At 61.6% G+C, this 460054-nt stretch carries 403 protein-coding genes and 8 pseudogenes (1 of these 411 only partly in view); 186 read left to right on the top strand and 225 right to left on the bottom strand.

What is annotated here, in order from left to right:
* From LHFGNBLO_RS19235 to LHFGNBLO_RS19225, 3 genes are all read left to right on the top strand, one after another.
* On the top strand, window positions 1–711 hold the final stretch of the coding sequence (locus LHFGNBLO_RS19235; RefSeq protein ID WP_258600799.1) for a hydantoinase B/oxoprolinase family protein. Its footprint begins 3165 nt before the window's first position; the window shows 711 of its 3876 coding nt (coding positions 3166–3876); the start codon falls outside the window, past its left edge; the stop codon is at window positions 709–711.
* An 82-nt stretch (window positions 712–793) separates the two neighbouring features.
* Window positions 794–2038 carry a DUF3419 family protein gene (locus LHFGNBLO_RS19230; RefSeq protein ID WP_258600798.1) on the top strand — a complete coding sequence of 415 codons (1245 nt, stop codon included), beginning with the start codon at window positions 794–796 and terminating at the stop codon, window positions 2036–2038.
* Window positions 2035–2700, top strand: a complete 666-nt coding sequence (locus LHFGNBLO_RS19225) for a class I SAM-dependent methyltransferase (RefSeq protein WP_258600797.1) — start codon at window positions 2035–2037, stop codon at window positions 2698–2700. The genes LHFGNBLO_RS19230 and LHFGNBLO_RS19225 overlap by 4 nt, the downstream gene beginning before the upstream one ends.
* A gap of 3 nt (window positions 2701–2703) precedes the next feature.
* Here LHFGNBLO_RS19225 and LHFGNBLO_RS19220 read toward each other — a convergent pair whose 3' ends face one another.
* A complete protein-coding gene (locus tag LHFGNBLO_RS19220) occupies window positions 2704–4083 on the bottom strand; it encodes a serine hydrolase domain-containing protein (RefSeq protein WP_258600795.1) in 1380 nt (459 codons plus the stop codon).
* 227 nt (window positions 4084–4310) lie between these two features.
* On the opposite strand from LHFGNBLO_RS19220, the gene LHFGNBLO_RS19215 reads away from it, so the two are divergent.
* Both LHFGNBLO_RS19215 and LHFGNBLO_RS19210 read left to right on the top strand, forming a co-directional pair.
* Window positions 4311–5108, top strand: a complete 798-nt coding sequence (locus LHFGNBLO_RS19215) for a glycoside hydrolase family 25 protein (protein WP_258600793.1) — start codon at window positions 4311–4313, stop codon at window positions 5106–5108.
* 181 nt (window positions 5109–5289) lie between these two features.
* Window positions 5290–6468: a lytic murein transglycosylase gene (locus LHFGNBLO_RS19210; RefSeq protein WP_258600792.1), complete on the top strand. Its 1179-nt coding sequence runs from the start codon at window positions 5290–5292 to the stop codon at window positions 6466–6468.
* A 112-nt stretch (window positions 6469–6580) separates the two neighbouring features.
* Here LHFGNBLO_RS19210 and LHFGNBLO_RS19205 read toward each other — a convergent pair whose 3' ends face one another.
* Window positions 6581–7801 (bottom strand): alanine racemase, encoded by a 1221-nt coding sequence (locus tag LHFGNBLO_RS19205; RefSeq protein ID WP_258600790.1) that lies wholly within the window; start codon window positions 7799–7801, stop codon window positions 6581–6583.
* 250 nt (window positions 7802–8051) lie between these two features.
* Here LHFGNBLO_RS19205 and LHFGNBLO_RS19200 point away from each other — a divergent pair, with 250 nt between their 5' ends.
* Window positions 8052–8972 carry a DMT family transporter gene (locus LHFGNBLO_RS19200; protein ID WP_258600788.1) on the top strand — a complete coding sequence of 307 codons (921 nt, stop codon included), beginning with the start codon at window positions 8052–8054 and terminating at the stop codon, window positions 8970–8972.
* Window positions 8973–9468: 496 nt separating this feature from the next.
* Here the strand turns inward: LHFGNBLO_RS19200 and metF are convergent, their stop codons facing one another.
* Both metF and LHFGNBLO_RS19190 read right to left on the bottom strand, forming a co-directional pair.
* Window positions 9469–10386 (bottom strand): methylenetetrahydrofolate reductase [NAD(P)H], encoded by a 918-nt coding sequence (gene metF / locus LHFGNBLO_RS19195; protein ID WP_258600787.1) that lies wholly within the window; start codon window positions 10384–10386, stop codon window positions 9469–9471.
* Window positions 10386–11408, bottom strand: coding sequence for an ArsR/SmtB family transcription factor (locus LHFGNBLO_RS19190; RefSeq protein ID WP_258609820.1), 1023 nt, complete (start codon window positions 11406–11408; stop codon window positions 10386–10388). The genes metF and LHFGNBLO_RS19190 overlap by 1 nt, the downstream gene beginning before the upstream one ends.
* Before the next feature lie 164 nt (window positions 11409–11572).
* Here LHFGNBLO_RS19190 and tsaA point away from each other — a divergent pair, with 164 nt between their 5' ends.
* From tsaA to LHFGNBLO_RS19170, 4 genes are all read left to right on the top strand, one after another.
* On the top strand, window positions 11573–12094 hold the full coding sequence (gene tsaA, locus LHFGNBLO_RS19185; protein ID WP_258600782.1) for a tRNA (N6-threonylcarbamoyladenosine(37)-N6)-methyltransferase TrmO: 522 nt from the start codon (window positions 11573–11575) through the stop codon (window positions 12092–12094).
* Window positions 12091–12405, top strand: a complete 315-nt coding sequence (locus tag LHFGNBLO_RS19180) for a DUF2293 domain-containing protein (protein WP_258600781.1) — start codon at window positions 12091–12093, stop codon at window positions 12403–12405. The genes tsaA and LHFGNBLO_RS19180 overlap by 4 nt, the downstream gene beginning before the upstream one ends.
* A 113-nt stretch (window positions 12406–12518) precedes the next feature.
* On the top strand, window positions 12519–13475 hold the full coding sequence (locus tag LHFGNBLO_RS19175) for an aminotransferase class IV (protein WP_258609818.1): 957 nt from the start codon (window positions 12519–12521) through the stop codon (window positions 13473–13475).
* Window positions 13476–13610: 135 nt separating this feature from the next.
* Entirely contained in the window at window positions 13611–14453 is an 843-nt protein-coding gene (locus LHFGNBLO_RS19170) for an SDR family oxidoreductase (protein ID WP_258600779.1), read from the top strand.
* 49 nt (window positions 14454–14502) lie between these two features.
* Here LHFGNBLO_RS19170 and LHFGNBLO_RS19165 read toward each other — a convergent pair whose 3' ends face one another.
* Window positions 14503–15117: an MOSC domain-containing protein gene (locus tag LHFGNBLO_RS19165; protein ID WP_258600778.1), complete on the bottom strand. Its 615-nt coding sequence runs from the start codon at window positions 15115–15117 to the stop codon at window positions 14503–14505.
* Window positions 15118–15323: 206 nt separating this feature from the next.
* Here LHFGNBLO_RS19165 and LHFGNBLO_RS19160 point away from each other — a divergent pair, with 206 nt between their 5' ends.
* Entirely contained in the window at window positions 15324–15890 is a 567-nt protein-coding gene (locus LHFGNBLO_RS19160; protein ID WP_258600776.1) for a methyltransferase family protein, read from the top strand.
* A gap of 3 nt (window positions 15891–15893) precedes the next feature.
* On the opposite strand, the gene LHFGNBLO_RS19155 is transcribed toward LHFGNBLO_RS19160, so the two are convergent.
* The 3 genes from LHFGNBLO_RS19155 to ettA all read right to left on the bottom strand — a co-directional run bounded on the left by LHFGNBLO_RS19155 (window position 15894) and on the right by ettA (window position 19607).
* Complete coding sequence (locus LHFGNBLO_RS19155; protein WP_258600775.1) at window positions 15894–17015, bottom strand: beta-ketoacyl-ACP synthase III; 1122 nt, start codon at window positions 17013–17015, stop codon at window positions 15894–15896.
* A 129-nt stretch (window positions 17016–17144) separates the two neighbouring features.
* Window positions 17145–17915 (bottom strand): trans-aconitate 2-methyltransferase, encoded by a 771-nt coding sequence (gene tam, locus LHFGNBLO_RS19150; RefSeq protein ID WP_258600773.1) that lies wholly within the window; start codon window positions 17913–17915, stop codon window positions 17145–17147.
* Window positions 17916–17957: 42 nt separating this feature from the next.
* Window positions 17958–19607, bottom strand: a complete 1650-nt coding sequence (ettA, locus tag LHFGNBLO_RS19145; protein WP_258600771.1) for an energy-dependent translational throttle protein EttA — start codon at window positions 19605–19607, stop codon at window positions 17958–17960.
* 244 nt (window positions 19608–19851) lie between these two features.
* Between ettA and LHFGNBLO_RS19140 the strand changes: the two genes are divergently transcribed.
* Window positions 19852–21147 carry a sensor domain-containing diguanylate cyclase gene (locus tag LHFGNBLO_RS19140; RefSeq protein ID WP_258600770.1) on the top strand — a complete coding sequence of 432 codons (1296 nt, stop codon included), beginning with the start codon at window positions 19852–19854 and terminating at the stop codon, window positions 21145–21147.
* A 41-nt stretch (window positions 21148–21188) separates the two neighbouring features.
* Here the strand turns inward: LHFGNBLO_RS19140 and LHFGNBLO_RS19135 are convergent, their stop codons facing one another.
* Entirely contained in the window at window positions 21189–21803 is a 615-nt protein-coding gene (locus LHFGNBLO_RS19135) for a hypothetical protein (protein WP_258600769.1), read from the bottom strand.
* Between the two features lie 71 nt (window positions 21804–21874).
* Entirely contained in the window at window positions 21875–22879 is a 1005-nt protein-coding gene (locus tag LHFGNBLO_RS19130) for a ribonuclease T2 family protein (RefSeq protein ID WP_258600768.1), read from the bottom strand.
* 224 nt (window positions 22880–23103) lie between these two features.
* On the opposite strand from LHFGNBLO_RS19130, the gene LHFGNBLO_RS19125 reads away from it, so the two are divergent.
* The 3 genes from LHFGNBLO_RS19125 to LHFGNBLO_RS19115 all read left to right on the top strand — a co-directional run bounded on the left by LHFGNBLO_RS19125 (window position 23104) and on the right by LHFGNBLO_RS19115 (window position 26938).
* Window positions 23104–24036 (top strand): alpha/beta fold hydrolase, encoded by a 933-nt coding sequence (locus LHFGNBLO_RS19125; protein WP_258600767.1) that lies wholly within the window; start codon window positions 23104–23106, stop codon window positions 24034–24036.
* Between the two features lie 80 nt (window positions 24037–24116).
* Window positions 24117–25292: a CaiB/BaiF CoA transferase family protein gene (locus tag LHFGNBLO_RS19120; protein ID WP_258600765.1), complete on the top strand. Its 1176-nt coding sequence runs from the start codon at window positions 24117–24119 to the stop codon at window positions 25290–25292.
* Window positions 25289–26938, top strand: a complete 1650-nt coding sequence (locus LHFGNBLO_RS19115) for a thiamine pyrophosphate-binding protein (protein ID WP_258600763.1) — start codon at window positions 25289–25291, stop codon at window positions 26936–26938. Before LHFGNBLO_RS19120 ends, LHFGNBLO_RS19115 begins: the two co-directional genes overlap by 4 nt.
* Before the next feature lie 49 nt (window positions 26939–26987).
* Here LHFGNBLO_RS19115 and LHFGNBLO_RS19110 read toward each other — a convergent pair whose 3' ends face one another.
* The gene (locus LHFGNBLO_RS19110; protein ID WP_258600762.1) at window positions 26988–27431 is read right to left on the bottom strand and encodes a CHRD domain-containing protein; all 444 of its coding nucleotides are present in this window, start codon (window positions 27429–27431) and stop codon (window positions 26988–26990) included.
* Window positions 27432–27582: 151 nt separating this feature from the next.
* Window positions 27583–28866, bottom strand: coding sequence for a cystathionine gamma-synthase family protein (locus tag LHFGNBLO_RS19105; RefSeq protein ID WP_258600761.1), 1284 nt, complete (start codon window positions 28864–28866; stop codon window positions 27583–27585).
* Between the two features lie 122 nt (window positions 28867–28988).
* Here LHFGNBLO_RS19105 and LHFGNBLO_RS19100 point away from each other — a divergent pair, with 122 nt between their 5' ends.
* Window positions 28989–29447, top strand: a complete 459-nt coding sequence (locus tag LHFGNBLO_RS19100; protein ID WP_258600760.1) for an Lrp/AsnC family transcriptional regulator — start codon at window positions 28989–28991, stop codon at window positions 29445–29447.
* 46 nt (window positions 29448–29493) lie between these two features.
* On the opposite strand, the gene LHFGNBLO_RS19095 is transcribed toward LHFGNBLO_RS19100, so the two are convergent.
* From LHFGNBLO_RS19095 to LHFGNBLO_RS19075, 5 genes are all read right to left on the bottom strand, one after another.
* Window positions 29494–30465: an ABC transporter substrate-binding protein gene (locus tag LHFGNBLO_RS19095; RefSeq protein ID WP_258600759.1), complete on the bottom strand. Its 972-nt coding sequence runs from the start codon at window positions 30463–30465 to the stop codon at window positions 29494–29496.
* 39 nt (window positions 30466–30504) lie between these two features.
* Window positions 30505–31659 (bottom strand): ABC transporter permease, encoded by a 1155-nt coding sequence (locus LHFGNBLO_RS19090; RefSeq protein ID WP_258600758.1) that lies wholly within the window; start codon window positions 31657–31659, stop codon window positions 30505–30507.
* Window positions 31656–32534 carry an ABC transporter permease gene (locus LHFGNBLO_RS19085; protein ID WP_258600757.1) on the bottom strand — a complete coding sequence of 293 codons (879 nt, stop codon included), beginning with the start codon at window positions 32532–32534 and terminating at the stop codon, window positions 31656–31658. Before LHFGNBLO_RS19085 ends, LHFGNBLO_RS19090 begins: the two co-directional genes overlap by 4 nt.
* Entirely contained in the window at window positions 32535–32900 is a 366-nt protein-coding gene (locus tag LHFGNBLO_RS19080; RefSeq protein WP_258600756.1) for an endonuclease domain-containing protein, read from the bottom strand. It abuts the gene before it with no gap.
* Window positions 32901–33039: 139 nt separating this feature from the next.
* Window positions 33040–33831, bottom strand: coding sequence for an ABC transporter ATP-binding protein (locus LHFGNBLO_RS19075; protein ID WP_258600755.1), 792 nt, complete (start codon window positions 33829–33831; stop codon window positions 33040–33042).
* Window positions 33832–33941: 110 nt separating this feature from the next.
* Here LHFGNBLO_RS19075 and LHFGNBLO_RS19070 point away from each other — a divergent pair, with 110 nt between their 5' ends.
* Window positions 33942–34346, top strand: a complete 405-nt coding sequence (locus tag LHFGNBLO_RS19070) for a cupin domain-containing protein (protein ID WP_258600754.1) — start codon at window positions 33942–33944, stop codon at window positions 34344–34346.
* A gap of 23 nt (window positions 34347–34369) precedes the next feature.
* On the opposite strand, the gene LHFGNBLO_RS19065 is transcribed toward LHFGNBLO_RS19070, so the two are convergent.
* The 6 genes from LHFGNBLO_RS19065 to LHFGNBLO_RS19040 all read right to left on the bottom strand — a co-directional run bounded on the left by LHFGNBLO_RS19065 (window position 34370) and on the right by LHFGNBLO_RS19040 (window position 39808).
* Window positions 34370–34762 carry a hypothetical protein gene (locus LHFGNBLO_RS19065; protein WP_258600752.1) on the bottom strand — a complete coding sequence of 131 codons (393 nt, stop codon included), beginning with the start codon at window positions 34760–34762 and terminating at the stop codon, window positions 34370–34372.
* Between the two features lie 16 nt (window positions 34763–34778).
* On the bottom strand, window positions 34779–35147 hold the full coding sequence (locus LHFGNBLO_RS19060) for a hypothetical protein (protein ID WP_258600751.1): 369 nt from the start codon (window positions 35145–35147) through the stop codon (window positions 34779–34781).
* 2 nt (window positions 35148–35149) lie between these two features.
* Window positions 35150–36601 carry a dihydropyrimidinase gene (gene hydA, locus LHFGNBLO_RS19055; protein WP_258600750.1) on the bottom strand — a complete coding sequence of 484 codons (1452 nt, stop codon included), beginning with the start codon at window positions 36599–36601 and terminating at the stop codon, window positions 35150–35152.
* A 65-nt stretch (window positions 36602–36666) separates the two neighbouring features.
* Window positions 36667–37917, bottom strand: coding sequence for a Zn-dependent hydrolase (locus LHFGNBLO_RS19050; protein WP_258600748.1), 1251 nt, complete (start codon window positions 37915–37917; stop codon window positions 36667–36669).
* A gap of 3 nt (window positions 37918–37920) precedes the next feature.
* On the bottom strand, window positions 37921–38367 hold the full coding sequence (locus LHFGNBLO_RS19045; protein ID WP_258600747.1) for an endonuclease domain-containing protein: 447 nt from the start codon (window positions 38365–38367) through the stop codon (window positions 37921–37923).
* A 112-nt stretch (window positions 38368–38479) separates the two neighbouring features.
* Complete coding sequence (locus tag LHFGNBLO_RS19040; protein WP_258600746.1) at window positions 38480–39808, bottom strand: aspartate aminotransferase family protein; 1329 nt, start codon at window positions 39806–39808, stop codon at window positions 38480–38482.
* 255 nt (window positions 39809–40063) lie between these two features.
* On the opposite strand from LHFGNBLO_RS19040, the gene LHFGNBLO_RS19035 reads away from it, so the two are divergent.
* The gene (locus LHFGNBLO_RS19035) at window positions 40064–40693 is read left to right on the top strand and encodes a TetR family transcriptional regulator C-terminal domain-containing protein (RefSeq protein WP_258600744.1); all 630 of its coding nucleotides are present in this window, start codon (window positions 40064–40066) and stop codon (window positions 40691–40693) included.
* Here the strand turns inward: LHFGNBLO_RS19035 and LHFGNBLO_RS19030 are convergent.
* Window positions 40665–41575, bottom strand: a pseudogene (locus tag LHFGNBLO_RS19030) (helix-turn-helix transcriptional regulator). The gene LHFGNBLO_RS19035 and the pseudogene LHFGNBLO_RS19030 sit on opposite strands and share 29 nt — an antisense overlap.
* 103 nt (window positions 41576–41678) lie before the next feature.
* Between LHFGNBLO_RS19030 and LHFGNBLO_RS19025 the strand changes: the two are divergent.
* Together LHFGNBLO_RS19025 and LHFGNBLO_RS19020 are read left to right on the top strand one after the other, a co-directional pair.
* Window positions 41679–42524 (top strand): SDR family oxidoreductase, encoded by an 846-nt coding sequence (locus tag LHFGNBLO_RS19025; protein WP_258600742.1) that lies wholly within the window; start codon window positions 41679–41681, stop codon window positions 42522–42524.
* Window positions 42521–43243 (top strand): SDR family oxidoreductase, encoded by a 723-nt coding sequence (locus LHFGNBLO_RS19020; RefSeq protein WP_258600740.1) that lies wholly within the window; start codon window positions 42521–42523, stop codon window positions 43241–43243. The genes LHFGNBLO_RS19025 and LHFGNBLO_RS19020 overlap by 4 nt, the downstream gene beginning before the upstream one ends.
* Before the next feature lie 24 nt (window positions 43244–43267).
* On the opposite strand, the gene LHFGNBLO_RS19015 is transcribed toward LHFGNBLO_RS19020, so the two are convergent.
* The 6 genes from LHFGNBLO_RS19015 to LHFGNBLO_RS18990 form a co-directional block, all read right to left on the bottom strand.
* Window positions 43268–43645, bottom strand: coding sequence for a DoxX family protein (locus tag LHFGNBLO_RS19015; RefSeq protein WP_258600739.1), 378 nt, complete (start codon window positions 43643–43645; stop codon window positions 43268–43270).
* 62 nt (window positions 43646–43707) lie between these two features.
* Complete coding sequence (locus LHFGNBLO_RS19010) at window positions 43708–44166, bottom strand: carboxymuconolactone decarboxylase family protein (protein WP_258600737.1); 459 nt, start codon at window positions 44164–44166, stop codon at window positions 43708–43710.
* A 12-nt stretch (window positions 44167–44178) separates the two neighbouring features.
* Window positions 44179–44697, bottom strand: a complete 519-nt coding sequence (locus LHFGNBLO_RS19005) for an RrF2 family transcriptional regulator (protein WP_258609816.1) — start codon at window positions 44695–44697, stop codon at window positions 44179–44181.
* 110 nt (window positions 44698–44807) lie between these two features.
* Window positions 44808–46121, bottom strand: coding sequence for an NAD-dependent dihydropyrimidine dehydrogenase subunit PreA (gene preA / locus LHFGNBLO_RS19000; protein WP_258600734.1), 1314 nt, complete (start codon window positions 46119–46121; stop codon window positions 44808–44810).
* Between the two features lie 2 nt (window positions 46122–46123).
* A complete protein-coding gene (locus tag LHFGNBLO_RS18995) occupies window positions 46124–47488 on the bottom strand; it encodes an NAD(P)-dependent oxidoreductase (protein WP_258600733.1) in 1365 nt (454 codons plus the stop codon).
* 116 nt (window positions 47489–47604) lie between these two features.
* Window positions 47605–48312 carry a gamma-glutamylcyclotransferase gene (locus LHFGNBLO_RS18990; RefSeq protein ID WP_258600732.1) on the bottom strand — a complete coding sequence of 236 codons (708 nt, stop codon included), beginning with the start codon at window positions 48310–48312 and terminating at the stop codon, window positions 47605–47607.
* A 178-nt stretch (window positions 48313–48490) separates the two neighbouring features.
* On the opposite strand from LHFGNBLO_RS18990, the gene LHFGNBLO_RS18985 reads away from it, so the two are divergent.
* Window positions 48491–49267, top strand: a complete 777-nt coding sequence (locus LHFGNBLO_RS18985) for a VOC family protein (RefSeq protein ID WP_258600731.1) — start codon at window positions 48491–48493, stop codon at window positions 49265–49267.
* A 77-nt stretch (window positions 49268–49344) separates the two neighbouring features.
* On the opposite strand, the gene LHFGNBLO_RS18980 is transcribed toward LHFGNBLO_RS18985, so the two are convergent.
* Window positions 49345–49833, bottom strand: a complete 489-nt coding sequence (locus tag LHFGNBLO_RS18980; RefSeq protein WP_258600730.1) for a hypothetical protein — start codon at window positions 49831–49833, stop codon at window positions 49345–49347.
* A gap of 208 nt (window positions 49834–50041) precedes the next feature.
* Between LHFGNBLO_RS18980 and LHFGNBLO_RS18975 the strand changes: the two genes are divergently transcribed.
* A complete protein-coding gene (locus LHFGNBLO_RS18975) occupies window positions 50042–50434 on the top strand; it encodes a DoxX family protein (protein ID WP_258600729.1) in 393 nt (130 codons plus the stop codon).
* 108 nt (window positions 50435–50542) lie between these two features.
* Here LHFGNBLO_RS18975 and LHFGNBLO_RS18970 read toward each other — a convergent pair whose 3' ends face one another.
* Together LHFGNBLO_RS18970 and LHFGNBLO_RS18965 are read right to left on the bottom strand one after the other, a co-directional pair.
* Window positions 50543–52969 carry a GcvT family protein gene (locus LHFGNBLO_RS18970; protein WP_258600728.1) on the bottom strand — a complete coding sequence of 809 codons (2427 nt, stop codon included), beginning with the start codon at window positions 52967–52969 and terminating at the stop codon, window positions 50543–50545.
* Window positions 52970–53047: 78 nt separating this feature from the next.
* Entirely contained in the window at window positions 53048–54586 is a 1539-nt protein-coding gene (locus tag LHFGNBLO_RS18965) for a trimethylamine methyltransferase family protein (protein ID WP_258600726.1), read from the bottom strand.
* 217 nt (window positions 54587–54803) lie between these two features.
* Between LHFGNBLO_RS18965 and LHFGNBLO_RS18960 the strand changes: the two genes are divergently transcribed.
* Window positions 54804–55394 (top strand): transglycosylase SLT domain-containing protein, encoded by a 591-nt coding sequence (locus tag LHFGNBLO_RS18960; protein ID WP_258609815.1) that lies wholly within the window; start codon window positions 54804–54806, stop codon window positions 55392–55394.
* Window positions 55395–55429: 35 nt separating this feature from the next.
* Here the strand turns inward: LHFGNBLO_RS18960 and LHFGNBLO_RS18955 are convergent, their stop codons facing one another.
* From LHFGNBLO_RS18955 to LHFGNBLO_RS18930, 6 genes are all read right to left on the bottom strand, one after another.
* Window positions 55430–57634 (bottom strand): ABC transporter ATP-binding protein, encoded by a 2205-nt coding sequence (locus LHFGNBLO_RS18955; RefSeq protein WP_258600725.1) that lies wholly within the window; start codon window positions 57632–57634, stop codon window positions 55430–55432.
* Window positions 57635–57691: 57 nt separating this feature from the next.
* Window positions 57692–58849: an ABC transporter permease gene (locus LHFGNBLO_RS18950; protein WP_258600724.1), complete on the bottom strand. Its 1158-nt coding sequence runs from the start codon at window positions 58847–58849 to the stop codon at window positions 57692–57694.
* A gap of 12 nt (window positions 58850–58861) precedes the next feature.
* Window positions 58862–59896: an ABC transporter permease gene (locus tag LHFGNBLO_RS18945; RefSeq protein WP_258600723.1), complete on the bottom strand. Its 1035-nt coding sequence runs from the start codon at window positions 59894–59896 to the stop codon at window positions 58862–58864.
* 231 nt (window positions 59897–60127) lie between these two features.
* Window positions 60128–61780, bottom strand: a complete 1653-nt coding sequence (locus LHFGNBLO_RS18940) for an ABC transporter substrate-binding protein (protein WP_258600722.1) — start codon at window positions 61778–61780, stop codon at window positions 60128–60130.
* A gap of 306 nt (window positions 61781–62086) precedes the next feature.
* Window positions 62087–68137, bottom strand: coding sequence for a translocation/assembly module TamB domain-containing protein (locus LHFGNBLO_RS18935; RefSeq protein ID WP_258600721.1), 6051 nt, complete (start codon window positions 68135–68137; stop codon window positions 62087–62089).
* A gap of 4 nt (window positions 68138–68141) precedes the next feature.
* Window positions 68142–70070, bottom strand: a complete 1929-nt coding sequence (locus tag LHFGNBLO_RS18930) for an autotransporter assembly complex protein TamA (protein ID WP_258600720.1) — start codon at window positions 70068–70070, stop codon at window positions 68142–68144.
* 272 nt (window positions 70071–70342) lie between these two features.
* On the opposite strand from LHFGNBLO_RS18930, the gene LHFGNBLO_RS18925 reads away from it, so the two are divergent.
* The 8 genes from LHFGNBLO_RS18925 (at window position 70343) to LHFGNBLO_RS18890 (ending at window position 84159) form a co-directional block, all read left to right on the top strand.
* The gene (locus LHFGNBLO_RS18925) at window positions 70343–75823 is read left to right on the top strand and encodes an alpha-2-macroglobulin family protein (RefSeq protein ID WP_258600719.1); all 5481 of its coding nucleotides are present in this window, start codon (window positions 70343–70345) and stop codon (window positions 75821–75823) included.
* Window positions 75824–76039: 216 nt separating this feature from the next.
* Complete coding sequence (gene pbpC, locus LHFGNBLO_RS18920) at window positions 76040–78130, top strand: penicillin-binding protein 1C (RefSeq protein WP_258600718.1); 2091 nt, start codon at window positions 76040–76042, stop codon at window positions 78128–78130.
* 1 nt (window position 78131) lies between these two features.
* A complete protein-coding gene (locus tag LHFGNBLO_RS18915; protein ID WP_258609813.1) occupies window positions 78132–78854 on the top strand; it encodes a M15 family metallopeptidase in 723 nt (240 codons plus the stop codon).
* Between the two features lie 244 nt (window positions 78855–79098).
* Complete coding sequence (locus LHFGNBLO_RS18910; protein WP_258600717.1) at window positions 79099–80127, top strand: sulfate ABC transporter substrate-binding protein; 1029 nt, start codon at window positions 79099–79101, stop codon at window positions 80125–80127.
* Window positions 80128–80151: 24 nt separating this feature from the next.
* The gene (gene cysT, locus LHFGNBLO_RS18905) at window positions 80152–81003 is read left to right on the top strand and encodes a sulfate ABC transporter permease subunit CysT (RefSeq protein ID WP_258600715.1); all 852 of its coding nucleotides are present in this window, start codon (window positions 80152–80154) and stop codon (window positions 81001–81003) included.
* On the top strand, window positions 80996–81880 hold the full coding sequence (gene cysW, locus LHFGNBLO_RS18900) for a sulfate ABC transporter permease subunit CysW (protein WP_258600713.1): 885 nt from the start codon (window positions 80996–80998) through the stop codon (window positions 81878–81880). Before cysT ends, cysW begins: the two co-directional genes overlap by 8 nt.
* Window positions 81881–81952: 72 nt before the next feature.
* Window positions 81953–82993 carry a sulfate/molybdate ABC transporter ATP-binding protein gene (locus tag LHFGNBLO_RS18895; protein WP_258600711.1) on the top strand — a complete coding sequence of 347 codons (1041 nt, stop codon included), beginning with the start codon at window positions 81953–81955 and terminating at the stop codon, window positions 82991–82993.
* 179 nt (window positions 82994–83172) lie between these two features.
* A complete protein-coding gene (locus LHFGNBLO_RS18890) occupies window positions 83173–84159 on the top strand; it encodes a sulfate ABC transporter substrate-binding protein (protein ID WP_258600705.1) in 987 nt (328 codons plus the stop codon).
* Window positions 84160–84186: 27 nt separating this feature from the next.
* Here the strand turns inward: LHFGNBLO_RS18890 and LHFGNBLO_RS18885 are convergent, their stop codons facing one another.
* Window positions 84187–84441, bottom strand: coding sequence for a hypothetical protein (locus LHFGNBLO_RS18885; RefSeq protein WP_258600702.1), 255 nt, complete (start codon window positions 84439–84441; stop codon window positions 84187–84189).
* On the opposite strand from LHFGNBLO_RS18885, the gene LHFGNBLO_RS18880 reads away from it, so the two are divergent.
* Together LHFGNBLO_RS18880 and LHFGNBLO_RS18875 are read left to right on the top strand one after the other, a co-directional pair.
* Window positions 84440–84889 (top strand): RrF2 family transcriptional regulator, encoded by a 450-nt coding sequence (locus tag LHFGNBLO_RS18880; RefSeq protein WP_006202816.1) that lies wholly within the window; start codon window positions 84440–84442, stop codon window positions 84887–84889. The two genes, LHFGNBLO_RS18885 and LHFGNBLO_RS18880, sit on opposite strands and share 2 nt — an antisense overlap.
* 205 nt (window positions 84890–85094) lie before the next feature.
* Entirely contained in the window at window positions 85095–86252 is a 1158-nt protein-coding gene (locus tag LHFGNBLO_RS18875; protein WP_258600701.1) for a hypothetical protein, read from the top strand.
* Here the strand turns inward: LHFGNBLO_RS18875 and LHFGNBLO_RS18870 are convergent.
* From LHFGNBLO_RS18870 to LHFGNBLO_RS18830, 9 genes are all read right to left on the bottom strand, one after another.
* On the bottom strand, window positions 86247–86795 hold the full coding sequence (locus LHFGNBLO_RS18870) for a gluconokinase (RefSeq protein ID WP_413774635.1): 549 nt from the start codon (window positions 86793–86795) through the stop codon (window positions 86247–86249). The genes LHFGNBLO_RS18875 and LHFGNBLO_RS18870 overlap by 6 nt on opposite strands.
* A 3-nt stretch (window positions 86796–86798) precedes the next feature.
* Window positions 86799–87785, bottom strand: coding sequence for an ABC transporter permease (locus tag LHFGNBLO_RS18865; protein WP_258600700.1), 987 nt, complete (start codon window positions 87783–87785; stop codon window positions 86799–86801).
* On the bottom strand, window positions 87782–88762 hold the full coding sequence (locus LHFGNBLO_RS18860; protein WP_258600699.1) for an ABC transporter permease: 981 nt from the start codon (window positions 88760–88762) through the stop codon (window positions 87782–87784). Before LHFGNBLO_RS18860 ends, LHFGNBLO_RS18865 begins: the two co-directional genes overlap by 4 nt.
* Window positions 88763–88775: 13 nt before the next feature.
* Window positions 88776–90323 carry a sugar ABC transporter ATP-binding protein gene (locus LHFGNBLO_RS18855; RefSeq protein ID WP_258600698.1) on the bottom strand — a complete coding sequence of 516 codons (1548 nt, stop codon included), beginning with the start codon at window positions 90321–90323 and terminating at the stop codon, window positions 88776–88778.
* A gap of 77 nt (window positions 90324–90400) precedes the next feature.
* Window positions 90401–91525, bottom strand: coding sequence for a sugar ABC transporter substrate-binding protein (locus LHFGNBLO_RS18850; RefSeq protein WP_258600697.1), 1125 nt, complete (start codon window positions 91523–91525; stop codon window positions 90401–90403).
* Window positions 91526–91826: 301 nt separating this feature from the next.
* Complete coding sequence (locus tag LHFGNBLO_RS18845) at window positions 91827–92855, bottom strand: LacI family DNA-binding transcriptional regulator (RefSeq protein WP_258600693.1); 1029 nt, start codon at window positions 92853–92855, stop codon at window positions 91827–91829.
* A gap of 179 nt (window positions 92856–93034) precedes the next feature.
* On the bottom strand, window positions 93035–94207 hold the full coding sequence (locus LHFGNBLO_RS18840) for an MFS transporter (RefSeq protein WP_258609809.1): 1173 nt from the start codon (window positions 94205–94207) through the stop codon (window positions 93035–93037).
* Between the two features lie 283 nt (window positions 94208–94490).
* The gene (locus LHFGNBLO_RS18835) at window positions 94491–95267 is read right to left on the bottom strand and encodes a FadR/GntR family transcriptional regulator (protein WP_258600692.1); all 777 of its coding nucleotides are present in this window, start codon (window positions 95265–95267) and stop codon (window positions 94491–94493) included.
* 110 nt (window positions 95268–95377) lie between these two features.
* Window positions 95378–96274: an NAD-dependent epimerase/dehydratase family protein gene (locus tag LHFGNBLO_RS18830; RefSeq protein ID WP_258600690.1), complete on the bottom strand. Its 897-nt coding sequence runs from the start codon at window positions 96272–96274 to the stop codon at window positions 95378–95380.
* A 150-nt stretch (window positions 96275–96424) separates the two neighbouring features.
* Between LHFGNBLO_RS18830 and LHFGNBLO_RS18825 the strand changes: the two genes are divergently transcribed.
* Window positions 96425–97363, top strand: a complete 939-nt coding sequence (locus LHFGNBLO_RS18825; RefSeq protein ID WP_258600688.1) for an NAD(P)-dependent oxidoreductase — start codon at window positions 96425–96427, stop codon at window positions 97361–97363.
* A gap of 42 nt (window positions 97364–97405) precedes the next feature.
* Here the strand turns inward: LHFGNBLO_RS18825 and LHFGNBLO_RS18820 are convergent, their stop codons facing one another.
* On the bottom strand, window positions 97406–98185 hold the full coding sequence (locus LHFGNBLO_RS18820) for a FadR/GntR family transcriptional regulator (protein WP_258600686.1): 780 nt from the start codon (window positions 98183–98185) through the stop codon (window positions 97406–97408).
* A gap of 184 nt (window positions 98186–98369) precedes the next feature.
* Complete coding sequence (locus LHFGNBLO_RS18815; protein WP_258600684.1) at window positions 98370–99359, bottom strand: sugar-binding protein; 990 nt, start codon at window positions 99357–99359, stop codon at window positions 98370–98372.
* Window positions 99360–99851: 492 nt separating this feature from the next.
* Here LHFGNBLO_RS18815 and LHFGNBLO_RS18810 point away from each other — a divergent pair, with 492 nt between their 5' ends.
* From LHFGNBLO_RS18810 to LHFGNBLO_RS18760, 11 genes and pseudogenes are all read left to right on the top strand, one after another.
* Window positions 99852–100595, top strand: coding sequence for an ATP-binding cassette domain-containing protein (locus LHFGNBLO_RS18810; protein ID WP_258600683.1), 744 nt, complete (start codon window positions 99852–99854; stop codon window positions 100593–100595).
* 47 nt (window positions 100596–100642) lie between these two features.
* Window positions 100643–101641: an ABC transporter permease gene (locus tag LHFGNBLO_RS18805; protein ID WP_258600681.1), complete on the top strand. Its 999-nt coding sequence runs from the start codon at window positions 100643–100645 to the stop codon at window positions 101639–101641.
* A 167-nt stretch (window positions 101642–101808) separates the two neighbouring features.
* Complete coding sequence (locus tag LHFGNBLO_RS18800) at window positions 101809–102636, top strand: AraC family transcriptional regulator (protein WP_258600679.1); 828 nt, start codon at window positions 101809–101811, stop codon at window positions 102634–102636.
* A gap of 131 nt (window positions 102637–102767) precedes the next feature.
* Window positions 102768–103211: an SRPBCC family protein gene (locus tag LHFGNBLO_RS18795; RefSeq protein ID WP_258600677.1), complete on the top strand. Its 444-nt coding sequence runs from the start codon at window positions 102768–102770 to the stop codon at window positions 103209–103211.
* 16 nt (window positions 103212–103227) lie between these two features.
* Complete coding sequence (locus tag LHFGNBLO_RS18790) at window positions 103228–104037, top strand: FAD binding domain-containing protein (RefSeq protein ID WP_258600675.1); 810 nt, start codon at window positions 103228–103230, stop codon at window positions 104035–104037.
* A gap of 57 nt (window positions 104038–104094) precedes the next feature.
* Entirely contained in the window at window positions 104095–104577 is a 483-nt protein-coding gene (locus LHFGNBLO_RS18785; RefSeq protein ID WP_258600674.1) for a (2Fe-2S)-binding protein, read from the top strand.
* 10 nt (window positions 104578–104587) lie between these two features.
* The gene (locus tag LHFGNBLO_RS18780; protein WP_258600672.1) at window positions 104588–105955 is read left to right on the top strand and encodes a xanthine dehydrogenase family protein molybdopterin-binding subunit; all 1368 of its coding nucleotides are present in this window, start codon (window positions 104588–104590) and stop codon (window positions 105953–105955) included.
* Between the two features lies 1 nt (window position 105956).
* Window positions 105957–106962 (top strand): annotated as a pseudogene (locus tag LHFGNBLO_RS18775) (xanthine dehydrogenase family protein molybdopterin-binding subunit).
* Between the two features lie 8 nt (window positions 106963–106970).
* The gene (locus LHFGNBLO_RS18770) at window positions 106971–107852 is read left to right on the top strand and encodes an AAA family ATPase (protein ID WP_258600670.1); all 882 of its coding nucleotides are present in this window, start codon (window positions 106971–106973) and stop codon (window positions 107850–107852) included.
* 56 nt (window positions 107853–107908) lie between these two features.
* A complete protein-coding gene (locus tag LHFGNBLO_RS18765; protein ID WP_413774722.1) occupies window positions 107909–108985 on the top strand; it encodes a vWA domain-containing protein in 1077 nt (358 codons plus the stop codon).
* The gene (locus LHFGNBLO_RS18760) at window positions 108985–109872 is read left to right on the top strand and encodes an amidohydrolase family protein (protein WP_258609807.1); all 888 of its coding nucleotides are present in this window, start codon (window positions 108985–108987) and stop codon (window positions 109870–109872) included. The genes LHFGNBLO_RS18765 and LHFGNBLO_RS18760 overlap by 1 nt, the downstream gene beginning before the upstream one ends.
* A 31-nt stretch (window positions 109873–109903) precedes the next feature.
* Here LHFGNBLO_RS18760 and LHFGNBLO_RS18755 read toward each other — a convergent pair whose 3' ends face one another.
* The 3 genes from LHFGNBLO_RS18755 to LHFGNBLO_RS18745 form a co-directional block, all read right to left on the bottom strand.
* Window positions 109904–110161 carry a hypothetical protein gene (locus LHFGNBLO_RS18755; RefSeq protein ID WP_258600668.1) on the bottom strand — a complete coding sequence of 86 codons (258 nt, stop codon included), beginning with the start codon at window positions 110159–110161 and terminating at the stop codon, window positions 109904–109906.
* 125 nt (window positions 110162–110286) lie between these two features.
* Window positions 110287–110694 carry a carboxymuconolactone decarboxylase family protein gene (locus LHFGNBLO_RS18750; protein ID WP_258600667.1) on the bottom strand — a complete coding sequence of 136 codons (408 nt, stop codon included), beginning with the start codon at window positions 110692–110694 and terminating at the stop codon, window positions 110287–110289.
* 106 nt (window positions 110695–110800) lie between these two features.
* Window positions 110801–112246: a DHA2 family efflux MFS transporter permease subunit gene (locus LHFGNBLO_RS18745; RefSeq protein WP_258600666.1), complete on the bottom strand. Its 1446-nt coding sequence runs from the start codon at window positions 112244–112246 to the stop codon at window positions 110801–110803.
* Between the two features lie 180 nt (window positions 112247–112426).
* Between LHFGNBLO_RS18745 and LHFGNBLO_RS18740 the strand changes: the two genes are divergently transcribed.
* Both LHFGNBLO_RS18740 and LHFGNBLO_RS18735 read left to right on the top strand, forming a co-directional pair.
* The gene (locus tag LHFGNBLO_RS18740) at window positions 112427–113428 is read left to right on the top strand and encodes an ornithine cyclodeaminase family protein (RefSeq protein ID WP_258600665.1); all 1002 of its coding nucleotides are present in this window, start codon (window positions 112427–112429) and stop codon (window positions 113426–113428) included.
* The gene (locus LHFGNBLO_RS18735; RefSeq protein ID WP_258600664.1) at window positions 113425–114906 is read left to right on the top strand and encodes an HAL/PAL/TAL family ammonia-lyase; all 1482 of its coding nucleotides are present in this window, start codon (window positions 113425–113427) and stop codon (window positions 114904–114906) included. Before LHFGNBLO_RS18740 ends, LHFGNBLO_RS18735 begins: the two co-directional genes overlap by 4 nt.
* A 21-nt stretch (window positions 114907–114927) precedes the next feature.
* On the opposite strand, the gene LHFGNBLO_RS18730 is transcribed toward LHFGNBLO_RS18735, so the two are convergent.
* From LHFGNBLO_RS18730 to LHFGNBLO_RS18680, 11 genes are all read right to left on the bottom strand, one after another.
* On the bottom strand, window positions 114928–115731 hold the full coding sequence (locus LHFGNBLO_RS18730) for a 3-methyl-2-oxobutanoate hydroxymethyltransferase (protein ID WP_258600663.1): 804 nt from the start codon (window positions 115729–115731) through the stop codon (window positions 114928–114930).
* 91 nt (window positions 115732–115822) lie between these two features.
* Window positions 115823–116935, bottom strand: coding sequence for a fatty acid desaturase family protein (locus tag LHFGNBLO_RS18725; RefSeq protein WP_258600662.1), 1113 nt, complete (start codon window positions 116933–116935; stop codon window positions 115823–115825).
* 15 nt (window positions 116936–116950) lie between these two features.
* The gene (locus tag LHFGNBLO_RS18720; protein ID WP_258600660.1) at window positions 116951–117865 is read right to left on the bottom strand and encodes a sugar phosphate isomerase/epimerase family protein; all 915 of its coding nucleotides are present in this window, start codon (window positions 117863–117865) and stop codon (window positions 116951–116953) included.
* A gap of 59 nt (window positions 117866–117924) precedes the next feature.
* A complete protein-coding gene (locus LHFGNBLO_RS18715; protein ID WP_258600658.1) occupies window positions 117925–119013 on the bottom strand; it encodes a Gfo/Idh/MocA family protein in 1089 nt (362 codons plus the stop codon).
* 197 nt (window positions 119014–119210) lie between these two features.
* Window positions 119211–120275 carry an ABC transporter ATP-binding protein gene (locus tag LHFGNBLO_RS18710; RefSeq protein WP_258600657.1) on the bottom strand — a complete coding sequence of 355 codons (1065 nt, stop codon included), beginning with the start codon at window positions 120273–120275 and terminating at the stop codon, window positions 119211–119213.
* On the bottom strand, window positions 120275–121063 hold the full coding sequence (locus tag LHFGNBLO_RS18705) for an ABC transporter permease (protein ID WP_258600655.1): 789 nt from the start codon (window positions 121061–121063) through the stop codon (window positions 120275–120277). The genes LHFGNBLO_RS18710 and LHFGNBLO_RS18705 overlap by 1 nt, the downstream gene beginning before the upstream one ends.
* Window positions 121063–121932 carry an ABC transporter permease gene (locus LHFGNBLO_RS18700; protein ID WP_258600654.1) on the bottom strand — a complete coding sequence of 290 codons (870 nt, stop codon included), beginning with the start codon at window positions 121930–121932 and terminating at the stop codon, window positions 121063–121065. The genes LHFGNBLO_RS18705 and LHFGNBLO_RS18700 overlap by 1 nt, the downstream gene beginning before the upstream one ends.
* Before the next feature lie 143 nt (window positions 121933–122075).
* A complete protein-coding gene (locus LHFGNBLO_RS18695; protein WP_258600653.1) occupies window positions 122076–123137 on the bottom strand; it encodes an ABC transporter substrate-binding protein in 1062 nt (353 codons plus the stop codon).
* 48 nt (window positions 123138–123185) lie between these two features.
* Window positions 123186–124151, bottom strand: a complete 966-nt coding sequence (locus LHFGNBLO_RS18690; protein WP_258600652.1) for a PfkB family carbohydrate kinase — start codon at window positions 124149–124151, stop codon at window positions 123186–123188.
* Window positions 124148–125185 (bottom strand): ADP-ribosylglycohydrolase family protein, encoded by a 1038-nt coding sequence (locus tag LHFGNBLO_RS18685; RefSeq protein WP_258600651.1) that lies wholly within the window; start codon window positions 125183–125185, stop codon window positions 124148–124150. Before LHFGNBLO_RS18685 ends, LHFGNBLO_RS18690 begins: the two co-directional genes overlap by 4 nt.
* Before the next feature lie 2 nt (window positions 125186–125187).
* Window positions 125188–125913, bottom strand: coding sequence for a GntR family transcriptional regulator (locus LHFGNBLO_RS18680; protein ID WP_258600647.1), 726 nt, complete (start codon window positions 125911–125913; stop codon window positions 125188–125190).
* Between the two features lie 261 nt (window positions 125914–126174).
* On the opposite strand from LHFGNBLO_RS18680, the gene LHFGNBLO_RS18675 reads away from it, so the two are divergent.
* Entirely contained in the window at window positions 126175–127245 is a 1071-nt protein-coding gene (locus LHFGNBLO_RS18675) for a siderophore-interacting protein (RefSeq protein ID WP_258600645.1), read from the top strand.
* Between the two features lie 19 nt (window positions 127246–127264).
* On the opposite strand, the gene LHFGNBLO_RS18670 is transcribed toward LHFGNBLO_RS18675, so the two are convergent.
* Window positions 127265–128035 carry an IclR family transcriptional regulator C-terminal domain-containing protein gene (locus LHFGNBLO_RS18670; RefSeq protein WP_258600643.1) on the bottom strand — a complete coding sequence of 257 codons (771 nt, stop codon included), beginning with the start codon at window positions 128033–128035 and terminating at the stop codon, window positions 127265–127267.
* Window positions 128036–128153: 118 nt separating this feature from the next.
* Between LHFGNBLO_RS18670 and LHFGNBLO_RS18665 the strand changes: the two genes are divergently transcribed.
* From LHFGNBLO_RS18665 to pcaF, 3 genes are read left to right on the top strand one after another with little or no spacing between them, the layout of a single operon-like run.
* Entirely contained in the window at window positions 128154–129011 is an 858-nt protein-coding gene (locus LHFGNBLO_RS18665) for a CoA transferase subunit A (protein WP_258600641.1), read from the top strand.
* A complete protein-coding gene (locus tag LHFGNBLO_RS18660; protein WP_258600640.1) occupies window positions 129008–129811 on the top strand; it encodes a CoA-transferase subunit beta in 804 nt (267 codons plus the stop codon). Before LHFGNBLO_RS18665 ends, LHFGNBLO_RS18660 begins: the two co-directional genes overlap by 4 nt.
* On the top strand, window positions 129812–131017 hold the full coding sequence (gene pcaF, locus LHFGNBLO_RS18655; protein ID WP_258600639.1) for a 3-oxoadipyl-CoA thiolase: 1206 nt from the start codon (window positions 129812–129814) through the stop codon (window positions 131015–131017). It abuts the gene before it with no gap.
* Window positions 131018–131107: 90 nt separating this feature from the next.
* On the opposite strand, the gene LHFGNBLO_RS18650 is transcribed toward pcaF, so the two are convergent.
* The 11 genes from LHFGNBLO_RS18650 to pcaD form a co-directional block, all read right to left on the bottom strand.
* A complete protein-coding gene (locus LHFGNBLO_RS18650; protein WP_258600638.1) occupies window positions 131108–131824 on the bottom strand; it encodes an ABC transporter ATP-binding protein in 717 nt (238 codons plus the stop codon).
* Window positions 131805–132569 (bottom strand): ABC transporter ATP-binding protein, encoded by a 765-nt coding sequence (locus LHFGNBLO_RS18645; RefSeq protein WP_258600636.1) that lies wholly within the window; start codon window positions 132567–132569, stop codon window positions 131805–131807. Before LHFGNBLO_RS18645 ends, LHFGNBLO_RS18650 begins: the two co-directional genes overlap by 20 nt.
* The gene (locus tag LHFGNBLO_RS18640; protein ID WP_258609805.1) at window positions 132566–133570 is read right to left on the bottom strand and encodes a branched-chain amino acid ABC transporter permease; all 1005 of its coding nucleotides are present in this window, start codon (window positions 133568–133570) and stop codon (window positions 132566–132568) included. The genes LHFGNBLO_RS18645 and LHFGNBLO_RS18640 overlap by 4 nt, the downstream gene beginning before the upstream one ends.
* A complete protein-coding gene (locus LHFGNBLO_RS18635; RefSeq protein WP_258600635.1) occupies window positions 133570–134433 on the bottom strand; it encodes a branched-chain amino acid ABC transporter permease in 864 nt (287 codons plus the stop codon). The genes LHFGNBLO_RS18640 and LHFGNBLO_RS18635 overlap by 1 nt, the downstream gene beginning before the upstream one ends.
* A gap of 55 nt (window positions 134434–134488) precedes the next feature.
* Complete coding sequence (locus LHFGNBLO_RS18630) at window positions 134489–135661, bottom strand: ABC transporter substrate-binding protein (RefSeq protein ID WP_258600633.1); 1173 nt, start codon at window positions 135659–135661, stop codon at window positions 134489–134491.
* Window positions 135662–135818: 157 nt separating this feature from the next.
* Complete coding sequence (gene pobA, locus LHFGNBLO_RS18625) at window positions 135819–136991, bottom strand: 4-hydroxybenzoate 3-monooxygenase (protein WP_258600632.1); 1173 nt, start codon at window positions 136989–136991, stop codon at window positions 135819–135821.
* Window positions 136992–138044 (bottom strand): 3-carboxy-cis,cis-muconate cycloisomerase, encoded by a 1053-nt coding sequence (locus LHFGNBLO_RS18620; RefSeq protein WP_258600630.1) that lies wholly within the window; start codon window positions 138042–138044, stop codon window positions 136992–136994.
* An 11-nt stretch (window positions 138045–138055) separates the two neighbouring features.
* Window positions 138056–138670, bottom strand: a complete 615-nt coding sequence (pcaG, locus tag LHFGNBLO_RS18615; RefSeq protein WP_258600629.1) for a protocatechuate 3,4-dioxygenase subunit alpha — start codon at window positions 138668–138670, stop codon at window positions 138056–138058.
* The gene (gene pcaH / locus LHFGNBLO_RS18610; protein ID WP_258600628.1) at window positions 138670–139431 is read right to left on the bottom strand and encodes a protocatechuate 3,4-dioxygenase subunit beta; all 762 of its coding nucleotides are present in this window, start codon (window positions 139429–139431) and stop codon (window positions 138670–138672) included. The genes pcaG and pcaH overlap by 1 nt, the downstream gene beginning before the upstream one ends.
* Window positions 139415–139828, bottom strand: a complete 414-nt coding sequence (pcaC, locus tag LHFGNBLO_RS18605; protein WP_258600626.1) for a 4-carboxymuconolactone decarboxylase — start codon at window positions 139826–139828, stop codon at window positions 139415–139417. Before pcaC ends, pcaH begins: the two co-directional genes overlap by 17 nt.
* Window positions 139821–140633 carry a 3-oxoadipate enol-lactonase gene (gene pcaD / locus LHFGNBLO_RS18600; protein WP_258600625.1) on the bottom strand — a complete coding sequence of 271 codons (813 nt, stop codon included), beginning with the start codon at window positions 140631–140633 and terminating at the stop codon, window positions 139821–139823. The genes pcaC and pcaD overlap by 8 nt, the downstream gene beginning before the upstream one ends.
* A gap of 93 nt (window positions 140634–140726) precedes the next feature.
* Between pcaD and pcaQ the strand changes: the two genes are divergently transcribed.
* The gene (pcaQ, locus tag LHFGNBLO_RS18595) at window positions 140727–141644 is read left to right on the top strand and encodes a pca operon transcription factor PcaQ (RefSeq protein WP_258600624.1); all 918 of its coding nucleotides are present in this window, start codon (window positions 140727–140729) and stop codon (window positions 141642–141644) included.
* 61 nt (window positions 141645–141705) lie between these two features.
* Here pcaQ and LHFGNBLO_RS18590 read toward each other — a convergent pair whose 3' ends face one another.
* The 5 genes from LHFGNBLO_RS18590 to LHFGNBLO_RS18570 all read right to left on the bottom strand — a co-directional run bounded on the left by LHFGNBLO_RS18590 (window position 141706) and on the right by LHFGNBLO_RS18570 (window position 146536).
* Window positions 141706–142560 carry a sugar phosphate isomerase/epimerase family protein gene (locus LHFGNBLO_RS18590; protein WP_258600623.1) on the bottom strand — a complete coding sequence of 285 codons (855 nt, stop codon included), beginning with the start codon at window positions 142558–142560 and terminating at the stop codon, window positions 141706–141708.
* A gap of 3 nt (window positions 142561–142563) precedes the next feature.
* On the bottom strand, window positions 142564–143340 hold the full coding sequence (locus tag LHFGNBLO_RS18585; RefSeq protein WP_258600622.1) for an ATP-binding cassette domain-containing protein: 777 nt from the start codon (window positions 143338–143340) through the stop codon (window positions 142564–142566).
* Entirely contained in the window at window positions 143337–144329 is a 993-nt protein-coding gene (locus tag LHFGNBLO_RS18580) for an ABC transporter permease (RefSeq protein WP_258600621.1), read from the bottom strand. The genes LHFGNBLO_RS18585 and LHFGNBLO_RS18580 overlap by 4 nt, the downstream gene beginning before the upstream one ends.
* Before the next feature lie 66 nt (window positions 144330–144395).
* On the bottom strand, window positions 144396–145385 hold the full coding sequence (locus LHFGNBLO_RS18575; RefSeq protein ID WP_258600619.1) for a substrate-binding domain-containing protein: 990 nt from the start codon (window positions 145383–145385) through the stop codon (window positions 144396–144398).
* Window positions 145386–145462: 77 nt separating this feature from the next.
* Entirely contained in the window at window positions 145463–146536 is a 1074-nt protein-coding gene (locus LHFGNBLO_RS18570; RefSeq protein WP_258600617.1) for a LacI family DNA-binding transcriptional regulator, read from the bottom strand.
* A gap of 145 nt (window positions 146537–146681) precedes the next feature.
* Here LHFGNBLO_RS18570 and LHFGNBLO_RS18565 point away from each other — a divergent pair, with 145 nt between their 5' ends.
* Window positions 146682–147713 carry a hydroxyacid dehydrogenase gene (locus LHFGNBLO_RS18565; RefSeq protein ID WP_258600616.1) on the top strand — a complete coding sequence of 344 codons (1032 nt, stop codon included), beginning with the start codon at window positions 146682–146684 and terminating at the stop codon, window positions 147711–147713.
* Between the two features lie 30 nt (window positions 147714–147743).
* On the opposite strand, the gene msuE (LHFGNBLO_RS18560) is transcribed toward LHFGNBLO_RS18565, so the two are convergent.
* The 7 genes from msuE (LHFGNBLO_RS18560) to LHFGNBLO_RS18530 all read right to left on the bottom strand — a co-directional run bounded on the left by msuE (LHFGNBLO_RS18560) (window position 147744) and on the right by LHFGNBLO_RS18530 (window position 154769).
* Complete coding sequence (msuE, locus tag LHFGNBLO_RS18560; RefSeq protein ID WP_258600615.1) at window positions 147744–148307, bottom strand: FMN reductase; 564 nt, start codon at window positions 148305–148307, stop codon at window positions 147744–147746.
* Window positions 148308–148503: 196 nt separating this feature from the next.
* Window positions 148504–149571 (bottom strand): ABC transporter ATP-binding protein, encoded by a 1068-nt coding sequence (locus LHFGNBLO_RS18555; RefSeq protein ID WP_258600613.1) that lies wholly within the window; start codon window positions 149569–149571, stop codon window positions 148504–148506.
* A 3-nt stretch (window positions 149572–149574) separates the two neighbouring features.
* Window positions 149575–150423, bottom strand: coding sequence for a carbohydrate ABC transporter permease (locus LHFGNBLO_RS18550; RefSeq protein ID WP_258600611.1), 849 nt, complete (start codon window positions 150421–150423; stop codon window positions 149575–149577).
* Window positions 150423–151346 (bottom strand): carbohydrate ABC transporter permease, encoded by a 924-nt coding sequence (locus LHFGNBLO_RS18545; RefSeq protein WP_258600609.1) that lies wholly within the window; start codon window positions 151344–151346, stop codon window positions 150423–150425. Before LHFGNBLO_RS18545 ends, LHFGNBLO_RS18550 begins: the two co-directional genes overlap by 1 nt.
* A 199-nt stretch (window positions 151347–151545) precedes the next feature.
* Complete coding sequence (locus LHFGNBLO_RS18540) at window positions 151546–152820, bottom strand: ABC transporter substrate-binding protein (RefSeq protein WP_258600608.1); 1275 nt, start codon at window positions 152818–152820, stop codon at window positions 151546–151548.
* Between the two features lie 30 nt (window positions 152821–152850).
* Window positions 152851–154038, bottom strand: a complete 1188-nt coding sequence (locus LHFGNBLO_RS18535) for a PLP-dependent transferase (protein WP_258600606.1) — start codon at window positions 154036–154038, stop codon at window positions 152851–152853.
* Entirely contained in the window at window positions 154035–154769 is a 735-nt protein-coding gene (locus LHFGNBLO_RS18530) for a FadR/GntR family transcriptional regulator (RefSeq protein ID WP_258600605.1), read from the bottom strand. The genes LHFGNBLO_RS18535 and LHFGNBLO_RS18530 overlap by 4 nt, the downstream gene beginning before the upstream one ends.
* Window positions 154770–154975: 206 nt before the next feature.
* Between LHFGNBLO_RS18530 and LHFGNBLO_RS18525 the strand changes: the two genes are divergently transcribed.
* Complete coding sequence (locus LHFGNBLO_RS18525) at window positions 154976–155983, top strand: dihydroxyacetone kinase subunit DhaK (protein ID WP_319944169.1); 1008 nt, start codon at window positions 154976–154978, stop codon at window positions 155981–155983.
* Between the two features lie 26 nt (window positions 155984–156009).
* Window positions 156010–156651, top strand: a complete 642-nt coding sequence (gene dhaL, locus LHFGNBLO_RS18520; RefSeq protein ID WP_258600602.1) for a dihydroxyacetone kinase subunit DhaL — start codon at window positions 156010–156012, stop codon at window positions 156649–156651.
* 95 nt (window positions 156652–156746) lie between these two features.
* On the opposite strand, the gene LHFGNBLO_RS18515 is transcribed toward dhaL, so the two are convergent.
* The 13 genes from LHFGNBLO_RS18515 to LHFGNBLO_RS18455 form a co-directional block, all read right to left on the bottom strand.
* A complete protein-coding gene (locus tag LHFGNBLO_RS18515) occupies window positions 156747–157184 on the bottom strand; it encodes an RpiB/LacA/LacB family sugar-phosphate isomerase (RefSeq protein ID WP_258600601.1) in 438 nt (145 codons plus the stop codon).
* Between the two features lie 25 nt (window positions 157185–157209).
* On the bottom strand, window positions 157210–157977 hold the full coding sequence (locus tag LHFGNBLO_RS18510; RefSeq protein ID WP_258600599.1) for a triose-phosphate isomerase: 768 nt from the start codon (window positions 157975–157977) through the stop codon (window positions 157210–157212).
* A 67-nt stretch (window positions 157978–158044) separates the two neighbouring features.
* Window positions 158045–158983 (bottom strand): sugar phosphate isomerase/epimerase family protein, encoded by a 939-nt coding sequence (locus LHFGNBLO_RS18505; protein ID WP_258600597.1) that lies wholly within the window; start codon window positions 158981–158983, stop codon window positions 158045–158047.
* A complete protein-coding gene (locus tag LHFGNBLO_RS18500; protein ID WP_258600596.1) occupies window positions 158983–160536 on the bottom strand; it encodes a glycerol-3-phosphate dehydrogenase in 1554 nt (517 codons plus the stop codon). The genes LHFGNBLO_RS18505 and LHFGNBLO_RS18500 overlap by 1 nt, the downstream gene beginning before the upstream one ends.
* Window positions 160497–162056: an FGGY-family carbohydrate kinase gene (locus LHFGNBLO_RS18495; RefSeq protein WP_258600595.1), complete on the bottom strand. Its 1560-nt coding sequence runs from the start codon at window positions 162054–162056 to the stop codon at window positions 160497–160499. Before LHFGNBLO_RS18495 ends, LHFGNBLO_RS18500 begins: the two co-directional genes overlap by 40 nt.
* Window positions 162057–162164: 108 nt before the next feature.
* Window positions 162165–163106 (bottom strand): D-ribose ABC transporter substrate-binding protein, encoded by a 942-nt coding sequence (locus LHFGNBLO_RS18490; protein ID WP_413774634.1) that lies wholly within the window; start codon window positions 163104–163106, stop codon window positions 162165–162167.
* 38 nt (window positions 163107–163144) lie between these two features.
* Window positions 163145–164278 carry an ABC transporter permease gene (locus LHFGNBLO_RS18485; RefSeq protein WP_258600591.1) on the bottom strand — a complete coding sequence of 378 codons (1134 nt, stop codon included), beginning with the start codon at window positions 164276–164278 and terminating at the stop codon, window positions 163145–163147.
* Between the two features lie 25 nt (window positions 164279–164303).
* Window positions 164304–165845 (bottom strand): sugar ABC transporter ATP-binding protein, encoded by a 1542-nt coding sequence (locus LHFGNBLO_RS18480; RefSeq protein ID WP_258600590.1) that lies wholly within the window; start codon window positions 165843–165845, stop codon window positions 164304–164306.
* The gene (locus LHFGNBLO_RS18475) at window positions 165842–166498 is read right to left on the bottom strand and encodes a DUF2291 family protein (RefSeq protein WP_258600589.1); all 657 of its coding nucleotides are present in this window, start codon (window positions 166496–166498) and stop codon (window positions 165842–165844) included. Before LHFGNBLO_RS18475 ends, LHFGNBLO_RS18480 begins: the two co-directional genes overlap by 4 nt.
* 33 nt (window positions 166499–166531) lie before the next feature.
* Complete coding sequence (locus LHFGNBLO_RS18470; protein WP_258600587.1) at window positions 166532–167554, bottom strand: sugar-binding transcriptional regulator; 1023 nt, start codon at window positions 167552–167554, stop codon at window positions 166532–166534.
* A 382-nt stretch (window positions 167555–167936) separates the two neighbouring features.
* A complete protein-coding gene (locus LHFGNBLO_RS18465) occupies window positions 167937–169661 on the bottom strand; it encodes a glycerol-3-phosphate dehydrogenase/oxidase (RefSeq protein WP_413774633.1) in 1725 nt (574 codons plus the stop codon).
* Window positions 169658–170434 (bottom strand): DeoR/GlpR family DNA-binding transcription regulator, encoded by a 777-nt coding sequence (locus LHFGNBLO_RS18460; protein ID WP_258600586.1) that lies wholly within the window; start codon window positions 170432–170434, stop codon window positions 169658–169660. Before LHFGNBLO_RS18460 ends, LHFGNBLO_RS18465 begins: the two co-directional genes overlap by 4 nt.
* Complete coding sequence (locus LHFGNBLO_RS18455) at window positions 170431–171966, bottom strand: FGGY-family carbohydrate kinase (RefSeq protein ID WP_258600585.1); 1536 nt, start codon at window positions 171964–171966, stop codon at window positions 170431–170433. The genes LHFGNBLO_RS18460 and LHFGNBLO_RS18455 overlap by 4 nt, the downstream gene beginning before the upstream one ends.
* A 496-nt stretch (window positions 171967–172462) precedes the next feature.
* Between LHFGNBLO_RS18455 and LHFGNBLO_RS18450 the strand changes: the two genes are divergently transcribed.
* Both LHFGNBLO_RS18450 and ftsZ read left to right on the top strand, forming a co-directional pair.
* Entirely contained in the window at window positions 172463–174109 is a 1647-nt protein-coding gene (locus LHFGNBLO_RS18450; RefSeq protein ID WP_258600584.1) for an acetolactate synthase large subunit, read from the top strand.
* A gap of 312 nt (window positions 174110–174421) precedes the next feature.
* Complete coding sequence (gene ftsZ / locus LHFGNBLO_RS18445; RefSeq protein WP_258600583.1) at window positions 174422–175429, top strand: cell division protein FtsZ; 1008 nt, start codon at window positions 174422–174424, stop codon at window positions 175427–175429.
* A gap of 69 nt (window positions 175430–175498) precedes the next feature.
* On the opposite strand, the gene LHFGNBLO_RS18440 is transcribed toward ftsZ, so the two are convergent.
* Entirely contained in the window at window positions 175499–176374 is an 876-nt protein-coding gene (locus LHFGNBLO_RS18440) for an AraC family transcriptional regulator (RefSeq protein WP_258600582.1), read from the bottom strand.
* Window positions 176375–176580: 206 nt separating this feature from the next.
* Between LHFGNBLO_RS18440 and LHFGNBLO_RS18435 the strand changes: the two genes are divergently transcribed.
* The 11 genes from LHFGNBLO_RS18435 to LHFGNBLO_RS18385 all read left to right on the top strand — a co-directional run bounded on the left by LHFGNBLO_RS18435 (window position 176581) and on the right by LHFGNBLO_RS18385 (window position 190620).
* Complete coding sequence (locus tag LHFGNBLO_RS18435) at window positions 176581–178047, top strand: alpha-glucosidase/alpha-galactosidase (RefSeq protein ID WP_258600581.1); 1467 nt, start codon at window positions 176581–176583, stop codon at window positions 178045–178047.
* A gap of 119 nt (window positions 178048–178166) precedes the next feature.
* On the top strand, window positions 178167–180251 hold the full coding sequence (locus tag LHFGNBLO_RS18430; RefSeq protein ID WP_258600580.1) for an ABC transporter substrate-binding protein: 2085 nt from the start codon (window positions 178167–178169) through the stop codon (window positions 180249–180251).
* Between the two features lie 114 nt (window positions 180252–180365).
* Window positions 180366–181373 carry an ABC transporter permease gene (locus tag LHFGNBLO_RS18425; RefSeq protein ID WP_258600576.1) on the top strand — a complete coding sequence of 336 codons (1008 nt, stop codon included), beginning with the start codon at window positions 180366–180368 and terminating at the stop codon, window positions 181371–181373.
* 2 nt (window positions 181374–181375) lie between these two features.
* A complete protein-coding gene (locus LHFGNBLO_RS18420) occupies window positions 181376–182512 on the top strand; it encodes an ABC transporter permease (RefSeq protein WP_258600575.1) in 1137 nt (378 codons plus the stop codon).
* 9 nt (window positions 182513–182521) lie between these two features.
* Window positions 182522–184189, top strand: a complete 1668-nt coding sequence (locus tag LHFGNBLO_RS18415; RefSeq protein ID WP_258600573.1) for an ABC transporter ATP-binding protein — start codon at window positions 182522–182524, stop codon at window positions 184187–184189.
* Between the two features lie 21 nt (window positions 184190–184210).
* Window positions 184211–185581: an alpha-glucosidase/alpha-galactosidase gene (locus tag LHFGNBLO_RS18410; RefSeq protein WP_258600572.1), complete on the top strand. Its 1371-nt coding sequence runs from the start codon at window positions 184211–184213 to the stop codon at window positions 185579–185581.
* 324 nt (window positions 185582–185905) lie between these two features.
* A complete protein-coding gene (gene msuE, locus LHFGNBLO_RS18405; protein ID WP_258600570.1) occupies window positions 185906–186463 on the top strand; it encodes an FMN reductase in 558 nt (185 codons plus the stop codon).
* Between the two features lie 60 nt (window positions 186464–186523).
* The gene (locus LHFGNBLO_RS18400; RefSeq protein ID WP_258600569.1) at window positions 186524–187888 is read left to right on the top strand and encodes an LLM class flavin-dependent oxidoreductase; all 1365 of its coding nucleotides are present in this window, start codon (window positions 186524–186526) and stop codon (window positions 187886–187888) included.
* Between the two features lie 43 nt (window positions 187889–187931).
* Window positions 187932–188780: an ABC transporter permease gene (locus LHFGNBLO_RS18395; protein ID WP_258600567.1), complete on the top strand. Its 849-nt coding sequence runs from the start codon at window positions 187932–187934 to the stop codon at window positions 188778–188780.
* A 51-nt stretch (window positions 188781–188831) separates the two neighbouring features.
* Window positions 188832–189830, top strand: a complete 999-nt coding sequence (locus LHFGNBLO_RS18390; RefSeq protein WP_258600565.1) for an ABC transporter substrate-binding protein — start codon at window positions 188832–188834, stop codon at window positions 189828–189830.
* A gap of 25 nt (window positions 189831–189855) precedes the next feature.
* Entirely contained in the window at window positions 189856–190620 is a 765-nt protein-coding gene (locus LHFGNBLO_RS18385; RefSeq protein WP_258600564.1) for an ABC transporter ATP-binding protein, read from the top strand.
* Between the two features lie 22 nt (window positions 190621–190642).
* Here LHFGNBLO_RS18385 and LHFGNBLO_RS18380 read toward each other — a convergent pair whose 3' ends face one another.
* From LHFGNBLO_RS18380 to LHFGNBLO_RS18340, 9 genes and pseudogenes are all read right to left on the bottom strand, one after another.
* Window positions 190643–190873 carry a BrnA antitoxin family protein gene (locus LHFGNBLO_RS18380; RefSeq protein ID WP_258600561.1) on the bottom strand — a complete coding sequence of 77 codons (231 nt, stop codon included), beginning with the start codon at window positions 190871–190873 and terminating at the stop codon, window positions 190643–190645.
* Window positions 190874–191161: 288 nt separating this feature from the next.
* Window positions 191162–191494, bottom strand: a complete 333-nt coding sequence (locus LHFGNBLO_RS18375) for a hypothetical protein (RefSeq protein WP_258600560.1) — start codon at window positions 191492–191494, stop codon at window positions 191162–191164.
* A 142-nt stretch (window positions 191495–191636) separates the two neighbouring features.
* Window positions 191637–192752, bottom strand: a complete 1116-nt coding sequence (locus LHFGNBLO_RS18370) for a substrate-binding domain-containing protein (RefSeq protein WP_258600559.1) — start codon at window positions 192750–192752, stop codon at window positions 191637–191639.
* Between the two features lie 71 nt (window positions 192753–192823).
* Window positions 192824–193759 carry an SMP-30/gluconolactonase/LRE family protein gene (locus LHFGNBLO_RS18365; protein WP_258600557.1) on the bottom strand — a complete coding sequence of 312 codons (936 nt, stop codon included), beginning with the start codon at window positions 193757–193759 and terminating at the stop codon, window positions 192824–192826.
* 27 nt (window positions 193760–193786) lie between these two features.
* Entirely contained in the window at window positions 193787–194842 is a 1056-nt protein-coding gene (locus LHFGNBLO_RS18360; protein WP_258600555.1) for an ABC transporter permease, read from the bottom strand.
* Window positions 194843–194861: 19 nt separating this feature from the next.
* Window positions 194862–196354, bottom strand: a pseudogene (locus LHFGNBLO_RS18355) (sugar ABC transporter ATP-binding protein).
* A 77-nt stretch (window positions 196355–196431) separates the two neighbouring features.
* Window positions 196432–197316 carry an NAD(P)-dependent oxidoreductase gene (locus tag LHFGNBLO_RS18350; protein ID WP_258609594.1) on the bottom strand — a complete coding sequence of 295 codons (885 nt, stop codon included), beginning with the start codon at window positions 197314–197316 and terminating at the stop codon, window positions 196432–196434.
* Between the two features lies 1 nt (window position 197317).
* On the bottom strand, window positions 197318–197890 hold the full coding sequence (locus LHFGNBLO_RS18345; protein ID WP_258609592.1) for a gluconokinase: 573 nt from the start codon (window positions 197888–197890) through the stop codon (window positions 197318–197320).
* Window positions 197859–198626: an SDR family oxidoreductase gene (locus LHFGNBLO_RS18340; protein WP_258609590.1), complete on the bottom strand. Its 768-nt coding sequence runs from the start codon at window positions 198624–198626 to the stop codon at window positions 197859–197861. The genes LHFGNBLO_RS18345 and LHFGNBLO_RS18340 overlap by 32 nt, the downstream gene beginning before the upstream one ends.
* Before the next feature lie 94 nt (window positions 198627–198720).
* Between LHFGNBLO_RS18340 and LHFGNBLO_RS18335 the strand changes: the two genes are divergently transcribed.
* Together LHFGNBLO_RS18335 and LHFGNBLO_RS18330 are read left to right on the top strand one after the other, a co-directional pair.
* Window positions 198721–199689, top strand: a complete 969-nt coding sequence (locus LHFGNBLO_RS18335) for a 2-hydroxyacid dehydrogenase (RefSeq protein WP_413774703.1) — start codon at window positions 198721–198723, stop codon at window positions 199687–199689.
* A 15-nt stretch (window positions 199690–199704) separates the two neighbouring features.
* Window positions 199705–200739, top strand: a complete 1035-nt coding sequence (locus LHFGNBLO_RS18330) for an L-idonate 5-dehydrogenase (RefSeq protein ID WP_258609588.1) — start codon at window positions 199705–199707, stop codon at window positions 200737–200739.
* A gap of 3 nt (window positions 200740–200742) precedes the next feature.
* Here the strand turns inward: LHFGNBLO_RS18330 and LHFGNBLO_RS18325 are convergent, their stop codons facing one another.
* The 12 genes from LHFGNBLO_RS18325 to LHFGNBLO_RS18270 all read right to left on the bottom strand — a co-directional run bounded on the left by LHFGNBLO_RS18325 (window position 200743) and on the right by LHFGNBLO_RS18270 (window position 212403).
* Window positions 200743–201786 (bottom strand): LacI family DNA-binding transcriptional regulator, encoded by a 1044-nt coding sequence (locus LHFGNBLO_RS18325; RefSeq protein ID WP_258609586.1) that lies wholly within the window; start codon window positions 201784–201786, stop codon window positions 200743–200745.
* 264 nt (window positions 201787–202050) lie between these two features.
* Window positions 202051–202539, bottom strand: coding sequence for a hypothetical protein (locus LHFGNBLO_RS18320; RefSeq protein ID WP_258609584.1), 489 nt, complete (start codon window positions 202537–202539; stop codon window positions 202051–202053).
* 128 nt (window positions 202540–202667) lie between these two features.
* Window positions 202668–203669 (bottom strand): N(2)-acetyl-L-2,4-diaminobutanoate deacetylase DoeB, encoded by a 1002-nt coding sequence (gene doeB / locus LHFGNBLO_RS18315; RefSeq protein WP_258609582.1) that lies wholly within the window; start codon window positions 203667–203669, stop codon window positions 202668–202670.
* 5 nt (window positions 203670–203674) lie between these two features.
* Window positions 203675–204853: an ectoine hydrolase DoeA gene (doeA, locus tag LHFGNBLO_RS18310; protein WP_258609580.1), complete on the bottom strand. Its 1179-nt coding sequence runs from the start codon at window positions 204851–204853 to the stop codon at window positions 203675–203677.
* A 39-nt stretch (window positions 204854–204892) separates the two neighbouring features.
* Entirely contained in the window at window positions 204893–205885 is a 993-nt protein-coding gene (eutC, locus tag LHFGNBLO_RS18305; RefSeq protein WP_258609578.1) for an ectoine utilization protein EutC, read from the bottom strand.
* Window positions 205882–206874 (bottom strand): hydroxyectoine utilization dehydratase EutB, encoded by a 993-nt coding sequence (eutB, locus tag LHFGNBLO_RS18300; protein ID WP_258609577.1) that lies wholly within the window; start codon window positions 206872–206874, stop codon window positions 205882–205884. Before eutB ends, eutC begins: the two co-directional genes overlap by 4 nt.
* A gap of 5 nt (window positions 206875–206879) precedes the next feature.
* Window positions 206880–207659 carry an ectoine utilization protein EutA gene (gene eutA, locus LHFGNBLO_RS18295; protein ID WP_258609575.1) on the bottom strand — a complete coding sequence of 260 codons (780 nt, stop codon included), beginning with the start codon at window positions 207657–207659 and terminating at the stop codon, window positions 206880–206882.
* Between the two features lie 5 nt (window positions 207660–207664).
* Window positions 207665–208324, bottom strand: a complete 660-nt coding sequence (gene ehuD / locus LHFGNBLO_RS18290) for an ectoine/hydroxyectoine ABC transporter permease subunit EhuD (protein ID WP_258609574.1) — start codon at window positions 208322–208324, stop codon at window positions 207665–207667.
* Window positions 208324–208983 carry an ectoine/hydroxyectoine ABC transporter permease subunit EhuC gene (ehuC, locus tag LHFGNBLO_RS18285; protein WP_258609573.1) on the bottom strand — a complete coding sequence of 220 codons (660 nt, stop codon included), beginning with the start codon at window positions 208981–208983 and terminating at the stop codon, window positions 208324–208326. The genes ehuD and ehuC overlap by 1 nt, the downstream gene beginning before the upstream one ends.
* Before the next feature lie 185 nt (window positions 208984–209168).
* Entirely contained in the window at window positions 209169–210020 is an 852-nt protein-coding gene (gene ehuB, locus LHFGNBLO_RS18280) for an ectoine/hydroxyectoine ABC transporter substrate-binding protein EhuB (RefSeq protein WP_258609572.1), read from the bottom strand.
* An 87-nt stretch (window positions 210021–210107) separates the two neighbouring features.
* Window positions 210108–210893: an ectoine/hydroxyectoine ABC transporter ATP-binding protein EhuA gene (gene ehuA, locus LHFGNBLO_RS18275; protein ID WP_319944231.1), complete on the bottom strand. Its 786-nt coding sequence runs from the start codon at window positions 210891–210893 to the stop codon at window positions 210108–210110.
* A 124-nt stretch (window positions 210894–211017) separates the two neighbouring features.
* Window positions 211018–212403: a PLP-dependent aminotransferase family protein gene (locus LHFGNBLO_RS18270; RefSeq protein ID WP_258609571.1), complete on the bottom strand. Its 1386-nt coding sequence runs from the start codon at window positions 212401–212403 to the stop codon at window positions 211018–211020.
* An 82-nt stretch (window positions 212404–212485) separates the two neighbouring features.
* On the opposite strand from LHFGNBLO_RS18270, the gene LHFGNBLO_RS18265 reads away from it, so the two are divergent.
* The 3 genes from LHFGNBLO_RS18265 to LHFGNBLO_RS18255 all read left to right on the top strand — a co-directional run bounded on the left by LHFGNBLO_RS18265 (window position 212486) and on the right by LHFGNBLO_RS18255 (window position 216023).
* Window positions 212486–212977, top strand: a complete 492-nt coding sequence (locus LHFGNBLO_RS18265) for an Lrp/AsnC family transcriptional regulator (RefSeq protein ID WP_258609570.1) — start codon at window positions 212486–212488, stop codon at window positions 212975–212977.
* 134 nt (window positions 212978–213111) lie between these two features.
* Window positions 213112–214605, top strand: coding sequence for an NAD-dependent succinate-semialdehyde dehydrogenase (locus LHFGNBLO_RS18260; RefSeq protein ID WP_258609569.1), 1494 nt, complete (start codon window positions 213112–213114; stop codon window positions 214603–214605).
* 38 nt (window positions 214606–214643) lie between these two features.
* On the top strand, window positions 214644–216023 hold the full coding sequence (locus tag LHFGNBLO_RS18255; RefSeq protein WP_258609568.1) for an aspartate aminotransferase family protein: 1380 nt from the start codon (window positions 214644–214646) through the stop codon (window positions 216021–216023).
* 7 nt (window positions 216024–216030) lie between these two features.
* Here LHFGNBLO_RS18255 and LHFGNBLO_RS18250 read toward each other — a convergent pair whose 3' ends face one another.
* On the bottom strand, window positions 216031–216498 hold the full coding sequence (locus tag LHFGNBLO_RS18250) for a hypothetical protein (RefSeq protein WP_258609566.1): 468 nt from the start codon (window positions 216496–216498) through the stop codon (window positions 216031–216033).
* Between LHFGNBLO_RS18250 and LHFGNBLO_RS18245 the strand changes: the two genes are divergently transcribed.
* Entirely contained in the window at window positions 216498–217598 is a 1101-nt protein-coding gene (locus LHFGNBLO_RS18245) for an alcohol dehydrogenase family protein (protein WP_258609564.1), read from the top strand. The genes LHFGNBLO_RS18250 and LHFGNBLO_RS18245 overlap by 1 nt on opposite strands.
* Window positions 217599–217664: 66 nt before the next feature.
* Here the strand turns inward: LHFGNBLO_RS18245 and LHFGNBLO_RS18240 are convergent, their stop codons facing one another.
* From LHFGNBLO_RS18240 to LHFGNBLO_RS18210, 7 genes are read right to left on the bottom strand one after another with little or no spacing between them, the layout of a single operon-like run.
* Complete coding sequence (locus tag LHFGNBLO_RS18240) at window positions 217665–218648, bottom strand: 2-dehydropantoate 2-reductase (protein WP_258609562.1); 984 nt, start codon at window positions 218646–218648, stop codon at window positions 217665–217667.
* A gap of 2 nt (window positions 218649–218650) precedes the next feature.
* Window positions 218651–220171 carry an acyl--CoA ligase gene (locus LHFGNBLO_RS18235; RefSeq protein WP_258609561.1) on the bottom strand — a complete coding sequence of 507 codons (1521 nt, stop codon included), beginning with the start codon at window positions 220169–220171 and terminating at the stop codon, window positions 218651–218653.
* On the bottom strand, window positions 220164–220868 hold the full coding sequence (locus LHFGNBLO_RS18230) for a fumarylacetoacetate hydrolase family protein (protein ID WP_258609559.1): 705 nt from the start codon (window positions 220866–220868) through the stop codon (window positions 220164–220166). Before LHFGNBLO_RS18230 ends, LHFGNBLO_RS18235 begins: the two co-directional genes overlap by 8 nt.
* Window positions 220865–221620: an ABC transporter permease gene (locus LHFGNBLO_RS18225; RefSeq protein ID WP_258609558.1), complete on the bottom strand. Its 756-nt coding sequence runs from the start codon at window positions 221618–221620 to the stop codon at window positions 220865–220867. Before LHFGNBLO_RS18225 ends, LHFGNBLO_RS18230 begins: the two co-directional genes overlap by 4 nt.
* A 9-nt stretch (window positions 221621–221629) precedes the next feature.
* Window positions 221630–222433 carry an ABC transporter ATP-binding protein gene (locus LHFGNBLO_RS18220; protein ID WP_413774701.1) on the bottom strand — a complete coding sequence of 268 codons (804 nt, stop codon included), beginning with the start codon at window positions 222431–222433 and terminating at the stop codon, window positions 221630–221632.
* Between the two features lies 1 nt (window position 222434).
* Window positions 222435–223262, bottom strand: coding sequence for an ABC transporter permease (locus tag LHFGNBLO_RS18215; RefSeq protein ID WP_258609554.1), 828 nt, complete (start codon window positions 223260–223262; stop codon window positions 222435–222437).
* Between the two features lie 9 nt (window positions 223263–223271).
* Window positions 223272–224267: an ABC transporter substrate-binding protein gene (locus LHFGNBLO_RS18210; RefSeq protein WP_258609552.1), complete on the bottom strand. Its 996-nt coding sequence runs from the start codon at window positions 224265–224267 to the stop codon at window positions 223272–223274.
* A gap of 189 nt (window positions 224268–224456) precedes the next feature.
* Between LHFGNBLO_RS18210 and LHFGNBLO_RS18205 the strand changes: the two genes are divergently transcribed.
* Window positions 224457–225149 carry a FadR/GntR family transcriptional regulator gene (locus LHFGNBLO_RS18205; RefSeq protein WP_258609551.1) on the top strand — a complete coding sequence of 231 codons (693 nt, stop codon included), beginning with the start codon at window positions 224457–224459 and terminating at the stop codon, window positions 225147–225149.
* A 96-nt stretch (window positions 225150–225245) separates the two neighbouring features.
* On the opposite strand, the gene LHFGNBLO_RS18200 is transcribed toward LHFGNBLO_RS18205, so the two are convergent.
* The 8 genes from LHFGNBLO_RS18200 to LHFGNBLO_RS18165 all read right to left on the bottom strand — a co-directional run bounded on the left by LHFGNBLO_RS18200 (window position 225246) and on the right by LHFGNBLO_RS18165 (window position 233196).
* Entirely contained in the window at window positions 225246–225980 is a 735-nt protein-coding gene (locus LHFGNBLO_RS18200) for an SDR family oxidoreductase (RefSeq protein ID WP_258609549.1), read from the bottom strand.
* 71 nt (window positions 225981–226051) lie between these two features.
* The gene (locus LHFGNBLO_RS18195) at window positions 226052–227113 is read right to left on the bottom strand and encodes an ABC transporter ATP-binding protein (protein WP_258609547.1); all 1062 of its coding nucleotides are present in this window, start codon (window positions 227111–227113) and stop codon (window positions 226052–226054) included.
* A 12-nt stretch (window positions 227114–227125) separates the two neighbouring features.
* On the bottom strand, window positions 227126–228169 hold the full coding sequence (locus LHFGNBLO_RS18190; RefSeq protein ID WP_258609546.1) for an NAD(P)-dependent alcohol dehydrogenase: 1044 nt from the start codon (window positions 228167–228169) through the stop codon (window positions 227126–227128).
* 34 nt (window positions 228170–228203) lie between these two features.
* Window positions 228204–228440 (bottom strand): DUF2160 family membrane protein, encoded by a 237-nt coding sequence (locus tag LHFGNBLO_RS18185; RefSeq protein ID WP_258609545.1) that lies wholly within the window; start codon window positions 228438–228440, stop codon window positions 228204–228206.
* Between the two features lie 4 nt (window positions 228441–228444).
* A complete protein-coding gene (locus LHFGNBLO_RS18180) occupies window positions 228445–229281 on the bottom strand; it encodes a carbohydrate ABC transporter permease (RefSeq protein WP_258609544.1) in 837 nt (278 codons plus the stop codon).
* Window positions 229281–230162 carry a carbohydrate ABC transporter permease gene (locus tag LHFGNBLO_RS18175; protein WP_258609543.1) on the bottom strand — a complete coding sequence of 294 codons (882 nt, stop codon included), beginning with the start codon at window positions 230160–230162 and terminating at the stop codon, window positions 229281–229283. The genes LHFGNBLO_RS18180 and LHFGNBLO_RS18175 overlap by 1 nt, the downstream gene beginning before the upstream one ends.
* A gap of 110 nt (window positions 230163–230272) precedes the next feature.
* The gene (locus LHFGNBLO_RS18170; protein WP_258609797.1) at window positions 230273–231688 is read right to left on the bottom strand and encodes an extracellular solute-binding protein; all 1416 of its coding nucleotides are present in this window, start codon (window positions 231686–231688) and stop codon (window positions 230273–230275) included.
* Between the two features lie 551 nt (window positions 231689–232239).
* On the bottom strand, window positions 232240–233196 hold the full coding sequence (locus tag LHFGNBLO_RS18165; RefSeq protein WP_258609542.1) for an AraC family transcriptional regulator: 957 nt from the start codon (window positions 233194–233196) through the stop codon (window positions 232240–232242).
* A gap of 495 nt (window positions 233197–233691) precedes the next feature.
* On the opposite strand from LHFGNBLO_RS18165, the gene LHFGNBLO_RS18160 reads away from it, so the two are divergent.
* The 6 genes from LHFGNBLO_RS18160 (at window position 233692) to LHFGNBLO_RS18135 (ending at window position 240041) form a co-directional block, all read left to right on the top strand.
* Window positions 233692–234576 carry a sugar phosphate isomerase/epimerase family protein gene (locus LHFGNBLO_RS18160; RefSeq protein WP_258609541.1) on the top strand — a complete coding sequence of 295 codons (885 nt, stop codon included), beginning with the start codon at window positions 233692–233694 and terminating at the stop codon, window positions 234574–234576.
* A 141-nt stretch (window positions 234577–234717) separates the two neighbouring features.
* Window positions 234718–235950, top strand: a complete 1233-nt coding sequence (locus LHFGNBLO_RS18155; RefSeq protein WP_258609539.1) for an ROK family transcriptional regulator — start codon at window positions 234718–234720, stop codon at window positions 235948–235950.
* 249 nt (window positions 235951–236199) lie between these two features.
* Window positions 236200–237201: a sugar kinase gene (locus LHFGNBLO_RS18150; RefSeq protein ID WP_258609537.1), complete on the top strand. Its 1002-nt coding sequence runs from the start codon at window positions 236200–236202 to the stop codon at window positions 237199–237201.
* Window positions 237198–238511, top strand: a complete 1314-nt coding sequence (locus tag LHFGNBLO_RS18145) for a D-tagatose-bisphosphate aldolase, class II, non-catalytic subunit (RefSeq protein WP_258609535.1) — start codon at window positions 237198–237200, stop codon at window positions 238509–238511. The genes LHFGNBLO_RS18150 and LHFGNBLO_RS18145 overlap by 4 nt, the downstream gene beginning before the upstream one ends.
* A complete protein-coding gene (locus tag LHFGNBLO_RS18140) occupies window positions 238508–239236 on the top strand; it encodes an SDR family oxidoreductase (protein ID WP_258609533.1) in 729 nt (242 codons plus the stop codon). Before LHFGNBLO_RS18145 ends, LHFGNBLO_RS18140 begins: the two co-directional genes overlap by 4 nt.
* 31 nt (window positions 239237–239267) lie before the next feature.
* On the top strand, window positions 239268–240041 hold the full coding sequence (locus tag LHFGNBLO_RS18135; RefSeq protein ID WP_258609531.1) for an SDR family NAD(P)-dependent oxidoreductase: 774 nt from the start codon (window positions 239268–239270) through the stop codon (window positions 240039–240041).
* Window positions 240042–240064: 23 nt separating this feature from the next.
* Here the strand turns inward: LHFGNBLO_RS18135 and LHFGNBLO_RS18130 are convergent, their stop codons facing one another.
* The 3 genes from LHFGNBLO_RS18130 to LHFGNBLO_RS18120 form a co-directional block, all read right to left on the bottom strand.
* Window positions 240065–240889 carry an IS5 family transposase gene (locus LHFGNBLO_RS18130; RefSeq protein WP_258599892.1) on the bottom strand — a complete coding sequence of 275 codons (825 nt, stop codon included), beginning with the start codon at window positions 240887–240889 and terminating at the stop codon, window positions 240065–240067.
* A gap of 420 nt (window positions 240890–241309) precedes the next feature.
* Window positions 241310–242344: an aldo/keto reductase gene (locus LHFGNBLO_RS18125; protein ID WP_258609529.1), complete on the bottom strand. Its 1035-nt coding sequence runs from the start codon at window positions 242342–242344 to the stop codon at window positions 241310–241312.
* A gap of 97 nt (window positions 242345–242441) precedes the next feature.
* Window positions 242442–244034, bottom strand: coding sequence for a GMC family oxidoreductase (locus LHFGNBLO_RS18120; protein ID WP_258609527.1), 1593 nt, complete (start codon window positions 244032–244034; stop codon window positions 242442–242444).
* A gap of 215 nt (window positions 244035–244249) precedes the next feature.
* On the opposite strand from LHFGNBLO_RS18120, the gene LHFGNBLO_RS18115 reads away from it, so the two are divergent.
* The 4 genes from LHFGNBLO_RS18115 (at window position 244250) to LHFGNBLO_RS18100 (ending at window position 248960) form a co-directional block, all read left to right on the top strand.
* The gene (locus LHFGNBLO_RS18115) at window positions 244250–245332 is read left to right on the top strand and encodes a sugar ABC transporter substrate-binding protein (RefSeq protein ID WP_258609525.1); all 1083 of its coding nucleotides are present in this window, start codon (window positions 244250–244252) and stop codon (window positions 245330–245332) included.
* A 101-nt stretch (window positions 245333–245433) separates the two neighbouring features.
* Window positions 245434–246474 (top strand): ABC transporter permease, encoded by a 1041-nt coding sequence (locus tag LHFGNBLO_RS18110; protein WP_258609523.1) that lies wholly within the window; start codon window positions 245434–245436, stop codon window positions 246472–246474.
* Window positions 246475–246479: 5 nt separating this feature from the next.
* Window positions 246480–247982 (top strand): sugar ABC transporter ATP-binding protein, encoded by a 1503-nt coding sequence (locus LHFGNBLO_RS18105; RefSeq protein WP_258609520.1) that lies wholly within the window; start codon window positions 246480–246482, stop codon window positions 247980–247982.
* A gap of 9 nt (window positions 247983–247991) precedes the next feature.
* A complete protein-coding gene (locus LHFGNBLO_RS18100) occupies window positions 247992–248960 on the top strand; it encodes an ABC transporter permease (protein ID WP_258609518.1) in 969 nt (322 codons plus the stop codon).
* 87 nt (window positions 248961–249047) lie between these two features.
* On the opposite strand, the gene gloA is transcribed toward LHFGNBLO_RS18100, so the two are convergent.
* Window positions 249048–249458: a lactoylglutathione lyase gene (gene gloA / locus LHFGNBLO_RS18095; protein WP_258609516.1), complete on the bottom strand. Its 411-nt coding sequence runs from the start codon at window positions 249456–249458 to the stop codon at window positions 249048–249050.
* Window positions 249459–249619: 161 nt separating this feature from the next.
* Between gloA and LHFGNBLO_RS18090 the strand changes: the two genes are divergently transcribed.
* Window positions 249620–251062 carry an FAD-binding oxidoreductase gene (locus LHFGNBLO_RS18090; protein ID WP_258609514.1) on the top strand — a complete coding sequence of 481 codons (1443 nt, stop codon included), beginning with the start codon at window positions 249620–249622 and terminating at the stop codon, window positions 251060–251062.
* Window positions 251063–251065: 3 nt separating this feature from the next.
* The gene (locus LHFGNBLO_RS18085; protein WP_258609512.1) at window positions 251066–251872 is read left to right on the top strand and encodes a FadR/GntR family transcriptional regulator; all 807 of its coding nucleotides are present in this window, start codon (window positions 251066–251068) and stop codon (window positions 251870–251872) included.
* A 47-nt stretch (window positions 251873–251919) separates the two neighbouring features.
* Here LHFGNBLO_RS18085 and LHFGNBLO_RS18080 read toward each other — a convergent pair whose 3' ends face one another.
* The gene (locus tag LHFGNBLO_RS18080) at window positions 251920–252804 is read right to left on the bottom strand and encodes an AraC family transcriptional regulator (protein WP_258609511.1); all 885 of its coding nucleotides are present in this window, start codon (window positions 252802–252804) and stop codon (window positions 251920–251922) included.
* 265 nt (window positions 252805–253069) lie between these two features.
* Entirely contained in the window at window positions 253070–254065 is a 996-nt protein-coding gene (locus tag LHFGNBLO_RS18075; protein WP_258609510.1) for a zinc-dependent alcohol dehydrogenase family protein, read from the bottom strand.
* A gap of 117 nt (window positions 254066–254182) precedes the next feature.
* Between LHFGNBLO_RS18075 and LHFGNBLO_RS18070 the strand changes: the two genes are divergently transcribed.
* Window positions 254183–255103, top strand: a complete 921-nt coding sequence (locus tag LHFGNBLO_RS18070; protein WP_258609509.1) for a LysR family transcriptional regulator — start codon at window positions 254183–254185, stop codon at window positions 255101–255103.
* Window positions 255104–255202: 99 nt separating this feature from the next.
* Here LHFGNBLO_RS18070 and LHFGNBLO_RS18065 read toward each other — a convergent pair whose 3' ends face one another.
* The 3 genes from LHFGNBLO_RS18065 to LHFGNBLO_RS18055 form a co-directional block, all read right to left on the bottom strand.
* The gene (locus tag LHFGNBLO_RS18065; protein WP_258609508.1) at window positions 255203–256171 is read right to left on the bottom strand and encodes a quinone oxidoreductase family protein; all 969 of its coding nucleotides are present in this window, start codon (window positions 256169–256171) and stop codon (window positions 255203–255205) included.
* Window positions 256172–256225: 54 nt separating this feature from the next.
* A complete protein-coding gene (locus LHFGNBLO_RS18060) occupies window positions 256226–256792 on the bottom strand; it encodes a TetR/AcrR family transcriptional regulator (RefSeq protein WP_258609507.1) in 567 nt (188 codons plus the stop codon).
* A gap of 146 nt (window positions 256793–256938) precedes the next feature.
* Entirely contained in the window at window positions 256939–257844 is a 906-nt protein-coding gene (locus tag LHFGNBLO_RS18055; RefSeq protein ID WP_258609506.1) for an NAD(P)-dependent oxidoreductase, read from the bottom strand.
* 107 nt (window positions 257845–257951) lie between these two features.
* Here LHFGNBLO_RS18055 and LHFGNBLO_RS18050 point away from each other — a divergent pair, with 107 nt between their 5' ends.
* A complete protein-coding gene (locus LHFGNBLO_RS18050; protein ID WP_258609505.1) occupies window positions 257952–258695 on the top strand; it encodes a FadR/GntR family transcriptional regulator in 744 nt (247 codons plus the stop codon).
* Window positions 258696–258703: 8 nt separating this feature from the next.
* Here LHFGNBLO_RS18050 and LHFGNBLO_RS18045 read toward each other — a convergent pair whose 3' ends face one another.
* The 5 genes from LHFGNBLO_RS18045 to LHFGNBLO_RS18025 form a co-directional block, all read right to left on the bottom strand.
* Window positions 258704–259435 (bottom strand): ABC transporter ATP-binding protein, encoded by a 732-nt coding sequence (locus LHFGNBLO_RS18045; RefSeq protein WP_258609504.1) that lies wholly within the window; start codon window positions 259433–259435, stop codon window positions 258704–258706.
* The gene (locus LHFGNBLO_RS18040; RefSeq protein WP_258609502.1) at window positions 259432–260157 is read right to left on the bottom strand and encodes an ABC transporter ATP-binding protein; all 726 of its coding nucleotides are present in this window, start codon (window positions 260155–260157) and stop codon (window positions 259432–259434) included. The genes LHFGNBLO_RS18045 and LHFGNBLO_RS18040 overlap by 4 nt, the downstream gene beginning before the upstream one ends.
* Window positions 260154–261191 carry a branched-chain amino acid ABC transporter permease gene (locus tag LHFGNBLO_RS18035; protein WP_258609501.1) on the bottom strand — a complete coding sequence of 346 codons (1038 nt, stop codon included), beginning with the start codon at window positions 261189–261191 and terminating at the stop codon, window positions 260154–260156. The genes LHFGNBLO_RS18040 and LHFGNBLO_RS18035 overlap by 4 nt, the downstream gene beginning before the upstream one ends.
* Window positions 261188–262069: a branched-chain amino acid ABC transporter permease gene (locus LHFGNBLO_RS18030; protein WP_258609498.1), complete on the bottom strand. Its 882-nt coding sequence runs from the start codon at window positions 262067–262069 to the stop codon at window positions 261188–261190. The genes LHFGNBLO_RS18035 and LHFGNBLO_RS18030 overlap by 4 nt, the downstream gene beginning before the upstream one ends.
* Before the next feature lie 112 nt (window positions 262070–262181).
* The gene (locus LHFGNBLO_RS18025) at window positions 262182–263402 is read right to left on the bottom strand and encodes an ABC transporter substrate-binding protein (RefSeq protein WP_258609497.1); all 1221 of its coding nucleotides are present in this window, start codon (window positions 263400–263402) and stop codon (window positions 262182–262184) included.
* Window positions 263403–263565: 163 nt separating this feature from the next.
* Between LHFGNBLO_RS18025 and LHFGNBLO_RS18020 the strand changes: the two genes are divergently transcribed.
* The gene (locus LHFGNBLO_RS18020; protein WP_258609496.1) at window positions 263566–264552 is read left to right on the top strand and encodes an aldo/keto reductase; all 987 of its coding nucleotides are present in this window, start codon (window positions 263566–263568) and stop codon (window positions 264550–264552) included.
* A gap of 151 nt (window positions 264553–264703) precedes the next feature.
* Here the strand turns inward: LHFGNBLO_RS18020 and LHFGNBLO_RS18015 are convergent, their stop codons facing one another.
* Window positions 264704–265852 (bottom strand): porin, encoded by a 1149-nt coding sequence (locus tag LHFGNBLO_RS18015; protein WP_258609495.1) that lies wholly within the window; start codon window positions 265850–265852, stop codon window positions 264704–264706.
* 425 nt (window positions 265853–266277) lie between these two features.
* Entirely contained in the window at window positions 266278–266745 is a 468-nt protein-coding gene (locus tag LHFGNBLO_RS18010; RefSeq protein ID WP_258609494.1) for a MarR family winged helix-turn-helix transcriptional regulator, read from the bottom strand.
* A gap of 259 nt (window positions 266746–267004) precedes the next feature.
* Between LHFGNBLO_RS18010 and LHFGNBLO_RS18005 the strand changes: the two genes are divergently transcribed.
* Both LHFGNBLO_RS18005 and LHFGNBLO_RS18000 read left to right on the top strand, forming a co-directional pair.
* Window positions 267005–267436, top strand: coding sequence for a MarR family winged helix-turn-helix transcriptional regulator (locus LHFGNBLO_RS18005; protein ID WP_258609493.1), 432 nt, complete (start codon window positions 267005–267007; stop codon window positions 267434–267436).
* A 184-nt stretch (window positions 267437–267620) separates the two neighbouring features.
* On the top strand, window positions 267621–268400 hold the full coding sequence (locus tag LHFGNBLO_RS18000; protein WP_258609796.1) for an alpha/beta fold hydrolase: 780 nt from the start codon (window positions 267621–267623) through the stop codon (window positions 268398–268400).
* Window positions 268401–268616: 216 nt separating this feature from the next.
* On the opposite strand, the gene LHFGNBLO_RS17995 is transcribed toward LHFGNBLO_RS18000, so the two are convergent.
* Window positions 268617–269216 carry an NADPH-dependent F420 reductase gene (locus tag LHFGNBLO_RS17995; protein ID WP_258609492.1) on the bottom strand — a complete coding sequence of 200 codons (600 nt, stop codon included), beginning with the start codon at window positions 269214–269216 and terminating at the stop codon, window positions 268617–268619.
* 228 nt (window positions 269217–269444) lie between these two features.
* Window positions 269445–270110 (bottom strand): hydrolase, encoded by a 666-nt coding sequence (locus LHFGNBLO_RS17990; protein ID WP_258609491.1) that lies wholly within the window; start codon window positions 270108–270110, stop codon window positions 269445–269447.
* Window positions 270111–270227: 117 nt separating this feature from the next.
* Between LHFGNBLO_RS17990 and LHFGNBLO_RS17985 the strand changes: the two genes are divergently transcribed.
* From LHFGNBLO_RS17985 to LHFGNBLO_RS17965, 5 genes are all read left to right on the top strand, one after another.
* On the top strand, window positions 270228–271157 hold the full coding sequence (locus tag LHFGNBLO_RS17985) for a LysR family transcriptional regulator (RefSeq protein ID WP_258609490.1): 930 nt from the start codon (window positions 270228–270230) through the stop codon (window positions 271155–271157).
* A 396-nt stretch (window positions 271158–271553) separates the two neighbouring features.
* The gene (locus tag LHFGNBLO_RS17980) at window positions 271554–272636 is read left to right on the top strand and encodes a transporter substrate-binding domain-containing protein (RefSeq protein WP_258609489.1); all 1083 of its coding nucleotides are present in this window, start codon (window positions 271554–271556) and stop codon (window positions 272634–272636) included.
* A 512-nt stretch (window positions 272637–273148) separates the two neighbouring features.
* Window positions 273149–274354 (top strand): succinylglutamate desuccinylase/aspartoacylase family protein, encoded by a 1206-nt coding sequence (locus LHFGNBLO_RS17975; RefSeq protein ID WP_258609487.1) that lies wholly within the window; start codon window positions 273149–273151, stop codon window positions 274352–274354.
* Between the two features lie 67 nt (window positions 274355–274421).
* On the top strand, window positions 274422–274733 hold the full coding sequence (locus tag LHFGNBLO_RS17970; protein ID WP_319944230.1) for a hypothetical protein: 312 nt from the start codon (window positions 274422–274424) through the stop codon (window positions 274731–274733).
* A gap of 105 nt (window positions 274734–274838) precedes the next feature.
* Complete coding sequence (locus tag LHFGNBLO_RS17965; protein ID WP_258609485.1) at window positions 274839–276509, top strand: alpha/beta hydrolase; 1671 nt, start codon at window positions 274839–274841, stop codon at window positions 276507–276509.
* 108 nt (window positions 276510–276617) lie between these two features.
* Here LHFGNBLO_RS17965 and LHFGNBLO_RS17960 read toward each other — a convergent pair whose 3' ends face one another.
* The 7 genes from LHFGNBLO_RS17960 to LHFGNBLO_RS17930 form a co-directional block, all read right to left on the bottom strand.
* Window positions 276618–277709 (bottom strand): helix-turn-helix domain-containing protein, encoded by a 1092-nt coding sequence (locus LHFGNBLO_RS17960; RefSeq protein WP_258609483.1) that lies wholly within the window; start codon window positions 277707–277709, stop codon window positions 276618–276620.
* A gap of 203 nt (window positions 277710–277912) precedes the next feature.
* Window positions 277913–278968: an AI-2E family transporter gene (locus tag LHFGNBLO_RS17955; protein WP_258609481.1), complete on the bottom strand. Its 1056-nt coding sequence runs from the start codon at window positions 278966–278968 to the stop codon at window positions 277913–277915.
* 7 nt (window positions 278969–278975) lie between these two features.
* Window positions 278976–280811: an SLC13 family permease gene (locus LHFGNBLO_RS17950; RefSeq protein WP_258609479.1), complete on the bottom strand. Its 1836-nt coding sequence runs from the start codon at window positions 280809–280811 to the stop codon at window positions 278976–278978.
* Window positions 280812–280857: 46 nt separating this feature from the next.
* Entirely contained in the window at window positions 280858–282057 is a 1200-nt protein-coding gene (locus LHFGNBLO_RS17945; RefSeq protein WP_413774700.1) for a M20/M25/M40 family metallo-hydrolase, read from the bottom strand.
* Window positions 282058–282111: 54 nt separating this feature from the next.
* Entirely contained in the window at window positions 282112–283662 is a 1551-nt protein-coding gene (locus LHFGNBLO_RS17940; protein WP_258609476.1) for an AbgT family transporter, read from the bottom strand.
* A gap of 1346 nt (window positions 283663–285008) precedes the next feature.
* Window positions 285009–285353: a hypothetical protein gene (locus LHFGNBLO_RS17935; RefSeq protein ID WP_258609474.1), complete on the bottom strand. Its 345-nt coding sequence runs from the start codon at window positions 285351–285353 to the stop codon at window positions 285009–285011.
* Between the two features lie 80 nt (window positions 285354–285433).
* Window positions 285434–288670, bottom strand: a complete 3237-nt coding sequence (locus tag LHFGNBLO_RS17930) for an ATP-binding protein (protein ID WP_258609473.1) — start codon at window positions 288668–288670, stop codon at window positions 285434–285436.
* A gap of 164 nt (window positions 288671–288834) precedes the next feature.
* On the opposite strand from LHFGNBLO_RS17930, the gene LHFGNBLO_RS17925 reads away from it, so the two are divergent.
* Window positions 288835–290442 (top strand): Dyp-type peroxidase, encoded by a 1608-nt coding sequence (locus LHFGNBLO_RS17925; protein WP_258609472.1) that lies wholly within the window; start codon window positions 288835–288837, stop codon window positions 290440–290442.
* Between the two features lie 114 nt (window positions 290443–290556).
* Here LHFGNBLO_RS17925 and LHFGNBLO_RS17920 read toward each other — a convergent pair whose 3' ends face one another.
* The 6 genes from LHFGNBLO_RS17920 to LHFGNBLO_RS17895 form a co-directional block, all read right to left on the bottom strand.
* On the bottom strand, window positions 290557–292404 hold the full coding sequence (locus tag LHFGNBLO_RS17920; protein ID WP_258609471.1) for an ABC transporter ATP-binding protein: 1848 nt from the start codon (window positions 292402–292404) through the stop codon (window positions 290557–290559).
* Window positions 292401–293243: an ABC transporter permease gene (locus LHFGNBLO_RS17915; protein WP_258609470.1), complete on the bottom strand. Its 843-nt coding sequence runs from the start codon at window positions 293241–293243 to the stop codon at window positions 292401–292403. Before LHFGNBLO_RS17915 ends, LHFGNBLO_RS17920 begins: the two co-directional genes overlap by 4 nt.
* Complete coding sequence (locus LHFGNBLO_RS17910; RefSeq protein WP_258609469.1) at window positions 293240–294205, bottom strand: ABC transporter permease; 966 nt, start codon at window positions 294203–294205, stop codon at window positions 293240–293242. The genes LHFGNBLO_RS17915 and LHFGNBLO_RS17910 overlap by 4 nt, the downstream gene beginning before the upstream one ends.
* Entirely contained in the window at window positions 294202–296133 is a 1932-nt protein-coding gene (locus LHFGNBLO_RS17905; RefSeq protein WP_258609468.1) for a S9 family peptidase, read from the bottom strand. The genes LHFGNBLO_RS17910 and LHFGNBLO_RS17905 overlap by 4 nt, the downstream gene beginning before the upstream one ends.
* 97 nt (window positions 296134–296230) lie before the next feature.
* Complete coding sequence (locus LHFGNBLO_RS17900; protein ID WP_258609466.1) at window positions 296231–297997, bottom strand: ABC transporter substrate-binding protein; 1767 nt, start codon at window positions 297995–297997, stop codon at window positions 296231–296233.
* Between the two features lie 139 nt (window positions 297998–298136).
* The gene (locus LHFGNBLO_RS17895; RefSeq protein WP_258609464.1) at window positions 298137–298526 is read right to left on the bottom strand and encodes a VOC family protein; all 390 of its coding nucleotides are present in this window, start codon (window positions 298524–298526) and stop codon (window positions 298137–298139) included.
* Between the two features lie 83 nt (window positions 298527–298609).
* On the opposite strand from LHFGNBLO_RS17895, the gene LHFGNBLO_RS17890 reads away from it, so the two are divergent.
* The gene (locus LHFGNBLO_RS17890) at window positions 298610–298756 is read left to right on the top strand and encodes a hypothetical protein (RefSeq protein ID WP_258609462.1); all 147 of its coding nucleotides are present in this window, start codon (window positions 298610–298612) and stop codon (window positions 298754–298756) included.
* A 103-nt stretch (window positions 298757–298859) separates the two neighbouring features.
* On the opposite strand, the gene LHFGNBLO_RS17885 is transcribed toward LHFGNBLO_RS17890, so the two are convergent.
* The 3 genes from LHFGNBLO_RS17885 to LHFGNBLO_RS17875 form a co-directional block, all read right to left on the bottom strand.
* Complete coding sequence (locus LHFGNBLO_RS17885) at window positions 298860–300209, bottom strand: SLC13 family permease (protein ID WP_258609461.1); 1350 nt, start codon at window positions 300207–300209, stop codon at window positions 298860–298862.
* A gap of 107 nt (window positions 300210–300316) precedes the next feature.
* Entirely contained in the window at window positions 300317–301837 is a 1521-nt protein-coding gene (locus LHFGNBLO_RS17880; RefSeq protein ID WP_258609459.1) for a malonate--CoA ligase, read from the bottom strand.
* A gap of 21 nt (window positions 301838–301858) precedes the next feature.
* The gene (locus tag LHFGNBLO_RS17875) at window positions 301859–303247 is read right to left on the bottom strand and encodes a malonyl-CoA decarboxylase (protein WP_258609457.1); all 1389 of its coding nucleotides are present in this window, start codon (window positions 303245–303247) and stop codon (window positions 301859–301861) included.
* Window positions 303248–303439: 192 nt separating this feature from the next.
* On the opposite strand from LHFGNBLO_RS17875, the gene LHFGNBLO_RS17870 reads away from it, so the two are divergent.
* On the top strand, window positions 303440–304090 hold the full coding sequence (locus LHFGNBLO_RS17870) for a GntR family transcriptional regulator (RefSeq protein ID WP_258609455.1): 651 nt from the start codon (window positions 303440–303442) through the stop codon (window positions 304088–304090).
* A gap of 968 nt (window positions 304091–305058) precedes the next feature.
* Here LHFGNBLO_RS17870 and LHFGNBLO_RS17865 read toward each other — a convergent pair.
* Both LHFGNBLO_RS17865 and LHFGNBLO_RS17860 read right to left on the bottom strand, forming a co-directional pair.
* Window positions 305059–305940 (bottom strand): NmrA family NAD(P)-binding protein, encoded by an 882-nt coding sequence (locus LHFGNBLO_RS17865; RefSeq protein ID WP_258609453.1) that lies wholly within the window; start codon window positions 305938–305940, stop codon window positions 305059–305061.
* Between the two features lie 36 nt (window positions 305941–305976).
* On the bottom strand, window positions 305977–307257 hold the full coding sequence (locus tag LHFGNBLO_RS17860; protein ID WP_258609451.1) for a serine hydrolase domain-containing protein: 1281 nt from the start codon (window positions 307255–307257) through the stop codon (window positions 305977–305979).
* Window positions 307258–307441: 184 nt separating this feature from the next.
* On the opposite strand from LHFGNBLO_RS17860, the gene LHFGNBLO_RS17855 reads away from it, so the two are divergent.
* The 10 genes and pseudogenes from LHFGNBLO_RS17855 to LHFGNBLO_RS17810 form a co-directional block, all read left to right on the top strand.
* Window positions 307442–308362, top strand: coding sequence for a LysR family transcriptional regulator (locus LHFGNBLO_RS17855; protein ID WP_258609449.1), 921 nt, complete (start codon window positions 307442–307444; stop codon window positions 308360–308362).
* A gap of 366 nt (window positions 308363–308728) precedes the next feature.
* Window positions 308729–309508 carry an alpha/beta fold hydrolase gene (locus tag LHFGNBLO_RS17850; RefSeq protein WP_258609792.1) on the top strand — a complete coding sequence of 260 codons (780 nt, stop codon included), beginning with the start codon at window positions 308729–308731 and terminating at the stop codon, window positions 309506–309508.
* Window positions 309509–309725: 217 nt separating this feature from the next.
* Window positions 309726–310673, top strand: coding sequence for a helix-turn-helix domain-containing protein (locus tag LHFGNBLO_RS17845; RefSeq protein WP_258609447.1), 948 nt, complete (start codon window positions 309726–309728; stop codon window positions 310671–310673).
* 175 nt (window positions 310674–310848) lie between these two features.
* Window positions 310849–311901, top strand: coding sequence for a type III polyketide synthase (locus LHFGNBLO_RS17840; RefSeq protein WP_258609445.1), 1053 nt, complete (start codon window positions 310849–310851; stop codon window positions 311899–311901).
* Window positions 311898–312401, top strand: a complete 504-nt coding sequence (locus LHFGNBLO_RS17835; protein WP_258609790.1) for an isoprenylcysteine carboxyl methyltransferase family protein — start codon at window positions 311898–311900, stop codon at window positions 312399–312401. The genes LHFGNBLO_RS17840 and LHFGNBLO_RS17835 overlap by 4 nt, the downstream gene beginning before the upstream one ends.
* 96 nt (window positions 312402–312497) lie before the next feature.
* Window positions 312498–312668, top strand: a complete 171-nt coding sequence (locus LHFGNBLO_RS17830) for a GMC oxidoreductase (protein WP_258609444.1) — start codon at window positions 312498–312500, stop codon at window positions 312666–312668.
* Window positions 312669–312858: 190 nt separating this feature from the next.
* Window positions 312859–313230: a hypothetical protein gene (locus tag LHFGNBLO_RS17825; RefSeq protein ID WP_258609443.1), complete on the top strand. Its 372-nt coding sequence runs from the start codon at window positions 312859–312861 to the stop codon at window positions 313228–313230.
* A gap of 5 nt (window positions 313231–313235) precedes the next feature.
* Entirely contained in the window at window positions 313236–313817 is a 582-nt protein-coding gene (locus LHFGNBLO_RS17820; protein ID WP_258609442.1) for a DUF3455 domain-containing protein, read from the top strand.
* Between the two features lie 240 nt (window positions 313818–314057).
* Complete coding sequence (locus LHFGNBLO_RS17815; RefSeq protein ID WP_258609441.1) at window positions 314058–315158, top strand: 2-dehydropantoate 2-reductase; 1101 nt, start codon at window positions 314058–314060, stop codon at window positions 315156–315158.
* Window positions 315155–315319 (top strand): annotated as a pseudogene (locus LHFGNBLO_RS17810) (chorismate mutase); the annotation flags it as partial. The gene LHFGNBLO_RS17815 and the pseudogene LHFGNBLO_RS17810, both read left to right, overlap by 4 nt.
* A gap of 102 nt (window positions 315320–315421) precedes the next feature.
* Here the strand turns inward: LHFGNBLO_RS17810 and LHFGNBLO_RS17805 are convergent.
* A complete protein-coding gene (locus LHFGNBLO_RS17805) occupies window positions 315422–316357 on the bottom strand; it encodes a LysR family transcriptional regulator (RefSeq protein WP_258609440.1) in 936 nt (311 codons plus the stop codon).
* 566 nt (window positions 316358–316923) lie between these two features.
* Between LHFGNBLO_RS17805 and LHFGNBLO_RS17800 the strand changes: the two genes are divergently transcribed.
* From LHFGNBLO_RS17800 to LHFGNBLO_RS17770, 8 genes and pseudogenes are all read left to right on the top strand, one after another.
* On the top strand, window positions 316924–317406 hold the full coding sequence (locus tag LHFGNBLO_RS17800) for a hypothetical protein (protein ID WP_258609439.1): 483 nt from the start codon (window positions 316924–316926) through the stop codon (window positions 317404–317406).
* A 482-nt stretch (window positions 317407–317888) separates the two neighbouring features.
* Window positions 317889–318371, top strand: a complete 483-nt coding sequence (locus LHFGNBLO_RS17795; RefSeq protein ID WP_258609437.1) for a BA14K family protein — start codon at window positions 317889–317891, stop codon at window positions 318369–318371.
* 260 nt (window positions 318372–318631) lie between these two features.
* Window positions 318632–318952: a hypothetical protein gene (locus LHFGNBLO_RS17790; RefSeq protein ID WP_258609435.1), complete on the top strand. Its 321-nt coding sequence runs from the start codon at window positions 318632–318634 to the stop codon at window positions 318950–318952.
* A 327-nt stretch (window positions 318953–319279) separates the two neighbouring features.
* Window positions 319280–319744, top strand: coding sequence for a MarR family winged helix-turn-helix transcriptional regulator (locus LHFGNBLO_RS17785; RefSeq protein ID WP_258609788.1), 465 nt, complete (start codon window positions 319280–319282; stop codon window positions 319742–319744).
* Window positions 319737–321023 carry an HlyD family secretion protein gene (locus LHFGNBLO_RS17780; protein WP_258609434.1) on the top strand — a complete coding sequence of 429 codons (1287 nt, stop codon included), beginning with the start codon at window positions 319737–319739 and terminating at the stop codon, window positions 321021–321023. Before LHFGNBLO_RS17785 ends, LHFGNBLO_RS17780 begins: the two co-directional genes overlap by 8 nt.
* Window positions 321020–322567, top strand: a complete 1548-nt coding sequence (locus LHFGNBLO_RS17775; protein ID WP_258609432.1) for a DHA2 family efflux MFS transporter permease subunit — start codon at window positions 321020–321022, stop codon at window positions 322565–322567. The genes LHFGNBLO_RS17780 and LHFGNBLO_RS17775 overlap by 4 nt, the downstream gene beginning before the upstream one ends.
* A gap of 253 nt (window positions 322568–322820) precedes the next feature.
* Window positions 322821–323195, top strand: a pseudogene (locus LHFGNBLO_RS33680) (ABC transporter permease); the annotation flags it as partial.
* Window positions 323196–323246: 51 nt separating this feature from the next.
* Window positions 323247–324508 (top strand): annotated as a pseudogene (locus LHFGNBLO_RS17770) (mechanosensitive ion channel family protein); the annotation flags it as partial.
* 317 nt (window positions 324509–324825) lie between these two features.
* On the opposite strand, the gene LHFGNBLO_RS17765 reads toward LHFGNBLO_RS17770, so the two are convergent.
* Window positions 324826–325602 carry a Crp/Fnr family transcriptional regulator gene (locus LHFGNBLO_RS17765; RefSeq protein WP_258609430.1) on the bottom strand — a complete coding sequence of 259 codons (777 nt, stop codon included), beginning with the start codon at window positions 325600–325602 and terminating at the stop codon, window positions 324826–324828.
* Between the two features lie 387 nt (window positions 325603–325989).
* On the opposite strand from LHFGNBLO_RS17765, the gene LHFGNBLO_RS17760 reads away from it, so the two are divergent.
* Window positions 325990–327357: an exopolysaccharide biosynthesis polyprenyl glycosylphosphotransferase gene (locus tag LHFGNBLO_RS17760; RefSeq protein ID WP_258609428.1), complete on the top strand. Its 1368-nt coding sequence runs from the start codon at window positions 325990–325992 to the stop codon at window positions 327355–327357.
* 217 nt (window positions 327358–327574) lie between these two features.
* On the opposite strand, the gene LHFGNBLO_RS17755 is transcribed toward LHFGNBLO_RS17760, so the two are convergent.
* Window positions 327575–328726 carry a glycosyltransferase gene (locus tag LHFGNBLO_RS17755; protein ID WP_258609426.1) on the bottom strand — a complete coding sequence of 384 codons (1152 nt, stop codon included), beginning with the start codon at window positions 328724–328726 and terminating at the stop codon, window positions 327575–327577.
* Between the two features lie 545 nt (window positions 328727–329271).
* Here LHFGNBLO_RS17755 and LHFGNBLO_RS17750 point away from each other — a divergent pair.
* The 14 genes and pseudogenes from LHFGNBLO_RS17750 (at window position 329272) to LHFGNBLO_RS17685 (ending at window position 345888) form a co-directional block, all read left to right on the top strand.
* A complete protein-coding gene (locus LHFGNBLO_RS17750; protein WP_258609424.1) occupies window positions 329272–330519 on the top strand; it encodes a glycosyltransferase family 4 protein in 1248 nt (415 codons plus the stop codon).
* A gap of 162 nt (window positions 330520–330681) precedes the next feature.
* Complete coding sequence (locus tag LHFGNBLO_RS17745; protein ID WP_258609422.1) at window positions 330682–331848, top strand: polysaccharide pyruvyl transferase family protein; 1167 nt, start codon at window positions 330682–330684, stop codon at window positions 331846–331848.
* A 17-nt stretch (window positions 331849–331865) separates the two neighbouring features.
* Window positions 331866–332849, top strand: a complete 984-nt coding sequence (locus LHFGNBLO_RS17740) for a nitroreductase family protein (protein WP_258609420.1) — start codon at window positions 331866–331868, stop codon at window positions 332847–332849.
* A gap of 218 nt (window positions 332850–333067) precedes the next feature.
* Entirely contained in the window at window positions 333068–334315 is a 1248-nt protein-coding gene (locus tag LHFGNBLO_RS17735; protein ID WP_258609418.1) for a glycosyltransferase, read from the top strand.
* A complete protein-coding gene (locus tag LHFGNBLO_RS17730) occupies window positions 334312–335451 on the top strand; it encodes a hypothetical protein (RefSeq protein ID WP_258609416.1) in 1140 nt (379 codons plus the stop codon). Before LHFGNBLO_RS17735 ends, LHFGNBLO_RS17730 begins: the two co-directional genes overlap by 4 nt.
* Before the next feature lie 138 nt (window positions 335452–335589).
* The gene (locus LHFGNBLO_RS17725; RefSeq protein WP_258609414.1) at window positions 335590–337077 is read left to right on the top strand and encodes a lipopolysaccharide biosynthesis protein; all 1488 of its coding nucleotides are present in this window, start codon (window positions 335590–335592) and stop codon (window positions 337075–337077) included.
* Between the two features lie 132 nt (window positions 337078–337209).
* Window positions 337210–339261, top strand: coding sequence for a hypothetical protein (locus LHFGNBLO_RS17720; RefSeq protein ID WP_258609412.1), 2052 nt, complete (start codon window positions 337210–337212; stop codon window positions 339259–339261).
* 78 nt (window positions 339262–339339) lie between these two features.
* Window positions 339340–339435, top strand: a pseudogene (locus LHFGNBLO_RS17715) (IS630 family transposase); the annotation flags it as partial.
* A gap of 201 nt (window positions 339436–339636) precedes the next feature.
* Complete coding sequence (locus tag LHFGNBLO_RS17710) at window positions 339637–340917, top strand: O-antigen ligase family protein (RefSeq protein ID WP_258609411.1); 1281 nt, start codon at window positions 339637–339639, stop codon at window positions 340915–340917.
* Window positions 340914–341870 (top strand): glycosyltransferase family 2 protein, encoded by a 957-nt coding sequence (locus tag LHFGNBLO_RS17705; protein WP_258609409.1) that lies wholly within the window; start codon window positions 340914–340916, stop codon window positions 341868–341870. The genes LHFGNBLO_RS17710 and LHFGNBLO_RS17705 overlap by 4 nt, the downstream gene beginning before the upstream one ends.
* Window positions 341871–341935: 65 nt before the next feature.
* Entirely contained in the window at window positions 341936–342838 is a 903-nt protein-coding gene (locus LHFGNBLO_RS17700; RefSeq protein WP_258609407.1) for a class I SAM-dependent methyltransferase, read from the top strand.
* Window positions 342839–342954: 116 nt separating this feature from the next.
* Window positions 342955–343143, top strand: coding sequence for a hypothetical protein (locus LHFGNBLO_RS17695; RefSeq protein ID WP_258609405.1), 189 nt, complete (start codon window positions 342955–342957; stop codon window positions 343141–343143).
* A gap of 93 nt (window positions 343144–343236) precedes the next feature.
* Window positions 343237–343536, top strand: coding sequence for an exopolysaccharide production repressor protein (locus LHFGNBLO_RS17690; protein ID WP_258609403.1), 300 nt, complete (start codon window positions 343237–343239; stop codon window positions 343534–343536).
* 468 nt (window positions 343537–344004) lie between these two features.
* Entirely contained in the window at window positions 344005–345888 is a 1884-nt protein-coding gene (locus tag LHFGNBLO_RS17685) for a Wzz/FepE/Etk N-terminal domain-containing protein (RefSeq protein ID WP_258609401.1), read from the top strand.
* A 153-nt stretch (window positions 345889–346041) separates the two neighbouring features.
* Here the strand turns inward: LHFGNBLO_RS17685 and LHFGNBLO_RS17680 are convergent, their stop codons facing one another.
* Window positions 346042–347154 carry a glycosyltransferase gene (locus LHFGNBLO_RS17680; protein WP_258609399.1) on the bottom strand — a complete coding sequence of 371 codons (1113 nt, stop codon included), beginning with the start codon at window positions 347152–347154 and terminating at the stop codon, window positions 346042–346044.
* Between the two features lie 580 nt (window positions 347155–347734).
* Between LHFGNBLO_RS17680 and LHFGNBLO_RS17675 the strand changes: the two genes are divergently transcribed.
* The 11 genes from LHFGNBLO_RS17675 (at window position 347735) to LHFGNBLO_RS17625 (ending at window position 360099) form a co-directional block, all read left to right on the top strand.
* A complete protein-coding gene (locus tag LHFGNBLO_RS17675) occupies window positions 347735–348979 on the top strand; it encodes a polysaccharide biosynthesis/export family protein (protein WP_258609397.1) in 1245 nt (414 codons plus the stop codon).
* 411 nt (window positions 348980–349390) lie between these two features.
* Entirely contained in the window at window positions 349391–350581 is a 1191-nt protein-coding gene (locus LHFGNBLO_RS17670; RefSeq protein ID WP_258609395.1) for a glycosyltransferase family 2 protein, read from the top strand.
* A 1-nt stretch (window position 350582) separates the two neighbouring features.
* The gene (locus LHFGNBLO_RS17665; RefSeq protein WP_258609393.1) at window positions 350583–351554 is read left to right on the top strand and encodes an NAD-dependent epimerase/dehydratase family protein; all 972 of its coding nucleotides are present in this window, start codon (window positions 350583–350585) and stop codon (window positions 351552–351554) included.
* Window positions 351555–351612: 58 nt separating this feature from the next.
* Window positions 351613–352545 (top strand): glycosyltransferase, encoded by a 933-nt coding sequence (locus LHFGNBLO_RS17660; RefSeq protein WP_258609392.1) that lies wholly within the window; start codon window positions 351613–351615, stop codon window positions 352543–352545.
* Complete coding sequence (locus tag LHFGNBLO_RS17655; RefSeq protein ID WP_258609391.1) at window positions 352542–353534, top strand: glycosyltransferase family 2 protein; 993 nt, start codon at window positions 352542–352544, stop codon at window positions 353532–353534. Before LHFGNBLO_RS17660 ends, LHFGNBLO_RS17655 begins: the two co-directional genes overlap by 4 nt.
* The gene (locus LHFGNBLO_RS17650) at window positions 353518–354618 is read left to right on the top strand and encodes a Gfo/Idh/MocA family protein (protein WP_258609390.1); all 1101 of its coding nucleotides are present in this window, start codon (window positions 353518–353520) and stop codon (window positions 354616–354618) included. The genes LHFGNBLO_RS17655 and LHFGNBLO_RS17650 overlap by 17 nt, the downstream gene beginning before the upstream one ends.
* The gene (locus LHFGNBLO_RS17645; protein ID WP_258609389.1) at window positions 354615–355712 is read left to right on the top strand and encodes an NAD-dependent epimerase/dehydratase family protein; all 1098 of its coding nucleotides are present in this window, start codon (window positions 354615–354617) and stop codon (window positions 355710–355712) included. Before LHFGNBLO_RS17650 ends, LHFGNBLO_RS17645 begins: the two co-directional genes overlap by 4 nt.
* A complete protein-coding gene (locus tag LHFGNBLO_RS17640) occupies window positions 355709–357268 on the top strand; it encodes a bifunctional glycosyltransferase/class I SAM-dependent methyltransferase (RefSeq protein ID WP_258609388.1) in 1560 nt (519 codons plus the stop codon). The genes LHFGNBLO_RS17645 and LHFGNBLO_RS17640 overlap by 4 nt, the downstream gene beginning before the upstream one ends.
* Window positions 357265–358266: a polysaccharide deacetylase family protein gene (locus LHFGNBLO_RS17635; protein WP_258609387.1), complete on the top strand. Its 1002-nt coding sequence runs from the start codon at window positions 357265–357267 to the stop codon at window positions 358264–358266. The genes LHFGNBLO_RS17640 and LHFGNBLO_RS17635 overlap by 4 nt, the downstream gene beginning before the upstream one ends.
* On the top strand, window positions 358259–359137 hold the full coding sequence (locus tag LHFGNBLO_RS17630) for a glycosyltransferase family 2 protein (RefSeq protein ID WP_258609386.1): 879 nt from the start codon (window positions 358259–358261) through the stop codon (window positions 359135–359137). The genes LHFGNBLO_RS17635 and LHFGNBLO_RS17630 overlap by 8 nt, the downstream gene beginning before the upstream one ends.
* Window positions 359134–360099: a glycosyltransferase gene (locus LHFGNBLO_RS17625; protein WP_258609384.1), complete on the top strand. Its 966-nt coding sequence runs from the start codon at window positions 359134–359136 to the stop codon at window positions 360097–360099. Before LHFGNBLO_RS17630 ends, LHFGNBLO_RS17625 begins: the two co-directional genes overlap by 4 nt.
* Before the next feature lie 42 nt (window positions 360100–360141).
* Here the strand turns inward: LHFGNBLO_RS17625 and LHFGNBLO_RS17620 are convergent, their stop codons facing one another.
* The 3 genes from LHFGNBLO_RS17620 to LHFGNBLO_RS17610 are packed head-to-tail and all read right to left on the bottom strand — an operon-like array spanning window position 360142 to window position 363312.
* Window positions 360142–361185: a polysaccharide pyruvyl transferase family protein gene (locus LHFGNBLO_RS17620; protein WP_258609382.1), complete on the bottom strand. Its 1044-nt coding sequence runs from the start codon at window positions 361183–361185 to the stop codon at window positions 360142–360144.
* 12 nt (window positions 361186–361197) lie between these two features.
* Window positions 361198–362430 (bottom strand): ABC transporter ATP-binding protein, encoded by a 1233-nt coding sequence (locus LHFGNBLO_RS17615; protein WP_258609380.1) that lies wholly within the window; start codon window positions 362428–362430, stop codon window positions 361198–361200.
* A gap of 3 nt (window positions 362431–362433) precedes the next feature.
* Window positions 362434–363312 carry an ABC transporter permease gene (locus LHFGNBLO_RS17610; RefSeq protein ID WP_258609378.1) on the bottom strand — a complete coding sequence of 293 codons (879 nt, stop codon included), beginning with the start codon at window positions 363310–363312 and terminating at the stop codon, window positions 362434–362436.
* A gap of 94 nt (window positions 363313–363406) precedes the next feature.
* On the opposite strand from LHFGNBLO_RS17610, the pseudogene LHFGNBLO_RS17605 reads away from it, so the two are divergent.
* Window positions 363407–363945, top strand: a pseudogene (locus LHFGNBLO_RS17605) (ATP-dependent DNA ligase); the annotation flags it as partial.
* A gap of 961 nt (window positions 363946–364906) precedes the next feature.
* Here LHFGNBLO_RS17605 and LHFGNBLO_RS17600 read toward each other — a convergent pair.
* From LHFGNBLO_RS17600 to LHFGNBLO_RS17550, 11 genes are all read right to left on the bottom strand, one after another.
* Complete coding sequence (locus LHFGNBLO_RS17600; RefSeq protein ID WP_258609376.1) at window positions 364907–366040, bottom strand: DUF4268 domain-containing protein; 1134 nt, start codon at window positions 366038–366040, stop codon at window positions 364907–364909.
* A gap of 310 nt (window positions 366041–366350) precedes the next feature.
* Window positions 366351–367076, bottom strand: coding sequence for a phage terminase large subunit (gene terL / locus LHFGNBLO_RS17595; RefSeq protein WP_258609374.1), 726 nt, complete (start codon window positions 367074–367076; stop codon window positions 366351–366353).
* On the bottom strand, window positions 367051–367767 hold the full coding sequence (locus tag LHFGNBLO_RS17590) for a hypothetical protein (RefSeq protein WP_258609373.1): 717 nt from the start codon (window positions 367765–367767) through the stop codon (window positions 367051–367053). The genes terL and LHFGNBLO_RS17590 overlap by 26 nt, the downstream gene beginning before the upstream one ends.
* Before the next feature lies 1 nt (window position 367768).
* On the bottom strand, window positions 367769–368305 hold the full coding sequence (locus tag LHFGNBLO_RS17585; protein WP_258609372.1) for a DUF5681 domain-containing protein: 537 nt from the start codon (window positions 368303–368305) through the stop codon (window positions 367769–367771).
* Window positions 368306–368550: 245 nt separating this feature from the next.
* Window positions 368551–369300, bottom strand: a complete 750-nt coding sequence (locus LHFGNBLO_RS17580; RefSeq protein WP_258609371.1) for a DNA-methyltransferase — start codon at window positions 369298–369300, stop codon at window positions 368551–368553.
* Window positions 369291–369803 carry a ParB/Srx family N-terminal domain-containing protein gene (locus tag LHFGNBLO_RS17575; protein WP_258609787.1) on the bottom strand — a complete coding sequence of 171 codons (513 nt, stop codon included), beginning with the start codon at window positions 369801–369803 and terminating at the stop codon, window positions 369291–369293. Before LHFGNBLO_RS17575 ends, LHFGNBLO_RS17580 begins: the two co-directional genes overlap by 10 nt.
* A gap of 955 nt (window positions 369804–370758) precedes the next feature.
* Window positions 370759–372276, bottom strand: a complete 1518-nt coding sequence (locus LHFGNBLO_RS17570) for an ABC transporter substrate-binding protein (RefSeq protein ID WP_413774698.1) — start codon at window positions 372274–372276, stop codon at window positions 370759–370761.
* Between the two features lie 31 nt (window positions 372277–372307).
* The gene (locus LHFGNBLO_RS17565; protein ID WP_258609370.1) at window positions 372308–373984 is read right to left on the bottom strand and encodes a dipeptide ABC transporter ATP-binding protein; all 1677 of its coding nucleotides are present in this window, start codon (window positions 373982–373984) and stop codon (window positions 372308–372310) included.
* Window positions 373981–374829: an ABC transporter permease gene (locus tag LHFGNBLO_RS17560; protein WP_413774697.1), complete on the bottom strand. Its 849-nt coding sequence runs from the start codon at window positions 374827–374829 to the stop codon at window positions 373981–373983. Before LHFGNBLO_RS17560 ends, LHFGNBLO_RS17565 begins: the two co-directional genes overlap by 4 nt.
* A complete protein-coding gene (locus LHFGNBLO_RS17555) occupies window positions 374826–375764 on the bottom strand; it encodes an ABC transporter permease (protein ID WP_258609369.1) in 939 nt (312 codons plus the stop codon). Before LHFGNBLO_RS17555 ends, LHFGNBLO_RS17560 begins: the two co-directional genes overlap by 4 nt.
* Before the next feature lie 51 nt (window positions 375765–375815).
* Window positions 375816–376706 carry a proline iminopeptidase-family hydrolase gene (locus LHFGNBLO_RS17550; RefSeq protein ID WP_258609368.1) on the bottom strand — a complete coding sequence of 297 codons (891 nt, stop codon included), beginning with the start codon at window positions 376704–376706 and terminating at the stop codon, window positions 375816–375818.
* A gap of 116 nt (window positions 376707–376822) precedes the next feature.
* Here LHFGNBLO_RS17550 and LHFGNBLO_RS17545 point away from each other — a divergent pair, with 116 nt between their 5' ends.
* Window positions 376823–377584, top strand: coding sequence for a LuxR family transcriptional regulator (locus LHFGNBLO_RS17545; protein WP_258609366.1), 762 nt, complete (start codon window positions 376823–376825; stop codon window positions 377582–377584).
* A gap of 53 nt (window positions 377585–377637) precedes the next feature.
* The gene (locus LHFGNBLO_RS17540) at window positions 377638–378561 is read left to right on the top strand and encodes a proline iminopeptidase-family hydrolase (protein ID WP_413774721.1); all 924 of its coding nucleotides are present in this window, start codon (window positions 377638–377640) and stop codon (window positions 378559–378561) included.
* 383 nt (window positions 378562–378944) lie between these two features.
* Here LHFGNBLO_RS17540 and LHFGNBLO_RS17535 read toward each other — a convergent pair whose 3' ends face one another.
* Window positions 378945–380114 carry an NAD(P)/FAD-dependent oxidoreductase gene (locus tag LHFGNBLO_RS17535; protein ID WP_258609363.1) on the bottom strand — a complete coding sequence of 390 codons (1170 nt, stop codon included), beginning with the start codon at window positions 380112–380114 and terminating at the stop codon, window positions 378945–378947.
* Window positions 380114–380818 carry a class I SAM-dependent methyltransferase gene (locus tag LHFGNBLO_RS17530; RefSeq protein WP_258609362.1) on the bottom strand — a complete coding sequence of 235 codons (705 nt, stop codon included), beginning with the start codon at window positions 380816–380818 and terminating at the stop codon, window positions 380114–380116. Before LHFGNBLO_RS17530 ends, LHFGNBLO_RS17535 begins: the two co-directional genes overlap by 1 nt.
* A gap of 345 nt (window positions 380819–381163) precedes the next feature.
* On the opposite strand from LHFGNBLO_RS17530, the gene LHFGNBLO_RS17525 reads away from it, so the two are divergent.
* The 7 genes from LHFGNBLO_RS17525 to LHFGNBLO_RS17495 all read left to right on the top strand — a co-directional run bounded on the left by LHFGNBLO_RS17525 (window position 381164) and on the right by LHFGNBLO_RS17495 (window position 388237).
* The gene (locus LHFGNBLO_RS17525) at window positions 381164–382180 is read left to right on the top strand and encodes a type III polyketide synthase (RefSeq protein ID WP_258609360.1); all 1017 of its coding nucleotides are present in this window, start codon (window positions 381164–381166) and stop codon (window positions 382178–382180) included.
* Window positions 382180–383397 carry a sulfotransferase family protein gene (locus tag LHFGNBLO_RS17520; protein ID WP_258609358.1) on the top strand — a complete coding sequence of 406 codons (1218 nt, stop codon included), beginning with the start codon at window positions 382180–382182 and terminating at the stop codon, window positions 383395–383397. The genes LHFGNBLO_RS17525 and LHFGNBLO_RS17520 overlap by 1 nt, the downstream gene beginning before the upstream one ends.
* A 9-nt stretch (window positions 383398–383406) precedes the next feature.
* Complete coding sequence (locus tag LHFGNBLO_RS17515; protein ID WP_258609356.1) at window positions 383407–384024, top strand: ABC transporter substrate-binding protein; 618 nt, start codon at window positions 383407–383409, stop codon at window positions 384022–384024.
* Window positions 383993–384754, top strand: coding sequence for an ABC transporter ATP-binding protein (locus LHFGNBLO_RS17510; RefSeq protein ID WP_258609355.1), 762 nt, complete (start codon window positions 383993–383995; stop codon window positions 384752–384754). Before LHFGNBLO_RS17515 ends, LHFGNBLO_RS17510 begins: the two co-directional genes overlap by 32 nt.
* Complete coding sequence (locus tag LHFGNBLO_RS17505) at window positions 384751–385872, top strand: ABC transporter permease (RefSeq protein WP_258609353.1); 1122 nt, start codon at window positions 384751–384753, stop codon at window positions 385870–385872. The genes LHFGNBLO_RS17510 and LHFGNBLO_RS17505 overlap by 4 nt, the downstream gene beginning before the upstream one ends.
* Before the next feature lie 385 nt (window positions 385873–386257).
* Window positions 386258–386656: a DUF1761 family protein gene (locus LHFGNBLO_RS17500; RefSeq protein WP_258609351.1), complete on the top strand. Its 399-nt coding sequence runs from the start codon at window positions 386258–386260 to the stop codon at window positions 386654–386656.
* A 549-nt stretch (window positions 386657–387205) separates the two neighbouring features.
* Window positions 387206–388237: an alpha/beta fold hydrolase gene (locus LHFGNBLO_RS17495; RefSeq protein ID WP_258609349.1), complete on the top strand. Its 1032-nt coding sequence runs from the start codon at window positions 387206–387208 to the stop codon at window positions 388235–388237.
* A 73-nt stretch (window positions 388238–388310) separates the two neighbouring features.
* Here LHFGNBLO_RS17495 and LHFGNBLO_RS17490 read toward each other — a convergent pair whose 3' ends face one another.
* The 3 genes from LHFGNBLO_RS17490 to LHFGNBLO_RS33675 all read right to left on the bottom strand — a co-directional run bounded on the left by LHFGNBLO_RS17490 (window position 388311) and on the right by LHFGNBLO_RS33675 (window position 389467).
* On the bottom strand, window positions 388311–388628 hold the full coding sequence (locus LHFGNBLO_RS17490) for a hypothetical protein (protein WP_258609347.1): 318 nt from the start codon (window positions 388626–388628) through the stop codon (window positions 388311–388313).
* 336 nt (window positions 388629–388964) lie between these two features.
* Entirely contained in the window at window positions 388965–389120 is a 156-nt protein-coding gene (locus LHFGNBLO_RS17485) for a hypothetical protein (RefSeq protein ID WP_258610058.1), read from the bottom strand.
* Between the two features lie 134 nt (window positions 389121–389254).
* Window positions 389255–389467, bottom strand: coding sequence for an aspartate dehydrogenase domain-containing protein (locus LHFGNBLO_RS33675; protein ID WP_413774696.1), 213 nt, complete (start codon window positions 389465–389467; stop codon window positions 389255–389257).
* Between the two features lie 173 nt (window positions 389468–389640).
* Here LHFGNBLO_RS33675 and LHFGNBLO_RS17480 point away from each other — a divergent pair, with 173 nt between their 5' ends.
* The 4 genes from LHFGNBLO_RS17480 (at window position 389641) to LHFGNBLO_RS17465 (ending at window position 394197) form a co-directional block, all read left to right on the top strand.
* Window positions 389641–390945, top strand: coding sequence for an ABC transporter substrate-binding protein (locus LHFGNBLO_RS17480; RefSeq protein WP_258609345.1), 1305 nt, complete (start codon window positions 389641–389643; stop codon window positions 390943–390945).
* An 88-nt stretch (window positions 390946–391033) separates the two neighbouring features.
* Window positions 391034–392014 carry a carbohydrate ABC transporter permease gene (locus LHFGNBLO_RS17475; RefSeq protein ID WP_258609343.1) on the top strand — a complete coding sequence of 327 codons (981 nt, stop codon included), beginning with the start codon at window positions 391034–391036 and terminating at the stop codon, window positions 392012–392014.
* Window positions 392011–392898: a carbohydrate ABC transporter permease gene (locus LHFGNBLO_RS17470; protein WP_258609341.1), complete on the top strand. Its 888-nt coding sequence runs from the start codon at window positions 392011–392013 to the stop codon at window positions 392896–392898. The genes LHFGNBLO_RS17475 and LHFGNBLO_RS17470 overlap by 4 nt, the downstream gene beginning before the upstream one ends.
* A gap of 51 nt (window positions 392899–392949) precedes the next feature.
* Window positions 392950–394197: an ABC transporter ATP-binding protein gene (locus tag LHFGNBLO_RS17465; protein ID WP_258609340.1), complete on the top strand. Its 1248-nt coding sequence runs from the start codon at window positions 392950–392952 to the stop codon at window positions 394195–394197.
* Window positions 394198–394694: 497 nt separating this feature from the next.
* On the opposite strand, the gene LHFGNBLO_RS17460 is transcribed toward LHFGNBLO_RS17465, so the two are convergent.
* From LHFGNBLO_RS17460 to LHFGNBLO_RS17435, 6 genes are all read right to left on the bottom strand, one after another.
* On the bottom strand, window positions 394695–395486 hold the full coding sequence (locus LHFGNBLO_RS17460) for a DeoR/GlpR family DNA-binding transcription regulator (RefSeq protein WP_258609784.1): 792 nt from the start codon (window positions 395484–395486) through the stop codon (window positions 394695–394697).
* A gap of 180 nt (window positions 395487–395666) precedes the next feature.
* Window positions 395667–396302 carry a 3-oxo-tetronate 4-phosphate decarboxylase gene (gene otnC, locus LHFGNBLO_RS17455; protein WP_258609338.1) on the bottom strand — a complete coding sequence of 212 codons (636 nt, stop codon included), beginning with the start codon at window positions 396300–396302 and terminating at the stop codon, window positions 395667–395669.
* Window positions 396303–397574 (bottom strand): 3-oxo-tetronate kinase, encoded by a 1272-nt coding sequence (gene otnK, locus LHFGNBLO_RS17450; protein WP_258609783.1) that lies wholly within the window; start codon window positions 397572–397574, stop codon window positions 396303–396305.
* A gap of 133 nt (window positions 397575–397707) precedes the next feature.
* Complete coding sequence (locus tag LHFGNBLO_RS17445; protein WP_258609336.1) at window positions 397708–398814, bottom strand: threonine aldolase family protein; 1107 nt, start codon at window positions 398812–398814, stop codon at window positions 397708–397710.
* Window positions 398815–398860: 46 nt separating this feature from the next.
* Window positions 398861–399535 carry an aspartate/glutamate racemase family protein gene (locus tag LHFGNBLO_RS17440; protein WP_258609334.1) on the bottom strand — a complete coding sequence of 225 codons (675 nt, stop codon included), beginning with the start codon at window positions 399533–399535 and terminating at the stop codon, window positions 398861–398863.
* Between the two features lie 127 nt (window positions 399536–399662).
* Entirely contained in the window at window positions 399663–399869 is a 207-nt protein-coding gene (locus tag LHFGNBLO_RS17435; RefSeq protein WP_258609332.1) for a hypothetical protein, read from the bottom strand.
* Window positions 399870–400067: 198 nt separating this feature from the next.
* On the opposite strand from LHFGNBLO_RS17435, the gene LHFGNBLO_RS17430 reads away from it, so the two are divergent.
* The 5 genes from LHFGNBLO_RS17430 to LHFGNBLO_RS17410 all read left to right on the top strand — a co-directional run bounded on the left by LHFGNBLO_RS17430 (window position 400068) and on the right by LHFGNBLO_RS17410 (window position 407286).
* Window positions 400068–401234 carry a gluconeogenesis factor YvcK family protein gene (locus LHFGNBLO_RS17430; protein WP_258609330.1) on the top strand — a complete coding sequence of 389 codons (1167 nt, stop codon included), beginning with the start codon at window positions 400068–400070 and terminating at the stop codon, window positions 401232–401234.
* A 72-nt stretch (window positions 401235–401306) separates the two neighbouring features.
* Window positions 401307–404708 (top strand): molybdopterin-dependent oxidoreductase, encoded by a 3402-nt coding sequence (locus LHFGNBLO_RS17425; protein WP_258609328.1) that lies wholly within the window; start codon window positions 401307–401309, stop codon window positions 404706–404708.
* Window positions 404709–404755: 47 nt separating this feature from the next.
* Window positions 404756–405757 (top strand): glycoside hydrolase family 3 N-terminal domain-containing protein, encoded by a 1002-nt coding sequence (locus LHFGNBLO_RS17420; RefSeq protein WP_258609326.1) that lies wholly within the window; start codon window positions 404756–404758, stop codon window positions 405755–405757.
* Window positions 405758–405821: 64 nt separating this feature from the next.
* Window positions 405822–406409: a DUF1349 domain-containing protein gene (locus LHFGNBLO_RS17415; RefSeq protein ID WP_258609324.1), complete on the top strand. Its 588-nt coding sequence runs from the start codon at window positions 405822–405824 to the stop codon at window positions 406407–406409.
* An 82-nt stretch (window positions 406410–406491) separates the two neighbouring features.
* Window positions 406492–407286: a glucose 1-dehydrogenase gene (locus LHFGNBLO_RS17410; protein WP_258609323.1), complete on the top strand. Its 795-nt coding sequence runs from the start codon at window positions 406492–406494 to the stop codon at window positions 407284–407286.
* A gap of 34 nt (window positions 407287–407320) precedes the next feature.
* Here LHFGNBLO_RS17410 and LHFGNBLO_RS17405 read toward each other — a convergent pair whose 3' ends face one another.
* A complete protein-coding gene (locus LHFGNBLO_RS17405) occupies window positions 407321–408376 on the bottom strand; it encodes a LacI family DNA-binding transcriptional regulator (RefSeq protein WP_258609321.1) in 1056 nt (351 codons plus the stop codon).
* Between the two features lie 199 nt (window positions 408377–408575).
* Here LHFGNBLO_RS17405 and LHFGNBLO_RS17400 point away from each other — a divergent pair, with 199 nt between their 5' ends.
* The 3 genes from LHFGNBLO_RS17400 (at window position 408576) to LHFGNBLO_RS33670 (ending at window position 413575) form a co-directional block, all read left to right on the top strand.
* Window positions 408576–410666, top strand: coding sequence for a hydantoinase/oxoprolinase family protein (locus tag LHFGNBLO_RS17400; RefSeq protein WP_258609319.1), 2091 nt, complete (start codon window positions 408576–408578; stop codon window positions 410664–410666).
* An 11-nt stretch (window positions 410667–410677) separates the two neighbouring features.
* Window positions 410678–412345: a hydantoinase B/oxoprolinase family protein gene (locus LHFGNBLO_RS17395; protein WP_413774695.1), complete on the top strand. Its 1668-nt coding sequence runs from the start codon at window positions 410678–410680 to the stop codon at window positions 412343–412345.
* A gap of 63 nt (window positions 412346–412408) precedes the next feature.
* Entirely contained in the window at window positions 412409–413575 is a 1167-nt protein-coding gene (locus LHFGNBLO_RS33670; protein ID WP_413774694.1) for an MFS transporter, read from the top strand.
* Between the two features lie 102 nt (window positions 413576–413677).
* Here LHFGNBLO_RS33670 and LHFGNBLO_RS17385 read toward each other — a convergent pair whose 3' ends face one another.
* Window positions 413678–414685, bottom strand: a complete 1008-nt coding sequence (locus LHFGNBLO_RS17385; RefSeq protein ID WP_258609315.1) for a Gfo/Idh/MocA family protein — start codon at window positions 414683–414685, stop codon at window positions 413678–413680.
* 402 nt (window positions 414686–415087) lie between these two features.
* Here LHFGNBLO_RS17385 and LHFGNBLO_RS17380 point away from each other — a divergent pair, with 402 nt between their 5' ends.
* Window positions 415088–416683: a GMC family oxidoreductase gene (locus LHFGNBLO_RS17380; RefSeq protein ID WP_258609313.1), complete on the top strand. Its 1596-nt coding sequence runs from the start codon at window positions 415088–415090 to the stop codon at window positions 416681–416683.
* A gap of 48 nt (window positions 416684–416731) precedes the next feature.
* Here LHFGNBLO_RS17380 and LHFGNBLO_RS17375 read toward each other — a convergent pair whose 3' ends face one another.
* The gene (locus LHFGNBLO_RS17375) at window positions 416732–417427 is read right to left on the bottom strand and encodes a hypothetical protein (RefSeq protein ID WP_258609312.1); all 696 of its coding nucleotides are present in this window, start codon (window positions 417425–417427) and stop codon (window positions 416732–416734) included.
* Window positions 417428–417582: 155 nt separating this feature from the next.
* Here LHFGNBLO_RS17375 and LHFGNBLO_RS17370 point away from each other — a divergent pair, with 155 nt between their 5' ends.
* Together LHFGNBLO_RS17370 and LHFGNBLO_RS17365 are read left to right on the top strand one after the other, a co-directional pair.
* Window positions 417583–418749, top strand: a complete 1167-nt coding sequence (locus LHFGNBLO_RS17370) for a Gfo/Idh/MocA family protein (RefSeq protein WP_258609779.1) — start codon at window positions 417583–417585, stop codon at window positions 418747–418749.
* Between the two features lie 39 nt (window positions 418750–418788).
* On the top strand, window positions 418789–419286 hold the full coding sequence (locus LHFGNBLO_RS17365; RefSeq protein WP_258609310.1) for a VOC family protein: 498 nt from the start codon (window positions 418789–418791) through the stop codon (window positions 419284–419286).
* Between the two features lie 25 nt (window positions 419287–419311).
* Here LHFGNBLO_RS17365 and LHFGNBLO_RS17360 read toward each other — a convergent pair whose 3' ends face one another.
* From LHFGNBLO_RS17360 to LHFGNBLO_RS17315, 10 genes are all read right to left on the bottom strand, one after another.
* Window positions 419312–420775 carry an aldehyde dehydrogenase family protein gene (locus LHFGNBLO_RS17360; RefSeq protein ID WP_258609308.1) on the bottom strand — a complete coding sequence of 488 codons (1464 nt, stop codon included), beginning with the start codon at window positions 420773–420775 and terminating at the stop codon, window positions 419312–419314.
* A 160-nt stretch (window positions 420776–420935) separates the two neighbouring features.
* A complete protein-coding gene (locus LHFGNBLO_RS17355; protein ID WP_258609307.1) occupies window positions 420936–422204 on the bottom strand; it encodes an ABC transporter substrate-binding protein in 1269 nt (422 codons plus the stop codon).
* Window positions 422205–422436: 232 nt separating this feature from the next.
* On the bottom strand, window positions 422437–423222 hold the full coding sequence (locus LHFGNBLO_RS17350) for a sugar phosphate isomerase/epimerase family protein (RefSeq protein WP_258609306.1): 786 nt from the start codon (window positions 423220–423222) through the stop codon (window positions 422437–422439).
* The gene (locus tag LHFGNBLO_RS17345; protein ID WP_258609305.1) at window positions 423219–424787 is read right to left on the bottom strand and encodes a GMC oxidoreductase; all 1569 of its coding nucleotides are present in this window, start codon (window positions 424785–424787) and stop codon (window positions 423219–423221) included. Before LHFGNBLO_RS17345 ends, LHFGNBLO_RS17350 begins: the two co-directional genes overlap by 4 nt.
* 7 nt (window positions 424788–424794) lie before the next feature.
* The gene (locus tag LHFGNBLO_RS17340) at window positions 424795–425904 is read right to left on the bottom strand and encodes an ABC transporter ATP-binding protein (RefSeq protein WP_258609304.1); all 1110 of its coding nucleotides are present in this window, start codon (window positions 425902–425904) and stop codon (window positions 424795–424797) included.
* 4 nt (window positions 425905–425908) lie between these two features.
* Window positions 425909–426811, bottom strand: coding sequence for a carbohydrate ABC transporter permease (locus tag LHFGNBLO_RS17335; RefSeq protein WP_258609303.1), 903 nt, complete (start codon window positions 426809–426811; stop codon window positions 425909–425911).
* A complete protein-coding gene (locus LHFGNBLO_RS17330; protein ID WP_319944229.1) occupies window positions 426801–427751 on the bottom strand; it encodes a sugar ABC transporter permease in 951 nt (316 codons plus the stop codon). Before LHFGNBLO_RS17330 ends, LHFGNBLO_RS17335 begins: the two co-directional genes overlap by 11 nt.
* A 229-nt stretch (window positions 427752–427980) precedes the next feature.
* Complete coding sequence (locus LHFGNBLO_RS17325) at window positions 427981–429783, bottom strand: thiamine pyrophosphate-binding protein (protein ID WP_258609302.1); 1803 nt, start codon at window positions 429781–429783, stop codon at window positions 427981–427983.
* A gap of 655 nt (window positions 429784–430438) precedes the next feature.
* On the bottom strand, window positions 430439–431587 hold the full coding sequence (locus tag LHFGNBLO_RS17320; RefSeq protein ID WP_258609300.1) for an NAD(P)-dependent oxidoreductase: 1149 nt from the start codon (window positions 431585–431587) through the stop codon (window positions 430439–430441).
* A 32-nt stretch (window positions 431588–431619) separates the two neighbouring features.
* Complete coding sequence (locus LHFGNBLO_RS17315) at window positions 431620–432507, bottom strand: sugar phosphate isomerase/epimerase family protein (protein ID WP_258609299.1); 888 nt, start codon at window positions 432505–432507, stop codon at window positions 431620–431622.
* Window positions 432508–433004: 497 nt separating this feature from the next.
* Here LHFGNBLO_RS17315 and LHFGNBLO_RS17310 point away from each other — a divergent pair, with 497 nt between their 5' ends.
* The 7 genes from LHFGNBLO_RS17310 (at window position 433005) to LHFGNBLO_RS17280 (ending at window position 442859) form a co-directional block, all read left to right on the top strand.
* The gene (locus LHFGNBLO_RS17310) at window positions 433005–433706 is read left to right on the top strand and encodes a hypothetical protein (protein WP_258609298.1); all 702 of its coding nucleotides are present in this window, start codon (window positions 433005–433007) and stop codon (window positions 433704–433706) included.
* 68 nt (window positions 433707–433774) lie between these two features.
* Window positions 433775–435394 (top strand): GMC family oxidoreductase, encoded by a 1620-nt coding sequence (locus tag LHFGNBLO_RS17305; protein ID WP_258609297.1) that lies wholly within the window; start codon window positions 433775–433777, stop codon window positions 435392–435394.
* Window positions 435395–435667: 273 nt separating this feature from the next.
* Window positions 435668–436837, top strand: a complete 1170-nt coding sequence (locus tag LHFGNBLO_RS17300; RefSeq protein WP_258609296.1) for a Gfo/Idh/MocA family protein — start codon at window positions 435668–435670, stop codon at window positions 436835–436837.
* Between the two features lie 88 nt (window positions 436838–436925).
* A complete protein-coding gene (locus LHFGNBLO_RS17295; protein ID WP_258609295.1) occupies window positions 436926–438578 on the top strand; it encodes a GMC family oxidoreductase in 1653 nt (550 codons plus the stop codon).
* A 12-nt stretch (window positions 438579–438590) separates the two neighbouring features.
* Entirely contained in the window at window positions 438591–439604 is a 1014-nt protein-coding gene (locus LHFGNBLO_RS17290; protein WP_258609294.1) for a glycoside hydrolase family 3 N-terminal domain-containing protein, read from the top strand.
* Between the two features lie 28 nt (window positions 439605–439632).
* A complete protein-coding gene (locus LHFGNBLO_RS17285) occupies window positions 439633–441192 on the top strand; it encodes a GMC family oxidoreductase (protein ID WP_258609293.1) in 1560 nt (519 codons plus the stop codon).
* A 59-nt stretch (window positions 441193–441251) separates the two neighbouring features.
* A complete protein-coding gene (locus tag LHFGNBLO_RS17280; RefSeq protein WP_258609291.1) occupies window positions 441252–442859 on the top strand; it encodes a GMC family oxidoreductase in 1608 nt (535 codons plus the stop codon).
* A 113-nt stretch (window positions 442860–442972) separates the two neighbouring features.
* Here the strand turns inward: LHFGNBLO_RS17280 and LHFGNBLO_RS17275 are convergent, their stop codons facing one another.
* The 4 genes from LHFGNBLO_RS17275 to LHFGNBLO_RS17260 all read right to left on the bottom strand — a co-directional run bounded on the left by LHFGNBLO_RS17275 (window position 442973) and on the right by LHFGNBLO_RS17260 (window position 446427).
* On the bottom strand, window positions 442973–443113 hold the full coding sequence (locus LHFGNBLO_RS17275) for a hypothetical protein (protein ID WP_258609289.1): 141 nt from the start codon (window positions 443111–443113) through the stop codon (window positions 442973–442975).
* Window positions 443114–443384: 271 nt separating this feature from the next.
* Window positions 443385–444182 carry an ATP-binding cassette domain-containing protein gene (locus LHFGNBLO_RS17270; RefSeq protein WP_258609287.1) on the bottom strand — a complete coding sequence of 266 codons (798 nt, stop codon included), beginning with the start codon at window positions 444180–444182 and terminating at the stop codon, window positions 443385–443387.
* A gap of 71 nt (window positions 444183–444253) precedes the next feature.
* Window positions 444254–445222, bottom strand: coding sequence for a sugar ABC transporter substrate-binding protein (locus tag LHFGNBLO_RS17265; RefSeq protein ID WP_258609285.1), 969 nt, complete (start codon window positions 445220–445222; stop codon window positions 444254–444256).
* A gap of 20 nt (window positions 445223–445242) precedes the next feature.
* Window positions 445243–446427 carry an ABC transporter permease gene (locus LHFGNBLO_RS17260; protein ID WP_258609283.1) on the bottom strand — a complete coding sequence of 395 codons (1185 nt, stop codon included), beginning with the start codon at window positions 446425–446427 and terminating at the stop codon, window positions 445243–445245.
* A 74-nt stretch (window positions 446428–446501) separates the two neighbouring features.
* Between LHFGNBLO_RS17260 and LHFGNBLO_RS17255 the strand changes: the two genes are divergently transcribed.
* Window positions 446502–448004, top strand: coding sequence for an FAD-dependent oxidoreductase (locus LHFGNBLO_RS17255; protein WP_258609281.1), 1503 nt, complete (start codon window positions 446502–446504; stop codon window positions 448002–448004).
* A gap of 32 nt (window positions 448005–448036) precedes the next feature.
* Here LHFGNBLO_RS17255 and LHFGNBLO_RS17250 read toward each other — a convergent pair whose 3' ends face one another.
* Window positions 448037–448867, bottom strand: coding sequence for a helix-turn-helix domain-containing protein (locus LHFGNBLO_RS17250; RefSeq protein ID WP_258609280.1), 831 nt, complete (start codon window positions 448865–448867; stop codon window positions 448037–448039).
* Between the two features lie 171 nt (window positions 448868–449038).
* On the opposite strand from LHFGNBLO_RS17250, the gene hisD reads away from it, so the two are divergent.
* From hisD to LHFGNBLO_RS17225, 5 genes are all read left to right on the top strand, one after another.
* Window positions 449039–450388: a histidinol dehydrogenase gene (gene hisD, locus LHFGNBLO_RS17245; protein WP_258609775.1), complete on the top strand. Its 1350-nt coding sequence runs from the start codon at window positions 449039–449041 to the stop codon at window positions 450386–450388.
* A complete protein-coding gene (locus LHFGNBLO_RS17240; RefSeq protein ID WP_258609279.1) occupies window positions 450375–452207 on the top strand; it encodes a thiamine pyrophosphate-binding protein in 1833 nt (610 codons plus the stop codon). Before hisD ends, LHFGNBLO_RS17240 begins: the two co-directional genes overlap by 14 nt.
* A gap of 59 nt (window positions 452208–452266) precedes the next feature.
* Entirely contained in the window at window positions 452267–452458 is a 192-nt protein-coding gene (locus tag LHFGNBLO_RS17235; RefSeq protein WP_258609278.1) for a hypothetical protein, read from the top strand.
* Window positions 452459–452798: 340 nt separating this feature from the next.
* The gene (gene hisN / locus LHFGNBLO_RS17230) at window positions 452799–453593 is read left to right on the top strand and encodes a histidinol-phosphatase (RefSeq protein WP_258609277.1); all 795 of its coding nucleotides are present in this window, start codon (window positions 452799–452801) and stop codon (window positions 453591–453593) included.
* An 82-nt stretch (window positions 453594–453675) separates the two neighbouring features.
* Window positions 453676–454440: a TIM barrel protein gene (locus LHFGNBLO_RS17225; RefSeq protein WP_258609276.1), complete on the top strand. Its 765-nt coding sequence runs from the start codon at window positions 453676–453678 to the stop codon at window positions 454438–454440.
* A 136-nt stretch (window positions 454441–454576) separates the two neighbouring features.
* On the opposite strand, the gene LHFGNBLO_RS17220 is transcribed toward LHFGNBLO_RS17225, so the two are convergent.
* Window positions 454577–455641 carry a LacI family DNA-binding transcriptional regulator gene (locus tag LHFGNBLO_RS17220; protein ID WP_258609275.1) on the bottom strand — a complete coding sequence of 355 codons (1065 nt, stop codon included), beginning with the start codon at window positions 455639–455641 and terminating at the stop codon, window positions 454577–454579.
* Window positions 455642–455762: 121 nt separating this feature from the next.
* Here LHFGNBLO_RS17220 and LHFGNBLO_RS17215 point away from each other — a divergent pair, with 121 nt between their 5' ends.
* The gene (locus LHFGNBLO_RS17215) at window positions 455763–456989 is read left to right on the top strand and encodes an MFS transporter (protein ID WP_258609273.1); all 1227 of its coding nucleotides are present in this window, start codon (window positions 455763–455765) and stop codon (window positions 456987–456989) included.
* Between the two features lie 206 nt (window positions 456990–457195).
* Here the strand turns inward: LHFGNBLO_RS17215 and LHFGNBLO_RS17210 are convergent, their stop codons facing one another.
* Window positions 457196–457327, bottom strand: a complete 132-nt coding sequence (locus tag LHFGNBLO_RS17210) for a hypothetical protein (RefSeq protein WP_258609271.1) — start codon at window positions 457325–457327, stop codon at window positions 457196–457198.
* 907 nt (window positions 457328–458234) lie between these two features.
* Between LHFGNBLO_RS17210 and LHFGNBLO_RS17205 the strand changes: the two genes are divergently transcribed.
* From LHFGNBLO_RS17205 to LHFGNBLO_RS17200, 3 genes are all read left to right on the top strand, one after another.
* A complete protein-coding gene (locus LHFGNBLO_RS17205; RefSeq protein WP_258609773.1) occupies window positions 458235–458486 on the top strand; it encodes a hypothetical protein in 252 nt (83 codons plus the stop codon).
* Window positions 458487–458551: 65 nt separating this feature from the next.
* A complete protein-coding gene (locus LHFGNBLO_RS33665) occupies window positions 458552–458803 on the top strand; it encodes a helix-turn-helix domain-containing protein (protein WP_413774693.1) in 252 nt (83 codons plus the stop codon).
* 89 nt (window positions 458804–458892) lie between these two features.
* Window positions 458893–459993 (top strand): tyrosine-type recombinase/integrase, encoded by a 1101-nt coding sequence (locus tag LHFGNBLO_RS17200; RefSeq protein WP_258609269.1) that lies wholly within the window; start codon window positions 458893–458895, stop codon window positions 459991–459993.
* Window positions 459994–460054: the final 61 nt, after the last annotated feature.

Raw genomic sequence — 460054 nt, 5'->3', positions numbered from 1 at the left:
GCGCCCGAGCCGGTCGCCCGCGCAGCCGTGCTCTATGTCTTCCGCGTCATGGTCGAGGACATGATCCCGATGAATGCCGGGTGTCTGCGGCCCATCAACATCATTATCCCCGATGGCTGCATGCTGAAGCCGGCCTATCCGGCGGCAGTGGTCGCCGGCAATGTCGAGACCTCGCAGCATGTCACCAACGCGCTGTTCGGCGCCATGGGCGCGATGGCCAACGCGCAAGGCACGATGAACAACCTCACCTTCGGCAACAAGCAGTACCAGTATTACGAGACGATCTGCTCCGGCTCACCGGCTGGACAAATGAATTCGGGCCGCGGCTTTGCCGGCACCTCCGGCGTCCATACGCACATGACCAATTCGCGTCTCACCGATCCGGAAGTGCTGGAACTGCGCTTTCCCGTCCTGCTCGAGGATTTCCACATCCGCGAAGGCTCCGGCGGCAAGGGCCGATGGAGTGCCGGCGACGGCACCAAACGCACCATCCGCTTCCTCGAAAAGATGGAATGCGCAATCCTGTCCTCGCATCGCAACCGCCCGCCGCAAGGCCTGGACGGCGGTGGTGACGGCGAAGTCGGTTCGACCAAGGTCCGTCGCAAGAACGGTGCGATCGACGTGCTGAAGGCCTGCGACCAGACGGTGCTCGACGCCGGTGAGGCCGTCATCCTGACGACGCCGACGCCGGGAGGATTCGGCAGGGCCTGAACTCACGTCAACAGGCTGTCACCGGCCTGTCATACCGCTGCGTTACCCGCTTGCGCCAAAGCAAACGGGGAATCAGCTTGCCATGACGGACGTTTCCGCAGATCTGGTTTTTCGCCGCGGCAAGGAAGTTGGAAAAGCCGTCTACCAGAACCGCCCGCTGTCGAAGGCTGGCCTCTCCGAGCGGCTCTTCGCCTTCCTGTTTTCCGGCCTCGTCTATCCGCAGATCTGGGAAGATCCTGACGTCGACATGGAGGCCATGCAGCTTGGCCAGGGCCACCGCGTCGTCACCATCGCCTCCGGCGGCTGCAACATCCTCGCCTATCTCACCCGGTCGCCGGAAAGCATCGATGCCGTCGATCTCAACGCCGCCCACATCGCGCTGAACCGCATGAAGCTCGAGGCGGTGCGCCATTTGCCGTCGCAGGGCGACCTGTTCCGCTTCTTCGGCACTGCCGAGACCCGTCACAATTCGCAAGCCTACGACCGCTTCATCGCGCCGCATCTCGACCCGGTCAGCCGTCACTACTGGGAGCGTCGCAGCTGGCGCGGCCGTCGCCGCATCGCCGTATTCGACCGCAATTTCTACCAGACTGGCCTGCTCGGCCTGTTCATCGCCATGGGCCACCGCACGGCCAAGTTCTTCGGCGTCGATCCCGCAGGGATCATGGGAGCCAAAAATCTGGCCGACCAGCGCCGCTTCTTCAACGAGGAGCTGGCGCCGGTCTTCGAAAAACCGCTGCTGAAATGGGCGACCTCGCGCAAGGCCTCGCTGTTTGGCCTCGGCATTCCGCCGGCGCAGTACGATTCGCTGATCACCTCGGGTGACGGCACCATGGCCAGCGTGCTGAAAGCCCGCCTCGAAAAGCTCGCCTGCGACTTTCCCTTGAAGGCCAACTATTTCGCCTGGCAGGCATTTGCCCGCCGCTATCCCAATCCCGGCGAGGCTGCCCTGCCCGCCTATCTGGAGAAGCGCAACTACGAGACGATCCGCAACAATGTCGATCGTGTCGCCATCCACCACGCCAATCTGATCGAATTCCTCGCCGGCAAGGATGCCGGTTCCGTCGATCGCTTCATCCTGCTCGACGCACAGGACTGGATGACCGACGACCAGCTCAATGCACTGTGGTCCGAGATCACCCGCACAGCATCCACCGGCGCCCGCGTCATCTTCCGCACCGCTGCCGAGCCCAGCCTGCTGCCCGGTCGCGTCTCCCATTCGCTGCTCGACCAGTGGAGCTACGAGGACGAGGCATCGCGCGAGTATTCGGCCCGCGATCGCTCGGCCATCTATGGCGGCTTCCACCTCTATGTGAAGCGCGCATGAGCACGACGGAAATGCCGTCCAACCATGCCGAACTGATGGACGGCGTCTACCGCTGGCAGCGCCATTTCTACGACCTGACCCGCAAATACTACCTGCTCGGCCGTGACCGGCTGATATCAGGGCTGGTTGTGCCGGCCGGCGGCACGGTGCTGGAACTCGGCTGCGGCACCGGCCGCAACATCGTCCTTGCCGCCCGCCGCTATCCCGACGCCCACTTCTTCGGCCTCGACATTTCGGCCGAGATGCTGGAGACGGCCACAGCCGCCATCGCCCGCGACGGCCTGTCCGGCCGCGTCACGTTGGCGCGCGGCGACGCCACCGATTTCGATGCCAAGGCGCTGTTTGGCATGGAAAGTTTCGACCGCATTTTCGTCTCGTATTCGCTGTCGATGATCCCCAACTGGGAGAAGACGGTTGCGGCGGCACTCGCCGCGCTTGCACCCGGCGGCTCCCTGCATGTCGTCGATTTCGGCCAGCAGGAAGGCCTGCCGCGCTGGTTCCGGGCTCTGCTTCGTGGCTGGCTCAGGAAATTCCATGTCGCGCCGCGTGAATCTCTGCGCGAAGTTCTGGAATCGGATTCTCGGCGAATCGGCGCAACCTTCCGTTTCCGCACACTTTATCGCGGCTATGCGTGGCTCGCTGTGGTCGAGCCCCGCAAATAGCAGCTAATGCAGCGCCTTCACCAACGCAGCCGCCATCGTCTGCGGCCGATATCCAAGCTTGGCAGGCGTCAGCCCGAGCCGCACCACCACCAACTGCTCGGACGGGATAATGGCGACCGTCTGCCCGTCATGCCCTTCCATCCAGTAGGTATCCTTGGGCAAGCCCGAGGCAACGCCGGCACCGGGGCTTTCCTCGTCGCCCGGCCCCTCGATCCACAACTGACCCTTGCCGTAGGCTTTTGAAGCGGACGCCGGCTCCCGCATCCATTCGACGAAACCGGCCGGCAGTATTTCCCTGCCGTTCCAAACTCCATCCTGCAGCAGGAACTGGCCGAAGCGCGCCCAGTCGCGCGCCGTGGCGTAGAGATAGGAGGAACCGACAAAGGTCCCGGCTTCATCGGTTTCGAGCACGGCGCTATGCATGCCGAGCGGCTCGAACAGCATCGTCCTCGGCCAAGCCAGCGCTTTGCCCTTGTCGCCGACTGCGTCCTGCCAGAGGCGCGACAGCATCACCGTCGTGCCGCTCGAATAGGAAAACACCTTGCCGACATCCCCGGTCAGCGGCTTGGATTCGGCAAAGCCTGCCATATCGGGTTCGAGATAAAGCATTCGCGTCACATCGGCGACGTCGCCATAATCCTCGTTGAACTCCAGCCCGCTCGACATCGCCATCAGGTCGGCGAGGCTGATGGCCGAGCGGCCGTCGGCTTTCCAGAGGCCGAACAGGCCCTGGTTCGCCATCGCCATCTTGCCGTCCTTCACCAATGTGCCGATGATCGCGGCGTTCACCGTCTTGGTCATGGACCAGCCAAGCAGCGGCGTCTTTTCCGAAAAACCGTCGCCATAGCGCTCGGCAACGACGTGGCCGTTTTTCACCACCACCACCGCCCGCATCCCGGTGCCGGTCAAAGCCGGATCGTCGAGAATTTTCGCCAGCTCGGGGCTCTGCGAGCCGTCGACCCGCTCGCCCTCTGGCCACAATGCGTCCTGCCTGGAGGCGGCCGGCTCGACATAGACTGCCGTCTGCCGCGCCTTGTCGATGTCGCCGTCGGGAACCGAAGCACAGCCAAGCCCGTCGCGCGCGATCGCGACGCTCTTGCCCAGCACCCCGAACAGACCTGCCCAAACCGTCCCCTTCTCCTTGTCCACCGACACTCTCATCAGCTTCAGCAGCGGATGGCCCGGCGCCTGCACATCGACGGCGAGCACCTCGTTGGCGTCGCGTCCGGCGATAAAGACGTTGGAGCAGACGATCTTGGCCGAATAGCCCGAGCCGACACGGATGAGTTCCGGCGGCGCGAGATAGAGCCAGGCAAACAGTGCGGCGATCGCCAGCACGACCAGCCCCAGCAGCCATTTGACGATCTTCACAACGATCCGCATTCTTTGCGCCTCCCAAGGGCCCGCTTGACTTATGTCATCGATTTGCCGCCATTGGTTCGGCAAATCGCTGAACTTGTCGAGCGCCGTCAACCTGTTATCAACCATGATCGGCGATCACTAGTAATACCGGGCGATCCTGTGGGGTGACCGTCCGGTGGGGCAATATCCAGGGGCCACCCGCAGCATTAACCCATCAGCGACCGGCTGAAACCGGTTCAGGAGTAGCGATGCGCCGTTTCGCGGCCCTCATCACGCTGACGCTGCTGGGCGCTTGCTCGACTGTCGGCGATCTTGTGCCCGTCATGTCGCCGTCCAGCACGCCGACGGTTGCCGTGCGCGCTCCGCGTTTCGCCGACTCCAAGCCGCACGAATGGGACAGCGGCGCGCCATGGAACTATGCCGTTCACGGCACCGACGTCTCCAAATACCAGACCTCGGTCGACTGGCCGGCGGCCAAGGCCGGCGGCATCTCCTTCGCCTTCATCAAGGCGACCGAAGGCGGCGACCGCTTCGACGAGTATTTCAACGAGCATTGGAGCCGCACGAAATCCGCCGGAATTCCGCGCGCGGCCTATCATTTCTACTATTTTTGCACACCCGCCGCCACGCAGGCCCGCTGGTTCATCCGAAACGTGCCCAACGACCGCTCGGCGATGCCGCCGGTCCTCGACATGGAATGGAACCCGCAATCGCCGACCTGCAAGTTGCGCCCGGACTCTGCGACGGTGCGCAGCGAGATGAGCATTTTCCTCCAAATCGTCGAAAGGCATTATGGCAAGAAGCCGATCATCTACACCTCGATCGACTTCTTCGACGACAACAATCTCTCGGCCTTCCGTGGCTATCCCTATTGGCTGCGCTCCGTCGCCGGCCATCCACGCCAGAAATACGGCAGCCATCCCTTCACTTTCTGGCAGTACACCGGAACCGGCATTATTCCCGGCATGACCGGCAAGGCCGACATCAACGTTTTCAACGGCACGGAAGCTGCCTGGAACAAGTGGCTGCGGCAGAACACCCGTTGACACCAGCGCTTGCGCCTGCTTTTCGAAGCTGCCGGCGGCGAAAGTTTGCAACCGCTGGTGATCCGGAGCGCCGCGCGTGGGAATGGACGCGCAAAGGACGCTCTGGCACTTTGAATCTGCGCATGACCGCGGAAACCGATCTCGGTTTTCCGCGGTCATGCGTTAGCTCGAAAGGATGGCGATGCGACTGCGCTTTGAAATTCTCGCGGCGCTGTTCCTGACGGCCACGGCCCTGCCGGCTGCGGCGCAGGAATGCGGCGGCGACTTCGAGGCGTGGAAGCAGGGCGTGGCGGCGGAAGCCAAGGCAGCCGGCGTCGGGCCCGCCGGCCTCGAAGCTCTTGAAGAAGCGACCATCGACGACAAGGTTCTTGCGCGAGACCGCACCCAGGGAGTCTTTTCGCAGACCTTCATCCAATTCTCGAACCGCATGATCTCGGACTACCGCCTGAAGCAAGGTGCCGCCAATCTGAAGAAGTACGCCGATGTCTTTAGCCGCGCCGACCAGGAATTCGGAGTCCAGGCGCCGATCATCGCCGCCTTCTGGGCACTGGAGACCGATTTCGGCGCTGTGCAGGGCGATTTCCATACGCTGAATGCGCTGGTCACGCTCTCCCATGACTGCCGCCGTCCGCAGCTCTTTCGGCCGCAGATCGTGCCGTTGCTGACGCTGATCGATCGCGGCGTCGTGCCGGCCGATGTCGAGGGCGCCTGGGCCGGCGAGATCGGCCAGACGCAGATGCTGCCCTCCGACTATCTCGCCCGCGGCGTCGACGGCGATGGCGACGGGATCGTCGACCTGCGCGGCAGCGCGCCTGATGTCATCATGACCACCGCCAGCAAGATCATGTCGCGCGGCTGGAAACGCGACCAGCCCTGGATCGAGGAAGTGCGCGTGCCCGAAGACCTGCCGTGGGACCAGACGGGGCGCACCAACAAGCTGCCGCTGACGCAATGGGCGCAGTGGGGCGTCACCAATCCCAACGGCACGCCCCTCGTCGACAACGGCCTCAAGGCCGGTCTGGCGCTGCCAATGGGCCGCAAGGGGCCAGCCTTCCTCGTCTATGACAATTTCGACGTCTATCTCGAATGGAACCAGTCCTTCACCTACGCGCTGACTGCGGCAACCCTTGCCGCCCGATTGGCGGGAGCAAAGCAGTTCGACCCGCGCAATCCGGAGACCGGCCTCAATGGCGACCAGATGAGGGAACTGCAGACCAAGCTCGAGGCCAAAGGCTATGACGTGGGCACGGTCGACGGCATCCTGGGCACCAACACCCGCGACGCGATCCGCAAGGAGCAGATGCGCCTTGGCTTGCCCGTAGACGGCTGGCCGACGCCGGATCTTCTGGCGAGGCTGTGAGAAAAGCGAGTAGTGAGTAGTAAGTAGTGAATAGCGAGTAGCGAGTAGCTATCCTCACATGCGCTTTGGTGATTCTCGCCCGCTACTTACTATTCTCACTACTCACTACTCACTAATCCGCCATCGTCTCCAAACTCGCAAACCCCTGCGGCGCGTCGCCTTCATCGAAGGGCGTCGTCACCTCGACGAAGGTGTCCGGATAGAAGCCGTTGAAGCGGGTCCGGAGCGACAGCGAATAGGCGCCGATATGGCCGATCTCGATCCAGTCGCCGGTATCGACGGTTTCAGGCAACCAGAAGGGCCGCGACAAGATATCGACGGAATCGCAGGTCGCACCGCAGACCTTGAACGGCACGATGTTCTTCTCCTCGCCATTGCGCGAGCGGATCGCCGGATCGGGAATGAAGCGCGCCGGCAGGGTGATCTTGCCGGTCCATGAGTCCGACAGCGACGCCCAGATGCCGTCGTTGATGTAGAGCCTTTTGCCCTTGCGCAACAACACGCGCACGATCAGCGACAGGCAGCGCGCCACGATCACCCTGCCCGGCTCCGCCACCAGCGGCATCTGGTCAAACTGGTATTCCCTGAGATCGCCCGACAGCCGCGACATGATCTGGCCGAGCGACGGCATCTCGACCTGCTTGCGGTTGGGATCATGGCCGTACTCGGCCGGAAAACCGCCGCCGACATCGAGCCCCGCCACATCGAAGGTCAACCGGTTGCGCACCCAGTCGGCTGAGGCCAGCGCCCGCTCATAGGTGTCGGGATCCTCGATCTGGCTGCCGACATGGAAGCAAAGGCCGACCTTATAGCCCGTCCGGTTGAGACGCTCGGCGAGTTCGACCGCATAGGCCGGCCCGGCGCCGAACTTCTTCGACAATTCGTAGGCGGCCGATCCCTTCGTCTGGATGCGCACGAACACGGTGATCGCGCCCGGGTCGATGTCGAGCGCCCGCACCACGCGGGTCAGCTTGGTGATCTCGTCCTCATGGTCGAGCGAGATGACGCGGATGGCGTATTTCTCCAACGCCAGCTTGATGTCCGACTGCGCCTTGACCGGATGCATGTAGAGCATTTCGGCGTCGGGCGAGACCGCACGCACGGCGGCGAACTCGCCGGGCGAGGCCACGTCGAAGGCGTCGACGCCAGCCTCGACCAGCGCCTTCAGCACGATCTGCTCGCCATTGGTCTTGACCGCATAGGCAGTCTTGCCGGGAAACATGCCCATGAATTGTCGGGCATCCGCCTTCAGCACCTGCGGCCGAAAGCAATAGATCGGATCGTCCGGACGAAGCGCGAGCGCCGCCTCGCGGGCATTTTCGAATCGCTGCATGGACGAATCCCCTAAGTCAGGCTGCGCACAATTAATCCAAGCTAGCGGCTAATGAAAACAATTCTGTGTCTCGCGACCCTGAGGAAGCCACGCTAAGGCCATTGGCGGGAATGCTACGCCATCAATCAGGTTTCGGGTGGCCCTTGTCACCGGACCGGGTATGGCTTGAACAGACGCCTGACGGACTTGGCCCTGACAGACATGGCCCCTGACAGACATCGCATCGAGACCCGTCTGGGAGGACGATCGCATGGCAATCACAGCCGCCACCGCGAAGCCACGCGGGCCGATGGCTCTCAAGGACTGGGGACAGCTTCTGCTACTCGGTGCCATCTGGGGCGGCTCGTTCTTCTTTGCCCGTATTGCGGTATCGGAGTTGCCTCCGCTGGTGCTGGTGCTGTTTCGCGTTGCCATCGCCGCTATCGCCCTGCATCTCTATCTCGGCTTGCGCGGCCCATCCTTCCGTCTCGCCTTGCCGCATGCCGGGCTGTTCTTCCTGCTGGCGCTGACCAACAACGTCGTCCCCTTCTCGCTGATCTTCGCCGGTCAGACCGAGCTTGGCGCCGGCGTCGCCTCGGTGCTCAATTCGACGACGCCGTTCTGGACGCTGATCCTCGCCAATGCGCTGACATCAGACGAGAAACTGTCCTGGAACAAGCTTGCAGGCATCGCGCTAGGCATCGCGGGCACGGCGGTGATGATCGGTCCCGGCCTGCTTGCCGGGCTCGGCGGCCCGGTCTGGGCGAAATTCGCGCTGATCGGCGCCTCGCTGTCCTATGCGGTGGCGCTTATGATAGCCCGCCGCTTCAAGGGCGTGCCCTCGCCGGTCATCGCCACCGGGCAATTGACCGTCTCGACCATCATCATGATCCCCGTCGTGCTCTTTGCCTACGGTCCGGCCGGTCTCTTCTCCGCCTCGCCGCCGGTCTGGGCGGCGGTGCTGGCGCTGGCGCTGCTGTCCACGGCCTTCGCCTATATCCTCTACTTCAACCTTGTCGCCTCGGCCGGCGCCACCAACGCCTCGCTGGTCACGCTCATCGTGCCGGTCAGCGCCATCCTGCTCGGCTTACTGTTCCTTGGCGAACGGCTCGAGCTTTTCGAACTTGGCGGCATGGCGCTGATCGCATTTGGTCTGGTCACCATTGACGGGCGCCTGTTTGGCAGACGTTAGAGCGCCGCGCGTCCAATTGGACGCGCAAAGGACGCCCTAACACATTGATTTGAATCCGCATCGGGCTTTCCGAAAGTAAAATTCGACATTCGGGCCGATGCGGTAGCGCTGCCATGCCTTGGTGGTGCCGCGGCTATGCCACAATTTATTCACAGGTGTGAAGCCGGCTTTTGCCGAAGAGTTTCAATGCCTAACGGCAAAAAGCAGGTCGCAAATTCCACAATCTCGTCGCATTGCAGCATATTTTCTGCTTGCCTGTGGCACAAATGACCCTAGACTCTGGGCATAGCTCTTTAAGAGGAGGCTATGACATGGGACTTACGAGGCCAATCAACGCATTGATGATTTGTGCTGCGTTCGCATTTATCGGAGCCCTCATTATGGGCTTTCTTCCCTGACCCGCCAAAATGGGGAAGACCAGCACCAAATAGTCTAAATCATTGAAAAGGCCGGGGTTTTCCCGGCCTTTTTGCATTTTCAACGAACCTCGCACGGCTTAGGCGGCGGCTGATCCTGCCGCCTCGGTCTCATGCGAACGGATGCCGATCATGTGGCAGACGGCAACCACCAGATCGGCCCGGTTCATGGTGTAGAAGTGAAAATCGCCAACGCCGCGCTCGACCAGGTCGAGCACCTGCTCGGCCGCTACCGCCGATGCCACCAGCGCATGCGTCTGCGGGTCCTTCTGCAAGCCGTCGAAGCGCTCGGCCAGCCATGCCGGCACCAGCGCGCCGCAGCGCGCCGAGAAGTTGGCGACCTGGGTGAAATTGTGCACCGGCAATATGCCCGGCACGATCGGTATGTAGATGCCGGCCCGCCGTGCCCGCTCGACATAGCGCTCGTAGAGATCGTTGTCGAAGAAGAACTGGGTGATCGCCCGCGTCGCGCCATTGTCGACCTTGCGCTTGAGCATGTCGATGTCGGTCGCGAAATCCGGGCTTTCCGGATGCTTTTCCGGATAGGCCGAGACCGAGATGTCGAAATCGCCGGCGCCCTTCAGCGCCCCGACCAGCTCGGCGCCATTGGCATAGCCGTCCGGATGCGGCTTGTAGGCGGCGCCGACGCCTTCTGCCGGATCGCCTCGCAAGGCGACGAAGCGTTTCACGCCCATGTCGGCGAATTCCTGGATCACCGCGTCGACCTCGTGACGCGCGGCGTCGACGCAGGTCATGTGCGCCGCCGGTGTCAGCGTCGTTTCGTTGAGGATGCGCTTGACCGTGCGGGCGGTGCGCTCGCGGGTCGAGCCGCCGGCACCATAGGTGACCGAGACGAATTTCGGCTGGAGCGGCTCCAGCCGGGTGACCGTGTCCCACAGCCTGGCTTCCATTTCGTCGTTCTTCGGCGGGAAGAACTCGAACGAAACCCTGACCTTGTCGCCAATGTCGGGGCGGCGGGAAAAGCGGAACTGGTTCATCAGGCGACTTCCCCCATCGATTGTACATTGGCCGGTTGACGATCAGAGGCAGGATCGGCGATCAGCATGCGGCGGTCGCGGCCAAGCCACAGTTTTACGGTCAGCCGCGCCTCGTTGCCGCCGCGCGGTTCGAATTCCTGGCTGTCCTCGAGGTCGAGACCGGCCTCGGAAAACCACTCGGTGATCTGCCGGTCCGAAAAGCCGAGCCGCATATGCGCATGCTGGTCGCGCAGGAATTCCAGCGCATGCGGCGCGAAATCGACGATCACCAGCCGGCCGGCCGGCCGCAGCAGGCGCGCCGCCTCGCGGATGGCGCGGGCGGGATCGTCGAGATAGTGCAGCACCTGGTGGATGGTGACGAGATCGAAGGCGTCGCGCTCGACCGGCGGCGCAAAAATATCGCCCTGCCGCACCTGCGCATTCGAAACGCCCGCCTTGTCGAGATTGGCGCGCGCCACCGTCAGCATCTCACGCGACATGTCGATGCCGACGCCGCGCCGGTACAGCGGCGAAAAGATTTCGAGCAAACGCCCGGTGCCGGTGCCGAGATCAAGCATCGACTGGAACGGCCGCTTGCCGACGAGCTTGATGAGGGCAGCCTCGACGGCGCGGTCTGGCACATGCAACGAACGGATATGATCCCAACTCGCGGCGTTTTCAGAAAAATACTCGGCAGCGCGATCCTGCCGCTTGCGCTTGACGGAAGCCAACCGTTCGAGATCGCGCTCGACCTGCGGGTCGGCGCCGCGGATGCTGGAGACCAGCCTGATCACGAAATCCCGCGCCGCATCGGAATCTGAAAGCCGGAAGAAGGCCCACGACCCCTCCTGGTAGCGGCCGATCAGCCCGGCTTCGAGCAGCAGCTTGAGGTGACGCGACACGCGCGGCTGCGACTGGCCGAGAATTTCGGTGAGATCGGAAACGGTAAGGTCGCCCCGCGACAGCAACGCCAATATGCGTAGGCGGCTGGATTCGGCCGCCGCCTTCAACGTATCCACCATCGTATCGAGCGCGACATGCATGAGCGTATTCTCTTTGAAAAGATATAAACATATGTTTATGTCGATTTTCACCACCTTGCAAGGCTTATGTCGCTGTTGGACAAGAAAATGCCGCTTGCGTGATCCTCATAGGCGGCAATCGCTTTTCGGTCACGGTCGGCCGGAAACATGATAGAGGCGAAGGCATGTTCGAGACGCGCGACGGCGAAAGGCTTCTGGAAACCGATCCGGCCGATATGCCGCCGGACGGCCATGTCACCTTCATCGGCCGCATCGCCTCGCCGTGGACCTCGCGTGAGACCTGCCCTAAAAATATGAACGCCGCGCGGGAGACAGGCCAACCGGCGGTGCTCATGATCGACCTGCTTTATCGGGATGGACTGCTTGGCCTAGAACGCGCCAGCCACATCATTGTCCTCTCCTGGCTGCACCACGCGCCGAGGACTCTGATTGTCCAGAAACCCCGCCATGCGGCTGACCCGAAAGGGGTTTTCTCGCTGCGCTCCCCTGCCCGGCCGAATCCGATCGGCCTGCACATCGCCAGGCTCGTCGCCGTCGACATCGAGACAGGTCGCATCGACCTCGACGCCATCGATGTTCTCGATGGCACGCCAGTGATCGACATCAAGCCCTACTTCGCCTCGACCGACGCCTTTGCTGAGGCAACCATTGCCGGACGCGACGAGCTCAATCGGATTCGGCAATGAGCGCGCCGACCGGCCGCCGCCGCGCAATCGCCAAGGCGCTGACAGCACTTTTGCCGCTGGCGCCCTATGCCGACATGGAAAAGATCCGTACCGAAGCCGGCGCGGTGCATATGAAGACCTTGCCGCCGACCATCGCCGTTTGGCTGGCAACCATCGCGCATATCCGTCATGCCCACACCGACTACGAAAGGCTGCTGACCGAAGGCTATGACCGCGACTCGGCGCGCTTCTTCGTCATCGAACAGACCAACGTCGTGCTGACCCGCTGGCGCGCCACGCGCCTCCTCGACGCCGACGACGCGGAGGAATAGCGCCTGCCCTTCGATGGCTCATGCGGAAAGCCGGCCTGTTCCTTGTCCCACACGCCATGCCGCTCTATCCCATCACCTCAGTCGACAAGAGAAACGGCCTGACGGAGGAATTGATGAGCATCGATGCACAAACCAAACCGCTACTGCCTTCGGTCTCTGCCCTCCACATCGACCCGCATGGCTATCCCCAGGGCGTCGCCTTCCTGGATGGCCAGTATCTGCCGATGTCGCAAGCCAAGGTCTCGGTGTTGGATTGGGGGTTCCTGCATTCCGACGCCACCTACGACACGGTGCATGTCTGGAACGGCCGCTTCTTTCGTCTCGACCTGCATCTCGAGCGCTTCTTCGGCGGCTTGGAAAAGCTGCGCATGGCGATCCCGTTCGACCGCGACGGCGTGGCCGAAATCCTGCACAATTGCGTCGCGCTATCGGGCCATCGCGCCGCCTATGTCGAGATGCTGTGCACGCGCGGCGCCTCGCCGACCTTCAGCCGCGACCCGCGCGAGGCGGTCAACCGCTTCATGGCTTTCGCCGTTCCGTTCGGCTCGGTCGCCAATGCCGAGCAATTGCAGCGCGGCTTGCATGTTGCGATCAGCGACAAGGTGCGCATTCCACCGGCCTCGATCGACCCGGCGATCAAGAACTATCACTGGCTCGATCTGGTGCGTGGCCTCTACGACGCCTATGACCGCGGCGCCGAGACCGCGCTGATCCTCGATTTCAACGGCAATGTGGCAGAAGGCCCGGGCTTCAACGTCTTTTGCGTGAAGGACCAAAAACTGTCGACGCCAGCCATAGGCGTGCTGCCCGGCATCACAAGGCGCACCGTCTTCGATCTCTGCGCCGAGGCCGGACTTGCCGCCACCGCGGCAGACGTCAGCGTCGCTGCGCTGCGTGCCGCCGACGAGGTCTTCATCACCTCGACCGCCGGCGGCATCATGCCGGTCACGCTGATCGACGGCACCGCGGTCGCTGACGGCAAGGTCGGCGCCATCACCCAGCGCCTCATGGCGCTCTATTGGCAAAAACACGATGATCCGGCCTGGTCGAGCGTGGTGCGATACGGCTAGCTGCCAACACCTTGCTGTTGCGTCGCCCACATCAACAAAATGTGCTTCGGCCTTGGATGATCTGAGACCGCTTTCTATATGACCGAAACGGAGAAGCCTCCGTTTCGATCAAAAATCATTGAGAACTGGTGGATCATGACACACAAGGTTTGGTTTATTACCGGATCGTCAAAAGGTTTTGGCCGCGTCTGGGCCGAGGCCGCACTTGCTCGCGGCGACCGCGTTGCGGCGACGGCTCGCGATGCCAGCACACTTTCCGATCTCGTCGAAAAATATGGCGACAACATCGCCGCGATAAAGCTCGATGTCACCGACAAGTCGGCCGTCGAGGCCGCGATTGCCGAGGCGCACAAGCGTTTCGGCCGCCTCGACGTCGTCATCAACAATGCCGGTTATGGCCATTTCGGCGCCATCGAGGAAGTCAGTGAGCAGGAAGCCCGCGACCAGATCGAGACCAATGTGTTCGGCGCCCTCTGGGTCACCCAGGCCGTGCTACCGATCATGCGGGCGCAGCGTTCCGGCCATATCATCCAGATCTCGTCGATCGGCGGCGTCAAGGCCTTCGCCTCGCTCGGCCTCTACCACGCCTCGAAATGGGCACTGGAAGCCTTCAGCCAGTCGCTCAGCATCGAGGTTGCTCCATTCGGTATCCACGTCACGCTTGTCGAGCCGGGCGGCTTCTCCACCGACTGGGCGGGCCCGTCGGCCAAGGTCTCAAAAGCGATCGAAGCCTACGCGCCCGCCCGCGCTGCAATGGTCGAGCGCCGCAGCCGCGCCGTGGCCGGCGATCCTGAGGCGACCGGACCGGCAATGCTGGCAATCGTCGATGCCGCCGAGCCGCCGCTCAGGGTGTTCTTCGGCGATGGCGGCCTGCCGATGATCAAACAGGAATACGCCAACCGAATCGCCACCTGGGAAAAATGGGATCACGTGTCCGACCTGGCGCAAGGCGTGAAGAAGAATCGCAAAGCAGCCTGAGGTCAAAATCTCGCTACGCCGCCCAGGCGGCGTAGTCCTACCCCCGCCCCTAAGCGCGATAAATCCACTGCTCGGGCACGCGCGCCGAAATCTCCTCGCCGGCAACGATCGTGCCTGGTTTCTCGACCCAGGCGACAAGACCGCGCAGCCGCTTCGCCGCCTTTGGAAAGGCCAGCGCGCCGGCCTCGCGGTCGGCCATCCCGGCATTCTCGGCGATCGAGCGCCCGGCGACGCGGCACGGTCCGTTCTGCGCGTCGACCTTGATTGTGACGCCGCCCTTGAAAAACAACAGCGTGCCGGACGGCAGCATCGTGAGATGCGGTATTCCTTCGATCAAGAGATTGGCGCCGATCCACTCCGGTCTGATCTCCGCCAGCCCCATCCGTTCGGCAACGATCGCCAGTTCGTCCGCTGCCACGATCGACAGCTGCCGCTCGTTGCGCATTTCGGTGCCACGCGGATACCAGGGCTCACGGCCGCCGGACCGCCGCGTTGCGCCAGCGTGGAAATCGCCTGATATGCCGTCGAAGCCAAGCCGCAATTCTTCTACCGGCCGCGTCTCGAAATGATCTGATGGCGCGACGTAGAGCGCAGCCACTTTTGCGACGAGTTTGCGCGCCGGGATGATTTCGACCGGGTTCTCGGCCTCGGGGAAGAGATCCATCGGTTTTGTTCCTTGCATGATCTTGCTCTAACCGATGTCAAATCACGCGGTCCAGTCGAAAGCGCTGATGGTCCGATCTACGTGATGAATTCCTGATATCGGGCGATCACGATCTTCTTACTCCGAATTGGGATCTGTCTCGATGCCGCGCCGCATTGTTGCCGCGCTGCGTCGACTTGATGCTGGCACTTGGAGGAGCGGTCATCATGCATCCCGCGAACGCAATCGCTGCACTTTGGCTGATCTGGATTGTCTCATGGGCGGCAGCTGCCTACTGGGCTGACCCGGCGCAAAAGCGCGCCGGCTTCCAGGCGGAGTTTCGCTATCGCGCCCTGTGGATGATCGGCACGATCCTGCTGTTCGTTCCAGCGCATGGCTATGTCGGCCGCCTCAGACTCTGGTTCCCGACCCTTGCCGTGGCCTGGAGTTGCGTGGCGCTGATCGCCGTCGGCCTGGCCTTCTCCTGGTGGGCCCGCCTGCATCTCGGCCGGCTGTGGTCGGGCACGGTCACTGCCAAGGCCGGTCACCGTGTCGTCGACACCGGGCCCTATGGGCTGGTTCGGCATCCGATCTATACCGGCCTGTTGCTGGCGATCCTCGCCACCATGGCCGCGAAAGGCACGGTCTGGGGCGTTGCCGGTGCCGCCCTGCTTACTGTCGGCATCATCGTGAAGGCAAGGCTTGAGGAGAAGTTCCTGCGCGGCGAGCTCGGCAGCGCCTATGACGACTATGCCTTGCGCGTTCCGATGCTGGTGCCGTTCGCGCCCAAATAGGCTTCACAACATCCTGAGCAGCGCACCACCAATCGAGTATCCCGCGCCGAAGGCACAGAGCAGGCCGTAGTCGCCGGGTTTCATGTCGGCGTGGTTCTCCGACAGCGCGATGATGGCGCCGGCGCCGGCGGTGTTGCCGAGCCGCTCGAGCACCATCGGCGCGCGGTCGTGGTCGACCTCGTGGCCGAAGGCCAGTTTCAGGATCATGGCGTTCATCCGCGCATTGGCCTGGTGCAGCCAGAAGCGCCGGATTGTTTGCGGCGTCAGCCCGTGTTCGCCCAGGAATTCGACGATGAATTTGTGCCCGGCAACGGTGACTTCCTTGAACACCTTGTTGCCGACCTGCTTGATCAGATTGCCTTCCAGATTGATCATGTAGGGATCATCCTGGGCTGTGCGGGTGTGGTAGCCAAGATTGGTGCGGATGTTGTTGGACATCTGCGTCCAGGTGCGCGTGTCGAGCACCTCGAAGCGCCCGGGCCGTCTGTCGCCCTTGCCGAGTCCCTCGACGATCATCGACACCGAGGCGTCGCCGAAGATGAAATGCGTCTGCCGGTCGCGGAAATTGAGATGACCGGTGATGATTTCCGGCGTCGTCACCAGCACGCGCTTGTGCGCACCCGCCCGCACCAGATTGACCGCGATGTGCAGGGCGGCCGCGGCCGACGAGCAGCCGAGCCCCATGTCGAAGCCGGCGCCCTTGGTGCCCAACGCCTCCTGCATTTCGATGGCAATCGCCGGATAGGGCCGCTGGTGATGCGAGGCCGAGCAGATCACCAGATCGATGTCAGATGGCTGCAGGCCGGCATGGTCGATGGCTTTCCTGGCCGATGCGATGCCGAACTCGGCCTGCAGTGACAGCGCGTCGTCCGGCCGGGCCGGAATGCGCGGCGCCATGCGGGTCGGGTCGAGAATGCCTTCCCGCTCGATCACATGGCGGGTCTGGACGCCCGACGCGTGGACGATGAAGGCGCTGTCCGACTTCTGCAGCAGTGTCTCGCCCGAGGCCGAACGGCGCACATTCTCCATGTCGACCCAGGCATTGAAGCTGGCGACCAGTTCTTCATTGGTGATCGAAGGTTCAGGGATTTCGACGCCGATGCCGCTGATGATGACGCGATGCATTTCCATTCCGTCCATAGGCAGGCGTTGCGGCTCTCATGTGGGCGCCGAAGAGACTCGACGCAACACTTTTCTCATCCAGGCGGTTTATGCCGCCTTAAACCAGGAACATTGCCAGAGTTCACCGGAGTGCTAGGCGCCTCGCTTGGCAACAATGAAGATGCGCGGAAAACGCAGCAGCACCTTGCCGCTTGCCGTCTTCGGATAGGCCCCGGCGATCTTCGCCGTGTAGTGCTCCAGGAACATTTTCCGCTCGTCGGCGTCCAGCGGATCGAGGAAGGGTTTCAGCCCCGTCGCCTTCACCCATTCGACGATCGCCTCGGCATCGGCGAGCGGATGATTGTAGGCGGTGTGCCAGATGTCGAGCCGGTCGGAGAATGGCGACAACAGATCGTAGTAGAACGACACTGGCGGCAGTGGTCCACGCGCCGCCCCCTGGAGCTTTGCGGCAAACGGCATTTCCGCCGCCGTCTCCCGCATGTGCTGGTGCGAAGGCTCACCGAGATTGTCGGGCATCTGAATGGCAAGCGCGCCACCCGGCGCCAGGAAAGCCATCAGCCGCTGGAACACCGCTGGGTGCTCCGGCAGCCACTGGAACACCGCATTGGCGAAGATCACGTCGACAGATTGCGCCGGCTGCCAAGCCGCGGCATCGCCCAGCTCGAAGCTGACGTCGGGCAGCCTCGCCCTCGCCTTTTCGATCATGTCAGGTGAGGTATCGAAGCCGCTGACTTGCGCCGCCGGCCAGCGCTCGACCAGCAATTCGGTCGAGTTGCCCGGCCCGCAGCCGATATCGACGACCCGTCGCGGGAAGTCCACCGGCACCTGGGCGACGAGATCGCGCGCCGGCCGCGTGCGCTCGTCCTCGAATTTCAGATATTGGGCGGCGGACCAATCAGCCATTTCAGCTCCTCGATTTGAGAATTTCGCCCCCAAATCAGCGCCTTACCGCGTCAGCCTCTTATACGTCATGCGGTGCGGATTGACCGCATCCGGACCGAGGCGGCGGATCTTGTCCTGCTCGTAGTCCTCGAAGTTACCCTCGAACCATTCGACATGGCTGTCGCCCTCGAAAGCGAGGATGTGCGTCGCCAGGCGGTCGAGGAACATGCGATCGTGCGAGATGATGACGGCGCAGCCGGCGAAGTTTTCCAGCGCGTCTTCGAGTGCCGCCAGCGTTTCCGTATCGAGATCGTTGGTCGGTTCGTCGAGCAGCAGGACATTGCCGCCGGTCTTCAGCATTTTTGCCAGATGTACGCGGTTGCGCTGGCCGCCGGACAGGTTGCCGACCTTCTGCTGCTGGTCGCCGCCTCGGAAGTTGAACGACGCGCAATAGGCGCGGGTGTTGGCCTCGAACTTGCCGAGCTTGACCACTTCGGCGCCGCCTGAAATCTCTTCCCACACGGTCTTGGCCGGATCGAGCGTATCGCGGCTCTGGTCGACATAGCCGAGCTTGACGGTTTCGCCGACGCGGACCGTGCCGGCGTCCGGCTTTTCCTGGCCGGTGATCATGCGAAACAGCGTCGTCTTGCCGGCGCCGTTCGGGCCGATGACGCCGACGATGCCGCCGGGCGGCAGCTTGAATTCCAGACCCTCGATCAACAGCGTGTCGCCAAAGCCCTTCGACAGGCCGTCGACCTCGATCACCACATTGCCCAGGCGCTCGCCATGCGGAATGACGATCTGGGTGTCGGTCGGCCGCCGCTTGTCGGCTGCGTCCAGCAAATCCTGGAATGCCTGGATACGCGCTTTCGACTTGGTCTGTCGTGCCTTCGGGCTGGACTGAATCCACTCGCGCTCGCGGCCGATGGCACGCTGGCGGGCATCGTCCTCGCGGCCTTCCTGCTTGAGCCGCTTGGCCTTGGCTTCGAGATATTTGGTGTAGTTGCCCTCATAAGGAATGCCGCGGCCACGGTCGAGCTCGAGGATCCAGCCGGTGACATTGTCGAGGAAGTAGCGATCGTGGGTGATGATCATCACCGCGCCCGGATAGGCGCGCAGATGCTTTTCAAGCCACGCCGTCGTTTCGGCGTCGAGATGGTTGGTCGGCTCGTCGAGCAGCAGAAGGTCGGGCTGGCGCAGCAGGAGCTGGCAGAGCGCGACGCGGCGGCGCTCGCCACCTGACAGCTTGGTGACTTCCGATTCCTTGGGCGGGCAGCCCAGTGCCTCCATCGCCATTTCGACTTGTTGTTCCAGATCCCACAGGTTCAGCCGGTCCATCTCGTCCTGGAGCTTGGCCGACTCGTCGGCCGTCTCGTCGGAATAGTTCATCATCAATTCGTTGTAGCGCTCGATGATGGCGGTCTTGGCGGCGACGCCTTCCATGATGTTTTCGAACACGGTCTTCTTCGGGTCGAGCGCCGGCTCCTGCGCCAGGTAACCGACGGTGGCACCCTCGGCCAGCCACGCCTCGCCGTTCCACTCCTTGTCGATGCCGGCCATGATCTTGAGGATCGTCGACTTGCCGGCGCCGTTGGGGCCGAGGATGCCGATCTTGGCGTCGGGGTAGAAGGAGAGATGGATATTCTCGAGCACCTTCTTGGTGCCATAGGCCTTGTTGAGGCCGGCCATGTGATAGATGAACTGGCGTGCCACGCGCGCTTTTCCTTGATCAGAATGAATGGAAGTTGCGCGCTATGTAGGCGATGCCGTGCCGAACGGCAATCGCTTTTGGCGCTTTGGAGCTTTCCCCAGGCTGGGAGCGCCCATCCTGTCATCAACTTTTCGGATCGCAGCAGGGCCCCGCGAAAGCAGCGGTTAACCCTTGCGCGTCAAAACGGTGTTGGATGGGGAATCGACGGCACGCCGCGATTTCCAGAGAAGGATTGGATCGACGGCATTGCTGAACAGTTTCCTGCTCCTTGCCGAAGCGGTCCTCTACTTCGGCGTCATGGTCTCGCTCTTCCGCTTGAGGAGCCGCATCGGCCTCGGCGTGTTTGTCTGCGCGCTCGGCGTCATGCATTTCCTGGAAACCTACCTCGCCAGCGTCTTCTACGTCGCCTTGCCCTTCGGCATGGTTTCGCCAGGCTCCGCCGTGCTGTTTTCCGGCAAGCTGGTGATGCTGCTGCTGCTTTACATCAAGGAGGACGCGGCAACCGTCCGGCAACCCATCTACGGCCTCTTGCTCGGCAATGCGCTGATGATCGGGCTTGTGCTGATCCTGCGCCTGCATGAGATCGCGCCGCTCCCCAGCGGCAAGGCTCCCGACATCGGTTTCATCGACCAAATGGGCTGGCTGATGGTGTGGGGCACGACGCTGCTGTTCATCGACGCCATCCTCATCATCCTGCTCTATGAAAAGCTTGGGCGTTATCTGCGCAAGGCGCTTTTCGCCCGCGTCCTGATCTCCGTCGCTTGTGTGCTGACCTTCGACCAGGCGGGATTTTTCACCGCGCTGCATTTTGTCGCCGGCGCGCCGATCGCGGTTTTCTTCGGCGGCTGGTTCGCCAAGATGGGCGCCGCCCTGACCTACAGCCTGATGCTTGTCGCCTATCTCCGGTGGTTCGAAGCGCGGCAAGTCGCAGTGCCGCGCGGACTTTCCGACATCTTCGACACGCTGACCTATCGCGAACGCTATGAGGCTTTGATCGAACAGGTCGGCCGCGACGGCCTCACCGGCCTCTTGCATCGCGGCAGCTTCGAAACCGACGGCGAAACCGCCGTCGCAGTCAGTTTGCGCATGGCCAAGCCGCTCAGCCTGCTGATTATCGATGTCGACCACTTCAAGTCGATCAACGATCGCTTCGGCCATGCCGAGGGCGACAAGGTCCTGAAAACCATCGCCGCTGTGCTGACCGAGGTTGTGGGCGTCGAGGGTCAGGTGTTCCGGATCGGCGGCGAGGAATTCGCTATTCTCTGCGCCCGGTCGCATCCGGTCGCCAGATTGCTGGGCGAAAGCGTCAGGCACGCGGTCAAGGCGTCCGCACACACCAGAAAGTTCGACCTTACCGTCAGCGCCGGCGTCTCCACCGTCAGTGACAGCACACAGCGTCTTGCCGATCTTTTTGCCCTCGCCGACCAGCGACTCTACAAGGCCAAGCTGACCGGACGCGACCGTGTCATCGGCGAACCTGCTGCCAGCAACGCCGACAGGCTCGACGCATGGAGCCGCTCAGAACAGGGTGCCGGCGGATAATGTCTCCGCCGAACCGTTCGCCCTCAGGCGGCTGACCCGGATCAGCCCCGCTTTTTTCGCTGCAAGGCCCCGACCGCGACCGAGACACCCATCAGTGCGATCGCCAGCCATTTCAGCGCGCTGATGATCGGGCCGGCATTGATGTCATAGGCGATGAACAGAAGAATCCCCGGCACCAGCAGGCCACACAGCACGAGCGTGATGCGGTTGATCTGCCAGGACACTTTTGCGGCAAGGGCCTCGTCGCCAGGTGCTGCGACGAGCGCTGCGCGTATAGCTTTCGAGGCGAGCAGCGCACTTGAAAGGCGCATGGAAATGGGCAGGCCGAGCCCGATGATCAGAAAGGCGCAGGCCGCGAGCAGCAGCGAAAACTTGAGCGCGCTGGTTTCCGCCGGGACTGGGAACAAGAGTGTCGCCAGCGGCAGGAAGAGGCAAAAGATGCCGAGCGCGGCAAGGGCGATGAAGATCGCGGCATTGACCAGCGTGAACAGCTGGTAGGTACCGGCACCGATCGGCGCGGCGAGTGTTCGCATCCGCGCCCACTCCGCCTCGGTACAGGAAAAGCCCGGCCATTCCATGCGGCCGTCCCGGATTGCGACCATACCCCTGGCCCAGAAGGCCAGCCGCGCCAGCGCGCCGCCCGTCATGCCATTCATCGCCACCCCCGCCGAATGATGTGCACGATGCACACTAGATCGGGCAAGGACGAACCGACAGTCCCCGCCGCCTATTGGAACCCAACAGGGTCGACGGCACCCTTGGGGCAACCGGCCTTGGTCGTGGGCGCAGAGGCCTGCAACAGGTCGCCCAATGAGCTGTTGGGGCCGATCGGACCGGTCAGGCCAAGCGTCAACTCACCGATCAGCCGTCTGCCGCCCGAAGGATCGACCAGGCAGGACACACGGACCCGCTCGCCCGCCCCGGCGCCATAGGCGCTGTCAAAGGCGCGGCGAATCTGGTCCGAGGTCAGCTGCTTGCCGATGCTTTTCGTAAACAGGTCGCGCACCGGCGAAGCATTCACCGCGCGCATCAGGTTCAACGCATCGGCGAAATACTCCTGCTGGCTTTTGCCGTAACAGGTGCCGTGCTTGATCCACTCATGCCGGTCGAGCTTGGAAGCGGTGCCCGGCATCACCTGATCGAGCTCCGACCGCGTGCTCGCATCGAGATTGACCGGCGGCAAATCCTTCCAGTGCGCCGGGTTGTCGTTGGCTTTGTCGCTTGCCGCCACCTGGCAATAGAAATTCCCATTCGGCTGCGGCCACAGGCCATGCAAGGTGAAATGCGTCGCATCGAAACCGGCTGCGGTCTGCGCCTGGCATTCGGTCTTGCTGGCCTTGGTTTCACAAAAAGCCGGCTGCCAGCTCAGCGCGAAGACATATTCCGGTTTTCCCGAGGCCGGTGAGGCCGACTGGTTCTGATCGGCAGGCGCCGTCGACGCACTGCTGCCGGTGACATGGCCGCAACTGATTTTCACCCAACGGCGCTCCGGATCGGCGCCAGGCACGCGGATGAGATAATGCGTCGGCCCATCCTTGTTGCCCGCCAGAAGATCGTAGCTCTGCCCGGTCGCGGTCGAAACGCTACCGGGGTTCTTGCCGCTCTTGATCGCCTGCGTTGCCGGACAGGCGGCGTCGGCCACGAAGGAGCCGCTCATCTTCACATCGGCTCGCGCCACGCCGGCGCCGGCCAGTGCAAGAAACACCGAACTCCATATCGCCCAAATCCGCATTTCAGCACTCCTGACGGTTCATTCGGGCAAGCTAGAAACGTGCGACATGTCAGAATTACGATTTCTTTCGCCCGCCGCAAAAACAATCGCCACTGCGCGCGTCAGGTAACGAGTGGTTGATCAAAATCCGCCCTACCCTTTGTCAGCCTACGCAGCAGAAGCGCACCGCGACGTCCTTGACGTTGCCCGCGTCGTCACCCAACAGTCGCCGACGGGAGCGAAACATGCCATTTGACAAGCAGACGACGCTGGCCTCACCGACCGGGGCCACGCTCAACCTCTATGTGAAGCACGCCGGCGACCGGCCGCGCGCTGTCGTCCAGATCAATCACGGGCTGGCCGAGCATGCGGCGCGCTATGCCCGCTTCGCCGATTTCCTTGGCGAGCGCGGCTACCACGTCTACGTCCATGACCATCGCGGCCATGGCGCCACTGTAGCGCCCGACGCGCCGCTCGGAAGGTTCGCCGACACGAATGGCGGCGCCAAGGTCATCGCCGATGTCGTGGCTGTCCACGACCTCATCGCCAGCGAACAGCCCGGCCTGCCGGTCATTCTGTTCGGCCATTCGATGGGGGCATCCGTCGCTCTGAACTTCCTGTTGCGCCACTCGCCACGTGTTCATGCCGCCGCCATCTGGAACGGCAATTTCTCCGCCGGCCTGCTCGGCCAGGCCGCTCGGGGCATCCTTGCTTGGGAAAAATTCAGGCTGGGTTCCGACGTGCCGTCGCGCGTGCTGCCGAGGCTCACCTTTCAGGCCTGGGGCAAAGCGGTGCCCAACCACCGCACGCCGTTCGACTGGCTGTCCCGCGACGAGGCCGAAGTGGCGAAATACATCGCCGATCCGCTGTGCGGCTGGGATGCCTCAGTGTCGATGTGGCAGGACGTCGTCCAAATGGCGCTCAATGGCGGCAGCAACCGCAATTTTGCAACCGTGCGGCGCGAGCTGTTCGTCAATTTGGTCGGTGGCGAGAAGGATCCGGCCTCGGATGGCGGCAAGGCGGTCAGCCATCTCGCTGGCCGCATGCGCATGATGGGCTTTTCGAATCTGGTTTCAAAGGTTTACGCCGAAACCCGCCACGAAAGCCTGAACGAGGTGAATCGAAACATGATCATGGATGAGTTCGCGGCCTGGGCCGACGGCGTGCTGAAGCCCTGACCGGTTGGCCCATTGCAAGGGCCGTGACAGCAGCACGCGAGATTGATAGAGGCTGCGGTTCCGACCAATTCTGGTGATCCATGGCCCAACCTCCCCTGAAAGGCATCCGCGTAATCGAACTCGCCCGCATCCTTGCCGGGCCATGGGCCGGGCAGTTGCTTGGTGATCTGGGCGCCGACGTCATCAAGGTCGAGAGCCCGGATGGCGGCGACGACACCCGCAAATGGGGCCCGCCCTTCGTCACAAGCCATGACGGCGAGAACCTTTCGGCCGCCTACTATCATTCCTGCAATCGCGGCAAGCGCTCCATATCAGTCGACTTTTCGACGCCCGAAGGCGCAAACACTGTGCGCCGGCTGGCCGCGACAGCAGACGTGATGATCGAAAACTTCAAGCTCGGCGGCCTGAAGAAATATGGGCTCGATTATGACAGCCTGCGCAAGATCAACCCACGGCTGATCTATTGCTCGATCACCGGTTTTGGCCAAGACGGGCCTTACGCCCCACGCGCCGGCTATGACTTCATCATCCAGGCCATGGCCGGCATGATGTCGATCACCGGCGAGGCCGGCCGTGAGCCACAAAAGGCCGGCGTTGCCATTTCGGACATCTTCACCGGTCTTTATTCGGTCATAGCGATCCAGGCGGCACTTCGCCATGCCGAGAAGACCGGCGAAGGCCAACACATCGACATGGCGCTTTTCGACACCCAGATCTCGGCGCTCGGCAACCAGAGCCTCAACTATCTCGTCTCCGGCAAGTCGCCGGTGCAGATGGGCAATGCGCATATGAACATCGCCCCCTATGAGGTGGTGCCCGTCAGGGACGGCCACATCATCCTGGCGGTCGGCAATGACGGCCAGTTCGCCAAATTCTGTGCCGCCGTCGGTCTCGACGATTTGCCAGCGAATCCCGATTTCGCCACCAATCCCGCCCGCGTTGCCAACCGGGCAAAGCTGCGCGAGCGCATGATAGACGCGCTGAAGACCTGGGATCGTGATCCGCTGCTGACAAAGCTTGAGGCTGCAAGCGTGCCGGCCAGTCCGATCAACACCATCGGTCAGATGTTTGCCGATCCGCAGACCATCGCGCGCGGCATCCGGCTCGACCTCGACGACGGTCGCGGCAACCTTTTGCCCTCGGTGCGCGCGCCGATGGTGATGTCCGGCACGCCGCTGGTCTATGAGCGCCCCTCGCCGCGCCTTGGCGAACATACCGAAGAAATTCTTGCCGAACTGGAGAAGTCGGGACAATGAAGACAGGCGGACAACTGATCGTCGACGCGCTGGAAGCCAACGGCACCGACCGCATCTATTGCGTGCCCGGCGAATCCTATCTCGCGGTGCTCGACGCTCTGCACGATTCGGCGATCCGCACCATCGTCTGCCGACAGGAGGGTGGCGCCGCGATGATGGCCGACTGCCATGGCCGCCTGACCGGCAAGCCCGGCATCTGCTTCGTCACCCGCGGCCCTGGCGCCACCAACGCCTCGGCCGGCATCCACATCGCCATGCAGGATTCAGTTCCAGTGATCCTGTTCATCGGCCAGGTCGCCAGCCACGCCAAGGAGCGTGAGGCCTTCCAGGAGGTCGACTACAAGCGCTTCTTCGGCGACATCGCCAAATGGGTGGTCGAGATCGACGATGCTTCGCGCATCCCCGAATTCGTGACGCGCGCCTTCGCCGTGGCAACGTCCGGCCGTCCCGGCCCGGTGGTCATCTCGCTGCCGGAAGACATGCTGACCAGCCTGGTCGAGGCGCCGGCCGCCTTGCCGCATACGCCGGTTGAAACGCGTCCCGGCGAAGCCGAACTCGACACGCTGGAAAAGTTGCTCGGCAAGGCCAGGCGCCCCTTTGTCATCCTCGGTGGCACGCGCTGGGATGCGGAGGCCGTCCAGAAAATGCGAACCATCGCCGAGGCCTGGTGGCTGCCGGTCGGTTGCTCCTTCCGCCGCCAGATGCTGTTCGATCATCTCCACCCGAACTATGCCGGCGACGTCGGCATCGGCATCAACCCCAAGCTGGCAAACGCGATCAAGCAAGCCGACCTCGTGCTGCTCATCGGCGGCCGAATGGGCGAAATGCCGTCCTCCGACTACACTCTGCTGAAGAGCCCCTACCCCGACCAGACGCTTGTTCACGTCCATGCCGACGCTGGCGAACTCGGCCGCGTCTACCGGCCGACGCTGGCGATCAACGCCTCGCCTGCCGCCTTCGTCGACGCCTTTGCAAAGCGCAAGCCGTCCGGCACGGCGGCTTGGGCGGATGAAACACCGAAGCTGCACGCCGCCTATCTCGACTGGTCGACGCCGCCGGAAGGCGGTCCCGGTTCCGTCCAGATGGGGCCGATCATGAACTATCTGGAAAAGATGCTGCCCGACGACGCTATCCTCACCAATGGCGCCGGCAACTACGCCACCTGGGTGCATCGCTTCCACCGCTTCCGCCGCTTTGCCACGCAGGGTGCACCGACATCAGGCTCGATGGGTTACGGCACGCCGGCCGCGGTCGCCGCCAAGGAATTGTTTCCGGATCGCGACGTCATCGCCTTTGCCGGTGACGGCTGCTTCCTGATGAACGGCCAGGAATTCGCCACTGCCGTACAGTACGATCTGCCGATCATCGTTATCGTCGTCAACAACGGCATTTATGGCACCATCCGCATGCACCAGGAGCGCGAATATCCCGGCCGTGTCGTGGCGACCGACCTGAAGAATCCCGACTTCGCGGCGCTTGCCCGCGCCTATGGCGGCCATGGCGAGACGGTCGACAAGACCGCCGACTTCGCCCCGGCCTTCGAGCGCGCGCGCGCCAGCGGCAAGCCGTCGATCGTCGAGATCAGGCTCGACCCCGAGGCGATCACTCCGACCCGGACGATGACCCAAATCCGCGACAAGGTCTGAGGCAAGAAAAAGGGGCGGTCGCCCGCCCCTTTGCCGGCGCGACTCGACGCTACTTCGCCGTCTCGATCTGGCCGCGGATCTCGCCGTCCTTGTTGGCCGCGGTATGGACGTTGACGTAGTATTTGCCTGCCTCCAGGTCAGCCGCCTGAGCGTCGGTCAGCGTCGCCGATCCCTTGATCGGGCTCTTCAGCTTGCCTTTGAACGGGATCACGACGCCAGCGTTGGCACCCGTCGCAGCCGGGCCGTGAATGTGCGCCGCCGTCGCCGGTCCGCTGAGGCCGGAATACTTCACCGTCCAGCTGAGCTTCTTGGTGGTCGTGTCGAAGCCAAGAGTTGCCGTGCCCTTGCCTTTGGTGGTGACGGGCGGGTTCTGTTGGCCGCCATCGAGCGTCGCCTTCATCTTCACCGTATCGGCCAAGGCCGGTGAAACAACCAGAATAGAAGCCGAAATGGCCAGCGCCGAAAGCATCGGCGTGAAGGTTCGCATACGCATGGAAATCTCCGTTGGGTGGGTGACATCCGGTGAGGACGCCATTCCCACAACGGTTTGGCCAGCCGATGTTTCCCGGGGTAACGGCGATTTGACGTCGCAGCAAAAAGGGACGATCGCCCGCCCCTTTTCTGGATTTCGGTGAGGGCAACAGTCAGACGGCCGCCAGCGCCTGCGTCAGGTCGGCGATCAAATCGTCCGGGTGCTCGACGCCAATTGACAGCCTGACCGTGGTCTCAAGCACGCCGATGCGTTGGCGCACGTCGAAGGGAATACCCGAATGGGTCATGGCCGCAGGGTGACTGGCCAGCGATTCCGTTCCGCCAAGGCTTACCGCCAGCTTGAAGATCTGCAGCCCGTTGAGAAAAGCGAAAGCCGCTTTCTGCCCGCCGCGAATGTCGAACGAGAACGTCGAGCCGGCGCCGGTGCACTGTGCCCGATAGGCGCGGCCAGCGGCCGTGTCCTCGCCCAGGAACGGCAGGTAGTGCACTTTTTCAACCTTGGCATGATCGCGCAGGAATTCGGCGACCATGCGCGCATTGTCATTCGCCCGCTCCATGCGGATCGACAGCGTCTCCAGCGAACGGCCGAGCATCCAGCAGGAATGCGGATCGAGCTGCGTGCCGATCGCGCCGCGCAGCGCCTTGATCGGCTTGGTCACCGCCTTGCTGCCCATGGCCGCACCCGCGATCAGGTCGGAATGGCCGCCGACATATTTGGTCAGCGAATAGACGGAAACATCGGCCCCGTGTTCGATGGGCCGCTGGAACACCGGGCCGAGCAGCGTGTTGTCGCAGACGATGATCGGCGCCGCACCTTGGCCCGCGCCGATCTCGTCGGCGATCTTCCGCATCAGCGCGATATCAACCAGGCTGTTGGTCGGATTTGACGGCGTCTCGATCAGGATGACCGAGATACGGCCCTTCGCGGCTGCGGCGTCGGCAGCCGCGCGCACGGCCGTCTCGTCGACGCCATCAGCGAAGCCGACAGCACCGATGCCGAAGCTGGCAAGCGTGCGCGTCAAAAGCGTCTCGGTGCCGCCGTAAAGCGGTTGCGAATGCAGGATGACGTCGCCCGGGCGGGCATAGGCCAGCAGCGTCGTCGCGATCGCCGACATGCCGGACGAGAACAGGATGCAGGCATCCGTCCCCTCATAGATCGCCAGCCGGTCCTCGACGATCTCGCTGTTGGGATGGTTGAAGCGCGAATAGACCAGACCGGAAGCCGTGCCGCTCGGAGGTTCCTTGCGGCCGGAGGTGTAGTCGAAGAAGTCACGCCCCTCTTCCGCCGACTTGAACACGAAGGTCGAGGTGAGGAACACCGGTGGCTTGACGGCGCCCTCCGAAAGCTGCGGATCGAAGCCGTAGCTCAGCATCAGCGTCTCCGGGTGTAGCTTGTGGTTGCCGATATGGGTTTTCGAAGGGCGCGGCGCGGTCATGGTTTTTCCTGCTTTTTGAGGAGTGTCGCGCGGCAATTTATGCGATCCCCATCGCGCAGTCCTTGCTATTTTTGGCCCCACATGGCTGCATTCTCGCAACGAATTGCCTCAGGGGACGCAAAGTGCAGCAGAAGATAGCCGACGATTTCGACCGCAAGATCCTGCGTGAACTGCAGGCCGACGCTCGCATTACCAACAACGAGCTTGCCGAGCGCATCGGCCTGTCGCCGTCGCCCTGCCTGAGGCGCGTGCGGCGGCTGGAGGAGACCGGTGTCATCAGAGGCTACACTACACTGGTCGATCCAGCTGCTTTCGGCTGGAGCATGGTCGCCATCGCCACCGTCCGGCTAAGCCGTCAGAACGAGGACGAGATCGTCATGTTCGAGGAAGCGATCCGCGGCTGGGAAGAGGTGCTGGAATGCCACCTCGTTACTGGTTCGCGTGACTATGTTCTGAAGGTGGTGACAGGCAGCCTCGACCAGTACGAGCGCTTCATCAAGGAAAAGATCGCGCGGCTGAAATGCGTCGCCTCGATCGAGACCAGCTTCGTTATGAACACCATAAAAGAACGGCGCCTCTGACACTTGGCCGAAGGCGCCGCTCTCTAGATCAGGATACTGGCTAGGCTTACTTGATCGCCTTGTCGGTGATGGCGGTCGTGTAGGCGCCGGTCGGCTCCTTGGTGATGATCTTCTGGTCGAGCAGCGCCTTGGCGGTGCGCTCGTAGGTGGCCGGATCGAGCTTGCCGTCGGCATTGTCGATCAGCTTGGCGACTTCACCCATCATGCGCTTCTGGTGGTTCTCATCCTGGCCGCCATTGTCCATGACGATGCCGGCCGCCTCGTCGGAATTGTCGACGGCGTATTTCCAGCCCTTCATCGAGGCGCGTACGAAACGCACCATCTTGTCTTCGAAGGCCGGATCCTTGAGCTTGTCCTCAGAGGCATAGAGCCCGTCCTCAAGCAGGTCGTTGCCCATGGCCGAGTAGTTGAACACGGTCAGCTCTTCCGGCTTGTAACCAGCGTCGATGAGCTGCCAGTACTCGTTGTAGGTCATGACCGAGATGCAGTCCGCCTGCTTCTGGATCAGCGGCTGCACATCGAAGCTTTGCTTGAGAACGGTAACGCCGTCCGGGCCGCCTTCGGTCTTCAGGCCGAGCTTGTTCATCCACGCATAGAACGGATACTCGTTGCCGAAGAACCAGACGCCGAGCGTATGGCCCTTGAAGTCGGCTTCGGTCTTGATCGGGCCGTCCTTCGGGCAGACCAGCTCCATGCCGGCCTTCTTGAACGGCTGGGCGATGTTGACCAGCGGCACGCCCTTTTCGCGCGCAGCCAGCGCGCCGCCCATCCAGTCGACGATGACATCGGCGCCGCCGCCGGCGATCACCTGCTCCGGCGCAATATCGGGACCGCCGGGCTTGATGTCGACGTCGAGGCCCTCGGCTTCATAAAAGCCCTTGGCCTTGGCGACATAGTAGCCGGCAAATTGGGCCTGCGTGACCCATTTCAGCTGCAGCGTCACCTTGTCTGCGGCCATGGCCTGGAACGCGGCAAGCGACATCGCGCCGGCCAGAACAGGAACAATCAGTTTTTTCATGTTTTTACCCTCTGAAGTTAACACCCTAAACCCACCGCCCTATCCACCACGGACAGAGGGATGCCAAAACGTGACGGCTCTCTCGAAAAGAGCGACCACGCCATAAAAGACCGAACCCGCAAGTGCTGCAACAGCGATTTCGGCCCAGACCATGTCGATGTTCATCCGCCCGACCTCCGTCGAAATGCGGAATCCCATGCCGACGACGGGCGTGCCGAAGAACTCGGCGACGATGGCGCCGATCAACGCCAGCGTCGAATTGATCTTCAGCGCGTTGAAGATGAAAGGCGCGGCGGCCGGCAGCCGCAACTTGAACAGTGTCTGCCAGTAGCCGGACGCATAGGTGCGCATCAGGTCGCGCTCCATATGGCCGGAGGCGGTGAGACCGGCGACCGTATTCACCAGCATCGGGAAGAAGGTCATGATGATGACCACCGCCGCCTTGGACTGCCAGTCGAAGCCGAACCACATGACCATGATCGGCGCGACGCCGATGATCGGCAGCGCCGAGACCATGTTGCCGATCGGCAGCAGGCCGCGGCGCAGGAACGGTACGCGGTCGGCCAGGATGGCAGCGATGAAGCCTGCGCCGCTGCCCACGACATAGCCGAATATCACCGCCTTGAAGATGGTCTGCCGCACGTCGGCGGCCAGCACCGGCAGCGAACTGGCAATGCGCACGCCGATGGCGCTTGGCGGCGGCAACAGAATGAAGGGAATGCCGGCGCCGCGCGTCACCGCTTCCCAGATGATCAGGATCCAGGCGCCGAAGATCGCAGGAATAATCAGGCGAAGAGCCAAGGTGGCGTTGCGGGAGCGTGGACGAAGCGACGAGAGCACCGCAACGCAACGCCAGGCGAGAAGCCATGCTGCAGCAAGCACCAGAAAGAATGGCGACCGCGCCAGACCTTCGAAGCCCGCGATGCCACCAACCAGCAGCCAGGCGACCAGATGCGCACCGATGAAGAGCACGATAGCTTCGACGATGGGCGGTATCCTGGTCATCGAGATCAAAGCGGCGAGAAGCAGCGCGCCGAAGATCAGCCAAACGGTCCCCACATAGGGATAGACCAAGGTCCCGGCAGGCTGCGCGAGTGGATCGACCTTTGCCGAGGCGATGGCCCCAAGCGCGACAGCGATCAGGCCCAGCACGAGCGCCAGAACCGCTTGCCAGGACGGCTTCAGCCAGTTCATGCCGGCCTCCCGCCCATGGCGCGGTCAACGACGCGCCCGGCGATGCCGACGATCATTACCAGAAGTGCAGCCACGATCGAGCCGGCGACCAGCGCCGACCAGATGTCGATGGACTGGCTGTAATAGGCGCCGGCGAGCAGCTTGGCGCCGATGCCGGCGACCGCGCCGGTCGGCAATTCGCCGACAATGGCGCCGACCAGGCTTGCCGCCACCGCCACCTTCATCGAGGTGAACAGGAACGGCACCGAGGCCGGTACGCGCAATTTCCAGAAGGTCTGCGCGCCGCTGGCATTGTAGGTGTGCATCAGGTCGAGATGCATGATCTCGGGCGAGCGCAACCCCTTCACCATGCCCACGGTCACCGGGAAGAACGACAGATAGGTCGAAATCAGCGCCTTCGGGATCAGCCCGGTGATGCCGATCGCCGCCAGCACGACGATGATCATCGGCGCTACCGCCAGGATCGGAATGGTCTGCGAGGCAATGATCCATGGCATCAGGCTGCGGTCGAGCGTCGCCACATGCACGATGCCGACGGCAATGACGATGCCGAGCGTGGTGCCGAAGGCGAAGCCGAGCAGTGTCGAGGACAGCGTCACCCAGGCATTGTAGACAAGGCTGCGGTTCGAGGTGACGCTGCGCAGGAAAGTGCTCTCGAAGAAGTTCACCGCCACCTGGTGCGGCGCCGGCAATGTCGGCTTCGGCTGCGCCAGCGTCTTGCCGATGAATTCCACGACACCCGGCGCCTCATTGGCGCGGCGATCGAGATCGCGCTGGAACGGCGCGTTGAGGATGACGGCCATGACATACCAGACGACGACCACACCCAAAAGGATTGAGGTCACCGGGACGAGCTTGTCGCGAAAGCTATCCATCTAGCTGGCTCCCTCCTCTCCCCAACGGGGAGAGGGTGGCCGGAGCGAAGCGGAGGTCGGGTGAGGGGGTAGAAATCTTTCCATCGAGGCAAGCCAAGATCGTGTCAAGGACCGCTCGGCCAAAACTTCGTGGTTCCAGAAGCGCAGAACCGCATAGCCACGGCCATTCAGCCAAGCTGTTCGGGCGGGATCGGTTGGTGAATCCGCGTGTTGGCTGCCATCGAGTTCGACAATCAGCCCCTTCTCGCGACAAACGAAATCGGCGATGAAAGGTCCAAGCGGCACTTGCCTCACAAACTTGTAGCCGTTGAGATGGCGGCCTCTCAGTTCCCCCCAAAGGCGGTATTCAGCCTCGGTTTCGTCCATCCGCAGCTTTCGAGCGCGAGCGGTTGCCCCGACCTTTCTTTTGGTCGGATCTCTCAGCGCCGCCCCCTCACCCGACCTCCGCTTCGCTCCGGCCACCCTCTCCCCGTCGGGGAGAGGAGGGAGCTCGTCCTGCGCCCGCTCAATCATCATAGCTGTGCCCTGCCCTGAGGCCGTCGCGCACGCGCGCCGCGATCGCCAGGAACTCCGGCGTCTCTCGGATGTCCAGCGGCCGCTTTTTCGGCAGCGTCGATTCGATGATATCGCTGACCCGGCCCGGACGCGGCGACATGACGACGATCCGCGTCGAGAGATAGACCGCCTCGGGAATGGAGTGGGTGACGAAGCAGATGGTCTTGTTCGTCCGCTCCCACAGTTCCAGCAGCTGTTCGTTGAGATGGTCGCGCACGATCTCGTCCAGCGCGCCGAACGGTTCGTCCATCAACAGAAGGTCGGCGTCGAAGGCCAGCGCCCGCGCGATCGAGGCGCGCTGCTGCATGCCGCCGGAAAGCTGCCAGGGATATTTCTTCTCGAAGCCGCTGAGGTTGACGAGGTCGAGCGTGCGCTTGATCCGCGCCGCCTGCTCCGCGCTGGACAGACCGATGATCTCCAGCGGCAGCCCCACATTGCGCTCGATCGTGCGCCATGGAAACAGCGCTGCGGCCTGGAAGACATAGCCATAGGCGCGTTTCTCGCGTGCCTGCTCGGGCGTCATGCCGTTGACCGAAATGGTCCCCGATGTCGGCTTCTCCAGATCGGCGATGACGCGCAGCAGAGTGGTTTTGCCGCAGCCGGATGGGCCGATGAAGGACACGAATTCGCCCTTGCCGATGGTCAGATCGACATTGGACAGCGCCTGCACCGGACCGTCATTGGTCTGAAAGGTGAGGCCGAGATTGCTTGCCGAAACGACGGCTGGCGAAATCCCCGTCATCGGCCGCAGCCTGCCTGTTCGTGCCGCTGCGGCGCCGGCTGGAATCCCATTGCTTTTGCCCTGGTGTTGTTTTTCACTCGTCCTGTCCCACTCGATCGAGAGTTTGCCCGATGTCGCCTAAACCCACTTGTCATCTTATCCGCCCCGAAAGCTCTTATGAAGGCAAGCAGGGATTGACCTATTTCGCCGGCATCGCCGCTGAAACGGTCGGCTCCTCCGGCATCTGCATGCATTTGCTGACCATGCCGCCCGGCGCCCGCGCCAAGGCGCATCTGCATGAAAACCATGAGACGGCGATCTACGTGCTCTCTGGCGAGGTGCACACCTGGTACGGCGAACGGCTCGAACAGCATATCGTCGTCAAGGCCGGCGACCTCTTCTACATCCCGGCCGGCGTCCCACATCTGCCCGCCAACCTCAGCAAAACCCCCTCTTCGGCGGTCATCGCCCGCACCGACCCCAACGAACAGGAAAGCGTCGTCCTGTTGCCGGAGTTGGATGGACTGGTCGCCTGACATCGGCACCAATGCAAAGACCGTCATCGGCACCGGGCCACTTCCCCCATGACCTTGCCGTCCTCATCGGCAATCACCAGCTTCTTGGCATTCTTGGGGCTGCGCTTCACCGTGAACTGTATTGGCGATTGGCCGTCTTCGCCTTCCGCCGCGCATAGCGTTTTGAGTACCAGTGAGCCGTCAGGTTTCGTCTGGGTTTCGGTGACGGTGCAAGCACTGGCCGCGGTGATAAATTCCTTGTCGGTCAAAAGCAGCATGTCCTCGGCATAGACTTCTTGGCCGTTCTTGTTGATGCAGCCAGACTTGTTGCCATAGGGCTTGGACAGGTCAATGGTCGCCGCCAAAGCCTGGCCGGCCGCCATCGCGACAAACGCGGCAACAAGCAGACGAAAACCGCACACGCTGGCTTGCGTCACATCCCCCTCCGAAACGTCATGAACATGATTTCAGCGGCCCGACTTCCTCAAGGTCGGGAATGGTCACGAAGAAACCGTCGGCTCCCCTGTTGGTAACCTTCACGGTCTCGGGCGTCTCCCCTTCCTCGCCCTCCGCGAAACAGGTCGAGCTCAAGGACTGCGTACCTGGCTTCGTCACCAGTTGCTGAGCGAAGCGGCAACCGCTGCCATAGGTTTCGACGCCGTCGGCGGTGAGCACGACATATTCATCGCTATCCTGACAACCGGCGAGAACGCCTGCGCAGCCGACATCGTTGCCATAGGAGCCGGCCAGAACGTCCGCAGCCGTCGAACCGGCGGCAATGATCGCTACGACCAATGAGAGCAGCGCTGCCGGACTGGCCAAGCTCAAACCCCGGTCGCCGGAATGCCGCTGCGTTCGACCTTGCGCGGCGCCGAGATTTCCTTCCAGGTCGACAGCGCCCGGTTGACCGCTGCATTCGGCTCGCGGGCGACGAATTCGCCATGGCCGGGCTTTGCCTTGACCTCGGCCTCCTCGATCGACAGTTCGCCGCGCGAGAACACGAAGCGCGGCAGGCCGGTCACCTCAAAACCTTCGAAGACGTTGTAGTCGATCACCGACTGCTGCTTCTTGGCCGAGATCTTCTTCTTGCGCTTCGGGTCCCAGACAAGGATGTCGGCATCGGCGCCTTCGACGATGGCGCCCTTCTTCGGATACATGTTGAGGATCTTGGCGATGTTGGTCGAGGTCACCGCGACGAACTCGTTCATCGTCAACCTCCCGGTGTTGACGCCCGTGGTCCACAGCACCGGCAAGCGGTCCTCGAGCCCGCCTGTGCCGTTCGGGATCTTGGTGAAATCACCGACGCCGTTGCGCTTCTGCTTGGTGGTGAAGGCACAGTGGTCGGTCGCCACCACTTGCAGAGATCCAGCCTGCAGGCCGGCCCACAGCGAATCCTGATGCAACTTGTTGCGGAAGGGCGGGCTCATCACGCGACGCGCCGCATGGTCCCAGTCCTTGTTGAAATACTCGCTCTCGTCGAGTGTCAGATGCTGGACCAGCGGCTCGCCGAACACCCGCATGCCCTTCTGACGGGCGCGGCGTATGGCTTCATGGCTCTGCTCGCACGAGACGTGCACGACATAGAGCGGCACGCCAGCCATGTCGGCGATCATGATGGCGCGGTTGGTCGCCTCGCCTTCCACTTCCGGCGGGCGCGAATAGGCATGGCCCTCCGGCCCGTTGTTGCCGGCGGCCAGAAGCTTCTGCGAAAGCGCCGCGACCACGTCGCCATTCTCGGCATGCACCAGCGGCAGCGCGCCGAGATCGGCGCAGCGCTGGAACGACGCATACATCTCGTCGTCGTCGACCATCAGCGCGCCCTTGTAGGCCATGAAATGCTTGAACGAGGTGATGCCCTTGTCGACCACGGTTGCCATCTCGTCGAACACCTGCTTGCCCCACCAGGTGATCGCCATGTGGAAGGAGTAGTCGCAGGCAGCCTTCGAGGTCTTGTTGTCCCACATCTGCAAGGCTTCCAGCAGCGACTGCTGCGGTGACGGCAGGCAGAAATCGACGACCATCGTCGTGCCGCCGGCAAGCGCGGCGCGCGTGCCGGACTCGAAATCGTCGGCCGAGTAAGTACCCATGAACGGCATTTCGAGATGCGTATGCGGGTCGATGCCGCCCGGCATCACATAGCAGCCGGTGGCGTCGAACTCGTGGTCGCCATGCAGGTTCGAGCCGATGGCGACGATCTTGCCGTGCTGCATCAGCAAATCGGCCTTCCACGTGCGGTCGGCAGTGACGATGGTGCCGTTTCGGATGACTTTGGTCATTTTCTTGTTCCCTTGTTCTCTTCGCGCTTCTTTGCGAGCGGCGTTTGGAATTCAGATTTCTAGGCTCACTCCACGATGACAGCCGTCTCCACCACCGCGTGGAACAGCACGTCGGCGCCGGCCGCCGCCCATTCCTTGGAGATGTCCTCGGCCTCATTGTGCGACAGCCCGTCGACGCAGGGGCACATCACCATCGCGGTAGGCGCGACGCGGTTGATCCAGCAGGCGTCGTGGCCGGCGCCGGAGACGATGTTGCGATGCGAGTAGCCAAGCCGGTCGGCGGCGTCGCGGATCGCCTTGACGCAGCCCGCGTCGAATGTGACCGGATCGAAATGGCCGACCTGCTCGATCGCATATTTGATGTCGAGTGCATCGCAGATCGTGTCGATGCCTTCACGGACACGGCCATCCATGGCGTCCAGAACTTCCTTTTCCGGCGAGCGGATGTCAATGGTGAACACTGTGCGCCCGGCAATGATGTTGCGCGAGTTCGGATAGACCTCCATGTGGCCGACAGCACCCACGGCGTCGGGCTGGTAGTCCATGGCGATCTCGTGCACCAGTTCGATCACCCGCGCCATGCCGAGCCCGGCATTGCGTCGCTTGGGCATCGGCGTCGAGCCGGTGTGCGCCTCCTTGCCGGCCAGGGTCACCTGCAGCCATTTCAGCCCCTGGCCATGGGTGACGACGCCGATGTCGATGCCCTCGTCCTCGAGGATCGGCCCCTGCTCGATATGCAGTTCGAAGAAGGCGTGGATTTTGCGATCGCCGACTTTCTCGGTGCCCTTCCAGCCGATGCGTTGGAGTTCCTCGCCGAATTTCTTGCCCTGCTTGTCGACATGCTCATAGACGTCGGCCTGATCGAGGACGCCGGCGAAAACACCGGACGCCATCATTGCCGGTGCAAAGCGCGCGCCTTCCTCGTTGGTCCAGTTGGTGACGACGATCGGGTGCTTGGTCTTGATCCCGAGATCGTTGAGCGAGCGCACGACTTCGAGCCCACCGAGTACGCCGAGCACGCCGTCATATTTGCCGCCGGTCGGCTGGGTGTCGAGATGACTGCCGACGTAGACCGGCGGCAAGCTGGGATCGGTGCCTTCGCGGCGGGCAAACATGGTGCCCATCTCGTCGAGGCCCATTTCGAGCCCTGCCGCTTCGCACCAGCGCTTGAACAGATGCCGCCCTTCGCCGTCCTCGTCGGTCACGGTCTGGCGATTGTTGCCGCCGGCAACGCCGGGGCCAATCTTCGCCATCTCCATTATCGAATCCCACAAACGGTCTGAATTGATTCGCAGATTCTCGCCGGGTGCGGCCATGCTCTAAAACCTTCTCGAATGTGGATCGCCGGCGTCCCCCTCCCCCTCGAGGGGAGGGTGGCCGCGAAGCGGTCGGGTGGGGTCGTCGAACATGCGCTCGACCTTCCCCTTGACCACCTCCGCGACATGCCACGCGCTGTTTATGACATCGGGCTCGTCAACACGGAAGACATCAAACCCGAGCGAGCGCAGATAGGCATCACGAACGGCATCGTGTCGTTTGCCCTTCTCGTCTTCGTGCAGATCACCATCGACCTCCACTACCAGCTTCACAGAGAGGCAAGCGAAGTCGACGATATAAGGCCCTATCGGACACTGGCGGCGGAACTTGATGCCGACTGATTTCAGCTCGCGCAGTTCATACCACAACAGCGATTCACCTTTGGTCGCGTGAACTCGAAGCGCGCGCGCCTTTTGGCGCATTTCGAAGCTCACGCGGGTACGGGGCATCAGGAACGACCCCGCAGCAAAGGATCAGGTCGGCGCACTTCGCCACCGACCCCACCCGGCCGCTTTGCGGCCACCCTCCCCTCGAGGGGGAGGGAAAGCTGCGCCCGGTTTGTCAATCTATCGACCTCAACACTTCACGCACATGGTCGATCAATTCGTTGATCTGGCCCTTGGTGATGATCAGCGGCGGCGACAGCGCGATGATGTCGCCGGTGGTGCGGATCAGCGCCCCGTGCTCGAACGCCTTGACGAAGGCCGAGAAGGCGCGCTTTGTCGGGCTGCCCGGAATGGGGGCCAGTTCGATCGCGCCGATCAGGCCGATGTTTCTGATATCGATGACGTTCGGCTCGCCCTTCAGCGAGTGCAACGCGTCTTCCCAATAGGGCGCCAGTTCCTCACCGCGGGTCAGCAGACCCTCTTCCTTGTAGGTGTCGAGCGTGCCGAGGGCCGCTGCGCAGGCGATCGGATTGCCCGAATAGGTATAGCCGTGGAAAAATTCGATCATGTGCTCGGGGCCGGTCATGAAGGCGTCGTGGATTTCCTTCTTCACGAATACCGCGCCCATCGGAATGACGCCGTTGGAGACGCCCTTGGCGGTGGTCATGATGTCTGGTGTGACGCCGAAATAATCGGCGGCGAACGGCGTGCCGAGGCGGCCGAAACCGGTGATGACCTCGTCGAAGATCAACAGGATGCCGTGCTTGGTGCAGATCTCGCGCAGCTTCTGCAGGTAACCTTTCGGCGGCAGGATCACGCCGGTGGAACCGGCAACCGGCTCGACAATGACGGCGGCAATGGTCGAGGCGTCATGCAGCGCAACGATGCGCTCCAGTTCGTTCGCCAGCTCAGCGCCATGCTCGGGCACGCCCTTGGTGAAGGCGTTCTTTTCCGGCAGATGCGTATGCGGCATGTGGTCGACGCCTCCGAGTAGCGTGCCGAACATCTTGCGGTTGGTGACGATGCCGCCGACCGAGATGCCGCCGAAATTGACGCCGTGATAACCGCGCTCGCGGCCGATCAGGCGGGTGCGTGAGCCCTCCCCCTTGGCGCGGTGATAGGCGATCGCCATCTTCAGCGCGGTATCGACCGATTCCGATCCGGAATTGGTGAAGAACACATGGTCCATGCCCTTCGGCGCGAGGTCGACCAGCCGGTTGGCCAGTTCGAACACGATCGGATGACCCATCTGGAAGGCCGGCGCATAGTCGAGCTCGGCCGCCTGGTGCTGGATCGCCTCGGTGATCTTCGGCCGGCAATGGCCGGCATTGACGCACCACAGGCCGGCGGTGCCGTCCAGCACCTTGCGCCCATCGCTCGTCGTGTAATGCATGTCCTTGGCGGACACCATCATGCGCGGCGCCTGCTTGAACTGCCGGTTTGCCGTGAATGGCATCCAGAATGCGCTGAGATCGTTCGGCGTGACTTTCAGCCGGTTGGACATGACCAAGACTTCCCCTTGTAACCTGTTTCGGTGCGGCTAACGCTTGGTCTTCCCAACACTTGGTCTTCGCGACGTTTTCGTGCTACGCAAATTTTTGACCGATTGGACAAACGTTAGCACCGCCCTGTCGGCGGTCAAGGGATTACTAGCGGAAATGCGGCATCGGAAGTGCGCTCCACAGGTCAGGGAAAAACTGGTCCAGAGAATTGGTCCAGATTGCCCGGCAACCCAAGGTCTGCCGGGGTGACCGCCGATATGGAAGTCCCCGCCCCTCGCCGCACCCGCATCCAGCAGGAAAAGCGCGAACTCATCCTGGAGGCGGCGCTCGAGGTCTTCTCCACCAACGGTTTTCGCGGCTCGACCATCGACCAGATCGCCGAAGCCGCCGGCATGTCGAAGCCGAACCTGCTCTACTATTTCCGCCGCAAGGAAGACATCCACGAGACACTGATGGAGCGGCTGCTCGCAACCTGGCTGGCGCCGCTGCGCGAACTCGACGACATCGGCGATCCCCTGACCGAGTTGCGCAGCTACATCAGGCGCAAGCTGGAAATGGCACGCGATTTCCCCAGGGAAAGCCGGCTGTTCGCCAACGAGATTCTGCAGGGCGCGCCGCGCATCATGCCGCTGCTGGAAGGCGAGTTGAAGACGCTTGTCGACGAGAAGGCCAATATCATCAAGGGCTGGATGCGCGCCGGCAAGATCGCCCGCACCGACCCCTGGCATCTGATCTTCTCGATCTGGGCGACGACGCAACATTATGCCGATTTCGATGTCCAGGTCCGCGCCGTGCTCGGCGCCGACCGCGGCGGCGACGGCCGCTTCGAGGATGCCGCAAGGTTCCTGGAACAGTTGTTCATCGACGGGCTGAAGCCGAAAAACTAACGCGGCAAGAAATCAGGCTGCGCCGCTCGGCCGGCGGCGCCTCCAGCAGTTTTTCGAGCTTGGCGATCGAATTCTCTTCGGCAAGCGGCGTGTAGACGATCAGCTTCATATCCGAGCCGTCATCGATCGAAAGGCTCATATGCTCGAACGCCATGGCGCCTGCGATCGCATGCCGGACATGCTTCACCCCCGACAGTTTGCGAGCCACGTCGCGTTGCGGCCACCAGGCGCGAAATTCCGGGCTCGAGCGCGTCATCAACGTGATCAGCCGCTCGAAATCCGGATCGCCGACATAGCGGGCGCTTTCGGCCCGGAACGAGGCGAGCACGGCGCGCGCCAACTGCTCCCAGTCGACAAGCAGGCGGCGATGGTGCGGGTTGGTGAAAACCATATGCACGATGTTGCGGGCATCACCCTCCAGCAAGCCATAGTCGCCGAACACAGCTGCCGCCGCCGGGTTCCAGGCCAGCACGTCCCAGCGCCGCCCGACCACATAGGCGGGCTGCAGGACCAGGCTTTGCAGCATATGCAATAAGGGGCCGTCGACCTTTTCCGACGCCACAGCGCGACTGTCCGGCAGCTGCCGGCCGGCAAGAATGAACAGATGCCGCTTCTCTGCCGGATCGAGGCGCAAAGCCTCGCTGAGCGCCGTCAGCACTTCCACTGATGGCTTGACGTCACGTCCCTGCTCCAGCCATGTGTACCAGGTGGTGCCGACGCCGGCGATATCGCCACCTCCTCGCGGCGCAGTCCTGGGGTGCGCCGCCGCATGCCGGTGGCGATGCCGGTGGCCGACGGCGTCAGCCTTTCGCGGCGCGAGCGCAGGAACGCGCCAAGTTCGCGCCGGCGGCTGTCTTCGGCAGCATGTGTGGGAGTATCCATGATCAGCCTATTATAGCAGTATTGATACCAGGATAAAGTTTGAACTGTTTGGGATGCGCCAGCCACTCCATCTTCCATGCAGAGCAATATGGAGGCTCTGAACATGGAACTGAAAGACAAGACCATCCTCATCACAGGATCGACCGACGGCGTCGGCCACATGGTTGCGCGAAGGCTCGGCGCCAGCGGCGCCCGTGTCCTGGTGCATGGCCGCGATGCGACGCGCGGCAAGGCCGCTGTCGCCGAGATCGAAGCCATCGGCGGCAAAGCCGAGCTTCTCATTGCCGACCTTTCCTCGCTGGCCGAAGTCCGCCGCCTCGCCGAGGCTGTTCGGGCCAGAACAGACCGGCTCGACATCCTCATCAACAATGCCGGCATCGGCACGGCTGGCGCCAAACGACAGGTCAGCGCCGACGGCTACGAACTGCGCTTTGCCGTCAACTATCTCGCTGGCTTCCTGCTCACATCAAAGCTTCTGCCGTTGCTCAGGGCAAGCGCCCCGGCGCGCATAGTCAATGTCGCGTCAGCGGGCCAGCAAGCGATCGATTTCGGCGACGTCATGCTGACCCGTTCCTATGACGGCGTTCGTGCCTACTGCCAGAGCAAGCTGGCGCAGATCCTGTTCACCATCGACCTGGCGCAGGAGCTGAAGGGCACCAATGTGACCGTCAACAGCCTGCATCCGGCAAGCTATATGGACACCACCATGGTGCGGCAGGCCGGCGTCACGCCGTGGAGTTCGGTCGAGCAAGGTGCCGACGCTATCCTCAACCTGGCGACGTCGCCCGCACTCGAAGGACGAAGTGGCCTCTATTTTGATGGACAGAGGGAATCCCGCGCCGATGCGCAAGCCTATGATGAAAAGGCCCGGCGGCAACTGCGCGCCCTGAGCCTCGACCTCGTCGGGCAATCCCCGGCTTCCGTCACATCGAAGGAACTGCATTCATGACCGAGAAAACCCAACATGCCGTGATCGTCGGCGGCTCATCCGGTATCGGCCTTGCCACGGCGAAGCGACTGCTTGGCCTGGGCATGAAAGTGACCATCACCGGCCGCAACCAGGAGAGGCTCAAAGGCGCATGGCATAGCCTTGGCGGCGCTGTCGAAACCGCTGCCTTCGACGCAACGGAGCCGGAAGAGGTTCGCCAATTCTTCGCCCGCCTGGGAACCTTCGACCATCTTGTGCTGGCCGTCAGCGGCGGCAAGGGACTGGGCCCGTTCGAAACGCTTGATCTCACCGACATGAGCAGCGGCCTCGACGAGAAGGTCAGGCCGCAACTGTCTTGCCTGCAGGCGGCCTTGCCCACCCTGAACAAGGGCGGGTCGGTCACCTTCATTTCGGCGGTATCGGCGCAGCTGTCGGCCCCCGGCGTTGCCGGCATCGCCGCCATCAACGGCATGCTGCTGACAGTGGTGCCGATCCTGGCGGTGGAGTTAAAACCCCTGCGCGTCAACGCCGTGGCGCCAGGCGTCATCGACACGCCGTGGTGGGATTTCCTGCACGACGAACAGCGTCGGGCAGTCTTTGCCGAGTATGCTGGCAAGACGCCGGTCGGCCGCATCGGCCGCGCCGAAGATGTTGCCGATGCCATCGCCTTCCTCACTTCCGCCAGCTTTGTCACCGGCCAGGTGCTGACTTGCGATGGCGGCCTGCGATTTGCCGCGTGACCGGCATGGAGGCAGCCGCAATTGTCAAAGCGGCTGCACCATCAGCGCCAGAAATCCACCCGTCAGCGCGACATTGCCGACGAACCCGTTGATGCGAGCAGCGCGTTCGGGTCCCTGATGGTCCCAGAAATTGTGGAACATCGGCGTGGCGACGATGAGGAACAGCACCAGGCATGCCGCCGCCAGGGTGGTCCAGACGCCTGCGATCACCAGCGCTCCGGCGACGACCTGAAGCACGATGCCGAGCCACAGCATCAACCGCGCCTGCGGCACGCCACGCGCCGCCATCAACTGGGTCAGGAAGGCCGCGTTCTGGATGTTGCGCAGGCCGGCAAAGACAAAGGCGCCGCCAACCAGCAGGCGGGCGGCAAACTGAATCTCATTCTGAAAACTCGAAAACATGTCCTTGATCTCCAAATCAAAAAAACGACGCGCGGATATGCCCCGCGCGCCGCTTCGACCACTCAGGCAGCCTTGGCCGCCGGCATCGGGTGCATGGCATGGAACGGGATGCAAAGCCGGTTCCAGGTGTTGATCATGCCGAGTGCGACAGACAGCTTGACCAGTTCCTCTTCCGAGAAATGCTCGAGCGTCCTTGCATAGAGTTCGTCTGAAACACCGTTGTCGGCGATCTTTGTCACGGCTTCGGTCCAGGCGAAGGCGGCGCGCTCGCGTTCGGAAAACAGCGGCGATTCCTTCCACGCTGATACGAGGTAGAGCCGCTGCTCGGTTTCACCGTCACGCCGCGCCTCGCGGCTGTGCATCTCGACGCAATACGAGCAGCCATTGATCTGCGACGCCCTGAGCTTGATCAGGTGCAGCAAACTCTGCTCGAGCCCGCATTGGTCGACCGCCTTGTTGAGCGCCGACACCGCCTTCATGATTTCCGGCGCCGCGGCGAAGAATTGCAGCCTCTGTTTCATCGTCTTTACCTTTCACGCTTGCTTGGTTGAACTCGATTTCTGCGGCCGCTGATAGCGCGCCACGAAGGCGCAGCCCGCGGCGACCGAACGCGGATCGGCGTCGCTCATATAGTCCGCAACGATGTCCGACAGCTTGGCCTCGGCGAGTGCTGCACGATAAGCGCGCTCCGCCTTCAGCATCGCGACATTGATGCCGCAAGGTTTGACATAGGCCGAGGCATCGAGCCTCGCGGGGCCGCGCTGGCGGATCTCGCCGCAGCGGAAGGCCGGCTCGCGCCCTTCGACGGCAAGCACGATGTCAAGCAGCGTAATACGCTTAGCTGACCGGGCCAGCCGGAAACCGCCGGATGGCCCGGACACAGATTCCAGAATGCCCGCCGCCGTCAACATGTTGAGATGCTTCAACAGATAGCTCGGCGACAGGCCGAAGGCTTCCGCCAGGGCAGCGCCCGGCATGGTGCCTTGGCCATCCACGCCGGCCAGCATCGCGGCGCAGTGGATGGCCGCTTCGACGCCCTCGCCCAGCTTCATCTGGTTGATCTCCAATTCATGGATATTTTTTATCATGGATATTTTTTATCTGCAATAGGAAATTGAAAAAAGCGGCGCCCGCATGCGCCGCTTTCTGGCTGGATGTGCCCTTATTCCGCCGCCACCTTGGCCATCGGGTTGTTGGGATGCGTCGTCCAGTTGGCATAGATCGGCGACACCGGCTTGCCGGTACGCTCATCCATCGCGCCGACTGCCAGCGGTTCCATGGTGATGCAGTTCTCGACCGGACAGACATTGACGCAGAGATTGCAGCCGACGCACTCGGCCTCGATCACCTCGAAATGCCTGACGCCGTCGACCATATTGGTGATCGCCTGGTGCGAGGTGTCCTCGCAGGCGATGTGGCAGCGCCCGCATTTGATGCAGGCCTCCTGGTCGATATGCGCCTTGGCGATATAGTTGAGGTTGAGATACTGCCAGTCGGTGACGTTGGGCGTCGCGCGGCCGATGATGTCGTCGAGCGAAGCATGGCCCTTCTCGTCCATCCAGTTCTCCAGCCCTGCGATCATCTCCTGCACGATCTTGAAACCGTAGGTCATCGCTGCCGTGCACACCTGCACATTGCCGGCGCCAAGCGCCATGAATTCAGCGGCGTCGCGCCATGTAGTGATGCCGCCGATGCCGGAGATCGGCAGGCCATGCGTTTCCGGATCACGCGCGATCTCGGCCACCATGTTCATGGCGATCGGCTTCACCGCCGGGCCGCAATAGCCGCCATGCGAACCCTTGCCGTCGATGGTCGGCTGCGGCGCGAACGAGTCGAGGTCGACACCGGTGATCGAGTTGATGGTGTTGATCAGCGACACCGCATCGGTGCCGCCGGAGAACGCTGCCCTTGCCGGCTTGCGCACGTCGGTGATGTTGGGCGTCAGCTTGGTGATGACCGGCATGCGGGTGTTGGCCTTGCACCAGCGCACCACCATTTCGATGTATTCCGGCACCTGGCCGACGGCCGCACCCATGCCGCGTTCCGACATGCCGTGCGGACAGCCGAAATTGAGCTCGATGCCGTCGGCCTCCGTTTCTTCGACCACCGGCAGGATCGCCTTCCAGCTTTCCTCGACGCACGGCACCATCAGCGAGACGACGATGGCGCGATCGGGCCAATCCTTCTTGACCTGCTTGATCTCGCGCAGATTGACCTGCAGGTCACGGTCAGTGATCAGCTCGATGTTGTTGAGGCCGAGAAGGCGGCGGTCGGCGCCCCAGATGGCGCCGTAGCGCGGGCCGTTGACGTTGACCACCGGCGGGCCTTCTTCGCCCAGCGTCTTCCACACAACGCCACCCCATCCCGCCCTGAAGGCGCGGATGACGTTGTAGGCCTTGTCGGTCGGTGGCGCCGAGGCCAGCCAGAATGGATTGGGCGATTTGATGCCGACGAAATTGTTGCGGATGTCTGCCATGCTCATGCCCTCCCGTTCGAGGTCAGTGCCCGGTTGATCGATTCAGCCGCGTCGCGGCCTTGCGCCACGGCCGAGACTGTAAGGTCGTCGCCGCCGAAGATGCAATCGCCGCCGGCCCAGACATTGGCGAGCGACGTGCGGCCCTCGGCATCGACCTTGATGCGGCCGGCTTCCAGCGCGATCTCAGCACCGCTGCCATTGAGTGCTGAGGGAACAAAACTCTGGCCGATCGCCTTGAACACCTGGTCGGCAACCAGCGTCAGCCGCTCGCCGGTGCCGGCAAGCGTATCGCCCTTCATCGCGGTATATTCGAGTTCGATGCCCGACACCTTGCCGCCCTCGGCAATGACCCGCTTCGGCTGCAGCCAGTGACGGATGGTGACGCCATTGGCGGCGGCCAGATCCTGTTCGAACTCGGAGGCGTTCATATGCTCCTGGCCGCGCCGGTAGCAGATCGTCACCTCCTCGGCGCCGAGCAGCTTCGACTGCACCGCCGCATCGATTGCCGTCATGCCGCCGCCGATCACGACGACGCGCCGGCCGACAGGCAGGCCCGAAAGATCGCTGGCCTGGCGAAGCTCGGCAATGAACTCCACCGCATTGGTCACACCCTGCGTTTCCTCGCCATCGGCGCGCAGCGCGTTGACGCCGCCCAGCCCCATGCCGAGAAACACCGCATCGTAGTTCCTGATCAGGTCCGACAGCTGGTAGTCGCGGCCGAGCGCCTTGCCGTTCTGGATGTCGATGCCACCGACTGATGTGACATAGTCGACCTCGGCCTGGGCGAAATTGTCGATGCTCTTGTAGGCGGCGATGCCGTACTCATTGAGGCCGCCGGCCTTCGGGCGAGCCTCCAGAATGGTGACGTCGTGGCCATGGCGGGCGAGCCGATGGGCTGCGGCAAGGCCGGCCGGCCCGGCGCCGACGACGGCGACCGTCTTGCCTGTCGAAGCGGCGCGCGGATAGAACTGCTTGTTCTCGGCCATGGCGACATCGGTGGCGTAGCGCTGCAGGCGGCCGATCTGCACCGGCTTGCCTTCCGCCACTTCGCGCACGCAGACCTCCTCGCATAGCGTCTCGGTCGGGCAAACGCGGGCACACATGCCGCCCAGGATGTTCTGGTCGAAAATCGTCTTGGCCGAGCCGATCGGATTGCCGGTCGAAATCTGGCGGATGAACAGCGGAATATCGATCGAGGTCGGGCATGCATTCATGCACGGCGCATCGTAGCAGAAATAGCACCGGTCGGATTCGACCAGCGCCTCGTGATGATCGAGCGGTGGATGCAGGTCGGAGAAATTGTCCGCATATTGATCGGGCGAAAGCCGGCCGCCGGCAATGCCTTCTTTGAACTGGCCCTCTGGCATCGTCAGTTCCCCTTGTTTTCGTTTTGGGGAAGGCTAGCACGTTTTATTTTTTTATCAATTGGTCAATTTTCTGCACAAGCTACTGAAAAACCTCGATAAAAACATGACAATTACGCTCAGGTTTTTGAACGTTCCACACCTGTCGGAGGGAGCGACCTGATCTCGTCGGCAACCAGTTCCTGCAGCCGCCACAGATTGCGGTCATGGATGCCGAAATCTTCGAGGTGACTGACGGTGTTGTAGAGATATTCCGCACCCGATCCGACATGACCGCACGCTCTGGCCAGCACTTTCGCCACCTTCTCCAGCGGCTGGTTGAGCGACGTACCCCTGCCCGTCACGCCGACCCAGAAGCCCAATGCCCGCAGAGACCCTTGGGCTGTGCGCACCGGGACCCATCTGACCGAGGTGATACTCTCATGGTCATCGATCTCGCGCCGCAACAGCCTTTCGATCTGGGCCGGCTTCTCGCCTTCCGGCAGACGGTAGATCACGCCGTCGCATCGCCCGCCGCGTTCGAGCGCCATCATCAGCCCAGGCTGCTCGGTGCTGCCGCGCCAGCGTTTGATGTCGAGACAGAAGGACCGATGCCAGCCGAAGGCGGTGGCGCGCTGCCGTTCGACAGATTCGAAGGCTGGCTTCCAGATCAGCGAGCCATAGGCGAACACCCACAACGGGCCTTCGTCTGCTTCATTCGACAGACGCAAGGCAAGAGTCCGGAAATCCTCGTCGTTCAACTGCGTCCAGCTGCCATCGGGACCGGGATCGGCCTCTTCTCGATGGCACAGCGCGACAAGCTCGGGACTGAGCGACATTTGGCGCATGGATCAACAAACCCCTCGTTGACCCCAGAAAAGTCGAAAACCGCAAACCGCGCAAGCCGTGGAACGCTTGCGGCTGCATGATCATTGTTGTCCGGCCGATTGTCGGATTTCTGTTGCGAAGATCGTCCTAAGGACAGTCCCGCACGATCGACAACTGGAAACCGCAAGGAGCCCGACAATGCCAAAGTCCCCGATGCCCTTCTTCTGGTACGAGTTGATGACCACCGATCTCGATGCCGCCGAGGCGTTCTATGCCGCCGTCGTCGGTTGGACCGCGCAGCCTTTCGACATGGCGCCCGGCATGCCGCGCTATATCGTCATGAATGTCGGCGAACGTGGCGTCGGCGGGCTGATGACGCTGCCCGAGGATGCCGCCAAGATGGGCATGCCGCCGGCCTGGCTCGGCTACATCCACACCGGGGATGTCGATGCCTCGACGGCAGCGCTCGAGAAAGCCGGCGGTGCGGTTCATCGCCAAGCCGACGACATTCCCGGCGTCGGCCGCTTTGCCGTCGTCGCCGATCCGCAAGGCGCTACGTTCATGTTGCTGCAGCCGAATGGCCCTGACCAGCCCATTGTACCGGCCAGCACATCGGGCCATATTGGCTGGCATGAACTCTATACATCGGACTGGAAGGCGGCGTTCGATTTCTACTCCAACCAGTTCGGCTGGGAGAAGGGTGAGGCCATGGACATGGGTCCGATGGGTATCTACCAGACCTTTTCGGCCGGCCCCGAATCCGGTGGCGGCATGATGAACAAGCCCGAGCAAATTCCGGTACCGGTCTGGCAGTTCTATTTCAATGTTCCGGCCATCGATGCGGCGGCCAAACGCGTCACCGACAATGGCGGCAAGATCCTGATGGGCCCGATGGAAGTCCCCGGCGGCAGCTGGATCGTGCAGGGCACAGACCCTCAAGGCGCGCACTTCGCGTTGATGGCGCCGGGACGCTGATCAGGTCCGATACCTTTCAACCCCGAACAGTTCTCATCGCGCCGCCGGCGCGATGAGAAGGGCGTCAGGGCGCAATGTCATTCCGGCGCCAGCACCGCGACCTTGATGGTCTCATTCTTCGCGCCGCTGAGCTGGACCGTAGCCTCACCGGCCGCCAGCTTGAAGCGCACACTCTTGCGGATGCCGGGACAGGTCTTCACGCCGCTAAAACCTGACGACTTCATGGCACGGCCGTCCTGAACGACGTCGATCCAGGCCTCGCCGGACAGGGTGATCTGGAGCTCGCCTTCCGGCGGCACAGTCACGCTTGCCGTCGCACCGAATGTGCCGGCTGCAGGCGCACGTTCCGGCGATACGTCAAAGCTGATCGTGGCGACCGGCACGAGCGCCAGATCCGCAGCCTCGCCAGCCGCAAGGGACGCGCCGGACTGCGCGGCGGGCGCTGCCGGGAACAGTGACTGCTCGCGTGTCACCGGCCATTTGAAGGCAGCACAGCCGGCGTCGTCGGCCATGGCGACGCTGGTGCCTGCAAGGATGGCGAATAGGCTGATGGCGACTTTTTTCATGGCAGAGGGAACCCACATGGTTTGGAGTGTCTGCACATTGATACAACCATAGAGATACGAATGCAACCATAGCGAGAACAAATATGGAAGGTTCAGACTGAGGACAATTTCCAATCACCGACAATTTACGGCACGCCAGGCGTTGGGACTGGTCCGACAGTTGCAGATGATCTATGGCCGCAGGGGTGGATTGAAAATGGAGATTTAGATGAAGCTTTTTGACGGTCTCGCCAGATTTCAGCCGCAGGCTTTGGCTGCGTTGCGCATCATGACGGCGCTGCAGTTCCTCGAGCACGGCACCCAGAAGCTGTTCAATTTTCCGGTCAGCGATCATGCCGGCGCCCTGACCGCGCTGTCGCTTACCGCGGGTATCCTCGAATTCGTCGGCGGCATCCTGCTGGCCCTGGGGCTGTTCACCAGGCCGGTAGCCTTCCTTCTCGCCGGCGAGATGGCGATCGCCTATTTCATGGCGCACGCGCCGCAGAACTTCTTCCCGGTCAACAACGGCGGCGATTCGGCAATCTCCTTCTGCTTCATCTTCCTCTATCTGGCCTTTGCCGGCGCCGGCGCCTTTGCGCTGGACAACCGCCGCAGTGCCTGACGCGAAGTATGAGTGCCTAGTGCATGTCGCCCAAAAGTGCCCGGCGGTTTTGGGATAACGACATGCACAAAACAAGAATCTGAAGCGCATCGGCGAAGCCGAAGCGCTTCAGGCGCGCATCCGTTCGAAATTCGCATCGAACAGCGGCGTCGCCTGCATGCGTGCGGCATGGCGCTTGCCGAGGAGCTCGATCTCGAAACCGTCGGTCTCGTCGGCGATATCCTTCGGTACATAGCCCAGGGCGACGGACTTTTTCGAATGATGCGCATAGCCGCCTGAGGTGACCCAGCCGCGCACGGTGCCGTCGAACCAGATCGGCTCGTCGCCAATGACGTCGGCGTCGGCAGCATCGACGACAAAGGCGCGCAGCCGCAGCTTGCCGCCTTGCTTGCGCTCGGCGATCGCTGCCTGTTTGCCGATGAAATCGGCCTCCTTGCCATAGGCGACGAAGCGGTCGAGCCCGGCTTCCAGCGGCCCGTAGATCGGCCGATATTCGCGCGCCCACGAGCCGTAGTTCTTCTCCAAACGAAGCGCATTGAGCGCGCGAGAGCCAAACAGGCCAATACCAAATTCCTCGCCGGCCACCATCAGCGCCTGGTACGCGGCACGTTGGTATTCCGGCTTCACCCAGATTTCGTAGCCGAGATCGCCGGTGTAGCTGACGCGGCCGACCAGGCACGGCGCCATGCCGATGTCCATGTTGCCGATGGCCATGAACGGAACCGCCGCATTCGAGACATCCGCCCGCGTCACCTTTGCCAGCACGTCCCGGGCCTTCGGCCCGGCGATCGACAGGCCGGTCAGCTTCGCCCCCAGCGCTTCGATGCGGACCGAGCCATCCTCAGGCAGATGAGCCTCAAACCAGCGCATATGATACTGTTCGGCGACGCCGGAGCCGGCCAGGAACCAGCCTTCGCCATCGAGATTGGCCAGCGTGAAATCACCGATCAGCCTGCCGTCATCCTTCAGCATCGGCGCCAGCGTCATCCGCCCAGGCTTCGGCAGCTTGCAAGCGAGCAACCGGTCGAGCCATGCCGCCGCCCCCTCGCCAGTGATCTTGTATTTGGCGAAGCTCGAAATCTCCGCCAGGCCGACGCCTTCACGAACCGTCCTGACCTCGCTTGCGACATGCGTGAAATCGCTCGAGCGCCGCCACGAGAACTCGTCCCTGACGCCTTCGGGCGCGTACCACAGCGGCACTTCCAGCCCATAGGCCACGCCCCATTGCGCGCCTTTGGCCGACAGCAGGTCGTAGACCGGCGTGGTCTTCAGCGGCCGCCCTGCAGGCAGCTCCTCATTGGGGAAACGGATCGAAAACCGCCGCGAATAATTCTCGCGCACCTTGGCGTTGGTATAGGCCATTGTCGCCCAGTCGCCGTAGCGCGAAACATCCATCGCCCAGATGTCGGCGCCAGGATCGCCCTCGATCATCCAGTTCGACAAAGCGAGGCCAACGCCACCGCCTTGCGAAAAGCCTGCCATGACACCACAGGCGACCCAAAAGCCCGGCAGGCCGCGCACCGGCCCGACCAGCGGGTTGCCGTCCGGCGCGAAGGTGAAAGGGCCGTTGATGATCTGCTTGATGCCAGTGTTCTGGAACGCCGGGAAATGCCTGAAGCCGACTTCCAGCGATGGCGCGATACGGTCGATGTCAGGCTCCAGCAACTCATGGCCGAAATTCCACGGCGTCTGGAATTCGGACCATGGCTTGTTGGCCTTTTCATAGGTGCCCATCAGCATGCCGCCGCGTTCCTGGCGCAGGTAGAGCTCGCCGTCGAAATCAACCGCGTGGATGATCTCGGTGCCGGTGCTGGCGTTCCAGGCGGCGACTTCCGGCATGTCTTCGGTGATCAGATACATGTGCTCCATGGCCAGCACCGGCAGTTCCAGCCCGACCATGCGGCCGACCTCGCGCGCCCACAGGCCGCCGGCATTGACGACATGCTCGGCCACGACCTCGCCCCTGTTGGTGATCACCCGCCACATCCCGTCGGCGCGCCGAACGATGTCTTCGACCTTGGTGAAGCGTTCGACCTCCGCCCCAAGCTTTCGCGCGGCCTTGGCATACGCATGGGTGACGCCCGACGGGTCGAGATGGCCGTCTTCCTTGTTGCGCACCGCGCCGACGAATTGCTTGGGATCGAGCAGCGGCATCCGTTCGGCCGCCTCGCTCGGCGAGATCTCTTCGAGGTCGATGCCGAGATAACGGCCCTTGGCGACGACGCCGCGCAACCAGTCGAGCCGCGCCTCGGTCGCCGCCAGCAGGACGCCGCCGGTCAGGTGCACGCCGGTCGCCTGTCCCGACAGTTCCTCGATCTCCTTGTAGAGCGAGATCGTGTATTTCTGCAGCTTGGCGACGTTGGGATCGCCATTGATCGTGTGCATGCCGCCGGCCGCGTGCCAGGTCGAACCGGAAGTCAGTTCATCGCGCTCCAAGAGCACGACATCGGTCCAGCCGTGGCGGGCGAGATGGAACAGCACGGAGCATCCGACGACACCACCGCCAATGACTACGACCTTTGCATGCGACTTCATGAGTTTTCTCGTTATTTCAGTGCGTTGGATGGATGAAGTGAATCGGAATGGGAGGAGTTGAAACGGAACGCGACATATTCACGGCTCGCCCTGCCCGATCGCTGCCTTGCGCTTGGCCACATAGGCTTCCAGCGCTTCGCGCACGGCGACATCCATCACCGGCTCGACATAGTCTTCCAGTGCCTTCTTCCACAACCGCGTGGCGCGTGCCGTGGCGTCGAGGCCGCCGGCCTCCTGCCAGGCTTCGTAGTTCTGCCAATTGGACAGTATCGGCTGGTAGAAGGCGGTGGCGTAGCGCTCCAGCGTGTGCGGCTCGCCGAAGAAATGACCGCCGGTCGGCACCGCGCCCAAGGCTTCGACGGCAAGCTCCGCCTCGTTGACTTCGATCGGGCGCAAAAACTCCATCATGTGCTGAATCATCTCGACGTCGATGATGAACTTTTCAAACGATGCCGTCAGCCCACCTTCCTGCCAGCCGGCGGCGTGATAGACGAGATTGCCGTGGCCGAGCACTGCGCCCCACAGCGCCATCAGCGTCTCGTAGGCGCCTTGGGCGTCGGCGGCGTTGGAGGCCGAGCCAGGCGTCGTGCGGTAGGGCAGATTGTAGCGCCGCGCCAGTTGTCCGGATGCAATGTTGGCTTTGGTGTTCTCCGGCGTACCAAAAGCCGGCGCGCCCGACTTCATGTCGACATTGGAGGTGAAGGCGCCATACATGACCGGCGCGCCCGGCCGCACGAGTTGCGTCAGCACCACGCCGAACAGCGCCTCGGCATTCTGCTGCGCCAGCGCGCCGGCCAGCGTCACCGGGCTCATCGCTCCCATCAGCGTGAACGGCGTCACCGCCACCGACTGGCCGAACTCGGCCATGGTCATCAGCCCTTCGGCCATCATCTCGTCGAAGCGGCGCGGCGAGTTGACCGAGATGATGGTGGTGATGCCGGGATCGTCGCGCATCTGGTCGAGGCTCATGCCGCGGGCGATCGCCATCATCTCGATGCCGTCCAGCGCCCTGCCCCGACCGATGGCCGAGACATGGAAGCTCTTGTCGCTCAGCGTCAAATTGGTGAAATAGGTGTCGAGGTGGCGGGCATTGGCGGGCAGTTCGACGGGCGCGCAAACCTGGTTGCCGAGCATGTGGATGCAGTTGAAATGCTGCGCCAGCCGGGTGAGATCCCCATAGTCGCGCAGATTGCCGGCGCGGCGGCCGCGTTCCATGTCATGCACATTGGGCGGCCCAGCAACGAGTGTGAAGTTGATCGTGTTGCCGCCGAGATGGACGGCATGGGCCGGATTGCGCGGCGTAAGCCGATAGCTGGACCGCGTCGTCTTCAGCACCTCTTCGATCATGCCGCGATCGATGCGGACATTCATCGACGCATGATCGACCGCAGCACCCGCTTTCTCGAACAGTGATAGCGCGCGCGGGCTCATAACCTCGATGCCGAAATTCTCCAGAATGTACATCGACGCCTGGTGGATCGCCTCGATCTGGTCGACCGAGAGCATCGCCATCGGCGGATAGGGATTGGTCACGCGCCTGAGCGGCAGCTGCGGAATGGCGGCCGGCCCCCTGTTGCTGGTTCGCTCGGCACCGCGCTTGCGTCTTGGTTCGTTCATGCGCCGCATCAAAGCCTCGGCACGCAGGCTGGGCTGTCAGGAATACGCCATATGCGGGCGTGATTTTAGCCAAGGCGGCATTTTGCGAATATCCTTCCGACAAAAGCGACAACAAGGGTCGGAATATTGCTATCTAACCCGCTTGGCGCAGGTGCCCGGCGACCCGTTAACGAACGCTGCAAGATTCCTTTTATGTTTTCGGCCTATTCGTCTTCCAATGCGTAGGTCGAGTTTTAGTAAAATTGTAGCCGTCACCGTGCTGCTGGCCCTTTCCGCCTGCGCGACGCCGCCCAGCCATATCAACGATGTCTGCGCCGTCTTCGACCAGAATGATGGCTGGTTCGACAATTGGCAGGCGGCGGCCGAGCGCGCTGAACAGAAATACGGCGTGCCGGTTCCGGTGCTGATGGCCACGGTGCGCAAGGAATCCGGTTTCAAGAGCAATGCCAGGCCGCCGCGCACCAAGCTGCTCGGCTTCATTCCGTGGAAACGTGTTTCCAGCGCCACCGGCTTTTCGCAGGCGCTAGACGGAACATGGTCGCAATATCAGAGCGAGACCGGCAGCTGGGCGGCGCGACGGACAAAATTTGCCGACGCCGTCGATTTCGTCGGCTGGTATCATTCCAAGACCGCCGATACGCTCGGCGTCGCCCGCAACGACACCTACAATCTGTACCTGGCCTATTACCTCGGCTGGACCGCCTATGGCCGCGGCAACCGCGGCGATGCCGGCGTGCAGGGATATGCACGGGCCACTGAGAAAATGGCGCAGGACTATGCCGTGCAGCTACGCCAATGCGCCAATTGACCGCGCTGCGGGGCTAATTTCCATCCCTCCGTCCGTCAGCTCGGCTTCTTGCCGCGCGGACGCTTGGGCGGAACGCCGGCGAAGCCCGGACCGGTGCCGTGCGGTGCATCCTCCGGCACGCCCTCATGCGCCGCATGCTCCTTGTCGAAACTGATCACCGGCTCCATTTTCGCCAGCACGTCGTCGGCCAACCAGCACAGGCTCATATGGCCGTCGCCGAGATGTTTGACCGGCGGCACCTTCGTCTCGCACAGATTGTCCGGCACCAGTTTCTTGTAGCCGCAGCGCGTCTGGAACGGACAGCCCGATGGCGGGTTCATCGCCGACGGGATGTCGCCCTCCAGCACGATGTGCCGCTTCACCACGCTGGTGTCGGCGATCGGGATCGCCGACAACAGCGCCTCGGTATAGGGATGATAGGGCGGCGAGAAGATCTGGTCGGTCGTGCCTTGCTCGACGATATAGCCGAGATACATGACGACGACGCGGTCGGCGATGTAGCGCACCACCGACAGATCGTGGCTGATGAACAGCATCGTCGTCTTGTTCTTGCGTTGGATGTCCATCAGCAGTTCGGTCACCGCCGCCTGAACCGACACGTCGAGCGCCGAGACCGGCTCGTCGGCCACCACCACCTTGGCATCGCCGGCAAAGGCCCGCGCCACGCCGATGCGCTGTTTCTGGCCGCCTGACAGCTGGCGTGGCTTGCGGGTCTCGAACGCCCTCGGCAGCTTCACCAGGTCGAGAAGTTCAAGCATGCGCTTGCGGCGATCGGCCACCGTGTTGCCGACATTGAACTTCTCCAGCGTGCGGATGATCTGCGAGCCGACCGAATGGCTGGGATTGAGGGTGTCGAACGGATTCTGGAACACCATCTGGATCGATGACACCGTTTCCACGCTGCGCTTTTCGATGCCGGTCGACTGGATCTCCTTGTTACCGAGCGTCACGCTGCCGGAGCTTGCCGTCTCCAGCCCGAGCAGCACCTTGGCCAGCGTCGACTTCCCGCAACCGGATTCGCCGACGATGGCGACGGTCTCGGATTCGCGCGCCATGAACGAGATCGTCTCGTTGGCCTTGACGACGCGGCCTTCGCTCGAACCGAACACTTCGTTGCCACCGACCTTGTAGTACTTCCTCAAATCCTCGATCTTGAGCACCGGCGCGCCGGGCACGACGCGCTCGTTGACCTTCTTGGCGCCGGGGGGCAGCGCTTCCCAGTCGATCTCGTTGAAGCGCACGCAGCGCGAAAAATGGCCGTCATGGCCCTCGACCGCGATCATCGGGATTTCGGCGGCGTTGCAGACGCCCTCGACGAAATGGTGGCAGCGCGGGCCGAAATTACAGCCCTTCGGCCGCTCGTGCGGCAGCGGCAATTGCCCCGGGATCGAGACAAGCGGCCGCGTGTTCTTGTCGGCGCCGGGCAGCGGGATCGAGCGGAACAGGCCTTGCGTATAGGGATGGCGCATCCGGTCGAACACGTCCTTGATCTTGCCGGTCTCCACCGCTTCGCCCGAATACATCACCGTGATGCGGTCGCAGGTCTCCAGGATCAGGCCGAGATTGTGCGACACGAAGATCATCGAGGTGCCGAACTTCTCGCCGAGGCCCTTGACCAGGTCGACGATGCCGGCCTCCACCGTCACGTCGAGCGCCGTCGTCGGCTCGTCGAGCAGCAGCAGCGCCGGCTTCGACAACAGTGCCATGGCAATGACGATGCGCTGCTGCTGGCCGCCGGAAAGCTGGTGCGGGTAGGAGCGCATCATGCGCTCGGGATCGGGCAGCCTGACCGAGCGCACCATTTCCAGCGCGCGTTTGTAAGCCTCTTCCTTCGACACCTTGTCGTGGATCAGCGGCACTTCCATCAATTGTTGGCCGACCTTCATCGCCGGGTTCAGGCTCGCCATCGGCTCCTGGTAGATCATCGCGATCTTGTTGCCGCGGATGGCGCGCAGTTCCTCGTCGGACAGCTCGCCCATGTCCTTGCCCTGGAACTTTATCTTGCCGCCGACGATCTTTCCGATGTTGGAGAGGTCGCGCATGATGCCGAGCGACACGGTAGACTTGCCGCAACCGGATTCGCCGACGATGCCCATCGCCTCGCCAGGCATGACCGTGCAGGAAAAATCCATGACGGCCGGTATCTCGCCCTTGCGGGTGAAGAAGGAGATCGAAAGGTTCTCGATCTCGATGATCGGCCCATCGGTCGGCTTGCCGGGATTTCGAACTGCCTCATTCATGGGTCGCTCCAATCCTTGTTTTTCAGGCACGTCTGGGTTCAGAAAACCCGTCCTCGATCAGTCTTTCATCGATTGTTCGCGCAGCGAGTCGGCGAGAAGGTTGAGGCCGAGCACAAACGACATTAGCGCGATTGTCGGCGGCAGCGCCGGATGGATGAAGGAGCGCAGCAGGCGGCTGGCATCCTTGATCGCGGTGCCCCAGTCCGGGCTCTCCGGCGCCAGCCCCAGGCCGAAATAGCCGAGCGTGCCGAGCAGGATCGTGGTGTAGCCGATGCGCAGGCAGGCATCGACGATCAGCGGTCCGCGCGCATTGGGCAGGATTTCCCACAGCATGATGTACCAGGGCGATTCACCGCGCGTCTGCGCCGCCGCCACATAGTCCCGCGTCTTGATGTCCATGACCAGGCCGCGCACGATGCGGAACACGCCGGGGCTGGAGGCGAACACCACCGCCACGAAGATGTTGAGCTGGTTGGGATCGATGTGGATGATCTTAAGCGGATCGGCGTCGAAGACGAGACCGGCATAGACCCAGCCGCCAAGGATCAGCGTCAGTCCGAGGAGAATGTAGAGACGATCGGGCCGGTTCTTGTAACGAGTCCAGAACAGCACGCTGAAGAAGATGATCGGGAACATGAAGAACAGCCCGGCCATTGCGTAGGGGATCGGCGTGTCCATGATGCCCGGCGTCACCAGAAGGTAGAACAGCAGGATCACCGGGAAAGCCAGCACGAGATTGGCGAGGAACGACAGCACCGTATCGATCTTGCCGCCATAATAGCCGGCCGGCAGGCCGAGCGTGATGCCGACCATCAGCGCGAAGCCGGTCGCCGCCGGCGCGATGATCAACACGATCTGGCTGCCATACACCATGCGGCTGAACACGTCGCGGGCGAGCTTGTCGCCGCCGAACAGGTAGACAAGTCCCGATTTCGGTTCGATCGCGCCCGGCAACGCGTCCTTCATGATCGGGACCTGGGCGAGCGGATCGAAGGGCGCGATGGTGGCCGCGAAGATCGCCGTGAACAGCCAGAACAGGCAGATGCCGACACCGACGATGCCGACGCCGCTGTCGAAGAGCTGGCCGTAGAGGCCGAGCCTCTTCTTGTAGGTAAAGCTCGCTCCCATCACCAGGGCGAGAGCGATCCAGACCGGCCAGAAACGTGCAAGCACGCCAAGGACGATATTGAAGGCACTAAGATATTCGACCTGCATCCGCCCGATCTCCTACTGGACTCTGATACGCGGATTGAGAAACGCGTAGCCGACATCGGAAATGAGCTGGGTGATCAGGACGATAAACACCGAGACCAGCGAACAGCCGAGCAAAAGGTCGATGTCGTTGTTGCCGGCGGCCTCGACCAGCGTGTAGCCAAAGCCTTGGTAGCGGAACATCACCTCGACGATGACGACGCCGGTGAGCAGCCAGGGAAACTGCAGCATGATGACCGTGAAGGGCGCGATCAGCGCGTTGCGCAAAGCGTGCTTCACCACGACGCTGCCGAAGCCGAGGCCTTTCAGGCGGGCAGTGCGGATATATTGCTGCGTCATCACCTCGACCATTGAGGCGCGTGTCATGCGGGCGATGTAGCCGATGCCGTAGATCGCCAGCGTCATCACCGGCAAGGTGAAATTGTAGAAGGTGATGCCCTGGCTGGCCGAGGCCGCAGAACCGTTCAGCCAACCGAGCCACGAGGCGAAGACGATGGTGAAAATGACGCCCGACACATATTCGGGCGTCGCCGTCGAGGCGATCGACGCCACCGACAGCACGCGGTCGGTCCGCGAGCCCTCGCGCATGCCGGCAAGGATGCCGATCAAGAGCGAGACCGGCACCATCACCAAAAGCACGCAGAGCATCAGGATGCCGGTGGCGCCAAGTGCTGGAAACAGCTTCGACGCGACCGTCGTCTTGAACTTGGTCGAGCAACCGAAATCGCCCTGCAGGATGCCTGAAAATGTCGGCTCGAGCGGATCGTTGCAGAAGGAGAAACGCTGCGCCGGCTTGCCCGTCTCCGGATCAGTCACCGGCTGCTTGGGCATGATGCCCAACCATTGGCCATAGCGGGCGAAGAAGTTCTGCCGGTAGCCATGTTCCACCAGCCAGCTTTCCAGCTGCTCGGCCGAGGTATGCATCTCCGTCTGGCTGATCGCCAGCTTCTTCAGATTCGGGTCGAGATTGATCAGGAAGAAGACGACCATCGTCAAGCACAGCATCGTCAATGCCATGGTACCGAGACGCCTGATAACGAAAGAAAGCATGGCGGCCCCCTGCCGGTCTGGTTGGGGTTGGAGCCAATCTTGAAAGCGAGCCCTGCCGTCAGGCGACAGAGCAAGCCGTCAAAACAGGCCCTCGGATGCGATCAGCCTTGTTTTATTGCACGCCCCCGACCGAAGAGTCCGCAACTTTCTTGCTGCGCGGACTTGTCGGTTCGGGGTTGATGCAAAGAGCGAGAAAAGGGGCGAACTGCCCCTTTTCCGGTATCGGCCCGATCAGGCCTCGTCGAGCCATACCTTGCCGTAGTCGCGCTCGAAGGTCGGATGCATCTTGTAGTTCTGCACCGCCTTGACCGAATGGCTGTAGAGCTTGCGCCAGTACGGCTGAATGATGATGCCGGAATCCTGCAGGATCTGCTCGATGTCCTTCATCATTTCCTTGCGCTTGGCGGCGTCGGCGACGGCGAGCGCGGCATTGAGCTTGGCGTCCCATTCAGGATTCGAATAGGCTGTCTCGTTCCAGGCTTCGCCGGTGCGGTAACCGATCGCCAGAACCTGGACGCCGAGCGGGCGCATGTTCCAGTTGGTCATCGACAGCGGATACTTCGTCCAGTCGTTCCAGAACGTCGAACCCGGCAGCACCGTGCGCTTCACCTTGATACCGGCATCGCGCATCTGGGCGGCGATGGCATCGCCGGTGTTCTTGTGCCAATCCTCGTCAACCGTGATCAGATCGTGCTCGAAGTCGGCCTGGCCGGCTTCCGCCATCAGTGCTTTCGCCTTGGCCGGATCGCGCGCAACCTTCGCAAGCTCAAAATACTCCGGATGGATCTGGCAGACATGGTGGTTTTCGGCGACCGTGCCAGCATTGCCGTAACCGAGCTGGAGGACAACACTGTTGTCGACCGCGAGCTGCAGCGCATTACGGACCTTCTGGTCGTCGTAGGGCTTGTTGGCGATATTGGCGCGGCAGACGATGGTCGAGGCGGTGACGATTTCGGACTTCACCAGGTCCAGGCCGTCGAGGATCGACACATAGTCGGCCGAGGTCTCGAAATTGGTATGCACTTCGCCGGCCTCGAAAGCGCTGACCGTGGCAGCCGGATCGGTGCCGTAGTCGATGAACTCGACGCCATCGAGGAAGACCTCGCCGTCCCACCACTTGTTGTCTTCGCGGCGCTTGTAGACCACTTTCTGGCCGACGTCGTAGGAGACGAGCTCGAACGGGCCGGTGCCGATCGGGCAGGCTTTGAAGTCGCCGCCCTTCTCGTCGAAGGTCTTGTGGACGATGAGGCCGGGATAGTCGCACATGTTCGGGATCAGCGCGATGTCCGGCGTGCCGAGCTTCAGCTTGATCGTCAGGTCGTCGACCTTGGTTACCGCGCTCTCGTCCAGCTTGTCGTCCTTGACCAGCGTGCCGAGACGGCCGGGCATCGAATTGCCCTCGGCCTTCTTGTCGGCCCAACGCTTCAGGTTGAAGATGACGTCATCGGCGGTGAAGGCATCGCCATTCGACCAGGTCACGCCCTTGCGCACGTGCAGCGTGTATTCGGTAGCGTCGTCATTCACATCCCAACTCTCCAGAAGATAGGGACGGAACGTATATTCGGTTGTGTACTTGACCAGCGGTTCGAGCGCCTGGCGCGAGGCATTGGCCATTTCCGACCAGTCGGCCTTGCGCGGATCCTTGGGATCCTTGACCCACTGCGCGACCTTCAGGATGCCGCCTTTCTTGCCCTGTACCTCTTCCGCCTTGGCGGCAGTCGGCGCAGCAAGGCCAAGCATTCCGTAGGCCATCGCCGTCGACGCACCAAAGACGCTGGCCAGCGCGAGGAATTCGCGGCGATCCACGTTGCCTGCCCTGGCTTCTTCAGCCAGCGCCAGGATGTGATCCGGAACGCGATCCCCATTACTCTTGTAGATTCTCATGACAAACTCCCATTGTTGGCTTTCTGCCTTTTAACATTCCGCATCCGGGCCGTGATGTCAAAGACGGCGCGGGTTGGGAACATGTTGGGGAATGTGCAACTTTGAAAGGAGAGCGGTTCGCGCGATAACGACAGTCTTGGCGCAAAATTGCTACTGCCCGGCGGATTTCGCTAGAATCTCCGCAGTCGATTAAAATGAGACATTAGAAGGATTAGAGTAGCGCCAGCTCCGGATCGATAGCAGGCCAAACGCACTGACGCTCCTGTCGCCCCTCGATGCGCCAAGCATCAGGACTAGCCGAATGCCTCAATATTCTTTTTCGTAGAAAATGCCGCCCTTGGCTTCGCCGGCATCATTGGCCTCGCCGCGCAATTTGACCCCGCGCCCGACATTGAGATCGATCGTCGCCTTGCCCGAACCCGGCTTGTCGCCTTTCTGGATCGTCACATAGGTACGGTCGTTCAGATACTTTCCTGCCGAGACGGCGGTGCCGCCCTCGTCGTCCGTCGTCACGTCCAGATCGTCGACGCCGATCGCGCTGCGCAGGTTTTCGAGCAGTGAGGTCGAACCGCCGACGCCGGCCAGTTGTCCGGCAGCCTCGGCAAGCTGGGCGATCTGCAGCGGCGACAGGTTCGACATCGAGCGGCCGAAGATCAGCTGCGCCAGCACCTCGTCCTCGGGCAGCGCCGGCACGGACGAGAAGGTGAATTTCGGATTGGTCGCCTCGCCCGACACCACGATGGTGACGGTGGCGCTGGTCGTCGTTGTTTCAGCCGTGAGGTTGAGGTACGGCACCAGCGAACCCGAGAAGCCGACCGTGCCTTCGGTGAAGGTCAGCCGCTTGCCGAGGATCGACAGCCGCCCGCGCTGCAAGGTGAAGGTACCGACCGCCTGCGGCGACGATGCCGGGCCGGTCAGCTTGAGCGAGCCGCCAAGCTCGGCATCGACGCCCCTGCCCTGGATGAAGATCTGGTTTGGCGCATGGATGGTGACATCGAGGTTGAGGCCACTGCCACCGCCACCGCTCGCGGTCGCCGGCCGCAGCGCCTTGTCCTGCGCCCGCACGGCGCCCGGCGCGTTCTTGTGCTTGACGTCGAGCGCCGCCAGCGAGCCGGGCAGCTTTTCGGGTACGGTGATGACGGTCTTGGCCAGATTGACGGTGCCCGAAATCACCGGCGCCGAGGTGAGCGGTCCCTTGATGGTCAGGTCGCCGCCGAGATTGGCGGTGACCACCCGGCCATCGGTGTAGCGGCCGTCGACCAGTTTGATCGACAGGTCGGCCGGGAAACCTTGCCCCGGATTGATGCCGACCGTGCCGCTGGCCGAAAGGCTGCCGCGCGTCGACAGCGTACCGGTCAACCGGTTGATCCTGGCTACGCCGCTGCCGATCGAAACATCGGCGGTGATGTCGTTGACGGCGAGGCCCGAGCGCGCATCGACCAGACGGGCGCCGGACGTGCTGACGGTGCCGCCGATCACCGGCGACGTTGCCGGTCCGCGCACCTGCACATTGACATCGGCCGTGCCGGTTAGCGACAGGCCTTGCGCGGCGAGATTCCGGGTCAGGAAGCCGAACGGCACCTTGCCTGAGAAATCGAGCACAAGGGCGGGCGTGCCCGATGTCGTCACCGTGCCGCCGCCCTTGAGACCGAGACCGGCTCCGTCGCCAATATTGGCCTGGAAGGCCAGTTTGTTGCCGGCGAAGGTGCCCGACGACGACACGCTCATCCCACCGAAGCCGGCGCCGCGGGTCTGCGACGTCTGCACCCCGGTGGCATCGATGTTGAAGGCAACAGCCGGATTGGCCGGCGCGCCCGTCACCTTCACCGTACCGGAGATCGAACCAGCGGCATCGAGGCCCGGCGAGAAGCTGTTGGCTAGCGAGGCCGGAACCCGCGCCAGCGTCGCGCTGAGGTCGAGCGCCTGCCCGACCTTGCCCGTCACCGTCGCCGTGCCGCCGCCAAGGTTGAGCACGAGCTTGTCCAAAGCCGTCGCGCCGTTGGCGATGGTGATGGTCGAGGCCTGGGCGATGGCCGCCTTGATGCCGCGGATGGTCGCCTGGCCAGTGGTGAGTTCGATGGTGGTCGTGCCGTTGGCCACCTTCACCCGGCCGGCGGCCTTCGCCGGAATATCCCCAACGGTGGCGCCACCGGAAAAGCCGGTCCAGTCGCCATCACGGGTGAGGTCGACATCGATGCCACGGATGACGGTGGTGCCGGAGGTGACGCTGTCGGCACGGATCTTGCCGGAGATTACCGGTGCGGCGAGATAGTCGGCGATCAGCGCATCGATCGATACGGTCTTCGCCGAAAGGTCGCCACGGGAGATGGAAGCCGTGGCCGCCTTGATGGCGACTTGCGGCGCGGTGCCGGTCTTCGAGAAGACGATCGTGCCGCGCACATCGCCTTCCGCCTTTTCCAGCGCAAGGGCTGCAAGCGGGCCAATGTCAGGCAGGTCGAGCGAAACAGTGCCGACCGGCACGAAAGCCTCGTCGAGCGCCAGGTCGCCGGAAATCCGGTTCTTGCCCAGCGACAGCAACAGCCCGTTGATGGCGCTCTTGCCATCCGAAGTCGCCAGCACCGCGCTGCCTTGCAGGGCCTGACCGGCGACATTTCCCGTCAGTTGCACGTTGGCCGCCGGATTGGCGGCATCGGCCTTGCCGGTGGCCGTGAGCTTCAGCCCGGTGATCTCGCGCGCCGCGACCGAAAGCCGGTCGCCGGTAACCGTCAGCGACAGGTCCGGCGCAGTGCTGGGCCCTTGCGCATTCAACGCAAAAGCGATGGCGCCTTTGGCATCTTTCGACAGCAGCGAAATGTCGGTCAGAGCGCCCTTGATGTCGGCGACGACCTTGCCGTCGGCAAGGCTGGCCTGCCCGTCAGCGGTCAGCGCGCCGGAGGCAAGCTTGACCGGGTTGGCTGTGACGTTGCCATTGGCATCTCGCTTCAGCACGGCGCTGATTTCGGTACGTTCGGCAAGCATGCCGCGCACCGCCGCCGGCAGTGCCGCCGAGGCGGCATCCGCCTTGAGGTTGAGGTCTATGGCGCCGTCAGCCAGCGAAACCCGGCCGTTGAAGCCACTATTCAGCGCATCGCTCGTCACCGAGCCGGTGTCGATGACAATGGCATCGGTGGCGAGGCTGCCGGCAACCTTTGCCGTGATCTTTCCGGCAATCAGCGGCGCGATCGCCGGATTGTCGAGACCGATCTTTTCCGCCGAGACCGTGCCGGAAATTGGCCCCGTGCGGCTCTTCACATCGAAAGCGTCTGAGTGGAGGGCCAGGGTGATCCCCTCGACCTTGGTGAAATTCGTCGCGACCGAGGGAAGCGTCGCGGAAATATCGAGCTTCGGCTGCGTGCCTTGCCCGGCGGCTTTCACCGACAGCGCCTGCAGCTCGAGCTTGATCGGGCTCTCAGTGCTGCCGAACGCCAGCGGCAGGCTCGGACCGGCCGAGGCAAGGTCGAGCGAGAAATCGCTGGCGCCGTTGGGATTGATGGTGCCGGCCGCCTTGCCAGAAATCTTTTCGCCGGAAAGTGTCGCGTGGTCGATGGCGATACCGCCGGCGGTCGTGAAGCTGCCTGCCGCATCGACCGCGAGCGGCCCGAGTCCGGCCTGGCGGGTCTGGCTGGTTTCCGCGCCGCTGAGCTGCGCATTGAAACGAATGTCCGGGGCAGCAGCCGATCCCGTCACTTCAGCCGTTCCGCCGAGCGTGCCAGTGGCGTCGAGGCCGGGCGAAAAATCATTGGCAAGGGCTGCCGGCAATGCCGAGAAGGTAGCCGCGAGATCGAGCGTCTGGCCAGCGGTGCCGGATACGCTCACCGAGCCGCCGCCGACATCGAGTGCCAGCTTCTCGATACTGGCTGCTCCATTGGCGATGCTCAATGTCGATGGCTGCGCGATCGCCGCCTTGATGCCGCGAATGGTCGCCTCGCCCGAAGCGATCTCGACGCTTATCGTGCCATCCGCGATCTTCACCCGGCCGGCAGCTGTGGCTGGAATGCCTGCAATGGTGGCACCGCCGGTAAAGCCGGTCCAGTCGCCATCGCGCTTCAGGTCGACGCCGATGCCACTGATCTCAGTGGTTCCGGAGGTCACCGTATCGGCCTTGATCGTGCCGGAGATCGCCGGAGCCTTGAGATAGTTGGCGACCAGCGCGTTGACGGCGATGGTCTTGGCCGCCAGCTCGCCGCGCGAAATCGTGGCGCTCGTTGCGTCGATGGCGACGGTCGGCGCGCCACCGTCGTTCGAAAAGCGGATGGTGCCACGCACGTCGCCGGCGGCCGTCTGCCCGGCAAGTGCTGCCAGCGGGCCAATGTCGGGTGCATCGAGCGTCAGCGTGCCGAGCGGCAGCAAACTGTCGTCGAGCGCGAGGTCGCCCGAAACCTTGTTGTCGCCCAGCGACACGCTGAGCCCGTTGACGGACCGCTTGCCATCTGACGTGACCAGCGCCGCCTTGATGTCGAGCAACTGGTCGTTGGCGGAGCCAGTCAACGAGACATCCGCCGCGGGATTGGCGATATCGGCCTTCCCTGTCGCTGTCAGCTTGATGTCCTTCACCGTGCGGCCCGACGCCGTCAGGCTTTCGCTGTTGGCGGAGACCGAGAAATCCGGCGCGGAGCGCGCACCGCTTGCCGTCAGCGCGAAATCGATGCCGCCGGCGACCGGCACGCCAACCATGGGCGACAGCACCGAAACATCACCCAGAGTGCCCTTGATGTCGGCCTGGATGTCGGTGCCTTGCGCGCTGGCAGTACCGCTGGCGCTGAGCGAGCCGGAGGTGAATTCCAGCGAATTGGCGGCGAAAGACCCTTGCGGGTCACGGGTCGCGGTCGCCGAGAATTTCACCCGCGCGCCAAGAACCGCGCTGATCTGCGGCGGCAGTGCCGTCGAGACGGCATCAGCGTTCATCTTGAGCTGCATCGACAGGTCGGCCAGCGCCACATTGGCGGTCAGCGAGGCATTGAGCGCGTCGCTGCGCAGCGTGCCCTCGTCGATCGCGACGGCATCCTTGCTGACCGATCCGGCAAGATCGACCGTGACCTTGCCTGTGATCAGCGGCGCCAGCGTCGCCAGATCGGTGTTCAGGCCGCCGGCCTCCAGCTTGACAGTGACCGGCCCGCTGCGGTTCTGGACGTCGAAGCCGTCGGAATGGATTTGCGCCGCCAGATTGTCGAGCCGCGTGCCGCCCGCCACGATCGAGACAAAGGAGGCGCCGATGTCGACCATCGGCGCCTTGCCGTCGCCGAAGGCGCGCGCCGTGGCGCCCTTGATCGCCACCGTCACTGGCTGCGCCTTGCTGCCAAGGCTGAGCACGATCGGCGGGCCCTTGGCCGCGAGTTCGACCGAGAGATCGCTGGCGCCGTTCGGGTCAACGATACCGGCGGCAGTGCCGTGCACGGCGTCGCTGTCGATATTGGCGCGCTCGACATCGACGCCGCCGGCCGCGGTCGCGGTCCCGGCGAGGTCGAAGCTGGTCCTGCCCGCAAACACCGACTTCAGGTTTTCGGGCAGGAAGCGCGCGAAGTCGCCATCGCCTTTGGCTTCGACATGGTTGCCTTTGTCGGTGAGTTGGTGGCGGCCGGTCAGCTGGGTGACGATCTGGCCGCCGACGATGAAGGTACCGACGCCGCTCCAGTTGGCGACCGGGCCCGTGCCCGAGACAACGATGTCGACCGGAGGCGCATCTGGCAGTTTGAGCAGATTGGCAATGATGCCACCGGCCGGCTCCGACGCCTTCAGATCGAGGTCGAGCTTGTTGTCGGCGGGCGCGAAATGGACCTTGGCGTCGACCGTGCCTTGCTTGCCGTCGCGGCGTGTGATGTTGAGGTTCGTCTCGACTGCCAGCGGCGCAGCGTCGGCCTTGAGCGAGCCCTTTGCCACAAGTTCGGCAATGCCGGTTCCTGCCAGGGCCGGCCCAAGCGCGATTTCGGGAAGATCGATCTGCTTGACGTCGATCGATACCGGCAGCGTGGTCGTGCCGCTTTGATCGGGCTGCTGAGCGCCGGCCACCGGCAGCCGCGCCAGTTCGATGCGCTCGGCAGCGATGCGGTCGGCGTTGAAGGTTTTCGACAGCAGCGCCAATGGCGACCAGTCGACCGCCACTTTGCGCGCCACCAGCCAGGCACCCTGGCGGTCTTCCAGCACGACATGGTCGACGCTCAGCGCGCCGGACCAGATGCCGTCGATGCCGCTGACCGTGACCTTGCGGTCGTCCGTCGAAGCCATGGTCGAGATGATGCCGGCGAGGTTGTCGCGGCCACGCTCGGTCTTGGTCAATACGATGAGCGCACCGACTGCCCCCGCCACAACGATGAGCAGCGTGTAAAGGAAGATGCGAAGGATGCGTTTGAACGTTTTCATCGCATCAGAAAGCCTGGCCGATACCGGCATAGATACCGAACCGCGGGTCGCCGGGGTCACGATTGAGCGGCACTGCGGCGTCGATGCGCAGCGGCCCGAACGGCGTTATGTAGCGCAAGCCGACACCGGCGCCGACCTTCATGTCGGAAAAATTCGGAAATTGCGTGGTCGAGACAGTACCGGCATCGACGAACGGCACGATGCCGATCGTGTCGGTGACGGCGATGCGCATCTCCACCGATGTCTCGAAGAAGGAAAGCCCGCCGATGGGCTGGCCGTCAATGTCCTTCGGACCGATGCCCTGATAGGCGTAACCGCGCACGGATCCGCCGCCACCGGAGTAGAAGCGACGGTCGGCCGGGACGTCCTGAAGACCGGCGCCGACAATCGAGCCGATGGCGACGCGTTCGGCGAAGACGAACTTGCCGCCGCTGTCCAGCGACTGATAGGCCGATCCCTCGCCCTTCAGCTTGACGAACGCCGCCCCGCTCAAGATGTCGTAGCTCGGCTCGGCATAGGCCAGCACCCTGAAGCCTTTGGTTGGATTGAGCCGATTGTCGCGGTTGTCAAAGACATATTGCAGCGGAATGCTGGCGATCAGATATTTGTGCTTGCCGAAAGCGTCGGTGATCTTCGAATAGTCGAGCGCGACCTCCGCCGAAACAGTCTGCCTCTTGTCGAGTTCGTAGGACAGACCGGCGCTGCCCTTGACCGAGAAATGGTCATAGGCATCGGGATGTTCGAGCACGGTCTTGACGCCGGTGAAGAACTTCGATGCCGGCCCGACCACGCCAGGCTTTTCGAACATGATGCCGGCATTGTAGTTGAGCTCGCCCAGATCGTTGCTGCCGATGCCGCTGATCTTGCCGTCGATGCGCAGCTTCTCGGCCCGGCCGAACAGATTGCGGTGGCCCCAATAGCCTTCCAGGCCCAACCCTTCGGTGTTGGAGACGGTGCCGCCGATGCCGAAATAGCGCGGCTTGCGCTCGCTCACCTGAACACCGATCGGGATGTTGCCGTCGGCGTCGAGGCTGTCGGCTTCCTTCAGCGTCACGCTATTGAACACTTCCAGCGCCAGCAGCCGGTCGCGGGCGTCGTCGATCTCCTCGGGCGAATATTGGCGGCCGCGCTTCAAGCCTGTCATGTATTCGGTGAAATCGCGGTCGACCTTCTCGGTCCCCTCGACCGTCGTGTCGCCATAGCCGGCGACCGGCCCGGCGGCAACGGACAGCGTCACATCGAGCGTAGAGGTGGCATGGTCGGCGACGATCTGCCGGTCCGTGATCCTCGCCAGCGGCCTGCCTTCCTGCTTCAGCGCCCGCACGATCAGCGCCTCGGCCTTGAGCACCGCGCCCGAGCTCGCGTCGCCGCCGGCAATCAGGCCGAAATCGGCGCTCATCAGCCCGGCCGCATCGCCTTCCAGCCTGATGTTGCCAAGCGTGAATTTCGGTCCGGCTGCAATGCCGATCACCACCGGGATCGGCTGTGGTCCCGAAAATTCGGCATCAGGCGGCAAATCGTCGAGCAGCTTGCCTTGAATGGTGATGGTGACGACACCCTCGTAGCGGGCGTCCGCGTAGAGTGCGGCGACCAGCTGCTCGCGGTCGCTGCGCGCCTTGGCCATGAGACCGAGCGAGCCGGAGACCGGACGTTCCTCGTCGGCTTTCAGCGTCGAGGCGTTTTCGATCTTCTTGACCAGATCCTTGTCGGCGTCGGGCGCCTCGATGGTCACCGCATAGCGCAGCGGGTCGACGATGTCGGCGTCTTCGTCGTTGGACGAGCCCCATAATTTGATGCCGAAAATCTCGAAAGCGGCCGCATTTCTGGTGTCACCGGCAAATGCAGCCGAGCACGCCAACGCCAGAATCAGGGCGCGCGAAAGCGCGCGCCGTCGCGCGGTTCCTCCCGACATCTGCGTTTCATACGCCCGCATTATTATTCTAACCTAGTCTCCAAAGCTAAAATTGGAATGAAGTTCTGAAGCGCTCGTAAAGGGGCCACAATCCAATTGTCTGAAATAGGCAGGGCTTGGAATTCACACCTTCTGCGTTTTCGGAAGAAAGCGTGATCCCTGTCCTATGGAGGTACTACCGGTCATTGGCCGGAAAGGAAACCGTTGGCAGGCGGTACCTGCCGCGTCCTCGTGTTGACAAGCTTGACTGAAGCTTGAACATGCCGGGACGTAAGCAGTGTCTGGAGGGTGTTATGGCAATGCGCGCGGCTCGTGGTCTGTCGATCCTGATTCTTCTGTTTTTCGCCTGGGGGACTGTCGCGCAAGCGGCCGAAGCACGGCGCATCGTAACAACAAACAATTCCGACTATTTCGGTTTCGATCTCCGGTCCGACCAGAATGTCAGCCTCGACCAGTGCAAGACCACATGCCTTGGCGACCCCACCTGCCGCGCCTTCACCTACAACAACAAGGCCAAATGGTGCTTCCTCAAATCCGACTATAATTCGCTCAAACCATTCAGCGGCGCTACCGCCGGCAAGGTCGTCAATGTCGATGGCGACCCCGATATCGGCGCACCGCCGGAACTCGCCTTCTTCCCGAGCTGGATGGCCGACCAGGCCCAGCAATACCGCAACAAGCTCACCGACCCGGCCTACACCAAGCCGACCGAAGGGCTGACGGCGCTGCGGGCAGCGGCCGAACAGGCGACACTGACCGGCGACCACCGCTCAGCGATGCAGAAATACGAAGCCGCGGTTTCGGTGTTGCCCGACGACGGCCAGCTCTGGCTCGGGCTGGCGCGCGAAACGCTTGCCGTACAGCCGGCCGCAAACAGCCCCGAGGCTTACAATCTGCCGGTAAAAGCCACCTCCGCCGGCCTCAACGCCTACAAATTGCTGCGCACAACCAAGACACGCGCCGAAGTGCTGGCGCTTATCGGTGCCGGGCTCGATCGCCGCGACCTCTACCGGCCGGCTCTGCAGGCCTATGAAGCAAGCCTCGCCCTTGTCAATTCGCCTGCAGTCCAGGCCGACTATGCGGATCTCAAGGCGCGCAAAGGCTTCCGCGTCATCGACCATACGGTCGACGCCGACACCAGCGCGCCGCGCATCTGCGCGCAGTTTTCCGAAGATCTGGTCAAGACCGGCGTCGACTATGCCCAGTTCGTCACCGTCGACAACACCCCTCCCAAGGGCGTCGAGGCCAAGGATAAGCAGATCTGCGTCGAAGGGCTCCAACACGGCCAGCATTATGAAGTGACCTTCCGCGCCGGCCTGCCGGCCGCCATCGGCGAGGTGACCGCGGCACCGGTGGTGCTGTCGATCTACGTGCAGGACCGCGCGCCTTCGGCCCGCTTCACCGGCGACAGCTTCGTGCTGCCCGCCGGCGCGCGCCGCGGCATCCCGGTCGTCACCGTCAACATGAACGCCGCCGAAATGAAGCTTTACCGCATCGGCGATCGCTCGCTGGCCCAGCTTCTGTCTGGCTATCAGTTCCTGAAGCAGCTCGACGGCTACGACATCTCCAACATTTCCGATCAGATGGGCGCACCGGTCTGGCAAGGCCAGCTCGACATCGCCAACGACCTCAACAAGGACGTCACCACCTCCTTCCCGGTCGACGAAGCCCTGCCGCAGCGCAAGCCCGGCGTCTATGTGCTGACCGCGCAAGCCGTCAACGACAACAGCGACGATTACAATTCGATCGCCACGCAATGGTTCGTCGTCTCCGACATCGGCCTGTCGACCTATACCGGCCAGGACGGCCTGAACGTCTTTGCCCGGTCGCTCGCAACCGCCAAGCCGATCGCTGGCGCGGAACTGACGCTGCTGGCCAGGAACAACGAAATCCTTGGCACCGCGATCTCAGACGCGGAAGGCCGCGCCGTGTTCAATCCCGGCCTGACGCGCGGCAGCGACGGCATGGTGCCGGCCGTGCTGATGGCCAAGCAGGGCGACAACGACTTCGTCTTTCTCGACATGGGCCGAGCCGGCTTCGATCTGTCCGACCGCGGCGTCACCGGGCGCCCGGCGCCTGGCGCGCTCGACATCTATGCCTGGACCGAGCGCGGCATCTACCGCGCCGGCGAGGATGTGCATGTCGCCGCCCTCGCCCGTGACGGTGCTGCCAAGGCGGTCGAGAACCTGCCGCTGACCTTCATCTTCACGCGCCCCGACGGCGTCGAGAACCGCCGCATCGTCAGCGATGGCGCATCGGCCGGCGGTCACGCCGTCGACCTGCCGCTCGAACCGAACGCCATGCGCGGCACCTGGACGGTTTCGATCTACACCGATCCCAAACAGGCGGCGGTCGCCAGCCAGATGTTCCTGGTCGAGGATTTCGTGCCGGATCGCATCGAGTTCGACCTCACTTCCGACAAGCAGGAGATTGCCCAGGCCGAAACCGCCAACATCACCGTCGACGGCCGCTTCCTCTATGGCGCGCCGGCCGCCGGCCTTGCCCTGGAAGGCGAGCTGACACTGTCGACCGCCCGCGACTGGGACCGCTTCAAGGGTTATTCCTTCGGCCTCGCCGACGAGCAGTCGGCGGAACCGTCAGTGACGCCATTCACCGATCTGCCGGTGGTTGGCGACGACGGCAAGGCGACCTTCCCGGTCACTGTCGACCAGTTACCTTCGACGACCAAGCTGGTCGATGCCAAGGTCACGGTTCGCATGCGCGAAACCGGTGGCCGCGCCATCGAGCGCTCGCTCAACATCGGCATCCGTCCGACAGGTCACATGATCGGCATCCGTCCGGATTTTGACGACAACGAGGTGCCGCAAGGCGGCACGGCGAAGTTCAGCCTGATCGCCGTCGATCCCGACGGCAAGCGAGAGGCACTGAAAGGCGCACAATGGTCGCTAGTCAAGGTCGAGCGCAATTACCAGTGGTACCGCTCAAACAACTCCTGGAACTATGAGCCGGTCACCTTCACCAAGTCGATCGCCAATGGCCAGATCGACCTGGCTGCCGATGCCGAAGCCACGGTCTCGGTGCCGGTCGACTGGGGCCAGTACCGGCTCGAGATCGAAACATCCGATCCTGAGGGACCAGCGACCAGCTATGAATTCGACGCGGGCTGGTATGTCAGCTCCACCACCACCGAAACGCCTGACGGGCTCGAGATCGCCCTCGACAAGGACACTTATGCTACCGGCGAAGTGGCCAAGCTCAAGGTATCGCCGCATTTTGCCGGCGAGCTGCTCGTCACCATCGGTGCTGACAAGCTCTTGAAGACCGTCACCGCCAGCGTGCCAGCCGGCGGCAGCACCGTCGATATCCCGGTCGGCGACGACTGGGGCGCCGGCGGCTATATCACGGCAACGCTGTTCAGGCCCGGTGACGCGCAAGAGACGCGCATGCCGGCACGCGCCATCGGCGTGAAATGGCTGAAGGTCGATCCGGGCTCGAAGAAGCTCGCCGTCACCTTGACGCCGCCGGACAAGACCATGCCGCGCCAGCAGCTGTCGATCCCGGTCTCGGTAGCCGGAGTGCAGCCGGGCAGCAACGCCTATGTCATGGTCGCGGCTGTCGATGTCGGCATCCTGAACCTGACCAACTACAAGGCGCCGGATCCGGAGAACTGGTTCTTCGGCCAGCGCATGATGGGACTTGAAGTACGCGACATTTACGGCCGCCTCATCGATGGCTCGCTGGGCGCCACCGGCAAACTGCGCACGGGTGGTGACGGGTCCAGCATGCAGACGCAAGGCAGCCCGCCGACCGAAAAGCTGGTCGCCTTCTTCTCCGGCACGGTCCAACTCGACGCCGACGGCAAGGCGAGGATCGACTTCGACATTCCGCAGTTCAACGGCACCGTGCGCGTCATGGCCGTCGCCTGGACCAGGGATGCGGTCGGCCATGCCCAGTCAGACGTCATCGTGCGCGATCCGGTGGTGATCACCGCCGGCCTGCCGCGCTTCCTGGCGCCCGGCGATGCCGCCGTCATGCGCCTCGATGTCGCCGACACAGATGGTCCGGACGGAGACTATGCGCTATCCATAGACACCACCGGCGACCTTTCGACCGGCGACAAGCCCCTCCCCGCAAAGCTGACGCTCGCCAAGGGCAAGCGTCAGACGCTGACCGTGCCGCTGATGGCCCAGACGGCGGGCAATGCCTCGATCACCATCAAGCTCGCCCATGCCGACGGCACCGCCGTCGAGCAGACGCTGTACGTGCCGGTGCGCCCGTCGCAACTGCCGGTGACCACCCGCATGGTGGTCGATCTCAAGGGCAATGGCGGCGCGCTGCATGTCGACAAGGAACTTCTTGCGGCAAGCCTGCTCGACGGCGCTTCGGTCAGCGTCGGCGTTTCGCAGGCTGCGGCCTTCGACGTGCCGTCGCTGCTGATGACGCTCGACCGCTACCCCTATGGTTGCGCCGAGCAGACCACCAGCCGCGCCATGCCGCTTCTCTACGTCAACGAGATGGCCTCAGGCGTCGGCATGGCCAGCGACCCCGACCTGCACGACCGCATCCAGCAAGCCATCTACAAGGTGCTGAGCTACCAGGCCTCGGCGGGCAGCTTCGGCCTGTGGGGTCCGGGCTCCGGCGATTTGTGGCTCGACGCCTATGTCACCGACTTCCTGACCCGGGCGCGCGAGCAGAAATACGACGTGCCGACCCTGGCGATGAACCAGGCGCTGAGCAATCTGCAGAACTCGCTCGGCTACGATCAGGACGTCCAGGACCGTGGCAGCGAGATCGCCTATTCGCTCTATGTGCTGGCCCGCAACAAGAAGGCTTCGGTCGGCGATCTGCGCTACTACGCCGACACCAAGCTTGAAGCCTTCACCAGCCCGATGGCCGTCGCCCAGCTGGCGGCGAGCCTGGCACTCTACGGCGACACGCAACGCTCGGAAGCAACGTTCCAGGCCGCGCTGCAACTGGCCAAGTCGACCACCGAATACGATTATTACCGGTCGGACTATGGCTCGCAGCTGCGTGATGGCGCGGCGATGCTGGCGCTTGCCGCCGAATCGAAGCCGGTGCCGACCATCGTGCCGGAACTGATCAAGCTGGTGGCAAGAGAACGCGCCGAAGCGCGCTGGACCAGCACGCAGGACGAGTCCTGGATGCTGCTGGCGGCCCGCGCACTGAAGTCCGGCAACGATTCGATCACGTTGACCGTCAACGGCGCACCGCATGCCGGCGGCTATTCGAACCAGATCGCCGGTAGCGACCTTGTCGACAGCCCGCTGACCGTTGCCAACACCGGCACGACCCCTCTGCAAGCGGTCGTCACCACGGTGGCTTCGCCGATACAGCCCTTGCCGGCCGGCGGCGACGGCTTCACCATCAGCCGCACCTACTACAAACTCGACGGCACCGAGGCCAACGTGACGGAGGCGACCCAGAACGAACGCTATGTCGTTGTGCTCAAGATCTACGAGCAGAACACCTGGCCGTCGCGGCTTTTGATCACCGACCTGTTGCCGGCCGGCTTCGAGATCGACAATCCGGGCCTGGTTTCCAGTGCCCAGCTGTCGAATTTCTCCTGGCTGGCGCAGACCGATGCCGCCCATCTCGAATTCCGCGACGACCGTTTCGTCGCGGCGTTCAATCCGAACGACGGCGATGGCGACCGCAACATCACGCTGGCCTATGTCGTGCGCGCGGTGACGCCGGGCACCTATGCCCATCCGGCGGCAACGATCGAGGACATGTACCGGCCGCAATATTCGGCCCGCACCGCCACCGGCATGATGGAGGTCAAGGCGCCGTAAGGCGCCATTGGTAGCGATCATGAACAGTACGATTGCGCTGCCCCTCATTGCCCTGCCGGGCATTTCTCCCCGTATAGTGACGGGGAGAAAGAAGCCTGCACCGAAGCTTTCGCCAATCTCGAACGTCGCAGAAAAGGCGCCGAGGGTCGCAACAGCCCTCTTCTCCCCGTCACTATACGGGGAGAAGGTGCCGGCAGGCGGATGAGGGGCGGCGCCATGCTCTCCAGAAAATTCTTGCGCCGCGCAGCCATCACTGGCGTCTCCTTAGCCGCCCTCGCGGCAATCGCCATAGGCGCCCTTTGGCAGCTCGACCGCGCCTTTCCGCCGCCGCTGCCTGAAAAGCTGACGGTGTCGACCGAAGTGCAGGACCGCGACGGCCAGCTGTTGCGGGCCTTCGCTACGCCGGACGGCTACTGGCGGCTCGAAACCCGCCTCGATCAGGTCGACAAGCAGTTCGTCGACATGCTGGTCACCTATGAGGACAAGCGCTTCTGGGACCATGAAGGCGTCGACGTGCTGGCGCTGGCCCGCGCTGCCGGCCAGTTCGTCAGCAATGGCCATATCGTTTCCGGCGGCTCGACGCTGTCGATGCAGCTCGCCCGGCTGATCGAGCCGCGCGACAGCCGCAGCCTCGGCTCCAAGATCAAGCAGATGCTGCGCGCCATCCAGATCGAACGGCGGCTCTCGAAGCGCGAGATCCTGGAACGCTACCTGACGCTGGCGCCCTATGGCGGCAATCTCGAAGGCGTGCGCGCCGCCTCATTGGCCTATTTCGGCAAGGAGCCGAAACGGCTGACCGTCTCAGAAGCCGCCCTGCTCGTCGCCCTGCCGCAATTACCGGAGAAGCGCCGGCCCGACCGCAATCTGGAGATCGCCCACGCCGCCCGTGATCGGGTGCTGACCCGCATGGTTTCATCAGGCCTGCTCGGCGAACGCGAGGCCGCACGTGCCGCGCTCGATGACGTATCGGGCTTGCGCCGCAAATTGCCGGCGCTGGCCGCCCACGCCGCCTATGCGATGCTGCCCAAGGCCGTTGCCGGCCAGAAGCTGCAATTGACGATCCGCAAAAGCGTCCAGGAAGGGCTGGAACAGGTGGCAAAGGATGCCGCCGCCAAGCTGGGTCCCCGCCTGTCGGTGGCCATGGTGCTGGCCGACGCCCGCACCGGCGACATACTGGGCGAAGTCGGCTCGGCCGATTTCTTCGATGCCAGCCGCTCCGGTTGGATCGACATGACCAGGATCATCCGCTCGCCGGGCTCGACGCTGAAGCCGTTCATCTATGGCCTGGCCTTCGAGCAGGGGCTGGTGGCGCAGGAAACCTTGATCGAGGACAGCCCCGCCGATTTTTCCGGCTACCGGCCGAAGAATTTCGACATGGGCTATCAGGGCGACGTCAGCATCAGGCAGGCCCTGCAACTGTCGCTCAACGTGCCAGCGATCCGGGTGCTCGACGCGGTCGGGCCGGCGCGGCTGACGGCGCGTTTCCGCCAGGCCGGGGTGACGCCGGTGCTGCCGGTCAACGAGGCGCCAGGCCTGGCGATCGGCCTTGGCGGCGTCGGGGTGACGCTGCGCGATCTCGTCCAGCTCTATACCGGGCTTGCCAATGGCGGCAAGGCGCACACTCTGCATGACGGCACCGAGCCGGCGAATGCCGAACGCACCACTGCCACCATCCTCGATGACCAGGCCAACTGGCAGATCACCGACATATTGTCGGGGGTCAAGCCACCCGAAGGTGCCGCCCAGCGCGGCATCGCCTACAAGACCGGCACCTCCTATGGCTACCGCGACGCATGGTCGGTCGGCTTCGACGGACGCTACGTCTTGGGCGTCTGGGTCGGCCGCTCCGATGCCGGCGCCGTGCCCGGACTGTCTGGTTACGTCTCGGCCGCCCCCATCCTGTTCGAAGGTTTTGTCCGCTCCGGCCTCGCCGCCGTGCCGCTGCCCAGCCAGCCGGCCGGCGTCATCAGATCCAAACGCGAGGACCTGCCGGTGACGTTGGCGCGCTTCGGCGCCGGCGACGACGGGCTGGTGCAGGCGACCCCGACCGAGCCGGCGCCGACGATCATCTTTCCGCCGGACGGCGCCCGCGTCGATCTCGACACCGATTCGGCCGATGCCTCGCCGCTGGTGCTCAAGCTGCAAGGCGGCCGAGCGCCGTTCCGCTGGCTGGCCAACGGCAAGCCGCTGGTTGGCATCGACCGGCGACGCACCGCAACCTGGCTGCCGGACGGCGCCGGCTACTCGACGCTGACCGTGATCGACGCCGCAGGGCGCGCCGCCAGCGTGAAGGTGTTCGTTGAATAGAATGCTTCAGGCGATTCAAGGCATTGCGTTTTTCGCTTTGCTGTCGCTGGTTTTCGCTCTGCCCGCAAGCGCCGATACCTTGCCCGCCGGCTTTGTCCGCCTCGCCGATGTCGATCCCTCGATCCGCCAGGACATCCGCTATGCCCGCACAGAAAATTTCCTGCGCCGCAAGGCCAATGGCTACGACGCACCGGTGTGCATCCTCACCTGGCAAGCGGCAGAAGCGCTTTCCGGCGTACAGAAAGCGATTGCCGCCGAGGGGCTGACGCTGGTCGTATTCGACTGCTACCGCCCGGCGCGCGCCGTCTCCGACATGGGCGAGTGGACGAAGGCCGGCGGACCGCCCGACCCGCAATGGTATCCGCTGGTCAAGCGCCAGGACCTCATCGCCAAGGGCTATATCGGCGAACTGTCCACCCATTCGCGCGGCTCGACCGTCGATCTGGCCATCGCGCGATCCGGCGCCAAGAGCGCACCAAGACCGGCCTGCGGTGTATCAGATGCCGGCACGCTCGATTTCGGCACCGGCTTCGACTGTTTCGATCCGACGAGTGAAACAGCGCATCGCCCGCTCGACAAGGAAGCGGCGGCAAACCGCAAGCGGCTTGTCGAGGCGATGCGCGCCGGCGGCTTCCGGAATTATGCGCGCGAATGGTGGCATTTCACGCTGGCAAACGAGCCGTTCCCAAAGCAACGCTTCGATTTTCCCGTCACTGCCGATTGAGGCGCCTGCCGCAGCGGGAGCAAAGTTCGACCCAACTCATCACAGCCATTGCTTTAGAGCAGCCTGTTTCTAGATAGACCGCTGGATGGGCACGGATTCCCGGCGATGGCGTCGCGAGGAAAAAATTTCCCCACGGCGCCAAAGAACGGCGAAAAATTGCTTCAAGAGGGCAAAAAAGGCAACATTGAATGCATCTAATTTCTATCAATTCGGTAGATTTGACGCGAGTTCAACGGAGGCGGAAATGACCAACCCTCATTTCAAGAAACTACTCGGCGCACTGGTCGCCACATCTGTCCAGTTCGGCACGCTCGGTTTCGCGTTTGCCGATACCACCATTCTCAACGTGTCCTATGATCCGACGCGTGAGCTGTACAAGCAGTTCGATGAAGCCTTCGTCGCCAAGTGGAAAGCCGATACCGGCGAGACGGTGACCATCCAGCAGTCGCATGGCGGATCAGGCGCCCAGGCCCGCGCCGTGATCGACGGCCTCGATGCCGACGTGGTGACGCTGGCGCTCGAAGGCGACATCAACGCCATCGTCTCGAAATCGAAGAAGATCAATCCAGACTGGCGGACCAAGTTCGAGAACAACTCGGCCCCCTACACCTCGACCATCATCTTCCTCGTCCGCAAGGGCAACCCGAAGGGCATTCATGACTGGGGCGATCTGGTCAAGGACGGCGTCCAGGTGATCACACCGAACCCGAAAACATCCGGCGGCGCGCGCTGGAACTATCTCGCCGCCTGGGCCTATGCCAACGCCAACGATGGCGGTGACGAGGCCAAGACCAAGGAATTCGTCGCCAATCTCTTCGCCCATGTCCCGGTGCTCGACACCGGCGCGCGCGGCTCGACCGTGACCTTCGCGCAAAAGGGTCTGGGCGACGTGCTGCTGGCTTGGGAAAACGAAGCCTATCTGGCGCTCGACGAGTTCGGTGCCGACAATTTCGACATCGTCTACCCGCCAACCTCGATCCTGGCCGAGCCGCCGGTGGCGGTGGTCGACGCCAATGTCGACGCCAAGGGCACGCGAAAAGTCGCAGAGGCCTATCTGGCCTATCTCTACTCCAAGGAAGGCCAGACACTCATCGCCAAGAACCATTATCGTCCGTCGAAGCCCGATCTGGTGCCGGCGGAGGATCTCGCCAAACTGCCGGAAATCAAGCTGATCACCATCGACGATCCACTTTTTGGCGGCTGGAAGAAGGCACAGCCTTACCATTTCGGCGACGGTGGTATATTCGACCAGATCTACAAGCCAGCGCAGTAAGCCAAAGCTCTAGATCAGGACGACATGACCACAGCACCCGCCAAGGCGGGGTGGCGGTTCAGACAGCCGAGCGTCATTCCGGGTTTCGGATTGACGCTCGGCTTCTCGCTTGCCTACCTCACGCTCATCATCCTCATCCCCTTGTCGGGGCTGATCTGGCGCTCGGCCGCACTCGGCTGGGCCGATTTCTGGGCGATCGCTATCGACCGCCGGACCATCAACGCACTCGAAATCAGCTTCGGCACCGCCTTCATCGCCGCCGCCGTCAACGTCGTGTTTGGCACGCTGGTCGCGTGGGTGCTGGTGCGCTACCGCTTTCCCGGCCGCCGCATCGTCGACGCCATGGTCGACTTGCCCTTCGCGCTGCCGACCGCGGTTGCCGGCATTGCACTGACCACGCTCTACGCGCCAAACGGCTGGATCGGCAAATTGCTGACGCCGCTCGGCATCAAGGTCGCCTATACGCCACTCGGCATCGTCATCGCGCTGGTTTTCATCGGCCTGCCCTTCGTTGTGCGCACCGTCCAGCCGATCATGGAAGAGATCGACAGGGAGGTGGAGGAAGCAGCCGCCACGCTTGGCGCCAATCGCTTCCAGATCATAACCCGCATCCTGTTTCCGGGTCTGGCGCCGGCGATCGTCACGGGCTTCGCACTGGCCTTCGCGCGCGGCGTCGGCGAGTACGGCTCGGTCATCTTCATCGCCGGCAACCTGCCTTACAAATCGGAGATCGCGCCGCTGCTGATCGTCATCCGGCTGGAGGAATACAATTACGCAGCCGCGACCGCGATCGCGGCGATCATGCTCGGCCTGTCGTTCGTCATGCTGCTGATCGTTAACCTGGCGCAGTCGTGGAGCCGCAAACGCTATGGCTGACCCGGAGATCAAATCCTACGAACCGCACCATGAAAGCCAGTCGGCCGCGGTCACCGAAAGCCGCCCGGTGAAAGCCGTGTTGATGATCGTGGCTTTTGCCTTCCTCGGCATTTTCCTGCTTTTGCCGCTGATCGTCGTCTTCAGTGAAGCCCTGTCGAAAGGCGTCGGAGCCTATACGGAGGCGCTGGGCGACACCGACACGCGCTCGGCGATCCGGCTGACGTTGCTGGTAGCGGCGATCTCGGTGCCGCTCAACATCGTCTTCGGCATCTCCGCCGCCTGGGCCATCGCCAAGTTCGAATTCAAGGGAAAGGCCTTCCTGACCACGCTCATCGACCTGCCCTTCTCGGTTTCACCGGTCATATCAGGCCTGGTGTATGTGCTTTTGTTCGGCGCTCAAGGGTTGCTCGGCAGCTGGCTGAAGGCGCATGGTATCGTCATCCTGTTTGCCGTGCCGGGCATTGTGCTCGCTACCATCTTCGTCACCTTCCCCTTCGTCGCGCGCGAACTGATCCCGCTGATGCAGGAACAGGGCAATGGCGACGAGGAGGCAGCCCTTTCGCTCGGCGCCAATGGCTGGCAGACCTTCTGGTATGTAACCTTGCCCAACGTCAAATGGGGATTGCTCTACGGCGTGCTGTTATGCAATGCCCGCGCCATGGGCGAGTTCGGCGCGGTGTCGGTCGTGTCCGGACACATACGCGGGCTGACCAACACCATGCCGTTGCATGTCGAAATCCTCTATAACGAGTACAACGCCGTTGGCGCCTTCGCCGTCGCCTCGCTGCTCGCTGGCCTCGCGCTCGTCACGCTGGTCTTGAAAACACTGCTCGAGATGCGCTACGGCGCCGAGATCGCCGCGACGCGCGGACACTGACTAAATGCATGTCGCCCAAAAGTGGGAACCGGTTTTGGGACAACGACATGCATCTACAAAAAAGGGATTTGCATGGAAGTTCGCGTTGCCAACGTGCGCAAGGAGTTTGACCGGTTCCCGGCCCTCCATGACGTGTCGCTTGACATCAAGTCCGGTGAGTTGATTGCGCTGCTCGGGCCGTCCGGTTCCGGCAAGACGACACTGCTCAGGCTGATTGCCGGGCTGGAGCGGCCGACGAGGGGAAAAATCTTCTTCGGCGAGGAGGATGCCTCGCACAAGTCGATCCAGGAGCGCAACGTCGGCTTCGTCTTCCAGCACTACGCGCTGTTTCGCCATATGACGGTCGCCGACAATATCGGCTTCGGTCTCAAGGTACGGCACGGGCCGACGCGGCCGCCGGCGCAGGAAATCCGCCGCCGGGCCTCCGAGCTTCTCGACCTGGTCCAGCTTTCCGGCCTCGAAAAGCGCTATCCGGCGCAGCTTTCAGGCGGCCAGCGCCAGCGCGTGGCACTGGCGCGCGCCATGGCGATCGAGCCCAAGGTGCTGTTGCTCGACGAGCCGTTCGGCGCGCTCGATGCCCAGGTGCGCCGCGAACTGCGCCGCTGGCTGCGTGACATCCATGACGCCACCGGCCACACCACGGTTTTCGTCACCCACGACCAGGAAGAAGCGCTGGAGCTTGCCGACCGCGTCGTGGTGATGAGCCAGGGCCGCATCGAGCAGGTCGGCTCAGCAGACGAGATCTACGACACGCCGAACTCGCCCTTCGTCTACGGCTTCATCGGTGAATCGAGTTCGGTGCCGGTCAAGATCGAGAATGGCGAGGTCTGGATCGCTGACCGGTCGATCGGGCTGTCCGCGCCGCACGCACCGGAAGGCGAAGCATTGCTGTTCTTCCGCCCGCACGACGTTGAATTGGTGGACGGCTGCAGCGGCTGCATCGCCGGTACGGTTGCCGCCAGCCGCCGCGTCGCCGGCACCAGACGGGTGGAGCTCGAAATCGGCGGCGAGCGTCAGCGGGTCGAAATCGAACTGCCCGTCGACCATCCTGCAGCACAGAAGAGCCGGGTGGCGTTTCGGCCGCGTCGTTGGAAGCTTTTTCCGACCGCGTAGTGCAATAACCCCAGAGCAGGCTCCCAAGAGACTCTGGTTGGAAGGAAATCCTACCAGACGACTGTTTAGGCAATGCTTTTTCCCGTAGCGTTACCATAGACCCGCCGTGCATGCCTCGTCGCCGACGACATGGCACGGCTATGTTCAGGCAAACGCATTTGCATCAGGAGCCCGTTTTCATGAAGCGATTTGTTTTCGGCCTCGCCACGCTGGCCGGCCTGTTCCTCGCATCCTCCCAGGCCTGGTCGGCCGACAAATTGCTGAACGCCTCCTATGATGTCGGTCGCGAACTGTTTGCCCAGGTGAACAAGGCCTTCATCGCCGGGCACCCCGGCGTCGCCATCGATCAATCGCATGCCGGAACGTCGGCGCAGGCGCGCGCCATCGCCGAGGGACTCGGCGCCGACGTCGTCACCTTCAACCAGGTCACCGACATCGATTTCCTGGTCAAGAAGGGCCTCGTCTCGGCCGACTGGCAGAAAGATTTCCCCGACAACGCTTCGCCATTCTACTCGCTGCCGTCCTTCCTGGTGCGCGCCGGCAATCCCAAGCACATCAAGGACTGGAACGACCTCGTGCGCGACGACGTGCAGGTGATCTTTCCCAACCCGAAAACATCCGGCAATGCGCGCTACACCTATCTGGCGGCCACCGCCTACGCCAAGGAAGCCTTCAAGGGCGACGACGCCACGGTGAAGGAATTCGTCACCAAGCTGTTCAACAACGTGCCGATCTTCGACACCGGCGGCCGCGCCGCCACCACCACCTTCGTGCAGCGTGAGATCGGCGACGTGCTGATCACTTTCGAGTCCGAAACACGCGGCATCCGCAAGGAGTATGGCGACGACAAGTTCGAGCAGGTCACGCCTTCGGTCAGCCTGCTGGCGGAGTTCCCCGTTGCGATCGTCGATACGGTCGCCGATGAGCATGGCACGCGCGATCTCGCCAAGACCTATCTCGACTTCCTCTACACACCGGAGGGCCAGACTATCATCGCCCAGAACGGCAACCGCGTTCGCGACGCGACTGTCGCCGCCAAATACAAAGCCGACTTTCCCGAGGTCCGCCTGCTGACGGTAGAGGATGTCTTTGGCGGCTGGGACAAGGTCCAGAAGGAGCACTTCGCCGCCGGTGGCCTGCTCGACCAGACCTATGGCAGTCGCTGACGTCGGGCAACGTCTTCAGCCAAGCATTCAGTCTCCTCGACCAAGCAAAATGAGAGCCGGCTTTGTGCCGGCTTTCTTCATTTTTGCGATCCGGAAAGGTAATTTTCCGGTGAATGCTCGGTGCTGGCTGTCCAAAACGTTACGAAGAATCAACGTCTTGTGTTTATCGTGCGATCGGGCGGCTTGCTTCGCGAAACTGCATTGCGGACGAAACGTCATGATTTGCACACAAACAACCGCCAGATGCGGGCGGTTGGGGTTTTCATGAACTGAATCGGGCATGCTTACCAAAAAAGGCAAATACGGCCTCAAGGCCCTCGTGCACCTGTCCGGCCTTCCGGTCGGTCAGCTGGCATTCGTCAACGACATTGCGGTCGCCAACAACATCCCGAAGAAATTCCTCGATGCCATTCTGGGCGAGTTGCGCAATGCCGGCTTCGTCCAGAGCCGCAAGGGCAAGGAAGGCGGCTACCGCCTCGCCCGGCCGGCCTCCGAAATCAAGATCGGCCATGTCGTGCGCGTGCTCGACGGGCCGCTGGCCCCGATTCCCTGCGCCAGCCGCACGCAGTATCAGCGCTGCGAGGACTGCGACGAGGCGACCTGCCAGGTCCGGCACATGATGCTGGAGGTGCGCCAGGCGATCGCCGAGGTGCTGGACAACCGCAGCCTCGCCGCCATGCGCGACGCCGACAATGACGACTTTCCAGTCGAACTGACGTCGCAGATCTAAGACCTAGCCCCCTCAGACCAAGCCAAGCTTGCCGGCAAGCCCGACACCTAGAAACAGGATGTGCGCGGTAGCTTGAACTCGACGATGCGGTTGCGCGCGAAATAGCCGAACCTAGATCACCCCATCGGCGCCCGATTGCGCCCTTGGAGCAGACGCAGTAAAGCGATTTTCGGACGCGTACAAGAACAGGCTGGAAACCGAACGGATGAGGCTGCCATGGTTCGGACAATCCAGGAGAGCCAACCGGAAGGGGTCGTCCGCCGCCAGCTTTCACACTGAAATCATCGCTGATGTGCTGGTGCCGGAAAGCGCCGAGTCTGTCCGGTTCTTCAGCCGAAAGCTCGTCAAACCCGGAAAACTGCGTCGCTTCTCCAACAAGGACTTCCGCGAAAGCCTGTTGTTCTGCTTCTATCTCGGTGTTGCGGCGACGCTGCCGGTCAGATGGTGGGCGCCGATCTGTGGCTGGGTCTCCGGGCTTCGGCTGAAACGCCACATCCGCAAGGGATTTTCGCGCTACGCCCTGGCAACGCGCGCAGTGCTTGGCAACGGCGTCGATGCGCAAAGACTGTTCAGGGCCATGCTTGCCGGCCTCCACCGCCGACGCCTGCAGCTTGCCGCGCATCTGGTCGGCAAGCGCTGGTCGCCGGCCATCCGTCTGGAGGGCCTGGACGGTCTTCAGGAGGCACTAAAGCGCGGTCGCGGCGCCATCATCTGGTGCGACCAGTTCGCCAGCCAGACGATCATCGGCAAGCGCGCGCTGCATGAGGCCGGCGTCGAAGCCCATCAGGTGAGCGTCCGCTTCCACGGCATTTCCGACTCGATGTTCGGCTTGCGTTTCCTCAATCCGCCGATGGTTGCGGTCGAAAACCGTTTCCTGAAAAGCCGGGTCGTGTTTGACCGCAGCGACGCCTATCAGGTGACCCTACGCATGCAGAAGATCCTGAAGGGCAACGGCGTTGTCCTGATGACCAACAACATCCATGCCGGCTCGACATTTGCGGAAGCAAGTCTTGGGGAAAGCGGCTGGACGCACCTCGCCTCGGCGCCGGCAAATTTTGCCGCGCGAGGCGGTACGGCGCTGTTTGCCATGTCGACCTTCGAGACGATCCCGTTCGGCGAATACCGGGCCGTCATAAGCCCCGAACTGGTGCCGGCGGCAGCGAAGTCCGGCCGCCCCAAGCCCGGGGGTATGGAGGCAAAGAACATGGCGGTGCAGGCGCACTACATCCTGCTCAAGCGCGACCGGTTCCTGGAAGCCGTGAGGCTGCATCCTGATCAGATGATGTCGTGGTCCGGTCACGAACGGCTCACCGATCGGCCGGACGACACCGCGCTAGACAACGATCCCGGCACAATTTCATAAGATCGCACTGAGCTGAACCACGACATCTCCGACAAGGTCGGAGACCGGGCGTGTCGCGTCGAGCGTCAGTGCCCGCTCGTCTGCATCAGGCGCTTCGAGGATAGCGAACTGGCTGTCGACCAGGCTTGCCGGCATGAAATGACCCTTGCGGTTGCCGACACGTCGCTTTGCCGTCGCCGGGTCGATCATCAGATAGATGAAAACGATGTCCTGGCAAAAACCGCGCAGGCTCTCGCGATAGCTGCGTTTCAGCGCCGAGCAGGCGGCGACCACGCCCTGCCCGCTGCCGACCGACGCCGCGATCTGTCGGCCGATGGCGTCGAGCCAGCCTTCGCGCAACGCATCGGTGAGCGGCTGGCCGCTCGCCATGCGCGCGACGTTTTCGGGCGGATGCAGCTGGTCGCCTTCGACAAAGCTGGCACCGAGCGCCGCAGCCAGCGCCTTGCCGACGACCGATTTGCCACAGCCGGCGACGCCCATGACCACGACGGCCGGCAGCGCTCGAACAATGCTCGTCTGGGGTTGCGGCGCCTTTTCGTCCACGGGTCAGCGGCTTGCCGGCGCGCGGCCATAGAGAAGCAGCATGGCGACGATGACGACGCCATAGGTGATCTGCCGTCCCGCCTCCGGCATCTGCATGACGGAGAGAATGGATTGCAGCAGCGTGATCAGGATGACGCCGGCCACGGTGCCGAGATAGGAGCCGCGCCCACCAAGGATGGAGGTGCCGCCAAGCACCACCGCGGCGATCGACGGCAAGAGATAGGCATCGCCCATCGACTGTGCCGCCTTGGAAGCATAGCCGGCCAGCAGCACACCACCAAAGGCGGAGAGCCCGCCCGAAACCGCGAAGGCGATCATCACCACGCGGCGCGTGTCGATGCCGGAGAGGTAGGCGGCGCGCTCGCGATTGCCGATGCCATAGACGCTGCGGCCAAAGCTGGTGCGGGTCAGCACGAAGACCATCGCAGCCCCGATCAGTGCCCAGATGACGACGGCATTGGGCACGCCCGGAATGGCAAAGCCGGTCGCCAGATAGCGCATCGCCCCAGTTGCCGAATCCTGCGGCGAGAACCCGCCGGTATAGACCACCATCAGCCCTTGCGCGACGGCGTTGGTGGCCAGCGTGATGATCATCGAGGGAATGCGCAGATAGGCGACCCCGATGCCGTTGACGATGCCGATCAACATGCCGCAGAAAATGCCGAACGGGATTGCCAACGCAACACCAACCGGCCCGAAGGCCGCCAACGCACTGGCCATCATGGCGCCCACTGCCACCGACCATGGCACCGACAGGTCGATCTGCCCGAGCAGGATGACCAGCATCATACCGGTGGCGATGACGCCGAGAAACGAGGCCACCTTGAGCTGCTGCAACAGATATTCCGGCGACAGGAAGCTGCGTGAATAGAGACTGCCCAGAAACAGCAGCAGCACGATGCAGGCAAACGCCGTCAACACCGCCGGGTCGGAGCGGCGGATGAATTTCGGCATCCGGTTGGCAATGCCGGCAATGGTCGTTTCGCTCACAGGAACCACTCCAGCCGGTTGCGGACCCTGAACAATGCGAACGCGCCGAGGCTGACCGCGATCAAAAGGACAATACCTTGGAACAGCGGCTGCCAGAGCGGATCGAAATCGAAGACGAAGAGCAGGTCGCCGATGGTGCGGAAAGCCAGCGCTCCGAAGATCGCGCCGATGGCGCTGCCCTTGCCGCCAAACAGCGAAACACCGCCGAGCACGACGGCAGCGATCGAGAACAAGGTGTAGGCATTGCCGCTGGCATAGGCCGCATCGCCGGTATAGGTGAAGAAGGTCAGGAACAGCCCGCCGATCGCGGCCAGCAGCCCGGCAAGCGCGTAAGCGGCGAACTTGCCGCGCCGGATTGGCACGCCCGACATGTAGGCCGCTGTCTCCGATGACCCGGCCGCGTAGGCGGCGCGGCCGAGCACCGAGCGGCTGAACGGCACCCAGACGACAAGCACCACCGCCAGCAGCACGACCAGGCTCGCCGGTACCACGCCAAACAGGCGCCCGGTCAGCGCGTCGGCGAGATCCTCGTTGACCGAACCGCCTGGGAACGGCCGCAGCAGCAGCGCGATGCCGAAATAGACCGCGCCGGTGGCGATGGTGGCGACAATCGGCTGCAGGCGCCCATAGATGACGATGGCGCCGTTGACCGCCCCACAGAACAGCCCGGTGCCAAGCACCGCGAAGACACCGAACGCCGTTTCGATGCCGGTGCCGATGACCAGCCACGAGGCCAGGCAATTGGTCAGCGTGAAGATCATGCCGATGGAAAGGTCGATGCCGGCAGTGATCACCACCAGCGTCTGCGCCATCGCCACGAAAGCGAGCAGCACGCCCTTGTTCGAGGCCGTCTGCACGACATTGGCGGTGAAGCCGGCCGGATGGTTCGAGGTGTAGATCACGAACATGGCGATGAAAATGCCGAACGCCAGCAGCGTTCCGCGCTGTTCGGCAAGCCAGTAGCGCCAATCTTTCACTCCATGATCCCCTTCACGTGTTAGCTCCTTGCCTGGGCTCAGCGTTCTCGCCGTGGATGTTGAGCGCGCTGGCGATCAGCGCCCGCTCGGTGAGCTCGGCGCCGGCCAGTTCGCGTTTGACCGCACCGTCATAGAGCACCAGCACCCGGTCGCAGCAGCCGATCAACTCGTCATAGTCGGTCGAATAGAACAGGATCGCCGCACCCGCGTCGGCGAGCTTGCGCATCAGCTGATACAATTCCTGCTTGGTGCCGACATCGATGCCGCGCGTCGGATCGTTGAGCAGGATGATGCGCGGCTGGCGCATCAGCCATTTGGCGATGACCACCTTCTGCTGATTGCCGCCGGACAATGCACCAACCGGAATGTCGAGGCCGGCCGTCTTGATCGCCAGCAGCCCCACCATGTCGTCGATCAGCCGCTGCTCGGCGGCACGGTCGATGATGCCGGCCCTGGACAGCCGGTCGAGTGCGGCGAAGGAGAGGTTTTCGCGCACCGTCATCGGCAGCATCAGCCCTTCCGTCTTGCGGTCCTCCGGTATCAGCGCCATGCCGATCCGGTCATCGCGCGCGGCGGACGGACTGGTGATCGCCACCGGCTTGCCGTCGATCAATATCTGGCCGGACAGGCCGCGCAGCACACCGAAGAAGGCAAGCAGCAATTCGCGCTGGCCCTGGCCGTCGAGACCGCCGAGGCCGACGACCTCGCCCGCCGCGACCGTGAGCGATACATTGTCCAGCCGGTCGGTCCAGGAAAGCTTGCGTGCTTCCAGCACGGGAACGGCGGCAGCCGCGGCACGCACGGGCTTCGGCGGAAAGATGTGGCTGTATTCACGTCCGATCATCAGCTCGACGACTTCGTTGTCGCTCTTGGTGCCTGCCGCATAGCTGGCGACGTTGCGGCCGTTGCGGAACACCGTGCACTGGTCGGCGAGTTCGGCAATCTCGTTCATCCGGTGCGAGATGTAGAGCAGAGCCAGCCCCTCCTTCCGCAGCCGCTTCAACACGCCGAAGATCTTGGCAACGTCAGCCCCCGTGAGCGCCGAAGTCGCCTCGTCGAGGATCAGGATGCGCGGCTTCCTGGCCAGAGCCTTGGCGATCTCGACCATCTGCCTTCTTGAAAGCGGCAGATCCTTGACCAGCGCAAGTGGATGGATGTCGGCAGCGCCCGCGCGTGCAAGCGCCTCTTCCGCGATGCGCCGCTGCGCCTTGCGGTCGATCATGCCGAAACGCTTCGGCGGATCGGAAATGACGATGTTGTCGGCAACACTGAGCTCAGGGACCAGCGACAGTTCCTGGAAGATGCAGACGATGCCGGCCTGGTTCGCGGCAGCCGGCGAAGCGAAAGTGACCTTGCGGCCGTCCAGCGTCATGTGGCCTTCGTCGGGCGCGACGACGCCCGCCATGACCTTGATCAGCGTCGATTTGCCGGCGCCGTTCTCGCCGAGGATGGCGTGGATGCTGCCTGGCTGAACCGAAAGCTCGGCCTTCTCAAGCGCACGCACGCCGCCATAGCGCTTGGATATGCCTTCCATACGGAAGAGCGGAACCGCACCGTCCATCGGCCCCTCCCAAGGCGCTTGTTGTTGGGAACCGGCGCCGCGGGCTGACCGCGGCGCTGGGTGATTGGCAGGTAAGCTTACTGGTTCTCTTTGGTCTGGCCCATGATTTCCTGCGCGGTGAAATTGATGCCGCAGGTCGGGAAGGCATTGCCGACGAAGAAATTGTCGGACTGGTCGGGGAAGTAGTCCTGGCCTTCCTTGAAGTTCGGATCCTCGACGATGGCCAGCGGCAGCTTGACCGATTGCGGCACGACCTGACCCTCGAGCGCGGCGATCGCCGTCTTGATTGCAACCGCCACCTGGGCCGGACCGGTGCCCGCGGACGAGCATTTCAGCCCGTCGGCGGCATGCTTCGCGCAGAATTTGCGGAAGCCATTCTCGGTTTCGCCGCCGAACGGCACGAACGGATGCTTGGCGTCGATCATCGCCTGCACGATGCCGGTGTCGCCGCCCTGGCCGGTGATGCCGACGAACGGACCGTTGGTGGCGATGGCGTCAGCCGTGACCTTCTGTGCTGTCGGATCATCCCACTTGCCGGCAACTTCGGTGACTTCCCATTTCTTGCCCGAAGCGGCGAAGACCTCATGGATGCCATTGTGGCGGTCGGTATCGACCGACGTGCCTGCAACGCCGCGCACTTCAAGTATCTTTCCGCCATCGGGTATATGGCTGATCAGCCAGTTGCCCCAAAGTTCGCCAAGACCCTTCTGGTCGACATTGACGTTGATGGCATCCTTGGTATCGAGGATGTTGTCGAAGGCAACCAGCACGACGCCGGCTTCCTTGGCACGCTTGATGACCGGCCCGAAGGCTGTCGGGTTCTGGGCGTTGACGACGATGGCGTCATAGCCGGAATCGATGAAGTTGTTGATCGCCGAAATCTGTGCCGGCACGTCCTCACCGGTCGACACCACCTTGAATTCCTTCAGCTTGGCGGCGACGTCTTTTTGCGCTGCGTAGGCCTTGGCGGTCTGGATCATCTGAATGCGCCAGGTGTTGGCAATATAGCCATTGGCGAGCGCAATGCGGTACGGACCGTCTTTCTTGGGGAATTTGAAGAATTGCGTGTCGGCGGCCCACGGCGCGAAGCAATCCGGCTCGGCGGCCGGTCCCTTGACGATTTCAGGATCGGCGATTGCCGACGAGCTCAACATGACGAATGCAGTGGCGGCAACGATGCCACCAACGAGTGACTTGATCATCGATATTCCTCCCAGTTGCAGTTCTGATTGTTTTTACGCGTCGTCAAATCGCGCGTCTGGCCCGGCACCTCCCGCCTTGCCCGTCACGCTCTTCAGGTGGCCGAATGCCGACCCGATCCCCTCCTTGTCGCCTTCGTAAGCCGGAACAAAAACTATCATATTATACATAATAAACAAGCATGAGCTGTCGCTTATATATAATAAACAGGCTCCGGCTGCTGTCGCGAACTTCTGTGCAAAGCATATGGTAGCGCTACCATGACGTTGTGTAAAGTGCCATTTGAAGGACGCAGAAACGCCTTCAGCGGGCGGTGCTCTCGCGGCGCTGGAGTTCGAAACCGAGGTCGACGACCCGATTTTCGGGCCTGTTGCCGGCGATCGCGGCCAAAGCCATGGCGACGGCTCGCCTGCCGATTTCATAGCGGTGGGTGCGGACGCTGGTGATCGACGGAAACGCCGACTGCATCATGTCGAGATCGTTGAAGCCGACGATGCCGATCGTCTTCGGCACGGCGATCGAGGCGCGGTGGCATTCGAACAGCACGCCGAGCGCGATATCGTCATTGTTGCAGAAGACCCCGTCGAGCGTCGGCATCTTGGCCAGTGCGTCGCGCAACAACTCGCGCCCGAGCGTCACGCTGGACGGCAGGAGCGTAGTGGTGACCAGCCGCGCATCGAACAAGCCGGCAGCTTCCATCGCCGCGCGGTAGCCGGCCAGGCGCCGCTGCGAACGCGGATCCATCCGCGCGCCGATGAAGCCGATCCGCCGGTAACCGGCCTCGATCAGGTGCTGCGTCGCCACCCGGCCGCCGTCGAGATGCGAGAAGCCGACCAGCATATCGACTGGATCGGGGCCGGTCTCCATGACCTGCACCACCGGGCAGCCGGCCGTCTCCAGCAGTTTCCGCGACGTCGGTGTCTGGTCGATGCCGGCAACGATCAGTGCCGCCGGGCGCTGGGGCCCGAACACTTGCAGCAGCCGTTCTTCCTCGAGGCCTGAATAATGGGTGTTGCCGAGCTGAACGCGGAACGGGCCGTCCGACAGACTGTCGTAGATGCCGCGCACCACCTCGGCAAAGACATTGTTGGTGAGCGAGGGCACCAGCACGCCAAAGACCTCGGCGCGTGCCGAGGCCAGCGCCCGCGCATTCGGGTCCGGCACATAGCCGAGTTCGTCGACGGCGGCCTGGATTTGTTTGCGCAAATCCTCCGAAACGCGCGCCGGCTCGCGCAAGGCACGCGACACGGTGATGGCGCCGACGCCGGCCTTGCGCGCGACATCGGCAATGGTTGGGCGGCCGCCGCCGCGCCGTGAGCGCGGCTTGATCAAGGCCTTGCTCCCCGCGCCGTGCCTTCGCCGAAGCGCGGCCGCGAAACGATATTCAGCGTCATTGCCACTGTCGCCATGCCGAACCGGCCTGTTGCCGCACCCACTCGCCGTCTGGCGTCGCGCAGCCTTCCGCCATTGTCAAGCGAACTGGCGGGAAGTCGTGTGCCCGCTGGAGCGTCTTAAGCCATCGCCATAGCGCTGCGCCGGGCTTTCCACAGCAACAGCGTCATTGCCAGTATGTTTAGAAGGTTCCAGGCAATGCCATTGAGGAATGCCGCGGCATAGGAGCCGGTCAGATCGTAAATCCACCCAGACATCCAGCCGCCGATCGCCATGCCGAAGATGGTCGCCATCATGACGATGCCGACGCGCTGGCCGGCTTCTTTTGCCGGCATGTATTCGCGTACGATGATGGCATAGCAAGGCACGATGCCGCCTTGCGACAGGCCAAAGACCAGCGAGACGACATAAAGCGAGGCAAGCCCGTCGAAGGGAATATAGAACAGCAGCGACAGGCATTGCAGCACCGTGCCGATCAGCACGGTTTTGACACCGCCGATGCGGTCGGCAAGAAAGCCGGACGCAAGCCGGCTGACGACGCCCGCCGCCAGCATGATCGACAGCATGTCGGCGCCGTGCGCGACGCCGTAGCCGAGATCCATGCAATAGGCGACGATATGGACCTGCGGCATCGACATAGCCACACAGCAGCCAAGGCCGGCGATGACGAGCAGCACCTGCAAGGCCGCCGGCGACAACGAGATCGGCTGGACCGGCCGGCTTCCGGGCGCACCAGCCGCGGCTTCGCGGGGCGGGCCGCGCCTGAGCATCAGGATCAGCGGCACCATGGTCGCGAGGCAGACGACGCCGATCGCGGCATAGGTGAAACGCCAGCCTTCGCTTTGCATGACATAGGGCATGACAGCCGGCCAGATCGCGCCGGCGAGGTAGTTGCCGGAGGCGGCAGCCGCCACCGCGACGCCGCGGCGGCGGTTGAACCAATGCGATATGTCGGCGATCAGCGGACCGAAGATCGCCGACGTGCCGACACCGATCAGAAGCCCCTGGACAAGCGTGAACTGCAGGATCGATGTGGTTAGCGACGCCAGCAGGAAACCGGATCCGAGCGCTGCCGAGGCTATCAAGGCGGGGATCCAGTAGCCTATGCGGTCGATGGCGCGGCCGACCAGCACATTGCCGGCGGCGAAACCAACCATGGTCGCGGTATAGGGTATCGACGCCGCCGCGCGATCGACGCCGAATTCAGCCTGCACGGCGGGCAGCACCACGACCACAGCCCACATGCCGACGCCGCCGATCGTCGACAGCAGCATCGAAATGCCGAGCCGCATCCATGCATAGCTGCTGTCGATGCCGGGACTGCTCGCCTGGCTGGAGACGTTTGTGGTCAAGGCGTTTCCTGTCCGCGGTTCTGCAAATCGACCGTTCGGCCGCCACTATCGGCGCATTCGCGGCGCCGAGCAGCGCCACGACAGGCAAATCCGTGACACCAGGGATTTCACGTCAGGTGGAACAGTGGCTGGCTCGCACCGATCGTCATCGATTGGTTTTGGCAGATTTGCCTGAACTGGATCTGGTGACAGATCCTCTTTATCGCCGCTGTGAAGAAAATACCTACCGAGACCGGATAACGATATCGGTGTTGGCCAGCAGCTTGCGCACCGCGTTGCGGGCAGCATCCGGCCGCTGCAAGCGGATGCACTTCTCGATCGCCTCATGCAGCTTCTGCGCGTGCTGCAGATCGTCGAGTTCCCGCGTTGTGTAGGTAAACAGATGGTCGAACGCCGATTCGATCAGCACGCCGAGCGGCACCAGAAGGTCGTTGCCCGACGCCCGCAGGATGGCGAGGTGGAAGCGCGTATCGGCGCGGGTGCGTTCCTGCAACGACGCTGCCTCGCCCATCTCACGGCAGGCCTGGCTGATCTCGGCCATCTGCTCGTCGCTGCGCCGCATCGCCGCAAAGGCGGTCGCTTCCGGCTCGATGATGTGACGGAATTCCTGCACGGTTTTCAGGAAGACCTCGCGGTCCGGCGAGGTCGCATACCAGGCGAGCACGTCACGATCGAGCAGGTTCCAACGCTCCTTCGGCTCGACCCAGCTGCCGATCTTGGGGCGCGACGCCAAAAGGCTCTTCGCCATCAGCATCTTGATCGCCTCGCGCACCGCCGAGCGGCTGACGTCGAAGGTCTCGGACCATTTGGCTTCGTTGGGCAGGATGGTTCCTGGCGGATAGTCGCCGCGTACGATCCTGAGCCCAATCTCGTTGGCCAGCGACCCATGCACGCTCGACCCCGGCATACGGGCCGCATCGGCTCGACGAACGCCCGTCGGGCGCTCGGACGACGCCGCCTTGGCCGACGCTTTTCCCTTATTCGGCTTCTCGTCCCGCATAAGTCCACAAAGTCTGGATTTCGAAAGCTGTCAAGCACGGGAGATCGGCTGGGCCGCAAAGCCGGCTTCTATGCACAGATCAGCCTGGATTGCGGGGCATGCGACCCTTGTCAGGCTTTCTTGACATATTTGCGCCAGCTGTGTTCAGGCCGGAAGCCAAGCACATCCCGCGCCTTGCGGTTGGAAAGCAGCGTCTCATATTCGCCGAGTTCGGCCTTGACCGGCACGCCGGGGTAGAACCGCTTCAGCAACTCGGCTGTCGGCAGGTCGGACGAGGTGTCGTCATTGGCGGCGTTGAACACCTGATAGCCGAGCCCGTCCTTCTCGATGGCCCGCAGCGTGATTTGGCCGAGGTCGCGCGCATCGACATAGCTCCAGGCGATGCGCTTGCGGAAACCCGGATCGGCGAACCATTTCGGGAACAGCGAATATTCATGCGGCTCGATGACGTTGCCGATGCGAAGCGCATAGATGTCGGTACCGTTGCGCTGTGCAAAGGCGCGCGCCGTCTGCTCGTTGACGACCTTGGACAGCGCGTAGCTGTCCATCGGATCGACATCGTATTCTTCGTCGAGCGGGAAATATTTCGGGTCGCGCGGCTCGTTGGCGAACACCACACCATAGGTCGTCTCGCTGGAAGCGATCACGACCTTGCGGATGCCGAGCTTCACCGCCGCCTCGATGACATTGTAGGTGCCGAGCGCGTTGATGCGGAACACCTCGTTGTCGGTCGTGATCATGATGCGCGGGATGGCTGCGAAATGCACCACCGCATCGACCGGCTGCGAGCGCAACGACGGGTCGAATTCATGCAGGCCCATATAGGAGGACAGTGCGTTGAACACCTGCCCGCTGTCGGTGATGTCGGTGATCAGCGTGCGCACCTTGGGATTGTCGAGCGGCTTGGTGTCGATGTTGAGCACCTGGCAGCCTTGCTCGACCAGATACTGCACGACATGACGCCCAGCCTTGCCGCTGCCGCCGGTGAACATGATCCGCTTCGTCATTTTGCTCTCCACATCGTCTAGGATTTATGTGTATTGTCAGACAATATGGCATTCCGCAATGCCACCGCCTGCGGCAAAAACCCTCTCCAACAATGCGCCTGCAAGCCGGCAGCGCTGCCATCGATCACCACAAGACAGGGACGAAACGACATGACCACGACTGCTGCGAGCGAAAAGATCGGCTTCATCGGCCTTGGCCTGATGGGGCATGGCATAGCCAAGAACATCGTCGACAAGGGCTACGCGCTGACGTTCCTCGGCCGCAAGAACCGCAAGCCGGCCGAAGACCTGCTTGGCCGCGGCGCCAAGGAAGCAGCGACCTCGCGCGATGTGGCCGCGGCATCCGATATCGTCTTCATCTGCGTCACCGGTTCGCGTGAGGTGGAAGCCATCATCCGCGGCCCCGGCGGCCTCAGGGAAGGGCTGAAGAAGGGTTCGGTCGTCGTCGATTGCTCGACCTCCGATCCGGTCTCGACCGTGGCACTGGCCGCCGAACTGAAGGGTCTCGGCGTCGACTATGTCGATGCCCCTCTCAGCCGCACGCCGAAGGAAGCCTGGGAAGGCACACTCGACGCCATGGTCGGCGCTCCCGATGCGCTCTTTGCCCGTCTCAAGCCGGTGCTCGAGACATGGGCCGGACGCATCGTCCACATCGGTGACACCGGCGACGGCCATCGCATGAAGCTGCTCAACAATTTCATTTCGCTCGGCTATGCCGCGATTTACTCCGAGGCGCTGGCGCTGGCCGAAAAGGTCGGTATTTCGCCGGCGCGTTTCGACAGCGTCATCCGCAACGGCCGCATGGATTGCGGATTTTACCAAACCTTCATGCGCTGGACGCTGGAAGGTGACCGCGATGCGCACAAATTCTCCATCGCCAACGCCTTCAAGGACCTCACCTATCTCGAGTCGATGGCAGGTGCGGCAAGCATCGCCAACCCTTTGGGCAATGCCACCAAGAACTCCTTCGCCGGCGCCTTCGCCACCGGACCGGCTGAGCAATATGTGCCGATGCTGGCGACGCATATCGGCAAGGTCAACGGCGTCGACCTGATGCCAACGAAAGACGGCAAGCGGCAGAAAATCTGAGGGCAAAGCCCGCCGCAGAGCGCCCTTGGGGTCGCAAGCCCGTCAGCGGCGGGAGCGACCGATAACGTCGTCGGTGTTGGCGAGAAGTCTGCGTACCGCACTGCGGGCCGCATCCGGCCGTTGGAGACGGATGTTCTTCTCGATGGCCTCATGCAGCGCCTGTGCCCGCCGCTGATCGCTGGTTTCGCGCGTAACGAAAACGAAGAGGTGGTCGAGTGCCGATTCGATCAGCACGCCGAGCGGCACCAGCAAATCGTTGCCGGATGCCCGCAGGATGGCAAGGTGGAAGCGCGTGTCGGCGCGCGTGCGGTCCTGCAAGCGCGTGGCCTCACCCATCTCCCGGCAGGCCTGGCTGATCTCCACCATCTGCTCGTCGCTGCGCCGCATGGCGGCGAAGGCGGACGCTTCCGGCTCGATGATGTGACGGAATTCCTGCACGGTGCGCAGGAACATTTCGCGGTCGGGAGCGGTCGCATACCAGGCGAGCACATCGCGGTCGAGCAGGTTCCAGCGCTCCTTCGGTTCGACCCAACTGCCGATCTTCGGGCGTGACGCCAAAAGGCTTTTCGCCATCAGCATCTTGATCGCCTCGCGCACCGCAGAGCGGCTGACGTTGAAGGTTTCGGACCACTTGGCTTCGTTAGGAAGGATGGTTCCCGGCGGATAATCGCCGCGCACGATCCTCAGGCCAATCTCGTTGGCCAGCGACGCATGCACGCTCGAACCCGGAATCCTCGTGGCATCGGCCCGGCGCACGGCAGCCGGAGCACTGGCCTGTGCATTGACCTTGGAGCGTCGTTTGATTGATTTTTCGTCTGCCATGCACGTTCCAATGCGTTGGCCGTTCATTGCGTGGAAACCGCCCGGAATTGCCCGTGCACCGCGGGTCTCGTCGCCGAAAATTGGGCGCGTCAAAGCAGGGGCTTATCGCCCCAACATGCCGCCTCTAGGTTTCATGAACCGGTGGAACGGGGCGCCCGTCAAACGGACGCCCCGAAATTGCGGCCTACTTCTGGATGCAGGTGTCGACCGTATCCTTGGTGCATTCGTCGAGACCGGTGAACACCGGGTCTGCCACGGCCTTGCCTTCGATCAGGTCGATCATCACCGAAGGTGCCTTGTAGCCCATCTCGAACGGCCGCTGGCCGACCAGCGCAGTCACCAGCCCCTCCTTCGCAATCGCCACTTCGTCGCCGATCGTGTCGGCGGCGCCGATGACGAAGGCGTTGCTGGCGATCTTGTCAGCCATCGGCTTGAACAGGTCGCGGTAGGGCTGCGGCGCACCGAACAGCGGCCAGCCGCCCATGATGCCGAAAGCGTCGAGATCGGGGTTGGCGGCGAGGATATCGGTCATCGCCTGCACGCCCTTGGCGCCATCGTCATTGGTGAACACCGGGCAACCGGCGACTTCGGTCCAGCCACCTTCACCGGCGAGCGCCGCAAGGCCCTCCTTGCCCGAAAGCGCGTCACGCATGCCTTGCGCACGGCGCAGGATGTTGTCGGCTGCCGGATTGCCCTCGATGGTGCAGATCTTGCCGCCATTCGGCTTGCCCTTCTTGATGTACTCACCGATCTTGAAGCCCATTAGGTAGTTATCGGTGCCGAGATAGGTCTTGCGCAGCGCCGCATCTTCCTTGGAGAGGTCGGCGTCGATGGTCATGATCGGGATCGTCGGATTGGCGCTCTTGATCGTCTGCGCGATCAGCGGCGCGTTGGACGGCGAAATGGCCATCGCCACCGTGTCGGCCTTGCTCAGCATATCGCCGACGATCTGGGCCTCCCCGGCCTCATCGGAAGTCGAAGCCGGGCCGGTGTAGAAGCACTCATACTCCGAGCTGGCGTTTTCCTTGTTCCATTTCTGGCAACCCTGGTTGATGGCCTCGAAGAACGGATTGTCGAGACCCTTCACGACGATGACGAGCTGTTTCTTGGCCAAAGCCGGCCCGGCGCCCAGCGCCATGACGGCGGCGGCGGCGAGCAATAGTGATTTCTTCATGTTAGTCCTCCCTTGAAACAGACGGACACGGCGTGCCCGCCACACAGATCGACCCGGATGCGAGATGACAGCGGAACGTTCCGCGAGCGCCCGTGTGACCAAGCCAGATCGATAAGTATTTCCAGATGCGGTCTCGAACCGGTGCAACCAACAAGGCGTTGCCGAATCCTTGACCCATAAACCTCCGACGGTCCCCCAGCCAACCGGCATCAGGGATCGGCTTATTCTCCTCCGAGGCTTAGCTAATATCGGCTCGCCGCCAACGTCAATGCTATTTGTCCTACAAAACTGATTTTTAAAGAAAGCTCCAGCTTCAATTCGTCCGACAATTGCCAGAATCTTATTCGTCCGACAATTGACGCGCGCAGGCTTTTGCGTAAAACAACGCTAACGCTGTTTCCGGGAGGAGCTGGGGAGAGCGAGGCCAAAGCAGCGTCGGTGTCGCACCGGAAACAGCAAGCAGGTCGCAAGGCAGGGGAGGCAAGAAGGCTGGTGGCGGTTCTCGAACTCACCAATATCTCGAAACACTTCGGCGCCATCCACGCGGTCAACGACGTGTCGCTGTCGATCGAGGCCGGACAGGTGGTCGGCCTGATGGGTGACAACGGCGCCGGCAAGTCGACGCTGGTCAAGATGATCGCCGGCAATTTCCACCCGAGCCATGGCACGATGCAGATGGACGGCAAGGACCTGATCCTGCACAAGCCGGTGGAAGCCCGCCAGCACGGCATCGAGATCGTCCACCAGGATCTGGCGCTGTGCAACAATCTGACGGCCGCCGCAAACGTCTATCTCGGCCGTGAACTGCGTCGCGGCGTCGGGCCGTTTCGCATTCTCGACTACGCCGCGATGTACAAGCGCGCCGGCCAGATCTTTGCCGAATTGAAATCCGAGACCCGGCCGCGCGACCTCGTCAAGCAGATGTCGGGCGGTCAGCGGCAAGCCGTAGCCATCGCCCGCACCATGCTTTCGCAAGCCAAGATCGTGCTGATGGACGAGCCAACGGCGGCGATCTCGGTACGGCAGGTCGCCGAGGTGCTCAACCTGATCCGCAATCTGCGCGATCAGGGTATAGCGGTCGTGCTGATCAGCCACCGCATGCCTGACGTGTTTGACGTCGCCGACCGCGTCATCGTCATGCGTCGCGGTCGCAAGGTCGCCGACAAGACGATCGCGTCGAGTTCGCCCGAAGAAGTCACCGGGCTCATCACCGGCGCCATAGAACAGGTTTTATAGGTGCTGATTTCACTACAGGCTGCAGATGCAGCAGATAAAGGTCGACGATGGCAGTAACTCTTGACCAGACGATCGCGCAGAAACAGCACACCTTGTTGTCCAGGGTGTTTGCCAGCCAGACATTCTGGGTGGTGATCGCGGTCATCCTCGCCTGCCTGTTCCTCTCCGTCGCCACCGATTCCTTCGCCACGTCGAAGAACCTCTACAACATCACCCGCAACATCACCTTCGTCGCCATCATCGCGCTCGGCATGACCTTCGTCATCATCACCGGCGGCATTGATCTGTCGGTCGGCTCGGTGCTTTGCCTGTCGTCGATGATTCTGGCGGTGACGATGCATGCCGGCTACAGCATCGAGGTCGGCATCCTTGCCTCGATCGCCACGGCGCTCGCCATCGGCGCCTTCAACGGCATACTGATCGCCTATCTCGGGTTTCCGCCCTTCGTGGTGACGCTCGGCATGCTGTCGATCGCGCGCAGCCTGGCCATGGTAGCCTCCAACAACACCGTCGTCTTCCAGTTCGGACCTGACCACGACAAGCTTCTGGCGCTGGGCGGCGGCGCCTGGGTGTTCGGCATCGCCAATCCGGTGCTCTACATGATCCTGCTGGCGCTGATCACCGGCTTCATCCTGCGCTGGACGAAATTCGGCCGGCATATTTTCGCCATCGGCGGCAATGAGCACGCAGCGACGCTGACCGGCGTTCCGGTGCGCCAGATCAAGGTCGCGGTCTACATGATCTCGGCACTGGCGGCGGGCATTGCCGGCATCATTCAGACCGGCTGGCTGGGCGCCGTCACCACCAATCTCGGCACCGGCATGGAGCTTCAGGTGATCGCCGCCACCGTCATCGGCGGCGCCAACCTGGCTGGCGGCGTCGGCACCGCCTTCGGCGCCATCGTCGGCGCCGCGCTGATCGAGGTGATCCGTAACAGCCTTGGCCTGCTCGGCATCAATGCCTTCTGGCAAGGCGTGTTCATCGGCGGCGCCATCCTGATGGCGGTCCTGTTCGACCGGATCCGCAACTTCAGGCGCAACGACTAAGCTTCAACGCCGGCGCGCGCGGGCTCCTATCGCTCAGTCTGAAAATCCACCGCCATGCCTCATCGCGAGTGCCGGTCGTGCGCATGTGCCTTGACGCGGGCACGAACGGGGCCGCAGTATCCCCCCGCAGGCGAAGGGAGGCCAGTCGCCTGCGGGAGGATATACCCATGACGGAAGCGATCAGGCTCTACTGGGGCCGGTTCGGACATGTTTCTGTCCTGAATGTCGCCAGCGACTTCGTCACCCATGCCCATGTCGAGGCGCATATCATCATCTGGCTGGAAGGCACAGCCGGCGAAATGACCATCGGCCGCCAGACGGTGCGGCTCGGGCCCGGCACCGCTGCCGGCATCAATTCCTTCGAACCGCACAGCCACGCTCTGTACCACGACGGCACGCCGGGCCTGTTCCTTGCCTTCTACATCGATCCCGACTGGGCGCGCCGGCGCCGCGACCTGCCCTCCGCCGCGCCGCTGTTTTCCACACCGGCGATCACGCTGGAGCCCTGGTTGCACCAGGCGGCAGCCAACCTGCTCGATCGTCTCAGCGACAATGAGAGCATCGACGATATCGCCAATTACGAGATCGAGCGGTTCATCGACAGTGTGCTCGATGCCGCCGACGCCTCGGCGCCGCAGACCGTGCGCGCCCGTGTCCACACAATGCAGGACTTCCGTGTCCGCAAGGCGATCCAGCTGATGAAAGCCAATGTCTGCGAGCGCATCTGCTTCGACGATGTGGCGCGTAGTGTCGGCCTGTCGCGGCCGCACTTCTTCGCTTTGTTCAAGGAACAGACCAATCTGACGCCCAACGTCTACTGGAACACGCTGCGCATGGAGGAAGCGGTACGACAACTGCAGTGGTCGCAGGAGCCGCTGATCTCGGTCGCCTGCAATCTCGGCTTCACCACGCAGGGCAATTTCTCGCGCTTCTTCCGCGATCATGTCGGTGTCCCGCCGACGCTCTACCGCGAGGCGGCGCGGGCGATAGCCTGAGCCGCCTGCCGCCCGTTTTTCAGACTGCCCGATTTTTCAGACTGATTGATAGGCGTTCAAGACGCATTGATAAGTGTCTCCATGCCCGCCGCCCTACCCTGCCGAGTAGCGAACTCGAAGGGAAACGATCTATGGCGAAAGTCACCATCTCCAGCGTCATCGACGCGCCGGTCGAAAAGGTCTGGTCGCGCATACGCGACTTCAACGGACTGCCGAGTTGGCACCCGCGCATGGTCGAAAGCCATATCGAGGACGGCAAGGACGCCGGCACCATTGGCTGCGTGCGCAATTTCGAGCTCGCCAGCGGAGCCCGCATCCGTGAAAAGCTGCTCGATTTCTCCGATGACAACTTCCTTGTCAGCTACTCCATCCTGGAGACGCCGCAGCCACTCACCAACCACAAGGCAACGCTGCAGCTGCGGCGGGTGACCGACGGTGACCGCACCTATGCCGAATGGACCGCAAGCTTCGACGCCGCACCGGAGGACGCCGACAAATTGGTCGAAGGCATGGGCGCCAATGTGTTTCAGGGCGGCTTCAATGCCCTGAAGAGCCATTTTGCCGGTCAGAGTTGAAATAAGGGAGCCTGCCATGGCGCTTGCACTCCAGACTTTCTCGACGGTGAAGGACGCCAATGCCGCGCTGACATCCGCTGGCACCCGCTATCTCGGTGGCGGCACACTGGTCGTACGCGCCGCCAATGAGGGCGACGTCTCGGTCTCGGGCTTCATCAGGTCGACCGAGCCGTCGCTGTCGACCATCACCGTTTCCGGCGGCAAGGCCCGCATTGGCGCCTCGGTGACCATGGCGGCGATCGCCCGCCATCCGGATCTCGCCGCCCTCGCCCGAGCCGCGCGCGCCGTTGGCGGCCCGGCCATTCGCAACATGGCGACCGTCGGCGGCAATCTGTTTGCGCCGACGCCCTATGGCGATTTTGCTGTTGCGCTACTGGCACTCGACGCGACAGTCAGCACCGACGATGGCGACCTGCCGATCCAAACCTTTCTGGCAAAGCGTGAGAACAGCCGGGCTATCGTCACCTCGGTCGGTTTCGCAATTCCGGCGGAAGGCCGATTTCGCTTCCTGAAAGTCTCGAGGGTCAAACCGAAAGGCGTCTCGGTGCTGAGCATCGCCGCTGTGCTGGAACAGGCGCCGGACGGCACCGTGTCCTCGGCGCGGATCGCACTCGGCTGCATGGCCGACCGGCCGATGCGCGCCATGGCAGCGGAAAAGACACTGGTCGGCAAGAGGCTCACCAGGGACGGCATCGCGCCGGCCTTGGCCGTCGCTCGCGACGGCACATCACCCATCACCGATCCGATCGCCAGCGCCTGGTATCGCAACGAAGTCCTGCCGGTCCATCTCGGCCGGCTGCTGCTTGGCATGGAAACAAAGGCTTAAGCCCGTTGGGGGCGCGCGTCTGTCCGATGGTTCGGGCAGGCGCGCAAGGAGGGAAACATGGCAAAGGTCCCGGTTCAGTTCACGCTCAACGGCGCGGATACGGCCGAATTCGTCGACAGCGGCACGACACTGCTGAATGCGCTTCGCGACAAGATCGGCGATACCTCGCCGAAGGGCGGCTGCCATCAAGGCACCTGCGGCGCCTGCTCCGTCATCATCGACGGCGAACTCAGGCTCTCTTGCCTGACGCTGGCCGAGACCTGCAACGGCGGCACCATCACCACGACTTCGGGGCTGTCGCAAGGTGGCGTGCTGCATCCGCTGCAGCGCGCCTTCCTCGACGCCTTCGCCACGCAATGCGGCTTCTGCACGCCTGGCATGATCATGGCGGCCAAGGTGCTGCTCGACCATACGCCGAACCCCAGCCGCGAAGAGGTGGTCGAGGCGCTGTCTGGCAACATCTGCCGCTGCACCGGCTACGAGCCGATCATCCAGGCGGTGCTCATCGCCGCTCGCTCCAATTCGCAGAACGCGGCCTGAGGGAAGCAAAATGGAACTGCGCAAGAACTACTTCGCCGATCAGCGCAAGGACGATCTGCACGAGATCGGCCAGCCGCGGCCGCGCTCGGATTCTCCCGGCCATGTCACCGGCAAGACCGCCTATTTCGCCGACCGCAATTTTCCCGGCATGCTGCATCTGAAGATGGTGCGAAGCCCGCATCACCATGCCAGCATCCGGAGCATCGACACCTCAGAGGCGGAAAAACATCCGGGCGTGGTGAAGATCCTGACCGCCAAGGATGTGCCGCACAATGTCTACACCATCCTGATCCTGATCCAGATCGGGCCGGAGGACGAGACGGTGCTGGCCGACGGCAAGGTGCGCTGGAAGGGCGAGGCCGTGGTGGCGGTGCTGGCCGAGACCGAACGCGCCGCACAAGAAGCCGCCGCCAAGGTCAAGGTCGACTACGAGGTGCTGCCGGCCGTGTTCGACATGGAGGAAGCGCTGAAGCCCGGCGCGCCTGTCGTCAACGAGTATCACGGCCAGAATTACTATCTCTACGACAGCGGCGAATGCCGCAAGGTGCGCTTCGGCGATGTCGAGGCCGGCTTTGCTGGCGCAGATCACATCCTGGAACAGAGCTACCAATCCTCGCCGATCGAACATGCACCGACCGAGACCACCGGCTGCGTCGTGGTGCCCGAGGCCAATGACCGCTTCACCTGCTACACCAACACGCAGGCAATGTTCTTCACCCTCGACAACGCCTCGATCATCCTGCAGATGCCCGGCAGCAAGCTGCATTTCGTCGGCGGCACCGTCGGCGGCGGTTTTGGCGGCAAGGTCGACGTCATTGTCGAGCCGATCGCCATCCTCGGCGCCAAACTAACCGGGCGGCCGGTCTGTTTCATCTACAGCCGCGAGGAGGAGATGCAGATCTCCTCGCCCCGCGCGGCCGAAAAGGTGGTCATCAAGGACGGCGTGATGAAAGACGGCCGCATCGTCGCGCGAAAAGTCACCGGCTACACCGATGCAGGCGCCTATTCGCGCCATTCGCCCTATGGCGCGCAGAAGGGCGCCGGCCACTATCCCGGCCCCTATACGATCCCGAATGTCTGGATCGACACTTACTGCGTCTACACCAACCGCACGCCCTCCTCGGCCATGCGCGGTTTCGGCGTCACCATCGGCGATTTCGCCCTGGAGGTGCAGATAGACAAGCTGGCCCGGCTGATCGGCATGGATCCGCTCGAATTCCGCTTCATCAACGCCTATCGCGACGGCGACATGAAGGCGCATCGCCAGCCGACCGAGGGCGCGGCGCTGATCGAATGCATGCAGGAAGCCTCGCGCGCCGCCAACTGGCCGGTGGCAGACAAGTTCATGGCCATGTCCTCCTATACGAAGGGAGCTTGAGATGGCGATCAGGCGCGGGCGCGGCGTCGCCGCAATCAACTATACCGACCGGCATGAACCTCGGTGGCGACCCGACCCAGGCGCTGGTCCATTCGACCCCAACCGGCAATTTCATGGTCACGCTGTCCAGTGTCGATCTGGGCCAGGGCATGAAACAGATCATGGCGCAGATCTGCGCCGAGACGATTGGCGTGCCGACCGACCGCGTCGTCGTCGACACCGCCGACACCGACACCGGTCCGCACTGCATGGGCACATTTGCCTCGCGCGGCACGCATCGCGCCGGCAACGCCGTCATCCAGGCGGCCAGGGAAGCCCGCCAGGTGATGCTGGAAGTGGCTGCCGAGGAACTGGAGGTCAACGCATCCGACCTTGAGACAGACGGCCAGGGCAACATCCTGGTCAAGGGCGCGCCGCAAAAGTCGATCTCGATCTTCGATGTCGCGCTGTCGGCGCATTTCAAGCGTGGCCGCTCGATCTCCGGCCGTGGTATGTTCTTGATCCCGCGCTCCTATCCCGAGAAAGAAACCGGCGCGATGAAGCCGTCGACCTGCTACGCCCACGCCTGCACCGTGGCGGAGGTCGAGGTCGATGACGAGACCGGCGAGGTCACCGTGCTGACGGTCAAGAACATCTTCGAGATCGGCCGCGCTCTGAACCCGAAAATGGTCGAACAGCAGTTGGTCGGCGGCTCGTGGATGGGCATCAGCCATGCGCTCTACGAAACCACAGAACCCTACTATCCCAACCGCGACCATGGCGGCACCGACTTCAACCAGTATCTGATGCCGGGGCCGGGCGATCTCGCGCAAACCGAGATCATCGTGCTGGAGCGGCCATCAGCAGACGGCCCCTTTGGCGCCAAGGGGCCAGGCGAAATGTGCGCCAACCCGCAAATCCCTGCCCTGGCCAATGCAGTGTTCGACGCCGTCGGTGTGCGCATCGACACGCTGCCGATCACGCCGGAGCGCATTTTGCGCGCGCTGAAGGCGCAAGCGGCGAACTGAGGACTGAAATGCCCGAAACAAGCGCCGAGGCTGTCGCAACATCGCCGGAGGCGGTGGCGTCGCGCCTCGCTGCCTCGCGCTATCTGGCCGATGAGAGCCTGGCGACAGCCATCTTCCTGGCGATCCGGCTGGGCAAGCCGCTGCTGCTGGAAGGCGCGCCGGGCGTCGGCAAGACCGAAGCCGCGAAGGCGATCGCAGAGGTGCTCGGCCGCGAGCTGGTGCGGCTGCAGTGCTACGAGGGCATCGATGCCGCGCATGCGCTCTACGAGTGGAACTACCAGCGCCAGTTGCTCGCCATCCGTCATGCCGGCGAACACGAGGTAGACATCTATGACGACCGTTTTTTGATCGCACGGCCGCTGCTGCAGGTGCTCAACGCTCCGGAGGAGCGCGTGCTGCTGGTCGACGAGATCGACCGTTCGGACCATGAGTTCGAGGCGCTGCTACTGGAGTTCCTCTCCGATTTTCAGATCAGCATTCCCGAACGCGGCACCATCCGCGCCAAGGCGCAGCCAATCGTCATCCTGACCTCGAACCGCACCCGCGAACTGGCGGAAGCCCTGCGCCGCCGCTGCGTCTACCATTGGATCGGCTATCCCGACGCCAAGCGCGAGGCCGAGATCATCATGCTGCGTGCCGGCGACGTGGCGCAAGCCACCGCGCGCGCCGTGGCGGCTGCCGTGCGCAACATCCGCGCCCGTCCGCTGGCCAAGCCGCCCGGCATTGCCGAAGCCGTCGAATGGGCCAATGCCGCCACCATCCTCGAAAAAGGCGGCAGCCCGTGGCCGGAAGCATTTCGCCGCGCCATCGGCGTGCTGATCAAGGACGAGGAGGACCTGTCCTATATCGCGCCCGAGCTCGGCCGGATCGTCGAGGAGGCGCTGGCGTGAGCGCCGCCTCGGCACTACCTCGGGCCGCTGCACCATTGCTGGGCTTCGGTCGGCTGCTGCGCCGCTATGGCTTTCCGGTTGCGCCGGAGCAGGTGTCCGGCTTCATGCAAGCGGTGACACTGCTCGGCCCCCGCTCGATGGCCGACATTCGCGAGGCCGCCCTTGCCACGCTGGCGCCGCCGCCCGACCGGCGCGACGAATTCGAAGCGCATTTCCAGAGCCACTTCTATGGCAACACCGCAGCCGTGGTCGAAGGCGATAGCGACGAGGAAACCCGCATCAAGGATGACGGCGGCACCAGCGAAGAAGAAATCGAGGCGGTGCGCCAGGAGGAGGGCGGCGAGCTCTCTTCAGGCGCCGAACAACTGGGTACGCGCGATTTCCAGCGCGACGGCGACGGGTTGGCCGCCTTCCGCCGCAAGCTTAATTCCGCCCTGCCCGCCCGCCGCTCCTTCCGCACCGTGCGCACGCACTCGCGCGGCAAGCTCGATCTGCGCCGTTCGCTCAGGGAAATCGTCAGCGCCGACGGCGACGTGCCGTCGCCACTGATCCGCCGCCGGCAGACCGTGCCGCGCAAGCTGCTTATCTTGATCGACGTGTCCGGCTCGATGAAGCTGCACACATCGGACTATCTCAGGCTGGCGCATGCGGCCGTGCAAGGCGCGGACCGGGCAGAGATTTTCACCTTCGGCACGCGGCTGACCCGCATCACATCGGCGTTGCGCATTCGCGACCGCGACCAGGCGCTGGCCCGCGCCGCAGCGCAGGTCGATGATTGGGACGGCGGCACACGCATGGGGCCGACCCTGCTCGCCTTTCTGTCGGTGCCACGCTTTTCCGCTTTCGCGCGCGGGGCCGCGGTCGTCATTCTGTCGGATGCGCTGGAGCGCGGCGACCATGCCGAACTGGAAATGGCGATGCGCCGGCTGAGCGCCCGCGCCTTCCGGCTTTCGCTGGCCACGCCGCTGGCCGGCGACCCGCGCTTTCGGCCGGCGACAGCTGCGTTGCGCGCCATCCTGCCGGTGCTCGACGATCTCGTCGATGGCTCATCCATTGCGAGCCTCACCGATTTCATCCTGTCGCTCGCCCGCCCTGCCCCGGCGGCCGCGGCAATCTGGAAGAGGGTTTCATGATGCAGAAAGCGATCGACGCGCATTTCCACATCTGGCGCCAAAAAGATCAGCCATGGCTGGTCGGACCGATGGTGCCGCGCATCTTCGGGCCCTATGAGCCGATCCGCCGCGACTATCCGATCGAGGAATTCCTCGCCGACCAGAAAGGCTCGGGCGTCGAGAAAGCGGTCTATGTCCAGACCAACTGGGCGAAGGAAGATTTCGAAAACGAGGTCGCCTTCCTGCAGAAGACGGCGGACGAGACCGGCTGGCCGCATGCCATCGTCGGCTATGCCGACATGACGGTGGACGACGTGCGCCACCAGATCGACCGGCTGAAGAAATATCCATTGCTCCGCGGCGTGCGCATGCAACTGCACTGGCACGAAACCCCGGCCTTCCGCTTCGCCACCGCGGCCGATCAGGTCATCGATCCAAAGGTGCGGGCCAATGTGGCGCGACTCAGTGATTATGGCCTGTCCTTCGACCTGCAGCTTTTCCCTGCTCAGATGAAGGACGGGCTAACGTTGGTCGGCGAGAATCCCGACACCAATTTCATCCTCACCCATGCCGGCATGCTGACCGGCATGGAGCCGGAAACCACCGAGGCCTGGAAGGCAGGGCTGCGCACGCTATCCGCCGCGCCCAATTTCTACGCCAAGCTGTCCGGCCTCGGCACCTTTGTCCACCGCAACGACCCCGCGCTGATCGCCTACATCATCGACAACGCGATCGATATCCTCGGCTCGGACCACCTGATGTTCGGCTCGAACTTCCCGATCGAGAAGCTGTGGGCGAGCCACGCCGAGCTCATCAAGACGCACCGCGCGGCGGTGGCCAAGCATGGCGCGGCTGCAGAGGCGGATATCTTCTGGAATACGGCGGAAAAGGTGTATCGGCCGGTGTGAAGCTTTGCCGAACATCCCAATCACGCAGCCTCTATTGCGGCGTGCCGGGCGCTTTAGGTCCGTTCTTTTGAAAGTTTGCCAGAGCGTCACGAAACTCCTGTTCGTTCTTTTTGCGAAAGCCCTCGACACCGTAGCGTGCGATCCCTTCGTCAAGCGATTTCGCGACACTGCGGCTAAAGGTCGGGAGTTGTGCTGGCTGCTTGGGGTCGGTCCACAGCCAGAAGCCCACTACAGTCAGCACCGCGAGTGCCATCGCCAGAAGAACGTTTCTATTGAATATCGCTGACATTATGGACTCCTAGCATCTCCTCCGTAGCAGCCTAGGGTCAATTTCCTAAGACTCGGCGATGACCGCGCTTACAATTTTAGCCAGAATAAGTGGTTCTTAAACCGCACATGCCGCCAAGCCGCCCCTCATTTCACTTCAAACTGCGGGTCGATCGGGATCTGCAGCGCCGTCACCATATGGTTGGTTTGCCCGGCCAGGCCGATGATCGAGACCAGCTCGCCATGCTGGGCGTCCGTCATGCCTTTGGAGCGGGCGGCGGCCGTATGCGAATGGACGCAATAGGAGCAGCCATTGGCCGTCGAGACGGCGATGTAGATCATCTCCTTGGTCAGCGGATCGATGGCGCTCTCAGTGACCATCACGACCTTCAGCTGCTCCCAGATCCGCTTCAGCGATGCCGGATCATTGGCCAGTCCACGCCAGAAATTGTTTACGAAGTCGGATTTGCGCGTCGCGCGGATGTCGTCGAACACGGCTTTCACGGCGGGGATTTTTTCCACCTCGGCATCGCTGAGAAGTCTTGTGGTGGCCATGCCCGGTCCTCTCGTTTGAATCTGTCTGTGAGAAAATCACGCTAAAGCATTTTCGATGCAGACAGAATCGGCGTCTTCCGCCTGCTGCATTCAGCGAAATACGCCGTCAATTCTTCGGAGTGTGCCCCGAAACCTCGGCGCCCGCAGCCGGCGGCAATACCAGGAAGCGGAACGAAGCGACGAGCCCGATGACACCGATCACCAGGAAGGCGATGCGAAAGTCGACGATGTCGAGCACGGGGCGGTCCCGGGCGATCTGCGACAGGTTGAGGATCGCCGCCGCCACCGCGACGCCGAACAGCATCGCCACCTGCTGCAGCATGCTGGACAGCGTCGCCGCCGAGCTGCGCTGCACAGCTGCGATGTCAGCGAAAGCCAGCGTGTTGAGCGCGGTGAACTGCATCGAGCGCGACAGACCGGCGACCAGCATCAGCGCCACCACCAGCGCTTGCGGGGTCTGCGGCGAGATCGCAGCGCAGGCCATGATCGATAGCGAGGCGATCACCCCGTTGACGACCATCACCGAGCGAAATCCGAAACGCCTGAGCGTCGGCGTCGTCACCGCCTTCATGCCGAGATTGCCAAGGAAATAGGCAAAGATCAGCATGCCGGCATCGACGGGCCGGAGCCCAAAACCGACCTGGAAAAGCAGCGGCAGCAGGAACGGCGTGGTGTTGATCGCCACCCTGAAGATCGTGCCGGCCGCCAGCGTCGAGATGGCGAAGGTCAACACCCTGAACGCTGAAAGGTCGAGCAGCGGATATTTCGTGTACGCCAGATGCCGCACCGCCAGCCAGCCGACCAGGATGCCGGCGGCAAGCAGCACCACGGTTGGCAAGACACCATCTTCGGGGTGCGCAATGCGTTCGAGGCCGTAGAGCAGTGAGGCGAGCCCGATCGACGTCAGGAAGAAACCTGGCCAGTCAAGCGGCATGGTCTCGGCCTCACGGTCGCCGGGAATGAAGCGGGCGACCAGCGCCAGGCCGACCACGCCGAGGGGGATGTTGATGAAGAAATTCCAGTGCCATGAGAGATAGGTGGTGATGAAGCCGCCAAGCACGGGCCCAACCACCGGCGCGAACAGCGCCGGCCAGGTGATCAGCGCGGTGGCGTTGAGAAGCTCGGATTTCGACGCATTGCGCAGGACGAGAATGCGGCCGACCGGCGTCATCAGTGCACTGCCCAAGCCCTGCACGGCACGCGCTGCGACGAACTGGGTCAGATTCTGCGAGAAGCCGCAGACAATCGAGGCCAGCGTGAACAGGGCGATCGCTATCAGGAAGATGTTGCGCGCACCGAACCGGTCGGCAAGCCAGCCGGACAGCGGCACGAACACCGCCATGGTCAGCATGTAGACGGTGATGCCGATGCTCATCGACACCGCCGGCACGCCGAAGGATTCTCCCATCTGCGGCAGCGAGGTCGAGATGATCGTCGAATCCAGAAGCTGCATGAAGAAGGCAACGGCGACGATCAACGCCACGCGCCGCGCTTGCCGCGCCGGCATCGTCGACGGCTGGGGCAAGCTTTCATTTTCGGGAATGGCGGTCATGCGAAGAACTGTCCGAAGGGGATTTTTCCCATTCCATCGGCACTGCGCGAAACCGTCCGGCCGATGACGAACCGGTTTGAACAGCATTTGGGTGGCCCCGTCCAGAGATGGATCAACAAACTTTCGTGTCGCGTCGCGTCCTGTTATGGGATGAACGGGTTGCCTTGGAACCGCGCACGCATGAAGCCGATCTATATCGACTATCTCAACGCCCTGGACATTGACGCCCTTGATATGACCGATGCCGAGATCATCGATGCGGTCGAAGCCGGGCTGGTGGCGCAAGGCAACGGCCAGACGGTCATCGAGCCACGCGTCCATTTGGAGCCGGACCCGTCCTTCCACGGCCATTTCAATGTCCTGCGCGGCTACGTCGCGCCACTCGACACGGCCGGCGTCAAGATCGTCGGCGACTATGTCGACAACTATCTGCAGGGTCTGCCTTCGGAATTCGGCATTCTCAACCTGTTCGATCCGCGCACCGGCACGCCCCGCGCCATTCTCGACGCCACCGTCATCACCGACATGCGCACCGGCGCCGTCACCGCCATCGGCGCAAAACATCTCGCGAAAAAGACATCGAAGGTCCTCGCCCACATCGGTGCGCGCGGCACCGCCTACTGGAACGTACGCCTGCTCGACCATCTCTTCGACTTCGACGAGATCCGCGTACATTCGCGCCGGCCGGAAAGCCGCGACGGCTTTGCCGCAAAACTGTCCGCCGATCTCGGCAAGCCGGTGACTGCGGTTGCCGACTGGCGTTCATGCGTGGCAGGCGCCGACATCGTCGTCGAGGCCTCGCGGCTGCCCGAGCCGGCACCGCTGCTGAAGACCGAATGGATCAAACCCGGTGCGCTTGTGGTGCCTTATGGTACGATGAGCGCGGTGGAGCTTTCCTTGACCGACATCATGCAAAAAATCGTCGTCGACGACTGGGGCCAGTGCAAGGGCGGCAAGTTCGGTTCGTTGCGCGCCCATGTCGAGACCGGGCGCCTGAGCGAACGGACGCTGCACGCCGAACTCGGACAGATCGCCGCCGGCCGCAAGGCGGGGCGTGAGAACGACGACGAAACGATCCTGTTCTGGCATCGCGGCCTGTCGCTCTCCGACATCGCGCTGGGCAAGGCGATGCTGGCCAAGGCGCAGGCGCAAGGCATCGGCCAGCGGTTGCGCTTCGCATGAACGCGCTCGTCCTCACCGGGGCCAGCATCAGCGTCGAGGATGTCGCGGCGGTTGCCCGCGACGGCCGCAAGGTGGAGATAGCGCCCACCGTCATGGAGAGGCTGGGCAAGGCACGCAAGGTCCTCGACCAGGCTGCCGCTTCCGGCCAGCCGATCTATGGCCTCAACACCGGGCTCGGCGCCAATCTCGGCACCTCCGTCAACGGCGATGCCAGTGCATTCCAGCGCCAGCTGCTGGAAGGGCGCAGCGGCGCAGTTGGCGACTCGCTGCCACAAGAAATCGTGCGAGCGACGATGCTTGCCCGCGCTGCGATGCTTTCGACCGGTGGTTCGGGGATTTCATCGGAAGTTTTCGTCGCACTCATCGAGGTGCTCAATGCCGGCGTCCATCCGGTGATGCCGTCGCTGGGTTCGATCGGCGCCGGCGATCTGGTGCTGATGGCAGCGCTCGGCCGCATGCTGACCGGCGACGGTGATGCCGACTATCAGGGCCGGCGCATGCCGGCTGCCAAGGCGCTGATGATGGCGCGCCTGGCGCCGGTCAGCCTCGCGCCCAAGGACGGGTTGTCACTGATCAACACCTCGGCAGCCTCTGTCGGCAGTGCCGCGCTGGCGGTTGTCGATGCACTCTCCGCTTTCGCACAGCAGCAGCAGGCAGGCGCGCTGACCATGGAAGGCGTCGGTGCCAACCAGACGATTCTCGATCCGCGCCTGCAGGCAGCACGGCCGGCGGCCTGCCAGCAGGTCGCGGCGAAGGAGTTGCGCGAATTGCTGGCGCGAAACGAGGCCCCGGCCCCGACAACCCTGCAGGATCCGCTGTCGATCCGCTGCATGCCGTCGATCCATGGCGCGCTGATTCAGGCAATCGATCACGCTCGGCTGGCGGTCGAGATCGAAATCAACGCCGGCGCCGACAACCCGCTGGTGCTGGGCGAGGACGAGTTGGTGCTGTCGACCGGCAATTTCCACACTGCGTCACTGGCATTGGCCTTCGAGACGCTCGGCCTTGCCATCGCCCAGACGGCGGCTGCTAGCGCTGCCCGCTTCATCCAGCTCACCGGTTCGGGTCGCAACGGCCTGCCGAAATATCTGTCGCCGGTCGGCGGTGCTTCGGCCGGCTTCGTGCCGCTGCAAAAAACGGTGACGGCAATCCTGGCCGCCATCCGTCACAAGGCCAATCCGGTGATGCTTGATTTCCTGGCCGTCTCGGAGGGCGTCGAGGACCATGCGACCCAGACGCCACTGGCCGTTTCGAAATGCGCCGAGATGATCGCGCTGTGGCGGCGGCTGATCGCCCTGGAGCTGATGGCCGCCGCCCAGGCGATAGACCTGCGCGAGGGTCTGGCGCTGGCGCCAGCCACCGGGGTGATTCATGCGGCAGTGCGCACGCACGTGCCGACGCTTGGGGAAGACAGGCCACTGGGCGTCGACGCCGAAGCGCTCTACGCCTCACTCACCAACGGCACCTGGCAGGCGTAACGGCAAAGCGCACGGTGGCCCTCAAGCCACGCCATCGATCTTTTTCATGAACGAGCTGAGCTGGTCAGGATCCATATGCACCACATGCCTGTCTTCGGGATAAGCCATGCTGTTCACGTCGGCGACATACTCGGAAAACGCGGCGATGCGTTCCGCCTGCAAGCGGTCATATTCGGCGGCGAAGTTGCGATAGACCTTGGAATGGCGGGGCATGTGGCCACGGTTCTGGCCAAGGATGTCGTCGGCGAACAGATATTGCGCGTCGCAACCGGTACCCGCCCCCATCGACAGCATGATCAGCGAGGTGCGTTCCGAGATCGCCTTGGCCACCTCGACCGGCACCACCTCGATTTCGGCGCCAACCGCGCCGGCGGCCTCATACTGCTTCACCGCCTCGAAAATCTGCATGGCGGTATCGGCGGTCTTGCCAACCGCCTTGAAGCCGCCGGTCCAGGTCGCGCGGGAAGGAATGAGGCCGACATGGCCAATCACCGGAATGGCGTCGTCCGCCAGGCGCTTGACGGTGGCAAAGCCGGCGCTGCAATAGACTGCATCGGCGCCCGCCTTGTAGAGCCTGAACGCCCAGCGCAGAAAATCATCGGCGGTGCCGATCTCGAAGAAATTCTCGCCCGGCATCGTGAATAGGCTCGGCGCCGCATCGCGGTACTGCGGATTGAGCACCAGCTCCGGTGGCACCGAGACGATGTCGACCCCTGCCCGCTCGGCAGCCTCGGCCTCGTCCATGGTCAAAACGCGCAGCATGGTCAGCTGGCGCTTGCCCTTCATGGCGCGCAGGTCTGCGATCGTGGGTCTTTTGCGGCTCATCGGATGTCCTGTTTGTTGGAATTGATCTTCCCGATCACCTTATCGGCCACGAGGCAGACCGGATAGCTCGCGGGTGGTTCATGGGGAGCGCCTACTCGGCCGCCGCTGACATATCGACCTCGTGGAACTCGCTGCGATAGGGCCGCGCTGTCGCCGGCAATTCGCGCTTGAGGAAATAGTCCTCGTATCCGAGCTGCTTGAGCAGCACCGGCCAGACCTCGCGATAGGCATGCCACATCGAGGGGTTCGGCTCCGGCAAATCGTGCTTGATGAGCTCATGCAGCTTCGGCAGCGCGTGGTAGGGCACCATCGGGAACATGTGGTGCTCCACATGATAGTTCATGTTCCAGTAGATGAAGCGGCTGATCGGGTTCATATAGACGGTGCGGGTGTTGAGCCGATGGTCGACGACGTTGTCGGCGAGACCGATATGCTGCAGCAGGCCGGTCAGCACCATGTGCCAGCTGCCGTAGAGGCGCGGCAGGCCGATGATCATCAGCGGCAGAAACGACCACATGGTGAGCGCCAGCGCGATCGTCGCGATATAGATGGCGACATGCCAGCGCGCGGCGGCGACGGCCTTCGGCTGCTCCATCTCGGGAACATAGCTCTTCTCGTCGTCAGACAGTTTGCCGAACGCCTGGCGCACCAGCGCCGGCAGCGCCGGCAGCGCCGGCAGCGAATAGCGAAAATCGAGGATGCCGGTGAAGGCAAGTGCGGCGCGCAGCAGGTCCGGCGGCCGCATCACCGCGATCTCGGCGTCGCGGCCGACGATGATGGTGTCGGTGTGGTGGCGCGCATGGCTCCAGCGCCAGGTTACCGGGTTGCGCATCACCATGAAGCTGGCGATCTGATAGATCACATCGTTCATCCAGCGCGTCCGGAAAGCAGTGCCATGGCCACATTCATGCCAGCGCGAGTCGCTGGAGGAGCCGTAGAGCAAGCCATAGACGAAGAAGAACGGCACGCACCACCAACTACCCCAGAACCAGATGCCGCCGGCGGCGGAACCCAGGATGGCGGCGATCCAGATGATCGTGTCGCGGATCGCCGGCCCATCCGAGCGCTGCATCAATTCCTTCATCGCCTTGCGCGAGACATCGGTATGATACCATTCGGCCGAGGCCAGTCCGGTTTCGATCGCCCGGCGCGTGCTCTCGCCGACCAAGCTGTAATCGCGCTTTGTCTTGGCCGCTGTCGCCATCGTCACCTCCTGCCCTCAAAGGCCGTTGGCGCGGAATTTCCCGTCGAGGAATGTTTTCGCGCGCGGCACGTCGTCCTCGGTCAGATGCTCGATGATGACAGGAATGTTCGGGTGCTTTTCGCTGAGCCGCTTCAGATAGAGGTCGTAGTTCAGTGAACCGAGACCGGGCGCTGGCAATTCGATCTCGCCAACGCCGCGGAACGTCAGCCCCTCATGCGCGTCCGCATCACCGATATCGGCATGCTTCTCCGTCTTGTCGCTGCCCGAGCGCTTGACGTCCTTGGCATGCGCGATCCTGATCTTGTCGGTCAGCGTGTCGAACACCTGGTTCAGCACCTGATCCATGCGGTCGATGTTGTGCGCCTCGAAATAATTGGTCGGGTCCATCAGCAGGCCGAGGCCGGGATGATCGACCTGCGCGAACATCTTCACCGTCTCCTCGACCGAGCCGACGACATTGTTGACATAGGTCTCAAGCAGGAAGACCGCGCCGTGATCATAGGCGGTCTGGGCAAGGTCCGAGATCACCTTGCGGCATTCCTCGAACCCTTCCTCGGTCTTGTTTTTGGGATGATGCACCCAGTCGGACTCGGTGTTGTAGGTGCCGGTTTCCGAGATCACGTAAGGCGAGCCGAAGTCACGCGCATTGCGGATAATCTCCTTGAGGTAGCCGACGCGCTTCTCGCGCTCGGCTTTGTCGGGATGGATGATGTTGGTGTAGCCCGATATGCAGCAGACCGGCAGATTGTGGTCGCGAAACGTGTCGCGCACTTTCCTGGCCTTGTCCCCTGTGATCTGCCCGGCCGACAGGTCGATATCCCTGAAATGCAGGTCGAGTTGCACCGTGTTGAAGCCGAGCCCACGGATGCGCCGGGCGGCCTCCTCGAGTTCGTAGGGGAAATAGCCAGTGAAGATACCTGCCTGCATCATGAAGTGAACTCCTCCCGGTAAGCGATTCAGCCGCCACGTTTATTTGGCGGCAAATATGTTCAGTCGGTCGAAATCTCGGACAGCTTGACAGTGCGGCCTTCCGCCATCGAGCGGTAACCTGCTTCGACCAGCGCCATCGTCTTGACGTTGTCGGCTACGGAAAGTGCGGGCGGCTCACCCGTCCTCACCGCGTGCTGCAACTGCTCCATCACGCCGATGAAGGCATGCGGGAACCACATCGTCTCCCAGCTCGGCGTGACCCATTCGCCGCCGGTGGTCTCGGTCGAAGCATAGGCCAGCGTCGAGGCAATGCCTGTCGGCCAGCCGATTGTGCCCTTGGCGACACCCTTGGTGCCGTCGACGCGCCAGTTGATGTGCTGGTCATCCTTGTAGCCATCCTGGCGCGGGCCGGACCAGACATCCTCCAGCGACACGGCGAGCACGCCGGAGGGAAAGCGAAGTGTCGAGACGGTGATCCCGTCGGTATGGTCGAAGCGCGTGCGCGGGTCCGTGCGGGTCAGTGTCGTGATCTCCTGGGGATCGCCGAACAGGAAGCGCAGCACGTCGAGATGGTGCACGCTCATATTGGCGAGCGTCAGCCGGTCGTAGTCTTCGAGGAAGGTCTGCCAGTGCGGGATCGCGTGCATATCGATCTGCGCGAACACGATGTCGCCGAGCGCGCCGCTGTCCATGATCTGCTTCAGCACGCGCATCGACTGGTCGTAGCGCATGTTCTGGTTGACCGATAGAATCTTGCCGGACTTGGCCGCCGCGTCGCGCAACCCGATCGCATCCTTGAGCGACAGCGCCAGCGGCTTCTGCGCCAGGATCGCCTTGATGTGCTTCTGCTTCAGCGCATGGCGGACCAGCGCCGGCTGCTGGTCCGGCGGAAAGGCAAGGTCGATGATCTCGACGTTTTTGTCCTCGATCAGCTGTTCCGGCGTGTCATGGACGGTTGGGATGCTCCAGCGCCTGGCGACCTTCTCGGCGCTGGCCTTTGTGCGCGACGCGATCCCCACCACAGGAAAGCCGGCTTCGTGATAGGCAGCCAGATGGCATTCGGCCATGATCATGCCGGCGCCGACACAGCCGATCCTGTATTCCCGGGTGCGAACCTTCACGTCCGGCTCGAAGCCATTGCTTGCCATTGGTTCCTCCCGAAGCTCGTTCTTTAGCGCACAGGCTTGCGCATCGGCCAAGGCCAGCACCATCATTTCCCATCAGTATCAGGGATGGCGACAGGCTTCGTTGGAAATCCGCCCCAACGTCGGCGCGATTCCGCTCGCGGAGCCCTGTTATTTCCGGCTTCCAGGATTTGTTGATCGTTTCCGGCAGGCTGAGCCTGTTACCCCGCGATCAGCACCGTGCTCTCCGGCGACCAGCGCAGCACCACCTCCTGGCCCTCGGCCAGCCGCTCGATGCCGGTGTTCTGGACGATGACCTTCAGCGTCTGGCCGGCGCGCTCGACGAAATAGGTGCTGTTGTTGCCGGCGAAGATGCGCTTTGAGACCTGTCCCCTAAGCATGTTGGCATTGGCCGCATCCGTTGTGCCGGCGTCGGTGGCGATGTGGATGCGTTCGGGCCGCACGGCGCAGCTGGCCCTGGCGCCGGCAGCGAGCCTTGCGCCCGCACCGGCAGCGATCGCCGTGCCGTCAGGCAAGCGAATGCCGATGCCGGTGGTATCGCCACGAAAGATGTTGGCGTCGCCGAGGAAGGTGGCGGCGAACTCGCTCTTCGGGCTGTCGTAGATCTCCTCGGGCGGACCTTCCTGCACCAGCCTGCCGTCGCGCAATATGCCGATGCGGTCGCTCATCGTCAGCGCCTCTTCCTGGTCGTGGGTGACGAAGATGGTGGTGATGCCGATCTCGCGCTGGATGCGCTTGAGCTCGATCTGCATGTCGACACGCAGCGCCTTGTCGAGCGCGCCCAGCGGCTCGTCGAGCAAAAGCACACGCGGTTTCGTGACGATAGCGCGCGCCAGTGCAACACGCTGGCGCTGGCCACCGGACAATTGGTGCGGCCGGCGGCCGCCGAGCTTGCCGAGCTGCACGAGATCGAGCGCGCGCTGCACTTCGCTGGCAATCACCGTCTTGGCCTCGCCGCGCACCGACAGGCCGAAGGCGACATTGTCGGCGACACTCATATTGGGAAACAGCGCATAGTTCTGGAACACCATGCCGATGCGCCGCTTTTCGACCGGAACCCGCTCGACGCCTTCGCCGCCGATGAAGATGCGGCCTGAATCGGGAAAGTCGAAGCCGGCGATCTGGCGCAGTAGCGTGGTCTTGCCGCTGCCCGATGGCCCGAGCAGCGCATAGAAGCCACCATCGGCGAAATCGATGGAGACATCGTCCAATGCTTTGTGCGCCCCGAAACTGCGCGACACGTTCGACACCTGAACGCCGGCCATTATTTCTCTCCGCCGAATTTGAAGAACCGCGCCGTAAGCAGCATCAGCGCCATCGACACGACGATGATGATGGTCGAGACCGCGTTGATCTCGGGCGTGAAACCCTTGCGGATCGCGGCGTAGATCTCGACCGGCAGCGTCGTCTGTCCCGGCGTCGACAGGAAGTACGACACCACGAACTGGTCGAACGAGACGGCGAAGGCGAACAGTCCGCCGGCGATGACGCCGGGCATGATCCACGGCAGCGTCACGCGCCGCGTCACTTGCCACTGGTTGGCGCCGAGCGAGCGCGCCGCCTCCTCCAGTTCCGGCGCAAAAGTCTGCAACCGGGCCGACACCACGACGATGACATAGGGCAGCGCCAAGGCGACATGGCCGAGCAGAATCGCATGCAGCCCGCGACCGATGCCGACGCCGAAGAAGAAGATCAGCATCGCCGTGCCGGTGATCAGCCACGGAATGGCGATCGGCGGAAACAGCAGCGCCTGCAGGAATTTCTTGCCGCGAAACTCATATCGATAAAGCGCCAGCGACGCAGCCGAGCCGAGCACGGTGCAGATGATAGTGGTGATGACGGCGATCTCGACGCTGTTCCAGGTGGCTGCGATCAGCTGGTCGTTCTGCCACAGCGACGTGTACCACTCCGTCGTCCACTCGAACGGCAATTGGTAGAAGGGCGAGACGTTGAACGACATCAGCGCCATGATGATGATGGGCAGATAGAGGAAAGCGAGCAGCAGCCAGATGTAGATGCGGCCGAGCCATTCCAGGATACGCGTCGTCGCCATCACGCAGCCCTCCTGAGCACCGGCGAGGCCACCGCCAGGATGACCAGAACCACGGCCAGCAGGATAAAGGACAAGGCCGCACCCAATGGCCAGTTGAACACGGCGACGAACTGGTCCTCAATGACCGTGCCGTAGAACGTGCCGGTGCGACCGCCAAGGATGCGTGGCTCCATGAACGAACCGACGACAGGCACGAAGATCAGTGCCGCGCCCGCCACCAGCCCCGGCATGGACAGCGGAATGATGATGCGTTTCAGCACCTGCAGCCGCGAAGCCCCGAGTGAGCGCCCGGCCTCGATCAGTGAGTCGTCGATCGCCTGCAGCGTGAGATAACAAGTCAACACCATGTAGGGCACATAGGAATGCACCAGCCCGATGATCACAGCTGGGTAGGAATACATCAGGTCGATGTTGATCTTGAACGGCAGCACGGCGTTGAGCGCCGTATCGAGGATGCCACCCTCGCGCAGCACCATGGCCCAGGAGAAGATGCGCACCAGTCCGTTCGACCAGAACGGCAGGATAACCAGCAGGAAGATCGCCTCGCGGCTGCGCCCCTTGAGCACCTTGGCCAGCACATAGGCCGCGGGGTAGCCGATGACCACGCACCACAGCGTCACCTCGAGGCCGAGCCTGAGCGAGGCCAGCAGCAGCGTGAGATAGAGGTCTTGCGAGAAGAAGGCGGCATAGTTGTCGAGCGTGAATGCCCACGCCTTCCCCGACAGCGGCAGCTCGGTCATGAAGGAGAAGAAGACCATGGCCGACAGCGGCAGGAAGATCGCCACCGTCAGCCACAGATAGGCTGGGAGGAGCAGAGGCAGAGCCGATCTCAGTCCACTGCGCGAACCGATCGCAACCTGTTCAGCCATGATGTCCCTCCTCCCAGAAAGACGTTTGCTAGAGCCGATTTCATCCCGATGGTATCGGGATGGGGCTCTGTCTCAGTGTTTGAGCATGATCTTTTCCGAAAACCGGATTCCACTTTTCGGGATCATGCTTTAGTCGCGTCGAGTTATTTCACGTCGACCTTGAGTTGCTGCCACAGCGCCAGATAGGCCTCGCGCTGTTTGTCGGTAACCGGCGCCTGGAACTGGATGCGCTTGGCAACTTCCGGGTCGCCCATCACCTTGCGGTTGAAAGCGTCTTCCGGAAGAGCTGCGACCGCCTTGGTGTTGGCCGAGACCGGGGCGCCGACCTTGGTGACCCATTCGACGTAGAAGGTCGGGTCGATCATGTAGTTGATGAAGGCTTCGGCGCCGGCGACATTCTTGGAACCGGCCGGAATGGAAAAGGCATCGAGCCAGCCGACGGCGCCTTCCTGCGGAATGACCAGCGAGACCGGCAGCTTGAATTGCGTCTTGGCGCGGTCGGCCGAACCACTCCAATAGGTGCCGATGTCGATCTGGTTGGAGGCCACCATCTGGTTCCAGTCGTTCTCCGAGCTCCAGAACGTCTTGATTTGCGGCATTAGCGAGGTCAGCTTCGTCTTGACCGCATCCATATCCTTGATGTCGTTGATGTTCTGGCCGGTGGCGATAGCGCCGAACTGCACCGCTTCGACGGCGTCGTCGCGAATGACCACGCGGCCCTTGTGCGCCTCGTTCCACATTTCGGTGATGCTGGTCGGCGGCGTCTCGAAGGATTTCTCGTTGATGGCAAGCGCCGTCAGACCCCACACCCACGGCACGCCATAGACCTTGCCGTCATGGTCGAGCATTGGCGAGCCTGACTTGTCCGGGCTGATGTCGGCGTAGTTCGGCAGCTTCGACACGTCGATCGGCTGGATCAGCTTTTCCGCCATCGCCTGGTCGTTGAAGGCGGCGTTGATCATGACGACGTCGTAGAGACCGGGATTGGTCCTCAGCTTGGTCAGCATCTCCTGTTCGGAATTGAAGAAGTCGTTGACGACCTTGTTGCCGGTCGCCTTCTCGAAGGCTGCGATGGCCCACGGCTCGTCGGCGCCATAGCCCTTCCAGTTGAGCACATGCACCTCGTCGGCCCTGGCGGCAAACGCAAGTGCGGAAGTGAAGACGGCTGTCGCCGTCAAGAGAGCAGTCAGTTCAGGCATGCGCATGGTTTTGTTCCTCTCTTTGTTTGCCCGGTTTCCGGGCTTGTCAGGCAGTTAGACTGTGGCCTTCTGGTTCCAGCCCTGCGCGCTCTGCGCATGGCTCAGGAATGTCTGGATCTCTTGGCCGGTCGGTGCCGACGAGCCGCCATGGCGTGTCACCGATAGTGCGGCCGCCGCATTGGCGTATCGCGCCGCCTCGAATGTCGGCACGCCGCGCGACAGCGCGCTGACGAAAGCGCCGATATGGGTGTCGCCGGCGCCGTTGGTGTCGATGGCGGTGACCTCGAAACCGGGAATGGTTTGAGCGGTGCCGTCGGCCAGCCGCACGAAGCAGCCCTTTGCCCCCGCGCGGATGACCACGCCCGCAGCATCAGGGCAATGGTCGGCCAACAACCGCGCCGCGACGGTCTCGACATTGCCCGGACCGGCGATCTCGGCCGCTTCGCTCGTGTTGCAGCTCAGCCATGTCGTGCGGGCCAGCACCCGCGAAAGGATGGGGCGCTGAATGTCCGAAATGACCGGCGTCGGGTCGAAGACGAAGGGAATGTTTGCCGGCAGCGCCTCGATCCAGTCGGTGAGCGCGTCGCGGCTGCCGGGATAGCTGAGCGTGTAGCCGGAGGTGAAAACGAGGTCGTCAGTCGTGACCGACACCGGTTCCATCATATCAAGGCTGAGGATGCTCTCGGCGCCGGGCCATGAGACGAAGGTGCGTTCGGCATCGCTGCTGATCATGGCGACGCAATTGCCACTGTCCATCAACGGCGATGGCGGCGTCAGCGTCTCGATTCCTTCCGCAGCGAAGGCGGCGCGCAAAAAGTCGCCATTCGGTCCGCTACCCAGCTGGCCGCCGAACACGACCTGCATGCCGGTGCGGCTGGCCGCCACCATCATGTTGAAGCCGCCACCGGCGACCTGGGCAAAACTCGACGCGGTCTTCTCAGTGCCGGGCGACGGCAAGGCGTCGATACGGTAGACGTAGTCGACCACGGCGCTGCCGATATGGACGAGGCGCCCGCTCATGCCGCCGCGTCCTTGCCGGTCTTCGCCAGCCGCGGCGCGATGAGATCGCTGGCCAGCGCACGAACCTCCGATATGTCGATGCCCTTGAGCCTTGCGATATGCTGTTGCGGCAGGCGTGAGAAGCCAATGCAGGCGCCGGCCATGCCGGCAGCGATGGCACCGATCGTGTCGGTGTCGCCGCCGAGATTGGTGCTGATGACGGCCGCTTGCCACGGGTCGCCACTGGCGATTTCCAATACTGCGAAGGCCGCCGGAACCGATTCCTGGCTGGCGACGCCGGTGCCGACGAGATCGACGATCAGCCTGACACCGTCGGTGACGGACTTGCCGCGGACGAGGCCTCTCGCCCACTCGATGCGCGCAGCAATATCGCCGCCAGTGGTCCAGTGACCGAGGGCCCCGCCGCGCTTCGCCGCCAGGACGGCTTGGTCCGAAGCAGCCCGCCAGTCGCCGCCGGCAACGCCGCAACTGACGGCAGCGGCAACAGCGGCCGCCGAAGCGATGGCGATCGAGGTGTTGTGCGTGGCACGGCAGGTTTCCGCCACCTTGGCGATCAGCACATCGAGCGGCTCCAGCGGCATCATGATGCCGACCGGCGCGATGCGCATGGCCGCGCCATTGGTGTCGCCGCCGCTTCCCGCCTCCTCGGCCGGCACGCCGTCATTGATGGCGTCGATGGCGCGCTTGGTCGATGGTCCCAGGAGATCGTAGCTGCCACGCGCCTTGACGTCGCGCTCCCAGTCGAGCAGCGCGTTGACCCAGCGCCTATGGTCGAAGCGGTCACCAGACTCGACGAGAATGCGGCCGAGCAGCAGCGCCTGTTCTGTGTCGTCGGTGATAGTGCCGGCAGCCATGCCTTTCGACACCGGATGGTCGGCGACCGGGGCGACGAAATCCTCGACACGACCGTAGAGTTCGGCGATGCGCGCCGGCGACAAAAGCTGCGTCGGCATGCCTAGGGCGTCGCCGATCGCCCCGCCGATGAGTGCGCCCATCGCCCGGTCGATCATCGCGGCGGAAGCGGTGTCCGACATCCCTAGAATTCCATATGCAGCGCGAAATGCGCCGGGTTGAGCAGGCTGGTGACATACTCGATCGGCCGTCCGTCGGCGGCGCGCGTCAGCCTGCGGCCGCGCAGGAAAGGCGTGCCCAGCGGACAGGACAAGATCTCGGCGTCCTCGGCATTCAGCATCTCGATTTCGACCCACTCCTCGCCGTGGTCCGGCACGAGCCCGGCGTCGCGCAGCGTCTGGTGCAAGGACCCTTCGCGCAGGCCGCGCAGCGGCACATCTTCCAATTCCGGTGACAGCGGTAGACGGCTGCGCTCGATGGAGATGGCATGGCCGTCATCGGCGTTGGTTCGCACCCGGTCGACGGCGATGAAAAACGGGCTTTCGATGCCTAGCCGCGCGGCGAGATCGGCATCCTCTATGACCTCGAGCCGCAGGGTGCGCGTCTGGGCGTTGGCGCCGGCATTGGCCAGTGCGCGCGACCAGCCGATGCTGTCGTCGACCGGCATGCCGTCGAAGGTGACGAAGGAACCGATGCCGACCTTGGTGGTGATCAGCCCGCGGCTGGACAGTTCTTCAAGGCCCTTACGGACTGTGTTGCGGCTGACGGAAAAGCGCTGGACGAGTTCGTTCTCGCTCTGCAGGCGGTCGCCGAAGCCGAGCACGCCGGAACGGATTTCCTGCTCGAGAACGGTCGCGATCTGTTCGGGCTTACCCGTTCCGGGAGACAACAGAGCCGCACGACGCTTCATATTGATACCTGTTCAATATACCTGTTCAGTCCTGTTCAATAGCTGAGATCCGCAGTGACGTCAATTGCGAGCTGCTTCGCCCCTCCCCGGAGCCTTCGGTCACGGTCGTCGCCTACAAGTTTAAAGTTGACTGATGTAATCATGTTTTAATATGTAGCTTGACCCCGGTGCATCAACAGCGGCGACGGAACAAGGCAAGGGCCGGACCTTCAAGGCGGCCCTGATCGGCAGGATCGGAGGCTGAGAGTGGGAGAGGCATTGGTGAGCGAACTGGCCTGCGAGGCGCGCCTGAATCTGCGGCATCTGCCCGACTACATGGACCGTATCAGCGACAGGCTGCAAAGCTTCGAGGCCGATGCCGAGCAAGACGGGCAGCGGCTCGACTTCCGCTTCGCCTTCGGCCGCGCCTCCTTCGACATGGACCGGCTGGTGATGCGGGCCAATGCCGCCGACCGCGACGGCCTCGCCCGCATCAAGGACCTGCTCGCCACCGCCGTCGAGGTCTATGCCAGGGACGAAAACCCCGAGATCGTCTGGACCGGCGATCTTGCCGACGAGACCCGCCTCGCCCAGTTTCGCGAGATGGTGGTGACCCATGTCACAGACCTGACCCGGCATATGCGCCGCATCCGCCTCGCCGGCGAAGATCTCACGCGCTTCGCGAAATTCGGCGGCATGCACATCCGCATGCTGTTCCCGACCAAGCAGGTGCCCGATCCGCTCTGGCCGGTGCTCGGCAGCAACGGCTTGCCGGTCTGGCCGTCGGATGACAGGCGCCCGGTGGCGCGCGTCTACACCATCCGCAAGCTGGACGTGGACAAGGGCTTTGTCGACGTCGATTTCCTCATCCATCCCGGCGACAGCGTCGGTTCCGCCTGGGCCATGCAGGCTGCGTCAGGTATGAAAATCGGCATCATGGGCCCGGTCGGCCGCCCGGTGCGGCAGGCATCATGGTATCTGATGGGCGCCGACGAAACCGGCCTGCCGGCACTGGCGCGGCTGCTCGAAACATTACCCGCCGAGACCAAAGGCGTTGCGTTCGTCGAGATCGCCGACGATGCCGAACGGCAGCCCATCGACAACGCCACCGGCATCGAGCTGCACTGGCTGGTGAGAGACGGCGTGCCGGCAGGCGAAGACGGCCGGCTGGCCGATGCCGTGCGCTCTGTGGCATGGCCGCAGACTGGTTCTGCCTTCGGCTGGTTCGCCGCGGAAGCAGCCGCCGCCAAGATCGTTCGCGAACACTGGCGTGGTAGTTTGGCGCTCGGCCGCGACGAGACGCTGGCAGCAGCCTATTGGCGACGCGGCGCGGCGGGACTGATGGCCGGTTGATCTGTTCTGGCAGAGCCCGTCAAACGAAGAAGAAATCCTCGATGCGCCGTTTCGCGCCGAGCAGAGCAGGCAATATTTCCCTCTCCATTTCTGCTATCGAAAAGCGCGCCGACTGGGTCGAAACATTGATCGCCGCCACGGTTCCTCCGGTACGGTCGGTGATCGGCACGGCGATCGAGCGCAGGCCGAGTTCCAGTTCTTCGTCGACGATGGCGAAGCCATCCGCCCTTGCCTTGGCGATGGCTGCGGCAAGCGATCGCCTGTCGGTGATCGTCTTCGGCGTTCGTCTCTCGATCTTGGCCTGGCCGAGAAATGCTTCCAACTCGTCGGGCGCGAGACCTGAAAGCAGAATGCGTCCCATCGAAGTGCAATGCGCCGGCAGCCTTGTTCCGACATCGAGTGACACGCTGAGGATGCGCCGACCCGGAACACGCGCGACATAGACGACGTCTTCACCGGACAGCACTGCAGCCGAACAGGCTTCGTTCAGAAGTGCTGCAACCTCGCGCATGACGGGTGCTGCGAACGTCCACAGCGAGGCGCCGCCGAGCCAGGTACGGGCGACAGTCAGCAAACGTGGCGACAGCGAAAACAGCCGTCCGGATTGCGTCGCATAGCCGGTGGCCGCCAGCGTCAGCAGGAACCGGCGGGCGCCGGCGCGGGTCAGCCCCGCCTCTTCCGCCATTTCGGTCAGCGTCATGCCAGCGGGATGCCTGGCCAGTATTTCCATGACCGCAAGCCCGCGTTCGAGCGAGCCGACATGGTCACGCGAAGTGCCCTCTTCGTCCATTTAGCCTCCGGAAAATCATGGTCTCAGCATTGACTCGACGTCAAAGCTCGGCATAGAAGTATCTCATACAAAACATATGTTCGCAATACGAACTTTTTTGGACGCTGGAGTTCCTGCGATGGTCAAATTCCTGCCGCTCAGCCAGGCCGTGGCCGAGAATTTGCATGATGGCGATACGGTTGCCTTCGAGGGCTTCACCCATCTCATCCCGACGGCGGCGGTGCATGAAGCGATCCGGCAGGGGTTTCGCGACCTGACGCTGATCCGCATGACCCCCGACCTGATCTACGACCAGATGATCGGCATGGGCATGGCCAGGAAAATGATCTTCTCCTATGTCGGCAATCCCGGTGTCGGACTGTTGCGGCGCGCCCGCGACGCCATCGAGAACAGCTTTCCGCGCAAGATCGAGATCGAGGAACATAGCCATGCCGGCATGGCCAATGCCTATGAGGCGGGTGCTGCCGGCCTGCCTTGCGCCGTGTTCCGCGGCTATCGCGGCGCCGGCCTGGCGGCGGTCAACCCGAACATCAAATCGATCACCTGTCCGTTCACCGGCGAGGTGCTCGCCGCCATTCCTGCCATCCGTCCCGACGTCACCTTCATCCATGCCCAGAAGGCCGACAGGAAAGGCAACGTGCTGGTCGAAGGCATCATCGGCATCCAGAAGGAAGCTGTTCTTGCCGCCAGGCGTGCCGTGGTGACGGTCGAGGAAGTGGTCGACAGTTTCGAAGACCTGCATCCCAATTTGACCGTGCTGCCGAGCTGGACAGTCACCGCCATATCGGTCGTGCCGGGCGGCTCGCATCCATCCTATGCGCATGGCTACTATATCAGGGACAATGCCGCCTATCTCGAATGGGACGAAATCGCCGCCGACCGCGACAGGTTTCAAGAGTGGATCCAGAAGAACGTCTTCGACAAGACGGCGGAAGATTTCGCCGCCCGCGTCGAGCATCTGAGGACAGCGGCATGAGCGACGGTCAAACCCTGGGTTTCACCCCCAACGAGATGATGACGATCGCAGCCAGCCGGGCGCTGAAGAACGACGATGTCTGCTTCGTCGGCATCGGTGCGCCGTCTGCCGCCTGCAATGTCGCGCGGCTGACACACGCGCCCGACATCACGCTGATCTATGAAAGCGGGACCATCGGCACCGCGCCCGATGTGCTGCCGCTGTCGATCGGCGACGGCGATCTCTGCGACACTGCCGTCACCACCGTCTCGGTGCCGGAAATGTTCCGCTACTGGCTGCAAGGCGGCCGCATCTCGATCGGCTTCCTCGGCGCTGCCCAGCTCGACAAGTTCGGCAACATCAACACCACGGTCATCGGCGACTATTTTGCGCCCAAGACCCGGCTGCCGGGTGGCGGCGGTGCTCCGGAGATCGCCACCTCGTCGAAGGAAATCTACATCACCATGGCGCAGACGAAGCGCGGCATGGTCGAAAAGATCGACTTCTTCACCTCGTTCGGCCATGGCGAAGGCGGCGATCATCGAAAACGCCTCGGCATCGACACGGCAGGCCCGACGCTGCTGATCACCGACCTCGCCATCTGGAAGCCTGATCCGGCGACCAAGGAATTCACCGTGGTGTCGCTGCATCCCGGCGTGTCCCGCGAGCAGGTGCAGGCGACCTGCGGTTGGACGGTGAAATTCGCCGGCACGCTTGACGAAACACCAGTGCCGAGCGAACTCGAGTTGAAGACGCTGCGCGACCTGCAGGCTCGCACCAAGGCGGCGCATGAGGGAACCCGAAAAGAGAAAGCTGCATAGATGGCCGAGGCCTATATCTGCGACTACATCCGCACGCCGATCGGCCGCTTCGGCGGTTCGTTGTCCTCGGTGCGGGCCGACGACCTCGGTGCCGTACCGCTGAGGGCGCTGGTCGAGCGCAATCCCGGCATCGACTGGGCGGCGATCGACGACGTCGTCTATGGCTGCGCCAACCAGGCCGGCGAGGACAACCGCAATGTGGCGCGCATGTCCCTGCTGCTGGCCGGCCTGCCCAAGGATGTCTCCGGCTCGACCGTCAATCGCCTGTGCGGCTCCGGCATGGATGCCATTATCATCGCCGCACGCGCCATCAAATCCGGCGAAGCGGAGCTGATGATTGCCGGCGGCGTCGAATCGATGAGCCGCGCGCCTTTCGTCATGCCGAAAGCCGACACCGCCTTCTCGCGCAACGCCGAAATCTATGACACCACCATCGGCTGGCGTTTCGTCAACCCGCTGATGAAGAAGCAGTATGGCGTCGATTCGATGCCGGAAACCGGCGAGAACGTCGCCGAGGATTTTTCCGTCTCGCGCGCCGACCAGGATGCCTTTGCCGTGCGCAGCCAGGACAAGGCTGTCGCCGCCCAAGCCAATGGCCGGCTGGCGAAGGAGATCACCCCGGTGACGATCCCGCAACGCAAGGGCGATCCCGTTGTCGTCTCCAAAGATGAGCATCCGCGCGCCGGCACCACGGTCGAGTCCCTGGCGAAATTGCCGACGCCCTTCCGGCAGGGCGGCACCGTCACCGCCGGCAATGCCTCAGGCGTCAATGACGGTGCGGCGGCCCTCATCGTCGCCTCGGAGGCTGCCGTGAAGAAATACGGCCTGACGCCGATCGCCCGCATCCTCGGTGGTGCGGCGGCCGGCGTGGCGCCACGCATCATGGGCATCGGCCCGGCGCCGGCGACGAAAAAACTGTGCGCGCGGCTCGGCCTGACACCGCAACAGTTCGATGTCATCGAGCTCAACGAAGCCTTTGCCTCCCAGGGCATCGCCGTGCTTCGCCAACTCGGCATTGCCGAGGACGCGGAGCACGTCAACCCGAATGGCGGCGCCATCGCGCTCGGCCATCCACTCGGCATGTCGGGCGCGCGCATCACCGGCACGGCAGCACTGGAGCTTCGCGAACGCAGCGCCAGATACGCACTCGCCACCATGTGCATCGGCGTCGGCCAGGGCATCGCGGTGGCGCTCGAGCGCGTCTAGTGCATGTCGCCCAAAAGTGTGCAGCGGTTTTTGGACAACGACATGCACAAAAACAAAGACTGAAAGTTTTCGCGGTAAAACGCCGTCGTTTCAGTGAAGTCCGCCCACGCCGAGCAGGCGCTCGACCACCTCCGGCTGGCCGGCAAGCTCTGCCGGCGTGCCGGACCAGGCAATCCGGCCACGCTCGAGAATGATCGCATGATCAGCGAAGTCGAGCGCGCTCTGGATGCGCTGCTCCACCAGGATCACCGTCATCTCACCACCAGACGCCAGTTTCGAAAAGACCGCCATCAATTCCTCGCAGATAACCGGCGCCAGCCCCTCCAGTGGTTCGTCGAGCAGAAGCACGCTCGGTCGGCCCAAAATGGTTCGTGCCGTGGACAGCATCTGCTGCTCGCCGCCCGAAAGCTGTGAGCCGAGATTCCTGCGCCGCTCCTTGAGGCGTGGAAACATCTGATAGGCCTCGTCTATTGCCGACCGTTCCCTGTCCTTCAACCCGACGAACAGGTTTTCCTCGACCGTCAGCGACGCAAAGATGCAGCGCGCCTGGGGCACGTATCCGAGCCCGCTTCTTGCGCGAGACGAGCTTTCCAGATGGGTGATCTCCGTACCGCCTAGCTTGATCGCGCCGCCATAGCGCCTGGTCTGTCCGGCGATGGTGGCAAGCAGGGTCGTCTTGCCCATGCCATTGCGTCCAAGCACGGCAAGCCGCGAACCGGCCGGCACGGAGAAGCTGACGTTCTCCAGGATCCGAGTCGGGCCATAGCCAGCGCAGAGGCCGGCGACGTCAAGCAGCGCTGCGGTCATTGGCATAATTTCCCAGATAGACCTCGCGAACACGGGCGTCTTTCGTCACATCCTGCGGCGAACCGTCGAAGATGACGGCGCCGGCGGCAAGGACGATGACGCGTTTGGCGAAGCGGAAGACGAGGTCCATGTCGTGCTCGATCATCAATACGGCGAGATCGGACGGCAGGCCGGCAAGTGCCGCTTCTATGCGCGGCGTGTCGCTTTGCGGAACCCCAGCCGCCGGCTCGTCAAGCAACAGCACTTTCGGCTTGAGGGCCAATGCCAACGCGATCTCCAGAAGGCGCTGCTGGCCATAGGCGATCTCGCTGACCTTGCGGGTCTCGACTGGAATGAGGCCGAGCGTATCGAAAAGCGCGCGGATCTCCTCCATCACTTCGGGCATGGCCTGGAAATGGCCAAAAACGCGGCCCGACCGTCCGGTTCGCTGCAGGATCGCCAGCGCGACATGCTCTTGCGGCGTCATGTCGGAAAACAGCCGCGTGACCTGGAAGGACCGCACCAAACCCTGACGGACGCGGCGGATCGGGTCGAGCGCGGTCACGTCCGATCCGGCGAGCATGACCTTGCCTGAATCGGGGGCAAGATGTCCGACCACGAGATTGACGAAAGTGGTCTTGCCCGCGCCGTTGGGTCCGATCAGCGCGACGCGATCGCCGGGCTCCATCGCGATCGAGACGTCCTGCGTGACGGCCAGCCCGCCAAAAGATTTTCGCAGGCGCTCGACTTGAAAGACCGGGCTCATCGACGCCGCTCCCGCATGCGATCAAAGACGAAAGCGGCGGTGCCAAACAGGCCACGCGGCGCAAACAGCACCACCGCGATCAGCAACGTGCCGACCATCGTCAGCCAGTGGAATGGATTGGCGGCCGAAACGACATCCTCGAACCACATGAAGGCGGCGGTTCCGAGCAAGGCGCCGTAAAGCGAACCCGTGCCGCCGAGCACGAGCATGACCAGCGCCTCGGCGGAGGTTGTGAAGCTCAAACTGTCGAGCCCGACCACTTGCGTGGAGATGGCGTTGAGTGCACCGCCGACGCCGGCCACCGCGCCGGAGATGACATACATCTTGACCAGAGTGCCGCGCACCGAGGCGCCCATCGCGCGTACCCGCACCGGATCTTCCCTGATGCCGCGGCAGAGCATGCCGAAGGGCGAACGGACCAGAATGCGCAGCAGGATGAAGACGATGACGAGCAGCACCACGCCGAAACCGTAGGCAGTGCGCCCCCAGAGGTCGAAAGCGAACAGGCCAAACAGCGGATCGGGCGAAATGCCGGCCAGGCCGTCGCTGCCCCCGGTATAGGTCGAGGCCTTGTTGGCCGCCTCGTGGAAGAGATGGATGACGGCGATCGAGAGCACGAGCTGCGACAGGCCGTGTCCGCGCAGGATGACAGCGCCTGAGAGCAAACCTGCCGCCGCGCCGCCGATGGCGCCGACAACGACCATCGCCATCGGATCGCTGATGTCCCAGTGGGCGGCGGCCATGCCGGCCGCATAGGCGCCGGCGCCGAAGAGTGCAGCATGCCCGAGCGTGGCAACGCCGCAAAAACCAGTCACCAGATCGAGCGAAAGCACCAGCAGCGCGACTGCCAGAATGCGCGTCAGCAGCGCCAGATTGTTCGGGAACAGCAAATAGCCGATGGCGGCGATGCCCAGGATGACTGCGATGCCGGTCAAATCCCGCAACCAGTTCGAGCTCCGGGCAGCAGGCCGCACAGCGGATTGCGTGTCGACCACCGCCATCATTTCGCCCTTCCAAGCAAGCCGCGCGGGAATATCCAGACGATCGCGATCACCGCCAGATAGAAGAAGAATTCGCCGTATTCGGGAACGAGATAGCGGCCGGTCGTATCGATGCCGCCAAGCACGAGGCATGCCAGCAGCGCACCGGGAATCGAGCCGGCACCGCCGATCGACACCACGACCAGAAACGTCACCATGTAGCGCAGCGCGTAGTAAGGTTCTATGGGCAGCAGTTCCGCCCCGACAATGCCGCCGAACGCCGCCAGCCCGACCGCAATCGCAAAGCTGACCGCATAGATGATCCTGGTTCTAACGCCGAGGGCGGCGGCCATGGCCGCATTGTCGACGGAGGCTCTGACCTTGACGCCGAAGGGCGTCTTTTCGATCAGGAACCACAAGGCAGCGGCAACGACGCCGCCGCAGGCGATGGCAAACAGCCTGTGCGCGGCGATGGAACGGAAGCCGAGGTCGATCGGGCCGCGCAGCGTCTCGGGCAGCGGTATCGTCTTTAGCGTGGGCCCGAAAACGTAGTTCGCAATGCCGATCACGCAGAAAGTAATGCCGATCGTCATCAGCACCTGCGTCAGTTCCGGCGCGCCGTAGATGCGGCGATAGAGAAGCCGTTCTATGGGGATCGCGATGACGATCGTGCCAACAACGGCGATCAGGATCGCGACGCCATAGCCGACGCCGAGATCGCTTGCCGCATAGGAGGCAATGTAGCCGCCGATCATGGCGAAAGCGCCATGCGCGAGATTGACGACGCGCATCAACCCCATGGTCACGGAGAGGCCGATCGAGATGACGAACAGCACCATGCCATAGGCAAGCGCGTCGACTGCAACGCTGAAAATGGTCTGCATGGTCCTGCCCGGTAATCGCGCGAAAACCGTCTTTCGGACGATGGTGGCGGAAAGCCTACTTCAGAGCCGCCAGACCCGGATCGGTCTGCTTCTCGAAAGTCGCGATTTCCTTGTTGTAGTAGGTCCCGTCCTCGGCTTTGACGACTTCGCGCAGATAGATGTTCTGCGTGATGTGGCGGCTCTCCGCATCGATCGACACTGGACCGCGTGGGCTTTCCCAGGCCAGACCCTTGACCGCGTCGACGGCTTTCTGGGCGTCCTGCTTGCCGCCTGTGGCCTCGATCATCTTGTAGATGACATGCATGCCGTCATAGGCGCCGACCGCGGGGAAGGACAGTTCAGCGGGATTGCCGATGGCTTTGCGTGCGGCCTCCACGAATGTCTTGTTTTCGGGCGAGTCGTGCGAAACCGCATAATGGAAGGTGGTGGTGAGGCCGATCGCTGCATCGCCGAGCGCCGGCAGGTCGGATTCCTGGGTCAGATCGCCCGGCGCCAGAAACTGGATCCCGGCCTCCTTCAACCCGTTCTCGTTGTAGGCTTTGACGAAGCCAAGCGTCGTTGGACCCGAGGGCAGGAAGGCGAATACGGCCTCCGCGCCGGAATCCTTTACGCGCTGCATGATTGGGCTGAAATCATTGGTCGACAGCGGCATGCGGATCGAATCGACGACCGCGCCACCCGCTGCTTCGAACGTCTTCTTGAAGGCGGTCTCGGAATCGACGCCCGGACCATAGTCGCTGACCACGGTGATGACCTTCTTGACGCCGCGTTCGGAGGCGACTTTCGCCATCGGCGCCGAAGTCTGCCACAGCGTGAACGAGGTGCGCACGACGAGCGGGCTTTTCGTGACGATCGCCGAGGTGGCGGCGTTCATGATGACCAGCGGTACATTGGCCTGTTCGAGCAGTGGCGTGACCGCCATCGCGTCAGGCGTGAAGTAGAAGCCGGTGAGATATTGAACGCCTTCCCTGACGACGAGTTCCTGCGCCAGGGCCTTCGCCTGCGCCGGGTCAGGCGTCGGCACGTCGCGATAGATGATCTCGATGTCGTCGTCGCCGACCTTGCTGCCGTTGAGCGCCATATAGGCGTCGATCCCGGCCTTGAAATTCTTGCCCTGGATGGCGAATGGACCGGAAAATGGCCCGACGACGCCGACCTTGATCGTGTCGGCATAGGCTGAGCCGCAAAGCGCGAGGGCCGCCGTCGCGGCCAAGAGAAGCGTTTTCATGTTTCCTCCACCAGAAGCGGCCGGCTCAACCTCCCGGGCCGCGCCATACCAAGCCGCATTGCTTTTAGTCTCATCTGCAAACGGTTATGTAAAATGAAAAGAAACGCGGGATTGCTAACCAATAGGCTACGTACCAGAGGTCGATAGCGAAACCAGTTCAGTAGGGCAGGCCGACATAGTTCTCGGCGAGTGCGGTCGACGCGGCCTGCGAATGCACGAGATAGTCGAGTTCTGCTTCCTGGATCCGTTGGCCGAATTCGCCGGTGTCGGGAAAGCGGTGCAGCATCGTCGTCATCCACCAGGAAAAACGCACGGCCTTCCAGACCCGCGCCAGCGCCTTGGCTGAATAGGCATCGAGCCCTGCCTGTGACCTCTCCAGATAGAATTCGCGAAGCCCGGCAAAGAGATAGCGCACGTCACTGGCAGCGAGGTTGAGACCCTTGGCCCCGGTCGGCGGTACGATGTGGGCGGCATCCCCCACAAGAAACAACCTGCCGAAACGCAGCGGCTCGGCAACGAAAGACCGCAGCGGCGCGATCGATTTTTCGAAGGATGGCCCGGAGACCACCGAGGCGGCCGTCTGCGGCGGCAAGCGGCGGCGCAGTTCGTCCCAGAAGCGGTCGTCCGACCACGCCTCGACATGATCGTCGAGCGTACATTGCACATAGTAGCGGCTGCGGTGCGTCGATCGCATCGAGCAAAGGGCGAAGCCCCTATTGTGATTGGCGTAGACCAGTTCGTGATCGGCCGGCGGCACTTCGGCAAGTACGCCGAGCCAGCCGAACGGGTACTGGCGCTCGAATGTCTTGATCGCGCCCTCGGGCACCGATTTGCGGCTGACGCCATGATAGCCGTCGCAGCCGGCAATAAAGTCGCAATCGATGCGATGGGTGGCGCCGTCCTTCTCATAGGTGACGAAGGGAGATGCGCCGTCGAAGCCGTGCAGCGCGACATCAGACGCCTCGTAGACGGTGACGAGCCCCGCCGCTTCGCGCTTGTCCATCAGATCATGCGTCACTTCGGTCTGGCCATAGACGGTGACGTGCCTGCCGCCGGTCAATGCCGTCAGGTCGATGCGATGCAGGCGGCCGTCGAAGGCGAGCGAGATGCCGGCATGCGGCAGCCCCTCTGCGTGAAGCCTTGCTGCCGCACCCGCCTGCTCAAGCAATTCGACAGTGCCTTGCTCAAGCACGCCAGCGCGCACGCGGCCAAGCACATGCTCGCGGCTCGACCGCTCGAGGATGACCGTCTCGACGCCGATGCCGGCCAGTAGCTGCCCGAGCAGCAGGCCGGACGGTCCCGAACCAATGATAACAACCTGCGTGCGCATTCAGTGTCCCAGATTTTCGATCTGCGCGGCCAGTTCGGCGGCGAGCCGTAGCGAGGCGGCCGTCGCCACGACCATCTGCGGCAGCAGCAGCCATTCGAGCGTCCAGGCCGCGCCCGAGCGCTCCTGCTCATGCAGCACGGCCTGATGCATGCCGGAGAGCTGCGTGGCATTGAAGCGGGCAAGCGCCACCAGCGCCTCGGCCTTTACCGGATTGCGCTTGTGCGGCATGGCCGACGAGCCGCCGCTGCCGGAAAGTTCGATCTCCGTGCCGCCTTGCGCCATCAGCGCGATGTCTTGCCCGAACTTGCCGAGACTGCCGGTCACCAATGACAGCCAACCGGCGAAGTCTGCCAGCGTATCGCGCTGGCTATGCCATTGCGGTGCATCGCCAAGGCCAAGCCTGGTGGCGAGCGTCGCGCGGACGACGTCCCCTTTCTTGCCAAGCTTCTCCAGTGTGCCGGCGGCACCACCGAACTGCACGACGAGCAGACGCGGGGATTGTTCCGACAGTCTTTGCTGGTGCCGTTGCAGCGGCACACGCCACGCCTTGACGCGATCCGACACCTTGATCGGGATCGCCGGCTGCATGCGTGTCATTCCGGTCAGCGCCCTGCCCCCGAAGCGCTCGTCGAGCGCTGCAAACCGCACGATGTTTTCAGTCAAAAGCAGATCGAGATGTTCGATGACCCGTTTCAGCCGAAGCACCAGTGCGGTGTCGATCACATCCTGGCTGGTAGCGCCGAAATGAATGTTCTGGCTATGCGGCTCGCCGACCGCAGCCCGGATCTGGCGCACCAGCTCAGGAACCATGACTCCGTCCTTCGCTACGGCGGCCCGAAGCCTGGCCGTATCCGGCCTGAACGAGGAAAGGGTCGATAGGATCGCCGCCGCCGCGTCCTTGGCGATCAGCCCGTTTTCGGCCTCCGCTTCCGCCAACGCGCGTTCAAAGGCCAGCATCGCGGCAATCTCCGCATCGACGGAAAAATGTCGTGCGGCTTCCTCGTCGCCGAGAAGGCTGGAAAGCAGCGGATGGTCGAAGGGCGATACGGTCATGTCTGTGCCGGTCAGCTGTCGAAGAAGACCGTCTCCTTGTCGCCCTGGAGGTGGACGTCGAAGACGTAAGCGTCGCCCTCGCGCTCGGCGACCAGCGTCGGCACACGAACGCGGTGTTCGATGCGCGCCAGGATCGGGTCCTCGGCATTGGCCTTGGCCTCGTCGGAAAAATAAAGCCGCGTGTGCAGACCGATATTGATGCCGCGGGCGACAATCCAGAGGCTGATATGCGGCGCCATCAGGCGCCCATCCCTGAACGGCACGCGGCCAGGCTTGATCGTTTCGAACAGGCACAGGCCGGTGTCCATGTCGGTCGGGCAGCGGCCCCAGCCGAAAAAGTTCGGATCGGCAGCGCCGCGCATTTCGGCCGGCGAATTGTAGAGACCGTCCGCATCCGCTTGCCAGATCTCGATCAGCGCGTCCCTGAGCGGCGTGTCGGTGCCGTCCAGCACCCGAATGCGCAGGCTGATCCGCTCGCCCCTGGTCTTCTCGTTGACCAACGCAGCGCCTAGATCGCTGGCGTAGACGCCACCGATGCCGCAGAAATTCGGCGTCAGCCCGATATGCACATAAGGTCCGGCGGTCTGCGAGGGACTTTCCCTGAGCCGGCCGAGCGACTGCGCCATCAATTGCCCTCCGGCCTGTTTTCAAACAGCGTCGAGCGCCGTCCGCGCAGCACGATGTCGAACTTGTAGGCGCGCGCGTCCATCGGGACCGTCGCCTGCATGTCGAGCATGGCAATCAGCGCTTCTACGGCCGCCTTGTCGGCAATGCCGCGCACGATCGGGCATCTCCAGATCAGCGGGTCGCCTTCGAAATACATCTGCGTGATCAGCCGCTGCGCGAAGCCGTGGCCGAACACCGAGAAGTGGATGTGCGCGGGGCGCCAGTCATTGGGGCCATTCGGCCAGGGATAGGGCCCGGGCCTGACCGTGCGAAAGGCATAGCTGCCGTCCTCGCCGGTGATGGAGCGGCCGCAGCCGCCGAAATTCGGATCGAGCGCCGCCAGATAGCCGTCCTTCTTGTGGCGGTAGCGGCCACCGGCATTGGCCTGCCAGAATTCGAGCAGCACACCGGGAACGCCCAAGCCGCGCTCGTCGAGCACCCGTCCGTAGACGATGATGCGCTCGCCGATGGCGCTCTCGCCCGGCTTGGCGAAATTGTGGATCAGGTCGTCATCCAGTTCACCGAGCATGGCGTGGCCGAACACCGGACCTGATATCTCCGACAGCGTGTTGTCGAATGACAGCAGCGCCTTCTGCGGCGAGCGCAGCACCGAACTCTTGTAGCCCGGCGTCAATGCCGGCGGATGCCATGTCCGGTCGCGCTGGAAGAAGGCGCCGGTTTCCGGCGTCCGATTGGAGCCGGACTCAGCGGGCCTGGACATTCTTGCTTCCGTCCATTTCCGAAAACACCTCCTTGGCGATCTTGAAGGCGCGGTTGGCCGCCGGCACGCCGGCATAGATCGCGACATGCAAGAACGCTTCGCAGATATCGTCGCGCGAGGCGCCGGTGTTGGCGGTGGCGCGCACATGCATGGCGACCTCCTCATCATGGCCGAGTGCGGCCAGCAGCGCCAGCGTGACGATCGAGCGCTCGCGCTTGGACAAGCCAGGTCGCGCCCATACGGTTCCCCAGGCCGCCTCGGTAATCAGTTGCTGGAAAGGCTGGTCGAAATCGGTCGCAGCAACCTCGGCCCGATCGACATGCGGATCGCCAAGTACGGACCGCCTGACCGCCAGTCCGGTCCGATATCTGTCTGCGTTGCCGGGGGCCTTATCCATGGGTTTCTGCTCCGTGAGGAAGCGACGCGACAAAATCGCGGATCAGGGCGGTGAGCGCCTCGGGCTGCTCGACGCAAGGAATGTGTCCGGCGCTGCGGATGATCTCGAAGCGCGCACCAGGAATAAGGTCGGCCAGTGAGCGGACGAGATCGGGTGGCGTCGAACCATCCTGGTCGCCGACCACGCAAAGCGTGGGCACGGCTATGCGACGGGCGATGTCGGTAAAATCCGCGTCACTAAGCGCTGCGCAGGTCCCGACATAACCGGCGAGCGCTTGCCTGGTCAGCATGTTGCGATAGCCGGCAAGCTCGGCCGAACGTGCGGAATGGAAGGCCGGCGTGAACCAAATTGCGAGTATAGCTTCGGTCACAGCCTGGATGCCCTTGCGCTCAACCGCTTCGATGCGCGCCTTCCAACTGTCGGCCGTACCGATCTTGTGGACCGTATCGCACAGGATCAGGGCTTCGACGATTTCGGGACGCCGCGCATACATCCCTTGCGCGATCACGCCACCGACTGACAGACCGCACAGAACGACCTTGCGGTATCCGAAATGATCGATGAGGCCTGACAAATCGTCGACGTGATCGTCGATCGAGCGGATGCCGTTGCCAATATCGGAGAGCCCGTGACCGCGCTTGTCGTAGAAGAGCATGGGCATTTCCGCGCTCAATTCAGATGAAACCGCATCCCAGATCCGGAAGTCGGTGCCGAGCGAATTGATGAACACGATGGGGCGCGCATTGCCGCTCGCCTGGATGTGGCGATGGTGCAGCGTGATGCCGCCAATTTTGACGAATGGCACGATTTCAATCCTCCATCTCCACTTTGCACTAGGCGTTTGGTTCGGTAAAATGATATTTTGCGCCGTTTCATTAACTCAGGGGTTATGAGAACCATGGTTGAAAGCCGCATCCGGTTCCGGCATCTCCAGGCGTTCCTCGAAGTCGCGCGCCAGAGAAGTGTAGCCAGGGCGGCCGATTTTCTGCATGTCAGCGCGCCGGCGGTGACCAAGACGTTGCGTGAACTGGAAGAGGCGCTCGGTGTCGCGGTGGTCGAACGCGACGGGCGCGGCATCCGGGTGACACGCCTCGGTGAAATCTTCCTTGCCCATGCCGGCACGGCGATAACAGCGCTGAAACGCGGCGTCGATTCCGTCAGGCAGGACGGGGCAGTCAACCGCCACCCGATCCGCATCGGCGCACTGCCTACGGTGTCGGCGCGGGTGATGCCGCTCGCCATGAGCCTGTTCCTCAAGGAGAACACCGGGGCTGCGATCAAGATCGTCACCGGCGAGAATGCGGTGCTGCTCGAACAATTGCGTGTCGGCGCACTCGACCTCGTCGTCGGGCGGCTTGCCGCACCCGAAAACATGACCGGCTTCTTCTTCGAGCATCTTTATTCGGAACAGGTGTTGTTCGTGGTGCGCTCGGGCCACCCGTTGCTGCAGCCGGGCCAGGACGTGTTCGCACGGCTCGACGAGTTTCCGGTGCTGATGCCAACACGGGAATCGGTCATCCGTCCCTTTGTCGACCGCTTGTTCATCACCAATGGCATGACGGCGCCGGCAACGGAGATCGAAACCGTCTCGGATTCCTTCGGCCGTGCCTTCATGCGCCAGAGCGACGCCGTCTGGATCATTTCGGCCGGCGTCGTCGCCAACGAAATCAGCAGCGGCGCGTTCGTCGCTTTGCCGGTCAACACCGAGGAAACCAAGGGGCCGGTCGGCCTGACCATGCGTACAGACATCGCCCCCTCGCCGGCCTTCTCCATCCTGCTGCAAACCATCCGCGAGGCGGCCAGCCAAAACGCCTGAGTCACCCTAGCCTCGATCTGCATCAACGGCCCGACGATCGGCGACTAGATGCACCGGCCTCTCACCCCAGCGTCAGCCCGGCCTTGCGCGCTTCCTCGCGCAGGAATGGCAACCCGACCTCGATGACGTCGCTCGGATTGTCCGCCACCGGCCGCCACACTGCCAGCCCGCCGGCAATGTCGACATCGACATGGTTCATGCTTTCGAGCGTGATGGCGCCGGTGTAGCCGATGGCGGCGATCGCCTGCATGCAAGCCGCCCAGTTGAGCATGCCGCGCCCCGGCACGCCGCGATTGGCCTCCGAGACATGGACATAGCCGAGGAAGGGTGCGGCTGCCGCAAAGCCGGCGGCAAAGCTCTCCTCCTCTATATGCATGTGATAGGTGTCGAGGTGGATGAAGATGTTGTCGGCGCCGACGCGCTCGATAATCCGCGTCGCATCGATGCCGCGGTTGATCAGATGCGTCTCGTAGCGATTGCAGGGCTCGATGCCGAGCTTCAGCCCATGCGCCTTCGCAGCTTTCGCGGCGCGCACAAGGAAACGGCACATGCCGTCGATTTCTCCAGCTGTCGGCGCTCGACCTGACGTCTTGCCGATCGTGCCGTAGGTGACACCGCCGAGCGCTTTGGCGCCAACCTCGTTGCAAACTTTGAAGGCCGGCTCAAGAAACGCCAACGCCTCGTCCGGCCGCTCGACCACGTCGAGCGTCCGGGGCAGGCCGAGCGACGGGATCAGCTCGACGCCCTGACGTTCGGCGAAGGCGCGCGTGCGCTTGGTGTCGATCTCTTCGGGTCTGAGCAGCGGGATCTCCAGCAGGCCAATGCCCAGCGCCTTCAGCCGCTCCATCTGCGGCTCGATCAGGTCAAGATCCCAGACCGGGGCGACGGCGAAAGTGTGCAGTCCAAAGGTGTTCATCGATCAGCCTCTTTGTTCGTGCGCCGCGGCAGCACTGACATCGCCGCCGCCGACGATGCGGCTGACGACTTCGTTCATGTTGGTCTTGGCGGTGATCAGGTCTGCCTCGGCCCGGCCGTGACGCAGCACAACGATGCGGTCGGTGACCGAAAGCACGTCGTTCAGCCGGTGCGAGATGAGGATGACGGCGATGCCTTCCGACTTCAGCCGCCGGATCAGGTCGAGCACGCTCTGCACCTCGCGCACGGCAAGTGCCGCTGTCGGCTCGTCCATGATCACCAGCTTGGGGTTGAAGGTGAGCGCCCGGGCGATCGCCACCGTCTGCTGCTGACCGCCCGAGAACGACCCGACCGAGCGGTTGATCGAGGGCAGATGCGCCCCGAGCCGCTCGATCATCTTTGCCGCCTGCCGGTCCATCTCGGCCTTGTCGACGAAGCCCGGCAACAGGCCGAACAGTTTCCTGGTCGGCTCACGGCCGAGGAAGATGTTGCTCGCCACATCCTGTTGCTTGGCCAGCGACAGATCCTGGTAGATCATCTCGATGCCGAGTTCGCGCCGCTGGCCGGGATCAAGAGGCAGAATGTCCTTGCCGTTGAGTTCGATCGATCCGGAATCGGCACGGTAGATGCCGGTGATGGTCTTCATCAGCGTCGACTTGCCGGCGCCGTTGTCGCCGACGAGGCCGACCACTTCGCCCGCCTCGACCGAGAGGTCGACGCCATGCAGCACATCGACCGCGCCAAAACTCTTGCGGATGCCGTGGAGGGTGAGCAGGGTCATACGCGTGACTCCTTGCGCACCTGATACTGGTCGATGAATACCGCCAGGATCAGCACGGCGCCGATCGCCATCTGCTGATAGTAGGATTGCACGGCGAGCAGCGTCAGTCCGTTCTGCAGCACACCCATGATCAGCGCGCCGATCATCGTGCCCAGGATCGAGGCGCGCCCGCCGAACAGGTTGGTGCCACCGATGATCGCGGCCGTAATGGCGGTCAGCTCGTAGTTGATGCCCGCGGTCGGGTCGCCGGCGTTGACGCGGGCCGTGAACAGCAACCCGGCAAGACCAGCCAGTGCACCGGACAGAGTGTAGATGATGCGGCGATGGTATTCGACGCGGATGCCTGCCGCGCGCGCCGCGCCCTCGCTGTCGCCGAGCGCCAGCGTGTGGCGGCCGAAGCGCGTGTAGGCGAGCACGCAATGCGCCACAACAGCCGTGAGCACGAGCAGGATGACCGGCATTGGAATGCCCAGTGGTCGGCCCTGGCCGATATAGATAATCGCTGCGGGCAGTCCGTAGATCGCCCTGCCTTCCGAGATCACCAGCGCCAGGCCACGCGCCAGACCAAGCATGCCAAGCGTGACGATAAAGGCGGGTACGAAGGCACGAGTGACCAGTTGGCCATTGATGTTGCCGGCGATGCCACCGGCGAGTATGCAGGCAATGACGGCGAACACCGAAGGCCAGCCAAGGTTGACGGCAACGAAGGCGCCGGCCACGCCGGCCAGCCCCATGACCGAGCCGAGCGAGAGGTCAAGGCCGCCGGAACCGATGACGAACGTGGCGGCGATCGCCAGCACGCCGATCGTCGACGTCGCCAAAAGGATGTTGAGAAAATTGCTGAGCGACAGGAAGTACGGCGACAGCACCGCCATCACCGCGCTCAGCGCCAGCAGAACGACCAGCGATTCCAGCCTTATGTGGAGCCGTTCGACGGATGCACGCTGCACCCGAGCCCAGAAACCGGGCTGCGCCATTTCAGAAGCCATATTGCCTCACTTCTCGGGAAAAGTTGGCTGGCGCAGGTTAAACCCGCGCCAGCCCGTCCGGGAGGACTATTTCACATATTCGAGCATCGGTTCCTTGCCGGCGTCGAGCACATCCTTGGTCAGCACCAGCGTCGGCACGGCGATGTCGGCCTCGACCTTGTCACCGGCGATCGCCTTCTTGACGTTCTCGACCGCCTGCTTGCCAACCAGGTAAGGCAGCTGTGCCACCGAGGCGTTGAGGCGGCCATCCTTGATCGACTTGACCGCGTCGGAATTTCCGTCGACGCCGATGATCGTCACCTGCTCGCCCTTGCCGGCGGCGTAGACAGATTCCACCGCGCCCAGCGCCATGCCGTCATTGGCGCAGAAGATGGCAACGAGATCGGGATGCGCCGTCAGCGTATCGGTGGCGATCGACGCCGCCTTGCCGCGATCCCAGTCGCCCGGCAGCGAAGCGACGATTTCCAGCCCTGGCGCCAATTCCTTGAGCTTGTCGGCAAAACCCTTGGCGCGCTTCTCGCCGGTGATGTTGCCCGAAAGACCCTCGATCACCAGCACCGGACCCTTGGCGTCCTTGCCGAGCTTGGAGACGAGATATTCGGCGCCCTGCCCGCCGGCCGCGACATTGTCGGAACCGATGCGGAAGGTGATCTTGATGCCTTCCTTGTCCAGCACTGCCGGATCGAGATTGCCGTCGAGATCGACCACCTTGATGCCGGCATCCTGCGCCGCCTTCAGGCACGGCAGCAGATTTGTCGAGTTGATGGCGGCGGTGATCATCGCCACCGGCTTGCGTTCAAGCATGGTGTTGCACAGGTTGAGCTGCGGTTCCGCTGCCTGGTCGCTTTCTGCCGCCTGCTGGAAGTACTTCACGCCGGCTTCCTTGGCGCCCTCCTCGACGCCCTGGCCCATCGCGCCCCAGAACGGGTTGGCCAGCGTCTTCATCAGCACGCCGTATTCGCCGTCCTCGGCTTTCGCCACGGTGACGGCCGAAAGCGCCATTGCAACGCCCAAAGCCAAAGTAAATCGATTTATCTTCAGAACAAGTGATGTCATTTTATCCTCCGGTTGATATCACGCGCCGTGAGCCACAGCCAGGTCCGGCGCCTTTGGTCCGTCTTCGACAATGGGGGCTATTGTCGGTCTCCTCCCCCGGAATGCGGGCCGTTGCCTGGCGAGCCAACGGATTCCCGCATCAAAACCTTGCAAGGCTCGAGCCGCGCCTTGGGCGGACCGTCCTCTCCTTCGATCCTGCGAAACAACACATCCATCGCCTGGACGGCGATCTGCCGGACCGGCTGCACCACGGCGGCGATGGCCGGCCATGTCACCTGCATCCATTCGGCGTCGTCGAAGCCGACCAGCGAGATGTCGTTCGGGCAATGCCAGCCGCGCCGCCGGAATTCGGAAAGCGCCACCAGCGTGCCCTTGAGAAACAGAGAATAAACCGCCGTCGGACGTTCGCCTCCATTGGCGCCCTTGTCGAAATAGTCGCGCAGCAGCGTTCTCAGCGGTTCGACGTCGCTCTCCGAAAGGACGACATCGATGCGGACGTCCGGCACCAGTTCCAGCGCCTTGGCGCGAAAACCGTCGAGACGGGCCCGCACCGTCGCCGCCTGCTCTCCGAGACCGACCAAGAGGATGTGACGATGGCCCTTGCCGAGAAGTTCGCGCGCCACTTCGCCGCTGGCGGCGGCGCTATCGGCCGAGACCGTATCGAAGGCATCGTCGGCCAGCACGCGGTCGATCAGCACGCCGGTCATGCCGTTCAGCTTCATGAATGCGGCCGCCGGTCCATGCTCGTTGCGCACCGGCGCCAGCACCACGCCGGCGACCCGCCAGTCATGCATGCGCGCCAGGATTTCCTTTTCGCGCGCTTCCGATTCACGGCTGGACGCCGCCACCAGCGTATAGCCGCGCTGCTCGGCCAGGCTTTCGAGTTGGGTGACCATCTGGCCGAAGAATTCGCTCTCGAACTCCGGCATGATGGCGCCGATGATGCGGCGCTTGGCCCGCCGCATGTCGGAGGCCAGCGGGTCGACGCGGTAGCCCAACATCTCGACGGCATCGAAGACGCGCTGCGCATTTTCGGGCTTTACTGTTGTCACGCCCTGCATGACCTTGGAAACGGTGGCGGCGGACACGCCGGCGCGGCTTGCCACGTCGTGGATCGACGGACGCCGCTGCTGGGCTTGCCGATGCGCCATAGTCCTCCTCCCGAGGGCGAGGGCCGCTGCAATTTGCCTCGCGGTACAATCGGTAAATCGATTTTTCGCAGTTGTAAATCGTTTAATCCTAGGTAAAACAGAATTCTTGAGTGGCGCGATGCGGATCGCGCCGGGAGGATTTACCATGTCCGACAGCGCCTTGCCGCTGGTCATCAGCGCGCCTGAACCACGCACGCTCGACCTCATCTTCACACCACCGCAGCTTGGACGCCTCAGGGCGAAGTACTGCATCGTCGAGACAACGCCGGACGGCGTCGCCAAGCTGCCCGCCGATGTGCTGGCCGAGGCGCGCTACATCGTCGGCCAGCCGCCGATCGCGCCGGAGACGCTCGATGCGATGAAGGCGCTGCGCTGCGTTTTCAATGTCGAAACCAACCTCCTCAACAACATGCCCTATGAGACGCTGTTTGCGCGTGGCATCCATGTGGTCACCACGGGTCTGGTCTTTGCCGAGCCGGTGGCCGAACTCGGCCTTGCCATGGCGCTCAACCTCGCCCGCAACATCGTCGATGCCGATCTCGCCTTCCGGCAAGGCAAGGAGCTGTGGGGTGGCGACGGCAATCAAACAGCCCGGCTGCTCTCAGGTGCGGATGTCGGCATCATCGGCTTTGGCGATCTTGGCCGTGCGCTCAACCGGCTGCTGTCGGGCTTTCGCACGCGGACCAAAGTCTTCGACCCTTGGCTGCCGCCGTCGATCCTGATCGAGAATGGCGTCGAGCCGGCCTCGCTGGACGAGGTGCTATCGACCAGCGATTTCGTCTTCGTCGTCGCGTCGGTCACAAGCGAGAACCAGGGCTTTCTCGGCGCTGAGGCCTTTGCCAGCATGCGCAAGGGCGCCACCTTCATCCTGCTCAGCCGCGCCGGCGTCGTCGATTTTCCGGCGCTGATGGACGCCGTTCGCAGCGGCCACATCGTCGCCGCCAGCGACGTCTTCCCAGAAGAGCCGCTGGCGCAGGACCACGCGGTCCGCGCCCTGCCCGGCTTCCTGCGTTCGGCGCATCGCGCCGGCGCGCTCGACATCGCCTTCAAGCGCATGGGCGACATGGTGCTGGAGGACATGGACCTGATCGATCGCGGCCTGCCGCCGCTGCGCTCCAAGCGGGCCGAACGCGAGACCGTCTCGCGGATGCGCTCGAAGCCGGTCGACAAGAACTAGGACCCGTCGACTTGGACCAGGAACCCAGCCCTACTCCGCTGCCAGCCTTTGGGCAGCGGACCGGTGGGACAGCGCGTATCCGACCTCGTCGACGGCTTGCGCAACGCGCTTTAGGATCGGCTCTGACCGAAGCACCCCGTCACTGAAATCCTTGTCCGTGGCGTAAACTGCGGTCGGCAGCGCAAAGGCTTCGAAGAAGCCGAACAGCGGCCGCAATTGATGCTCGACGATCAGCGCATGCCGCTCGCCGCCGCCGGTGGCCAGCAACACCACCGGCTTGCCCTTCAAGGATACGGGATCGAAGAGATCGAAGAAGTGCTTGAACAGTCCGGTGTAGCTGCCCTTGTAGGTTGGCGAGCCCACCACCAGGACATCGGCATTCACGATGGCGTCGAGAATGGTCCGCGCCTGTCCGTCCAGGTCGCGCGCCCACTTGGCACCGCCGAGCGATGGACCGAGGTCTTCCACGTCGTAGCTGCTCGCCGACAGGCCATGCTGGCGCGCAATGTCCCTGACCACCTGTTCGACGAAGCCGCGCGTCTTTGACGGCCGGGTGAAATTGCCTGAAAAGCCGACGACGGTTGGATTGGGCATGCTTGGCACCTTTTCGCTACGGGCAAGCCCGCCTTCAATGCCTACAAGTTTGATAGACTTCCGAATGCGGCAAAAGGAATGATAGGCCTTTCGACACCGCCGCGACGAACTATTTTTCCATTCGGTCGCGCAAACGGGCGATGGCGGCAATCAATTTTCGGCGAGCGACGCGAATGGCCCAACCAGCACGAAACCCTTATCCGATACGGCTTCCGCCTGCCGGATCGAACAGATGCAACGCCGCCGGATCGGCGGCCAACCGCACCCAATCGCCCGGCCTGACATTGCTGCGCCCCATGACAAAGACGCAGACCTGCTGTCCCGCCAGCTTGACGTAGAACTGGGTCGAAAGGCCAAGCGGCTCCACCACTTCGACCTCTGCCTTGAGCGCACCGTCTTCCGAGAGCTGGATATGCTCCGGCCGCAGCCCGACGGTGAGTGCGTCGCCGTCCTTCAGCGGCAGACCGTCCGGCAATCTCAGCTTCTGGCCATCGGCCAGCACCGCGTCCACCTTGCCGCTCTTGTCGACCTTTGCCGGCAGGAAATTCATGCCTGGCGAGCCGATGAAGCCGGCGACGAACATGTTGATCGGCCGGTCATAGAGCTCGAGCGGGTGGCCGACCTGCTGCACGAAGCCGTCATGCATGACGACGATGCGGTCGGCCATGGTCATGGCCTCGATCTGGTCGTGGGTGACATAGACCGACGTGGTCTTGAGCTGCTGGTGCAACGCCTTGATCTCGGCCCGCATATGGACGCGCAGCTTGGCATCGAGATTGCTGAGCGGCTCGTCGAACAGAAAGACCTTGGGATCGCGCACGATGGCGCGGCCCATGGCGACGCGCTGGCGCTGGCCGCCGGAAAGCTGGCGCGGCAGCCGCTGCAGGAAACTGTCGAGGCCGAGCCGCTTGGCGGCAGCACCCACCCGCGTCTCGATCGTCGTCTTCTCGGCCTTCTTCAGCAACAGGCTGAAGCCCATATTCGACGACACGTCCATATGCGGATAGAGCGCGTAGGACTGGAACACCATGGCGATGTCGCGGTCCTTCGGTGCGACATCGTTGACCAGCCGCTCGCCGATGCGGATCTCACCGCCCGAGACCTCCTCCAGCCCGGCGATCATGCGCAGCAAGGTCGACTTGCCGCAGCCGGACGGGCCGACCAGCACGACGAATTCGCCGTCGGCGATCTCCAGATCGACACCGTGCAGTATGCGCAGCGAGCCGTAGTCCTTCTCGACGTTTTGCAGCGTGACGGAAGCCATCGATTATCCTTTGACCGCGCCGGCAGTGAGGCCGGTGACGAGATAGCGTTGCAGGAAAGCGAAGAAGATGCAGACCGGGATCAGCGCCAGGATCGACGCCGCCATCATCTGTCCCCAGTCGACGGCAAATTTGCCGATATAGGTGAGCAAGCCGACGGCAAAAGTCTTCTGGTCGTCGCTGGAAATCAGCATCAGCGCGAACAGCAGCTCGCTCCAGGCGGCGGTGAAGACGAAGCCGAGCGTCGCGCCCATGCCGGGCAGCGTCAGCGGCACGATCACCTTGCGCATCGCCTGGGCGCGCGTGCAGCCGTCGATCATCGCCGCCTCTTCGAGGTCCTTGGGAATGCCGTCGAAGAAGGACTGCATCAGGAAGGTGGCGAAGGCGGTGTTGAAGGCGGTGTAGATGATGATCAGCCCGACCAGGCTGTTGGTGAGGCCGAGCTGGCCCATGACGCGGTAGATCGGCGGAATGACCATCACCAGCGGAAACGTCTGGGTCAGCAGCAGCATGATGGCCAGCGTCGCCTTGCCGCGGAAGCTAAAGCGCGACATGGCGTATCCGGCGAGCGTGGCGATGATGGTGACGAAGGCCGCCGTCGACACCGAGACGATGACGCTGTTCAGGAAATAGCGTGGAAAATCCGAGGCTTCCAGCACAGTGATGAAGTTCCGGAAGGTGGTCTGCGACGGCCACAAGGTGATGCCTTCGGAATAGAGCAGGCGTTCGGGTGTGACCGATATTTTCAGCGTCCAGAAGATGGGGAACAGCGCGAAGATCATATAGGCGGCGATGGCGCCGTAGAGGCCGATGCCGCTGAAAATACGCGATGAGGTCGAGCGTCCGGCGATCATCAGACGTGCCTCACCAGCGAGCGGCGGATGGCGATCAGCGCGATCGCGTAGACGATGAGCAGAACCAGCAGCAGCACCGCCACCGCTGAGGCATAGCCCTTGTCCAGCGACTTGAAGGCGCTGACATAGATGTAGACCGGCACGGTGCTAGTCGAGCCGGCCGGTCCGCCTTCGGTCATGACGAAGATCAGGTCGGCAAAGGTGGCGATCCAGATCGTGCGCAGCATGACGGTGATGACGATGGTGGGCGCCAGGAACGGCAGCGTCACCTTGGTGAAGCGCTGCCATGGCGAGGCGCCGTCGATCGCCGCCGCCTCATGCAGTTCCGAGGGGATCGACTTCAGCGCCGCAAGCAGCGTGATGGCAAAGAACGGGATGCCGAACCAGATGTTGGCGATGATCGGTCCCCACATGGCGGTGGCCGGATCGGACAGAATGTTGGTCGGCTCGGCCTTGAGCCCCAGCGCATAAAGCCAGTGCGGCAGCGGCCCGATGATCGGGTTGAACAGCCATGCCCAGGTGAGGCCGGACAGGAACGACGGCACCGCCCAGGGCAGGAAGACCACCGCCTGCACGAACTTGCGGCCTATAAACGGTTTGTCAAGCAGCAGCGCCAGGCCGAGGCCGAGGAAGAACTGGAAAAACAGGCTGGCGACCGTCCACCACAGCGTGTTGACCAGCGCCTGCCCCAGCACCTGGTCGGACAGCATGGCCTGATACTGGCCGAGGCCGACATATTCCGACTTGAAGGCGGAGAATTTGCGGAACGAATAGCTGATGCCGATGATCAGCGGCACCACAAGCACCACCACCAGAAGCACGATCGCCGGGCTGAGATAGAGCCAGGGTTCGATAGCGGCATGGGATAGCCGCTTGCGGCGCGGCTTGCCGGCGGATCGTATTTCGGACACGGCATAGGTCATTGGTTTCTGGATCGTCTCCTGGAGTAGCATCGGGGGACAGCGTCCTTCTCCCGTTCACGGGGAGCTGAGGAGCGGTCCGCGCAGCGGACGAAAGCCGGCAGGCAGATGAGGGGCGGCACCAAAGCTGGCAGGCCTAGCGCCGCCCCTCATCCGTCACTTCGTGACACCTTCTCCCGTAAACGGAGAGAAGGAAGAAAAGTTACTTCTTGTTCTTGGCCATCCAGTCCTGCTGCTCCTTGGTCAGGAACTTGGCCCATTCGTCGGCCACGTCCTTGGCCGTCTTCTGGCCGAGAAGCACTTCCTGGAAGTTCTTGATCGCCACCTGGTCGACGAAATTGCCGAGGTTTTCCAGATGCGTCGGCGGCGTCACCATTTCGTACTTGTCGCTGTTCAGTTCGGTGAACCAGCCCTTGAACTGCTCGGTTTTGAAATGGCCGTCCTGGTCGGCGCCGTTGTGGATCGGGATGACGCCGACTTCCTTTGCCCATCCCAGATTGTCCTTGGGCGACAGCAGCGTCGCCATCAGTTTCCAGGCATCGTCCTTGTGCTGGGAATTGGCAAACATCGCCCAGCCGGCATAGCCGAGCGTCGGATAGGATTTACCGCTCGGCCCGACCGGCATCGGCGCCACGGCGAAGTCGTCGGCGCTCATCTTGTCGGCAATGCCGAGCAGCGCGTCCGGATCCTGGTTGAGCATGGCGCAGGTACCGGAATAGAAGCCGGTGACGGTTTCGTTGAAGCCCCAGCTCACCGCGTCCTTCGGCGCCAGGCCGTCCTTGTACATGTCGGCAAGCATCTGCAGGCCCTTGATCGAGCCTTCTTCGTTGATGGTCGAGGTGCCGTCCTCGTTGAAGTAGCCGCCCTTGCCGGCTGCGATGTTCATGAACATGTGCATGCCGTTGAAGGCGCCCGGACCGCCGCGCATGCAGTAGCCGTACTTGCCCGGCAATGCGGAGATCTTCTTGGAGTCCTCGACGAATTCGTCGAGCGTCGTCGGCGGACCGTCGAGACCGGCCTCCTTGAACAGCTTCTTGTTCCAAAACAGCGCGTTCAGATAATAACCGTAGGGGATCATGTACTGGGTGTTGTTGACTGTCGAGCCGAACTGCTTGGCGCGCTCGCCCAGCGTCTTGGCATCGTCCCATTTGGCCATGTAGGGGCCGAGATCCTCGAGCTGACCATTGGTGGCATAGAGGCCCATCCAGCGTTCCGGCATCTCGACGATGTCGGGCGTGTCGCCGGCCTGCACCATGGTCAGGAATTTTTCGAACGCCTGGCCCCAGGGCAGCGAGACCAGTTCCACCTTGACGCCCGGATTGGCCGCCTCGAACTCTGCGATCTGCTTCTTGAGGAATTCGGTGCGCGGCGGGCTGGTGATAACCTCGACCATCTTGAGGGTGGACTCGGCCAGCGCGCCACTGGCGGAAATCGCCAGTCCGGCGGCGGTGGCAAGCATGATGCTCAGTCTTTTCATGTCAGGTACTCCCATTTTGAACGGCTCCGTTTATTTTTTTGCTTTGTCGAAGGCCTGGGCGATGTCGGCCCACAGATCCTCGACACTTTCCAATCCGACGTTGAAGCGGATGGTTCGGGGGCTGACGCCGAAGCGCGCCATCGAATTCAGGCCCGGCGTCTGTTCGAGCGAGGCTTTTGCCGGAACGACCAGGCTTTCGTGACCGCCCCAGCTGACGCCGATGCGGAAGAATTTCAGCGCATCGACGAACGCCGGAATGTCGACATCCTCCGTCACCTCGAAGGAAAACAGCCCGGCATAGCCGGCCAGCGTCGCCTTGCCGGGATGGTTGGAATAGGCCGGGTGATTGACCCGCTCGACCTGGCCATGCGCCTTCAGTCGTTCGGCGATCGTCAGGCCGCTCTTCATGTGATGCGGCAGCCGTAGCGGCAGCGTGCGCAGGCCACGCAACAGCAGCCACGCCTCGAAAGGCGAAAGCTTGCCGCCGAGCGAGGAATAGGTCTGTTCGTTGATGCGGCTGATATGGGCGGCTGAACCGGCGACCACACCGGCGACAGTGTCGCTGTGGCCGCCGAGATATTTCGAAGCCGAATGCAGCACGAGGTCGACGCCATGCGAAATCGGCTTCTGAAACACCGGCGTCGCCCAGGAATTGTCGATGCTGGTGATGATGCCTTGCTCCTTGGCCAGCCGCGTCAGATGCGCGATGTCCTGCAGCTCGAACATCATCGAGGTCGGGCTTTCCAGGTAGAGCAGCTTGGCGCCAGGCAATGCCGCCGCCGCCGCATCGGGGTCGGAGCCGTCGACATAGTCGACCTTGATGTTGAGGCGCGGAAACAGCCGCTCGAACAGCCGGTAGGCGTCGCCATAACAGTTGCGCACGGCGACGATGCGCTCGCCGGCGCCGACGAAGGCAAGCACCGTGGCGCTGATCGCCGCCATGCCGCTGGAAAAACCGCGTGCCGCTTCCGCGCCTTCAAGGGCCGCGACGCGCGCCTCGAACTCCATGACCGTGGGATTGTCGCCGCGCGAATAGATCGGCTGGCGCCGCCGGCCGGCAAAAGTGTCGGCCATCTCGGCGTAGTTGGCGAAGGTGAACAGCGAGGTCTGGTAGATCGGCGGCACCACCGCGCCGCCGGGGAACGGATCGTCATGCGCCAAAAGCGTCGCCGCCTCGGCGAGATAGTCCATTTGAAAACCGGTGGGGTGCTCGTTCATTTTCGGTCCGAAAGTTTGAGTTTGGCCGCACCGCGCTTCAGATCGTCCTCGACGGTGGCGATCAGCTTCAGCGCCTCGGCCCGGGCTCCCTCCGGGTCGTGCGCGGCGATGCGTTCGTACATGGTGCGATGGTAGGGAAAGCTGGCGTGGCCGAAATCGCGCACACCGAGCGGGTGTTCCCAGAACCGGTGGAACAGTTCGTGCATGGCGGCGATGATCTGCTCGAACAGCGGATTGCCGCAGGCGCGGTAGATCGACTGGTGAAACTCCCAGTCCTCCTCCGACGACATGCCGGCGCGGGTGTGGAAAGCCTCTTCCATGATGTCGAGCTTGCGCTCGATCTCGGCGAGGTCGGCCTTGCCGGCGCGCACGGCACACAGGGCCGCAGCTTCGGCTTCCAGCGCGCGGCGAATTTCCAGCGTGCGCATCAGGCCGGTGAAATCATTGCCACCGGCCAGCGTCAGCGGCATGTGCAGCATGTCGAGCGAAACGGCTGCCTTGAGATAGGTGCCGCTGCCTTGCCGGCGTTCGACGAGGCCAAGCCCCTCCCAGCGCGTCAGCGCCTCGCGCACCGTGTTGCGGCTGACCTTGAGGCGCTCGGCGAGGATGCGTTCGGTCGGCAGCTTTTCGCCCGGGGCCAGCGCTTCGCGCATGACGAAGCCGGCCAGCGCCTTCAGCACCGCATCGTCGCGGGCCGTCGTATGGATGGGCGGAAGGCTGAATTCGGTCACGTCAAGGATTGCCCGAAGTGGTTCAATGGTCCAACCAATTTCTGCACGAACCAAAGTGCATGTCAACAGGCCTGTCAGGACGCCTGTCAGGATTTGCGCCAAGGCAATCCTGATCTCGGCTGGGCCTCACTGCAAAACCGGCCGTTACGTCTTTTCCTTTGACGATCGCGATGGCATGGTCGACCGGCATTTTGGGAGGACACTTGTTGAAAACGAAGAAGCTCATCAACGATGGCGGCAAGGCGGTCGACGAGATGCTTGCCGGAATTCTTGCCGCACATCCGAGGCATCTTCAGGCCGTCCCTGGTAGCCCGCGCTCCATTGTGGCCACGCACGGCCCGCGCCCCGGCAAGGTTGGGCTGGTGATCGGTGGCGGCTCCGGCCATGAGCCGACATTTCTCGGTTTCGTCGGCAAGGGCCTGGCCGATGCGGCGGCGATCGGCAACGTCTTTGCCTCCCCTCCTCCCGACCCGATCCTCGAATGTGCCAAAGCGGTTAGCGGCGGCGCCGGCGTGCTTTTCATGTATGGCAACTATGCCGGCGACGTCATGAATTTCGACATGGCGGCCGAGATGGCTGGTATGGACGACATTGAGGTGCGCACCGTTCTGAGCACCGACGACGTCGCTTCAGCGCCACGAGATGAAAGACACAAGCGCCGCGGCGTCGCCGGCAATTTCTTCATCTTCAAGGCGGCCGGTGCCGCTTGCGACCGCATGCTCACATTCGACGAATGTGAACGCATCGCCAGAAAGGCCAACGACCACACCTTCACCATGGGCGTCGCCCTTTCCCCTTGCTCGCTGCCGCAAACGAGGCGGCCGAATTTCGAGATCGGCGATGACGAGATGGAGATCGGCATGGGCATCCATGGCGAGCCCGGCGTCGCGCGCGGGCCGCTGAAAACCGCCGACGAGGTTACCGACGAGATGCTCGATCATATCCTGCAGGAAATGGCGCCGGCGCGCGGCGACCGCGTCGCCATACTTGTCAATTCGCTCGGATCGACACCCCTGATGGAGCTCTACATCATGAACCGGCGCCTGTCGCAGCGGCTGGCCGATATCGGCGTCGGCGTCCATGCAACCTGGGTCGGCAACTACTGCACCTCGCTTGAAATGGCCGGCGCCTCGATCACCTTGCACCAGCTTGACGGCGAGTTGCAGACTATGCTCGACCACCCTTGCGACTGCGCCATGTTTCGCGCTGGGTAACCTGCTGAGCGGCAAGGGACAAAGACATGACAACAATCGACACCGCCCGCCTTGCGCGGATGTTCGTGGCCATCGCAGACGCTATGTTGGCCGACAGGGACCGGCTGTGCGCGCTTGACGGGGTCATCGGCGATGCCGACCACGGCATTGCGATGGAGCTGGGATTTTCCGCGGCCCGCGATGCGGTCGCCGCATTGGACGCCGGAGCGACCGATCCGACCACCTTGCTGAACACGGCGGCGAAGTCGTTCCTCAACGCCGTCGGCGCTTCCTCCGGCCCACTCTACGCCACCGCGTTCATGCGCGGCGCGGCAGCCGTGAAGGGCAAGACGACGCTCGACGATGCCGACACGGTCGCCATGTTCCAGGCCATGGCCAAAGGCATTCAGGACCGCGGCAAGGCTGAAACAGGCGAAAAGACAATGATGGATGCCTGGGCGCCGGCAGCGACGGCGGCGGGCGAAGCTCTGGCCACCGGCAAGGGCCTGGCCGGCAGTCTCGAGGCTGCGGTCGAGGCGGCAAAGGCCGGCGCGGAGGCGACCAAGACGATGATCGCCACCAAGGGGCGGGCCTCCCGCCTCGGTGAACGCTCGCTTGGCCACATGGATCCAGGCGCAGCGTCAGCCGTGACGATGATCGAGGCGATGCGGGTCGCCTTGACCGGCTAGACCATGATCCAGAAGGCTTACGCAGCAAAGCCGGCCTTTGGAAAATCTCATTCAAACAAGAAGATATAGACCTACCTTGACTCTATCCGGCATCTTCAGCGCTTCGCATCGAGCTTGTCGATGGCCTGCACGTTTCCGGCAGAGGGACCATTCGGATCGAACTCCGAGGCCAGCCACGCGTCGGCGATCGATTTCGCCAGTTCGGGACCGATCACACGAGCGCCCATGGTGATGATCTGGGCGTTGTTCGATTTTGCCGCGCGCTCTGCCGAATAGGTGTCGTGGGTCAAGGCGGCGCGAATGCCCGGCACCTTGTTGGCCGAGATGCTGACGCCGATGCCAGTACCGCAGAACAGGATGGCCCGATCGTAGTTGCCGTCGATAATTTCGTGGCCGACTGCGGCGGCAATATCGGCGTAGTATCCGGCCTGGCTCAGGTCGACGACCTGCAGCTCGGGCTTGGTGGCGAGATGCTTGGCGATGACATCGAGCAGCGGCTTGCCGGCGCTGTCGGCTCCGAGTGCGATCTTCATAGCAGTAACTCCTTTTGCTTCGTGGTCAGCGGCCGATGGCGGCCGACGCCTTTTTCAGAATGTCGATGTAGCCTTCCGCTTGCCACGCCGAGCGGCCGATGAACAGACCGTCGACATGCGGCTGGCCGATCAATTCGGCCGCGTTGCCGGGATTGACGCTGCCGCCGTAAAGCACAAGCGGGGCTGCCGGCAACCGGCTTGCAGCCACGTGTTTGATAAGGGCCTGCTGCTTGTCGGCATACTCGGCGCTTGCCGGAATGCCTTTCTCGCCGATCGCCCAGACCGGCTCATAGGCGAAGAGGATTTCCGCCGACAGCTGATCACCTTCCAAGCCTTGCAGCGCACCAAGGACTTGCGCCGTCAGGACGTCTTCGGCGCGGCCTCCCTCGCGCTCGGCCAGAGTCTCGCCGACGCAGATCAATGGTACGAAGCCATGTCTCACCGCCGCCGCCGTTTTCAATCCCACAGTCGTATCCGTTTCGCCGAAATGCTCGCGACGCTCGCTATGGCCGAGCTCAATCAGGTCCAGCCCGCAATCCCTGAGCATCACTGGCGAAACCTCTCCCGTCCAGGCGCCGGCGTCGGCCCAATGCATGTTCTGGGCGCCGACTTTCACGCGAGTCGCCGCCAGTGCTGCCTTGACCTCGCGCACCGCAGTGAACGGCGGAATGACGAAGGGCTGTATCGCATGATCGAAACCAGGCACGAAGGTCGCCAACGCATCGGCGAACTGCAACGCCTCCGCCAGCGTCTTGTTCATCTTCCAGCTCGTGCCGACCCAGTATGGGGTCATTTTCTTTTCTCCTTCGACGCATGTTGTCCCGGCCACCATCGGCGCCGGTTTTGGGCCGGCGTTTCACTCACGCCCGAGGCTTGAGGCTGTCGCGGCCGCTGTCGAGATAGGGCGCCCAGAAATCCACCGACTCCCGGATCATTTCGATGACCTGGTGATCGACCGGTTCCCTCTCCCGGAAGGAAAGCTCAAGGCAGATTTCATTGTCGGTTCCGCCACCCGCTCGGACGGTGTCGAGCAGCTTTTCCGGGACTATGCGGCCGTCCTTGTTGTAGGCGGCCGTGAACGGCCAGTGCCCGCCCTTGTTCATCGACGACTGCTTGATGTGAATGATCGGCGATTGCAGCGGGAACGCTTTCGCCCAGGCATAGGGATCGGTGTCAGCCGGGTTGGGCGAGCTGACGTCGCCATGGTCGATGTCCACCATCATCTTCATCGGGATCGGCAGCTTCGCCGTATCGATGGCGCCCTGCAGGTCAACGCAGCTTTCGATCGTATGGCCAAACTCGCGGCCGACCGACATAGGCTCCCAGAACAGATAGGTCAGGCCCGCCGCCTTGGCGTGCTCGGCCACTTCGCCCCAGCAATCGAGCGCGATGTCGAGCAGTGCTGCCCGTCGGTGCGGATCTTCAAAATCCTTGTAGGTGAATATTGCGAACTGCGTGCCCATGCCCGAAGCGCCGAGTTCGGCCGAGATGTCGGCAAAGGTCTTGAACCAGTCGACATAGTAGCGACGGACATCCGCGTCCGGGTGGCCGAAATGGTTGAGCCGGCCATAAGGCCCGGTCATGCCCGAGGTGATCCGCACGCCTGTCCGCACCAGCGCCTTGTTGAACTGGCGAAGGAATTTGGCAATCGTCGCCGCCGGCCAGCCCGGATTGACGAATTCATGCGTCAGCTGCACGTCGCGGATGCCGATGCCATAGGCAATCGCGTCGATCAAATCGTCTGGATCGGCGAAGCGATTGACCAGCGGGTTGGTGTTTAGGGAAAGCGTGAAGGCCATCAGTTTGCCGCCGCCATGATGCTAGCGCACCAGTCTTCGAATGTTTTCCGCTCGGCCGCATTGATGTGCAACCCGTGCTTGGTGCGGCGTTCGAGAACGTCGGCAGCTGTCATCGCCCATTCGGTCTCGAACAGGAAAACCGCTTCGCGCTCGTAAAAATCCGGGCCGAAACGGCGGCCGAGATCGGCTTCGTTTTTAACCCCTTTCAGCAGAGCCCGTGTGCGCGTGCCGTAGCTGCGAGCATAGTGCTTCACCAGCGAAGGGCTGAGCCACGAAAACTCGGCATGCAGGTCACCCAGGAACTGCTCGAAGTCTGCGTTGGGCAGGTCGCCCCCCGGCAGGGGATTCTTGGCCGTCCATCCCTTCTTCATCGTAGGAAAGAAAGGCTGGATCTTTTCCAGCGCATGTTCAGACAGCTTGCGGAAGGTGGTGATCTTGCCGCCGAACACCGAAAGCAGCGGTGCGCCGCCGTTCGGCGCATCGAGTTCGAAAATATAATCGCGGGTGACCGCGCTTGGATTGTCTGCATTGTCGTCATAGAGCGGGCGCACGCCCGAGAAACTGTAGACCACATCTTGCGGCGTCAACTGTCGCTTGAAATAGCGGTTGACCACCTTGATCAGATAGTCGATTTCGCTTGGCTCGGCGGCCACTTCCTCGGGCCTGCCTTCATAGGGAATGTCGGTGGTGCCGATCAGCGCCAGGTCGTTCTCATACGGGTTGACGAAGATCACCCGCTTGTCGCTGTTCTGGATCAGATAGGCTTGTCGCCCCTCCCAGAATTTGGGCACGACGATATGGCTGCCTTTCACCAGACGAACGTTGCGGGTGGAATTCTGCCCGGCGACGCGGCTGACAATGTCATTGACCCATGGCCCTGCCGCGTTGACCAGTGCCCGCGCGTGGACTTTCGTGACCGCACCCGTGCGACCGTCCTGCATGTCGATCGACCACAGGCCGTTCTCGCGCCGGGCGGCAACACAGGCGGTGCGAGTGAACACTTTTGCGCCGCGCTGCCCGGCGTCCAGAGCATTGAGCAGCACCAGGCGCGCATCGTCGACCCAGCAGTCTGAATATTCGAAGCCGCGCTTGAATTCGTCCTTGATTGGTGCCCCTTCCGGCGCTGTCCTCAGGTTCAACGTCCTCGTTCCGGGCAGCCGTTTGCGGCCACCAAGGTGGTCGTAGAGAAACAGTCCGAGCCGCACCAGCCAAGCCGGCCTGTCTTCGGGGCTGTGCGGAAGAACGAAACGCATCGGCCAGATGATGTGCGGCGCAGCCTCGAGCAGCACCTCGCGCTCGATCAGCGCTTCGCGCACCAGCCGAAACTCGTAATATTCGAGATAGCGCAGACCGCCATGCACCAGCTTGCCGGAGCGCGAGCTGGTGCCTTGCGCCAGATCGTCCTTCTCGCACAGGACGACGGACAGCCCGCGGCCTGCCGCATCGCGCGCTATGCCGGCGCCGTTGACACCGCCACCGATCACGAAGAGATCGACTGTATCTGACGTATCGCTCAAGACTTTGCTCCTGGCCGGTGCGCCATCGACTTCCATACTGGGTGAAGCGCCTGGCGCGCCGCGACGAAGGACGGAAACAGGCCATCGTAGGTTTGAGAAAGCGCGTCGTCATAGGCATCACATTCGCCCAGAAGCGGCGTCACCCATTCGGCGCAGCAATCATCCATCGAACGATAGACGCCGAGCCCGACCGCAGCCATCATCGCCGCACCCGCGGCGCCTGCTTCCTGGCGGCTGCTGGTTCTGACTTGCGCGCGGGTCGCCGCCGCGATGATGCGGCGCAACGACGGGCTGCGCGCGGCACCGCCCGACAGGCGGATTTCACTCGGCATGCTGCCCATCGCCTGGTAGCAATCGCGCGCCGCGAAGGCCAAGCCCTCGAGAACCGCGCGCGCCAGATCGCCAAAACCATGCTTGACCGAAAGGCCGATGAAGCCTGCGCGCGCATCCGGATCGACGAACGGTCCGCGTTCTCCGGCCAGCGAGATATAGGGCTGATAGACCAGCGATCCCGGCTCCGATCCTTCGACCCAGGCATCCAGCGCCTGCAGCAATTCGTCGCGCGAAGGTTTGGCGCCGCTGGCAGTCAGCACGTCGCGCGCCAGGCTAAGCAGCCAGTCTATGTTGAGCGTCGCCGCCATGTTGGATTGCAGTTGCGCATAGGCGCCCGGAACAGGCATGGCGATCGTATAGCCGGACGCATCGTCATTAAGGACGACATCGTCGGCTGTGGCTGCGAGGCGCGTGTGTATGCCGGTGGAGCCGATGACCGTGCAGCCGACATTGCCGCTCGGATCGTAGAGGCCGGCGCCGAGCGCGGTGCTGACCATATCGACGTAGCCCAGCACCACCGGCGTGCCTTCGAGCAGGCCGGTCTCGCCTGCCGCTAATGGCGAAAGCAGGTGATGGTCGGTCGTGCCTTCGAGCATGGGCGGCAGCAGGCGGCGATGGGTTGTCAGATCCAGAATGTCGAGAACCTCGTCGGAATAGGTGCGCGAGCGGAAATCACCGAAAGTGAATGTGCCTTCAGAGGGATCTGTGGCGCGCTCACCGGTCATTTTGAAGTAGAGCCAGTCCTTGCAGTGAAAGGCAGTAGCGGCGCGCTCCAGTATTTCCGGCCTGTGCCGTTTCAGCCAGCTCAGTTGAGCCCCCTGCTGGCAGGCGTTGAGCCCGGTGCCGGTAATCTCGAACCGCCTGCGATCCCGGGCATCGCAGCGCATCTCGTCCACCAGATGTCCGGCGCGGGCGTCGAGCCAGAGCCAGGCGCGCCCGACCGGCATGCCGTCGCCATCGATCAGCCAGGTTCCGTCGCCCTGCCCGGTGATCGCCACCGCCGCAGTTCGTCGCGCCAGGTCGGGAAGTTTCGTCGCCAGTTCGCGAACCGTCTGCACCATATCGCGCCAGGTCTGCCCGAGATCCTGCTCGGCGCCGCCGCCTTCCAGGGTGACAAAGCTGTTGGTCACCGACGCCATGGCAAGCTGCCGCCCGGACAGATCGAAAGCGACCGATTTGATCACGGACGTTCCCGCGTCGATCCCGATCAGCACGTCTTTCATGCGGCAAGTTCCGGATGGTTACGAAGGCAATTCACAAGGACAAGTCTTTGTTCGTTTGAAGCCAAAAGGAGGCAGGGAGTGTCCGCAAGGACACCCCCTGTCGATGTTTCATTCCGACAGCACGAAGGGTGCGGTGTACTTGTCCACATTGTCCTTGGTGATGAGAAGGCAATCGAACAGCTGCTTCTCGCTGGTTGCACCGGTGGCGCCCGTCTTTATGAACGAGTCGGCCTGCTGCACGGCCTTGGCCGAGAAGATGGCAACCGGCTGAAGCACGGTGTACTGCAGTTCGCCCGACTTGATGGCCGCAACCGCGTCCGGGGAGCCGTCGAAGCCGCCGACCTTGATGCCGGCCAGCTTGCCTGCCTCTTTCAGCGCCGCAACCGCACCAAGCGCCATTTCATCATTGCCGCTGATCACGGCGATGATGTCGGGATTGGCCTGGAGCATGCTCTGCATCTTGTCGTGGCCTTGGGTACGATCCCAATTGGCGACCTGCGAAGCAGCCTTTTCGAGATCCGGATACTGGCTCAGCACGGTTGCGTAGCCGTTCGAGCGCGTAGCGGCGTTGTTGTCCGACGGGGCGCCGAGCAGTTCGACATACTTGCCCTTTTCACCGACCGCCTGCACCCACTGCTGGGCACCGAGGGCAGCGCCCTGGGCGTTGTTGGAGACGAGCTGCCCCTTGGCGAGGCCTTCCTGGTTGATCTCGGCATTGACGAGGAAAACCGGGATGTTGGCGGCAATCGCCTTCTTCACCGCGCCGACCGAACCGTCGGCATTGGCCGGATCGAGGATGATCGCCACCGACTTGTTGGTGATGGCGGTGTCGATCAAATTGCTTTCCGTGTTGGTATCGCCCTTGTGGGCGGCGACATTGGCCGTATAGCCGAGCTTTTCGGCCTCGGCCTTGGCGACATTGCCCTCGGTCAGCCAGTATGGGTTGGCCGGATCGTTGACGATGATCGAGATCAGGCCTTCGGCCGAGGCGGCGGCAGCAAAGCCGACGACCATCGCGGCGGCAAGCAAACTTCTAAGCATGGTTTTCATGTACATTCCTCCAATGATTTACGCGGTATTGCTGCCAGTCACTTGGCAGTCTTCCCTTGGGCAGGATTGGCCGGTTCGGCCTTCCCCCGTTTCTGAGAAGTCGGTTGGCCGTCCGTCGAAGCCAGGAGCTTGCTACGGCGGCGATACTGAACGGCATTGAGGAGCACGGCGAGCACGATGACTGCGCCCGTGAACACTGTCTGCCAGTAGGATGAGATGCCGATGATCACCAGACCATCGGACAGGAAGCCGATGACGAAGGCCCCGAGCAGGGTCCCGCGGATGTTGCCGCGGCCGCCAGTCAGTGCCGCGCCGCCGATGACGACGGCCGCGATGGCCGTCAATTCGTAGGTGGTGCCTGCGGTCGGTCCCGCCGAGGTCAGCTGCGAGGACAGGATCAGCCCGGCGATGGCGGCACAGATGCCTGAAAGCACATAGACGGAAATCTGCACCGTCTTGACCGGAACGCCGGAGAGTTCGGCCGCGCGCTCATTGCCACCCGAAGCGTAAAGCCAGCGCCCGAAAGCGGTGCGGTTCAAGACGATGCTGCCGATGAGCGCGATGACCGCCAGGACCACCACGCCGGTCGGCACGCCGAACAGGCGGTTGAAGCCAAGCGCATCGAAGCCGGTGTTACCCAGCTCCGGCTTGCCGCCGAGATTGTTGTAGGTCAGCCCGCTGGTCATCAGCAGCGCCAGGCCACGCGCCATATACATGACCCCCAGCGTGGCGACGAAGGCCGGAACCTTGAAGCGCGCGATCAGCACGCCGTTGATCAGGCCGACGACGGCCCCCAGCATGCAGGCAAGCACCGCGACCACCCAGACCGGCGGATAGACAACGACGCCCAGCCAGGTCAGCGTCACGCCCTGCATCAGGAATCCGGCGACGACGCCGGCAAGCCCGAGCGTCGATCCAACCGACAGGTCGATGCCGCCGTTGAGGATGACGAGCAGCATGCCGACGGCGAGAATCCCGAAGATGGCGACATGCGATGCCATGGTCAGGAAATTCGCTACGGAGAGGTAGTAGGGCGACAGGATCGAGAAGACGACGATGATGACGATCAGGGCAAAGAAAGCCCGGCCTTCGAGCAGCAGCTTGGCAAGGTCGAAGCCTTCGCTGCCCGCACTGGGTCTGGACTGTTTGCTGGCCTGGCTGACATCGGTCATGGTCGGACTCCGAAATTCCTGGTGATCAGGCGACCACGGCTTCGCCGGAGGCGGCCATGATCTGCTCTTTGGTGGCGTTCGAGCCGAATTCGGCTGAAATCTTGCCGCGCCGCATCACGACGACCCGGTGGGCAATGCTGAGGCACTCGTTCACCTCCGAGGTCGAGAAGACGACCGCTAGGCCTTGCGCGGCGCGCTCGCTCAGCAAGCGGAAGACCTCAGCCTTGGCGCCGACATCGATACCGCGGCTCGGCTCGTCCAGAAGGATGACCTTGGGATTTGTCGTCAGCATCTTGCCGATGACGACCTTTTGCTGGTTGCCGCCCGACAGCGATCCGATCATGGCGTTGCCGCCGGCGGTCTTGATGGTCACCTTGCGGATCGAGTCTTCGATTAGTCCTCGTTCCTTGGAGCGGGACAGAAACAGCCCCTTTGCGAAAGCTTCGATGCTGGCAAGCGACAGATTTCGGCCGACGGTCATCGTCTGAACGAGCCCGTCGCGCTGCCGGTCCTCGGGCACGAGCACCAGACCTCTTGCGATACGCTGGGCAATGGTCAGTCCCGAGACGTCCTCGCCTTCAAGCAGCGCTCGACCGCCCGCCATCGGCACGCGTCCGGCGACGGCTTCCAGCAATTCCGTGCGGCCCGCGCCCATCAGCCCATAGATGCAGACGATCTCGCCTGCCCTGACATCCAGCGACAAATGATCGACGACCGAATAGCCCGAACCCGAAGTGTCGATGACGCTGACATCCTCGATCGACAGCGCGACATTGCCGAACGCGTGGCCGGTCGGCGGCGAGCCGAGGTCGAAATTCTCGCCAACCATGTTGCGGACGATCCACTCGAGATCGATGTCCTTGGCTTCGGCCGTCGCGGTGATCGCCCCGTCGCGCAGGACGACTGCGTAATCGGTGATCTGCAGCGCCTCTTCGAGGTGATGCGATATGTAGACGATCGAGACGCCGCGGCTGGTCAGGTCGCGGATCACCTTGAACAGCACCTCCACCTCTGTCGCGCTGAGCGCGGAGGTCGGTTCGTCCATGATCAGGATGCGGGAATCGACCGACAGCGCCCGCGCGATCTCCACGATCTGCTGCTGTCCCAGGCGCAGATCCTCGACCAGGGTCAGCGGGTCGATGTCCTCTTCGAGGTCGGCCATAAGCGCGCGCGCCTGGCGCGACTCCTCGGCGAAGTCGAGACCGGTTCTGGTGCGCAGTTCGCGACCCATGAAGATGTTGTCGCGAACGCTGAGGTTCGGCGCCAGGCTCAGTTCCTGGTGGATGATCGAGATGCCGCGATCGCGCGCGTCCGAGGACGAGGAAAAGCTGACGAGATTGCCATCGAGCACGATGTCGCCGGATGTCGGCGTCACCACACCGGACAGGATCTTCATCAGCGTCGACTTGCCGGCGCCGTTCTCTCCGAACAGGGTGGTGACCTTGCCGCGATGGATATCGAAATTGACGCCCTTGAGCGCGTGAACGCCGCCATAGGACATGACGACGTTGCGCGCCGAAAGCACGGCGTCGCCAATCGCGGGTTCGGTGCCGGAAGCCGTTTTCATTTGACGTCCAGCCTCACCGGAGTGACCAGCCAGCTCTTCGGGTTGACCAGCTTGAAAGCGCCGACCACCGCTATGGTCTTGCCGGTCAAGGTGCTCGTATCGACTTTCGCCAGCACCTCTTTCTTCATCTCATTGTTCAGCGCCGAGCCGGCGTCCTGATATTCGATCTGGTTGGTGAACTGGCCGAAGGTGATCTTGCCCGTGGCGTCGCGAAGCTCGGTTCCGTTGATCGCCGGCCCGGTCTGCACGCGGACCGTCAACGTATCCGGCAAACCGTCGACAGCGAGCTTGTAGATGCCTGACTTTCCCTCACCGACGACGCCAGTAAACTTAACAGAGATGACGGGTCCGACACCTGCTGGGACGCCGTACTCCTTTTCGGCCGTCGCCCTGTCCTTGGCGATCGCCGTCGCCACCGTCACCGCATCGGCGGCGCGCGCCTCGACATCGGCCTGCACCTTGGGAAACTCCGACTTGCCGTAGTCGGCTGCGGAAAAGACAGCGTTTCGAACGTCGCCCGCGGAGCCGATCTTGACGACCTTGGTGTCGAGCGCCATGGCGCCAAGCAGAACCAGAACCGCAGCGCCGGCAAGTGCGCGGCGTAAGCCCGGCGAGGTCGGCCGGGGCGATGTGGTGGTAACCTTCGCGCTCATGATGCAATCACCAGCGAAGCGGATTTTCCGTTGTCATGCATTCGCCGATCCTCCGTTCACCAGGCGTTTCGTTGCACCGGATGCGCCGTCGAGCCGGCTCTGCTCGACGAGCCCGCGGGCAGTGCATTCGTCGGTGATCAGGCCGCTTAGATACCGGCTTTCCAGTACCGCCTTGATGGCCCGTACTTTCACCTTGCCACCGGCCACGGCCACGATCCTGCGGCCCTTCAACTGATCACGCGGAAGCGCCAGTATTCTTTCCGACAGCGCCGTTTCGACCGGGCGTCCCTTATCGTCGAAGAAATGCGCAAGCAGTTCGCCAACGCCGCCGTCGCGCTTGACCTCGTCGATTTCGGAAGGCTCGATCATGCCCGTGGCGACCAGCGACGCTTCCCGCTCGGCCGTGCCTATTCCCACGAACATCAGGTCGGACCGGCTGGCGAGTTCGAAGACATCGCTGATGCCGCGCTGGCCAAGCAGCACCTCACGGTCCTCCACGGTGTTGGCGACAAAAGGCACCGGCATGACATAGGCCTGCGCGCCGGTCCGCTCGGCCAGACGATGAATGACGTCGTGCGGATTGGCTGCGAATTTGCGCGTCACGCCGCCAAGCAGCGACACGAAACGGATGTGGGCGGCGGCCGTGCGCGTCAGATATTCGACGCTGGCAGCAAGGGTGCGGCCATGGCCGACGCCGATCAGCATCTCTTCGTCACGATCGATTTCGCGCTTCAGGAACTGGGCGCCGGCGATTCCCAGCCCCTTCAACGGCAGCTCGTCCTGATCGAGATCGGGAACCACCTCGCAATAGTCGAGCCCGTAGGCAGCGGTCAGGCGCTGCTCCAGGTCGACGCATTCGGCGACATCGCCGTCGATGAAGACCCTGACCAGGCCCTCCTGGTTGGCCTTGGTGATGAGCCGGTGTGCCTTGAGGCTGGTCAGGCCAAGCCGCTTGGCCACCTGGGCCTGTGTGAGACCTCCGGCATAGTGAAGCCAGGCCGCGCGCGTGGCGAGGCTGGACTCGTGGTCGCGGTTCGCGGTTCCGCCGGATTTCAATCCATCCCCTCCCCAGGGTGATATTATTATCTTTGTGTGCAAAAATTTTCACACCTTTGCATCGCTGTCAATCCCTCTGCGGATTGGCGCCCTGCTGGCGGATCGGCAGTCAGCACAAGCCTTATTAGAACGTCAGCATGTTAGTCGATCATATGGCGGTGTTAAATTCACGTCAATGTGTGTTATCTAATTCGGGCGATAACCTAAGTGCACACGCCATGGCAAGAAAAACATAGTTTAAGATCATGTTTTAAAACAATTATATGGAAGCGCTGAAAATCCCACTCCCACTGTGAGATGGGAAGGTTTCGCACGAAAGGGGCACGCAGGGCAACCTGGTCGGATTGCCCGAGGAAAACCATCGGCATCGGCGACGGCGCGATCAGCCCAGCCGCATCAGGTTCCTGCCCTCGAGCTCATCAACAGCGGCTTCGACTTCCTGCGCAATGCGCGCAGTGCTCCAGTCCAGCGCCCGCCCGGCGATCGCAGCAATCTCCTGCAAGTTGCGGCTTGTCAGGGACCCGCCTATCGCCAGCGTGCTGCGGCGCATGACGATATCAGTCAGATGTTCGACGAATTCGTTGCGCACGATGTAGTCGATCTCCGACTTTCCATAGCTGTCCGAGTCCGGCAGGTGGCCCTCACCATTCGACCCATGCTTGGCGATCTGCATGGCTCTGGTCCCGTAGCGCGACAGCAATTGGTCGAGGCGTCCTTCCGAGGCGCCCGTCTCCGCCCCAGCCCGGGCCAGCCAGCTTGCACGCGCTACAGCGTCGACTGGAAAGTCCTTGCCGCCGCCGATCGGCATCGATTGCGTCGTCACCTTGCGGCTGCGCTGCAGACGCTCGAGCACGGTGTTGGCGACTTCCTCGGCAAAGCCGCGGAATGTCGTCCACTTGCCACCGACCAGCGAGATAACCGCGAAGGGCCTATTGCCGTCCGGCTCGGTGATCGGCGCCGAATGATCGCGGCTGATCAACCCAGGCACCGATGCATCCGAGGCCGGCAACGGCCTGATGCCGCTATAGGCATAGACGATCTGCTCGCGCCCGAACGCCATGCCGGGCAAAAGCGTCCGCACACTCTCGAGCAGATAATCGACTTCGTCCGGTTCGCAGCGGACCTCGTCCGGATTGTCAGCCTTGATGTCGGTCGAGCCGACCAGCGCCAGGCCGAGATAGTCGTAGACCAGGCAGATGCGACCATCATCGGCCTCGAAATAAAGCATACGCCCAGCCAGGCTTCCGACCAGCTCGTCATGCTTCAGCAGGATGTGCGAGCCCTTGGTGCCGCCGATCATCTTGGACGGCGCACCAAGCAACGCGTTGACGTCGTCGATCCATGGACCAGCGGCATTGACCACCAGCTTCGGCCGCACCGAGAATGCGCCGCCATTTCCCGGTTGTCCGGTTGGTTGGAAGGTCAGCATGCCATTGGCTGACGCAACCAGCGCCGTGTAGTTCGCGCTGGCGGACGCTGCATTGGCCTGCAGCCCGTCGAGGATCAGTTCGAGCACCAGCCTTTCGGGCTGGCTGATCGTGGCATCGTAGTAGGTGCCGGTAGCGACGATCGAAGGGTTCAGCGCCGGCATCTCACTGAGCGCCTGCCGCCGCCCGACCATCCGATGGCGTGGCATGACCTGGTTTCGCGAGCCGTAGAAATCATAGATCATCAGGCCGATCTTGATCAGGATGGCGCCACGACTGCGCGGCGCGCTGGTCGAGCCGAACAGCGTTCGCAGCGCCGCCAGCATGCCCTTGCTCCAGGAGAAGATCGGGATGACAGTCGGCAGCGGGCTGACATAGTGCGGCGCGTTTTTCAAAAGCAGGTTGCGTTCGAGCGTCGACTGCGCCACCAGCCCGAACTCGCCGGTTTCGAGATATTTGAGGCCGCCATGGATGAGCCGCGACGGCGCGGCACTTGTGCCCGAGCCGAAATCGGCCTTGTCTACGATCAGGCAGCTGACGCCTTGCGCGCACAGATCGCGAAACAGGCCCGCCCCGTTGACACCGGCGCCAAGAATGACGACGTCGACCTCGCCGGTCGCAGCCATCGCGGCGAGACGCCCGGCGGGGTTTTCCACCCCTGCTCCGTCAGATGAACTCATTGTGCCGTCGTCTTGACGATGCGCAATTTTACGCCGGCTCGTTCGAGATTCTGCGCCTGCACGTCACCCAGGCCCTCGGTCGTCAGCACGGCATCGAAACTGGTCAAATCGTCGAAGACATGCAGTGCGATCCTGTCGAACTTCGCATGGTCGACCAGCAGGACGCGCTTGACCGAAGCGGCCATCATCGCCTGCTTGACCCGTACGACATTCGGATCCTGGATGAAGGACGTGGTTCCGGTGATGGCCGAAGCCGAGCAGATCAGCACATTGGCGCGCAGTTGCGCCACGGCGTTCTCGCAGACGATGCCGATATAGGCATTGTAGGTGCTGTGATACTGGCCGCCCAGACAGATGAAGTCGATGTCGTCGACATTGGTCAGCAGCGCAGCCGTCGCCACGCTGTTGGTGATGACCGTCAGCGGCTTGACGTCGAGCAGCAGCGTGGCAACGGCGTTTGCCGTAGATGAATCGTCCAGCATGACCACCTGGCCAGCTTCGACATAGTCCATCGCCGCCCGCGCCAACGCATCCTTCTCAGCCCTGTTGACCGTCACCCGGTAGCGGAAGGCGCTTTCATAGAGACCGGACGGCTGGACCGTCACCGCGCCGTGCAGCTTGCGCAACACGCCCTGCTGCGCCAGCCGGTCGATATGCCGGTGAATAGTCATGCGCGATACGCCAAAATGCTCGACCAGATCGTCGATGCGCACCTGGCCGAGCTTGATCACATATTCGGCGATCTCTTCGCGTCGTTCGTCGGCCTTGATCATGCGTTTCCCCTCGTGTCCGGCCGCGACAGTCTTTCGATCTCCGGCCATTGCGACTTCAGCTGCTCGGCGATGCGGCAATAGAGGGCAAACCGCTCGTTGAACACAGCACTGGAGGCAGGCACTGGTTGATACTGGCGCACCGTCATGCCGACCTGCCTGGCGCCTTGTTGCGGCGTTTCGAACAGGCCGACCGCAGCGCCGGCGCAAAGGGCTGCACCCAAGGCGGCGGCCTCGTCGGTCGAAGTGATGGTGACCGGGGCATTCAGCACATCGGCAAACATCTGGACGAAGGCCGGGTTGCGCGAACCGCCGCCGGTGAGGCGGATCTCGCTGACAGCAAAGCCGTCGCGCAAGGCTTCGACATGGGTGCGGTGATTGAAGACAATGCCTTCCAGAACCGCCTTCAGCATATCGCCGCGAGTGTGCCAGCCGTGAAGGCCGACAAAGCTGCCGCTGGCAATTTCGCCATAGGGAGAGCCGAACAGATAGGGATGAAACAAGATGGTCGAAGGCCTCTTCAGCGCCGCGTCGATCTCTGCTGCCAACAGCTCGTGGATGGAGCCGCCATCGGCGTCTGTCTTGTCCTGTTCCGAGCGGCAGAACGTGTCGAGAAACCAGTCGTAGTTCGCGGTCGAGGCCGGAGAGATCGCCATGTTGTTCCAGCGACCGGCGTCGATAGCGTTGCGGCAGAACCAGCGCGGGTCGACGCGCGGCTCTGACGAAACGACTTCGTTGATGGAATAGGTGCCGGCGACGATGCTGAGCGTGCTTTCCTCGTGGCCGCCCATGCCAAGTGCGGAGGCGGTTACGTCATGCAGGCCGCAGGCAACGGGCGTGCCTTTGCTAAGGCCGGTCATTTCGGCAGCCTCGGCGGTGACGTGCCCGACGATGTCGGCCGAATGCGCTACCGGCGGCAGCGCATCGAAAAGGCCGTCCAGTCCGAAGATGCGCATCGCTTCCGGCGCGAAGGCTTGCGTGCGGAAATCCGTGAATGAGGTGCTGGCCTCCGTCCGGTCGGTGCCGATCGTGCCGGTCAGGCAAAAGCGCAGCCAATCCTTGCAGGCCAGCACGTGACCGATGCGCCCATAGCGGTCGGGATCGTTCTGCTTGATCCAAGCCAGCAGCGCCGATGGCGCCGAAACATGCGGCGCCTGGCCAGTCAGCGCGAGCGCGTCGCCGAAGATGGAACCTGCAGACCATTTGTCGACAATTTCGCCCGCACGGCTGTCGAGCGACAATATGCCGGACCCCAACGGCCGGCGGTCCTTGTCGAGCAGATACACCCCGTCGCCATGCGCGGTCGCCGCCACTGCTTTGATATCGTCAGCCGACCGACAGCACAGCGCGATCGCCTCGCGGATGGCGTCGGCGGTGGCTTGCCAGAGACCTGCCATGTCGCGCTCGACCCAGCGCGCCTGCGGCATCGATTGCGGCACCCGCCGCCGCGCCACCGACAGTTGCGTGCCGTCGGCATCAAAGATCACCGCCTTGGTAACTGTCAGGCCGTTGTCGATTCCGAGCAGGCAGGGCATGGTTACTGCCCTCTCGTCGTCATGGATTTCTCGATGCAGCGGCTTCGCATGGATAACGACAACCAATGAGCAGACGGGATACAAGAATGGAATCGGCACCGTGCCGGCCGAAATGAACCATATAGGGATGTTAAATTAACGTCAATTGATGTTCAAAACACTGCGGACGCCTCTGCCGGTCGAACAGCCTCGAAACGCTGAAATGACAAAACCTACTGATTCGGTTGAATTTTTATCGATCATAAAATGTCTCACTTGGTCCGTTCATTCGCCCACATGAACGAGTTCAGTTGTGACAAAGCACCGGACCTCACCCTGCCCGACGTCCCCGGTATAACCTCGATGTGCTCGTCCGCAAACCTGCGCCGCCGCCCCATCGGACGCACAAGGGATGTTGGCGGCGAGTGCGCCTCGCTGTACGGCTTTACCGGCGTATGTTTGATCTGTCTCCGATATGGTCCGCCACAGCTTCGCACTCATTCCAGGAGGTGCTTCCATGTACAAGGGTTCTGACCTGCTCGTCGCCGCACTCGAGAATGAGGGCGTCGATCGCATCTTCGGGATTCCGGGCGAAGAAAACCTGGACGTCGTCGAATCCATTCGCAAATCGTCGATCCAGCTCATCCTGACCCGCCATGAGCAGGCGGCGGCGTTCATGGCGGCCACTTACGGAAGGCTCACCGGCAGACCCGGGGTTTGCATCACCACGCTCGGGCCCGGTGCCCTGAACCTGACGACTGGTGCGGCCTATGCGCTGCTTGGCGCGATGCCGATGATCATGATCACCGGGCAGAAGGGTATCCGGTCGTCGCGCCAGGCGCGCTTCCAGATTGTTGACATCGTCGCCGCGATGAAGCCGCTGACCAAGCTTTCACGCCAGATCATCTCGCCTAAGACGATCCCGGCCGTGGTACGCGAAGCGTTCCGCATTGCCGAGGAGGAGCGTCCGGGGCCGGTGCATCTGGAACTACCCGAAGACATCGCGGCCGAGGCATGCGAGCAACCGGTGCTGATACCGCCGCACCCGGTCGAACTCCCTCTGGCGAGCCCGTTCGCCCTCGACCGCGCTGCGCAAATGATCATGCAAGCCCAGCGTCCGCTGGCGATGCTCGGTGCCGCCGCCTCGCGGCCGCGCTCGACCTCCGATCTCGCCCAGTTCGTGCTGCGAACCGGCATCCCCTATTTCACCACGCAGATGGGCAAAGGCACGGTGCCTGGCGGAACCGAGCTTTACATGGGCACGGCGGCACTCTCCGAGCGCGACTATGTGCACGAGGCCATAGAACGAGCCGACCTCATCATCACCATCGGCCACGACACAATCGAGAAGCCGCCCTTCATCATGGGCGCCGGCGGGCCGAAGGTAATCCATGTCAGCTACCAACCCGCCAATGTCGAGCAGGTCTATTTTCCGCAGACGGAGGTTGTTGGCGACATTGGCCCTTCGCTCAGGCTGCTGGCGGATCGCGTCGAAGGCAAGATCCCCAACGCGCAAGCCCTGTTGCCGCTGCGCGAAGGCATTTTGAACCGGATTGCCGCACGCGCGACGGAAGACCTCTTCACGCCGCAGCGCCTTGTCCATGACGTGCGCGCGGTCATGCCGGCAGACGGTATTTTGGCCCTCGACAACGGCATGTACAAGATCTGGTTTGCGCGCAACTACCGCACACGTGTCGCCAACACGCTCCTGCTCGACAACGCCCTGGCGACCATGGGTGCGGGCCTGCCGTCAGCGATGACGGCCGCCATGCTGTACCCCGAGCGCCGCGTCATGGCCGTCTGCGGCGACGGCGGCTTCATGATGAACAGCCAGGGGCTGGAAACCGCCGTCAGGCTCGGGCTCAACCTGGTCGTCCTGATCATCGAGGACAACGCCTTCGGCATGATCCGCTGGAAGCAGGCGGTCGACCAGTTTCCCGATTTCGGCATGACCTTCGGCAACCCTGACTTCGTCAAGTACGCCGAGGCCTATGGCGCCAAGGGAACGAGGGTCGACGCCATCGGTGAACTCCGATCCTCTCTGGAGAAGGCATTCGCTGGCGGCGGCGTCCATCTTGTCGTCGTCCCCATCGACTATTCGGAAAACAAGCGCGTCCTTGTCGATGAACTGAGCATGCGACTGCCGGCGGCACGGGAGACATGATGTCGCGACGCACAAGAACGGATTTCGTCCGCGCCCGGATCTGACCCTCCTCGCCAGCGCCATTCGGACGCGACGCATGGATGGTTGCAGCGAAAACCGGCCAGATCGCGATAAAAGCGCAACGGACACGCCGAACCGTTGCCGCGGAACGGTCGCGAGGCACATCGCCCACTTGCGGCCTACTCCGCCCTCTGATTCCCTGTGTCACACTGGGTTGTCCTGATTCGCACCGCCACCGTTCAAGGTTTTCGTGCGGTATCGGAACAAGCCTCCACCGACCACTGCGCTGGCGCATTCCAGGGAGAAACGGCAATGAACACCGCGACGAGGCCGGAAATCTCAGAAATGCGGCCGAAGATAACGGTCGTCGGGATCGGTGGCGGTGGCGGCAATGCCGTCAACAACATGATCGCCGAGGGCCTGCAGGGCGCGGAATTCATCGTCGCCAACACCGATGCCCAGGCACTCACCATGTCGAAGGCCTCGCGGCTGATCCAGTTGGGAGCTCACATCACGGAAGGTCTGGGCGCCGGCTCCCTGCCCGAGGTCGGCCGCGCCGCAGCCGTGGAATCGATCGACGAGATCATGGACCATCTGGCGGGAACGCATATGTGTTTCGTGACCGCCGGCATGGGGGGCGGAACCGGAACGGGTGCTGCGCCTGTTATCGCGCAGGCCGCGCGGGCAGCGGGAATTCTGACGGTGGCTGTAGTCACCAAGCCATTCACCTTCGAGGGAAAACGCCGGATGCAATCGGCCGAAGAGGGCATCGAGCGACTTCGCGAATGCGCCGATACGGTAATCGTCATCCCGAACCAGAACCTGTTCAGGATCGCCGATGCCAAGACGACATTCGCGGACGCGTTCGTCATGGCGGACCGCGTCCTCTATTCGGGCGTCGGCTGCATCACCGATCTCATCGTCAAGGAAGGGCTGATCAATCTCGACTTCGCCGATGTGAAGTCGGTGATGCGCGACATGGGCCGCGCGATGATGGGAACCGGCGAAGCCACTGGCGATGGTCGCGCCAAGAGGGCTGCCGAAGCAGCAATCGCAAACCCGCTTCTCGACGAAGCGTCCATGATTGGTGCCAAGGGCGTCCTGGTCTCGATCTCGGGCGGTATGGATATGACATTGTTCGAAGTCGACGAGGCCGCCACCCGCATACGCGAGGAGGTCGATGCCGATGCGGACATCATCGTCGGCGCCATATTTGACCGGGCACTGGCCGGAAAATTCAGGGTGTCTGTGGTTGCGACGGGATTGCGGCGGGGACTTGAGATACCGCTGCTGGCGGGATCAGAAATGCGCGTGAATTGAGCGACGCCCTCGTTGGATATTTCGGCAAAACTCCGCATGTGATTGGAACGTCATCGATAGGCTGCCGGCCTAGCGGTGGTTCCCCACGCTGGCATACATGCCGGTGGTGCGGAATTGCGTCGGGTTGATGCCGTACAGACGGCGGAAGACTTTCGAAAAATAATTGGCATCTTCGAAGCCGCACATGATGGCCACCTCCTTCACCGGCAGGAAGTCGGCTTTGGTCAACAATTTCGCCGCTCGCTGCAGTCGCTGCTGCAACACGTATTCGGCTGGCGGAATACCTTCGCTCTCGGAGAAGCAGCGCGAGAAATGCGCGCGGCTCAGTCCGCTGATCTCGGCGAGGTCTTCAACGCGTAGCGGCCTGTCGAGATTGGCCTTGATATGGTCGACCACCGGCTGCATGGGGCTCTTCTCGTCGGCGAAGGTATGCGAGCCAAAGACATCGTCGTAGAGCGCCATGGCCGCTTCGTAGGCCACGGCCGAAGCAGCTCCAGGCGAGACCGCGCCCTTGACGAGGCGCACGCTGCAGTCTGCAAGATGATCGATCGTCGATGGCTGCAACCGCATCACCGGACCCACGGCAGTGAGGATCGACTTGTGGATGCGCAGCGCTTCCTCGCCGTTCATCGATATCCAGAAATATTCCCAGCGTTCCCCCTTGGCCAGCCAATAGCGATGGTTGTGCGGCACCAGCACCAGCAACGTATCGCCCTTTTGCAAATGGTAATTGCGGTTCTCGTAGCGCAGTCGGCCACTGCCGCTGATCGTATGCTGGAGCACGGTAAACGGCGTCTGACCACGCTTGCGCCCGTCCCAATCGTATATCTCGTTCTCGCGCACTTCGTAGCCCGCGCTCGTCGGCATGGTGTGCAGGCGCTGGCGGCCGCGCGGCAGTGAGACCGCCCTGGTCGATGGCCCGGTGTCGATTAACTCCTGCAGCACAAAATTACCCCTGAAAGCACAATCCTTCTCTGTTCGCTTTCGCGAATAGGCGCATAATCCCTCCCGAAAGCATAAGAAGCCGCGGTCGAGGAGCGGTCAGGAGGAGACGCCGGATTCCAATTTGTCGTGGCTGCGTGCCGCGGCATGTGGATCAAATTTCCTTTTGTCGCCCTTACCTAACATTTCGACAGGATCGAGGTGAAGTGATGAGTTTCAAAATCGCCATCATCGGCGCGGGAAGCGTCGGCTTCACCAAGAAGCTGTTTACCGACATTCTGTGCGTTCCTGAATTCAGGGATGTCGAATTCGCGCTGACCGACCTTAGCGAACACAATCTCGGGATGATCAAGACGATCCTCGACAAGATCGTCGAATTCAACAAATTACCGACCAAAGTCACGGCGACAACCGATCGCCGCATTGCCCTCGAGGGGGCTCGCTACGTCATCAGCTGCGTTCGCGTCGGCGGCCTCGAAGCCTATGCCGACGACATCCGAATCCCCTTGAAATATGGCATCGACCAGTGTGTCGGCGATACGATCTGCGCCGGTGGCATTCTCTACGGCCAGCGCAACATCCCGGTCATCCTCGACTTCTGCAAGGACATCCGCGAACTTGCGGAGCCCGGCGTGAAATTCCTCAACTACGCCAACCCGATGGCGATGAACACCTGGGCGGCGATCGAATATGGCAAGGTCGATACCGTTGGCCTTTGCCACGGCGTCCAGCACGGCGCCGAGCAGATCGCCGAAGTGCTCGGCGCCAAATCGCATAGCGAACTCGACTATGTCTGCTCCGGTATCAACCATCAGACGTGGTTCATCGATCTGCGTCTCAACGGCCGCAAGATCGGCAAGGACGAGTTGATTGCGGCTTTCGAAGCGCACCCGGTTTTTTCGCGGCAGGAAAAACTGCGCATCGACGTCCTGAAGCGCTTCGGCGTCTACTCGACCGAAAGCAACGGCCACCTTTCCGAATATCTGCCCTGGTACCGCAAGCGGCCAGACGAAATCACCCGCTGGATCGACATGTCGGACTGGATCCACGGCGAAACCGGCGGCTACCTTCGCCACTCGACCGAAACGCGCAACTGGTTCGAGACGGAATTTCCGCAGTTTCTCGACTCTGCCGCGAGACCGATCGATCCTTCCAAGCGCTCCAACGAGCATGCCAGCCACATTCTGGAAGCGCTGGAGACGAACCGCACATATCGCGGCCATTTCAACGTCAAGAACAATGGCGTCATCACCAACCTGCCGCAGGACGCGATCATCGAGTCGCCGGGCTTCGTCGATCGCTTCGGCATCAACATGGCCTCTGATATCACGTTGCCGGAAGCCTGCGCCGCTACCTGCATTTCTTCGATCAACGTTCAGCGCATGTCCGTTCATGCGGCCATCAGCGGCGATATCGACCTGCTGAAGCTCGCGGTCCTGCACGACCCGCTGGTCGGCGCCGTCTCGACGCCGGAAGAGGTTTGGCAAATGGTCGACGAGATGGTCGTCGCCCAGGCCAACTGGCTGCCGCAATACGCCCATGCAATTCCGGCTGCGAAGGAGCGGCTTTCGAAATCCAGGATCCAGACCCGCGAATGGGCAGGTGCTGCGCGGCGCAACGTCCGCTCGATCGAGGAACTGCGCGCCGAAAAAGCGGCCCTCAAGCAGGCCGTCTGAGTGTCAGACAGGACGGTTTGCGACGGATTTTCGGGGGGATCACCGCGCGCACGGTCAGCACATATCGAGGAGAAATGGAGCGGCGTAAGCGCGCTCTGGAACAATAGGGAGGAGAAACGATGACGAATTTCCGCAACATCGGCATTCTTGCAGGGCTGGCGCTGAGCGTGTCCGCTTCGGCGTTGAATGCATACGCATCCGAACCGACGGTGCCGCCAGTGCCGGCGCAGTTTCCCGCCGAGGGCAAGATCAAGTATGTGGCGCGTGACTCCATCCTGGAGTTCAAGGCGCTTCCCGAATACCATGAGCCCGATTGGGTCACCGAGAAATACGTCAAGACCGGTGCGTTGCCGCCGGTCTTGGATCGGCTGCCGAAAGAGCCGCTGGTCTTCAAGACCGGCAACATGGCGGACGGCATCGGCGTCTATGGCGATACGATGCGCCATGTCATCGGCGGCCGGCCGGAAGGCTGGAACTATGGTGCCGGCCAGACGCAAGGCTGGGGCGGCATCGATATCGGCCTTTCCGAATGCCTGACGCGCACCGCACCACTGTTCCAGGTCGAGGCCAAGGACACCGAGCCGCTGCCGAACCTTGCCAAGAGCTGGGACTGGTCGGCGGACGGCCACACGCTGACGATGCACCTGGTCGAAGGCGCCAAATGGTCAGACGGCGTTCCGTTCAATGCCGACGACGTCATGTTCTACTGGGATGACGAGGTCGTCGACCGGAACGTGTCGCCGCTCAACGGTGCCACCCAGGAAACCTTCGGCGTCGGCACGACGCTGAAGAAAATCGACGACTACACCGTCGAGTGGACTTTCAAGGAAGCCTTCCCGAAGCAATATCTCTATGCCATGGCTTACGGCACCTTTTGCCCCGGCCCCGCGCATATTTTGAAGCCGCAACACCCGAAATATTCGAAGAACACCTACGAGCAGTTCAAGAACGCCTTCCCGCCGGGATATATGAACATGCCGGTGATGGGCGCCTGGGTGCCGGTCGAATACCGGCCGGACGATATCGTCGTCATGCGGCGCAATCCCTACTACTGGAAGGTCGACGAGAAGGGCAATCAGCTGCCTTACCTCAACGAGCTGCACTACAAGCTCTCGACCTGGGCGGACCGCGACGTCCAGGCCGTGGCGGGCGCCGCCGACTTCTCGAACCTCGAGCAGCCCGAAAACTTTGTCGCCTCGCTAAAGCGTGCGGCGGAAAAGGACGCGCCGGCCCGTCTCGCCTTCGGCCCGCGCCTGATCGGCTACAATCTGCGCATGAACTTCTCCGCCAATGGCTGGGGCAATCCGGACGAACGCGGGCAAGCGATCCGCGAGCTGAATCGCAACGAGGATTTCCGCAAGGCCGTCACCATGGCACTCGACCGCAAGGCGCTCGGTGACTCGCTGGTCAAGGGTCCGTTCACCGCGATCTATCCGGGCGGTCTCTCTTCTGGCACAAGCTTCTATGACCGGGATTCGACCGTCTACTACCCATTCGATCTTGCAGGCGCCAAGGCGGAACTCGCCAAGGCAGGTCTGAAGGATACGGACGGAGATGGCTTCGTGAACTTCCCGGCTGGCACCGCGGGCGGCAAGAATGTCGAGATCGTGATGCTGGTCAACAACGACTACACCACCGACAAGAGTCTCGCCGAAGGTGTCGTCGGCCAGATGGAAAAGCTTGGCCTGCGCATTGTCCTCAACGGGCTCGACGGCACCCAGCGCGACGCCTCACAATATTCCGGCCGCTTCGACTGGCTGGTACGGCGTAACGACCAGGAGCTCACCTCTGTCGTGCAGAACACCGAGCAGTTGGCTCCTGTCGGCCCGAAGACCAGCTGGAACCACCGCGCGCCGGAAAGCGGCGAGGTCGACCTGATGCCGTTCGAGAAGGATCTCGTCGACATCGTCAACAAGTTCGTCGCCACGCAGGACAATGACGAACGCGCCAGCCTGATGAAGCAGTTCCAGAAAATCTCGACGGAACACGTCTACAATGTCGGCCTGACGGAATATCCGGGCGCGCTGATCATCAACAAGCGCTTCTCGAACATCCCGCAGGGTACGCCGATCTTCATGTTCAACTGGGCCGAAGACTCGATCATCCGGGAACGCGTCTTCGTCGCGGCGGACAAACAGGGCAAGTATGAGCTGTTCCCTGAGCAACTCCCCGGCAAGCCCGGAGACAAGGGGCCGATGAATTAAGGTTTCCTCCCAGACGAAGCGACCTTCCGGCCGCGCCGCGGGCGCGGCCGGAAAAAAGAAACGCCGGCTGCGCCCACGAGGAGCAACTGCTGCAAAAGAGAAGCGAACCGTCCGATGCTACGTTTCCTGCTCGTGCGCATAGCCTCAGCCATACCAGTGCTGGTCATCCTGAGCGCGGTCACTTTCGCCATCATCCAGGCACCACCGGGCGACTATGCCGACTACATTCGCTCCCAGCTCATCAATCAGGGCGGAGCCTCCTTCGCCGAGGCCGATGCGCAGGCGCAGGCCTACCGGATCGAGCACGGGCTCGATAAACCGATGCTGGTTCAGTATTTCAACTGGATCGGCGGCATCGTCACCCGCGGCGATTTCGGCTACAGCCTCTACTACAACAAGCCGGTCGCCGATGTGGTCGGCGAACGCTTGCCGCGCACGTTGCTTCTGGCCCTGGTCTGCCATCTCCTCGCCTCCGTGCTCGGCATCGGCTTCGGCATATGGGCGGCGACCAGGCAATATAGCTGGGTCGACAGCGTGCTTTCGACCGTCGCCTTCCTCGGCATGACGGTGCCACGCTTCCTGATGGCGCTGATCATCGTCTATCTTCTGGTCTTCAAGTTCAACGTGTCCGAGATCGGCAGCTTCTTCTCGCCGCAATATGGCGGAGCGCCATGGTCGTGGGCCAAGTTCGTCGATCTCGTCAAACATGTATGGCCGGTCGTTGCGATCGCAACTTTTGGCGGGCTTGCCTACAACATGCGCGTCATGCGCGGCAATCTGCTCGATACGCTGAATGCCCAGTATGTCGAGACGGCCCGCGCCAAGGGGCTGAGCGGCAGTGCAGTGGTGATGCGCCATGCCGTGCCGAATGCGTTGCATCCGCTCGTCATGTATCAGGGCGTGGTGCTGCCCTACATGCTGACCGGCGAGATCGAAACAGCGATCATCTTTGCGTTGCCGACAGTCGGGCCGGCAATCGTCGGCTCGATGGCGGTCGGCGATGTCTACGTCACCGCGACCTTCATGATGGTGCTGTCGGCGACGCTGATCGTAGGCAACATCATCGCCGACATGCTGCTGGTCCTGCTCGACCCCCGCGTCCGCCAGTATGCGGGGGCTTGAGGATGCTTGCTATCGATCCGTCCCTGCCGCCCCCTCTTGAAGAACCCGTCACGAACAGAAGGCCGCATGGCAACGAGAGCTATATGGCGCTCGTCTGGCGTCGCCTGAAGCGGTCCTGGACCGGCATGGCCGGGTTGATCCTGGTCGTGTTTCTGGTGCTGATGGCAGTGTTTGCCGATTTCTTCGCCCCCATGGATCCCAAGGTGACCGATGTCGGTTTCGCCCCGCCGCAAATGATGAGCTTCCACGACAGGGACGGCAATTTCGTCTTCCAGCCGCGCGTCTATGCGCTAGCGGATTCGGAGGAACTTGACCCCGTGACTTTCCAGCCGGTCGTCGGACCGGACTATGACCATCCGCGCCTGCTCGGTTTCTTCGTCAAGGGCGGGGACTACAGGCTCCTTGGCCTGATCCCGGCGAACAGGCACTTCTTCGGCTCGACCGACGGTCAGCCGGTGCATTTCCTCGGCACCGACAAATTCGGCCGCGATGTGCTGGCCCGCGCCATCTATGGTTCGCGCATATCCTTGATGATCGCACTGACGGTGGTCTTCATTGTCACCGTGATCGGCACGACCGTCGGCATGGTCTCGGGCTATTTCGGCGGTACGTTCGATGTCTGGGTACAGCGCTTCGTCGAACTCGTGCTCGCTTTTCCGCAATTGCCGCTCTACCTGGCGCTGACATCGCTGGTCCCGGTGACGGCACCGACCAACGTCTTCCTTGCCTTTGTGATTATCGTCATGTCGGCGCTCGGCTGGGCGCAGATGTCGCGCGAAGTCCGCGGCAAGACGCTGGCGCTTGCTCGGATCGACTATGTCCGGGCCGCGATTGCGGTCGGCGCCACCGATCGTCGCATCATCATGCAACACATTTTCCCCAACGTGATGAGCCACGTCATCGTTGCCGTCACATTGGCGATCCCGAGTGTCGTCCTGCTCGAGTCGTTCCTGGGTTTTCTCGGTTTTGCGGTGAAGCCGCCGCTGATCTCGTGGGGTCTCATGCTGCAGGACACTGCGACCTACTCGGTCATCGGCACCTATCCCTGGATCCTCGCACCCGTCGGTTTCGTGCTTGTCACCGTCTTCGCGTTCAACGCGCTTGGCGATGGTCTGCGCGATGCCGTCGATCCCTATTGAGGTGATGTGATGGCTGTCGCACTCGTCAACGCCTTCGCCCCGCCTGTACGGTTCGACCACGACGGACGTTCGGAAAACCCGGTCATCGACGCCCGCAACATCGCGGTCGATTTCAAGGTCGAGCACGGCACCGTCGAAGCCGTGAAGGATATCTCCTTCCAGCTCTATCGCGGCGAGACGATCGCCATCGTCGGCGAATCCGGATCGGGCAAGTCGGTGACGGCGCGCACCGTCATGGGGCTGCTGTCCAAGCGCGCCGTCATCTCGGCGAAATCGACTGTCGAATATGATGGCGCCAACATCCTGAAGTTCTCGGAACGAGACCGGCGCAAACTGCGCGGCGACCGCATTTCGATGATCTTCCAGGAGCCGATGAGCTCGCTCAACCCGATCTACACGATCGGCAGCCAGATCGTCGAGGCGATCCGGGTGCATCGGAAGGTGAGCCGCAGGCAGGCCGAGGCGCGAGCGCTCGAACTTCTGCAACAGGTACAGATACCGGACCCTTCCGCGCGGCTTCGGCAATATCCGCACCAGCTTTCCGGAGGCCAGCGCCAGCGCGTGATGATCGCCATGGCGCTCGCCAACGATCCCGACGTGCTGATCGCCGACGAGCCGACGACGGCACTCGACGTCACCGTTCAGGCGCAGATCCTCAACCTCATTCGCAACCTGCAGAAACAACTGCGGATGGCGGTGATCCTGATCACCCACGACCTGACGGTGGTGCGGCAATTCTCCGACTATGTCTATGTCATGCAGCATGGCGCAATGTGCGAGCACAATGTGACGGAAAGGCTTTTCGCCAATCCGCAGCATCCCTATACGCAGCACCTGCTTGCCTCAGAGCCGCGGGGCGAGGCCAATCCGTTGCCCGAAGGCGCCGACATCATCCTTGATGCCAGGCGCGTGCGCGTTTCCTTCATGCTGCGGCATGGCACCTTCCTGAAACCGGATTTGCGTGAACTCGTCGCCGTAGACAGCCTCGACCTGAGTCTTCGCCGCCACGAGACACTGGGCCTCGTCGGCGAATCCGGATCGGGCAAGACGACCTTCGGCGAGGCGTTGCTCAGGCTCAACAACATGGGCAGTGGCGAGATCTATTTCGACGGCCAGCCGATCCATGGCCGTTCGCGGGGTGAGATGCGGCCGCTGCGGTCGCGCATGCAGGTAGTCTTCCAGGATCCGTTTTCGTCGCTCAACCCGCGCATGACGATCGGCCAGACCATCGAGGAAGGGCTGATCGTCAACAGGATCGGCGCGACGAAGAACGATCGTATCGACCGGGTGCGTGACGCGCTGACCAGCGCCGGTATGCCGGGCAACATCCTCTCGCGCTTCCCGCATGAGTTTTCCGGCGGCCAGCGCCAGCGCATCGCCATCGCCCGAGCCATTGCTCTGGAACCCGAGTTCATCGTGCTCGATGAGCCGACGTCGGCGCTGGATCTTTCGGTCCAGGCGCAAATCATCGAACTGCTGCGCAAGCTGCAGCGCGAACGAGGCCTCAGCTACCTCTTCATCTCGCACGATCTCAAGGTCGTTCGCGCCCTATGCCACCGCGTGATCGTCATGCAGCACGGCAAGATCGTCGAAGAGGGGCCGGTCAACGAAGTTCTCTCCAATCCCAAAACCGCCTACACGCAGCGGCTCGTCAAAGCCGCTTTCGAGGTAGCCTGATTGCATATGCCGGAGGTTGTTATGGCAAGAAATCCCAAGATCACTTTTATCGGAGCTGGCTCCACCGTGTTCATGAAGAACATCGTCGGCGACGTGCTGCAGCGGCCGGCATTGTCCGGTGCAACCATCGCCTTGATGGACCTCAATCCGCAGCGCCTCGAAGAAAGCGCCATTGTCGTCAACAAGCTGATCTCGACCTTGGGCGTAAAGGCCAGGGCTGAAACCTATTCCGATCAGCGCAAGGCGCTGGCGGGCGCGGATTTCGTCGTGGTCGCCTTCCAGATCGGCGGCTACGTGCCCTGTACGGTCACCGATTTCGAAGTTCCGAAGAAATACGGCCTGCGCCAGACCATCGCCGATACGCTCGGTGTCGGTGGCATCATGCGGGGCCTGCGAACCGTGCCGCATCTCTGGAAGGTCTGCGAGGACATGCTCGCAATCTGCCCACAGGCGATCATGCTGCAATATGTGAATCCGATGGCGATCAACACCTGGGCGATCGCGGAGAAATACCCCGATATCAAGCAGGTCGGCCTCTGCCATTCGGTACAGGGAACGGCGATGGAACTGGCTGATGACCTCGACATTCCCTACGAGGAGATCCGCTACCGCTCGGCCGGCATCAACCACATGGCCTTCTATCTCAATTTCGAGCATCGCCAGCCGGACGGCTCCTATCGCAACCTCTATCCCGATCTCGTGCGCGCCTACCGCGAAGGCCGGGCGCCGAAGCCGGGGTGGAACCCGCGCTGCCCCAACAAGGTGCGCTACGAAATGCTGACGCGCCTCGGCTACTTCGTCACCGAAAGCTCCGAACATTTCGCCGAGTACACGCCCTACTTCATCAAGGAAGGGCGCGAGGATCTGATCGAGAAGTTCGGCATACCGCTGGATGAATATCCAAAACGCTGCATCGAGCAGATCGAACGCTGGAAGGGGCAAGCGGAAGCCTACCGCTCCGCCGACAGGATCGAGGTCGAGGAATCGAAGGAATATGCGTCCTCGATCATGAATTCGGTCTGGACCGGCGAGCCGTCGGTGATCTACGGAAACGTCCGCAACAATGGCTGCATCACGTCACTGCCCACCAATTGCGCGGCCGAGGTGCCGTGCCTTGTCGATGCCTCAGGCATCCAGCCCACCTTCATCGGCGAACTGCCACCACAGCTCACCGCGCTGATCCGCACCAACATCAACGTGCAGGAACTGACGGTTCAAGCACTGATGACGGAAAATCGCGAGCATATCTATCACGCGGCGATGATGGACCCGCACACCGCAGCCGAACTCGATCTCGACCAGATATGGTCGCTGGTGGATGACTTGCTCGCGGCTCATGGCGACTGGCTGCCTGCCTGGGCGCGCAAAACGCCCGGAGTCCGGGCGGCCTGACCATTCCCAAAACCTGACATCGGCGCATCGACAATTTGAAGCCGAGGATGATGGTAACCAGAGCGCTGTTTCGGCGCTCTGAAGCGGACGATTCTGTCCCGGCGGACCAAGCCGCGCTTCACGCCGATGGCGACAGATCTGGCTAAAGGCACCGTGCATCCCTTCGGTCTTCGGCGTTTCGCATTTCGCGTCGAATGAACCAATCAACGGCGATGTGCCGCAAACTCAATCCGCTTGGCCGGCTTGTTTTGAAATCTTCTCGCTCATTTAATTCTACAAAATCGGTAGTCTTAATGCAGATAGCCATCTTGCGAGGAGCCCAAAATGTCGAGAAAACTGGTGGTGGGAGTGTCGGGCAACCTGACCCGTCCGTCCAAGACCAAGGCATTCGTCAGCCACATCGTCGGCGAGGTGGCGCATAGCACCGGCGCGGCCTCGACCGTTTTCGACATCGAGGATCTCGGTCCGTCCTTCCCGCTCGCAAGGCGCATTGGCGATCTGGATCCGTCGGCCCGCAACATCGTCGAGCAATTTCTGGGCGCCGATGTCCTGGTGGTCGGCTCGCCCACGTTCAAAGGCAGCTATACGGGGCTTTTCAAGCATTTCTTCGACCTGCTCGACCCATCATCGCTGAGGGGAAAGCCTGTCATTCTCGCGGCGACCGGCGGCGGCGAGCGTCATTCGCTGATTGTCGAACACCAACTGCGGCCACTGTTCGGCTTCTTCGAGGCGCTGACCATGCCGACAGCGATTTACGCCTCCGACAAGGACTTCGCCAATGGCGTTCTGGGGTCTGAGGCCATCCAGGCTCGCGCTCGGCAGGCGGTCGCCGAAGCATGCCGGGTGGTCGGCGTGCCCGACAGGATCGGTGTTGCCGCCTGAAACACGACACCACCCAATGGCCCAAGATCCCCTTCCCGCACAGTCCAGAAGGAAAACGCGATGACCCGATCCAGCAAATCCCGACAAATCAAACTGGGCGCCTTCCTGCCCGGCGGCGGACAGCATATCGCCGCCTGGCGCCATCCCGACGCGCCGGCCGACGGCGCGACGAACTTCGAGTTCCACAAGCAGCTGGCGCTGACTGCCGAGCGCGGCCTGTTCGACGCCTACTTCCTGGCCGACAATCTGACAGTCGGCCTCGGCGCCCGCGAAGGCGGCAACGCCAAGATCGCCGGCTTCGAGCCGGTCACGCTGTTTGCAGCACTGGCGCCGCTCACCACGCATCTGGGCTTCATCGCCACGGCGTCCACCACCTATGAGGAGCCCTATACGCTCGCCCGCAAGTTCGCATCGCTCGACCTTCTGTCGAATGGCCGGGCCGGCTGGAATGTCGTGACTTCGGCCGGCGACGACACCGCGCGCAATTTCAATCGCGACACCCAGCCCGACCATGCCGACCGCTATGCACGGGCCCACGAGCATGTCGAGACGGTCAAGGCGCTGTGGGACAGCTGGGAGGATGACGCCTTCATTCGGGACAAGCAGTCGGGGCGCTTTTACGACAAGGACAAGCTTCACGACATCGACCACAAGGGCGAGCATTTCAGCGTCAAGGGCCCGCTCAATGTGCCGCGCCCGGTGCAGGGCCATCCGGTGGTGGTGCAAGCCGGGCAATCCGAGGATGGACGCGGGCTTGCCGCGCACTCGGCCGAGGTCATCTTCACCGCTCATCAGAAGTTGGAGACAGCGCAGGAGTTCTACCGCGACATCAAGGCGCGTGTGGCCGCCGCCGGCCGCGATCCCGAACAGGTGTTGATCATGCCGGGCGTCGCACCCTTCGTCGGCCGCACCGAAGAGGAAGCCCGCGCCAAGTACCAGCAGTTGAATGACCTGATCCTGCCCGAGGATGGCGTCGCCTTGCTCAACGGGCTGGCCGGCCAGACGCTCGACATCAGGGGTTATCCGCTCGACGGACCATTGCCGCCGAGCAAGGAAACCGAAGGCATGAAGAGCCGCCAGGCGCTGATCCGCCAGATTGCCGACGAGCACAACTTCACCATCCGTCAGCTCTACCAGTGGGTGGCGACGGCACGCGGCCACTACACCGTCATCGGCAGTGCGGTGCAGGTCGCCGATCAGCTTGAAGAATGGTTCACCAACGAAGCCGCCGACGGTTTCAACATCCTGCCACCCTGGCTCCCCGGCGCGCTCGACGACTTTGTCGACCTGGTCATTCCCGAGCTGCAGCGCCGCGGCCTGTTCCGCACCGCCTATGAAGGCAGGACGCTGCGCGAGAACCTCGGCCTCAGGCGGCCGGAAAACCCCTGGACTGCCGCCCGTTCGACAGTGCTGGCCGCCGAATAGTCCTCCGAGCGCCGAACAATCTTCCAGGGAAAAGGGCAAGACGATGACTTTGCAGCACATCGAACAGCCGGCCATCATCGGCAGGCATGGCAGCGGAACCAACCTCGGCGCGGAGGTTCTGCGCCTGGGCGGCCGGGCGATCGTCCGGTTCTTGTCGCGCTACGGCGTCCTCGTCGGGTTCCTGGCGCTCTGGCAGGTGGCGAGCAGCGTGGGATGGGTCAATGCGGCGGTGCTGCCGCCGCTCGACATGATCGTCGCCGCACTGTGGAAGGGTCTCGCCGGCGGCAGCCTGCTCGGCGACATCGCCATCAGCCTGCAACGCGCCGGCTTCGCCTTTGCGGCCGCCGTAGCGGTGGCCATCCCGCTCGGTCTGTTCATGGGCCAGGTGCGCGCCGTCGAAACTGCGCTCGACCCGATCTTGCAGGTCTTCCGGCAGACCTCGGCGCTGGCACTCTACCCCGTGTTCATCCTGCTGCTGGGATTGGGCGAAGCCTCCAAGATCTTCGTCATCTTCTGGGCGACGCTGTTTCCGCTGCTGCTCAACACCATCAGCGGCGTCAAGGAAGTCGACCCGAAACTGCTCGAGATGGCTCGCGTCTATGGCGCCACGCGGCTGACGATATTCCGTCGCGTCGTGCTTCCGGGCGCCGTCCCCTCGATCTTCGTCGGCCTCAGGTTGAGCGCAACCACGGCACTCTTGTTGCTGATCGCCTCCGAAATGATCGGCGCCAACAAGGGCATCGGCTTCCAGGTGATGAACGCCCAATACAACTTCCAGATCCCGCTGATGTTCGCGGCGATCGTCATCCTCGCCGGCCTCGGCCTGATCGCCAACCAGGCGCTGGTCAGCCTGCAGCGGCGGCTCTGCCGTTGGAGCAATCCCGCCAACTGACCAGCGACCTTTTCACCAATCTCAAACCATCAAACCAGGAAAGACCGGATCATGAAAATCACTCGCCGTTCCCTGCTTGCAGGCGCACCCCTTGCCGCCGGTTTTCTCGCCGCCGGCCTGCCCCGCTTCGCCTTTGCGCAAGCCGCACCCGTCAAATTCCGCTACCTCGCCAGCCGCGGCAGCATCTCCCCACATGAGCTGGCCGACGAGCTCGGTTACTACAAGGGGCTCGGCATCGAGCTGGAGAATGTCGGCTACGCCGCTGGCGGCCCGGAATCGCTGTTTGCGCTTTCCTCCGGCAGCGTCGATCTCGGTTCGGCGGCCACCGCCGCGGTGATCAATTCGATCTCCGGCGGAAACGACTTCGTCGCTGCCTATCCGAGCAACGGCATCAACAAGGACGTCAAGAGCGTCTTCTACGTGCTCGACGACAGCCCGATCAAATCGATTGCCGACATCGCCGGCAAGACCATCTCGGTCAACACGCTCGGCGCCCATCTCGACTATACGGTGCGCGAGGCACTGCACAGCGTCGGCCTGCCGCCGGACGCCGCCAACCTCGTTGTCGTGCCCGGACCGCAGCTCGAGCAGACCTTGCGCTCGCGCCAGGTCGATATAGCTGGGCTGGGCTACTGGCAGGCGACCTTCGCCGGCGCGCTGGTCGCCAATGGCGGTGTACGCGGCGTGTTCGACGACACCAACGTTCTGGGCGAGCTCGCCGGCGGCTTCGTCGTGCTACGACGCGACTTCATTGCCGCCAACCCGGATGCCGCGCGCAACTTCGTCGAACAGTCCGCTCGCGCCGCCGACTGGTCGCGCCAAAACCCCGACGAAGCGCGCAAAGTGCTCGCCGATATCCTCAACAAGCGCGGCGAAAATGGCGACCTGGCGCGCTACTGGACCGGCTTTGGCCTTCGCGAACGGGCGCAAGCGACCGATCGCGACATCGATTTCTGGGTTGCCGTGCTGGAACGCGACGGCCGCCTGGCCAAGGGCAAACTGAAGGCCGCCGACATTCTGTACCGGCCCGGCGAAACCAAGACGAACTGAGAGCCGAGATGGACTGGGAGCTGAAATGACTGGCACCAACCGCGGCGGAGAGGTCTCGATCCGCGACCTCTCCAAATCCTTCACCCTCGGCGGGCGTCAGCTTGCCGTGCTGAGAACGCTCAACCTCGACGTCCGCTCCGGTGAATGCCTGGTCATCGTCGGCGCCAGCGGCTCGGGCAAGACCACGCTGCTGCGCATCCTTGCCGGGCTGGAGGCCGCCGACAGCGGCGGTGTCGCGATCGACGGCCAGCCCGTGCACGGGGTCGGCGCCGAGCGCGCGGTGATCTTCCAGGAGCCGCGCCTGCTGCCCTGGCTCACCGTACTCGGCAACGTCGCCTTCGGCCTCGAGGTGCGGGGCGTGCCCAAGGCGGACGCCGAGGAAAGAGCCCGTTTCTATATCGCGCTCGTCGGTCTCGCAGAATTCAGTGATGCATATCCCAGGCAGCTTTCAGGCGGCATGGCGCAGCGCGTTGGCATTGCCCGGGCCCTGACAGTGCAGCCTGAAATCCTGCTGCTCGACGAACCGCTGGGTGCGCTCGACGCCATGACCAAGATCGGCATGCAAGAAGAACTGGCCCGCATCTGGAGCGAAGAAAACGTCACCATGGTCATGGTCACCCATGATCTGGAAGAGGCGATCTATCTTGCCGACCGGGTGCTGATCCTGCCCAAGGAAAAGGGCGGCGCAGCACGGCTGATCGACGTCGACCTGCCCCGCCCACGCGACCGCAGCGAAAGCCGGTTCGTGCGCTATCGCGAAGAACTGCTGCGCGAATTCGGCCTGCACTGACAAGGGAACAAAGCTAGACGGTCTACTTTCCGGCTATTGCCTGCCGCAACGCGTCGTTGATCCGGTCCTGCCAGCCGGGTCCGGCCTCCTGGAAATAATCCAGCACGGCACGATCGATCCTGATGGAAACAAGCTCCCTGACATTTGGCGCAGCCGAGGGTTCACGAACCGGCGCCACCGGCTTCTTGATTGGTTTGAAGGCGGCTTCGGCGGCCGCCATTGGATTTGTCGGTCGGCGCGGAGGATTTGCCATTGGTTTGCCCTGACTGAGAACGACTTGAATATGAGGCGGAGACTGCACGGATGCGCCACAATAGCCCATGTGGCGCCATCGCACAGGCCCATGCCATCAATAGAAAAAGGCCGGACTGTTAAGCCCGGCCAAGCATGAAGGTTGAAACCTCCAGAGGGGAACGCGCCGGACGCAATGGGAGGAGACATCCGGCGCAATGTGTATGTGGGTCACCACTGATGACGTTTCAACGTCAGGATGTGGACCACAATCGCCGCTCCATAGAGCCAAGGGATAGGCTCGAAGGGATCAACCAGGCGCGTATTCATTGGCCTCGAAAACATGATGATGGATACGGCCGGTGAACATCTTCAGCAGTTCACCGGTGACGTCGCGGCTCTGAAAGCGAACGTCGGATTGAAGCGCCCGGTTGCAGGCCTCCATGTCGGGATAGCGAATGGCGAGCGCCATGGCATAGACGGGGGCACCCTCGTCCCGCGCCGTGCCATCGAGAACGCGCACTTCCTCGGCGCCGGGAAATTGCGTCCACAAAGGCACCAGCCTTTCGCGGACGAAGCGCCGGAATTCGCTCTCTTGTCCGGGGTGGATTTCACCTTCGAAGAGGGCGTAGCGAATGATCATGACGAGGGTTTCCTGAGCTTCTGCAATTGGGACCATTGTCGCCCGCTGGCGGCAATTCGAGGATCGGACAATTCTGGATTTGGGGTATGGAATGAGGCCGGCTTGCGGGCGCATCGCGTGATGCGCCCGCAAAGCTGCGTGCCTACTTGCCCCAGATTTTCTTGTACTCGTCGCGGTAGCCATTTTCGGGGTCGAACGCATTCTTCGGGCCGCCGTCGAACTCGACATTGTCGGCCGTCACCACGTGCAGCGGCGACAGATAGCCGGACCATTTTTCACCGGCGATGGCGCGGTTGAGCTCGTCGACCAGTTGCCAGCCCTGCAGGTTGAGCGGTTCGGCGACCGTCACCTTCTGGAACTGGCCGGCGCGGATGCGCTGATAGGCCGATTCCGAACCGTCGCCGGCGGCCACATTGATCGGCGCGTCGGTGCCGGCCTTGCCGGCCGCCGCAAGCGATGGCCCCATGAAGTCGAAATAGAGGTCGTTGATCGCCAGCGAATGCGTCCAGGCATCGCCGTATTTCTGCAGCAGCGAGGTGGTGAGCTGCGGCATGCGCTGCGATGTCTCGGCGATCGGCGTGTCGACATATTCGAGCACCTTGCCGCCCAGCCGCTCGATCTCCGCCTTCATCTTATCGGCCTTGGCGATGGCGATGGCGTAGGTCGAATCGGTGAAGATGACGACGCCGGGCTTGCCCTTGGCATCGGCATAGGCCCAGTCGGCCGCGGCCGTGGAGACCTGCATGGCGTCGGTCGATACGTTGGCGAACACGCCACTCTTTTCGTCAGGCCCGATCACCGGCCCGGCATGCCAGGAAACCAGCGGGATGCCAGCGGCCTTTGCCTGTTCCAGCGCCGGCGCCTGCTCGACGGCGTCGAAGCCGTTGATGACGATACCGTTCGGCTTCAGCGCCATCGCCTGACCGAAGGCGGCGGTGCGTCCGCCGATCGAGCCGGCGCCGTCGATCACCTTCACGTCCCAGCCGATCGCCTTGGCCGCTTCTTCGACGCCGGTGGTGACGCCGAGAATACCGCCATTCTTGAGGTCGCCGGCCAGCACGACAATCGTCTTGCCCGGCTGTGCCTTCGGACCGGTCGTCGGGCCATCCCAGGCCGTGACTTTCTGGGCATATTTTTCGACCACCGCCATGGCGTCGGCCATCGCGTCCGCCCGTGCCTGGCCGGCGAGCAGGACTGAAGCAGCGATGGTCATGGCCATCAAGGCGACGGATGATTTCAGGAATGTTCTGCGTTGCATGTTGGTACCTCCCTTGGTTTCAGAAATTGGTCTGGCCATCCGGAACTCAGCTTCCGGACGGTGGTGTGGTTTCAGGCAGAGATCGTTCCCACCGCCGGACCTGAGCCGGCAGGCTGGGCGTTCACGTAAACGGCGTAGAGGGATGTCTGCGCGGTGATGTAGAGCCGGTTCCGGCTGGGGCCGCCGAAACAGACATTGGAGACCAGTTCCGGAACCAGGATGCGACCTATCAGGGTGCTATCGGGCGAATGGACGCGGACCGAGTCGGCGCTGGAGGCCCAGATATTGCCACCCTGATCGACGCGGAAGCCGTCGAACATGCCCGCCTCGCATTCGGCGAACACACCGCGTGCGCGAGCCGAGAAGCCGTCCTCCGCAAGGTCATAGGCCATGATGGCGCGCGGCAGGCCGGGCACATGGCTTGCGCCGGTGTCCGAGACGTAGAGGATTTTTTCGTCCGGCGAGAAAGACAAGCCGTTGGGCTGCACCAGATCGGTGATGACAGCGCTCACCGCGCCGGTGGCCTCGTCGAACCGGTAGACATGGGATCCACCGATCTCCGATGCCGCAACCGTGCCTTCATAGTGGCCCTCGATGCCGTAGACCGGATCGGTGAACCAGATCGTTCCGTCGGATTTGACCACTACATCGTTCGGCGAATTGAACCGCTTGCCGTTGACCGTTTCGACAAGGGGCTGCCAGCGTCCATCATGCTCGAGCCTGGAGATGCGCCGGCCACGATGCTCGCAAGCGACGACGCGGCCCTCGTGATCGAGCGTGTGTCCGTTCTGGTTGTTGCAATGCGTCTCGAAGACACTGACGGAACCATCGCCTTCGTCATAGCGCAGCAACCGGTCGTTAGGGATGTCCGACCACAGCAGATGCCTGGCCGCCGGAACATAGACTGGTCCTTCCGCCCAGCGGCTGCCGGTCCATAGCCGTTCGAGCTTGGCATGCCCGATCGTCAGCTTGCGGAACCGATCGTCCAGAATCTCGTAGTCGCTCATGTCATGATCTCGGGAGGGTTCGGCTGGTCACTTCGAGGACTGCGCAACAGTCTTGGTCCTGGCCCTGTGAGCCGCACCGCGCTTGCGCTGGGCGTAGCCGGCAATGCCGATAGCGACGAGCAGCGTCACGCCGTTGAACAGGGGCTCGACGAAGAACGAGCCGCCGAACTGCTGGATGCCGGAAATGCCGACGGCGAGGATGATGACGCCGGTCATCGTGCCCCAGACATTGACGCGCCCGGGTTTGATGGTGGTCGAGCCGAGGAAGGCACCAACCAGCGCCGGCAGCAGATACTCCAGCCCGACGCTGGCCTGGCCGATGCGCAGCTTGGAGGCAAGCAACACGCCTGTCAGCGCCGTCAGGAAGCCCGAGGAGATGAAGGCGCCGATGACGAAGCGGCGCACCGGAATGCCGTTCAGCGCCGCTGCCTTCGGATTGGCGCCGATGGCATAGACGTAGCGGCCGATCGGCAGATATTCGAGGATGACCCACAGCGCGACGGCGATGCCCAGCACATAGAGACCCGTGATCGGCAGCCCGAACACCATCGTGCCGTTGAGGGCGTAGAAGCCTTCGGGCAGCACGCCGACCACCTGCCGGCCGCCAGTGTGCCAAAGCGCCAGCGCATAGAGCACGGTGCCGGTACCAAGCGTGGCGATGAAGGAATCGATGCGCGCGACCTCGACCAGCAGCCCGTTGAGGAAACCGGTGGCGGCGCCGAGCAGCAGCACGATCATCACCGCCAGCGGCCACGGAACGCCGAACATGGTCTGCAGGCTGATGGCAAGGATGTGCCACAGCACGATGCCGTAGCCGACGGTCAGGTCGATCCGCCCGGATGCCATCGGGATCATCGCCGCCAGCGACAACAGCGCGATGATCGCCTTGTCGGAGATGATCGAGCGTAAATTGAGCAGCGTCGGAAACGTGTTCGGCAGCAGGATCGAAAACAGCACGATCAGCAGCACCGTCAGGATCACCAGTCCGTAGACCGGAATCAGCCGGATGATCTTCTGCCCCAATGACAAACCCGCCATTTCGCCGCGGGTCGGTTCAAGTGCGCTGGATTCGATCGATTGCATAGAACTTGCTCCGGAAAAATCAGGCGGCTTCGGAAGCCGATGCCGCGGTGATCACGGCGGATGTGGTCAGGTCGTTGCCAGTAAGTTCGCGCACGATCTGTCCGCGCGAAAAAACCAAAGCCCGATGGCAGATATGGGCGATCTCCTCGAAATCGGTCGACACAACGACGACGGCGAGACCGGCCTCAAGCGCACGGCCGATCAGCCGGTAGATCTCGGCCTTGGCGCCGACATCGACGCCAGCCGTCGGATCCTCGGCGATCAGCAATGTGCGGCCAGTGTGAAGCCAGCGCCCGACGACCACCTTTTGCTGGTTGCCGCCCGACAACGCTTCGATCGGCAGGTTCGGATCGTTGGGGCGCAACCCGACCGAGCCACCGATCTCCCGCGCCAGCGCAGCCTCCTTGTATGGTGCCAAGAAGGAGAACAAGCCACGCTTGCCGGCGCCGGGATTGAGGAAACTGTTTTCGCGGATCGACAAAGAGGCCGCGATCGATTCTTCGGTGCGGTCGCGTGCGATCAGGCCGACGCCGGAATCGCCGCGATCGGGCTCGACAGGTCGGGCACGACACCATTGATCGTCACCGAGCCGGAAAAAGCCTGGCAGCCGAACAGCGTCCGGCCAACCAGCTCCTGCCCGGCGCCGCGCAGTCCGACCAGGCCGAGCAACTCGCCCTTGCGCACGTCGAACGACACCGGTCCGGCGCCGGCGCAGACCAGGTCGCGAATGGTGCACACCGTCTCGCCGGCCTGCGTCTCCGCCTTGGTGAAAACCTGGCTTACCGGGCGGCCGACGATCATCTCGATCAGCTCGTCCGGTCGGGTGTCAGCGACCTTCTTCTGGCCGACCAGCTTGCCGTCACGCAGCACGGCGACACGGTCGGCGATTCGGAAAATCTCGTCGAGGCGATGCGAGACATAGATCATGCCGACGCCGCGCTGCTTGAGCGGGCGGATAGCGTCGAACAGGCGGTCGACCTCATCGGCCGGCAGGCTGGCGGTCGGCTCGTCGAGCACCAGCACATCGGCCTCAGTGGCCAGCGCGCGGGCGATGGCGACCAAAGATTTTTCGGTGCGCGTGAGATCCTGGACCCGCGTCGTCGGATCTAAATCACAGCCAACCAGCTTCAGCGCCTCGTGCGCCCGCTCTTCGGTGGAACGCCAGTCGATAAGTCCAGAGCGCAGCGAAAATCCTTGCGCGAGGCCTACATTCTCGCCGACCGTCATCCATTCGATCAGACCGAGATCCTGGTGAATGAAAGCGACGGACTGGCGCTGGTTCGGCCGCGGCGGGCGATGATGATAGGGCTCGCCGCGAAACAGGATGCTGCCGCCATCTGGCCGGTAGATGCCGGCAAGCGTCTTGATCAGCGTCGACTTGCCGGCGCCATTCTCGCCGAGCAGTGCCAGGATCTCGCCCTTGTGCAGATCGAGCGTCACGTCGGAGAGCGCGCGGGTGCCGCCGAACTCCTTCGTAATCGACTTGAACTCGATCAGTTTTTCCTCAGCCACAAAGCGTTCCTCCCAAGATCGCCAAATGATGTTATCGATAACATTTATGAGCGTCAAGCGACAAAATCAGACCCCGCTTAGCTGGTCTTGCCGTCGAGCAGGCGCATCATCTCGGCCGAATCCCTTGGCCCCAGTCCGGCAGCGCAGAGCAGGCGATGGATCTCGACCACCTGCCCGGTCATCGGCATCGGCGTCTTGGTCTTGAGCGCAAAGGCCTGCAGCGAATCCAGATCCTTCAGCATGTTGTCGATGCGTCCGGTGGCTGAAAAATCGCGGGCGGCGAATTTCGCCATGAACTCCTGCATGATACTGGAATCGGCCCGTCCGCCCTTCAGCGCCGCCGGGATTGCCTTCGGATCGACGCCGCCGGCTTCGGCGAGTTTCACGGCTTCGGCGACGGCCTGGAAGAGCACTGCGCAGAAAAGCTGGTTGATCAGCTTGGTCGTTTGCCCTGCCCCGCTCGGCCCCATCAGCGTGTAGTTGGCGCAGAGATGTTGCATCACTGCGCGCGCCTGTTCGAAGTCTGCCGCCTCACCGCCCGCCATGACGGTCAGCCGGCCGGCCAGCGCGCCGGGTACGCCGCCCGAAAGCGGGCAGTCGAGCCATTTCATGCCGGTCTCAGCCGCGAGCTTCTTGGCCATCTGCGCGGTGTCAGCCGGATCGATCGACGACATGTCGATCAGTAGCTTTTCGGGTGAGCCCGCAGCCGCGACACCGCCGTCGCCAAACACCACCGAACGCACGATATCGGCATGGTTGAGGCTGAGGATTACGAAGCTGCTCGCCCGCGTTGCCTCGGCAACCGAAGCGGCGGCAGCCGCACCTTTCGCGGTCAAGGCGGCAACCTTGGCCTTGTCCAGATCGAACACAGTGACCGCCTGTTTGGCCTCGATCAGGCGGGTGGCGATCGCCGATCCCATGATGCCGGCGCCGACAACAGCGACTTTTGTTGCTTGCGTCATGTCAGCGAGCCTCTTTCCTTATCCTGGCGGAGGCGATCCCAAAGTCGCCCAGACCCGCCAACGCCGCATCGGTAATGCTGTCGACCGGCGCGTCGATATCCACGGTAACCACCAGCTTCTCGTTATCCGGATTCTCCAGCGCCGAGAGTTGGCTGTCGAGCAGCGCCGGCGGAAAGAAGTGGTCGCGGCGCGCGGCGAGTCTGGCTTGCAGCACCGCGCGCGATCCCTGCAGGAATACGAAAAATAGCGGCCCGCCTGTCGCATGGCGAAGGCGATCGCGATAGGATTTCTTCAGCGCCGAACAAGAGACCACGAGCCCGCGGCCCTCCTCATGCGCCTGCCGCAGGGCTGCGCCGACCAGATTCAGCCAGGGCCAGCGGTCGTCGTCGGTAAGCGGTATGCCCACCGACATTTTCTCGACATTGCCGCGAGGATGCAGCGTGTCGCCTTCGACGAAGGCAAGCCTAAGTCGCGCGGCGATCTCGACGCCGACCCTGGTCTTGCCGCAGCCGCTGACACCCATCACGACGATGAGCGCAGGTTCAAAGACAGGTTGTGATACCGCCATCGACATAGAGCGTGTGTCCGTTGACAAAGGATGAGGCGGGTCCGGCCAGAAAGACCGCCGCACCGACCAGTTCGCCGACATCACCCCAGCGTCCGGCTGGCGTGCGGTTGGTCAGCCAGGTCGAAAATTCGGGGTTGTCGACCAGCGCCTGGTTGAGGGGCGTCTTGAAGTAGCCCGGCGCAATGGAATTGATCTGCAGGCCATGCTTGGCCCAGTCGGCGCACATGCCGCGTGTCAGGTTGCGCACCGCGCCTTTGGTGGCCGTATAGGGCGCGATGTTCGTCCGTGCCAGCTCGCTTTGCACCGAAGCGATGTTGATGATCTTGCCGCGCTTGCGCGCAATCATATACCGCGCCACCGCTTGCCCGACGAAGAACACGCTGGAAATGTTGGTGCGCAGCAGCTCGTCCCATTTGTCTGCCGGGAAATCCTCGAGGGGCATACGGAACTGCATGCCGGCATTGTTGATGAGGATGTCGATGGCGCCGATCGTCGCCTCGATCTCGGCGACGCCTTTGACGACCGCTGCGTGGTCGGTCACGTCGAAGACCGCGACGCGAGCCTTGTGTCCCTTGGCTACCAACGCATCGGCAGCGGCCGCGACTTTCTCGGCGCTGCGCCCGTTCAGCACGATTTCGGCGCCGTGCTGCGCCAGCCCCTCCGCCAGCGCCAAGCCGATCCCCTGCCCCGAGCCGGTGACCAGCGCCCTCATGCCGGTCAAATCGAACAACGAACTGCCCATGCGCTTCTCCCGAGGAATGTCCCTGAAGCGGATACGATTTCCACCGCGCCGCCGCCAGTGCCTATTGACATGAATGTTATCGATAACATAGTCAATGGAAAAATGCCCGTGGCAAGGAGACGATGCTGTGACCGACATATTGATGACCGGTCCCTATCCGGACTGGGACATGGCAGACCTCGAAGCGACGTACCGCGTCCACAAGCTTTGGCAGGCCGAAGACAAGGGCTCACTGATCTTAAGCCATTCCAATGCCATCCGCGCCATCGCAACCCGCGGCGAGCTTGGTGCCAGCGCAGCCCTGATGGCGAAACTGCCGAAGCTCGAAATCGTCTCCTGCTATGGCATGGGCACCGACGCCATCGACCTTGCCTATGCGAGGGAAAACAGCATCCGCGTCACCAACACGCCGGACGTGCTGACCGAGGATGTTGCCGATATCGGTATCGGGCTGCTGCTCGCCGTGGCGCGCCAGATTCCGCAGGCCGACACCTATGTGCGCGATGGAAGCTGGCGCAAGGCCAACATGCCGCTAGTCACACGCGTTTACGGAAAGAGGCTCGGCATTGTCGGCATGGGCCGCATCGGCAAGGCGGTGGCCCGGCGAGCGGCTGCCTTCGACTGCGAGATCGCCTATTTCGGCACCCGCAAACACGACGACCTGCCTTACGATTTCGTCGGCGATCTGGTCGATCTGGCACGCCGGAGCGAGTTCCTGATCGTGACACTGGCCGGCGGCGAAGGCACGAAGAACATCGTCAATGCAGAGGTTCTGGCAGCGCTTGAGCCGGACGGCATCCTGATCAACATCTCGCGCGGCAGCACCGTCGACGAGACAGCGCTGCTCGCCGCGTTGGAATCCGGTGCGATCAAGGGCGCCGGGCTCGACGTATTCTGGAACGAGCCGAGGATTGACGAGCGCTTCGCGAAGCTTTCCAACGTCGTGCTGCAGCCGCACCATGGCAGCGGCACAGTGGAGACCCGCAAGGCCATGGGTCAGCTGGTTCGCGACAATCTCGCGGCCCATTTCGGCGGCCAGACCTTGCTGACACCGGTCGTCTGAGAGAGGATCACCGTCATGAAGTCGATCGTCATCCATGCGGCAAAAGACCTGAGGATCGAGGACACCGATCCAGGCGCCCCTAGCGCCGGACAGGTCGAGATCGCTGTCGAAGCCGGCGGCATCTGCGGCTCGGACCTGCATTACTACAATCATGGCGGTTTCGGCGCGATCCGCCTGCGCGAACCTATGATCCTCGGCCATGAGGTCGCCGGCACGGTGAAAGCCTTGGGCGGTGACGTCTCCTCCCTCGCCATCGGCGACCGCGTCGCCATCTCGCCCAGCCGGCCCTGCAATGCCTGCCGCTATTGTCTGCAAGGCATGCAGAACCAGTGCCTCAACATGCGCTTCTACGGCAGCGCCATGCCGATGCCGCACATCCAGGGCGCGTTCCGCCAGCGCCTGGTCGCCGAGGCGTGGCAGTGCCACAAGATCGCCGACGATGTTTCCATCAACGAAGCCGCCTTCGCCGAACCTTTTGCGGTGACGCTGCATGCCGTGAACCGCGCCGGTTCGCTGCTCGGCAAGCGCGTTCTGGTGACCGGCTGCGGCCCGATCGGCGCACTTTGCATCCTCGCAGCCAGAGCCCACGGCGCGCGCGAAATCGTCGCCACCGATGTGATGGACGGCGTCCTGGCAAAAGCCGAGGAGATCGGCGCCGACTGCACCATCAATGTCGCCACCGACGCCGAAAAGCTCGCCGCCTACAATGTCGACAAGGGCAGTTTCGACGTGATGTTCGAGGCCTCCGGCAACGAGCGCGCCGTGCGTGCGGGGCTGGATGTTCTGAAGCCGCGCGGCGTGCTCATGCAGCTCGGCCTCGGTGGTGACCTGTCGATCCCGCAAAATCTCATCGTCGCCAAGGAGATCGAGATGCGCGGCAGCTTCCGTTTCCACGAGGAGTTCGCGCTCTCCGTCGATCTGATCAACCGCCGTCGGGTGGATGTCAGACCGCTGCTGACCGGCATCTATCCCCTCGACGAGGCAGTTGCGGCCTTCGAGATCGCCGGCGATCGGAACAAGTCGATGAAGGTCCAGATCGCTTTCGGTTAGGCCTCAGGTGCTTTCGCGCTCGACGACGCGATAACCGGTCAGGACGATTTCCTGGCCGTGCTGTTTTTCGTCGCCCCGGATAACCTGGATCAATCTGCGGGCGGCCTGTTGCCCAATGCCATAGCAGTCGACATTCACGGTGGTGATGCCGGGATGGCAGAAGGCGGCTACCTCATAGTCGCCGAAGCCGGCAATGGCGATGTCCTGCGGAATCCGCATGCCGCGGCGCTTGCATTCCATCAACGCGCCGAAAGCCGAAAGATCCGAAACGCAGAGCACGGCCTCGGTATCCGGCCAGCGCTCCAGCATGCTGACGACGGCCTGGCCGCCCTGCTCGATGGAGATCGGCGGCACGCCGAAGGAAACGAGGCGGCCGGCCGGCAGTCCGAGTTCCTCGATGGCCCTGACGAAGCCTTCACGTCGCTGGCTGCCGCGCGTGTCGCGCGAGGTCGTGCCGCCGATGTAACCGAACTTTCGGTAGCCTTTCCTGGCGAGCGTTTTGACGAGCAGCCCCATCGCCTCTTCGTTGGAGAACCCGACCACCTGATCGATGGGCTTGGCCGGCAACTCCCAGGTTTCGACCACCGGGATGCCGGCACTTTTCAGCAGGCGGCGGGCGCGATCCGTATGGGCGCCACCGGTCAGGATGATGCCTTCCGGCCGCCGGCGGAACATCGCCTCGATCAGCTTTTCTTCCTTCTCGACCGTGTAGTCGGTGTAGCCGAGCAAGAGCTGGAGCCCGGTGCTCTCCAGTTCATCCGTGATGCCGCGCGCGGTGTCGGCGAAGTTGGAATTGTTGATCGAGGGGACGATCGCAGCGACGAACCCCGTCTTGCGCGAGGACAGGCTGCCGGCCGATTGATCGAGCACGTAACCGAGGTCGTTGACCGCGGTCATGATCTTCTCCCGCGTCGCCTTGGAAACCCGACTGCCTTCCTTCAAGGCGCGCGACACCGTCATGGTCGACACACCGGCCCGCAGCGCCACATCGACCATCGTCGGAGCGTGGCTCTCGCCCGGCCTCGATGAGGCTGCCTTGGCCATCATGCTGCTCCACCGGCCGGCCGCGCCGGTCTGCTCAGCGCAAACACCAGACGCTCGGGCACATGGTCTGTCTGGCATCCGGCCGCGTTCATGCGCCACCCCTAGAATCGAATTTATTTAGACATGTTATCGATATCACAGAGGACTGACAACAACAGGACCCGAACTTGAACAAACTTGACGTCATGGATCGGTGGAGGAGCATTGCGCACGCGTCCAGGACAAGCGATCGGGCTGATCCCATGACTCGCCGGATGCTTCTTTTGATCATTGCTTGGTGAACGCACCCGTGTAGGTCTGATCGGTAAGCGTATAGGTTACGGCCAAGGTTCCGTCTGGCAGCATCGCAAAGCTGGCGTCCGCGCCATTCGGGAGGCGCCCAAGCTTCAGTGTATTCCCCACAATTTTCCCGGCGCCGCCGGCGACTCCCGGACTGTTGTCGGCCAGATTTCCCCACGCATAGGTGACCGTCACCTGTCCCTTGGGAGAAATCGTCTGCACAGCGAGTGCGCCCTCATACATGCCCTCCAGGCGTCCAGCCCACATGCCCGAAAACGCAGCGTACTTTGCAGGAACGCCCTTGGCAGGGGGAGTGATCGTCACGGATTGATCCATGATTGCCGAGCCGGGAGGGGCTGCGGCAGGAGCCAACGCCGGTTCGGGCGCAGCAGGCTGCGGCGCTTCTGGAGCTGATTGGCAAGCGGCGAGTGCAAGTGTCGCGAGCCCGAGCATCGCGTTTCGCATCGACTTCTCCATTTCGTTCCTCCGGATCGGTACGAAATCGTATTTCAGGTCATCAGCGTGCTGTCAAAGCCCTCCTCGGCACAGAGATGGACCGGGCCATAGTGACTGCCACAGCCAAGCAACGTCAGACAGATCCTTGATCAACCGACCAGGACAGCCACCACTGCCGCGCAATCGCCCGCCTTGGCCAGTCCGGGGAAATGGCGCGCCGCAAGCATGCCAGACATTTTTGCAGTGATCTCCTGAGGTGCGACACCTGTGCGGCCGATGGAATGAATGCGTGCCAGCACTTGGCCCTTTTCCACCGGCTCGCCAAGATCGATCATCGTCTCGATCATCCCGTCATCTTCGGCGAAGCAGAAGCAATCGCCCGATGGCATGTCGAGCCATTGGGTGGGGCGTTTCTCGACCGCACCCGATACGATGCCCGCATGGCGCAAAACGTTGAGCACACCGCGCCGCGCAATTCGCACCGTTTCCGCACGGGAAGTTCCACCACCTCCCAGTTCGGTGGTGATGAACAGTTTCCCCATGTCTTCGGCTGCAGTATCGAACATGCCGACCGCGTCGATTTCCAGCATCTTCATCGACCAGGGTGCCGAGAACGCTTCGACCGCGGCGAACCCTTTCGCTTCCAGTGCCTTGTCGGGCCGGATATGGGCGGCGCAGAACGGCACGAAGTCGAGCGTCTTGCCGCCGGAATGGAAGTCGAGCGCAATATCCGAGCGCGGCAGCAATTCGCGCTGGAAGTAGTCGGCGATCTTCTCGGTCACCGTGCCGTCTGGGCGGCCGGGAAAGCTGCGGTTGAGATTGCCCTTGTCGATCGGTGAGGTGCGCGTGCCGGCGCGAAATGCCGGATAGTTCATCGCCGGCACGATGATCACCGTACCGCTGACATGCCTGGGATCAAGCGTGCGGGCGAGATCGTAAAGCGCCAGCGGTCCCTCATACTCGTCGCCATGGTTGCCGCCGGTGAGTAGCGCAGCCGGCCCCTTGCCGTTGCGGATCACGCAAATCGGGATCATCACTGATCCCCAGGCTGAATCGTCGCGGCTGTAAGGCAGGCGCAGGAAACCGTGCTGGACGCCATCGCGGTCGAAATCGACAGTCGGCGCGATCGGCGACGGACGAAGAATGGACATCGGCTTCAATCCTTGACCACCAGCTTGCGCGGCACATTGGCCAGGCACTCTACACCCGTTTCGGTGATCAGGATGGACTCGGTGATCTCCAGCCCCATCGTCTCCAGCCACAGGCCGGTCATGAAATGGAAGGTCATGCCGGGCCTGAGTTCGGTGCGGTCGCCGGGGCGCAGGCTCATCGTGCGCTCGCCCCAGTCCGGCGGATAGGAAAGCCCGATCGGATAGCCGGTGCGGTTGTCCTTGACGATGCCGTACTTCTTCAGGACGGCGAAGAAAGCATGGGCGATGTCCTCGCAAGTGTTGCCGGGTTTGGCCGCGGCAAGTCCTGCTTCCATGCCTTCCAGCGTCGCCTTTTCGGCATCGAGGAATTCCTGCGTCGGCTTGCCGAGGAACACCGTGCGCGACAGCGGACAATGATAGCGGTGATAGCAGCCGGCGATCTCGAAGAATGTGCCCTCGCCCGACTTCATCGGCCTGTCGTCCCAGGTCAGATGCGGCGCCGACGCATCGGCGCCCGATGGCAGCAGAGGAACGATCGCCGGATAGTCGCCGCCGATACCGTCGACACCGCGCGTGCCGGCATCATAGATCTCGGCGACGAGATCGCATTTGCGCATGCCGACTTCGATCTTGTCGACGATGCGTCGGTGCATCGCTTCGACGATGCGGGCGGCCTTGCGCATATAGTCGATCTCTGTGGGACTCTTCACCGCGCGTTGCCAGTTGACCAGTGCCGTGGCGTCGACGAAGCGAGCGTTAGGAAGGTGTTTTTGCAGCGAGGCGAAGGCAGCGGCCGAGAACCAGTAATTATCCATCTCGACGCCGATGCCGAGCTTGCCCCAGCCACGATCGGCAAGGACGCCAGCGAGGTAATCCATCGGGTGGCGCTCGGTCGACTGGACATAGTGGTCGGCGTAGCCAACGATGTTGTCGTGCGCGAGATAGGCAGTGCGCTTGGCGCCATTGGCGTCCTGCCCGCGCCCATACCACACCGGTTCGCCCGACGGCGGCACGATGACGGCCTGGTGCACATAGAACGACCAGCCGTCATAGCCGGTCAGCCAGGCCATGTTGGACGGGTCGCTGACAATCAGGAGATCGACGCCCTCGGCCTCCATCGCTTGCCGTGTTTTGGCAAGGCGCTCCGCATACTCGCCGCGCGAGAATTTCAGGTTTGGCATCATCTTTTTTGCTTCCTCGTTTGTTGGGCCTTGCGGCCGGCATCAGCTTTCGAAAACCGTCCCGACCTTCGCGGCCATGGCACGGTCGCGGGCGAGCGTCGCTATCGCTGTGTCCTGCACACCAGTGCCGGTGAGATCGGCGATGGTGATGTCGCTGACTGAGCGCCGGCCGTGTCGTTCGCCGGCGATGATCTGGCCGAGTTCAGTCACCTGTGTCTCGGCCGCCATCACGCCCGCAGCGATGGCGTGGTGCAGTTCGCCCAGCAGCCGCGTCTGGCGGGCGCTGTCGGCGACGTAGAGATCAGCCATGCGCAGGATTGCCGGGGCGATCTCGTTCTTGTGCTCGGCATCGGAACCCATCGCGGTGATGTGCTGGCCGGCTGAGACGAAGCCAGCCTTGATCAGCGGTTCGGTCGAGGGTGTCGTGGTGACGATGATGTCAGCGCCGGCACTCGCCTTTGCGGCGTCAGGCTCGGCGCGCACCATGATGCCAAGTTTCTCGCGCAAGCCAGCCGCTGTCGCCTCCGCCTTGACGGCATCTCTTGCCCAAATGCGGGCTTCTTCGATCGGCCGCACCAGCCTGAGCGCTTCGAGCTGCAGGCCAGCCTGAACGCCGGCGCCGAAGATCGCTGCAATTGAGGCGTCGGCTCGCGACAGATGTTTGGCCGCGACAGCTCCTGCAGCAGCCGTGCGGATATCGGTCAGATAGCCATTGTCGAGCAGCAGCGCCTCGACCAACCCTGTTTTTGAAGACAGCAGCACCATCATGCCGTTGACGCTGGGCAGGCCCAGTTTCGGATTGTCGAAGAAGCCGGGGCTGATCTTGATGGCGAAGCCGTCGATGCCTGGTACATAGGCGGTCTTGACGTCGACCTCGCCGCGATGTTCTGGAATGTCGAGCCGCATGATCGGCGGCATTGCCACCGGCAAGGTGGCGAGCGCTCGGAAGGCGTTTTCGACACAGGCAACAGCATCGAGATCGAGCTTCACGATGGCGCGCAATTCGGCTTCGGTGAGGATCGTCATCCGGCTCATGCGGCGTGCTCCGCGATCGATAGTGCCTCGCCGCAAACGATCTTTCTGTGCAGCGTCATGTCGATGTTGCGGCCGGACAGGACGAGCACTGTGGGGCCGTTCGCCCTGACCTTGCCGGCCAGCAGCGCGGCGATGGCGACCGCGCCGGCGCCTTCGACGATCTCGCGTTCCTGCGCATAGGCATGGCGAATGCCGGCTGCTATCTCGTCCTCGCTGAGCAGGATCACATCGTCGAGCAGGTCGCGGCACATCGAGAAGGTCAGCCGGTTATCAAGGCCGATGCCACCGCCGAGCGAATCCGCCAGCGTCGGCAGTTCCTCGACCAGCACCGGCCGGTCCGCGTCGAGACTGGCCTTCATCGCCGCCCCTCGCGCCATCGAAACGCCAACGACCTTCGTGCGGGGACTGATGCCCTTCACTGCCGCAGCGACGCCCGCCGCCAGCCCGCCGCCGGATAGCGGCACCAGCACCAGGGCCGCGTCCGCCACCTGCTCGATGATCTCCAGTCCCAGCGTCCCTTGCCCGGCGACGATGTCGGGATGGTCGAAGGGTGGCAGCATGACCAGCCCATCTTCCGTCACCAACCGCTCGACCTCTTGCTGCGCATCGTCCTGGCTGTTGCCGATGATGCGAATCTCGGCGCCGAGACGACGGATTTCGTCGAGCTTGTTCTCAGGCACCAGCCGCGACATGCAGATCGTCGCCTGGATATTATGCAGTTGGGCGGCGTAGGCGAGCGCCCGACCGTGATTGCCGGTCGAGGCCGCAACCACGCCGCGCGCCTTTTGCTCGGGGCTGAGCGAGGCAACAGCATTGGAGGCGCCGCGCAGCTTGAAGCTGCCGGTGGTCTGCCGGTGTTCGAGCTTGAGGTAAACCGACGCACCCAAGTGCCCGGAAAGACTCCGGGAAAGTACGGTCGCTGTCCGCTCGACCTTGCCGGCGATGCGCTCGTGCGCGGCGCGAATATGCTGAAGCGTGACTGGTGCCATGACGATCAATCGCGCGGCAGCGGCAGCGTCATCAGGCGGCCGAATTCGAGACGCGGTGTCTCGTCGCCGCAAAGCCGCAGGCAGTTCCAGGCGGTCGCCTGGTTGCTGGTCACCACCGGGCGGCCGATCGCCTCTTCCATACCCGAGACCGCAAGCGCCGCCCGCAGCGCCGTGCAGGACACGAACAGCGCTTCCGCCTTTCCGTCGGTCGCCTCGCGGGCCAGTTCGACCAGCGACGTCGGTGCGATGCGCGCCATCTCGCGGTCGTCCTCGAAGCCCAGGCAAGTGAAGCTGGCGATCTCGAAGCCGCGTTCGGTGAAGTAGGCTGCCATCGGCCGGCTGGTCTCGACCGTGTATGGGGTGAGGATGCTGATCCTTCGCGCGCCCAGCGCACGCAGCCCGCGCACCCCCGCCATCGGCGGTGTGACGACAGGCACGCCGGGCTTGGCGCCGTGGATCGCCGTCTCGATCTCGGCATCGCCGATGACCACCGAGGCTGAGGTGCAGGAGTAGCAGACCGCGTCGAGAGGCTCGTCGGGCAGGATGAGAGCAGCACCATCCGTCAGCGCCGGCTGCATCTTGCGCAAATTCTCCGGCGTGGTCGGATTGGCGTAGGGGATGCGGGCGACATAGATGCCGATCCGCTCGCTTGCCACCATGCGACGAAAATCCGGTTCACTCGTGTGGTCGGTGGCCAGGATGATCAGGCCGACACGCTTGTCGAGCGGACGCGCATCGAGCGCGGGCCGTGTCGACATCAGTCTGATTTCGGGTAGCGGTTTCATCAGGACTACCTCTCGATCTTGCCGTAGCGGCGTTCCAGCCAGCGCAGCAGCACGACCGAGAAAAGGCTGATGACGAGGAAGAAGGCGCCGACCAGCGTGATCGGCTCGATGTAGCGGTAATAGGTGTTGGCGACGCTCTTGGCCTGGTTCATCAGTTCCAGAACGGTGATCGCCGACAGCAGCGGCGTCTCCTTGAACATGGCGATGAAATAGTTGGCCAGCGCCGGGATCATCGGCGGAATGGCCTGCGGCATGATGATGTGAGTCCAGGTTTGCGTGGCGCTCAGATTGCAGGCCTTGGCGGCCTCCCACTGGCCGCGCGGCACATTTTCGATGCCGGCGCGGTAGACCTCGGCCGTGTATGTGCCGTAGTGCAGCCCGAGCCCGATGACGCCCGCCACCAGCGGTGGCAGAAGGATGCCGATATCGGGCAGCACGTAGAAGATGAAATAGAGTTGCACCAGCAGCGGCGTGCCGCGGATGAATTCGGCGAGGAAGCCGACCGTGCGCGACAACAGCCTGTTGGGAGAGCGCCGCGCCAACGCGATGCCCAGTCCCACGATCGCGGCCAGAACCGAACCGAGCAGCGTCGCCAGGATGGTGATCTTCACGCCCTGGATCAGCGTCGGCAGGATTTCCCAGACAAAGTTCCAATCCCACTCCATCAGACGCGCACCCCGTCGAGGCCGCGCGCCATGCGGCGTTCGAGCGAACGCACGCCCCATGAAATAATCAGCGCGAGGGCGAAATAGATGATGAGGATGGTGGTGAACGGCACCAGCGTGTTGCCGGTCTGCGAGCGCACCACCTGTGCCTGGAAGGTCAGGTCGGTGAGCGAGATCAATGAGACGACGGCAGTAGCCTTGAGCAGTTCGATGGCATTGTTGCCGAAGGTCGGCAGCATGACCAGCAGCGCCTGTGGCAGGATGACATGGCGCATGCCTTGCCAGCGGCCAAGATTGAGGGCGATGCAGGCCTCATATTGTTCGCGACCGATCGACTGGACGGCGCCGCGCACCACCTCCGCCGCATAGGCGCCGACATTGAGACCCAGCGCCAGCACGCCGGCCTGCAGCGGCGTCAGCGATATGCCGATGAAGGGTAGCACGAAATACGCCCAGAACAGCTGCACGAAGATCGAGGTGCCGCGGAAGAATTCGATATAGGCGGTGGCCAGCGCGCGCAGTAGGAAAAAGCGCGACAGCCGCCCCAGCCCGGCGAGAAAGGCCATGATCAGGGCAAGCACCGCCCCCATCAGCGTCAGCTCGATGGTGACGAGTGCTCCCTGCAATATCAGGCCGAAATAGCCGGACCATTCGGTCATTGGGTTCGAAGTTTCCAACTTTTGTGGTTGTGCGAGGCGGTAGGCTTGGCCCCTTCTCCCCGTTCACGGGGAGAAGATGCCGGCAGGCAGATGAGGGGCAGCACTAACCAACGAAGTATGCGCTGCCCCTCATCCGTCACTTCGTGACACCTTCTCCCCGTGAACGGGGAGAAGGAATGGGGCGCCTATTTCGCCGAGCAGAGCTTGTCGCGGGTCGTCGACATCGCCGCCGCCGCCGAGAAGCCGTAGGGCTCGATGATCTTGGCGAACTCACCCGACGCCTTCAGCTTGGCCAGCTCGACATCGTAGGCGTCGCGCAGTGCCTCGTCGCCCTTCTTGAAAGCGGCGCCGTCGCAATAGACCGGCGCGCCGACCACCGGGGCGATGACTTCGAGGTTCGGATCGGCGGCCTTCTTGACCAGGTCGTTGATCGACAGCACCGGCAGCGAATAGGCGTCGATACGGCCGTCCTGCAGCATCTTCACGCCGCTCTGGCCGTCCGGCACGACGATGACGCGCTCGCGCGGCACGCCGGCATTGAGCGCCAGTTTCTCCTCGGTGCCGCCACCCGGCGCACCGATTGTCGCGCTCGTGTCCTTGGCAATATCCTCGTAGCTCTTGAAGCCCTTCGGATTGCCCTTCTTCACCAGCATCGCCTCGGCGTCGCACAGCACTGGTTCCGAATAGACGACGGCCGCACAGCGCTCCGGCTTCATGAACAGGCCGGCGGTGACGACGTCGAAGCGGCCGGCCTGCAGGCCGGGGATCATGGCGCCATATTCGGAGATCGAAGCGACGATGTCGCCGACGCCGAGGCGCTTGAAGATCTCGCGCGCCACGTCCGGGGCGGCGCCCGAAACCTTGCCGTCGGCTGCGACCGCCGTATAGGGCGGCTCATTGGCGATGGCAACGCGGGCAAAGCCTTGCGCCTTGAGCTGTTCGAGCTTGCTGTCGTCGGCCGATCCGACGGTCGAGGCGGCAAGAACCGCCGTCAATGCAATGCCGGCGGCGCCGGCCAGAATGCCAAGTTTCTTCATTGTTCCCAACTCCTTGTTTCTCTTCTTGGTTTGTTGTGGACGGCCTCGCCGCCCTTGAGGACGACTTTGCCGCCCCGGGCACTACGGTCAGACGCGATGTCCGGCCGCGATGATCTTCTTCAGGAAGCCCTGCGTGCGCTCCTGTTTGGGATGGCGGAAAATCTCGTCCGGCTTGCCCTCTTCGACGATCTTGCCGCGATCGAAGAACAGCACCCGGTCGGCGAAATCATGGGCGAAACCCATCTCGTGGGTGACCAGAAGCATGGTCATGTCGGTTTCGGCCGCGAGCTTGCGCATGACGTTCAGCACCTCCTCGACCAACTCCGGATCGAGCGCCGAAGTGACCTCGTCGAACAGCATGATCTTGGGCGACAGCGCCAATGCGCGAGCGATCGCGACGCGCTGCTTCTGGCCACCGGAAAGCTGCGCCGGCATGTTCCTCGCCTTGTCGGCCATGCCGACCATGTCGAGCAGTTCCATCGCCCGCTTTTCGGCGGCGGCGCGCGGTATCCCCTTGGTCAGCATCGGCGCCAGCGTGACGTTGTCGATGACGCATTTGTGCGGAAACAGGTTGAACAGCTGGAAGACCATGCCGATCTTCTGGCGCATCTTTGTCAGGTGCCGTTCGTCGGCCGCCAGCAACTGGCCGTTGCGCTCCATGTGATAGAGTTGCTCGCCGTCGATCTGGATGTGGCCGCCGTCGATCCGCTCCAGCGTCATCAGGATGCGCAGGATGGTTGTCTTGCCCGAGCCGGACGGGCCGATCAGTGCCAGCTTCTCGCCGGGCATGACCTGCATCGACAGGCCGTCCAGCACCTTGAAAGTGCCGAAGCTCTTCGAAATGCCATCGATCTTGATGATGGGTGTGGGCAATGCAGTTCCCCGTCCTGGAGAAGCCTATGCCCTTAACGATGCGGAACGCGCGAAATCATGTCAATTAGGAAAATAATATCATGACAATATTTCTGATGTCGCATAATTACAGGGCAATTTTTGCCTAGATGGCCAGCAGTAGATGCTCGGGATCGCCGAGCAGCAGCTTGGCGACAACGCTCAAGCCCGCGCGCAGTTCCCCCTCGGTGGTCGAGCCCAGCGAGATGCGCACCGCCGGATGCCAGGGCGCTTCCGAAATACGGAAGGAGGTTCCCGGCGCGATCGCCACCCCCCGCAGGCGAGCCTGCGCGACAAAACTTTCTTCGGCACGGTCGCCGGGAAGCGGCAGCCACAGGTGCAGACCGTCGCGGTGGACGCGATAGTCGACACCGGCGAGCACTTCAGAAGCTATCTCCTGCCGCCGGCGCAGCGCCGCGCGCTGCCAGCGGACAAGATCCATCGCCGTGCCGTCGGTCACCCATTTGGTGGCAATCTCGGCCACCAGCGGCGTCGCCATCCAGTTCGAGACGAGGTGGCGGTTGGCGACGGCGGCGACATAGCGGTCGGGAGCCGCGAGATAGCCAATGCGAAGGCCAGGCACGGTGATCTTGGTGAAGGAGGTGACGTAGAGCGTTCGCTCGGGCGCGAAAGCCGCAACCGGCGGCGGCCGGTCCTCGACCAGCGGACCCAGCACATCGTTCTCGATGATGGCGATGTCGTGCTTGCGCGCGACGGCAGCGATCTCTTCGCGCCGCCGCGCGTCCATCAGTGTCGCCGTTGGGTTGATCACCGAGGGCTGCACGAACACGGCGCGAATGTCGGAAAGCCGGCAAGCCTCGTCCAGCGCCTCTGGGATCAGGCCGTTGTCGTCGATCGGCAAGCCTTCGAGGTTGAAGCCGAGATAGCGGGCGAGCGGCACCAGCGTGTGATGGCCGATCGCCTCGGTGGCGACAGTCGAACCGGGTGGCGCCACGCTCATCAACGCCACCGTCATGCCGGCCGTGGCGCCATTGGTCAGGCTGACATTCTGCGGCGACACGTCGAGACCGCACAGCTTCAGCCATTCGACCGCCACCGCGCGGTGGCGCGGAAACACCATGTTGGGTCGGAACGACAGCGCCGAGCTCGACGGCAGGTTCTCGGCCAACCAGCCCAGCGCCTGTTTCAGCCGCTCCAGATGCATCGGCTCGCAGACCGGCTTCAGGATGGAGAGGTCGATGACTTCGCCCAGCCGCTCCGGCAGATAGGGCGGCTCCGGCTCGCGGCGCTGCGTCTGCACAAAGCTGCCGCGGCCGATTTCGCCCGAAATCAGGCCACGCCGGATCAATTCCTCATAGGCGCGGCTGACCGTCTGCACGGACAACTTGAGGTCGTCGGCCAGCCGGCGATGCGTCGGCAGCCGCGCGCCATTGGCCAGGCGCCCGTCATGGATGGCGCGCGCGAACTGGTCGGCCAGCGACTGATAGGCTGGCCGCCGGATGAGCGCGGGATCGGGTTGCCACAATGTCATGACTTATTAGAGATCGAAATCAGTGCAATTGACAATCGAAATAATGCGCCGTCATGGTACGGGTGACGAAAAGTGGATACCGATGACCGCTGCGAAACTCGATCCGATCGACCTCAAAATCCTCGACGCCATCCAGCGCAACGGGCGCATCACCAAGCTGGCGCTCGCCGACAAGGTCGGCCTGTCGCCGACGCCGTGCTGGATGCGGCTGCGCAAGCTGGAAAAGGCCGGCATCGTCTCGGGCTATCATGCCTCGATTGCCATGCGCGTCATCGCGCCGGTCGCCACCGTCCTGATGGAGGTGACGCTGGCCAGTCACCGCCAGGCCGATTTCGACCGATTCGAGCGCGTCATTCGCGACATTCCGGAGATCGTCGCATGCTGGTCGGTCGGTGGCGGTGTCGACTATGTGCTGAAGGTGATGGCGCGCGATATCGACGCCTATCAACGGCTGGTCGATGCCTTGCTCGACCGCGAAATCGGCATCGACCGCTATTTCACCTACATCGTCACCAAGACGGTGAAAGAAGAGACCGTGCTGTCGGTGGCCGATCTGTTGCCGGTTTCACCGTAAAGGTATCGGAGAGATTGTCTGCCGGTACGCCACATTTGAGACAATCTCTCTCCGCTCGCGCACACAAACAGCCTCTCTGTCTGTACAGCGCGAATAGTCTTCCCGCATTGCCCCCGAACCGGGAGACTTCGATCATGTCCGCGCATTTTGCTCGCTCGCACCGCCATGAAGCGCTCGATGGCCTCGCCGACCGCCGGCTGTTGCGCGAACTCGCCTATGTCGATGGCCACTGGACGGCGAGCGAGATCGCCGAGAGCTTCGAGGTCACCGATCCGGCCACAGGCGCCACCGTCGCCTTCGTCGCCGCGCTCGATGGCAGGCAGACAGTGAAGGCGATCGACGCGGCATCCCGCGCCTTTCCCGCATGGCGCGCCGCGCTGCCGCAGGAGCGGGCAAAAATCCTGCGAAAATGGTTCGACCTGATCATCGCCGCCCGGGAAGATCTGGCCCTGCTGATGACACTGGAACAAGGCAAACCCCTTAGGGAAGCGCTGGGTGAGATCGACTACGCCGCCTCGTTCGTCGAGTGGTACGCCGAGGAGGCCAAACGCCTCAACGCCGAGAGCGTCACCAGCCATCTGCCAAATGCAGAGATGATGGTGCGGCGCGAACCGCTCGGCGTCGTCGGCGTCGTCACGCCGTGGAATTTTCCTTCGGCAATGCTGACACGAAAGGCGGCCGCGGCCCTTGCCGCCGGCTGCACCATCGTTGCGCATCCTTCTTCGGAAACGCCGCTGTCGGCGCTGGCACTGGCCGAACTCGGCGAGCGCGCCGGCCTGCCCGCCGGCGTCTTCAACGTCCTCACCGGCAAAGCATCGACCATCGTCGGCGCGATGTGCGAGGATGCCCGTGTCCGCGCCATGAGCTTCACCGGCTCGACCGAAATCGGCAGGCTGATCGCCGCCCAGAGTGCGCCGACGATGAAGCGGCTGGTGATGGAACTTGGCGGCCACGCGCCGCTGATCGTCTTTGCCGATGCCGATCTCGACAACGCGGTGACCATCGCCATCGACGCCAAGTTCGCCACCTCCGGCCAAGACTGCCTCGCTGCCAACCGCATCTATGTCCAGCGGCCGATCTACGACCGCTTCTACGCCGCTTTCGCCAAGCGCATCGAGACACTGAGGACCGGCAACGGCTTGGCCGATGAAACCGATATTGGTCCGTTGATGCACGAGCGCGCCGTCAAGAAGGTCGAGGAACAGGTCGCCGATGCGCTGGCTCATGGCGCGCGCTGCCTTGCTGGCGGCAGCCGTCATGCGGCCGGACCGCTGTTCTACCAACCGACACTGCTTGCGGATGTATCCGACGAGGCGCTGATCATGCGCGAGGAAACCTTCGGTCCGGTCGCCGCCGTGACACCCTTCGACAGCGAGGACGAAGTGATCGCCCGCGCCAACGCCACCGAATATGGGCTCGTCGCCTATGTCGTCACCGAAAACGGCGGCCGGCAAATGCGCATGGGCCGCGCGCTTGACTACGGCATGGTCGCCATCAACCGTGTGAAGATCACTGGCGCGCCGATCCCGTTCGGCGGCGTCAAACAGTCGGGCATTGGCCGCGAGGGCTCGCGCCACGGGCTCGAAGCTTTCACCGATCTGAAGTATCTCTGCCTGGACGTTGCGTAGGCGCGGAGCCAGGTTTTTCTTTTTCAAGGAGTAGCAAAATGCTCGACCAGTCCAATGAACTCGCCGCCTGGGACCGCGACCACCTCTTTCATCCTTCGACCCATATGGGGATGCACGCGCGCGGTGAATCACCGACCCGGGTGATGGCTGGTGGCGAGGGCGTCACCGTTTGGGACAATAATGGCAAGAAGAGCATCGATGCCTTCGCTGGCCTCTATTGCGTCAATGTCGGCTATGGCCGTCAGAAGATCGCCGACGCCATCGCCGCCCAGGCGAAGAACCTCGCCTACTATCACGCCTATGTCGGCCACGGCACCGAGGCGTCGATCACGCTTGCCAAGATGATCATCGACCGCGCGCCCGCGGGCATGAGCCGGGTCTATTTCGGCCTGTCCGGTTCCGACGCCAACGAAACCAACATCAAGCTGATCTGGTACTATAACAACGTGCTCGGACGGCCGGAGAAGAAGAAGATCATCTCGCGCTGGCGCGGCTATCACGGCTCCGGCGTCATGACCGGATCGCTGACCGGGCTCGACCTGTTCCACAACGCTTTCGACCTGCCGCGAGCACCGATCCTGCACACCGAGGCGCCCTACTATTTCCGCCGCCCCGACCGCTCGATGAGCGAGGAGCAGTTCTCGCAACATTGCGCCGACAAGCTCGAGGAAATGATCCTGGCCGAGGGCCCGGAGACGGTTGCCGCCTTCATCGGCGAGCCGATCCTCGGCACAGGTGGCATCGTGCCGCCGCCGGCCGGCTATTGGGAAAAGATGCAAGGTGTGCTGAAGAAATATGACGTGCTGCTGGTCGCCGACGAGGTGGTGACGGGTTTTGGCCGCCTGGGCACCATGTTCGGTTCCGACCACTACGGCATCAAGCCCGACCTGATCACCATCGCCAAGGGTCTCACCTCGGCCTATGCGCCGCTATCGGGCGTCATCGTCGCCGACAAGATGTGGCAGGTGCTGGTGCAGGGTTCCGACAAGCTCGGTTCGCTCGGCCACGGCTGGACCTATTCGGCGCACCCGATCTGCGTCGCCGCCGGCATCGCCAATCTCGAACTGATCGACGAGATGGACCTGGTACGGAACGCCGGCGAGACCGGCGCCTATTTCCGCTCCGAGCTGGCCAAGGCGGTCGGCGGTCACAAGAACGTCGGCGACGTGCGCGGCGACGGCATGCTGGCGGCGGTCGAATTCGTCGCCGACAGAGACGACCGCGTGTTCTTCGACGCCGCGCAGAAGATCGGGCCGCAGGTCGCGACAGCGCTTGGCGAGCGTGGCGTCATCGGCCGTGCCATGCCGCAGGGCGATATTCTCGGCTTCGCGCCGCCGCTCTGCCTCACCCGCGAGGAGGCCGACATCGTCGTCGAAAAAGCCGCTGACGCCATCAGGTCTGTCTTCGGGGCGATATAGGGACGTGCTAGGCGCGGCGCAGCAGCGACGCGATCATCACGATGACGAGCCCCGCTGCCGACACCGCGGCTCCCGCCACGAGCATCGCAACCGGCGGGTGCTCCACCATTTGGACGATGTAGAGGTTGGCGCGCATGCCCGGCGGTGCAAAGGACACGGTCACGCCACCTAGCGGCGGCCGGTAGAACATGAAAAGGACCGCGATCAGAACCGTCGCGAAAGCCACGCCCGCAAGCAGTCCGAATTTGCGGGCGATCAGCCCGACAGGCAGCATCAACAACACCAGATAGGCTGTGATGGCCAGTCCGAGGCCACCAATCAGCAAGGCGTAGAAAAGGATGACTTCCACGATCTGTCTCGCGCAGCTGCCTCGCCATCGATACGGCAACAACCTTAGAGCGGCGTTAAAATCGAAATCCTGAGCGGCGAAGCGCCGAAGCAAGTGCGCCGCTTTCTTTCTTTGGACGAAGAGCAATGAACAAAATCGATCTGCTTCCCCAGACCATGGCCGCGATGCTCCTCACAGGACACGGCGGACCGGAAAAACTCGTTTACCGCACCGACGTGAAAGTGCCCTCGCCCGCCACTGGAGAGGTGCTGGTGAAAGTCAGCGCCTGCGGCATGAACAACACCGATGTCTGGGTGCGCCAAGGCGCCTATGGCACCGAGGAAGATGCGGCAGCTGTCTCGACCTGGCGGCGGCAAGGCAACACGCTGACCTTTCCGCGCATCCAGGGCACCGACACGGTCGGCCACATTGCTGCTGTCGGCGGCGGCGTCTCGCAGAATCGTCTCGGTGAACGGGTGATGGTCGATTTCTCCATCTACAACCGCGACGACGATTCACTCGCCGACATCGACTATATGGGCCATGGCCGCGACGGCGGCTATGCTGAATACCAGGCGGTGCCGGCCGAGAACGCGCATGTCGTCGACACCGACATGAGCGACATCGAACTCGCCACCTTCTGCTGCGCCTACCTGACCGGCGAACAGATGCTGGAACGTGCCGGCTTGAAGGCCGGCGAGCGCGTGCTGGTCACCGGTGGCTCGGGCGGCGTCGGCTCCGGCATCGTTCAATTGGCCCGGGCGCGCGGCGCTATCCCATATGCCATTGTCGGCAAGGGCAAGGAGCAGGCGGTGCGCGACATCGGCGCCGAGGCGGTGATCACCCGTGGCGTCGCCGACCTGCAGGCCGCTGTGAACGAGGCAACCGGTGGCAAACCGATCGATGTGGTGGCCGATCTGGTCGGCGGCGCCATCTTCAACGACTTGCTGCGCATCCTCAGACCCGAAGGCCGCTACACCACCGCCGGCGCGATTGCCGGCCCGGTCGTGCAGCTCGACTTGCGCACCATGTATCTCAAGCAGCTGCAGTTGCATGGCTCGAGCCAGGGCACGCGGGCGGATTTCCGACGCATCGTCCGCTACATCGAGGAGAAGAGGATCCGGCCGCTGGTCGGCGGGGTCTACAAGCTCTCCGATTTCCACCGAGCCCAGGCCGATTTCATCGCCAAGGATTTCGTCGGCAAGTTCGTTGTCGTTCCAGACATCGCACCTTGGACTGGAGCATGATCCCGAAGATCACGCTCAAACAAAGAGAGTGAGCCCCATCCCGATTCCATCGGTATGGAACAGGCTCTAGGCCGGATAGCAGCCCCGCTCGATGGCGAGGCGGCGCACCAGCGCCAGCACGTTGTCGATGGTCGGCGTCGGCTGGCCGGTTAGCCGACCCAACTCCTGCACCGCCGTCACCAGTGCGTCAATCTCCATCGGGCGGCCGCGTTCCAGATCCTGCAGCATCGAGGTCTTGTGCTCGCCGACGTCACCGGCGCCCTTGATGCGCCGGTCGACCGCTATCGGGAATCGCACGCCAAGACTCTCGCCGATCGTTTGCGCCTCCCGCATCATTGTGCGGGCAAGCATGCGCGTTGCCTCATCGGCAACGATTGTTGCAAGCGTGCTGCCCGTCAGCGCGGAAATCGGGTTGAAGGAAAGATTGCCCCACAGCTTCACCCAGATTTCGCTGCGAATGTCGTCGCGAACCGGCACCTGCAGCCCTGCCGCGACCATTTCCTCGGCGAGCCGCATGACACGGTCGCTCTTCTCGCCCGACGGCTCACCGAGCGAAAAGCGCTTCCCCTCGACATGGCGGATCACGCCGGGCGCGTCGACCTCGACCGCGGGATAGACGACCGAACCGATGACGCGTTCCGGACCGATACGCTGCCAGATCGTGCCGCCAGGATCGACGGCTTGAATGCGGGTGCCTTCGAGCGCTCCGCCAGCCTTGTAGAAATACCACCAGGGCACGCCGTTCTGCATGGTGACGACGGCGGTTTCCGGCCCCAGCAGCGGTGCGATCTGATCGAGTGCGGGGCCAAGCGAATGGGCCTTCAGCGCCAGCACGACATAATCCTGGACACCCAGCTCCTCAGCCCGTGCTGTTGCCCTGATAGGGGTGACGGATTCCCGACCATCCTCCATCAGGCGAAGGCCGTCCGCCTTGATTGCGTCGAGATGCGCACCGCGCGCCACGATCGAAAGATCGACCCGACCGACGATGGCAAGCCGGGCCGCGAGATAACCACCGATCGCGCCGGCGCCGAAAACGGTGATCCGCATATTCATCCAAGACCGAGTTTGGCGGAAAGGCCGATGCGCTGCAGCTTGCCTGTCGCGCCCTTGGGGATCTCGTCGAGGATCAGGACCTTGCGCGGCACCTTGAAGTCGGCAAGCCGCGTCGCGGCAAAGCCGCGTATGTCGGCCTCCGTCGCGGCCATGCCCTCTCGCAGCACTATCGCGGCCGCGACCTCCTCGCCGAGCTTGTCATGCGGCATGGCGAAGGTGACGACCTGCGCTATCGCCGGATGGTCCATCAGCACGTCGTCGACCTCAAGCGGCGAGATCTTTTCGCCGCCGCGGTTGATGATCTCCTTCAGCCGGCCGGTGACGCGCAGATAGAAGTCGTCGTCGAGCACGCCCTGGTCGCCGGTGTGGAACCAGCCATGGGCGAAGGCGGTGGCATTGGCATCCGGGTTCTTCTCGTAGCCGGTGGTGACGTTGGGGCCGCGAATGACGATCTCACCGGGTTCGCCCGGCTTCAGCAATTGCCCATCCGGCGCCATGACGGCCACGTCCGGCCCGGCGGCGGCGCCAACGCTGCCCGGCTTGCGCAATCCCGGCGGCAGCCGGTTCGAGGCCATCTGATGCGCGGCTTCGGTCATCCCATAGGATTCAATGACCGGGCAGCCGAAGGTTTGTTCGAGTTCCGCCATCACCTGCGCCGGCAGCGAGGCCGAGGAGGAACGAATGAAGCGCAGCGGTGCAGAAGCCAGCGCGTCGGCATTGCGCGACGCGCGCGGCAGGATCGCCTGATGCATGGTCGGCACGGCGGTGTACCAGCTCGGCCGCGCCTCGCCCAGCCAATGGAAGAATCGCAGCGCGTTGAAGCCCGGCGTGCAGAATACGCTGCCGCCGGCGGCGAGCGAGGACAGCACCGCCGCGATCAGCCCATGGATATGGAACAGCGGCATGATGTTCAGGCAGCGATCGCTGGCCGTCAGGCCGAGCGTCGCGCCGATATGGGCGGCAGAGGCAGCGAGATTGGCATGGCTGAGCGGCACCAGCTTGGGTCGCGACGTGGTGCCGGAGGTGTGCAGCAGCAGCGCGATGTCGCCGTCCTCGGCCAGGGCGGACGCGGCTGGAGGGCCGACCGGCTCACCTTCGATGCGGAAGCTTCCAGCCGGCGCGTCACGCAACGCGACGAGCCTGAGCACGCCAATGCCCAGGCGCTCGGCAACGGTGACCGCCGGGCCGTTTTCGTCTTCGGCGACCAGGATCGCCTTCGCACCAATGTCGGTCAGGTAGAAGTCGAGCTCGTCGGCCCTGTAGGCCGGATTGAGCGGCGCAGTGGCGGCCGCCGCCGCAACCGCGACAAAGGCCGTCGCCATCTCCGGCCCGTTCGGCAGAACGATGGCCACCCGATCGCCGCGGCCGAGGCCCAGCGCGTGCAATTGCGCTGCCGTTTCGCCGATCAGGCGGCGCAACCCGCCATGGGTGAGCGTGATCCTGTCGGAAGCCGCGATCGCCGGTGCACCGTCTGCACCTGCGGCGATCCGCGCGATGATCGATTTCGCTTCAGACAACCCTGACCTCGATGTCGCCGACGCTGTCGATGTGGCCGGTGAGAATGTCGCCGCGCTGGACGGCGCCGACGCCGGACGGCGTCCCCGAAAGGATAATGTCTCCGGGCATGAGCGTAAACAGGCCAGACAGGTAGCTGATCATTTCAGGCACCTTCCAGATCATCTGATTGAGATCGCCGGTCTGTTTGCGCTGCCCGTTCAGGTCCAGCCAGATCGCACCTTGGGCGGGATGGCCGATCGCGCTTGCAGGAACCAATGGAGTGCATGGCGCCGACGCCTCGAAGGCCTTGCCGACCTCCCAGGGCCGACCGAGATCCTTGGCCAAGGCCTGCAGGTCGCGCCGCGTCATGTCGAGGCCGACGCCGTAGCCGAAGACGCAGTCGATAGCTTTGTCGATCGGGATGTCCTTGCCGCCGCTTTTCAACGCCACCACCATCTCGATCTCATAATGGACGTCGCTGGAGGCTGGCGGATAGGGAAATTCGCCTGAAGTGTTGAGGTTGTCAGGGTTCTTCTGGAAGAAGAAAGGCGGCTCCTTGTTCGGGTCGTGGCCCATTTCGACGGCGTGCGCCGCATAGTTGCGGCCGACGCAATAGACCCGATGCACCGGAAACAGCTTGTCGGACTGAGCCACCGGGATGGCGGGGATCGCAGTCGGTTCGATCGCGTAGTTTGAAGTCGCGCCGTGAATGTTCATTGTCTTGCTCCTGCGTAATATTCGACTTTGGCTTCGGCCCGCTCAATCAGCTCGGCGATCAGGAGGGCGAAGGCGAAAAGGATGATGGTGAGGGCCCAGAACTCGGCCATGCGGAAGTTCCGCGAGAAGGTCTCGAAGAGCGCGCCATAGCCGACGATGGCGACGAGCAGCTGGCCGATCACAACGCCTTTGACGCCGCGGATGAGGCCGAGCCTTATGCCGGCGAGGATTTCCGGCAGCGCCGCCCAGAGGATGATTTTCAGATACAGCGCCCGTCGCGAGGCGCCATAGGAGCGCGCCATCTCGATGAGCGACGGCGAGATGTGCCGGACGCCGGCGCGAGTATCGAGGACGATGATCCAGATCGCAAACAGGAACACCGCCGCGACGATTGTCCTCTCGCCGAAGCCGAACAGGATCATCAGCACCGGCACCAGCGCCGAGAGCGGGGCGCTGGAAAAGATATTGACCCACATGCCGAGCAGGTCGTCGGCGATCTTCACGCGGCCCATGAGAACGCCGAGCGGCACGCCGATGACGATCGACAGGACCATTCCGGTGAAAAAGGCGCGCAGCGTGGTGACCGTCGCGCTCTGCCAGGACGGTGTCTGCACCAGACCTACAGCCGCGCTCAGCACCTCGCTGAGGGGCGGCAGCAGGAAGACCAGGTCGAGCCTGCCGACGATCTCCCACAGCACGCACCAGACAAGCAGCGATGCCATCATCGGTATGCGGTAGCCGAACAGGGTCATTTCAGGGCCTCATTCGGCATATTGCTTCAACCCCTGCCAGATTTCCTGGACCGTATCGAGATAGTGCTTGTCGCGGTGGATGAGGTCCGGGTCTCCGGAGCGGTCGATCTCGGGTTCGATGATCTGCGAAACCCTGCCCGGCCGGGGCGACAGCAGCACGATGCGGTCGGATATATAGACCGCCTCCTCGATCGAGTGCGTGACGAAGATGAAGGTCTTGTTCTGGGTGCTGCGCAACCGGATCAGGTCTTCCTGAAATTTCCGCCGGTTCTGCTCGTCGACAGCCGAGAACGGTTCGTCAAGCAGCAGCACGTCGGCATCGACGGACAACGCCCGCGCCAGACCGACGCGCTGGCGCATGCCGCCCGAAAGCTGGTGTGGATACTTATCCTCGAAGCCGGCGAGCCCGACCTCGGCTATGTAGTGGCGGGCGATGTCCTCGCGTTCGGCTTTGGCCTTGCCGCGCAGTTCGAGCCCGAAAGCCACATTGCGCAGCGCCGTCGCCCACGGCATCAGCGCAAAATCCTGGAACACGAAGGCGCGCTCGGGTCCTGGCGCGCTGACCACCTTGCCGTCGATCGCGATTGTGCCGGCATCGGCCTTGATCAGCCCGGCGATGATCTTGAGCAGCGTCGTCTTTCCGCAGCCGCTCGGGCCGAGCAGGCTGGTCAGCTTGCCCCTGGGAAAGTCGAGGTCTATGCCGCGCAAAGCCTCGGTGCTCCCGTAGCTCTTGGAGATTCCCCTCACCTCGACGATCTGATCGATTGGCGCGGGCATCGATGATGGTTCCTTTCGCAGTACTGCTGCGCGCATCTCAGGCTCCTCTTGTCTCGGGCCTGAAAACACGGACCTCGACCCACTGCAACGCAATCAGCGTCAGGGTCGAAAGCGCGATGATCGAGGCGATTGTTGCATACATTTCGGCATAGTCGGCGCGGGAACGGTGAAAGGTGATCAGGTCGCCGATGCCGGTGGGCGTGATCAGCAGTTCGGCCAGCACGACGCCGACGAAGCCCGCCGCCACGCCAAGGCGCAGACCGGCGAAAATGACCGGGCTGGCGTCGGGAAGGATGATCCGTGTGACCACTTGCCAGCGCGTTCCGAGGAACGAGCGGCACATGACGACGAGCGACTCGTTGACGTTTCGCACCGCCTTGTAGGTGTTGAGCACGATAACCGGCAAAGCCAGTATCATCACTGCAAGCGTCTTGGCGGTCATGCCGATGCCGTAGACGAAAGTCACCATCGGGATGAAGGCCGCGACGGGTGCGGCCTGCAGCACGATAAACACCGGGATCAGCAGCCATTCGCCGGTGCGCCACAGGCCGCACAGCGTTCCGAGGCCGACGCCGAGGAAAGCCGACAGCACGATACCGAGCAGCAAGGGTTGCAGCGTCGAAACATACGCCAGCGGCAGGCTGCCGTCGGCAATCAGCCCGATGAAGGCGGTGAAAGTGGCCGAGAAGGTCGGAAACGCAAAGCTCACGGGTATGCGGCCGGCGATTTCCCAGATGCCCGCAAAAAGAGCGATCGAGACCAGCCTGAGGAGAACTGGCTGGTCCCGCCATCCACCCACCTCGCCGCGTGCTGAAAGGGTAGCGAGACCAACGGCCTCGCTTTCCGTCCTGATGCCGGTCGCCATCCGCCAGACCTATTTCTTGCCGAGCTTGGCAACGGCACGATCGGTAGCAGCGACGTCCCAGAAATCCTCGACCTTGAGACCGGCCGGGTCGCCTTCGATCTGGCCGGCCAGGCTGAAGAATGCAAAGTCGTCTGCTGCGGCGTCCGCGCCGCCGCCATTCAGCACCAGGCTGCCGGCGCCCGCCGTTTCCTTGTAGTATTCGGCGATTTCAGTGTCGGCCTCCGCGCCAAGGTCGGGCAGCAGCTTGTATTTGTTGCGAAACTCGACCGCGACGGCGGGGTTCTCGGTGATCTCGCGCGCCGTCTTCATCAGTTCCTCGACCAGGATATCGACATCGGCGGCATTGTTCTTCAGGTAGTCGGCGGTGGCGAACAGACCTTCGTCGGTGGCGCTGAGGTCATCGACAGGCAGCACGATGAACTTGCCGGGCGCTTCCGCCTCGAGCGCGCGCCGATTGGCCGCGTCGACGATCGAGGCTTTCAGCGTGCCCTGGATAAGCGCGTTGCGCCGGACCTCGGAGCCCGGGACGTAGCTGATGGTGCCGAGCTTGATGCCGTGGGTTTTGGCCATCAGGAGCATGACGGCCTCTGTCCCGGAGCCGCGCGCCTGCACCGCCACGTCCTGTCCGTCCAGATCCTTCCATTCCTTGTAGAATTCACTGTTGACCACCGGGAAGAAGCGCAGCGTGGAAATCTGCGCAAACAGGCGAATGGGCACGCCCACCTTCTGGATCAGCGTATAGGGTGCGCCGATGCCGACATCTGCCTGGTTGCCGACGATGGCTTGAGCGGCCAGGTCTTCATCGTTGAGGATGATCAGCTCGACTTTTACGCCGCGCTCCTTCGCGCGTTCGATGGCGGTGAGTGTCTGGATCGATTCGATCCCGGGCAAATCCCCGAATGCGATGCGCATGTCGCCGGCGCTGGCAGCTTCGATGGGCATTGCGCTGCCGATCGCTGCGGCGAGCGCTGTTGCAAGGACGGTACGTCTGGTCAACCTGGTCATTTTTGCTTCCTCCCGTTTTCTTATAACCAATTATGCAAATGGTTAAGGATTATGGCCGGATTGGTCAAGCAGTAATTCGCGTCGGATTGCGATTGGCGTGCGATCCGTGGCTCGCAATTCGGATGTTGACGGGTTCGTGCAATCGATTTATCACCAAACGTAAGAATCAATCGCGAATTGGTTAAACCAATGGATATTGTCGGAGACGGCGGCCACGCCGCGCTGGTACAGCTTCAGGCCTATCTGGCGCAGATGGACCTGTCCGGCGAAACGCGGTTGCCGGCCGAGCGGGAGCTTTGCGAAAGCCTCGGCGTTTCGCGTGGCGATTTGCGCAAGGCTCTGGCGGTTCTCGAGAAGGACGGCCGCATCTGGCGCCATGTCGGCAAGGGCACCTTCGTCGGGAGCGGTCCGATCGAAGAGACGATTGGTATTTCGGAGATCGCCGGGCGCACCAACCCCGCCGATGTGATGCGCGCACGCCTTATCATTGAGCCGGAAATCGCGCGTGAGGCAGCACTGCATGCCACGCTTGACGATATAGCCGCGATGCGGAAATCCCTCGCCCAGACCCGCGAAGCGGCGACGTGGCGGCAGTATGAGAACATCGACAATGCACTTCACCGGCAGATCGCGCAGGCGAGCCGCAACAACGTGCTGCTAGGCCTGTTCGACGTGCTGAACGCCGTCCGGCGTACCGTGGTGTGGGGTCGCCTGCGCGCCGACGGCGCGCGCCCCCCGGCCGACCATCATAGTTTTGCCGATCACGAGAGGATCGTGGAAGCCATTGCCGACCGCGATCTTGCAGGCGCTGCGGCCGCTATGCGCCTGCATCTCCTGCAGGTCGGTCGGCGTTTGATTCCGGTCCACGAGGCTGCTGAATAGCTCGCTTGGTGCCGAGGCTGATTTCATCGCCAAGGGTTTCGTCGACAAGCTGGTGGTGGTTCCGGACGCCAGGTGGAAGGGCGAGTCCGGACCGCTCTAGTTGATCCCGAAACCCGTATCGACCGGCATCGAAATGCCGTTCACCGTGGCGGCGCGGTCGGAAAGCAGGAAGAGCACAACTTCGGCCACCTCCTCAGGCTCGATAAAACGCCCCAGAGGCATGCGCGCCAGAATCGGTCCGGCCTTCTTGGGATCGCTCCACGCCTTCCGCGCCATATCGGTCATCGTAATGGCCGGATTGACACAGTTGACTCGGATGCCGTGGCGGCCGAGTTCGTTGGCCATGACGCGGCTCATCGCGTCCAGCGCGCCCTTCGACGCGCAGTAGGCGGCGTGGTCGGCAAAGCCGGTGGTGGCCGACGCACTCGACACGTTGACGATGGCGCCGTCGAGGCCGCGCGCGATGCGGGAACGGGCATATTCCTGGGAGACGATGAGCGGCGCACGCGTGTTGACGGCGATCAGGTGGTCGAATGCCTCCACTGTCACGTCGATGAAGGCTTCGAGCGTCGTCGTACCCGCGCAGTTTACGAGATAGTCGACGGGCATTGCCGCTGTGGCTGCATCGCGCGTGGCGACCGGATCGGCGAGATCGACCGCGATGGAGCGGCTGCCGATCTCGGTTTCGAGCGCTCTCAGGTCGGCCTCGGAGCGGCTTAGCGCCACCACCTTGGCGCCGCGCGCCGCAAGCATCAGCGCGATCGCACGGCCGATGCCCTTGCCGGCGCCGGTGACCAGTACCGATTTTCCGGAAAACTCCTGCGAAGCCATGGCGTCAGTTCACCTCTCTGTTGCCGGCGCGTTTTTCCTGCAGATGACGACCGCAAGCAGGATAGCAAGGATCACAAGCGCGCGCCGCTTTGCCTGTCGAAGATGTGGACCCGGCGCGGATCGATCCTCAGCATCACTTCTTCACCGGGACGGACGGTGAGCCTGTCCTTGACGATGGCGTCGATGGCGTCCTCGCCAAGCTTGGCGAAAATCTGCGTCTCGGAGCCGGTTGGCTCCAGCACCGAAACCGTTGCCGGCAAGCCGTCTGGCGCAATGTCGATATGCTCGGGACGTATGCCGTAGATGGCCGGCTGCCCGTCCTGCGCCCTGCCCCCCTCGATCGGCAGCACGGACCCGGTGTCCGACACAAAGATCTGCCTGCCGTCCTTCGAATCGATCTTGCCCTTGATGAAGTTCATCGCCGGCGAGCCGATGAAGCCGGCGACGAAGACATTGCCGGGATTGTCGTAGAGATCGAGCGGTGCGCCGACCTGTTCCACCTTGCCGTCCCGCATCACCACGATCTTGTCGGCCATGGTCATCGCCTCGATCTGGTCATGGGTGACATAGACGATCGTCGTGCCGAGGCGCTGATGCAGTTCCTTGATCTCGACACGCATCGCAACACGCAGTTTGGCGTCGAGATTCGACAGCGGCTCATCGAACAGGAAGACCTGCGGGTCGCGCACGATGGCGCGCCCCATGGCCACGCGCTGGCGCTGCCCGCCCGACAGCTGTTTCGGAAACCGGTCGAGCAGCTTGCCCAGATCGAGGATTTCGGCCGCCTTCTTCACCTTGGCGTCGATCTCGGCCTTCGGCCTGCCCTTGATCTTGAGCGAGAAGCCCATGTTGTCGGCAACGTTCTTGTGCGGATAGAGCGCATAGTTCTGGAACACCATCGCTATGTCGCGGTCTTTCGGCAGGACATCGTTCACCACCCGGCCGCCGATGCTGATCTCACCGCCCGATATCGCTTCGAGACCGGCGATCATGCGCAGCAGGGTGGATTTGCCACACCCCGATGGGCCGACGAGGATGACGAACTCGCCATCGGCGATATCGACATTCACGCCGTGGATGACCTGGACGCTTCCATAACGCTTGACGATGTTCCTGACGGTAACTTGAGCCAACTGGCGTCCCCTCTATTGCGGCAAGGCAATCTGCATCTTCACTTCGCCTTTTGGGGCGGATGCGGCGATTTCAAACGCGCGAACGCTGTCTTCGAATTCGAACGTGCGCGTGATCAGCGGCTTCACGTCTATCGCCCCTGAAGACAGCATGGCAACGCAGCGCGGAAAGACGTGCGCGTAGCGGAACACATGCTCGACGCGCGCCTCGCGCACCATCGCCTTGCCGACATCATACTTGATGTCGTGCATCTGCACGCCGATGAACACCACGCGGCCGGCCGGACAGAGCGGATCGAAAATACCTTCCGCCGCGCGCGGGCTGCCGGAGCATTCGAACACGATCTCCACGCCCCAGCCATCGGTTGCGGCGAGAATCTCCCTGGCCAGATCCTGACGCGCGACATTGATGGGCGTGATGGGGCCGAGCTGCGCTGCGAGCTCGAGCTTGGTGTCGTCGACGTCCGATACGAAGACTCGGGCGCAGCCGGCCGCCACTGCCGACAGGGCCGTGACCAGGCCGATCGGCCCGGCACCCATCACCAGCGCGATATCGCCCGGCCTCACCTGCGCCTTGGTGGCGGCGTGGACGCCAACGGCCAGCGGCTCGACCATAGCCGCCTCGGCAAAGGAAACATTATCCGGAAGTCTGAACGTGAAGTTCTCCGGATGAACGACGGTCGGCCGCAGAATCCCATGGACAGGCGGCGTCGCCCAGAAACGAACCGCCGGATCGACATTGTACAGGCCCATGCGCGTCGCGCGACTGTTCGGGTCGGGAATGCCCGGCTCCATGCACACACGGTCGCCGACCTTCAGCGACGTCACCCCGGCTCCTGTCTCCACGACGGTGCCTGACGCCTCATGTCCGAGGATCATCGGCGCCTTGACCTGGAAAATCCCGGCGCCGCCATGCGTATAGTAGTGCACATCCGAGCCGCAGATGCCGACGGTATGCAATTTGATGCGCACGTCGCGGACGCCGAGCACCTCCTCACGCTCGATCGGGAAATCCCGCAGCGACAGTTTCATCTTCTCTTCGAGCACCAATGACTTCATGAGCCTGCGTCCTTTTCTCCTGATCAGCGTTGCGCTAGCCACGCCAAACGATCAGCACACCCAACACGATCGCCAGGACATGGCAGACCGACAATGGGATCGACTGTTCGAGGAATCTCATCCAGAACAGTTCGAGCGCGACAAACAAATAGATGCCGACAAAAACCCGGTCGAACCAGTTGGTCACGATCGGCAGGAAGCCGGTGCGTTGCGGACTTGCGACAATGGTGTTGGCTTCGTCGTCCACCTCGTCGAGATCGACCGTATCCATGGCGTTACTCCTTGACCGCGCCGAAGGTCAGACCGGCCACGATGTGCCGCTGGACAACCGAGAAGATCAGCAGGGCCGGGACAAGCGTGATGATGGCAATGGCCGCCATCGTACCCCATTCGGTTCCGGTCGTCGTCACATACTCCGACAGGCCGGTGGTGATGGTGCGCGCGTTGAAACTGGTGAGCGTCGCGGCCAGCAGGAACTCGTTCCAGGCGAAAACCCAAGTCAGGATCAGCGTCACGGCGAGGCCGGGCCGCGCCAGCGGAAAGATCACTTCACGGATCACCTGCCACGTCGTGGCGCCGTCGACGGTTGCGGCCTCGTCCAGCTCCTTGGGAATTCCGTCGATCGTCGGTCTGAGCGTCCAGATGGCGAAAGGCAGGTTGAAGGTGCAGTAAAGCAGGATCATGCCCGTGCGCGTGTCGTAGAGCTTCCATTCGCCGATGGTGAAGACCTGCGTGAAGAGCAGGAAGAAGGGCAGCAGGAACACGGCGGCCGGCGCCATGCGGTTGGTGATCGTCCAGAAGAAGATGTTTTCCTTCCCTGCCAGGTCGAAGCGCGACAGGGCGTAGCACGCCATGAACGCCAGAACGGTCACCAGCACCGCGTTGCCGGTCGAAATGACGATGGAGTTGAACATGTAGCGGCGCAGCGTATCGTCGCCCAGAACCTTCACGTAGTTCTTCCAGTAGACGGTTTCGAGCAGAACGCTTGGCGTGGTGAACAGTTCGACGGCCGGCTTTACCGAGATCACGAACAGCCAATAGATCGGAAACAGCGTCAGCAGGCTGAGAAGGGTCCACAGCAGAATGGAAAGAACCGGGCGGTTGGGGCGCATCAGGAAACTTTCTTCTGGCCGCGACGGGCGACAAGGGCGACGTAAAGCAGCCAGCACATCACCAGAGTGAGGTACAGGACGATGATCGAAGTGGCCGAGCCGTATCCGTAATCGGTCTTGGGAAACACGATCTTCCAGATGTGCAGGCCGAGATATCGTGTCGCGGCGCCAGGGCCGCCACCGGTCAGCATCCACACTTCGTCGACGGTGCGCAGCGCGTCCATCAGCCGAATGAAGACCGTCGCCAGGATTGCCGGGCGGATCATCGGCAAGGTGACGTGCCAGAAGATCTGCCACCGGTTGGCGCCGTCGATCTGGGCCTGCTCGAACGGCTCCTTGGGAAGCGAAACGAGTGCCGCAAGCAGCGTCAGCGTCACCAGCGGCGTCCAGTGCCAGATATCCATGATGACGGTCAGCGCAAAGGCCAGGTTCGCGTCACGACCGATATTGAGGTCGTAGCCGAACCAAGATTTCACCAGGTACGGGATGATGCCGATGCTGGGCGTCGTCATCAGGCGCCAGACCGATCCGACGACGATCGGCGCCACGATCAGGGGCAGCGTGTGGATCGTGCGGAAGAAACCCCTGCCGGGAAACTCGCGCATGAACAACTGCGCCAGAAGGTAGCCAAGGATGACTTCGCTGAAAACGGCAAAGAAGGCGAACTTCAGCGTGAACGCGATGGAGGTCAGGAACTCGTTGTCGAAGACGAGGCGGCGAAAATTGTCGGCGCCATTGTAGACCATATAGGGGTTCGCGCCGAACGGGTTCCATTGATGGAACGACACGTAAAGCACGTACAGAAATGGGACGATGCCGAAGATCCCCAGGATCGCAATCGTCGGGGCCAGCATCAGCCATCCCACTCTGTTTGATCGCATGAAACCACTCCCTGGCAGGCGCATTGGCCGCGACATTCCTACGAATTTCGCGAGGCGGCGAAACTCGGGCCGCCGCAAAAAAGTGGCGGCCCGAGTTCTTGTTCGCTCTGCTACTTGCGATAGCCGAGATTCTTCAGCTCAGCCTCGGCGGCGGCGGCCATCTGGTCGAGCCCATCGTCGGACGACACCTCACCCAACAGGATCTTGTAGAAGATCGGCGCCGTCGCTTCACGCACCTGCGCATGGAACGGATAGGGCGGCGCACCGGCAAACAGCTTTCCGTCGTTCTTGAGCATGGTGTAGTAGCCGTTGAGCTTCTTATCCATCTCGATGACTTTCGGATCGTCGTAGGTTGCCGTGTTGGTGATGCGCGGTGCCGCGACCGCCCAATCGCCCTGGACCGAATCCTGGCCGATATACTGCAGGAACAGCAGCGAGGCTTCCTTGTTCTTCGAGGTGATTGGAAGGCCGAAGGCGCCGCCATCATAGTAGCCGATATAGCCCTTGCCGGCTTCCGCATCCGCCATGACTCCCGGTGCCAGCGGTGGCAGCGCGACGCCGACATTGCCTACGACCTTCGATTTCTCTGCATCGGCAGCAATCCATGCTGCGTTCTCGCCGTAGACCAGGCCCTGTGCCGCGCGGCCCGCCGCGAAGGTGGTGCCAACTTCGGTCCAGGTGCTGGATGGGGATTCCGGCGGAGCGATGTCGCGCAAATGCAGCCAGTATTTGAGCGCCGCCTTTGCCTTGTCGCTGTTCATCGTGCCGCCATTGGCAACCGACGCCGAGTAGTTTTTCGAAGCGTCGATACCCCAGTTGTAGACACCGAAAGTGGGCGCGATCGACTCGAAGAACTCATACCATGAAGCGGGGTGCCCAGTATGGGCCTGTGCGGTGGTGCCCCACAGTTCCAGATTGTGGTCCTTGCCCCATTTGGTGAAGAATTCCGCAATCTGCGTATATTCCTCATGGGTCTTTGCCGGCACCAGATCTTTGCCGGTTTCCTTCTTGAACGCTTCCTTGATCGCCGGATCGTTGAAGAGGTCGGTCCGGTACAGGTAAAGCTTGATGAAGGCTTCCATCGGAATGCCGAAAAGATCGCCGTCGGCATTCTTGAAATAGTTGGCAAATGTCGTGAAGTGCGTTTCGTCGAATTCCGGCGCTTTCAGCGACGGGTCGTCCTTCAGGGATTTCGTGATGTCGACCAGGAAGTCCCTGGCGAGATAGGCATAGATGATGTCCTGCTCGATATAGACCATGTCATAGATGCCGGTCTTGGCTTCCATGTCCTTGATCGCCTTGTCGTACATCTGGTCCCAGGACGTGGTCTCAATCTCCACCTTGATGCCGGTCGCCTTCTCGAAGGCAGGCGCAAGAACGTCCTTTATGTAGTTCGAAGGCGGGGTGCTTTCGGTCACGCCGTGCAGCGTGACACCCTTGTATTTCGCCCCGGCGTCCGACCAGAAGTCGGCCTTGGCGGGCATCACGCTGGTCATCAAGCCTACTGCCAATGCAGCAAGGCCCATTCTGAGTTCATGTTTCATTTTTCACTCCTCCAACAAAACATTGACTGTCAGTCTTCCATTCTGCGATCGCCGTGTTCCTGCCCTTCAGGAACGGCACTCCTGGCCATCCGGACATAGCTGAAACCCGCTTCGGGCCGATGCCTGTCGAACCGTCCTACGGAAAAAGTGGCACCCGGAAAAAGAGCTCCCCGGGTGCCGGCCCTGGGAGGCAAATCCAGCGCTCGAATGCAGTGGCTCCGTCGCGCGTCCGCCAGGCCGATCATGGCGCCATTCGCCGATCCCTGTAGTGCGGGTGCCATCACGCAGCACTTGCCGCGGTGCGATCCCCTCAACACGACGGAACGGCGGAACGGCTGCGGTGCCAGCCAAACACATCCTCCCGAGCGGTGCTTGAGATGAAGGCTCTGCAACACGGATCCTCCGGCGTTCGCAAGTTTGCTCTGCCTTCGCAGGACCACGACTTCAGGTGTTTCTGCAGCCTCGCTCCCGTGGGCATTCCGATGAGCTTAGTGTGGGGCTCTACCCCCTGCCACGCGTGGTTTGCAGGCGATCTATACTTTTTCGCCGCCTGCGCGCGCGCCGCCAGACCAGGCGCGGATTTCCCTGAACGGATCGGCACGCGCCTCAGTCCCGATCTTGTGGGCATTGCGCCGATAGTCCGACGGCGTGCGCCCGCAGATCTTGAAGAACTGTCTGTTGAAATTGGCGATGTTGTTGAACCCGACTTCGAAGCAGATGTCGGTAATCGGCCGATAAGTCTGCGTCAACAGTGAGCAGGCTGCATATATGCGCGCAAGGATGACGTAACGGGCAAAGGTATGACCTGTCTGCCGCTTGAAGAAACGTGAGAATGCTTGCGGTTCCAGGCCGCAGAGCCTTGCAACGAACGGCAGGTCGATATCGTCGCTGTAATGATCCAGAACATAGCGCATTGCCACGTCGAGTTCCGGCGGCAATTCCGCCTGCGTGGAGGTGGGCGCCAGCCGCGAGAGCCTGCGGCGGTCTCCGGGATCGCGGGCCAGCGTGATCATCAATTGCAGAAAGAGCACCACACGCTCGGCACCATGGGCGGCGCCGATCTGTGCGAGCAGCCGTTGCCCTGCGAGAGCGGTGGCACCGCGAAACTCTACTCCGTAGACGGCGTCGTCGTAGAGCGGCCGGATGGTTCCGAGTTCGGGACAGAAGCCGGTGACACGATCAGCCCATTCACGGCTGAACTGGATCAGCATGTCGCGATTGCGAACCAGCTTCCCGGGTTCAATATCGCTGACCCAATTGTGCGGGACGTTCGGCCCGGTCAGGACCAGGCAGCCCGGTTCGAATTTGCCGATATGATCTCCCACCATCATGACGCCCGAAGTCGTTCGCGTCAGGTGCAACTCGTATTCCGGGTGATAGTGCCACTTGGCTTTGAAGAACGGATAGTCATGCATGCTCCAGCGGAACGATTCCGCCGGCGGACATATGATCATTTCGAAGTCCGGAACGATCTTCAGAGCGGGCTTCATTGAGTGGCTCCTTCCCGGTAACGCAGCGACCGCTTCGCTCCCTTTGATCCGCAGTCTCCCGTAAGCCTCCCGAAAAGGGCTCCTCCCCTCTGCGACAGGCCAACACCTCCTTCGTCCACTTGCCCTTGCCCGGACCTCTCGAAAACCGTCGTTTACCGACGGCGGCCAATCCATTTCAACGCTTGTGGGTCATTCAGCGCGCACAGGTCACCGAACAAAATACATTAAACGATGCCATCAGGCGAAAAAACGGCATAAGGCACCGCGCATCCAGGCGCTGGCTCGATGGATCCTCCTCCTCCGCGTCTGGTGCTTTGCCAGACTTATATGTTGTTTAATGAGACAAATTAAAGCTTTCCATTGAGCTGTCAATCATTTTTGTGCATATAGTGGAACCAGACGAGCTATTTCGCACTTCGCATGATCTTGACATGAAGCATGTTTGGATATTTTGTTGTGCTATGCAACATAGATTGCGTCTTGGAGGAGGTGCACATGCGCAGATTGGGCATTCATTCGTTCGTATGGACCGGAGGCGGCACTCAGGCCATGCTCGAAGAAGCTATGGAGAATTCGGCCGTTTGCGGCTACCAGCTAATCGAGTTTGCGTATCTTCGACCCGAGAAGTTCGACCTCGATCGCCTCGCCAGGAAGGCCGAGGCGCTGGGCCTCGAAATCGCCGTCACGATGGGCCTTCCGTTGAGCGCGGATGTGTCGAGCGAGGATGCTGCCATCGTCAAGGCCGGCGAGGACTTGCTCGCGGGCGCTGTCGCGGCCGTTCGCGATGTCGGCGGCACCAAACTTGGCGGCATTCTCTATTCCGCCCATACGAAATATTCGACCATGCCAAGCGATCGCGGCCGCAAGAACAGCATTGCTGCCATTGCCAGGACGGCTGACGCGGCAAAGAAGGCCGGCGTCGACCTAGTGCTGGAGGTCGTCAACAGGTTCGAGACGAACCTCCTGAACACGGCGGCCCAGGGCCTCGACTTCATCAAGGCGACGGGCTCCGATCACGTCACGCTCCATCTCGACACGTTTCACATGAACATCGAGGAAGCGAACCCGGCGGCAGCCATTCGCCTGGCCGGCGACAAGATCGGCTATTTTCACATCGGCGAAAGCAATCGCGGCTACCTCGGCGACGGGGTCATTGATTTCGATCGTATCTTCGATGCCTTGCTCGATATCGGCTACGAGCGCGACGTCACCTTTGAATCGTTCTCCAGCGCCGTGGTCGACGAGGGTCTCTCGCTGGCATGCGCCATCTGGCGCGATACCTGGACCGACAACATGCCGCTGGCAAAGCACGCCAAGGCCTTTATCGACCTGAAAATGGAAGAGGCGGCTCGCCGGCGAACGACCAACGCCCGTCCGTGATCGAGGACAGTCTGACTGTGCGGCACGGATGCATGTTCGACGAGATCGCGCCGGTTGCTGCACGCTTGCGCGGCGTGTACCAGAATGAAGGGCTTGCGGTCGCTTCGGCTGGTGGACCGCAGGTAGCCTGGAGAGACCTACGTGAATGACCCGGCGCTGAACGCCAGTTCGCATCGCAGAATTCGACAAAGCAATGAAGTGGCGGCTCTAAGGGCCCTTCATCAATTCGGACGCCTGAGTCGAGCCGAACTTGCGCGCAAATTGCGTCTTAACCGCTCTTCGTCGGGGCATATCATCGCCAGCCTGACGGCTGACGGTCTGGTACGCGAGGCCATTGAGGATCCGCCTGAACAACCGGGCTACGCCCGCGTCGGCCGCCCCGGCATCATGCTCGAACTCGTGCCGGATGCCATATTTTTCCTTGGGGTCGAGATCGGCGTCGAACATATCAGTACGGTCGAGATCGATCTCGGGACCAACATCGTTTCGACGAATGTGGAACCGTTTGATGGACCCTCGATCAGCGTGGAGGCCGCGGTCGATCGCGCGGTCAACCTGGCTCTGCAATCCATTCCGGCGTCAAAACTGGAGCGATGCGAAGGCTTTGGCGTATCCACTCCGGCACAGATGGACAAGCATGGCCTGGTCCGCCTGGCGCCGCTTCTCGGTTGGCGAAATGTTCATCTCGCGGAATTGGTGAGAGACGCCCTGCCGCTGCGCGTTCCGGTCCTTGCCGAGAACGATGCCAACGCATTCGCCATCGGCGCGACCTACGGGCGCAGCGAGGTGCATTCAGGCGTGACGCTCTTTCTCGTCATGGAGAGCGGCATCGGCGGCGGCATCATCATTGACGGCAGACTTTTTCGCGGTGCAAGCGGACTGGCGGGCGAGATCGGACACTTGATCGTCAGCGACGCGCCAGGCCAGCGCCGCAATCTGGAGCAACTGATCGGCCTTGAAGCCATCATGGGGGAATATCGCAAGAGCTCCATCCTCAGTCATCCGACATTCGGCAACTTCCTTGCCGATGTGCAGGACCGGCTGCCCAGCGCCGTCTCGATTGCCGAGCAATGGGCAAAGGCCTTGGCAATAGGCCTTGTGCAGGCTTGCCGGATCATCGATGCCGACCAGATCGTGCTGGGCGGTTCGGTCGCAGCACTCTATCCGCTAATGGCTGCCAGGGTGGCTGCACACATTCACACCACGCAGGAATCCAGTTTCCCGCTGCCATCAATCACAGTGAACGATGAAGGAACCGTCGGTTCCGCCTTCGGCGCGGCCTGCATGTTGCATCAGCGCTATTTGTCTCTGGAGAGCCAGCGTTTCGCCGATGACACGGCGGAATTCGAAGAGCCGGAGACAGACGAAGGCTGATCCAGTGTGCGAGATCCCTTTTGGCAGCGATTTCAGATCATACCCCATCGCTACATGGCCTCGATCGACTAATATGTTGCATAACGCCACAAACCCTCATAGTGTGCCTTCTGGAGGAGCAATCGCGCATCCCTGATCGTGGTCGTCTCAGGCTGTCGCAAGCTGCCGAACAGGATCAGCGCGCGGCCGCGGCGAGACCTGCGGCTGGCGCGTGTTCCCATCGAAAGTACCCAATAGCCGAGCCATACGATGCCCGCAGATGCGATTCCAAGTCAGACCAAGCTCGCAGCGGACGCACTGGGGCCGACCGTCGTCATCGGCGAGATCCTGGTGGAGATCATGGCGAAGAGCCGCGGCGACGGGTTTCTCGAGCCGATCGAGCTCATCGGCCCCTACCCCAGCGGCGCGCCGGCGATTTTCATCGATCAGTGTGCGAAGATCGGCGGCTCGGCAGCAATCGTTGCCTCGGTCGGCGATGATGATTTCGGCCGCATCAACATCGAACGGCTGCGGTCTGACGGCGCCGACATATCGGCCATTTCAATCAGCCCGGACTATCCGACCGGAAGCGCGTTTGTTCGCTATCGCGATGACGGCTCGCGCGACTTTGTCTTCAACATCGGAAGATCGGCTGCGGCTCAGGTGAGCCTGACGGCGGAGGCGGAGGCGCTCTTTGCGCGGGCTGGACACCTCCACGTCATGGGCAGCGCTTTTGCCATCCCGGGTGTCTGGGAGATGATGGATCATGCCATCGGCGTCATCAAGCGGCGCGGCGGATCCGTTTCGCTCGACCCGAATTTGCGCAAGGAATTGCTCGGGCTCGGGCAGACCCAGGAACGCTTCGCCAGGCTCGTCGATGTCGCCGACCTGATCCTGCCCTCCGGCGACGAATTGTTCATGGCAGCTGGCGTTGACGGTGAAGCTGCCGCGGTCGCCGCGCTCTTTGCCCGCGGTGTGACGGAGATAGCTCTCAAGCGCGGCGAACATGGATCGACATTCTTCGGCGCCGACGGCTCGCGTGTCGACTGTCCGGCCTTCAGGGTTACGGAAGTTGATCCGACAGGCGCAGGCGATTGCTTCGGCGGCGCCTATGTCGCTTGCCGCCGTCTCGGCCTGCCTGTGCTCAAGGCCCTGGAATATGCCAATGCCGCGGGCGCCCACAACGTCACTGTTCAAGGTCCGATGGAAGGTGCCGCCACGCGCCCGCAGCTTGACGAATTTATCGCCGTGACCCCGAGAAATACCCGATGACTGCTCTCCTCAGAAGCCTGGCGGCGGCGCGGCGCAACGGTTCGCCGATCGGCGTCACGTCGGTCTGCTCAGCCCATCCACTGGTCATCCGGGCGGCAGCGCGCAACGCCGCGCGCTTCTCCGGCACGCTGGTGATCGAAGCAACCTGCAACCAGGTCAACCAGTTCGGTGGCTACACCGGAATGCTGCCCGGCGATTTTGTTCGTCTCGTCCTGCACATATCGGCAGAAGAAAAGCTTCCGACGGAACGGATCATCTTCGGTGGCGACCACCTTGGGCCAAATCCCTGGCGCAAGGAACATGCCGACGCAGCGATGGCGAAGGCGGAAGAGATGGTCACGGCGTATGTGTCCGCCGGCTTCCGCAAGATCCATCTCGATGCTTCGATGGGATGCGCCGGCGAGCCTGCCGCGCTCGACGACGCCACAACGGCGCAGCGTGCAGCGCGGCTGGCCATGGCGGCGGAGCGCGCGGCGCGCGACGCGGGAGGTGAGGCGCCGGTCTACATCATCGGCACCGAAGTGCCGACGCCCGGCGGCGCCAATCATGCGATCAGCGACATCGAACCGACCAGCGTAGCGGCGGCGACGCAGACCATCGATGTTCATCGCGATCTGTTCCTGAAGCAAGGCTTGGCCGATGCACTCTCACGCGTCATCGCACTGGTGGTCCAGCCCGGCGTGGAGTTCGGTAATGAGAATGTCGTCTTCTACGATTCCGCCAGGGCACGCGGGCTGACGCAACTGCTCGAGCAGCAACCTGGCCTGGTCTACGAGGCGCATTCAACCGACTACCAGGGACGAACCCACTTGCGCCAATTGGTCGAGGACGGCTTTCCGATCCTGAAAGTAGGGCCGGAATTAACCTTCGTTTTGCGCGAGGCGCTTTACGGGCTCGACCTTATCGCGACCGACCTTTTGCCGAACTATGGAGTCCGTCCGCTCTATCAGGCCATGGAGCGGTTGATGCTGGCAAAACCAGGCAATTGGCGGGGCCACTATCACGGCTCGGAAGCCGACCAACGCCTGCAGCGCCATTACTCGTTCTCGGACCGCATCCGCTATTACTGGAACCAGCCGGAGGCGGAAGCAGCGGTTGCGAGCCTGACCACGGCCCTGCACGGCAAGACCGTGCCGCTCACCCTGTTCCGCCAGTATCTGCCTTCATTCGCGGCGTTCGCAGGCAAACCGCTGGACCCGGTTTCGTTGCTGATCGCCGCGGTCCAGCGAAGCCTGGACGAGTACCGCTTTGCCTGCACGAGCGAGGCACTCAACACCGAAAACAATCCGACGGATGGAGGACGAAGATGAGCGAACAACTCTCTGGAAAGGTCATTGCAATCACCGGTGCGGCATCGGGTATCGGCCTTGCCTGTGTCCGTGGTTGTCTTGATGCGGGCGCGCGGGTGGTCCTGATCGACTATGCGGATGACAAACTGCGCAGCCTGGCTGCTGATCTCGGTGAGAATGCAATTCCCTTGAGGGTGGATCTCACCAATCCGGAAAGCGTGGCAGGCATGATGCCCGCCATTCTGGACAAGGCCGGCCACCTCGACGCCTTTCACGCCAATGCCGGCTCCTATATCGGCGGCGATTTCATCGACGGCGATCCGGACGCCTTTGACCGGATGCTGAACCTGAACGTCAATGCCGTATTCCGAACGGTTCATGCGGTCTTGCCGCACATGATCGAGCGAGGCACGGGAGACATTATCGTCACCAGTTCCGTTGCCGGCCACACCGCAATACCGTGGGAGCCGATCTACACCGCTTCCAAGCACGCCGTTCAGGCGTTCGTCCACGCGCTGAGGCGGCAGGTCGCGAAACACGGCATCCGCGTCGGCGCGATCGCCCCCGGGCCGGTGTTGACGCCCCTCGTCGCCGATTGGCCGAAGGAGAACCTCGACCGGGCGATGGCGGCTGGAAATCTGTTCGAACCGAAGGAAATCGCCGAAGTCCTGCTGTTCATGCTGACGCGACCGCGGACGGTGACAATCCGCGACGTCGTCATTCTGCCGGCCAACTTCGACATCTGACACGCCGGCATCGAAAATCGGGAGGTAGACCATGTACCAGACGCGTTTCAGGGTGGACAACGAGGTTGCAGTGGTGACCGGCGGAGGCAGAGGCATTGGCCTCGCATGCGCCGAAGCGTTGGGCGAGTCAGGAGCGCGCGTGGTCATCATCGAGCCCGACGAGCAGATCGGCAATGCTGGCAAGGATGCATTGACCGCGAAAGGCTACGCGGCCGAATTGATGCTCGGCGACGTCACTTCGTCGGCACGCATGACCGAGATCGCCGACACGCTCGCGGCTCGGGGCACGCCGGCCTCGATCCTCATCAACAATGCGGGTGTCGGCAAAAACGGCATTGCCTCGGAAGATGTCGACGATGAACTCTGGCTGTGGATGATGAACGTCAACGTCAACGGTGTCTTCTGGTGCTCACGCGCTTTCGGCCGGCACATGATTGCCGCCCGCCGCGGCTCGATCGTCAACCTGGGTTCAATGTCGGGCACGATCTGCAACCGGCCGCAGCCGCAGACGCCCTACAATGTCTCCAAGGCGGCCGTGCATCATATGACCCGCTCGATCGCCGCCGAATGGGCGCCTCATGGCGTGCGGGTCAACGCAGTGGCGCCGACCTATATCGAAACGCCGATGGTCCTGGCGATTCCGGAAAACGCTCCACGAATAGAAGCCTGGTTGCGGGATACGCCGATGGGCCGCATGGGCCAGGCCGACGAAGTGGCCAGCGCTGTCCTGTTCCTCGCTTCCGACGCGTCCAGCCTGATGACGGGGGCCATCGTGCCGGTCGATGGCGGGTTCACTTGCTGGTAACGGCTCAGAGTCGGTTTGGAAAATCACGGATGGGCGTTTCTGCGTAGCATGATGCCGCCCATGGCGACGAGGATCATGGCCTGCGAGACATCGATGCGCTGCTCGTAATCGCGCACGAGGCGTCGCCACCGGATCATCCATCCGAACGTCCGTTCGACGACCCAGCGACGCGGTAGAACCTTGAAGCCTTTCTGGTCGTCGGAGCGGCGGATGATCTCGACGATGAAGTCGAGATAGCAGGCCTTATCCATCAGCTTGAGCCGGTCATAGGCCCCGTCGGCGAAGAGATGCTTGACCCACGGCCAGCGTTTGCGGATGCCGTCGAGTATCGCCTGCGCACCCGCGCTGTCGGAGATGTCAGCGGTGGTCAGGTTGACCATCAGGAGCCGTCCGTCCGTATCGACCGCAATATGGCGCTTGCGCCCGACGATCTTCTTACCCGCGTCGTAGCCTCGTGCTTTTGCATGGGGTGCCTTGATCGACTGACTATCAATCACACCAGCGCTGGGTGAAGGTTCGCGACCCTGCCGCTCGCGGTCGAGCATCAGTTCCACGTCGTGGATCGTCTGAAACAGGAAGCGCCGTGCCAACTCGCGGAACCAGCTATAGACCGTCTGCCACGGCCCAAAATGAATAGGCAACATCCGCCACCCACAGCCTGAGCGCACCAGATAGCGCACCGCGTTGATTACCTCCCGAAAATCCACCTCGCGGGGACGCCCACGCCGACCAGGAACCGGCATCAGTGGCGCGATCCGCTCCCATTCCTCATCTGTCAGATCACACGGATAACGCTTCGTCTTACGCGCGATCTTGGCAACACGGCCACGGCTCTGTTCGGTCCACATCCACGCTCTGAATCAGACTTCATGCGCAAACGAAACCCCTCAAATCCGATTTTCCAAACAGCCTCTCAGGCATTTCGGTCAGGGTCGCCGGCGGCATGGAAGCGTCTCTTCTCAAAAATGCGGGCTTGCGCTGACGGTAGGACGTGCGGCTAGTATGAGCGGTCAGATCACTGGATTTCGAAAGGTTGGCCATTGAAGCGATGCGCATGGCGAGTCGCCGGAATCCTCGCACTACCGTTGGGCATGGGCAGCCGCGGTCTCGCTTTGATCATTTTCAAGCAGAGCAGATAGCACGCAGGGCCGTAATGGTCCGACGCGGATTGCAAAGCACGTTGGTTTCAGGATCAAGCAACCACCGATACTGACATTCGCTGGTCGTATCTGCTCCGATTCCCCTTCACCCATCCTTCATGTCGCTTGTCACGCTCCAGGAACAGGTGCGCCGGGTTCGATGAGCCTCTCTCGCTTGAGATCGGTCCACAGAGCCGGCGGAATATCCTCGCGCAGATAGGCCAGGTTCTGCTTCAGTTCCTCGTCCGACCGGGCGCCTGGAATGACGCTCGACACGATGGGATGTCCCAGCGGAAACTGAAGCGCAGCCGCCGGCAGCGATACGTGATAGCGGGCGCAGACCGCCTCGATGCGCCGAACACGCTCGAGCACCGGTTCCGGCGCCGGCCTGGTGTTGAAGGTCGCGCCCTTGACGGCGCCAGTTGCCAGGATGCCCGAATTGTAGGGCCCGCCGATGATGATCCTGGTGCCGCGCTGCGCGCACAGCGGCAGCAAGGTCGCCAGCGGCTCCTGCTCGAGCAGCGTGTAGCGACCGGCGAGCAGGAAATAGTCGAACTCACCCGCCACGACGAAGTCGGACAGCATCTGCCATTGGTTGATGCCGACACCGACTGCCTTGATGACGCCTTGCGAGCGCAATTCGTCGAGCGCCGGATAGGCGCCGTCCATCGCTTCGCGGAAGCGGCTTCTGGCATAGGGATCTTCGCCCGGTCCGAAATGAATGGCCTCATCGGGATCGTGGATCGAGACCATGTCGACATAGTCGGTGTCGAGCCGCTTGAGGGTTCCCTCGAGCGAGCGCATCACGGCATCGTGCGAATAGTCGAAATCGGCGCGAAACGAACCGGGCTGTTCCCAGAGCGCCGGCTTGAGCTCATCGGGCGCAATCGGGACCAGATCGTAGCCGATCTTCGATGAGATCACGATGTCGGCGCGCGGCAGCGACTTGATCGCCAGCCCAAGCCGGGTTTCGCTCACGCCAAAGCCATAGACCGGCGCGGTGTCGAAATAGCGGATGCCGTTGTCATAGGCCGCGTGAACCGTCTTGACCGCAGCGTCCGTGTCGACGGCACGGTACATGTTGCCCAGCCCGGTGCCTCCGAGCCCGATCGTCGTCACCTTCAGGCCGTCCTTCGCGACAGCCCTGAATTCGATTTCAGTCATTGTCGTTCCCTGTGCTTCGTGTCTGAAAATTCGTTGGCGTCGACGACGCCCGCTGATGCTTTCCACTGCGTTCCGTGCCTCCGGCCGAGTGAGTTTCTTACACCGGCGGCCGGCCACGCCCGGCGATCAGATCCGCCGCCTTTTCGGCGATCATGATCACTGCTGCGTTGGTGTTCGAGGAAACGATGCGGGGCATCACCGAACTGTCGCAGACGCGCAGACCTTGCAGGCCGCGCACGCGAAGTTCGGGATCGACGACGCTGTCCGCATCGCCGCCCATCCGGCAGGTGCCGACCGGATGGTAAGCGCTTCGCCCATGTTCGCGGGCGAAAGCCTCGAGTGCCGCGCGTCCCATCGTTACCGCACCCGGAAGGTGCTCGCGTCTGACGTATTTTGCGAAGGCCGGCTGCGACAGGATTTCGCGGCTGATCTCGATGCCTTCGACGGCGCGCTCCAGGTCGTAGCGCTCGGCGAAGGGGTTCGGGTCGATGACAGGCGCGTCGCGCAGGTCGGCCGATCTGAGAGTAACGCTGCCGCGAGAACGAGGCCGCACATGGTAGGAATTCAGTGTGCAACCATTGCCGCCCGGGACAGAGCCGATGCCTTCCTCGACGCCGGCGCCGGGCAGGAAATGAAACTGGATGTCGGGGGTTTTCTCGGCGCGGTCGCCCCACCAGAAGGCGCCGGCTTCGACGATGTTCGACGCCACCGGTCCCTTGCCGAACAGTGCATATTCGAGACCGGCAACGGCCTGCCAGCGCTTCTTCTTGTAGCGATCGATGCTGTGCGGTCCGTTGAGTTCGGCGACGACGTCGACATCCATATGATCGTGCAAATTCTGGCCGACGCCGGGCAGGTCGTGGCTGACCTCGATGCCGTGCGTGCGCAGATGCTCGGCCGGGCCGATGCCCGACAGCATCAAAAGCTTGGGCGAGCCGATGGCGCCGGCCGTGACAATCACCTCATATTCGGCGCGCAGCAACTCAGGGCGACCATTGGCAAGGATCTCGACGCCGATGGCGCGACCGTTTTCGATGACGATCCGGCTGACGGTGGCGCCGGTTCGCAGCGTCAGGTTTTTGCGGCCCATCGCGGGCTTGAGATAAGCGGTCGCCGTACTGCTGCGCCGGCCGTTGCGCGTCGTCGTCTGGTAGAACCCCGCCCCTTCCTGCTGGCCGGCGTTGAAGTCGGCGCGGAACGGAAGACCGGCCTGCTGCGCCGCCTTGACGAAGATTCGGGTCAGCGGATGCGGTGCGCCGCTGGAAACGCCAAGCGGGCCATCGGTGCCGTGCTGCGGGCCGGCGAAGGTGTCGTTACCTTCGGAGCGCCGGAAATACGGCAGCACGTCGGCATAGCTCCAGCCGGTGCAGCCTTCATCCGCCCATCCGTCATAGTCCTGCGGGCAGCCGCGGGTGAACACCTGGGCATTGATCGAGGAGCCGCCGCCAAGCACGCGTGCCTGCGGATAGACCATGGTGCGGCCGTCGATCGCCTTGCCGGGGGCGGTGTCATAGCCCCAGATCAGCGGCCCGGACGTCATCTTGAAGAAGCCGACCGGCATGTGGATGTAGCGATCGGTGTCGGGCGGTCCGGCCTCGAGCAGGACCACGGACAGGCCCGGATTCTCGCTCAGCCTGGCAGCGAGAATGCAGCCGGCCGAGCCGCCGCCGACGATGATGTAGTCCGGCATTCTCCCTCCCATGCGTGGCCGAAAGTTATTGTCCGGCTCTCTTCGTCGCGACGATCTCAAGTCGCTTGTGTCGCGTCAAGAGAAAGGGTATGGTTATCGTGTTGAAGGGTTGTCGTACAAGTAGAGGAGCTTGACAACCCTTATATCGAAGGCCCGGCCGCGCTCCCCGCGCATGCCGCCGGGAGGGAAACAGATTTCAATCGGGAGGTTCGATAATGAAGGACAGGAAGAACTTGACGCTTTCCGGCACAGTCAGCCGCCGGACTCTGCTGATGGGCGCCACGGCCGGAGTGGCAACGCTCGCCATGCCGAGGGTGTTGCGCGCACAGGACAAGCCGACGCTGGTGACATCGATCCGCTCGCTGTCCAACCCTTACCATGCGGTGTGGAAGACCGGCGCCGAGGCCTATGCCAAGTGGGCCGGGCTCGAACACGTCACGCTGGTTTCGGAAGGCAACAGCGAGAAGGGCATTGCCGACATCAAGGCGATGCTCGCCAAGACCGGCGGCAACATGGTGCTCAATTCCGATCCCAACGATACTCCGGACGCGCGCCCGATCGTCGAGGCCTGCGCCAAGGCCGGCGCCTATGTGGTGACCCAGTGGAACAAGCCGCCGGATCTGCACCCGAAGGACTTCAATCCGAACTACGTTTCCCATATCGAGTTCGACGGCATCTCGAGCGGCAAGACCATCGCCGAAATCCTGTTCAAGACGATCGGTGGCAAGGGCGGCATCGTCGCACTTGGCGGCCTGATCTCGACGACAGCGGCCATCGAGCGCAAGAAAGGCCTCGACGAAGCGCTCGCCGCCAATCCCGACATCAAGCTGCTCGACTTCCAGGTCGCCAACTGGAAATCGACCGAAGCCTTCGACTTGATGGGCAATCTGCTCACCCGCTTCGGCGACGATATCAGGGGCATCTGGGCCGCCAATGACGACATGGGCTCCGGCGCGCTCGAAGCGTTGCGCGCCGAGAACCTTGCCGGCAAGGTGCCGATCGTCGGCGTCGACGGCATCAAGACGGCGGTCGATGCGGTGCGCACAGGTGAGTTCGCCTGCACCGTGACCTCGGATCCGTTCTGGCAGGGCGGCATGGGACTGGCCATTGGCTACAACGCCAAGATCGGCAAGTTCGACCCAGTCAAGGAGCCGCCCGAGCACCGCGAATTCTACGGCAAGGCGGTGCTGATTTCGCACGACAATGTCGAGGAATATTACAAGACCAACGTCGATGCGAAGCCGGAGATCGACTGGAACGACCTGTGGGGTCGGGTGACCGGAGCCATCCGTACCTGACCGCCCGAGCGGGCCCGCTAACTCCCTGGCGGCCCGCTCCCTTTTGCAGGCGTCGTGTATCCGTATCGGCGACTGTCATGACGCAGACGGGAAGCGCTTTCTTGACAATCAATACAGAACCCCTGAAGTCCGTTTCGGACATCGAGCGGACGACGCTTATGACACTGATCCCCGGCCGCATCGCCGGCCTGTTCGGCGGCAGGCGCTGGCGCAGCCTGGCGCCGCTGGCGGTGCTGATTGTGCTGTGCGTGCTGATCGCCATTGCCAATCCCAATTTCATCGAATTGCGCAACCTCGTGCGCGTCGCCAATTCGGCGGCTGTGCCGCTGACGCTGGCGATGGGCCTGACCTTCATCATCCTGATGGGCAGCATCGACCTGTCGGTCGAGGGCACGCTGTCTGTAGCAGCGATGGTGGTGGTGCTGCTCGCTGCCAACGACGGCAACGGCAATAACTATGGCTGGTGGGCGGTGCTGGCCGCCGTGGCCGCCGGAACGGCCATGGGCCTTGTCAGCGGTCTGGTGCAGACCATGCTGAGGATCCCGTCCTTCATGGCCACGCTCGGCATGTGGTTCATCGGTCTCGGCCTGTCGGTGTTCATGCTCGGCGGCTCGGCGATCAAGCTGAACGACGCCTCGATCCGTGATCTGGCGCTGACCCGCTTCCTCGGCCTGCCGCTGGCGGTCTGGGTCGCCACCGGGGCGTTCCTGCTCGCCGCAATCATCCAGTATCACACCAAGCTCGGCCGCCACATCCTGGCGATTGGCGGCGATGAGGACGTCGCCAAGCTCTCCGGCGTCAACGTGGTGCGCGTGCGTATCACCGCCTTCGCGCTCGCCGGTTTCTTCTTCGGCATGGCCGGCGTGCTTGCCGCTGCCCAACTGGGCCAGTCGCATGCGGTCATCGGCGACGGAAGGCTGTTTGCCGCGGTCACCGCCGTCGTCGTCGGCGGCACGGCGCTGACCGGCGGCGAAGGCGGCGTCGTCAACACGCTGATCGGCGTGCTGATCGTCACCGTGCTCGCCAACGGCATGATCCTGCTCGGCATCTCGCCCTACATCCAGCAGACGGTGCAAGGCCTGATGATCATCGCCGCGGTGGCGCTGTCGCTCGACCGCGTCCGCCTCAGAATAGTGAAGTGAGTGCCATGCTGAGCGCGTCCGGCATCACCAAGACATTTCCCGGCGTCCATGCCTTGCGCGACGTCAGCATCGAGGTCAGGCCGAACGAAGTGGTCGGGCTGATCGGCGAGAACGGCGCCGGCAAGTCGACGCTGATGCGGGTGCTGGCCGGGAGCTACCGGCCGGACGGCGGCAGCCTGACCCTCGACGGCGAGCAGCTTCGCATGCGCAATCCGCGCGATGCGGCGAGGCATGGCATCGGCATGGTATTCCAGGAGCAATCGCTGGTGCTCAACCTGACGGTCGCCGAAAACATCTATCTTGGCCAGGAAGACCGCTTCACCCGCTTCGGCATCGTCAACTGGCGCGCCTTGAATGCCGCAGCGCGCCGCCAGCTCGGCAAGATCGGCATCGACATCGACGTCACCGCGCGCACCTCCGAGCTCACCTTCGCTGCCCGCCAGATGGTCGAGCTGGCCAAGGCGCTGACGCTGGAGGAAATGGTCGAGCGGCCGTTGCTGATCCTGCTTGACGAGCCGACCTCGGTGCTCAACGCAGCCGACATCGAGGTGCTGTTCGCGCGCGTCCGCTCGCTCAAATCCCGCGCCAGCTTCGTCTTTGTCTCGCACCGTCTCGACGAGGTGCTTGATATCTCCGACCGCGTCTACACGATGAAGGATGGCGCGGTGGTCGCCGAACACCGCACGGCCGAGGTCACCGCGCCGGAACTGCACGAGATCATGGTCGGCCGCGGGCTGCAGGCCGAGTACTATCGCGAGGCCCGCCAGCATGCGCCGCGCGCGGAGACAATGGTCGAAACCAGAGGGCTCGGCGTCGCCGGCGCCTATCATGGCGTCGACTTCAGGATCAGGGCCGGCGAGATCGTCGGCATAGCCGGTGTCGTCGGCTCCGGTCGCGAGGAAGTCACGCGCACGGTCGGCGGCTTCCTTCAGCATGATGCCGGCGAAATGAAAATTGGTGGCGACGCGGTGCATTTCGGCTCACCGGAACCGGCAGTGCGCAAGGGCATCGGCTATGTGCCGCGCGAGCGTCGGCTCGAAGGGTTGGTGATGTTCTTGTCTATCGCCGAAAACATCTCGCTCGCCGACCTGTCGAGTGTCATGCGCCATGGCGCGATCGATTACGGCAAGGAACGCCGGCTCGCCGCCGATTGGATCAAGCGGCTGCGCATAAAGGCGCCAGGGCCCGATGCGGCCTGCCGCAAGCTCAGCGGCGGCAACCAGCAGAAGGTGGTGCTGGCGCGCTGGATGACGGCGGGCTCGCGCATCCTTGTGCTCGACCATCCGACGCGCGGCCTCGATGTCGGCGCCAAGGAGGAGGTCTACGAGCTGATCCGCGATCTTTCCGAACAAGGCGTGGCGATCCTGCTGATCTCCGACACGCTGGAGGAAACGATTGGCCTGTCGCACCAGGTACTGGTGATGCGCGACGGCGAGATCACCGCGCGCTTCGACGCCAGTCCCGGCAACAAGCCGGACCAGGTCGACCTGTTGCGGGCGATGGTATGAGGTTGGCCGATGAATGAGATTTTTTCGTTGCAAAAGTTCCTCGACAGCAAGTGGACGCATGGCGCCGTTCCGCTGGTGCTGCTCGTTGCGCTGCTGCTGATCATCGAGATCGCATCGCCCGGCTTTCTCACCGGCGAAACCGTTGCTCTGCTGTTCGCCAACACCGCCGTGCTGTTCATCCTGGCCACCGGCGTCACCTTCGCCATCCTGCTCGGCGGCATCGACCTGTCGATCCAGGCAGTCGCCTCGCTGGCAAGCGTGATCCTGGCGCAGTTGCTGCCCTCGCTCGGCCTCGCCGCCTTTCCGGTGGCGATCCTGTCCGGTCTCGCTTTCGGCATGTTGAGCGGCATCGTCCACGTCAAGCTGCGCGTCCCGTCCTTCGTGGCGACGCTTGCCACCGGCGGCGTGGTGACCGGCATCGCGCTGTGGGTCTCCGACGGCCGCGCCATCACCATCGAGGAAGGCGGCCGCGAAAACACCGCCTGGATCAACGCCACCATCGCTGGCCTGCCGGTGGTGGTGCTGATTTCAGCGGTGATCGGCATCGCCGGCTTTCTCGCTCTGCGCTACACGCGCTTCGGCCGCCAGGCCATCGCCGTCGGCGCCGGCGAACGCGCCGCCTGGGCGGCGGGCATCAATGTCGACCGAACCAAGATCATCGCCTTCGCCGCGTCCGGCATGCTGGCAGCCGTCGCCGGCGTTGTGCTGGCAGCTAGACTGTCGAGCGGCTCGCCGGTTCTCGCCAATCAATTGCTGCTGCCGGCCATTGCCGCCGTCATCGTCGGCGGCACCGCCATCACCGGCGGCCTGGGCGGCGTTGCCCGCACGGCGGTCGGTGCGCTGATCATCTCGATCGTGCGCATCGGCATGACCTTCGTCGGCGTCAACATTTTCCTGGAAAACATGGTGTTCGGCGCGGTCCTCATCGCCGCCGTCGCCATCACCATCGACCGCAGCAAGATAGCGGTCATCAAGTGACAGAGCTCCCCGCACCGCCTCCCAAGCAAGCGCGGTACAGGAGGGGGCCGCATCGGTGCCAAGCCGATGCGGTCCGACCTGAAGTCTCTACATCGTGTCGAGGCCGATCAGCTCGATCTTGTAGCCATCGGGGTCTTCGACGAAGGCGATGTGGGTGGTGCCGTGCTGCATCGGCCCGGGCTTGCGCGGGATCTTGGCGCCGCGCTTTTCGAGCTCGGCGCAGACGGCGTAGATGTCGTTGACGCCAAGCGCCAGATGGCCGAAGCCGGTGCCGATTTCGTAGGGTTCCTCGCGGCCCCAGTTCAGCGTCAGCTCGACGACGGCCTCCTTGTCCTCCGGACCGTAGCCGACAAAGGCGTTGGTGAACTTGCCGCCCGGATAGTCGTCCCGGCGCAGCAAGGTCATGCCGAGAACTTCGGTGTAGAAGGCAATCGACCTGTCGAGGTCGAGAACCCTGATCATGGTGTGCATATAGCGAAAGCCTGGGGCGTCGCTCATTGGGAAAGTCCTCCGAGTCAGGTGATTTGCTGGTCTGACCATCCACATCAAACGGTTGGCGGGAACATGGCGTCGCTTGATGTTCTAAATCAGGGTTGTATGATAACACGACAAGAACGGTGGTTGTCCAGTCGTTTTGCGAAAGGTTCCAGAGTCAGGTCATGAATGTCGTGCCACCCACCTCCGCATCGCTGATCGCATCCCTTGCCGGCGTGTTGCCGAGTGGCGGGTTGCTGACGGCCGAGGTTGATCTGGCGCGCTACAGCCGCGACTGGTCGGGCGACCATTTCGGCCGTCCGCTGGCGGTGGCCCGCCCGGCCTCGGTCGAGGAAATGTCGGCGCTGATGCGGCTCTGCCATGCCGAGCGCATTCCGGTGGTGCCGCAAGGCGGCCTGACCGGCCTCGTTGGTGCGGCTGTGGCGGCGGACAGCGGCGAGGTGGTGATCTCACTGGAGCGCCTGAACGCAATCCGATCCGTCAATCCAATCGATTTTGCCATGGTGGTTGAGGCTGGCTGCATCCTCGAAGACGCCAAGCGCGCTGCCGAGGCACAGGACTGTCTGTTGCCGATCACCTTCGGGGCGCAGGGAAGCTGCCGCATCGGCGGCAATGTCGCCACCAATGCCGGCGGCTTCAACGTGCTGCGCTACGGCATGACGCGCGACCTGGTGCTTGGCCTGGAAGTGGTGCTGGCCGACGGCCGGGTGTGGAATGGACTGAAGGTGCTTCGCAAGGACAATCGCGGCTACGATCTCAAGCAGGTCTTCATCGGCAGCGAAGGCACGCTCGGCATCGTCACCGCCGCGGCGCTGAAGCTTTATCCCAAGCCGACGCAGGTCGAAACCGCGCTGGTCGGACTGCGCTCGGTCGAGGACGCCATGGCGCTCTATGCGCGGGCGCGGCGCGACTGCAGCGACCTTTTGACCGCCTTCGAATTGATCCTGCGTCGTGGCATCGAGATCACCATGCGCGAAGCCGCGGATTTTCCCGATCCATTGACCAGGCCCTACCCGGCCTATGTGCTGATCGAAGTTTCCGCCGGCGGTTTGATCGACCTGTCCGCCATGCTGCTGGATTTTCTCGGCGGCGTCACCGATCTCGTCGAGGACGGCGTGGTGGCATCGACCAGGGCCCAGGGCGATCGGCTGTGGCGCTACCGCGAGATCATGGTCGAGCGCCAGGGCCGCGGCGGCCGCTATCTGCGCACCGACGTTTCGGTGCCGATCTCGAAACTCGCCGATTTCGTCACTGACGCACTGGCCGTGCTGGAGAAAGCGCGTCCGGACGCGCTCGCCGTCACCTACGGCCATGTCGGCGACGGCAACATCCATCTCAACGTCGTGCCGCCGGAAGGTATGGAACCGGACGCCGTCGAGCAGCTGTTCGAAGAGGCCGAAGCGCATATCTTTGCCGTCGTCGACCGCTATGGCGGCTCGATCAGCGCCGAACACGGCATCGGCCGGGTCAAGCAGAAGGCGTTCCTCGAACGCATCGACCCGGTGGCGCTCGACCTGGCGGCGGGCATCAAGGAAGCCTTCGATCCGCGCCACATCCTGAGCGACGGACGCATTCTGGCGTCCAAATCCGCCGTCGACTATAGGTGAGCCATGACGCTGAAGCTCGATAAGGTCAATCGCGGACCACACCTCTCCACACTGGTCGCCAGTTCCATCTCGCGCGAGATCGCGCAAGGACGCCTGAAGCCCGGCGATCAGCTGCCGACCGAGCAGGCGCTGGCCACCACTTTTGGGGTCAGCCGCAACGTCGTGCGCGAGGCGATCGCGCGGCTGCGCTCGGAAGGCCGCATCTGGTCGCAGCAGGGGCGCGGCGCCTTTGTCGTCGAAGCCAGCAACGCGACCGTGCTCACCATCGACTACGAGGCGCTACAGCGTGCCGATTCTTTCCGCAGCCTGTTCGAACTGCGCGGCATCCTCGAGGTGCAGGCCGCAGCCCTTGCCGCCAAACGCCATACCGAAGCCGACATCGCCGCGATGGGTGAGGCGCTCGCCGGCATGCGTGCAGCCCCCTATGGCAGCGTCGCCTGGCTGCGCAGCGATCTCGAATTCCATCGCACCGTCGCCGAGGCGACGCGCAACAGCTACATGGGCCAGTTTCTGGTCTTCGTTTCCGAGCGTGTGCGCGAAAGCATCCTCGCTGCCGGCAACCAGCAGAAATCCGACGACATGGCCCGCATCACGCTGGGCGAGCACGAACGCATCTTCGCCGCCATCCGAAACCGCGATGGGGAGGCCGCGCAAGCGGCGATGCGCGACCACCTGGCGGGCGCCGCGCTGCGCGTCGGGCTGCATGATGGTGAAGCGGCTGCGGAGTCAGCATCTCCGGTGCAGGAAGTGCCATCTCCGGTCCGGCATTCGAGATTGCGAAAGGCGATCCGCGGGCAGGCTGGGGGATAGAATTTCGCCTCACCTTGTCTGACGGCGACAGGCCGCATCCTACCGCGCTATTTCAGCGGCAGAAAGAGTTCAAGAACCACCTCATGTACCCGCGCCTCCGGGAGGAAGGACAGCCGTCGTTGGCAATAGACTGGAAAGTCGCGTGCTTCCTCGCCGCTGGCCGGAAGCCATTCACGATAAAGGAAGAGTGCTGCGGGCTCGAGATTGTTGGTGTTGCCGGGGTAGCGCAGCACCGCGCAGCGTCCGCCGGGGATCTCGCCAGCCTTCATCGTCTCGTCGTCCGCCTCGATCGGCTGGTCGGTCCCGGCACAAATGTCCATGCTATAGTCGGCCGCGACCGCGGGCTCCCTTTCGGAACGGAAGACGTTGAAGGTCGGGCTTGTCTCGGGCGACAGGCCCGCGGCCTTGCGCCAGGCGATGAACCGCTGGATGGTGTCCTGGAGCGTCGCCCGGTCGCCCCGATGCTCCATGATCGCCACCGGCGTGGGGGGCACATCGCGGATCATCACGTCGTCGTGTTCGAAGATTATCTGCATGAGCTTGTTCCTTGCTTTGTCGAGAGGCCCGAAGGCCATGAGCCACGACCCCCAGTCGGGAGACTTCCGGAACGAAGAAGGCGATTGTCCGAACCGTTGCCGAAAGGCGCGGGCGAAGGCATCCGGTGCGTCGTAACCGGCATCCATCGCGATGTCCGTGACGCTTTGGGCGTCGCTCTCGGCAAGCCTGTACGAAGCGCGCTTCATGCGGGCGAGCTGGACATAGCGATGCACGGACACCCCGAAGGTTGACGTGAACTGCCGGTGGAAATGGTATTTCGAGAACGCCGCGACGCCGCTCAAGGATTCCAGATCCAGATCGTCGTCCAGATGCTGGTCTATGTGGTCCAGCACCCGCTGCATTCGGGCATGGTAGTTTTCAAGTGCCGCCTTCAACGTCTCGTCCTCCGTGGCAACACCAGATAGGCGCTCCCGGACATGCCGCGCTCGACCGATCTTGCGGTTTGACACGGATGGACCGGTACCCGCCAGCGGCCGCTTGGAGGCTGCTTATCTGTAAGGCTCGTTCACGCAGCCTAAACCCCATGCGGCAGGGCCGGCCTCCACTCCGTCTCGGCTTCGCCGAGCCACCTCTCCCCCATTTCATAGGTCATGTCCTTGAGCGCGTTCTCGTTGCGCGGTTCAGCGCGAAGTCGAGAGATCAGTGCTGGATGACGACCTTGCCTACGATATTGCGCGCGCTGTAGTGCGCAATGGCTGCCTTGGCGTCGTCGAATGCATAGACGCTATCGATTACAGGCCGGATGCCATGCTGTTCCATCGCCCGGCACATGTCCTCCAGATCTCGGCGGCTTCCAATTGTCACCGCGCGAAAGCCGACCCGGCTCATGAACATGGTCATGAAGTCGACGCCACCTTCATACCCAGCCAGAATGCCAACGATGGAGATTTCCCCTCCAACCGCAGAGGCCTTCATCGACTGGGGCAGAGTCGCAGGGCCGCCCACCTCGACAACGCGATCGACGCCGCGGCCGTTGGTGAGTTCGCGGACCGCGTCACCCCACTCGGGCGTCGCATTGTAGTCGATGACGGCGTGCGCGCCGAGCCTGCGAAGCATAGGCGCCTTCTCATGGCTGGAGGTCGTCGAAATCACTCTGGCGCCAAGCGCAACGGCCAGTTGCACGGCGAACAGTGATACGCCACCGGTGCCCTGAGTGAGTACCACATCGCCGGCGCGAACGCCTGCAAGTGCCGACCATGCCGTCACCGCAGCACAGGAAAGCGTAGCGCCCTCTTCGAAGCTCATGTGAGATGGCATGGGAACAAGGATCTCCGCGTTGACCACCTTGTATTCCGTCAGCCAGCCGTCGTGATCGACGACCCACTGCTCGTGTTGAGTGTTCAAGGTTCCGCCAAACCAGTTGGGAAGGAAAGAATTGACGACCTTGTCGCCGACCCGGAAGCGCTTGACGCCTTCACCGATAGCCTCGATTTCGCCGGCGCCATCCGACAGCGGCACGCGGCCCATTGGAACGGGCGGCTGATACTGGCCGGCAAAAATGGGCAGATCGCGGAAATTGAGCGACGACGCCCTGACGCGGACCAGCACTTCACCTCGGCCGGGTTGCGGAATCTCGCTCTCTTTGATGATCAGGCTGCGCGGTCCGCCAAAGCTGTTGATGTGGAATGAACGCATGGACTTGCTCCTGGCTTGATGGCTTGTGATTTCTTTCTACCGGGAGCATGATTGTTTGATAATCGCCCTATATTGGTACGGCCTGTGCAGCCAGACTTCACAATAGATCGAGCGCGCATGGACGGCGTGGTCATGTTTCTGGCCGTTGCCGAGCTGCGGGGGTTTCGGGCCGCGGCCGCGCGTCTTGGGGTGACGCCTTCCGCTGTGAGCCAAGCAATTCGGAACCTTGAGGCGCGGGTCGGCTCACCTCTTTTTGTGCGGACAACCAGAAGCGTAAACCTGACGGAGGCGGGCGAACGCCTTCTTGCCCACGCACGGCCGGCGGCGGATATGTTGAGGGCCGGCATCGACGCCGCTGGCGGGTTGGGCGACGACGTGCGGGGAAAGCTACGCATCAACGCGCCGCGAGCGGCCCTGCCGTTGCTGATCAACCGCCTGCTGCCCGATTTTTTGGCTGCCCACCCACAAATCCAGCTCGAATTCGTTGCCGAGGATCGTCCGATCGATATCGTCGCGGAGGGGTATGACGCGGGCATACGGCTCGGTGATTTCGTCGAAATGGATATGGTCTCCGTTCGTCTGACGCCGGCCGAGCGGTTTGTCGTGGTGGGGACGCCGAGTGTCTTCAAGGCGCAAGGGCGGCCGGTGCGCCCCGAAGATCTGCACGGCTTCCGCTGCATCCTTTATCGGACCGATGCGGGTGGTGCGGACCACTGGCGATTTATCGTTCGGGGGCGGCCCGTCACCATCGCGGTCACGGGTCCCCTGGTGATCAACGATGTTGATTTGTGCATCAGGGCGGCACTGCGCGGTGTTGGATTGTTCCGCCTGCCGCGTTCGCTCGTGATGCCCTATCTGGATACTGGGGCGCTTGAGACCGCGCTCGATGCCTTTGGCGAAGATGTGCCCGGCCTCTCGCTCTATCATCCAAGTCGCAGCCAGGCGCTGCCCAAATTGCGTGCCTTTATCGAATTTGCGATTACGCGTATGCGTCATCCGGTGAGCGCCGCCGACTATTTGCCCACGGCTGTGGATTAGCAGGCTGTAAGGCCCGCATTTCAAGCCAGCCAGAAATGGTCCTCGACCTCTTGATGCCGACACCGCTCGACTCGCCCAAGACGATGGCAACACCGGCGGTCATGGGACCAGGACCAGCTTGCCAGTGGACTTGCGGCTTTCCATGTCGCCATGGGCGGTCGCCGCATCGTCGAGCCGATACTCGCCGCCGATCAGGACCTTGAGCTTCCCTTCAGCGATCCAGTCGAAGAGCTGTACCGAGCGAGCGCGCAGCAGACCGGGCGTAGGGATATGGTCGAAAAATACCGCATAGCCGATCTTGATGCTCTTGGGCAGGCTCATGATATCGAGCGGACCCGGGCCTCCAAGCACCGGGCCATACCAGCAGAACGTTCCCGATCGGCGTAGTATGTCGAGCGACCCCTGAAAGGTCGTCGGCCCTGAGCCGTCATAAACCACATGCACGCCTTCGCCCTTGGTCAGACGGAGCGTCTCCTCCGCAAACCGGCCTTCTGCATCGACGATGACATGGTCGGCGCCGGCCTCCCGGACTGCGGCGACCTTTTCCTGCGACGAGACGCGTCCGATGACATGGCCGCCCCGCAGTTTGATGATCTGGGTCAGCAGCAGCCCGAGCCCACCCGCCGCCGCGTGGACGAAGGCGACATCGCCGGGCTGAACTGGATAGAAGTCGGTGGCGAAATGACTGGCGGTGAGACCCTGCATCATTACGGATGCGGCCACGCGATCGTCGATCGTGTCGGGAACCGGCACCAGCGATGCGGCAGGGATCGCAATCCGTTCCGCATAGCTTCCAGGCGCATAGACCCAGGCGACACGGTGGCCGGGTTCGATGCCTTCGACGCCGGCCCCCACCTTCAGGACTCGCCCGACACCTTCGACGCCAAGAATCTTGGGGCTGGGAATATCGGCCCATGCCATGCCCTGTCGCACGCCGATATCCATGAAGTTGACGCCTGCGAAGGCGATCTCGACCAATGCTTCGCCCGGACCCGCCACCGGTTCGGGGCGCTCGGCATATTCCAGCATCTCCCGGCCGCCTGTACCGTTCATCACAACCGCTCTCATTGATGTGCTCCTTTCTTGAATGATCGTTCCATAATTGGTTAAAAAAAGGGCGCGCTACCGCAGCGCCCTCAGCGCCATGTCGGCCAGGCTGGCCAGCGCCGCGCGGTCGGCGCCGCCGCGCCCCGCGACCCGGATGCCGGCAATGTTGGCGATCAGAAAATCGGCGGTTACTTCCGCGTCGAGGCTCGGAGCGATATCGCCTTCACGTTGCGCGTCGTGAACGCGGGCTACGATGGCTCCACGCAGGCCTTTGCCCAGGAGCGTTTTGATCTTCTCAAGGTCGGGGCGTGATACGCCGAACTCATAGGTCGAGTTGACGCCAAGGCATGGCTGATCGGCGGTCTCGACGACGCGTTGCAGCATCGCATTTATGCCATCGATCCCCCGAGCGCGGCTTCGCAGCGCACCGAAATGCCTCGTACACTCGTCCAGCCCATAGCGATGCACCGCCGAGCAATAGAGCTGCCACTTGCCGCCGAACGCAGCGTAGAGGCTTTGCCGTCCGATCCCCATCGCATTGACGAGCATCTGGGCCGAGCTACCCTCGAATCCATGCTCGCTGAAGACGTCGATCGCGCCATCAAGCGCATCGTCCATATCGAATTCCCGCGGTCTTGCCATGAGCGCCATATAGCCGTTCGGGAACGATCGTTCAATAACGCATCCGGGATTAATCTGCGACGCGGCGATCTGCCCTAATCAGGTTCTGTGTTTGGGTCGCCAGACCATATGAGAACACACGTAACTGCGCGTTTAGACTAGCACCGTCACGTCGTTGGCGGCTCCACCAGCGACACCCCGTTCAACCCCGCAACGATATCCGACAGTGCCGGCACGAACTTCTCGCCATGGCCAGTGGTGACCGCAGTGGCAAAGCCGTTTCGCACCGCAGCCCCGATTGGATTGGCGACACCTGCAGCCTGCGCGAAAGAGGCGAGATAGGTCATGTCCTTGAGCGCGTTGACGATGGCAAAACGCTGCGCGTTTTCGTTGCGGTTCAGGACGAAATCGAAGAAGGCCTGATAGAAGCCGCAGTCCATGCGGCTGCCCGAAATGACGCTGTTGAAGACCTGCGGCGTCAGCCCCGCCTTCGCACCGAGCGTCAGCGCCTCCGAATAGATCGCCGAGTACCCCATCGAGACGAAATTGTTGAGCAGCTTCATGGTGTGGCCGCTGCCGGTCGGTCCGGTGTGGACGACGCGCGCGGCGAAGGCTTCGAGCACCGGCCACGCCCGCGCAACTGCCTCAACTGAGCCGCCGACCATGACGTCGAGCTTGCCTTCAGCGGCTTCCTTGGGCGTGCGCGCCAGCGGCGCATCGATCAGCGTCACGCCTTGCTGGGCGAGTTCGGCTGCAAGTGCCGTCGTCGATGACGGATTGGAGGTCGAGCAGTCGATGATCAGCAGCGGCTTGCCGGTTGAGGCGAGCCCATCCGGCCCCTTGATCAGCATTTCGACCTCGCGCGAGCCGGTGACGCACAGGATAACGATGTCGCAGGCGGCGGCGAGCTTGCGCGGGCTTACCGCTTCCGTCGCGCCGGCTTCGATCAACCGGTCGGCGGCGGCACGGCTGCGATGCACACAAACCGTCAGCGGCCAACCCTTGCGCAGCAGATTGTCGGCCATGCCGGCGCCCATGCTGCCTAGTCCGATGAAGCCGATGCGTTCTTTCATGCAATCCTCCAACAACCATGGCCCAAGCCGGCGGGCCGCATTTCCTCAGCTTGCGGCGAGCATCCGTCGATGCAATCCTTTGCCGGAGAATCGAACCGGAGTCCCCGATGGCGGAGCCCATGCTTTTCGACGCCATACCGCAAGCGCCTAACCTCAGAAGCGGGCTGGTCAACACGCTGATCGCGCAGATTGAGTCCGGCGATCTTGCGCCGGGCCAGAGGCTGCCGACCGAGCAGGAGATCGTCGCTGCGACCGGTGTGAGCCGCACTGTGGTGCGCGAGGCGCTGGCTGCGTTGCGCGCCCGGGGGCTGATCACCACCCGTCAGGGTCTGGGTGCATTCGTCACCAAGGATCCCCTGCCCCGAACCTTTTCCATCCTGCCAAACGACCTTGAATCGATCGGCGAAGTGCTGCGTGTGCTGGAGTTGCGCATGGGCATCGAAGTGGAAGCGACCGGCCTTGCCGCCGAACGGCGCAGCGACGCAGCGCTCGCGCAGATGAGCTCCCGGCTCGACGCGCTTGAAACCGCTGTCCGCGCCGGCGAGTCGGGCTCGGAAGAGGATTTCGGCTTTCACCGCGCCATTCTCGCAGCGACACGCAACGCCAATTTCACCCGCCTGTTCGATACCTTCGGCAGCGCCATGATCCCGCGTCAGTGGACCCGGCTCGATCGCATGACCGTCCCCGAACGGGAAAAATACCTGGCCCGCATGCAGCGCGAACATCGCGCCATTCTGGCCGCCATCGAAGCCAGGGACGTCAATGCGGCGCGCCGTGCCATGCGCAGCCACCTGACCAAGAGCTATGCCCGCTTCGAGACCTTGCGCGACAAGGCGGGACGCGGCGACTGAACCTTTGCTCATATTGCTGCTCCCGCCACGCCGCCGAGATAGAGATCGCGCATCAGCGCCATGTCGCGCAGTTCGGCGATCGGTCCCGAGACGACGATGCGGCCGTTCTGCATGAGATAGCCGCGCGAGGCGACCGACAGCGCCAGACCGGCATTCTGCTCAACCAGCAGCACCGAGGCGCCAAAACGCTCGCCGATGTCGAGAATGATCGCCTTGATCTCCTTGACCAGCAGTGGCGACAGGCCGAGCGACGGCTCGTCGAGCAACAGCACACGCGGTCGCGCCATCAGGCCGCGGGCGATCGCCAGCATCTGTTGCTGGCCGCCGCTCAGCGAGCCGCCCTTGTCACGCCGCTTGGTGGCGAGGATCGGGAAGAAGGCCAGCATCGTCGCGAAGTCGGCCTCGATGGCATCATCGTCACTGCGTGAATAGGCGCCGAGCCGAAGATTTTCCTCGACCGTCATGTCGACGAATATTTTTCGCCCTTCCGGCACCAGCACGACGCCGCGCGTCGCCATGACGTCGGCGGAAAGGCCGGTTACATCCGTACCGTCGTAACTGATGCTGCCGGCGCGTGGCCTGACCAGCCCGGCGATCGCCTTCAGCAGCGTCGACTTGCCGGCGCCGTTGGGCCCGAGGATGGTGACGATCTCGCCCTTTGCCAAGGTCAGCGAGACGCCGCGGTTGACGATGGTCGGGCCATAGCCGGTGACGATTTCGGAGATGGCGAGCAGGCTCACAGATCGCCTCCGAGATAGACTTCCAGGACCTTGGGATCGGCAAGCACCGCTTCGGTCGGCCCGTCGGCGATCTTGGAGCCGAAATCGAGCACGGCAAGGCGCCGGCACAGCATCTGCATCAGCTTCATGTCGTGGTCGATGACGCAAACAGTGATGCCATGGCCGGGCAATTGACGGACAAGCCCGACAAGCGCCGTGGTTTCGCGGTCGTTGAGGCCGGCGGCCGGCTCGTCGAGTAGCAGCAGCGCCGGCCGCGTGGCGAGCGCCAGTGCCAGGCCGAGCAAACGCAGGCTGCCGAACGGCAGCACGCCGGCCTTTTCCCCCGCGAGCGCCTCCAGCCCGACGAAGTCAAGCAACGCCTGCGGCGTCGGCCAGGGATTGTTGGCGTTTGCTCCGGCCCGCACATGCTCGCCGGCGATCTGCACATTCTCCAGCACGCGAAGGCCAGTAAAAGCCATCGCCTGCTGGAAGGTGTAGCCGATGCCGGCCCGCGATATGGCGTGCGGCGCTGAGCCGGTAATGTCGCGCCCGCGAAACGACACGCTGCCGGCGCTGGGCTTGTGGACGCCGGTGACGACGTTGAACAAAGTCGTCTTGCCCGAGCCGTTCGGGCCGACGACTCCGAGGATTTCACCTTCCTCAATGGCGAGATCCACACCGGCAAGCGCGGTGACGCCGCCGAACTGCTTGCTCAACCCGCGGATTTCGAGGATCGGGCTCATCGCCGCGCCTCCGAGGGATTCGATACGGCGCCATTTTCCTGCCTCCGCTGTTCCTTCGGCTTTGCAAGGAAGACCTTGCGTATCGCGGCGGCGATACCGGCGATCAGCCCGTCGGGCAGCAGCAGAATGACGGCGATCAGGCAGACGCCGTAGACGATGCGCGACTGGACCGGATCGAGGTTGAGCACTTCCGGCAGGAAGGCGACCAGGATGCCGCCGGCGAGCGGACCTGCAATCAGCCGGGCGCCGCCGATCATCACCATCAGCGCCAGATAGATGCTGGGGAAGGACGCGAACTGCGTCGGCGAGATATGGCCAAGGAAATTGGTCAGCAAAACGCCCGAGATGCCGGCAAAGATGCCGCTGACGACGAAGGCGCCGATCTTGTGCCGGCCGACATTGATGCCGAGTGAGGCCGCAAGCTTCTCGTTTTCCCTGATGGCGCGCAGCGTGCGACCGTAGGACAAGTTGATGATTGCCCAGCTCGCCACTGCCGCGACCGCCACGAAAGCCACGACCATCAGATAGTAGCGCGTCAGGTCGCTCATATCGGCGCCGAACAGGGTGACCGGACCAACCAGGTCGAGCCCGGTCGCGGCACCCGTATAGTCGCCGCCATTGGTGAGCACGATGGCAAGCAGTTGCCCGAAGGCGAAGGTCATGATGACGAAATGATGGCCGCCGACCCGTAGCGAGGGAATGCCGACGATCATCGCGAACACCGCGCTGGTGAGCGCGGCGACCGGGAGTGCTGCCCAAAAGCCGACGCCAAAGTCCCGCGCGAGTATCGCTGCCGTATAGGCGCCGACGCCGACCAGTGCCGCATGACCCATCGACAGGATACCGGTCTGGCCGAACAGCACCGAGAGCCCGTAGAGCGCAATGACGTTGATGCCTGCCGAGATCGCCAGTGACAGGAAACGATTGCTCGGCGAGAGCAGTGGCACCATGGCGATCAGCACCAGGACGGCCAGCACCGGCAGCAGGGATCGCAGAACCGACACGCCAGGCTTCGCGGGACCGCTTTCACTCATGACGCCATCCTGGGTCCGCTAGTGCCGCCGAAGAGGCCGTGCGGACGAAACAGCAGCACCAGGATCATCAGCACGAAAGAGTAGGCATCGGTCCATTGCGAGAAGCCGTAGCCGGCGCTGAAGCCTTCGACGATGCCGAGGATGAGCCCGGCGGCAACGGCGCCGTAGATGTTGCCGAGCCCGCCGATCAGCGCCACGGCAAAGCCCTTCATGACCATGGTGCCGCCAATGAACGGGGTGATTGGAAACAGCGCGATCAACAGCGCGCCGCCGAGTCCGGCCAGCGCACTGCCGAGCACGAACACGCCAGTGATGTAGCGGCGCACCGGAATGCCCATCAGGGCGGCAGTATCGCGGTCCTCGACGCTGGCCCGCAGCGCCCGGCCGTAGCGGCTGGCGGTGATCATCCGGAAGCTCAACGCAACCACGGCGATGGTGATCAGGATCACCATCACGCGCACCGAAGCGATGCGCACGCCGCCGACGTCCCAGACCGTGGTCAGCGGGCGCGGGATGCTTTTCTGGTTCGGGTTCCAGAACAGCACGACGACATGCTGCAGCACGACGATGAGGCCGAGCGAAACGATGAAGCCGTTGGTCGGCCGTTCCAGCGTGAAGCGGAAGATGCCGCGCTCGAGCACGTAACCCATCAGCCCGACCGCCAGGATCGCCAGCACCACCGCCAGCGGGAAGCCGAGGCCGGCGCTGACGGCGAGCCAGGTGACGATGCCGCCGACCATCAGGAATTCGCCATGGGCGAAGTTGATGATGCCGGTCAGGCCGAAGATCAGGGTCACGCCGACGGCGATCAGCGTGATCACGCTGGCGATCGACAGCCCGTTGAGGATCTGCTGTATGAAAATGTCCACGGCTCGCATCCCTGTTGAAGTACTGGCGCTGTTGACGTGGTGGCCGGCGATCCGGCCTTTGCTCGCGAATGGGCATTGGCGGCGCAAATGGCGCCGCCAATACGAGGATGAGTTCCGAAGATCAGCTCTTCGGTGCCTCAGCCGGCGGCTGCTGCATCGAGCAGGAAATGTCCCCGCCCGGCGCCGCAGCGCAGACCTCGGTCGCGTGGGTGACCTGATGGGTTGGGTTGAACGTCAGGTCGTCCGAGACCACGCCCTGGTGATGGAGCGACAACAAGGCTTCGACCGTCTTGTCCGGATCGAAGCTGCCGGCCTTCTCCCAGGCTTCGGCGAGGAAGTGCACATAGTCGTGGTAGAGCAGCGAGACCGAAGACGTCACGCCGTGCGGAGCGCCGGCCGCGAAATAAGCGTCGAAATAGGCCTTGGCTTTCGGGTTGGACGACTCGCCCCAGCACACCGGCACGCAGCTCATCGCCACCGGCACATCGGCCGAAAGCTGCTTTTCCTTCCAGATGCCGGGGTCGACGCCGAACAGGAAGTAGCTCTTGGCAGCACCCAGTTCGAGCGCCTGCGGCAGCGCCGTCAACGTTGAATCGCCATTGTACCAGAAGTGGATGATGTCCGGATTGAGGCTCTTGGCACGGGTCAGGAACGGCGAGAAGTCGGTTGTCTCAGGCGGGTAGAAGATGATGTCGGGAACCTCCTGTCCTTCGGCCTTCAGCGCCTTGAAATAGTAGGACGACAGGAACTGGCCGGTGGCGTCGTTGCCGACGATCATCACCGATTTCTTCGGCTTGAAGCCGAGCAGTGGTTCAAGCAAGGTCAACACGCCCCGCGCGGTCGATCCAGAACGCTGGAATTCCTGCGGCTCGGACTGGAAGAGATAGTGATCCTCGCCGCCCGGCTTGACCGAGTCCGGCGTCAGTATTTTCGCCAGCGTCGAATTACCGGCGAAATGGACGATCTTGGCCGGCTGTGTGATCTTGGCCATCGCCAGCGTGAAGTCATGCGTCTCCGATCCGAAGATCGCCTGCACTTTCACATCGCGCACCAGCTCCTGGGTGGCGGCGATGGCGGTCGCAATGTCGGTGCGATCGTCGCGCTTGACCATTTCCAGCTTGTAGGTCTTGCCGCCGACTTTGATGCCGCCGGCATCGTTGATCTGCTTCACGGCAAGGCCGACGCCTGCCGGCAAGGTATGGCCGGCCGAAACAAATGAACCCGATTCAGCCGCGACCACACCGATCTTGACGATATTGTCCGCGTCCTGTGCGAACGCAGGATAGGCAAGCGCGCCAAGGCAAAGTGCTGCCGACGCGCCCATTCTCAGAACGTTTTTCAACTTGAGATCCTCCCGACTCCAAATCATTGCAGTCTTACCGGGTTGTCATACAACCCTGTTATCTGGTAAATCTAACGAACGCGGATGTCAATCGCGTCATCATTCGATTAAATGCCGCCGGCAGGATGCGAATCGGCACACGAGCAGCAACGAGGAACAGGACATGCAGTCACGGAAATTCGGCCGCACCGGCCGCGAGGTCAGCGAGATCGGCTTCGGTTCATGGGCGATCGGCGCCGCCTGGGGCGAGGTCAATGACGACGACGCGGTGGCCGCCCTCCATGCTGCCCTCGATGCCGGGGTTACCTTCATCGACACCGCCGATGTCTATGGCGACGGCCGTTCCGAGAAGCTCATTGCCAAAGTGATGAAGGAGCGCGGCGGCGAGCGGCCGTTTATCGCCACCAAGGCCGGAAAGCGGTTGCCGGCGCAGACTGTCGAAGGCTTCTCTCAGGAAAACTTGACAGACTGGGTCGACCGCAGCCTCAGATATCTCGAGGCCGACACGCTCGATCTCGTGCAACTCCACTGCCCGCTGACCGACCTCTATTATCACCCGGAGGTGTTCGAGCGGCTCGACCGTCTCGTCGAGCAAGGCAAGATCCGCAACTACGGCGTCAGCGTCGAGCGCGTCGAGGAAGCGCTGAAGGCGATGGAATATCCAGGCGTCGTCAGCGTCCAGATCATCTTCAATGCCTTCCGCCAGCGCCCTGCCGAACGGTTCTTCGACATCGCAAAAAAGAACGATGTGGCCATCATCGCCCGCGTCCCGCTGGCCAGCGGGTTGCTGTCGGGCAAGTTCAAGGCCGAGACCAAATTTGAGGACAATGACCACCGTAAATTCAACCGCAACGGCGAGGCCTTCGACGTCGGCGAAACCTTCTCGGGCGTGCCCTACGAGGTCGGACTGGCCGCGGTCGAACGCATCCGGCCGCTGGTTTCTGGTGACACGACGATGGCGAAATTTGCCTTGCGCTGGATCCTGATGTTCGACGCGGTCACTGTTGTCATTCCAGGCGCGCGCAATCCGGCGCAGGCCCGGTCCAATGCCGAAGCCGCAAACCTTGCACCCTTGTCCAGCGAACTCATGGCCAAGATCCGGAATATCTACGACCAGGACATCAAGCCCTACGTGCATCAGCGCTGGTGATCGAACGCTATGGTCGTCGAGCCGGCGCGCCGGTGGCGTTCAGCCCCAGGCTGCGCGAGCCCGAGCCGCGCCTTGGATCGCGGCGAGCAGGCTGTTGTAGACAAAACCCGGCGGTTGCCCGCCGGGTTCGATTTCAGTCAGGTCGAGCCTGTTAGAACGAGCGCTGGAAGCGCAGCAGACCGCCAACGCTGTTCTTCTTGTCGGCTGGCGTCCACGAAGGGTTGACCAGGTCAGCATCGCCAAACCGGCCTGCATGGAGGTAGTCGACTTCCGCCGTGACCGTGAGACCGGGAACGACGTCGTAGGCGACGTTCGCTGCAACGCCGACGTTCTTCCAGTCGTCAGCAGATACCTGAGCGTTGAACGAGGTCTTCTCGTTGAACTTGTAGGTGCCGCCACCCCAGACTGCCCAGTTGCCGCCCCACTGCTTGTAGAAGCCGCGACCGTTGGCGTCGACAAAATTGCCGGCGTCATCGTTGAGGTTATCGTCGGTGCCGTAACCGCCCATGATCCAAAGCGTCAGTTCGTTGGTGGCGTTCACATCCAACCGAACCTTGCCGGCGACTTCTTCGTAGTTGCTGTCATAGGAGATGACGCCGGTGATGGCGCCCCAGCCCTGCGTGTACTTCACACCGCCGACGACATGCGGAACGTAGCTGTCGATCGTGTCATCGCCGGTACCTTCTTCCAGCGAGACCACGGCCGAGAAGCCGTTGCCGGCATCGAAGTAGTACTGGACGACGTTGGTGTCGAAATTGCCGTAGGGAACGAGCGTGTCGTTGATGACGTTGCCGGCGTAGCCGACGAACGTATCGAAGGCCGATTCGGTCTTGCCGACGCGGAGACCACCTAGCTGGATCCAGGCAAAGTTCAGCGAGACATCCCGGTTGTGGGCTTCGTTGATGTCCTCGTCGAAGGCATTGTCGTCACCGAACTGGAAGCGGGTCTCGGTGTAGGTCTTCAAGGTGCCGAGTTCGGTTTCCTGGCCGGTATAGGTCTGCAGCGAGAGGCGGGCGTTCTTCCAGTACGTGTTGTGGATGTCACCATCCTGGTGATCCGCGGCCTTCGCACCGTCGAACGAGCCGGTGTCGCCCACGCCCATGTCGTAACGGACATAACCGCCGATGCGCAGGCAGGTTTCGGTGCCGGGGATGTAGAAGTAGCCAGCGCCGTAGACGTCGCAGATCTTGACGTATTCAGCGGGTTCCGGCTCGGCGACGACGACGGCGTCGGCGGCGCGCGCACCGGAAACTGCGATCAGGGCCGCAGCGGAGCCGAGAAGCAGGCTCTTGATGTTCATTTTCAAACTCCAGTTTCTAAAGTGGGTGCCGTGGATCTACCCGGCCTCTGGAAAGGATGAGTGACCACCCTTTTCCAAGGCGAGACTTGCGCTCGCGCTCAGTTACCACAACCGAAATCAGCTGCTGCGGAAGCAATCGAGACGACATCGCCCAAGCGATGTGGCAAATAGGAAACAAATTAGTTTCAAACCTAACTAGTTAGCGCAAGTAGTTAGTTTTCAAACTAAATATTTTCTGGGCAGCTCAAAACGGCATAGCCAATCCAAGCTCCTTGAGCTCTAATGCGCTTGTCGACCTCCAGTCGATGAGCGGCTTCATGCTGATAGTCCAACCCCTGCGGACCAGCGTGGAGCCGCATCGCTTTTGACAGGTTGGAGGGCATGGAGTTGAAAGCTCCGCAAGGAGGGCACAAGCCAAGAATTGCCTATATCTTCGTGCCGAAGCGGCGCGCTCTGCCTTTCGAAGCTTTTGCTCCAAAGGCGCGCAGGACCCGTAGCGCTGTCGCGATCTCGGCAGGCTCAAAACTGGATAGAATTTCAGCTCGAAGCTCGTCGAGAATTTGTTCCAGCTTCGCGACCAGGATCGCACCATCGTCCGTCAACCATAGAGATTTCGCACGACGATCTTCCGTGTCATCACGCCGCTCGATCAACCCCGAGGCCTCAAGTTGACTTACAAGCTGTACGAGCGTCGAAGCACGAATGCCAATCTTGTTGGCTACCGTCGACTGCCACACACCGCCACCTAGCCGTCCGATCGAAAGCAGGGGGGCAGCCCGTGGTGCCGAGATTTCCAGGGGCGAGAAGATCCTTTCCGCGGTAGAACGCCATCGTCTACCTGCTCGCCCCAGTTCCGCGGTCATTTCACGGCGCACCAGCTCGATGTCGATCATTGGGAATCCTCTCGGTCACCACCCGTTAGATCTTGTCCACGGTCCGCGCAATTCAAGATTCCGTTAGGCCGAAGTGTTAGTTCGAGCGCCTCAGGGAGGCCATTGGCGATGGCTGGCCGAAGACGCCGGGCCAAGCCGCGATATCGCAGTAAGCATTGTCGTCCGGCGTAGTTGATGGCCTGCATCCGGTGAAAACGGCGGCAGTCAGATGCTTCTGGATGCCGTTTGTCTATGCGCTGATTAGATGATATCGAGCCGCATGGCGACCAAACAACAAATTCAACAGTCTATCACTACAGATATTCTCCTTGCCGGAAGGAGATGGCGTCGCGCTGCGGGGCGGGTGCTCGGGTCACGCGGCATTTCGGAGGCGACAGCTGCGCCTTTGATTTCCATTGCCCGTTTGGGCAACGGTGTCCGACAGATTGATATCGCCTATCAGATTGGCATTGAAAGCCCGTCCTTGGTACGCCTCATCAATCAACTCGAAGCTCAGGGTCTGGTAGAGCGGCAATGCGATGGAAATGACCGTCGCGTGAACGGCCTGTGGTTGACCAAAGAGGGCCAGGAGATCGCACAAGAGTTGGAAATTCTTCTCGTTGCGCTCAGGAACTCGACACTTGCCAAGTTCACCAAAGTCGAACTTGAAACAGCCTCTCGTGTCCTGAAGGCCTTCGAGAGTCTTGAATAGGCGACTCTGATCCGTCATTCCAAGGCAAACCGCCTACCCTGAGGCGCGCGATCACGAAACGGTGACGCCTGTAACGAAGGCTGGGTGGACTGCGAAGACTGGAGGTGAGCGCCGTGTGAAGCATTTGCGGCGCCTCTCGCCTGAAGTTTCGGCGCGAATCTGCCAACCTCCCAAGGAACAAACGATCATGATGAATAGGCGTACTTTCTCCACCGCGCTCGTCGCTGGGGCGGCTGCGAGTATACTGGCCGGCTCCCACAAGACGCGAGCGCAGACAGGCCCCAAGGTTCGCAATGTCGTGCTGGTCCATGGCGCCTATGCGGATGGCTCGTGCTGGTCGGAAGTGGTTGGCCACCTGGATCAGGCCGGCTTCAAGGCCACTGTCGTCCAGCACCCGCTGACCACACTGGAGGCAGGCATCGAGGCAACGCGCCGTGCGATCGCGCTCCAGGATGGACCGACGGTCCTTGTCGGACACTCCTTTGCCGGCATGATCGTCACCGAGGCAGGGATGGATCCAAAGGTTTCCTCGCTCGTCTATGTCGCGGCGCGCGCTCCGGATGCGGGCGAAGACTACACGGCGCTCGCCAAGACTTTTGCAGCGCCACCCGCCTCCTCCGGCCTTGTCTGGTCCGAAGGCTATGGCAAGCTCAGCGAGGAGGCCTTCCTGCGGGATTTCGCCGGCGGCATTCCTCGCGACAAGGCGCGCATCCTGTATGCCGTCCAGGGGCCGATCTCGGACAAGCTCTTCACCGGAAAGACAACGCAAGCGGCCTGGCGCTCGAAGCCAAGCTGGTATGCCGTCTCGAGCGAGGATCGCACGATCAATCCGGATCTCGAGCGCTTCATGGCAAAGCGCATGAACGCAAAGACCATCGAGGTGAAGGCCAGCCATTTGTCGCTGATCTCCCATCCCGAAGCGATCACCCAGCTCATCTCGGAAGCCGCGCGGCAGCTCAGCTAGGGCGGTTCTTTCAGATCTTGCTTGAGGCTTTTGATTCTTTCAAATCCTGTTAGAGGCTTTTAGGACGCCATGACACGACGGACTTCCATCGGAATGCTTCGGTGGTTGTGGCGACGTTCAGCGTCTCGCCTCGCTCGCGTGCTAAAGACGCGGCAAGCTGACGGCAGCGCGCATCGAGCCGAATGGTTCGGTCCGCCTGGCGCCAATGGCAGACATTCAATCGATCTTGACGAGATTCTGGTTTGGCAACGGGCCGCCAGGAAATTGAGCGAGCTTGCCGCCGATCGCCAGCGAGCCAAGATCAATCCCCACGAATCCAATCCGCTCGATTAGGGATGCGACCTCTGCCTTGGCCGTGTTGTCGTTACCGGAAAAGAACAGCACACGCCGACCGCCGTCCGAACGTGGGTCAGTGGCGAGCAGCTCTGCGCGGAGATGATTGAAGGCTTTTACCACGCGGGCTCCGGGCACGAGATCGGCGAACACCTCGCTCGACACGCGCCCGCCGAGGTCTGCGGGCTTGAACAGCGGTGCCTCGATCGCATTGTTGGCATCGATGACAATGCGCCCTTTCCAATCTGGAAGGCCTGCCATCGCTGCCGGAAGCTTTGTCCAGTTCACGGCCACGAAGACGATGCCAGCACGCGCCGCTTCCTCGCGGGTGCCCGCCTTGATTGACGGCCCAAGGTCGCGGACCAGATCCTTGAGTGAATCCGGGCCGCGGCTGTTTGAGATGGTAGCCTCGACACCCGCCCGGCCCAGCGTCCGGGCGATCGATGTACCAATCGCGCCCGAGCCAATGATACCAATGGTCATTTGATGTTCCTTTCAGAGTTGGAGTGGCCGCGGTCGAGGGGTACCGGCGCGTGTGTTCACGATCGATTTGAGATGATTGGTGCGGCACCGCGTTGTTGCATCAGCGAGAAGAGATTGGCGACGCCCAAATGCTTTGCGATCTGTCCATCGCCCACGCGCATGACATCGAGCTGGCATGACGTGCTCCGATGAGACGGGGGTCTGCGGTCTGTCACACTCGACAGCCACTCACGCGCCGCCGCCCGCCTTCTGACCGAGCAGTTGCAGCTCCCAGGCGAGCGCGATGCCGGTGGCGCCGCCATGCTCAAGCAACGTCTCAGCGCCCATTCTCGCTGTCTCTTCGCGGGCCCAGTCGCGCTGCAACTCACCTGCCACTGCCATCCACGTGATGGGAACGACGCCCGCCATCACCATGCGGCGCACTGCCATGTCGTGCGCTTCCACGCTCACGCCGCCTGACGCGTCGGTGACGGCGTAGACCTCATAGCCTTCGCCCGCGGCCTGGATGGCCGGCATGGCGAGACAGATCTCCGACCAGAGCGCTGCCATGATGATCTTCTTGCGGCCCGTCTTCTTCACGGCATCGACAACGCGCGCATCTTCCCAGGTGTTGATGAAGGTACGGTCGATCGGCTTCTGGTCCGGGAAGACATCCTGCAGGCCCTTGATGAGCTTGCCGCCGCGGTCTTCAAGAACCGTTGTCAGGATCGTCGGCACGCCAAAGATCTTGGCCGTCTTGGCCAGCGCGATGACGTTGTTCACGATCATCGTGGGCTCGTGGCTGTGGAGATTGGCGAATTGGAACGGCTGGTGGTCGATCAACACGAGCACTGACTCTTCCGGGGTGAGCAGGGCACTAAGGCCGTTCTTGGGGGCGTTCGACTGGCTGGGCATGGGCGTCGTCTCCGGGTTGGCACTGCGTTGTCTGCCACCTAGCTATCGCCCTTTTATTGACCTAGAATTAGTCGGGAATGATTTGCAATTCTTACAAGTACCACTTGAAGATAACCCATGGAGACACTGGCCAACCTCGAATCCTTCGTCCGCAGCGCGGAAGCCTGCAGCTTCTCGGTTGCAGCGAGAAGGCTTTCACTGACCCCTGCGGCGGTCAGCCGAAACGTGGCGATGCTGGAGCGCAATCTCGGCGTCCGGCTGTTCCAGCGAACGACCCGGAAGTTGACTCTGACCGAGGCCGGCGAGCGTTTCCTGCTCGCAATGCAGGATCATATGGTGGGGCTGCAGGCGGCGATCGCGGACGCTGGCACCGATCGCGGCGAGCCCGCCGGAGTGCTCAAGGTTAGCATGGGCCTTACGTTTGGCGCAGACTACATCCTGCCCCTGCTGCCCGCCTTTCTCGCGCGCTATCCCAATATTCGCCCGGACTGGCGGTTTGAGAGCCGGCAAGTTGATCTGATTGCAGAGGGATATGACGCTGCCATCGGTGGCGGTATCGATCTGCCGCCAGGCTTGGTGGCACGCACACTTGCACCCTTGCACATTGTCGCTGTTGCTTCGCCAGCCTATCTGAAAGGCAGGAAGCGACCCGTTGATCCCTCAGGGCTGGCCCTCCTGGACGGTATTGTCATGCGCTCCACCCGGACAGGACGAATCCGTGAGCGCACCATGCGCGACGCCGCCGGCGTGGAAATCCCGGCGACACAGAAGGAGACGGTCGTGCTCGACGACCCGGAAGCGATGTGCCGGGCGGCACTGCTCGGTCTCGGAGTGACGCTCATCGCCGTGCCGCATGCTCTTCCGCATCTCGAAAAGCACGCGCTCGTGCGATTGTTGCCACAATGGTACGCGGATGCTGGGCCGATCTCGATCTACTATCCCACTCGAACATTGCTCCCCGCCAAGACCCGCGTCTTCGTCGACTTTGTCGTCGAGGGCTTTCGGCGTGATCGCCTGGCGGAGCGCTTCGCCGGAAGCGTCGGCTAATTGCATCGACCTTCGCTCGAGCCTGGTCGATCCATGAAAATTTTGGGGCAAGACATGCGCCCTTCCCTGCCCGACAATGCAGCGTTGATTTCTCGCCATTGCACCCTTTGACGAGCCTGCTGAGCGCCGGAGATATCGGCAATCTCTGCTCGTTGAAGCGATACCTCTGCGCCTCACCGAATACTACGCTGGTGGCATCCGTCGACACGGATCGCTTCGCTGTCTCCTCCCAAGCTAGACGGTATCTACCGGAAACGGGACACAAATTCAGGGTTTAAGATCGCACACCCATGAAGCTTGTTGTAGATTCGGTAAAGCGCATCCTCTCAGGCCATTGTCTCAAGAAGGGCCGGAGGGGACGATTTCGTCAATGCTTCGGCAGGCGGGAACTCTTTCATGTCAAGGAACGCTCTCTGCCTGGCCGTGTTGTTCAGCCTGCTGGCCGTGAGCAGTCCACTTGCGCAGGAAACGCCTCAAGCCAAACAGCCAGTCAGCGTCGGCCTCTATCTCAGCCCGCCATTTGTCATGCAGAAGCAAGGTCGGTTCACCGGAATGGCGGTCGAGCTCTGGGAGTCGATCGCGGGATCGCAGGGCGCACAAAGCCAGTACCGCGCGTTCCCGACGATCGGTGCTCTGATCGACGCCACGGCGAACGGCGAGATCGACGTTGCCGTCACCAATCTCACCATTACGCAAGGCCGGGCGCAGCGGATCGATTTCACCCATCCGTGGTTCGATGCCGGTCAGAGGATCATGGTCAACGAGCATCAAGGCACAGGGTTTCTGGACGTCGTGACGGGATTGAGGGACGCCGGGTTCCTTCGCGCCTATGCGTGGCTCGCCTTTGTCATCGCGGCGGCGACCGTATCGCTGACCATCTTCGACCGGAAGTTTGATCCCGCCCATCCGCGTCGATGGCGTGACGGAATGGCGGAGAGCTTCTTCTCGATCATGTCGGTTGCCTCAGGCAAAGCATCCGGCCGAAAGAATGTCTTCGGTTGGGTCGGACGGATATGGCAGGGCTTGTGGCTAATATTCGGGATTGCTGTGCTCGCCTATGTTACCTCATCCGTTACCAGCGTGATGACCACCCTTTCATTGACCAACCAGGTCAACAGCCTTGCCGATCTTCCCGGAAAGTCGGTCGGGGTATTCACCGGCAGTGTGTCGGAGGATTTTGCCCGCGCCTCTGGTTTCGACCAGCAATCGTTCCCGAACATCGAGGAAGCGGTAGCGGCTTTGCGTGCCGGCAGCATCGACGCGATCGTCGGCGATGCGCCCGTGCTCGAATATTACGCGCACACGCACCCTGAAGATCGGGTCAACGTCGTCGGAGGCCTCTTCGAGCCGGACAAGTATGGCTTTGGTCTTGCGCGCAACAGTCCCTTGACCAGGCGGCTGACGGTCGAAATTCTGGGCGCACACGAGCACGGGCTCGTGGAGCAGCTGCACGCCAAGTATTTCGGCGAGTCACCATGAGCGCTGAAGCGATGCGGGACCCAAACAAACGTCCTCTCAGCCGCATCTAAGGGCAGTTGCCCCAAAGCCGACGGAGCGCCGACCTCAGAAGGCCGTGAATGGGTCCCGAAGCGAGTCGCTCCCGACGCAATGCGGCAGACAAAACCTGACTTTCGTTCATCGGAGAAGTCCCGTCCGATTTAGGACGCGAGGCACAGCTTTGGAATTCTAAGCCGATGCCAAGACAACTAGGGGACGCTATCTTCCGGAAACGAGACGGACCCGTTGATTGAAGTGGCTGCGCTGCGCAGGGACGGCATCGTGCAATTGCGAACTCCAGATTGGACGGTGGAGCAATCTGGGGAGGAAGTGGTGAGATGACCAGCACTCGAAGAATTCGGTCCGCTGTCTTCGCTGCCGCCATCGGAATGGCGGTCTGCATGGGTCTTGCCGGACTAGCCGCAATCCAATTCGTCGCGAAGATGCCGGCGAGCGGATTCGTGAAATAAGACGAACAAGGGACGAGCGTCATCATGTCGGAAAAACCTAGAAAAGGCCTCGATCGCCGCGATCTGTTAGTAGCCTCCATTGCCACGTTCGGAGCGGCGGCCGCCCTTGCGGCCAATGGTGGCGCTGCGAATGCCCAGGACACAGCGGCTCCCACTACCGACGCGGCATCGGGTGCGCCATCAGAGACGGTCTATACCGGCGATGTGATCCAGGGGAAGAAGGTCATCAGCGCGCTCGACGTCAACGACCTGGAGTCCGGAAAGAAGCACCTTCTGTATTTTCAGGGCGTGCAGATGCCCACCGGTCAGCACTGGTATGTGTCCGTTACGGTGGCCAAGGGTGCAAAGCCCGGCAAGCGCGCCGTCCTGGTCAGTGGTGTCCATGGCGACGAGATGAGTTCTGTGCATACGGTCCAGACCGTGATGAGCCAGCTCGACCCGGCGCAGATGTCGGGCACGGTGATGGCGGTCACGGACGTGTCGCGCCCGGCCCTCGAAAGCATGCAGCGCCGATGGCCCAATTCGGGCAGGGGCGCCGACCTGATCGACATGAACCGGGAATGGCCCGGCAACGAGAACGGCTTGACCGCGGCAAGCCGGCACGCCGGGCTGGTGTTCAACCGGCTGCTGCGGCCCAACGCCGACTTCGCGATCGACTTCCATACCGGAACGACCGGATTCGAGGTCACCGCATTCAATATTGCCGAGATGGACGTGCCCGAGATCAAGGCGATGGCGGAGCTCTATCCCATCGGCCAGATCTTCGACAATCCTACATATCCCAATGTCCTCCACAACGCGTTTAACGCCGCGGGCATCCCGTCCTTTTGCCCGGAGATCGGGGCTGCCCGCCACCTGGACCTCGAGATGATCGGGCTATTCGTGGAAGGCACGATGAACGTGCTCAAGCATCACGGCATCGTCGCCGGGCCGATGGGACGCACGGGCAAGGACGTGACCGTCTTTGTCGGCAACAGCGCATTCCCGATCCTGGCAACCCAAGGCGGGTTGGTCGAGTATCTGGTCAAGCTCAACGACAAGGTCGAACCCGGACAGAAGGTGGCCGTCCAGCGCAATAGCTTCGGCGACGTGGTTGCGGAGTATACAAGCAGCGTGGTTGGAGAGATGACTGGCAAGCGCAGCGATGCAATGGCCGAGCCCGGCAACCCCTTGGCATTTATCCTTTTCCACAAGGCGACGACGGAGGGCGCCGAGACCTATCCAGAGTGAGCACCCGCCGATTTGGTGTTCAACCGATGATGAATTTGATGTCACGCAGAGCACGTTGATACGGAGAATGGTTATGCGCCTGCTTCTACTCGCTTACCTTGGTCTGGCTCTCAGCCTTGTAGTGCCTGTGGCTTCGCCAACGCCCGCCTATGCCGTCACGATCAACATCAATATCGGCAGCAGCCTAAACAATGGCAGAGCGATCACTTGCCGGGATGGCGAGCGAATCCTGCGCAATCGCGGTTTTCGGGACATTCGACGCGAGGATTGCCGCGGGCGGTTCTTCGTCTATCACGCTCGGCGCGGCGGCGGCCGTTTCGAAATTTCAGTGAGCGCGCACAATGGCCGCGTCGTCGATTTCCGTCGCCTCAGAAGATGATGCCTTGAACTATCTCTCCAGCGCGAGGCCGTTGCAGCCCAGGGATGCGGTCTTTTTGTGCTCGCCTTGCCTTTTGATTGAATGTCAGGGAAATGCTGAGGATCAATGGAGTTGCGCGCAATCGTGGGCAGGCTCGCACATTCATTCCTCACGGTAGGAATATTAGCGGGGACTCTGTCCTTCGCGGCTTCCCTCACACCAAGCCTGATACCGCGATCCTCTCTCGTCCAGGGCGTGCTTTCCGGAATCTCGGCTGCCCTGGGCTATGGCATCGGCGTTCTTGCCTGTTGGCTGTGGATCTACCTTGAGCTGCCTCAATTGCAGGGAAGGGCCCTCAAGGCCGCGCGAATTGCGGTCGTCGTCGCCTGCTTTGTGATTGCGGCCATTTTCCTCTGGATGACTTTGGAGTGGCAGAATTCGATCCGCACCCTGATGAATCTCGCCCCGCTGGACACGGCGAGTCCTCTGATAACTGGCGCCGTCGCCGTCGTTATTCTTGCCATTCTCATAGGGTTGGCACGACTTTTCAGGCACACCTTTTTTGTGTTCTCAAACTGGCTTGGCCGCTTCATTCCAAGGCGGATCTCCCACGTCATTGGCGGCCTTCTGGCAATTATCATTTTCTGGTCGGTTGCCGAAGGGCTGGTCTTCAGACTGACGCTTCGAATCCTCGATTCGTCGTTCCAGGAGATGGATGCTCTCATCGACGATGACCTTGCCAGGCCGGAGTCCTCCATCAGGACGGGAAGCGCGGCGTCGCTGCTGTCGTGGAATGATCTGGGCAGGCAGGGCCGCTGGTTTGTCAGTTCCGGCCCGACGGGTTCGGAGATAGGCGCTTTCTTCGGTCAACGAGCTTTGGACCCGATCCGCGTGTACGTCGGATTGAACTCGGCAGATACGGTCGAGGCGCGCGCGAAACTGGCGCTGGAGGAGCTGAAACGCACCGGTGCATTTGACCGGTCGATCCTGATCGTCGTGATGCCAACCGGCACGGGCTGGGTCGATCCGGCTGCGCTGGACCCGGTCGAATATCTCCACAGAGGCGATGTCGCCAGTGTCGCAATGCAATACTCGTACCTCGCCAGCTGGCTATCCCTGCTGGTCGAGCCGGACTACGGCAGGGAGGCCGGCAACGCCCTTTTCCGGGAGGTCTATGCCTATTGGTCATCGCTTCCGCGCGACGTCCGCCCGAAACTGTACCTGCACGGCCTAAGTCTCGGCGCGATGAATTCCGAGCGATCGGCGAACCTCTACGATGTCATCGCCGATCCGTTTCAAGGCGCTTTGTGGAGCGGGCCGCCCTTCCCAAGCCGCACCTGGCGATCCGTCACCGACGGCCGAAATCCCGGATCGCCCGAATGGCTTCCCCGCTTCCGCGACAGCTCGATTTTCCGGTTCACCAATCAGAATAGTGCCTTGAACATACCGGATGCAAAGTGGGGGCCGATCCGGATCGTCTACCTTCAATACGCCAGCGATCCCATAAGCTTCTTCGATGTCGCAACGCTCTACCGAGAGCCCGATTGGATGAAAGAGCCACGAGGACCTGACGTGTCGGAGCAAGTTCGCTGGTATCCGCTCATCACGATGCTGCAACTAACGGTGGATATGGCGGTGGCGACGACGTCCCCAATGGGCTACGGCCATGTCTTTGCGCCGCAGCACTACATCGATGCGTGGATGGCCGTAACCGATCCGCCGGACATTACACCTGGAGATGTTGCCCGGCTTAAAGCTCTTTTCGCCAAGCGCGCTGTAACGCCTGTCAGTGGATAAGATTTCAGTGTTCCACCGGTCTTGCAAAAGGACACTTGTCGATGCGGCAGGTAAGGCGGTCGCGCGACTGGGACAACTGTGAGGAGCATCTATAACGAGACGCCCAACCTATGCAGCAAGGCTCACTCCGTATCTGGTTCCGTCTACTGTTTGTAGCAGCTTGTAAAGCGTCTGCTCCCCTTCGTATCCGACGTGGCGTTCTTGCGCCACGACGAACCCATTGTTCGCCCATCCTATATCCCGTGCTTCCTTCGGCGAAATGCCAAATTCATGCCTGAACGTCCGGCTGTAGGCGGAAGCGTCGACAAAACCCCACTGCTCGGCTATCCGGGAGATGGATCGCGTATCTGCAAGATCGGATAGGGCGTCGCGTGTGCGCAGCAGCCGCTGCCTTCGTATGTAGGAAGCAACTCCCCCAAGAGCCTCAAAAATCCGGTAGAGGCGGGAGCGGGACACGCCAAGCGCAGCACACAGCGTCTCGGACGTTAGATTGCGATCCGTAAGTCTGGAGTCGATCATCCGACGTGCGCGCGTCAACAATGTTGCATCGATCGGGATTTGGGCTTCCGTCAAGCGATCCTGCGAATGGGCGAGACATACAGCCACGAGGCTACGCGTTGCCTCGACGATGTACGGTATCTCCGGTGACTGCAAATCCGCCAACGACCGGTCGAGGAGAAACAGATAGTCTGCCAACAGCTTGCCAAGCCCTCCTTCGAACTTAACGTCCAGCATTCGATGGAGCCCGGCAGTCGAGGCAAACAGGTCGTGCGGGATGAAGAGCGTGAGTATCTCGTCGTGATTGATTTCTCTGTCGGATGGCGTGGCCAGGCAATGCAGCTCGGGCACAGCTACCTCATGCCAATTGCCGAGCTTCGGGGAGCGCGACGGCAGATTGATATACCAGTGATCCAGCTTGCAGTTTTTCAAGTGCTTCTGAATATGAGCATGTCTTTCGCCGGGTAGCTTGGTTCGCATAAATGCGAGTCTGCCCAGATTCCAAACCGTTTGACGGGCCGGAAAGGGTTCGGGACAATCCGACACGGCCAACACATCCATCACGCCTTGATAGGCGGAACGAAAAGCCGGAAATTGATCGTGCGGTGGAAAGGTAAAATTAGAAAAATCTAAAGAGTGCGTAAATTGCGCGGTTTCTCTTTTGTGATCTTCGAACGATTGTAGCGCGGAGTCCTGATACATTAGGATTATTCCAAACTACCGTTGTTGCCGGTAATCCCAAACAATCAACGCTTTCAGCGTTCAAGCGCTCCAGAGTATAAACCTCCAGAATGACAAATTGACATACCTTGCGAGAAATTGCCATAGACTGGCTCGGTGGCGTCATCCTGCTGGCTGTTGTCGGTCTAATCCGGAACCGCGCGAACGGTTAACATCTGAGCTGGCTACTCTTGCCTGCCCATTCCCTGGGCGCTTTCCACCTGATCGTCGGGTGCGCCCAATAACTGGGCAAGCCATCTGGATGAGGGAGATTCGGCGCAGAAGGTCAGCACGGCGATTGCAATCGGAACCCCGATAAAGGCGCCGAACAGGCCCCAGAGGAACATCCACAGGAAGACGGAAAACAGCACGAGAAAGGGCGACAGCGCCAACGCGTTTCCAGCCACGCGCGGTTCGACGTAGCTGCCGATCGCGAACTGGATGAGATTGAGGCAGGCAAAGACAAACAGTGCGGAATACAGGGATTCGAACTGCGCCAGCGCGTAGAGGGTCGGCAGCAGCGTTGCGATGAACGGGCCGACGAAGGGGATGAAATTCAAAGTGAAGGCGATGACGCCCCACTCCGTGGCAAGCTGCAGGCCGAGCGCCAGGGCAAACACATAAACCAAACCGCCCGTTACAACACTCATGGCCGTCCTGATCATCAGATACCGGCGCAGCTTGGCGGCAGTGCGTTCGCCGCCGACGATCAGGATGCGCGCAGTCTCGCTGCTGACTATGCTGGGAATTTTGCGCGCCAGCGGGCCGAGCTCGAGCAGGCCGAGCAGCACGTAAATCAGTACCACGATCCAGAACGAGATCATCGTATTCAGCCGCGCCGATAGGCCCTGCATCGCTCCCACGACCCAGCGCATGTTGAAATGCTCGGCCCACAGGCCCGCGACGGCGATCCCATGCGTCTCCAGCCAGGCTGTCACCTGTTCGTAGAGCGCCTGTAGCCGAGGCGTCTCCGCTATGAGGGATCGGCCGATCCGACCAAAGCCCCAGGCCACGACGGAGGCGAACACGATGAAGACCAGCACGACCAGCGTCACGACGATGGCGAGCGCCAGAAGCTGTGGCAGACGCCCCTCAAGCCGCTTCTGAAGCGGCCAGACGACTGCAATGATGAAGAAGGCGCAGGCAACGGGTGCAATGATCGCGTCCGCGAAATAGAGCGCAGTCAGCAGCAGAATTGCACAGATGATGCCCAACAACACCGGAACCGGCCGAGGGGTCATTGGCAATTCAGAATCTCCAGATCATCGGCACTATGAACACAGCCACGACAAAGAACCAGAGCAGCAGCGGTAGACCGAGCTTCCAGTAGTCACCGAAAGCGTAACCGCCGGGACCCATGACCATCAGGTTCGTGGGGGTTGCAATCGGTGTCAGGAATGCTGCTGCCGCCGCCACAGCGGTGCTCATGAGCACCGGGCGGGGCGAAACACCCATGGTTGTCGCGGCTGCCATTCCGATCGGGATGACGATGAGAGCGGTCGCGGTATTGCTGATGAGCTGTCCCATTATGGCAGTCAGCACGAATAGGCCGGCGAGCAGGGCAATAGGACCGGCGTCGCCGACAAGCGACACCAGATGCTCTGCCATCAGTTTCGCGGCGCCCGTCTCGACCATGGCGGTAGACAGCGGCATCATCGCGCCGACCAGGATCACCGTCGTCCAATCGATGGCTCGGTAGGACTGCTCGACGCTCATGATCCCCGACAGGACGATCGCTCCGGCGGCGAGCAGGCCGGCTACCGCCGGCGGCGTGATGGCCGTGGCAAGGAGCACGACCATAGCGACCAGAATGGCAACGGCCTGGCGGGCGCCCGGCCCCATTGGCACCGCCTGACGACGTACCAGTTCCGGCGAATTGACAACCAGGACATCCGGATCCTTGAGGCGGTGGTCGAGAGCCTTCCATGTTCCCTGCAAGAGCATCGTGTCACCGGCCTGCAAAACAATACCTCCTGCATCTCGTGTTGCGTTGGTCGCGGCAACCTCCGCGCCGGCGCGCTGCACCGCAAGGACGATCAGGTCGCCGCTCTCGGTCACCATGCCCGGGAAGACGTTCTGGCCAATAAGGCCGGAGCGCGGTGGGATCACCACCTCGGCGAGGCCCGAACTGCGATTAAACAGCGTCTCCTCTCCCTGCCCAGATCCCGCCGACTCGCTGAATGCAAGGTGTTGGTCGGCAGCGAACGCGGCAGCCGACTCGGCGTCGCCCCGCAGCAGCAGGTGATCTCCCTCGGCGATGGCAGGTCTGCGCAGCGGGCTGGCCGTTTCACCCTCCTGAACGGCGACGAGTTGCAGTTCGGGGTAAGTGGCCAACTCGATCGCAGACGCGGGCATGCCAATGAAGGGCGAACTTGCGCGCACGCGCATCTGGTAGACACCACTGGCAAGGCCGTATTGCTCGACGAGCGTCTTCGCATGGCGGCTGAAGTCGGCAGGCATCGTGGCGCCATTGCGTTCGGGCAGGAGCCGTTTTCCGAACAGTATGATGATCGCCATCGTTCCTCCCAGCAGCGGCAAGCCGACAAGCGCGAATTCGAAGAAGCCGAAGCCGCCCACGCCGGCGTCGCTGCCCGCGTTCGAGACCAACACGTTCACTGGCGACCCGGTCAGAGCCAGCTTCGAGCCGGCATGCGCGGAAAAAACCAGCGGCAGGAGCAACTGCGCCGAATTTCGCTTCAGGCGGACGGCGATGACGACCACCACCGGCAAGAGTGCGGCAACGGCGCCATTGACACTGATTAGCGCCGTGAGGAGCGCCACCATACTCATCGTTAGAATTAGCAGGCGGGCACGGCTCTCTTCGCCCGCGCCACGGATCAGAAGCTGGCCAGCCCAGGCGGTGACGCCTGTCACGTCTAGTCCCGCACTAACAATGAAGAGGGAGGCTATGAAGATCACCGCGGGATCACCGAAGCCGCCGAGGGCCTGATCAATCGTCAAGACGCCGGTTGCCCACAACGCCGTCGCCGTCGCCATTGCGACAACGACGACAGGCAGCTTGTTCCAGACGAACAGAACGACGACGACCGCAATGATGGTGCCAGTGTACGCTATCGGGCTCACTCGCGTGGTTCCTCACCGGCCCTGTCGCCGGACCGCGGCGTGACTGCTACTCTTCCAGCGTCGCCATAAGTATGCCCAGGCGGCAGCCCTTTTCGTACTCGGCAAGGTTCACGTATTCCTTGATGGTATGGATCTCGGCTTGGCCTGCACCGATGGTGATGGTGGGGATGCCATGTTTGTCGAGCCAATTTGCATCCAGCCCGCCATTGGAGAAGTGACAGTTGGCCTCGATACCCAGCATACGCAACGCCTTTGTGGCGCGTTTCACGATCGGGCTACTCTCTGCGAGTTTGAAAGGAGGGTAGGAGACCTCGTGACGGAATGTTACTTCGGCCGTGTGACCCTCATGGTCCTTGATCTGCCCTTTCGCTTTCGCAAAGGCATCGCCATAACCCTTCGCAATCTTTGTTGCGAAGGCTGCCTCCGGGCTACGAGCCTCTCCCTTGATGAAGGCGTAGTCGGTGACGACATTTGTTGCATCGCCTGCGGGCTTTCCATCCTTGCCGCCGAAAATCCCGACATTGCTGGTCCCGCGGCCGTCGGGCTTGACGACTTTACCAAACCAGCCCGCCTGCCGGGCCTCCGTCAAAGCGATGGCTCCGACCAGCGTCGCCGATATTCCCTTCTCGGGCGCCACACCGGCGTGGGACGCGCGGCCCTTGATCTCGACCTCCCAGTTTTCCTGTCCAACCGCGCCTATGATCAGATCGGAAGCAAGTTGCCCATCGACATTGACGCACATGACCGGGCCTCCGAGATCGGAGGGATTCAACTCGCGCGCTCCGTGGAGCCCGCTCTCCTCCCGTACCGTGAAAAGCAGCGTAATCGGCGGATGCGGGAGCTTGTGCTTGATCAGCGTTTCGGCAAGCACGACCAGAAGCGCAACACCCGTGCGGGCATCGCCCCCAAGCGCAGTCGTGCCGTCGGAGACGATGCGATCGCCGTCTCTTCGAGGTTTCGCACCGGCACAGAGCGGCACAGTATCGAGATGAGTGGAGAAGAGGAGCCTCGGTCCGCTCCGCGTCCCGGGCAGATCTACAATCAGATTGCCTGTTTCGGTCGGCAACGGAATGCGCGTATTGGCGTCATCGAATCGGATTGCCGAAGCTGGCACGCCAACCGCCTGCAGCGCGTCGCTCACGGCTGCCGCGATATTGGCCTCCTGTCCGGTGACGCCTTCAACCGAAAGGAACCGCATCAGATGCTCTTCGGCGGCAGCGACATCGAGAGGAACAGAATCGCGCATTCGATACATCCAGTGCTTGAGTTGCGCTTCGCTTTTTTGACCTGCGGCTTGCCGCTACAGTCCCCAGGGCAAACCCATTGCTTTCCAAACGGCGAAGAGCGCCGTCCAAAGAACAAACATCCAAACGACGTAGGGGAGCATCAGCGACACGATTGTGCCAACGCCTGCGGACTTGTCGTACTTTTGGGCAAAGCCGACCACCAGCGCAAAATAGGCGTTGAGCGGTGTGATCGCATTCATCGGCGAATCGCCGACGCGGTAAGCCGCCAGGACGGCTTCCGGCTCGACTCCGAGTTTCATCAAAAGCGGCACGAAGACGGGAGCGAAGATCGCCCATTTCGCAATTGCTCCAGTCAACAGCAGATCGATGATCGCGACGACGAGGATAAAGCCAAGCAGGAGGGGCAATGCGCCTATGTTTGCTGATTGCAGCGCGCCGGACAGGCTAAGCGCCATCACCGTACCCATGTTGGTGTAAGTGAAGTAAGCGACGAATTGGCTCAGGACGAAGAACAGAAAGATTGTTCCGCCAAGATTCTTGATCGACTTTTCAATTGCTGCGATGACTTCGGTCAGGGTCCGCAGCGTGCCTGCTCCGATGCCGTACGACCAGCCGGTCACCAGGAATAGCAGCATGATCAGCGCGATCAGGCCGTTCATGAAGGGTGAGTTGCCGATAAGCTCGCCGGTTGCGGGATTTCGCAATGGCGCCCCTGGCGGCAGAGTCAGCAGGCAAAAGACGACGATCAGCCCGACCAATCCGAACAAGGCAAAACGCAATCCGCGAGATTCTTTTTCGGACAGTTCTGCACTCTGATCGGATTTGGCGCCGCTTGCAGATTGGTCCGGTGCGTATTTCCCGATCCGTGGTTCGATCATGCGGTCGGAGATGAACGCTATGATCACAGTCAGAAACAGTACGGATGCAATGGAAAACCAGACATTCGAGGCCAAGCCGATCGATCTGTTGGGATCGACGAGATGGGCCGCGTCATTTGTGAATTCAACGAGGACTGCATCGAGCGGTTTGATCAGCATGTTGACTGTAAAGGCGCCAGCGACCGCGGCGAAGCCTAGCGCAAGACCGGCAAGCGGGTGACGGCCAACCGCGAGATAAGCGATACCGGCCAGAGGGATCAGGACCAGATAGCCGGCATCGGCCGCTACGCTGGCCAATATGCCGACGAAGGCCAGGATGTAGGTCAAGGCCCAGCCAGGCGACACGATTACGAGCTTCCGGATCAGCGCCGTGACCAACCCGGATTCCTCCGCCACGCCGGCCCCGATCATCGCCGTGATCATCAGTCCGACTGCAGTAAAGCTCATGAAGTTGGGAATGAGCGACGAATACAAGAAGCGAATGCCGTCAATGTTCAGCAGACTGCGGATCTCAGTGGTCGCTGTTTCAACCTTATGTGTATCCGCATTGATGCGTTCGAACGTCACCGCAGCACCGAACGCGCTCAGTAGGGCCGACAAGGCGATGACGATCGCAATCAGGATCAGGAAGATGACGACCGGATGGGGAACCATGTTCCCCACTCTTTCGACCCCGTCGAGAAATCTTTGCATTGCGGTTTTTGAAACCGCATTCGCGGTGGACATCTCTGCCCTCCTCTCTGCTGGACCCGCTGCAGCGTAGCCACCCGGCGCAATACCCAGATCAAATGGCTTTTGAGCTTAGTCGTCTGCGGCAGGGAGTCATGAGCGCAGAATCCAAAGCCTTGGCCGCTTGTCCCGAATTCGGTGACAATCTTTTCTCTCTGACTGCTTTGCCATGCCGCGCATCCCAGGGCGCGATCAGTTCCAGATCATCGCCTGATAGACAATTGCGTCTGCCACCCACTCTGGAGGCAGCAAGACTGGCGGCTTCGGTTTCGCCAAACCGAGGAGGCCATCGCACTGGTTCGAACATCAAGCGCCGATGAGCACTTCACCACACCGCCCGGACGTCGAACAAGACGGTTAGCCAGCGGCACCAATCGGCCGGTACAATGTTCGTTGGCGGCCGCCATCTGGATATGCCCGCCGCCCCACCACGCGAGCGCCTGGGCCGGCGACAAGGTGAATGGGGGCCTTCACCACACAGGAAGCATCACACGGCGCATGTCCCGTCTAAAGAGCCTATGTGGCATGCCAACCTGGCGGTCGAATTGCGCCGCAAAGACGCTTTCGCAGCATGGCTGTTGCGGGCCTTTCGGCCCGTAGGCGGGAAGCTTGCCGGAAAGATGCAGGCATATTAGCGATACCTTGTGAAACCACTCACATACAAAATTCCTGCACGGCGTAAAAGAGATACGAGGACAGGCAATCTCGCCTCTCTTTAGGGTAGATCTGGCGGCGACACTAAAGATTATCGCCAGAAAGAGGATATTGGTGATCGAAACCGGCCCAATATCGTTCTCATCACATACTTTGTGATGACTTCAATAATAGCACCAAAGGAGCAAAACATGTACAAGATCGCTGTAGCAGCATCTGCATTTTTCATCCTCACGGCACCTTCGCTGGCCTTCGTCCAGAGCCCTCGTGCAGACAATAGTGCCTTCGAGCCTCCGGCTGCGACCAAGAGTCAACATTCATTCGTTCCCAACGGAATGGTGGATCCGTACCAGACAGGATCGACCGGGAACGCCGGTGCCGGTTCGACATCCAAGTGCCTCGGGGTCAGCCCGAGAGAGTACGACCCTCTCGGCCCCGATTGCCGGAACTGAGATCCAAGTCGGAGCGGTGGCCCTAGGGCCACCGCTCTTCTTCTGAGATCACAACACCGAGGCCTCTCGCCTGGCTGTTACCTACGAGCCGATGCCGCCACCACCGCGTTGCTGCCGAGTGGACGCCGTTCCAGCACTCAAGCCAGATGCGGCACGTCAACGAGCTATTTCGAACTCGTCATCTTCATGATCGAGGGAGTCTGTCGAGGCGGCGTGGGTGTTCGCTATGAGAGGGTACTAAGGTTTCTCTGGTTTAAGGTAGATTGTCTCGCTCCAGCAATACACCTTGGTCTTTCCGTTCACCAACTCTTTCGAAATCGTCATTGCCGTCCCGAACGCCGGGCCCTCTCGGAAGCGTCCTTCGTGGATGGCGTCCGATCTCGTCACCCATTCGGGGCGCGTCAATTCTGTCAGGTCCGCCTGGACGGCCACGCAAGCGGCGCCCGACCCCTCGGGGTTCATCTGGAGGACCCAGGCGTAAAGCTTCGTTATCTGCTCGCCGACAGTCTGGGACAGAGGGCCGCGGGGCGCGATGCGCCCATCCGCATCAATCGCCAGCACCTCGTCGAAGTTCCTAGGCATTACGTTACCTCCAGTCCAAACTGAGCGGTTCGCCAGGATTAACGTCCGCGGCAAGACCGGCCGCGGGCATGACGACTGTCTCACACTTTGTCGAGTTCGCCTAGGCGCGACCGAGTCGTGGCCGCCGCGACCACATTTCCCTTCAACTCGTAGAGATGCAGCGCTCGGGACGCGGCGGCGACCGCCTCATTGCCTCGGCGGGAGGCCTCGAACACGTGCGACAGATCGATCAGCGCATCGGCCCGGTCGTTGACGAAGTCGGTCGCTTCGGCGATCGCCACCGCCTCGCGCGCGAGCGCCTCCGCCTCCTTGATCTCCCCCCGCCGCGCGAGCACGCGTGCAAGCACGCGACGCCAGAGGACCTGTGTCATCAGGTCGCCGGCCGTAGCCAGCTGGGCGCTAAGGTTGGCAAACTCCTCGGCCTCCTCGTCGCGTCCCTGTTCGAGGATTGTGCAGGCAAGGGACGCCGCGATCGTCGAGCGGAATGAACGCTCGCCCATTTCCTCGAGCGCGCGATATCCCGCCCGCGCGCTTTTCTCGGCTGCCCCCGGATCCCCGGCAAGCAGCTCGACGACGGCTTCGTGATCGGAGGACGCCACGTAGAGCGTGAGGCCGAGGTCGGCGTAGGTGGCGTTGCTCGTCACAAGCAGCTCGCGGGCAAGCGTGAAGCGGCCGACAGTCGCGTTGAGGCATGCGAGCTGGCGCAGGATCGCTGCCTGGGACTCGGGACTCTCGCGCACCTCCTCGCGCATCGCCTCGCAGCGGCGGATGCCCTCGTCGGCCGGCGTCGGCCCGAACCAGAGCGAGGATGCGATCCAGGTGAGGGTTTCGTAGTACTTGTGCCGATCCCCTGCCCGCCGCGCATGCGCGGCCGCGCGCTCCCACGCCGCGGCGGCCGGCACGGCGCGAGCTTCGTTCCAAAAAAGCCACGCCTCCAGCCGCCGTGCATGGCACAGGCCCAGGTCGTCCCCGCGGCGCTCGAAGACCGGGATTACCCGGGCTGTCGTCCGCGCGGCCTCCTCCAGCCCGCCCTCCTCGCCGTGGAGGAGCCGGAGGAACTGCTGTTGAACGAGCACATGCGATGCCACGCGCTCATCATCCGCGGCAGCAGCCAGGCGCTCCGCGTCGTCGAGCACGCGCCCGGCTTCGGCCAGCCGCCCGCTTTCGATCAGCGCACCGCCTAGCTCGACGAGCAGCGCCGTCCGTTGTGGATCGGCAGGGGGACGCAGCCGGGAAACCCGCTCCAGCAGGCCGATCGCCGCGGGCAGGTCGCTGCGGACAAGCGCGCGCCGTCCCGCCGCCTCGAGCCGCTCGGACGCCCGGGCGGCAAGCGACGCGGCGCGCGCGTCGTGCGATCGGAGCGCGACGCGGTACAGAAAGGCCTGCTCAAGGTGGTAGCCGACGATCTCCTCGAACTCACGCCGCCGATCCCTGGCGATCAGCTCGAGCCAGGCAGCAAAGCGCTCGTGCAGGTCGGCCCGCGCGTTCTTCGGCAGCGAGCGATAGGCGGCGTCGCGGAGCAGGACATGGCGGAAGGCGTAGGCTTGTTCGCCGGCGAAGTCTGCCGCGTCGGGGCGGATCAGATCCCGGCTGATCAGCGCCAGCAGGCCGTCTTCGAGCCCGGGGGCGAGCGCAGGGCCCGCGAGCTTGGCGAGGGCGCCCCGGTGAAACACGGCGCCCTCGACCGCAGCAGTTGTCAGGATCGCGCGCTCGCCGGCCGGGAGCCTGTCGAGACGAGCGGCGAGGAGCGCGTGGATCGTCGAGGGGACGGGCAGTTCGGTGAGGTCGGAAGAGGCGACCCAACGGGTGCCCTCGCGCTTCAACAGCTCGTCGTCGACGAGCATCGCGACGAGCTCCTCAGCGAAGAGCGGGTTGCCCTCGGCAACACGGGCGATCCGCGCTTCAGCGGCGGGCGGGAGGCTATCGAGCAGGTTCGAGACCAGCTCACGGCATTCCGCCTCGCTGAGCGGCTCAAGGACGATCGACGTCGTGTTGGGCTTGCCGCTACACCAGCCCGGGCGCGTGTCGAGCAGCTCCGGTCGCGCGATGCAGACGATCAGGATCGGGAAATCGCGCGAAAAGTCGGCCACGTGCTCGATCAGGTCGAGAAACGTCGGCTCGGCGCAGTGGATGTCGTCTATGACGATGACGAGCGGCCCTGCTCGCGCCAACGCCTCGAACAGCTTTCGGACGGCCCAGAAGGTCTCTTCGCTCGTCCCTCCTCCGGCGCCGCCCAGCCCGAGCGCCTCGGTAATGCGCTCGGCGATCAACTGGGCCTTTTCGTCGCCGACGAGAAGCGCCGCGATCGCTACCGCCGACTGCTCGGGGTCCAGGCCCTCCGCGCGCGTGATCTCCCGGACAATCCCGGTCAGCGGCCAGTAGGTGATGCCCTCGCCATAGGACAGGCAGCGACCGCGCAGCACCGTCGCGTCGCTGGCGAGCCCGCCCGTGAACTCCCACACGAGCCGCGACTTGCCCACACCTGCGTCGCCGAGCACGGTCAGCAGGTGGCAGGCCTTATCGGCAACCGCGTTGCCAAACCCGGTCTCCAGTACGGCACGCTGGCGCTCGCGCCCCACGAAGGGCGAGTCGAATTGGCGCGCAAAGCCGGGGGCGTGGGCGAGGACGTCCACCACCACGAGGGCGTGGATAGTCTCGCCGTGCTTGAGCACGCGCGGCCCGCTCGGCTCGACGATCACCGCTTTGCGCACGAGCCTGTGCGTGGGCTCCCCGATCAGGATCTCATTCGCCGTCGCTGCCTCCTCGAGGCGCTTGGCGACATTGACGACCTCGCCGGTGACGAAGAGTTGTCCCTGAGTGTGGTCGGCGACGAGCACCTCGCCGGTGTTCACGCCAATCCGGCTGGAGAGGCGCACGCCCCAACCGGCTTCGAACTCGTCGTTGAGGGTGGCGAGTGTGTCGCGCATCTCAATGGCCGTTCGCACCGCGCGCAGGGCGTCGTCCTCGTTGGCGATCGGCACGCTGTACACCGCCATGATCGCGTCACCAATGTACTTTTCGACGATCCCGCCGTGCCGTCGGATGACATTGCTCAGCTCGCCGAAGTAGCGCGCGAGCAGGCCCCGAAGCGCTTCCGGATCGAGGGCGAGGCTCAGCCGCGAGGAGTCGACGATGTCGATGAAGAGGATCGTGACTGTCTTGCGGACGTCCGGCACCGGCTCCCGCTCTTTCAGCACGGCCGGCTCGGCCGGGGCCGGCGGAGCAGCCCCCGGCCTCCGCGGCGCGCCCTGGGCGAGGTTCGCCTGCACGCCATGGTCGGCTCTAACTTCAAGGGGTCCGAGGAAGCCAGACTTCATCTGAGGCCTTCCGTAAGGTCAACGCCAAGCGACAATAGCACTCGCTCCGGGCGCGCTCCAGCCGCCCCCCGGGATTCCTCGATTGCAACTGCAGAACGAGGAGCTTGAGCAAGCCATCGCGAGGCTCTAGCATAAGCCCGCTTTGGACAGCGAAGGAAGTGACGATGACCGTCCCGCCATTGACGTCGACGACCGAGCACCGCGGGATCGATGCTGCCTTTCCGGAAGTGCGAGAGACCCCGGCCCCCTCTCCTTGGTCGCCGAGCCGCGGAGCGCCGCCTGCGCCCGACGAACGCCCCGAGCCCGTGCTCGCGATGGCGAACATCCAGGGTAACATCGTCGCGGGCTTCAACAAGGACTTCCAGACGCTTCTCTACTACCACATCGACGACGCCAGCCGGTTCAAACCAGCCATCGCCAAGCTCAGCCACCTCGTGGCAACTGCCGAGGAAGTGCTCACCTTCAACCGGCTGTTCAAGCAGGTGGCTAATCGCCGCGGCTATCCGGGGACGCTCAGTTCTACCTGGATCAACGTCGCTTTTTCCTTCGCGGGGCTGGCGAAGTTGAGGAATGACGCCGGACTCTTCGCCGATCAATCATTCCAAAGCGGCCTGGTTGGGCAGGCGCTGGCGCTCGGCGACACGACGGATCCAGGCAAGTGGAACGTCAAGGACGGCGACAGCGACGACGCCGCGGACGTGCTGATAATCGTCGCGGCCGACACCGAGGCCGACGTTGAGGCCGAGGTGAAGAGGGTCAAGGAACTGATCGAGGAGGCGGGCGGCGCGACCCAGCTTGGGCATGACGAAAAGGGGAAGAACCGCTCCAAACCGATGGCGGGGCACGAGCACTTCGGGTTTCTCGACGGCATCTCCCAACCGGGACTCCGCGGCCGCGCCTCCGACGACCCGACCGACCTGCTGACGCCCCGGCAGAACCCCCAGGACCGGAGCCAGGGCAAGCCGGGGCAGGAACTCATCTGGCCCGGTGAGTTCGTGTTCGGCTACCCGGACCAGGACGCCAGCCGGGACGGCAACGAGCGCGGAGGCGACTCGAGCATTGACGGCGCCGGTTATCCACGGGTCCCGAACTGGGCCGGGGACGGCTCCTATCTTGTCTTCCGTCGATTCAGGCAGGACGTCCACGAGTTCCACAAGTTCCTCCAAGCCGAGGGCAAGGCGCGCGGGGTGAGCGCGGAGCTGGTCGGCGCGCGGTTGGTCGGGCGCTGGGCCTCCGGTGCTCCGGTCATGCGGGCACCCACGCAGGACAACACCGAACTGGCCAACAATGACTGCGCCAACAATCACTTCGGCTTCAAGGAGCAGACGGAGCGGATCGCGGGGGGGGCCAGCAGCGAGTGCCCTCGCGACATCTTTTCGCCCGCTGGCGCCGATCCGAACGGGGAGGTGTGTCCATACACTGCCCACATCCGCAGGGCCAATCCCCGCGACGACATCGCGCCCGCGATCCGGCGGAGGCATCGGCTGCTGCGCCGCGGTATTTGCTTCGGGGAATCGTCGGCCTCGACGCCGGACGCGCCGAGCAAGGACGCGGCCGAGCGCGGGCTGCTGTTCCTGGCCTATATGACGAGTATCGTCGACCAGTTCGAGTTCATCACCAAGGAATGGCTCAACAACAGCGATTTCCCCGGGAAGGGTGCCGGCGTTGATGCGTTGCTCGGCCAACCGGGCAAGAGTTGGGTCGTCCCGACCGGTGGTGGCTACTACTTCGCTCCGTCGGTGTTCGCGCTGAAGGTGGTACTCTCAAGATAGGCCAGGGAAGTCGGCCATCAGGAACTCGCCGTTGCGGAGAAGTTCGACAATGAGCGCGAGGCGGTGCTTGCTGTCGCTGATCGGCAGAACCAACAGGCCCTTTGAGTCGCCGCGTCAGTTGAAACGTTGGATGGCCGAGCGGGGGATCGATTCAATGAGGCGACGTGTATACGGGTGCTGCGGGTTGCCGATGACCCTCTCCGTCGGTCCCTCCTCGACGATCTCGCCGAGATAGAGGACATAGATGCGCTCGGCGACCTGGCGGACGACAGCGAGGTCGTGCGTGATGAATAGATAGGACAGCCCGTGTTCGGCCTGCAGGCGCTTGAAGAGGTTGAGCACCTGCGCCTGCACCGAGACGTCGAGGGCCGATACCGGTTCGTCGCAGACGAGGATCGCCGGTTTCACGGCAAGCGCGCGCGCGATGGCGACCCGTTGGCGCTCGCCGCCGGAAAGTTGCGCCGGACGGCGCGCGGCGTAAGCGGCGGACAAGCCGACATTCGCCAGCAGCGCCGCGATCCGCTCGGGCGTCGCCGGGCCGGTGGCGCCCGCGGAGGCCCCGATCGCCTCGCTAAGCGCCTGGCCGACGCTGTGCCTCGGATTGAGTGTCGAATACGGATCCTGGAAGATCATCTGGATCGTCTGGCGAACGCGGGCGCGGTCGGCCTTCGCCATGGCGCGAAAGTCCGCTGCCGCGATGCCGTTGATGCGGATGTCGCCCGCGGTCGGTGTTTCGAGGCCGACGAGGCAGCGCCCGAGCGTGGTCTTGCCCGAGCCGGATTCGCCGACAAGGCCGACGCTCTCACCGGGCATGATGCGCAGCGATACGTCCTTTACAGCACGAATCGGACGGCCCCTGGGGCCGACGAACGTCTTGACGAGCGCGTCGACGTGGACGAGCGCCCCTTCGGTATCGTCCCGGCGCGGCGTTGCTGGCGCCGCGGACAGCGCCGCCGTGCGCAGCGCGTCGAGCTCGCCCTGAATCTCCTCCTGACGAATGCATGCGGTGAGCCGGCCCGCATCGCGGGCGGCCAGTTGCGGCTTGCCGGCGCGGCATATCTGCTTCGCCCAGTCGCAGCGGTCGACGAAGCCGCAGCGGTCGACCACATCGGCCGCTTGGGGCACGGAGCCCCGGATCGCGACGAGCCGGGGCACGCGAATATCGGCCGGCGGTTCCGACAGCAAAAGTCCCAAGGTGTAGGGGTGGAACGGCTGCCGCTCGACAGCGGCGGCGTCGCCGACTTCGAGCAACGAGCCGGCGTAGAGCACATAGACGCGCTCGCAGGTCGAGAATGCGAGCCGTAAATTGTGGGTAATAAGGATGAGGCTCATGTGCCGCTCGTGCTGGACATGGCGGAGCAGCTTGATGATCTCCGCCTGGGTGGTCACATCGAGCGCCGTCGAGGGCTCGTCGGCGATGAGCAGCTCCGGGTCTCGGGCAAGGGCGGCGGCAAGCGCCACGCGCTGGCACATGCCGCCCGACAGCTGGAACGGCATGCGGCGGGCTACATCCTCGTCGACGATGCCGACTTCCGCGAGGCGGCGTTTCACCTCTGCCGCGCGCGCAACGCGCGAAGCGAATTCGGGCCGGCCGCGCAGCATCTCATCGATGTGGTCGCCGCTTCGCATGAGCGGATTGAGCATCGTGAACGGATCCTGCATGAGCATCGACACGCGAAACCCGCGGATCTTGCGAAGTTCCTTCTCGGCAAGCCGCATCAACGGGATGCCGTCGAGCGTGACGGCGCCGGTGGCATTTATGCCCGGCGGCAATATGCCGGCGATCGCTCGTGCGGTGAGCGTTTTTCCGGACCCGGATTCGCCGACGATCGCAATGGTCTCCCCCCGCCCGACTGCGATGTTCAAGGGTGTCGTGATGGGCACCGTGCCGTGCGAGATCGCCAACCCCGCGACGTTGAGGAGCGGCTCCTCCTCACCGGGGCGCTCCACGGCCGTGTTCACTTTGCAAACCGCTCGAACAGCCAGTCGCCGATAAGGTTCATGCTGACCGCGGTCAGGATGATCATTCCCGCGGGCAGGAGCAGCGCAACCGGATTGGAGAAGAGGATGTTGCGGTTCTCGAATAGCATCCGACCCCAGTCGGGGGTGCCGGGTTCAACACCAAGGCCGAGGAACGACAGCCCCGCGAGATTGACCAGCGCGAAGGCGAAGTCGAGGACGACATAGGCCAGGATGATCGGCAGCACGTTGGGGAGGATGTGAACGAACAGAATACGCGTCTTCGAGATGCCGAGCGTGCGTGCGGCGTCGATATAAGGGAGCGGCCGCTGCTTAAGCACGGCGCTGCGCACGATGCGCGTGTCGGGGGCGGTGAAAAGGACGACCAGAACGAGGACGGCGGTCCAGTAACCGCCGCCCACCACGCCGACGACGACGATCGCCACAAGCGGTCCCGGCAACGCCAACATGAAATCCACCCAGCGCATGACCGCCGAATCGACCAGGCCTCCGAGATAGCCCGAAAGCAGGCCAAGCAGGGTCGCCACCGAGAACGCAGCGGCGGCGACGACGACCGGGCCGACCAAGGCCGTCCTCGCCCCATAGATCACGCGCGACAGGACATCGCGGCCGAGAAGATCCGTCCCCGCGATGTGGGCAGCGGAAGGCGGCGTATCGCCAACCCCGAGTTGCTGGAGGGAGGGCGAATAGGGGGCGATCCCCGCGCCAAGGATGGCGCAGATCACCACCACCACGATGATCAGCGCGGCAATGAGAATGACGATCGGCGGGCGCGGCGGCAGCTTCGTCTTTCGCGTCTCGTCGATGGCTGGGGCGCTCATGACTCGACCCTGCCGAAGCGGATGCGCGGGTCGATCAGCATGTAGATCACGTCGATCGCCAGGTTGACCAGCACGACAAAGACAGAGAAGAGCAGCGTGGTGCCCTGGATCGTCGGGATGTCGCGTTTCTGGACCGCATCCACCGTCAAGGCGCCGAGGCCTGGCAAGGAAAAGGTGACCTCGACGTAGATCGCGCCAGCGACGATCCCGACGACGATGATCCCTGCGGCCGTGACCACCGGGATGAGTGCGTTCCTGAGCACGTAGGCGAATGCGATGCGCCGCGAACTCAGCCCGCGCGCCCGCGCAAAGGTGACGTAGTCCCGGTCCAGCTCCTCGATCATCGCCGCGCGCGTGATCTTGATGACGATGGCCATGACCGAGATCGCAAGCGCAAGTGCGGGAAGCGTCAGGTGCCAGGCACGGTCGAGGAATCCGGTCCCCGGACCGAAGATCGGGAACCAGCGCAGCAAAGCACCGAAGACATAGAGAAGGAAAATGCCGGTAACGAAGGCCGGCGAGCTGATGCCGAAGACTCCGAACATGACCACCGCCCGGTCGAGCCGCGTGCCGCGGCGGAAGGCAGCGACCGCGCCGAGCAGGACGCCAAGGCCGAGAACGAGAACGGTGCTCATCGCGCTCAGGAAGATGGTGACACCGAGCCGATCCGCGATGGTACTCGTCACCGCCCGATTGCCCTGGATGGAGACACCCAGATCGCCCTGGACCACCTGCGACAGCCACTTGAAGTATTGTACGAGGAATGGATCATCCAGGTGATAGCGCTCGCGGATGGCGGCAAGCGTTGCCGGGTCCGACGCGCGCGCGCCGAGCAGGGAGCGCACCGGGTCGCCCGGCGCGATGTGGACCAGCGCGAAGACGCCAAAGGAGATTATGAGGAGGAGTGGGATCGCCACGGCGAACCGCCTTAGGACGAAGACGGCGACGCCCGAGCCCGTCACCGGGGCGCTCCGAGATAGCGGTCGAACCAGCCAATCGTGCGGCGCCATGCGTCGAGCTGATGATCGCGCTCGCGCAGGCCGTGGCCTTCGCGCGGATAGACGACCAGCTCAGATTCGACGCCGCGCTCGAGGAGTGCTGCATATAATTCCTGCGCCTGGCCGAGCGGAGTGCATCGGTCCCCTTCGCCATGGATCATCAATGTCGGCGTCGTGGGATTGTCGAGCCGCATGATCGCCGAACGGTCGAGCGCTACACGGCGATAGCGCTCCTCCGACAGCGGTCCGCCATTGATGAAGGCATGGAAGTCGTGATTGCAGGAATAGTGGCTGGAGAGCTGATTGGCGATGCCGGAGACCATCACCGCGGCTTTGAACCGGTTGGTCGTCGCCACAGCCCAGGCCGTAAGGTAGCCGCCATAGCTGGCGCCGGTGATGCCGAGCCGGTCGGGGTCGCTAATGCCCGCTGCGATGCATTCGTCGAGGCCGGCGAGAATATCCTGGAACTCGGCCCCCGCCGGGTCGCCGATATTCAGCATGCCGAAGGCCCTCCCCCAGCCAACACTGCCACGGTAGTTGGGAAGGAAGACGGCGTAGCCGGCCGTCGCGAACGGCAGCGCGTCACCCGGATTGTAGGCATGCCTGACCGCCCAGCTCGGGCCGCCGTGGATGTCCACAATGGTCGGCCTCGGCCCCTTGGCGCCGTCGCGCGGCAGCAGGACCAACCCCTCCATCTCAAGCCCCCCTGCTCCTTTCCAGGCAATGGCGCGGACCTCCGGATAGGCGTTGAAGTCCCTGGCCATGTCGCCGTTCAGATTGGAGACGGTCGACCATGCGGAAGCCTCCGCGACGGACTTGAATACTACTTCAGGCGGTGCTCCATCGCTCTCGCGCACCGCTGCGAAACCCTTCTTGTCGGGCGCGGTCGTTATGCCGGCGCTGAAGCTGTTTGTACCGATGATCGCATCTTCGCGCGTCATCCATTCGACACTACCGTCGAGACATGTGACGCCATAGACGGAACCGAGCCGCGACCAGCCTGTGAACCAGAGGCTGTTGTCGTCACGCCACTTCATCGACGTAATGCTCGACATGCCGCTCGGGGTGACGGTGGTGATCTCACCGGTGGCAATGTCGAGGACGCTGATTTCGCTGGCGACGAGGCCACGGTCGCTGGACCACCCATCGAGGAAGGCTATTCGCTTGGCGCTCGAGTCGGCCGAGGGGGCCAGGAGCTGCCAGCGCGGCCGGTGCAGGATCGTCGCGGCACGTGTAGCAAGATCGATGCTGGCCAGTTCGGCGTGATACCAGCCGCGCTCGCTCGGGTCGGCCGAGACGATCGCAAGGGCGGCATCCTCGCCGAGAAGTTCGAATTCCCAGACGCTGAGCTCGGACGGCCCGACCTCGACCGTCGATCCGTCGTCTTTGCTGACGCGGAACAGGCGGCGCCGCGCATTGGCGGGGCTCGTCACCGCGGGATCCTCTGGCTCTCCCCAGGTCAGGCGCTGCGCACCATTGGTCGCGCCGCCGTCGAGGCCGCGGTCCGCGGCCAATACGATCAGGCTCCCGCCGTCGGGCGCCCAGCGCATGTCCTCGATGGTGCCGGCGACGTCCCCTACTGGCCGCTCGCCGCGATCGTCCTTGAGGAACAGCGACATTTTCCCCTGCAAAGCGCGATCGGAGACAAACGCCAGCGCGCCGTCGACCGGCGACAGATGCGGCAGGCCGTCGCCGCCCGGCCCGTTGGTCAGCTGCACCGCTTCTGCTCCGTCCAGGGAAAAGCGCCAGACGCGGCTCTGCGGGGATTGCCGCGGCTCGTGCACGGCGGGACGAACAGCGGCAACGACCGCCGTGCCATCGGGGGTGAAGGAGAGGTCCGAAGGAAAGCGCAGCTGGTGAAGTCGTGCGAGACTCGCTTCAAAAAGGTCCATCTGCCGACACCTTTGGCAATTCTCGGCTAGCAGTTCTCGGCCTGGCGCACGAGCGCGCCGGCGCCGGTCGATGTGGCGAAATCCTTACTTGAGGTCCTTACTTGAGGCCAAAACCGCGGATCGCCCACGGGATATTGTACCAGAAGGCGGTGTAGCCGGTGAGCTTATACTTACTGTTCATCGCCATCGCCGAGTAAGGCCAGAAGATCGGCACAAGCGCGACGTCCTCGTTGGCGATCTTGAACACGCCCTTCAGCGCATCGGCACGGGCTTTTGGGTCGGCCTGCTCGTTGGCGGTCTTCAGGAACGCATCGACTTCTGCATTCTTGAAGTTCGAGGCGTTCATGCCATCCTTCACTGCCGTGGCACTCGAGAAGAACAGGTAGGGGTAGTTGGCCGCGTCGGCGAAGTCCGGATAATAGGCCATGATCTGCATGCCAAGGTTCTCGTGCCGAAAGTACTGCGCGAGCCAGGTGTTATTGTCGACCTCCTGGATGCTTGCACGGATACCGATCTGCTTCAGGTTCTCCACCACCGACTGCATGATGTTGACCATATAAGGATCGGAGGTCGGTGCGGGGATGGTGACGTCAAAGCCGTCCGGATGGGCGGATTGAGCCAACTCGGCCTTCGCCTTCGCCAGGTCAAACGGATAGCCCGGCAAGGCCGCGTAGAAGGCACGGACCTCTTCGGGAGGCAGAACTTCCGACCACATCTCGGGCGGGTTCAATGCCGTTGCCGCCTCGCCGTTACCCTTGAGGAGCGCCTTGACCAAACCTTCCCGGTCCACGGCATAGGCGACCGCACGGCGCACATGGATATCGTCGAACGGCGGCGCCGAATGGTCGAGAGTGAGCGTGAATATGCCGAGCGACGGCGCGGTGACGATGTCGATGTTGCCGAGCGCCTTCCACTGGTCGACGTCGGAGATGGCGAGGTCGAAGGTGCCGTCGATGTCACCGTTCTGCATGGCGAGAAGCCGGGCCTGCCGGTCTGGAATCGACTGGAGGGTGATCCGCTTGACCACTGGCTTCGGCCCCCAGTAATCGTTGCGAGCTTCCAGGACGACATGGTCTGTCGGGACGAATTCAACAAGCTTGTAGGGGCCGGTTCCCAGCGGCAGAACCTCGGGCGTTCCAATGTTCTTGTCCGCGAGTTGTTCTTTCTTGAAGACGAAACCCGCCATGTGGCCGGCGGTATAGGCGAACTGGACGTTCGGCGCCTTCAATGTGACGGTTACCTCATCGGGAGCCGTCGCCTCGACGGTCGCAACCGAACTGTAGAAGGAGGCGAGTTGCGAGCCGGAATCCGGGCGCATGTGGTACTCGAAGGTGGCGACGATATCGTCAGCCGTGAGTGGACTTCCGTCGCCAAATTTGACGCCGCTGCGCAGATGATACTTGATCGTCGTCGGATCAACCTGCTCCCACTTGTCGGCCGATGCGGGCTTAAGAGCGAGATCGTCGCCGAAGGCTAGCGGTCCTTCCTGGACGAGCGACATGATCGCGCCCGTATAGGTCTGCCAAGCATGTGGAACCAAGAGCGTGTCGGGGATGCTGGGCAGCGCCCAGGTGATCGATTCGATCTGCTCTTCCGCCTCTGCCGAAGATGCCGTCGCTAATGCCCCAGCGGTGGCGAAGGCGGCGGTGAGAGCCACCCCGTTGATCATGACGCTACGTCGAGTAAGCCCCTTTGCCATTTTGCTCCCCCGTTCCTTGGATAGAGACGCACAGGCTGACCAACTTGTATTGTACGCAATTAATCGACCGTATCGCAAGTCAATGCACCGCCAGGCGAACGGCGCGAAAGGCACCCTGGTAGACCAAGTTGGTAGTCTGGCATTCCAACGCGCGGGATCAGCCACACTACTCGCCGATCGAAGCCTGGCGGATGTCTAAGCTAGTGCAATTCCGGCTTTTGCAAAAAGCGGGAACTTGGCCGGTTGGCGCCGAAAACTCCCATCGAGTTTCTGGGGCTTGTACTTTCTCATCGCAATCTCCCGACTATCGGGCCCCATCCTCGTAGAGCTCAATAGGGAGTCCGTCAGGGTCCGTGATGAAGGTAAACGAACGTCCTGTGTAGGGATCTATCCGGATAGGTTCAACTTCGACGCCTCGCGCCCGAAGTAACCGAGCGGTCGCCTCAACCGAGTCGACCGAGAATGCTAAGTGTCGCAATCCGCATGCCTCAGGCTTGGTGGGCCGGCTCGGTGGTGCTGGAAAACTGAACAACTCAATCTGCACAGGCCCATGGCGCAAGTCGCACTTCCAAGATTGCCTTTCGGCGCGCCAATTTTCGTCGGCAACAACGAAATCGAGCTTGTTCGTGTAGAACTGCTTCGACATCTCATAGTCACTGCAGATGATTGCGACGTGATGGATTCCCAGAAACATCGAATTGGCCTCATGTAAGCGCGGACAAAGCCGGCTCCGCATATAGTTGGATCATCCGGCCTTCTATCGAACTTTGAATTCCGATGACAACCATCACCGCCCTGATTACGGGCGGCGGCGAGCCCTGCGCCGAGAACGCCTGGCTTGCAGCGGAGCCGGGCGGCCAGACCTCCGATTCGTCCCGAGGATCTACGAAAACCGTTGATTTTATTGGGTTTTTCATGGGTTAAAATCAGACGTCTTCCCGTATCGTCCGGTATCGTTCCGACAGAGCCAAACAGTTGAACTCAGGCGGCGGCTGGACCGGGTGATTCAGCTGGAAACGCGGTTTACTCAGACCAGTCCGGAGACCACGAAGACCAGCCAGGCAATGATGGGGCCGATGATGGCGATGAGCGCGCTGTAGATCAGCAATGTCCGCAACACGCTGTCGCGCTCGGATTCCTGCGCGTTGGCGACGACAAGGGCACCGTTTGTGGAGAACGGGCTGGTGTCGACGATGGTCGTTGAAATGGCGATTGCCGCCACGACCCCGATAGCGCTGATGTGGCCCTGCAGCAAGAACGGAACGGCGAGCGGAATGATGGCGCCGAGCAAGGCGGTGGACGAGGCGAACGCCGACACGATCGCGCCGGTGAAGCAGAGGAGGAGAGCAACAAGCAGCGGCATGCCGAGGCTGGAGATGCCTTTGGCGACATAGTCGATCGTGCCGATCTTCTCCATGACGCCGACATAGGTGATGATGCCGGCGATCAGCAGCACCGTCGACCAGCTGACCTTGTCGATCGCCGCCTTCTGGGTCTTCGGCGAGAGGAGCGCCAGGGCGACCGCTACAGTGATCGCCACCAGCCCGACATTGAATTTGAAGACGAGCGCGCCGATGGCGAGCGCCGTGAGGCCGACCAGCGTCGTCAGCTTCTCCGTGGTCAGGCTCGAAAGTATCGACACGTACTTGGTCTGCTCCTCGAAGACGTGATGGCTGATCGGCGTGGCCGGTGTGCCGCCGTGGCCGACGATTGGCTGCGTCACGCCTTCGGGATGAAGGTCGGGCAGCGGGCCCGACGCGATCGAATGCTTGCGCAGTACCTTAGCGCCGCCGGAGACGAAGAAGACGAGAACTGCGATAGCCAGGTTGAAGAAGAAGCTGGAGAGAAACAGTGATGTCGGCGCGAACGGCAACCCCGCCTTGTCGACGATCTGGTTGGTGATGCCGCCATAGACGCTGATCGGCGAAAAGCCGCCCGCCTGTGCACCGTGAATAACCATCAATCCCATCATGACCGGATTGATGCGATACTGGAACGCAAAACCCAGCGCCACCGGGGCCAGGATGGCGACGGCTGCAGGTCCGAGCGCACCGAAGCCGGTGATGACGGCGGCGACCAGGAACATGACCCAGGGAATCCACGCCACATGTCCGCGCACCAGTTTGACCGCCCCCTCGACCAGCCAATCGATGGTGCCATTGATCTGGGCGATGGCGAACAGATAGGTAATGCCGACCAATGTCAGGAAGAGGTCGCTCGGGAAGCCGGCGAATATTTCCGCCGGCTTCATAGCCATGATGAGCGAGCCGACCACAAAAGCGCAGGCGAAGGCGAGTGCGCCCATGTTGATCGGCTGGATGGTGGCGATCACGAACATGCCGGCCAGCAGTGCGATCGACAGAATCTGGACATTCATAGCTTCCTCCCTCGGGAAACGCCTTCAGGCGCCCGTTCTTGTTCCATCTGTTGGTAGATCAGCCTGCGTCGGTCTCGCTCCCAAGCACCAACGCGGGTGGTGGCCTCCTAGGAGGCGGGCATGTAAAGGTTACTGTACCGGTCGCGCAGGAGGTTCTTCTGCACCTTTCCCATAGCGTTGCGCGGAAGGTCCTCGACGAAGATGACCCGTTTGGGCTGCTTGTAGCGCGCGAGGCGGGCATGCAGCGCGTTGAGCACGGCCTTTTCGTCCAGTATGGCGCCGGACCTGAGGACCACTATCGCCGTCACCCCCTCACCGAAGTCCGGGTGCGCAACGCCGATTACCGCGCTCTCGGCGACACCATTGAGCTGGTCGATCTCGTTCTCGACTTCCTTCGGATAGATGTTGTAGCCGCCGGAAATCACCAGGTCCTTGCCGCGTCCGACGATGTGGACATAGCCCGCCTCATCGATTTTGCCGAGGTCGCCGCTGATGAAATAGCCGTCCCTGGTGAACTCCGCCGCCGTCTTTTCCGGCATCCGCCAGTAGCCCTTGAAAACGTTCGGGCCCTTGATCTCGATCATGCCGGTTTCGCCCGGCCCGAGCGTCTCGCCCGTGGCCGCATCGGTGATCCTCACCGACACGCCTGGGAGTGCAAGGCCAACTGTTCCGGCCCTTCGCTCGCCGTCATAAGGGTTCGAGGTATTCATGTTGGTCTCGGTCATGCCGTAGCGCTCGAGGATGGCGTGACCGGTGCGCTGCTCGAATGCGGCGTGCGTTTCGGCAAGCAGCGGCGCCGAGCCTGATATGAAGAGCCGCATATTGGCAACGGCGTGGCGGTTAAGGCCCTCGTGCTGAAGCAGCCGTACATAGAACGTCGGCACGCCCATCATCAGCGTCGCCCGCGACATCAGAGGAAGGATTTCATCCGGCTCGAACTTTGGCAGCAGAAACATCGAGGCGCCGGCGATGAGCGTGACGTTGGTCGCCACGAAGAGCCCATGCGTGTGAAAGATCGGCAGCGCGTGGATCAGCCGGTCGGCTCTCGTCACGCGCCAGAACTCGCGCAACGCGAGCGCATTGGACAACAAATTGCCGTGCGTCAGCATTGCGCCCTTGGAACGGCCGGTGGTGCCCGATGTGTACAGGATCGCTGCGAGATCGTCGGGCGCGCGCGCGGCGTCGACGAAATCGACAGGCTCCTCCCTTGCCAATTCCATCAGCGATCCGGCGCCGTCAACATCGAGCGTTTCGACGATCGCACCGTGGCGATGTGCGATCTTTTCGACTTCGGCCCGAGCCTTCGATGAGACGACGACGAGCCGCGGTTCGGCGTCACCGATGAAATAATCCAGTTCGGCCAGTGTGTAGGCGGTGTTCAACGGCAAATAGACCGCCCCGCAACGCACGCATGCGAGGTAGAGCATCAGAGCCAGCGGGCTCTTGTCCACCTGGACCGCTACGCGGTCGCCAGGGCGAACGCCAAGCACGTCGATAGCGCTGGCGAGCTGACCGGAAAGGCGCAATGAATCCCCGTAGGTCCAACGCCGGCCATCGATGGTCTCGACGAAAATGGCGTCGCCGGTTTCGGCGGGCGCTCGAATGGCGTCGAACAGGTGATTGCTCATAGAACTCCTCCCAATTTTCGATCAGGCCTTTTGCATTTCGTTAGGGCGGGCCGCGCCGCCGACTCCCGCTACGGCCAAAGCGGTTGCCGCCAGTTTCTTTACCTCCGGCGAAGCAGCGACCTCGCCATGTTGTGCCAAGGCTTCATGGTTCGCCTCGATGTCGTCCAGCTTGTAAAGATAGTTGACCATCAGGCCGTGGGATTGCCGCATGGCCTTGGCAGAGCGGTCGGCGAGGAAGTTCAGCCGTTCGAGACGTGCGCCATTGCCCAAGTGAAAACGGGCCACCGGATCGACCGCCCGCCTGCCGCTGGCGCGTTCCTTGACGAAATAGCGTGCAGCGAGCGGGACGAGCACATCTTCGACGACCCGTGCCTTCTGCGGATTGTCCGCCCAGGTCGGATCGTCCAGCAGTTCGAGCGTCTCGAGGGCCTGATCATCGAGGCCAGGATCAGCCGTCTTGCGCAGCCTCGCCAGCCAGCCGGCGAACCCCGGCGCCGGAGACAGCGTCACGAAGGTCTTCAAACCCGGCAGGTCGCGACGCAGATCCTCGACCACCTGCTTGATAAGAAAATTCCCGAAAGAGATGCCGCGCAGTCCCTCCTGGCAGTTGGATATCGAATAGAAGACAGCGGTGGTGGCGTCCTGGGCTCTGATCAGGGAACGGTTTTCGTCGAGCACATCCGCGATGGAGGAGGGAATCGCCTTGGTCAGTGCAACCTCAACGAAAATCAGAGGATCGTCTGCGAGACGCGGGTGGAAGAACGCAAAGCACCTGCGATCGGCTGGAACCAGTCTCCGCCGCAGTTCCTCCCAGCCGGCGATCTCATGCACAGCCTCGTATCTGATAATCTTCTCCAGGATGTCGGCTGGCGTCGACCAGTCGATCGGACGCAGGGTCAGGAAACCACGGTTGAACCATGAGCCGAACAGGTGGGCGAAGTCGGCATCGACGGCGCGAAACTGTTCCGTCTCATCCCTTATGGCCAGCAGGCGCTCGCGCATCTCCACCAGTCTTGCCGTACCTTTGGGGGCGAGGTTGAGCCTGCGTACCAGTTCCTGGCGACGTGGCTCGGCGGCTTGATGCAGTTCAATGACAGCGTCCGAACTCCTGTCGCCGCGGTAGCGCTCGATGGCTTTGTCAAGCTTGGCGAGATCTGGGCCGAACCGCTCGTGCAGTATGCGCACGAAGTCTTGCTGATCGGCCGCGTCCAGCTGGGTCCAGCGCTGAAGGATCTCGGCGGCCAGTGCCATGCCCGAGGCTTCGCCCCTGCTCGACAAAAGCATGTCGCAGAGTGTCTCGATATTCGTCTCGGCTTGGACCGGCCCGTTGCGCGCGCCCACCGCAAGCAGCCTGCGGCCGCGGTCGGTGATGCTTTGCACCATATCGCTGAAGAACGAGACGCCTGCCATGTCGGAGTCCTCCTGTCAAAGTCGAAATGGGCGTAAGCAGATTCCTGCGCATTCTCGACGCGTGCTGCTGCTCGGTTGCATCCGCCGATTGTGTGCGACTTGCCTATTATGGTATCGTTCTTAAATTTTCTTGTGCGCAATGTCAACTATCTTGCATACAAGATTTCTCATATTGTATTTTTGGAGCCATAGATGTCGGAGAATGTCGTTCAACGCCTACGTGACGAAATCGAAAACGGCATCATTTCGAACGACTTCGCGCCTGGCGCGCGCCTGGACGAGGTGCAATTGGCCAGGCGCTTCGGTGTGTCGAGAACACCGGTACGCGAGGCGCTTATTCAATTAAACGCAATCGGACTGGTGGAAATCCGCCCGCGTCGGGGTGCCGTGGTGATCGATCCGGGACCACACCGTATTTTCGAAATGTTCGAGGTGATGGCGGAGCTTGAAGGTTTGGCCGGTTCGCTCGCCGCGCGACGATTCACCGATGCCGATCGCACAGCCATCCTGGCAGCGCACGCAGATTGCGAGCGTTCGTCCTCGGCCGGCGACAGCGACCTGTACTATTACGACAACGAACGCTTCCACAAAGCTATCTATGCTGCCAGCCACAGCGGGTTCCTGGCTGAGCAGTGCGTCGCGCTGCATCGCCGTCTGCAGCCCTACAGGCGTCTCCAGCTTCGCGTGCGCAACCGCGTTGCCACCTCGTTCGCCGAGCATGGTGCGATCGTGGAAGCAATCCTCGCCGGCGACGCAGAGCGGGCGCGCACTGTCCTGCGCCAGCACGTCAGCATCCAGGGCGAACGCTTCAGCGATCTTGTGGCGTCGCTGGCGAGCAGATAGGCGATCGGTCCGGTGGTTCCACGCTGAATAATATGCGACTTGCCGCTGCAGAAGACAAAATATCCAGGCCGCAATGACAGATCGACACAGGGAGTTGCATATCGCGCCAGGTATTTTGCCGTCGCGGCATTCTCGATCAGTCGCTGAAACCATCCCATTCGCACGTCGTTGCCGCCGATCACCGCACGGATCGCTGAGTGGCCTTTCGACGCCAGAATTTCTGTATTAGGTGTGACGTGTGTCTTCGATGAGAAGGAGGGTCGCAGCGCAAGGCCAAAATGTTTTCTTTCGAACCTCATGACTTAGCCGATATAAATAAACCTTCCTGTGAATGTTTTCTGGTAAGTCTTTGATATATATCAATATGGTGGTGGACACAGTCCGTGGCGAACCAGTCTCCGACCAAATTCCCTGATAAACGGCAAAAAACAGGGAAACTTTGCGAAAAGCAGCGAAATTGCCCAGATTCGAAGGGAGATTGGAAGGCAATTTCAATGGATTAGACATCATATCCCTTGCGAAGCGATCAGGGAATTTACCCCGACAAGCAGGGAAATTAGTTCTGCGTTGCTGAATGGATTAAATCAAACAGGAGAGCGCGTCATCGAAGCGTCAGTTACTGCACTGCGTCGGCCACACGATCTCGTTCGGTGATGACGGTCGACACAAAGGCTCGAACCATCTGCGTTTATCTGCAAGCCAGTTCCGAGCCGTTCGGCGCCGGGCGAAAAATCCATTCTAGCTGACCTAATTTGCGCCGATGGCTAGGCTGGCTGGGCCAGCTCGATACCTTAACGCCGCAATAATCTCAAATTGCACGCATGATCAAAGATCAGCGGACGCGCTGCCCGCGGCTTCGAGATTCGGGCTCGAGTGGGCAGGAAACAAACGTTATGGTTTCGCCGAAGCGCGGCTGGTCCTCGCGCCGCTCGGCGACCACCGTTTCGTATGGGGGCAAGTCGTGATTGTCAGGCGGCTACCGTGGCCCGGCTCGCCTCGACGAGTTCGGCGATGACGTTGGCGAGCGTCGTCGTGCCTTTGACTGCCGATCGGTCATGATCGCTGAACTCGATCCAGCCCTCGTTGAAGCCGTCGAGCATCCGGATCCGAGGCAACGGATTTCGCGTTCCCTGTGAGCGGAATATCTGCTCCCAGCTCTCGCGCGGCACGGTCTCGACCCGGACCGGGCGCTCCAGCACCATGGCGAAGGCGCCGGCGAGATCGTTCGGCGATACGCGCACAGGCCCCTCGAGCTCGACCACCCGCGTTCCGCTCCAGTCCTCCCGGAGAAGCGTGGCTGCCTGGCGCCCGACATCCTGCGTCGCGACCATCGCGAATGGCTTGTGTGCCGGCTGCAGGAAGCTGCGCAGCACACCTTCGTCGCGCGCCGAGGGAACGTCCCAGAGCGCATTCTCCATAAACCAGCCGGGTCTCAGGAAGGTGACCGGAAGGCCAATCTCCTGCAGCGACTGTTCCATCAGCGTGCGCTGGGTCAGCAAGTTCTCGTGCGGCGCATCCGCGCCGATGGTCGACAAGCAGACCACCTTGCCGGGACGCGCCTCGGTCAAAGCCGCAGCCACGGCCGCGATGACGCGCCTGGCCTCGGGAAAGCCGGGCTCCGGATCGAACTCGGAGGGCGGCAGGATGAAGACGCCCGTGGCACCCCGGAAGGCCGCAGTTAGGCTTGCCGCATCGTCCATCTCGGCCAGGGCGACGTCACAGCCCCGGGTTCTCAACTCCGCTGCCTTGGCCTCGTCGCGCAGAACGGCGCGGACGGGCAGTCCTTCGGCGAGGAGGCTGCGCGCAAGCGCGCCGCCGACCTTGCCCGTGATTCCGGTGATTGCGTACATGATGGTTCTCCTGATGTTGATGTCGATCGCGTGGGCTCAGGCGAGCCCGGCATAGAGGCCGCGCTCGAACGCGCCGTAGAGCGCGACAACCCGCTCGTCGTAGAAGGGCAAGACCTGGGTGAAGAGCGCGCCGGTGACGTGCTTCACCGGGTCGAGCCAGAAGTAACAGTTGAGCAGACCTGCCCAGGAGATGCTGCCGGCGGAGCGTCCGTTCGGCCCCGGCTGCATGTTGATGTCGAAGGACAGGCCCCATTTATGCGGTTGTCCCGGGAACTGGTCGAAGCTGCGGGAATAGGACGGTTGCGCCGAGCGCATCTCCTGGACGTTCAGCTCGCCGATCTGGTTCTGCATCATCATGGCGACCGTCTCTGGACGCAGGATGCGGACACCATGCAACACGCCCCCGTTCAGCAGCGCCTGCAGAAAGGCCATGTAGTCCCGCGGCGTCGAGAAAGCGCCGCCGCCGCCCATGAAGAACTCCGGCCGCTGCGGCATCTCGAAGGGGGCCGGCTCCAGCCCGCCATCGGCGCGGCGGTTGTGGAAGGTCGCGACGCGCCGCTTCTGCTCGGTCCCGATCAGGAAGCCTGAATCCTCCATGCCGAGCGGCGCGAAGATGTTTTCGCGGAAATAGATCTCGAGCGATTGGTCCGACACCGCTTCCACCAGCTTGCCTACCCAGTCCATGCTGATGCCGTATTCCCACCGCTCGCCAGGCTCGAACTCGAGCGGCGCGGTGAAGGCGGCGTTCCTGCAGGTCGCGATGTCGGGCATGCCCGTCACCTTCTCGTAGCGGGTCAGAGCCTCGCTCCAGATCGAGTAGGTGTAACCAGAGGTATGCGTCAGCAGATGGCGCACCTTGATCGCGCGCTTGGCCGGCCGCAGTCGCGGTGTTCCATCCTCGGCGAATCCGTCGAGGACCTGCGGAGAGGCCAGTTCAGGAAGGTATTTCGCCGCGTCGTCGTCCAGATGCAGGCGACCCTGCTCGACCAACTGCATGCAAGCCGTCGCCGTGAAGGCCTTGGTCATCGACAGCAGCCAGAACACCGTGTCGAGCGTCATCGGTGCGCCTGTTGCTACGTTCGCCTTGCCGAAGGCACCCTCGTAGACCATGCCTTTCGGCGTGGCCGCGACGGCGATAACACCGGCCAGGTCGTTCTTTGAGACTGCTGCGTGCAAGGCGGCGTCGATCGCCTTGAATGTTTCTGACGAGGCGACTGGCATGGTCCCGGCCAAGGCGGGGCTGACCGCATCGAGAGCCAGAATGGCCCCCAGCATTCCCCCCCGCTGAAGCATGGTTCTGCGTGTCAGGTGGTTCATGGCTAACTCCTTTCTCGATCGAAGCAACCGGCCACTCGTCTCCGGTGTCGCTTGACGTCGGTGTTGTAAGCGGTGCCACGTCGTGATTCACGCGCATTAAAGTCAATGCTATAGTGATTCAAAATCACTGCACTTCACCTCCAATGAGGTGCCCGTGGAGAAGTGCGGAGCGAAGGGAGATCGAATGGCTTTCGACACCCGGCTTCTGACTGGAGTCGGCGTCATGGCAGCGGTGACGGAGGCCGGGAATTTTGCCCGCGCCGCCGAGATGCTCGGCCTGACGCCGTCGGGGGTGAGCCGGGCCGTCGCGCGTCTGGAGGCGCGGGTCGGCGTGCGGCTTTTCGACCGCAATCCGCGCGAAGTGAGCCTCACCGAGGAAGGACGCCGCTTCCACACGCAGGTGATGCCGCTTCTCGCTGGCCTGGATGAGGCTGCCGCCGAGGCTGCAGGCGCGGCGGTGGTTGTGCGCGGCCGGCTGCGCGTATCGGTGGACCCGTGGTTCGCACGTATGGTGCTTGCATCGAAGCTTCAGGAGTTTCTGGTCCGCTACCCATTGCTTTCGGTCGATCTGTCCACCAGCAACTACCGTGAGGAGATGATGGCCGGCGTCGACGTGGCGGTGCGCTTCGGCCCGCCCGACCCCTCATCCCTGATCGTGCGCAAGCTGCTGGAGACCCGTGTTCTGACGGTCGCCGCTCCGGCCTATCTCGAAAAACACGGCGAGCCGCGATCACCCCATGACCTCGTCCATCACGAAGCGCTCCTCTTTCGAGATCCGCAGACCGGCCTGCCCTTTCCCTGGGAGTTCCGGCGCAGCGGAGAGGCCAACCAAGTCAAGGTCTCCAATCGCCTGGTAATGGATGACCCTTCGGTAGCAATGGCCGCTTGTCTGGCCGGTCAAGGCATTTTCCAAAGCCTCGCGATTGGCTTGGCGCCAATCCTGTCGCGAGGCGAGCTTGTTCAGATCCTGCCGGAATGGTCGGAAGAACTCTATCCACTTTATGCCTATCATCCCTCGCGCCACCTCCCACCTGCGAAAGTCCGAGCGCTTCTGGATTTCATCCAGGAGATTGCCAGCAACGAAGCCCCTCCATTCCATCATTGAGGCGCACCACCCTTGCCGCGCGGCAGATCGGGTTGGGCCGAGTTCGGCGCCACAATGCCAGCAGTTCGCACCATCGGGCCGATTGAACGCACCGCTTGGACGAATGTCGGCGTGCCTCGGCAGTCAATCCTTTGGCAGCAGCCTCGAATGACGAACTTCCGCGCGCCCCGTGGCTCCCACCCCACAGTCAGTCCTGCGAGCATGTGCCCCCCGCGAGAGCCCGAGGCGCGCGATCACGAAACGGTGACGCCTGTAACGAAGGCTGGGTGGACTGCGAAGACTGGAGGTGAGCGCCGTGTGAAGCATTTGCGGCGCCTCTCGCCTGAAGTTTCGGCGCGAATCTGCCAACCTCCCAAGGAACAAACGATCATGATGAATAGGCGTACTTTCTCCACCGCGCTCGTCGCTGGGGCGGCTGCGAGTATACTGGCCGGCTCCCACAAGACGCGAGCGCAGACAGGCCCCAAGGTTCGCAATGTCGTGCTGGTCCATGGCGCCTATGCGGATGGCTCGTGCTGGTCGGAAGTGGTTGGCCACCTGGATCAGGCCGGCTTCAACGCCACTGTCGTCCAACACCCGCTGACCACGCTGGAGGCAGGCATCGAGGCAACGCGCCGTGCAATCGCGCTCCAGGATGGACCGACGGTCCTTGTCGGGCACTCCTTTGCCGGCATGATCGTCACCGAGGCAGGGATGGATCCAAAGGTTTCCTCGCTCGTCTATGTCGCGGCGCGCGCTCCGGATGCAGGCGAAGACTACACGGCGCTCGCCAAGACTTTTGCAGCGCCACCCGCCTCCTCCGGCCTTGTCTGGTCCGAAGGCTATGGCAAGCTCAGCGAGGAGGCCTTCCTACGGGATTTCGCCGGCGGCATTCCTCGCGACAAGGCGCGCATCCTCTATGCCGTCCAGGGGCCGATCTCGGACAAGCTCTTCACCGGAAAGACAACGCAAGCGGCCTGGCGCTCGAAGCCAAGCTGGTATGCCGTCTCGAGCGAGGATCGCACGATCAATCCGGATCTCGAGCGCTTCATGGCAAAGCGCATGAACGCAAAGACCATCGAGGTAAAGGCCAGCCATTTGTCGCTGATCTCCCATCCCGAAGCGATCACCCAGCTGATCTCTGAAGCCGCGGGGCAGCTGAGCTAGAGCGGTTGGCTCGGTCTGGGCGGCATGAAATCAGCCGCCCCAGGGTCGGCTTGTTCCGAATGCTTGGACCTCAGGCCGACTGTCCGGCTGCACTGCGGCCTCTGGTCGCGCCGCCATATTGAACGACTGGAAGATTCCGCCGGTGCCACCAGATAGTTCGCCGGGCGGCCTCAACCAAGTCTCTTGAGACCACAAGCCATTTAGATTGGACGCCAGGATGCTTCAGAGCGACGATTTTATCGGATCGCCCCAATTGAATTTCGAGGCGTGGAGAGACACTCTCCGCGCCCTGTGTGGGCGGTACAACCCTGAAGGTACCGAACCCGACGCCTTTGCCGGTTGGGTGCGCCCCATGAGCGTATCTGGATTCGCGGCGCTGGATATTGGTTGCAATGCTGAGCGGATCGAGCGGACCTATCAGGATACTCGCCTCGATAGCGCAGACCATTACTTCGTACTCTTTCAGGTCGCTGGCCGATCGGTGGTGAGCCACAACGCTCAAACCGTGCAACTTGCCGTGGGCGATGTTGCATTCGTCGATGCGGCTCGGCCAGCGACATACATCGCCAGCAGCGGGGGCGAAGCATGGAGCACTGTGACTCTTGATCTGCCACGCCAGTCCCTCGTGTCCCATCTCGGATTCGAGCCGCAGGGCGGGCTCTACCGGCGCGGCGGAACGTCTCCCGGACGGTTGCTCTTCAACCTTCTTCGGGATGCCGATCAAACCGAAGGGTCAGCCTTGTCACCGGCCGATTCCTATATGCAGCTGGCAGTCTATGATCTTGTTGGCGCGCTGTTCGCGCCGTCCGAACTGTCGCTCGGCTCACGTCATTCGGACACGCTGTTCAGGCGCATCCAGGGCATCATCAGGGACGGCTTTGCCGATCCGGATTTCGGACCCAACGAGGTGGCGGCGGAAATGGGGATATCGCTACGCTATCTTCAGAAGCTCTTCACGGAGCGCGGCTCGACCTGCAGTGAACTGATATTTGCGCTTCGTCTGGCTCACGCCGAGCGCCTTGTGCAGCGCCGGGCGTCGCTGCGAACAAGCCAGCCTCTCAGCGAGATCGCTTACGCCTGCGGCTTTCGTGACTACACGCATTTCGCACGAAAATTTCGTCATCGCTTTGGCCACGCCCCAGGCGCCCGTTCGAAAGAAACCTGATCCCACTGCCGATAGAGCAGTGCGCGCCGGTACCGGTGAAAGTGCGCCATCGGCTCACGACGTCCAGCCTCGCGCGATTTAACGTCCTCGCATGCGGATCGAGAACCGCCGGCGGTGCCATCGCAATCGGCGTGGCGTGTTCTTCCCGTCGTCCACAATGACCGGGAGCACGGCCTTGAACACGATAGTCTATCTTTCAGGCCTTGGCCTGGCGGTGCCGGACAACGTCATCCGGCAAGCGGATGCCGCCGCCCTGGCCGAGACCCTCTTCTCAGACAGGATAAAGGGATTTCGGCATCTCGCCCCCATCTTCAGCAATTCCGGAATACGCGAGCGGCATATGACGCAGCCACTGTCATGGTTCGTGGAGCCGCATGGCTGGGCAGAGCGCATGCAGGCCTATGTCGAGGGCGCAAGCCGGCTCTTCGTGGATGCGGCGACGCGGGCGATCCGGCAGGCGGGGCTCGAGGCCGAGGACATCGACAGCGTCGTTACGGTGTCGTCGACCGGATTCTCCGTCCCCAGCATCGAAGCCCGCGTCGCCAGTGAAATGGGTTTTCGTCCGGACATAGAGCGCGTTCCCGTCTTCGGTCTCGGCTGCGCCGGCGGTGTTTCCGGCTTCTCCATCGCGTCGCGCCTTGCCGCGGGCCGGCCCGGCGCGAGGGTTCTCCTGGTGGCGATCGAACTCTGCTCGCTCGCCTTCCGGCTCGATGAGCCGACCAACGTCAATGTCGTCGCGTCGGCCTTGTTCGGCGATGGCGCCGCCGCCTGCGTCCTCACTGCCGGCGGGGGTGGCATGGCGAGCGTGGAATTCACAGGCGAGCATCTTTTCCCCGATACGCTCGACATCATGGGATGGAGGGTCGACGACCCGGGACTGGGCATCGTACTGGCGCAGTCGTTGCCGCATTTTGTCAGCTCACGGATCGGACCGGTCATCGCCGAAATGCTCTCCCATAACGGGCTGGGCGCGGCCGACATCGACCGCTTCATCTGCCATCCCGGTGGCGCCAAGGTGCTCGATGCGCTGGAAGGCGCACTGTCTCTCGGGCAAGGCACGCTCAACGACGAACGCCAGGTTCTCGCCGAATACGGCAACATGTCCTCGCCCACCGTGCTTTTCGTACTCGACCGAGCCATTCGCGCCGGTCTGCCGGAACGATCGGCGATGATCGCCATGGGACCGGGGTTCTCGGCAAGCTGCGTCACCTTGAAAAGGGCGGCCTGATGTGGACCTCCATCGCGCTCCTTGGCTTTGTGACGCTGCAGCGTCTCGCCGAACTCATCCATTCCCGGCGTAACACGGCACAGCTTCTGGCTCGCGGCGCGCACGAGGTTGCGCCGGAGCACTACATCTACTTGGTCGCGCTGCACGCAACGTGGCTGATGGGCTTGTGGGTGCTTGCGCCGACGCTGCCGATAGAGGCGTTCTGGTTCGCGGTGTTTGCCGTGGCGCAGGTCGCGCGGTTGTGGGTGCTGGCGACGCTGAAGACGCGCTGGACGACGCGCATCATTGTCCTGCCGGGCGCTCCGCTCGTCACTACCGGCCCCTACCGGTATCTGCACCACCCGAACTACGCCATCGTCGTCGTCGAGATCGCGGCGCTGCCGCTCGCCTTCGGCCTGTCTGCCTATGCGGTCGGCTTCTCCGTCCTGAACGCGATGGTCCTGATCATTCGGTTGAAGGCCGAGAACAGGGCCCTCGCCACCTTGAATGCCATTCCTTGAGCGGGAGGAAACACCATGACCCGACCAGGAGCACGAACTGCGGGGTTTCATCAGGCGCGCCGTGGATAGCTACAACCACCCGGTCGGAACGTGCGCATGGGTCTTGGCAAGCATGCGGTCGTCGACCCGATGGTTCGGGTGCATGGCATCTCGAACCCGAGGGTGGCCGACAATTCGGTGATGCCGAATATCACGACCGGCCATACGCTGGCGCCGACCCTGGTTATCGCAGAACAGGCCGCCAGCATGATCAGCGCCGGTTCGTAGCGCTGACGCCAGAGCCAAGTACGCGTTGGGACCGGTGATAGTGCGCCGCCGGCTCACGACGTCGAACCTCCACCGATCTAACTTCTTCCCAGCATCTGATCCAGCGCGACGAGGACAGCACTATCCGTCCAAAGAGCCGCGCCCGTGGCCGGGAGACCGGCCGGATGCCTTAACCTAGAAGGAGTGTATTATGAAAAACTCAACGGCAATCCTTGCGACGATCGTATTGGGCGCTGCCTTGGCGGTTGGCTCTGCGACGGCGTCGATGGCTCGCGGCGGCATGGGCGGTCATGGCGGCGGTGGCATGACCAGCCATGGCGCCAGCGCCTTCAGTGGCGGTCATGGTGGCGGCGGTACCCCGTCCATCATGAACCGTGGAAACGGCTCCGACGGCGGCCGCAGCGTAAGCGGCAATCATGGCTTCGATCATGGGCGCCGCTCCGGTGGTTTCCGCAGGCATGACAACGCAAACGCCTTTTTTGGGTTCGGCCCGTTCTGTTCCTACGGTCCTGCCAGTGGTGCATATGGCGGGTGGTATGGGGTTCACCACAACTGCTCGTGATCCACTTGGCTAACCTCATTCAATCCGGCCCCGCACGGTGCAGGGACCGGATTGAAAGAGGCCACATTGTCGCTCACCGGATTGAAAACTCCATGCTCACCCGCTTGCCATTCGCTTTCGCTGCTCTTGTGCTTTTTGCGGCTTCAGCGGCCGCTCAAGAGATCCCTGCCAAGCTTGCACTTCCGCAAGGGGGCACGCTGCTAGGCAAGTACCCGGCCAAGGGCGTTCAGATCTACGTCTGCCGCGTCAAAGAGGACGCAAACGAATGGGACTTCAAGGCGCCCGAAGCCGAGCTTCTCGACGCACAGGGCGTGCCGTTCGCCAAACACTATGCCGGACCAACCTGGGAAGCGCCCGATGGCTCGAAGATCGTCGGCAAGGTTTTAGCAGACGAGCCCGCTCCGAAGGCGGACGCAATTCCCTGGCTGCTTTTGTCGACGGAATCCACGGTGTCGGGGGTACTTGCCGGCGTGCGTTTTGTCCAACGGGTCAACACCTCCGGCGGAGTCGGGCCGACCGGTGCATGTCCGATGGTCGGACAAGAACAGCGCGTCGACTACACTGCAGACTACGTCTTTTACAAATGATCAGTTTCGCCGGCTTTGGGCTGGCTCGACGCCGTTTCGAACTCCGGCAGACAAGCGTGCCAGCGTCGCGCAGTGCGCGCTCGTACGAGTGAGAGTGCGCGGTGGGCTCACGACGCCTTTTCACTGGCGATCTAGTCTCATTTGATCGCGTCATTGACGTGACACCATCCGCTTTCCGCAATTCGGTCCGGATAGCCCACCCCTGACGCCTGAACAGCCCACAGCAGAAGAGAGCCATTCATGTCTGCTTCACCCAAATTCTGCATCTTCGGCGCTGGTGCCATCGGCGGTACGATCGCTGCTCTTCTCACGCGATGCGGCGCGACGGTGAGCATGGTTGCGCGAGGTCGCACTCTCGCGGCTCTGAAGCGTGACGGGCTACGGCTCATAATCGATGGCGAAATGTTGCAGACGCCCATCCAGGTCAGCGAAGATCCGTCAGAGCTTGGAGTGCAAGACTATGTGATTATCGCGGCGAAGGCGCCTTCAATGCCGGACATTGCGCGGCGTGTTGGGCCATTGCTTGGCCCCAAAACGGCTGTCGTCACCGCAATGAACGGTGTGCCCTGGTGGTTCTTCCTCAATGCCAAGGGCAGTTTCGCAGGACGACAACTCACGGCCGTCGATCCGGACGGCACAATAGCTCGGGCCATACCGACCAGCGGCGTGATCGGCTGCGTCGTTTACATCGCTGCCTCTGCCGACGAGCCCGGTGTCATTCGCCACCAAAGCGGTCACCGGCTTGTTGTTGGCGAGCCCGACAACCGGCTGACGCCTCGGTTGGCAGATCTTGCCGACTGGCTTCGTCGAGCGGGTTTCGATTGCCGGGAAAGCCCGGAAATCCGCCACGAAGTCTGGCTCAAGCTTTGGGCGAATCTTTGCATGAACCCTATCAGTCTGCTGACCACGGCGACTTCCGATCGCATCATCGACGATCCACTGCTTCGCCGGCTTTGTGTCTCGATGATGGAAGAGGCAGGACGGATCGGCGCTGCGATCGGCGTGTCGGACAGCCCTCCCATCGAGAAGATAGTTGGAAATATCCGGGGGCTCGGCGCGTTCAAGATGTCGATGCTGCAGGACCTCGAACACGGCAAGCCTGTCGAGATCGATGCATTGCTGACAGTTCTCCATGACATCGGACTGCTTGTCGGCGTGCCGACGCCATTCATCGACGGTGTGCTAGGCCTGGCCCGCTTGCGGGCAAACAGTCTTGGGTTGGTCGACGACAGTTCCGTCAGAGGCGCTGATCAATTCTCCCTGGTGCAGCAGCATCCGACCCAAAGCCGCACTGAGGCGCGGGGTGCCCGGCCTCGGCAAGAAGAAGTGACGGCGCGATGAACGAGGAAAAAGTCATAGCCAACGTGACTAGCATTCTGGCCGACTATCGCGTCTCGATTGACAACATCGACGCGGCCCTCGTCCACATGCTGGCCGAGCGCTTTCGCTGCACCAAGGCAAGCGGCCTGCTGAAGGCGACGCATGACCTACTGGCGGCCGAAGATGTACTGGCAGCCTGCGCGCGAACCTACTCCATCTGATCGAACCGTTCTTGCAGGCCGAGAGTGAGGTATTCTACCGCTTGACCGCCTTCGCCGCCAGCCTCACGAGACGCGATGGGCCGCCAAGGCGCCCCTGCGCCATTTCTCGATGAAGCTGAGAAACACCCGAAGCGGCATGGGCGTTTGACGACGGCTGGGATGATAAAGGAAAACACCAGGCAGTATGCGATTCCAACCTTCCAGCAGGGTCACCAGCCGGCCTCGCGCAAGGTACCTCGCAACAATCGGCTCCGGCAGGTAGCCGATGCCGACTCCTTGGAGGGTGGCGCTTAGTAGCACATCAAGATCATTGACGATGAGCGAGCCTTGGACGGCGATCTCGGTATGCTGGTCGCCCTGGGTGAAGACCCAGGGCTGTATGGAGCCATCAAAAGGCGAACGGAATTGGATGCAGTCGTGGGCTTGCAGATCTTTAGGAAGCGACGGTCTCGAATGGCGCGCCAAATAAGTCGGAGCGGCGACCGCAAGCATCCTGAACTGGTCTGCAATGCGCAAGACCGTCATGTCGCGCTCGATTCTGTGCCCTACACGAATTCCGGCATCGAACCTGCCGCTGACAATGTCACTGTGCGTATCATCGACAGCGATTTCCAGGCGAATGGCCGGGTATTCCGCAAGAAACGGCTGGATTAGCGGCGCGAGCACCATAGGGGCCAGTATTGCGGCGGCCGGCCGCGCGACTGCCAGGCGCAATGTCCCGATCGGTTTGTCGCGGAACGAATTGACACTCTCAAGTGCGTGATCGATGCCTTGGAGAACCGGCTGTACTTCCGCCAGAAGGCGAAGCCCGGCCTCCGTCATGGCGACGCTACGCGTGGTGCGATTGAACAGCCGAACGCCGAGTCGCTCCTCGAGGGACCGGATGGTCTGGCTCATGGTGGGCAGAGCTATACCGACCTCCGCCGCCGCTTTGGTGAAGCTGAGATGCTCGGCGACTGCCACGAAGGCGGTCAGTTCGGTGAGCTGGACAGGAGCCATTTGTCGTCGAAGCCGATTAACTTCTTCCGATTTGCGATTGTCAAAATGCCCGCAAATCTCCAAGCCTAGGGCCAGATCGCCCCGATGCGGCAGGCGCCCCCTGAAATATGTACCAAAAGCTGAGTAATCAATAACCGCGCGCGCGGCGACAAGGCCTGAAGGTTCACAGGTTCGGCATCGAGTGTCAGCGCATCCTTGTTGGCCAGAGCATGTTCTCCTCCACGTGTTGTTGGGAACACAAGCTACCTCTCCATCCTCGGCCGCGGCCTTGGCGGGTTGCGGCGCGCCGGCATTCAGAAGCGGCATATTGACCACAGTCAGGATTGACCAGTGGTCAGTTCGGTGAGCGGCCGACGGACAGTCTTCGTAAAATCCAAATACCTTCTTCCGAAGACCTCCAATTATCATTTTCCGGCCAATTCCCATCTCGAATCAATGCGGATCGAGAACCGCCGGCGCTGGCCCCATCGCGCACGCCTTAGTGCCAACGTCGGTCTGGCCAACCTCCGCCACTAGTGCGGTCGTCGATGGGACGGTCGCTCAACCAAGAGGAAGGAGACCATATCATGTACTTCAAAGCTATCTTTGTGGGTGTAGCGCTTGCACTTTCCACAGGCAGCCTTGCCTTTGCTGGCGCGCTCGATGCCGTCGACAGCATCAACGAACAGGCGTTCCACTCTGATCCGCGCGTGACAGGCTCGATCGATCAAGGACTGAGCGTGAATGAAGGCATCACTGGCCCCCGCGTGACAGCCTTGGTCGATCAAATACAGGGCGTGGACCAAGGCATCACGGACGCGAGGCAGGTGAACAAGATCGAGCCGGCCGAGGCGCAGAGACTGCATATGCGGGCCGCTCACATCAGCCGGGTCGCCGAAAGGACGGCTGCCGTGGGGCATGGCACGATACCGGCCGGGCAATATCAGCAGTTGCTGCACCAGCTCGATGATCTGAGTCAGACGCTCCGGGTTGACACCGGCAGCGCGTTCTTGATGGGCAACGGCGGCGACGGCGGATATTATCCGAACGGCTACGGTCCAAACGGCTGAAATCATCCGGCCGACGGAACTGCTTGACGCCCCGGACTTTTGGCCGTGGGCGTCCCTTTTTCACTGGTACCATCACGAAACTGAAACCCAAAGCTGCGTTCAAGGCGGAGGGCGTCCCGACCTCCGCGGTCGCTGTCGTGAAGCTGCGATGTTCCGCGACTGCCACGACCGCAGTCCAGGTTTGACCAGCGGTCAGTTCGTGAGTGGGTGACGGGCCAATCTTCGTAAGATCCAAATACCTTCTTCCGAAGATCTCCAATTATCAATTTGCCGGCCAATGCCCATCTCGAGTCCATGCGGATCGAGAACCGCCAGCGTGGCCTCCCTATCGCGGCCCGTGACGCCAGGATCCGAACGCCAGCCAAGCGTTGCAGGGTCGTGTTTTCCAACGTCGACCGCACCCTTCATCGCCAGGCGATCAATTCGCCAACGGCGACCAGCCGGAAGCCTCAACTTCGAAGGAGCGTGCTATGAGAAATTCAATGACAAACCTGGCGACGGTCGCGTTAGGCGCCGTGCTGGCAATCAGCCCGGCGACAGCTATGGCGTCGATGGTTCGTGGCGGTGGTGGCGATAGCGGCGCCATGCTCATCAGGAGCCATGGCGGCTTCGGTGGCGGTCGCAGCTTCGGCGGCCATCCGTTCGCCATGAGCCATGGTGGCTTCGGTGGCGGTCGCAGCTTCGGTAGCCATCCATTCGTCATGAGCCATCGCGGCGGTCGCGGCTTCGATATGCGTCAAGGGTTCAACGGCAATCATCGATACCACGGCAGGCGCCACTTTGGTCGTTTCCGTGACCGGGACCACGCCGACGACTTCGACGGCTTTTTTGGGTTTGCCCCATTCTTGGGACTTGGCACATACGGCTACGACAATGCGGCCGGCTACTGCGAGAACTACCGCTCGTACGATCCTGCCAGCGGTACCTATCTCGGCCGGAGCGGGCATCGCTACTACTGCCCGTGATCCACTGATCCTCTTCAAACCCGGTCTCCGCAGCGCGCGGGGGACCGGATTGGAATGGCGACGAGATCAGTGACCTGACGAGACTACGCCGGGATCGTGCTGGATGCCGCCGATGTGCGCCTCTGGAAGTACCCGGGAAAACTGTGCGCTGTCCCGTCGCAAACGCCACTCTATTTTTCGAATCCGCTCGTGAGCCTCTCCTTACATTCGAACCGGATTTTTGGAAGAGCGCACCAGCATGGCAGCAAAGAGCTAGGCAGATGAATCGGATCAAGATGGTGTGCATTGTCGCTCTGGCAGGGTATCCGGGCATCGCCTCCGCCGAACAAGCGGTCAGTTGCGGTGGCGTTGCCATGCTGGGGGCAGCGCAGTTGAGTTGCAGCCATGTCGAGCCAAAGGCGTCGGCTCAACTTTGCACATTCAGCTGGTCGCTCCACACGCCCAACGGAGATCAGAGGATCGCTGAAGGCTCGTTCCTCATTGCACCGGGCAACTCGAACATCACGGTCTACCAGGCAAGCGGCTTTGACAGCGCGCTTTCCAATCCGATCGTGATCTGCCGCGGCAAAGACACCAAATGAGAGCCTGCGCTGTTGACGCTGCACAGAGCCACTTCCCGACGTCGGCCGGCGAAAGTCGGGCGGGACGTGTCGACAGCAAGTCCAGCAGCGTTGGCGCGACTCTGGTTTCGCGAGGGCGGCGCCAGCGTTGCTGGGACGGCAAGTTAGCCGCAGTCCAGGTTCGACCAGGGATTGGTTCGGTCAGCGGGACGCGGGACAATCTTCGCAAAATCCAAACACCTTCTTCCGAGTATCTGCAATTATCAAATTGCAGGCCGATGCCCACCTGTCTGCACGACAATAATAAGCACGCTTAGAAAACACCTGCCTGAAGCCACACTCGTTCCCATGACACACACACCCAACATCAGCTTCGTGCTGCACGATACCGCGCGTCTGCTTCGAAAGCGGTTTGAGCAGCGTTCGCGGACGTCGGGGCTGACCCGCGCCCAATGGCAGGTGCTGGCCTACCTTTCCCTGCGAGAAGGCATCCATCAGAACAAGCTGGCCGATCTGATGGAGATCATGCCGATTACACTCGCCCGGCTGCTCGACAAGATAGAAGCCCGCGGCTTCGTCGAGCGCCGGCCCGATCCTGCCGATCGCCGGGCTTGGCTGCTCTACCTCACACCTGAGGCTCGTCCGCTGCTCGAAATCATGCGCAGCAACGGCCAGAAAACGCGCGACGAGGCCTTCGCCGGCCTTTCGGCGGATGCACAGCAGCGTCTGCTGCAAACCCTTTGCTTGATCAAATCCAATCTGCTCGAGGCTTGCGCCAAACCAGCCGTCGACCGGGAGAAAGTACATGACTGAACCAACCTCAAAGAAGCCGGCCGGAAATGAACCTTCCACGAATCGGACGAATGACCAGATCATCCGACTGGACAGCGAACGCGAGCAGAGGCGAGCCTACACCGTCATCGATGACGACGAGCTGGAATCGCCGGTTGCCTTGGAGCCGGCGGCACTGGAGGCTCCGTCCACGCAGCCGCAGCAAGCCTCGGTTGGCGTCGCGCTTCCGGCGCCGGCCAAGCCCAGGCGCAGCCTGACACGGCCGATCCTTTTTACCTTGCTCCCCGTCGCGCTGATCGTCGGCGGCTATTACTACGTCGTCGGCGGCCAAATCATGACAACCGACAATGCCTACATCCAGGCCCAGTCGCTCGGCGTTTCCACCGACGTCTCCGGCACGGTGCAGGAGATTGACGTGCATGACAACGAAGCGGTGAAGAAGGGCGACGTGCTTTTCCGCTTGAGGCCAGCCTCCTTCGAAACCGCGCTCGCCGCGGCCCAGGCCCAGCTCGGCACGGTGCGCAACCAGGTGCTGACCTTGCAGGCGAGCTACCAGCAGTCGCTGGCACAGATCGACCAGGCTGAGGCCGACATTCCTTATTTTGAAGCCGCTTTCAAGCGTCAGCAGGATCTTCTCAAGACCTCTACCGCCTCCAAGGCGACCTTCGACAGCGCCCAACACGACCTCGACGCCGCCCGCCAGAAAGTGTCCGTCGCTAGGGCGCAGGCGCAGGCGACGCTCGCCCAGCTTGGCGGCGACGCCAACCAGCCGGTCGAGAGGAACCCGTTCTACCTGCAAGCGCAGTCGGCCGTGGACGACGCCCAGCGGAACCTCGGCGATTCCGTCGTCGAGGCGCCTTTCGACGGCATCGTCACCAATGTGGATATGCTTCAGGTCGGCAAGTACCTGCCGGCTTCGCAGCCGGCATTCAGTCTGGTTTCGGCAACCGATTTGTGGATCGCGGCTGAGCCGAAGGAAACCGAACTGACCTATGTGCGGCCAGGGCAAACGGCGACGATCAGCGTCGATAGCTATCCGGGTGCCGTTTGGCATGGCACGGTGGCCAGTATCAGCCCGGCCTCGTCATCGAGCTTCTCACTGCTTCCGGCGCAGAACACCACCGGCAACTGGGTCAAGGTCGTGCAACGCATCCCGATGCGCGTGACGGTCGATGATGCCCAGGGCAAGCCGCCGCTGCGCGGCGGGATGAGCGTCGTGGTTGGCATCGACACCGGCCATGCGCGCGGCTTGCCGGACTTCGCGACGGATCTCATCGACAGGTTCGAGCAGAAGTCATGACCAGCTTATCTGCGACAGGGGGCGCATCTGTGGTCGCCAATCGCGGCGCCATCACCGCTTGCGTGATCCTCGCCACCATCATGCAGGCGCTGGATACGACCATCGCCAACGTGGCGCTGCCCTATATCCAGGGCAGCGTTTCGGCGAGCGCCGACCAGATCAACTGGGTGCTGACGTCCTACATCGTCGCGGCGGCCGTCATGACCCCGCCCTCGGGCTACCTTGCCAATCGTTTTGGCCGCAAGCGCGTACTGCTGACGGCCATCACCGGTTTCGTGGTCGCTTCGGTACTATGCGGCTTCGCACAGTCGCTGCCGCAGATCGTCGGCTTCCGCCTGCTGCAGGGCCTGTTCGGTGCCGCCCTCGTCCCGCTGTCGCAGAGCATCCTGCTCGACATCTACAGCGTGGAAGAGCGCGGCTCGGCCATGGCCTTGTTCGGCGTTTCCATCATGGTCGGACCGGTGCTCGGCCCAGTCATCGGCGGCTGGCTGACCGAGAATGTCAGCTGGCGCTGGGTCTTCTACATCAACGTCCCGATCGGCGCGCTGGCTTTCGCTGGCGTATCGATGTTCGTCCTGGAGACGAAGACGAACCTCAAGGCAAGGCTGGACTGGCTGGGATTTGGCATGCTCAGCGTCACCATCGCTTCGCTGCAGATGTTTCTTGACCGCGGCGAGCAGCTCAACTGGTTCTCGTCATCCGAGATCATCGTCGAGGCGCTGATCTGTGCATCAGCCTTCTACATCTTCCTCGTTCACACCTTCACCGCCCGCAACTCGTTCGTGAATCCAAGACTCTTCCTCGACCGGAATTTTGCCGTCGGCATGGTCTTCATTTTCATCGTCGGCATAACCTATCTCGCCTCACTGGCCTTGATGACGCCCTACCTGCAGACGCTGATGGGATATCCGGTGGTGACAGCCGGCATCGTCATGGGACCGCGTGGACTTGGCACCATGGCTTGCATGTTTCTGGTCGGCAGGCTGGTCGGCAAGGTGGACACGCGCTGGCTGCTGCTGACCGGCCTGCTGATCACGGCCTGGGCGATGTACGACATGACCGGCTGGACTCCCGATATCTCGCAATGGACGATCATCAGCACCGGCTTCATCCAGGGTGCGGGGCTCGGCTTCCTGTTCGTTCCACTGACCACCATCACCTTCGCCACTCTGGCGCCGGAGCGTCGCGCGGAAGGAACCGGATTGTACAACCTGTCGCGAAATATTGGCTCCAGCGTTGGCATCTCGGTCGTCACCGCCCTTCTGACGCAAAACGTGCAGATCAATCATGCAAACATTGCCACCTATGTGACGCCCTACAACCAGGCGTTCAGCGACCCGGCGATCCTCCAGGCGATGAACCCTTATAGCGCCGCAGGACGTGCTGCGCTCGACGGCATGGTCACGTTGCAGGCGACGGTCATCAGTTACATGGACGACTTCAAGCTGATGATGATCCTGTCGCTTGCCGCCATCCCCCTGATCCTGTTCCTGCGCAAGCCGTCGCATCCTGCCGAAGTGGATCACAACGCTGTCATGGAGTGATCTCACTGGGCCCGAATTCGGCCCGGCGTTCAAGGACTATAGGTTGCCGCGGACCGCTGCTAAGCGTTTGACAAGCAATTGGAGGAGTTCGTTTCCTTCCCAGCCGCGGCCGCGACTCCTGTTCCCGGAGAGTAGCGTGCTCTTGCCAATGACAACGACGTTAGCGTCAGCTGCCATGCCGCCAAATTCCTTGCCGAGGATGATTGCCGGATCGTGGCTGTGATCGAACACAGCGGCAGCATTGCAAACCCTGATGGCTGAACCGGGGGCCGTGCGCGCCATGCTCAGTAGGGCAATCGTGCGCGACCTTCCCGTCGAGGTGGTGGATCAAGACAGATCGGCAGAGTCCGGCGGCTTCGTCGATGCAATCTGTTCGGCGCCCGGGATCAGGGTAACGATGCGCTGCCGCAAACTTTGCGAGGCCGAGGCCGTGGTGCGTTCAGGCAAGGCTGTCGCCTCCGTATACATTCCTGAACATCTTGAGCGGGACCTCGCGCGCGGGCGGCTGCCGCATGTGACCGTCTTCTTCAACAAGCAGGTCTTCGCCGCCCGCACCATGACGTCCAATCCCCTTCGGGCGGCAGTCTCAGCCGCCGTCGCCGACCTCAAGGCAGGCCGGCACAGCTGGGCCTTCACACCTGGTCCCCTTGTCGTTGAACAATATGTGGCTCCCAATCCCATGGTTACCTACGCCAACCTAGCCGACGTCATCGCGGATCCCACCGTCCAGACCGGCGTGCTCGCGGCGATCGGCGCACTGGTTACGCGCATCCTGCTTCGCGGTCGGCCGACGCTGCGCCTTGTCGGTCAGCTGGCATTCTTTTTGGCGCTTACGGCGCTGCTGCTCTATCACGGGATCATCCCGTATGCGGTCGGCTCGGCCGACATCTCCGAGGTGGAGCGCGTATTCCTCGACATCATCAAGGTGATCTGGTGTATCAATGCCGCATGGTCGCTGATTGGCGTGGTCCGCGTCTTCCTCGTCCTTGAACAAAAGCCCCGCGAGGGACGCCTCCTGCAAGACCTTGTTGTGGGCATCATCTATGTCGCGGCGGGCCTCTCGATCATCGCCTACGTCTTCGACGCTCCCGTCGGGACGCTGATCGCCACATCCGGCGCGGTCGCCATTGTCCTTGGCCTGGCCTTGCAGAGCACGCTGGGCGACGTTTTTTCGGGCATAGCACTCAATCTTGCCAAGCCGTACGGGATCGGCGACTGGCTGGTGCTGAGCAACGGCATCGAAGGCAAGGTCGTCGACACGAATTGGCGATCCACCCGTCTTGTGACAGAGACCAACGACCTGGTGATTGTCCCCAACAGCGACCTTGCGAAAGCAAGGCTGACCAATCTCAGCAGTCCCGAGCGGAGCCACGGCTGACGGTCAAGGTGCGTTTCCGGCCAAACACCGCGCCATCCACGATGGCTGATGTCATGCGCTCGGTGCTGCTCAGCAGCAATTCGATCCTGGCGCATCCGGAGCCGAGCGTACAAACCGTATCGTTGGAGGGAGGCGCCGTGGAACTTGAGCTTGCTTTCAGTGTCGCGGACAGAGCCCTCGCCGCCAAAGCGAAGAGCGAGCTCTTCGACCTGATCTTTCGTCATGCCAAGGCGGCCGGACTCGCTCTTGCCGCACCTTTGGGAACTGCTGGCCCAGCATCCCCGGAACCGAACGCGGTCGAGGTGCCGTTCGGCTTTCACACTACGCCCCGGCGGCTTCTGGACGCGATTCCGCTGTTTGCCTCGCTGACCGAGGACGAGAAGGAAGCGCTCGCTTCGACGATGACGCGCCGGACCTTCCGAAAAGGCGAGACCCTCGCTGAGCAGGGGGAAGTGCTGAAGTCACTCATGATTGTGCGCAGCGGAGTCGTGGCGGTAAAGCGGCGCGAGGGCGCCCGCGAGACGGAACTGGAGCGTCTTCCGCCCGGAGACTGCTTCGGCGAAGGCCCCTCTGCTTCTTCGGAGATCACAACGCCCTCCTTTAGTTCTCGACCACCTCGCAACTGACTCAGCCAAGGCCTTCGCGATCGAAACCCAGATGGCGGCCGGCCCATGGCGCGCGGCGTTGCGGATGAATTCACCGGCGATTAGCCCGACGCGCCAGGATCGGCCGGAACCCCGGCCAGATCTCCTCGGCGTCGACGAGGAGCCGCACGCCGAAGCGATACAGTGAGAAGGCGCATTTGTCCGGTGCGGCGACTTACGACGCCGACGAAAAGGGCTCTACCGAGGGACGCGAGAACGTCCGGCACCACTTCGGTTTATTGTCTCCCCGGAGCATGCCATGGAGATGCCTGAGCACGTGGGATATGCACCATCGAACGATCAAAGGCGATCTCGCCAAGAGCAACAGACTCTAACGCGGCGCGATTGAGGATCGTCAGCGAGCCGTGGTCGTATTGGGTCAGATGCCGCCGTTCCCATTCTCTCAGGCACCGATTCACCTTCGCTCGAGAAGCCGGGACCATTGCCGCGAGGTCGGTCTGCGAAATGTGGATGCTCCGAGCTCTATCCACGGTAGCCATGCTGTGCGGCCTCTCTGTCAATCGCAAGACCGTGCTCGCCAATCGAGTGGATAGGGCACTGGCCGCACTGTGGATCACTCGCTCTTGCGCGTCATGCGTTGCTTCGCACAAATACGGGATCACCTTTAGTGCGAGATCGGGGTGTTTGTCGAAGACCCTAGTCATGAAAGCTACTTCGATTTGCACCAAGTCGCTGTCCACAACTGAAGCAGCGTTCACGTTGCTGCGTCGCGTGACGAACAATCTAGTCAGGTCGAAAGTGTCACCCGGACCGAGATCGGAAAAGATGAATTCTCGACCGTCCGAAAGTGGAGCACTAAGCCGAATTTTTCCTTGAATTATGTAGTAAATATAACTTGATACGTCACCAAGGTGAGTAAGAACTTTATTCTTAGGGATCCTTCGTAGGATGGCCACCTTCGCCAGTTCATTAAGAATATCTTGCCCAAATAGCCGAAATAAGCGCATTTTATCGAGCTGTTTGACCCGAACCTCAACGCTACTCAATGCCATGGCTCCCGCCCCCTTGATAAGGGTAAAGCGCCCCGGTCCCTAAAGCATTGCCTTTGACTACCCAGAACGAGCCCGACTCCGGGCCGTTCTCGCGCAAACGCGCTAAGCCAGAAATATTAGCACATTATCATATTAGGATACCACCAAAATAGTGACCCCTCTGTGCCCAGGGTAACAGCGACATGAGAGAGTTTAAATCAAATTTGACCGACTGGAAGCCGTTGAGATAACCCCCTTTTTATGGGACGGCGTGTGCTGCCATAACCCAAGAAGGGACGCAACAGGATTCGGGGGCTTGTCTCTATGCGGCATGCACCAACCCAGGCGTCGAGTGCGTTCTTAAGGCGGAGCATCGAACCGTTACGGCTTCCTGTGGGAGCAGTTTGCGTGTTTCTTGCAACTGCGGATTTCCTCCTTGCACAGACGATACTCCTTGCGTCAAACGAGGTCTATCATAGGCACCTCGGTGTGAGCCCGTCAGATATTTGGGAGACGATTTATCTAAGCGTCACCGCCGGCCTATTGCTTGTCGCATTCATGGCTGCCAGAGGCGCCTACAAGGTTAGTGGCGTCCTGGATGATCGCCGTGTGATCAAAACACTCTTCACCGGGTGGTTGTTCGTTTTCTGTGCAATTCTCTGGCTCGCCTTTCTCACGAAGACCACGTCGACGTTCTCGCGCGGCTCTTTGACTCTGGCGTTTGCAGTCGGATTCCCAATCTTGCTGCCTGGCCACCTGGTTCTAGCGCGTGTGCTGAAACGGCTTCTGGCCGCTGAGAAGCTCGTCTTGCGCACAGCCTATCTGTTTTACGCTGGCGTTCCTGGAATGGAACAGGGGATTATCAGCAAGCTCGGACAACAGGGCATCGCGGTTTGCGGTGTTTCGAACATCGAGAACCGCGATGGCACGATCGCAGCACAATCGGTGCTTGCCAGCGTCGCAGCTGCACAGGCTGCTTTCCGCTTTGATCCATATGGGGCAGTTTATCTGTTTTGCTCGTGGGACCAGCGGAAGTTGATCGAACGCATCCTGGAGGAAATGTCCCGCCTCCCGCTGCCGATCTATCTGTTCGCTGATGCCTACACAGATAAGATTCTGGCCGGATCTCCACTGCACACCGGCTGGCAGCGAGCCTTCGAAGTCCAGCGCGCGCCTTTGAGACCTGCCGAACGCTTGCTGAAGCGGTTGTTCGACATTGTTCTTGCATCACTGCTACTGCTGTTCCTGTTTCCGTTGATGGCCGTAGTCGCATGTGCCATAGCGCTCGAGAACGGTCGCCCAGTGCTGTTCCAGCAGGCGCGGCGGGGTTTTTGTGGCAACCCATTCAATATTTACAAGTTCCGATCGATGACCGTGCAGGAGAACGGTACGGAAATTCGCCAAGCTCAGCGCAACGACGGGCGAGTTACCCGACTTGGCCGCATATTGCGCCGGTCGAACATCGATGAGTTGCCACAGTTATTCAATGTGCTTCGGGGAGAAATGTCCCTGGTAGGGCCGCGACCCCACGCCGTCGCTCATGACGATACCTACAGCAAGATTATTGAGAGCTATGCTTATCGCCATCGTGTAAAACCCGGTTTGACAGGATGGGCTCAGATCAACGGCTTCCGAGGGGAGACGAAGGAGCTGTGGAGGATGGAAAAACGCGTTGAGCATGATCTCTGGTACATAAAGTCCTGGAGCGTGCGGCTCGATCTTAAAATAGTCTGGACAACCGCTTTGCTGGTGCTTTCGGATCGCGATGTCTATTGATGTATAGCATCTTCTCAGAAGCGGAATGTTTGTAATCCAATCGTCCGGCCGATTGAACGGATAGTTTTTATTTTGATGCGTTGCGCGCGCGATCCCGCCCACGAGTGAGTACATCGAGCCTCAAAGTTGGTCGCACCGGTTCAGTCGCTGGATCTTTGTGAGCTTCTTGCCGCCGAGTGGGAAGATTAGGAAGGGCCTGCTAACGGACTGTGCTGCTCTATAAAATTCCGCTCGACGGCATTCGGTTCTCGATTTCCTTTAGGATGTTGGTTGCGCGTGCTAAGCGGCTATACTTGGCCAGAAAGTCCGCCTTCGCCCGTAGACCAATCTGATCCCGAAATACCTCGTTTTCGCGCAGGCGCTGAAGCGCCTTGACCCAGTCAGACGGGTTGTCTGGCGACACCAGAACGCTGTTGACGCTATCCCTCAAGACTTCACGGATAGCTGGCAGGTCGGAGGTTACTATGGGTTTTCCGTGCGCCATATATTCGAAGAGCTTGAGCGGCGACATTCCCTCAGCGATATTTCGACCGCCGCCCTGGCCCTGTACATTTCTGAGATAGGGCGCGAGTACAACGTCCATTTCAGCCAAGTAGGCAGATGTCGCGGCGTGAGGAACGTAGCCATGAAACACTATGTTCGGGCATTGGGCCAGCTTCGATGTCCAATACCCTATATCACCGGGTGTACCTCCGACGATATGAAATGTCGCCCAGCCACATCGAGACGCAATAGCGCTTATTATCTCCATGCCCTTTCCTCTATACAGATGTCCGACATAACCAACCTTGAACGTGCCGGTGAGGCTGCATTTCTCCACATTCGGCGGAACCGGATCCGCGCCATTGGGCGCGATGAAGAATTTTCCCGCATGTTGAGGAAAGAGGCAGATGCTGTTGTCGCGGAGACGTTGCGTCGTCACGACCAGCATTAGGAATGCCTCTAGGCCTATCAGTTTGGCAAGTCGCTGACGCTGACGGCTGCTCAAACTGCCAATCGGATCGTGAAGCTCAAAAACGGTCGTGAACCCGAAAAGTCCGGCAGAAACAAGCGCTACAGTAGCCGAGCGTGTAAAAATGACATGCGGCCGCAGCCAGACGGCAGCAAAAAGCGCCAACATCGCAAAAAAAAGCTCCCTGCCGGGCACAGGCCAAAAGGGTATGGGGAGAACGCGGAATGGGAATTCGGTGTCCAATCCATATTCGCGCGCGATCTTTCCATAATGGTCTTGTCTATTCATGGAGGCGCGCGGAAGCGCTATTAGGACCTCCGCACCAGCAACCCGAAATGCATGACACATCTTTGCGACTTGTACCGCATTGGCGGCCAGCGCCGGGACGTGTGCAGAATGTATATAGAGAAGCCGCATCCACAGGCCTATCTTTCATGCTTCGGCTATGGCGAACCAAGCCAGCATGCTTATCGGGTCGGTCTCTGGGGACATCGCGAGCGGGCGTTCGGGACATCACGAACAGCCAACTCGGTTGTTGTCACATCCAGAAGAGAATTCATATAGGAGGCACATTCCGTCGCCTTGACTGCCTCTTCGAACGATTCCGGTCCGACTTCACACAAGCCCGGCAAGGAGAAAAAGTATTCGCGCATAACTATACGACGAATAGGCACTCGGCTGTGCCCGGGGTAACAGCGACACGTCTCTGGGACGTCTAAAACATAAATCAAATCTGACCAACTGAAAGCCGTTTGGAACCTGTCCCTATGGATAGGAGAGGTGCGACCCAAGAGAGACGGGGTGCGCCAGGAGTCAGGGTTTGTCCCCATACGGCATGCCCTCACCGAGGACGTGACATGTCACTCCAACGCAGTAGCACCGTTGTCGGGAGGTCAGAAGACCACAAGCGCAGCCGGGGGGGCAGCGCCGCCACCGAGTGGATTGAGCCCGGTAGCGGCGATTTGAAATCACGGGATGCGGAAGGCAAAATTGAAGCGGCGTATCGACTGCGTATCGCTCATGTCATTACTCGTCTCATCAATGGCGGTGCTGATGAGAATACCGTCTATTCCTGCAATTGGGCCGCGCAACGAGGACATGATGTTTTCCTGCTGCATGGCGAGGCGGTCCAACCGGAAATCATGGCTAAAGTGGACCCGCGGGTGGAACTCATTGGCGTCCCCGACTTGACCCGGTCCATTTCGCCTGCCTCCGACGTGAGGGCATTGTTGGCGCTTACCCGGAGGTTCCGCGCCTTGAATGCCGACATCGTGCATACGCACACAAGCAAGGCAGGCATTCTCGGCCGTTTCGCGGCATGGGCGGCGGGAGTTCCAGTGATCATTCATGGCGTCCATATCGTGCCTTTTGTCAATGTCGGCGTCGCCGAGCGGCTCACCTATCTCGCCTTGGAAAAATTGGCAGCGCCAGTCACCAGTGCATTCATCAGTGTGAGCGAGGGCATCCGTGACTTATGCATGAGCGCGGGAGTGGGACATGCTGACAAACATCATGTCGTCTATTCCGGATTCGATCTCGAACGCTTTCGCAACGCCAGTCCGCCTGCCGATTGGCGTGAGTTGTTGCGCTTGACACCGGACGCGCCGCGCCCGCCTGTCCTTTTGATGATTGCGGCATTCGAGCCACGCAAGCGACACACGGAATTACTAGAGGTTTTCAAGAGAATCGCCGCCCGCTTACCCGACACGGTACTCGTGCTCGCAGGCGACGGGCCGCTTCGCTCGATCGCCGAATCGCAAGTCAACCGGCTGGGGCTCCAACGCCGAGTGGTCTTTGCCGGTTATCGCAACGACCCCGAGCGGCTGATCGCACTCGCGGATCTCTGCCTGCTCTGTTCCACACGGGAGGGATTGCCCCGCGTGCTCATGCAATATCTCGCCGGCGGCAAGCCTTGCGTCGCTTGCGATCTGCCGGGTCTTCGCGAAGTGCTCCGTCCAGGCACCAATGGCGTGATCACACCCCCGGACGACTTGGGCGCCATGGCCGACGCCACTGCCGCCCTCGTGGAGGATCGCGAAAAACTGGCTTGCCTCGTCCGAGGTGCCGCAGCGACGGACCTTTCTAACTGGGACGCCAAGCGGATGGGCAAGCGGATCGATGCCATTTACCGCCAGGCTCTCAACCAGCATCTGGCGAGCAAGGGAGCGTCGGCTAGGCCTCCTGTTCGAAATCTGGCGCTTCCGCGATGAGTTCCTTGGAGACGGGACTGTAATCTTGATGGCCGCCATTGGCTCCAGCAATGCTATAGTGTCGCGCTCGCCGCCAAAACGGTCCGCCATCGACGAAGTGCCCTTCCAGCGCCTTCATTTGCGCGAAGCGCCGAATTTAGCCGGGTGGCACGGATCCGCTAAATGTTGATTGGCACACTAACTTTGCACACCGGGTACAACGAGGGGGCACAGCTTCAGAGCCTCGCCCTCCAACGCTGTATTTCGAACCTGCGTCCGGGGTCGCGGGCGGAGATCGTGGACCACCGCTATCCAAGACGACTGGAGGCTGGCTATGGGCCAGCGAAAAATGCGCGCCAGCGAACGCTTGCAGCCTTCGCCGATGGGCTGCTCCTCAGTCCCAAGAGGTTCTGCTCGGAGGATAGGTCACCAACGTTTCGCTACGCAAGCGGCCGCTATGATGCAGTTGTGGTGGGCAGTGATGAGGTTTGGAAGATCGACTACGTCTCCCGTCTTGGTGGGCTGATCAAACTTCAGACCAACCCACTGTGTCCCCCATTCCCGAATGTCTACTGGCCGGAAGTGACGTGCTCGAAGATAGCGTATGCGGCGAGCACCGGCAGCACAACCAAATGGACTGAAATGCCGCGCCGCAATCGATATTTGATGGCCAAATGCCTGAATGAATTCGTCGCGATCGGCGTGCGGGACGAGCGGACACGCGAGTTGGTCCTCTGGGCGGATCCAAGCCTCGCGGATCGTGTGACGTCAACTCCAGACCCGACGATCACTCACGATCTGACGTCGAATACAACTCATGAAAGCCTCCGCTCAAAGCTGGCTTCCTGGGGCGTGGACTTCGATCGGCCCCGGGCGCTGGTGATAGCCGGCCAGCATGAGCTCTACGCAGAGGCCATGACCTCCCTGCAGGCGCGCGGCGTTCAGATCGTGTCGGTGTCGGATCGCAATCACTTCGCGGACATTGATCTCACCGAAAAGCCGATTGATCCCCTCGAGTGGGCAAATCTGGCATCGCAATTCTCCTACTGCTTGTCGGAGCGCATGCATGGGGCAATATTTGCTCTGCGGAACCGGTGCCCGTTAATTTGCCTGGACAGCCGACGACCGGCTACCGGCTTCCCCACCAAGAATGAAGCTCTGATGAAGCTGATGGGCATTCCCTCTCAGTACGTTTCGATTCACCGCAAAAATGCGAGGGACGAATTGCTGGACATGTGCGAAAACTTCGGCAAGCTTGCTCACGACTACACGGGGATAAATAACCGGTTTCGGGAGCTGGCTGAGATTGGTCATGCATTTCTGGACAAGGCTCTACCTGCTGCTGGATAAACCAACAAATCAAGCCGATGTTAGAAAACGCTAGAAAGCTACGAAGTTTTTTATCCACTCAAGCGAAGGTAGTCATCTCTTACGTATATGATGTTTCAAATTACCTGCGTTACAATGGGGATTCGTTGCTGGTTCCCAAGAAAGAGCGACTATATTATCGAATAATCGTTGACGCTCATTCGGTCGAGAAGGGCCTTTCTCTCAAGGACCGGAGACCCGGGTTTGGCCAGCAAAAAATCAAACGCCTTATGAAGGAGGTGTCCTCCTACGACACCTCCTTCGGGGCGTTTCCGCTTGAGATGGCTGTCGGCGCACTTAGAGCCTACGTTGACTTTCATCCACAGGGCCCTGAGCTGCACTTTGTTGAGGAGGTCCGTCAGTTCGTCGAACGTTTCACCAAGCTTGATGGAGTTGCCTTGACCGGCGGGGTTCAAAGCGCCGTTCCGCGGGTTGAGGGGCCAGCCCTCACACTCCTGGAAGGACTACAGTCTCGTCACTCGGTCAGACACTTTGATCAACAATTGATAGATCGCACCACGTTGCTGGAGTTGGTGCGCTTGGCGCAGGGCGCACCATCCCAATGCAACAGGCAGGCGACAAGGGTATACGTCTATCAGGGGCGTCACCAGATCGATCGGATACTCGCCCTGCAGGGCGGTGCGCGAGGCTTTTCACAGTCCATATCAAACCTGGTGATCGTCACATCAGACACAAGGGCCTGGCGAGGAAGCAATCAACGAAACCAGATTTATGTCGACGGAGCGCTGTTCCTGATGCATTTCCTATTGGCCGCAGAGGCGCTTCGGCTCGTGGCCTGCCCACTCAATCTTGCGGTCGACAGCCGGGTTGAGCGGCAAATTCGTAGCGTGGGTCGAATTCGGCCAGGCGAGAGACTGATCGCATGCGTGGCCCTTGGCCCTATGGCAGGTGCTGCCATCAGCTTTGCCAAGTCGCCGCGCAGGCCTATTGATGAGGTGGTTTCGTTTATAGCTGAGGAGTAGGTCTCCGCTGCCGCCTGCAAAGCCATCGGCCGTGTAACATAAGGCTTCCGCTCTGCCATACACGGGCTGTGCGATGGACGCTCCCACGACAATTCCAAGTCATGTTGCTGAACTTGACGCGCACAGTGACGATAATCGCTCCGCTGTGCCCTAGGTAACAGCGACTTGTCTCTAAGACCCCTTAAATCCAACAAGCTAAATGACCCACGCGTTAGACCGTGGTCGGGCAGTTGTCGGATTGGTTAGCGGTGCATGCTTTGCCGATTTCGCGCAAGACAACGCGATCTGAAGGTCTACGCCTTCTCCTCGTGCTCCCAACCTATTTCCCCGAGTCATATGGCGGCGCCGAACAGCAGACGCGGCGATTTGTCCGGGTGCTGGCTGAAGGGGGCGTCTCCGCAACCATTTTGGCACCCAGATTGTCGCGCTCGACTCCGAAACGATCGACGATCGACGAGGTGCCCATCCAGCGCCTTCGATTGCGCGCGGCGCCGAATTTAGGGGGGCGGCATATGCTGCCGTTCCTGTCGTGGTGTGTCCAGCTTGTGATCTGGATGCTGCGCCGTCGCGACGAATTCGATGCGGTATACATCATCCATGCTCGACTTCACGCCGTCCCGGCGGCGTTGGCAGGAACCCTGCTGCGCAAACCGGTTCTCGCAAAATTGGGCCGGGGGGGACAGTGTTTCGATCTCGACGTGGTGCGCGAAAAGAAAATCATAGGTCGCTGGGCATCGGCCGTGATCAAACGGCACGTCACGGCCTTCATCGCCAATAGCCGCCAAATCGTAAGTGATCTGAAGAGACATGGCATCGAGGTGGATCGCATTCACATGATTCCGAACGGGATCGATCTGCCCCGCAAGCTGCACCGCGAGCCGAGCGCAGATGGCAGCCGACGCTTTATCTGCCTTGGCCGCCTCGAGCCGGAAAAATGTCTCGAGCATATGATAGATGCGTTCGCGGCACTTCCCGCCGAGGCGAAGGCGCGACTCACCATCCTGGGCGATGGCCAGTGTCGCGCCGCTCTCGAGGAACAGGCGGCGCAGTTGGGCCTTTCCGGCAGGGTCAAGTTCGTCGGCGCGGTCGAAGATGTCTTTCCATTCCTGCGGGAAGCTGATTTCTATCTTTCCACCTCGGTGTCGGAAGGCATGTCAAACGCCCTGCTGGAGGCGATGAGCTGCGGCGTGGTCCCGATCATCACCGATGTCAGCGGTGCCTCCGACATTGTGGAGCATGAGCGCAGCGGCTTTTTGGCTCGCTCGCATGCGGAGTATTGCGGGCTCCTTCTTCACGCGCTTTGCCTGCCGGGAGCCGAGCGCAATGAGATGGCGCAGCGGGCCGTCCAAACCATCGCTGCACGATTCAGCACGAAGACGGTTGCCCAAGAGCACATGAAGCTCTTCGCAGCTCTTCTCAAGGAAGGGACCTCTTCGCTCCGCGTCCGGAGAGTGAAGCTCACATGAAGCTCATCCTTCATATCGGCACTGGCAAGACAGGTACGACAGCGCTGCAGCAATTCCTGTGCGCGAATGCAAGGAAGCTCCGCGAGCACGGCATTCACTACGCTGCGCCTCCGGACGAGTTCAATTTCAACAGTATTACCAATGCGCAGTTATTAACCGGACTGGACAAATTTCGGACTTTCTTCCTGCATCATCTGGCGGAGGCCGAGCGAGCCGGAGCGCACACGATCATCGCAAGTTCCGAAATTCTCTATTCGATCAGGTGGCGGGCGCGTTGCGTGGGCAAGAAATCCAGCGCCGATGCCCTATTCGAAGAGCACAATCTAGTCGGACGTTTGCGTGCTTCCATTCCGGAGGAGATGGAATGTCATGTGCTGTGTTATGTGAGGAGGCCCGATCATTGGCTGGAGTCAGTGTATAATCAGAACGTCAAGAGCGGCATTCTGTTCACCGGGGACGTCATCGATTTCCTGGGCATGACCGAGGATATGCTTGATTATCATCGCTGCCTATCCATTTGGCGCGAGGTTTTTGGGAGCAGCGCCTGCTCGGTACGGGTGTATGAGTCCGCCCTGCCGAATCTGATCGGCGATTTCGTGGAACATGTCCTTCAGAGCGTGGATATTTCGTCTTTCACGCGGTCACATCTTCGTGCAAATGAGCGCCTAAGCCGAGATGTGCTGGAATACAAGCGTCTTAGAAACAAGAATATTCCTGATTACGAGCGCAGATTGGAGAGCAGGATCCTTGCGTTGGTGGACAAAAGAATAATAAACCCCAGCAACAATCACGAATATCTCTCACCCGATGAAAGGGCCGCTCTTCTTTCGAGCCTGGAACCCTCGATGGACCGGCTAAGGACAGAATTCGCCCTGCCGCCCTTTCCGCGTTTCAACCTCGACGCGGCCAGGGCGTCCTGGCGGTCATATCCGGGACTTTCGCTCGAAAAGGGGCGAGAGATCGAATTCCACTACAACGCCGTTCAACGCCAGATCGGCTTCCGTCTGGAACGCCTTGTCATACGGGCGGCGGCGCTGACGCGCAGACGGCTGCCATTTCTCTCATGGTTTCTCGATTTTGCGCGCGCGAGCAGAGTGCGCAGATTGCTGCTGGAGGCAGCAAACCCATTTCGGTGAACGGCTGCTGCCTCAATGATTTGATCGGAAGCTAGGAATGAGTACTGCATACTGGCCCCCTTCCGTGCCAAGGACGCGCAGGATGTTTCTCGTTGCACTGAGCCCGGGCGCACTGTTCTCAGTCAAGAGTCGAAGCCCGTGAACGAACACCGGAATTTGACACGCAAGGCTGCCCGCGGACTTTCCTGGTCGGGCACCGCGCTGCTGACCCGAACCTTGTTGAATGTCGTGGTCATTGCCGTTCTCGCGCGCCTGCTCTCCCCGCGAGAATACGGCGTTGTCGGCGCTGCGCTGATCGTCGTAGCCATCGCCAATAACATTGCCAATCTTGGCATGTCACAAGTCGTGGTCCAGCGGAGCGACCTCGAAAAGCGCCATATGGGAACCGTGGCATTCCTCTCCCTGCACATAGCCGCAGGCCTGGCTGTGCTTCAATGGGTGTTCGCAGGCGCGATCGCCGATTTCTTTCGTGTGCCGGAGCTCGATATTGTCAGTCGGGTGCTGGCCTTCAGCATGTTCGCAAGCGCCTTCAATCTCGTGGCCGAGGCGGCTCTCTCTCGGAACTTGAAGTTCAAATTGTCTTCGACGGCGAATCTGGCGGCTTGGATCCTCGCCAATGTGGGCTTGGCTATTCCGCTCGCCTATCTTGGACTGAGCTATTGGGCGTTGGTGATCGCCTGCATTGCCCAAACATTCATCCTTGCAGGGATTTATATGTTTGCGGCTCGACAATACCTCGTCAGGCCAAGCTTCGACTTGCAGTCCTATCGCGATATCCGCAGCCAGAGCCTGGGCTTTTCGCTGACTGGCATATCGACCTTCACCGCCAAATATATCGACAATATAATTGTCGCTCGGTTGATCGGCACCGCAGAGCTGGGCATTTACTCGCGATCGTATTATCTGATCGCGATGCCGGCAAATCTGTTCGGCGATCTGAACAAGAGCGTAGTTTTCCCAATCCTCTCGAAGGTCCAGCATGATAAGGCACGGCTGCGCAGCGCTCAACTCAAGGGGTATGCTTTGACTGCTGCGCTCTCTATACCGACCAGCGCTTTTCTGTGCTGTTTTGCAAAAGAGCTTGTTCTGACAGTCCTCGGCCAGAAATGGATGGATGCCGTCGTTCCTGTAATGATATTCTCCGCGGTAATTTATTTCCGCTTGGGTTACAGAGTGTGCGGAGCCGTGACGCTTGCGACTGGCCAAAGTTATCGAACGGCCTTCATGGCCTTCACCTACATGGCCCTAGTCGCTTCATTCGCATCCTTCTCGGCGCCCTATGGCGTTAATGTAGTGGCCTTTGCAGTGTCCGGTGCCATTGCGATTAGTTTCTTCCTATATGCGGCAATCACTTGTCGGATGACGGGATTGTCAGCTCTGGATTTCGCGCTCGTCCATGTGCCGGCTGTCGCGTTCGCCGCTGCCGTGTTCGCTATGGGCTCTTCGGTCAAAATGCTACTCGCCGGATCGCCCGATTATCTTGTGCTCGCGACCGGGCTTCTCGTCACAGGTACATTGTCCGTTGCCACTCTCTATCTGAGAGCGTCGCTCCTCTTCGGGAAATATGGTGCGGAGGTTCTGCAATCCCTGACACCCAAGAAAACGAAATGGATTAGGTTTGCATAGTCCACGGCACGTGCATTCTCGCCGGATTTCCGACCGCCCATCCGAGGATGAATCATGAAGATACGGAGTTTGAAGAAGCGCAATGGTTGGCAACCGGTGTCCACGGCGGAATCTCATACCGATACCACTACAATGACCAACCGCATCTCCCGCAGGGATCTGGCGCGCGGCGCATGCGCCGCCCTTCTGCTGACGGCTTCCGGTCGCCCAGGACTGGATGCTCTCGCGGCCGGTTCGGACCAGGGCTCGCAGAGGGTACAACTGTGGCATCCAGATCTGTTCCCGGAGATGATCGTGAAATCCTGGTATCAGGAGGATCTGGCCGAAGGCGAGGTCTCCTCGTGGCAATCCGGCGGCGTGCGGCCTGTGGCTGCGGTGCAGGCCGAGGCCTTCCTGCGTCCGACAAAGCTTCCGAATAACGGCGGGGTGCTCTTCAAGAAAAATACGAAACAAGCGCTGACTTGGTCCGCCAGTAGCGACGCCCCGTACCTTCACCGCTGGTGGTTGGTAATCGCCCGGTGCAACTCCTCGGTCAACGCCGATGCGACTAACGTGTCTGTTCTTTGTGTCAATGGAGCGGAGGGTGGCCCGGTGCATCGCCAGCCGCGGGCCTGCTTCAAGCCCTCGGCAGGCACGTTCGTTTCCCAGCTGGATGACGGCAAGATCAAGAGCGAGGAAGGACAATGCTCGACAGATTTTGGCAACTGGAATGTCATGGTCGGGTACCGCCGCGGATTCGTGATGCAGGCCGTGGTGAATGGGGTCAAGACAGCCGGCCAGACGATTTATGCATTGGCTCCCAACCGGATGAAATCGCAGAGCTTCATGGGCGATGTGAACAATCCGATGAGGGCCGATGTGGCGATCGACTGCGTCATCATCGGGCAAAGCGAGCTCGATGACTCGCAGATCGACATGCTGATGGGATGGGGCATGTGGCGCGTCGGCCGGCAATCCGACCTGCCCAGCGATCATCCCTGTCGCCAGCGCCCTCCTTCATCTGCGGATGCTAACAACAAACCGACACGTTACGCATTCGACTTAGCCTCGTGGGAGTCCTGGGCATCCATCGGCAATGAGCGATATGCTCATCGTGGTGAGGCGGCGCCACCGATCCGCGGTTACACAACGGTTTTTTTTGATGATTTCGATTCCAACACCGTTGTCGATGATTCCAAAGGCGCCCAAGCCAATATCTGGTATGCGCCGACCTCTCTGGCGAACGTCGGCGTCGACGCCAATGCCCAGCGGATCTCAGCGTCGCCCTCCTCATATGTGCACGACGCCGCCAGCCACACGCTAGCGCTCCGGCTTCTACATAAGGGCCGCTGGAGAACAGGTGCGTTCTCTTCAGTGAACAACAATGGCCAAGGGCGGTGTTGGGGAAAGGGGATCTTTGAGATCCGCGCCAGACTTCCAAAGATCGCAGCACCCCGCCCCGGATTTTTTCCTGCCTTTTGGGCGTATGGCAGAGAGCATCTGTTCTGGCGGACGCGCAATCGTCTTGAGACTGACTTTTGGGAATATGATGGTCTCAATGGGGCCTACATCAACATAAGCCAGCACGTGCACAAACCCACACTCGGTTATGCAGATCCATATATCGCGCCACGTGGCATGCACCGGAAAATCGCCGGCTATCAAGTCGATCCATCAAATGGCTTTCCAGCGACAATCGACATATACGATGGCGAATTTCATACGTGGTACGCACAGATCGAGGATGATTATAGTTATTTCGTGATCGACGGCTATGAAGTGGCGCGCGTTCCGACGAGCCCGGAACTCGCGGCGAAAAAATACATCATGGTGGATTTCGCTTACGATCAAAACAAGGGGCGTGCTCAACCGGACCCGTCGCAGACGTATGACATGGTCATTGACTATATAAGGGTCCGGCAGACGGAAACGGATCTGGCTAGGGTCCCGCCGGGTTTCAGCGCATTGCCGACCTTGTCGGGCCGGGCTTCACCAAGCCAAGCGCTGACCGTCGTGCCGAACGTGATTGCGTCGCAAATAGAGTGTCTCTGGTATCGTGACGGCGTTCCGATCGTGGGCGAAACCGGCACAGGCTATGAGCTCGGCTCGCAGGATATCGGGCATAAAATTCGCTGCCATGTTCGCGCAGTCTCTGTGCTCGACCAGCCAGAAGCCTGGACCCCGGAAAGCGAGACCGTCGGCTAGGCCGCATCGACTGCGCACCGTAACGGTGGGCCATCACTCTCCGTCGACTGCCTGATGAGCTCTACCCTATGCTAGAAGGCACCGTTTGGACATTGGAAGACGCAGACCTTCATCGCCGGGCTGCGCCGTCATGGGCCCATCGCCCCTTTCGTCGTCGACACACCGATGAACCGGCGCATCTGCCGACCAACAGAGTGCAGAAACTACTTCACAGCCGCTGGGTATGGACCAAGCGAATAGGGTGAGGTTTCCCTGTTCGGTAGGAAACATGATGCCAGGCTTCCCCTCCAATTCGCGGGCATAGATACACCCCACAAGATTCTGTTTCCGGGAAAGAGAACATGGTAAAAGGATATCGCGCCGCGTGGGGCTGTGATGCGTTATCTCCTCACATTCGCGATACTAAGCCTCTTCCTACCAATCAGGCTCGAGACGGGTCTTGTATTGCTGCGTCCGTTCGAGCTGATCACATTGCTGGCGCTCATGGTTGGCCTGATGACCGGGCGTTGGCGAGGTTTGGCTTTTCCAGCCGGTTTTCTACTCCTCCTGCCCTTCTTCTGCTGGCACATGGTCTCGGCCTTAAGCGTGGACATAGAGAACGGCTTGCGCGAGCTGTTGCAGCTGTCCGCCGTGGGCGCCTTTGCGTTCGTCCTCGCACAGGAGGCCAGAGGGCTCGATACGCACCAGGCAGTGAACATCTTGCTTTTCGGCATGGTGCTGATCCTCGCCTATACGATCGCTTGGCATGTGGCTCATGGCTACTCGGTCGGTTGGAAACATCTGTTCGATCCAAGGCTCGTGTTCACCTTCCTTCCAACTGCGCTCGCGGGGCTGCTGCTCTTCGCCAGCCGGGCCAAGCGGCGCACCCTTTGGTTTGCGTGGGCAGGGCTACTCCCTCTGCTCGTGCTATCTGGGGAGCGCAAGGCTTTTTTGATCTATCTCTTTCTGACCGCTGCGCTTCTGACACGGGGAAAGCTCGCTGCGATAGTTCCGGCGATCGCCGCCGGCTTCGTGGGTCTTTTTGTGCTATCGACCACGATGGACAACGCCTATATCCAGAAGCAATTGCAGACCATGCTCGATCCGCTGAGCATGGGGCAGTACGAATACCTGGCCGCAAAGGGGAAATATGCCCCTGGAGATACGCCGAGCAACGTCCAGCGCTCGTTTGCCTTCACTCTGTCCAGACAGCTCATCTCCGAACATCCACTAATGGGCGTGGGCACGAACCAATTCAAAAATATAATCGATACTGAGTTCCGCCATCTTCCTGACGAGTTGCGGCTGGGAATCCATGGCGAGTTTCAACGCATACTCACTGAGAACGGCATCATTGGGCTCAGCCTCTATATTCTGATATGGGTCGCCGCATGGTTTCGGTTAAGCCGAGTCGTAAGCTGGGCACTTTTTCACGAATTGATCGGAGCAGCCCAGGCACGGCTTCTGCCCCTCGTGGTCCTTGTTCCCTGCGCTTTCTATGTTGGAACAGAAGCCTCCGGCACACGCGCTTTCGTCACGCTGATCCTTGTCTCGCTCCTGCCGGAATTGACGCGGCACGGGCTTTGCCTAGTATTGCACCGGGCGCGGAGGAGCCACCCGACGAGCACTAGTCATTCTCGGTTTCTTGGCCGCGCCTTGCCAGGAACCACCAGATGAGTGTTTCGGTCATCTTGACATGCCACAATGAAGAACGCTTCATTGTGCAGGCAGTGGAAAGCGTGATCAATCAGACCGCTTCGGGCGGCATCAGAGAGATCATCATTGTCAATGATGGCTCGACAGATGGCTCGACCGAAGTGATTGCGTCCTTGGTCGATCGGGAGCCCCGCATCCATGTCCTGACAACGGCGGGTATCGGGCCTTCATCGGCGAGGAACCTTGCCATCAGACATGCTACCGGTGATTTTATTGCATTTCTCGACGGCGATGATTTCTGGGCTGAGGACAAGCTTGAGCGTCAATTGATCGCCTTCGACAATGGCTGCAAGGCAGCTCTCGTCTATGGTGATTTAGTCGACTTTTCCGCTCCAGATCTTTCCGATGCCGTACCCGTGGCCGTTGGCCGCTATCGCGCGGATCAATGCGATACGCTGCCGACATATTTTCTGCGTGATGGGCCGATTGTTCCTTCCAGTATCGTTATGCGGCGGGAGATTGTTGAAGATATCGGGTTGTTCAACGAGACATTCAGGGTTGCAGAGGATACAGAGTTTTGCATGCGCGTAGCCGAGCGTTGGACATTTCAACATGTGGCCGGAGCACTCGTCTATAAGCGGCGCCATGGCTCAAACACAACCCGCAGACTCGATTCGCTTCTGCCGGTAGCAGAACTCCTCACGCGACAATGGGTTATCCGACGGCCGGAGCTTGCGCATCTCGCGCGGCGGCGCAACGCGCGCCTATACGCAAAAGCCGGCAATGATTGCGTGGCTCAAGGCGAAAAGAAACGCGGAGCGCGCTTACTCATTCGCGCGATACTGCGCGATCCATTATCCTGGCGGGTATACGTTTACATTTTTCTCTGCGCCCTACCAACGGGCATCGAGCCACGGGTGCGCCGCGCAACCAAGCTATTGTTCTACCGCGCCATGCGCAAAAAAATTTGCTGACCTTAAAGATGCTTGCGGATTGGCGAGAGTTCGAACATCTCATGCGGGAGCCTGGGGATCCTTCCGTGCCGATTATTCTGTACCACGATGGCAGAACCATAACGCGGGCGAAATCCGAGTCCCCTGACATGCGAACGGCCGACTATCCGATTGTGCGTGGTCAGCCCGCGCTGATCGACTTCTCTTGCAGTCTCGTGCGTGCCGATGTCCTGACGGCAAGCGGCAGCTCACTCATAAGGAGGCGGCCGAACTGGCTCAGGATCACCAAGGGATGGCTGTTCGGAACGGCGAATCTCAGTGCGCGAAACATTGTCAGCTTTCGCGATCACATTCTCTCGCACGGCATCGAGCGTCCCCTCGTGCTGATGATCGGCGCCGCAACCAAGGGCGCGGGGACCGAGGGCCTTTATGAAACCGAGGCCTTTCGACAGATTGCATTCGACATCTACCCGTCCGTGCACACGCATTTCATCGCGGACGCCCATCAAATTCCGCTTGCCAGCGGCTCGGTGGACGGCGTCTGCATTCAAGCGGTCCTCGAGCATGTGATCAACCCGCAACAAGTCGTTTCAGAGATATCCCGTGTGCTCCGGCCCGGCGGTCTCGTCTACGCCGAGACACCGTTCATGCAGCAAGTACATGAGGGCGCTTATGATTTAACGCGCTTCACGGAGGTCGGACATCGCTGGCTGTTCCGGAATTTCGAAACGATCAGTCGCGGAGCGCTCGGTGGACCCGGCTTGTCACTCTACTGGGCGGCGAAATACTTCCTACGTGGCTTTACCCGAAGCCGGCGGCTTGGTGACGTCTTGAGTCTGCCCTTTGCGCTGGCCCCGCTCATGGATGGCATGATCGGAGAGGATCACAAGATCGACGGCAGCAATGGGGCCTATTTCCTGGGAAAACTAACCGAAACCAGCATCTCACTAAGCAGCATTGTCGATGAATATCGGGGCGCTCAACGCTAGTATCGGGACGACGAACCGGGCTTTTCATCCAAGTGCCGCACGTCCTGTACTACCACTTCGGTGAGCAAGGCATCTTCGACCAGATCCGTACGCCGACTCCATAGGCAAAGCGTGTCATGATGATCGCTCCCGCGGATGGTCGACCAAGCATCGGGCAAGAGTTTCGACCATTTGGTCGAAACGCTGGCCATCTGCGCGAGCACAAGAAGGAAGGCTTAGCGGCATTGGTCGCCCCAGGCATCACCGCCAAATCCGCCGAAAGTGTCCTGGCAAAACGGCAGGGCGCGTTTATTAGCATTGCCTAATATTTTACCGCTCTGACCCGTTCCGATATGTTATGATGGTTAACGCGCTGAGCCAAGGAGCGCGTCACGCGAGCCCCTGCGAGTGGGACGGCGATGTCCTTTTTGCTATTTTTGCGCGGCCTTATCATAGTCCTGTTGGCATTCGCCATCAGTGCATATTTGCTTACCGGTTCGCTCTGGAGCACGTTTGTCCAAACGGTGATTTGTGGGATCTTGATACAGATAGGGTATTTTGTTGCTGTCATGCTGCTTGTATGGCGCTCCGTCTCCAAAGAATCCGAGATTCCGAAGTCACACATCGCGCGCGATGAGTCCGAAAGGGAGCAACGGCCGAGCCACTTGGTGAATAAGGCGGACCACTTTCCACCTAGAGGAGGACGATCAGCAGGATGACACCCCACACCACGATACAAAATGTCACTGCAGCCTGTCTTATTCGGGCACTGGAGAGGCGTTCCGCGAGGCGCCAAATGTGTGCACACCTCTTACGGTGATCGTTATCGGGCGCCTGTGATCTACGAGGCATTCCAATCGACATCCCTGTTGCCCGCAAGATAGGCTCAACCTAGGCGCGGAATCTCTTGCTCAGATGTTTTGCGATTTGGCAATACGGCTCAATTTGTTCCTTGGATCGCACGGACGTGCAGCCGAGCATGGGCAGGCCGCGTGAGTTTTGTTTTATTGCAATCAGAGGTTAGGAATTCGCGCCTTTGCCGAGGAGCGGGCTGACGCCCGCCCCGAGCGGTATGCCCCTGTGCCCCGCCGGCGTCGATACTGAATTTGCGGACATTTGGTCAGATAGTATGGTAGGGTGTTTCTCATTAATGCGCTGCCAGTCTCATCCCACGGGTTTGAAGGCGTATGCTCCGCGAAGTTGAAAATCGGCACCCGGATGCTGCCTTCATATTCGGCGATCCTCTGTCGGGAACGATTGATGTCGAAACGCTCCTGGCGGCAGCGCGACGGCAGTTGAGGTTCGTCCTTACATGCGCGCTAGCAGGCCTTGTGCTGGGGCTGGCGTACCTTGCGGCCGAGGTGCCCTTATACGAGTCGACGGCTAGAATCCTGATCGACAAGAACCAGCCATCCGTCGTGACGAAGTTAACAGAGAGCGGAAGCTCCACACAGCTTGACCCGATGATGCTGAGTCAGGTCGAATTGTTGCGTTCCGACCGGATCGGGCTAAAGGTCGTTGATAGCCTCGGTCTTGCTACCGATCGCTCTTTTTTGTCAGCTCCGTATTCGTTGCTCAACAATCTCAGAGGATCGGTCGCTTCGGTGGTGCGGTCATCCATTGCCAGTTCCGACGATAGAGGAGCGCCGGTGAAACCGAGTGCGGCGCCAGGGCGAGATCCTCAATGGCAAGCATTAGGCATTCTGGCTGAAAATTTAACGGTAGCTCGCGTAGGCGATTCTTACATTCTGCAAATCCAATTTCAGTCGCCTAGCGCTGAAATGGCGCAAAAAATAGCCAATAGGTATGCTGCAATCTATATCTCTGACCAGGTTGGAGCCAAAGATGAGTCGATCATCCGGGCTCGCACTGCCTTGGCGGAAGAAGTCGAGACGGTGCGCAAGCGATCGGTCGACGCCGAGCTCGCAGTCCACAGGTTCCGAACCGACACTACGCTGACCAAGGAAACGCTGGTTACCTTGCGCCAGCTCGAACTTGAAGCGGCTTCCCTCAAGTCACAATATGAACAGGTCCTGCAGCAGCACCAAGCGAGCCTGCAGAACCTTTCGGTGGCGTTGACTGAGGCGCGGATTATCTCGGGAGCATCATACCCCGGCAGACCGAGTTCTCCCAACAGCATTGTTACGTTGGCGATCTGCGCCGTGCTCGGCGGCATGATTGGCGCCGGTGTGGGCGCAATTCGGGAGTACCGGGAGCGCTTTTTCCGCACGAGGGGTCAAGTGCGCGATGAGCTCGGACTCGACACGCTCGGAATGATCCCGTTGCTGGACGGAAAGCCAATTCGTCGGAACAAGCGTGATTGTGCGGCCGGAGAGCCGTCATTCATTGAGGTGGGGCACAGCGCTTTCAACTGGGTAGAGCAACATCCGCGCTCGGAATTCGCTGAAGCGATGCGAACGGTGAAAGTCGCTTTTGATGTCGAGTTACCAGGGAAGAGCACCAAGGCGATCGGAATCGTTTCCTGCCTGCCGGGAGAAGGGAAGTCGCTGGTTGCGGCCAATTTCGCGATGGTTCTTGCTATGCAGCGTTGCAGGACGCTGTTGATCGATGCCGACATCCACAATCCGGGCTTGTCCCCTATGTTAGCCAACGGCTGGGAACGGGGCCTGGCCAACCTGTTGGCTGGAGACTTCAATGCGAGAGATTTGCTGGCCCATCAATCATTGCCATTGAGGTTCCTGCCCGGCGTGAACCAGAGCCAACAAAAGCTCGCAAAGACCGTGCAGCCTATCGAGAAAATGGGCGACTTTCTGCTCAAGGCGGGCTCTGCGTTCAATTACGTCGTCGTTGATTTGCCCCCGTTGGCTCCAGTCGCGGACGCGAGGTCCCTAGTCCAGCACCTCGACGGCCTTGTTCTGGTTGTTGAATGGGGCGTGACCGCTCGTACCTTCGTGCGTGAAAGCCTCAACAACAATCCGATCCTTGCGGAGAAATGTATCGGCGTTCTACTTAACAAGGTCGATATCAAAAAAATCAAACTGTATCAAAAATTCGGCAGTGCCGAATTTTACAGTGAACGTTATGGTGGATATTACAAGACGCAATTATAGAGCAAGCATTGTTTTGTCTTAAACAGATTACGCACAAGACTGGGCGTTCGCCTTCTTGGGCGGAGTATGCGCGCATCATTTTACGACAACACGAAGACGTCGGTGGAGACGGTGTTCAAGGATCGGAATGCTCGGCCCGTCCCTTGCCGGTCTTTACATTCCGTCGCCCAACACCGCCATAGCGCGGACACGCAAAGCCCGCTGCGAATAGGCTTGCAGCATATCCTGTCGTGCCTGCATTCCAATCTTCTTGCGGAGCGTTTCATCGCCCACGAACATCAGTGCTTGCGTCACCGCCATCTCTGCTGAGGGAACAGTAAGCTTCAGCATATTCTCTCCATCCTTGCCGTAATCGCGGACACCGCCGACGTCGGTCGCGATCACCGGAAGGCCGGCAAGCATCGCCTCGGCGACGACGATGCAGAACCCTTCCGTATCGGACAGGTTGATGAACACGTCATGTTCACAGGCCAGCTCGAACCAGCTCGCGACATAGCCATGGAAATGCACACGATCTCCAACGCCGAGCTCATCCGCCTTGCGCGTAAGCGCCTGCCGTTCCGGCCCGTCGCCGTAAAGATCGAGGCTTGCAGAAACGCTGCGGTCTTGCAGCATTCGGATGACTTCGATCAGGCGGTCGAAGTTCTTCAGCGGGATAAGCCGTCCGGCAGCAGCAAGGCGCAAGGGTGTGTGAAGCGCGTAGTCGCGCTTGTGGCTGGAAGCCTCATCGGAGCAAAACAGAGGCACGATATGCGACCGGCGCCTGCGCGGCAGGAAGTATGCTTGCGTCTCTTGCAGCGTACTTTCGCAATCAGCCCAGATTTCGTCGACGCGCCAGGACAGCGCTTTGAGCACAGGGCCATAAACGCCTGCGGCGCGTCGGGAGCGGTAGCGGTAGCGGGCGGTGTGTTCAAATGAAACGCAGTGCAGCCGAGGAGCAAACATCGCAGCAAGCCGTCCCAGGAGATTGGCCTGTTTGAGTGACAACGCAACCATATCCGGCCGCCACTCCCAGATGAGGCGTAATACTACAAAGAACGAGCCTACGAAATTGCGCAAGGAAGTCTCTTCACTCTGCGAAGTCAGGATAAAATTGTGCTCTCCGATCTGTGCGGCAATTTCATCGGCAAGAGCCCCCCCGCGACCACGGCAACAGGCGAGAATCTTCAGCTGGTGGCCGTTGAAAAATCCTGCTCGCAACAAGGTGAGCAACCCGTGCTCGGCGCCACCGGGATCGAATCCGTAGATGAAGTAAAGAATTCGCATGTGATAGTGAAGCGCTCCAATTATATTGCACCTCATATCTACTATCGCAAATAGCTGCCCGATCTTGTGCGGACTTCTCCGCCGCTTGCGGTGAGAGGGCCGGTGGTGCGGCTTGGCGCGACCCTATGGCTTTGTTTATCTCCACTGCCTGCGCGACGCAGGCCGAAAACAATCAACCCGAAGGGCTGCGTTGCCAGCCGCTGTCCAGCACCATGGTTCTGCCCGACCGGGGATAGGTGTCCCTCTCACCTGCCGCGACACGCCAGAACTTCAACGATAGGCCTGCGGGAACGACGCTAGCTATTCGGTCCGCCACGCCGATCCCGTCCGACTCTTCCGCCTGGACGACTTATGTACCGAGCTTTACCTGGGATAAGTGAGGTATATCGGTCAGACACGCTGTGACCGAGGGCACAGTGAACTCGATATTTTCATGACAGGTTGGAGCGGCTGATATCCTGCTCGATCCGTAACTGCTCAATCCATTGAATGGTTTGCGACAAGGGGCTGAATTGGGTGAGCGCAAATGTCGAATAGATCGGCGCGGTGGCGGGCAGGCAGCTGCGCCGCGCCCGCGTGCATGTTTGTGTGGTTCGCTTGCGCGAATCTGTCGAACGGCCCTGCCCTAGCTGAGCAGCACCATGTCGACAAGTACCGTCTGCAGACTGGCGACGTGATCGGCTTCGCTGTGATAGGCTATCCCGAGATGCAAAAGCGAGCTGTTATCGATCAGAGCGGTATAATTGTGTTGCCGGTCTTAGGCCCGCTAGACGTTCTCCAGAAGACAATAGAGGATGTTCGCAAGGAGGTAATCGAGGTTCTAAAACCGAAGTCCCTTCCGCAACGATCCGCCGACGGCACTGAGAGTTGGACTAATTTCTACCCAGATCAAATCATAATTGATATTGAGGAATACCGACCCGTCTATATTGACGGGGACATTGCTTCTCCGGGGACTCAGGCCTTCAGACCAGGAATGACTGTCCGACAAGCTGTGGCGGCTGGCGGCGGCTATAAGCTCGGTCGTGGTGAGCTTGAAAACCCTGAACTGACAGTGGCGGAGCTTGGCGGTCGCCTTGACGTTCTGCGCATCAAGTATCAGGAAAGCGAAATCAAAGCTGCTCGGATAGAGACGCAGCTGAGCGGGGCCATGGCGATTGAGGTTGCGGAGACCGAACGTGACCCGAGCCTCGAACCTCGTCGCAACGAAGCTTTGCAGCAGGAGCAGAAGCATCTTGAAGCTCTCTATGCGGATCAGGAGAAGGAGCGCGCTTCAATCAAGTTGGCCACGACCAAAGCGGCGGAACGGATGGGCTACCTGAAGGAGCAGCAGAAGGCGGATCAAGCGGGCGCGGCAGCGGATGCGGTGGAACTTCTTCGCCTCAAGAAGCTCTTCGAAAAAGGTCTGATCCAAATCACCAGGGTCAACGATGCTCAACGCGCGGTGCTCTTGTCAGCGACCCGCGCTTTGCAAACCAACGCTGAGATCTCTCGACTTGAACGCGACCAAGGCGATTTGCAGCGAAGCCTTGAGAAGCTTGCCGACCAAAGTCAAATTGACCTGCTGGCTAACTTGCAGGCCGAAAGCGCGGCGATGACGCAAATGCGCGCTGAGATGGATTCGTTGGCCAAACAAATCGCCTATGTGAGGCAGCTGCGCAGCGACCTTGTGGCCGAAGGGAGCCGGCGGGTTACGATAGGTGTAACCCGTTCCAATGAAGGACAGGCAGAGACGACCGGGGCGACTGAAGATACCTTGCTCGCTCCGGGTGACACCATCACAATTACGCTGCAGGCCCCGCCAGGAGCGGCGGTCGCGAACTAGCTAGCTAAATATGTATTATAGGCGGGCGACGGCCCGGGACTTGGTTTCGCCTTTTCTTACGCGGAGATAGAGCCCGCCGCCGTCGCTATATCGCCCGGTTTCAGCTTCTTGGCATGAATAGTAGTTTCAGCTAATATGTGCGGTGAACGACCCATCCCAGCAACTCTGTGCCGAGCGTTGCGGCGGATAGCAGCAAACGAAGAACGCTGAAACACAAAGACATTCAGTGGTTTTTGCGGACGCCTGCACACCAGCGGAGAAGGGTTCAGATGGCACTCTGTCCGTCAATCTCTCATCAGGTCTTTGCGAACTTTAGGCTGCTTGATTGTCTTATTGATGAATTGTCCCAAGATCATTTCCAGCCGTTCTGGGGGCGATCCCAGTGCTCTTCGTTCGGGCGTGAATAGGGGGATGGCGGAGCTGCCAGGCAATTCACAACACTCTGCCCACGCGCTCGTGGCGGTTATCATCCCTGCCTACAACGCGGAACCATTCATCGAGCGTACCTTGGCGTCCGTGCTCGCCCAAACGCATAGGAATATCGAAATGATAGTCGTTGACGATGGTTCGACCGACGGAACAGCATCGATCGTTCGACGACTGGCTGATGGCGACGGGCGCATCAAGTTGCTCCAACAGAAGAATGGTGGCGTCGCGTCGGCGCGGAATGCGGGGTTGCGGGCAAGCAAAGGCACCTTTATAGCGCCCGTAGACGCCGATGACCTCTGGCACCCGACCAAGCTCGAAAAGCAACTGCGTGTTTTCGCTGCGGCTGGCAATGATTTAGGGCTTGTCTATACACTTTACCGGACGATTGATGCCGATGATATGGTGATCATGACGCCGAAGCGGAGGCACCCGAATGGATGGGTGTTCATGCAGCATCTCGGACAGAATTTCATCGGCAACGGCAGTTCGGCGATGTTTCGGCGCGATGTTCTCTTCGAAATGGGTGGCTACTCCTCGCGATTGCGCGAGAGCGGTGCAGAGGGTTGCGAGGACTTCTTCATCCAACAAAGCATTGCCTCGAAATACCGCTTCGGCGCCGTTGAGGAGCATCTTGTCGGATATCGCCGAACCCCAGGGAATATGTCGGCAGATTTCGTGCGAATGCTCATCTCGCGTCGGTTGGTGCTCGAAAGCGTACTTGCCCGCTGCACAGAGGCGGTGAAGCCGGACTTGCTGGATGCGATGTTCCGTACCGATGTCGAGATTGCCAAGCTTGGGCTAATGACGCGCCGATTTGCGGCGGTCGCCAGGCACTGCACCAAAATGCTCTTCCGGTCACCTGTGCAGTTCGCGAAACTGGTTGCAGCAATCGCAGAGATTTTCTTGCGCGAGGTGAAGCGAGTGCTTCCGCAGCCGGAAACCCAGGACCGCAGCTCGGAGATCGGACGAAATTTTTGGAACTACTCTATTCATGAGTTTGCGGATTCGGCCGAGCATGCCAACCGCCGCGTGGGGCTCAGCAATCTTGCTGTAATGGACGAGAAACTTGGACCACGCGGAGCCTATTTGACGTGGCCTCCTGAACAAGGGACGCTTGCAATGCCCAACGAGGACACTAATTCCGGCAGCCTACTACGTCCCCTCGAGACATGAGATGAAGAAGCTGTTGTTGGCTGGAGGAGCAGGATTCATCGGGTCGCACCTGGTCGACCGCCTGCTCAAAAGAAACGATTTGGCCATGCTGGTTGTGGTCGACAGCCTATGGACCGGCAGGGCAGAAAACGTCGATCATACCCAAGATCATCGCCTAGTGATGGTCCGCTGCGAGGTGGAGCATTTCACATCCGATTTCCAATTCGACGAGATTTTCCATCTTGCGTCGCCCGCGTCGCCGCCAGTCTATATGCGGGAGCCCGAGCGGACCATCTCAGCAAATCTGATTGGCGCTGTGCGGCTTTTGAAGCTGCTCAAAAAGGGTGGGCGAATCTGCTTTGCGTCGTCCTCCGAGGTTTATGGAAATCCGTTGGTCAACCCGCTGCCCGAGACGTATCGGGGCTCAGTGGACTGTACCGGCCCGCGCTCTTCCTACGACGAAGGCAAGCGCTGCACCGAGGCGCTCCTCTTCGAGAGTAACCGTGTCCGTGGCGTCGATGTGCGGGTTGCCAGGATCTTTAACGTCTACGGTCCGCGCACTCGAGCCGATGATGGGCGTGCTGTTTCCAACTTTATCGCTAATGCGTTGTCCGGCAAGCCGATCGTCGTTCATGGTGATGGTCTCCAAACCCGCAGCTGGGGTTATGTCGACGATATTGTCGATGGGCTCGAACGGCTGTTCTGGCTGGAGAACTTCAATCATGTAGGAGCAGTCAACGTAGGAAACGACCGCGAAATTTCGGTGCTTGAGATCGCGCAGTATGTTGCTGGCCTCATTCCCGGAACGACAATTGTTCATGATGAGCCGGCGCCACAGGATCCGACCAACCGGCGTCCTGACCTGACACTGTGCCGAAGAATCCTGCCTGGGTGGTCGTGCAAAGTGCCCTATGAAGAGGGTCTCGTGCGCACCTTGCGCTGGTTTGAGGCCAACGGTGGAATTACGCAAATGAGGGCAACCCATGCGATCTAGAGCCGGCAATGATCGGCATGATTTGAGTTAGGCGGCGGCATGTACTGCGGAGCGGAAGGTGAATGAATCAACGGTTCGCGTGACCGTCCTTATTGTCACTTACAATCACGCACGCTACGTGGCGGCCGCAATCGACAGCGCTCTCATGCAAGAGGCCGATTTCGATGTCGAGATATTGATCAGTGAAGACTTTTCGACCGACGGTACCCGCGAGATTGTCGAGCGATATGTTTCCAACCATCCTGAAAAGCTGTCGGCGATCTATTCCGGCAGCAATGTGAGATCGAACGAAGTCGTCGCGAGGGGACTCCGGGTGGCGCGTGGGCGCTACGTCTCGATCCTCGATGGCGACGACCTGTGGACATCCAGAACCAAGCTGAAAGATCAGGCGGCCCATCTCGACGCGCACCCGGAACTCTCCGCAATATTCTATAATGCAGTCGTGGCAGATGGCGATGAGGTCACATCGACGCGATGGACGCGGGCGGACCAGAAACCCATCGTGACACAAAGGGATATCTGGGAAGGCAATCCTTTCGCAACTTGCGCCGGCATGATGCGAACCGCGTGCGTTCGAAACGTGCCGTCGTGGTATGCTGATTTCTTTCCGATTACTGACTGGCCGCTGTATGTGCTTTGCGCAAAGACAGCAGATCTCGCTTTCGTCGACGAGGTAGCAGGTGTCTACCGTCTGCATCCGGGCGGACTCGTATCGGCACTGCCAACTCGACCCAAGCTGGATGCGATCGAGGGATTTTACCGGCGCATGGCGCAGGTCATGGACACTCAAGGGGCAAATTCTGCGCGTGGCGGCTGCTCCCGCTACTTCTATGAATGGTCAATGCGGTATCTGGTAGAAGGCGATTTGCCATCGGCCAGATCGTGCTTCCTGCGGAGCCTTCGCGGCGGTGGTGTCGCACGTGAGGTGCCCAAACGCGACATTGCCAGGTTGGGGCTGCACCTTTTGAAGTCCTCGGTGCTCCAGAGATGACTGCGGTCCACGACTTCGAGTATCGCGATCCGATCTCGCCGTTGCCACGCGAGGCTGCTCGCCCGAAATGGTCGGTAATGATCCCCGCCTATAACTGCGCCCGCTTTCTTGCCGCAACGCTGGAAAGCGTGCTGGCGCAGGACCCCGGCCCGGCTCAGATGCAAATCGAGGTGGTTGACGACTGTTCGTCCGATGATCCGCAAAGAGTCTTGAATGAAATCGGTAGGAACCGCGTTGGCTTTTTCCACCAGCCGCAGAATCTAGGGCATATCGGCAACTTCCATACCTGCCTGGAACGTGCCCAGGGCGAACTCGTACATCTCCTGCACGGCGACGACGCTGTCCGCCCCGGCTTCTACGAATTGCTCGGACGAGGCTTCGATGCGGACCCGAGTACGGGCGCGGCATTCTGTCGGGCGATCTTCATGGATGCCCACGGACAGGAGCTGTCGATCCCGCCTGCAATGCAGTCAAGCCCCGGACGGCTCGAGAATGCGGCGGTTCGACTGGCGCTGGAACAGCATATCATGACGCCATCAATCGTGGTGCGGCGCGCGGTCTATGAAGAACTCGGTGCATTCGACCGGCGGCTGAAATGCAGTGAAGACTGGGAGATGTGGGTCCGTATCGCTTCTCAGTTTCCTGTCTGGTACGAACCGCAGGCCCTTGCACTTTATCGGATGCACCCCCAGTCGAACACAGGGCGCCATATCCGAAGTGCCGAGGACATGGCCTACACGCGAATGGCGATCGATATTTTCAAGAGCTATCTTCCAACCGAGCTTGCGGACGATGTCGCTGCGTCGGCCCGACGGACCTATGCGCTAAGCGCTCTCGATACTGCGCGGCGACTGCTCGGCGCCGGTGATTGGGCTGGCTGCCTGGCGCAGATGAGCGAAGCGTTCCGCTTCGATCCCTCACTCAAGACAATTGGGCGAATGCTGCGGCTCGTTGCAAGACAGGGAGGCAGGATTGTCCATCCTGGCTGAAACCGAGCAGCGGCCTGCAGGTCATCGGGAAGATGAACCGGTCCGGCTCGTTTTGGCCGGATGTGGCGCCGTCACAAAGCTGTACTATGCGGAAGCGCTTTCACGCCTGCAAAGCAGAGGCCAAGTTGCAGTCGCAGGGATATTCGATCCAGATGCGAAGCAGGCCGCACTCGTTCAGGCACGACTGCCCTCAGCCAAGGTTGCGGCCAGTTTCGACGGCCTTTTGGCGATGGACGCCGATATCGCGATCATTGCTTCGCCACCTGGATATCATGCTGATCAGTCGATACAGGCGTTGGAAGCCGGGATGCATGTTCTGTGCGAAAAGCCGATGGCCACGAGCAGCTCCGAAGCGGATCGTACCCTGGCGGCAGCGGCAGCCAACAATCTTCATGTGGCAACAGGGCTCGTCAGAAGGCAGTTCCCAGCGACGCGGTCGATAAAGGCCATGCTGGAGGCCGGAATGATCGGACGGTTACGAAGCGTCAGTTGTTTTGAGGGCGGCTCCTTCCAGTGGCCGGTTGCTTCGATGAGCTATTTCAGTTTCGCGGAATCCGGTGGTGGCGTGCTTCAGGATATCGGCACGCATTGCCTTGACCTCCTGACCTGGTGGTTTGGAGAACCCGATGAAATCCACTACGCCGATGACGCAATGGGCGGCGTCGAGGCGAACTGCCTTGTCCGGCTGCGTTTTGGCGACTTCGACGCGACAGTCAGGTTGAGCCGGGATTGGGCTCGCCCGAATCTGTACCGCCTTGAGGGCGAACGTGGCTCGATTTCCTGGACAGTCAATGAGACCGAGACTGTGGAGGTCGCCTTGAATGGAAGTCGCACGACAGGTTTCGCCTCCTTCACCAATGCCGACGGCCGGTCGCGCGATTTTGTCGATGCATTTTGCGATCAGATTTCGGGCTTGGTGGATGCGGTCCGAAATGGGGTCCCCCTTTCCGTGCCGGCCAGTGCTGGGCGCAAGGTGCTCGATCTGGTCGAGGGATGCTATGCCAGACGGAAACTGATGGACATGCCCTGGCTCGGTCCGGAAGAATTGCTCCATGTCGCTGCTTGCGCTGGGACCAGACAATGACTGGCACTGTTGCAGTGCTTGGCGCCAACGGCTTCATAGGTTGCCGTACAGTGGAGTTACTGCAACTTTCCGGCTGGGCGAATGTGAGGCCGATCGTTCGCAGGCCGGATGCTTTGGCCAGTCTGTCTCGCTTTGCGATTGACGCAATGGTGGCGGATGCGCGTGATCTTCAGGCTCTTACCGCGGCCTTTGCAGGCTGTCAGTACGTCGTACATGCAGTTGCCGGTGATGCCCGCATGATCGTCGATGCTATCGAGCCCGTCTATCGTGCAGCCGCCGCTGCCGGCGTGCTTCGTCTGATCTATCTCAGCAGCGCTTCCGTTCATGGCCAGTCGCCGCCGCTCGGGACGGACGAAACGAGCGCGCTGCATGACGATCAGACGATCGAGTACAACAATGCGAAGGTTCATGCCGAACGTCGACTCGGGCAACTGTCACGCGATGGCGCGGTGCAGGTAGTGGTGCTGCGCCCTGGAATTGTCTTTGGCCCACGCTCCCGTTGGACCGGGGGTTTTGCCGACGAGCTCATTGATGGGTCCGCCTACTTGGTGGATGGCGGCCGTGGTATCTGCAACAGCGCCTATGTCGACAATGTCATTCACGCGATCAAGCTTGCCATCCAAGTGCCCGAGGCGTCTGGGCGAACCTATCTGATCGGAGACCGGGAAGAGATCAGTTGGGCAGATCTTTGCCGACCGATCGCTGAGGCCCTGGGGTTCGACCTGGCCGCGATTTCGACTTCAGCGCCATTGTCGTTTGCTCCGAGTTGGAAACAAAGACTGAAGGAAAGCGGAGGATATCGGCGGCTTGTCGGAAGCCTGCCAGGGCCTGTTCGCAGCGGAGTGAAGGCAGGCTACGGCGAGTGGCGCAAGGCAGGACGCAAAGTGACCGCTGCGACTACGGCCCCAACGGTCATGGTATCGGAGGAGCGTGCACTGTTGCACCAGTGCCAGACGAAACTTCCATGGCGCAAGGCCGAGCATGAACTCGGATACCAGCCGGCTGTCAGCTTCGAGGAAGCATGTCGGCGATCGGTCGGCTGGTTGACCTTTGCCGGCTACCCGACCTGCCGAAACGGAGTGGGTGAGAGATGACCCGCCCCGCTGCATCCAGCGTTTCAGTTGTCATCACGACCTACAATCATGCGCGGTTCCTTGCCGAAGCGATCGACAGCGTCCGCAACCAGACCGTAAAGCCGGATGAGATCATCATTGTGGACGATGGGTCGTCGGACAATCCCGAAAGTGTTGTTCGTCGATATGACGACGTCCACTACATCCGCCAAAAAAACCAGGGTTTGGCCGCTGCCCGTAACACAGGGATGACGGCAGCGCGCGGCGAATTCATTGCCTTCCTGGATGCCGACGACAGGCTGCGCCCGGTGGCGCTCGCCACCAATCTTGCCTTGTTTTACGACAATCCCGATTGCGCGTTGGTCTACGGTGCCTACCGCGACATCGACGAGGCCGGTGCAGTCAGGAATACTGTGCCACTGAGGTGGGCCGGCGCGGACCCGTATCCAGGGTTCCTGACCGGCAACCTGATTGGAATGCATGCGACGGTGCTCTATCGCCGTCGGACATTGGAAGCCGCCGGCGGATTTGACCGGTCACTGCGGGCTTGCGAGGATTACGACGTCTACCTTCGCCTATCACGGGCGAACAAGATTGCCTGCACTGCGGAATACCTCGCAGATTACCGTCGGCACGCAAGGAATATGTCGAAGAGCAATCCCATGATGTTGCGCGCGGCGCTGAAGGTCCTTCGCCGGCAGCGGAACGTCGCGCAGACCAATCCTGATTGGGCGGCCGCCTACCGTCAGGGTGTCGAAAAATGGAAGTGCCATTATACGGACCTGCAACTGGCACAGCTTGGTACAGCGCTTCGATCCCGTTCTTCAGTCGCCGGTCAATTCAGCAGCATGATCGCCGTTGCGCTTGCAGCGCCGTTGCAGACCGCCGTGATGCTCCGGCATCGCATCAGGCGCCGTTCAAGTCGGCACCGCTCGAGCGCCCGGTTCGGTGACCTCGAGCGTACCGTACCCTTCAGCACGGAGTTCGGGTTTGATCGCGGCAAGCCAGTGGACCGCCGCTATGTCGAGACTTTCCTCGCGTCCTGTTCGTTGAACATATCCGGAAGGGTCCTGGAGATTGGCGACAACGCCTATACGATGCGTTTCGGAGGCAGTCGGGTTACCACAAGCGATGTTCTGAACCGTTATGACGGCCACCCGTTGACAAGCTTCGTGGGTGATCTGGCGAACGGCGAGGATCTGCCGTCCGAGACCTTCGATTGTATCGTGCTCACCCAGACCCTGCACCTTGTTTTCGATCTACCCGCTGCGGTCGCAACCCTGTGGCGGATCCTGAAGCCGGGAGGCGTACTCCTGATTACAGTCCCTTGGGTCAGCCCGATTGACAGGGGAGAATGGGGCGAGAGCTGGTACTGGTCGATTACTCCGGCTGCCCTAAGGCGAGTTCTGTCGGACAGGTTCGGGGCGAAGAACGTCGAAGTCAGTCACTATGGAAATGCATATTCTGCTACGGGCTTCCTCTACGGCCTGGCAGAACATGAGCTGAATTCGGCATTACTTGATGTGAACGACCCCTACTGTCCGGTAATAGTCGCGGCGCGGGCTTTCAGGCGATGAGCGGCGCCGTGACTGCGCGTCAAACTGTCAGCAAACTCCTGCAAGGGGCGCGCCTGCTTGCCGGTTTCAATCGACCTATGGTGCTGATGTATCACCGCGTCGGAGCACCGCCCGTCGATCCCTGGGAACTCGCGGTTTCGCCGCAAAATTTCGCACGCCAGATCGAAGTCTTGACGAAAGCGCGTGACATTGTTCCCATGCAATGGTTGGCGCAACGGCTTCGCGAGGGACGGCCACCGAGAAATGCGGTGGCAATCACCTTTGACGACGGCTACGCGGATGTCCTCCAAAACGGCGTGCCGATCCTGCGGCGTATGAACTGTCCTGCGACTGTCTTCGTCACCACCCATGCGATCACCGATCCGTCAGTGTTCTGGTGGGATATTCTATCCCGCATCATTTTGGAAACGCCAGCTCTCCCGAATGCTCTGGAGATCGAGATCGCTGGCCGAAACTATGACTGGCGCGTGGGGAAGGACGCAATGCAGGCGGACTCCAATAACGCGATCAACCGCACGAAGCTCCATTTCGACTTGCACGCACTGCTGAAGCCGTTGAGAGCACACGAACGCGAGAAGGCGCTGGAGCGGCTTGCAAGATGGGCAGGAACCGACGCCAGTCCCCGAGGGAGCGATCGCGCCATGACGCATTCGGAGCTGCGGCAGCTCGCCGATATCGATGGCATTTCGATCGGCGCCCACACCCGCACGCACCCATCCTTGCCGCTGCTGAAACGGGACGATCTAAAACGCGAGATTTCGGGCAGCCGCCAAGAATGCGAGGAGATTACCGGACGTCGGGTGGTGGGATTCGCATATCCGTTTGGAGATTTCAATGGCAGCACCGCCAACGCCGTAAGGTCTGCCGGCATGGACTACGCAGTAACCGCCCTGCCGCGTGAAGCCGAGCCTCGCGTCGACCCTTTCCGACTGCCGCGCGTCACGGTCGCCGATTGGGATGAGGCTGACTTTCGGCGCATGGTGCTATGCCATGGCTGACAACTCAGGCGCACAGCCGCGTGTCACGGCAATTATAGTCGTGTTCAACGGTGAGAGGTATCTCCGGGAAGCTGTCGATAGCATTGTAGGTCAAAGCTTCGTCGACTGGGAACTCCTCGTTGTCGACGATGGCTCGACTGACCAGTCGTCCACCATCATACGCGGCTATGAGCAGCGCCTGCCGGGCAAGGTTCGGCTATTGTCTCATCACGACAACCGCAATCATGGTATCAGTGCCTCGCGCAACCTTGGGCTGGCGGAGGCGCGCGGCGCCTACGTCGCGTTTCTCGACGCAGACGATACATGGCTACCCGAAAAGCTTTCCGAACAGGTCTCCATCATGGAAAGCGATCCGGCGCTAGGCATGATCTATGGCCGGACTCTGATCTGGTATAGCTGGGATGAGGCTGCTGATCGTGCTGACTTCCACTACCCGCTCGGCGTCGAACCAGACGCCCGTTATGAGCCACCGATGCTGCTGGAGCTCCTGCTGCAGAATGAGGTCCAGACGCCGACAACTTGTAATGCCCTGATGCGTTCAAGCTTGTTCGCAACGCTTGGGGGATTCGAGAACAGCTTTCGCCTGATGTTCGAAGATCAAACATTCTTTGCCAAGGCGCTCGCATTCGCACCCGTCTACGTATCCGGCCGCATTTGGGCAAAATACCGCCAGCACGCTGACAGCTGCTCGGTTGCCTCCGCCAGGGCAGGCGCTGACGAGGCCGCGCGTATCGCGTTTCTCAAGTGGCTGAATGGCGTGATGGCGGATCAGGGCGCCTCTTTGCGCATTCGTTCCGCTATCTGGAAAGTGCGCGCGCGCGAAACCTGGAAAGCGAACAAGCGAAGTATCAAGAGACGGCTTCAACGATGACTTCCCTGCGGCGGGTGACGATCATAACCCCCTTCCTCAATGCGGAGGCAACTCTGGGCGAAGCGATCGCCAGCGTCTGGGACCAGACGGTTACGGATTGGGAGCTCTTGCTAGTCGACGATGGCTCGACGGATGACAGTGTCAAGATCGCCAATGATGTTGCGGCAACCGATCCCCGAATTAAGGTGCTGCGCAGGCCTCCCGGATCCAAGCGTGGCGCCGCGGCAGCGAGAAACGCCGGAATAGAGGCCAGCAGCGGCGATTTGCTTGCCTTCCTGGATGCAGACGATCTGTACGAACCGCATATGCTCGAGACGGTTCTGGCGGCAGCCGATGCCAACCCGGAAGCCGCAATGATCTTCGGGCCGACGAGATGGTGGTATCCAGACGGTGAGAGCCCCGACTGGATCGAGCCGACGGACGGGCTTGCCGGCCGTTTGCATCAACCTCCGCGGCTTCTAAGTCGGCTTCTGCTGATGCAGGATGGTCACGTTCCGTGCACCTGTTCCGTATTGGTTCGCCGGAGTGCCATCGAACTTGTCGTCGGCTTCGAGGAACGCTTCCGGCTCTACGAGGACCAGGCGCTGTGGGTTAAGCTGTTTTTGCGCTACCCGGCCTATGTCACACCAATCTGTCTTTCGCGTTATCGGCAGCACTCCGGCTCGGTGTCGGCCGATGCGGCCAAGCGTGGCCTTTATGATCGCATGGCCTCGCATGCGGCCCGCGCACCCTTTCTCGACTGGCTCACCGAATACGTTGTCAAAAGCGGGATAAAGGATCCGAAGCTCGATCGCGCAATTCGCCTCGCGCGATCGCCTTACACCAGCGAGCCAACCGTTCGAAACAAGGCCGATCGGCTTTCATTGAAAGCCGCAATGCAGCTCGCGCGGCTTCGTCATCGCTTTGCGCGAAAACTTGCTCGCCTTTACAGGTTGATGACCGGGAGCGTCAACAGATCGTGACCACCAATTGGTGAGTGCGTCAGCGATACGCCCCAGGCTCGTTCATCCTCGACGAAGCATGGTGAAAGCTCCCCGGACAACCCTGCGTCTCCACGACTTGGCCGTAGGCGGCGTCTCCACATCGTTCCGTTCGGCTGTCAAATCGCGGACGGGCTGAAGGCCGGCCCTGAACGCTTCCATTCGCTCGGGCAATTGACGGGCGCGGAACGAGGCCTCGACCTCGTCACCGGTCAGGCTGTCCAACAGCCGCTCGCGGGTTTGAAGCAGGAGTTTCTCGGCGCCCGACGCGCACTCTCCTGCCAACCGCTTTGCCTCGGGACTCAAGGCGAAATCCAGCGCCTGAGCTAGTTGCCGCTCGTCGATCTGGTCCAGCGTGAGCACGTTCGGCCAGCCAACCCGGGTGCATTGCTTGGCGATCTTGCCGCTGCCCGGCACCGTATCGATTGCAAGCGCCGGCACGCCATTCTTCAGGGCAAGAATGAGGCCGTGCAGGCGCGTCGTAATGAGAACGTCGACTCGCGCGATCAGCGCTTCGACTTCTCCGGGGGTGCGCAGACCCCCCTCATTGACGTCGAGCCGGGTGTCGATGCCAACGACGGCGAGCTCGCGGGCTTCGATCAGTTTCGCGATCGCCGCGTTGGTGCGCGCGACTTCCGCTCCCGGATGCTCCTCGACGAGGCAGACGCCGACGACCGGAGGAAGATCCTGCCGCGCCGTGAAGACCATATCCGGATTGGTTACGGCTGAACTGTCACGCTCGATCAGCAGATCGAACGGGTTCCATTCGTCCAACGGGAGGTCCATCGACAAGTTCAGCCCGATGAGCCGGCATCGCGCGAAATGCCCGAGGAATTCCGCTTCAAATTCGCCGCGGCCAAACGGACCGCAAACGAAGATCACGTGGGAATAGTCGCCAGGATCGAGCAGTCGCCAGTTTAAGCCGCCGGCAAAGGGCGGATCGGTCGCCAGATCGTAGGCAATGGATCTTTCGTCGAGCCATCGGCAAAGAACGTCGCGTGACAACAGGTCGCCGGCCGTGGCGTGCCCGCGTGCGAAACTGAACCAGCCGGCCACCAGTATCTTCATCGATATCCTAGCCTACGTTCCCCTGGTCCAGCGGTGAGGCATCGTCATGCTGCCGTACCCTGGCTCTGCATTGACCAGCCGTCCGCCGAGGACGCCCGGCTGCACATCGAAGGTCGCCGCACCCTCGACGCGATCCTCGAGCTCACCATCCCGCGATGTCAGCGCGGCATTGATGCGATAGCGGCCGGGACGCAGCAGGAAGGGCTGGAACTCGCAAACAAAACTGTCACCGACGAGCTCGCCGTCAGAATGCTCGGCAGAGTCGAATGAGGTCACGGCATCACCGAACTCGTCGTAGATTGTGAAAGAACAATCGACCAGCGACCGGTCGCCAGCGGCACGGAAACGAAAACGAGTGCGCTGGCCGGAGGTCGGGACGCTCGCATCGCCTTCGATCTCGATCGCCGTCAAGCGAACCCGCCCGCGACCGGAGCGGACGGCGCGAGTGGCGAGATCCTCCGCGGCCTGGTCCGTGATGGTCCGAAGGTAAGTTTCGATCACTTTTGCAGTGGGGCCGTCTGCCTTGATCATGCCGTCGCCGATAAGGATCGCCCGGTTGCATAGTTTCTGGACCACGGACAACTGGTGGCTGACGAAGATGACCGTGCGGCCAGTCTGCGCGATCTGCCCCACCTTGCCGATGCACTTGTTCTGGAATGCCGCATCACCGACCGCCAACACCTCGTCTACGACAAGGATGTCGGGCTCGACATGCGCCGCCACGGCAAAGGCGAGCCGCAAGTACATACCGCTTGAGTAACGCTTGACGGGCGTGTCGAGAAACGGCTCGACGCCGGAGAAATCGACGATTTCATCGAGTCTGGATCTGATCTCGGCGCGCCGCATGCCGAGTATCGCTCCGTTGAGATAGATGTTCTCGCGACCGGTGAGCTCCGCATGGAACCCCGTGCCGACCTCCAGCAAAGCTCCCAGCCGTCCGCGTATCGTCGCGCGACCGGAAGTCGGCTCCACAATCTGCGCCAGTATCTTGAGAATTGTGCTTTTTCCCGCGCCGTTGGGTCCGATCACGGCGAGGACTTCGCCTGCGCGCACCTCGAAGGAGACGTCCTTCAGGGCCCAGAATTGATCGTCTCCACTGTTGCGCCGGCCCAAATCTGGCTTCCTGTGATGGATTCGCCTTGCGCCGCTGGCCAGCGCGTCCCGCAAGGTAGGGAAGCTGTTGTTCGCCACCCCCAGTCTGTAAGCCTTGGAGAGATTGGTGGCTTGAATCACTGTGTCGGTCATTGCTCAGATCAGATCCGGAAACGCGCGTTCGGACTTTGAGAAAATAGCCAGTCCGGCAACGAGAAGGGCCAGTGAGGAGAGGGTCGATATCGAGATCATGACCCAATCGGCGGGCGTGCCCAGTACACTCCAGCGCACGGCTTCGACTATCCCGACCATAGGGTTCAGGCTGTAGAGTGGCCGCCAGAAGGGGGGCACGAGATTGCCCGGATAGACAACCGGGGTCATGAACAGAACGATCTGGAGGCTGAACGGCACGAGATACCCCACATCGCGAAAGCGGACGTTGATCGCAGATAGTGCCACTCCCAGCCCCGTCGCCGACGCTGCCATGACGAGCACGAACAGTGGCAGGAAGAGAACCTGCGGTGCCGGCCAGCTTCCGAATGCCAACAGCGCAGCGAACAAAAGAGCGAAGCCGACGATCATATCGGTCAGGCACGTGGCCATAGCAGACATGGGAATGATCAGACGCGGAAAATAGACGCGCTTCACCAGTTCCTGGTTGCCGACAAGACTTCCCGTCATGCTGCCAACCGCTCGCGAAAAAAAATTCCATGGCACGAGCCCACAAAGGACAAACAGCGGGTATGGCGCGCCGTTTGATGAGATGCCAACGAGTCGGCCAAAGAAGACGCTAAAGACCGACATGGCAACGAGGGGCTGCAGCATTGCCCAAAGCACACCCAGATAAGTCTGGCGGTATTTGACCTTGAAATCGCGCCAGGCCAGGAAGAACACAACTTCCCGATATCGCCAAAGCTCGGAAAGGTCGATCAGCCGCCGCTTGCGGCACGGATCGATCACCGTCTCAACAGTTGCAGGTTGCGGGTCTGTCCGAACCGACACTATGATGGCGTCCCTGCTTACTTGACGGCCCATTGAGGCCTACATTTCCGCGCAGTGCAATCAGGACTTTCTCCGAAGTCTGTCCCAGGAAAATGCGCAGGGAGCCTTCTTTGCCTCATCGCGGCGCCCTGAGCTTCATCTTTCGAAATTTACCCGCAATGCGGCGACCGCCGCACGATGGCTGAAGGACGCCGGCGATGGTTCGACCGACGGCGTCGTCGCCAGGCTGCTTGGCGATGCCTACCGGCCTGGGGAGCACGCGATGATCAAGGTGGAAAGAATGCGTACGGCCGATTGCGTCGTCGGCGGATTTTGCTACTTGGCCGAGCGTCGTGAAGTCGGCTTTCTCTTGCTTGGGCTTTACGACGAGGAGGGCAAGCTCGACGATGTCGGCTTCACGTCGACCATCGACAACTAGGCAAGGCCGGCCCTTACAAGACGGTTGGAAAGCCTTCGTGCCAAACCGGGTTTCACGGGCAAGGCGCCGGGCGGACCGAGCCGCTGGAGCACGGAACGCAGCGGCCATTGGGAGCCTTTGAAACCTGAGTTGGTCGTGGAAGTTCGTCTCGATCACGTGACGGCGACCGTTTCCGGCATGGCACCAAGTTGTTGCGCTGGCGGCCCGACAAGAAACCTCGCCAATGCACATTCGAGCAGATCGGTTAGATCGCCAGAGCGGGGGCAATTAAGCCCGCACTAATAATAAACTGAAGAGGTGCGCTTGTGGTCAGGCGATTTCGTCCCTTCATAACCTGGGATAAAGTCACTCGGGCAAGCCAGCGTCGGCCGCGACGCCTATCGCGACGCCGGCTGCACTGGCTGCGTGCTGGTCCCCGCCCGTGCTGGTTTTGGGTGTCTGGACCTTTTGGACCTCGGATTTTTATCGATAGGCCGGCTGTTGGGATCTGCTTCTTCCGTTTACGCCGCTCGGTGCGTCAATGTTGTAGGCTCCGGGTGAGCATATTGCTCTTCGTGCATTTTGCAGGTCTAGTGTAAATTCTGCTGTCATCATTGCGAGTGTCCTGGTGCGGCGCTCCACCAGCAAATTTCCGGTTGCCGAAGCGCTCTCCGCGATAGGTAGAGGACTCGGAAGGTGTTACGGAAAACGGAGCGTCACCTGGGCGACACCTTGCCTGCAATCCGTAAAAATGCCGTCTGGCGGCCATTGTGGCAAATGCAATGAATCGCGCTGTCTGAGTGGGCCCAGCAATCTTTATGCAGGCGGTCGACAGCAGGCGGAATGCCAATCTCATAGGTAACTGGCAGCGATCAATCATCTGAGAAAGATCTGGGGGGCAGAAGCGAGCTTCGGGAAACAAAAGTTGAACCCAGGATCCTGCACCTTCCGGCAGCTAAAATTACCATGGACCCATTGAGCAACTCCTCACGCTCTGTCAGAGAGCTGCAGTTCCTGACTGCATATTATGCGACCTTGGGCTCCGGAGCTCGGAGAATTCCAAGGGAACGTGACGCAGCAGAGGACCTACCTAAGATGAACGCCATCGCGGTTTGGCCCGCCGCTCCCACGGCGAAGAGATGCAGTTTCTGCAGAGAGAACACCCACAGCCTCCGCGCGGGCTAGCGCAACCAACTCATCGCAGTGATATGTGAGCTAGCAGCGACCTTGTTATACCTCCGGCGCTCCACCACGGCGGCCCACCTTACCTGGCGCAGCGCGGATGTGGGGTGCAACTGCCTTTTCCAAGCGCATCATGTGGTCGATCATCCACGCTTGAACTTCGAGGCGCTGTTCTGCGTCGCGGTATCCACCAACGTTTGAAATCCTTCGAAGATGGCAGCTACCGCGAGCCTCGTCCCAATCCCAATCGAGGCTGTCGCCGAACGAGGCTTCAATCTGGTCTTTGGCTTCAAGTAACTGATCGAATATTTTCTTGTTTTCCCCCGCGTTCCTCCGCTCAATAGCCAGTCCAACTTCGCAGTCGTGCTGCCGAATGCGATAAGCATACGCTAGTCCAGACACTCCTGCCCCTGTTTGGACCCAAGTATCTGAGGTTGGTGAAAGGTTCGCGTGCAGCGGTGTTTGCGCCTTGGCGCGTTCCAGAAGCTCTCTCCAGAATTCCTCCCGAAGGCGGTAACGCTCTTCGCCACGTTTTGCCTCCCGACGCTCCTCCGATTGCTCGCGGATTTTCACCTGATACGCCTCGGCCTCCGGGAGTGGGATTACCTGTTGAACATCGAGCAGGAGTTTCCCTTGGAAACTATATGGTATCAGCCTGACACAACGAATCTCGATCTCTCTCTCGATGAGCCACATGACGGTCGTAGTCAGTTCCTGCGAGAAGTCGGCGGAGGCTAGGACGATCCGAACATCCTGAGCAAACTCGCTCTCTCGCGGCTCACCCCAGCCAAGGAAGTCGAGCAGGTCACGTTCGGCGTCCCTCTCAAGGCCTCGTTTGCGGATGTAGTCGGCATAGACCTGGATAGCTCGCTTGTAGGTAAGGGTGGAAACCATCGCTGCGTAGCGCAGCGCTTGGAGCTCCATATGCTCGCCAGTCTCTGTGCGTTTCAGCTCAACAACGACTAAGCTTGCGTCCTTTGAGACCCCCAGCAAATCTATACGTCGGCCACTGCCCGACCACTCTGAGAATTCTTCCGCGATCACAAGCGTGTCGGGTGATATGACGCTTACATGATCACGAATGAGGGCTTGCAAGTTCTTACGTTCGCCAATGCCTTGCTCCGCAAAGGTCGTTCGCGTCAACTCCGTCAGGTCGCTCTCTCCAAAACTATAGATTGGCATTCGATTCTCGCATCTGCCGGCGCTATCGAACTTCTTCGAAACGACGCGGCGATCTCATCCTGTTGAACCCAGATGAACGTAAGCTGTGTCTAAGTTCGAGGCTTACCTCCAACAGTTCCGACTTTGCGGCGCGGGTTGAGGGTTCTCCCTGATGCAGCTCTATCGGATACTAAGATGCAGGTCTATCGGATACTAAGTGACCCGTAGCGTTGCCTATCCTTTACAGGATCGCCCGATGATGTCCCAGCGGCAACGGCTCGACAGATCGGACATCATTTAGGTCGGCGAGCCCTATAATAGACGTCTTTGATTATGCCCAACCCACTTCGCTGCCCGAGCCAGTCCAGAAATTGAGAAGGCTATCCACCATGTCGTCGTTCTTGCCGTTCGGGAAGGCTAAGCACTCTTTGCGGAAATCCCCGAGCCAAGGGGCTTCGTTCGGAAGCAAGAAATTTCCCGTTTCAAGCTTGGCTATCTGAGAGTTGAGCCGCACTTCTTTGTCAAAACGGGGGAAGTATGGAAATACCTTTTGAATGAGGCGCCGTTCCCGGATGAGTTCGCGGATCAAGGGTTTGCCCGTTGCAGCACTTTCAATGATGATTTTATCGGCGCGAAAGCGCCGCATCATCGAAAGAACCTGTTTTTGTAACCCTCCGAAGTCCAAGCGCGACCGGTAAACGTCTAGCAGCCACCATTTGCCGTCACGATAACCCCATGTGGTGCAGGCGGAATAGTCACTTGTCGGCTCGGCTGACATGCCGGTGTCCCAGCTTTGGACGCGGAACTGGTAGTCCTCAATGTCGAGCGGCTCGTCATAGCTGTTCCAATGCTCCCATCGGATGCGGTTGCCGCCTGGTGCTACCGGGTTTTGTTGATATTGCGCCGAGAATGCAGCCTCACCCATTTCTCGGCGCATGGCGGTAAGCGTTTCGAGCGGTTCCCTCTGAGGAAACAAAGCTTCGCCACGAGCCCGAAAGAAGGCGCGATCGTCGGCGGTTGCGATCTCCTCATCACTCTCCGCAATGGCAAAGATCAAGATGGGCAAATGTTCCCTTCTCAATCAAATGCGCTGCGATATCGTCTTCATGGAGCCGCTGCTGAATGGCAATGATCCTGCCGCTCGATTTGTCGTTGAGCCTGGTCGAGAGACTCTGATCGTAGAAATCCTTAGCTCGTTGCCGTTCGACCGGCGAATGAGCGTCGGCCGCCTTCATGAGATCATCCACGATTAGGATATCGGCACCGAGACCGGTGACCGCGCCGTTGACGGAAGCGGTTTTGCGGAATCCGCGTTGGGTCAATTCGATTTCATGTTCCCTGGCTGTCTCGATCTTCGTGTTTGGGAACAAGCGACGATAAAACTCGCATTCCAGGATCGTGCGGGAGTCGCGAGAATGCCTCGAAGCCAGATCGGATCCGTAACTGGCAACGATGATTTTCGTGGTCGGAGACAAGCCAAGCATCCATGAGGGAAAGGCGACCGCGGCACAGATTGATTTGAGGTGGCGCGGCGGGACCGTAATGAGCAGCCTTTTGCATTCGCCGGTGGCAACACGCTCCAAGGCATAGCACATGGCCTTGACATGCCAGTTTGGAACAAACGGCGTCGAGGATCCCTTATGTAACTCCTCGAAGCATCTCCATGTGAACGAGAAGAGGCTTTTTCGTAGAAGGTCCCGCGCCAGTCGAGTGCGAAGCGCCGCTTCCGCATCTTGAACTGTGGCCACCTCATTTCTCAATTGCTGGCTTGAGGCCCATAGCGAGCAGAAGGCTATCGGCCATATCGTCCGACAGGCCCGCAGCAGTCATGTGCTCACGAGTGCTGAAAGCGAGAATCTGCATATCGACCGGGTCGGTCGCTTCACTTGACGGCCCTTTATCGGACGCACCTTTGGCTCCAACACCGCCGGGCACCTGCCCTGCCATTTGCAGCAGAAAACCGATGGCCTTAAGGTCGCCTTTCTCTGCTCCGCGCTTCATCAGTTGCTGAGCCGCAACCTCCAGAGCGCTCATCGTTTTCAACTTGCCGTCGATCTTCACTCGCAACGGTTTGTTCAATTGCTCGATGGCAATGGTAGCGGCATTCTTGCTGCCTGGGGGGCGACCAGAAGGATTCCCAGATTGCCCCTTCTTGAACTGCGAATGTTTGGGAGGCTTGCAGTATCCTCCCTCTTCATCCTGGCTCGGGACAACTAAGTTTAGTCCGGAATCGAGTTGAGCCGGTGTTTTATTGGTTGGCACTTTCTCTGCTTGGGTCCCCAACACCCAGCTCGCCTCCTCTACCCCGCTATCGACTGGCGAAAGCGGGGACGCCGGTATCTCTGCCTTCGGCACCGGGCGGACCCGGTGACGGACGGTGGGTTGGACACCCTCTGTCACGCGGGTGTCCAAGGAATCTGGCGGCGCGCCCGCCCCGGGAACTATCAGTTCTCCAGCTCGGCTGCCTTGGGTAAGGTCAAGCATGATCGTTATCCAAAAATTTGGGTTGGAAACACAGGGATGGTCGGCAGTTAAGCGGCGCTCGCGATTGGCTCGCTGTTCGCGAGACGTTTCACCGCCAATGCAGAAAACGTTTCGCCGGTGGCTTCAAGGACTGCGTCTGCTCCAGTCAATTTCTGATAGCGGCGAATGATCGTGTCGCAGTAGATCTGGTCGATCTCGATCCCGAAGCAGACCCGCCCGGATTTCTCCGCGGCAATCAGGGTCGAGCCTGACCCAAGGAATGGATCAAGCACCAAGTCGTTTCGCCGCGTACAATCCTTGATGGCATCCACCAATATTTGGACAGGCTTGACTGTGCTGTGACTTGCCAGTGCCTCGTCGCGCCCCTGACCGAAGGACGACATGCCAGGATGGCTCCAGACATTGGTGCGGTTGCGACCATGTCGACCCAACTCCACCGTATTGAGATGGGGAGCCTCGCCGTTCTTGAAGATGTGGCAAAGTTCATGCTGGCTTCTGTAATGCGATCCCATTGCGCCGCTCATTTTGTTCCAGACGCAAAGATTGTGCTGAGCGAGATCACATGTCCGGGCAGCCGAGAGGAGTTCGAACTGGTGTCGCCAGTCCATGAACGCATAGACCAAAGCGCCGTCGATACTGAAGTCCGCCATGTGGCCCAGTGCCGTCACCAAAAACGCGGTGAATTGATCCTGGCTCATTTCGCCAGCTGCCATGGCGAACTCGCGATGCTTGGTCTTTCCCAGTCCTCCGACAAAGCCATCGATCCTGACGTTGTAGGGCGGATCGGTTAGAGCCATGCGAGGCGAGCTCTTTTCTCTCCCATGATCGACGAATAGTCTGTAGCGTCCAGCGCATCGCCGCAGATGACCTTATGCCGGCCAAGCAGCCAGACATCGCCTTTGTGGGTTACAGCAGCTTCGGTGGGCGCTGGCAGGTCGTCGGCTGGGTCCGCTTCAGGCTCCTGCTGCTTTGCCTCGCCAATAATCAGATCAATCTCGGTGACGGAAAATCCCAGTACATCGATGTCGAAACCGAGATCGATGCCGGCCAAGAATTCGAACTCCACGGCCAGTGACTCGATGTCCCAGCCGGCCTTTTCGGCAATACGATTGTCGGCAATGACGTAGGCGCGCTTTTCGTCGTCGGTGAGATGGGAGACACGGACCGCCGGGAGCGTTTTGATCCCCTTCCGCTTTGCCGCCTCCAGTCGAGCGCTGCCAGCCAGAACATTGCCGCCCTCGTCGATGATCAGTGGGTTGATGACGCCGAAGGCGGCGAATGATCCCATGATAAGACTGATCTGGTCGTCGGAGTGCGTGCGGGTCCGGCGATTGAAGGGCTTGAGCGCTGCTACTGGGAGATGCTCGATCCTGTCTGCGACTGCGCGGGCAAAATACTCCAGGGTTTCGTCCGGCGCAGAGACGCTGGCTTCTTGGCGCGATGAATGTCGATGCCGCTCGGCAGGGCGCTGTCTTCCACACCGGCTGGCTTGACTGGCGGCGGCCTGATCCGCTGACGGACATTGCGTCTAATACGCGCTCCTGCATCGTCGTTCTCGGGAGTTCCGTGCGCGATTTCAATGTTAGAATTTTCGTTCGGATCGAGGGACATTGTCTTTCTTTCTGCGTTGTTGAGAATTGGCTACGGTCATGCAAGTATGTTGACAAATACTTCGTCGCTGGCTTCAGAAATATGTAGGTTCATGTGGCGAAAGATATATGGTCACGGCCCAATGAGTGTCAATACGATCTGGATTTTCCAACTACGTTGACTAATAGACTATATGCTGCTTGGTTTTTTGAGGTTGAATTCAAACGATATATTGCGATATCGCCTTTTTTAGAAAATGCAAACAGCCCGATTGAATTGACCGGCTGGGCCCGATTGGTCATGCAAACGCACCGTCTCAGCGCGTCCAGGCACTCGGACAAAAGAGATTTTGATCCCCGTTGCAAAATCCGGGGCGCCCCAGCACAGCTGGCCGAGTGTTTCGCAACACCCCTTCAGACTGAATGTCTGAAATGCGCCTCGAAGCCGACATCAGGGTTCGGCGTACCGAATGTCCTGTTTTGGGCCGACAACGGACCGTCCGCAATCGGCGCTGAACTATCAGAAAGCGGATGTAGCGACAGCAGCAGATCGCTCACCTCATCCCGACAAACGACGCGCGGCGACCTGTCGGGCGGGACGCCAAGCGTGTCATCAGGGTTGGGCGGAACGCCGCCGAGCGGCGTCCCGCAGCTTCGTTCATAAGCCTAGTTCTTGACCACGTCCTCCAGGAAGAACCGGCCCAGCGGATTCTGGTAGAAGTTCTCGATGTTCTTACGCGAGACGTTGATGAACGGGCTGTAGTACAGATCGATCCAGTTGACGTCCTCTTTGGCCATCGTCTGCAGGTCGGTGTACATTTGCTCGCGCTTGGCCGGATCCATCTCGGTGCGCGCCGCCGCGACCAGCTCCTTGACCTTCTCGTTGTCATAGCGGGTCATGTAGTTCATGTTCGCGTCGTGGCCGAGCACGAAGGTGGTCTTCTGGTCTGGGTCCAGGATGTCGTTGGTCCAGTAGTTGACGCCGACGTCATAGTCGCCAGCCACCAACATGTCCCATTCCTGACTGGGGTCGACTTTCTGTATGTTCACGGTGACGCCGGCTTTGCCGAGCTGCTGCTGCAGCAGCACGGCCGTCTGCTCGACGATCTCGTCGCCGGCGCGCACGACGTAGTTGAGCGTCAGGTTCGAAGCTCCGGAGTCGGCCAGCATCTGCTTGGCCTTTTCCGGATCGTAGGGCCGCTTCAGATTGTCGGCGTAGTAATAGAGCGCGCCCTTCGGGACGTAGGAGTTTGCGACCTCGCCGTAGCCGAACGTTACCGTGTCGACCACAGCCTGCTCGTCGATGGCCATGTCGAGGGCCTGCCGCACCTCCTTCTTCGCCAGCGCGCCATGCTCATGGTTAATCAGCAGGTGATCCTCGCGGGTCGACGGATCTAGATGGACGGTGAGGTTGGAATCCTTCTGCAGTTCGGCGACGCGCGAGAATGGCACGAAGATCGCGGTGTCGAGCTGGCCGGCCTGTACGTTCAGCATGCGGGTGTTGTCGTCCGGCACGGAGATCCACTCGATGCCATCGAGACTGACACGATCGGCCTCCCAGAAATGCGGGTTTTTCGCCAGGATGACACGGTCGCCGCGCCGCCATTCCGTGATGGTGAAAGCGCCGGAGCCGATGGGCGTTTCGGCATATTTCTCCGGACCGAGCGTCTCGAAGCCCTTCTTGGAAAGAACTGAGGCGATCGGGAAGGCCAGCGTCGCCAGGAATGGAGCGGTCGCCTGCTTGAGTTTGATCGTGACGGTCTTCGGATCGGTTGCCTCGACCGTATCCATCACCTTGAAGGGATCCGCCCACAGCGAGCCCTTGTCGTCCCTGATGCGGGTGAGGCTGAACACCACGTCGTCAGCCGTCAGGTCGGAGCCGTCCGAGAACTTCGCGTCGCGCAGCTTGAGCGTATACGTGAGGCCGTCCGGGCTGACCTCCCAGCTCTCGGCGAGACCGGGCTCCAGTTTGGTGCCGGTCTTGTCCACACGGATCAGCACGTCATAGACGTTGGCGAACACCCACAGGTCGATGTTCTGGGCGGTCTTGATCGGATCGAAGGTGGTTGAGTCCTCGCGCCGACCGATCGTCAATACGCCGGCGGCTTCTGCGAGCGTCGCCCCTAGGGACAGGCTGGTGATAACGGTGACCAGGCCTATGCGCATCCATTTGCTTCTTGACATCCGTATTCCCCTTCTGGTTTGCCTCTGGTTTTCAGTTTGCGACCCCGTCGGCCTGCGCGGTCGCCATCTTCGAGGGAACAAGCAGCGGCTTGTCCGGATCGATATGCGGAATGGCGGCGATCAGCGCGGCGGTGTAGGCATGCTTCGGCCGGGAGAACACCTCTTCCGACCGACCTTCCTCGACAATCGCGCCGCGGTGCATCACCACTACACGCTGGCAGAGATTACGCACGATGGCGAGATCGTGGGCGATGAATATCAGAGTGAGCGACATACGCTCCACCAGTTCGCGGAACAGCTCGACGATCTGCGCCTGGATGGTGACGTCGAGGGCCGCCACGCACTCGTCCGCAATGATCAGTTTCGGATCGACGGCAAGCGCGCGAGCTATGCCGGCGCGCTGGCATTGGCCTCCGCTCATCGAGCGCGGCTTGCGGTCGAGGAATGCGCGCTCCAGGCCGACCAGGTCGAGCAGTTCACCGCAGCGTGCGGGTATTTGCGCGGTCTCGATCTTGCCCTGTACCCGCAGGACCTCTGCCAGCATCTTGCCAACGGTAAGATGAGGGTTGAGGGCGTTGTAGGGGTCCTGGAAAACCATGGCGGTTTGGCGTCGCAGCGTGGCGAGGATTGCGCGACCCGAGGCGATGTCCGCACCATTGAAACGTATCGTGCCTGACGAGACCGGCGTAAGGCCAAGGACAGCGCGTGCCAGAGTGCTCTTGCCGCTTCCGGATTCGCCGACAATACCGACCGTTTCGCCCGGCATGACACGGAGCGTGACCTCTTTGACGGCATCAACCGCGCCTCGCCGGAACAGGCCGCCGGTGGCGAAGCGTACATGCAGCTTCTCGATGTCGACCAGCGCCACCGCTCCGGGTGCCTGGCGCTTTTCAGTCTTTGGCGGCATGTCCTCCTCCGGCAGCGAAGGATGACTGGCGATCAGCGAACGGGTGTAGGCGTGCGCCGGCGCCGCAAGCAGACCGCGCTTCTCTCCAACCTCCACCAATCGACCTTGCCTCATCACCGCGATGCGGTCGCAGACTTGGGCGACGATGCCGAGATCGTGGGTGACCAGGATCACCGAGAGTCCACGCCTGGCGCGGATGTCCATCAGAAGCCGCAGGATCTGCGCCTGTATCGTCACGTCGAGTGCCGTCGTCGGCTCGTCGGCGATCAGGATCCTGGGATTGCTCGAAAGCGCCGCGCCGATCATGGCGCGCTGGCGCATGCCGCCGGAGAGTTCGTGCGGATAGCTATCGTACTGCCGAGCCGGGTCCGGAAACCCGACCTGGGCGAGGATATCCACTGCCGCAGCGCGCGCCGCCCTGGCGTCCAGCCGCTGGTGAAAGCGGATCCCCTCGGTGACCTGGTCGCCGATCCTCATGACCGGGTCGAGATGACTGCTCGGATTCTGGAAGATCATGCCGATCTCGCCGCCGCGCACGGCGAGCATCTCGGCCTCCGGCGCAGTCGTCAGCTCACGCCCGGAAAGTGTGATCGAGCCGCCGCTGATCCTGAGCCGGCTCGATGGCAGCAGCCTAACGAGGGAGCGGCAGAGGAGGCTCTTGCCCGACCCGCTCTCGCCGACCAGCCCGAGCACTTCTCCCGGGGCAAGGTCGAGCGACACGGCATCAAGCAGGGTACGCTCCCCGCCGTCACCGTCATGGACGACCGTCAGGTCAGTGATCTTGAGCAGCGCCGCGATCATTCGTGAACCCCGAACAAATCGGCCAGCCCGTCGCCGATCATGCTAAAGGCAAAGGCGAGCGTCACGATCGAAAGCCCCGGGAACAGCGTGATCCACCACGCGGTGGTGACGAAGGCTTGGCCTTCCGCCACCATTACGCCCCACTCCGCGACTGGCGGCTGCACGCCGAGCCCAAGATAGCTGATGGCCGCGCCATTCAGCAGGACGAGGACCGCGTCGGACATCGCGAAGACGACCGAGCCGGCAGCGGCGTTGGGCAGGAGGTGACGAAACATGATGCGCGTGCGGCTGAAGCCGAGGCTGACCGCGGCAACCGCGTAGTCGTGGTTCTTGAGCACGAGCATCTGGGCGCGGACGAGCCGCGCGTAGGACACCCAGCCGACGAGGGCCATGGCGATGTAGAAACTGGCCAGGCCGGGCCCGAGGATCGCAATGATCGACAGCATCAACACCAGGAACGGGAAGGCCAGGATGATGTCGACCAGCCGCATGAAGATGGCGTCAACTATCCCGCCGAAGAAGCCGGCTACCGTGCCGAGCGTGGTGCCGATGAGAAAGGGAAAGATGACGCCGATGACGGCGATCTTCAGGTCGATGCGCGTACCCCAGATGACGCGCGAGAGGATGTCGCGGCCGAAATTGTCGGTCCCGAACGGGTGCAGCCAGGACGGCCCCTGGAGCCGTGCTGTCGCGTCCTGTGCAATCGGGCCGTAGGGCGCGATCAGCGGCGCGCCGAGCGCCAGGACGACGAACGCGCCAAGCAGGAAGACGCCGGCCGCCAGCGTGCCGCGGCGGCGAAAGCGGCCGCTCCTGCCGATCGCGGGGGCGGTCAAGGGCTCGCTCACAGCTTCACCCTCGGATCGAGAGCCACCGTGACGATGTCGGCCAGGAAGTTGATCAGCACGGTGGCGCAGGCGAAGACCATCGCCACGCCCTGTACGACCATGTAGTCGCGCGAGAAGATGGCGCGCACCAGCAGCTGGCCCATGCCGGGCAGCGCAAACACGGTTTCCACCACGACGGTGCCGCCTATCAGCCAACCTATGTTTACGGCGAGAAGGTTGACGGTCGGCACCAGCGAATTTGGCAGCACGTGGCGCCAGAACACGATGCTCTCCGGCATGCCGCGCGCGCGTGCGGCAGTCGCCACGTCGGACTTCAAGCCTTCGACCATCGCCGCACGCAAGCTGCGCGCCAGAACGGTGGACAGCGACAGCGAGACAGTGAGGCTAGGTAGCACGAGATGCGCAAGCTTTTCAGAAAGCGTATTGCCGTAACCGGACACCGGGAGGATGGCGAGTTCGACGCTGAACAGGATGATCAGCATCAGGCCGAGCCAGAAGGGCGGGAAGCCGATGCCGAAGGTGGAAACGATGCGTATCACCTGGTCCGCCAGCCTGCCCTGATTGCGCGCCGCGATCGCCGCCACCGGCACGGCGATCAATACCGACAGCACCACGCTGCAAAGCACCAGCATCAGAGTAGGCTCGATGCGTGTGGCAATCAGCTTCAGCACATCGATCTTGTAGAGGATCGAGCGTCCCATCTCGCCGTCCGCGAGGTTGCGCAGGAAGTAGAAATACTGGGCGAGCAGGGGGTCATCGAGGCCGTACTGCGCGCGGATGCGGGCGATCGCTTCCGGGGTGGCGCGGGTGCCGAGCAGAACGCGAGCGGGATCGCCGGGGATCAGCCGGACAAGGATGAACGTGATGACGCTGATGCCGAACAGCACCGGCAGGAACTGAAACGGGCGGTATAGAACAAACTTATAGCGGTGCATGGCCCTGAGGGGTGTCCCTGCCCACTCCCTTCCACCTGCATTCCGCCTGCATCAGCCTGCCTTGTTGCGCGAGAGGAACCCCGAAAGGATCGGATAGTATGCAGCCGGGTTCTCGTAGAAGGGCATGTGACTCGCATTCGGGATGATGTGCAACTCCGACTGCGGCAGCCCAAGTTTCATGCGCAGACCACAGGCTGGCGTCAGTTCGTCGTGTTCGCCATGCGTGATCAGCACCGGCACCTTGATCCTGGGCAGGTCGGGCACCCGGTTCCAGTCCTTGAGATTGCCGATGTAGAGAAACTCGTTCGGACCTTGCATGGTCGCGTAGGGTCCCATGTTCCAGTCGTCGAGCGAGCGGCGCACCGGCGCCGGCCATTCGAGCAGGCGGCAGACATGGCGGTAGTTGAGGATCGTCACCGCCGCCATGTATTCCGGATGATCGTAGGTCCCCTGCGCCTCATGCTTCTGCATCATCGATACGGTCTCGGGTCCCAGCGAGGCGCGCAGGCGTTCCAGTTCCAGGACAAGATGCGGCATGTCGGCGACGGTATCCTCGAGGATCAAGGTCTGCAGGTTCTCCTGGTAGGCAAGCGCATAGTCGATCGCCAGCCAGCCGCCCCAGGAATGACCCAGCATGTGGACCTTGCCGAGCCCCAGCGTCTTGCGAACCGTCTCGGTCTCCTCGACGTAGCGCGCGATAGTCCACAACGAGGTGTCCGTCGGCCGGTCGGAGGCGCCGGTGCCAAGCTGGTCGAACGCCACGACCCTGTATCCGTGGTCTACCAGGCAGGAGTGTGATTCGCGAAGGTAGTCGCAGGGCAGGCCAGGCCCGCCGTTGAGGCAGAACACCGTCTCGCTGCCAGAGCCAAAGCTGTAGGCAACGACGTTAAAGCCGTCGACGTTTACCTCGATGCGATCGTCGGCCGCCATCTCACGCCACATGATTCGCTCCGAATGCACAGCTTTTAGGCATGCTCATATTTTAAGCGAAACGTTGTGAGTGCGTTAGCTATAAGAAGTGATAGGGTGGGTCCGGGAGGGTGTCGGCGGAAGAGTTCATGCTGGACGAAATCACCACGATGAGGCGGCGTTTCGCTCGCCATGACACACTGGACAGTTGCATCGACGAGGCGTTCGTAGCGATGCGCGGACTCGGCTACGAGGCCTTGATCTACGACTATACGCCCGTGCCTTACGACCTCGACGGCTCGATCATGATCCCGTCAATGCTCAAGCTGCGCAACATCGATGACGACATGCAGGATTATTGGTGCGATCGCGGCTACTTCCGCATCGATCCAGTGCAACTCGTCGCTGCGCGTAGCTCCAGGCCTTTCGCCTGGAACTACGACGATGGAGCCGACACGGAAATACGCGAGCTACTCAACGAGACGACGGAGCCGGTGGCGCGATATCTGCGAGAGCGCGGTCTCACCCGAGGCGTGACGATCCCCATTCATATGCCGCGCGGCGGCTATGCCACGGTCACCGGGGTACATTTCGGCGCCGGACAAGATGTTCCGCGCGATCTCGGAAGCATCGCCCAGTTCGGCCTGCTATCGCATGTCTTCCATGACGCGGCCTATGCCTACTACAACCGCTCGGCCCTCAGTCCGCGACTGCCGGCGCTGACCGAGCGTGAGCGCGAGTGTCTCCGCCATTCGGCACATGGCCTCTCTGCCAAGGAGATCTCACGCGTCATCGGGCGCTCGGTTCCCACGGTCGTCATGCACCTCACGGCCGCCGCCAGGAAGCTGGGCGCCAGGAACCGCACGCAGGCCGTCGTTCGCGCCGCGCATTTCCGCCTGCTCGACAACTGACGGAGAGACCTATTACTTTTCATAGCTGCCGCCTCGGGAAGGCTCCCCCTATGATGCCCACCGCAACGAGGAGAGCCGCCGTGACGGAAGCGAAGGAAGGCCATGTCGCGTTTCGCGGCCACCGCATCTGGTACCGCATCGCCGGCAACCTAGGCTCGCCGAGGCTCCCCCTGGTGGTCGCACATGGGGGGCCAGGCTGTACCTACGACTATGTCGACACCTTCAAGGACATCGCGGCTCTCGATGGCCGGGCCGTGATACACTACGACCAGCTCGGAAATGGCAACTCCACTCGGCTGCCGGAGAAGGGACCAGACTTCTGGACCGTCGACCTGTTCCTGGACGAGCTCGATACGCTGTTGCGGTCGCTCGGGATCGAGCAGCGCTACGCCTTTCTTGGCCAGTCCTGGGGCGGCATGCTCGGCGCCGAGCATGCCGTGCGCCGGCCGGAGGGCCTCAAGGCCCTGGTGATCGCCAACTCGCCGGCCAACATGCGCACCTGGGTGTCCGAGGCCAATCGGCTGCGCCGTGAACTGCCCGCCGACGTCCAGGATACACTCACACGGCACGAGGCCGCCGGCACGATCACCGATCCTGAATATGTAGCAGCCTCGCGCGTGTTCTACGACCGACATGTCTGCCGGGTCGTGCCATGGCCGCCGGAGGTGGCGCGGACCTTCGCCATCATGGACGAGGACAACACGGTCTACCGCAACATGAACGGCCCTACCGAATTCCACGTCATCGGTACGATGAAGGACTGGACCATCGAGGACCGGCTGCCCGACATCGCGGTGCCGACACTGCTGATTTCGGGCCGCCACGACGAGGCCACGCGCGAGGTAGTTCGACCCTATGTGGAGCGCGTTCCGAGTATTCGATGGGTACTGTTCGAACATTCGAGCCACATGCCGCATGTCGAGGAGCGGGAGCTCTGCATGCGCACTGTCTCGGACTTCCTCAAGACGCAGGACTGAGGTGCAACCGGCAAGCATCGGGACGCGGGATGCACCTTTGCACTTCCCCGAGGTCGCGGCGACGGCGGCAGCTCAAGCCGGCGTGGCTTGCCTCTGAATGGACCGTCGGCGGACATATCCACCCAGGACCTTCATATCGACAGGCTGAAGGTCAATTCGCGGTGCCGAGCGGCCGTTGTGATGGCGCAGCGGCGGGAATTGGGCCGAGAGCGGAAGGGCGGGTTTCGGCAAACCTTTGCGGAAGCGGAAATCCATCTGCCCTTCGGTCAGAGCCGGCGATTAGCACCGGGCCGAATCTCATACGTCAGCAAGGGCGGCTAACGTTACCCTCTACGTCACCCCAGCGCCCCATTCAGTTGGTCGACGAGCCGCGCTACTTGACGTCAAAAGCCCGGCACACGCTGGGTCTTTCCACTCAGTCGAGCGCCAAGCGTTAAAGCCGCTGGAAAAATATTGATCACGACACGCATGGCCGCCCCGCCTCCGGGCCCAAGCGCTATTCGGGCAATCAAGGCCGCGGCACGCAGACGAGCCGAGAATTGCCGACGCCACGCGCGTTCGTAGCGACGTCCGGCGGCGTCGTGGCCCTCGCGACCTTTGCCCGATGCGATTAGTTCTCTCGCAAGGAGCCAGCCGGATTGCAACGCCATCGAAATGCCTTCCGCGATGACAGGGTGTGACTCGCCTGCGATGTTGCCGACGCGGAAGATGCCCTGATCATAGCCAGCTCGAATACCGGGATGAATCGGTCCCGCGGCGAGCCACGGGCCATCCAGTTCGGCACCGGCCAGCACAGTCCCTACGCCTTGGCACGAAGCCAGGACGTGGCGCCACAGTGCATCGGCAGCCGCAATGTTTCCAAAGCGCTCGCGCAGCCCGGATAGAACATCCCTGCGGATACAGCAGGAAATCGAAACCCGGCCGCGGTCCGCCGTTACCATTCCACCATAGCCGCCCGGGAATACCAGCAGCGGCATCAAGTCGGGCGGCAGCGCGGCGCCGGTAAAATGCGCCTTGAATCCGAAAAGGTCGGAGGGTCGGTTTGTTCTTTCAAGCTGGCTTGGGAGTTTCCCGGCTTCCCAGGAGCCGTGCGCGGCAATTATGACAGGTGCGCTCAAAACCTTTTGTTGCTGGCCCGCCTCCACGGTCACAAATTGCAAATCATCGCGCTGATGAATGGCGACGGCCTTGCAAGGCTGGAGAATTTCGACACCCGCGCGTTCGGCGGCCTGCAAGAGGATGTAATCCAAACGGTCGCGGCCGAGCGCGCGGCCGAGACCCGTCCTGGCGATCGGCATTCGCGCCTGCGCCGAGACATCGCCCGAAAAGAACCCAACGCGACGTACTTCCGGGCCGGCTTCCGCGCGCCAGATCTCGCCGACGCCCAACCGGTCAAGCAAGGCAAGACTGGTCCCTGACATGAATTCGCCGCAGACCTTTCGGCGAGGGAACACCACCTTCTCCACCATTGCCACCGACCAGCCATGTTGGGCCAACGCGATGGCGGTAGAGCTGCCGGCGGGGCCAGCTCCGATGACAATTGCGTCGTGCATCATCTCGCGCCGGGCACGCTGGCACCGACAAAAGCGTGAGTGAACAGGCCCCGGCGGCCCTCAATCACAGGCGTTCCCCCTGACAGTTGCCACAATTGTGAAAGTTCCGTGCCGCGAAAACCGGCGCGGACACTTTGCGCCGCGTCGTTCAGTGTCACCGCGCAGGCGCCGATCAATGGCAGCAACCGTGTCGCGACAAGTGGCACCTTGGCCCTGAATGGCTCCGTAGCGACGAGCATGGGGGCCATCGCCATGATCCGGGAAAACAGCTCCAGGAGGCGTGTATCGTCGAAATGATGGAGGATAAGGTTGGCGCAGACAAGATCGAAGGGCCTGTCTCCTGTCCAATCGAATATATCGGCGGTTACGGGTTGCGCCCGCCAACCAAATTTGGCGAAAGCGTTGCACACATCCTTTCCGATCAGGCCGATCCTGTCGACCATAACGATCTCGACGTTGGGCCAACGCCGCGCCATCAGCCGCGCCACTGTCAGCATGAACTTTCCGTCACCGGCGCCTATTTCGAGGATGCGCAGCGGCAGCGTTTGCACGTTCGCCCGCAAGAGCGATGCCATGAACCTGGCCTGGAACATCAATGCATTGATGCGAACGAGATCACGACGGGATGCGATCGCACGGGGATCATCGGCCGGGAGGTCGTCGAGGAGCTCTGGCTCCAGATGCCGGATGTTTATGTCGGTCATGCGATGGATCGGAAATCTAGGGCTTCAGCCGGCAATCCGGCAAATAGAATTCGGTCGTACCTTCATGGCTCCGCGCGGTTCATGGCGGAACTCGCATGTGAACTCAATCCGGATGGCGAAGCCGAACCTCGGTCCCTTTCATACAAGATTGGAGGCTGGTATCACAGTTTGCTAATGAGAAATATCGGCGCCCCGCAATAAAATACCTTATGCCGACGTTTGCCCTAGGAAACGCTTCCCCAATTCCTAGACCTCTTATGAGACCCGATTGGGCTCATTGTCGGAGCAATTTTGTCCCCTCAAGCGCATCTGAACCGCATTGCCACGTCAGTACCAGAACACGACGTGCATCAGTTCTACCTCCGCTATGGAGCTTTGCTGCTGGAAGACGATGCCCAGCGCCTTACGCTCTTCGAACGAATGGTCGCTCTCGCCGGGATCGAACATCGCTATTCCTGCTTTGCGCCCGCCGACGATCCGCGCGGTGGGGCAATTGACCGCGCCGGCACCTCGGTCAGGGGCTCGTTCGCCAGCACCGCAATCCGTATGGAGATGTACGAGGCCGCCGCGCCGGAGCTGGCGCAAAAGGCTGTCGACAAGCTTCTGGCGGACGACGACCGCTCGCTGATCACGCATTTGATCGTGACGAGCTGCACTGGCTTTTCGGCGCCTGGCATCGACCTCGAGCTGGTGCAGCGATGCGGCCTGGCAACGTCTGTCGAGCGGACCATCGTCGGCTTCATGGGATGCTATGCCGCAATCAACGCCTTGAAGCTGTCACGCCATATCGTGCGCTCCGACCCGAAAGCCCGCGTGCTGATCGTCAACATCGAATTGTGCACGCTCCATTTCAGGGAAGCCGCCGAGCTTGAGAAGCTGATCTCGTTCTGCCTGTGGGGCGACGGTTGCGCGGCCGCGCTGGTCACGGCCGAACCGTACGGCATCCTGCTCGAAAGCTTCCACGCCATCGTGGCAGTGGAGCGCAAGGAGCTGATGAGCTGGCACATCCGCGACGACGGCTTCGACATGGTGCTGTCCGGCCAGGTTCCCGGCGCGGTGCGTGAGATGCTGCGCAACGACCATCCGGCCATCCTCGGCGGCAGGCCTGCCAGGGAGGTCGATTTGTGGGCGGTGCATCCCGGCGGCCGCTCCGTGCTCGACGCGGTCGAGCGGGCACTCAAACTGGAGCCGACCGCGCTCGCCGCGTCGCGCGAAGTGCTGCGGCGATACGGCAACATGTCGTCGGCAACCGTCATGTTCGTGATGGCCGAAATGCTGAAGGAGCCATCGGGCCTGCTCGGCTGCGGCATGGCGTTCGGGCCGGGATTGACAACCGAGACCATGATGTTCCGGACTGCCTGATGGCATCGAACAATGTGCAACACCGCATCCGAGCTTTCGCAGGCCGCTGGTTGGTGCCGTATTTGCCGTATCCGCACTTTATGTGGGTGGCGCCTCTTGACGCCGTACTGCGGGTCTTATGGCGCGCGGAAGGCCAGATCCCCTTTGCCTACTGGCCGCGCCTGTTGCTCCTGCTGCTGCTTTCCGGCATCAACACGATCGCCTCCCTGCCGGAGCGCGTGATCCTTGGAGCATGGCTGCGGCTGCGTCCTCCCCGGATGGAGCGGGATAACGCCCCTGTGTTCGTTCTCGGCTACTTCCGATCCGGAACGACGTTCTTGCAGAACCTGCTGGCAGCCGACCCGGGCCTGAGATCGCCGAGCTGGCCGCAGGTCCTCGCCCCGCAGACATTCGTCCTTGGCTGGGTTCTCCTGCGCTACCTGTTCGTACCCTTGCTACCATTGACGCGCCTCGACGCAGTCGTTCCGGTGGGCGCCAAGCTGCCAGCGGAGGATGACTTCGCGTTGAACAATCTGGGTGGAATGTCCATCCTCGCGGGACGCGCCGTGCTTCCCCGCCGGCAAGCCTTCTTCAATCGATTTCACGATCTCGACAGGCTTTCGGCGGACGAGTTGAGCCGCTGGCGCTCTCATCAGTTCGCTTTCGTCCGGAAGCTCACTCTCTTTGCAGGCGGGCGGCGACTTCTGCTCAAGTCGCCGAGCCATACAGCGCGTGTCCGCTACCTGTTGGACCTGTTCCCGGGCGCCAAGTTTGTCCACATCTCCCGGTCGCCGGAAGCGGTGTTCCGGTCCAACCTCCTTCTGGCGCGCGAACTGCAACGCGCATTCGCCCTGCAGTCGCCACTGCCCGAGGACGAGCAGGAGGAGATCATCGCTCAGGAATATCTCGCGACGGAGACGCATTATCTGGCGGACAGAGCCCAGATTCCAGCCGCCGACCTCGCGGAAGTGCGGCTGCAGGATCTCAGTGCCGACCCTGTGGGCGAGATGAAGCGTATCTACGGCGAACTCGGCCTGCCATTTTCCCGCGGTTGCGAGGAGGGGATGCTGCAGGTCGCAGCGACGTTCGGCAAACAGATGCGCAACCGCCATCTCGACCTGACGGAAAGGCAGAAAGCGCGCGTAGCTCGCCTCGCACCGCTGGCAGCCGCTTTTGGGCATGCGCCGGCGCAGGCTCCCGGGACGCTCAATATTGACAGCCAACCGCGCATTGGATGACATGGGATCATGACGACAGCCCTATGGTCGCACGCAAGCTGGGCAGCCTTGGCCCGGCTGTTGCTCTTCCCTCTGTTGGTCGCGACCTGCGCCCCACCGCTTTCGGCATCCGCCGATGAGCAGAGTGATGCGGTCAGGTTGGTTGAGACTGTGCGCCAGGCGGCGATCGTGCTTGGGCATGGTGGACCCGCCGAGGCGGCGCAGCTGCGCTCGATCTCCGCGGCCTTCGACGGAAAGGGGATCGCCAAAGCCGTGCTCGGGACGCATTGGCGCAGCGCGAGTGCGGACGACCGCGCCGCCGTGGTCGATGCGCTTCTTTATGCTATCGCGCACAGGTTGGCCGACAAACTGGAGCGGACGCAGGACAAGAATTTCACCGTGCTCGGCACAAAGGCTTTGGCCAACGGCGACATCCTGGTGCGCAGCGAGTTCCGCCGGGCGCTCCATGGCCCGACGTCGGTGGACTGGCGTGTGCGCCACTGCCGCGGACAACTATGCATCGGCGATGTCTTTGTCGACGGCGGCTCCGTGACCGTGCAGCAGCGGGACCGCATTGCCCAGCTGCTCGCCGGCAATGGCGGCTCGATCCCCGCACTTGTCGCCGATCTCAGGAAAGGCCGGGTATGACTCCGCTGCCGTGCTCATGTCCGCCCTCGTCGAATTGAGCAATGTCGGCCGCGACTTTGACGGCGGCCGCATCGTCGCCGTTGACGATGTGTCGCTCGCGATCGAGGATGACGAGACCGTCGCCATTGTCGGCCGGAGCGGGAGTGGCAAGTCCACGATCCTGAACCTTATCTGTGGGCTCGACCGGCCGACGCGCGGCGAAATTCGGTTTGAAGGACGAGCCGTCAACGGCAGGGCTGCATGGGCGGCCGTGCGAGCCAGCAGGATCGGCATCGTTTTCCAGAACTTCTTCCTGCTGCAGTCCTTGTCGGCGCGCGAGAACATCGAGGTGGCGTTGTTGGGAAACCTCGGCGGAGCGCGCCAGCGTCGCGTTCGCGCGCTCGAACTTCTGGCACGGTTCGGTCTTGCCGAGCGCGCTACGCTCCGGCCGGCAGAGCTTTCGGGCGGCGAGCGCCAGCGGCTTGCAATTGCCCGCGCGCTCGCCAACCGTCCGAAGCTTCTCGTTGCCGACGAGCCGACAGGAAGCCTCGACGTGCAGACGAGCCAATCGGTGATGAACATCATTGGCAACGTGCATCGCGAGTTCGGTACCGCGGTGATCGTGGTGACGCATGACGAGGACGTGGCCGCACTGTGCGGGCGGCGCGTCGAGATAACCGACGGCCGCATCCGTTCGGACAGCCGAACGGCGGCGACGCCTGCGCCTGCGCAGCGATCCGCTAACCCATGACAGAGCTGACCCTTCCCTTGCGCGGTCTCATTGCACGCCCGCTTCGCACCCTTCTCACGGTTCTCGGCATCGCTTTGGCGGTCGCGGGGTTTGTGGCACTTACCGGCCTGACCGCTGGCGTCCAGCACTCGTTTGCATCGGGAATCGATGAGAACGGTGCGGATTTGGTGGTAAGCCAGCGCAGCGCGTTCAACCTAGTGAGCAGCACCGTGCCCAGGTCGTTGGGCTCGGTGCTTTCCGCGGTACCAAACGTCGAGGCCGTGTCGGGCATTCTCCTGAACATCACCACCGCTGACGACGCCGCAAATATTGTCATGGCCGGCTGGCCGAGCGGCAGCTTTCTGTGGAAAGACATGCACCTCGTGGCGGGGCGAATCCCTGCACCGGGGGACCAGTGGTCCGTGATCCTTGGCGAGTCGATCGCCAGCGCCTTGGACAAGCGGGTCGGTGATACAGTCGAGCTCCAGTTCCAGCCCTATCAGATCGTCGGCATCGCGTCGTTCTCGTCCATGCTGAACCAGAACAGCGCGATCGTTCCGCTCGAAGGGCTGCAGCAACTCCTGTCGCGGGAGGACGTGTTTACCTTGTTCGAGGTGAGGTTGAAGCGCCCGCTCGACCAGAACGACATCGCTGTTGCCCGAACCCACCTTATCGCGGCCGCACCGGGGTTCGAAGTAGGCGACACAGAGCAGTTTGCCAACAGCATCCGCATCTTCGATCTGCTTCAGGCGATTGCCCAGACAATTTCACTGGTTGTCATGATGATGGCCTCTGTCGCCGTTGCCAATACACTTCTGATGGCCGTGAACGAACGGACGTTCGAGATCGGAGTTCTCGCAGCGCTTGGCTGGTCGCCGCGGCGGATTCTTCGGCTCATTCTCATCGAAGGCGTGTTTATGAGCGCAGCCGGCGGGGTTATAGGGATCATTCTCGGCGCTGTTACAATGGAAATGGCGGCGAAGACAAAGTTCGCGGCGGGGCTGATCGTGCCCTACCTGTCAGGCTGGTCGATCGCGCAGGCGCTGATCTTCGTATTCATCGCTGGCCCCCTCGGCGCGCTCTACCCGGCTTGGCGCGCCACGCGCCTTCTCCCTGCTGACGCGCTCCGCAGGATCTGACGCTGGCGGGTCGCGTATTTATTGACGAACATTCGGGGGCAGGCTTTGGAGGACCCGGAGTGGCGATGTCTGCTTTCAGGAAACGGCAAAGCGCTTCTCTACTTCCGACATGCGGCGCAAAGCTGCCTGTAGCCTGTGCATTCCCGATGTCCGCTCTTGGTGAATCGACGGGACTGCAGGAATGACTGCCATGCGGCGCATAGCCGCCCGGCAGCATTTGGGCCGCAAGCGGACTGTCCGGTTTGAAGCGAGCAGTACGAAAAGCGGCCGTTTGGCTGCCAGCGTCTCAGCTGCAGTGAGGCACGGAAGGCGCCAGGATCGATGCATGTACCAAACAGAACCTTCCGGGGTTATTGATTTCGGATCAACGTGAGGGAGATGATTGATGTATATCGCTGGGATCAATTGGGTAGCCGTACTGGTCGCGGCTGCGGCGTTTTTCGCGATCGGATACGTCATCCATATGCGGCTCGTCGACCTCAAGGCCTGGAACGCCGCCAAGCACATGAACGAAGCGGAGCTGAGCACGTCGCGCATGGCTTCCGGCATGATTCTACCGCTTGCCACCGCGATCGGACTAGCCGTGGTGTTCAGCTGGGGCAATGTCGCGGGGGTTGCCGACGGTTTCAAATGGGGCCTCGTCGTTGCCTTGGCCTCCGCACTTCCAGCGCTTTGGTACAACTGGTTCTACGGCACCGCGCCGATTTGGATCTTCGCAGTCGACAGCGCCCATCAACTGATCGGTCATGCGGTGGTGGGCGCCATATTGGCTGGGTGGCGCTAGTCACGCGCGGTTCGGCGAGCGGACAATGGGATGCGTCTCAATGGTTAAGGATTGCGTGTCGGCTGAGCATCCGGATACGACGGGTGCAAGCAACATTAGGGCAAAGACCCGCAGCAAGTGCATCGCCGAGACGAAGGCGCCATCCAGCTGTAGGACGAGTCGATGAGGCCCATTTCTGCCAAGCCGTCGGAGCATACGCTAGCACAAGCTGCATGGCGGATTGGCCGGAAAATCTGGCCACTGCCGGGGCACGCAAACCCCTGACGCCAGCAAGAATGAATGTCGATCCAACCGACAGACCCATGACACGCAATATGTCCCTGGGTTGGGCGCCATTGTGCTTCTCCTTCGGCCACCATCGGCCGGAAGAAGAACGGCATTTCCGAGATGTTGCCTGCAGGCCGACAGGAGCCTTGGCAACTTCACTGTGCGCATCCTCAAAAGCCGACATTCAGATAAACACGGGCAACGTGGTCTTGGACCAAGCCGACAACGAAGATTTCTGCCTTCGATGAGGTAGTTCTCAGGCGGTCTGTCGCATGGTCGCAATTGGAACCTTCGCGACGCGGGCCGGTTCTTGAACCAGCAACCACGCACCCGCCCAAGGCTTTCAAGCGGAGGTATCAAACCATGACACACCGAGCTGCCAAATTTGCCGCCGCGTTACTGGCTTCGGCCGCGCTTCTCTCGCTGGCGGCCTTACCGCCTCAGCCGGCGTCCTCCCAGGAAACGATCGATGCAAAAGCCCTGAAACCTGCTGCCACCGGCTACGCGGAAAGCGCTGAAGGGCTTCGCGTCTATTACGAAGTGTACGGCCAGGGCGAACCGGTCGTGGTGATGGCGGGCGGCTTGATGGACATCAGCACCATGGCCCAGACGATAGGCCCGCTCTCGCGCAGCCGTCAGGTGATTGGCATCGACCTTGAGGGGCATGGCCGCACTGCGCTGCGCAAGACGCCGATGAGCCACGAACGCAACGGCGACGATGTCGCCGCCGTCCTCGATCATCTCGACATCGCCAAGGCTGACGTAGCGGGCTATTCGCACGGCGGTGACGCCGCGATCCGCATGGCCATCCAGCACCCGGACATGGTCCGCAACCTGATCGTCATTTCAACGGCCGCCGAACGCGACGGCTGGTATCCCGAAGGTTTGGAGGGAATGGAGGCCGTGAGTTCGGCGCTGGCCGATCAGATGAAGCAGACCCCGATTTACACGCGTTACGCCGAAGTGGCGCCGCATCCGGAGCAGTTCCCGCTCCTGCTCGACCGGATGGGCGAGCTTATGCGGAAGGACTACGACTGGCGCGTGGAAATCGCCAGGCTGCCCATGCCGACGTTGTTGTTGTTCGCCGATCACGACGCTGTCTCGGCGAAACACATAGCGGAGTTCTTTGCTCTGTTTGGCGCAGGCGTGAAGGATCCGGGTTGGGACGATACGCCGGAGTATGCCCGAGCCCGGCTCGCTATCGTGCCAGGCTATACGCATTACAATTTCGGCCAGGGGCCAGATATCGCCCGCGTGATCGAAGGCTATCTGACACATCCGACCTCCAAGGCGACTCAATTCTCGCCGCAGTAGGAAGATCCGATAATGGGGCGTTGCCGCTCGGCATTATTGGGCCGAAAGCGGACTGGCCGCAATCGGGCCAGATTCACGAAAAACTGCCGTTCTGCTTGCGACCCGAAGTCAGATTGCTCCAGACTTGCCGGTCAGTCGGTGACGGAAAAGCCCCATTCAATGGACTCAGGCACGCCTGCGGCGCACGCCCAGCGCCAGCACCCGCGTTCGACGCTACTAGGAGAATCCTGCGGTGGTCAGTGAACATAGCGAAGATGTACGCGACTATGAGGATGCCGACGCACCAAAGCAAGGGGATCCAGATGTCGGTGCCGACCAGCTGCTGTGCGAACAGGTCGCGGATCGCGTTGACAGCCCTTCTGCCGGTGATAACACCGCCTTCGAGAAGCATTCCGGCCATCCAGCGTTGACGACAGAGATATGTCTCCTAAGATTGTCCGCGCCTGCAGATGATAGAGGACGTTCAATTGACTCAAACCCAGTTTTGGATATCGACTCTCGCATGGGCAGCCTTCGCAATTCTGCTCACTTGGGGCGTATATACTGCATTTCGCCTTTACTTCGGTGAGATGCCATTGAGCTATGGCGCTTTGATCGGCTTGGGCTCTGTTTATCTGGCATACGGTGTTCGAACCCTGGCCCGAAGAATGGGATGGGCGAAAAAGCCCACTCCACTCAAATCGTGACGATTGGCTGCACCTAGCTGTCACTGTGCTGTGACACTGGCCTATTCAGAACCCTGCGTTCTTTCCGCCAGCGCGAAGGCCTGCAGATTTTTCGATTTGCCCAGGTCTTCGTCGGCATGTGCAATGATCGAGAAGAAAGCGGCGCGGGCGATGTCCTTTTTCGAGGCCTTCGGGTGTTCTTTCCTCGCCGCCTTCATGAGCTCAATTTCCAATCACTCGCCCAGTATCACCCCGAAGGCGTTGATCTGAGCACCACTTTGCTGAGCGTTTCGCTCACGGCATCGGCTGCCCCCTCCGCGTATTTCGCATTTGTTGCGAGCGAGAGCTCTGCTCATGCAGCCCATATGTCCACGGGGTCACATACGACGAGCGTACCTACCTGGCTCTCGATCAATCGCACCAGGCTAAGCGCGGTCAGGAACGAGGATTTCGGGTTTGCCGGGAGAGGTGCGTTCTCAAGTTCAATCGCGAACCGATCAAACGCGCCGACCGCTTCGATGCGGTGACGGTTTCGATTGGAAGCCGGGTCAGCAATGAGCTCCACACGCGTTCGTGGGCCCTTTCTCTCTTACCCATGCAGCCTCGCCAAACGAAAGTAGAGCGACACACTGCTGCATTCGGAGCGTCACACAGCGTCATTTATAGCGGGCATGCGAAATTGCTCCGCGGCGATCACTAGGTGAACACTACCTGGTTGGTCAACAAGGAGGGAGAACCATGAAGGCCTTGAATGCAATCGTGCGGACGAGCGCTGCGCTTCTGCTCACGCTGTCTGCGTCCAATGCACTTGCGCAAGATGTTCCGCACACGAACAGGATCGAGATCACGACCGGGGTCGGTAGTGATCTCGTGGCCATCCAGCGCGCCGTAGATCTGCATTGGAAGCCGAAGCATCCCGGCGTCGAAGTCGTATGGTCCGAGGGCAAGCTCGAAGACGTCATCACGACTCGTACGAGAGCCGGTGACTACCCGGACATCACCCATCTGTATCAGACCGGTATGCTCAACGACTTCCTGGACGCGGGCGTGCCGGTTGTGTCCGTGGAAGACATGGGCTTGGGAGAAAAGCTGCGGGCGGCCCTCGACGAGAAGTTCCTCGACGGGCTCGGCCGTGATGGCAAGCTGTACGCGGCCCCATGGTACCATGTTGTTAACAGCACCATCTTTTACAATCGGAAATTCTTTAGCGACAACAACCTTCAGACCCCGCAGACCTGGGACGAACTGTTGGCTCTCACCGACCAGATCACCGCGCTTGGGCAGAAGGCCTGGTGCACCCCCGAGGTTGACGGCTCCACGTCCGGCTGGCTCGGCTACGACTGGGTCATGGACATGGCCTTGGCCAAGTACGGCATCGACTTCGTCAACAAGTGGAACGCCGGCGAGATCAAGAACACCGATCCGCGAGTGAAGGAAATCTGGGTAGAGCAGGGCAAGATTCGGCTCAACTGGGACGCCATTTACGGTGGCAAGGACGCAACCGTGGCGATGACCGTCTGGGAGGGCGGAGTCGGCATCGCCAATACTCCGCCCACATGCGCCATGATGCATGGCGAGGGGAACTTCACCAATACCATCGGTCTGGGCGACCCGATCGAGGGGATGAAAACGACCGGGCAGGTCGGCATGTTCGTCTTCCCCAAGATGTCCGCGGACGCCCAGCCGACTGCCATCGTGAACGGCAACTACCTGGCTGTGTTAAAGGATTCAGTCGAAACGCGCAGTCTGTTCGAGTTCCTGTACTCGGCAGAGTTCTACCAAGAGTTCGGCAAGTCCAACAACTCGTGGCTCAGCGCCAATAAGACGTTCGACGCCTCCGAATTCCACCCGGGTGACGAGTACTTTGCCCAGGTCACGGACATCCTCAAGAATACGCCTGTGACCACCGCTGAGGCACCGGCGGACGCAGTGCCTTTGGCACAGGCAAAAGCCATGTGGGACGGCTACATGGATTTCCTCAAGAGTGACGGCGCGGATCTGGACGCGATCCTTCAGAGGATCGACGACGCCCGTCCGCAGTGATCGAAATCTGTCTGCCGGCGCCGGCCAATGCGGCCGGCGCCGGCGACTACATTTCACCTGGCCTGTCGTGTCACGGGAGGAGAATGGCTTGGAACAGATCCTTACGGCTGCCGTCGCGGTCATTGGCGGGACCGCCGGTATTGCAGTCCTACTCTGGGCGATGAACCAGGGCGTCAAGCGGCTGCCACGCCGTCTGCGAGGTCCGGCGACAATAGTTATGTTCGTCGGGCCAGCCTTCCTGTTCGTCTTTTTGGCCTACATCGACCCCACGATTCTGACGTTCATTGCCTCGTTCACGAATCCCCGGACTGGGCATTTCGTCGGCCTCGTCAACTACGCAAAAGCGATCAACAATCCGGACGTCCGCACGGCCGTGACCAACTCCGTGGTATTCTGGCTGGGCGTGGGTGCCACGGCAACGATCGGGCTCGCCATTGCACTCGCAGCTCTTCTGGATCAGCTTCGGCCTAGGTGGGAGGCCATCACCAAGTCAATCTTCTTCATGCCCATGGCTGTGAGCGCCGTGGCCGCATCGGCGGTGTGGTTTCTGATGTTTGCCTACCGTCCAAACCCCGAGCCGCAGATTGGCGTCTTCAACGGCGTCATCACCCTCTTCACTAACCGGCCGATTGCCCTCCTCAGCAATGAGGCGTTCCACCTCAACACGCTGCTCCTGGTGCTGGTGACGATCTGGCTCGGAACCGGCTTTGCGATGGTCATGATCTCGACAGCGATCAAGAATGTGCCCACCGAGACGATCGAAGCTGCCCGGCTCGAAGGCGTGGGTGGCTTCCGGATCTTCCGTCACGTCGTCTTCCCGCAGATTTTGCCATCGGTCCTCACCGTCTTCACGACCGTGGCCCTGCTCAGCTTTCAGTCCTTCGACATCGTGTTCGCCATGACCAACGGACGAGACTCGACCGATGTGATCGGAAACCGTTTCTACCAACTGCTCTTCCCGCTCAACGACGAGGGGCAGGCGTCCGCCGTGGTGATCATCATGCTCGTTCCGGCGATCATCATCGTCTGGCTCAACATGCGGCAGGAACGCAGGATGCACTCGGCATGACAACCCTCGCTGCTCCCAGCTCCACACCGTCCGCACCGCGCCGTCGTCTTCGTTACCGCCTCGGGTGGCTGTCGGTTCGCCTGACCATCGCTGTGCTCGTGATCCTCTGGCTGATCCCGCTGTTCGGGCTCTTCGTCACGTCGTTCCGCACGGAAAATGCGATCCGGGCAACGGCTTGGTGGGACGCCCTGCTCGATCCGTCGGGGGACCAAGGCTGGACGCTGGACGGTTACCAAAACTCGATCAAGGTCTTCCTCGAGCCGATCTTCACGACGCTGGCCGTTGTGATCCCGGCGGTGATCATGCCGGTGCTGTTCGCCGCCTATGCCGCTTACGGCCTCACCTACCTTCCGTTCCGGGGGCGAAAGGTGCTGCTTGCGGTGGTGATCTCCATGCTCGTCATCCCGCTGCAGGTAGCGTTCATCCCGCTCCTAAAGCTATGGCTCAGCCTGGGGATAAAAGGGTCGTGGATCTCGATCTGGATTACGCACTCGGCGTTCGGCATGCCGCTCGCGATCTCGGTCCTCTACGGGTTTATCTCGCGACTGCCGAGCGAACTCATCGAAGCCGCCCGCTCGGAGGGAGCGTCGCACTACCAGGTATTCTGGAAGATCGTGCTGCCGCTTACACTTCCGGCGATCACTGCCTTCGCGGTGTTCCAGTTCCTGTGGACATGGAACGACATGCTTGTCGCGCTGGTGTTCCTCAACTCCGACAAGACCGTCGTGAATGTCGCGTTGGTCACGATCCTGCAACGGTTCGGCACGAACTGGCAGGCTCTCTCGACTGGCGCCTTCTGCACGATGGTGATCCCGCTCATCGTTTTCTTTGCAATGCAGCGGTTCGTAGTGCGTGGACTTCTCGGGGGCGCGGTTAAGGGCTGAGGGCCCTGTCGCAATCCCGTTCCTCAGTTCTTCTTGGGCAAGGTGTTCATTATGTCGTTTCTGGAAATCCGTAATGTCTGCAAGGAGTTTGGAGGGCTCCGCGCCGTCGATAGCATCAGCCTCACGGTGGAGGAGGGGGAGTTTTTGGTGCTCGTTGGTCCATCCGGTTGTGGCAAGACTACGCTGCTGCGCATGATTGCCGGTCTGGAGAAGACGTCTAGCGGCACGATCCAGATCGCGAGCAAGGACGTGACCCGACTGGAGCCCGGTGATCGTGACGTGGCGATGGTGTTCCAAAACTATGCGCTGTTTCCACACATGACCGTCTACGACAACATATCGTTCGGGATGCGCATGGCGGGGGTCGCCAAGTCCGAGATTGAGGCCCGAGTGACCGAGGCAGCCCGCTTCCTGCAGCTCACCGAACTGCTGCGGCGTAAGCCTGCGCAGCTCTCCGGAGGACAACGGCAGCGCGTTGCAATGGGCCGCGCGATTGTCCGTCGCCCGAATGCTTTCCTGATGGACGAACCGCTCTCGAACCTGGATGCGAGCCTTCGAGTCCAGATGCGTGCAGAGGTCTCACGCATTCAGAGGGCGCTTGGCGTGACAACTGTTTACGTGACCCACGACCAAGTGGAAGCCATGACCATGGCCGATCGGGTAGCGGTCCTGCACAAGGGTGTCCTTCAGCAGATCGCCTCGCCAGCCCTTTTGTACGATGAGCCAGCGAATCTTTTCGTCGCAGGGTTCATGGGCAGCCCGTCCATGAGCTTCGTCGACGCGGCAGTCGAGGTCGCCGGAAATGACAGCGTGACGTTGCGGGTCGGACCACAGCTGATCCAGCTTGAGAGCCGACATGCCGACCGCTTCCCCCGGCTGCGGTCGATGTCGGGCAGCCGGGTTGCGCTCGGCATTCGGCCGGAGGATGTCCGAGTCGTCGGTAACGAGGCCATGCCGTCAGACCACGCCGTGCTGGCAAATCTGCCGGCAACAGTCGCGCTAACTGAGATGCTCGGCGCCGACGAGGTCGTCTACGTTGAGGTCGAGGCGGAGCGCGTGTCGGCACCGCAGTTGCGTGCCCAGCTGAACGAGGCGGATCCGATCGCGACCGGTGGCATCGATCCATCCGGACAGGATCGACGAGCGGTCCTGATATCGCGCTCCGGGCGGCGGTCCAAGTCAGTACGTCGAGGCGACCACGTGCGGCTCGCGATCGACCCCGATCGCCTTTATCTGTTCGATGGCGACCGTGGGCTGACCCTTCGGGCGGCAGCGCCGCAAGCACGTCCAACGGGCTGATGAACTGAAGCGTCTCGTGCGCTCGTTCGGCGCACTCGCCGCGTACTTGTGGAAGGCTTTGTAGCGGCCGGCGAGGTTGGAGTAGGTAAGACTTTGGACACGGCCAAAGTGCGTCGCCGTCAACAATCGGTTGCCGATGGAACGGGTCTTTGCCTTGCGGACGCTCGGACGAACACCACTTTGCGTCACAAAAGCGAGCCAGAGAAGCTGCCGCCCAAAAGGTAAGCTGGGGCGAATTGCAGGGAAACATCCTGACCGCGATCATCGCAAACGCGGTCCACCTGTTCAAGCAGATCAATCCGCGGCAAACGCTCGCCACCCTGAGCGCGAGCCGAACCCGCAGGCCCACGACATCGCTCTGCAAGACAGCCTTCACGACACTTGCGCGGAGATCTCCGGCGTCGAGTTGCCATGGCTCTGATATTCAACGGCGCGCGTAATGCCATGGCATAGGAGAGGCCAAACTCATCCCCTCGTGGTCCCGTTTTCAGACACGATCAATCCGGGATCGCGAATCGGCGCTGGCTGCCCGTCATAGCCGGCGCTCTGATTACCTTGACCCCGCGTCGCTCGAAAGCGGCAGCCTCTTGGGCGCCGAAACCATGCTCTGTGACCAATATGTAGCCTCCGTCGCCCGGGACGACAGCGAACGGAGCCTTAGTGCCAAACTTGTCGAGAGTGGCAGCGACTACGATCGAACGGCTCGCCTTTGCCACCGACCGCCTCATTTCTGCTTCCTCAAAGCTTGAGGCCGTTATTCCTGCTTCTGCGTCGACGCCGCTCGCACCAAGAAAGCATATGTCGGTATGAATGGACTCGGCGTCCTTGATTGCTCTTCCACCTAGAATAGCTCCGCTTTTTTGATCAAGGCGCCCGCCGATAAGAACTACCTCGATGTTCGATCTATTGGCGATCGCCCCCAAGACGACGATCGAGTTCGTGACCACTGTGATGTTGATATCGCGCGATAGTGCCATCGCCACAGCAGCGTTGGTCGAACCCGCATCGATAAAGATCGTGCTGCTGGGAGAAACAAGTGCTGCTGCCGCCTTGCCTAAAATCGCATTCCGGTTCGCAAAACTTGTCGATCGCTCTAAGGTCGGGACCGACGCCGAAGAAATCGGCAATGCGCCGCCATAAACCCGCCGACATAGCCCCGCCGCGGCCATTTCCCTCAGATCGCGCCTGATTGTGTCTTCAGACACTCCCAATTCTTGCGCCAAATCGCCCGCAAGCACCCGCCCCCGCGCTCCCAGACGCTGCTTTATGAGCGATTGACGCTCCCCCAACAAAAGGTAGGACAATTTTACCTCACTTCATGCACAAGTCGGCACAAACGTGTACCACATCATGGAAGGTGTCAATGCAGTGCTCGGCAAACACGTCGCGGCCTCGTCAGGCAGTATTGAGAGAATCAAAGCCACGCTGATTGACAAGCAATCCCAGGAGCCGTGCAAAAACGCCTTGATTTAGTGACTTCCAAATACGGTCTTCAATTCCTGGATCTGGTCAGGAGCCAATCGTCTCGTTGGCGCCCCGCGTAAAATGACGAGAAGTTTTGCTGTTTCTTCCAGTTCCTCCGCGGCGCAAATGGCGGAAAAGATGTCCTTGCCGGTCACGACAGGCCCGTGATTGGCGAGCAGCACTGCCGCGTATGAACCTTTCAACTCGCGAATCAGATCTCCAGCTTTTGGGTCGCCGGGGCGCACATACGGCACCAGCTTCACGGTGCCGACCCGCATAACGACATAAGGTGTGATTGGAGGGATGCAGTCTTGCGGATCGGTGTCCGACAGGCACGACAATGCGGTGGCAAAAGTCGAATGGAGATGGACGACAGCGCCGGTATGCGGCCGCGTTTCATAAAAGGCGCGATGGAGGAAAATCTCCTTCGACGGTGGGGCACCGGCCACATGATTGCCTTTCCGATCGAGTTTGCTGATCTTGTCCGGGTCCAGGAATCCGAGACAGGAATTCGTCGGGGTAATGAGAAGCCCGTCGTCAACCGCGGCGCTGATGTTGCCCGCCGAGCCGACCGAAAAGCCGCGGTCGTAGAGTGACCTCGACAGCCGGACAATATCGTCCCGTAACTTACTCTCGTCCATTCATCGGCCCTCCAGTTTCGCTAGTGCCTTGCCGAAGAAATCAGGGGAGCCGAAATTGCCGGACTTGAGTGCCAGCGCAATCGGGTCATCGCCTTGAGAATAGAGTGCCGGCACCCCTGGATCGATTTCGCCGCCGACGGTGAGCGCTCCGAGATCGAGAGCCGAAACTACGGCACCAGAAGTCTCCCCGCCGGCCACCACGAGCCGCTTGATCCCGCGTTCCACCAACATTCTTGCGGTGCAGGCAAAAAGCGTATCGAGGGTTTCGGCCAGCTGTTCACGCCCGAAGCGATGCTGCAACGCCGCCACCTCCTGTGGCGTGCCTCCGGAGAACACCAGAGGCGCTTGGCCGCGGTGGCTCTCGATGAACGCAACAAGGCTTTCCGGCGTCACCGTGCCCTCCATCACCTTCTCGACTTCGATTGCCTGCACCGGATGCGATCGCGCGTGGATCTCGACCTGCTGCCGCGTCGCGCCTGAGCAGCTTCCCGCGAGGATTGCCTCCGGGCCCCGTACCCTCATCGCGACGTGGCTGGAGCCGGCTGCAAGACCGGACGCGATAAAGTTTGCCGGCAGCCCTTGCGCAATGCCGGATCCGCCCGTGATCAGGGGGGCCGGGGCGGCGGCCCTGGCGATCGTTATCAGATCGTCATCGTCGACGGCGTCGACTATGACAAGCGTCTGGCCCTCCTGCCCGGCCGCTTCCAGCGCGGAGGACAAAGCACCGTGACCGGCCTTGACGGTGCCCAAGGCGACCAGGCCGACCGGCCCTGCCGTCTGGCGCGCAAGCCAACGGCGAATATCCGGATCCGTCATTGGGTTGAGGGGATGGTTTTGCAGGCTGGACTCGTTGAGCAGTCGGTCCCGGACGAAGAGGTGGCCCTGATAGAGGGTCCGGCCGACTGTCGGAAACGCCGGGCAGGCGATCACGCCCTTCACGCCCAGGGCGCCGGCCAAAGCCTCGCCGACCGGCCCGATGTTGCCGCCAGGCGTGGAATCAAAAGTCGAGCAGTATTTGAATACAAACTGGCGGCAACGTTGCGCCTGCAGCCATTTCAGCGCCGCCAGAGACTGTGCGACAGCCTCCCCCGCCGGGATCGACCGGCTTTTCAGGGCAACGACACCGGCTTCGATATCGTCCGGCGCGGGCGTGGAGGGCACCCCGAGAAACTGAGCGGTTCGCAGGCCCCCCTGTCCGGGGAGCCCTTTCGCAAGCGTGTTGCCGATATCGCTCGCGCCTGTGAAATCATCTGCAATCACGCCGAGCAGCATCATCCAACCTCGGGCGGCGCGTTGAGGATCCTTGGAAAGGGCCGGCGCGCCGAGGTCCGCGCAGCAATCCACATCGCTCCGGCCAGAGCAACCGCGATGCATCCAAGCCAGGGCCACATTTCCGCCCCCGGCATCAGTAGACCGCCGCGCCGTGCTCGACATGGCGTTGTTCCGGCGAACCGTCCCCGCTACAAGCGGCATGGAAGGCTTCGACAAACAGATCGGCCGCTGCCACGGCATCGGACTTCGCTACGTGTCGGTGGACGACCAGCCGGACGCGTCCGCCTTTCGGCGGGTTTACGACAACCCCCTTGTCTAGAAGTCCGGCATGGAAGAGGAGAGGGTCGAACCCGCACACGGGCAGGTTGACGAACAGGATGTTGGTCTCGACCGCCTGCACATCGATGTCGATGCCGGCGGCCTCCAGGCGGGAGGCAAGAAGGGTCGCGTTCTCGTGGTCCTGCTGAAGCCGATCCACCATCGACCGCAAAGCCACCTGCCCGGTTGCGGCAATGATGCCTGCCTGACGCATGCCGCCACCGACGACCTGGCGCCAACGGCGCGCCTCCTTGATCACGTCCGTGCCTCCGGCAACAACCGCACCGAGGGGACAGCTCAACCCTTTCGACAGGCAGAAGGTCGCTGTATCGACATCCCGGACAAAGTCTCGGACCGGCCTGTCAAGTGCAACAGATGCGTTGAATATCCGCGCCCCATCGAGATGGACCCGCAGACCATTTGAGTGCGCTATGCCGGCCAGCGTTGCGATCTGCGACGGGACCATGACCCTGCCGCCGGCGGCGTTGTGCGTGTTTTCGAGGCAGAGCAGTCGCGATGGCACACCAAGTCTGCTCCGGCTATCCTGAATTGTCTCCTCGAGAGCCTCTGGCGAAATCGCGCCATTGGTACCGGCAATCGGCCGTGGCGTCAGTCCCGCGAGTGTCGAAGCCCACCCACTTTCATTGATTTGAATGTGCGCCCGCGATTCAACGATGAACGATTCCCCTCTGGAGGAGAGCGCCATGCATGAAACGATATTGCCCATCGTTCCACTGATCACGAGCATCGCTGCCTCGAGCCCAAGAAGCTCCGCAACCTCTTCTTCGAAAGCCAGAACGGTCGGATCATCCCGAAAGAAATCGTCCCCGAGGTCCGCGCGCGACATGGCTTCGAGCATTTCGCGCGTGGGTTTGGTGACGGTGTCGCTCCGCAGGTCGATTGGCTGGCTGACAGTCCCCACGCATATTTCCTTTCTTCGATCGGCGTTCGGTCGAGCGGCCGGGCCCTCAAGCACGTCGCTGGGCAAGACGAGGCAAATCCCGCAACATGCCCTCGAAACCAATGCGAGGACTGCTCAGAACTGGCACGCCGATATCTTTCGCGCGCGGCAATGCTGCGGCCATTGATGCCTGGGCGAGAACGACGACGTCTGCGTCCCGCGCCGCGGCCGAGATGCCTTCCGCGACCGCATCCAGATAATCTTCGTGGCGGCCATCCAGAAACAGGCTGCGCGCTCGTTCGAGAACCAGGCTTCTTACCGACAGCGCACGACTTGCTACACTCGCTTCGGACTCCAACAGATCCACGGTCGGAGCGATCGTGGTGCCGACGGTTGCCAGCACCAGGATGCGTCCGCCCAATTCGACACTTCTGCGCGCCATCGGTCGGTCTATCCTGAATACTGGTCGCTGCATGTTTGCCAGATCGGCCGCCTGTCCGATCGTCGAGCAAGTGCAAACGACAGCGTCGATATCCGGCCCGGCTTCTTCAAGCATCGCTTTTGCCGCAGCGGCGATGATCTCCGGAGTCGCGCTTCCTGCGTCAATTGCCTGCTTCAGCAAGTCCGGCCGAAGCACATGCCTTATCGCGATATCCGGGGCAAGTTCGGCTGCCAGTTCATCGAAGACCTGAACCAGGGCCGGCGCTGTATGAAAGAGGACGATCTTGCTGCTCGATGTCATGCTCTGCTGACCAAAAATTCATTTCCCATGTTGTGATCCGCCTCGATGCCAACGCTCGATGCATTTAGTCGATTAGATCGATGCAATTTATTCTGAAAGCCCAAATTCTAACTCGACTGAGTTGCCGTTAACCTGCAGGTGGTTCAGTGGCCTTGTTGTCGTAGCCAGCGTCCTCGACGCCAAGCAGCCTCGCCCAGACGGCACCGGAGGCCTGCAGCTTCAGGTCGGCTATTTCGACCTGCCCTTCGCCATACCTCAGGATCAGATCATAGCATCGAGACATGGTTCGCCCGGCCAATGCGATATGATCGGCGGCGACAAGCAGAACCGCCAATGAAGCAATTCTCGTCGCCTTTGTTCTCATCAGATCCTGTACCATGAGTCCCCCTGACGACGTTCCGGCGAAGAGCGCACCTTGGGCAGCGACCGCCCGACGACAGCCATTGTATCGATCTAAGTCGTAGACTAAAAGACAGCACACTTCAATATGTGCAATTGGTCTGATTTCATTTGCATTCTCGGGAGTAGCGGTTTGGCAGCGCTGAGTATCGACCGTCGGAAGCCACCTCATATCGTCATGCTGGGTGGCGGCAGCGGATGTCGCAACATCAATCTGGCGCTGTCACGGTCTGCCGGCCGCCTAACGCGCATCGTACCTGCCTGGGATAGCGGCGGCAGTTCGCGAGCGATCAGGGAAACGCTGGGCATTCTTCCAGTAGGAGATATCCGGCAAGCATTAATGACGATGGCTCATGGCGAACAGTGCGCCGGCAATGTCATCAGGATGTGCAATGCCCGGCTGTCCGAGGCAGAGGACAAACGACAATTGCGAACGGAGTTCGATTTCTTCGCAGACTGCCGGCATTCGCTTTTGAAGACACAGCCGCTGCCCCTAAGCAACGCTATCACGCGCTACCTCGATGTTTTCAAGTCCCATTTGCCCGAGGATTTCGATCTTGGAAACGGAAGCGTCGGTAACTTTATTCTGGCTGGCGCCTATCTTGCTCATGACAACGACATCAACGCCGCCATCTCCATTTTCAAAGGCATGTGCGGCATCGAGGGCAAGGTCTGGCCCATCGCAGTCGCGGGCGATGTCCATTTGTCGGCTCGCCTTTCTGACGGGCGTGTCCTCGACCGGCAGCACCTGATCACGACGCTGACTCCGACCGAACAGCCTGTGTGGATCGAAGACATCTGGTTGACGCGAACATCGGATTCGGCGGTATCGGCCAAAGTCGAGGCCAACGGCCCTGCGATAGAGGCCATCCGTACCGCCGATATCATTCTGTACGGCCCGGGGAGCCTTTTCTCCAGCTTGTTGCCTCACCTTCTGGTCGACGGTGTCTCGGAGGCAATTTCCGCCAACTCAAGAGCCAAGAAGATATTTGTCGGGAACATCACCGATTGCGCCGAAACCCGAGGCATGACGCTTGAGGCGCAACTCTCCACGTTCCTTCGGATTGCCAGGGCCCGCTCCAGCGGCATCGTGCTCACCCATGTTCTGTCTAATCGCAATTTCTTTCCCTTCCCCAAGCGCGTCGGTAAATTCAGCTACCTCCAGTCGGGCTCACTGCATGAAATGTGTAGAGCGCAAGGCATCTCGGTGATTTCCGGGGACTTCGAGGACCTATGGCAAAGGGGCACTCACGATGGTGAAGCCGTTGCCCACGACCTGTCGAAACTGGCTGCCCCTTGAACCTGACTTGACAATGGCAACCGATGGAAGCAGTTTGCAATTAGATCGATCTACAAACCAATCGAGTCAGCGATGCGTACGGAAAAGCCCGGCTTCTGCGCGCTCTGCAAATCCAGATGCGGCGCCACATTCATCATTGAGGACGGACGGCTGACGGGTGCTGCGCCCGCTCCCGCTCACCCCACTGGGAAGTCGCTTTGCGTGAAGGGCAAGGCGGCGCCGGAAATCCTCTATCACCCCGACAGGCTAATGACGCCGCTGAAGCGCACCCAACCGAAGGGAAGCGACGAGCCCGGCTGGGTTCCTGTCTCCTGGAAGCAGGCGCTGTCTGAAATCGGAGAGCGACTCCGCCACCTGCGCGACAGGCACGGGATCGAGAGTGTCGCCGTGTCGACAACGACGCCGAGCGGCACAGCTCTAAGCGACGGCGAGGAATGGATAGAACGCCTGATCCAGACTAGCGGTACGCCGAACTGGGTCAGCACCACCGAGATCTGCAACTGGCACAAGGATTTTGCTCACGCATTTACCTTCGGAACCGGCCTCCCCTACCCTGATTACGGCCAGGCGGATCTGATCGTTCTCTGGGGCTTCAATCCAAGTTCCGTCTGGCTGGACCAGGCGACGCAAGTCGCGGCAGCCCGGGCTCGTGGTTGCAAGATCCTCGTCATCGATCCGCGACGCTTCGGATTCGCGATCGGCGCCGACCAATGGCTGCGGGTCCGCCCTGGCTCCGACGGCATACTGGCGCTCGGCATCATGCGCCTGCTGATTGAAGAGAATTCTTTCGATGACTCATTCCTGATGCAGTGGACCAATGCCGCCTTCCTTGTACGCGACGACAACGGGGAATTTCTGCGCGGCGGCGACCTGAATGCACAGGGAAAGGATGCGGACGCGTTCGTCGTGCTCGGAACTGACGGGCGACTGACCTTCGTGCAGTGCAAAGGCCGCGATTCCCCAACGGTGCTTGCCCAGGCGGCGCGCTCCGGTGAAATAATCGTCAGCACTGCGAACGGCACCGTTCGGTGCACCTCAGCTTTCGATTGGCTTCACGCGGCGGCGAGCCGCCACGCATTGAGTGAAGTGGCTCGCTTAACCTGGATACCAGAAGAAGAAATACGCGCCGCAGCACGGATGATCGGTGCCGCCCGATCGGTCGCCTACTACACCTGGACCGGTCTGGGTCAGCACGCACAATCTACTCAAATCGACCGTGCGCTCGCCACGCTGATGTCTCTCAAAGGCTGCTACGATGCACCCGGCGGCAATGTTGTGCTGCCGTGCGTACCACGCAACGCCATCTGCGGCCCCAACTTCCTGGATCCGGCGCAGATGGCCAAGGCCATCGGGCTCGACGACAAGCCGCTTGGTCCGCCGAACCAAGGCCGCATCACCGCGCATGATTTCTACACCGCAGTGCTCGATGGTCGCCCCTACAAAGTGCGTGGACTTATCGGCTTCGGAGCGAACCTTGCCGTCGCCCATGCGAACTCGTTGCGAGGGCGAGACGCGCTGGATGCGCTTGAGTTCTATGTCCATTGCGACGTGTTCGAAAACCCAAGCGCTCGCTCCGCCGATTTCCTGTTGCCGGTCAACACACCGTGGGAGCGCGACGCACTGAGAATCGGCTTCGGTTCCGGGCTTGCCGCCCAGGAGCACGTGCAACTGAGACAGCAGGTGGTGGCTTCAGCGGGTGAATCTCGTTCGGACGCAGAAATCGCCTTTGCCCTGGCCGAGGAGCTCGGCCTGCGCGATCAGTTCTTCGACGGCAGCATCGAAGCGGCCCGGTCTCACATATTGCAACCGAGCGGGATCACGCTCGATCAGTTGAAAAATTGCCCGGAAGGAATCCGTTATCCGCTGAAGCAGCGCTACCGCAAATATGCCGAGCCGACTGAGGCAGGCGTGACCGGCTTCGCCACCGAAACTGGTCAGGTTGAACTTTATTCAGCGCTGTTGCACCGCAACGGTCAGCCGCCGGTGCCGACATTCGACGCCGACGATCTTCCAGCAAACGAGGCCTACCCTTTCGCACTGACGACGGCGAAGACGGGATATTACTGCCATTCCCAGCATCGACAGGTGCCGTCGCTGCGCAAACGGGAGCCCGAGCCGACGGTAAACCTCGCCCCCGAGGCGGCCGAACGACTTGGCCTAGAGGCCGGAGACTGGGCCGAGATCAGCACACGCCACGGCCAGGCCCGCATGAAAGTCAAACTGGACAACAGCCTGGACCAGCGGGTCGTCCGCGCCTCGTTTGGATGGTGGCAGGGAAATGCCGCACTCGACCTCCCCAGCTATGACGCCTTCTCAAGCACCGGCGCCAACTACAACTTGCTCGTTGGCAGCGACCAATTGGACCCGGTCAGTGGCGCCGCTGCACACCGTTCACAGTCCTGCAACATCGTGCCGATCGCCAAGGGAAGGACCGCCTGGCGGGGCTTTCGCGCGATGCGGGTGATGGGCGTCGACAAGGTCGCCGAGGGTGTAACCGCGGTCACGCTGGCGAGCCCTGATGGCAACTTTCTACCTGATTTCGAGCCGGGTCAGCATATCGTTTTGCGGCGGCGCACCGACGGCGACGACCTTATCCGGTGCTATTCACTGACGGGACCGGCCGTTGACGCACAACGCACCGCCTATACGATCGCCGTGCGCGCAGTGCCGGCGCCGGTTGGACATGACGACCTGCCGCCGGGCCGCATGTCGACTGCGATAAATGACGTTCTGGCCCCGGGCGACGAACTGGACGCACGTGCGCCTTCCGGGCGCTTCACGCCGCCCCTAGTCTCGGCACGTCCCGTTGTGCTGGTCGCCGGAGGCATCGGCATTACCCCCTTTCTGTCCTATCTGGAGACCTTGGCACGACAGCCTCTTCGCCCGAGGGTTCATCTTGCCTACGCCAACAGCCTCGCGGAAACGGAAGCCTTTGCTGACCGGCTGAGGTCACTGCTCGCGGCCATGCCGGAAGTGACGATCGACAGATGCTGGAGCCGCGCCGGTAAAGACGTTCCTGCCGATATTCATCGGGGGCGCGTCGACCTCCGGCATCTGCGGCTAGAGACGTTCGAGGTCCCGCCGGCGATCTATTTCTGCGGCCCGTCAGGCATGGTCGAATCGCTAAGGGCAGAGTTGGTCCGAGCCGGCCACCCCGATCAGCTTATGTTCGAAGAGGCTTTTGCCGCCGGCAGCGTCGATCAGAGCGCTCTGCCTGAAGGGCCCTATTCGGTCACCTTCGTGCGTTCCGGCAAGACGGCAATCTGGGAACGTGCGCGCGGCTCGCTGCTGGAATTGGCCGAGGCGGAAGGAGTGAGGATCACCAACGGATGCCGCGCCGGCCAGTGCGAGAGCTGCGAGGTGCGGGTCCTGGACGGCGAAATCGCTTATCGCACGGACCTTGCCAGATCTGCGACGGACACTTGTCTGGCCTGTCAGGCTGTCCCGAAATCCGACCTGCTCGTCGACGCCTAAACGCTGCACACCATAATCCATTTTAAGGAGACTTCATGAGAACCCAGTTGCGGCGTGACATCCATGCCCTCTTTCTGCCGATCTTCCCCGAACTCGAGATCGATAGCTCAGCCTCCCGTTTCCTGGAAGATGGAGGCATCTCGCTGCTCTTTGGCGAAACGCGCGAGGAGTATGTCAGCCGTATCATCGACGCCAGGCGCGTGGCCGAGGAAACGGCGGATCGCTGGCGCAAGACCGTTGCCCAGGCTCGAAGCATCGCCGGCCCGGTACTCGTTGCCGTCGATGCCGAGATCGGCGGCATCGAGAGGCTTCACCGGCTCGTCACGTCGCTGCCATCACTCGAAGAGGCGCATCGATCTACCAGTGAGGCCATCGAAACGCGATCAAAGGCTTCGGCCGTGTCCGCGCGCAATCTTGGCGTCAACGTCTTCCTGTCGCCGGTGGCGGATGTGCTTGTCGGCCCCAATCCCTGGCTCGAGGGGCGTACCCTCAGCGAGGATATTGGTGAAGTGACGCGAATTGTCAGTGCCTTTGTCAAAGGCGTTCAGGATGGTGGCGTCGCCGCAACGGTGAAGCATTTTCCCGGACACCCGATCTGTGTGCTCGATCCCGCCGTTGACGAAGGTGAAGTTCCGCATTCGCTGGAGGAACTGCGGGCCTTTTCAGCACCTTTCCGGGCCGGCATCGAAGCCGGAAGCGATGTCGTCATGATGGGTCCGGCGATCTTCAAGGCGACGACTCCGCCCACTGCAGCCTCCCACTCCGCCGAGTTGATCAGCCTGCTAAAAGGCGAATTCGGCTTTGGCGGCGTTGTCCTTACCGATGACCTGGATTGGAAAGCAACGATCCGGGACATGACCATAGAACAGTCCGCTGTCAAAGCACTGGCCGCCGGCGCGGACTGGATGCTGGTCTCTGCAAATGGCGTTCCACACATCACGTCGATGGTCGGTGCCATCGAGCTGGCAGTCGAGCATGGGGTCCTCTCGGCGGATCAGATCGCCGCATCAGCTTCGAAATTGCGCGCACTGGCCTTGCGACTGACCTGAGCGCTGTCTCGACTGGCCGTCGCCAATTGCGACCTCAATTCAACTATGAATGTGGACATAAGAAATGCTGATCGAACGATTTGAAAAACGCTGCCCAGAGGCAGGGCGTATCGACTTCGACGGAAACGACGCGGTGATCGAGGCCGGCCCCAACACCGATTGGTTTTTTGATCCTCGGGGCAACGCGAAATTGCGCAATGTTCCTTCGATGGCAATGTCCATTGAGGCACCAGTCTTTTCCCTGCAAGCAAAAGTAACCGCCGATTTCGGTTCCCGGTTCGACGGGGGCACCATTTTCGTCCAAGCCAGTGAAGACACTTGGGCTAAAATTGCCTTCGAATATTCTCCTCAGCGCGTTCCAACGCTCGTCAGCGTCGTTACCAAGGGCGTGTCGGATGATTGCGACGGTCCGCCCTTCGAAAAGGAGGCCGTCTATCTAAGGCTGAGCGCCCAGGACGGCGCCTTTGCCTTTCATTTCTCCGAGGCCGGTAGCCACTGGCATTTCCTGCGATGGTTTTCCCTGCCACGTGGCAGTGGTCCGCTGACCATCGGTTTGTCGGCACAATCGCCGCTCGGAAACGGCTGTCGCGTCCGTTTCTCGGACATAAGGCTCAGCTACGATCCGATCCCGGATCTGCGGGACGGCAGCTGATGCTGATCGCGCCATGCAGGTCTGTGGCGCCCGAACGGGCATTGAGGCCGAAATCGATTGCCCTGCAGCACGGAGGAATGTCATGCGCGGATTGACCGACAAGCGGGTGCTGATAACGGGTGCCGCACAAGGCATTGGCAGTGCGACGGCCATGCGTTTTGCAGAGGAAGGCTCGATCGTCATTCTCAATGATCTTCAAGGCTCTGACGCCCTTCGCGAGACCGCCGCTTCGATAGCTAATCTTTACGGCACCGATCGGGTCGGTGGTGTCGTGCCCGGCGATCTGTCCGATCCGTGCCAGGTCGAGACGATGTTCGACGAGGCGGTCAATCTCGCGGGGCACGTCGACATACTGATCAACAATGCCGGCATCAACCGCGAGCATGCATCGCACGAATTCCCGTTAGAGGATTTTGACGCGGTCCTGGATGTCAATCTCAGAGGCTCGTTCATCTGCTCGAAACTTGCCGTGCGGCATTTTCTCTCGCGCGGCATAGCCGGGGTGATCCTGAACAATTCCAGCAATCATGAAACGATCCCGAAGCCGCGGTTCATCGCCTATGCCGCAAGCAAAGGCGGGCTTGGCATGATCATGCGGACACTGGCTCTGGAATATGCCGCGCAGGGCATCCGGGTGAACAATGTCGCGCCTGGCGCAACGGTGACGCCGCTGAACCGGAGCTGGGTGTTCGATCCCGACAAGCGCGCCGCTGTCGAAGCGCATATTCCGCTCGGACGAATTGCCGAGGCGGACGAGGTCGCGGCAGCCTTTGCCTTCCTCGCCTCGGATGATGCCCGCTACATCACCGGGCACACGCTGTACGTCGATGGTGGCCTGACGATCTATCCGGACTATCGGGAAAACTGGGCATCTTGACATCGACTTGCCGACAGGGCGGCTGTGCCGAGGATTAAGCTGCGGCGAAAGACTCGCCGCAGGATTCCCGGATGATCAGCTCGGGTTCGACGATGATGTCTCGCGGCGTCCGGCTGGGGTTGGCGATCTTGTCCATAAGAACGCGAGCTGCCAATCGCCCGATGTTGCGTGCATCGATCGAGACGGTCGTCAGTGCTGGCGTCCAGAGCGCGGATTCCGGTATGTCGTCGAAGCCGACAAGAGCAACGTCCTTGCCCGGCATTAAGCCGAGGCGCTGCATCGCCAACATCACACCGAACGCCATCAGATCGTTGTAGCAGATGATCGCATCCGGGCGATCGGGACGGTCGAGCAAGACAAGTGCCGCCTCCATCGCTTCGCGCCGATTGATCGCGACGGTTTTGATGAAATCCTTCTTCACCTTCAACCGATGCTTGGCCACGCCCTGGTTGAAACCCTCAAGTCGCTCCTCGCTCGAGGACTTGCCGGCAGGGCCGCCAATGAACGCCAGTTTCTTGCGGCCCAAGCGCACCACGTGATCGATACCAAGCTGGACTCCGGCAACGTTGTCCGGGCCGATATAGGGAACTTTTTGCCCGGAGACATGGCGCATGATCTGGACCAGTGGTGTCCCCGCCGCTTCGAGGGCGGCGAGATCGTCAGCAGAGTTGTCGCCGGCCGGGCAAAGAAACACGCCGGCCACATTGTGCTGTATGAGGCGATCGATGATCATCTTCTGGCGTCCGCCATCTTCGGCGGTGTCGGCAAAGATCGTCAGGAAGTCCTGCTGGTGGCACGCCCATTCTATCCCGGACGCGAGCAACGCGTAAAACGGGTTCGATACGTCGGCAATAACCATGCCCAACGTCTTCGTCTTCTGCGATCGCAAACTGCCGGCCGACTGGTTGTAGATGTAGCCCAGTGCCTTCATGGACGCGCGGACGCGCTCGTGCGTTTCGGGCGCGATCAGGTTGCTGTTGCGGACAACGAGGGAGGCGGTCGACCTTGAAACCCCGGCATGCTTGGCGACGACGTCAAGCGTCACACGGTGCTGTTGCCCGCGCTTTTCCGTCAAGGTCTTGCCGTCCATGCCTGCCCACTCCAACCTGTTCGAGATTGAAAGAGCGCCGGCCGACTCCAGCGAGTCAGCGAGCGATCTTCCCTGACATACAGGAAAAGCAGTTTCAAATCATCAACCGCCTTGACGTCATTTCGCGCAGGTATTAGATCGATCTAACAACTGAGCTAGAGCTGTTTTCGGAGATATCTCCGGGCGGCAAGGAATTGAAATGACCAGAAAGCTCTCCTGTCGATTGGCCGCCGACATTGGTGGCACGTTTACCGACATCGCCCTCGAATGTGGTGACCGCCGCTTCACCGCCAAGGTATTGACCACGCCCAAGGCGCCTGAAATCGGCGTGATCACGGGAATCCTTGAGGCGCTGAAGCGGGCCGCGCTAACCGCCGCCGATGTCGACATCTTTATCCATGGGACGACGCTGGCCACAAACGCGCTGATTGAACGCAAGGGTGCCAAGACTGCGCTTATCACCACGCAGGGGTTTCGCGATGTGATCGAGATTGGCCGCGAAAGCCGTTTCGACCAATACGATATCAATCTTGTGAAACCCGAACCGCTTGTGGCACGTGCGCTGCGCCTGACGGTTCCCGAAAGACTTGCTGTCGACGGCTCGGTCGTCATTCCGATCAATCTCGACCAGATCAGCGCACATGTGGGCACGATGCGCGCAGCCGGCGTGACCAGCGTGGCTGTCGGGCTCCTGCACAGCTACGCCAATCCACGGCACGAACAGCTGGTCGGCGAGCGGCTGAACCAGCTGATGCCGGAAGCGTATATCTCGCTTTCCAGCAAGGTCTGCCCCGAGATCCGCGAATACGAAAGGCTGATGACCACGTGCGCCAACGCCTATGTGCAGCCTCTCATGGCAAGCTATCTGCGGCGACTGCGCGACGAACTTGATCGCATCGGCCTCTCGGCGCCGCTGCTGCTGATGACCTCCGGCGGCGGTCTGACGACGCTAAGCAATGCCTGTGAATTGCCGATCCGACTGGTCGAGTCCGGTCCGGCTGGCGGCGCTATCCTGGCTGCCCATGTCGGTGCAAAATGCGGCGTCAACGACCTGTTGTCCTTCGACATGGGTGGAACAACAGCCAAAATCTGCATCATCGACAACAGCGAGCCACTCAAATCCCGCTCGTTCGAAGTTGCCCGATCGAAACGCTTCATGAAGGGAAGCGGCATGCCGATCCGCATACCGGTCATCGAAATGGTCGAGATCGGCGCGGGCGGCGGATCGATAGCGCATGTGGACTCGCTCGGCCGGATACAGGTGGGGCCAGAGAGCGCTACCTCTGAACCTGGACCTGCCTGCTATGGTCGCGGTGGCGAAACGCCGACCGTCACCGACGCCGATCTTGTTCTGGGAAAGATTGACCCTTTGCGGTTTGCCGGTGGTTCGATCCAACTCGACGCCGGTTCTTCACGTCGGGCAATCGCGGCGTGCATTTCGGATCGGCTTGGGACGGAACTTGAGACAGGCGCATTCGGCATCTGCGAGGTGGTCGAGGAAAACATGGCCAACGCATCGCGGGTGCATGCGATCGAGCGCGGCAAGGATGTTCGCGCCAGGACCATGGTCGCGTTCGGCGGCGCCGCCCCTCTTCACGCCGCCCGTCTTGCGGAAAAACTCGGCATAAGACGCGTCATCGTGCCACGAAGTGCGGGCGTCGGTTCCGCCGTCGGCTTCCTGCGCGCGCCGCTCGGCTACGAAGTGGTGCGCAGCGCGTTCGCCCGCATCGCCAGCCTCGACATCGAGGCTATCAACCGGCAGTTCGACGAGATGATCAAGGAAGCTTCCGCGGTTATCCGCGAGGCCGATCCAGATGCGCAGCTCCAGTCGCGACGCTCCGTTTTCTTGCGCTACACCGGACAAGGCCATGAGATCGAGGTTCAGCTGGAGGATAGGCCGCTGCACGGCGATGACCGGGAGGCCCTCGCCGACGCCTTCACCAGCGCCTACATCGCGCTCTACCGGCGCAAGATCGACAACGCCGCCATCGAGGCCTTGAGCTGGGCCGTTACCGTTACAGCCGCCGGCATGGCAACCTCGCAGGACATTGCCTTCATTCGCCCCGACGCGGCAGATGCGGCGGAGCCCGTCTCTAGAAGCCGCCTTTTCGACGGCCAACTCGGGGTCTTTGCGGATAGCCCGGTCTATTGGCGCGATGCCATCGGCACTGAGCAGTTGATCAGCGGGCCGGCGATCATCGCGGAAGACGAAACGTCGACGGTCGTCACCTCGACATTCTGCGCATCGATCGACGCAAACGGCTACATCATCCTCAACGCCAAGGTCTGACGGAACTGGTCATGGACATGCACTCTGAGCTTTCCGACATCCACACGCAAATCATGTGGAATCGCCTGATCTCGGTCGTCGAGGAGCAGGCACAGACCCTGGTCCGAACCGCCTTCAGCCCGATCGTGCGGGAGTCAGGCGACCTTTCGGCCGGCGTCTTCGACATGGACGGCCGCATGCTGGCACAGGCGGTGACGGGAACGCCCGGTCATGTCAACTCGATGGCTGAATCGGTGAAACACTTCCTCATCGCCTTCCCTGCCGAGACGATGCAGGAAGGCGACGTCTACATCACCAACGATCCCTGGAAAGGCACCGGGCATTTGCACGATATGGTGGTGGTGACGCCCGCATTTCTCGACGGCAGGCTGGTCGCCCTGTTTGCCTGCACCAGTCACCTCGTCGACATCGGCGGCATTGGCTTCGGCCCCGACGGACGCGATGTCATCGAGGAAGGCCTCTATCTGCCCTTCCTTCGGTTGATCGACCGCGGCGTCAAGAACCAGACGTTGATCGACATCGTGCGCGGCAATTCCCGCTATCCCACCGAGGCGGAGGGCGACATCCTGTCGCTCGCAGCCTGCAACGACATCGGCGTCGAACGGCTCATCGAGATGATGCGCGAGTTTCGCCTCGAGACGCTCCGCGGGCTGGCTGAGCATATCATCACGCAATCGCGCAATGCGGTCGAGACGCAGATCTCAGCGCTGCCAGATGGGAGCTATTCGTCATCAATGCGGGTCGACGGCTATGAGCAGCCCATCGACCTCGTGGCGACGCTCACCGTCAAGGGTTCGACCATCACCATCGACTTCGCGGGTAGCTCCGGCGCCTCATCAAAGGGAATCAACGTACCCCTCACTTACGCGCAAGCCTATTCGACCTATGGCGTCCGCGTGTTGATTGCGCCCGACATTCCCAACAATGCAGGCTCGCTCGAGCCGATACGGGTTACGGCGCCGATCAACTGCATCCTGAATGCGCAGCGACCGGCGCCCGTATCATCGCGACACATCATAGGTCAGATGCTTCCTGACGTTGTCTTCGGTTGCCTGGCGCAGATTCCGGCGATACAGCCGCCGGCCGAAGGCACGTCGTGCCTGTGGAACCTCATCCTGGAGAACCACGCCAGCGCGGCAAACGGGGCTGCGGGCGATTTCAACCGCTTTTCGGTCCTCTCGGTGCAGACCGGTGGCGTTGGTGGGCGTCCTTCTCTGGACGGCCTGTCGGCGACTGCCTTTCCAAGTGGTGTCTCCGGTGTCCCGGTGGAGATCATCGAATCCATCTCACCGCTGTTGTTCAGATGCAAAGAGCTTCGGCCCGACAGCGGCGGTTCCGGCACCTATCGCGGTGGACTCGGCCAGCACATCGAAATCCAGAACCGCGATCCCGTCGATTTCGACCTCTACGCTGCGCTGGATCGGATCGTGCATCCGCCGCGCGGTCGAGCTGGAGGCAAGGCCGGCGGACCAGGTTACGTCGGTTTGGGATCCGGGAGGACGCTGAATGGCAAAGGCCGGCAAACAGTGCCGGCTGGCGATTGGCTGGTCGTTCTGACGCCCGGTGGCGCCGGCTACGGTGCGCCGGTTAACAGAGCGCACGAGGCAGTCGCGTCCGACATAGACAACGGCCTGGTTTCGGCGGCTGCGGCAGCGAGCGACTACTCGTTCGGCTTATAGCCCGCCAGGACCGTTTCGGTTGGCCTAGTCCCGCTATTCACCGCAGGTTCGGAGGCGATCCAGATGGATGCATCGGTTGAGGTCCAAGGGACGTCGCGACCGGCTGCCTACGCCTTCTTCCTGGCAGCGGGCATCGGGATCGGATCCTGGGCGGCGTGCCTGCCTGCCATCAGCATACAGCAGCAGCTTTCCAAGGGTGAGACTGGGCTTGTCTTGCTGTGTTTTGCCATCGGCGCGATCCTGATGATGCGCAAGGTCGGGGATCTGATTCCTGCCCTGGGAACGGCCAATATCTGCTTCGCTGGGGCAGGTCTGCTTGGCGCAGCGCTGATCGCGGTTCCCCATGCGCCAAACATCGCCACGCTTGGCCTGCTTGTCGCCGTTGCAGGGTCAGCTTTCGGCACACTTGACGTCGCCATGAACACCGAAGCGACATTCCTCGAGCGGAAGCTGCAGACGCCGATCATATCATCTTGCCATGCGATGTTCAGTTTCGGCAATCTGACCGGCGCCGGCTTGATCGGATGGCTCTTGCACGGAGGCGCCGGGGTCACGCTGTGCCTTCCGGTGGCCGGAGCATCCGTTGTTGCATTTGCAGCGTTGGGCCGTCTCGCGTCCAGGCTCCACCGAGAGCCGAAGGAAACGAGTTCAGTTTCAACCGCTGAATCGTCGAACTTCACCGAGCCGAAAGACAGACGATACCTCTACCTGCTCGGCGTGTTGGCATTTCTTTCGCTGTTTGCTGAAGGCGCCCTGTGCGACTGGATCGCCATCTATCTGGTCAATACGATCGGCTCGAGCCAAAGTACCGGCGCTTTCGGCTTTGCTCTCTTTGCCGGCATGATGGCGGTCGGCAGGGTTTTTGGCGACATTATCACACGGTCGTTCGATGCCGGGACAACGCTCGTTTACGGTGCCTTTGCCGTGGCCTTGGCCCTTAGCTTTGCTCTTTGCGTGACCAGCGTTCCAGTTATCTTCATCGCCTTGGCCGTTTGCGGCCTTGGCATCGCCAACGCCGTGCCGGCGGTCTTTTCGGCTGCTGGCAGGTTTGGTGGCCCGGCGGCTGGCGTGGCCATTTCGCGGGTCGCGACGATGGGATATGCAGGCTTGCTGATCGGACCGCCGTTCATCGGATTTATCGCACAAGCGACGTCGCTCACCATCGGCCTGGCTTTCGTGGTCGTCGCCTTGCTCGTCATCGCCTTCAAAGGAAACCTCATCCGCTCCTAGTTTGGAGCTCAAGCTGGCTGGTTTTCCCTAGTGATAGATTGCAAGTCCGAAGGACTGGGCCTCATGCCCAGACCTCCGGAAGTATGTTCTTTTGGAAGAAGTCTATAGCCGAACAGTGTTTCCGGTCTCTATTGCCTGCATGGCAGCCAGTGCGAGCCGCAGTGCATTCAAGCCATCTTCGCCGGTGACGGACGGCGAGCCGGTACCGCGAACAGCCTTGACGAAGTCGTCTATCGTTCGATCGTAGGGGACGAGATGCTCGACGCGAATTTCATGCGTGCCCTCGGCATCGCGCACTGTGACGCGCCCTTGCGGTTTCTGCCACAACACGTCCGCGCCATGGACTGATCCGTCCATGCCGTGAACGTCGATTGCAGTCCCACCGAAGGGCACCAGGAACGTGTCATGGCAGCTGACAAGCAAGCGGCCGGGAAACTCCCAGATCGTCATGACATTGTCCTTGATGCCATGCGGCGCGCTCCCTGAAGTCAGGCCCATCGCCGTTACCGAAATCGGATCCGCGTCGAAATAGAAGCGCAGCAGATCCATGTCGTGCACGGTCAAATCGAGAACAACACCGGCGCCGGCCTTGGGGTCGTTCAGCCGCCAACGAGCCAGGTTGTCCGGCAGGTCGACAGTAAAGGACACTCGAGCCGAGGTGATGTGACCCAATTGGCCGGACTTGATCAGATCCTTGATCGCGCGATGCGTCTCCATGTTGCGAAGGTGATGATTGGTAGCAAGAACGACACCCGCTGCCCTGGCCGCGTCCAACATGGCCTGCGCGTCCTCGACATTCAAAGCCAGGGGCTTTTCACAAAGAATGTGCTTGCCGGCCTTGGCAGCTGCAATCGCCTCGTCGCGGTGCTTGTCGTTGGTGGTCGAAATATAGACGGCGTCAAGTTCGGGATCGGACAGGAATGCATCAAGGTCGGTGAAATTTCGCCGCAGACCCAGATCCTGCGCATAGGCCGTCGCACGCTCCTGATCCCGGCTGTAGACCGAAACCACCTCGCAATCGGCGTGCTTGCTGATCGACGTATGGAGCCATTGCTTGGCGATATTGCTGGCGCCGAGCAGGCCCCATCTCAGTTTTCCGTGCTTTGCCATTTCAAACTCCTTTTGGAAAAGACCAAGGGACCCGGGATCGGTCTATGGAAGGGATGCAGGCGCCGGTGCGGGCTGTTTGTGCAGTCGCCAGTCGCGACGCTGACGTGCCGGCGAAGCCTCCAGCTTGATCCGATTCAGGAACGATTTTCGACGCAGGATTCGGCTTGATCAGAACACCGCTGATATCGCGAACCGCGTCCCGGATCATGGCCGTTCCCGTGCTGGAATAACAATTGAGTTGAGCGTTCGTTGTTGCTATTAGATCGATCTAAGGCCTGAGGCGAAGTTTGTCAAACCCTCTTGGCCGACGGCGAGCCGCAAGGTGCCATTTGGCTCGCGCGCTCAGGTCTGATCAACATTGTAGAGGCCCATTGAGGGTCCACCAGGAAACGGGTTGCACGGATGACTTACGACTACATCATCGTCGGTGGCGGATCAGCAGGATGCGTGATCGCCAATCGCCTCAGCGCCGATCCGCAGGCACGAGTTCTCCTTCTTGAGGCCGGTGGACCCGACAAGTCGCTGCTGATCCACTTCCCGGCCGGCTATTCGAAGCTCGTCGGGCCAAGGGTGAGCTGGGAGTTTCGAACCACGCCGCAAAAGAACGTCAACAATCGCGAGATGCATTACCCGCAAGGCATGACGCTTGGCGGGGGCAGTTCGATCAACGCGATGGTCTATATCCGGGGCAACAGCAACGACTACGATCAATGGGCAAAGCTCGGCAATGACGGCTGGGGATACGATGGCTGTCTGCCTTACTTTGTTCGCGCGGAGTCCAACCAGCGTTTTACCGCGCCTTACCATGGCAATGACGGACCTCTGGCGGTCTCCGACCAGGTCAGCCCTATTGCGCTGACTGACACGTTTGTGCGCGCCGCCCAGCAGGCCGGCCATCCCTTCACTGCCGATTTCAATGGCGCTCGGCAACATGGTGTCGGCTACTATCAGGTTACACAGCGCGACCGCCGGCGCGGCAGTGCCGCGGTATCGTACGTCCATCCTGTCCGGCATCGCGCCAATTTGACTGTGGTCACGCTGGCCAGGGCCTTGCGGGTCATCATCGAGCATGGTCGTGCCACTGGCGTCGAGTATGTGGTCGGCCCGTCGAGGACGCCGAAGATTGCCTATGCCGACCGCGAAGTCGTCGTTTCCAGCGGCGCGATCGGTTCACCGCGCCTGCTGCTGCTTTCGGGGATCGGGCAAGCCGACAATCTGTCCGCCCTCGGCATCAAACCGGTGCACGACCTCAAGGGTGTCGGCAAGAATCTGCAGGATCATCTCGATGTCTATGCCGTGGCGACCTTGAAGGAGCCGATCAGCTATGATGGGCAGGACCGACTGATCCCGATGATCCGGAATGGTATCCAGTACCTGTTGTACCGGACCGGACCGGTCACCTCCAATGTCTGCGAGGGCGGTGCCTTCCTGTCGACGCAGGGCAATGACGATTGGCCGGACAACCAGATGCATTTCCTGCCCGCCTACGTCGTCGACCATGGCCGCAAGAAGATTGCCGGTTACGGCATGACGCTGAACACCGCCTATCTGCGACCCGAGGCCCGCGGCTCCGTCACCCTGGCTTCAAACGATCCGCTTCAGCGGCCACTGATCGACCCCAATTTTCTCGGTGTCGATGAAGACCTGAGCCGGTCGATCGCTTGCTTCAAGCAATCACGGGAAATCTTTGCCCAGCCGGCGCTCGACCGGGTGATCGAGCGCGAATACATGCCCGGAAAGGATCTCAGGACCGACGCTCAGATCGCCGACTATGTGCGCGAATGGAGCAAGACCGACTACCACCCCGTTGGCACCTGCAAGATGGGCAACGACGAGATGGCTGTCGTCGATACACAATTGCGCGTGCGCGGGCTGGAACGCTTGCGTGTGATCGATTCGTCGATCATGCCGACGCTGGTCAGTGGCAACACCAATGCCCCATCGATCATGATTGGCGAGAAGGGCGCGGCGATCATGATCGCCGGAAAGGTCGTTTGACCTACGCGGCGCCCGGCATCTTGTGTGCCGGGTGCCCGATGCGATGTGTCAGGGGTGGAGCTCGACGGCGAGCCATATGGCATCGGTATCCGAGAAATAGCGATGCCACGGATATGTCCACTCGTTCTTTCCCGTCACCAGGCAGAACGCTTCATGCGTGTAGCCAGGCGACATGATGACGTCTTCATAGATCGTCTGCGAATCGCGCTCGCGGAACTTCTGCATCCTGCCGAAGCCGTGGATTTGCGTGTGTGTTTCCAGGAAGGGATGTTCGTTGTGGATGAAGGCGTCGGTCTGGGCCGGCGCCCACCAGAGCTTCAGCTTGAGTTCGAAGGATTGCCGCGAACCGCCGCCAGTGTTCTCTCGCGTGAACTCATAAGGATCCTCTTCCACCGTGGCTATGCTGTCGATTGACGATACATAGAGCGGATTCTGCCTGGGAAAGCCGGCATAGAGGTCGCCGAACCATGTCCAGCCTCGGTGCATGACGCCACCCAGGTTCTCGGTATTGTCGATTCTGAGGACGGCGATGCGTTCCGCCTTGAGTACCTTCTTGCCCAAAACTGTCGTTGATCTCCAGGGCTGAATTGGAGCGTTCACAACGCCTTCGATCCAGATGGTCCGCGGGCTGAGATTGACGACGATGCCACGAACATCCAGGGCTTCGACGTTCTCGTAGAGAACCGCCGAGATGTGTTTGTCGGCGAAGTTGAGCGGGCGTGAACGGTTCTTTTCGAGCGTCAAAGACATTCTCCAGAATGATCAGAAAAGATGCCTTGACCTTAAATTAGATCGATGCAATTTTCAACTCACTTCTCGTATGTGTGATGGCGCTTGATGCATTTCGAGCAGGTGAAATCGCTTCTCGTAGCGCGTTATCTCAAGATCAGGAGACGATGATGAAGCCGGTGGTGGTGGCGGTGCTTGGCGCATGCGGATGGATGGGGCGGGTGCACTCCAATGCATATGCCGCAATGATGCGACAGTTTCCCGCGCTTGGCGCCGACGTGCGGATCAAATGGCTTGTCGACGACAACGAAGCCGGCGCACGAGAGGCGGCGCGGCTTCTCGGTGTGGCATTCGTCGGCCGGGACTGGCGCGAAGCAGTCACTGATCCCGATGTCGACCTGATCGATATCTGCCTGCCGGACGCACTGCATTTCGAAGTCGCCAAGGCGGCGCTGCAGAACGGCAAGCATGTCTATTGCGAAAAGCCGTTCACGGACACCGGTGCCGAGGCCGACGAACTGGTGGCGCTGGCGAAAAGCGCGGGTGTCATCACACGCGTTGGCCACAGCTTTCCCGTCAATCCGGTTCACCAATTGGCGCGAGAGATCATTCGGTCAGGAGAGATCGGGGACATCACCATGTTCCGCGGCACGCAGCACGTCGACAGCCATGGCGATCCACGGGCCCCCTTCATCTGGCGCCTTGACGGCGAACTCGCCAGAACAGGGATTGTCGGGGACACCGGCTCGCATATGTTCAGCTTCATGGACTATCTGATCGGAGAGGTTGACGAATTGGTCGCGCATTGTCCGATCATTTTCGGCGAGCGTCCGGACGTACCTGGAGCCACATATGGAGGACAGGCTCCCGTGATGGAGACCGGCAGGACTCGAAAGGTGACCAATCCGGATGCCGGCTTCCTTATCTGCCGCTTCAAGGCCGGCGCCATTGGCACAGTCGACTTCAGCAGGATTGCCACCGGCAAGAGATTCACTCAGCGCTATGAGATCTACGGCACCAAGGGCTCGATCACCTATGACTACGATCAAATCGCGCGGTTAAACCTCTTCAAGCTCAGCGACACGCCTGGCCAGCAAGGATTCCGCGCCATCGATGTTGGGCCGGAGCATGCCGACTACCGGAGCTTCCTGCCATTGCCGAATTTTGGACTGGGCTACAACGAGATCAAGATGCTTGAAGCAAGCAAGGTCATCGGATCGATCGTGTCGGGCGTGCCTGCATGGCCTACATTTGAGGACGCGAAACGCATCGTCGCTCTCGTCGATGCATGCATGGCATCTCATGCATCGCGTCAATGGGAACCCGTGCGAAACTGATCGCAGCGCTGAATATACATGTTGCAACGGAGAGAACTGATGTCGTCAACCGCCAACCCCATCTCGCTCGTCGGACTGGATCACGTGGTCTTTCTCGTCGACGACATGAAAGCGGCACTCGCTTTCTATCAAGGCGTTCTCGGCTGCCAGCCTGGCTATGTCTACCCGGATCTGGGTATGGAGCAACTATGGTGCGGCTCTGCTCTCATCGTCCTGTGGGATACGACCAACCCCGGCGCCCATGATGCAATCCCGCCAGTCGTCGGGGGTCGCAATGTCGATCACGTTTGCATCGCTTGCGGCCCACTGGACCATAACACGGTGCGCAAACACTTGGTCCATCATGGTGTGCAGATCGAACGGGAGGCATTCCATGGCGGCGCTCGCGGCATGGGGCATTCGTTCTATATCTCCGATCCATTCGGCAACAAGATCGAGATCAAAGGCCCACCCGTCTATCCCGATGGTCGGCGCCAGGCACAGAGCCAAAATCCGACGGGTTTAGTTCTCGAAGACATCGATCTGCGCTCGAGCTGAGCGGCCAGACCCACATCGTGTTGGTTCAGCGCTGTCCTCGCACCCACCAGGCCTGACGGCCACCGAAATGAAATTGAACTGTTTTCAGTTCGGTGAATTCCTCGACACCGGCGCGGCCGTTCTCCCGCCCGATACCACTTTGCTTGTATCCGCCGAACGGTAGCTCGGCTGGTCCCGAGGAGTAGGTATTGACCCAGACCGTACCGGCCTGGAGCCGGCGTGTCATCGCGACCGCGCGTTCGTAATCCGATGTCCATACCGCGACCGAGAGGCCAAAATCCGTTTGATTGGCGATCGCGACAGCTTCGGTGGGGGTGTCGAACGGGATCACGGAAAGCACCGGTCCAAAGATCTCGTTGTTGGCCACCTCCATTTGCGGATCCACACCTGTCAGGATGGAAGGATAGACGTAAAGACCGGAATCCGACGGCACCCTTCCCTCGCCAAGCAGCACGCCGGCCCCGCCCTCTCTGGCCCGCGAGACGAAACCGACGATCTTGTCGAGTTGAGCGGGGCTGATGATCGCACCGATCTGTGCCTCCGGGTCAAGCGGGTCGCCGACCTTGACAGTCCGAGCTCGCTTCGCCACGCGCTGCACGAGTTCGTCATGGATACTGCGTTCGACAAGCAGCCGGGCGCCACAGTTGCAGCTCTCTCCGGCGTTCTTGAATGCCCCTTCGATGATGGCGTCTGCCGCCTCTTCGAGGTTTGCATCGGCAAACACGATCTGGGCGTTCTTGCCGCCAAGTTCGAGCGACACTTTCTTCAGCTGCTGCGCGGAGGATTGCACCGCGATCTTGCCGACAGCTGTGGACCCGGTGAAGGAGATCATATCGACGCCGGGATGGTCGAGCATGCGTTGGCCCGCTGGGTGGCCGTGGCCAGTGACGATGTTGACGACCCCGTCGGGCAGCCCCGCCTCCATCAGCAGTTCCCCCAGGATCAGGGTCGTCCCAGGCGTGAATTCGCTCGGCTTTACGATTGCCGTGCAACCGGCAGCGAGTGCAAAAGGCAGTTTCTGCGAAATGATCAGCAATGGAAAATTCCACGGCGTGATGATCGACACCACCCCGATCGGCTCGCGCATGACGTTGGCGATCAGGTTCGGCCCGAGGTTGTTGTGGCTGTCGCCGTGCAGTGTCCGCGCCACGCCGGCGCAATAGTCCCAGAGGTTTGCTGACCAATCCATTTCGGCGCGAGCCTGGGAAATCACCTTGCCGCTTTCCAGCGTCTCGATCAGTGCAATCCGATGGGCATTCTTTCGGATCAGCTCCGCGGTGCGCGTCAGAATGCGTGCTCGATCTTCTGCCGCCATGTAGGGCCATTCGCCCGCGTCGAAGGCCGAGCGAGCGGCAGCCACCGCGCGGTCAACGTCCTCGGCGCCGGCTTCAGGATAGATGCCTACTTCCATTCCGTTGCCTGGGGAGGATCGCGAGAACGTTTGACCGGCAGCAGCGTCGACCCATTTGCCGCCGATCAACATTTTCATCCTGTGCGGTAACTCAGGCAGGCCGGACCGGATGAATGGGCGTATTCGCAGCGGATGTATCGGGGCTGTCACAGGGCGCCTGTAAGGTTCTTTGTGTACTTCGAATGCTACGAACTACCGGAGGACGAGAATGCTCCCGCCCCCCGGCTTTGCTACGCGGTCAAAGACCGGCCAGACCCGACTTCAGTTGCGCGACGGCGTCGGCCGACGTCATCGCCGGATTGTTCGCGAAGGAAGTGATAACGTCTTCGAACACACCGCGTACCTCACGCGACTGCGCATGGTTCTGCGCCAGCGAAGGCAGAACATTGCCCTTTGCAGCCGCCGCGGCACGGTCGGCGATTGCGGCCTGCCCGCATTCGTCAAAGGCCTTGGGATCAATGTCGATCCGGGCCGGTATTGATCCCTTGCGGATATTGAATTCCGTCTGCACCTTTGCGTCCATCGTAAGGCGGGCCATCTCGGACTGAGCCTTCTTCGCCGCCTCGTCTTTGACTGGGAAGAAGCCCCAGAAATCAGCCAGAAACACATAGGTTCCTTCGGTGCCAGGAGCAGGGGAGCAAACATAGTCCACGTTGGCCTTCTTGCCAGCCACAGTGAATTCGCCCTTTGCCCAGTCTCCCATGAACTGGAACGCCGCCTGATCTTCGATCACCATTGCAGTCGCGAGGTTCCAATCCCTGTTTGCTGCGTTGGTGTCGGCGTAGCCGAGCACTTTCCGGAACATATCGAATGTCTTCACCATCGAGTCGCTCTGCAGCGACTGCGCGTCCAGTTTCTCGACGGCCTTTTTGTGGAATTCCGGCCCGCCAACAGAAATCAGGATGTCCTCCCAGAGCATGAACTCCTGCCAAGGCTGGCCGCCATGGGCGAGAGGCTGCACCCCGCCCGCCTTCATCTTGTCTGCAAGCGCAAACCAATCGTCCCAGGTTGCCGGCACCTTGCCGTCGTAGCGATCGATGATCTTTTTGCTTGTCCACATCCAATTGTGACGGTGTTCATTGAACGGCACGCCGACATAGACACCGTTGTATTTAGCGAATGCCTGCAATTCCGGCGCCATGACAGCGTCCCAGTTCTGCGCCTTTGCGACTTCGAACAGGTCACCAAGCAGGCCTTCTTCCGAATAGCTGCGGATCTGTTGGCCGTGCATCTGCATCGCAGCTGGCGGATTTCCGGAGGCCACGCGAGCTTGCAGAACTTGAAGCGCGTTGGTCCCGGAGCCGCCTGCGATCGCAGAATCTTCCCAGCTGATCCCGTCTGACTTCAGGGCGTCTTTCAGGACGCTCAAGGCGTTCGCCTCGCCACCCGATGTCCACCAATGCATCACTTCGACCTTGCCATCGGCGAACGCGGCGCTGACCGAGCCCAGGGCAAATACCGATGCGACGACCAATCCGCGCATCATCGTTCTATTGATACTCATCATTGCAGTCTCCCATTGATTACCGTCCCCCGCGTCGTCAGCGGCCCGGACGGACAGCCACTGAGCCGCCCTATGCGGCTACGCATTCTTAGCCTGCCATTAGATCGATCTAAAAGCAGACCGAAACGAAAACGGTACTTTTGCGATCTGTCCCATTCAAGGTTACTTGTTTCCCCCTGTCACGCGGGGGCGAATGCCTTTTGGAATCCGAAACACGTCAACGATAGCACGCGTATTAGATCGATACAATAGAGTTGCGCGAACTGTCATTTCGTAGCCAGTCGCGTGCGGCCAGCAAGGAGTTGGCGGCGAACCTGTCGAGATCCGAGACAGCCTCGTGCTCGATCACAAAAGTCGAGGCATGGGTCTTCTCCAGCGCGCTTTTGACAAGCGACGGCCAATCGAGGACACCGTGACCGACATCCGCCCAGCCATCCTCATCCAGATTTTCGCCTAATACTGCGATGTCCTTCAAGTGGAGGGATACGATCCGAGGTCCGTAGCGATCCATCCACCACGCCGGATCACTGCCGCCTTTGATCGCCCACGCGACATCGAACTGCCAGCCAGTGTCTGGGGTCTCTTCAAGCAGGATCTGCATCGGTAGCGTACCGTCCCGCGCGGGCATGAATTCGAAATCATTGTTGTGCCAGGCAAACGACAAGCCTTCGGCGACAATCGCTCTGCCGATCGAGGCGAGCTCCCGACCCATGTGTTTCCAACCGGAAATCGTGTCGGGTCGGTTGGCCTTTTCGATGTTAGGCCCAATGACTGTGGAGATGCCGACTTGACGACAAACGTCAACGACTGATCGCACGTCCTCCAGGCGATGGAGCCCAAAGTGCCCCGTCGGCATGATGAGGCCGTTTTCGTGCAACATTGATGCAAGGATTTTCGGATCGGCGTAGCAATCGTCGTACCCCTCAACCGCCTTGTAGCCATGGCTGGCGAGGCGTGAAAGGATGTGATCCAGAGACCCGAACCGCCTTGCTGTGAAGAGCTGGAACGAGACTGTCGTCATCTATCGATCCTTTCGGTGGCAACCTTGGGTCGCTCGCCCGCCTGCCCGATTCCGAAATCTTCCTCAAGCATGTGGTCTGCGACGCGCAGGGCCTGGGCTGCGATCGTCAGCGACGGATTGACCGCCGCCGAAGACGGAAAGAAGGAGCCGTCGACGACGAACAGATTTGGATGATCATAGGTCCGGCAGAATGCATCGAGCGCCGCTTGCTTCGGATCGCTGCCCATCCTGACCGTGCCGCATTGATGGGATGTGGTGCGAGCTCCCAGCATTTCGCTCAGCACCAGTGGGTAGCCGAGGGAACGCATCAAGCCACATATCCGCTTGACCAGTTCCTTGTGCGAGCGAAGGTTCGTGACCTTCCTGTCGAGCCTAATCGAGCCGTCTGCGCTAACAGAAACCCGACTGTCGGGATGCGGCAGGTCCTCGGACTGCAGGTACCAATCGACGCTGCGGTCGGCGATTGCCTGACGCAACCGCGGCGGCAACATCGGCGTACGGTGCGCAAGCATAGGGCCATGCAGCTTGCCGATCATCTGCACATTGCCCATCGGATGGGGATAGTGTTCGTCGCCGAAGTAGAAATCGTTGACGCCGAAGCTCTTCTGAAAGACCGTTCCTGTCTTCTTCAAACCAACCGCCATCACCACCGACGAGTTGTGCGCCATGTAGTGGCGCCCAACCACGCCTGAGGAATTGGCAATGCCGCGCGGCGATCGCCCGCCGACGGAGCGCAGGAGCAGGGCTGCCGAATTGATGGCGCCAGCCGAAACAACAAAGACCTTCGCACGCAGCGAGAATTCCTGGCCGTCCCGAAGCCCGACAATGCGGCTGATCCTGTTGCTTGCTGGATCAAGCTCAAGCCGCGTTACCATGCTGTTGTCGAGCAGGGTGACGTTTCGGTGCGCCATTGCCGGGCGGACCAGCGCCAACTCTGCGTCCAACTTGGCGCCAACCAGGCAGGGATAGCCATCGCATGTCCCGCACCGCACGCAAGCACCGCCGGAATGACGTTGCAGCACGAGCGGCAAGGAGAACGGCCGCAGACCGCGGTCCCTCAACTGGTAGATGAATTGCTCGCTCGGCCGGTCGTGATCGACCGGGCCGAACGGCAGTTGCGATGTCAGGGGCGGTTCTGTCGGGTCGACACCGGGATGTCCATGCACCCCGAAAAGCCGCTCGGCCTGGCCATAGTAGGGTTCCAGATCCTGGTATCCGATCGGCCATGCTGGAGAGAGCCCGTCTGGATACTCGATCTTCTGGAAATCGCGCTCGCGCAGCCTCATCATCACGCCGCCAAACAGCTTGGTGGCGCCGCCGACGAAGTAGTAGGACGCGGGCTTGATCGGCTTGCCGCCATCGAACGACCAGCGCTCGTCAGGTGACTGATACCGCTGGCGCCGGAACACTTCATCGGCATTCCAATTCTCGGCCTCGCGCGGCAGGAATGTCCCGCGCTCGACCAGGGCAATGGAGAGGCCGGAGGACGCCAGCCGCAGTGCAGTGGCGCCGCCGCCGACACCGCTACCGACGACAATCACATCGAAGTCTCGCTGCTCGCGCACTGCGGCCTCAGGCGATGCGCTGTTCGGATTGCGGATCGAACAGCAACGCCTTGCTGGTGTCGATGCTGAACGACATCGGCTTCCCGGCAACACCAGCGCCGGGCCGCAGCCGTGCGATCGCATCGATCCCGCCCAGACTGATGATCGCCAGATTGTCGGAGCCGGTCGGCTCGACCACCTCGACCCTGGCATCGAATGTATATGGGGTCGCACCATCATAATGGATGCCCGGTTCCGTGATGATTTCCGGTCTCGCTCCAAGGATGATCTTGCTGCCGAAGTACGGCGCCATGGCCGGGGTCGCACGCCCCATTGGAATTACCAGCTTGGCGCCACTCTCGAGTGTGGTTTCGACTGCAACCTGGCCGCCATCTTCGCGCAATGTCCCGGGAACGAGGTTCATCGGCGGCGAGCCGATGAAGCTTGCGACATACAGGTTTTGGGGTCGATCGTAGATCTCCTGCGGCGATCCAACTTGTTGAATTCGCGCCTGGCGCATGACGACGACCTTGGTGGCTAGCGTCATCGCTTCGATCTGATCGTGCGTCACGTAGACGATCGTCACACCGAGCTTCTTGTGAAGCTTTTTTATTTCGGTCCTCATTTCGACCCGCAGCTTCGCGTCGAGGTTGGAAAGCGGCTCGTCGAACAGGAATACCTTCGGATCGCGTACCAGCGCACGTCCCATGGCGACGCGCTGGCGCTGCCCGCCCGAGAGCTGGCTGGGCCTTCGGTCCAGCAATGATTCGAGCTGGAGCATCCTGGCGACGCGGCCAACGGACTCGACCTGTTGCGCCTTCGGCACCTTCCTGACCCTCATGCCGAAGCAGATGTTTTCGCGAACTGTCATGCTCGGATAGAGCGCGTAGGACTGGAATACCATGGCGATGTCGCGATCTTTCGGATCGCGGTCGTTCACCACTTCCCCATCGATCCGGATCAACCCCTCGGTTACGGTTTCCAATCCCGCGATCATGTTCAGCAGCGTCGATTTTCCGCATCCTGAAGGTCCGAGGAGCACCAGAAATTCGCCGGAGTCCGCCTCGATGTTTACGTTGTCCAGCGCCTGATATCCGCCGAAGCGTTTGGAGATGTCCTTGATCGTAAGGGAAGACATGGCACTAACCTTTCACGGAACCAGCGACCAGGCCGCGGATGAAGTAGCGCCCGGCAAAGACGTAGATAATCAGGGTGGGCAGAGCGGCCATGATCGCTGCCGCCATCTGGACGTTGTATGGGCGCTCGCCGGTCGACGTGTTTACGATGTTGTTGAGAGCGACCATGATTGGCGCGTTGCGTCCGTAAGTGAACGACGCGCCGAACAGGAAGTCGTTCCAGATGTTGGTGAACTGCCAGATGACAGAGACGATGGCAATCGGCGCCGAGATCGGCAGCAGGATGTGGTAAAAGATCCGGAAGAAGCCGGCTCCGTCGACCCGTGCTGCCTTCACCAGATCCTGTGGAATGGAAACGTAATAGTTGCGGAAGAAAAGTGTGGTGAACGGCAGGCCATAGATGACGTGGATCAGGATCAGGCCCCACAGGCTGCCTGAAAGCCCTAGCTTTCCGAGCACCGTCGCCATCGGGATGAGGATCGCCTGATACGGCGTGAAGCAGCCGAACATGATCAGGCCGAAGACAAGACGATGTCCCGGGAAATTGAACTTGGTCAATGCAAACCCGTTCAACGATCCAAGCAGCGTCGAGATCGTCACCGCCGGCAGCACCATCAGGAAAGTGTTGGCGTAGAATCCTCTAATTCCCGGACAGTCGACGCCGACACAGGCCTCCATCCAGGCCACCCGCCACGGCTCCAAAGTCGGGTTGCGCGGCAGCGATATCAGGTTGCCTTCCCGGATTTCGGACATGTCCTTGAGCGATGTCACGATCATCACGAACAAAGGCATCAGATAGTAGAGCGCGAACAGGATCAGGATGCCGTAGATGAATACCCGGCCAAGAAGCCGGGACAATCCAGCTCCTGCCTCGCGCTTCGGTGCGCCCAAGGTCGCTTCAGCGCTCATTGCGGGCCTCCCGACGAAGTTCCGAATAGATGTAGGGGACCATCACTGCCGCAATCGTCATGAAGATCATCATCCCGCTGGCCGCGGCGAGTGCCATGCGGTTCCGGCTGAAGGCGAACTGGTACATGAAAGTCGCTGGCAGATCGGAAGAGAACCCGGGACCTCCACCGGTGAGCGATACGACGAGGTCGAACGACCGGACCGCTTGGTAGGTCAGGATCACAACCACGGTCAGGAAGACCGGCCGCAGCATCGGAATGATGACGGCGCGATAGATCAGCCAAGACCCGGCGCCATCGATCCGCGCTGCCTTGATGATTTCCTGATCGACCCCGCGCAGACCTGCGAGAAAGATTGCCATGGCAAAGCCTGAACTCTGCCAGACGGCGGCGATGACCAGCGTGTAGACTGACATGTTGGGGTTGACGACCCAGTCGAACGAGAAGCTTGCCCACCCCAGGTCGCGAACCAGTTTCTCAATGCCTAGGCCAGGATTGAGAATCCATTTCCAGGCGGTTCCAGTGACGATGAAGGAAATCGCCATTGGATAAAGGTAGATCGAGCGAATGACATTTTCGGCGCGGATGCGCTGATCGAGAAAGATGGCGAGCAAGAGGCCAAGCCCGACGGACAGCGAAATGAACAGACCGGCGAAGATCGCGAGATTGCTGACTGCGACGTGCCAGCGATCCATCGACCAGAGCGCAAAATATTGGTCAAGCCCAACGAAGTCGTATTTCGGCGCCAGTTTCGACGACGTCATCGAAATCACCAGGGACCAGATCGCAAAACCGTAGACGAAGACGCTGAGGATGAGCAGAGACGGCGACAGCACGATCAGCGACATCATCCGCGCCAAACCAACCCTGAAGCGGCCCGGCAGTTTTTCGGTTCGCGCAGCGTCGGCACCGCCATACAATTCGGCCAGTAACCCTGCCATTGTGATCTCCCATTTGCCTTTAATAGGCGGTATTAGATCGATCTATTATCTGCCCGGCGTTCCCGGCCGAATCTCGTCTTTGTCATCAGCCTCACAGGGCCCGGCCGCGCCGATGCCGCCATACTGAGCGGCACGTACCTTTCTCAAGAGAAATGCCGGTGCGCGGCGACTTGTTTCCGCGCACCGGCGAGGCCGTCGTCTCAGGGAGGAGAGAAGCGACGGATATGAATTACAAATGCTGTTCGAGAGCACGTCCCGCCTGGTATTCGGCCTGCTCCTTTTCGTAGTATTCGGGCGAAGGGAAATCCCACCATCCGGTGACAAACGGTCCGGCCGCGTCCCGTGCAGTTGTAACCTCGACGAGGGCAGGACCACCGGAAGCGAGCGCCCGCTCCAGCGCCGGGCGCAGGTCGTCGGCCTCATTCACCTTCCAGGACGGTAGCCCAAAATTTTTGGCTATCTCCGAAAGATCGGCCGTATAGGGCTCCCCGTTGCCCTTGTGGTAGTTGAACTCACTGGCAAGGTGACGGCCAAGAAATTTGCGTTGTCCGCCGCGGATCGACATGTAGCCACGGTTGTTCTGAACCAGGAACACGGCGCCGATGTCATTCATGACGGCGGTCGCCATTTCAGGTAGCGACATCATGAAGTCGCCGTCGCCCATGACCGCGACCACCTGGCGATCTGGTTGAGCGAGCTTGGCACCAAGGGCTGCCGGCAGCACCCATCCCATCGGCGAGAATGAGCCGGACGTGATGTGCGTGCGCGGCTGATAAACCGGGAAAGTCTGCTTGACCGCGCCTTGCGTGTTGCCGGAACCCGCTAGTACGATGCCATCGCGATCCATGACCTTGCGCAATTCGCCGAGTGGAAACTGCGAGGTGAATGGCGCCTCGCGCGAGTCGCGCCGCGGCGCCAGCATGGCTTCCCAATCGGACTTGCTGGCCTGAATTCGTGCAAAATAGCCTTGCCGCCTATCGAGGCAGCGCCGCGACTGCTGATCGGAGATCAGTGCGAGGATCGCCTCCAGCGTCGCCCGCGCATCGGCGACGATGCCGACCTCTACTGGATAGTTCTTTCCGATCTCGTGGTGATCAATGTCGACGTGTATCAGCCTTGCCGGCGGGATCGATAGACTTGCGCCCTTGCGGTAGCTCGACGCCGACCAGTCGGTGAACCGGCAGCCGACCGACATCACCACATCGGCTCCGGCGGTTATCTGATTGCCGCAGAGCGTACCGGTCTGGCCGATTGCCCCGATGCTGAGCGCATGATCTTCAGGGATCGCACCCTTGCCGTTCCATGTGGTGGAGACGGCTGCGCCGACCTTGGCGGCGAGCTTGCTCAAGACATCTGAGGCATTTGCAGTGATTACGCCCCCGCCGGCCAGGATGACGGGACGTTCGGCGGCAAGCAGCAGAGCTGCCGCCCGCTCGACGGCGACAGGATCAGGATAAGCGACGCCTGTCGCCATGCGAAACTCGAGCGGATGGATCGACACGTCGGCGGCATCGGTCTGCAGGTCCATCGGTACCTCCACATGGACCGGGCCCGGCCTTCCGGACAGCATGGTGTTGAAGGCCCGGTGCATGATGAAGGGAAGCTCGTCAACCCGCCCCGCCTTGTAGGCACGCTTGGTAACCTGCTCGGTAATGCGGGGAAAAGCATTCTCCTGCTGGCGCTCGATCTCCTGCATCACCCCATGGCCCTTCATGTGGGTTGCGGGTCCGCCGGAAACATAGAAGACCGGGACGGAGTCCGTGTAGCAGGTGGCAAGCCCGATGATGGTGTTCGCTGCGCCTGGCCCGATCGACGTGGAGCAGGCCATGACTTTTCCGCTTGCCCTGTAGTAGCCGTCAGCAAGATGGACCGCGCTTTGCTCGTGCATCACCTGAATGAACGGGATGTTCGATCCTTCCTCAAGAAAGGCGTCGAACAACGACCATATCCCGTGACCGGGAATGCCCGCAACATACTCAACGCCATAGGCCTTGAGGGCCTTCGCTACGATCTGTCCACCGGTAAGCCGCACTTTTGTTCCCCGTGCTTATTAGGCAATTAGATCGATCTAACGAACCCAGAGCGATTTTGCAATAGTTTTTTTCAAGACCTCAACGCGTCAGTCAAATATGGCAGATTGAGACGACTGTCGTCACGACGCGACCGACCTGGTCGGGCGTTGCAGACCAACGGCCGCTGGTGTGCCGGACCCTGGCCAGTCAGTGGTAGTAGATGTCCAGTCGGGTCAAATCGTAAACCGATTGCGCGATTGCCTTGAGCATAGTTCCGCGCTTGCCGGACGATCGAGCGGCGGCCAACTTTGTGAATTTGACCGCGTAGCCTGCACCGCGCTTGTCCACCAGGCGTCGCGCAATTCCATGAACCCTCACCAGATACCGTGACCGCTCTGACGCACTGTCGACAAACGATCGAACGTCCTTCGCATACCTCTTTAGCAAGCAGCCAAGAGCACTACGACGCACTTCCAACCCTCACAATTGGTTACGATTAGATCGATACAACCAGATTTTTAGGAATTTGCAAGAATTTTAGAAATTTGCAAGAATTTTAGAAAGGAGGCGAACTGCGTAATGGAAACCGCCATAGAGCTTGTTGATGATGTTCGGCCATTTGCATGCCTGCTTCACCTGCCTTCACAGCCATCGCTCGAAACCGGTTGTCGGCGATCACGACGGCCTGATGACTTTGGCCGCAACGGCGAATTCGAGCTCCGCGCAGCCGGCGTCGATGGATTTCTGGATCAGGTCGACCGCGGCCTGCGGCAGTCGAGTATCCAGTCCTTTTGCCGCGCAGATGGCGAGCACTTGCGCCGCACCGCCCAGATGCAGCGTCATGTTGGCTTGGTTGCCGGTGAAATTGTCCAACCGCGTCTGACGCTCGAAATCCTTCGACATCGCCAGGATCTCCGGCAGATAGGAAGGGGTCGCGTTGAGATAGGTCGAAGGATCGAGCCGGGCGGCCTGACAGATCGCGATGCCTTGGATGAGGCCAAGCGCTGCGCTGTAGAACAAGCTCAGCCACGCCATGTCCATCGATGAAGCATCCGACGGATCGGCGCCGCAATATGTTGGCTTGCCAGCCATTGCAGCCAGGATGTCGTGTGCGCGATCGAAGATGGCTCTGTCGCCAGAGTAATAGATGACGGCGTCGCGATTGCCGATGCTTGCCGGCATGGTGGCGATCGCGCCATCGAGGACGGCCACACCCAACGGCTCGGCCAAGGCCGCGAAACGCCGAGCTTCCTCGGGGGACTCGGATGTCAATTGTAAAAGTGTCTTGCCTCTGAGCGCTTCAGCCAGGCCGGCTAACCCCAGGAACTCCGCTGAGGCGTCGAAATTGGTGATGCAAAGGACAATGACGTCGGCCGCCTTGACGGCGTCGACTGCCGAGGCGGGTACATAAAACTCGCTCGAGAACTCGGCTCGCCGGGTGGCGGACCGCGTCCATGCGCAGACACTAAAACCGGCGGAAGCCAGGGCGCGGGCGAGAGCCGAACCCATGAAACCAAGACCGATGACCGTGACAGAACGTTTCAACTGCATTAGCTCCGCGTTTCGATCAGCATCGAGGACAAGATTTCGGTAGCGCACGGGCTGGTACGGCAGGCCGCCGCCGCTTTCGGCATAGTTCATGCGAATGCGATAGCTGACGGCGCCTTCCCTTTCGATATGGCGTAGCTCTCGAACTGCCCCACGCAGCCACTCGGCATCGGAGATCCACGTTTGCTCTGCAAATCCCAGCAAGGACCTATTGTGGGCATCCAAGTCGCCATCATCAGCCACACTGAAGACTTCACGGATAGCGCCAACCGCCACTCCAGACTTCCAGCCGAAGCGCGGCTTGCTGCCTAGCTCGATATAAGGCTAGCCAGTTGCGCCCTCATTTGGCTGGCGACGTCATAGCTATTTTCCTGCTGGAGCTTCCGACAGAAAGTCTCAGAGCACCACCAGCCCGCATATCCCGTGGCCTTGACGGCGTCGGTCCAGGCTTTGAGGTCAAGAACGCCCTCGCCCGTCGGTATGTCGCGCAACACCGATTCATTCGGAACACCGCCTGCAAGCGGCAAGGAGTCACAAACGTGGACCCCATAGATTAGATCACCGTCGATCCTGGCGACGTCCTCAGGATGGTCCCCGGATGCATAGCAATGCCAATAATCAACCACCATTTTGAGGTTGTCCTGGCTTGCCTTCCGCAGGAGTGCAACTTGATGCGCCAGGGAATTGACCGGCGACCATGCGAGGGCCTCGAGATAAACGATCAGATCGAACTCTTGCGCGATCTCGGCGAGCATCTTCAGATTTCCCGCAGTGATCTCGATACGATCTTCTTCCTCATAGTCGAGCACACCCCGGTAGCCCGCCTTTGGCTTGCCTTCCCTGAAACGCACGACTTCACGATAGTCTAGCGGGCCGGTAATGACCTGCACGCCGCCTGCACCGACATGATGTGCGAGTTCAAAGATGGAGCGGGCGTCCGAAATCAACGACCGGGCGTCCCCACCGTGGCGCTCAATGTTCAAGACCGTGCCGATCCCATAAATGGGAAGTCCGCCGAGGGCCGCTTTGAGATCGGAAACGGAATGATCTGCATCGAGGTAGCTAAGGACCTTCGCAGCGGTTGTCTCGATCCCGGTGAAGCCCGCGTAGCGCGCCACGTCGATCTCTTTAGAAAGCGTCGCACGCTTGGCGGCGGTTGTGTTGAATATCAGGGCGTTCTCGGCCTGGAGCGTCATCTTCCACTTTCTGCGATGGACTTCGGAGCGAAGGAAAGTTCGTGCCTGCACACGCTAGCCCGCGTCGACAAGGTAGGTTCCCTGATCCGGAAGAACGACGCAATTTCGCAAAACGATGATTTCTGACGCAGGTTGGCGTGCGTGTGACTGTGTGTCGTCAGGTCGGGACGCGCCTCTTGGTAGCCTGGGCAGGCCTGACTTCTGCTGTCTGGCCCCACCCTTGCCGAACCCGCGACAGCCGCCCCTTTGGTAAGCGGCTTGGGCGATGCTTCAATTTGCGCCAAGTATCGGAACGATGCGAAATTGTGATTACCCCCAGCCTCCCCCATGTTGCGAAGATGCACCGTTCTGACATGCACGGCATTGGTTGGGTGGCATTGGTTGGTAAGATACCTGCGCCCGCATTTCAGCTATGTACTCACCAAGAGCACCAAAGGCTTCGCTTCCTGATTTTCACGGGCCTGGCTCTCGGCACCACTTGGCTTTCGGAGTAAGAAATGAAGGAAGAAAATCGCAGCCGCCCGCTTTCGTTCGACGGGAAATTTGTCCGAGCGCATCTCGTCGAAAGGGTGCGTGACTATGCTGCGAATGGCGTCGTAACCAATCTGTCCAATCAGGCGATAATTGTCGCTGGCGACGTCCCAGGCGTGATACCGCCCTGGAAGTCCACGATCTTGAAAGGCGGCACGATTGCGCAGGCCGAACGCGTATCAATCGTCGACGTCCCGGACCCCACAAACCTCGGCGGCGTCACGCTTGACGGCTGGGATTGGTTCGGGAACCGCATGGCAGAATTTCCCAGGACCACGCCCCTCTATATCTCCAAGCATGACATCGTCGGCGAGGTGACGCTCAATCCGTGGCGGTTCTCCAATCATCCGGAACCGCTCGAGGAAACCGAACGATACGATATACAGCTCAATCTCTGGTGGGCGCCGGCTCGAACGGATGCGGGCATCCACAACACGCACTCCTTCCTGGAGATACACACCCAAATCTTCGGACTCGGCCGCATACAGATTTTCAAGGACCAGACAGGAGCCGAAGTGTATCGCGAGATTTCAACCGCGCCGGGTGACACTCATGACCCGATCGTGAGGGTAACGGGCAGGCGAAACTATATCTATCCCTGGCACAGAGGCTGGACGGACGAAGACTGCATCTGGATGGCAATCGAGTTGCATCCGAAGCAGGCCTGACCCGCCGATCGGGTATGCTTTCACGCTCGTGCGGCGCGCATTGCATCTGGTAACACTGAGGATCAAGGATGCAGGACGCTTACGACTACATCATTGTCGGCGCGGGGACCGCGGGGTGCATTCTGGCGAACCGGCTTTCGGAAGACCCGGCGAACCGGGTCCTGCTTCTCGAGGCCGGAGGGCGAGACAACTGGATCTGGTTTCACATACCAGTCGGCTATCTCTTCGCGATCGGCAATCCAAAATCGGATTGGATGTTTCGCACCGAGGCCGAGCCTGGCCTGAATGGCCGGAGCCTTGCCTATCCGCGTGGAAAGGTCATTGGCGGGTCGTCGGCAATCAACGCAATGATCGCGATGCGCGGTCAGGCCGCCGACTATGACACCTGGCGTAACCTCGGCTTGCCCGGCTGGGGCTGGAGCGATGTGCTTCCGGTGTTTCGCCGGCTTGAGGATCACTTCCTGGGGAATGGGCCGCATCACGGTGTCGGCGGAGGATGGCGCGTAGAGGCTCCGCGGCTTTCATGGCCGATCCTTGACGCCGTGCGCGATGCCGCGATCGAAATGGGGGTACCCAGATCGGACGACTTCAACACCGGCGACAATGAAGGCGCCGGCTATTTCCACGTGAACCAGAAGCGGGGCCGCCGCTGGTCATCCGCGAGGGGCTTTCTCAAACCGGCGCTCGGCAGATCCAACCTGGAACTTGCAACCGATGTCCTCGTCGATCGGCTGTTGGTGAAGGACAATCGCGTCAGCGGAGTCCGCTTTTACCGCGCAGACGGCTCGCAGCAAGTGGCACACACGCGCGGCGAAATAATCCTGAGCGCCGGAGCAATCGGCTCGGTGCAGATTCTGCATCGCTCCGGTATCGGGCCAGGCAAGTGGCTTCGAGAGGCCGGCGTCGACTGCATCATCGATCGTCCGGGCGTCGGACAAAACCTGCAGGACCACCTTCAGCAGCGCGCAATATACAAGGTCCGCGGGGCGCGAACACTCAACGATACCTATCACTCCCTCTTCCAGAAGGGACTGATGGGCCTGGACTACGCCGTGCGGCGGCGGGGACCGCTGACAATGGCCCCATCACAGCTTGGCATCTTCACGCGTTCGGATCCAACGCAAGATCGAGCAAACATCGAGTTCCATGTGCAGCCGCTTTCGCTGGATAAATTCGGTGACCCGCTGCACCGTTTCTCGGCGATAACGGTCGCAGCATGCAATCTGCGCCCGACTTCGCGCGGCAACGTCAAAATTACGTCGCCTGACCCGGCGAAGCCTCCTTCCATCAAACCTAACTATCTGAGCACCGACGAGGATCGTCAGGTGGCCGCCGATGCGATACGCGTCACGCGTCGGCTGATGAAACAAGAGGCCCTGCGCCACCTCCACCCCGAAGAGTATCTGCCAGGACAGTCGATCGGAGACGATGCCGAAGCCCTCGCGAAGGCAGCTGGCGACATAGGAACGACAATCTTCCATCCAGTGGGCACGGCGCGGATGGGTAAGGCGGCAGACAGGCAGGCTGTGGTTGACGCTTCTCTTCGCTTCCACGGCGTGGATGGGCTTCGTGTTGTGGATGCATCCGTCATGCCTCTGATCGTCTCCGGAAACACCAATACGCCGACGGCGATGATCGCGATGAAGGGGGCGGATATCATCCTGGGCAATCGGAAAACAGGCGGCTAGCAGCGCGCTGTTTCTCCACATTCGCGCGTTGGAGTAGTCGTCAAACGCGCGACCCAAGCACCGGTCGATGCTCGCGGGGCGTTCAGGCCTGTATTCCAAGTGCTTCAGTTTGCGCCAGTCAATTCAAGTCTGCGAAATTGCTGACCAATTTGGCGCATGGAAGGATGCGCGAGTTGGGAGTTTCCGGAGACAACTCCGGCCCGACTAGAAGCCGGCACCCATGCGAGATCTTCAGACCGACGCTGAGGACTTCCCCTGGGCGGGGAGATATTCATGGGCCTGTTGACGAGTGATATTCCGCGCAAGCGCCGCTTCCGCGCTGGAATGGTGGGAGGCGGCCGTGGATCTTTTTTCGCGGGTATCCACAGGGCGGCCATGCGCCTCGCAAACCGTTTCGACCTCGTGGCAGGGGCCTTCTCCTCCAACCCGCAAACCTGCCTGGAGGCAGGAGAAGCCTTGGGCATATCAACAGACAGGAATTACCTGAACTTCCGCGACATGGCGTCAGCCGAGGCGGCGCGAGACGACGCCATAGACGTTGCGATCATTGTGACGCCCAATCATTTGCATTTCGAACCGTGCAAGCTGTTTCTCGAGGCAGGCATCCCGGTCATATGCGACAAACCGCTCGTCAATTCATCGGACGAGGCTCGCGAACTCCAAAGACTGGCGGCGGCGAATGACACGTTCTTCGCCATGACCTACACCTATACGGGTTACCCAATGGTCCGCGATGCCCGTGCGCGCATCCGCGCGGGAGAAATCGGGCAGATCCGGTTCATGTATGTCGAGTATCTGCTGGAATGGCTCGCCAACGGTCCTTCGAGCCTTGGCAAGGGCGCTGTCTGGCGTGGTGATCCAGCAAAGGCCGGGCTGACCGGTGCACTTGGAGACATCGGCACACACGCCTTCAACATTCTCGAGTTTCTGTCAGGGCAGCGATGCACGGCGCTTAGCGCCAAGCTGATGCAAACCATCGATTCGTTCGGTCTTGATGATACCGATGTGGTGCAGATGGAGTTCGACGGCGGCGCCAACGGGCTGTTGTGGGCTGCCCTCGCCGCGCCCGGGCACCGCAATGGTTTGCGTTTCAAGATAGTTGGCACGAAGGCAACCATTGAGTGGCAGCAAGAGGCACCGGAGACACTCCATGTTTCGCGTCTCGGCGAGGCTGATCTGATCTATCGCCGCGGACACCGGGACATGACCGCAGACGCAGCCAGCTCAATCAGCCTGCCTGCCGGCAATCCCGAAGCCTATCTTGAGGCACTGGCTGTGCTCTATTCGGACTACGCGACAGCCCTGGAAGCCGGCAGCAACTGGCGTGAGGCACTGCCTATTCCGCTTGCGGACATAAACGAGGGGCTGCGCGGCGTGCTGTTGTCCGAGATTTGCGTCAAGTCCTCGTCGCTAAGGTCCTGGGTTCCCTTTCCCGATTCTTGATCGTGACAAACGCTATGCCCATCGATCCTGGCCCCCTGAAAGACAGTTCCGTTGACCTTGACCTCGCTTCACCAATGGCTGCGCTGACATGAGACGACGTCCCGACTACATCATTGTGGGTGGCGGCTCCACCGGCTGCACGCTGGCCGGTCGATTGACGGAAGATGCCGACACGCATGTCACGCTCTTCGAGCAGGGCCCGGCGGATCGCAACCCATGGATCCATCTCCCGGTTACCTACTACAAGGTGTGCAAAGGTCCGCTTCTGTCGCGATACTCCTACGAGCGCAGCCCGGAGCAGGCGCCGGCTGAGAGCCCGACAATGATCCAGGCGCGCGTGCTTGGCGGCGGCAGCTCGGTGAACGCGATGCTGTACGTCCGCGGCGTGCCCGACGACTACGACGGATGGGCTGCCGGGGGCGCAGAAGGCTGGAGTTACGCGGACGTTCTCCCGTACTTCAAGCGGGCCGAAGGAAACAACCGTTTTCAGGGAGAGGCGCATAGCAGCCAGGGACCGCTCGGCGTCTCGGATGCACGATACATACATCCGCTGACGCGGGTGTGGCTTCAGGCCTGCCAACAGGCCGGCCTGCCCTACAATTCCGATTTCAATTCAGGTGACCAGTCGGGGGTTGGGCTTTATCAGGTCACCACCCGGGATGGGCGTCGCTCTTCCGCAGCGGTTGCCTACATCCGCCCCGCGATGGGTCGGCCCAACCTCGATCTAAGGACGAAGTGCCAGGTGCGCCGCATTCTGTTCGAAGGACAGCGCGCCGTCGGGGTCGAGTTTGTAGAGCGAGGCACGCGCCATCGTCTCAGGGCCGAGCGTGAGGTCATCCTGTCGGCAGGCGCGATCGCCACCCCACACTTGCTCTTGCTCTCGGGAGTGGGGCCTGCTGACCATCTTGAAACTCACAGCATTCCGGTCGTTTGCGACCTTCCGGGGGTGGGGCAGAATTATCAGGACCACATGGAAATGTCGCTCGTGTACGGCCTGAGCGGCCCGTACAGCTATGACAAATACAAGAAGCCATGGTGGGCTGCGAAGGCCGGCCTTGAGTATATGCTCTTCCGCAGCGGGCCTGTGACGTCCAACGTCGCGGAAGCCGGAGGCTTCTGGTGGAGTTCGAACGGAACGACCAATCCAGACATCCAGCTCTTTTTTCTTGCTGGCGCCGGCGTCGAAGAAGGTGTCGGTACCGTGCCCGGTGGCAACGGCTGCACGATCAGTGTTTCGCAGACTCGACCGAAGTCGCGTGGTTTCATCGAGCTGGCGGGTGGGGACACCAGCCGGCCGCCGAGGATCGTACCGAACTATCTCACTCATCCGGACGACATCCACTGCCTGGCGGATGGAGTTCGCCTCGTTCAGGACATTATGGGGCAGCCAGTGCTGTCCCGATACGTCGAACAGGCACACATCCCACCCAGGCCTCTCTCGACCACGGCCGAGTTTGATGCGTTCGTACGCTCGCAGGCCCACCCCGGCCTGCATCCTTGCGGCACTTGCCGTATGGGGCGCGATTCCATGGCAGTGGTCGATCCGCAATTGCGTGTCCATGGTGTGGAAGGGCTCAGGATCGCTGACGCGTCGGTGATGCCCGATGTCATATCGGGCAACCTCAATTCGGTCGTCATCATGATTGGCGAGAAGGCTGCGGACCTTCTCCGAGATCGGCCTGCCGCCGCAAACGGCATCAGCCTGCCCGACGCGCGCTCGCTCGAAGCACAGAGATTGTAGGACTGTTGGACGATGGATCAGATTTACCGCGATGCCTATGCCGTATTGCTCCCAGCTTTCGGCGATGCCGATTTCACTGTGGACTCTGCGTCCTTCTTTCGGTCAGGCGGCGTCGCCTCGCTCCTCGGATCAACGCGCGGGGAGTACATGGCACGCCGCATGTCGCCTGAACGGCAGCGGCATGAGACCCGGGAGCAACTGTCGGCTTATGCCGACCGCGCTCGTGCTCTCGCTGGCGACGTGCTGATCGCCGTCGATTACGAAGTGGGAGGCGTGCATCGTTTGCACCACTTCGGACCTCAGCTGGCGCACCCTCGCGATGTGCTGGAAATGAACGATGACGAGATCAGGAGCTTCGGTTCTGAAGCGGCGCGAGCAGCCAAGCTCTGCGGGGTCAATTTCTTTCTGGGGCCGGTTGTTGATCTGGTGACCGGCAGAAATCCGTGGTTGCGCGATCGCACCTTTTCCACCGACGCGGATATCGTAGGTCGTGTCGCGAGCGCCTTCATTCGCGGTGTACAGGAAGAAGGCCTGGTCGCAACGGCAAAGCATTTCCCTGGTCATCCCCATGTTCTGGTCGATCCGTTCGACAGCGACACCGTCACTGTGACGGCAACGCTGGAAGAACTCGCACCGAATTTGCGCTGCTTCGATGCGACCATCGCGGCGGGTGTGCGCGCAATCATGACCGGCCCCATTCCTGTCGACGCGATCGATCCCGATGAGCCTTCCTCCTCCTCGGCCAAGGTCGTAGGCATGCTGCGAGGGGCCCACAATTTCAAAGGCCTCATCGTTTCGGACGACATTGATTTGCCGGGTACTTTGCGGGGACGGACCGTGGCCGATGTCGCAATCGCGTCGCTGAAAGCCGGTGTCGACCTTCTGCTTCTCGCATCCGGCCCTCAGGTTGATGAGGTTGCCACACGCATCACTCGGTCGGTCGAGGGTGGCGATCTCCGACGGGAATCGCTCGCTCGTGCGGCGAACGCCGTTCGTTCTCTGGCCAGCAGTGCGTGGCAAGCATGAATGTCATCCCCTACCTCAGGACAACCCCATGCGTATGAGCGCACCTTCACCGGACGTCGTCGTCATCGGCAGCGGAGCCGGCGGCGGCCCTCTGGTGAGGCAACTGGCGGAATTGGGTTTGAATGTTCTCCTTCTGGAACGGGGCTCGGCCGTGCCGCGTGAAGCCGATAACTGGAATGTCGGCAAGGTCTTTAAGGAGCGTAAGTACAGCCCGTTCGAGATCTGGAAGGATCGGGCCGGCAAAAACTTCCGTCCTTCCAGCTGGTATAACATTGGTGGATCGACGAAGTTTTTCGGCACCGTGATGATGCGCCTGCGCGCGAGCGACTTCGAAGCTGTCGAACACGCTGAAGGCCTGTCGCCGGCCTGGCCTTTTTCCTATGAGGAGCTGGAGCCTTACTACGGCGAGGCGGAACATCTCTTCGGCATTCATGGTGACCCATCGCTCGACCCATGGGAACCACCCCGTTCCGAACAACTTCCCTATAGCGCCGTTGGGTCGGAACCCTACGTCGCCCGGATCGAAGAACGCCTGCGGGCGAAAGGTCTGCACCCCTTCCCGCTTCCGGTCGCTGTTGACCTGCATCCCGGGGGCAAGTGCGTGCGGTGTGGCACGTGTGACGGTTTTCCCTGCGCAGTCGGCGGCAAGAACGATGCGGAGACCCGTTGCATAGAGCCAGCCCTCGAGACGGGGCGTGTCACCCTGTGGGCCGGCGCTTTCGTACGTCGCCTGCTTGTCGCGGATGATGGTCGCACCATCAACGCCGTTGAGGTCGAACACCAGGGCAACATTAAAACCGTTTCTGCCGGCATATTTGTCCTCTCTGCCGGCGCAGTAAATTCGGCTCTCATTCTGATGCGCTCTGCTACCGGCTCGTTCCCGGACGGCTTGGCCAACAGCACAGATATCGTTGGACGTCATTACATGACGCACAACCTGACCACGATGATGGCCGTGTCGACGCGGGAGAATCCGACCAAATTCCAGAAGACGCTGGCCTTCAACGATTTCTACGACGGCGAGCCGGGATATCCATTCCCGATGGGAAATGTCCAGACGCTGGGCAAGTTGCAGTCGGGCATGCTGGTGGCCGGGGCAAAATATCTGCCTCAGACCATCGCCCGCGCTTTGACGAAGCGCAGCTTCGACATCCTGATAATGTCCGAGGACCTTCCGAAAGCGGAAAACCGTGTGATGCTGCGGGACGGAAACGTGCACATCTCCGTCCAGCCAAACAACTTGAAATGCCATGCTCGTCTTAACAAGCGGGTCAAACGAATTCTGCACGACATCGGATTTCCGCTCGTGCTCACGAAGACACTTCCGGTCAATTTTACCGCTGCACAATGCGGCACCGTCCGAATGGGCCTGGATCCCCAGCATTCGGCGCTCGATCCCTATTGCCGATCGTGGGACCACCCCAATCTCTTCGTGGTGGACGCGTCGTTCATGCCCACCTCCGCCGCGACAAACCCCTCCCTGACCATTGCTGCGCAAGCCCTGCGCGTGGCCCAGCACATCGCGCGGGTGGAGTTCGGGATCGAGAAGGCAAGCCATGGCCGCGTTCGGGGAAGAAGACTGTCCTGAACGGAAGCTCCCGATGCATGGCGAGGAAATGATTCCAGCGCCATCACAAGGATTTTGATATGCCGCACTTCATAATCGTCGGTGGTGGTTCGTCCGGTTGTGTATTGGCTTCTCGCTTGAGCGAAGATCCCGACGTTTCCGTACTTTTGCTCGAAGAAGGGCCAGCGGACACGAGCCCGTGGATTCACCTGCCGGTGACCTACTACAAGACCGGTCAAGGCAATCTGGTTGCGCGTTATCCATGGGCTCCAAGCTCGGGCCATAGAGGCGATCCCAATCCGACAATGGTCCAGGCACGCGTGCTGGGCGGCGGAAGCTCGGTCAATGCCATGGTCTATCTGCGTGGTCAGCCACGCGACTACGATCAATGGCAAGCTGCCGGGGCCGAAGGATGGGGCTGGAAGGATGTCCTTCCTTACTTCAAACGATGCGAATCCAATGACCGTTTCGCCAACGAACTGCACGGCACGGACGGCCCTTTGCCGGTTTCCGATCAGGAGTTCACGCACCCCATGAGCCGCCTCTGGGTGCAGGCCTGCCAGCAAGCGGGCTTGCCGTTCAACCCTGATTTCAATTCAGGTCATCAGGAAGGCTGCGGTCTCTACCAAATCAATGCACGCAACGGACGCCGTGGGAGCACGGCCGTGAGCTACCTCAAGCCGGCTCGAAAGCGAGGAAACCTTGCCGTTCACACCGGCGCCAGCGTCTTGCGTATCACCTTCGAAAGCAAGCGCGCCACCGGGGTGGAAGTCATGCTCGGCGGGAAACGGACGCTGCTGCGCGCAGATCGGGAGGTTATTGTGACCGCGGGAGCCATCGCCACACCCAGGCTCTTGATGATTTCCGGTCTCGGCAACGTCGATCACCTGAAACAAAAAGGCGTGGAGCCGGTGCACCATCTGCCGGGTGTTGGGCAGAATCTGCAAGATCATGTCGAAGTGTCCATTATTCATGAGGTGAACGGCCCTTTCAGCTATGACAAATACAAGAAGCTGCACTGGCAGGCCGCCGCAGGGCTCGAGTATCTTTTGTTCCGCAGGGGACCTTGCACCGCCAACGTCGTGGAGGGTGGCGCTTTCTTCCGTTCCTCGCTCAACGAAGAACGACCGGATCTCCAATGCTGCTTTATGCCAGGCGCGGGTATCGAGGAGGGCGTTGATACTGTTCCCGGTGGCAACGGAACGACACTGAATATCTGCCAGACCAGGCCAAAGTCAGTGGGCTGGATCGGATTGCGCAGCAACGATCCCTTCGACCTGCCCTATATCAGACCGAACTATCTCACCGAAGAGTACGATGTCGAAGTCATGTGCGAGGGTGTCGAGTTCGGCCGTGAGATGATGTCTCAGCCGATTATTGCCAAGCATCTGAGGCGCGAGTACGCACCTGGCGGCATCCGCACACGAGAGGATGTTCGTGCGTATGTGCTAAAGCAGGCCCATGCCGCTTTGCATCCGATGGGAACCTGCAAGATAGGGCGCGATGATATGTCCGTCGTCGACGCAAGTTTGAAGGTGCACGGTATTGACGGCCTTCGTATCTGCGATAATTCCGCTGGGCCGAACCTGGTTTCCGGTAACACCAACGGTGTGGCGATCATGATTGCCGAGAAGGCGGCAGACCATATCCGCAAGGACCATGGCATGAAAGCGTATGCCGGCGGCTGACAGGACACGTCGCGGGTGAAATCTCGCAGACACTGCTGCAATGCGCTTGCCCTGCGCAACAGCTTTCTTGGCTTGAGGCTGCACAGCAGCTCAGAGAAGCGCCTCCAGCCAAGTCACCGGCTGGTCAGCGAACGGCCACCGCCGAGAACGAAGCCTGCCCGGAAACTGCGCGACATCCGAAGGTATGACCACGGGCAGCGAAACAGGATCGAAAACGCCGCGACCGCGCCATAGTTGATGGCCACGGAATTCATGAAACCATACATCCGCATCGGGCCAGTACTGCGCGTCTGCAACATTCGGTCGGACCGAATCTCGTCTCGGGCAACACGAACGGCGTCGCTATCGTGATCGCCGAGAAGGCCACCAATTATGTCCGTAGGATCAGGCGTTGACGGCCTCCGCTGGTGGATAGATTTTTCGACCGCAGGTGGAGAAGTCCACAATCGAAAGGCCGGCAGTCTGCTTGCGAGCAACGGCCCAGCCAGCTCCAATGGCGGTTGCGTTGCTGTGAATTGACAACCGTCACTGGCTCGAACCCCGAGCGCCTGTAATATAGCCGATGATCTCGTCGGTCGACGTGTCCTTGGTGACGAGTTCTCGGACGATGCGCCCGCGCCTGAACACATAGACCCGGTCGCTCAATTCCATGACCTGTTTCATGTTGTGGCTGACCAGAAGCACAGCCACGCCGCGTCCTTGCAATGCACGGATGATGTCGTGCACATGCGCGGTTTCCTGCACGCCCAGCGCAGCGGTCGGTTCGTCCATGATGATCAGCTGGGAGCCCCACCCGGCCGCACGCGCGATGGCGACACCCTGCCGCTGTCCGCCAGATAGCCCTCCGACAATGTCGCGCACACCTGGAACATTCACGCCTATTTCATTGAGCAATTCCTCGGCGCGGGTCGCCATCTTCTTCCGGTTAAGAATGCTCAAACCGCCGAAATTGACGTAGAATTCCTCTCGCCCAAGAAACAAATTGGATAAAACATCCAGATGCTCGGCGAGCGACAAATCCTGGTAGACGGTTTCGATCCCCGCCTCACGCGCATCGCTCGGCCTGTGGAAAGACATCTCCCGTCCGGTAACGAAGAGCTTGCCGTCGTCCGCAGGTTGCGCACCTGAGACGATCTTGACGAAGGTAGATTTTCCGGCGCCGTTGTCGCCCACGATCGCTACGATTTCTCCCGGCATGACTCTCAAGTCTGCGCCGGTCAGTGCGATCACGCCACCATAGTGCTTCGCGATTCCTTGTGATTCAAGGATCGGAACAACTGCTGAAGAAACAGAGAAAGCGGGAGTCTTGTGAACATCTAACATGTTGTCCAACCTTGGACTTGTCGATCGATGGGTTAGTCTGCGGGAGACAATCTCCCGCAGACGATTTTGCTTTAATAGTCGGCGGGCTTTTGTTCGACGTTTTCCTTTGTCATGAGAGTGGTCTCGATCATGATCTCTTTTTCCACCGTCTCACCCTTCGCAGCCTTGTCCGCAATCTCGACAGCCAACTTGGCGAGAAGTTTGGGATCCTGGCTGATCGTGGCCAGAAGCGTCCCTTCCTGGATGGCGCGGCGAGCATCCTCGGGATAGTCGATGCCGACAAAGACGACCTCGTCGCGTCCCTGTGACTTTGCGTATTCGGCCGCGGCGACGATCTCGGGCCCATGTGCCAGCACTGCGTTGAGCTCGCCCTTCGGATACTTGGACAGCCAGTCCTGGATTAGGGCGACGGTCTTGTCGTGAGCCCAATCGTTCGGCTGTTCTTCAACGACCTTTACGCCGGCTTCCTTGTCGAACACCTCATGCTGGCCCTGGGTTCGGCCGATTTGCGCCGAGGTGCCCAAAATGCCGGTCATGAGAGCGACATTGCCCTTGCCGCCCATTGCCTTAAGGGCAGCCTGTGCTGCGGTGCGACCCATGCCAACCTCGTCGGCACCCACGAAGGAGGTCAAATTGGCATCCTTTGAGACACCGAGAGAAAACGCCACCACTGGGACGCCGGCCGCGACAGCCTTTGAAATACTGCCTACCAGACTGTCCGGGTCAGCCGGGCAGATAACAATCGCCTTCACGCCTTGCACCACGAACTGGTCGATGGCCGCATTCATCTGCGCCACGTCGTTCCGACCATCCGCAACCGTTACCTCATATCCCAAAGCTTTTGCATTTTCTTCCAGCGCCTTAACCGCCACGTTCATCCATGGATCGACGCCGATGTTATAGATCATTACCCCCAGCTTGTTCGCCTGTGCGAACAGCGGTGATGCGGTCGAAACGGCCAGCGCCGTAGCCAATGTCGCGACGCCGAACAAACGTCTTGTAAGGTTCATTTCAGTTCTCCTCTTCTGTTGCGGATTCACCAGTCGACACTGAGTTCCGGTCAGGATTTGCGGCCTCGCTGCAACGCTTCGTAGCCGACTGCCAGTAGCACAGCTCCCCCCATGAAAGCTGGCTGCCAGAAGGCCGAAATGCTGTAGAGCGTCATCGCATTGTTTAAGACGGTCAGGGCGAAGATGCCGATCACGGCGGAGGCGATGCCTCCCACGCCGCCGGTCAGCGGTGTGCCACCGATAACGACCGCCGCTATGGACAACAGCGCCCAAGTGGTGCCAGCTTGCGGACTGCCGATACCGGCGATGCAGGTCAGCAGAACGCCCGCGATCGCAGCCGTCACGCCTCCGATGGCGTAAGTGGCTATAATGACGCGATCCACATTGACGCCGGCACGGCTTGTGCCGGTCTTGTTGCTGCCAACGGCATAGACATGCTGCCCATAGCGCGTGAAACGCAGCACCGAAGCCAGCACAACTACAACGAGGACGAAGACCATGCTGGAAAAGGAAAACCCACCGACATTGAAGAAGCCGAGTTCGCGCCACTCGCGAGGCAGCGGCGCGATCGGTTTGGCCTCCGTCATCGCATATAGTGTGCCTGTAATGATCGCTTGCGCACCGAAGGTCGATACGAAAGGATTGATGCCAACCTTCGCGATCAGGTTGCCGTTGATAGTTCCAATCAAAAGGCCGACGACGAGTGCGCCCACGATGCCGGCGGGAATTCCAGCTACCAGAGAGATGGCTGCGGCAGTACAGCTCGCGGCCGCGGCGGTTGCGCCAACGGACAGATCAAACCCGCCGGATATGATCATCATCTGCATCCCGCAGGCAACGATACCTACCATCGATGCCTGCTGAACGACGTTGAGAAGATTGGCTGGATTCCTGAAATTGGGATTGGCAACCGCCAAAGCAACTATGCTCAGGACGAGAAGGGCAAGCATGACGCGCTGCACAACCTGCGACGGCGATCGAGGAGCCACCCACTGATGGAGCCGGCCCCAGAAAGGGTTCTCCTTGAAGGGTGAAGCTACGCTGTCGGCCACGGTTTGATTCTCCCTCTGAAGCTTGGTTGGACGTTCTCGACCATCTCTTTTTTCTTTGAAGGAGAGGCTATGCTGTTGTGAGGCTGTCACAATTTCGCAGACGTTGGATATTTGACGCGACCTGACGCAACCCGCGTGAAACCCGCTTTTGTCGGAGATGTATCGACGGTATGCTTTTTTCATCCGGACACCTCTGCTGTGCTCCCACGCGCTCCTGAGAGGAGCTCGCACACAAAATCTCGAACATTGGATTTTGAATGAGAGAGTATGACGTCATTGTTATCGGTAGCGGCGTTGGAGGCGGCACTACCGCTCGCCGTCTCGCCGAAAAAGGTGCGCGGGTGCTCATCATCGAGCGCGGTGACTTTGTTCCTCGTGAGCGAGACAACTGGAGCGTCGACGCGGTCTTCTTTGAGAAGAAATACAAAGCAAGGGAAACTTGGCTGGACCGTCATGGCAACAGTTTCGATCCCGGCATGTTTTACAATGTCGGCGGCTCCACAAAATTCTACGGCGCGGCGATGTTTCGCTTGCGAGAACGGGACTTCGAGGATCTGGCACACAAACGCGGCGTATCTCCCGCTTGGCCATATCGCTATGCCGATCTCGCCCCCTACTACGAAGAGGCTGAGCGGATATTCGGCGTTCATGGGGACGACCGCCTCGACAAGACGGCGCCACCGCGTGGCGCACCTTTTCCATACGGACCAGTAAAATCGGAGCCGATCGTCGAGCGCATGGCGCAGCGTTTTCGAGAGCGTGGTCTCTCGCCCTCGGCTTTGCCGCTTGCAGTGAACGCGGCGCCGGCGGGCACATGCATCCTATGCCAAACCTGTGACGGCTTTCCATGCAAGATCGGCCAGAAGAACGATGCGGAAACCTGTGGTGTCGAACCTGCGCTGGCAACTGGTCGGGTCGATTTGATGACCCAGGCCTTTGCGCGTCGTCTTTTGACCACACCTGATGGCAAGCGGATCACCGCGGTCGAGGTCGATCACGCCGGCACGATAAAGCGACTGCAGGCCCCGCTTTTCGTTGTTTCCTGCAACGCCGTAAACAGCTCGGCCTTGCTGCTCCGCTCGGCAGACAGTGGAGCCCCAAAGGGCGTGGCGAACAGTTCCGATATCGTCGGACGGCATTACATGGTACACAATCAGACCGCTTTGATGGGTCTGTCACACCATGTGAACTCCACGGTCTTTCAGAAGACCCTCGCCCTCAATGATTGGTATTTCGGCGATGATGCCTTTCGCTGGCCCATGGGACAGATGCAGATGCTCGGCAAGCTGCAAGGAGGCATGCTGACCGCAAATGTGCCTTATCTGCCGAGTATCCTGGGGGATCGACTGGCCCGGCACGGGATGGACTGGATCGGCCTTTCCGAAGATCTCCCCGACCCCAACAATCGTGTGACACTCGACGGAGATCGCATCAAGCTCTCAGTGACCTTGAACAATATGGACGGACATCTCGAACTCGTCCGTCGGATGAAGCGTGCGCTTCGGCAGGCGGGATATCCCATCGTCATCACCAAATCGCTTGTCGCCCACGCTACGGGCCATCAATGCGGCACGGTACGAATGGGCAATGACCCTGGAAAGTCGGCCCTGGATCCGTTCTGCCGTGCATGGGATCAGCAGAATCTGTTTGTTGTGGATGCTTCATTCTTTCCATCTGCCGCAGCCGTGAACCCAGCCTTGACAATTGCCGCACAAGCTTTGCGCACGGCCGACCACATGCTGGCGACCGATCTAGCGTGATGGACGAGCGACTGTCACCGGTTGGGCGCTAATCAAGATCGCGGCAGCATTTCGTCGCTACCTAGGAATTGCCTAACCTCAACTGGAATTGACGAGTCGTTTTCCTCGAGTGTGGTCAGCCGCTTCAGATGCTCTTTCCGGAGCATACCGGGAGCTCGGTAATGCATCGCGACCTTCGTAGCGTAGGGAGGTCGCAGCATTGTTGCCGCGATCCCCGAGGTGATGCCGAACATGAAGTTTTTCGCGCTTCGCTGAACGGGTGCATAAATTCCAAATGTCATCTCGTTCTTTTGGCTGACTTCGAAATCGACAGAGAATATTCGCCCGTCCAATGGAATTGTGAACCCGTGGTATTTAAAGACATAATCTGCCTTCGACGGGCGATCGAAACTCGGAAACCGCTCCACATAATAGTGCTGAAGAAAGTCTCTGTTGCGGTAGATGCAGAATGCAGAGCGTAATATTTTTCCTTTGTAGATACTGGAGTACTGGTATCGATCATATATTCCTAAATATCCATCCGGCGTTGATCTCTGATGAAGAAGGCCTGTTTCCAGGAATCCGCTAAACCTTGCTGCATGGCGGAGCGCCTCGAGGGTATGAAAATAGTTTCCCTCGATAAGCATCCTAAATTCTTCGTGCTCCACAAAGAGCACGTCCTGGCTTAGTCCAAAGTATTTTGCAATTATCCTTCTATTCTGCATCGATGGAATATGCAGACCCGACATATACTTATTAAATTGCTGTCGGTTTATTTTCATTTTGCGGCAGATGTCCGAAATGGAACCGCTTCGCTCACACAAAAATCTGAGATTGGCAGCGAAGTTTACCGCTAAAAGACCCGTATCCTCATCCGTTTCCATTCAGTTTACTGCTGCCCACCGCAAAAGTTTATGGGTCCGATATGCGTCAGTTTGCGCCAAGTATCAAGGCCTTGCGAAATTGTGACCCTGGTGGGGCTGTCGCAATCTCGGGACGGCCGGCGTTCGAGCGCCCCAATTGTGCGAAGAGCTGCCGGGCAAAGGCGGATGCGAATGATCAGACATATCAAGACAGCGGAGGCGCAGGCCTCCAACTTTCAGGACGAAGCTCTCACCAAAACCGTCCAGGCACTTCTCGACGAGGTGGAGAAGGGCGGAGACGCAGCGGTTCGCAAGGTTGCCGTCCGCTTCGACGGCGTGGATCGAGACAGCTATAGGCTCACCAAAACCGAGATCGAAGCCTGCCTGAACAGCGTATCCAAACAAGAGCGAGAAGACATCGAGTTCGCACAAGAGCAGGTGCGCAATTTCGCGGAAGCCCAGAAAGCCGCTTTGACCGACATCGAGGTGGAGACCCTGCCCGGCGTCATACTCGGTCACCGCAATGTTCCCGTGCAGAGCGTCGGCTGCTATGTGCCCGGCGGCAAGTACCCGCTGCTTGCCTCGGCACACATGTCGGTATTGACCGCCAAGGTGGCAGGCTGCGAGCGCGTTATCACTTGCGCTCCGCCATTCAAGGGCAAGCCCGCACCGCTGATCGTCGCTGCCCAACACCTGGCCGGTGCGGACGAGATCTATGTGCTTGGTGGCGTGCAGGCCGTGGCCGCAATGGCACTTGGCACAGAGACCATCGAGCCTGTCGATATGCTGGCTGGCCCTGGCAACGCCTACGTTGCCGAGGCCAAGCGTCTCCTTTTCGGACGCGTCGGCATCGACCTTTTCGCCGGTCCGACTGAGGTTCTCATCCTGGCCGATGATACCGTTGACGGAGAATTGGTCGCGACAGACCTGCTTGGGCAGGCGGAGCACGGTACGAATTCGCCGGCCGTCCTGGTGACCAATTCCGAGAAGCTCGCCAAAAACACCGTGGCTGAAATCGAGCGCCTGCTCCGGATCATGCCGACCGCCGAAATCGCAGGAACGGCCTGGCGCAATCACGGCGAGATAATCCTTTGCGAGACGCGGGAAGAGATGCTGGCCGAGGCCGATCGCATCGCTTCCGAGCACGTTCAGGTTATGACCGCGGATGATGACTGGTTCCTCGACAAGATGAGGAACTACGGTGCGCTGTTCCTTGGCGCCCGCACGACCGTCGCCTATGGCGACAAAGTGATTGGCACCAACCATACTCTGCCAACCATGCGCGCCGCGCGCTACACTGGCGGGCTATGGGTCGGCAAGTTCATCAAGACCTGCACCTATCAGCGAATCTTGACCGATCAGGCCTCCGCGATGGTCGGTGAATACGCATCAAGGCTGTGCATCATGGAAGGATTTGCCGGCCACGCCGAGCAAGCCAATGTCCGAGTGCGGCGTTACGGTCATCGAAACATCGAATACGCCACTGCAGCCCATCCGTTGGCCGCGAGCAAGCAAATGGAGGAAACCAATGAAACACGATAAGAACGTGAAAGGCGAAGTCGTCGCAAAGGAGATGACTGGCGGCCAGATTATCGTGGATCACCTGATCCGCGAGGGCGTGACTCATGTTTTTGGCATCCCCGGTCACGGCGATACGGCGCTTATCGACGCGTTCGTAGACCGAAAGGATGAGATCCAGCTTTTGCCGGCCATGCATGAGCAGAATGCTTCGCACATGGCTGACGGATTCTACCGGTCTTCGGGCAACGTAGCCTGCGTCGTGACATCAATCGGCCCGGGAGCCACAAACACCCTGACCGGCATTGCCACCGCATTCGCGGACTCGTTGCCGCAGCTTGTCATCACTGGCGGTGTTCACACCTACATGATGGGGCGTGGCGTTCTTCAAGAAGTCGATCGACCGCATTCGGACAACTTTCCGCGCATGGCCGAGCCCGTGGTCAAGCGCTGGTTCAATCCAAGCCATGTCGAGCAGATTCCAAACATGATGGAGCAGGCGTTCAACGCCATGCTCGAAGGACGTAAAGGGCCAGTCCTCTTGAACGTGCCGCAGGATGTGCAGGCCGAGTTTGCAACGGTCACAATCGGCGACAGCAAAAAGCGCCGTACCGCCGCGCGTGCCTTCGGTGATCCAGAATACATCACCCACGCCGTCGAGCTGCTCCTTTCGGCGGAGCGCCCGGTACTTCTGGCCGGCGGGGGTGTCATTCAGGCAGAAGCAACAGACGAGTTGAAAGCCATCGCTGAATTTCTCGGCGCTCCGGTCACCTCCTCCTTCATGGGCAAGGGCGCATTCCCTGAAGACCACGAATTGTTCGCTTGTGCCTGCGGCGACCTTGGTTCGATCCCTGGCAATGCAATGACACGATCGGCCGACGTGCTTCTGGCGGTTGGCTGTCGTTTCTCGGACCGCATCACGTCCTCTTACCAGCCGGGGATCACATTCGACATTCCGAAGACGAAGCTGATCCAGGTCGATCTCGACGGCTTCGAAATCGGCAAGAACTATCCCGTTGAAGTCGGAATCGTTGGCGACGCCAAGGCCGTGTTGGGAGCTGTCCTGGCGGAGCTCAAGGCCAAGGGAAAACAGCGAGACTATAAATCCACTGCGCAGTTCAAGGAACTGGAGCAGCGCAAAGTGGAATGGGAGGAATTCCTCCGTCCTCTGCGTACGGCCAACGTCCAGCCCATGACCGCCTCCCAGGTACTCGTCGAGGCGCGCAAGGCGTTGCCGCGTGACACGATAGTCGTTACCGATTCATCCAATCCGCAGAACCAGGTATTCAACGAATTCCCGGTTTATGGTCCTCGCCAGCACATCACGCCGGGCGGAATGTCGGGGATCGGCTTTGCACTACCCGCCGCCATCGGCGCCAAGCTGGGCAAGCCGGAGGTAACAGTCTGCGCCATCTTCGGCGACGGCGCGTTTCTCCAGACAGGAACTGAACTCGCCACCGCCGCGATGCTTGGCACGCCGGTGATCTTTCTTGTCATCAACAATGGCGGCTGGGGAGCAATCCGGAACCTGCAGCTGAACATGTTCGGGGAGGATCGCGAGATCATCACGGAGTTCAAGACACCGGACGGCTCGAAGTGGATGGCCGACATAGCTGGCGTCGCTAAATCTCTCGGCTGCGAAGGTGAGCGCGTGGTCGACGCCTCACAGCTTGGTGCTGCGATTGAACGGGCTCTGGCGTCCGGGAAGCCGTATGTCATCGACGCGATCTGCGCGATCGAAAGGCCATACTCCAACATGCATGTGACAGGCTGGTGGGACATAACTGTACCCGCTTATCTGGGTGACCTGCGCGCCAAATACGTGAAGGGGCGCGGCTTCTGATCGACCTGGGAGCCAGTCGGCAACAGCTGGCTCTCACTCCAGATGTTTGGAGTTGTCCAATGACAGAAAACCGACGGCCGAATGTCAAAAATGGCCACTTGCGCCAGCTGTTGTGGATCGCGATCGTTGCGATTCTGCTGTCTCCACTTTTTCCGGCAGCAATAAGAACTCTCGGCGAGCAAAGTGAATTGCGGGGCCGACTCGCGGAATCCCAAGTTGCTTTGCTCAACTACTACTTCGGTGAAAAATAGCGTCTCACAAACGCAGAAAGCTCGAGACAGCAGCAGAGCCTGAAATATGCGCGGTGGTGGTGGATGCAACCCGCTTTTTTGCGGCCGCGCCCCGAGATACATCCCTGCGCTGTCTTTGTTGTTCAGGCTCAGCAACTTCTCTCCTTGGAGCTTTCGCGTGGACAGTCGACTTCTCAGATCAGGTCGTCCGGACATTTGTCAGGAGTCGGACTCTCTCGGAATGGTCGAAGTCTTCCGGGACACACGTGACCACTTCTATGGCGGCCGGGTCCGACCAAACGTCCAGACGATAGCCTGCAGCCGTTACAAAACACACTTTGTCCGAGACAGGATCGCGCTCATGTCGAACGAAACCCTCCCTTCCCTGGAGTTCTTTCTTGGCTTGGTAGAGGCGGCAGGTCGTATCACTCTCCCGAGGTTTCGGACTCGACTGGCTGCTGATGCAAAGGTCAAGGCTGGCGTCAAGTTCGACCCGGTGACTGACGCCGACCGAGAAGCTGAAATCGCCATCCGCGAAATTATCAGCTCAACCTATCCGCACCACTCGATACTCGGTGAAGAGTTCGGCACAACGGGAGCCGGACCAATACAATGGGTCATAGATCCGATAGACGGAACAAAACCATATCTATGCGGCATCCCCGTATGGGGAACACTCATCGGAATCACAGTAGCCGGCCGTGCGGTACGCGGAATAATGAGCCAGCCTTACACGGGTGAGTTCTTCTGGGGCGACCAGTCTGAAGCATTTTGCGAGAGCGCACGCGGGAGATCAAAACTGCGCACAAGCAGTGTTCAGGCTCTACCCGACGCGATCTGCCACACGACCTCGCCCGAGCCTTTCGCCCGGCGTTCAGACCGAGGTTTTGCAAAGCTCTCGTCGGCAGTCAAGTTCACTAGATATGGAGGGGAGTGCTACGCATTTGCGATGTTGGCTGCCGGCCAAATCGACTTGTGCGTTGAACCATCGATGCAGCCCTACGACATTGTGCCGCTTATTCCGATCATTGAATCGGCTGGCGGTGTTGTCACTCGCTTCGACGGCTGTCGAGCCGAGCAGGGCGGCAGAATACTGGCGTCAGCCAATCGGTCACTCCACGAAGCTGCGCTGGAAATGCTCAACGACGGCAGGTGACGATGCGGAATGCAAAATCGCAGCGAGGTCGCACTGTACCGGCTGACAGCAGCCGCGGCGGCCAAGAAGCTGTGAGCCAGCTGTGAAACTTTCGGCTTGCATAGAATGGCTCTACGCCCCTGAAACGGCAAATCTGGCAGATCGTATATCGCTTGCACGGCTAAGCGGGCTGACAGCCGTCGAATTCTGGAGGTGGACCGACAAGGATCTGGGCAGCATCGAACTCGCATTGCGGGCGGCCGAGATGGAACTAAGCAGCATCGTAGCTGAACCGATGATCCCGCTGACGGATATCCGGAACCAGAGCATTTTTCTCGAAGGTCTTAGACGCTCGATTGCCACAGCAAGGAGACTTGGTGCACCGGTGCTTATTGTCCAGGCAGGCGATGAGCTTCCTGATGTCCCCCGACATGATCAGAAGAAGGCGCTGGTCGAAACATTGGCCCTCGCTGGCGAAATGCTGGAGGGAAGCGGCGTTCGTATTGGTCTTGAACCACTCAACACACTGATAGATCACCCCGGATATTTCCTGCCTTCGACTGTCGAGGGCCTGGAGATCGTTGCCGCAACCGGGCGCCCGGAGATCGGGATCGTTTACGATATCTACCACTCTGCTGTTATGAGCGAAGAAACCGACGTCGTTATTGGCAGCAATATTGATCGCGTGTTCCACATTCATATTGCCGATCATCCCGGGCGCAACGAACCAGGGACTGGTGGCATCGATCTGAAGAAGCGGTTGGACTGGCTTTTCACCCAAGGCTACAGCGGTTTCGTTGGGCTGGAGTATAGACCTATTGCGCCAACGGCCCAGTCAGTCGCCGCTTGTCGAAGCGCATTCTTTTGACGACAGGCAAGCGGGCAAATGGCCGCCTGTGCGTGCTACCATCACCTTTCTGCCCCGCCAGTTTCACCATGCGCGCTACAGGCGCCGGATAGTCTTCGACAATATCGTATTTGGTCGCGTCCGAGTCCGATCGTCGTCACGCTCCGTGAGATGAGCCAGTCGATTGGCGCGCGACAAGTGCCGCCTGCAGGACGGTGTCCTGCGGCACCGCAGAGCCGTTGATTTTCTGCCGGAGATATTCGATGCCCAGCCGGCCCATCTCCATCGCCGGCATGCTCATCGAAGTGAGGGAGGGTCTCAGGAAGCTGCTAGTGATGTAGTTGTCGAAACCCATCACTGCCTTGTCCTCCGGGACACGAACGCCGGCATCCGCCAGCGCTGCGAGCGCACCCAGCGCATGCCGGTCCGTAGAGGCGACAATAGCTGTGGCGTCAAACCCATTTCGGCAAGCATCCGAAACACGGCGGTAGGCGTCGGTCTCACCACGGATCTCATCAAGCAGTTCGACTGAAAAAGGCTCGCCGGTGGATTCCAGGAAGCCCATCATGCCGAGGCGGCGGTCTCGGAAATCATACCAGGCGTCGTCGGGCGTAATGTACGCGTACCGGCGATGCCCCAGCGACCAGAGATGGCGCGCGGCGGTGTGGCCAGCCGCCACGTTGTCCGTCCGGATGATCGAATAGCCGGCATTGGGTTGCTGGCCGATCAGCACCACGGGCACCGGCATCTCTTCAGGTGGCCGGCTAGGCCGCTGATCGTGGGCTGCCGCGCAAACGAGTATGCCATCCACACGCCGCTCGAGGAACGCGGTGATATAAGCCTCGCGCCGGCCTTCGTCGCCGTTCGTCAACCCTAGCAGCATGGTGAGGCCCTGCGCGTGGGTGGCGGCTTCAATGCCCGACATCATGGCCGCATAGTAGGCGTTGGCCGAGGGGATGACGACGCCGACACTGTCCGACCGCGACCGGGCCAGGCCCCGGGCCATCGCATTGGGAACGAAGCCCAGGGCGCGCGCCGCGTCGATTACCTGCTGGCGTGTGCCCGCTGCTACCGGATAGTCGGTTTTCGACATAGCTCGCGATGCCGTCGCCACAGACACCCCCGCTGCGCGAGCTACGTCGCGAATGCTGATCTCTTTGGTGCGGCGTGGCGGCATGAGGCGTGAATAACCCATCGCAACGCCGTTGCCGAGAGTCAACACCGAGGATATCCAAGGCAGTAACCGGTTACTATCGGAAATCAGCGCCTGGTCGCAATCGCTGGTCAGACGTCACCGCTGAGGCTCCCAGAGACCTGCCTTCATTGCGCAAGAAAGTAATATCGTGGAAGCCAGGACGATCGCCTCACCCGGTAACCCTTCGGCGTTCAGCCGAATCCTTTCTTCGCCGCTATACCGCGGTGCCACGATTGCCATGTTTCTATCCGGTGTAGGGGTCTCGGCTGCTGCTCCCCAAATCGTACTTTTCCTCGTGCACGAGTTGGGCGCATCGCTTCCAGTCGCCGGCCTCTTCTACCTGACGAGCCTGGTGGCACCCGTGATAGGGTACGCCGTCGGTAGCTACTCGGACCGCAGCGGTATCCGGCTCGGTCTATTCCGTCTTTGTGCCATTGCCGGATTTCTCGGCTGGGCCGGCATTGCCATTTCAACTCAAGTTTGGATGCCTTTCGCGATCAGCGCGGTGGTCTTGGCTTTCTCTGGTGCTGCGGCTTCGCAGGTTTTCGCGGCAATTCATGATGAACTCAGCAGGACGCCGGCACGCACTGACGAGAGTGTCGTGGCCGTTGTCCGAATGGCGCTGACCGCTGGATGGGTTGTTGGCCCCGTGGCCGGAGCTTGGCTAGCTGCGGGGACAAGCCTCCGTACGATGCTTTGGGGCACTGCCATCTGCTCCCTCCTGCAGATCCTTCCCCTGGGTACGCTGAGCGCGGCTGCGCCTGCGAGGAAGGACGATGCCGAATACCAGGGCGACAATGCGGATTTTGCGAATTGGCGCCCTATACTGCCGCTACTGGCATTTACAGGCCTCTTCGTCCTCGTCACTGCGGGTGAATCGGTGAAGTACGGCTTTCTTCCGCTCTACATGGAACAAAGCCTCAAGCTCGATGCCACGATCCGGGGTGCAGTTATCGGCATCCAGCCGCTTATAGAGCTGCTGATCATGCCGTTCAGCGTCATTCTCGGTCAGCGATTCGGAATGCTGTGGCTCATGTGCATGGCGGCAGGCCTCGGTGTGGCTGCCAACATATGCTTTGCGGCGTGGCCAAGCGCTGGCGGGATGTTCGCCGGCCAGATCCTGATGGGCGGAGTATGGGGCGTGTTTGCGGCCCTGGGCATCATCGTCGCGCAGCGGCTCCTGCCCACAGCTGTGGCGACGGCCTCCGCCATATTCATGAGTTCATCGGCGGTCAGTTCCGCGCTCGGCGGTGTAACGGGCGGGCTGGGCGTCGCCATGGTCGGCCTGCCGTACGTGTTCTGGTTTCCGGCCGCATTCTCGGCACTCGCGGTAGTGGGCCTGGCTGCGATGGCACGGCACGATCGGGCTCTGTGATGGGCCACATGCGTCTCAGCGCCGTCGTCTCATCACAGACAGACATTCGGCTCCTGGCGTGGCCCACTGATTTGAATTGCGGCGGCCAAATTGATCGCGGATACGTACGATTACATCATCCTCGGAGCCGGGGCTCTCGGAGTTTATACGGCTCGCGCGCGTTGAACGGCAACCCTCGCATTCTGAACGAATCCGGCGACGGCCCGTTAGGCTTGACGCGAGAGCAGGCCGCGCTCGGCGAGAAAATCCCGCCTCGCCCCGTCTCGCGCCAGCGCCGCAACGATTCGCTTCACCAGCTCATCCTTGTGAGGGCCGGCCAAATCGAGGATGGTTTCCACCTCGACGCCATCGGCCGTGAAGAATCGAACTGGGGGTTTCGCGCCATAGTGAGGCCCCCGACTGCGTTTGGAATAAAATCAGCTCGTACAAGGCAATACGAAACCGAAAAAGGACGCGGCAGATATCTAAGGCATTCGCATATGCCTGTCACGTATCTCCGCCACCCTGCCGCTGGTTCTTCAAGCCCTATTCTGCAATCGTCGGCATTCACCTCATCCCTGCGGGACGAGTATCCGAAACAAACCGTCCTGTTAGCACGCCGCTGCACGCCTTCGCCGCACGCGTGTGTCGCAGACATTCCGGCGTTGAGATGGATGCGCTAAGTATCGTTGCAAGCGCGCTAACTAATCGTCACGCGCAAGATGCGGGTGCGTTGGCCAAAAAGACGGGACGGAACGGAGATGTTGCGATGCAGTAACCAGGAGACCTTCGACACCACGGGGTAGCCCCTCGCCGGGACAGTGGCGCGCGATGTTGGGGTGAAGCCGCGTAGGCCAATTCTCGAACGGACAGGGTTTGGTAGCGCCCTCCCGAAATGAACCCCCGACGCGCGTTGTTAGGTTTTAGATACGAACAAAACTTGCCCTCGAATTTTCAGTCATTTCATTGACTCTGCCGTATCCCGTCTCTGCCATTGGCTAAGACGAAATGGCGCAGTTTTGATACGCTGGTGTCTTGTTGTGTCCGAACGATACTTTATCCGATTTGCACGCCACTGTTGCCTTTTGCCGAATGTGTGTTGAGGCAGCTTCCAAGCAAAGGTGCATCCCCGTATGGATGACCGACCATTGCGGTGTGTGGCTTAGCCGGATCAACGGTTTTGTGGCGATCTCCGTCGAGATCGGCCGTAGCCAAGGTTATCAGGTCTCGCACAACGGCGGCCCCACGGTCTTCGAGGCAACAATTGTGAAGAGCGATGCAATTTCGTACCCGCCGCGAGGTCTCTCCCGCGAGGAAGCAGCGCGCTATGTCGGCGTTGGACCGACATTGTTCGACGAAATGGTCGCTGACGGTCGCATGCCGAGGCCCAAGCTCATTAACAGTCGCACGATTTGGGATCGTGTCACCCTCGATATCGCTTTCACCTCCTTGCCTGATAAAGATAACGGTCTCCAAGAACTGTTGGAGCGGAGCGAGCGGAAGGCGGCAACAAGTTAGTGACTACGCACGTTGCGTATACGCTGTCGGCGTAGTACAGTGATCGCCTGAGCGGACAGGATGACGTGAACGAGAGTGAGGCGCTTGCACGAGATGTAAAAGCTTGGCGGGCGAAGGAGGGATTCACTGCCGAAGGCGCAGCTAAGGCATTGGGAATACCGAAACGCACCTACGAGGGCATAGAGCAAGGTCGAGGCTTCCCGTACCCGATACTCCTACGCGTTGCCCTTAAAAGCGAAAACCTATCGCCTCAGGCGAAGATTGAAGTCTCCCCGCGCGTGACACCACGGCAGCAGAAGACTGGAAGGAGGGTTTGATGGCCCGGCCATTCAAGGATGCCAGCTACCCCGGCGTTTCGTCGCGCCTCAAGAACGGAAAACTGGTCTATCGCTATCGTGCAAAGGGAATGCCCGAAATCCGTCTTCCCGGTCAGCCCGGAGATCCGGAATTCGAAGCTGCCTATGAAAAGGCGACGCAAGGCCAAGACCACAAGGCAATTATTATCGACCTGCCCGGCAGGGCGCTGCCAAAGACCTTCGGGCATGCAGCCCGGCGACTCGAAACGACGATGGAATGGTTGGACTTTGATGAAGCGACCCGACGAAAGAACGCGCGGCTCATCGAGCGTTTCCTTAAGTTGCGGATCGATCCTGCATATCCATTGACCTGGCGTGATACCCCGGTGGAACATCTCGATGCCGATCGCCTGCGCGTCATCATCGAAGGTTTCTTCGGGACCAACCGGACGGTCGCTAAACACATGCTGGTCGCAATCAAGAAGCTTCTGTGGGTGGCGATCCATATAGAAAGGTGGATCAAGCCGCAGAACGATCCGTCGCTGTCCATCCGCGTGCGCGTGCCCAAATCCACGGCCAATCCGGCCTGGCCGATTTCGATCCGTGAGAAATTCGAGGCGCGCCATCCAATCGGCACTGCCGCGCGCACCTGCTATGCGCTTGGGTTCTGGCTTGGCAATCGGCGCGGCGATGTCGCGGCGCTCGATTGGGAGCATCTCGTGGTCGAGGAAATCGAACTTTTCGACGGTTCACTGGAGATGATCGAAGCCTTCGACTTCCGACAGCAAAAAAATCGCAACCGTCACGGCGGTCGCGAGATGTTCATCCCGATCGTCGACAAGTTGGCGCAGGCGTTGGCGCCGCTCGATCGTTCGAAAGGTGGGGCGGTACTAAAGAATGCCTACGGGAAACCCTTCGCTGAAAAAAGCCTCACCGGAATGATCGCACACTGGAACAAACAGGCCGGCATTCCCGAAGGCTACACCCTGCATGGTCTGCGCCGCACCTTCGGCACCTATCTCGCCGAGTGCAACATCCAGGCGCGAGCTATCATGGAGGCGATGGGCCATTCCTCGATGACTGTGACCGACGAATACGTGCGGGAGGCCAACAAGAAGCGGATGGCTGTCGATATCGCCCGGGCGATCAACGAACGTGAAGCCAAACGCGATGCCATGCGTCAGCGGACACTCCTGCGCATCATCAAATAGCCGATTGAGCCCCAGCCAAAAGGAAAGGCGGCTTCTGGCCGCCTTTTTCTTTGGGCCCATA

Source organism: Mesorhizobium sp. AR10, from assembly GCF_024746795.1.
GTDB lineage: Bacteria > Pseudomonadota > Alphaproteobacteria > Rhizobiales > Rhizobiaceae > Mesorhizobium.
This window is presented reverse-complemented; position numbering and strand designations above follow the sequence as displayed.

Excerpts from the sequence above, each read along its gene's own strand:
- LHFGNBLO_RS17550 (WP_258609368.1), bottom strand. The coding sequence starts at position 376,706 with ATGTGGCGTGAGATGGCGGCCGACGATCGCATCGAGGTAAACGTCGAC.
- LHFGNBLO_RS18225 (WP_258609558.1), bottom strand. The coding sequence starts at position 221,620 with ATGACCCTGTTCGGCTACCGCATACCGATGATGGCATCGCTGCTTGTC.
- LHFGNBLO_RS17720 (WP_258609412.1), top strand. The coding sequence starts at position 337,210 with ATGACCAACCGCATCTCCCGCAGGGATCTGGCGCGCGGCGCATGCGCC.
- LHFGNBLO_RS17995 (WP_258609492.1), bottom strand. The coding sequence starts at position 269,216 with ATGACCATTGGTATCATTGGCTCGGGCGCGATTGGTACATCGATCGCC.
- tam (WP_258600773.1), bottom strand. The coding sequence starts at position 17,915 with ATGGCTGATTGGTCCGCCGCCCAATATCTGAAATTCGAGGACGAGCGC.
- LHFGNBLO_RS17880 (WP_258609459.1), bottom strand. The coding sequence starts at position 301,837 with ATGAGCAATCACCTGTTCGACGCCATTCGAGCGCCCGCCGAAACCGGC.
- LHFGNBLO_RS17645 (WP_258609389.1), top strand. The coding sequence starts at position 354,615 with ATGACTGGCACTGTTGCAGTGCTTGGCGCCAACGGCTTCATAGGTTGC.
- LHFGNBLO_RS17490 (WP_258609347.1), bottom strand. The coding sequence starts at position 388,628 with ATGCTTCTCGAAGGCGGTGTTATCACCGGCAGAAGGGCTGTCAACGCG.
- LHFGNBLO_RS18780 (WP_258600672.1), top strand. The coding sequence starts at position 104,588 with ATGGAACTGCGCAAGAACTACTTCGCCGATCAGCGCAAGGACGATCTG.
- LHFGNBLO_RS18840 (WP_258609809.1), bottom strand. The coding sequence starts at position 94,207 with ATGCGGCTCGGCATTTCGATGCTGCTGTCGACGATCGGCGGCGTCGGC.
- LHFGNBLO_RS17635 (WP_258609387.1), top strand. The coding sequence starts at position 357,265 with ATGAGCGGCGCCGTGACTGCGCGTCAAACTGTCAGCAAACTCCTGCAA.
- ftsZ (WP_258600583.1), top strand. The coding sequence starts at position 174,422 with ATGAACACCGCGACGAGGCCGGAAATCTCAGAAATGCGGCCGAAGATA.
- LHFGNBLO_RS17680 (WP_258609399.1), bottom strand. The coding sequence starts at position 347,154 with ATGCGAATTCTTTACTTCATCTACGGATTCGATCCCGGTGGCGCCGAG.
- LHFGNBLO_RS18720 (WP_258600660.1), bottom strand. The coding sequence starts at position 117,865 with ATGATGCAGGCAGGTATCTTCACTGGCTATTTCCCCTACGAACTCGAG.
- LHFGNBLO_RS17270 (WP_258609287.1), bottom strand. The coding sequence starts at position 444,182 with ATGTTAGATGTTCACAAGACTCCCGCTTTCTCTGTTTCTTCAGCAGTT.
- LHFGNBLO_RS19205 (WP_258600790.1), bottom strand. The coding sequence starts at position 7,801 with ATGCAGCGATTCGAAAATGCCCGCGAGGCGGCGCTCGCGCTTCGTCCG.
- LHFGNBLO_RS17890 (WP_258609462.1), top strand. The coding sequence starts at position 298,610 with ATGACAACCATCACCGCCCTGATTACGGGCGGCGGCGAGCCCTGCGCC.
- ehuC (WP_258609573.1), bottom strand. The coding sequence starts at position 208,983 with ATGACCGAATGGTCCGGCTATTTCGGCCTGATATTGCAGGGAGCACTC.
- LHFGNBLO_RS18850 (WP_258600697.1), bottom strand. The coding sequence starts at position 91,525 with ATGATCAAGTCACTCGTTGGTGGCATCGTTGCCGCCACTGCATTCGTC.
- LHFGNBLO_RS18855 (WP_258600698.1), bottom strand. The coding sequence starts at position 90,323 with ATGGACGGTGCGGTTCCGCTCTTCCGTATGGAAGGCATATCCAAGCGC.
- LHFGNBLO_RS17955 (WP_258609481.1), bottom strand. The coding sequence starts at position 278,968 with ATGACCCCTCGGCCGGTTCCGGTGTTGTTGGGCATCATCTGTGCAATT.
- LHFGNBLO_RS18945 (WP_258600723.1), bottom strand. The coding sequence starts at position 59,896 with ATGCTTTCTTTCGTTATCAGGCGTCTCGGTACCATGGCATTGACGATG.
- LHFGNBLO_RS17615 (WP_258609380.1), bottom strand. The coding sequence starts at position 362,430 with ATGACCGACACAGTGATTCAAGCCACCAATCTCTCCAAGGCTTACAGA.
- LHFGNBLO_RS17970 (WP_319944230.1), top strand. The coding sequence starts at position 274,422 with ATGGTTATGCGCCTGCTTCTACTCGCTTACCTTGGTCTGGCTCTCAGC.
- pcaC (WP_258600626.1), bottom strand. The coding sequence starts at position 139,828 with ATGGATAAGGCCCCCGGCAACGCAGACAGATATCGGACCGGACTGGCG.
- hydA (WP_258600750.1), bottom strand. The coding sequence starts at position 36,601 with ATGACCAAAGTCATCCGAAACGGCACCATCGTCACTGCCGACCGCACG.
- LHFGNBLO_RS18365 (WP_258600557.1), bottom strand. The coding sequence starts at position 193,759 with ATGAGCGACTACGAGATTCTGGACGATCGGTTCCGCAAGCTGACGATC.
- msuE (WP_258600570.1), top strand. The coding sequence starts at position 185,906 with ATGTCGAGAAAACTGGTGGTGGGAGTGTCGGGCAACCTGACCCGTCCG.
- LHFGNBLO_RS18700 (WP_258600654.1), bottom strand. The coding sequence starts at position 121,932 with ATGGCTGAACAGGTTGCGATCGGTTCGCGCAGTGGACTGAGATCGGCT.
- LHFGNBLO_RS18550 (WP_258600611.1), bottom strand. The coding sequence starts at position 150,423 with ATGATCGCCGGACGCTCGACCTCATCGCGTATTTTCAGCGGCATCGGC.
- LHFGNBLO_RS18505 (WP_258600597.1), bottom strand. The coding sequence starts at position 158,983 with ATGGCCTTCACGCTTTCCCTAAACACCAACCCGCTGGTCAATCGCTTC.
- LHFGNBLO_RS18580 (WP_258600621.1), bottom strand. The coding sequence starts at position 144,329 with ATGGCTTCTGAAATGGCGCAGCCCGGTTTCTGGGCTCGGGTGCAGCGT.
- LHFGNBLO_RS18800 (WP_258600679.1), top strand. The coding sequence starts at position 101,809 with ATGACGGAAGCGATCAGGCTCTACTGGGGCCGGTTCGGACATGTTTCT.
- LHFGNBLO_RS18480 (WP_258600590.1), bottom strand. The coding sequence starts at position 165,845 with ATGAAAACGGCTTCCGGCACCGAACCCGCGATTGGCGACGCCGTGCTT.
- LHFGNBLO_RS18040 (WP_258609502.1), bottom strand. The coding sequence starts at position 260,157 with ATGAGCCCGATCCTCGAAATCCGCGGGTTGAGCAAGCAGTTCGGCGGC.
- LHFGNBLO_RS17340 (WP_258609304.1), bottom strand. The coding sequence starts at position 425,904 with ATGTCTTCCCTTACGATCAAGGACATCTCCAAACGCTTCGGCGGATAT.
- LHFGNBLO_RS19005 (WP_258609816.1), bottom strand. The coding sequence starts at position 44,697 with ATGAAGCTGGGCGAGGGCGTCGAAGCGGCCATCCACTGCGCCGCGATG.
- LHFGNBLO_RS17685 (WP_258609401.1), top strand. The coding sequence starts at position 344,005 with ATGCTCCGCGAAGTTGAAAATCGGCACCCGGATGCTGCCTTCATATTC.
- LHFGNBLO_RS17740 (WP_258609420.1), top strand. The coding sequence starts at position 331,866 with ATGTTAGAAAACGCTAGAAAGCTACGAAGTTTTTTATCCACTCAAGCG.
- LHFGNBLO_RS18575 (WP_258600619.1), bottom strand. The coding sequence starts at position 145,385 with ATGACATCACTTGTTCTGAAGATAAATCGATTTACTTTGGCTTTGGGC.
- LHFGNBLO_RS17755 (WP_258609426.1), bottom strand. The coding sequence starts at position 328,726 with ATGCGGCTTCTCTATATACATTCTGCACACGTCCCGGCGCTGGCCGCC.
- LHFGNBLO_RS18555 (WP_258600613.1), bottom strand. The coding sequence starts at position 149,571 with ATGGCTTCCGTCACGCTGCAAAACGTCGAGAAGGACTACGGCTCGCTG.
- LHFGNBLO_RS18255 (WP_258609568.1), top strand. The coding sequence starts at position 214,644 with ATGCTCGACCAGTCCAATGAACTCGCCGCCTGGGACCGCGACCACCTC.
- LHFGNBLO_RS18885 (WP_258600702.1), bottom strand. The coding sequence starts at position 84,441 with ATGCCCGATTCAGTTCATGAAAACCCCAACCGCCCGCATCTGGCGGTT.
- LHFGNBLO_RS17960 (WP_258609483.1), bottom strand. The coding sequence starts at position 277,709 with ATGTATCAGGACTCCGCGCTACAATCGTTCGAAGATCACAAAAGAGAA.
- LHFGNBLO_RS17580 (WP_258609371.1), bottom strand. The coding sequence starts at position 369,300 with ATGGCTCTAACCGATCCGCCCTACAACGTCAGGATCGATGGCTTTGTC.
- LHFGNBLO_RS19180 (WP_258600781.1), top strand. The coding sequence starts at position 12,091 with ATGAGCGCGCCGACCGGCCGCCGCCGCGCAATCGCCAAGGCGCTGACA.
- LHFGNBLO_RS17485 (WP_258610058.1), bottom strand. The coding sequence starts at position 389,120 with ATGAAGGCGGCGAGGAAAGAACACCCGAAGGCCTCGAAAAAGGACATC.
- LHFGNBLO_RS17410 (WP_258609323.1), top strand. The coding sequence starts at position 406,492 with ATGCGCGGATTGACCGACAAGCGGGTGCTGATAACGGGTGCCGCACAA.
- LHFGNBLO_RS18825 (WP_258600688.1), top strand. The coding sequence starts at position 96,425 with ATGACCACGACTGCTGCGAGCGAAAAGATCGGCTTCATCGGCCTTGGC.
- LHFGNBLO_RS17545 (WP_258609366.1), top strand. The coding sequence starts at position 376,823 with ATGCTGGACGAAATCACCACGATGAGGCGGCGTTTCGCTCGCCATGAC.
- LHFGNBLO_RS18125 (WP_258609529.1), bottom strand. The coding sequence starts at position 242,344 with ATGACTGAAATCGAATTCAGGGCTGTCGCGAAGGACGGCCTGAAGGTG.
- LHFGNBLO_RS18950 (WP_258600724.1), bottom strand. The coding sequence starts at position 58,849 with ATGCAGGTCGAATATCTTAGTGCCTTCAATATCGTCCTTGGCGTGCTT.
- LHFGNBLO_RS17350 (WP_258609306.1), bottom strand. The coding sequence starts at position 423,222 with ATGACGACAGTCTCGTTCCAGCTCTTCACAGCAAGGCGGTTCGGGTCT.
- cysW (WP_258600713.1), top strand. The coding sequence starts at position 80,996 with ATGGCTGACCCGGAGATCAAATCCTACGAACCGCACCATGAAAGCCAG.
- LHFGNBLO_RS18455 (WP_258600585.1), bottom strand. The coding sequence starts at position 171,966 with ATGCCCTGCCTGCTCGGAATCGACAACGGCCTGACAGTTACCAAGGCG.
- LHFGNBLO_RS18970 (WP_258600728.1), bottom strand. The coding sequence starts at position 52,969 with ATGAAGTCGCATGCAAAGGTCGTAGTCATTGGCGGTGGTGTCGTCGGA.
- hisD (WP_258609775.1), top strand. The coding sequence starts at position 449,039 with ATGATCAGACATATCAAGACAGCGGAGGCGCAGGCCTCCAACTTTCAG.
- LHFGNBLO_RS17505 (WP_258609353.1), top strand. The coding sequence starts at position 384,751 with ATGACAGAGCTGACCCTTCCCTTGCGCGGTCTCATTGCACGCCCGCTT.
- msuE (WP_258600615.1), bottom strand. The coding sequence starts at position 148,307 with ATGCCCAATCCAACCGTCGTCGGCTTTTCAGGCAATTTCACCCGGCCG.
- LHFGNBLO_RS18240 (WP_258609562.1), bottom strand. The coding sequence starts at position 218,648 with ATGCGGATCACCGTTTTCGGCGCCGGCGCGATCGGTGGTTATCTCGCG.
- LHFGNBLO_RS18975 (WP_258600729.1), top strand. The coding sequence starts at position 50,042 with ATGAAGCTTTTTGACGGTCTCGCCAGATTTCAGCCGCAGGCTTTGGCT.
- pobA (WP_258600632.1), bottom strand. The coding sequence starts at position 136,991 with ATGCGCACGCAGGTTGTTATCATTGGTTCGGGACCGTCCGGCCTGCTG.
- LHFGNBLO_RS18415 (WP_258600573.1), top strand. The coding sequence starts at position 182,522 with ATGGCTGTCGCACTCGTCAACGCCTTCGCCCCGCCTGTACGGTTCGAC.
- LHFGNBLO_RS18160 (WP_258609541.1), top strand. The coding sequence starts at position 233,692 with ATGCGCAGATTGGGCATTCATTCGTTCGTATGGACCGGAGGCGGCACT.
- LHFGNBLO_RS17745 (WP_258609422.1), top strand. The coding sequence starts at position 330,682 with ATGTTGATTGGCACACTAACTTTGCACACCGGGTACAACGAGGGGGCA.
- LHFGNBLO_RS17250 (WP_258609280.1), bottom strand. The coding sequence starts at position 448,867 with ATGGAAACGGATGAGGATACGGGTCTTTTAGCGGTAAACTTCGCTGCC.
- LHFGNBLO_RS18050 (WP_258609505.1), top strand. The coding sequence starts at position 257,952 with ATGGCGGAGCCCATGCTTTTCGACGCCATACCGCAAGCGCCTAACCTC.
- LHFGNBLO_RS17200 (WP_258609269.1), top strand. The coding sequence starts at position 458,893 with ATGCCCGAAATCCGTCTTCCCGGTCAGCCCGGAGATCCGGAATTCGAA.
- LHFGNBLO_RS18360 (WP_258600555.1), bottom strand. The coding sequence starts at position 194,842 with ATGCAATCGATCGAATCCAGCGCACTTGAACCGACCCGCGGCGAAATG.
- LHFGNBLO_RS18325 (WP_258609586.1), bottom strand. The coding sequence starts at position 201,786 with ATGATGGCCAAGGCAGCCTCATCGAGGCCGGGCGAGAGCCACGCTCCG.
- LHFGNBLO_RS17765 (WP_258609430.1), bottom strand. The coding sequence starts at position 325,602 with ATGGCATTGAGTAGCGTTGAGGTTCGGGTCAAACAGCTCGATAAAATG.
- LHFGNBLO_RS18435 (WP_258600581.1), top strand. The coding sequence starts at position 176,581 with ATGAGTTTCAAAATCGCCATCATCGGCGCGGGAAGCGTCGGCTTCACC.
- doeB (WP_258609582.1), bottom strand. The coding sequence starts at position 203,669 with ATGTCCATTCTTCGTCCGTCGCCGATCGCGCCGACTGTCGATTTCGAC.
- LHFGNBLO_RS18180 (WP_258609544.1), bottom strand. The coding sequence starts at position 229,281 with ATGCGCCCCAACCGCCCGGTTCTTTCCATTCTGCTGTGGACCCTTCTC.
- LHFGNBLO_RS17530 (WP_258609362.1), bottom strand. The coding sequence starts at position 380,818 with ATGACCGACATAAACATCCGGCATCTGGAGCCAGAGCTCCTCGACGAC.
- LHFGNBLO_RS18755 (WP_258600668.1), bottom strand. The coding sequence starts at position 110,161 with ATGTCAGCGATATTCAATAGAAACGTTCTTCTGGCGATGGCACTCGCG.
- LHFGNBLO_RS18430 (WP_258600580.1), top strand. The coding sequence starts at position 178,167 with ATGACGAATTTCCGCAACATCGGCATTCTTGCAGGGCTGGCGCTGAGC.
- LHFGNBLO_RS18210 (WP_258609552.1), bottom strand. The coding sequence starts at position 224,267 with ATGACCAGGTTGACCAGACGTACCGTCCTTGCAACAGCGCTCGCCGCA.
- LHFGNBLO_RS18005 (WP_258609493.1), top strand. The coding sequence starts at position 267,005 with ATGGCGACCAAACAACAAATTCAACAGTCTATCACTACAGATATTCTC.
- LHFGNBLO_RS18545 (WP_258600609.1), bottom strand. The coding sequence starts at position 151,346 with ATGACCTATGCCGTGTCCGAAATACGATCCGCCGGCAAGCCGCGCCGC.
- LHFGNBLO_RS18640 (WP_258609805.1), bottom strand. The coding sequence starts at position 133,570 with ATGGCGGTGGTCGACACGCAATCCGCTGTGCGGCCTGCTGCCCGGAGC.
- LHFGNBLO_RS18635 (WP_258600635.1), bottom strand. The coding sequence starts at position 134,433 with ATGCAGACCATTTTCAGCGTTGCAGTCGACGCGCTTGCCTATGGCATG.
- LHFGNBLO_RS18035 (WP_258609501.1), bottom strand. The coding sequence starts at position 261,191 with ATGAGTGAAAGCGGTCCCGCGAAGCCTGGCGTGTCGGTTCTGCGATCC.
- eutB (WP_258609577.1), bottom strand. The coding sequence starts at position 206,874 with ATGGCACCAGTCACGCTTCAGCATATTCGCGCCGCGCACGAGCGCATC.
- LHFGNBLO_RS17515 (WP_258609356.1), top strand. The coding sequence starts at position 383,407 with ATGACGACAGCCCTATGGTCGCACGCAAGCTGGGCAGCCTTGGCCCGG.
- LHFGNBLO_RS17555 (WP_258609369.1), bottom strand. The coding sequence starts at position 375,764 with ATGCACCGCTATAAGTTTGTTCTATACCGCCCGTTTCAGTTCCTGCCG.
- LHFGNBLO_RS18875 (WP_258600701.1), top strand. The coding sequence starts at position 85,095 with ATGAGGCTGCCATGGTTCGGACAATCCAGGAGAGCCAACCGGAAGGGG.
- LHFGNBLO_RS17315 (WP_258609299.1), bottom strand. The coding sequence starts at position 432,507 with ATGACGCTCCAGGCCGAGAACGCCCTGATATTCAACACAACCGCCGCC.
- LHFGNBLO_RS18500 (WP_258600596.1), bottom strand. The coding sequence starts at position 160,536 with ATGGAAGTCGATGGCGCACCGGCCAGGAGCAAAGTCTTGAGCGATACG.
- LHFGNBLO_RS18070 (WP_258609509.1), top strand. The coding sequence starts at position 254,183 with ATGGACGGCGTGGTCATGTTTCTGGCCGTTGCCGAGCTGCGGGGGTTT.
- LHFGNBLO_RS18935 (WP_258600721.1), bottom strand. The coding sequence starts at position 68,137 with ATGAAAACGTTCAAACGCATCCTTCGCATCTTCCTTTACACGCTGCTC.
- LHFGNBLO_RS17930 (WP_258609473.1), bottom strand. The coding sequence starts at position 288,670 with ATGAAGTCTGGCTTCCTCGGACCCCTTGAAGTTAGAGCCGACCATGGC.
- LHFGNBLO_RS18535 (WP_258600606.1), bottom strand. The coding sequence starts at position 154,038 with ATGAACGAGCACCCCACCGGTTTTCAAATGGACTATCTCGCCGAGGCG.
- LHFGNBLO_RS19135 (WP_258600769.1), bottom strand. The coding sequence starts at position 21,803 with ATGAATGGCATGACGGGCGGCGCGCTGGCGCGGCTGGCCTTCTGGGCC.
- LHFGNBLO_RS17365 (WP_258609310.1), top strand. The coding sequence starts at position 418,789 with ATGTCGTCAACCGCCAACCCCATCTCGCTCGTCGGACTGGATCACGTG.
- LHFGNBLO_RS19125 (WP_258600767.1), top strand. The coding sequence starts at position 23,104 with ATGCCATTTGACAAGCAGACGACGCTGGCCTCACCGACCGGGGCCACG.
- LHFGNBLO_RS18570 (WP_258600617.1), bottom strand. The coding sequence starts at position 146,536 with ATGGCGCATCGGCAAGCCCAGCAGCGGCGTCCGTCGATCCACGACGTG.
- LHFGNBLO_RS19090 (WP_258600758.1), bottom strand. The coding sequence starts at position 31,659 with ATGAACTGGCTGAAGCCGTCCTGGCAAGCGGTTCTGGCGCTCGTGCTG.
- LHFGNBLO_RS18630 (WP_258600633.1), bottom strand. The coding sequence starts at position 135,661 with ATGAAAACGCTTCTCTTGGCCGCGACGGCGGCCCTCGCGCTTTGCGGC.
- LHFGNBLO_RS18695 (WP_258600653.1), bottom strand. The coding sequence starts at position 123,137 with ATGCGCATGCCTGAACTGACTGCTCTCTTGACGGCGACAGCCGTCTTC.
- LHFGNBLO_RS17980 (WP_258609489.1), top strand. The coding sequence starts at position 271,554 with ATGTCAAGGAACGCTCTCTGCCTGGCCGTGTTGTTCAGCCTGCTGGCC.
- LHFGNBLO_RS17965 (WP_258609485.1), top strand. The coding sequence starts at position 274,839 with ATGGAGTTGCGCGCAATCGTGGGCAGGCTCGCACATTCATTCCTCACG.
- LHFGNBLO_RS18725 (WP_258600662.1), bottom strand. The coding sequence starts at position 116,935 with ATGGCGACAGCGGCCAAGACAAAGCGCGATTACAGCTTGGTCGGCGAG.
- LHFGNBLO_RS19080 (WP_258600756.1), bottom strand. The coding sequence starts at position 32,900 with ATGGACGAAACCGAGGCTGAATACCGCCTTTGGGGGGAACTGAGAGGC.
- LHFGNBLO_RS17710 (WP_258609411.1), top strand. The coding sequence starts at position 339,637 with ATGCGTTATCTCCTCACATTCGCGATACTAAGCCTCTTCCTACCAATC.
- LHFGNBLO_RS18795 (WP_258600677.1), top strand. The coding sequence starts at position 102,768 with ATGGCGAAAGTCACCATCTCCAGCGTCATCGACGCGCCGGTCGAAAAG.
- LHFGNBLO_RS17465 (WP_258609340.1), top strand. The coding sequence starts at position 392,950 with ATGTCGTTTCTGGAAATCCGTAATGTCTGCAAGGAGTTTGGAGGGCTC.
- LHFGNBLO_RS18020 (WP_258609496.1), top strand. The coding sequence starts at position 263,566 with ATGCAGTCACGGAAATTCGGCCGCACCGGCCGCGAGGTCAGCGAGATC.
- LHFGNBLO_RS19070 (WP_258600754.1), top strand. The coding sequence starts at position 33,942 with ATGTCGCCTAAACCCACTTGTCATCTTATCCGCCCCGAAAGCTCTTAT.
- LHFGNBLO_RS17440 (WP_258609334.1), bottom strand. The coding sequence starts at position 399,535 with ATGACATCGAGCAGCAAGATCGTCCTCTTTCATACAGCGCCGGCCCTG.
- LHFGNBLO_RS17975 (WP_258609487.1), top strand. The coding sequence starts at position 273,149 with ATGTCGGAAAAACCTAGAAAAGGCCTCGATCGCCGCGATCTGTTAGTA.
- LHFGNBLO_RS19160 (WP_258600776.1), top strand. The coding sequence starts at position 15,324 with ATGCATCCCGCGAACGCAATCGCTGCACTTTGGCTGATCTGGATTGTC.
- LHFGNBLO_RS18010 (WP_258609494.1), bottom strand. The coding sequence starts at position 266,745 with ATGATCGACATCGAGCTGGTGCGCCGTGAAATGACCGCGGAACTGGGG.
- LHFGNBLO_RS17985 (WP_258609490.1), top strand. The coding sequence starts at position 270,228 with ATGGAGACACTGGCCAACCTCGAATCCTTCGTCCGCAGCGCGGAAGCC.
- LHFGNBLO_RS18925 (WP_258600719.1), top strand. The coding sequence starts at position 70,343 with ATGGCAATGCGCGCGGCTCGTGGTCTGTCGATCCTGATTCTTCTGTTT.
- LHFGNBLO_RS19175 (WP_258609818.1), top strand. The coding sequence starts at position 12,519 with ATGAGCATCGATGCACAAACCAAACCGCTACTGCCTTCGGTCTCTGCC.
- LHFGNBLO_RS18230 (WP_258609559.1), bottom strand. The coding sequence starts at position 220,868 with ATGAACATTCACGGCGCGACTTCAAACTACGCGATCGAACCGACTGCG.
- preA (WP_258600734.1), bottom strand. The coding sequence starts at position 46,121 with ATGGCAGACATCCGCAACAATTTCGTCGGCATCAAATCGCCCAATCCA.
- LHFGNBLO_RS18740 (WP_258600665.1), top strand. The coding sequence starts at position 112,427 with ATGAAGCCGATCTATATCGACTATCTCAACGCCCTGGACATTGACGCC.
- LHFGNBLO_RS17240 (WP_258609279.1), top strand. The coding sequence starts at position 450,375 with ATGAAACACGATAAGAACGTGAAAGGCGAAGTCGTCGCAAAGGAGATG.
- LHFGNBLO_RS18340 (WP_258609590.1), bottom strand. The coding sequence starts at position 198,626 with ATGGGCAGTTCGTTGTTCGATTTGACCGGCATGAGGGCGCTGGTCACC.
- LHFGNBLO_RS18710 (WP_258600657.1), bottom strand. The coding sequence starts at position 120,275 with ATGGCCGGCGTTCAGGTGTCGAACGTGTCGCGCAGTTTCGGGGCGCAC.
- LHFGNBLO_RS19170 (WP_258600779.1), top strand. The coding sequence starts at position 13,611 with ATGACACACAAGGTTTGGTTTATTACCGGATCGTCAAAAGGTTTTGGC.
- LHFGNBLO_RS18370 (WP_258600559.1), bottom strand. The coding sequence starts at position 192,752 with ATGCAACGCAGAACATTCCTGAAATCATCCGTCGCCTTGATGGCCATG.
- LHFGNBLO_RS18465 (WP_413774633.1), bottom strand. The coding sequence starts at position 169,661 with ATGAGTTCATCTGACGGAGCAGGGGTGGAAAACCCCGCCGGGCGTCTC.
- LHFGNBLO_RS17370 (WP_258609779.1), top strand. The coding sequence starts at position 417,583 with ATGAAGCCGGTGGTGGTGGCGGTGCTTGGCGCATGCGGATGGATGGGG.
- LHFGNBLO_RS18660 (WP_258600640.1), top strand. The coding sequence starts at position 129,008 with ATGAGCGACGGTCAAACCCTGGGTTTCACCCCCAACGAGATGATGACG.
- LHFGNBLO_RS17800 (WP_258609439.1), top strand. The coding sequence starts at position 316,924 with ATGTACTTCAAAGCTATCTTTGTGGGTGTAGCGCTTGCACTTTCCACA.
- LHFGNBLO_RS18565 (WP_258600616.1), top strand. The coding sequence starts at position 146,682 with ATGTCCGACAGCGCCTTGCCGCTGGTCATCAGCGCGCCTGAACCACGC.
- LHFGNBLO_RS18075 (WP_258609510.1), bottom strand. The coding sequence starts at position 254,065 with ATGCGTTCATTCCACATCAACAGCTTTGGCGGACCGCGCAGCCTGATC.
- LHFGNBLO_RS17670 (WP_258609395.1), top strand. The coding sequence starts at position 349,391 with ATGGCGGAGCTGCCAGGCAATTCACAACACTCTGCCCACGCGCTCGTG.
- LHFGNBLO_RS17295 (WP_258609295.1), top strand. The coding sequence starts at position 436,926 with ATGAGACGACGTCCCGACTACATCATTGTGGGTGGCGGCTCCACCGGC.
- LHFGNBLO_RS17655 (WP_258609391.1), top strand. The coding sequence starts at position 352,542 with ATGACTGCGGTCCACGACTTCGAGTATCGCGATCCGATCTCGCCGTTG.
- LHFGNBLO_RS17620 (WP_258609382.1), bottom strand. The coding sequence starts at position 361,185 with ATGAAGATACTGGTGGCCGGCTGGTTCAGTTTCGCACGCGGGCACGCC.
- cysT (WP_258600715.1), top strand. The coding sequence starts at position 80,152 with ATGACCACAGCACCCGCCAAGGCGGGGTGGCGGTTCAGACAGCCGAGC.
- LHFGNBLO_RS19010 (WP_258600737.1), bottom strand. The coding sequence starts at position 44,166 with ATGAAACAGAGGCTGCAATTCTTCGCCGCGGCGCCGGAAATCATGAAG.
- LHFGNBLO_RS17235 (WP_258609278.1), top strand. The coding sequence starts at position 452,267 with ATGACAGAAAACCGACGGCCGAATGTCAAAAATGGCCACTTGCGCCAG.
- LHFGNBLO_RS18730 (WP_258600663.1), bottom strand. The coding sequence starts at position 115,731 with ATGAGCCGCAAAAGACCCACGATCGCAGACCTGCGCGCCATGAAGGGC.
- ehuD (WP_258609574.1), bottom strand. The coding sequence starts at position 208,324 with ATGGAGTGGGATTGGAACTTTGTCTGGGAAATCCTGCCGACGCTGATC.
- LHFGNBLO_RS19115 (WP_258600763.1), top strand. The coding sequence starts at position 25,289 with ATGAAGACAGGCGGACAACTGATCGTCGACGCGCTGGAAGCCAACGGC.
- LHFGNBLO_RS18060 (WP_258609507.1), bottom strand. The coding sequence starts at position 256,792 with ATGGCAAGACCGCGGGAATTCGATATGGACGATGCGCTTGATGGCGCG.
- LHFGNBLO_RS18815 (WP_258600684.1), bottom strand. The coding sequence starts at position 99,359 with ATGAAGAAATCACTATTGCTCGCCGCCGCCGCCGTCATGGCGCTGGGC.
- LHFGNBLO_RS17630 (WP_258609386.1), top strand. The coding sequence starts at position 358,259 with ATGGCTGACAACTCAGGCGCACAGCCGCGTGTCACGGCAATTATAGTC.
- LHFGNBLO_RS17260 (WP_258609283.1), bottom strand. The coding sequence starts at position 446,427 with ATGAAAAAAGCATACCGTCGATACATCTCCGACAAAAGCGGGTTTCAC.
- LHFGNBLO_RS18400 (WP_258600569.1), top strand. The coding sequence starts at position 186,524 with ATGACCCGATCCAGCAAATCCCGACAAATCAAACTGGGCGCCTTCCTG.
- pbpC (WP_258600718.1), top strand. The coding sequence starts at position 76,040 with ATGCTCTCCAGAAAATTCTTGCGCCGCGCAGCCATCACTGGCGTCTCC.
- LHFGNBLO_RS17290 (WP_258609294.1), top strand. The coding sequence starts at position 438,591 with ATGGATCAGATTTACCGCGATGCCTATGCCGTATTGCTCCCAGCTTTC.
- LHFGNBLO_RS18745 (WP_258600666.1), bottom strand. The coding sequence starts at position 112,246 with ATGACCGCCATTCCCGAAAATGAAAGCTTGCCCCAGCCGTCGACGATG.
- LHFGNBLO_RS17305 (WP_258609297.1), top strand. The coding sequence starts at position 433,775 with ATGCAGGACGCTTACGACTACATCATTGTCGGCGCGGGGACCGCGGGG.
- LHFGNBLO_RS18220 (WP_413774701.1), bottom strand. The coding sequence starts at position 222,433 with ATGCGCGCAGCAGTACTGCGAAAGGAACCATCATCGATGCCCGCGCCA.
- LHFGNBLO_RS17905 (WP_258609468.1), bottom strand. The coding sequence starts at position 296,133 with ATGGACCTTTTTGAAGCGAGTCTCGCACGACTTCACCAGCTGCGCTTT.
- LHFGNBLO_RS18990 (WP_258600732.1), bottom strand. The coding sequence starts at position 48,312 with ATGCGCCAAATGTCGCTCAGTCCCGAGCTTGTCGCGCTGTGCCATCGA.
- LHFGNBLO_RS19105 (WP_258600761.1), bottom strand. The coding sequence starts at position 28,866 with ATGACCGCGCCGCGCCCTTCGAAAACCCATATCGGCAACCACAAGCTA.
- LHFGNBLO_RS18915 (WP_258609813.1), top strand. The coding sequence starts at position 78,132 with ATGCTTCAGGCGATTCAAGGCATTGCGTTTTTCGCTTTGCTGTCGCTG.
- LHFGNBLO_RS17780 (WP_258609434.1), top strand. The coding sequence starts at position 319,737 with ATGACTGAACCAACCTCAAAGAAGCCGGCCGGAAATGAACCTTCCACG.
- LHFGNBLO_RS18685 (WP_258600651.1), bottom strand. The coding sequence starts at position 125,185 with ATGTCGGACACCGCTTCCGCCGCGATGATCGACCGGGCGATGGGCGCA.
- pcaQ (WP_258600624.1), top strand. The coding sequence starts at position 140,727 with ATGGTTGAAAGCCGCATCCGGTTCCGGCATCTCCAGGCGTTCCTCGAA.
- LHFGNBLO_RS19165 (WP_258600778.1), bottom strand. The coding sequence starts at position 15,117 with ATGGATCTCTTCCCCGAGGCCGAGAACCCGGTCGAAATCATCCCGGCG.
- LHFGNBLO_RS18690 (WP_258600652.1), bottom strand. The coding sequence starts at position 124,151 with ATGAGCGGGCGCCTCGTCCATATCGGCAGCGCCGTGGTCGACTACGTC.
- LHFGNBLO_RS18805 (WP_258600681.1), top strand. The coding sequence starts at position 100,643 with ATGGCAGTAACTCTTGACCAGACGATCGCGCAGAAACAGCACACCTTG.
- LHFGNBLO_RS18495 (WP_258600595.1), bottom strand. The coding sequence starts at position 162,056 with ATGAAAGACGTGCTGATCGGGATCGACGCGGGAACGTCCGTGATCAAA.
- LHFGNBLO_RS18930 (WP_258600720.1), bottom strand. The coding sequence starts at position 70,070 with ATGCGGGCGTATGAAACGCAGATGTCGGGAGGAACCGCGCGACGGCGC.
- LHFGNBLO_RS18940 (WP_258600722.1), bottom strand. The coding sequence starts at position 61,780 with ATGAGAATCTACAAGAGTAATGGGGATCGCGTTCCGGATCACATCCTG.
- LHFGNBLO_RS17695 (WP_258609405.1), top strand. The coding sequence starts at position 342,955 with ATGATGATCGCTCCCGCGGATGGTCGACCAAGCATCGGGCAAGAGTTT.
- LHFGNBLO_RS18150 (WP_258609537.1), top strand. The coding sequence starts at position 236,200 with ATGCCCGCAGATGCGATTCCAAGTCAGACCAAGCTCGCAGCGGACGCA.
- LHFGNBLO_RS18015 (WP_258609495.1), bottom strand. The coding sequence starts at position 265,852 with ATGAACATCAAGAGCCTGCTTCTCGGCTCCGCTGCGGCCCTGATCGCA.
- LHFGNBLO_RS17935 (WP_258609474.1), bottom strand. The coding sequence starts at position 285,353 with ATGCCTAGGAACTTCGACGAGGTGCTGGCGATTGATGCGGATGGGCGC.
- LHFGNBLO_RS19200 (WP_258600788.1), top strand. The coding sequence starts at position 8,052 with ATGGCAATCACAGCCGCCACCGCGAAGCCACGCGGGCCGATGGCTCTC.
- LHFGNBLO_RS18395 (WP_258600567.1), top strand. The coding sequence starts at position 187,932 with ATGACTTTGCAGCACATCGAACAGCCGGCCATCATCGGCAGGCATGGC.
- LHFGNBLO_RS17945 (WP_413774700.1), bottom strand. The coding sequence starts at position 282,057 with ATGCGCGATTCTGTTCCTCTCGATGTCGCTGCCGCCGAAGAGCATCTG.
- LHFGNBLO_RS19050 (WP_258600748.1), bottom strand. The coding sequence starts at position 37,917 with ATGGCCGCACCCGGCGAGAATCTGCGAATCAATTCAGACCGTTTGTGG.
- tsaA (WP_258600782.1), top strand. The coding sequence starts at position 11,573 with ATGTTCGAGACGCGCGACGGCGAAAGGCTTCTGGAAACCGATCCGGCC.
- LHFGNBLO_RS18335 (WP_413774703.1), top strand. The coding sequence starts at position 198,721 with ATGGAAAAATGCCCGTGGCAAGGAGACGATGCTGTGACCGACATATTG.
- LHFGNBLO_RS18215 (WP_258609554.1), bottom strand. The coding sequence starts at position 223,262 with ATGGCGACCGGCATCAGGACGGAAAGCGAGGCCGTTGGTCTCGCTACC.
- LHFGNBLO_RS18030 (WP_258609498.1), bottom strand. The coding sequence starts at position 262,069 with ATGCGAGCCGTGGACATTTTCATACAGCAGATCCTCAACGGGCTGTCG.
- LHFGNBLO_RS17360 (WP_258609308.1), bottom strand. The coding sequence starts at position 420,775 with ATGAAAATGTTGATCGGCGGCAAATGGGTCGACGCTGCTGCCGGTCAA.
- LHFGNBLO_RS18705 (WP_258600655.1), bottom strand. The coding sequence starts at position 121,063 with ATGGCGACGACGCGTATCCTGGAATGGCTCGGCCGCATCTACATCTGG.
- LHFGNBLO_RS17385 (WP_258609315.1), bottom strand. The coding sequence starts at position 414,685 with ATGGCAAAGCACGGAAAACTGAGATGGGGCCTGCTCGGCGCCAGCAAT.
- LHFGNBLO_RS18100 (WP_258609518.1), top strand. The coding sequence starts at position 247,992 with ATGAATGAGATTTTTTCGTTGCAAAAGTTCCTCGACAGCAAGTGGACG.
- LHFGNBLO_RS18515 (WP_258600601.1), bottom strand. The coding sequence starts at position 157,184 with ATGAAGATCGCACTCGGAGCCGACAGCGCCGGCAAGCCGCTGCTCGAT.
- LHFGNBLO_RS18165 (WP_258609542.1), bottom strand. The coding sequence starts at position 233,196 with ATGAAGCCCGCTCTGAAGATCGTTCCGGACTTCGAAATGATCATATGT.
- LHFGNBLO_RS18190 (WP_258609546.1), bottom strand. The coding sequence starts at position 228,169 with ATGAAGTCATTGGTGCTCGAAGAGAAGATGAAACTGTCGCTGCGGGAT.
- LHFGNBLO_RS17520 (WP_258609358.1), top strand. The coding sequence starts at position 382,180 with ATGGCATCGAACAATGTGCAACACCGCATCCGAGCTTTCGCAGGCCGC.
- LHFGNBLO_RS17415 (WP_258609324.1), top strand. The coding sequence starts at position 405,822 with ATGCTGATCGAACGATTTGAAAAACGCTGCCCAGAGGCAGGGCGTATC.
- LHFGNBLO_RS18830 (WP_258600690.1), bottom strand. The coding sequence starts at position 96,274 with ATGACGAAGCGGATCATGTTCACCGGCGGCAGCGGCAAGGCTGGGCGT.
- LHFGNBLO_RS18105 (WP_258609520.1), top strand. The coding sequence starts at position 246,480 with ATGCTGAGCGCGTCCGGCATCACCAAGACATTTCCCGGCGTCCATGCC.
- LHFGNBLO_RS18665 (WP_258600641.1), top strand. The coding sequence starts at position 128,154 with ATGGTCAAATTCCTGCCGCTCAGCCAGGCCGTGGCCGAGAATTTGCAT.
- eutA (WP_258609575.1), bottom strand. The coding sequence starts at position 207,659 with ATGAAACCGCTACCCGAAATCAGACTGATGTCGACACGGCCCGCGCTC.
- LHFGNBLO_RS17675 (WP_258609397.1), top strand. The coding sequence starts at position 347,735 with ATGTTTGTGTGGTTCGCTTGCGCGAATCTGTCGAACGGCCCTGCCCTA.
- LHFGNBLO_RS18620 (WP_258600630.1), bottom strand. The coding sequence starts at position 138,044 with ATGACCGTATCGCCCTTCGACCATCCGCTGCTTTCCAGCCTTCTCGGC.
- LHFGNBLO_RS18585 (WP_258600622.1), bottom strand. The coding sequence starts at position 143,340 with ATGACCCTGCTCACCCTCCACGGCATCCGCAAGAGTTTTGGCGCGGTC.
- LHFGNBLO_RS18995 (WP_258600733.1), bottom strand. The coding sequence starts at position 47,488 with ATGCCAGAGGGCCAGTTCAAAGAAGGCATTGCCGGCGGCCGGCTTTCG.
- LHFGNBLO_RS17690 (WP_258609403.1), top strand. The coding sequence starts at position 343,237 with ATGTCCTTTTTGCTATTTTTGCGCGGCCTTATCATAGTCCTGTTGGCA.
- LHFGNBLO_RS18460 (WP_258600586.1), bottom strand. The coding sequence starts at position 170,434 with ATGATCAAGGCCGACGAACGACGCGAAGAGATCGCCGAATATGTGATC.
- metF (WP_258600787.1), bottom strand. The coding sequence starts at position 10,386 with ATGAACCAGTTCCGCTTTTCCCGCCGCCCCGACATTGGCGACAAGGTC.
- LHFGNBLO_RS18410 (WP_258600572.1), top strand. The coding sequence starts at position 184,211 with ATGGCAAGAAATCCCAAGATCACTTTTATCGGAGCTGGCTCCACCGTG.
- LHFGNBLO_RS18895 (WP_258600711.1), top strand. The coding sequence starts at position 81,953 with ATGGAAGTTCGCGTTGCCAACGTGCGCAAGGAGTTTGACCGGTTCCCG.
- LHFGNBLO_RS19025 (WP_258600742.1), top strand. The coding sequence starts at position 41,679 with ATGGAACTGAAAGACAAGACCATCCTCATCACAGGATCGACCGACGGC.
- LHFGNBLO_RS19120 (WP_258600765.1), top strand. The coding sequence starts at position 24,117 with ATGGCCCAACCTCCCCTGAAAGGCATCCGCGTAATCGAACTCGCCCGC.
- LHFGNBLO_RS18735 (WP_258600664.1), top strand. The coding sequence starts at position 113,425 with ATGAACGCGCTCGTCCTCACCGGGGCCAGCATCAGCGTCGAGGATGTC.
- LHFGNBLO_RS18135 (WP_258609531.1), top strand. The coding sequence starts at position 239,268 with ATGTACCAGACGCGTTTCAGGGTGGACAACGAGGTTGCAGTGGTGACC.
- LHFGNBLO_RS19095 (WP_258600759.1), bottom strand. The coding sequence starts at position 30,465 with ATGAAAAAACTGATTGTTCCTGTTCTGGCCGGCGCGATGTCGCTTGCC.
- LHFGNBLO_RS17425 (WP_258609328.1), top strand. The coding sequence starts at position 401,307 with ATGCGTACGGAAAAGCCCGGCTTCTGCGCGCTCTGCAAATCCAGATGC.
- LHFGNBLO_RS18200 (WP_258609549.1), bottom strand. The coding sequence starts at position 225,980 with ATGGCTTCGCAGGAGTTTTCCGGAAAATCGGTACTGGTCACCGGCGCC.
- LHFGNBLO_RS18385 (WP_258600564.1), top strand. The coding sequence starts at position 189,856 with ATGACTGGCACCAACCGCGGCGGAGAGGTCTCGATCCGCGACCTCTCC.
- LHFGNBLO_RS17380 (WP_258609313.1), top strand. The coding sequence starts at position 415,088 with ATGACTTACGACTACATCATCGTCGGTGGCGGATCAGCAGGATGCGTG.
- LHFGNBLO_RS18390 (WP_258600565.1), top strand. The coding sequence starts at position 188,832 with ATGAAAATCACTCGCCGTTCCCTGCTTGCAGGCGCACCCCTTGCCGCC.
- LHFGNBLO_RS17830 (WP_258609444.1), top strand. The coding sequence starts at position 312,498 with ATGGGTCTTGGCAAGCATGCGGTCGTCGACCCGATGGTTCGGGTGCAT.
- LHFGNBLO_RS17775 (WP_258609432.1), top strand. The coding sequence starts at position 321,020 with ATGACCAGCTTATCTGCGACAGGGGGCGCATCTGTGGTCGCCAATCGC.
- LHFGNBLO_RS17300 (WP_258609296.1), top strand. The coding sequence starts at position 435,668 with ATGGGCCTGTTGACGAGTGATATTCCGCGCAAGCGCCGCTTCCGCGCT.
- LHFGNBLO_RS18350 (WP_258609594.1), bottom strand. The coding sequence starts at position 197,316 with ATGACGCAAGCAACAAAAGTCGCTGTTGTCGGCGCCGGCATCATGGGA.
- LHFGNBLO_RS18965 (WP_258600726.1), bottom strand. The coding sequence starts at position 54,586 with ATGAACGAACCAAGACGCAAGCGCGGTGCCGAGCGAACCAGCAACAGG.
- LHFGNBLO_RS18090 (WP_258609514.1), top strand. The coding sequence starts at position 249,620 with ATGAATGTCGTGCCACCCACCTCCGCATCGCTGATCGCATCCCTTGCC.
- LHFGNBLO_RS17330 (WP_319944229.1), bottom strand. The coding sequence starts at position 427,751 with ATGGCAGGGTTACTGGCCGAATTGTATGGCGGTGCCGACGCTGCGCGA.
- LHFGNBLO_RS17310 (WP_258609298.1), top strand. The coding sequence starts at position 433,005 with ATGAAGGAAGAAAATCGCAGCCGCCCGCTTTCGTTCGACGGGAAATTT.
- LHFGNBLO_RS17855 (WP_258609449.1), top strand. The coding sequence starts at position 307,442 with ATGGCTTTCGACACCCGGCTTCTGACTGGAGTCGGCGTCATGGCAGCG.
- LHFGNBLO_RS33670 (WP_413774694.1), top strand. The coding sequence starts at position 412,409 with ATGGATGCATCGGTTGAGGTCCAAGGGACGTCGCGACCGGCTGCCTAC.
- LHFGNBLO_RS18175 (WP_258609543.1), bottom strand. The coding sequence starts at position 230,162 with ATGCGATCAAACAGAGTGGGATGGCTGATGCTGGCCCCGACGATTGCG.
- LHFGNBLO_RS18425 (WP_258600576.1), top strand. The coding sequence starts at position 180,366 with ATGCTACGTTTCCTGCTCGTGCGCATAGCCTCAGCCATACCAGTGCTG.
- LHFGNBLO_RS19110 (WP_258600762.1), bottom strand. The coding sequence starts at position 27,431 with ATGCGTATGCGAACCTTCACGCCGATGCTTTCGGCGCTGGCCATTTCG.
- LHFGNBLO_RS17895 (WP_258609464.1), bottom strand. The coding sequence starts at position 298,526 with ATGTTTCTGGGAATCCATCACGTCGCAATCATCTGCAGTGACTATGAG.
- LHFGNBLO_RS18890 (WP_258600705.1), top strand. The coding sequence starts at position 83,173 with ATGAAGCGATTTGTTTTCGGCCTCGCCACGCTGGCCGGCCTGTTCCTC.
- LHFGNBLO_RS18785 (WP_258600674.1), top strand. The coding sequence starts at position 104,095 with ATGGCAAAGGTCCCGGTTCAGTTCACGCTCAACGGCGCGGATACGGCC.
- LHFGNBLO_RS18760 (WP_258609807.1), top strand. The coding sequence starts at position 108,985 with ATGCAGAAAGCGATCGACGCGCATTTCCACATCTGGCGCCAAAAAGAT.
- LHFGNBLO_RS17845 (WP_258609447.1), top strand. The coding sequence starts at position 309,726 with ATGCTTCAGAGCGACGATTTTATCGGATCGCCCCAATTGAATTTCGAG.
- LHFGNBLO_RS18185 (WP_258609545.1), bottom strand. The coding sequence starts at position 228,440 with ATGGATACGGTCGATCTCGACGAGGTGGACGACGAAGCCAACACCATT.
- LHFGNBLO_RS17500 (WP_258609351.1), top strand. The coding sequence starts at position 386,258 with ATGTATATCGCTGGGATCAATTGGGTAGCCGTACTGGTCGCGGCTGCG.
- LHFGNBLO_RS18960 (WP_258609815.1), top strand. The coding sequence starts at position 54,804 with ATGCGTAGGTCGAGTTTTAGTAAAATTGTAGCCGTCACCGTGCTGCTG.
- LHFGNBLO_RS18645 (WP_258600636.1), bottom strand. The coding sequence starts at position 132,569 with ATGAGCCCGGTCTTTCAAGTCGAGCGCCTGCGAAAATCTTTTGGCGGG.
- LHFGNBLO_RS19225 (WP_258600797.1), top strand. The coding sequence starts at position 2,035 with ATGAGCACGACGGAAATGCCGTCCAACCATGCCGAACTGATGGACGGC.
- LHFGNBLO_RS17625 (WP_258609384.1), top strand. The coding sequence starts at position 359,134 with ATGACTTCCCTGCGGCGGGTGACGATCATAACCCCCTTCCTCAATGCG.
- LHFGNBLO_RS18750 (WP_258600667.1), bottom strand. The coding sequence starts at position 110,694 with ATGGCCACCACAAGACTTCTCAGCGATGCCGAGGTGGAAAAAATCCCC.
- LHFGNBLO_RS17785 (WP_258609788.1), top strand. The coding sequence starts at position 319,280 with ATGACACACACACCCAACATCAGCTTCGTGCTGCACGATACCGCGCGT.
- LHFGNBLO_RS17285 (WP_258609293.1), top strand. The coding sequence starts at position 439,633 with ATGCGTATGAGCGCACCTTCACCGGACGTCGTCGTCATCGGCAGCGGA.
- LHFGNBLO_RS19210 (WP_258600792.1), top strand. The coding sequence starts at position 5,290 with ATGCGACTGCGCTTTGAAATTCTCGCGGCGCTGTTCCTGACGGCCACG.
- LHFGNBLO_RS18485 (WP_258600591.1), bottom strand. The coding sequence starts at position 164,278 with ATGACCGATGTCAGCCAGGCCAGCAAACAGTCCAGACCCAGTGCGGGC.
- LHFGNBLO_RS18085 (WP_258609512.1), top strand. The coding sequence starts at position 251,066 with ATGACGCTGAAGCTCGATAAGGTCAATCGCGGACCACACCTCTCCACA.
- otnK (WP_258609783.1), bottom strand. The coding sequence starts at position 397,574 with ATGCTGCTCGGCGTGATTGCAGATGATTTCACAGGCGCGAGCGATATC.
- LHFGNBLO_RS18130 (WP_258599892.1), bottom strand. The coding sequence starts at position 240,889 with ATGTGGACCGAACAGAGCCGTGGCCGTGTTGCCAAGATCGCGCGTAAG.
- pcaF (WP_258600639.1), top strand. The coding sequence starts at position 129,812 with ATGGCCGAGGCCTATATCTGCGACTACATCCGCACGCCGATCGGCCGC.
- LHFGNBLO_RS19075 (WP_258600755.1), bottom strand. The coding sequence starts at position 33,831 with ATGACGGGGATTTCGCCAGCCGTCGTTTCGGCAAGCAATCTCGGCCTC.
- LHFGNBLO_RS18880 (WP_006202816.1), top strand. The coding sequence starts at position 84,440 with ATGCTTACCAAAAAAGGCAAATACGGCCTCAAGGCCCTCGTGCACCTG.
- LHFGNBLO_RS19190 (WP_258609820.1), bottom strand. The coding sequence starts at position 11,408 with ATGCATGTCGCGCTCGATACGATGGTGGATACGTTGAAGGCGGCGGCC.
- pcaG (WP_258600629.1), bottom strand. The coding sequence starts at position 138,670 with ATGGCGCAGTCGCTCGGCCGGCTCAGGGAAAGTCCCTCGCAGACCGCC.
- LHFGNBLO_RS18115 (WP_258609525.1), top strand. The coding sequence starts at position 244,250 with ATGAAGGACAGGAAGAACTTGACGCTTTCCGGCACAGTCAGCCGCCGG.
- LHFGNBLO_RS19045 (WP_258600747.1), bottom strand. The coding sequence starts at position 38,367 with ATGCCCCGTACCCGCGTGAGCTTCGAAATGCGCCAAAAGGCGCGCGCG.
- doeA (WP_258609580.1), bottom strand. The coding sequence starts at position 204,853 with ATGATGCCAAACCTGAAATTCTCGCGCGGCGAGTATGCGGAGCGCCTT.
- ehuB (WP_258609572.1), bottom strand. The coding sequence starts at position 210,020 with ATGAAGAAACTTGGCATTCTGGCCGGCGCCGCCGGCATTGCATTGACG.
- LHFGNBLO_RS18380 (WP_258600561.1), bottom strand. The coding sequence starts at position 190,873 with ATGGCAAATCCTCCGCGCCGACCGACAAATCCAATGGCGGCCGCCGAA.
- LHFGNBLO_RS18540 (WP_258600608.1), bottom strand. The coding sequence starts at position 152,820 with ATGAAAAGACTGAGCATCATGCTTGCCACCGCCGCCGGACTGGCGATT.
- LHFGNBLO_RS17400 (WP_258609319.1), top strand. The coding sequence starts at position 408,576 with ATGACCAGAAAGCTCTCCTGTCGATTGGCCGCCGACATTGGTGGCACG.
- LHFGNBLO_RS17915 (WP_258609470.1), bottom strand. The coding sequence starts at position 293,243 with ATGAGCGCCCCAGCCATCGACGAGACGCGAAAGACGAAGCTGCCGCCG.
- LHFGNBLO_RS17395 (WP_413774695.1), top strand. The coding sequence starts at position 410,678 with ATGGACATGCACTCTGAGCTTTCCGACATCCACACGCAAATCATGTGG.
- LHFGNBLO_RS18260 (WP_258609569.1), top strand. The coding sequence starts at position 213,112 with ATGTCCGCGCATTTTGCTCGCTCGCACCGCCATGAAGCGCTCGATGGC.
- LHFGNBLO_RS19015 (WP_258600739.1), bottom strand. The coding sequence starts at position 43,645 with ATGTTTTCGAGTTTTCAGAATGAGATTCAGTTTGCCGCCCGCCTGCTG.
- gloA (WP_258609516.1), bottom strand. The coding sequence starts at position 249,458 with ATGAGCGACGCCCCAGGCTTTCGCTATATGCACACCATGATCAGGGTT.
- LHFGNBLO_RS18265 (WP_258609570.1), top strand. The coding sequence starts at position 212,486 with ATGACCGCTGCGAAACTCGATCCGATCGACCTCAAAATCCTCGACGCC.
- LHFGNBLO_RS17535 (WP_258609363.1), bottom strand. The coding sequence starts at position 380,114 with ATGCACGACGCAATTGTCATCGGAGCTGGCCCCGCCGGCAGCTCTACC.
- LHFGNBLO_RS17870 (WP_258609455.1), top strand. The coding sequence starts at position 303,440 with ATGTCGGAGAATGTCGTTCAACGCCTACGTGACGAAATCGAAAACGGC.
- LHFGNBLO_RS18680 (WP_258600647.1), bottom strand. The coding sequence starts at position 125,913 with ATGAAGCGTCGTGCGGCTCTGTTGTCTCCCGGAACGGGTAAGCCCGAA.
- LHFGNBLO_RS18245 (WP_258609564.1), top strand. The coding sequence starts at position 216,498 with ATGAACAAAATCGATCTGCTTCCCCAGACCATGGCCGCGATGCTCCTC.
- LHFGNBLO_RS19155 (WP_258600775.1), bottom strand. The coding sequence starts at position 17,015 with ATGCATCGCGTCATCATCAGCGGCATCGGCGTCGAAATCCCTGAACCT.
- LHFGNBLO_RS18770 (WP_258600670.1), top strand. The coding sequence starts at position 106,971 with ATGCCCGAAACAAGCGCCGAGGCTGTCGCAACATCGCCGGAGGCGGTG.
- LHFGNBLO_RS18475 (WP_258600589.1), bottom strand. The coding sequence starts at position 166,498 with ATGAGCGCGAAGGTTACCACCACATCGCCCCGGCCGACCTCGCCGGGC.
- LHFGNBLO_RS17885 (WP_258609461.1), bottom strand. The coding sequence starts at position 300,209 with ATGAATGTCCAGATTCTGTCGATCGCACTGCTGGCCGGCATGTTCGTG.
- LHFGNBLO_RS17565 (WP_258609370.1), bottom strand. The coding sequence starts at position 373,984 with ATGATCGCGGCGCTGCTCAAGATCACTGACCTGACGGTCGTCCATGAC.
- LHFGNBLO_RS17790 (WP_258609435.1), top strand. The coding sequence starts at position 318,632 with ATGAATCGGATCAAGATGGTGTGCATTGTCGCTCTGGCAGGGTATCCG.
- LHFGNBLO_RS18270 (WP_258609571.1), bottom strand. The coding sequence starts at position 212,403 with ATGACATTGTGGCAACCCGATCCCGCGCTCATCCGGCGGCCAGCCTAT.
- LHFGNBLO_RS18330 (WP_258609588.1), top strand. The coding sequence starts at position 199,705 with ATGAAGTCGATCGTCATCCATGCGGCAAAAGACCTGAGGATCGAGGAC.
- LHFGNBLO_RS19040 (WP_258600746.1), bottom strand. The coding sequence starts at position 39,808 with ATGTCCAACCGGCTGAAAGTCACGCCGAACGATCTCAGCGCATTCTGG.
- LHFGNBLO_RS17480 (WP_258609345.1), top strand. The coding sequence starts at position 389,641 with ATGAAGGCCTTGAATGCAATCGTGCGGACGAGCGCTGCGCTTCTGCTC.
- LHFGNBLO_RS18650 (WP_258600638.1), bottom strand. The coding sequence starts at position 131,824 with ATGACCGCAGCGCTGCTTGACGTCGCCGGCCTCTGCGCTGGCTATGGC.
- LHFGNBLO_RS17940 (WP_258609476.1), bottom strand. The coding sequence starts at position 283,662 with ATGTCCACCGCGAATGCGGTTTCAAAAACCGCAATGCAAAGATTTCTC.
- LHFGNBLO_RS17275 (WP_258609289.1), bottom strand. The coding sequence starts at position 443,113 with ATGAATTCCGTGGCCATCAACTATGGCGCGGTCGCGGCGTTTTCGATC.
- LHFGNBLO_RS17470 (WP_258609341.1), top strand. The coding sequence starts at position 392,011 with ATGACAACCCTCGCTGCTCCCAGCTCCACACCGTCCGCACCGCGCCGT.
- LHFGNBLO_RS18910 (WP_258600717.1), top strand. The coding sequence starts at position 79,099 with ATGACCAACCCTCATTTCAAGAAACTACTCGGCGCACTGGTCGCCACA.
- LHFGNBLO_RS18345 (WP_258609592.1), bottom strand. The coding sequence starts at position 197,890 with ATGTCGATGGCGGTATCACAACCTGTCTTTGAACCTGCGCTCATCGTC.
- LHFGNBLO_RS19020 (WP_258600740.1), top strand. The coding sequence starts at position 42,521 with ATGACCGAGAAAACCCAACATGCCGTGATCGTCGGCGGCTCATCCGGT.
- LHFGNBLO_RS18170 (WP_258609797.1), bottom strand. The coding sequence starts at position 231,688 with ATGGGCCTTGCTGCATTGGCAGTAGGCTTGATGACCAGCGTGATGCCC.
- LHFGNBLO_RS17610 (WP_258609378.1), bottom strand. The coding sequence starts at position 363,312 with ATGGGCCGTCAAGTAAGCAGGGACGCCATCATAGTGTCGGTTCGGACA.
- LHFGNBLO_RS18510 (WP_258600599.1), bottom strand. The coding sequence starts at position 157,977 with ATGACCCCATACTGGGTCGGCACGAGCTGGAAGATGAACAAGACGCTG.
- LHFGNBLO_RS17665 (WP_258609393.1), top strand. The coding sequence starts at position 350,583 with ATGAAGAAGCTGTTGTTGGCTGGAGGAGCAGGATTCATCGGGTCGCAC.
- otnC (WP_258609338.1), bottom strand. The coding sequence starts at position 396,302 with ATGGACGAGAGTAAGTTACGGGACGATATTGTCCGGCTGTCGAGGTCA.
- LHFGNBLO_RS17815 (WP_258609441.1), top strand. The coding sequence starts at position 314,058 with ATGTCTGCTTCACCCAAATTCTGCATCTTCGGCGCTGGTGCCATCGGC.
- LHFGNBLO_RS17925 (WP_258609472.1), top strand. The coding sequence starts at position 288,835 with ATGACCGTCCCGCCATTGACGTCGACGACCGAGCACCGCGGGATCGAT.
- LHFGNBLO_RS17640 (WP_258609388.1), top strand. The coding sequence starts at position 355,709 with ATGACCCGCCCCGCTGCATCCAGCGTTTCAGTTGTCATCACGACCTAC.
- LHFGNBLO_RS18715 (WP_258600658.1), bottom strand. The coding sequence starts at position 119,013 with ATGGCAAGCAATGGCTTCGAGCCGGACGTGAAGGTTCGCACCCGGGAA.
- LHFGNBLO_RS18980 (WP_258600730.1), bottom strand. The coding sequence starts at position 49,833 with ATGAAAAAAGTCGCCATCAGCCTATTCGCCATCCTTGCAGGCACCAGC.
- LHFGNBLO_RS17875 (WP_258609457.1), bottom strand. The coding sequence starts at position 303,247 with ATGGCAGGCGTCTCGTTCTTCAGCGATATGGTGCAAAGCATCACCGAC.
- LHFGNBLO_RS17540 (WP_413774721.1), top strand. The coding sequence starts at position 377,638 with ATGCCCACCGCAACGAGGAGAGCCGCCGTGACGGAAGCGAAGGAAGGC.
- LHFGNBLO_RS18790 (WP_258600675.1), top strand. The coding sequence starts at position 103,228 with ATGGCGCTTGCACTCCAGACTTTCTCGACGGTGAAGGACGCCAATGCC.
- LHFGNBLO_RS18420 (WP_258600575.1), top strand. The coding sequence starts at position 181,376 with ATGCTTGCTATCGATCCGTCCCTGCCGCCCCCTCTTGAAGAACCCGTC.
- LHFGNBLO_RS17570 (WP_413774698.1), bottom strand. The coding sequence starts at position 372,276 with ATGTCAAGAAGCAAATGGATGCGCATAGGCCTGGTCACCGTTATCACC.
- pcaH (WP_258600628.1), bottom strand. The coding sequence starts at position 139,431 with ATGTCCAGGCCCGCTGAGTCCGGCTCCAATCGGACGCCGGAAACCGGC.
- LHFGNBLO_RS18145 (WP_258609535.1), top strand. The coding sequence starts at position 237,198 with ATGACTGCTCTCCTCAGAAGCCTGGCGGCGGCGCGGCGCAACGGTTCG.
- LHFGNBLO_RS18450 (WP_258600584.1), top strand. The coding sequence starts at position 172,463 with ATGTACAAGGGTTCTGACCTGCTCGTCGCCGCACTCGAGAATGAGGGC.
- LHFGNBLO_RS18320 (WP_258609584.1), bottom strand. The coding sequence starts at position 202,539 with ATGGAGAAGTCGATGCGAAACGCGATGCTCGGGCTCGCGACACTTGCA.
- LHFGNBLO_RS17825 (WP_258609443.1), top strand. The coding sequence starts at position 312,859 with ATGAAAAACTCAACGGCAATCCTTGCGACGATCGTATTGGGCGCTGCC.
- LHFGNBLO_RS18205 (WP_258609551.1), top strand. The coding sequence starts at position 224,457 with ATGGATATTGTCGGAGACGGCGGCCACGCCGCGCTGGTACAGCTTCAG.
- LHFGNBLO_RS17730 (WP_258609416.1), top strand. The coding sequence starts at position 334,312 with ATGAAGCTCATCCTTCATATCGGCACTGGCAAGACAGGTACGACAGCG.
- LHFGNBLO_RS19085 (WP_258600757.1), bottom strand. The coding sequence starts at position 32,534 with ATGGATAGCTTTCGCGACAAGCTCGTCCCGGTGACCTCAATCCTTTTG.
- LHFGNBLO_RS17805 (WP_258609440.1), bottom strand. The coding sequence starts at position 316,357 with ATGGCTCCTGTCCAGCTCACCGAACTGACCGCCTTCGTGGCAGTCGCC.
- LHFGNBLO_RS17990 (WP_258609491.1), bottom strand. The coding sequence starts at position 270,110 with ATGCCCAGCCAGTCGAACGCCCCCAAGAACGGCCTTAGTGCCCTGCTC.
- LHFGNBLO_RS18670 (WP_258600643.1), bottom strand. The coding sequence starts at position 128,035 with ATGGACGAAGAGGGCACTTCGCGTGACCATGTCGGCTCGCTCGAACGC.
- LHFGNBLO_RS17865 (WP_258609453.1), bottom strand. The coding sequence starts at position 305,940 with ATGTACGCAATCACCGGAATCACGGGCAAGGTCGGCGGCGCGCTTGCG.
- LHFGNBLO_RS17795 (WP_258609437.1), top strand. The coding sequence starts at position 317,889 with ATGACAAACCTGGCGACGGTCGCGTTAGGCGCCGTGCTGGCAATCAGC.
- LHFGNBLO_RS19035 (WP_258600744.1), top strand. The coding sequence starts at position 40,064 with ATGGAAGTCCCCGCCCCTCGCCGCACCCGCATCCAGCAGGAAAAGCGC.
- eutC (WP_258609578.1), bottom strand. The coding sequence starts at position 205,885 with ATGAGCCGGATGACGATCCTCACCGAAGCCGAATTGCGCGCCATCGTG.
- LHFGNBLO_RS18820 (WP_258600686.1), bottom strand. The coding sequence starts at position 98,185 with ATGGCAGACGAAAAATCAATCAAACGACGCTCCAAGGTCAATGCACAG.
- LHFGNBLO_RS17280 (WP_258609291.1), top strand. The coding sequence starts at position 441,252 with ATGCCGCACTTCATAATCGTCGGTGGTGGTTCGTCCGGTTGTGTATTG.
- LHFGNBLO_RS17860 (WP_258609451.1), bottom strand. The coding sequence starts at position 307,257 with ATGAACCACCTGACACGCAGAACCATGCTTCAGCGGGGGGGAATGCTG.
- LHFGNBLO_RS18065 (WP_258609508.1), bottom strand. The coding sequence starts at position 256,171 with ATGAGAGCGGTTGTGATGAACGGTACAGGCGGCCGGGAGATGCTGGAA.
- LHFGNBLO_RS18985 (WP_258600731.1), top strand. The coding sequence starts at position 48,491 with ATGCCAAAGTCCCCGATGCCCTTCTTCTGGTACGAGTTGATGACCACC.
- dhaL (WP_258600602.1), top strand. The coding sequence starts at position 156,010 with ATGACAACAATCGACACCGCCCGCCTTGCGCGGATGTTCGTGGCCATC.
- LHFGNBLO_RS19230 (WP_258600798.1), top strand. The coding sequence starts at position 794 with ATGACGGACGTTTCCGCAGATCTGGTTTTTCGCCGCGGCAAGGAAGTT.
- LHFGNBLO_RS17705 (WP_258609409.1), top strand. The coding sequence starts at position 340,914 with ATGAGTGTTTCGGTCATCTTGACATGCCACAATGAAGAACGCTTCATT.
- LHFGNBLO_RS18120 (WP_258609527.1), bottom strand. The coding sequence starts at position 244,034 with ATGCCGGACTACATCATCGTCGGCGGCGGCTCGGCCGGCTGCATTCTC.
- LHFGNBLO_RS17335 (WP_258609303.1), bottom strand. The coding sequence starts at position 426,811 with ATGAGCGCTGAAGCGACCTTGGGCGCACCGAAGCGCGAGGCAGGAGCT.
- LHFGNBLO_RS18375 (WP_258600560.1), bottom strand. The coding sequence starts at position 191,494 with ATGATCATTCGCTACGCCCTCTTCGAAGGTGAAATCCACCCCGGACAA.
- LHFGNBLO_RS18140 (WP_258609533.1), top strand. The coding sequence starts at position 238,508 with ATGAGCGAACAACTCTCTGGAAAGGTCATTGCAATCACCGGTGCGGCA.
- LHFGNBLO_RS19215 (WP_258600793.1), top strand. The coding sequence starts at position 4,311 with ATGCGCCGTTTCGCGGCCCTCATCACGCTGACGCTGCTGGGCGCTTGC.
- hisN (WP_258609277.1), top strand. The coding sequence starts at position 452,799 with ATGTCGAACGAAACCCTCCCTTCCCTGGAGTTCTTTCTTGGCTTGGTA.
- LHFGNBLO_RS17405 (WP_258609321.1), bottom strand. The coding sequence starts at position 408,376 with ATGGACGGCAAGACCTTGACGGAAAAGCGCGGGCAACAGCACCGTGTG.
- LHFGNBLO_RS17355 (WP_258609307.1), bottom strand. The coding sequence starts at position 422,204 with ATGATGAGTATCAATAGAACGATGATGCGCGGATTGGTCGTCGCATCG.
- LHFGNBLO_RS17600 (WP_258609376.1), bottom strand. The coding sequence starts at position 366,040 with ATGCCAATCTATAGTTTTGGAGAGAGCGACCTGACGGAGTTGACGCGA.
- LHFGNBLO_RS18590 (WP_258600623.1), bottom strand. The coding sequence starts at position 142,560 with ATGAACACCTTTGGACTGCACACTTTCGCCGTCGCCCCGGTCTGGGAT.
- LHFGNBLO_RS18955 (WP_258600725.1), bottom strand. The coding sequence starts at position 57,634 with ATGAATGAGGCAGTTCGAAATCCCGGCAAGCCGACCGATGGGCCGATC.
- LHFGNBLO_RS19130 (WP_258600768.1), bottom strand. The coding sequence starts at position 22,879 with ATGCGGATTTGGGCGATATGGAGTTCGGTGTTTCTTGCACTGGCCGGC.
- LHFGNBLO_RS18835 (WP_258600692.1), bottom strand. The coding sequence starts at position 95,267 with ATGCGGGACGAGAAGCCGAATAAGGGAAAAGCGTCGGCCAAGGCGGCG.
- LHFGNBLO_RS19220 (WP_258600795.1), bottom strand. The coding sequence starts at position 4,083 with ATGCGGATCGTTGTGAAGATCGTCAAATGGCTGCTGGGGCTGGTCGTG.
- LHFGNBLO_RS18055 (WP_258609506.1), bottom strand. The coding sequence starts at position 257,844 with ATGAAAGAACGCATCGGCTTCATCGGACTAGGCAGCATGGGCGCCGGC.
- LHFGNBLO_RS18490 (WP_413774634.1), bottom strand. The coding sequence starts at position 163,106 with ATGAAAACCATGCTTAGAAGTTTGCTTGCCGCCGCGATGGTCGTCGGC.
- LHFGNBLO_RS17255 (WP_258609281.1), top strand. The coding sequence starts at position 446,502 with ATGAGAGAGTATGACGTCATTGTTATCGGTAGCGGCGTTGGAGGCGGC.